Origin of the sequence: Azoarcus sp. DN11, from assembly GCF_003628555.1 — a bacterium.
Lineage (GTDB): Bacteria > Pseudomonadota > Gammaproteobacteria > Burkholderiales > Rhodocyclaceae > Aromatoleum.
Genome location: NZ_CP021731.1, coordinates 1858288 through 2318611 on the forward strand (window position 1 = coordinate 1858288; position 460324 = coordinate 2318611).

At 65.3% G+C, this 460324-nt stretch carries 404 protein-coding genes, 2 tRNA genes, 2 pseudogenes and 1 other annotated feature (2 of these 409 running past the window's edge); of the genes and pseudogenes, 271 read left to right on the forward strand and 137 right to left on the reverse strand.

Translation table 11 applies throughout. From position 1 onward, the window contains the following. From CDA09_RS08535 to CDA09_RS08555, 5 genes are all read left to right on the forward strand, one after another. Positions 1-1049, forward strand: the 3' portion of a protein-coding gene (locus tag CDA09_RS08535) for a polyamine ABC transporter substrate-binding protein (protein WP_121428228.1). It extends 109 nt beyond the left edge of the window; the window shows 1049 of its 1158 coding nt (coding positions 110-1158); its start codon lies beyond the left edge, outside the window; its stop codon occupies positions 1047-1049. Positions 1050-1107: 58 nt separating this feature from the next. Beyond that, positions 1108-1947 (forward strand): ABC transporter permease, encoded by an 840-nt coding sequence (locus tag CDA09_RS08540; protein WP_121428229.1) that lies wholly within the window; start codon positions 1108-1110, stop codon positions 1945-1947. Positions 1948-1961: 14 nt separating this feature from the next. Then, on the forward strand, positions 1962-2813 hold the full coding sequence (locus CDA09_RS08545) for an ABC transporter permease (RefSeq protein WP_121428230.1): 852 nt from the start codon (positions 1962-1964) through the stop codon (positions 2811-2813). Between the two features lie 8 nt (positions 2814-2821). Next, complete coding sequence (locus CDA09_RS08550; RefSeq protein WP_121428231.1) at positions 2822-3910, forward strand: ABC transporter ATP-binding protein; 1089 nt, start codon at positions 2822-2824, stop codon at positions 3908-3910. Between the two features lie 184 nt (positions 3911-4094). Continuing rightward, a complete protein-coding gene (locus CDA09_RS08555; RefSeq protein ID WP_121428232.1) occupies positions 4095-5339 on the forward strand; it encodes a M24 family metallopeptidase in 1245 nt (414 codons plus the stop codon). Between the two features lie 119 nt (positions 5340-5458). Here the strand turns inward: CDA09_RS08555 and CDA09_RS08560 are convergent, their stop codons facing one another. Then, the gene (locus CDA09_RS08560) at positions 5459-5911 is read right to left on the reverse strand and encodes a DoxX family protein (protein ID WP_121428233.1); all 453 of its coding nucleotides are present in this window, start codon (positions 5909-5911) and stop codon (positions 5459-5461) included. Positions 5912-6032: 121 nt separating this feature from the next. On the opposite strand from CDA09_RS08560, the gene CDA09_RS08565 reads away from it, so the two are divergent. The 8 genes from CDA09_RS08565 to CDA09_RS08600 all read left to right on the forward strand — a co-directional run bounded on the left by CDA09_RS08565 (position 6033) and on the right by CDA09_RS08600 (position 17712). Next, positions 6033-6944, forward strand: coding sequence for a LysR family transcriptional regulator (locus tag CDA09_RS08565; protein WP_121428234.1), 912 nt, complete (start codon positions 6033-6035; stop codon positions 6942-6944). A gap of 187 nt (positions 6945-7131) precedes the next feature. Next, entirely contained in the window at positions 7132-7818 is a 687-nt protein-coding gene (locus CDA09_RS08570; RefSeq protein WP_121428235.1) for an isochorismatase family protein, read from the forward strand. Positions 7819-8765: 947 nt separating this feature from the next. Further along, on the forward strand, positions 8766-10862 hold the full coding sequence (locus CDA09_RS08575; protein ID WP_121428236.1) for a hydantoinase/oxoprolinase family protein: 2097 nt from the start codon (positions 8766-8768) through the stop codon (positions 10860-10862). 10 nt (positions 10863-10872) lie between these two features. Beyond that, the gene (locus tag CDA09_RS08580; protein ID WP_121428237.1) at positions 10873-12681 is read left to right on the forward strand and encodes a hydantoinase B/oxoprolinase family protein; all 1809 of its coding nucleotides are present in this window, start codon (positions 10873-10875) and stop codon (positions 12679-12681) included. A 140-nt stretch (positions 12682-12821) separates the two neighbouring features. Further along, on the forward strand, positions 12822-14312 hold the full coding sequence (locus CDA09_RS08585; protein ID WP_121428238.1) for an NCS1 family nucleobase:cation symporter-1: 1491 nt from the start codon (positions 12822-12824) through the stop codon (positions 14310-14312). Between the two features lie 77 nt (positions 14313-14389). Beyond that, positions 14390-15205, forward strand: a complete 816-nt coding sequence (locus tag CDA09_RS08590) for a DUF5020 family protein (RefSeq protein ID WP_121428239.1) — start codon at positions 14390-14392, stop codon at positions 15203-15205. 280 nt (positions 15206-15485) lie between these two features. Continuing rightward, positions 15486-16172: an isochorismatase family protein gene (locus tag CDA09_RS08595; RefSeq protein WP_121428240.1), complete on the forward strand. Its 687-nt coding sequence runs from the start codon at positions 15486-15488 to the stop codon at positions 16170-16172. A gap of 187 nt (positions 16173-16359) precedes the next feature. Next, complete coding sequence (locus CDA09_RS08600) at positions 16360-17712, forward strand: MFS transporter (protein WP_121428241.1); 1353 nt, start codon at positions 16360-16362, stop codon at positions 17710-17712. Positions 17713-17863: 151 nt separating this feature from the next. Here CDA09_RS08600 and CDA09_RS08605 read toward each other — a convergent pair whose 3' ends face one another. Continuing rightward, positions 17864-18781, reverse strand: a complete 918-nt coding sequence (locus CDA09_RS08605; RefSeq protein WP_121428242.1) for a LysR family transcriptional regulator — start codon at positions 18779-18781, stop codon at positions 17864-17866. 152 nt (positions 18782-18933) lie between these two features. Between CDA09_RS08605 and fabF the strand changes: the two genes are divergently transcribed. Then, a complete protein-coding gene (gene fabF / locus CDA09_RS08610; protein ID WP_121428243.1) occupies positions 18934-20247 on the forward strand; it encodes a beta-ketoacyl-ACP synthase II in 1314 nt (437 codons plus the stop codon). Positions 20248-20392: 145 nt separating this feature from the next. On the opposite strand, the gene CDA09_RS08615 is transcribed toward fabF, so the two are convergent. Continuing rightward, positions 20393-20674, reverse strand: coding sequence for a PepSY domain-containing protein (locus CDA09_RS08615; protein ID WP_121428244.1), 282 nt, complete (start codon positions 20672-20674; stop codon positions 20393-20395). 296 nt (positions 20675-20970) lie between these two features. Here CDA09_RS08615 and CDA09_RS08620 point away from each other — a divergent pair, with 296 nt between their 5' ends. The 3 genes from CDA09_RS08620 to CDA09_RS08630 are packed head-to-tail and all read left to right on the forward strand — an operon-like array spanning position 20971 to position 25736. Next, a complete protein-coding gene (locus CDA09_RS08620; RefSeq protein WP_286164431.1) occupies positions 20971-22821 on the forward strand; it encodes an FAD-dependent oxidoreductase in 1851 nt (616 codons plus the stop codon). 6 nt (positions 22822-22827) lie between these two features. Further along, the gene (locus CDA09_RS08625; protein WP_121428245.1) at positions 22828-24684 is read left to right on the forward strand and encodes a 2-oxoacid:acceptor oxidoreductase subunit alpha; all 1857 of its coding nucleotides are present in this window, start codon (positions 22828-22830) and stop codon (positions 24682-24684) included. Continuing rightward, positions 24681-25736 carry a 2-oxoacid:ferredoxin oxidoreductase subunit beta gene (locus CDA09_RS08630; RefSeq protein WP_121428246.1) on the forward strand — a complete coding sequence of 352 codons (1056 nt, stop codon included), beginning with the start codon at positions 24681-24683 and terminating at the stop codon, positions 25734-25736. Before CDA09_RS08625 ends, CDA09_RS08630 begins: the two co-directional genes overlap by 4 nt. 93 nt (positions 25737-25829) lie before the next feature. On the opposite strand, the gene CDA09_RS08635 is transcribed toward CDA09_RS08630, so the two are convergent. The 4 genes from CDA09_RS08635 to CDA09_RS08650 all read right to left on the reverse strand — a co-directional run bounded on the left by CDA09_RS08635 (position 25830) and on the right by CDA09_RS08650 (position 29613). Then, positions 25830-26672 carry a fumarylacetoacetate hydrolase family protein gene (locus tag CDA09_RS08635; protein ID WP_121428247.1) on the reverse strand — a complete coding sequence of 281 codons (843 nt, stop codon included), beginning with the start codon at positions 26670-26672 and terminating at the stop codon, positions 25830-25832. Between the two features lie 51 nt (positions 26673-26723). Then, positions 26724-27467 carry an aspartate/glutamate racemase family protein gene (locus CDA09_RS08640; protein ID WP_121428248.1) on the reverse strand — a complete coding sequence of 248 codons (744 nt, stop codon included), beginning with the start codon at positions 27465-27467 and terminating at the stop codon, positions 26724-26726. Between the two features lie 22 nt (positions 27468-27489). Beyond that, complete coding sequence (locus CDA09_RS08645) at positions 27490-28218, reverse strand: maleate cis-trans isomerase family protein (protein WP_121428249.1); 729 nt, start codon at positions 28216-28218, stop codon at positions 27490-27492. A gap of 84 nt (positions 28219-28302) precedes the next feature. After that, a complete protein-coding gene (locus tag CDA09_RS08650; protein ID WP_121428250.1) occupies positions 28303-29613 on the reverse strand; it encodes an MFS transporter in 1311 nt (436 codons plus the stop codon). A gap of 401 nt (positions 29614-30014) precedes the next feature. On the opposite strand from CDA09_RS08650, the gene CDA09_RS23615 reads away from it, so the two are divergent. Continuing rightward, entirely contained in the window at positions 30015-30302 is a 288-nt protein-coding gene (locus tag CDA09_RS23615; RefSeq protein WP_286164432.1) for a GntR family transcriptional regulator, read from the forward strand. Beyond that, a complete protein-coding gene (locus CDA09_RS23620) occupies positions 30298-30714 on the forward strand; it encodes a GntR family transcriptional regulator (RefSeq protein ID WP_286164487.1) in 417 nt (138 codons plus the stop codon). The genes CDA09_RS23615 and CDA09_RS23620 overlap by 5 nt, the downstream gene beginning before the upstream one ends. A gap of 13 nt (positions 30715-30727) precedes the next feature. Here CDA09_RS23620 and CDA09_RS08660 read toward each other — a convergent pair whose 3' ends face one another. After that, entirely contained in the window at positions 30728-31483 is a 756-nt protein-coding gene (locus CDA09_RS08660; protein ID WP_121428251.1) for a GntR family transcriptional regulator, read from the reverse strand. Positions 31484-31807: 324 nt separating this feature from the next. Here CDA09_RS08660 and hydA point away from each other — a divergent pair, with 324 nt between their 5' ends. From hydA to dbpA, 4 genes are all read left to right on the forward strand, one after another. Continuing rightward, a complete protein-coding gene (gene hydA, locus CDA09_RS08665) occupies positions 31808-33247 on the forward strand; it encodes a dihydropyrimidinase (RefSeq protein WP_121428252.1) in 1440 nt (479 codons plus the stop codon). A 98-nt stretch (positions 33248-33345) separates the two neighbouring features. After that, a complete protein-coding gene (locus tag CDA09_RS08670; RefSeq protein ID WP_174718422.1) occupies positions 33346-34524 on the forward strand; it encodes an alpha-hydroxy acid oxidase in 1179 nt (392 codons plus the stop codon). A gap of 195 nt (positions 34525-34719) precedes the next feature. Next, positions 34720-35211: a hypothetical protein gene (locus CDA09_RS08675; protein ID WP_121428253.1), complete on the forward strand. Its 492-nt coding sequence runs from the start codon at positions 34720-34722 to the stop codon at positions 35209-35211. A 13-nt stretch (positions 35212-35224) separates the two neighbouring features. After that, a complete protein-coding gene (gene dbpA / locus CDA09_RS08680; RefSeq protein ID WP_174718423.1) occupies positions 35225-36670 on the forward strand; it encodes an ATP-dependent RNA helicase DbpA in 1446 nt (481 codons plus the stop codon). Positions 36671-36679: 9 nt separating this feature from the next. Here the strand turns inward: dbpA and CDA09_RS08685 are convergent, their stop codons facing one another. Beyond that, positions 36680-37222 carry a M48 metallopeptidase family protein gene (locus CDA09_RS08685; protein WP_121428254.1) on the reverse strand — a complete coding sequence of 181 codons (543 nt, stop codon included), beginning with the start codon at positions 37220-37222 and terminating at the stop codon, positions 36680-36682. Positions 37223-37475: 253 nt separating this feature from the next. Here CDA09_RS08685 and pgi point away from each other — a divergent pair, with 253 nt between their 5' ends. After that, positions 37476-39113: a glucose-6-phosphate isomerase gene (gene pgi / locus CDA09_RS08690; protein ID WP_121428255.1), complete on the forward strand. Its 1638-nt coding sequence runs from the start codon at positions 37476-37478 to the stop codon at positions 39111-39113. Positions 39114-39148: 35 nt separating this feature from the next. Here the strand turns inward: pgi and pip are convergent, their stop codons facing one another. Together pip and copK are read right to left on the reverse strand one after the other, a co-directional pair. Then, positions 39149-40231 (reverse strand): prolyl aminopeptidase, encoded by a 1083-nt coding sequence (gene pip, locus CDA09_RS08695; RefSeq protein ID WP_286164433.1) that lies wholly within the window; start codon positions 40229-40231, stop codon positions 39149-39151. Between the two features lie 23 nt (positions 40232-40254). Further along, entirely contained in the window at positions 40255-40536 is a 282-nt protein-coding gene (gene copK / locus CDA09_RS08700) for a periplasmic Cu(I)/Cu(II)-binding protein CopK (RefSeq protein ID WP_121428257.1), read from the reverse strand. Positions 40537-40972: 436 nt separating this feature from the next. Between copK and CDA09_RS23140 the strand changes: the two genes are divergently transcribed. The 6 genes from CDA09_RS23140 to pqqE all read left to right on the forward strand — a co-directional run bounded on the left by CDA09_RS23140 (position 40973) and on the right by pqqE (position 45042). After that, positions 40973-41266, forward strand: a complete 294-nt coding sequence (locus tag CDA09_RS23140) for a hypothetical protein (protein ID WP_128106545.1) — start codon at positions 40973-40975, stop codon at positions 41264-41266. 489 nt (positions 41267-41755) lie between these two features. Then, positions 41756-41830 carry a pyrroloquinoline quinone precursor peptide PqqA gene (gene pqqA, locus CDA09_RS08715; protein WP_076601006.1) on the forward strand — a complete coding sequence of 25 codons (75 nt, stop codon included), beginning with the start codon at positions 41756-41758 and terminating at the stop codon, positions 41828-41830. 57 nt (positions 41831-41887) lie between these two features. Beyond that, positions 41888-42802, forward strand: a complete 915-nt coding sequence (gene pqqB, locus CDA09_RS08720; RefSeq protein WP_121428259.1) for a pyrroloquinoline quinone biosynthesis protein PqqB — start codon at positions 41888-41890, stop codon at positions 42800-42802. Positions 42803-42843: 41 nt separating this feature from the next. Beyond that, positions 42844-43635 (forward strand): pyrroloquinoline-quinone synthase PqqC, encoded by a 792-nt coding sequence (gene pqqC / locus CDA09_RS08725; protein ID WP_121428260.1) that lies wholly within the window; start codon positions 42844-42846, stop codon positions 43633-43635. After that, positions 43632-43907: a pyrroloquinoline quinone biosynthesis peptide chaperone PqqD gene (gene pqqD / locus CDA09_RS08730; RefSeq protein WP_121428261.1), complete on the forward strand. Its 276-nt coding sequence runs from the start codon at positions 43632-43634 to the stop codon at positions 43905-43907. The genes pqqC and pqqD overlap by 4 nt, the downstream gene beginning before the upstream one ends. Before the next feature lie 10 nt (positions 43908-43917). Beyond that, entirely contained in the window at positions 43918-45042 is a 1125-nt protein-coding gene (gene pqqE / locus CDA09_RS08735) for a pyrroloquinoline quinone biosynthesis protein PqqE (RefSeq protein ID WP_121428262.1), read from the forward strand. 37 nt (positions 45043-45079) lie between these two features. Here pqqE and CDA09_RS08740 read toward each other — a convergent pair whose 3' ends face one another. Beyond that, positions 45080-45274 (reverse strand): hypothetical protein, encoded by a 195-nt coding sequence (locus CDA09_RS08740; RefSeq protein ID WP_121428263.1) that lies wholly within the window; start codon positions 45272-45274, stop codon positions 45080-45082. A 121-nt stretch (positions 45275-45395) separates the two neighbouring features. Continuing rightward, positions 45396-46346 (reverse strand): glutathione S-transferase family protein, encoded by a 951-nt coding sequence (locus tag CDA09_RS08745; RefSeq protein ID WP_121428264.1) that lies wholly within the window; start codon positions 46344-46346, stop codon positions 45396-45398. Between the two features lie 294 nt (positions 46347-46640). Here CDA09_RS08745 and CDA09_RS08750 point away from each other — a divergent pair, with 294 nt between their 5' ends. Together CDA09_RS08750 and ypfH are read left to right on the forward strand one after the other, a co-directional pair. Then, positions 46641-47093 carry a DoxX family protein gene (locus CDA09_RS08750; RefSeq protein WP_121428265.1) on the forward strand — a complete coding sequence of 151 codons (453 nt, stop codon included), beginning with the start codon at positions 46641-46643 and terminating at the stop codon, positions 47091-47093. Between the two features lie 32 nt (positions 47094-47125). Next, on the forward strand, positions 47126-47755 hold the full coding sequence (ypfH, locus tag CDA09_RS08755) for an esterase (protein WP_121428266.1): 630 nt from the start codon (positions 47126-47128) through the stop codon (positions 47753-47755). 49 nt (positions 47756-47804) lie between these two features. Here the strand turns inward: ypfH and CDA09_RS08760 are convergent, their stop codons facing one another. Next, positions 47805-48860 carry an AraC family transcriptional regulator gene (locus tag CDA09_RS08760; RefSeq protein WP_121428267.1) on the reverse strand — a complete coding sequence of 352 codons (1056 nt, stop codon included), beginning with the start codon at positions 48858-48860 and terminating at the stop codon, positions 47805-47807. Between the two features lie 230 nt (positions 48861-49090). Here CDA09_RS08760 and CDA09_RS08765 point away from each other — a divergent pair, with 230 nt between their 5' ends. The 3 genes from CDA09_RS08765 (at position 49091) to CDA09_RS08775 (ending at position 53082) form a co-directional block, all read left to right on the forward strand. Then, positions 49091-50227: an acyl-CoA dehydrogenase family protein gene (locus CDA09_RS08765; protein WP_121428268.1), complete on the forward strand. Its 1137-nt coding sequence runs from the start codon at positions 49091-49093 to the stop codon at positions 50225-50227. A gap of 16 nt (positions 50228-50243) precedes the next feature. Next, complete coding sequence (locus CDA09_RS08770; RefSeq protein ID WP_121428269.1) at positions 50244-51434, forward strand: thiolase family protein; 1191 nt, start codon at positions 50244-50246, stop codon at positions 51432-51434. 70 nt (positions 51435-51504) lie between these two features. Then, positions 51505-53082, forward strand: a complete 1578-nt coding sequence (locus CDA09_RS08775; RefSeq protein ID WP_121428270.1) for an acyl-CoA synthetase — start codon at positions 51505-51507, stop codon at positions 53080-53082. 99 nt (positions 53083-53181) lie between these two features. Here the strand turns inward: CDA09_RS08775 and CDA09_RS08780 are convergent, their stop codons facing one another. Next, positions 53182-54156, reverse strand: coding sequence for a LysR family transcriptional regulator (locus CDA09_RS08780; RefSeq protein ID WP_121428271.1), 975 nt, complete (start codon positions 54154-54156; stop codon positions 53182-53184). A 137-nt stretch (positions 54157-54293) separates the two neighbouring features. Between CDA09_RS08780 and CDA09_RS08785 the strand changes: the two genes are divergently transcribed. The 8 genes from CDA09_RS08785 to CDA09_RS08820 all read left to right on the forward strand — a co-directional run bounded on the left by CDA09_RS08785 (position 54294) and on the right by CDA09_RS08820 (position 63872). Next, positions 54294-55394, forward strand: a complete 1101-nt coding sequence (locus CDA09_RS08785) for an alkene reductase (protein ID WP_121428272.1) — start codon at positions 54294-54296, stop codon at positions 55392-55394. A 245-nt stretch (positions 55395-55639) separates the two neighbouring features. Then, positions 55640-56998 carry an IS1182 family transposase gene (locus tag CDA09_RS08790; protein ID WP_050417858.1) on the forward strand — a complete coding sequence of 453 codons (1359 nt, stop codon included), beginning with the start codon at positions 55640-55642 and terminating at the stop codon, positions 56996-56998. A 176-nt stretch (positions 56999-57174) separates the two neighbouring features. Next, positions 57175-58137 (forward strand): MBL fold metallo-hydrolase, encoded by a 963-nt coding sequence (locus CDA09_RS08795; protein ID WP_121428273.1) that lies wholly within the window; start codon positions 57175-57177, stop codon positions 58135-58137. A 158-nt stretch (positions 58138-58295) separates the two neighbouring features. Then, complete coding sequence (locus tag CDA09_RS08800; RefSeq protein ID WP_121428274.1) at positions 58296-59975, forward strand: FAD-dependent oxidoreductase; 1680 nt, start codon at positions 58296-58298, stop codon at positions 59973-59975. Between the two features lie 14 nt (positions 59976-59989). Continuing rightward, on the forward strand, positions 59990-60214 hold the full coding sequence (locus CDA09_RS08805) for a DUF2783 domain-containing protein (protein WP_121428275.1): 225 nt from the start codon (positions 59990-59992) through the stop codon (positions 60212-60214). A 20-nt stretch (positions 60215-60234) separates the two neighbouring features. After that, positions 60235-60786 (forward strand): VOC family protein, encoded by a 552-nt coding sequence (locus tag CDA09_RS08810; RefSeq protein WP_121428276.1) that lies wholly within the window; start codon positions 60235-60237, stop codon positions 60784-60786. Next, complete coding sequence (locus tag CDA09_RS08815; protein WP_121428277.1) at positions 60783-61796, forward strand: fumarylacetoacetate hydrolase family protein; 1014 nt, start codon at positions 60783-60785, stop codon at positions 61794-61796. Before CDA09_RS08810 ends, CDA09_RS08815 begins: the two co-directional genes overlap by 4 nt. A gap of 99 nt (positions 61797-61895) precedes the next feature. After that, a complete protein-coding gene (locus tag CDA09_RS08820) occupies positions 61896-63872 on the forward strand; it encodes an acetoacetate--CoA ligase (RefSeq protein ID WP_121428278.1) in 1977 nt (658 codons plus the stop codon). A 108-nt stretch (positions 63873-63980) separates the two neighbouring features. Here the strand turns inward: CDA09_RS08820 and CDA09_RS08825 are convergent, their stop codons facing one another. From CDA09_RS08825 to CDA09_RS08905, 17 genes are all read right to left on the reverse strand, one after another. Beyond that, entirely contained in the window at positions 63981-64964 is a 984-nt protein-coding gene (locus tag CDA09_RS08825) for a glucokinase (protein WP_121428279.1), read from the reverse strand. Positions 64965-64992: 28 nt separating this feature from the next. Further along, a tRNA-Thr gene (locus tag CDA09_RS08830) sits at positions 64993-65068 on the reverse strand. A gap of 10 nt (positions 65069-65078) precedes the next feature. Continuing rightward, positions 65079-66239: an HD-GYP domain-containing protein gene (locus CDA09_RS08835; RefSeq protein WP_121428280.1), complete on the reverse strand. Its 1161-nt coding sequence runs from the start codon at positions 66237-66239 to the stop codon at positions 65079-65081. A 106-nt stretch (positions 66240-66345) separates the two neighbouring features. Further along, a complete protein-coding gene (locus CDA09_RS08840; protein WP_121428281.1) occupies positions 66346-67098 on the reverse strand; it encodes a Crp/Fnr family transcriptional regulator in 753 nt (250 codons plus the stop codon). Positions 67099-67102: 4 nt separating this feature from the next. After that, the gene (locus CDA09_RS08845; protein ID WP_121428282.1) at positions 67103-68968 is read right to left on the reverse strand and encodes a nitric oxide reductase activation protein NorD; all 1866 of its coding nucleotides are present in this window, start codon (positions 68966-68968) and stop codon (positions 67103-67105) included. Between the two features lie 13 nt (positions 68969-68981). Further along, positions 68982-70022, reverse strand: a complete 1041-nt coding sequence (locus tag CDA09_RS08850) for a 4Fe-4S binding protein (RefSeq protein ID WP_121428283.1) — start codon at positions 70020-70022, stop codon at positions 68982-68984. A 4-nt stretch (positions 70023-70026) separates the two neighbouring features. Further along, positions 70027-70434 carry a magnetosome magnetite crystal formation protein family gene (locus CDA09_RS08855; protein WP_121428284.1) on the reverse strand — a complete coding sequence of 136 codons (408 nt, stop codon included), beginning with the start codon at positions 70432-70434 and terminating at the stop codon, positions 70027-70029. 28 nt (positions 70435-70462) lie between these two features. Then, the gene (locus tag CDA09_RS08860; protein WP_121428285.1) at positions 70463-71263 is read right to left on the reverse strand and encodes a CbbQ/NirQ/NorQ/GpvN family protein; all 801 of its coding nucleotides are present in this window, start codon (positions 71261-71263) and stop codon (positions 70463-70465) included. After that, positions 71260-71577, reverse strand: coding sequence for a cytochrome C oxidase subunit IV family protein (locus tag CDA09_RS08865; protein ID WP_121428286.1), 318 nt, complete (start codon positions 71575-71577; stop codon positions 71260-71262). The genes CDA09_RS08860 and CDA09_RS08865 overlap by 4 nt, the downstream gene beginning before the upstream one ends. A 13-nt stretch (positions 71578-71590) precedes the next feature. Next, entirely contained in the window at positions 71591-72211 is a 621-nt protein-coding gene (locus CDA09_RS08870; RefSeq protein WP_286164434.1) for a cytochrome c oxidase subunit 3 family protein, read from the reverse strand. Between the two features lie 204 nt (positions 72212-72415). Beyond that, the gene (locus CDA09_RS08875; protein ID WP_121428287.1) at positions 72416-73798 is read right to left on the reverse strand and encodes a cbb3-type cytochrome c oxidase subunit I; all 1383 of its coding nucleotides are present in this window, start codon (positions 73796-73798) and stop codon (positions 72416-72418) included. A 37-nt stretch (positions 73799-73835) separates the two neighbouring features. Next, positions 73836-74261, reverse strand: coding sequence for a c-type cytochrome (locus CDA09_RS08880; protein ID WP_121428288.1), 426 nt, complete (start codon positions 74259-74261; stop codon positions 73836-73838). Between the two features lie 221 nt (positions 74262-74482). After that, on the reverse strand, positions 74483-75223 hold the full coding sequence (locus CDA09_RS08885; RefSeq protein ID WP_121428289.1) for a hypothetical protein: 741 nt from the start codon (positions 75221-75223) through the stop codon (positions 74483-74485). A gap of 39 nt (positions 75224-75262) precedes the next feature. Beyond that, complete coding sequence (locus tag CDA09_RS23325) at positions 75263-76744, reverse strand: DUF5666 domain-containing protein (RefSeq protein ID WP_164844387.1); 1482 nt, start codon at positions 76742-76744, stop codon at positions 75263-75265. Next, positions 76741-77598, reverse strand: coding sequence for a DUF6502 family protein (locus CDA09_RS08895; protein ID WP_121428290.1), 858 nt, complete (start codon positions 77596-77598; stop codon positions 76741-76743). Before CDA09_RS08895 ends, CDA09_RS23325 begins: the two co-directional genes overlap by 4 nt. 87 nt (positions 77599-77685) lie before the next feature. Next, positions 77686-78723 carry a hypothetical protein gene (locus tag CDA09_RS08900; RefSeq protein WP_121428291.1) on the reverse strand — a complete coding sequence of 346 codons (1038 nt, stop codon included), beginning with the start codon at positions 78721-78723 and terminating at the stop codon, positions 77686-77688. A gap of 190 nt (positions 78724-78913) precedes the next feature. Beyond that, the gene (locus tag CDA09_RS08905; protein ID WP_121428292.1) at positions 78914-80446 is read right to left on the reverse strand and encodes a fumarate hydratase; all 1533 of its coding nucleotides are present in this window, start codon (positions 80444-80446) and stop codon (positions 78914-78916) included. A gap of 248 nt (positions 80447-80694) precedes the next feature. Here CDA09_RS08905 and acs point away from each other — a divergent pair, with 248 nt between their 5' ends. From acs to CDA09_RS08950, 9 genes are all read left to right on the forward strand, one after another. Then, on the forward strand, positions 80695-82668 hold the full coding sequence (gene acs / locus CDA09_RS08910; RefSeq protein ID WP_121428293.1) for an acetate--CoA ligase: 1974 nt from the start codon (positions 80695-80697) through the stop codon (positions 82666-82668). A gap of 203 nt (positions 82669-82871) precedes the next feature. Next, on the forward strand, positions 82872-83069 hold the full coding sequence (locus CDA09_RS08915; RefSeq protein ID WP_174718484.1) for a hypothetical protein: 198 nt from the start codon (positions 82872-82874) through the stop codon (positions 83067-83069). Positions 83070-83079: 10 nt separating this feature from the next. Next, positions 83080-85839 (forward strand): ATP-binding protein, encoded by a 2760-nt coding sequence (locus CDA09_RS08920; RefSeq protein WP_121428295.1) that lies wholly within the window; start codon positions 83080-83082, stop codon positions 85837-85839. A 24-nt stretch (positions 85840-85863) separates the two neighbouring features. Then, entirely contained in the window at positions 85864-86235 is a 372-nt protein-coding gene (locus CDA09_RS08925) for a response regulator transcription factor (RefSeq protein WP_121428296.1), read from the forward strand. A gap of 4 nt (positions 86236-86239) precedes the next feature. Further along, positions 86240-88408, forward strand: a complete 2169-nt coding sequence (locus CDA09_RS08930; RefSeq protein WP_121428297.1) for a 3'-5' exonuclease — start codon at positions 86240-86242, stop codon at positions 88406-88408. A gap of 64 nt (positions 88409-88472) precedes the next feature. Further along, positions 88473-90530 carry a VC_2705 family sodium/solute symporter gene (locus CDA09_RS08935; RefSeq protein ID WP_121428298.1) on the forward strand — a complete coding sequence of 686 codons (2058 nt, stop codon included), beginning with the start codon at positions 88473-88475 and terminating at the stop codon, positions 90528-90530. A 100-nt stretch (positions 90531-90630) separates the two neighbouring features. After that, positions 90631-90721 (forward strand) — tRNA-Ser (locus CDA09_RS08940). 125 nt (positions 90722-90846) lie between these two features. Beyond that, a complete protein-coding gene (locus CDA09_RS08945; RefSeq protein ID WP_121428299.1) occupies positions 90847-92148 on the forward strand; it encodes a site-specific integrase in 1302 nt (433 codons plus the stop codon). 10 nt (positions 92149-92158) lie between these two features. Then, positions 92159-93088 carry a hypothetical protein gene (locus CDA09_RS08950; protein WP_121428300.1) on the forward strand — a complete coding sequence of 310 codons (930 nt, stop codon included), beginning with the start codon at positions 92159-92161 and terminating at the stop codon, positions 93086-93088. A gap of 10 nt (positions 93089-93098) precedes the next feature. On the opposite strand, the gene CDA09_RS08955 is transcribed toward CDA09_RS08950, so the two are convergent. Continuing rightward, entirely contained in the window at positions 93099-94691 is a 1593-nt protein-coding gene (locus CDA09_RS08955; protein ID WP_164844388.1) for a tyrosine-type recombinase/integrase, read from the reverse strand. A 408-nt stretch (positions 94692-95099) separates the two neighbouring features. Between CDA09_RS08955 and CDA09_RS23330 the strand changes: the two genes are divergently transcribed. Continuing rightward, positions 95100-95264, forward strand: coding sequence for a hypothetical protein (locus CDA09_RS23330; protein ID WP_164844389.1), 165 nt, complete (start codon positions 95100-95102; stop codon positions 95262-95264). Then, positions 95261-96934, forward strand: coding sequence for a recombinase family protein (locus CDA09_RS08960; protein ID WP_121428302.1), 1674 nt, complete (start codon positions 95261-95263; stop codon positions 96932-96934). The genes CDA09_RS23330 and CDA09_RS08960 overlap by 4 nt, the downstream gene beginning before the upstream one ends. Before the next feature lie 1152 nt (positions 96935-98086). Here the strand turns inward: CDA09_RS08960 and CDA09_RS08965 are convergent. Together CDA09_RS08965 and CDA09_RS08970 are read right to left on the reverse strand one after the other, a co-directional pair. Further along, the gene (locus tag CDA09_RS08965) at positions 98087-98281 is read right to left on the reverse strand and encodes an EAL domain-containing protein (protein WP_286164435.1); all 195 of its coding nucleotides are present in this window, start codon (positions 98279-98281) and stop codon (positions 98087-98089) included. A 28-nt stretch (positions 98282-98309) separates the two neighbouring features. Then, on the reverse strand, positions 98310-98537 hold the full coding sequence (locus CDA09_RS08970; RefSeq protein ID WP_121428303.1) for a hypothetical protein: 228 nt from the start codon (positions 98535-98537) through the stop codon (positions 98310-98312). A gap of 850 nt (positions 98538-99387) precedes the next feature. On the opposite strand from CDA09_RS08970, the gene CDA09_RS08975 reads away from it, so the two are divergent. The 27 genes from CDA09_RS08975 (at position 99388) to CDA09_RS09105 (ending at position 132777) form a co-directional block, all read left to right on the forward strand. Beyond that, positions 99388-100026: an ethylbenzene dehydrogenase-related protein gene (locus CDA09_RS08975; protein ID WP_121428304.1), complete on the forward strand. Its 639-nt coding sequence runs from the start codon at positions 99388-99390 to the stop codon at positions 100024-100026. A gap of 26 nt (positions 100027-100052) precedes the next feature. Beyond that, positions 100053-101135 (forward strand): 4Fe-4S dicluster domain-containing protein, encoded by a 1083-nt coding sequence (locus CDA09_RS08980; protein WP_286164436.1) that lies wholly within the window; start codon positions 100053-100055, stop codon positions 101133-101135. A 116-nt stretch (positions 101136-101251) separates the two neighbouring features. After that, positions 101252-104014 carry a molybdopterin-dependent oxidoreductase gene (locus tag CDA09_RS08985; RefSeq protein WP_164844390.1) on the forward strand — a complete coding sequence of 921 codons (2763 nt, stop codon included), beginning with the start codon at positions 101252-101254 and terminating at the stop codon, positions 104012-104014. 103 nt (positions 104015-104117) lie between these two features. Then, positions 104118-104723, forward strand: a complete 606-nt coding sequence (locus CDA09_RS08990; RefSeq protein ID WP_164844391.1) for a TorD/DmsD family molecular chaperone — start codon at positions 104118-104120, stop codon at positions 104721-104723. A gap of 122 nt (positions 104724-104845) precedes the next feature. Then, on the forward strand, positions 104846-106012 hold the full coding sequence (locus CDA09_RS08995) for a lipid-transfer protein (protein WP_121428307.1): 1167 nt from the start codon (positions 104846-104848) through the stop codon (positions 106010-106012). A 95-nt stretch (positions 106013-106107) separates the two neighbouring features. Next, positions 106108-107310: an MFS transporter gene (locus CDA09_RS09000; protein ID WP_121428308.1), complete on the forward strand. Its 1203-nt coding sequence runs from the start codon at positions 106108-106110 to the stop codon at positions 107308-107310. A gap of 302 nt (positions 107311-107612) precedes the next feature. Next, positions 107613-108758 (forward strand): acyl-CoA dehydrogenase family protein, encoded by a 1146-nt coding sequence (locus CDA09_RS09005; protein ID WP_121428309.1) that lies wholly within the window; start codon positions 107613-107615, stop codon positions 108756-108758. Positions 108759-108839: 81 nt separating this feature from the next. Beyond that, on the forward strand, positions 108840-109907 hold the full coding sequence (locus tag CDA09_RS09010; protein WP_121428310.1) for a MaoC family dehydratase: 1068 nt from the start codon (positions 108840-108842) through the stop codon (positions 109905-109907). 81 nt (positions 109908-109988) lie between these two features. Beyond that, complete coding sequence (locus CDA09_RS09015) at positions 109989-110417, forward strand: Zn-ribbon domain-containing OB-fold protein (protein WP_121428311.1); 429 nt, start codon at positions 109989-109991, stop codon at positions 110415-110417. A gap of 66 nt (positions 110418-110483) precedes the next feature. Beyond that, on the forward strand, positions 110484-111650 hold the full coding sequence (locus CDA09_RS09020; RefSeq protein ID WP_121428312.1) for a lipid-transfer protein: 1167 nt from the start codon (positions 110484-110486) through the stop codon (positions 111648-111650). 33 nt (positions 111651-111683) lie between these two features. After that, positions 111684-113141: an MFS transporter gene (locus CDA09_RS09025; protein ID WP_121428313.1), complete on the forward strand. Its 1458-nt coding sequence runs from the start codon at positions 111684-111686 to the stop codon at positions 113139-113141. Positions 113142-113208: 67 nt separating this feature from the next. Continuing rightward, positions 113209-113985, forward strand: coding sequence for an SDR family NAD(P)-dependent oxidoreductase (locus tag CDA09_RS09030; protein ID WP_128106546.1), 777 nt, complete (start codon positions 113209-113211; stop codon positions 113983-113985). 178 nt (positions 113986-114163) lie between these two features. Then, on the forward strand, positions 114164-114499 hold the full coding sequence (locus tag CDA09_RS09035) for a hypothetical protein (protein WP_121428315.1): 336 nt from the start codon (positions 114164-114166) through the stop codon (positions 114497-114499). 78 nt (positions 114500-114577) lie between these two features. Beyond that, positions 114578-114814, forward strand: coding sequence for a hypothetical protein (locus CDA09_RS09040; RefSeq protein ID WP_128106547.1), 237 nt, complete (start codon positions 114578-114580; stop codon positions 114812-114814). 561 nt (positions 114815-115375) lie between these two features. After that, entirely contained in the window at positions 115376-116506 is a 1131-nt protein-coding gene (locus tag CDA09_RS23335) for an Rv3169 family protein (protein WP_164844392.1), read from the forward strand. Positions 116507-116580: 74 nt separating this feature from the next. After that, on the forward strand, positions 116581-117822 hold the full coding sequence (locus CDA09_RS09050) for a CaiB/BaiF CoA transferase family protein (protein WP_121428317.1): 1242 nt from the start codon (positions 116581-116583) through the stop codon (positions 117820-117822). 95 nt (positions 117823-117917) lie between these two features. Continuing rightward, entirely contained in the window at positions 117918-119423 is a 1506-nt protein-coding gene (locus tag CDA09_RS09055; RefSeq protein ID WP_164844393.1) for a phosphotransferase family protein, read from the forward strand. Between the two features lie 65 nt (positions 119424-119488). Next, positions 119489-120688 (forward strand): FAS1-like dehydratase domain-containing protein, encoded by a 1200-nt coding sequence (locus tag CDA09_RS09060; RefSeq protein WP_121428319.1) that lies wholly within the window; start codon positions 119489-119491, stop codon positions 120686-120688. Between the two features lie 71 nt (positions 120689-120759). Further along, positions 120760-122379, forward strand: coding sequence for a DUF1302 domain-containing protein (locus CDA09_RS09065; protein WP_121428320.1), 1620 nt, complete (start codon positions 120760-120762; stop codon positions 122377-122379). A 21-nt stretch (positions 122380-122400) separates the two neighbouring features. Then, complete coding sequence (locus tag CDA09_RS09070; RefSeq protein ID WP_217351294.1) at positions 122401-123774, forward strand: DUF1329 domain-containing protein; 1374 nt, start codon at positions 122401-122403, stop codon at positions 123772-123774. A gap of 191 nt (positions 123775-123965) precedes the next feature. Next, positions 123966-125045, forward strand: coding sequence for a WD40/YVTN/BNR-like repeat-containing protein (locus tag CDA09_RS09075; RefSeq protein WP_121428321.1), 1080 nt, complete (start codon positions 123966-123968; stop codon positions 125043-125045). 27 nt (positions 125046-125072) lie between these two features. Then, positions 125073-127643 (forward strand): efflux RND transporter permease subunit, encoded by a 2571-nt coding sequence (locus CDA09_RS09080; RefSeq protein ID WP_217351295.1) that lies wholly within the window; start codon positions 125073-125075, stop codon positions 127641-127643. Continuing rightward, complete coding sequence (locus CDA09_RS09085) at positions 127597-128418, forward strand: tyrosine-protein phosphatase (protein ID WP_164844394.1); 822 nt, start codon at positions 127597-127599, stop codon at positions 128416-128418. Before CDA09_RS09080 ends, CDA09_RS09085 begins: the two co-directional genes overlap by 47 nt. A gap of 42 nt (positions 128419-128460) precedes the next feature. Further along, positions 128461-129342 carry an alpha/beta fold hydrolase gene (locus CDA09_RS09090; RefSeq protein WP_121428323.1) on the forward strand — a complete coding sequence of 294 codons (882 nt, stop codon included), beginning with the start codon at positions 128461-128463 and terminating at the stop codon, positions 129340-129342. Positions 129343-129731: 389 nt separating this feature from the next. Continuing rightward, positions 129732-131210, forward strand: a complete 1479-nt coding sequence (locus tag CDA09_RS09095) for an aldehyde dehydrogenase (RefSeq protein ID WP_121428324.1) — start codon at positions 129732-129734, stop codon at positions 131208-131210. Between the two features lie 26 nt (positions 131211-131236). After that, a complete protein-coding gene (locus CDA09_RS09100; protein WP_121428325.1) occupies positions 131237-132325 on the forward strand; it encodes a Zn-dependent alcohol dehydrogenase in 1089 nt (362 codons plus the stop codon). After that, positions 132322-132777: a universal stress protein gene (locus CDA09_RS09105; protein WP_286164438.1), complete on the forward strand. Its 456-nt coding sequence runs from the start codon at positions 132322-132324 to the stop codon at positions 132775-132777. Before CDA09_RS09100 ends, CDA09_RS09105 begins: the two co-directional genes overlap by 4 nt. A gap of 29 nt (positions 132778-132806) precedes the next feature. Here CDA09_RS09105 and CDA09_RS09110 read toward each other — a convergent pair whose 3' ends face one another. After that, on the reverse strand, positions 132807-133457 hold the full coding sequence (locus CDA09_RS09110) for a TetR/AcrR family transcriptional regulator (RefSeq protein ID WP_164844395.1): 651 nt from the start codon (positions 133455-133457) through the stop codon (positions 132807-132809). 143 nt (positions 133458-133600) lie between these two features. Here CDA09_RS09110 and CDA09_RS09115 point away from each other — a divergent pair, with 143 nt between their 5' ends. The 9 genes from CDA09_RS09115 to CDA09_RS09155 all read left to right on the forward strand — a co-directional run bounded on the left by CDA09_RS09115 (position 133601) and on the right by CDA09_RS09155 (position 143454). Continuing rightward, entirely contained in the window at positions 133601-134857 is a 1257-nt protein-coding gene (locus tag CDA09_RS09115) for a cytochrome P450 (protein WP_121428328.1), read from the forward strand. 130 nt (positions 134858-134987) lie between these two features. After that, positions 134988-135938: a PDR/VanB family oxidoreductase gene (locus CDA09_RS09120; protein WP_286164439.1), complete on the forward strand. Its 951-nt coding sequence runs from the start codon at positions 134988-134990 to the stop codon at positions 135936-135938. A gap of 374 nt (positions 135939-136312) precedes the next feature. Then, positions 136313-137074: an electron transfer flavoprotein subunit beta/FixA family protein gene (locus CDA09_RS09125; protein WP_121428330.1), complete on the forward strand. Its 762-nt coding sequence runs from the start codon at positions 136313-136315 to the stop codon at positions 137072-137074. Next, positions 137075-138016 carry an electron transfer flavoprotein subunit alpha/FixB family protein gene (locus CDA09_RS09130; protein ID WP_121428331.1) on the forward strand — a complete coding sequence of 314 codons (942 nt, stop codon included), beginning with the start codon at positions 137075-137077 and terminating at the stop codon, positions 138014-138016. It begins immediately after the preceding gene. A gap of 187 nt (positions 138017-138203) precedes the next feature. After that, on the forward strand, positions 138204-139151 hold the full coding sequence (locus CDA09_RS09135; RefSeq protein ID WP_217351296.1) for a MaoC family dehydratase: 948 nt from the start codon (positions 138204-138206) through the stop codon (positions 139149-139151). A 68-nt stretch (positions 139152-139219) separates the two neighbouring features. Continuing rightward, entirely contained in the window at positions 139220-139438 is a 219-nt protein-coding gene (locus CDA09_RS09140) for a hypothetical protein (RefSeq protein ID WP_121428333.1), read from the forward strand. Between the two features lie 60 nt (positions 139439-139498). Further along, on the forward strand, positions 139499-141094 hold the full coding sequence (locus CDA09_RS09145; RefSeq protein ID WP_121428334.1) for an AMP-binding protein: 1596 nt from the start codon (positions 139499-139501) through the stop codon (positions 141092-141094). Positions 141095-141128: 34 nt separating this feature from the next. Beyond that, the gene (locus CDA09_RS09150) at positions 141129-142268 is read left to right on the forward strand and encodes a CaiB/BaiF CoA transferase family protein (RefSeq protein WP_121428335.1); all 1140 of its coding nucleotides are present in this window, start codon (positions 141129-141131) and stop codon (positions 142266-142268) included. A gap of 133 nt (positions 142269-142401) precedes the next feature. Next, positions 142402-143454, forward strand: coding sequence for an MBL fold metallo-hydrolase (locus CDA09_RS09155; protein ID WP_121428336.1), 1053 nt, complete (start codon positions 142402-142404; stop codon positions 143452-143454). Between the two features lie 98 nt (positions 143455-143552). On the opposite strand, the gene CDA09_RS09160 is transcribed toward CDA09_RS09155, so the two are convergent. From CDA09_RS09160 to CDA09_RS09185, 6 genes are all read right to left on the reverse strand, one after another. Further along, a complete protein-coding gene (locus CDA09_RS09160; protein ID WP_121428337.1) occupies positions 143553-144350 on the reverse strand; it encodes an enoyl-CoA hydratase/isomerase family protein in 798 nt (265 codons plus the stop codon). A 102-nt stretch (positions 144351-144452) separates the two neighbouring features. Then, a complete protein-coding gene (locus CDA09_RS09165) occupies positions 144453-145676 on the reverse strand; it encodes a CaiB/BaiF CoA transferase family protein (RefSeq protein WP_121428338.1) in 1224 nt (407 codons plus the stop codon). 23 nt (positions 145677-145699) lie between these two features. Then, entirely contained in the window at positions 145700-146593 is an 894-nt protein-coding gene (locus CDA09_RS09170) for a CoA transferase subunit A (protein ID WP_121428339.1), read from the reverse strand. After that, the gene (locus tag CDA09_RS09175; protein ID WP_121428340.1) at positions 146590-147738 is read right to left on the reverse strand and encodes an acyl-CoA dehydrogenase family protein; all 1149 of its coding nucleotides are present in this window, start codon (positions 147736-147738) and stop codon (positions 146590-146592) included. The genes CDA09_RS09170 and CDA09_RS09175 overlap by 4 nt, the downstream gene beginning before the upstream one ends. Positions 147739-147767: 29 nt before the next feature. After that, positions 147768-148559, reverse strand: coding sequence for a CoA-transferase subunit beta (locus tag CDA09_RS09180; protein ID WP_121428341.1), 792 nt, complete (start codon positions 148557-148559; stop codon positions 147768-147770). 110 nt (positions 148560-148669) lie between these two features. Next, complete coding sequence (locus CDA09_RS09185; protein ID WP_121428342.1) at positions 148670-150199, reverse strand: acyl-CoA synthetase; 1530 nt, start codon at positions 150197-150199, stop codon at positions 148670-148672. 279 nt (positions 150200-150478) lie between these two features. Here CDA09_RS09185 and CDA09_RS09190 point away from each other — a divergent pair, with 279 nt between their 5' ends. Then, positions 150479-151228 (forward strand): FadR/GntR family transcriptional regulator, encoded by a 750-nt coding sequence (locus CDA09_RS09190; RefSeq protein WP_174718424.1) that lies wholly within the window; start codon positions 150479-150481, stop codon positions 151226-151228. Positions 151229-151273: 45 nt separating this feature from the next. Here CDA09_RS09190 and CDA09_RS09195 read toward each other — a convergent pair whose 3' ends face one another. From CDA09_RS09195 to CDA09_RS09205, 3 genes are read right to left on the reverse strand one after another with little or no spacing between them, the layout of a single operon-like run. Then, positions 151274-152818, reverse strand: coding sequence for a malonate--CoA ligase (locus CDA09_RS09195; RefSeq protein WP_121428344.1), 1545 nt, complete (start codon positions 152816-152818; stop codon positions 151274-151276). Then, positions 152815-153942, reverse strand: coding sequence for an acyl-CoA dehydrogenase family protein (locus CDA09_RS09200; RefSeq protein ID WP_121428345.1), 1128 nt, complete (start codon positions 153940-153942; stop codon positions 152815-152817). Before CDA09_RS09200 ends, CDA09_RS09195 begins: the two co-directional genes overlap by 4 nt. Beyond that, positions 153943-155139 (reverse strand): acyl-CoA dehydrogenase family protein, encoded by a 1197-nt coding sequence (locus CDA09_RS09205; RefSeq protein ID WP_121428346.1) that lies wholly within the window; start codon positions 155137-155139, stop codon positions 153943-153945. Positions 155140-155382: 243 nt separating this feature from the next. On the opposite strand from CDA09_RS09205, the gene CDA09_RS09210 reads away from it, so the two are divergent. The 6 genes from CDA09_RS09210 (at position 155383) to CDA09_RS09235 (ending at position 162080) form a co-directional block, all read left to right on the forward strand. Continuing rightward, a complete protein-coding gene (locus CDA09_RS09210; RefSeq protein WP_121428347.1) occupies positions 155383-156159 on the forward strand; it encodes an oxepin-CoA hydrolase, alternative type in 777 nt (258 codons plus the stop codon). Positions 156160-156413: 254 nt separating this feature from the next. After that, positions 156414-157172, forward strand: coding sequence for a FadR/GntR family transcriptional regulator (locus tag CDA09_RS09215; protein ID WP_121428348.1), 759 nt, complete (start codon positions 156414-156416; stop codon positions 157170-157172). A gap of 449 nt (positions 157173-157621) precedes the next feature. Beyond that, on the forward strand, positions 157622-158788 hold the full coding sequence (locus CDA09_RS09220; protein ID WP_217351297.1) for a 2-hydroxyacyl-CoA dehydratase subunit D: 1167 nt from the start codon (positions 157622-157624) through the stop codon (positions 158786-158788). 27 nt (positions 158789-158815) lie between these two features. Next, positions 158816-160231, forward strand: coding sequence for a 2-hydroxyacyl-CoA dehydratase subunit D (locus CDA09_RS09225; protein WP_121428350.1), 1416 nt, complete (start codon positions 158816-158818; stop codon positions 160229-160231). Positions 160232-160258: 27 nt separating this feature from the next. Beyond that, on the forward strand, positions 160259-161215 hold the full coding sequence (locus tag CDA09_RS09230) for an acyl-CoA dehydratase activase (RefSeq protein WP_121428351.1): 957 nt from the start codon (positions 160259-160261) through the stop codon (positions 161213-161215). A gap of 70 nt (positions 161216-161285) precedes the next feature. Then, on the forward strand, positions 161286-162080 hold the full coding sequence (locus CDA09_RS09235) for an SDR family NAD(P)-dependent oxidoreductase (protein WP_121428352.1): 795 nt from the start codon (positions 161286-161288) through the stop codon (positions 162078-162080). 87 nt (positions 162081-162167) lie between these two features. On the opposite strand, the gene CDA09_RS09240 is transcribed toward CDA09_RS09235, so the two are convergent. Further along, positions 162168-162566, reverse strand: a complete 399-nt coding sequence (locus CDA09_RS09240; RefSeq protein WP_121428353.1) for a Zn-ribbon domain-containing OB-fold protein — start codon at positions 162564-162566, stop codon at positions 162168-162170. A 4-nt stretch (positions 162567-162570) separates the two neighbouring features. Then, positions 162571-163737, reverse strand: a complete 1167-nt coding sequence (locus tag CDA09_RS09245) for a thiolase family protein (protein ID WP_121428354.1) — start codon at positions 163735-163737, stop codon at positions 162571-162573. A gap of 83 nt (positions 163738-163820) precedes the next feature. Between CDA09_RS09245 and CDA09_RS09250 the strand changes: the two genes are divergently transcribed. The 3 genes from CDA09_RS09250 (at position 163821) to CDA09_RS09260 (ending at position 167503) form a co-directional block, all read left to right on the forward strand. Next, positions 163821-164594, forward strand: coding sequence for an SDR family NAD(P)-dependent oxidoreductase (locus tag CDA09_RS09250; RefSeq protein WP_121428355.1), 774 nt, complete (start codon positions 163821-163823; stop codon positions 164592-164594). Between the two features lie 129 nt (positions 164595-164723). Next, positions 164724-166661: an oxidoreductase gene (locus CDA09_RS09255; RefSeq protein ID WP_286164440.1), complete on the forward strand. Its 1938-nt coding sequence runs from the start codon at positions 164724-164726 to the stop codon at positions 166659-166661. Positions 166662-166759: 98 nt separating this feature from the next. Then, complete coding sequence (locus CDA09_RS09260) at positions 166760-167503, forward strand: SDR family oxidoreductase (RefSeq protein ID WP_121428357.1); 744 nt, start codon at positions 166760-166762, stop codon at positions 167501-167503. A gap of 134 nt (positions 167504-167637) precedes the next feature. Here CDA09_RS09260 and CDA09_RS09265 read toward each other — a convergent pair whose 3' ends face one another. Together CDA09_RS09265 and CDA09_RS09270 are read right to left on the reverse strand one after the other, a co-directional pair. Beyond that, complete coding sequence (locus CDA09_RS09265; protein ID WP_121428358.1) at positions 167638-169755, reverse strand: sensor histidine kinase; 2118 nt, start codon at positions 169753-169755, stop codon at positions 167638-167640. Then, positions 169727-170362 (reverse strand): response regulator transcription factor, encoded by a 636-nt coding sequence (locus tag CDA09_RS09270; RefSeq protein ID WP_128106549.1) that lies wholly within the window; start codon positions 170360-170362, stop codon positions 169727-169729. The genes CDA09_RS09265 and CDA09_RS09270 overlap by 29 nt, the downstream gene beginning before the upstream one ends. Positions 170363-170611: 249 nt before the next feature. Between CDA09_RS09270 and CDA09_RS09275 the strand changes: the two genes are divergently transcribed. The 8 genes from CDA09_RS09275 (at position 170612) to CDA09_RS09315 (ending at position 180492) form a co-directional block, all read left to right on the forward strand. Next, on the forward strand, positions 170612-171556 hold the full coding sequence (locus tag CDA09_RS09275) for an S-4TM family putative pore-forming effector (protein ID WP_121428360.1): 945 nt from the start codon (positions 170612-170614) through the stop codon (positions 171554-171556). Beyond that, entirely contained in the window at positions 171553-172986 is a 1434-nt protein-coding gene (locus tag CDA09_RS09280) for an SMODS domain-containing nucleotidyltransferase (protein WP_121428361.1), read from the forward strand. The genes CDA09_RS09275 and CDA09_RS09280 overlap by 4 nt, the downstream gene beginning before the upstream one ends. A 75-nt stretch (positions 172987-173061) precedes the next feature. Continuing rightward, entirely contained in the window at positions 173062-176370 is a 3309-nt protein-coding gene (locus CDA09_RS09285; RefSeq protein WP_164844396.1) for a DEAD/DEAH box helicase, read from the forward strand. A 415-nt stretch (positions 176371-176785) separates the two neighbouring features. Beyond that, complete coding sequence (locus CDA09_RS09290) at positions 176786-177634, forward strand: hypothetical protein (RefSeq protein ID WP_128106550.1); 849 nt, start codon at positions 176786-176788, stop codon at positions 177632-177634. A gap of 274 nt (positions 177635-177908) precedes the next feature. Next, positions 177909-178319 (forward strand): IS66-like element accessory protein TnpA, encoded by a 411-nt coding sequence (tnpA, locus tag CDA09_RS09300; protein ID WP_217351299.1) that lies wholly within the window; start codon positions 177909-177911, stop codon positions 178317-178319. Then, positions 178316-178663, forward strand: coding sequence for an IS66 family insertion sequence element accessory protein TnpB (tnpB, locus tag CDA09_RS09305; RefSeq protein WP_121428365.1), 348 nt, complete (start codon positions 178316-178318; stop codon positions 178661-178663). The genes tnpA and tnpB overlap by 4 nt, the downstream gene beginning before the upstream one ends. 51 nt (positions 178664-178714) lie before the next feature. Then, positions 178715-180235: an IS66 family transposase gene (gene tnpC, locus CDA09_RS09310; RefSeq protein WP_121428366.1), complete on the forward strand. Its 1521-nt coding sequence runs from the start codon at positions 178715-178717 to the stop codon at positions 180233-180235. Continuing rightward, the gene (locus tag CDA09_RS09315; RefSeq protein ID WP_121428367.1) at positions 180187-180492 is read left to right on the forward strand and encodes a hypothetical protein; all 306 of its coding nucleotides are present in this window, start codon (positions 180187-180189) and stop codon (positions 180490-180492) included. The genes tnpC and CDA09_RS09315 overlap by 49 nt, the downstream gene beginning before the upstream one ends. On the opposite strand, the gene CDA09_RS09320 is transcribed toward CDA09_RS09315, so the two are convergent. After that, positions 180405-181586 carry a tyrosine-type recombinase/integrase gene (locus tag CDA09_RS09320; RefSeq protein WP_286164441.1) on the reverse strand — a complete coding sequence of 394 codons (1182 nt, stop codon included), beginning with the start codon at positions 181584-181586 and terminating at the stop codon, positions 180405-180407. The genes CDA09_RS09315 and CDA09_RS09320 overlap by 88 nt on opposite strands. A gap of 188 nt (positions 181587-181774) precedes the next feature. Between CDA09_RS09320 and CDA09_RS09325 the strand changes: the two genes are divergently transcribed. Both CDA09_RS09325 and CDA09_RS09330 read left to right on the forward strand, forming a co-directional pair. Continuing rightward, positions 181775-182881 carry a DNA-binding protein gene (locus tag CDA09_RS09325; RefSeq protein ID WP_121428368.1) on the forward strand — a complete coding sequence of 369 codons (1107 nt, stop codon included), beginning with the start codon at positions 181775-181777 and terminating at the stop codon, positions 182879-182881. Between the two features lie 209 nt (positions 182882-183090). After that, positions 183091-183336: a helix-turn-helix domain-containing protein gene (locus tag CDA09_RS09330; RefSeq protein ID WP_121428369.1), complete on the forward strand. Its 246-nt coding sequence runs from the start codon at positions 183091-183093 to the stop codon at positions 183334-183336. 293 nt (positions 183337-183629) lie between these two features. Here CDA09_RS09330 and CDA09_RS09335 read toward each other — a convergent pair whose 3' ends face one another. From CDA09_RS09335 to CDA09_RS09345, 3 genes are all read right to left on the reverse strand, one after another. Then, on the reverse strand, positions 183630-184478 hold the full coding sequence (locus tag CDA09_RS09335) for a nucleotidyl transferase AbiEii/AbiGii toxin family protein (RefSeq protein WP_121428370.1): 849 nt from the start codon (positions 184476-184478) through the stop codon (positions 183630-183632). Then, positions 184475-185263, reverse strand: a complete 789-nt coding sequence (locus CDA09_RS09340) for a type IV toxin-antitoxin system AbiEi family antitoxin domain-containing protein (RefSeq protein WP_164844397.1) — start codon at positions 185261-185263, stop codon at positions 184475-184477. Before CDA09_RS09340 ends, CDA09_RS09335 begins: the two co-directional genes overlap by 4 nt. A gap of 202 nt (positions 185264-185465) precedes the next feature. Then, entirely contained in the window at positions 185466-186677 is a 1212-nt protein-coding gene (locus CDA09_RS09345) for an ISL3 family transposase (RefSeq protein WP_121427713.1), read from the reverse strand. Positions 186678-187497: 820 nt separating this feature from the next. Here CDA09_RS09345 and CDA09_RS09355 point away from each other — a divergent pair. Further along, positions 187498-189207 carry an FAD-dependent oxidoreductase gene (locus tag CDA09_RS09355; protein ID WP_121428373.1) on the forward strand — a complete coding sequence of 570 codons (1710 nt, stop codon included), beginning with the start codon at positions 187498-187500 and terminating at the stop codon, positions 189205-189207. An 11-nt stretch (positions 189208-189218) separates the two neighbouring features. Beyond that, on the forward strand, positions 189219-190805 hold the full coding sequence (locus CDA09_RS09360; RefSeq protein ID WP_121428374.1) for a FadD3 family acyl-CoA ligase: 1587 nt from the start codon (positions 189219-189221) through the stop codon (positions 190803-190805). 84 nt (positions 190806-190889) lie between these two features. Here CDA09_RS09360 and CDA09_RS09365 read toward each other — a convergent pair whose 3' ends face one another. Continuing rightward, entirely contained in the window at positions 190890-191675 is a 786-nt protein-coding gene (locus CDA09_RS09365) for an enoyl-CoA hydratase (RefSeq protein ID WP_121428375.1), read from the reverse strand. Positions 191676-191908: 233 nt separating this feature from the next. Here CDA09_RS09365 and CDA09_RS09370 point away from each other — a divergent pair, with 233 nt between their 5' ends. The 9 genes from CDA09_RS09370 (at position 191909) to CDA09_RS09410 (ending at position 200829) form a co-directional block, all read left to right on the forward strand. Further along, positions 191909-192691, forward strand: coding sequence for an SDR family oxidoreductase (locus tag CDA09_RS09370; protein WP_174718425.1), 783 nt, complete (start codon positions 191909-191911; stop codon positions 192689-192691). A 4-nt stretch (positions 192692-192695) separates the two neighbouring features. Beyond that, positions 192696-193715, forward strand: a complete 1020-nt coding sequence (locus CDA09_RS09375) for a bifunctional MaoC family dehydratase N-terminal/OB-fold nucleic acid binding domain-containing protein (RefSeq protein ID WP_286164442.1) — start codon at positions 192696-192698, stop codon at positions 193713-193715. A 10-nt stretch (positions 193716-193725) separates the two neighbouring features. Next, positions 193726-194853: an acyl-CoA dehydrogenase family protein gene (locus CDA09_RS09380; protein WP_121428377.1), complete on the forward strand. Its 1128-nt coding sequence runs from the start codon at positions 193726-193728 to the stop codon at positions 194851-194853. Beyond that, positions 194825-195244, forward strand: coding sequence for a MaoC family dehydratase (locus tag CDA09_RS09385; protein ID WP_121428378.1), 420 nt, complete (start codon positions 194825-194827; stop codon positions 195242-195244). The genes CDA09_RS09380 and CDA09_RS09385 overlap by 29 nt, the downstream gene beginning before the upstream one ends. Positions 195245-195263: 19 nt before the next feature. Continuing rightward, on the forward strand, positions 195264-196442 hold the full coding sequence (locus CDA09_RS09390) for a lipid-transfer protein (RefSeq protein ID WP_121428379.1): 1179 nt from the start codon (positions 195264-195266) through the stop codon (positions 196440-196442). A 19-nt stretch (positions 196443-196461) separates the two neighbouring features. After that, a complete protein-coding gene (locus CDA09_RS09395) occupies positions 196462-197628 on the forward strand; it encodes an acyl-CoA dehydrogenase family protein (RefSeq protein ID WP_121428380.1) in 1167 nt (388 codons plus the stop codon). A gap of 256 nt (positions 197629-197884) precedes the next feature. Further along, the gene (locus tag CDA09_RS09400) at positions 197885-198856 is read left to right on the forward strand and encodes an acyl-CoA dehydrogenase family protein (RefSeq protein ID WP_286164443.1); all 972 of its coding nucleotides are present in this window, start codon (positions 197885-197887) and stop codon (positions 198854-198856) included. 13 nt (positions 198857-198869) lie between these two features. After that, the gene (locus tag CDA09_RS09405) at positions 198870-200036 is read left to right on the forward strand and encodes an acyl-CoA dehydrogenase family protein (protein WP_121428381.1); all 1167 of its coding nucleotides are present in this window, start codon (positions 198870-198872) and stop codon (positions 200034-200036) included. Next, the gene (locus CDA09_RS09410; protein ID WP_121428382.1) at positions 200029-200829 is read left to right on the forward strand and encodes an SDR family NAD(P)-dependent oxidoreductase; all 801 of its coding nucleotides are present in this window, start codon (positions 200029-200031) and stop codon (positions 200827-200829) included. The genes CDA09_RS09405 and CDA09_RS09410 overlap by 8 nt, the downstream gene beginning before the upstream one ends. Positions 200830-200947: 118 nt before the next feature. Here CDA09_RS09410 and CDA09_RS09415 read toward each other — a convergent pair whose 3' ends face one another. The 7 genes from CDA09_RS09415 to CDA09_RS09445 all read right to left on the reverse strand — a co-directional run bounded on the left by CDA09_RS09415 (position 200948) and on the right by CDA09_RS09445 (position 207594). After that, complete coding sequence (locus CDA09_RS09415; RefSeq protein ID WP_121428383.1) at positions 200948-201277, reverse strand: hypothetical protein; 330 nt, start codon at positions 201275-201277, stop codon at positions 200948-200950. Continuing rightward, positions 201264-202043 (reverse strand): peptidoglycan recognition protein family protein, encoded by a 780-nt coding sequence (locus CDA09_RS09420; RefSeq protein ID WP_121428384.1) that lies wholly within the window; start codon positions 202041-202043, stop codon positions 201264-201266. Before CDA09_RS09420 ends, CDA09_RS09415 begins: the two co-directional genes overlap by 14 nt. Next, positions 202040-202615 carry a PAAR domain-containing protein gene (locus CDA09_RS09425; protein ID WP_121428385.1) on the reverse strand — a complete coding sequence of 192 codons (576 nt, stop codon included), beginning with the start codon at positions 202613-202615 and terminating at the stop codon, positions 202040-202042. Before CDA09_RS09425 ends, CDA09_RS09420 begins: the two co-directional genes overlap by 4 nt. Positions 202616-202823: 208 nt before the next feature. Then, positions 202824-203774 (reverse strand): 2-phospho-L-lactate transferase, encoded by a 951-nt coding sequence (gene cofD, locus CDA09_RS09430; protein ID WP_121428386.1) that lies wholly within the window; start codon positions 203772-203774, stop codon positions 202824-202826. Continuing rightward, positions 203771-204577: a coenzyme F420-0:L-glutamate ligase gene (gene cofE, locus CDA09_RS09435; protein WP_286164444.1), complete on the reverse strand. Its 807-nt coding sequence runs from the start codon at positions 204575-204577 to the stop codon at positions 203771-203773. The genes cofD and cofE overlap by 4 nt, the downstream gene beginning before the upstream one ends. Positions 204578-204622: 45 nt before the next feature. Beyond that, positions 204623-206755, reverse strand: a complete 2133-nt coding sequence (locus CDA09_RS09440; protein ID WP_121428387.1) for an oxidoreductase — start codon at positions 206753-206755, stop codon at positions 204623-204625. Positions 206756-206763: 8 nt separating this feature from the next. Then, positions 206764-207594, reverse strand: a complete 831-nt coding sequence (locus tag CDA09_RS09445) for an alpha/beta fold hydrolase (protein ID WP_121428388.1) — start codon at positions 207592-207594, stop codon at positions 206764-206766. A 317-nt stretch (positions 207595-207911) separates the two neighbouring features. Here CDA09_RS09445 and CDA09_RS09450 point away from each other — a divergent pair, with 317 nt between their 5' ends. The 7 genes from CDA09_RS09450 to CDA09_RS09480 all read left to right on the forward strand — a co-directional run bounded on the left by CDA09_RS09450 (position 207912) and on the right by CDA09_RS09480 (position 216265). Further along, on the forward strand, positions 207912-209480 hold the full coding sequence (locus CDA09_RS09450) for an amidase (RefSeq protein ID WP_121428389.1): 1569 nt from the start codon (positions 207912-207914) through the stop codon (positions 209478-209480). A gap of 10 nt (positions 209481-209490) precedes the next feature. Then, positions 209491-210372 carry an SDR family NAD(P)-dependent oxidoreductase gene (locus CDA09_RS09455; RefSeq protein ID WP_121428390.1) on the forward strand — a complete coding sequence of 294 codons (882 nt, stop codon included), beginning with the start codon at positions 209491-209493 and terminating at the stop codon, positions 210370-210372. Positions 210373-210487: 115 nt separating this feature from the next. After that, positions 210488-211273, forward strand: a complete 786-nt coding sequence (locus CDA09_RS09460; RefSeq protein WP_174718426.1) for an SDR family oxidoreductase — start codon at positions 210488-210490, stop codon at positions 211271-211273. 10 nt (positions 211274-211283) lie between these two features. Continuing rightward, on the forward strand, positions 211284-211745 hold the full coding sequence (locus CDA09_RS09465) for a MaoC family dehydratase (RefSeq protein ID WP_121428392.1): 462 nt from the start codon (positions 211284-211286) through the stop codon (positions 211743-211745). A gap of 51 nt (positions 211746-211796) precedes the next feature. Next, complete coding sequence (locus CDA09_RS09470) at positions 211797-212999, forward strand: acetyl-CoA C-acyltransferase (RefSeq protein ID WP_121428393.1); 1203 nt, start codon at positions 211797-211799, stop codon at positions 212997-212999. 216 nt (positions 213000-213215) lie between these two features. After that, the gene (locus CDA09_RS09475; protein WP_121428394.1) at positions 213216-214598 is read left to right on the forward strand and encodes a DUF1329 domain-containing protein; all 1383 of its coding nucleotides are present in this window, start codon (positions 213216-213218) and stop codon (positions 214596-214598) included. 26 nt (positions 214599-214624) lie between these two features. Next, the gene (locus CDA09_RS09480; protein WP_353616642.1) at positions 214625-216265 is read left to right on the forward strand and encodes a DUF1302 domain-containing protein; all 1641 of its coding nucleotides are present in this window, start codon (positions 214625-214627) and stop codon (positions 216263-216265) included. A gap of 71 nt (positions 216266-216336) precedes the next feature. Here CDA09_RS09480 and CDA09_RS09485 read toward each other — a convergent pair whose 3' ends face one another. From CDA09_RS09485 to CDA09_RS09510, 6 genes are all read right to left on the reverse strand, one after another. Next, the gene (locus CDA09_RS09485; protein WP_121428395.1) at positions 216337-217944 is read right to left on the reverse strand and encodes an AMP-binding protein; all 1608 of its coding nucleotides are present in this window, start codon (positions 217942-217944) and stop codon (positions 216337-216339) included. Positions 217945-217976: 32 nt separating this feature from the next. Then, positions 217977-219155, reverse strand: coding sequence for a CaiB/BaiF CoA transferase family protein (locus CDA09_RS09490; RefSeq protein ID WP_121428396.1), 1179 nt, complete (start codon positions 219153-219155; stop codon positions 217977-217979). Positions 219156-219172: 17 nt separating this feature from the next. After that, positions 219173-220402, reverse strand: coding sequence for an acyl-CoA dehydrogenase family protein (locus CDA09_RS09495; protein WP_121428397.1), 1230 nt, complete (start codon positions 220400-220402; stop codon positions 219173-219175). Between the two features lie 14 nt (positions 220403-220416). Continuing rightward, on the reverse strand, positions 220417-221505 hold the full coding sequence (locus tag CDA09_RS09500; RefSeq protein WP_121428398.1) for an acyl-CoA dehydrogenase family protein: 1089 nt from the start codon (positions 221503-221505) through the stop codon (positions 220417-220419). Between the two features lie 145 nt (positions 221506-221650). Further along, entirely contained in the window at positions 221651-223831 is a 2181-nt protein-coding gene (locus tag CDA09_RS09505; RefSeq protein ID WP_121428399.1) for a 3-hydroxyacyl-CoA dehydrogenase NAD-binding domain-containing protein, read from the reverse strand. Positions 223832-224078: 247 nt separating this feature from the next. Further along, positions 224079-225287: an acetyl-CoA C-acetyltransferase gene (locus CDA09_RS09510; protein WP_121428400.1), complete on the reverse strand. Its 1209-nt coding sequence runs from the start codon at positions 225285-225287 to the stop codon at positions 224079-224081. Positions 225288-225595: 308 nt separating this feature from the next. On the opposite strand from CDA09_RS09510, the gene CDA09_RS09515 reads away from it, so the two are divergent. From CDA09_RS09515 to CDA09_RS09545, 7 genes are all read left to right on the forward strand, one after another. Further along, positions 225596-226267, forward strand: a complete 672-nt coding sequence (locus CDA09_RS09515) for a TetR/AcrR family transcriptional regulator (RefSeq protein WP_286164445.1) — start codon at positions 225596-225598, stop codon at positions 226265-226267. A gap of 85 nt (positions 226268-226352) precedes the next feature. After that, positions 226353-229136, forward strand: coding sequence for a type I restriction endonuclease subunit R (locus tag CDA09_RS09520; protein WP_121428402.1), 2784 nt, complete (start codon positions 226353-226355; stop codon positions 229134-229136). A gap of 107 nt (positions 229137-229243) precedes the next feature. Next, a complete protein-coding gene (locus tag CDA09_RS09525) occupies positions 229244-229474 on the forward strand; it encodes a hypothetical protein (RefSeq protein WP_121428403.1) in 231 nt (76 codons plus the stop codon). After that, positions 229471-229875, forward strand: a complete 405-nt coding sequence (gene vapC / locus CDA09_RS09530) for a type II toxin-antitoxin system tRNA(fMet)-specific endonuclease VapC (protein ID WP_174718427.1) — start codon at positions 229471-229473, stop codon at positions 229873-229875. The genes CDA09_RS09525 and vapC overlap by 4 nt, the downstream gene beginning before the upstream one ends. Next, positions 229875-231422, forward strand: a complete 1548-nt coding sequence (locus tag CDA09_RS09535; RefSeq protein WP_121428404.1) for a restriction endonuclease subunit S — start codon at positions 229875-229877, stop codon at positions 231420-231422. The genes vapC and CDA09_RS09535 overlap by 1 nt, the downstream gene beginning before the upstream one ends. Positions 231423-231462: 40 nt before the next feature. Next, a complete protein-coding gene (locus tag CDA09_RS09540) occupies positions 231463-232464 on the forward strand; it encodes a virulence RhuM family protein/type II toxin-antitoxin system death-on-curing family toxin (protein WP_121428405.1) in 1002 nt (333 codons plus the stop codon). 8 nt (positions 232465-232472) lie between these two features. Further along, on the forward strand, positions 232473-233948 hold the full coding sequence (locus CDA09_RS09545; RefSeq protein ID WP_121428406.1) for a class I SAM-dependent DNA methyltransferase: 1476 nt from the start codon (positions 232473-232475) through the stop codon (positions 233946-233948). A 102-nt stretch (positions 233949-234050) separates the two neighbouring features. On the opposite strand, the gene CDA09_RS09550 is transcribed toward CDA09_RS09545, so the two are convergent. Together CDA09_RS09550 and CDA09_RS09555 are read right to left on the reverse strand one after the other, a co-directional pair. After that, on the reverse strand, positions 234051-236510 hold the full coding sequence (locus CDA09_RS09550) for an efflux RND transporter permease subunit (RefSeq protein WP_121428407.1): 2460 nt from the start codon (positions 236508-236510) through the stop codon (positions 234051-234053). Between the two features lie 76 nt (positions 236511-236586). Next, positions 236587-237465, reverse strand: a complete 879-nt coding sequence (locus tag CDA09_RS09555; RefSeq protein ID WP_121428408.1) for a cache domain-containing protein — start codon at positions 237463-237465, stop codon at positions 236587-236589. Between the two features lie 158 nt (positions 237466-237623). Between CDA09_RS09555 and CDA09_RS09560 the strand changes: the two genes are divergently transcribed. The 4 genes from CDA09_RS09560 to CDA09_RS09575 all read left to right on the forward strand — a co-directional run bounded on the left by CDA09_RS09560 (position 237624) and on the right by CDA09_RS09575 (position 241427). Beyond that, a complete protein-coding gene (locus CDA09_RS09560; RefSeq protein WP_121428409.1) occupies positions 237624-238391 on the forward strand; it encodes an SDR family oxidoreductase in 768 nt (255 codons plus the stop codon). Positions 238392-238437: 46 nt separating this feature from the next. Beyond that, positions 238438-239076, forward strand: a complete 639-nt coding sequence (locus CDA09_RS09565; protein WP_121428410.1) for a TetR/AcrR family transcriptional regulator — start codon at positions 238438-238440, stop codon at positions 239074-239076. Positions 239077-239244: 168 nt separating this feature from the next. Further along, a complete protein-coding gene (locus CDA09_RS09570; protein ID WP_121428411.1) occupies positions 239245-241113 on the forward strand; it encodes a long-chain-acyl-CoA synthetase in 1869 nt (622 codons plus the stop codon). A 134-nt stretch (positions 241114-241247) separates the two neighbouring features. Further along, positions 241248-241427: a hypothetical protein gene (locus CDA09_RS09575; RefSeq protein ID WP_121428412.1), complete on the forward strand. Its 180-nt coding sequence runs from the start codon at positions 241248-241250 to the stop codon at positions 241425-241427. A gap of 52 nt (positions 241428-241479) precedes the next feature. On the opposite strand, the gene CDA09_RS09580 is transcribed toward CDA09_RS09575, so the two are convergent. Beyond that, positions 241480-241767 carry a hypothetical protein gene (locus tag CDA09_RS09580; protein ID WP_121428413.1) on the reverse strand — a complete coding sequence of 96 codons (288 nt, stop codon included), beginning with the start codon at positions 241765-241767 and terminating at the stop codon, positions 241480-241482. Positions 241768-242002: 235 nt separating this feature from the next. Between CDA09_RS09580 and CDA09_RS09585 the strand changes: the two genes are divergently transcribed. Then, complete coding sequence (locus tag CDA09_RS09585; protein ID WP_121428414.1) at positions 242003-243214, forward strand: thiolase family protein; 1212 nt, start codon at positions 242003-242005, stop codon at positions 243212-243214. A gap of 11 nt (positions 243215-243225) precedes the next feature. Next, entirely contained in the window at positions 243226-244182 is a 957-nt protein-coding gene (locus CDA09_RS09590) for a bifunctional OB-fold nucleic acid binding domain-containing protein/MaoC family dehydratase (protein WP_286164446.1), read from the forward strand. 73 nt (positions 244183-244255) lie between these two features. On the opposite strand, the pseudogene CDA09_RS09595 reads toward CDA09_RS09590, so the two are convergent. After that, a pseudogene (locus CDA09_RS09595) lies at positions 244256-245466 on the reverse strand (ISL3 family transposase). Positions 245467-245886: 420 nt separating this feature from the next. On the opposite strand from CDA09_RS09595, the gene CDA09_RS09610 reads away from it, so the two are divergent. From CDA09_RS09610 to CDA09_RS09655, 10 genes are read left to right on the forward strand one after another with little or no spacing between them, the layout of a single operon-like run. After that, complete coding sequence (locus tag CDA09_RS09610) at positions 245887-246777, forward strand: VOC family protein (protein ID WP_121428416.1); 891 nt, start codon at positions 245887-245889, stop codon at positions 246775-246777. Positions 246778-246788: 11 nt separating this feature from the next. Beyond that, positions 246789-247667: a CoA transferase subunit A gene (locus CDA09_RS09615; protein WP_121428417.1), complete on the forward strand. Its 879-nt coding sequence runs from the start codon at positions 246789-246791 to the stop codon at positions 247665-247667. Between the two features lie 12 nt (positions 247668-247679). Beyond that, the gene (locus tag CDA09_RS09620) at positions 247680-248480 is read left to right on the forward strand and encodes a CoA-transferase subunit beta (protein WP_121428418.1); all 801 of its coding nucleotides are present in this window, start codon (positions 247680-247682) and stop codon (positions 248478-248480) included. Between the two features lie 19 nt (positions 248481-248499). After that, complete coding sequence (locus CDA09_RS09625) at positions 248500-249438, forward strand: enoyl-CoA hydratase (protein ID WP_121428419.1); 939 nt, start codon at positions 248500-248502, stop codon at positions 249436-249438. Further along, a complete protein-coding gene (locus CDA09_RS09630) occupies positions 249435-250553 on the forward strand; it encodes an NAD(P)H-dependent flavin oxidoreductase (protein ID WP_121428420.1) in 1119 nt (372 codons plus the stop codon). The genes CDA09_RS09625 and CDA09_RS09630 overlap by 4 nt, the downstream gene beginning before the upstream one ends. Before the next feature lie 52 nt (positions 250554-250605). Continuing rightward, on the forward strand, positions 250606-251358 hold the full coding sequence (locus CDA09_RS09635) for an enoyl-CoA hydratase family protein (protein ID WP_121428421.1): 753 nt from the start codon (positions 250606-250608) through the stop codon (positions 251356-251358). 11 nt (positions 251359-251369) lie between these two features. Then, positions 251370-252536 (forward strand): acyl-CoA dehydrogenase family protein, encoded by a 1167-nt coding sequence (locus tag CDA09_RS09640; protein ID WP_121428422.1) that lies wholly within the window; start codon positions 251370-251372, stop codon positions 252534-252536. Positions 252537-252546: 10 nt separating this feature from the next. Next, the gene (locus CDA09_RS09645) at positions 252547-253605 is read left to right on the forward strand and encodes an acyl-CoA dehydrogenase family protein (RefSeq protein ID WP_121428423.1); all 1059 of its coding nucleotides are present in this window, start codon (positions 252547-252549) and stop codon (positions 253603-253605) included. A gap of 3 nt (positions 253606-253608) precedes the next feature. Next, entirely contained in the window at positions 253609-254763 is a 1155-nt protein-coding gene (locus CDA09_RS09650) for an acetyl-CoA C-acetyltransferase (protein ID WP_121428424.1), read from the forward strand. Then, entirely contained in the window at positions 254760-255644 is an 885-nt protein-coding gene (locus tag CDA09_RS09655) for an SDR family oxidoreductase (protein WP_121428425.1), read from the forward strand. Before CDA09_RS09650 ends, CDA09_RS09655 begins: the two co-directional genes overlap by 4 nt. Before the next feature lie 90 nt (positions 255645-255734). On the opposite strand, the gene CDA09_RS09660 is transcribed toward CDA09_RS09655, so the two are convergent. Both CDA09_RS09660 and CDA09_RS09665 read right to left on the reverse strand, forming a co-directional pair. Further along, positions 255735-257450 carry a class I adenylate-forming enzyme family protein gene (locus CDA09_RS09660; RefSeq protein WP_121428426.1) on the reverse strand — a complete coding sequence of 572 codons (1716 nt, stop codon included), beginning with the start codon at positions 257448-257450 and terminating at the stop codon, positions 255735-255737. A gap of 15 nt (positions 257451-257465) precedes the next feature. Next, positions 257466-258548, reverse strand: coding sequence for an MBL fold metallo-hydrolase (locus CDA09_RS09665; protein ID WP_121428427.1), 1083 nt, complete (start codon positions 258546-258548; stop codon positions 257466-257468). Positions 258549-258756: 208 nt separating this feature from the next. Here CDA09_RS09665 and CDA09_RS09670 point away from each other — a divergent pair, with 208 nt between their 5' ends. Continuing rightward, positions 258757-259863: an aromatic ring-hydroxylating dioxygenase subunit alpha gene (locus tag CDA09_RS09670; protein WP_121428428.1), complete on the forward strand. Its 1107-nt coding sequence runs from the start codon at positions 258757-258759 to the stop codon at positions 259861-259863. A gap of 92 nt (positions 259864-259955) precedes the next feature. On the opposite strand, the gene CDA09_RS09675 is transcribed toward CDA09_RS09670, so the two are convergent. The 3 genes from CDA09_RS09675 to CDA09_RS09680 all read right to left on the reverse strand — a co-directional run bounded on the left by CDA09_RS09675 (position 259956) and on the right by CDA09_RS09680 (position 261751). Continuing rightward, positions 259956-260285 (reverse strand): hypothetical protein, encoded by a 330-nt coding sequence (locus CDA09_RS09675; protein ID WP_121430807.1) that lies wholly within the window; start codon positions 260283-260285, stop codon positions 259956-259958. Next, entirely contained in the window at positions 260282-260566 is a 285-nt protein-coding gene (locus CDA09_RS23145; RefSeq protein ID WP_128106552.1) for a hypothetical protein, read from the reverse strand. Before CDA09_RS23145 ends, CDA09_RS09675 begins: the two co-directional genes overlap by 4 nt. Positions 260567-260767: 201 nt before the next feature. After that, complete coding sequence (locus CDA09_RS09680) at positions 260768-261751, reverse strand: WD40/YVTN/BNR-like repeat-containing protein (protein ID WP_121428429.1); 984 nt, start codon at positions 261749-261751, stop codon at positions 260768-260770. Positions 261752-262015: 264 nt separating this feature from the next. Here CDA09_RS09680 and CDA09_RS09685 point away from each other — a divergent pair, with 264 nt between their 5' ends. The 8 genes from CDA09_RS09685 to CDA09_RS09720 all read left to right on the forward strand — a co-directional run bounded on the left by CDA09_RS09685 (position 262016) and on the right by CDA09_RS09720 (position 270904). Continuing rightward, on the forward strand, positions 262016-263239 hold the full coding sequence (locus tag CDA09_RS09685) for an acyl-CoA dehydrogenase family protein (protein ID WP_121428430.1): 1224 nt from the start codon (positions 262016-262018) through the stop codon (positions 263237-263239). 42 nt (positions 263240-263281) lie between these two features. Continuing rightward, entirely contained in the window at positions 263282-264040 is a 759-nt protein-coding gene (locus CDA09_RS09690; RefSeq protein WP_121428431.1) for an SDR family oxidoreductase, read from the forward strand. Continuing rightward, positions 264037-265092: a ferredoxin--NADP reductase gene (locus CDA09_RS09695; protein WP_121428432.1), complete on the forward strand. Its 1056-nt coding sequence runs from the start codon at positions 264037-264039 to the stop codon at positions 265090-265092. The genes CDA09_RS09690 and CDA09_RS09695 overlap by 4 nt, the downstream gene beginning before the upstream one ends. A gap of 155 nt (positions 265093-265247) precedes the next feature. Next, positions 265248-266009, forward strand: coding sequence for an electron transfer flavoprotein subunit beta/FixA family protein (locus CDA09_RS09700; protein WP_121428433.1), 762 nt, complete (start codon positions 265248-265250; stop codon positions 266007-266009). Positions 266010-266023: 14 nt separating this feature from the next. Then, a complete protein-coding gene (locus tag CDA09_RS09705) occupies positions 266024-266968 on the forward strand; it encodes an electron transfer flavoprotein subunit alpha/FixB family protein (RefSeq protein WP_121428434.1) in 945 nt (314 codons plus the stop codon). Between the two features lie 162 nt (positions 266969-267130). Continuing rightward, the gene (locus tag CDA09_RS09710; protein WP_286164447.1) at positions 267131-268300 is read left to right on the forward strand and encodes a helix-turn-helix transcriptional regulator; all 1170 of its coding nucleotides are present in this window, start codon (positions 267131-267133) and stop codon (positions 268298-268300) included. A gap of 112 nt (positions 268301-268412) precedes the next feature. Then, a complete protein-coding gene (locus tag CDA09_RS09715) occupies positions 268413-269252 on the forward strand; it encodes an SDR family NAD(P)-dependent oxidoreductase (protein WP_121428435.1) in 840 nt (279 codons plus the stop codon). Then, positions 269249-270904 carry an electron transfer flavoprotein-ubiquinone oxidoreductase gene (locus tag CDA09_RS09720; RefSeq protein WP_174718428.1) on the forward strand — a complete coding sequence of 552 codons (1656 nt, stop codon included), beginning with the start codon at positions 269249-269251 and terminating at the stop codon, positions 270902-270904. The genes CDA09_RS09715 and CDA09_RS09720 overlap by 4 nt, the downstream gene beginning before the upstream one ends. 383 nt (positions 270905-271287) lie before the next feature. Here CDA09_RS09720 and oah read toward each other — a convergent pair whose 3' ends face one another. Then, on the reverse strand, positions 271288-272415 hold the full coding sequence (oah, locus tag CDA09_RS09725) for a 6-oxocyclohex-1-ene-1-carbonyl-CoA hydratase (RefSeq protein ID WP_121428436.1): 1128 nt from the start codon (positions 272413-272415) through the stop codon (positions 271288-271290). Between the two features lie 461 nt (positions 272416-272876). Between oah and CDA09_RS09730 the strand changes: the two genes are divergently transcribed. The 8 genes from CDA09_RS09730 (at position 272877) to CDA09_RS09765 (ending at position 282399) form a co-directional block, all read left to right on the forward strand. Further along, complete coding sequence (locus CDA09_RS09730; RefSeq protein WP_286164448.1) at positions 272877-274427, forward strand: DUF1302 domain-containing protein; 1551 nt, start codon at positions 272877-272879, stop codon at positions 274425-274427. 28 nt (positions 274428-274455) lie between these two features. Beyond that, entirely contained in the window at positions 274456-275832 is a 1377-nt protein-coding gene (locus CDA09_RS09735) for a DUF1329 domain-containing protein (RefSeq protein WP_121428437.1), read from the forward strand. 119 nt (positions 275833-275951) lie between these two features. Next, positions 275952-277178: an NADH:flavin oxidoreductase gene (locus CDA09_RS09740; protein WP_121430811.1), complete on the forward strand. Its 1227-nt coding sequence runs from the start codon at positions 275952-275954 to the stop codon at positions 277176-277178. 44 nt (positions 277179-277222) lie between these two features. Continuing rightward, positions 277223-278692, forward strand: a complete 1470-nt coding sequence (locus CDA09_RS09745) for an FAD-dependent oxidoreductase (protein ID WP_121428438.1) — start codon at positions 277223-277225, stop codon at positions 278690-278692. Positions 278693-279214: 522 nt separating this feature from the next. Further along, complete coding sequence (locus tag CDA09_RS09750; protein ID WP_217351300.1) at positions 279215-280975, forward strand: AIPR family protein; 1761 nt, start codon at positions 279215-279217, stop codon at positions 280973-280975. A gap of 85 nt (positions 280976-281060) precedes the next feature. Continuing rightward, a complete protein-coding gene (locus CDA09_RS09755; RefSeq protein ID WP_128106553.1) occupies positions 281061-281669 on the forward strand; it encodes a hypothetical protein in 609 nt (202 codons plus the stop codon). 128 nt (positions 281670-281797) lie between these two features. Continuing rightward, a complete protein-coding gene (locus CDA09_RS09760; RefSeq protein ID WP_121428441.1) occupies positions 281798-282094 on the forward strand; it encodes a type II toxin-antitoxin system RelE/ParE family toxin in 297 nt (98 codons plus the stop codon). A gap of 5 nt (positions 282095-282099) precedes the next feature. Beyond that, positions 282100-282399, forward strand: a complete 300-nt coding sequence (locus CDA09_RS09765) for an addiction module antidote protein (protein ID WP_121428442.1) — start codon at positions 282100-282102, stop codon at positions 282397-282399. 169 nt (positions 282400-282568) lie between these two features. Here the strand turns inward: CDA09_RS09765 and CDA09_RS09770 are convergent, their stop codons facing one another. The 6 genes from CDA09_RS09770 to CDA09_RS09795 form a co-directional block, all read right to left on the reverse strand. Then, complete coding sequence (locus tag CDA09_RS09770) at positions 282569-283993, reverse strand: MFS transporter (protein WP_121428443.1); 1425 nt, start codon at positions 283991-283993, stop codon at positions 282569-282571. 247 nt (positions 283994-284240) lie between these two features. Beyond that, positions 284241-285305 carry an alkene reductase gene (locus CDA09_RS09775; RefSeq protein ID WP_121428444.1) on the reverse strand — a complete coding sequence of 355 codons (1065 nt, stop codon included), beginning with the start codon at positions 285303-285305 and terminating at the stop codon, positions 284241-284243. A 12-nt stretch (positions 285306-285317) separates the two neighbouring features. Continuing rightward, positions 285318-285947, reverse strand: a complete 630-nt coding sequence (locus tag CDA09_RS09780) for a nuclear transport factor 2 family protein (protein WP_174718430.1) — start codon at positions 285945-285947, stop codon at positions 285318-285320. Positions 285948-285958: 11 nt separating this feature from the next. Then, positions 285959-286726, reverse strand: a complete 768-nt coding sequence (locus CDA09_RS09785) for an SDR family NAD(P)-dependent oxidoreductase (RefSeq protein WP_121428446.1) — start codon at positions 286724-286726, stop codon at positions 285959-285961. Positions 286727-286736: 10 nt separating this feature from the next. Continuing rightward, positions 286737-287561, reverse strand: a complete 825-nt coding sequence (locus CDA09_RS09790) for an SDR family NAD(P)-dependent oxidoreductase (protein ID WP_121428447.1) — start codon at positions 287559-287561, stop codon at positions 286737-286739. Positions 287562-287662: 101 nt separating this feature from the next. Next, complete coding sequence (locus CDA09_RS09795) at positions 287663-288667, reverse strand: AraC family transcriptional regulator (protein WP_121428448.1); 1005 nt, start codon at positions 288665-288667, stop codon at positions 287663-287665. 229 nt (positions 288668-288896) lie between these two features. Here CDA09_RS09795 and CDA09_RS09800 point away from each other — a divergent pair, with 229 nt between their 5' ends. Together CDA09_RS09800 and CDA09_RS09805 are read left to right on the forward strand one after the other, a co-directional pair. Then, positions 288897-290093, forward strand: a complete 1197-nt coding sequence (locus CDA09_RS09800; protein WP_164844398.1) for an XdhC family protein — start codon at positions 288897-288899, stop codon at positions 290091-290093. 74 nt (positions 290094-290167) lie between these two features. Continuing rightward, positions 290168-290671 (forward strand): hypothetical protein, encoded by a 504-nt coding sequence (locus CDA09_RS09805; RefSeq protein WP_121428450.1) that lies wholly within the window; start codon positions 290168-290170, stop codon positions 290669-290671. Here the strand turns inward: CDA09_RS09805 and CDA09_RS09810 are convergent, their stop codons facing one another. The 6 genes from CDA09_RS09810 to CDA09_RS09840 all read right to left on the reverse strand — a co-directional run bounded on the left by CDA09_RS09810 (position 290672) and on the right by CDA09_RS09840 (position 299116). After that, positions 290672-292606, reverse strand: coding sequence for an ATP-binding cassette domain-containing protein (locus CDA09_RS09810; RefSeq protein ID WP_121428451.1), 1935 nt, complete (start codon positions 292604-292606; stop codon positions 290672-290674). Between the two features lie 392 nt (positions 292607-292998). Beyond that, on the reverse strand, positions 292999-293622 hold the full coding sequence (locus tag CDA09_RS09820; RefSeq protein ID WP_121428453.1) for an SRPBCC family protein: 624 nt from the start codon (positions 293620-293622) through the stop codon (positions 292999-293001). A gap of 38 nt (positions 293623-293660) precedes the next feature. Next, positions 293661-296051, reverse strand: coding sequence for a 5-amino-6-(D-ribitylamino)uracil--L-tyrosine 4-hydroxyphenyl transferase CofH (gene cofH / locus CDA09_RS09825; RefSeq protein WP_121428454.1), 2391 nt, complete (start codon positions 296049-296051; stop codon positions 293661-293663). Continuing rightward, positions 296015-296698 (reverse strand): 2-phospho-L-lactate guanylyltransferase, encoded by a 684-nt coding sequence (gene cofC, locus CDA09_RS09830; RefSeq protein WP_121428455.1) that lies wholly within the window; start codon positions 296696-296698, stop codon positions 296015-296017. Before cofC ends, cofH begins: the two co-directional genes overlap by 37 nt. 64 nt (positions 296699-296762) lie before the next feature. Beyond that, positions 296763-297440: an NADPH-dependent F420 reductase gene (npdG, locus tag CDA09_RS09835; protein ID WP_121428456.1), complete on the reverse strand. Its 678-nt coding sequence runs from the start codon at positions 297438-297440 to the stop codon at positions 296763-296765. Between the two features lie 353 nt (positions 297441-297793). Then, positions 297794-299116, reverse strand: a complete 1323-nt coding sequence (locus CDA09_RS09840; protein WP_121428457.1) for an IS1182 family transposase — start codon at positions 299114-299116, stop codon at positions 297794-297796. A gap of 286 nt (positions 299117-299402) precedes the next feature. Between CDA09_RS09840 and CDA09_RS09845 the strand changes: the two genes are divergently transcribed. From CDA09_RS09845 to CDA09_RS09860, 4 genes are all read left to right on the forward strand, one after another. Next, entirely contained in the window at positions 299403-300518 is a 1116-nt protein-coding gene (locus CDA09_RS09845) for an acyl-CoA dehydrogenase family protein (RefSeq protein ID WP_121428458.1), read from the forward strand. 84 nt (positions 300519-300602) lie between these two features. Then, complete coding sequence (locus CDA09_RS09850; RefSeq protein ID WP_286164450.1) at positions 300603-301757, forward strand: acyl-CoA dehydrogenase family protein; 1155 nt, start codon at positions 300603-300605, stop codon at positions 301755-301757. 22 nt (positions 301758-301779) lie between these two features. Next, entirely contained in the window at positions 301780-302649 is an 870-nt protein-coding gene (locus tag CDA09_RS09855; protein ID WP_121428459.1) for a TIGR03619 family F420-dependent LLM class oxidoreductase, read from the forward strand. A gap of 3 nt (positions 302650-302652) precedes the next feature. Next, entirely contained in the window at positions 302653-303684 is a 1032-nt protein-coding gene (locus CDA09_RS09860) for an enoyl-CoA hydratase/isomerase family protein (protein WP_121428460.1), read from the forward strand. Between the two features lie 371 nt (positions 303685-304055). Here the strand turns inward: CDA09_RS09860 and CDA09_RS09865 are convergent, their stop codons facing one another. The 5 genes from CDA09_RS09865 to CDA09_RS09885 all read right to left on the reverse strand — a co-directional run bounded on the left by CDA09_RS09865 (position 304056) and on the right by CDA09_RS09885 (position 309641). Beyond that, complete coding sequence (locus tag CDA09_RS09865; RefSeq protein WP_121428461.1) at positions 304056-304493, reverse strand: endonuclease domain-containing protein; 438 nt, start codon at positions 304491-304493, stop codon at positions 304056-304058. A 445-nt stretch (positions 304494-304938) separates the two neighbouring features. Then, positions 304939-306393, reverse strand: coding sequence for an amidohydrolase family protein (locus tag CDA09_RS09870; RefSeq protein ID WP_128106554.1), 1455 nt, complete (start codon positions 306391-306393; stop codon positions 304939-304941). After that, positions 306390-307793 carry a CoA transferase gene (locus CDA09_RS09875; protein ID WP_121428463.1) on the reverse strand — a complete coding sequence of 468 codons (1404 nt, stop codon included), beginning with the start codon at positions 307791-307793 and terminating at the stop codon, positions 306390-306392. Before CDA09_RS09875 ends, CDA09_RS09870 begins: the two co-directional genes overlap by 4 nt. Before the next feature lie 8 nt (positions 307794-307801). Then, the gene (locus tag CDA09_RS09880) at positions 307802-309316 is read right to left on the reverse strand and encodes a class I adenylate-forming enzyme family protein (protein WP_121428464.1); all 1515 of its coding nucleotides are present in this window, start codon (positions 309314-309316) and stop codon (positions 307802-307804) included. A gap of 16 nt (positions 309317-309332) precedes the next feature. Beyond that, positions 309333-309641 carry a hypothetical protein gene (locus CDA09_RS09885; protein WP_121428465.1) on the reverse strand — a complete coding sequence of 103 codons (309 nt, stop codon included), beginning with the start codon at positions 309639-309641 and terminating at the stop codon, positions 309333-309335. A 277-nt stretch (positions 309642-309918) separates the two neighbouring features. Between CDA09_RS09885 and CDA09_RS09890 the strand changes: the two genes are divergently transcribed. From CDA09_RS09890 to CDA09_RS09905, 4 genes are all read left to right on the forward strand, one after another. After that, positions 309919-311151, forward strand: coding sequence for a CaiB/BaiF CoA transferase family protein (locus tag CDA09_RS09890; protein ID WP_286164451.1), 1233 nt, complete (start codon positions 309919-309921; stop codon positions 311149-311151). A gap of 157 nt (positions 311152-311308) precedes the next feature. Continuing rightward, positions 311309-312403 (forward strand): nitronate monooxygenase, encoded by a 1095-nt coding sequence (locus CDA09_RS09895; protein WP_121428467.1) that lies wholly within the window; start codon positions 311309-311311, stop codon positions 312401-312403. Continuing rightward, positions 312378-312704 carry a hypothetical protein gene (locus CDA09_RS09900; RefSeq protein ID WP_121428468.1) on the forward strand — a complete coding sequence of 109 codons (327 nt, stop codon included), beginning with the start codon at positions 312378-312380 and terminating at the stop codon, positions 312702-312704. The genes CDA09_RS09895 and CDA09_RS09900 overlap by 26 nt, the downstream gene beginning before the upstream one ends. A gap of 6 nt (positions 312705-312710) precedes the next feature. Beyond that, entirely contained in the window at positions 312711-313499 is a 789-nt protein-coding gene (locus CDA09_RS09905; protein WP_121428469.1) for an electron transfer flavoprotein subunit beta/FixA family protein, read from the forward strand. Positions 313500-313724: 225 nt separating this feature from the next. Here the strand turns inward: CDA09_RS09905 and CDA09_RS23150 are convergent, their stop codons facing one another. The 7 genes from CDA09_RS23150 to CDA09_RS09930 all read right to left on the reverse strand — a co-directional run bounded on the left by CDA09_RS23150 (position 313725) and on the right by CDA09_RS09930 (position 322829). Then, positions 313725-314624 (reverse strand): hypothetical protein, encoded by a 900-nt coding sequence (locus tag CDA09_RS23150; protein WP_128106555.1) that lies wholly within the window; start codon positions 314622-314624, stop codon positions 313725-313727. Between the two features lie 2 nt (positions 314625-314626). Then, positions 314627-315658 (reverse strand): hypothetical protein, encoded by a 1032-nt coding sequence (locus tag CDA09_RS23155; RefSeq protein WP_128106556.1) that lies wholly within the window; start codon positions 315656-315658, stop codon positions 314627-314629. A gap of 171 nt (positions 315659-315829) precedes the next feature. Beyond that, positions 315830-316954, reverse strand: a complete 1125-nt coding sequence (locus CDA09_RS09910) for an NYN domain-containing protein (RefSeq protein ID WP_121428470.1) — start codon at positions 316952-316954, stop codon at positions 315830-315832. Positions 316955-317366: 412 nt separating this feature from the next. Continuing rightward, a complete protein-coding gene (locus CDA09_RS09915; RefSeq protein ID WP_121428471.1) occupies positions 317367-318527 on the reverse strand; it encodes a Fic family protein in 1161 nt (386 codons plus the stop codon). Positions 318528-318941: 414 nt separating this feature from the next. Then, a complete protein-coding gene (locus tag CDA09_RS09920) occupies positions 318942-320105 on the reverse strand; it encodes a Fic family protein (RefSeq protein WP_121428472.1) in 1164 nt (387 codons plus the stop codon). 93 nt (positions 320106-320198) lie between these two features. Next, positions 320199-321362, reverse strand: coding sequence for a helix-turn-helix transcriptional regulator (locus CDA09_RS09925; protein ID WP_121428473.1), 1164 nt, complete (start codon positions 321360-321362; stop codon positions 320199-320201). 33 nt (positions 321363-321395) lie between these two features. Then, positions 321396-322829, reverse strand: coding sequence for a coniferyl aldehyde dehydrogenase (locus CDA09_RS09930; protein WP_121428474.1), 1434 nt, complete (start codon positions 322827-322829; stop codon positions 321396-321398). 254 nt (positions 322830-323083) lie between these two features. Here CDA09_RS09930 and prpF point away from each other — a divergent pair, with 254 nt between their 5' ends. The 18 genes from prpF (at position 323084) to CDA09_RS10020 (ending at position 342754) form a co-directional block, all read left to right on the forward strand. Next, positions 323084-324286, forward strand: coding sequence for a 2-methylaconitate cis-trans isomerase PrpF (gene prpF / locus CDA09_RS09935; RefSeq protein WP_121428475.1), 1203 nt, complete (start codon positions 323084-323086; stop codon positions 324284-324286). 162 nt (positions 324287-324448) lie between these two features. Further along, a complete protein-coding gene (locus CDA09_RS09940) occupies positions 324449-325426 on the forward strand; it encodes a flavin reductase family protein (protein ID WP_121428476.1) in 978 nt (325 codons plus the stop codon). Between the two features lie 174 nt (positions 325427-325600). Next, positions 325601-326374: a glucose 1-dehydrogenase gene (locus CDA09_RS09945; RefSeq protein ID WP_121428477.1), complete on the forward strand. Its 774-nt coding sequence runs from the start codon at positions 325601-325603 to the stop codon at positions 326372-326374. A gap of 36 nt (positions 326375-326410) precedes the next feature. Further along, positions 326411-327202 (forward strand): fumarylacetoacetate hydrolase family protein, encoded by a 792-nt coding sequence (locus CDA09_RS09950; RefSeq protein ID WP_121428478.1) that lies wholly within the window; start codon positions 326411-326413, stop codon positions 327200-327202. A gap of 98 nt (positions 327203-327300) precedes the next feature. Then, on the forward strand, positions 327301-328302 hold the full coding sequence (locus tag CDA09_RS09955) for an acetaldehyde dehydrogenase (acetylating) (protein ID WP_121428479.1): 1002 nt from the start codon (positions 327301-327303) through the stop codon (positions 328300-328302). A 10-nt stretch (positions 328303-328312) separates the two neighbouring features. Continuing rightward, on the forward strand, positions 328313-329341 hold the full coding sequence (dmpG, locus tag CDA09_RS09960) for a 4-hydroxy-2-oxovalerate aldolase (protein ID WP_121428480.1): 1029 nt from the start codon (positions 328313-328315) through the stop codon (positions 329339-329341). 232 nt (positions 329342-329573) lie between these two features. After that, positions 329574-330905, forward strand: coding sequence for a spinster family MFS transporter (locus tag CDA09_RS09965; protein ID WP_121428481.1), 1332 nt, complete (start codon positions 329574-329576; stop codon positions 330903-330905). A gap of 219 nt (positions 330906-331124) precedes the next feature. Further along, a complete protein-coding gene (locus CDA09_RS09970) occupies positions 331125-332306 on the forward strand; it encodes a CaiB/BaiF CoA transferase family protein (protein ID WP_164844399.1) in 1182 nt (393 codons plus the stop codon). 31 nt (positions 332307-332337) lie between these two features. Then, a complete protein-coding gene (locus tag CDA09_RS09975) occupies positions 332338-333546 on the forward strand; it encodes a CaiB/BaiF CoA transferase family protein (RefSeq protein ID WP_164844400.1) in 1209 nt (402 codons plus the stop codon). A 19-nt stretch (positions 333547-333565) separates the two neighbouring features. Beyond that, positions 333566-334486, forward strand: a complete 921-nt coding sequence (locus CDA09_RS09980) for an enoyl-CoA hydratase-related protein (RefSeq protein WP_121428484.1) — start codon at positions 333566-333568, stop codon at positions 334484-334486. A gap of 13 nt (positions 334487-334499) precedes the next feature. After that, positions 334500-335663 (forward strand): thiolase C-terminal domain-containing protein, encoded by a 1164-nt coding sequence (locus CDA09_RS09985; protein ID WP_121428485.1) that lies wholly within the window; start codon positions 334500-334502, stop codon positions 335661-335663. Between the two features lie 20 nt (positions 335664-335683). Next, the gene (locus CDA09_RS09990) at positions 335684-336109 is read left to right on the forward strand and encodes a Zn-ribbon domain-containing OB-fold protein (protein ID WP_121428486.1); all 426 of its coding nucleotides are present in this window, start codon (positions 335684-335686) and stop codon (positions 336107-336109) included. Between the two features lie 127 nt (positions 336110-336236). Continuing rightward, complete coding sequence (locus CDA09_RS09995; protein ID WP_121428487.1) at positions 336237-337016, forward strand: enoyl-CoA hydratase-related protein; 780 nt, start codon at positions 336237-336239, stop codon at positions 337014-337016. 41 nt (positions 337017-337057) lie between these two features. Then, positions 337058-338032, forward strand: coding sequence for an amidohydrolase family protein (locus CDA09_RS10000; protein ID WP_121428488.1), 975 nt, complete (start codon positions 337058-337060; stop codon positions 338030-338032). 10 nt (positions 338033-338042) lie between these two features. Next, entirely contained in the window at positions 338043-338765 is a 723-nt protein-coding gene (locus tag CDA09_RS10005; RefSeq protein ID WP_121428489.1) for an EthD domain-containing protein, read from the forward strand. A gap of 19 nt (positions 338766-338784) precedes the next feature. Beyond that, a complete protein-coding gene (locus CDA09_RS10010) occupies positions 338785-339978 on the forward strand; it encodes an MFS transporter (protein ID WP_121428490.1) in 1194 nt (397 codons plus the stop codon). 206 nt (positions 339979-340184) lie between these two features. After that, positions 340185-340694 carry a nitroreductase/quinone reductase family protein gene (locus tag CDA09_RS10015; protein ID WP_164844401.1) on the forward strand — a complete coding sequence of 170 codons (510 nt, stop codon included), beginning with the start codon at positions 340185-340187 and terminating at the stop codon, positions 340692-340694. Between the two features lie 62 nt (positions 340695-340756). Continuing rightward, a complete protein-coding gene (locus tag CDA09_RS10020; RefSeq protein WP_121428492.1) occupies positions 340757-342754 on the forward strand; it encodes an oxidoreductase in 1998 nt (665 codons plus the stop codon). A gap of 18 nt (positions 342755-342772) precedes the next feature. On the opposite strand, the gene CDA09_RS10025 is transcribed toward CDA09_RS10020, so the two are convergent. The 16 genes from CDA09_RS10025 to CDA09_RS10100 form a co-directional block, all read right to left on the reverse strand. Beyond that, complete coding sequence (locus tag CDA09_RS10025) at positions 342773-343972, reverse strand: CaiB/BaiF CoA transferase family protein (protein WP_121428493.1); 1200 nt, start codon at positions 343970-343972, stop codon at positions 342773-342775. 158 nt (positions 343973-344130) lie between these two features. Further along, positions 344131-345387: a CaiB/BaiF CoA transferase family protein gene (locus tag CDA09_RS10030; RefSeq protein WP_121428494.1), complete on the reverse strand. Its 1257-nt coding sequence runs from the start codon at positions 345385-345387 to the stop codon at positions 344131-344133. A 15-nt stretch (positions 345388-345402) separates the two neighbouring features. Beyond that, complete coding sequence (locus tag CDA09_RS10035) at positions 345403-347811, reverse strand: xanthine dehydrogenase family protein molybdopterin-binding subunit (protein WP_121428495.1); 2409 nt, start codon at positions 347809-347811, stop codon at positions 345403-345405. A 20-nt stretch (positions 347812-347831) separates the two neighbouring features. Next, positions 347832-348326, reverse strand: a complete 495-nt coding sequence (locus CDA09_RS10040) for a (2Fe-2S)-binding protein (RefSeq protein ID WP_121428496.1) — start codon at positions 348324-348326, stop codon at positions 347832-347834. Between the two features lie 29 nt (positions 348327-348355). Next, the gene (locus tag CDA09_RS10045) at positions 348356-349231 is read right to left on the reverse strand and encodes an FAD binding domain-containing protein (RefSeq protein WP_121428497.1); all 876 of its coding nucleotides are present in this window, start codon (positions 349229-349231) and stop codon (positions 348356-348358) included. 117 nt (positions 349232-349348) lie between these two features. Further along, on the reverse strand, positions 349349-350044 hold the full coding sequence (locus CDA09_RS10050; protein WP_121428498.1) for a nuclear transport factor 2 family protein: 696 nt from the start codon (positions 350042-350044) through the stop codon (positions 349349-349351). A 114-nt stretch (positions 350045-350158) separates the two neighbouring features. Then, positions 350159-350989 carry an enoyl-CoA hydratase/isomerase family protein gene (locus CDA09_RS10055; protein WP_121428499.1) on the reverse strand — a complete coding sequence of 277 codons (831 nt, stop codon included), beginning with the start codon at positions 350987-350989 and terminating at the stop codon, positions 350159-350161. 216 nt (positions 350990-351205) lie between these two features. Then, positions 351206-352129 carry a TIGR03619 family F420-dependent LLM class oxidoreductase gene (locus tag CDA09_RS10060; protein ID WP_121428500.1) on the reverse strand — a complete coding sequence of 308 codons (924 nt, stop codon included), beginning with the start codon at positions 352127-352129 and terminating at the stop codon, positions 351206-351208. 58 nt (positions 352130-352187) lie between these two features. Beyond that, on the reverse strand, positions 352188-353408 hold the full coding sequence (locus tag CDA09_RS10065) for a CaiB/BaiF CoA transferase family protein (RefSeq protein WP_121428501.1): 1221 nt from the start codon (positions 353406-353408) through the stop codon (positions 352188-352190). Positions 353409-353422: 14 nt separating this feature from the next. Then, positions 353423-354655: a CaiB/BaiF CoA transferase family protein gene (locus CDA09_RS10070; protein ID WP_121428502.1), complete on the reverse strand. Its 1233-nt coding sequence runs from the start codon at positions 354653-354655 to the stop codon at positions 353423-353425. Positions 354656-354671: 16 nt separating this feature from the next. Beyond that, positions 354672-355457: a DUF2889 domain-containing protein gene (locus CDA09_RS10075; RefSeq protein ID WP_121428503.1), complete on the reverse strand. Its 786-nt coding sequence runs from the start codon at positions 355455-355457 to the stop codon at positions 354672-354674. Positions 355458-355491: 34 nt separating this feature from the next. Beyond that, complete coding sequence (locus tag CDA09_RS10080; protein ID WP_121428504.1) at positions 355492-356655, reverse strand: acyl-CoA dehydrogenase family protein; 1164 nt, start codon at positions 356653-356655, stop codon at positions 355492-355494. A gap of 40 nt (positions 356656-356695) precedes the next feature. Next, positions 356696-357193, reverse strand: coding sequence for a hotdog family protein (locus CDA09_RS10085; protein ID WP_121428505.1), 498 nt, complete (start codon positions 357191-357193; stop codon positions 356696-356698). Continuing rightward, positions 357190-357735, reverse strand: a complete 546-nt coding sequence (locus CDA09_RS10090; RefSeq protein ID WP_121428506.1) for an FAS1-like dehydratase domain-containing protein — start codon at positions 357733-357735, stop codon at positions 357190-357192. The genes CDA09_RS10085 and CDA09_RS10090 overlap by 4 nt, the downstream gene beginning before the upstream one ends. Then, positions 357732-358892 (reverse strand): CaiB/BaiF CoA transferase family protein, encoded by a 1161-nt coding sequence (locus CDA09_RS10095; RefSeq protein ID WP_121428507.1) that lies wholly within the window; start codon positions 358890-358892, stop codon positions 357732-357734. The genes CDA09_RS10090 and CDA09_RS10095 overlap by 4 nt, the downstream gene beginning before the upstream one ends. 13 nt (positions 358893-358905) lie before the next feature. Beyond that, positions 358906-360087, reverse strand: coding sequence for an acyl-CoA dehydrogenase family protein (locus CDA09_RS10100; RefSeq protein ID WP_121428508.1), 1182 nt, complete (start codon positions 360085-360087; stop codon positions 358906-358908). Positions 360088-360486: 399 nt separating this feature from the next. Here CDA09_RS10100 and CDA09_RS23505 point away from each other — a divergent pair, with 399 nt between their 5' ends. The 4 genes from CDA09_RS23505 to CDA09_RS10120 are packed head-to-tail and all read left to right on the forward strand — an operon-like array spanning position 360487 to position 365099. Beyond that, on the forward strand, positions 360487-361443 hold the full coding sequence (locus CDA09_RS23505) for an electron transfer flavoprotein subunit alpha/FixB family protein (RefSeq protein ID WP_121428509.1): 957 nt from the start codon (positions 360487-360489) through the stop codon (positions 361441-361443). Between the two features lie 14 nt (positions 361444-361457). Continuing rightward, positions 361458-361889, forward strand: a complete 432-nt coding sequence (locus CDA09_RS10110; protein WP_164844402.1) for a Zn-ribbon domain-containing OB-fold protein — start codon at positions 361458-361460, stop codon at positions 361887-361889. Between the two features lie 44 nt (positions 361890-361933). Further along, a complete protein-coding gene (locus tag CDA09_RS10115) occupies positions 361934-363097 on the forward strand; it encodes a thiolase C-terminal domain-containing protein (RefSeq protein ID WP_164844403.1) in 1164 nt (387 codons plus the stop codon). Positions 363098-363122: 25 nt separating this feature from the next. Further along, on the forward strand, positions 363123-365099 hold the full coding sequence (locus CDA09_RS10120; protein ID WP_121428512.1) for a (Fe-S)-binding protein: 1977 nt from the start codon (positions 363123-363125) through the stop codon (positions 365097-365099). Between the two features lie 671 nt (positions 365100-365770). On the opposite strand, the gene CDA09_RS10125 is transcribed toward CDA09_RS10120, so the two are convergent. Next, the gene (locus tag CDA09_RS10125) at positions 365771-367093 is read right to left on the reverse strand and encodes an IS1182 family transposase (protein WP_121427554.1); all 1323 of its coding nucleotides are present in this window, start codon (positions 367091-367093) and stop codon (positions 365771-365773) included. Between the two features lie 857 nt (positions 367094-367950). On the opposite strand from CDA09_RS10125, the pseudogene CDA09_RS10130 reads away from it, so the two are divergent. Continuing rightward, positions 367951-368693: pseudogene (locus CDA09_RS10130) on the forward strand (IS3 family transposase); the annotation flags it as partial. Continuing rightward, positions 368043-368159: a sequence feature (AL1L pseudoknot), on the forward strand. Its footprint overlaps the pseudogene before it by 117 nt. A 181-nt stretch (positions 368694-368874) precedes the next feature. Here the strand turns inward: CDA09_RS10130 and CDA09_RS10135 are convergent. After that, positions 368875-369402, reverse strand: coding sequence for a CYTH domain-containing protein (locus CDA09_RS10135; RefSeq protein WP_174718431.1), 528 nt, complete (start codon positions 369400-369402; stop codon positions 368875-368877). Between the two features lie 379 nt (positions 369403-369781). On the opposite strand from CDA09_RS10135, the gene CDA09_RS10140 reads away from it, so the two are divergent. The 19 genes from CDA09_RS10140 (at position 369782) to CDA09_RS10225 (ending at position 391592) form a co-directional block, all read left to right on the forward strand. After that, a complete protein-coding gene (locus tag CDA09_RS10140) occupies positions 369782-372262 on the forward strand; it encodes an Hpt domain-containing protein (RefSeq protein ID WP_217351301.1) in 2481 nt (826 codons plus the stop codon). Between the two features lie 30 nt (positions 372263-372292). Next, positions 372293-373282, forward strand: a complete 990-nt coding sequence (locus CDA09_RS10145; RefSeq protein ID WP_217351302.1) for a chemotaxis protein CheX — start codon at positions 372293-372295, stop codon at positions 373280-373282. A gap of 30 nt (positions 373283-373312) precedes the next feature. Continuing rightward, entirely contained in the window at positions 373313-373678 is a 366-nt protein-coding gene (locus tag CDA09_RS10150) for a response regulator (protein ID WP_121428514.1), read from the forward strand. Between the two features lie 48 nt (positions 373679-373726). After that, a complete protein-coding gene (locus CDA09_RS23625; protein ID WP_286164452.1) occupies positions 373727-374467 on the forward strand; it encodes a methyl-accepting chemotaxis protein in 741 nt (246 codons plus the stop codon). Continuing rightward, on the forward strand, positions 374464-375033 hold the full coding sequence (locus CDA09_RS10160; RefSeq protein ID WP_121428516.1) for a hypothetical protein: 570 nt from the start codon (positions 374464-374466) through the stop codon (positions 375031-375033). The genes CDA09_RS23625 and CDA09_RS10160 overlap by 4 nt, the downstream gene beginning before the upstream one ends. A 277-nt stretch (positions 375034-375310) precedes the next feature. Continuing rightward, a complete protein-coding gene (gene pstS / locus CDA09_RS10165; RefSeq protein ID WP_121428517.1) occupies positions 375311-376348 on the forward strand; it encodes a phosphate ABC transporter substrate-binding protein PstS in 1038 nt (345 codons plus the stop codon). 105 nt (positions 376349-376453) lie between these two features. Beyond that, positions 376454-377413 carry a phosphate ABC transporter permease PstC gene (pstC, locus tag CDA09_RS10170; protein WP_121428518.1) on the forward strand — a complete coding sequence of 320 codons (960 nt, stop codon included), beginning with the start codon at positions 376454-376456 and terminating at the stop codon, positions 377411-377413. Then, positions 377410-378255 carry a phosphate ABC transporter permease PstA gene (gene pstA, locus CDA09_RS10175; RefSeq protein ID WP_353616643.1) on the forward strand — a complete coding sequence of 282 codons (846 nt, stop codon included), beginning with the start codon at positions 377410-377412 and terminating at the stop codon, positions 378253-378255. The genes pstC and pstA overlap by 4 nt, the downstream gene beginning before the upstream one ends. A gap of 7 nt (positions 378256-378262) precedes the next feature. Beyond that, a complete protein-coding gene (gene pstB / locus CDA09_RS10180) occupies positions 378263-379054 on the forward strand; it encodes a phosphate ABC transporter ATP-binding protein PstB (RefSeq protein ID WP_121430815.1) in 792 nt (263 codons plus the stop codon). A gap of 74 nt (positions 379055-379128) precedes the next feature. Further along, positions 379129-381606: a putative bifunctional diguanylate cyclase/phosphodiesterase gene (locus tag CDA09_RS10185; protein WP_286164453.1), complete on the forward strand. Its 2478-nt coding sequence runs from the start codon at positions 379129-379131 to the stop codon at positions 381604-381606. Positions 381607-382161: 555 nt separating this feature from the next. Continuing rightward, positions 382162-383667, forward strand: a complete 1506-nt coding sequence (locus CDA09_RS10190; RefSeq protein ID WP_121428519.1) for an aromatic/alkene/methane monooxygenase hydroxylase/oxygenase subunit alpha — start codon at positions 382162-382164, stop codon at positions 383665-383667. 58 nt (positions 383668-383725) lie between these two features. Next, positions 383726-383992: a toluene-4-monooxygenase system B family protein gene (locus CDA09_RS10195; protein ID WP_121428520.1), complete on the forward strand. Its 267-nt coding sequence runs from the start codon at positions 383726-383728 to the stop codon at positions 383990-383992. 36 nt (positions 383993-384028) lie between these two features. Beyond that, positions 384029-384364 (forward strand): monooxygenase system ferredoxin subunit, encoded by a 336-nt coding sequence (locus tag CDA09_RS10200; RefSeq protein WP_121428521.1) that lies wholly within the window; start codon positions 384029-384031, stop codon positions 384362-384364. A 56-nt stretch (positions 384365-384420) separates the two neighbouring features. Then, positions 384421-384819: an MmoB/DmpM family protein gene (locus CDA09_RS10205; protein ID WP_286164454.1), complete on the forward strand. Its 399-nt coding sequence runs from the start codon at positions 384421-384423 to the stop codon at positions 384817-384819. A gap of 57 nt (positions 384820-384876) precedes the next feature. After that, positions 384877-385863 (forward strand): aromatic/alkene monooxygenase hydroxylase subunit beta, encoded by a 987-nt coding sequence (locus tag CDA09_RS10210; RefSeq protein WP_121428523.1) that lies wholly within the window; start codon positions 384877-384879, stop codon positions 385861-385863. A 75-nt stretch (positions 385864-385938) separates the two neighbouring features. Continuing rightward, positions 385939-386958: a 2Fe-2S iron-sulfur cluster-binding protein gene (locus CDA09_RS10215; RefSeq protein ID WP_121428524.1), complete on the forward strand. Its 1020-nt coding sequence runs from the start codon at positions 385939-385941 to the stop codon at positions 386956-386958. A 57-nt stretch (positions 386959-387015) separates the two neighbouring features. After that, positions 387016-388392 carry an OmpP1/FadL family transporter gene (locus CDA09_RS10220; RefSeq protein ID WP_121428525.1) on the forward strand — a complete coding sequence of 459 codons (1377 nt, stop codon included), beginning with the start codon at positions 387016-387018 and terminating at the stop codon, positions 388390-388392. Positions 388393-388443: 51 nt separating this feature from the next. Beyond that, complete coding sequence (locus CDA09_RS23160; protein ID WP_128106557.1) at positions 388444-388680, forward strand: hypothetical protein; 237 nt, start codon at positions 388444-388446, stop codon at positions 388678-388680. Further along, entirely contained in the window at positions 388677-391592 is a 2916-nt protein-coding gene (locus tag CDA09_RS10225) for an ATP-binding protein (protein ID WP_121428526.1), read from the forward strand. The genes CDA09_RS23160 and CDA09_RS10225 overlap by 4 nt, the downstream gene beginning before the upstream one ends. Positions 391593-391647: 55 nt before the next feature. Here CDA09_RS10225 and CDA09_RS10230 read toward each other — a convergent pair whose 3' ends face one another. Both CDA09_RS10230 and CDA09_RS10235 read right to left on the reverse strand, forming a co-directional pair. Continuing rightward, positions 391648-392451, reverse strand: a complete 804-nt coding sequence (locus CDA09_RS10230) for a response regulator transcription factor (protein WP_286164455.1) — start codon at positions 392449-392451, stop codon at positions 391648-391650. A 280-nt stretch (positions 392452-392731) separates the two neighbouring features. Continuing rightward, positions 392732-394414 (reverse strand): sigma-54-dependent Fis family transcriptional regulator, encoded by a 1683-nt coding sequence (locus tag CDA09_RS10235; protein ID WP_121428527.1) that lies wholly within the window; start codon positions 394412-394414, stop codon positions 392732-392734. A gap of 311 nt (positions 394415-394725) precedes the next feature. On the opposite strand from CDA09_RS10235, the gene CDA09_RS10240 reads away from it, so the two are divergent. The 11 genes from CDA09_RS10240 (at position 394726) to CDA09_RS10290 (ending at position 406407) form a co-directional block, all read left to right on the forward strand. Beyond that, positions 394726-395043 (forward strand): 2Fe-2S iron-sulfur cluster-binding protein, encoded by a 318-nt coding sequence (locus tag CDA09_RS10240; protein ID WP_121428528.1) that lies wholly within the window; start codon positions 394726-394728, stop codon positions 395041-395043. Positions 395044-395347: 304 nt separating this feature from the next. Beyond that, a complete protein-coding gene (locus tag CDA09_RS10245; RefSeq protein ID WP_121428529.1) occupies positions 395348-395614 on the forward strand; it encodes a phenol hydroxylase subunit in 267 nt (88 codons plus the stop codon). A 33-nt stretch (positions 395615-395647) separates the two neighbouring features. Further along, a complete protein-coding gene (locus CDA09_RS10250) occupies positions 395648-396643 on the forward strand; it encodes an aromatic/alkene monooxygenase hydroxylase subunit beta (RefSeq protein ID WP_121428530.1) in 996 nt (331 codons plus the stop codon). A 10-nt stretch (positions 396644-396653) separates the two neighbouring features. Next, positions 396654-396923, forward strand: a complete 270-nt coding sequence (locus tag CDA09_RS10255; protein WP_121428531.1) for an MmoB/DmpM family protein — start codon at positions 396654-396656, stop codon at positions 396921-396923. A 35-nt stretch (positions 396924-396958) separates the two neighbouring features. After that, a complete protein-coding gene (locus CDA09_RS10260) occupies positions 396959-398512 on the forward strand; it encodes an aromatic/alkene/methane monooxygenase hydroxylase/oxygenase subunit alpha (RefSeq protein WP_121428532.1) in 1554 nt (517 codons plus the stop codon). 33 nt (positions 398513-398545) lie between these two features. Further along, the gene (locus CDA09_RS10265; protein ID WP_121428533.1) at positions 398546-398905 is read left to right on the forward strand and encodes a phenol hydroxylase subunit P4; all 360 of its coding nucleotides are present in this window, start codon (positions 398546-398548) and stop codon (positions 398903-398905) included. A 10-nt stretch (positions 398906-398915) separates the two neighbouring features. Further along, positions 398916-399968 (forward strand): NADH:ubiquinone reductase (Na(+)-transporting) subunit F, encoded by a 1053-nt coding sequence (locus CDA09_RS10270; RefSeq protein ID WP_121428534.1) that lies wholly within the window; start codon positions 398916-398918, stop codon positions 399966-399968. A gap of 126 nt (positions 399969-400094) precedes the next feature. Further along, on the forward strand, positions 400095-401024 hold the full coding sequence (locus CDA09_RS10275) for a catechol 2,3-dioxygenase (protein WP_121428535.1): 930 nt from the start codon (positions 400095-400097) through the stop codon (positions 401022-401024). Positions 401025-401385: 361 nt separating this feature from the next. Beyond that, a complete protein-coding gene (locus CDA09_RS10280; RefSeq protein ID WP_121428536.1) occupies positions 401386-403158 on the forward strand; it encodes an arylsulfatase in 1773 nt (590 codons plus the stop codon). Between the two features lie 200 nt (positions 403159-403358). Next, positions 403359-404279 carry a transporter gene (locus tag CDA09_RS10285; RefSeq protein ID WP_286164456.1) on the forward strand — a complete coding sequence of 307 codons (921 nt, stop codon included), beginning with the start codon at positions 403359-403361 and terminating at the stop codon, positions 404277-404279. Positions 404280-404370: 91 nt separating this feature from the next. Beyond that, a complete protein-coding gene (locus tag CDA09_RS10290; RefSeq protein WP_121428537.1) occupies positions 404371-406407 on the forward strand; it encodes a cytochrome c3 family protein in 2037 nt (678 codons plus the stop codon). A 3-nt stretch (positions 406408-406410) separates the two neighbouring features. Here the strand turns inward: CDA09_RS10290 and CDA09_RS10295 are convergent, their stop codons facing one another. Both CDA09_RS10295 and CDA09_RS10300 read right to left on the reverse strand, forming a co-directional pair. Beyond that, positions 406411-407196 carry a helix-turn-helix domain-containing protein gene (locus CDA09_RS10295; protein ID WP_121428538.1) on the reverse strand — a complete coding sequence of 262 codons (786 nt, stop codon included), beginning with the start codon at positions 407194-407196 and terminating at the stop codon, positions 406411-406413. Between the two features lie 58 nt (positions 407197-407254). Beyond that, positions 407255-407974 carry an FCD domain-containing protein gene (locus tag CDA09_RS10300; RefSeq protein WP_121428539.1) on the reverse strand — a complete coding sequence of 240 codons (720 nt, stop codon included), beginning with the start codon at positions 407972-407974 and terminating at the stop codon, positions 407255-407257. Positions 407975-408125: 151 nt separating this feature from the next. Here CDA09_RS10300 and CDA09_RS10305 point away from each other — a divergent pair, with 151 nt between their 5' ends. From CDA09_RS10305 to thmT, 8 genes are read left to right on the forward strand one after another with little or no spacing between them, the layout of a single operon-like run. Continuing rightward, on the forward strand, positions 408126-408560 hold the full coding sequence (locus CDA09_RS10305; RefSeq protein ID WP_121428540.1) for a GlcG/HbpS family heme-binding protein: 435 nt from the start codon (positions 408126-408128) through the stop codon (positions 408558-408560). 12 nt (positions 408561-408572) lie between these two features. Then, positions 408573-410027, forward strand: coding sequence for a 2-hydroxymuconic semialdehyde dehydrogenase (locus tag CDA09_RS10310; RefSeq protein WP_121428541.1), 1455 nt, complete (start codon positions 408573-408575; stop codon positions 410025-410027). A 10-nt stretch (positions 410028-410037) separates the two neighbouring features. Further along, entirely contained in the window at positions 410038-410898 is an 861-nt protein-coding gene (locus CDA09_RS10315) for an alpha/beta fold hydrolase (RefSeq protein ID WP_121428542.1), read from the forward strand. Between the two features lies 1 nt (position 410899). Then, a complete protein-coding gene (gene dmpE / locus CDA09_RS10320; protein ID WP_121428543.1) occupies positions 410900-411682 on the forward strand; it encodes a 2-oxopent-4-enoate hydratase in 783 nt (260 codons plus the stop codon). A 32-nt stretch (positions 411683-411714) separates the two neighbouring features. Next, positions 411715-412638, forward strand: a complete 924-nt coding sequence (locus tag CDA09_RS10325; RefSeq protein WP_121428544.1) for an acetaldehyde dehydrogenase (acetylating) — start codon at positions 411715-411717, stop codon at positions 412636-412638. 12 nt (positions 412639-412650) lie between these two features. Then, positions 412651-413688 (forward strand): 4-hydroxy-2-oxovalerate aldolase, encoded by a 1038-nt coding sequence (gene dmpG, locus CDA09_RS10330; RefSeq protein ID WP_121428545.1) that lies wholly within the window; start codon positions 412651-412653, stop codon positions 413686-413688. Beyond that, positions 413685-414473 (forward strand): 2-oxo-3-hexenedioate decarboxylase, encoded by a 789-nt coding sequence (gene dmpH, locus CDA09_RS10335; RefSeq protein ID WP_121428546.1) that lies wholly within the window; start codon positions 413685-413687, stop codon positions 414471-414473. The genes dmpG (CDA09_RS10330) and dmpH (CDA09_RS10335) overlap by 4 nt, the downstream gene beginning before the upstream one ends. A gap of 23 nt (positions 414474-414496) precedes the next feature. After that, positions 414497-414688: a 2-hydroxymuconate tautomerase gene (gene thmT / locus CDA09_RS10340; protein ID WP_018993067.1), complete on the forward strand. Its 192-nt coding sequence runs from the start codon at positions 414497-414499 to the stop codon at positions 414686-414688. Positions 414689-414775: 87 nt separating this feature from the next. On the opposite strand, the gene CDA09_RS10345 is transcribed toward thmT, so the two are convergent. Beyond that, a complete protein-coding gene (locus CDA09_RS10345; RefSeq protein ID WP_121428547.1) occupies positions 414776-415723 on the reverse strand; it encodes a LysR family transcriptional regulator in 948 nt (315 codons plus the stop codon). A gap of 181 nt (positions 415724-415904) precedes the next feature. Between CDA09_RS10345 and CDA09_RS10350 the strand changes: the two genes are divergently transcribed. From CDA09_RS10350 to CDA09_RS10360, 3 genes are all read left to right on the forward strand, one after another. Beyond that, the gene (locus CDA09_RS10350; RefSeq protein ID WP_174718432.1) at positions 415905-416102 is read left to right on the forward strand and encodes a hypothetical protein; all 198 of its coding nucleotides are present in this window, start codon (positions 415905-415907) and stop codon (positions 416100-416102) included. Between the two features lie 61 nt (positions 416103-416163). Next, on the forward strand, positions 416164-417843 hold the full coding sequence (locus CDA09_RS10355; RefSeq protein ID WP_121428548.1) for a sigma-54-dependent Fis family transcriptional regulator: 1680 nt from the start codon (positions 416164-416166) through the stop codon (positions 417841-417843). A gap of 262 nt (positions 417844-418105) precedes the next feature. Then, positions 418106-419293, forward strand: a complete 1188-nt coding sequence (locus CDA09_RS10360) for an ATP-binding protein (protein ID WP_121428549.1) — start codon at positions 418106-418108, stop codon at positions 419291-419293. Between the two features lie 24 nt (positions 419294-419317). On the opposite strand, the gene CDA09_RS23630 is transcribed toward CDA09_RS10360, so the two are convergent. Next, positions 419318-419548, reverse strand: a complete 231-nt coding sequence (locus CDA09_RS23630; protein WP_286164508.1) for a hypothetical protein — start codon at positions 419546-419548, stop codon at positions 419318-419320. Here CDA09_RS23630 and CDA09_RS23635 point away from each other — a divergent pair. Continuing rightward, entirely contained in the window at positions 419507-419623 is a 117-nt protein-coding gene (locus CDA09_RS23635; protein ID WP_286164458.1) for a helix-turn-helix domain-containing protein, read from the forward strand. The genes CDA09_RS23630 and CDA09_RS23635 overlap by 42 nt on opposite strands. A gap of 195 nt (positions 419624-419818) precedes the next feature. On the opposite strand, the gene CDA09_RS10370 is transcribed toward CDA09_RS23635, so the two are convergent. The 4 genes from CDA09_RS10370 to CDA09_RS10380 all read right to left on the reverse strand — a co-directional run bounded on the left by CDA09_RS10370 (position 419819) and on the right by CDA09_RS10380 (position 422235). Beyond that, the gene (locus CDA09_RS10370; protein ID WP_121428550.1) at positions 419819-420475 is read right to left on the reverse strand and encodes a DUF4145 domain-containing protein; all 657 of its coding nucleotides are present in this window, start codon (positions 420473-420475) and stop codon (positions 419819-419821) included. Positions 420476-420563: 88 nt separating this feature from the next. Next, positions 420564-420890 carry a hypothetical protein gene (locus CDA09_RS10375; protein WP_121428551.1) on the reverse strand — a complete coding sequence of 109 codons (327 nt, stop codon included), beginning with the start codon at positions 420888-420890 and terminating at the stop codon, positions 420564-420566. After that, complete coding sequence (locus tag CDA09_RS23165) at positions 420887-421156, reverse strand: hypothetical protein (protein WP_128106558.1); 270 nt, start codon at positions 421154-421156, stop codon at positions 420887-420889. The genes CDA09_RS10375 and CDA09_RS23165 overlap by 4 nt, the downstream gene beginning before the upstream one ends. A gap of 158 nt (positions 421157-421314) precedes the next feature. Beyond that, the gene (locus CDA09_RS10380; RefSeq protein ID WP_217351303.1) at positions 421315-422235 is read right to left on the reverse strand and encodes a DUF2971 domain-containing protein; all 921 of its coding nucleotides are present in this window, start codon (positions 422233-422235) and stop codon (positions 421315-421317) included. Between the two features lie 109 nt (positions 422236-422344). Here CDA09_RS10380 and CDA09_RS10385 point away from each other — a divergent pair, with 109 nt between their 5' ends. Then, a complete protein-coding gene (locus tag CDA09_RS10385; protein ID WP_121428552.1) occupies positions 422345-423367 on the forward strand; it encodes an IS110 family RNA-guided transposase in 1023 nt (340 codons plus the stop codon). Positions 423368-423754: 387 nt separating this feature from the next. Here the strand turns inward: CDA09_RS10385 and CDA09_RS23170 are convergent, their stop codons facing one another. Both CDA09_RS23170 and CDA09_RS10390 read right to left on the reverse strand, forming a co-directional pair. Continuing rightward, the gene (locus CDA09_RS23170) at positions 423755-424552 is read right to left on the reverse strand and encodes a hypothetical protein (RefSeq protein WP_128106559.1); all 798 of its coding nucleotides are present in this window, start codon (positions 424550-424552) and stop codon (positions 423755-423757) included. Positions 424553-424938: 386 nt separating this feature from the next. After that, positions 424939-427134, reverse strand: coding sequence for an OsmC domain/YcaO domain-containing protein (locus CDA09_RS10390; RefSeq protein WP_121428553.1), 2196 nt, complete (start codon positions 427132-427134; stop codon positions 424939-424941). 416 nt (positions 427135-427550) lie between these two features. On the opposite strand from CDA09_RS10390, the gene CDA09_RS10395 reads away from it, so the two are divergent. The 24 genes from CDA09_RS10395 (at position 427551) to pcaF (ending at position 449758) form a co-directional block, all read left to right on the forward strand. Next, a complete protein-coding gene (locus CDA09_RS10395; protein ID WP_121428554.1) occupies positions 427551-428483 on the forward strand; it encodes a catechol 2,3-dioxygenase in 933 nt (310 codons plus the stop codon). 12 nt (positions 428484-428495) lie between these two features. Beyond that, positions 428496-428762 (forward strand): phenol hydroxylase subunit, encoded by a 267-nt coding sequence (locus CDA09_RS10400; RefSeq protein ID WP_121428555.1) that lies wholly within the window; start codon positions 428496-428498, stop codon positions 428760-428762. A 290-nt stretch (positions 428763-429052) separates the two neighbouring features. After that, the gene (locus CDA09_RS10405; protein WP_121428556.1) at positions 429053-430045 is read left to right on the forward strand and encodes an aromatic/alkene monooxygenase hydroxylase subunit beta; all 993 of its coding nucleotides are present in this window, start codon (positions 429053-429055) and stop codon (positions 430043-430045) included. A gap of 11 nt (positions 430046-430056) precedes the next feature. After that, complete coding sequence (locus CDA09_RS10410; RefSeq protein WP_121428557.1) at positions 430057-430326, forward strand: MmoB/DmpM family protein; 270 nt, start codon at positions 430057-430059, stop codon at positions 430324-430326. A 36-nt stretch (positions 430327-430362) separates the two neighbouring features. Further along, positions 430363-431880 carry an aromatic/alkene/methane monooxygenase hydroxylase/oxygenase subunit alpha gene (locus CDA09_RS10415; RefSeq protein ID WP_121428558.1) on the forward strand — a complete coding sequence of 506 codons (1518 nt, stop codon included), beginning with the start codon at positions 430363-430365 and terminating at the stop codon, positions 431878-431880. A gap of 68 nt (positions 431881-431948) precedes the next feature. Beyond that, positions 431949-432305 (forward strand): phenol hydroxylase subunit P4, encoded by a 357-nt coding sequence (locus tag CDA09_RS10420; RefSeq protein WP_121428559.1) that lies wholly within the window; start codon positions 431949-431951, stop codon positions 432303-432305. 10 nt (positions 432306-432315) lie between these two features. Next, complete coding sequence (locus tag CDA09_RS10425) at positions 432316-433377, forward strand: NADH:ubiquinone reductase (Na(+)-transporting) subunit F (RefSeq protein WP_121428560.1); 1062 nt, start codon at positions 432316-432318, stop codon at positions 433375-433377. Between the two features lie 236 nt (positions 433378-433613). Next, entirely contained in the window at positions 433614-435074 is a 1461-nt protein-coding gene (locus CDA09_RS10430; protein WP_121428561.1) for a 2-hydroxymuconic semialdehyde dehydrogenase, read from the forward strand. Positions 435075-435081: 7 nt separating this feature from the next. Then, positions 435082-435879, forward strand: coding sequence for a 2-oxopent-4-enoate hydratase (gene dmpE / locus CDA09_RS10435; protein WP_121428562.1), 798 nt, complete (start codon positions 435082-435084; stop codon positions 435877-435879). After that, positions 435876-436682 carry a 2-oxo-3-hexenedioate decarboxylase gene (dmpH, locus tag CDA09_RS10440; RefSeq protein WP_121428563.1) on the forward strand — a complete coding sequence of 269 codons (807 nt, stop codon included), beginning with the start codon at positions 435876-435878 and terminating at the stop codon, positions 436680-436682. Before dmpE (CDA09_RS10435) ends, dmpH (CDA09_RS10440) begins: the two co-directional genes overlap by 4 nt. A gap of 30 nt (positions 436683-436712) precedes the next feature. Then, a complete protein-coding gene (locus CDA09_RS10445) occupies positions 436713-436940 on the forward strand; it encodes a tautomerase family protein (RefSeq protein WP_121428564.1) in 228 nt (75 codons plus the stop codon). Next, entirely contained in the window at positions 436937-437851 is a 915-nt protein-coding gene (locus CDA09_RS10450; protein WP_121428565.1) for an acetaldehyde dehydrogenase (acetylating), read from the forward strand. The genes CDA09_RS10445 and CDA09_RS10450 overlap by 4 nt, the downstream gene beginning before the upstream one ends. Further along, on the forward strand, positions 437851-438909 hold the full coding sequence (gene dmpG / locus CDA09_RS10455; protein WP_121428566.1) for a 4-hydroxy-2-oxovalerate aldolase: 1059 nt from the start codon (positions 437851-437853) through the stop codon (positions 438907-438909). The genes CDA09_RS10450 and dmpG (CDA09_RS10455) overlap by 1 nt, the downstream gene beginning before the upstream one ends. Positions 438910-438928: 19 nt before the next feature. Beyond that, a complete protein-coding gene (locus tag CDA09_RS10460) occupies positions 438929-439270 on the forward strand; it encodes a 2Fe-2S iron-sulfur cluster-binding protein (protein ID WP_121428567.1) in 342 nt (113 codons plus the stop codon). A 170-nt stretch (positions 439271-439440) separates the two neighbouring features. Continuing rightward, positions 439441-440568 (forward strand): PAS domain-containing sensor histidine kinase, encoded by a 1128-nt coding sequence (locus CDA09_RS10465; protein ID WP_121428568.1) that lies wholly within the window; start codon positions 439441-439443, stop codon positions 440566-440568. After that, positions 440546-441178, forward strand: a complete 633-nt coding sequence (locus CDA09_RS10470) for a response regulator (RefSeq protein WP_121428569.1) — start codon at positions 440546-440548, stop codon at positions 441176-441178. The genes CDA09_RS10465 and CDA09_RS10470 overlap by 23 nt, the downstream gene beginning before the upstream one ends. A 382-nt stretch (positions 441179-441560) precedes the next feature. Next, the gene (gene paaA, locus CDA09_RS10475; RefSeq protein WP_121428570.1) at positions 441561-442562 is read left to right on the forward strand and encodes a 1,2-phenylacetyl-CoA epoxidase subunit PaaA; all 1002 of its coding nucleotides are present in this window, start codon (positions 441561-441563) and stop codon (positions 442560-442562) included. A 25-nt stretch (positions 442563-442587) separates the two neighbouring features. Next, positions 442588-442869, forward strand: a complete 282-nt coding sequence (gene paaB / locus CDA09_RS10480) for a 1,2-phenylacetyl-CoA epoxidase subunit PaaB (RefSeq protein WP_121428571.1) — start codon at positions 442588-442590, stop codon at positions 442867-442869. A 21-nt stretch (positions 442870-442890) separates the two neighbouring features. Then, complete coding sequence (gene paaC / locus CDA09_RS10485; protein WP_121428572.1) at positions 442891-443646, forward strand: 1,2-phenylacetyl-CoA epoxidase subunit PaaC; 756 nt, start codon at positions 442891-442893, stop codon at positions 443644-443646. Positions 443647-443668: 22 nt separating this feature from the next. Further along, positions 443669-444202: a 1,2-phenylacetyl-CoA epoxidase subunit PaaD gene (gene paaD / locus CDA09_RS10490; protein ID WP_121428573.1), complete on the forward strand. Its 534-nt coding sequence runs from the start codon at positions 443669-443671 to the stop codon at positions 444200-444202. A 28-nt stretch (positions 444203-444230) separates the two neighbouring features. Continuing rightward, positions 444231-445307: a 1,2-phenylacetyl-CoA epoxidase subunit PaaE gene (paaE, locus tag CDA09_RS10495; RefSeq protein ID WP_121428574.1), complete on the forward strand. Its 1077-nt coding sequence runs from the start codon at positions 444231-444233 to the stop codon at positions 445305-445307. Between the two features lie 78 nt (positions 445308-445385). Further along, entirely contained in the window at positions 445386-447047 is a 1662-nt protein-coding gene (gene paaN, locus CDA09_RS10500; protein WP_121428575.1) for a phenylacetic acid degradation protein PaaN, read from the forward strand. Positions 447048-447219: 172 nt separating this feature from the next. Beyond that, the gene (paaK, locus tag CDA09_RS10505) at positions 447220-448539 is read left to right on the forward strand and encodes a phenylacetate--CoA ligase PaaK (protein ID WP_121428576.1); all 1320 of its coding nucleotides are present in this window, start codon (positions 447220-447222) and stop codon (positions 448537-448539) included. 13 nt (positions 448540-448552) lie between these two features. Then, positions 448553-449758, forward strand: coding sequence for a 3-oxoadipyl-CoA thiolase (gene pcaF / locus CDA09_RS10510; RefSeq protein ID WP_121430819.1), 1206 nt, complete (start codon positions 448553-448555; stop codon positions 449756-449758). Positions 449759-449827: 69 nt separating this feature from the next. Here the strand turns inward: pcaF and CDA09_RS10515 are convergent, their stop codons facing one another. From CDA09_RS10515 to CDA09_RS10530, 4 genes are all read right to left on the reverse strand, one after another. Beyond that, positions 449828-450841: an XdhC family protein gene (locus CDA09_RS10515; protein ID WP_121428577.1), complete on the reverse strand. Its 1014-nt coding sequence runs from the start codon at positions 450839-450841 to the stop codon at positions 449828-449830. A 40-nt stretch (positions 450842-450881) separates the two neighbouring features. Continuing rightward, the gene (locus CDA09_RS10520; RefSeq protein ID WP_121428578.1) at positions 450882-453122 is read right to left on the reverse strand and encodes a xanthine dehydrogenase family protein molybdopterin-binding subunit; all 2241 of its coding nucleotides are present in this window, start codon (positions 453120-453122) and stop codon (positions 450882-450884) included. An 11-nt stretch (positions 453123-453133) separates the two neighbouring features. Then, positions 453134-453607, reverse strand: a complete 474-nt coding sequence (locus CDA09_RS10525; RefSeq protein ID WP_121428579.1) for a (2Fe-2S)-binding protein — start codon at positions 453605-453607, stop codon at positions 453134-453136. Between the two features lie 85 nt (positions 453608-453692). Continuing rightward, complete coding sequence (locus CDA09_RS10530; protein WP_121428580.1) at positions 453693-454685, reverse strand: aldo/keto reductase; 993 nt, start codon at positions 454683-454685, stop codon at positions 453693-453695. Between the two features lie 216 nt (positions 454686-454901). On the opposite strand from CDA09_RS10530, the gene CDA09_RS10535 reads away from it, so the two are divergent. Further along, on the forward strand, positions 454902-455867 hold the full coding sequence (locus tag CDA09_RS10535; protein ID WP_121428581.1) for a LysR family transcriptional regulator: 966 nt from the start codon (positions 454902-454904) through the stop codon (positions 455865-455867). 51 nt (positions 455868-455918) lie between these two features. On the opposite strand, the gene CDA09_RS10540 is transcribed toward CDA09_RS10535, so the two are convergent. Together CDA09_RS10540 and CDA09_RS10545 are read right to left on the reverse strand one after the other, a co-directional pair. Beyond that, positions 455919-456311 (reverse strand): universal stress protein, encoded by a 393-nt coding sequence (locus CDA09_RS10540; RefSeq protein ID WP_121428582.1) that lies wholly within the window; start codon positions 456309-456311, stop codon positions 455919-455921. A gap of 225 nt (positions 456312-456536) precedes the next feature. After that, positions 456537-457436, reverse strand: coding sequence for a LysR family transcriptional regulator (locus tag CDA09_RS10545; RefSeq protein WP_121428583.1), 900 nt, complete (start codon positions 457434-457436; stop codon positions 456537-456539). A gap of 132 nt (positions 457437-457568) precedes the next feature. Here CDA09_RS10545 and CDA09_RS10550 point away from each other — a divergent pair, with 132 nt between their 5' ends. After that, positions 457569-459713: a thiamine pyrophosphate-dependent enzyme gene (locus tag CDA09_RS10550; protein WP_121428584.1), complete on the forward strand. Its 2145-nt coding sequence runs from the start codon at positions 457569-457571 to the stop codon at positions 459711-459713. After that, positions 459710-460324, forward strand: partial view of an indolepyruvate oxidoreductase subunit beta family protein gene (locus CDA09_RS10555; protein WP_121428585.1) — the beginning only. 903 nt of this gene lie beyond the right edge of the window; the window shows 615 of its 1518 coding nt (coding positions 1-615); it begins with the start codon at positions 459710-459712; the stop codon falls past the right edge of the window. The genes CDA09_RS10550 and CDA09_RS10555 overlap by 4 nt, the downstream gene beginning before the upstream one ends.

The following is a 460324-nucleotide window of genomic DNA, read 5'->3' on the forward strand; positions in this document are numbered from 1 at the left end:
ACAGCTGGGCGCAGTCGTCGGGCGGGCAGCCGCGCACGCTGACGATGCTGGCGTGGTACGGCCACGCCGAGCCGGACATCGTTGTCGAGTTCGAGGCGAAGTACAACGTCAAGGTGAAGCCAAAGTACTACACCGGCGGTGACAACATGCTGGCGCTGATCTCGCAGTCACCGGCCGGCACCTATGACCTGATCCTGTCCGACGCGGAGTACGTGCCGCAGCTGCGCAAGGCGGGCTACCTCGAGCGCCTCGACGCGAAGGACTACGCGTTCGACGACTATTTCCCCGAGTTCCAGAAGTTCCCGGGGCACTGGGACGGCAACGACCTCTACGCGGTGATGGTCCGCTTCGGCTTCCTCGGCGTCGCGTACAACACCGAGGCGGTTCCCGAGAGCAAGGCGCGCTCGTTCAAGGTGTATTGGGATCCGGCGTACAAGGGCAAGGTCGGGCACTTCGACTGGTATCTGCCGAACATGGGGGAGATCAGCCTGTATGCCGGCCACAAGGCGCCCTACAAGCTGGAAAAGGATCAGTTCGCGAAGCTCAAGGCCGTCATGAAGTCCCTGCGTCCGCAGGTGGCGGGCTTCTTCGACTACGGCGGCACCTTCAGCGGCCTGAAGAACGGGCAGCTGCAACTCGTGTGCGGCATCGGCGACTGGATCACCGGCACGCTGGCGCGCTCGGGCGCCAAGGTGAGCTCGGTCGTGCCGGATGAGGGCGGCCTGCAATGGACCGAGTCGCTGTCGATCGGCAAGGGGTCGCGCAACCGTGATCTCGCCAACGCCTTCATCCAGTACATCACGTCGGCGCAGGGCCAAGTGAAGTCCGCGAAGATGGCCGCCTATCCGGCACTCATCCCGAACCGCAAGGGTTGGGAATTGCTGGGGCAGAGCGACGCGGCCGAGGCGCGCCGCCAGGGCATGGTGCTGCAAGGGCACAACGTGATGGACGACATCCGCTCTGGGAAGATCACGTTCCGTCAGCTGCCCGTGCAGCAGAGCATCGAGGACTGGAACGACTTCTGGTCCGAGTACAAGGAAAAGGCCTGAGCCTTCCCGCAACGCCGGGTGGGCCACTGTCCGCCCGGCGCCATTCCGGAGCATCCCCATGTCGAACACCAGCCGTCGGCGGTGGCCGCTGCTGCTGCCTCCCCTGCTGTGGCAGTTGACGTTCTTCCTGCTGCCGCTGCTTTTCCTCTTCGTCATTTCGTTCTGGAGCGTCGTGAATTTCCGGCTGGAACCGGACATGACCCTGAAGAACTGGGACTTCATGCTGAGCCGCAGCTCCTTCTGGTCGGCCTACGGCCATACCTGGGCGCTGGCGCTCGGCGCGGCGGTCGTCACGACCGGCTGTTCCTTTCCCGCTGCCTGCAGCCTGGCGTTCACGGTGTCGGAGCGCACGCGCAGGCTCGCGCTGATGTTCCTGGTGGTGCCGTTCTTCACCAGCTACCTCGTGCGCGTGTACTCGTGGCAGGCCTTTCTCGCCGACAACGGCATCGTCAATGCGCTGCTTGCGGTCTTCGGCATCGACGGGTTGCCGATGCTGAACTCCAACTTCGGTTCGCTCGTCGGCTACGTCACGTTGGCGCTGCCGCTCGTGACGCTGGTGCAGACGATGGGCCTGGCGCAGATCGACCGCAACCTGATCGAGGCCGCGCACAACCTGCGCGCCGGGCCGGTGCGCACGCTGTTCGAGGTGATCATGCCGCTGGCAAAACCCTCGCTCGTCGTCGGCGCGCTGTTCGCCTTCATCCTCGCCTTCGGCGATTTCGTCGCGCCGACCTACCTCGGCGGCGGTGCGCCGCCGACGCTGAGCAACCTGATCATCGACACGACCAAATCCGGCCAGCAGTGGCCGCGCGCGGCGGTCGTCGCGATCGTGATGATCCTGACCCTCGTCCTCACCTCCCTCGCGGCGGTGCGGCTTGCCTACGGGAGGCGCAAATGATGTCGGGAAATGGGATGCTGAAAACCGGCCGGTGGTTCGGGTGGGCCTACACGGGCTACACCTTCCTCTTCATCCTGGCGCCGATCGCCGCCAGCCTGGTGTTCTCGTTCAACGCGGACCGCTTCCCGTCGCTGCCGCTGAAGGGATTCACGACGGACTGGTACGGCGGCACCTTCACCGATCCGCTCGTGATCGAGGCCTTCCAGCGCAGCGTGATGGTGTCGATCCCAGTGGCGCTGCTGTCGACGATCCTCGGCTTCTGCGCGGCCTACTGCGATTTCCGCTTCGAGTTCCGCGGCAAGTCGCTGTTCGGCCTGCTGATGCTGCTGCCGCCGACGATTCCCGCCGTCATCATGGGCCTGGGGATGCTGTCCTACCTGTCGCGCATCAACCTCGCCGGCGAAGTGTGGGCCGTGCTGATCAGCCATGTCGTGATCGCGCTGCCGTTCGCGATGGCGATGATCCGGCTGCGTCTCGCGCAGATGGACAGCGCGCTCGAAGAAGCGTCGTGGAACCTGCGCGCCTCGCCGGCGCAGACGCTGTGGCACGTCGTCCTGCCGTTCTGCAAGCAGAGCCTGGTCGCCGCCTTCCTGATCACCGCCGCGGTGTCCTTCGACGAGTTCGCCGTCGCGTGGTTCGTGTCGGGCCTGAACGAGACGGTGCCGGTGCGCGTGCTGGTGTTCCTGCAGGGGCAGGTCAGCCCGGTGATCAACGCGATCGGCACGGCGGTATTCACGTCCTCGATCCTCCTCGTCGCGATCGGCATGGGATTTTCCGGCATGGGCAAGGCGAAACGCGCCGCCGCCGACTCCCCGGTGCAGCCTGCGGGCGGCGCGCTGGTAACCAACAACGGTTTGTCTTTGTGAGAACGACTATGACTCAAGCACTGGTAGAGATCGATCGCGTATCGAAGAGATTCGGCGACTACACGGCGGTCACCGAGACCTCGTTCAGCATCGGGCAGGGCGAGTTCCTGGCGATCATGGGCTCGAGCGGCTGCGGCAAGACGACCATGCTGCGCATGCTGGCGGGGCTCGAGGAGCCTTCGGCGGGCGAGATCCGCCTCGAGGGGTGCTCGCAGAAGGGCTTGCCGCCGTGGCGGCGCGAGTTGCCGCTGGTGTGGCAGAGCCTCGCGCTGTTCCCCTTCCTGAGCGTGCTCGACAACGTCGGCTTCGGCCTCAAGATGCGCGGCGTCGCGAAGGCCGAGCGCGACCGGCGTTCGCTCGCGTGGCTGCACAAGCTCGAGCTCGGCGAGTTCGCGAGCCGCAACGTGATGCAGCTCTCGGGCGGCCAGCGGCAGCGCGTCGCGCTGGCGCGCGCCCTCGTCACCGAGCCCAAGGTGCTGCTGCTCGACGAGCCGCTGAGCGCGCTCGACGCCCACCTCAGCGTGCGCATGCAGGCGCTGCTGCGCTCCCTGCAGCGCGAACTGGGCATCACCTTCGTGTATGTCACGCACAGCCAGACCGAAGCCTTCTCGATGGCCGACCGGGTCGTGATCATGAGCCGCGGCAAGGTGGAGCAGATCGGCTCGCCGCAGGCGATCTACCGCCATCCCGCGAACCGTTTCGTTGCCGAGTTCATCGGCAACGTCACGATCCTGCGCGGGAGCGTCGCCGACGCCGGCGATCAGGCCATCCGCCTCAACACCGCCACGGGCGGGATGACGGTGTCGCGCGGCAATTTTGCCGGGGCGCACGGCGCGCAGGCGGACTTCTACGTCAATGCCGACCAGATCGCGATCGGCGACGAGGCCCGGCACGAGAACCATGTCCGCGCGCGTTTCCTGAGCCACAAGTTCATCGGGAACATGGTCACGCTGTTCCTCGAGGTGCCCGGAATCGACGACGACCTCAAGGTGATCCTGCCCGAACGCACCTACGACTGCCTCGGCGTGCAGCCCGGCGACTCGGTCGTGGCGTCCTGGCCGGCGGCTGCGGCGCATTTTTTCGGCGGCACCGCCTGAGCCTGCGGGATGCATTCGGCCGATGTTTTCGCCGTCGTCGTTTTCAAGAAAACGCCCGTCGAAGTGCGGAAATTAGGGGCGCATCCCGTTCTTTAGCATGGACTCACGTTGTCGGTGCGCAGGTTCCCAGGCCACCGGCGATGTTTTCGGCAACACCCATTACATATAACAGGAGTGGATGGACATGACGAATCTGGTTACCGGCATTCAGTCGATCTCGGAGATGAAGGATCTGCTGCGCATCGAGAACGGCGAAAAGGTGAAGCACACGTTCTCGGAGCAGGAATTCCACAACCGCCAGGCGAAGCTGCGCGCCTACATGGCGGCCAACGACATCGACGCCGTGCTGTTCACGTCGATGCACAACATCAACTACTACAGTGACTTCCTGTACTGCTCGTTCGGCCGCCCCTATGGCCTGGTCGTGACGCAGGAGAAGGTCGTCTCCATCAGCGCCAACATCGACGGCGGCCAGCCGTGGCGCCGCACCGTGGGCGACTACAACATCGTCTACACCGACTGGCGCCGTGACAACTACTTCCGCGCGATCCAGCAGGAAATCGCCAACAAGGGCCGTGTCGGCGTCGAATATGACCACATCCCGGTCGAGCGCCTGGAAAAGCTGAAGGCCGCGCTGCCGGCCGTCACGCTGACCGACATCGGCGCGCCGACGATGCGCATGCGCATGGTGAAGTCGGCCGAGGAAATCGCGCTGATCAAGCACGGCGCACAGGTGTGCGACGTCGGCGGTTCGGCGTTGGCTGCGGCCGTGCATGAAGGCGTGGCCGAGCACGAAGTCGCGCTCGCCTCGACCCAGGCGATGATCCGCGAGATCGCCAAGCGCTTCCCCGACTCGGAGCTGATGGACACCTGGACCTGGTTCCAGTCCGGCATCAACACCGACGGCGCGCACAACCCGGTGACCACGCGCAAGGTGCAGAAGGGCGACATCCTGTCGCTGAACTGCTTCTCGATGATCTCCGGCTACTATACGGCGCTCGAGCGCACGATGTTCTTCGATCACTGCGACGACGCCTCGCTCAAGCTGTGGGAGGTCAACGTCAAGGTGCACGAGGCCGGCCTCAAGCTGGTGAAGCCGGGCATCCGCTGCTGCGACGTCGCCGCCCGGTTGAACGAGATCTTCGCCGAGCAAGGCCTGCTGCAGTACCGCACCTTCGGCTACGGCCACTCCTTCGGGGTGCTGTCGCACTACTACGGCCGCGAGGCCGGCCTCGAATTCCGCGAGGACATCGAGACGGTGCTGGAACCGGGCATGGTCGTGTCGATCGAGCCGATGATCATGCTGCCCGAAGGCATGCCCGGCGCCGGCGGCTACCGCGAGCATGACATCCTCGTCGTGACCGAGAACGGCGCCGAGAACATCACCGGCTTCAAGTACGGGCCGGAGCACAACATCATCCGCCGCTAAGCCGACGGAATCCGGCCTGCCGCGCCCGCGGCAGGCCTTCAAAATCAAGACCGCCCCGCAAGGGGGGGCCTACATCATGCGCCGACCGGCTTCGGACACACACGCGTGGCGCGTTTCGGTCAGGCCGACTTCGATTGGAGGGTGTCGGACTCGGTCCGGCTCTCATCCTCACGGCCCAGGCTGAGCTTTCCGGGGCCCAGCAGGGCAACGTAGAACATGCCGCCCATGATCGCCAGATTCTTCAGAAAATGATTCAGCTGGTTCGAATAGCTGGCGGCATCGGCACTCCAGTACGGGTGAAAGATCAGGGTGGTCGGAATCAGGAAGAGGATGAAGGCGCCCGCCGCGAAGCGCGCTTTCCAGCCGAGGATGAGGGACAAGCCGCCCAGCACTTCGAGGGCAATCGTTCCGGTGAGGAGCAGTTCGCTCATGGGAAGTCCCTTCGAGGCCATATAGCCCGCGACGGCGGCGAATCGCCCGATCTTGCCGATGCCCGAAATGAGGAAGATGAGGCCCAGCAGGCTTCGCCCGATCAGAAGTCCTGCTGCTTGCCTGTCCTGTACTTGTGTCATGAAGCGCTCCTTTTGAGAATAACCGTTCGGCCGTGTCGACCTTTGCTGCGCGCATTTTGAGGGTTACGGATGTTTGCTTAAATATGGAATAATCGAAATTACTTTTTCGATTATCGATAAAATGTCCATCGATCGTTTTGAGGCAATGCGCGTCTTCTGCCGTATCGTCGAAATGGGCAGCTTCAGTCGCGCTGCCCGGCATCTCAGCATGTCGAATTCTTCGGCGACCAACCACCTCACGAACCTGGAAGGACACCTCGGCGTCCGGCTGCTCAACCGGACGACGCGCAAGCTTTCCCTGACCGACGAGGGCCGAGCCTGTTACGAGCGGGGCCGCGACTTGCTGGATGGACTCGGCGAATTGGAGGAGGGCTTGCGGGGGGCGAAAGTCGTGCCCCGGGGGGTACTCCGGGTGGACGTGCCGACCGCCATCGGGCGCATGTATGTTGCCCCGGCGCTGCCTCGTTTCGCTGAGCTTTATCCCGAGGTGACCGTCAGGATGACGCTCGGTGACCAGGTTCTCGCGCCAGAAGAAGCGGGCGTGGATGTTTCCATCCGCATCGGGGACCTTAAGGATTCGGCGCGCGTGGCAAGGACGCTTCATCAGACGCACTACGTCTGCTGCGCGTCGCCTGAGTTCCTCGCCCGGTACGGTACGCCGGCGGTGCCGCAGGATCTGGCAAGGTATCCGCAGATCGGTTTCCTGCAGCCGACCTCGAGGCAACCCGTTCCCTGGTTCTTCAGAAAAGGCGATACCGCATTCGAGCAAATGCCGGAAGCCCGCATCTGGATCAATCACGCCGAATCGTTGATCGACGCGGCGATATCCGGCGGCGGCGTGGTCCAGCTTTTTTCGCTTTCGCTGCAGCGCCATTTCGCGAGTGGGGTCCTCGTGCCGATCCTGGCGGACTGGTCGGCGCCGGGTCCGCCGATATCGGTCCTCTATCCACCAAGCCGCTACCAGCCCGCGAAGATCAGCGCGTTCGTAAAGTTCGTGAGCGAGCTGTTTGATGATCAGCTCGACGAAGGGTAGGGAACGATGCTCCTTGCGGCCTGCATCGTGGCGGATGCGAACCGGCCGCGCTCAATATTGTTGTCAATCTAGGAAATAATGAGATATTAATTGTCAATATATAGATCAATCGTATTGGCTAGTATTCCTCCGGGCAAGTACCCCTCTGTCGCGCACCTGAGCGCAAACCTGCCTGGAGACGGATCACATGGAAAGCCCGCTCAATGAGATGCTCAAACAAGCCTTCGCACAAGCCACCAAGCTGTACCAGGAGCGCGGCTTCCAGCGCCGCGTGGGCTTTGGCAAGAAGCCGGCGCTGATCAACGTCGACCTCGCCAATGCCTGGACGCGCCCGGGCAACCCCTTCACCTGCGAGAAGATCGACGACGAGATCATCCCCGGCGTGCAGCGCCTGCTGAAGGCGTGCCGCGAGAACAATCATCCGGTGATCCACGTGACGACCTGCTACCAAGTCACCGACCGCAACAATCCGAATACTGACATGGGCCTGTGGCACAACAAGATTCCGGTCGATGTCGTGAATCAGGCAGACGAGAACATCTGGGCGATCGACTCGCGCATCGCGCCGATCGCCGGTGAGCAGGTGCTGGTCAAGAAGCGCGCGAGCTCCTTCCATGGCACCTACCTCGCGGGCTTCCTGCGCGCGGCCGGGGTCGACACCATCCTCGTGACCGGCGTGACCGCATCGGCCTGCGTGCGCACGACGCTGTGCGACGGCTTGGCCGAAGGCTTCCGCACGATCGCCGTGCGCGAGTGCATCGGCGACCGCGTGCCCGGCGCGGTCGAGTGGAACCTGTTCGACATCGACGCCAAGTTCGCCGACGTGGAGTCGGTCGATCGCTGCGTCGACTACCTGTACTCGATGAAGGGCTGATTCCGGTCGGGCCGGGTGAGGCGCGCGCGCCCTGGGCGGCCCCTCGCTGGTGAATGCATGCCCGAAATCAACAACTGATGGCGAAGACGGTCGCGGCCCGAACGCCGGGGCGAAGCCATACGAAATTGGCAAACGGGTTAATAACACAGATTCAGAAAATGAATTGAATCCGATAGTCGAGATCCGTGTGGAAATTATTCCGGGTTAGCTCCATTTTCTGCGAAAGAAATTTCCATGCTCTGCACAAATCAAGTGCGTAGATAAAGCTTGCTATATTTTATGGCGGCTGCAGATCGTTCTGCCGACTTGAAGGCGTTTTGGTGAACTATTAGATTGTCGAGCAAGCGCACGGCTGTCCGTGATTAATCCGTATTTGATCGCAGGTATTGTCAATGGACGAATTGTGCGAAAAATAAATTTGCGCGGCAATCGTTCCGGTACGAGCGCCATGAATTCCCCTTCGCTCTGACATCATATCCATCCTTGTTTGCGCTTGAAATGGCGAAAAATCTTGTAGATACAAGATAATAGGCGCCGTTGCAAGTGATTTTATACAGGGTGGAATTCCGCCCTTCGTGATGGAATGTGACGTGCCGATCCTGATTCGGAGAGGACGTTAGAATCGTCACGTCCATATTTTTCATTTCAGATTCAGGTTTGCCGGAATCACCGTTCCGGATGTCTCTTATTGTCCATGACGAGTTCCAATGGGGTGGAGGTGAGGTGGCATAAAATCAGTTCGCGCATCAATGCCCCAGGAAGAGACATTAATAATGCGCCTTGCACAAGTGTGGTGCGGCAAATGAAAAGATAATCAAAAAAAAGGTCTGATTGGATTCGTAATAATTGGCGTCTCCTGCGGGAATTTCTTGTGTTTCCGATTTCTCGTTAAGTTGGCATTGCAATTGCTTACCGGTTAATTGCCAATTTATTTTCAGGAGACTGTTATGGCAAGAATCGGAGTAGACGTCGGAGGCACCTTTACGGATCTGGTGCTTGAGGTCGAAGGGGAGGACCAAGGCAAGCATCGGGTCTACGTGCATAAGGTGCCGAGCACTCCATGGGATCAGTCGGAAGGGGTGCTGGGCGGCATCCTGGAGATTTGCCGCATCGGCGGAATTTATCCCAGCGATGTGCGCCTGATCGTGCACGGCACGACGGTCGCGACCAATATCACGATCGAGCACAATGGCGCCGAGGTCGGGATGCTCACGACGCGGGGCTTCCGCGACATCCTGCACATCGGCCGGCACAAGCGTCCGGAGAATTTCTCCCTGCAGTTCGACGTGCCGTGGCAGTCGCGCCCGCTGGTGAAGCGGCGCAACCGTATCGCCATTAGCGAGCGCATCATGCCGCCGCACGGCGAGGTGATCCAGGTGCTGGCCGAAGACGAAGTGCGCGCCGCCGCCGAACTCTTCAAGGCGCGCGGCATCCGCTCCGTGATCGTGTGTTTCCTCTATTCGTTCCTGAACGATGCGCACGAACGCCGCGCGAAGGAGATCATTCAGGAGGTGCTGCCCGATGCCTACGTCTCGTGCTCCTCGGAGGTCGCGAACGTCATCCGCGAGTACGAGCGCTTCTCGACGACGGCGATGAACGCCTACGTCGGCCCCAAGACATCCCTCTACCTGAAGAATCTCGAGCATAAACTCGTCGATGCAGGGATCAAGGCGCACCTGCGCATCATGCAGTCGAACGGCGGCGTGTCGACGGTCGAGAAGTGCTCGAAGGAGGCCGTCACGATCCTGATGTCGGGGCTTGCCGGCGGCGTGATGGGCGGCCGCTGGGCCGGCGCGCTGTCGGAGGAGAAGAACGTCATCACCGTCGACATCGGCGGCACGTCGGCGGACTTCAGCACGATCCCCGACGGCAAGGTGAAGATCATGAACCCGCGCGACACCTACGTCGGCGCGTATCCGATCCTCGCGCCGATGATCGACCTCGCGACGATGGGGGCGGGCGGGGGCTCGATCGCCTACATCGACGAAGGCGGCGCCTTCCGCGTCGGGCCGCGTTCGGCCGGCGCCGATCCGGGACCGGCATGTTACGGCAAGGGCGGCACGGAGCCGACCGTCACCGACGCACAAGTCGTGCTGGGGCGTCTCGACCCCGACCATTTCCTCGGCGGCGGCATCGAGATCGACGCCGGGCTCGCGCGCGAAGCGATCCGCACGAAGGTCGCAGAGCCGCTCGGGCTCACGGTCGAAGAGGCCGCGCTCGGCATCATCCGTATCCTCAACTCCAACATGTCGCTCGCGATCCGCGCGAATTCGGTCGCCAAGGGCTACGACCCGCGCAAGTTCGCGCTCGCCCCGTTCGGCGGTGCGGGGCCGCTCAACGGCGTTGCGCTCGCCGAAGCGGTGTCGGCGCGCGAAGTGATCGTGCCGCCCGCGCCGGGAATCACCGCGGCGATCGGGCTGCTCGTCACCGACATGCAGTACGAGTTCACGCGCTCGGTGCCGACGCTGCTCAAGGACGTCGAACAGCCCGCGCTCGACAGGCTCAACCGCGTGATCGACGAGCTCACGGCGCTGTGCCGCGAGCGGCTCGACGACGATGGCGTGCCGGCTGACAACCAGCACTTCGTGCGCATCGCCGAATGCCGCTACCACGGACAGGGCTTCGAACTGCGCGCGGACATCCCCAACGGCCGGATCGACGGCGAGAAGCTCGCCGCGGTCAAGGCGAACTTCCAGGCACAGCACCGGCGGGACTACGGCTGGGCGTTCGACGACGTCGATGTCGAGATCGTGACGATCCGCATCATCGGCATCGCCCGCACCCGGCCGCTCGCGTGGCCCGAACTGGAGAATGCCGCCGGCAGCGGGCCCGAAGCGGCGCTGATGTACGAGCGGCCGACGATCTTCGATGACCGGAAGACCTACGCGACACCGCGCTATGACAGGAAGAAGCTGAAGGCCGGGCACGAGCTGTCCGGCCCCGCGATCATCGTCCAGCACGACTCGACGACGCTGGTTCCGCCGGGCTACGTCGCGCGGGTTTCGGCCAAGGGCAACATCCATATCAATGCGCAGCGCGTCTAAGGAGAAGCAGATGCATCCGTCCAGCACCAAGGTCGACCCGATCACCCTGCAGGTCATCAGCGGCGCGCTGCACACCATCGCCGAGGAGATGGGCCACGTGCTCTATCGCATGTCCTTCTCGTCGATCATCCGCGAGTCGCAGGACATCGGCGCAGGCCTCTTCGACCTGCAGTTCAACACGCTCACCGAGTCCGAGGGTTCGCCGCTGCACATCGGCTCGATTCCCGCCTACCTGCGCGGCATCGACCAATGCCTGCAGGGCGGCGTGTGGAACGAGGGCGACGTCGTCCTGCACAACCATCCGTACTACGGTGCAAGCCACAGCCCGGACCTGTGCATCGTCGTGCCGGTGTTCTGGCGCGGCGAGCTCGTCGCCTTCGCGGCCAACACCGCGCATCACGTCGACATCGGCGCGGCGACACCGGGCCTCATCATCGACATCCCGGACGTCTTCGCCGAGGGCATGCTCTTCGCCGGCATCAAGCTCTACGAGGGCGGCAAGCGCAACGAGGGCCTGTGGCAGTACATCGGCCACAACAGCCGCACCGCGAAGCAGACCAGGGACGACATCGACGCGCAGATCGCCTCGGCGATGCTCGGCGCGCAGCGGCTGCGCGAGTTGCTCGATACCCATGGCAAGGAGACGGTGTTCGGTGCCGCGGACCAGCTCATGGACTACACCGAGACCATGATGCGCAGCCGCATCGCCGAGATTCCCGATGGCGAATACTTCGCCGAAGGCTATCTCGACGACGACGGCGCGAACCGCGACAAGCGCCTGCCGATCAAGGTCTGCGTGCGCGTCACCGGCGACAGCGTCGAGGTCGACCTCACCGGCTCGGCCGATCAGGTGCCGACCGGCTTCAACGTGCCTTTCGAAGGTTCGACCAAGCCGGCCTGCTACTGCGCCTTCCGCGCGATGCTCACCGATGCCGCGCTGATGGAGGTGAAGCTGCCGCCGAACGAAGGCTCCTTCCGTCCGATCAAGGTCACGGCGCCGAAAGGTTCGATCTTCAACCCGATCTACCCGGCCGCCGCCGAGGCGCGCTTCACGCAGTGCAACCGGATGATCGACCTCATCATCAAGGCGCTCGCGCCGGTGATCCCGCAGCGGGTCACGGCTGGCAACTCGGCGACGCTGTCCTTCGCCGCGTACTCGGGCATCAAGGCCGATGGCGACTACTGGGTATTCCTCGAAGTCAATGAGGGCGCCTACGGCGGCCGGCCGCATTCGGACGGACCGGACTCGATCGACAACCTGATGGCCAACACGCGCAACAACCCGATCGAGGATCTCGGCATGCACCTGCCGATGGTGTGCGACCGCTACGAGCTGCGCGACGACGTGGTGCCCGGAGCGGGGCAGTTTCGCGGCGGCATCGGCGTTGTCAAGACGCAGCGCCTGCTCACCGACGGTGCGATCACGCACGAGTCCGAGCGCCACCTCGACGTGCCATGGGGTGCCTTCGGCGGCGCTGACGGCGCCGCGGGACGGGTCGAGATCTTCCACGCGAACGGAACGACGTACGACACCTACGCCAAGTTCTCGAACCTGCGCGTGGAGGCAGGGGGCGGCATGTCGTACTACGCGCCCTGCGGCGGTGGCTATGGCGACCCGCTCGACCGTCCCGCCCGCAAGGTGCTCGAGGATGTCATGGACGATTTCTGCACCCTCGACCACGCCCGCGAGGTCTATGGAGTGATCATCTCCGGGGACCTCCTCCTCGACGAGGCGGCCACGCAGGCGCGCCGCACGCTGCTCCGCCTGGAGCGGCAGACGGCGGACGCGATGCCCGCTCCCGAGCCCGCGCCGGCCTGACCGGCGCGGCAGCACCCACCCCGTAATCCGTAGCTCCGACACACCCGGCCGCAAGGCCGGGTGGGGAGGCGTGCGCACGTGTTTCGCGCGTGTGTCCGTGAACTCATTAGACAAATTTGAAAATCATCAGGAGGTAAGTCGTGAGCGTTCATAACAACACGCAGTCCGAGATCTGGAACGAGGACCTCGCCCCGACCGATCCGGCCCACAGGACCTGGCGCTGGCAGGATTACGCCGCCCTGTGGATCGGCATGGTCATGTGCATCCCATGCTACATGCTGGCGGCGGGTCTGATGGACCAGGGCATGTCGGCGACCCAGTCGGTCATGATCGTGCTTGCCGGCAATGCCATCGTGTTGATTCCCATGCTGTTGATCGGTCATCCCGGCGCCCGCTACGGCGTGCCCTTCGCGGTGCTGGTGCGATCGTCCTTTGGCGTGCAGGGCAACAAATTGCCGGCCTTGTTGCGGGCACTGGTCGCCTGCGGCTGGTTCGGCATCCAGTGCTGGGTGGGAGGAAGTGCCATCTATGCAATCGGCAATCTTCTGAGCGGCGGCCTGCTGGTGGGGCCGAAGATGGCGTGGGCCGGTGTCAACGCGGGGCAATTGGTGTGCTTCTTCATTTTCTGGGCGCTCCATCTTTATTTCATCGCCCGGGGGCCGGAGTCGGTGAGGAAGATCGAGACCTTCACCGCTCCCCTCAAAGTCGTGATCGTGCTCGCGCTGCTGTGGTGGGCCTACGACAAGGCTGACGGCTTCGGCCTGATGTTCTCCGCGCCGTCCCAATTCGGTCCTGGCGGTCAGAAGGAGGGCCAGTTCTGGGCAGTATTCTGGCCATCGCTCACGGCGATGGCGGGGTTCTGGTCGACGCTGGCGATGAACATCCCCGACTTCACGCGCTTTTCCGCGTCCCAGCGCGAACACTACGTGGGCCAGGCGGTCGGCCTGCCGATCCCGATGGCCTTGCTGGCATTCGTCGGTGTCGCCGTCACCTCCGCCACCGTCGTCATCTATGGCAAGGCGATCTGGGACCCGGTCGACCTGGCGAGCCGGATGGAAGGCGTCGCCGTGGCGATCGGCCTGGCGATCATCACCCTCGATACGCTGTGCGTGAACCTCGCGGCCAATACGGTCGCGCCGGCCTACGACTTCGCCGCCATCTTCCCGCGGCATGTCAACTTCGCCCGGGGAGGCTTCATCACGGCGGTCATCGGTGTCGTGATCATGCCGTGGAAGCTCGCGGAATCCACCCAGGGCTACATCTTTACCTGGCTCATCGGCTACGGCGCGCTGCTCGGGCCGGTGCTCGGGATCATGCTGGCCGATTACTGGCTGATCCGCCGCACGCGGCTCGATGTCGACGATCTCTTCGACTTGAACGGACGGTATGCCTACCGGAACGGCTGGAATGTGTCTGCGCTGATCGCGTTCGCCAGCGGCGTCCTGCCGAACCTGCCGGGATTCCTCCACGCCGCCTTTCCCGTTGCTTTTGCCGAAGTGCCGGCGTTCTTCACGGAACTCTACAACTACGCGTGGTTTGTGGGCCTGTTCCTGTCCCTTGGGGTTTACCGGTTGTTGATGGCTTCCGAAACCGTACGGGTGAGCCAGGGTCTTGCCGTCGAAAGAGTCTGATCGGGTGCGCAACGGCGCCTGGCCAGCAACACAAATACAGAACCAGAACATCACCACGCACATTAGGAGCATGTGACATGAATCAGTTATCAGGGAAGATCGGACTGCGCCGCGTCGGGGCCGTAATCGGCGGCATCCTCGCGTTTATCCTTGCAGGTCATCTCGGTTCCGCGACGGCCTCGGATTGGAGCGAAACCGACGTGCAGATCCTGAACGGCACGCGTTTCCGCGATCCAGGCAATCCCCACGACGTCACGAAGACGACGGTGACGCTGCAGCACGTGAGCGGCTACGCCTATGGGCGCAACTACTTCTTTGTGGATTCCTATTGGGGAACGAAGAACGCACCGCGCGCGAACGACATCTACGGTGAGTACTACCACTACCTGAGCCTGGGCAAGATCACCGGCGCGAAGTTCGGCGAGGGCGTGCTGAAGGACGTCAGCCTGACCGCGGGCGTCAACGCGGGTGCCTCGACCAGGGGCGCGGCGACGCGGGTCCTGCTCTACGGCGTGACGCTGGATTTCGCGGTGCCCGGCTTCAGCTACTTCAACGTGGACCTGCTCGCCTACGACGACCGTTCGCAGTTCAACGGCGTGCAAACCCGTTACCGGAACAGCTACCAGGTGACCCCGGTATGGCGGCTGCCGTTCAGCATCGGCCCCACGCACTGGTCCTTCGAGGGCTTCTGCGACTTCATCGGCGCGCGCGGGCAGGGCACCGTCAATCAGACCCTGTGCCAGCCGCAACTGCGGCTCGATGTCGGCCAACTCGTGTCGGGTCGCCGCGATGCGTTCTACATCGGCACCGAGTACCAGTACTGGCGCAACAAGTATGGCATCGACGGTCTCAATGAGAGCTTCCCCAACATCATGGCCGTCGTGAAGTTCTAGGCACATATCCGCCGATATTGCGGAGTCGCCGCGGGCGGCCGTCGGTCGTTCCCGACGGCTCCGTGCTCGTCTCCGTCGACGCCGGGATTTCCTTGTGCCGGCAAGCGGATAGGGGCGTTGGCCGCGTGTCGATGATCGCTGAAATAATGTCTTTTAAACGCAATAATATACGATTAATTGTAAATAGACGAAGCAATAGTAGGGCGACTAGTATTTCCTGCAGGCAAAGACAACTTTGTCGCAACCCCAAGGATGAAAACGATCTGGAGATCATGCTGAAATGGATACCGAACTGAACACGATGCTCAAACAAGCCTTCGCACAAGCCACCAAGCTGTACCAGGAGCGCGGCTTCCAGCGCCGCGTGGGCTTTGGCAAGAAGCCGGCGCTGATCAACGTCGACCTCGCCAATGCCTGGACGCGCCCGGGCAACCCCTTCACCTGCGAGAAGATCGACGACGAGATCATCCCCGGCGTGCAGCGCCTGCTGAAGGCGTGCCGCGAGAACAATCATCCGGTGATCCACGTGACGACCTGCTACCAAGTCACCGACCGCAACAATCCGAATACTGACATGGGCCTGTGGCACAACAAGATTCCGGTCGATGTCGTGAATCAGGCAGACGAGAACATCTGGGCGATCGACTCGCGCATCGCGCCGATCGCCGGTGAGCAGGTGCTGGTCAAGAAGCGCGCGAGCTCCTTCCATGGCACCTACCTCGCGGGCTTCCTGCGCGCGGCCGGGGTCGACACCATCCTCGTGACCGGCGTGACCGCATCGGCCTGCGTGCGCACGACGCTGTGCGACGGCTTGGCCGAAGGCTTCCGCACGATCGCCGTGCGCGAGTGCATCGGCGACCGCGTGCCCGGCGCGGTCGAGTGGAACCTGTTCGACATCGACGCCAAGTTCGCCGACGTGGAGTCGGTCGATCGCTGCGTCGACTACCTGTACTCGATGAAGGGCTGATTCCCGGTTTCCGTGCGACGGCCGGGGCTGCGCGATCGCGTGGTCCCGGCAACCTTGATTTTCGGGAGGAACTTCACATAGCGAGATCGTAAGCCCGGTGGCCCTTTACTGGCCGCCCCAGGATGGATGTAGTGCCCGAATCACGACCAAAAAAATAAACGGGAAGTATTCGATCGAGGAGACATGGATGACTACAACTGTATTGGAAGGCGCCCATATAGGCGCACGCCGTTCGGGAGTGCAGAGGGTGAATTCGACATATCGCAAGATAACCTCGCGCCTCATGCCCTTCCTGTTTATCTGCTATGTGGCGGCCTATCTCGACCGCATCAACGTCGGTTTTGCCCAACTGCAGATGAAGGACGCGCTTGGCTTCAGTGACGCCGTTTACGGACTCGGCGCCGGAATCTTCTTTGCCGGCTATTTCCTTTTCGAGGTGCCCAGCAACCTGATCCTCGAGAAGATCGGGGCGCGAAAGACATTGGTGCGCATCATGGTGCTCTGGGGCCTCACGTCCGCCAGCATGATGTTCATCACCACGCCCACCGTGTTCTATGTCTTGCGATTCCTGCTCGGCGTGTTCGAGGCCGGATTCTTCCCGGGCATGATCTACTACCTCACGTTCTGGTACCCGGCGAACCGGCGCGGGCGAGTCATGGCGCTCTTTCTGACTGCGGTCGCGATGGCCGGCGTCGTGGGCGGGCCGCTTTCGGGCTGGGTGATGGGCAAACTGACGGGTTTGCACGGCTTGGGCGGCTGGCAGTGGATGTTCCTGATCGAGGGGGTGCCGTCCTGCGCCCTCGGGATCATCGCCTACTTTTACCTCGACGATCGGCCTCAACATGCGAAGTGGCTGACCGAAGAAGAAAAATCGATCGTCGTCGATCAGTTGCGCCGTGATCATGACAACACCCCGTTCTTTCACGACCATTCGTTCGGCGATGCGATGAAGTCGCCGCGTGTGTACGCGATGGCGCTGACCTGGTTCACGTTCATCTGCGGGGTCTATGCGATCAGCTTTTGGCTGCCGACCTTGATCAAGGGGGCGGGCGTCACCGATATCTTCTCCATCGGCATGTACTCGGCGATTCCCTACGGTACGGCGGTGCTGACGATGATCCTCGTCTGCCGCCATTCCGATGCGACGGGAGAGCGGCGTTGGCACGCTGCGCTTTGTGCGTTCATCGGTGCGGTTGCGCTGGCCTCGATCTCGCAGACTGCAGGCGATCTCACGTTGTCGCTCGCGGTGATGAGCGTCGCGACCGCCGGGATCTTCACGCTGCAACCGCTGTTCTGGGCGATCGCCACCGATTTCCTCGGGGGTACGAAGGCGGCAGCGGGGACTATCGCCTTCATCAACAGCCTCGGTTTGATAGGTGGCTTCGCGAGCCCCACGATACTGGGGTGGGTTAAGGTCACGACGGGCAGCCTCAGCAACGGCTTGTTCCTGATTGCGGGCTTCCTCACGATCGGCGCCCTGATCACGCTGCGGTTCCGCAAGTGGGGGAAGACGCAGGCGTCCCTACGGCACGCAGCCTGACCCAGTTCTGTGCGATCGAGCCGCATACGTTGTTCGCGGAGATCGCGACCTCGTGCCGAACCGGTTTTCGATCCGCAACCGTTGCTTCTTCCCCGCTCGCGATCCGCAGGTGCTCCAGGCCTGCGGGTCGCATTTTTTCATCCCGGTGCCGCTATTCCCGTCCCTCATGCGCGATGCCGAATTCCTCGGCGTTGTCGTGGAGGAACTGCGCGAATCGGTCTACGGTGGGCGTCGGAATGTCCTTGCGCCAGCACACCAGCGTCTCCATCGGCTTTTGGCGTCCTGCCAGCGGGCGGATCACGAGGCCCTTGCGTTGGATGTTCTCTGCGCAGCGCGCATACAGCGCCACCCCGATGTTCGCGGCGACCAGCCCGAAGATGCCGTCGCTGGTCGAGGCCTCCTGCGCGACGGAGGGCGAGAAGTTCGCGGCGTGGCACAGCGCGAAGAAATGTGTGCGGAAGGTCTCCCACGAGTCTTGCGAGCCGAGGATGAACTTCTCGTTGGCGAGATCGCGGATCGAGATCGAGGGCTTGTTGACGAGTGGATGCGCGGCCGGCAGCAGCACGACCAGGTCCTCGCGCGCGATCATGAGCTGGCTCACCGAGGGCGACTCGAAGGGACCGATCAGGAAGCCGATGTCGATGCGCGATTCGAGCAAGGCCTCCTTCTGCTTCGAGCTCGGGAAGTGAAACAGCTCGACCTTGATGCCCGGATGGGTGTGCAGGAACTTCTCGATGATCATCGGCAGCTTGCCGTTGATCGCAAAGTCCATGTACGCGATGCGCAGGTAGCCCACCTTGCCGTCGGCGGCCGCCTGCGCGAGCAGCGACGCCTTCTCGATGTGCCCGAGTGCGAGGCGGCATTCGTACAGGAAGGTGCGACCCGCCTCGGTAAGCTGCACGACGCGCGTGGTGCGCGACAGCAGCTCCGCGCCGACGGCCTCCTCGAGGTGCTGGATCGTGCGCGTTAGCGCCGACTGCGTCATATGCAGGTGCTCGGCGGCGGGGCGGAACTGCAGCTCCTCGGCAACCGCGATGAAGGCGCGCATGTGGCGGATTTCGAAGCGCATGGGAGGGCAGAATCCAGTGAGAAAATAATGATCTAAATAAGCAATAATCTAACATGAACTGTAAATAATTTATGGAATAGTGTCGATTAGGATTCAGATATCAACGACCGCCCGGGACTGGGCGGCCCGCGACATCAACACGAGAGGACACTATGGTTGGAGCAGTTGGGGGGAGGGTGGCGCTGCGGCGCGTGGTCGTGACGGGGTGGGGGCTCGCGACCCCGCTCGGTGTCGGCGTCGAGCGCACGTGGGCGCGCCTGCTTTCGGGCGAGTCGGGCATCCGCGCGATCGACCGCTTCGAGGTCGGCGACCTGCCCTCGCGCATCGCCGGCCTGCTGCCCGAAGGCGCCTGTGCCGACGGCGGTTTCGACGCCGATGAATGGGTGCCGGCCAAGGACCAGCGCAAGATGGACCGCTTTGCGATGTACGCGCTATGTGCGGCCCGGCAGGCGCTCGAGGATGCGGACTGGCAGCCGTCGTCGCAGCACGCGCGCGAGCGGACCGGCGTGCTGATCGGCTCGGGCATCGGTGGCCTGCCCGCACTCGCTGAAGGCGCCCTGACCCTTGAACACAAGGGCGCACGACGCATCTCGCCCTTCTTCATCCCGTCCGCGCTCGTGAACCTCGCGGCGGGCCAAGTCGGAATCCGCCATGGCCTGCTGGGACCGACTCACGGTGTGGCGACCGCCTGCGCGAGTGGTGCGCACGCGATCGGCGACGCCGCGCGCATGGTGATGTTGGGTGACGCCGACGTGATGGTGGCCGGCGGTACTGAGGGCGCCGTGTCGCGCCTGGGCATCGCCGGCTTCTGTGCCGCGCGTGCCCTGTCGACCGGCTTCAACGACACGCCGCAGGCTGCCTCCCGCCCGTGGGACGCCGCGCGCGACGGCTTCGTGATCGGCGAGGGCAGCGGCATCGTCGTGCTGGAGGAGTACGAGCACGCGCGGGCGCGCGGGGTGCGCATCCATGCCGAGGTGCTGGGTTACGGATTGTCCGGCGACGGCTACCACATCGCGGCGCCGCCCGAGGACGGCGGCGGCGCCCGGCGCGCAATGCGTGCTGCATTGGCCTGGGCGGGCGTTGCCCCGGAGGAAGTGGACTACGTGAACGCCCACGCGACTTCGACACCGCTCGGTGACCTGGTCGAACTGCGCGCGCTGTGCGAGGTCTTCGGTAGTCACGCCACGCGCGGTGGAGAGGGTGGGCTGTCGGTGTCCTCGACCAAGTCGGCGATGGGGCATCTGCTCGGTGCCGCGGGGGCAGTCGAGGCCATCGTATGCATGCTCGCACTGCGCGACCAGATCGTGCCGCCAACGCTCAATCTCGCCGAACCGCCGGCGGAATTCGTCGGCATGAACTTCGTGCCCGGCGTTGCCCAGCGCCGTACCGTGCGCACTGCGCTGTCGAACTCCTTCGGTTTTGGCGGGACCAATGCAGCGCTGCTCTTCGGTGCCGTCAACGACTGAAGGGAGGCCGTTCTCAGTACTTCGATCATCCCGCGAAGCCGGTTAAAGCTGGCAAATGATTCTCGTGGCGCCGTGAGATCGGCGCCATCGTTTTCGACAGGGAAAAATCGGCGCGGCCTGTCAAGGCCGCGCCGCCGCTTCCCGCTCAGCTCTTCTCGGTTTCCGTCTCGGTCTTGACGTTGATGCCGTCGGCCGGATTCAAGTAGATCTCGACGCGGTCGCCGATCGTGTTGGTGCCGTTCAGCTTGTAACAGTCGCTTTTCGTGACCTTGGCGCGCTGGAACTTGAATCCGGCGTCGACCAGTGTGCGCATCGAGTTCGCGGCCGGTTGCGGATCCTTCGGCGCGGCCGTGCACTTCGGGTCGGCATAGGCACTGGTACCGATCAGCAGGGCGGCGACGGCAAGGGTGAAGTGACGGACGTTCATGGCGGTCTCCTCTATCCATGTGATGCATGCCGGGTTGGCATGGATCACATTCTCGGGGAGCGAAGGTGAACCGGTCCTGAAGCGCGCCGTTCGAAATCATGGCTGTCGATTAATGCGACAAGGGATCGACCAAGGGGGGCGAATGTCTCAATATTGTCCGATCAACCGGTCCGAGCGACGGTTTGAATGACTTATGGTGCAGCGCAGCGTGCATTTGAGTGCAGTTAGTGCACAATGATGCATGAAATGTTCGTGGCGCTCATGCGCATGCTTTTTCCGATACAGGAAGGACGCACTTGAAACCGACTGACATCAGAGATCCCGGCTACCTGCACAAGGTGGTCGACTGTCAGTGGGCCTGTCCGGCCCACACGCCCGTGCCCGAATACATCCGGCAGATTGCCGCGGGCGACTTCTCGACTGCGTACATGCTCAACTGGCAGTCGAACGTGTTCCCCGGCATCCTCGGGCGGGTATGTGACCGTCCATGCGAGCCGGCCTGTCGGCGCGGGCGGGTCGATGCCGAGCCGGTCGCGATCTGCCGCCTCAAGCGCGTCGCCGCCGACTTCAAGGACGACATCCGTGATCGTCTGCCGACGCCGTCCAAGAAGAACGGCAAGCGCATCGCATGCATCGGGGGCGGCCCGGCGTCGCTGACCGTGGCGCGCGACCTCGCGGTGCTGGGCTATGAGGTCACCGTGTTCGACAGCGGATCGTCGCCCGGCGGCATGATGCGCAGCCAGATCCCCAAGTTCCGCCTGCCCGACAGCGTCATCGACGAGGAGTGCGGCTACATCGAGAGCCTCGGGGTCGAGCTGCGCCGCAATCACTGGATCGGCAGCCTGGGCGAGGTGCTCGCCGGCGACTGGGATGCGGTGTTCGTCGGCACCGGCGCGCCGCGCGGGCGTGACGCCAACCTGCCGGGGCGCAACCAGGCCGCGGCGCACGTCCATATCGGCATCGACTGGCTCGCGAACGTCGCCTTCGGCCACGTCACGTCGATCGGCAAGCGCGTGATCGTGCTTGGTGGCGGCAACACCGCGATGGACTGCTGCCGCTCCGCGCGGCGGCTGGGCGGCGAGGACGTGCGGGTGGTGGTGCGCAGCGGCTTCGAGGAGATGAAGGCGTCGCCGTGGGAGAAGGAGGATGCCCTTCACGAGGGGATCCCCATCCACAACTATCTCGTGCAGAAGGCCTTCACGCACGCCAACGGACGCCTCACGGGCGTGCTGTTCGAGAAGGTGCGCGCCGAATACGACGACCAGGGGCGCCGCTCGCTGGTGCCGACTGGCGAGCCGGACGTGCACATGGAATGCGACGACGTGCTGATCGCGATCGGCCAGGAGAATGCCTTCCCGTGGATCGAGCGCGACATCGGTGTCGAATTCGACCGCTCGGGTATGCCGGTGCTGGACACGCAGACGCTGCAATCGACGCTGCCGCGCGTGTTCTTCGGCGGCGATGCGGCGCTCGGTCCGAAGAACATCATCACCGCGGTCGCGCAGGGCCACGAGGCGGCGATCTCGATCGACCTCTTCTGCAGCGGGCTGCCGCTCACGCAGCGCCCCGCACCGACGATGAACCTCGTGAGCCAGAAGATGGGCATCCACGAGTGGAGCTACGACAACAAGGTCTCGGAAGAGGCACGCCGCAAGGTGCCGGTGAAGGCGATCGAGGAGGCGCTGAAGGACATCAAGTCCGAGTTCGAGCTCGGCTACGACTTCAAGCTCGCCTGCGCGGAGACGGCCCGCTGCCTCAACTGCGACGTCGCCACGGTGTTCAAGCCGAAGCTGTGCATCGAGTGCGACGCCTGCGTCGACATCTGTCCGACCGAGTGCATCACCTTCACGCAGAACGGCGAGGACGAGGATCTGCGCGGGCGGCTGAAGGCCCCGGCGAAGAATCGCGACCAGGCGCTGTATCTCGCCGAAGGGCTCAAGACGGGCCGGGTGATGGTCAAGGACGAGAACGTCTGCCTGCACTGCGGCATGTGTGCCGAGCGCTGCCCGACGGGCGCATGGGACATGCAGAAGTTCGAGTTGAACCTTGCTTACGCCGGCGAAACCGTCGAATCCCCACGTTCACCTTGTTCGCCGTCCCGCGAGGGGGCGAAGGCGCCCCTCGTGGCGGCCGTAAGGGAGGCCTGATCCACCATGACGACACCAGCAATCCAGCACTGCAACGACTTCGTGATCAAGTTCGCGAACGTCAACGGCTCGGGTTCCGCCTCGGCGAACGAACTCTTCGCGCGTGCGATCATCCGCATGGGCGTGCCGGTCGCGCCGCGCAACATCTTCCCGTCCAACATCCAGGGGCTGCCCACGTGGTACGAGGTGCGCGTGTCCGAAGCCGGCTGGCTCGGGGCGCGCGGCGGCTGCGACATGATGGTCGCGATGAATCCGCAGACCTGGGACCGTGACGTCGCCGCGATCGATCCGGGCGGCTACCTCTTCTACGACTCGACCAAACCGCTGCCGCCGTCGAAGTTCCGCGACGACATCACCGTGCTGGGCATTCCGCTCACCGCGATGTGCAACGCCGAGTACGAGGACGCGCGCCAGCGCCAGCTGTTCAAGAACATCATGTACGTCGGGGCGCTGCTGGCGCTGCTCGACATGGAGTTCGCGTCGGCTGAGCAGCTTCTCGTCGACCGCTACCGTGGCAAGGACCAGCTCATCACGGCCAACGTCAATGCGCTGCGCCTGGGCTACGACTACGCGAAGGAGCACCTGCCGTGCCCGATCGGGCTCACGGTGAAGCGCGCTGACGCGGTGGGCGACCGCATCATGGTGGACGGCAACAGCGCTTGTGGCCTCGGTGCTGTCTATGGTGGCGCCACCGTCGCAGGCTGGTATCCGATCACGCCCTCGACCTCGGTCATCGAAGCCTTCTCCAGCTACTGCCGCAAGTTCCGCACCGACCCGGACAACGGCCGTGCGCGCTACGCGATCGTGCAGGCCGAGGACGAGCTCGCGTCGATCGGCATGGTGATCGGCGCCGGCTGGAACGGCGCGCGCGCCTTCACCGCGACCTCCGGCCCGGGCATCTCGCTGATGCAGGAGTTCTTCGGCCTGGCGTATTTCGCCGAGATCCCCGCGGTGATCGTCGATGTGCAGCGCGGCAGCCCCTCGACCGGCATGCCGACGCGCACGCAGCAGTCGGATCTGTTGTCCTGCGCCTACGCCTCGCACGGCGACACGCGCCATGTGCTGCTGTTCCCGCAGGACGCGTACGAGTGCTTCAGCCTGACCGCGCAGGCCTTCGATCTCGCCGAGCGCCTGCAGACGCCGGTGTTCGTGCTCTCCGACCTCGACATCGGCATGAACGAGCAGCTGTGCGCGCCCTTCGACTGGGACGACAGCCGGCGCTACGACCGCGGCAAGCTCATGAGCTATGACGAACTCGAAGCGGGCAAGGACTTCGGCCGCTACCTCGACGTCGACGGCGACGGCATCCCGTACCGCACGATTCCCGGCACCCACCCGACCAAGGGCGCGTACTTCACCCGCGGCACGACGCGCAACCCGTACGCGAAATACAGCGAGACCGGTGCGGACTACGTGTACAACATGGAGCGCCTGCGCCGGAAGTTCAACACGGCGAAGGACCTGGTGCCCGCACCGGTGCTGAAGAAGGCGGAGCAGCCTACGCATGTGGGGGTCATCTACTACGGCTCCACGGCGCCCGCGATGGCCGAGGCCGGCGCGCTGCTCGCGGCCGACGGCATCCACGTCGACACGCTGCGCGTGCGCGGCTTCCCGTTCAGCGACACGGTGATGCAGTTCATCGCCGAGCGCGACGCGGTGTTCGTCGTCGAACAGAACGAGAGCGCGCAGCTGCGCTCGCTGCTGATCAACGAAGGCGAAATCGATCCGAAGAAGCTCGTGCGCGTGCTGCACTACGACGGCTCGCCGATCACCGCGCGCTTCATCGCCGGCAAGATCGCCGACGCCCTGAGCGACCGCAAGGTGAGCCCCATCGGACAACCCCAGCGCAAGGTGGCCTCATGACCTATCTCGCCAAACCCAAGCTCCTCGCGGCCGACGCGCCGCGCAACGCGCTCGGCTACACCCGGCGCGACTACGAGGGCGCGATCTCGACGCTGTGCGCCGGCTGCGGCCACGACTCGATCAGCGCGTCCGTCGTGCAGGCCTGCTTCGACCTCGACATCGAACCGCACAAGGTCGCCAAGCTCTCGGGCATCGGCTGTTCGTCGAAGACGCCGGACTACTTCCTCGGCAACTCGCACGGCTTCAACTCGGTGCACGGGCGCATGCCTTCGGTGCTCACCGGCGCGGCGCTGGCGAACCGCAACCTGTTGTATCTCGGCGTGTCGGGCGACGGCGACTCGGCCTCGATCGGCATCGGCCAGTTCGCGCACGCGATGCGCCGCGGCGTGAACATGACCTACATCGTCGAGAACAACGGCGTGTATGGCCTCACCAAGGGGCAGTTCTCGGCCACCGCCGACAAGGGCTCGAAGAGCAAGAAGGGCGTGGTCAACCGCGACAACCCGATCGACCTCGCGACGCTGGCGCTGCAACTCGGCGCCACCTATGTCGCCCGCAGCTTCTCCGGCGACAAGGAACAGCTCGTGCCGCTCATCAAGGGCGCGCTGCGCCACGGCGGGCCGGCCTTCATCGACGTCATCAGCCCGTGCGTGACCTTCAACAACCACGCCGGCTCGACGAAGAGCTACGACTACGTGCGCGAGCACAACGCCGCGGTGAACCGCGTCGACGTGATCCTGCCCAAGGCGCAGATCGAAGCGTCCTACCCGCCGGGCAGCCTGCGCCGCGTGGTGCAGCACGACGGCTCGATCCTGCACCTGCGCAAGGTGGGCGTCGACTACGACCCGGCGGATCGCATCGGCGCGATGAACTACCTGCAGGAGCGCCAGGCGCTGGGCGAGATCGTCACGGGCTTGCTGTATGTCGACAGCAGCGGCCAGGACATGCATGCCAACCTCAACACCGTCGAGAAGGCGCTGAACCAGCTCGGCGACGCCTACCTGTGCCCGGGCAGCAAGGCGCTGGAGGCGCTCAACGCGACGCTGCGCTGAAAGCGGCCGCGCAGCCAAGAAAAAACCCGCCGGATTGTTGTCCGGCGGGGTGAATTTCCGCAATGGAAGCAGAAAGAGGAAGGGGTTAAGCGCTCAGTCGGCGATGACCATGTGCTGCTGCTCGCCCAGCCCGGCGATCGCCGCGTCGATGCGCTCGCCGGCGCGCAGGTAGCGCTGCGGCGTCATGCCCATGCCGACGCCGGCGGGCGTGCCGGTGAAGATCAGGTCGCCCGGCTGCAGGGTCATCAGGCCGCTGATGTAGCTGATGATCTGCGCGGGGTTGAAGATCATATTGGCGGTGTTGCTGTCCTGCATGCGCTCGCCATTCACCGCGAGCTGCATCGCCAGTTCGCCCGGCTTGGCGACCTCGTCGGCCGTCGCGAGCCACGGCCCGATCGGCGCGAAGGTGTCGAAGCTCTTGCCCTTGGTCCATTGGCCGCCGCGTTCGAGCTGCCAGTAGCGCTCGGACATGTCCAGCCCGGTCATGTAGCCGGCGACGTGGTCCAGTGCGTCTCCGACCGCGACGCGCCGCGCCGTCGTGCCGATGGCGATCACGAGTTCGAGTTCCCAGTCGGTCTTTTCCGAGCCGGGCGGCAGGACGATCGCATCGTGCGGGCCGCAGATCGCGGTCTGCGACTTCATGAACACGATCGGTTCCTGCGGGATCGGCAGGTTGGCCTCGCGCGCATGGTCGGCGTAGTTGAGGCCGATGCACACGATCTTGCCGATTCCCGCCAGCGGCGGGCCGAGGCGGGTGCCGGCGGGCACGATGGGAAGGCTGTGCGGGTCCAGTCCGCGCAGCCGCGCGAGACTGGACGGCGCGAGGGTGGCGCCGTTGATGTCGGGCAGCACGCCCGACAGGTCGCGCATCCTGCCCTCGGCGTCGATCAGGCCGGGGCTTTCCTGGCCCGGGTCTCCGAAGCGAACGAGTTTCACAGCCGTTCTCCTTGAAGCGCGAGGCGGCTGCGCGGACTCGCGCGGCGAGCCTCACTCATGGTTGATCCAGCGCGCGAGGGGCTCGGCGATGCCGATGCAGGGCTTGGCGCCCGGGCGCGCGAACGTGCCCTGTTCGGCCTTGCGCGGGTTCAGTGCGACCAGCGTTTCGGCCTGCTTGACCGCCGCCTCGACGCAATCGACGACCGGCACCGGAATGCGCTCGCGCACGCGGCGCGCGAGGCCGGCGAGCGGTGCGCCGGCAAGCACCACGACGTCGGCGCTGTCCTCGTTCACCGCCTGCGTCGCCAGTTCGACGAGCAGGCCTTCCTTCTCCTCCTGCACGTCCGAGATCGAGCGGAAGCTGCCGCCCAGCGCACGCACGCCGGCGCAGCGTTCGTGCAGGCCGTGCCACGCGACGCATTCGTGATACCAGGGTTCCAGCGACTGCGAGAAGGTTACGATCGCGAAGCGCTTGCCGAGCATGCAGGCGGTGAGCATGCCCGCTTCGGCCAGCCCGATCACCGGGATCGGGAAGAGCTCGCGCGCGCCGCCCAGGCCGGGGTCGCCGAAGGCGGCGATCACGGCGGCGTCGACGCCGGTGTGCATCTCGGCGAGCATTTCGAGCGCCACGGCGCCGCCGATCACGGCTTCGGCGCGCGTCGCGATGTAGGGCACGCCGCGCGGGGCGGTCGCGGTGACGAGTTCGGTCTGCGCGCCGGCGACGCCCATCGCCGCGTTGGCGATGCGGTCGGTGACGCTCTGCGAGGTATTCGGGTTCAGCAGCAGGATTTTCATCTTCGATCCATCCAATTTCACTTTAGGCCACTTCGCGGAACAGGCGACCCCAGCCCTTGATCTCGCGGGTGTCGATGCCGGCCATGCGCAACTGCTTCCATACGACGGTGGACACCGTGTCGTAGAGGGGAATCCCGGTCTCGGCTTCCAGTTCCTCGGCGAGCTGGGCGGCGTGCAGGTTGGTGCAGAAGGTCGTGATCGCCTCGGGGCGCGACTGTGCGACCTGGCGGATCATGCCGCGCAGGGTGTCCTCCGTGACTTCGGCGAAGTCGAAATTCACGCTGATGCCGAGGTGCTGCTCGGCGGGGATGTCGACACCCAGCGTCGCGTAGTTGGCGACGATGCGCGCCTGCACGTCGGGCACGTAGGGCGTCGCGAGGCCGAGCGTCTTGGTGCCGGTCTTCGCGAGGATCTCGTTCAGTGCGAGCACCGAGGTCGTCGCGGGGATGCCGGTCACTTCGGTGATGCAGCGGCACAGCTGCACGTCGCGCTCGAAGCCGAGCCAGCCGGAGGAGGTGCCGCTCCAGCCGATCGAATCGACGTGCGCGTCGGCGAGCAGTTTTGCCGCTGCGAGGATCTTGGTGTCGTCGAACTGGCCGAGGGCCTGGTCCTTGAGCGAGATCTCGGTGACGGTGACGCGGGAGAAGTGCGCGGACACGCCGGGCACTTCGGCGACGATTGCGCTCGTTAGCGGTTCGAGGGAGGTGTTGGAGGAGGGCGTCAGCACGCCCAGGCGGATGCGTTTGCTCATGGGGATCCTCTGGCGTTGGAGTCTGGTCGGTCGAAAAAACGGGGCCCCGCGGCAGGGAGGGGGAGCCGCGGAGCCCCGGGGAGATCAGACCGGGATCTTCTTGTCGTAGTCGATCAGCATCGTAGAGCAGATGAACAGGCCTGCACCGGCGGCGGCGAACAGCATCAGCGCCATGTAGTACGAGCCGGTCGCCTGGACGATCAGGCCGACGAGGATGGGCACGCCGATGCCCGCGCAGTTGCCGCCGAGGTTCATCACGCCGCCGAGGAAGCCCACCCGGTTGCGCGTGCCGAGGATCGACGGGACGCACCAGAAGAGGCCGCACCAGCGCAGGAAGAACAGCGTGACCGACAGCAGCACGACGACGGTGACCGGGTCGGTGATCTGCGCGACGCTGTAGATCGAGACGGTCGCGAGGATCGACGCGATGCCGAACAGCGTGCGCAGCACCTTGCCCTGTGAGGCGCCCGTTTCCTTCCACTTGTCGGCGATCCAGCCGCCGATCAGTTCGCCGACGAAGCCGGCGAAGAACATGATGAACACGGCGCCGCCCATCTGCTTGATGTCGAAACCGTGCTGCTTCGACAGGTAGGTCGGCATCCAGGTGAGCAGGCCGTAGAACAGCGCGTTGAAGCACATCCAGCCGAAGAACATGCCCCACACCGAGCGGTAGCGGAAGAAGTCCATCAGCTTGCCGCTGGTCACGGACGGCTGCGCAGCGAGTTCCTTCGCGTGTGCCTCCTCGATGTATTCGGCTTCGGCGTCATTGACGCCCGCATGTTCGCGCGGGCGGTTGCGGATGTACGAATACGCCCAGAAACCCGCGATCAGCGTACCCACGCCGGCGATGATGAAGGCCGCGCGCCACGAACCCATCACCGCGATCAGGGCGGAGATCAGCATCGCGCCGAGCGCCGCGCCCAGCGGTGCGCCGCCGTCGAGGAGCGTCGCGCCGCGGCCGCGCTCGTTCTGCGTCATCCAGATGGCGTTGAGCTTGCCGCCCGCGGGGTAGATCGGAGCTTCCGCCGCGCCGAGGCCGAGGCGCGTGATGAGCAGGCTCACCCAGCCCGTACACACGCCTGCGATCGCCTGGAAGAAGCCCCAGCCGAGCGTGGCGCCGGCGATGACATGGCGCGGGCCGTACTTGTCCGCGAGCATGCCGCCCGGGATCTGCATGAAGGCGTAGGTCCAGAAGAACGAACTCAGCAGCAGACCCTGGGCGGCGGGGCCGATGTCGAACTCCTTCGCGATCATCGGCATCGCGACGGATAGCGAGGCGCGGTCGATGTAGTTGATCGAGATGAGGAACAACATCATCAGGAAGATCCGCCAGCGGACCTTCGTCTGCGTCTCCGGTATCGCTGCTGCCCGCTCCAGGGCGATTTCAGCTTTCATGTGGTGTCTCCTTTCCACAGCTTTTATGTGTCGTGGCCATTCCGGACCGGCCATGCCGCCGGGCCGACGCCTCCTTTACCGCGTGTTGCTCGCTTTCGACGCCGGGTCCCGGGGTGCGGGCCTTGCGTCCTTTCTTGCTTTTCTTTTTCGCTGTCGATTGCGGACCGGGTTTGTCGACCGGGTGGATCGCCGACCGGAAAGACGTTCGACAGCGGTGTGCGAGTCAATATAGGTGTGGCGCCGACATGAAGTCAATAAATTGTCGACAAAAAAGTTTAAAGTTGGCTGACAATAAACGCAGACCCGATTGAGAGAGTTTCATGAGGCCACGACAATCAGTTCAGGATAGTCCGCGCGCGTGCGAGAGCGGGCAGGATAGTCCGGAGCCCACGGTGCTGCGCATGGCGCCAGTGCGCAGGGCGCGCGCAACGGCGGGCGCCGATCCGGACGCCATCTACCGCCGCATTCTTGCCGCGATCATCGAGCACCGCCTGGCGCCCGGCCGCAAGCTGGTCGAGGAACGGCTTGCGGCGGTGTTCGGCGCCAGCCGCGCGATGATCCGGCAGGTGCTCACGCGGCTGTCGCACGAGATGGTGGTCACGCTGGTGCCGAATCGCGGCGCCTTCGTCGCCGAGCCCACCGTGGAGGAGGCGCGCGAGGTGTTCGAGGCACGCCGGCCGGCTCATTGAACCGGCGCTTGCCCGCAAGCTCGCGGCGTCGGCGACGTCGGCGCAACTCGCGCGCCTGCGCCAACTCGTGGTCGCGGAGGAAAGGGCGCGCGCCGCGCGGGACCGGCCGCAGGTGGTGAAGCTGTCGGGCGAGTTCCACCTCGAGATCGCGGAGATGGCCGGGAATGCGATTCTCGCGCGCCAGATGCACGAACTGGCGTCACTCACCTGCCTCATCATCTTCCTGTACGACTCGCCGGCCGGGCGCGCATGCCCGGACGACGAGCATCGCCGGCTGCTGGAAGCGTTCGCGAAGCGCGACGGGGAGACCGCGGCGGCGCTGATGCTGCATCACCTGGACCACGTCGAGCAGTCGCTCGACATCAGCCTGTCGGCGCAGGAAGACGACGATCTGGAGCGGATCTTCTCCTGAGGCCGCTGGGCGTTCAGCCGGCGAGCGCGGCTTCGAGGTCGAGTTCTTCGGGACGCCCGCGCGAAAGGTCGAGGCAGGCTTCCACGTGCTCGAGGTGCTCGGTCATCAGGCGGATCGCGGTGGCTTCATCGCGATCGGCCAGCGCCTGCGTGATCTCGGAATGCTCCTGGTCGCGGCAGGCGGGCACCGAAGGGGCGTCGTACAGGAAGATGATGAGGCAGGTGAGTGACGCCAGTTCGTGCATCAGGCGCGCGGCCAGCGCGCTGCCGGAGAGTTCCGCGAGCAGGATGTGGTATTCGCCGGAGAGGCGGATGATCGCGCGGCGGTCGCGTGCGGCGCGGGCGGCTTCCTCGGCTTCGACGTGGGCGCGCAGGCGCGCGATGATCGCCGGATCCTTCTTCGCGATGATGCGCCGCACGACGAGGGCTTCGAGGGGGCGGCGCACCTCGAACACCTCGCGCGCCTCCTCCACGGTGGGCTCGGCGACGAAGGCGCCGCGGTTGGGATGCAGCACGACCACGCGTTCGAGCGCGAGCCGCGCGAGCACCTGGCGCACGCGCGCGCGGCTCGCGCCGAAGATCTTCGCCAGCTTGTCCTCGCCGAGCTTGGTGCCCGGCGGCAGCCGGTGTTCCATGATCGACGTGATGATCCGCTCGTAGATTTCCAGGTCCGACGCGCCGCCTTCGCCCTCGTTGACCGGCCGCTCGTCCTGCAAGGGGGCCGGCGACGATGCGCGGACGCCGCGCCGTTTGACCGTCTTCGTCTGCATCCTGTCGTTCTGCACCAGAGGGGGCCCGCAAGATCGGGCCGGAACCTGAATTTTACGATTCGCGCCGACGCAGCCGCAAGAAAGGGGCGCGTGGTGTCGGCATTTGCCGCGTGATCGGCAATCGAGCCGGGACGCCGTTGCCGATCTTCGCAAGGCGGGTCTGTTGTCTCCGGGCGTGAAGATTGTGCATGGGCGGTTCTTGCATGTCGAAAAAAATATCGATAAATTGTCGACAAAACGAATGTTTATATTGGACAGACGTGGCGCCAGCGAGAGCGGCGTTCAAGCCCGTCGGCCAGGACCCATAAAAGGATGGAGACGACAATGCACAGCTTCGACCTGGTGGTGCGCAGCGCCCACGTTGTGACGGCAGCCGACGAGTTCGACTGCGACATCGGGATCCGCGACGGCGTGATCGCCGCGCTGGGGAGGGATCTGCCTGCCGGCCGGCAGGAGATCGACGCCGCCGGCCGCTACGTGATGCCGGGGGGCATCGACGGCCACTGCCACCTCGACCAGCCGATGAGCGACGGTACGAAGATGGCCGACGACTTTCACTCGGGCACGCTGTCGGCCGCGTGCGGCGGCACGACGACGGTGGTGCCCTTCGCGTGCCAGTTCAAGGGGCAGTCGCTGCGCGCGGCGGTGGACGACTACCACGCGCGCGCCGGCGGCAAGGCCGTCATCGATTACGCCTTCCATCTCATCGTGAGCGACCCGACACCGGACGTGCTGCAGCGCGAACTCCCCGAGCTGATCAAGGAAGGCTACACGTCGTTCAAGATCTACATGACCTACGACGACCTCAAGCTCAACGACCGCCAGATCCTCGAGACGCTCGCGGTGGCGCGCCGCGAGGGCGCGCTGGTGATGATCCACGCCGAGAACACCGACTGCATCGCGTGGCTCACGGAGCAGCTGCTCGCCGCCGGCCACACGGCGCCGCGCTTCCACGCGGCCTCGCGGCCGATGCTGGTGGAGCGCGAGGCGACGCACCGCGCGATCGCGCTGTCGGAGCTGGTCGATGTGCCGATCCTCATCGTGCACGTCTCGGGCCGCGAGGCCGTGGAGCAGATCCGCTGGGCGCAGGGCCGCGGCCTGCAAGTGTATGGCGAGACCTGCCCGCAGTACCTGTTCCTGACCAGCGAGCATCTCGAAGGCGAGGATCTGCACGGCGCGAAATGCGTGTGCAGCCCGCCGCCGCGTGACAAGGCGAACCAGAAGGCGGTGTGGGACGGGCTGGAGAACGGCGTGTTCCAGGTCTTCTCGTCGGACCACGCGCCGTTCCGCTTCGACGACCCGCAGGGGAAGAAGGCCGCGGGCGAGGACGCCTCCTTCGACCAGATCCCGAACGGCATCCCCGGGCTGGAGACGCGCATGGCGCTGCTGTTTTCGGAAGGCGTGCTCACCGGCCGCATCGACCCGCAGAGCTTCGTCGCGCTCACTTCGACCAACGTCGCGCGGCTCTACGGCCTGTACCCGCGCAAGGGCAGCATCGCGGTCGGCTGCGACGCGGACATCGTGATCTGGGATACCGATATCGACGTGACGATCCGCAACGAGAGGCTGCACCACAACGTCGACTACACGCCCTACGAGGGCATGCACCTGAAGGCCTGGCCGAGTGTGACGATCTCGCGCGGCGAAGTGGTGTGGGCGAACGGCCAGGCGCAGGCGCAAAAAGGCCGCGGGCGCTTCCTCGAATGCGCGAAGCCGCTGCCGGCACGCCCGAAGAGCGAGCGCAAGCTGGTGCGGGAAGGCTAGGGCACACGGCAGCGGTCCGTATCATGATGGACGGCTAGCCTGCGAAGTCCGCCTCCGGTATCGTGGGGCGGACTTCTTGCTTTGGAACCGGGCGCCCGATGCCGATGCGCAAACTCTACCGGGGCCGCGATCCGCGTCGCGCCCAGAACATTGCCGAACTGCGTGCGATGGCCGCCGCGCGCATCCCCAACTTCTGCTTCGAATATCTCGAAGGCGGCGCCGACGACGAGGTGACGCTGCGGCAGAACCGCGCGAGCCTCGACGCGATCACCTTCCAGCCGCGCACGCTGGTCGACGTCTCCGAACGCGACCTCGGCTGCGAGCTGTTCGGCGAGCGCATCGCGATGCCGGCGATCATCGCGCCGACCGGCTTCAACGGCCTGCTGTCGCACGAGGGCGACCTGATGCTCGCCGAGGTCGCGCGCGAGGCCGGTATCCCGATGTGCCAGAGCATGGTGTCGACGGTGTCGCTGGAGCGTATCGTCGCGACCGGCGTGCGCCACTGGATGCAGATCTATCCGTTCAAGGACCGCGAGAACCTCGCCGGCGTCGTGAAGCGCGCGGAGGAGGCGGGCTCCGAGGCGATCGTCCTGACGACCGACGTGGCGGCCTTCGGCAACCGCGAATGGGACCGGCGCAACTACCGCGCGCCGATGAAGCTCAATCTCGACAACACGTTCGATGTCGCGACGCGCTGGCGCTGGCTCTTCGACGTGTTGATCCCGCACGGCATGCCGCGTTTCCGCAACCTGGGCGACTTTCTGCCGCCGGGGCAGGACAGCGCGCGCAACGCGGCGACCTTCCTGGCGAGCCAGATGGACCCGTCGCTGAACTGGGACGACGTCGCGTGGCTGCGCGACCTCTGGCCGCGAAAGCTGATCGTGAAGGGCATCCTGCGCCCGGATGACGCGGAGCGCGCGAAACTGCTCGGTGTGGACGGACTGGTCATCACCAACCACGGCGGCCGGCAGCTCGACACCTGCGTCGCGCCGATCGACGTGCTGCCGGAGATCCGCGCGGCGGTCGGGGCGGACATGACGCTGATCATCGACAGCGGCCTGCGCCGCGGCAGCGACTTCGTGAAGGCGCGCGCGCTGGGGGCCGACGCGTCGATGTCCGGGCGCGCGACGCTGTACGGCCTCGCGGCAGCCGGCAAGCCCGGCGTCACGCGGGCGCTGGAGATCCTGCGTTCGGAGATCGACCGGACGCTCGCGCTGCTCGGCTGCCCGCTGCTGACGCGGCTCGGGCCCGATTGCATACGCCAGCCGCTGCGCTGAGCGGATCCCCTCGGGGGCGCACGCGGCGCCCCGCAACTTATTGGCGTCGCGCGCGCGCTGAGCGCTTACACTCTCGCCCTTGGCGGATTTTTCCGGCGTCTGCCGTGGCCCTCGTGCCCCCTCCGTGCCGCGGCCGTTGCGCGAATGCGCGCCCCTCTTCGATCCATTTTTCCCGCCGTTTCTGAAAGGTATTCGATGCACCCGCTTCACGATATTGACGCACTCCTGTTGCTCGCCCTGGCGCTCGCTTCGAAGCGGCGCCCGGCCGAGCTTGTCGAGGCCATCGCGGCAGTCGATCTGCTGCAGGGGGCCATCCCGCCGGAGGCGAAGCTGGCCGATTCGTTCCAGCGCCTGTCGGCGAACGGCCTCATCTGCGTGGAGGAGGGGCGTTTCTCGCTGAATGCGGCGTCGCAGGCGATCGTCACCGGCTTGCCGAAGAAGGCGGATACGGCCGAGCGCATTTTCGAGGTCCGGCAGCGGCTCGGCGCGCATGTCGGGCAGGGCGAGCAGGCCGCGGCCGTGCCGACGGTCGAGCAACTGAACGCCGCAATCCTCGCACACCGCGCGTCGGGGCAAGGGGCGGGCAAGAACCTGCTGATGCCCAAGCCCAAGACCGCCGACACCGAAAAGAAGCGCGCGGGACACTGGCGCAAGCCCGCCGGCGCCGCGCGTCGGCGCAAGGGCTGAGGCGCAAGTGAGCATGAGCGAATCGATCCTGCCGCAGGCGGACTCGGCCACCCCCGACGCGCCGGGGGCCACCCCTGCCGCGCGCCCCTTCGGCGAGCTGCCGCTGTCGCCGGCGCTGCTGGCGACGCTGGAGCAGCTCGAATACCGGACGATGACGCCCATCCAGGCGGCCAGCCTGCCCCTGGCGCTCGCCGGGCACGACCTGATCGCGCAGGCCAGGACCGGTAGCGGCAAGACGGCGGCCTTCGCGCTGACGCTGCTCACCAACCTGAACCCGCGCCGCTTTGCGGTGCAGGCGATGGTGCTGTGTCCGACGCGCGAGCTGGCGGACCAGGTGACGCAGGAGATCCGCCGCCTGGCGCGATCGGCCGACAACATCAAGATCCTGTCGCTGTGCGGCGGCACGACGATGCGCCCGCAGCGGGCGAGCCTGGAGCACGGCGCGCACATCGTCGTCGGTACGCCGGGTCGCATCATGGACCACCTCGATCGTGGCAGCCTGAGGCTGGATGCGCTCAACACGCTGGTGCTCGACGAAGCCGACCGCATGCTCGACATGGGCTTCCACGACGACATCGCGTTCGTCGCCAGCCAGTGCCCGGTGCGGCGCCAGACCTTGCTGTTCTCCGCGACCTATCCCGAGGGGATCGAGCGGCTCGCGCAGCAGTTCCTGCGCAACCCGCAGCAGGTGAAGCTGACCGGGCAGCACGAGGGCAGCAAGATCCGCCAGCGCTTCTATGAGATCAAGCACGAGGAGCGTCTGCAGGCCGTCGGTACGCTGCTCAGGCACTACCGCCCGGTCAGCACGCTGGCGTTCTGCAACACCAAGCAGCAGTGCCGGGAACTGGTCGATGTTCTGCACAAGCAGGGCTTCCATGCGTTGACGCTGCACGGTGATCTCGAACAGCGCGAGCGCGACCAGGTGCTGATCCAGTTCGCCAACCGCAGCTGTTCCGTGCTGGTCGCGACCGACGTGGCAGCGCGCGGCCTCGACATCTCGCAACTCGAAGCGGTCATCAACGTCGACGTCACGCCCGATCCGGAAGTCCACATCCATCGCATCGGTCGTACCGGCCGTGCCGACGAGGACGGCTGGGCGCTGACGCTGTGCAGCCCAGCGGACAAGCGCCGCGTGGCCACCATCGCGCAGGTGACGGGCATCGAGCCGGAGTGGCATGGCCTGGGTTCCCTGCAGGGCGGGGACGAATCACCGCTGCTGCCGCCGATGGTGACCCTGCAGATCCTGGGCGGGCGCAAGGACAAGATCCGGCCCGGCGACGTGCTCGGCGCGCTGACCGGGGAGGCGGGCTTCACGCGCGAGCAGGTCGGCAAGATCACCGTGACCGACCAGACGACCTACGTCGCGGTCGTGCGCGAGATCGCTGGCGAAGCCGTGCGCAGGCTGTCCGCGGGCCGGCTCAAGGGCAAGCCGGTGAAGGTGCGCGCGCTCGCCGGCTGAATCGCCGCATCACGGCTTCGGCGTATCGGCGGCCGCGTGCCACAGCGGCCGGCCGGTGACGTCCAGATGGCAGAGGTAGGCGCGCAGGTCGAATTCCAGCTGGTGGTAGTCGGGCTCCATGTGCCGGCACAGCTGGTAGAAGGCCTTGTCGTGCTCGCGCTCGCGGATGTGGGCCAGTTCGTGCACGACGATCATGCGCAGGAACTCCGGCGGCATGTCGCGGAACACGGCCGCGACGCGAATCTCGCACTTTGCCTTGAGCTTGCCGCCCTGCACGCGTGACACGCGCGTGTGCGTGCCCAGCGCGTGCTGGATCACGTGCAGCTTGCTGTCGTACGCCACCTTGCTGAGTTGCCCGGCATTGCGCAGGAATTCGTCCTTGAGCGCCTGCACGTAGTCGTAGAGCGCCCGGTCGCTGCGCACCGCGTGCGTCTGCGGATATTTCTTCAGCAGCAGGTCGCCGAGCCGGTCCTCCTCGATCAGCTTGCGCACCTGGGCGGCGAGATCGGGTGGGTAGCCCGCGAGATAATCGGGTGCGGTTCGGGGATGCATGCGTGTCGGCGGGGCGCGAAGGGGCAATTGTACCGCTGCTGTGGCACCGGGATTCTTCGCGCTGCCGCAGGCCAAGAATGTTTCCGTTCGCCACAATTCTGTGACGACGGTGTGCAGGGATGCATGTATCCTTCTGCCCTCGACGCGGGATGCGGATCGCCTAGGCGTCCGACCGGGAAAAGCGGCGCATGGAGCCGTTCAACACCGGGTGCAGTCATACTGTGCGGTGCATCCGTGGATTCGAAGCCTGACCATGACCTCATTGACGAATTCTTCAGCCTGGCGCGCACTCGCCGCCCACCGTGACGAACTCGGCGAGCAGCACCTGCGCGAACTCTTCGCGGCGGACAGCGTCCGTTTCGATCGGTTCTCGCTGCGTGCCGCGGGCCTCTTCCTCGACTATTCGAAGAACCGCATCGTGCCGCGCACGCTGGAACTGCTCACCGCGCTCGCACGCGACCGCGGGCTGGAAGCCGAGCGCGCGGCGATGTTCGCCGGGCGTCGCATCAACACCACAGAAGGCCGCGCCGCGCTGCATGTCGCGCTGCGCAACCGCAGCGATACGCCGGTCGAGCTCGACGGTCAGGACGTGATGCCGGACGTGCGCGAGGTGCTCGGCCGCGTGGGCCGCTTCGCCGAAGCGGTGCGCAGCGGCGAGTGGCGCGGCTTCGCGGGCGGGACGATCACCGACGTCGTCAACATTGGCATCGGCGGCTCCGACCTCGGTCCGGCGATGGCCTGCCAGGCGCTCGCCGCCTGCGGGCACGAACGCCTGACGATGCACTTCGTGTCGAACATCGACGGCGACCACCTCGCCAGCGTGCTCGCGAAGGTCGATCCGGCGCGCACGTTGTTCATCATCGCGTCGAAGACCTTCACGACGATCGAGACGATGACCAACGCCGCGAGTGCGCGTGCGTGGTTCCTCGCCAACGGCGGCAGCGAGGCGGCGATTCCGCAGCACTTCGTCGCGGTGTCGACGAACGCCGAGCGCGTCGCCGCCTTCGGCATCGATCTCGCGAACATGTTCGGCTTCTGGGACTGGGTCGGCGGGCGCTACTCGATGTGGTCGGCGGTCGGCCTGCCGATCGCCCTCTACGTCGGGCGCGACAACTTCGAAGCGCTCCTCGACGGCGCGCACGCGATGGACCGCCACTTCGCCGAGGCCCCGCTCGAAGCCAACATGCCGGTCATCCTCGGCCTGCTGGGCGTGTGGTATCGCGCTTTCTTCGGTTCGACGAGCGTCTCGATCGCGCCGTATGCACAGGCCCTCGCGCGGCTGCCGGCCTACCTGCAGCAGCTCGAGATGGAGAGCAACGGCAAGTCGGTGACGCGCGACGGCAAGCCGGTCGACACCGTGACCTGCCCGGTGATCTGGGGCGAACCCGGCACCAACGGCCAGCACGCCTTCTTCCAGCTGCTGCACCAGGGCACGGACCTGATTCCGGTCGATTTCATCGCGCCGCTCAAGCCGAGCCACGATCTGGCCGAACACCACCGTCTGCTGCTGGCGAACTGCATCGCGCAGAGCAAGGCGCTGATGGTGGGCAAGACGGCCGACGAGGTGCGTGCCGAACTCGTCGCCGGTGGCATGACCGGCGACGCCCTCGAAGCGCTGGTCCCGCACCGCGTCTTCCCCGGCAACCGCCCGAGCAACACGCTGCTGCTGCCGGACCTCTCGCCGCGCGCGCTGGGTGCGCTGATCGCGCTCTACGAGCACAAGGTCTTCGTGCAGAGCGTGATCTGGGGCGTCAACGCCTTCGATCAGTGGGGCGTGGAGCTGGGCAAGCAGATCGCCACGCGCATCGCGGGCGAACTGGGCGGCGGTGCGGCCGGCGAGCACGATGCATCGACGAAAGGCCTGATCGCCGCCGTGCGCGCGGCGCACTGACGCTGCGCCTGCCGTCCGCCCGCGGGCGGGATCGCTCAGCGCGGCGCGGTGATCGCTCGACAGTGGAGAAAGTCCACCGCGTCGGCGAAAGCCTGAAGCATCGCGGGTGAAAAGGGATTGTGCCCGGCGTCGGGGACGATGCGCAGGCTGCTGCCCGGCACCGCGCGATGCAGGCGTTCCGCATTCTCGACTCGACAGACGCGATCCTGTTCGCCATGCAGGATCGCGACGGGAAGGGTGCCGAGCCGCGCGGCAAGTTCCAGCAGGCGGGTCTCTCCGAGGAAGCACTCGTGCCGCAGGTAATGCGCCTGCACGCGGTACTTGGCGAGCAGGGCGTCGCGCTCGCCGGCGTCTGCCCATTCCGGTGCGGGCGCGGCCGATCCGTCTGAGAGGGTCGTCTCCCATTGCACCCAGCGGCGTACCGCTTCGATAGCGATCGCGACGTCGCCGCCGAGCACGGCGTCGAACAGCCGATTGGGCAGTGCGCGCTCCCGGTCGCCGGGCGCGGCCTCGTCGAGCAGGTGCCAGCTTTCCGGGAACAGCGCTGCGGCCGAGACGAAGAACCACTCCAGGTCGGCGCGGCCGGTCAGGAAAACCCCGCGCAGGATCGCCCCTAGGCAGGCATCCCGATGCTGCGCAGCGTAGGCGATGGCGAGCGCCGCGCCCCATGAGCCGCCGACGACCAGCCAGCGCTCGATGCCCAGATGCAGCCGCAGCCGCTCGATGTCGGCGACGAGGTCCGCCGTCGTGTTGTGCGCGCATCCGCCGCGCGGCGTGCTGCGCCCGCAGCCGCGCTGGTCGAAGAGCACGATGCGGAAGCGTGCGGGATCGAACAGCTGCCGCATGCGCGGCGAGCAGCCGCTGCCCGGTCCGCCATGAAGGATCAACACCGGCAGGCCTTGCGGATTGCCGCATTGCTCGTGATGGAGCGCATGGCCGTTACCGGCCGCGAGCAAGCCGGATTGCCACGGCTCGATGGTGGGGAATGGCAACGGACAGGGGGTACTCGCGGGCGGCACGGTAACGGGCATGGGCGGAATACTAGCGGATCGTGTGTCGCGCTCCCATAGAAAGCGAATCAGCCCGTCTGCCGTATGGCAGACGGGCTGATTCGCCATATTCTCCCGGCGAACGCTCGGTTTCAGTTCGTCTGATGTTCGCGGTGGAGCACGCTATCGAGCCGCCAGATCTCGTTCCCCTTCATCATGATCTGTTTTCCGTCCTTGGTTTCCATCGCATGTCCCTCCTTCATGGAAACCACTTGGCCAACCTTGTTCTCCATGGCCATTTTGCCGTCCTTGAAGACGTATACGGTCGAGCCGTCCTTCAACTCATACGACTTTTCAACCTTGCCCTGATCAGCGGCAAACGCCGTGGTGGCGATCAGGATGGCGGCGGCAGCACTGGCAATTTTCATCAACATGATTGACTCCTATGAGATTTGACGCCGCAAGAATATGCGGTGTTGAGCGCTCATTCATGAGCGACCACGTGCTCATGTTAGGAGGTTTCACCAAACATCATGATGACTGCGACATTACGTTGTCGTCATTAAAATGTCAGATTCGACCGCCGCTTTCGGTGCATGACAACAATGTAATGTAGCCAGTTCGATCCTGAGGCGGTGGAGCTGTTCGTTTCCGAAGAGGAGCAATTGAGACGGATGGTTGCGTTGAAATGCAGTGGGACCCAGGTGGCGATGAGTTCGCTCTGAAAGGTTGTGCGCCAGACCACCCGGTTACGTGCTTGTAATGTCAAGGTCATCCTGTCGTCAGCGCCGCAGGCGCACGCTGCCAATGCCAGTGAGTGATCGGGCGCTGATAAAGGCGCTGCAATTTCCACCACCTCCGGAGGTCATCATGAAATCCAGGACTGCATTCACCCTCAGCGCCGCCTGTGTCGCGATCACAATGTCCTTTAGCGCGGGTGCCACATCTGACGCCACAGGCACCGCACAGTCAAATGCGCCGACCGCGGCAGCGGCGCCGACCGCGGCAGCGCCAGCGCAATCGTTTTTGCGGCACAGCCACGTGACGGAAAAGCTCGGCGTACCTGCCACGCAAACTGCGCCTTCGGGCGACAAGGCAAAGAAGGCGGATGTGCAGGACGGAGCCGCACAGAAGCGACATGATCATCAACGCGACATGAAATAGAGACCACATACTCATGCAAGACGCGCCGAATCTGGTTACGCGCGCGCACGGTGAAAGATGTGGCTGCCGTCTCCTTGCCGCCGCTGTTGGTTGTCCCGAGCACTCGGTCAACTACCGCTATTGCGCCCTCGTTCTCCGCAGGCACTGGCTCGTTGAATGTGATCACCAGTGTCTCGGCGCAGGCATCATTGGAGGAGTGGTTCCGGGAGCGTGGCATGACTTGGGGCCGATCGATCCCGTGAAGCTGATTCTTTTCAGCAACGCATAGCGCTGCTGCCGGTGCCTGTTTTTGGGACGCTGGCAGTGAATGCGCTTGGCCCGCTCCAGGGATCGCTGCAGAGCCAGAGGGCCGCCATGCATCTCATGAAAATCACTAGGTGAACTTCCCCAATTTTCCGATGTGCGATCGGGCGCTGCGGCGCATCCTGTGATCCGGCCGGGCAGTGATGTCGCGGCCAGACCCCAACAGACTACACAGGAGACACGTTCATGAAATGGGAAACCCCTTCGGCTTGCGATTTCCGCTTCGGCTTCGAAATCACGATGTACATCGCGACGCGTTGAGCGTCCGGCCGCGGCCTGCCCAAGCGGGCCGTGGCGTCTTGAGAGGAGGCGGGAGCGGTGAAAATCAGGGTGCTCGGTTCGGGGGCGGGGGGCGGATTCCCGCAATGGAACTGCAACTGCCGCAACTGCGACGGCCTGCGGCGGGGGACGGTACGTACCCACGCCCGTACGCAGTCGTCCATCGCGGTGAGCGGTGACGACGAGAACTGGGTGCTGTTCAACGCCTCGCCCGACGTGCTGCAGCAGATCCGCGCGTTTCCCGACCTGCAGCCGGCCCGCGCGTTGCGCGACACGGCGATCCGTGCGATCGTGCTGATCGACGCGCAGATCGACCACACGACGGGGCTGCTGATGCTGCGCGAGCACCGGTCCCCGCATCAGCTCTGGTGCACGGCCGAGGTGCGCGAGGACCTGTCGGCCGGCAATCCGCTCTTCGGCGTGCTCGGCCATTACTGCGGCATCGACTGGCACGAGCTGCCGCTCGCCGGACGCTTCGACATTGATGGGGTGCCGGGCGTGGCGTTCGAGGCGCTGCCGCTCACGAGCAACGCGCCGCCGTACTCGCCGCATCGCGACCAGCCGCGCCCGGGCGACAACATCGGCGTGACGCTGGTCGATGCGAAGAGCGGCCGCCGCGTGTTCTACGCGCCGGGCCTCGGCGAGATGGAAGAGCATGTGTGGGCGGCGATGCAGGCGGCCGATTGCGTGCTGGTCGACGGCACCTTGTGGACCGATGACGAGATGATCCGTCTCGGCGCCTCGTCGAAGACTTCGCGCGCGATGGGCCACCTGCCGCAGTCGGGCCCCGGCGGCATGCTCGAATGGCTCGATCGCCTGCCTGAACGCACGCGCAAGGTGCTGATCCACATCAACAACACGAACCCGATCCTCGACGAGGACAGTGCCGAGCGCGCGCAGCTTGCGGCGCACGGCATCGAGGTGGCTTACGACGGCATGGAGCTGTCGTTGTGAGCGCCGTCCGCGGATCGATTGCATTGGAAGGAGAGAGCGAGATGGATTTCGACGTAGCGATCGAGGATGCCGCCGCGCGGGTATGTGCGAACGACGCGCCGCCGCTGAGCCGCGAGGAGTTCGAGGCCCGCCTGCGCGGCAAGAGCGCAAGCTACCACATCCATCACCCCTTCCACGTGATGATGGCCGAAGGGAAGCTCACGCGCGTGCAGCTGCAGGGCTGGGTCGCCAACCGCTTCTACTACCAGATCGCGATTCCGGTGAAGGACGCCGCGATCATGTCGAACTGCCCGGATCGCGAGATCCGCCGCGAGTGGATCCAGCGCATGCTCGATCATGACGGGTATGCTCAGTTGGGTGAGGGCGGCGGGGTGAAGGATCCCGGTGGGATCGAGGCGTGGATCCGCTTGGGGGAGGCCGTGGGCCTCACGCGTGACGACGTCACCTCGCTGCGCCATGTCGTGCCGGCGGCGCGTTTCGCCGTCGACGCCTACGTCAATTTCGCGCGCCAGCGCCCGTGGCAGGAGGCGATCGCGTCCAGCCTGACCGAACTCTTCGCGCCGCACATCCACCAGCAGCGCATCGACACCTGGCCAGAAATGTACCCGTGGGTCGATCCCGAAGGGCTGCAGTATTTCCGCAACCGCCTCACGCAGGCGCGGCGCGACGTCGCCCACGGCCTGCGCTTCACGCTCGACTACTTCAGCCGCAGCCGCGCGCTGCAGGAGCGGGCGCTGGAGATCCTGCAGTTCAAGCTCGACGTGCTGTGGGCACTCGCCGACGCGATCATGCTGAGCCAGTGCGAAATGGAAATCCGGGGGCCGAAGACATGACCGCGCCGGTCGCCATGGATGCGTGCCCGCTCGTGTCGCGCCGTTTCCGCCTACAGTGGGAGGAGGCGCAGCAGGCGTGGGTGCTGCTCTATCCTGAAGGGATGGTGAAGCTCAACCAGAGCGCCGGCGAGATCATGCGGCGTTGCGACGGCAGCCGCACGGTGGCCGTGATCGTCGCGGAACTGGAGCAGGCCTTCGGTGCGAGCGGACTCGCGGATGACGTCGCGCAGTTCCTCGAGCTCGCGCGCGGCCAGCAGTGGATCGAAGGGTAGGGAGGGCACCATGTCCGCCACCGCCATTCCCGCGCAACCCGGCCCGCCGCTGTGGCTGCTCGCCGAACTCACCTACCGCTGCCCGCTGCACTGCGCGTTCTGCTACAACCCGGTCGATTTCACGTCGAGCGGGCCGGAGCTTTCCACCGAGGACTGGCTGCGCGTGCTGCGCGAGGCGCGCGCGGCGGGCAGCGTGCAATGCGGCTTCTCGGGCGGCGAGCCGATGCTGCGCGACGACCTCGAAGTGCTCGTCGCCGAGGCGCATCGTCTGGGCTTCTACACCAACCTCCTGACCTCCGGCGTCGGCCTCACGCCCGAGCGCGCCGCGGCGCTGAAGACGGCCGGCCTCGATCACATCCAGCTGTCGTTCCAGGACTCGACGCGCGAGCTCAACGACTTTCTGTCGCACACCCGCACCTTCGACCTCAAGCAGCGCGTCGCCACGCTGATCAAGGAGAATGGCTGGCCGATGGTGATGAACTGCGTGATCCATCGGCTGAACATCGAATACATCGACCGCATCATCGAGATGGCGGTCGAGCTGGGCGCGGAGTACCTCGAACTCGCGAACAGCCAGTACTACTCGTGGGCGCTGCTGAACCGCGACCAGTTGCTGCCCACGCGCGCGCAGATCGAGCGGGCCGAGCGCGTGACCAACGAATACCGGGAAAAGTACGGCGACCGCATCCGCATTTTCTTCGTCGTGCCCGATTACCATGAGAAGCGCCCGAAGAAGTGCATGAACGGCTGGGGCAACGTTTTCCTCACCGTCACGCCGGACGGCACCGCGCTGCCCTGTCACACGGCAAAGATGCTGCCGGGCCTCGCCTTCCCCAACGTGCGCGAGATGGGCGTGCGCGAGATCTGGTACACGGAAGGCTTCAACCGCTATCGCGGCGACGGCTGGATGAAGGAGTCCTGCCGCAGCTGCCCGGACAAGGAAAAGGACCTCGGCGGCTGCCGCTGCCAGGCCTACATGCTTGCGGGCGATCCGGCCGAAGCCGATCCGGTGTGCGACCGGTCGCCGGCGCATCATGTCGTGGTCGAGGCGCTGGCGCGGGCGGAAGCAGGCAAGGGACGGGAGGTGCCGCTGGTGTTCCGCGATCCGGTGGCGTCGCGGCGGCTTGCCGGCTGACCGCCGGAAGCATCCCGCGAGGCCGGAGCCGGCGATATCAGCGGCGATAGCGCCAGCTGCGGCTGTCGTCGTCCCAGTAGCGATAACCGTCGCCGTAGCCGCGGTTGCCCCAGTAGCGGTGATGGTGGCCATAGCCGCCATGGTCGTCGTAATCCAGCGGCAGGATGATACAGCCGCCGAGCAGGCCGGCCACGAGGGACGTGGCGAGGAGCTTGGTGAATGTGCGAGCCATGATTGACCTCCTTGTCAGTGGTCAACGTCCCGCCGGCGGTGGCCGTGCACTGCCGGTCATGACTCGTTTGTAAGACTGTGTATGCGAAGTGCCATGCAAGCACGGCACTTCGGTCATGCGCTCATGCCGCGAGCAGCGGCTCCAGGTAGTCGGGCTTCGGTCCGGCGGGCACGATTCCCGTCGGATTGAGCGCCTTGATGGAATAGTAGCCGGCCTTGATATGGTCGGGGCGAACGCTCGCTGCGAAGGCCGGGATCGCCAGCAGGCGCACGAGGTAGGCGAGTACCGCGGGGTAGGCGGAGAGCGGCCGCAGGTTGCACTTGAACAGGCTGTAGTAGGCCAGCTCGAAGCGCACCAGTGTGACGAAGGCGCGGATGTCGCTCTCGGTCAGCCGGTCGCCTGCGAGCCAGTCGGCACGTGCGAGCCGCTCCTCCATCCAGTCCAGCGTCCCGAAAACCTCCGCGACCGCTTCCTCGTAGGCCTTCTGGGTACCTGCGAAGCCGGCCCGATACACGCCGTTGTTGAATCCCGCGTACAGGCGCTCGTTGACGGCGTCGATCTCCGCTTCCAGCCCGGCCGGGCGCAGGTCGACGTCCTGCGTGGCGAGCGCGGCGAAGTCCTTGTCGAGGATGCGGACGATGTCCGACGACTCGTTATTGACGATCGTGCGCGTCTTCTTGTCCCACAGCACCGGCACCGTCGCGCGGCCGGTGTGCGTCGGGTCGGCCAGGGTATAGATCTCATGCATGTAGCTCGCGCCATTGACGCGGTCGAAGTCGGTGCCGTCGCGGCCGGTGAAAGCCCAGCCCTGGTCACCCAGGCGCGGGTCGACCGCGCACACGTCGATCACGTGTTCGAGGCCCTTCAGGCGCAGCGCGATCAGCGTCCTGCACGCCCACGGGCAGATGTAGGCGACGTAGAGCTGGTAGCGACCCGCTTCCGGCGAAAAGCCTTTCGCGCTGTCCGCGCCGATCCGGTCGCGAAACCCGGAGTGCTGGCGGATGAAGCGCCCGTCGGCGTCGCTCTTCTGCACCGGCTGCCAGTTTTCCGCCCATTGTCCGTTTACAAGCATGTTTTCCTCTCTCTGTTCGGGGTTCGACCCTCGTTGGTGGGGAGAAGGTATTGGACCCGTGGCGGAAGATATAGGACCCCCGCCGGGCATTACTGTTGCCATAAGCGGAACAGCGCGTGGTTCTTTGTGTGGGGCCCGATGCGTGGCGGCCGGACTTATTGTTGCTGGTTGTGGAACATATCATGTCAATTTGCGCTGTTTTCCGGCGTTTTCTCGCCCGGTACAGTTTGGGTTGTGGTCAGCACGCATTTCAAAAAAGGCGGACGGCCCCCACCCAATCAATGGAGAAATAAAATGAGCAACGGACTCGTGAATCGCCTTCTCGCTACCAACGCCGGCTGGGGGGCGCTGGCGCTGCGCCTCCCGGTGGGCATCATCTTTGCCGCGCATGGCGCGCAGAAGCTCTTTGGCTGGTTCGGCGGCTACGGCCTCGAAGGGACGGGGAAGTGGATGGCGTCGATCGGTCTCGAGCCGGGTTACCTGATGGCGCTGCTGGGCGGCGGCGCGGAATTTTTCGGTGGCCTCGCGCTGATCATCGGCCTGCTCGTGCGTCCGGCATCGGCGGTGCTGGCCTTTGCGATGTTGGTGGCGATCTTCAGCGTGCACGCGGCCAACGGTCTGTTCATGAAGAACAACGGCTACGAGTACGGGTTGGCGCTGCTGGCAGTCGCCATCTCGCTGCTGTTCAGCGGTGCGGGCAAGGCCTCGCTGGACGCCGTGCTGGCGCCCGCGGGCGGCAAGCGTTAATCGAAACCGGCACCATTCGAGCGGAAACGACCATGCAAGACGACTCCTCCATCCTCGTTCAGAAACCTGCCGGCACGGGCCGGCGCCTCATCCTCCTGTTCCACGGCGTGGGAGCCACGCCGGAAAATCTCCTGCCGCTCGCCGCAGCGATCGCGACGACCGAACCGGCCGCCTGGGTGGTGAGCGTGCGCTCGCCGGATCCGTCGGATTTCGGCATGGGCTGGCAGTGGTTCCCGGTGCGCGCCGTTACCGAGGAAAACCGCATCGACCGCATCGCCGCTGCAATGCCGGGCTTCGTCCAGGCAGTGCGGGGCTGGCAGAAGCGGTCGGGGCTTGATCCCGAGGCCACGACGCTGATCGGCTTTTCGCAAGGCGCCATCATGGCGCTCGAATCGACTCAGCTGCCCGACGCGATCGCCGCGCAGGTGATTTCCATCGCCGGACGGTTTGCGCAACCGCCCCGGATCTGCCCGGAGACCATCACGGTGCACTTCGTGCATGGCGACGACGACCCGGTGATCGACCCGCGCTACAGCATCGCAGCGGCAGACCGGCTCGCTTCGATGGGCGCGCGAGTCGATCTGAACATGATTCCCGAGGTGGGGCACATGATCGATCAAGGCGTCGTTGAGCGGGTGTGCGAACAGGTGCGCAAAGGGTGAACAGTGGGGGGGCGCGATTCCCGTCCCCCACGGTAGGCGGCGTGTCCCGTTACGATCCGGGCCGTGACACGGGATTCAGGCGCCAGCCCGCGCGCGGGTCCGTCCTGCGCCTTCGATAAGCGCCGGGCGGCGTGCCCGTCCACTGCTTGAATGCGCGGTTGAACGCGGCTGGGTCATCGAAGCCGAGATCGGCGCCGATGTTGGCGATCGGTTCATCCGAGCGTGAAATGCGTGCGATCGCCACGTCGCGCCGCAGGGCATCCTTGATCGCCTGGAAGTGCGTGCCTTCGGCGTCGAGGTGGCGGGCGAGGGTGCGGGGTGAGATGTGCAGGGCGCGGGCGACGTCCCGCACCGTTTGCGGCGTGCCGAGGTGCGCTTCGAGCAGGTCGCGCACGCGGTGGGTGACCAGGCGTTCGCTCACCGAAACGTGGATCCAGTCCATCGGGGCCCTGCGCAGGAAGGCCGCGAGCGAGGCCTTGTCCTGGCGGATGGGGGCATCCATGAAGGCGGGTTCGATGTGGAGTGCGGTGAGCGGGCGGTCGAAGCGCGCGGGGCCGGCGTACATGTTGATGTATTCGCCGGCGTGCGGTGGGGGCGGGTAGGCGAGGTCGACGTGGGCGAAGAGGAGCTTGCGGTCGATCATCCACGACGCGATGCCTTGCGCGAGCATCAGCATCAGTTCCAGGATCAGCACCCGCGCATCGCCCAGGTCGGTCCGCTCGACCAGCGTGATACGCGTGAGGCCGTCATCGTCGTGCATCTCGAAATGGATGTCGTCCAGCATCAGCCGAAAGAAGCCGCAATACCGGTGCAGCGCGACGCGCAGGTTGGCAGCGTCGAGCAGACACAGGCACAGGAACTTGAGCGTGCCGGCGCGCAGGGGGCGCGAGAAGAAGAGAGGCGTCTCGTCATCCAGTTCGACCGCGAGCGTGCGGTAGAACAGCGCGAACTGTTCAACGGTGACGCGCGCCGATTCCTGTTCGAGCAGCGCCGGTGCAATGCCGGCGCGGGCGATGCAGTCCCGGGCGAGCGCCCGGCGCTCACCGAGCCGCTCGACGAGCTGGCCGATCATGCGGATCGGAACGGTGACGGATGGCCGGTTCATGCTTCAGTGATTCCCATGAGTCGGTGAATCGTGGCAGGAAATGTCAATCGATGGGCGTTTTCTGCCATCTACAAGCATGACCATACGCAATAGTATGGGTCGCAAATCACGACATCTGAAACAGTTAAGCCGTTGCCGGTGGGGTGATTGATTCGGAAACTCGCCGAGTTCTGGCAATTAAAGCACAGATGCACCCATTGCCCGCCAAGTGGTGGTGACGAGGAGAGATCATGGATTTCCAGTTGAACGCGGAGCAGCGCGAGATCCGCGAGCTCGCGCGGCGTTTCTCGGACCGCGAGATCGTGCCGCGTGCCGCCGGGGCCGATCGCAGCAAGGCCTTCCCGCTCGAGGTGCATCAACGCGCGCAGGAGCTGGGCCTGCTCGGCATCAACCTCCCGGAATCGGTCGGGGGCGGCGGTCTGGGCTGCCTCGAACTAGTGCTGGTGACCGAAGCCTTGTGCCGCGGCTGCCTCGGCATCGGCACTGCCTTGTGCGTGAATGCGCTGGCGACCGAGCCGATCGTGATTGCGGGTACCGAGGCGCAGCGCAGGCGCTATCTCGCCGCGGCGGCGCAGGGGGCGTTGGCGAGCTTCGCGATGACGGAGCCGGGAGCGGGGTCGGACGTGGCCGGCATCCGCACGCGCGCCGAGCGCGTGTCCGGCGGCTACATGCTGACGGGCAGCAAGATCTGGATCTCGAACGCCAACGTCGCCGAGTTCTTCGTCGTCTTCGCCAAGACCGCGCCGGATGCCGGCCACCGGGGCATGACGGCCTTCATCGTGCCGCGCGCAAGCCGGGGGCTGTCGGTCGGCGAGCCGCTGGGCAAGCTCGGACAGTGCGCCGCGCCCACCTGCGAGGTCTTCCTCGACAAGGTGTTCGTGCCGGAAGACCACCGGCTGGGCCAGGACGGCAGCGGCTTCGAGCTCGCGATGACGGTGTTCGACCACTCGCGGCCGATGGTCGCGGCCTTCGGGGTCGGACTCATCGAGCGTTGCATCGACGAGGCGCTGGCTTACGCGACCGAGCGCCGAAGCATGGGCAGGCGCCTGGTCGAGCATCAGGCCGTCGCGCATAAGCTCGCCGAGATGCGCATGAAGCTCGAGGCGGCGCGCCTGCTCACCTACCAGGCGGCGTGGCTGCTGGATCAGGGCCGGCCGAACACGATCGAGGCGTCGGTCGCCAAGGCCTTTGCCGCCGATGCGGCGATGTGGGCCGCGACCGAGGCGGTGCAGATTTTCGGCGGCATGGGCTACTCGACCGAGTATCCGGTGGAAAAACTCTTCCGCGACGCCAAGGTGCTGCAGATCTACGAAGGCACGAGCGAAATCCAGCGCAACATCATCGCCCGGGAAATGCAGCGGGCTTGAACGACAGGAGCAATCGATGACTCAACCCCACCCTCACGAAGCGCTGATCCTCGGCGCCGTCCGCACCCCCTTCGGCCGCCGCGGCGGCGCGCTGCGCGAGACCCGTCCCGACGAACTGCTGGCGACGGCGATCGGCGGCGTGCTGCAGCGCACCGGCCTGCCCGCCGATCGCGTCGGCGACGTGCTCGCGGGCTGCGTGAGCCAGGCCGGCGAGCAGGGCGCCAATATCGGCCGCCAGGCGGCGCTGCTGGCGGGTCTGCCGGCCGAGGTGCCGGGCGTGTCGATGAACCGCATGTGCGGCTCCAGCCAGTTCGCGGTGCATGCGGCGTCGCAGGCAGTGGCGGCGGGCGATCTCGATTTCGCGATCGGCTGCGGCGTGGAGAGCATGAGCCGCGTGCCGATGTTCCTTGATTTGACGCTGGGCGAGGGGGATTTTCGCGGCTTCGACGGCCTGCATCCCGACATCCTGCGTCGTTACGCGATCCCGCATCAGGTGGAGAGCGCCGAGCGCATCGCCGAGCAGTGGAAACTGTCGCGCGCGGACATGGACGACTTCGCGATCGAGAGCCATCGCCGCGCCGAAGCCGCCCGGGCCGCCGGCGTGCATGCCGAGATCCTGCCGGTGACGGGCGTGGACAGGGAAGGGGGGGCGATCACGCTGGCCCACGACGAGGGCATCCGCGCATCGATCGACGTGGACCGGATGCGCGGCATGGCACCGGTGTTCCGGCAGCCGGGCGAAGGCGGCGTCACCGCCGCCAACGCGAGCCAGATGTCGGACGGTGCGTCGGCGGTGCTGGTGGGGCGCCGCGGGGCGGCCGAGGCGCACGGGATCAGGCCGCGGGCCCGCTTCCGTGCGCGTGTGGCGGTCGGTTCCGACCCGGTGATGCAGCTCACCGGCGTGATCCCCGCTGCACGGCGCGCGCTGGAGGTCGCCGGGCTGTCGATCCGCGACCTCGACTGGATCGAGGTGAACGAGGCCTTCGCCAGCGTCGCGCTATGCTTCGCACGTGAGTTCGCGCCGGACCTCGACAAGCTCAATCCGTGGGGCGGCGCGATCGCCCATGGCCACCCGCTGGGCGGCACCGGCGCCGGTCTGATGGCAAAGATGCTCGCCGGGCTGGAGCACCGCGGCGGCCAGTTCGGCCTGCAGGTGATGTGCATCGGCCACGGCATGGCGACGGCCACGGTGATCGAACGGATCTGAAGCGACGAAGCAAGCAGGCAGACGAACAGGGGCACAGCCGAGACCCCGGTACAACAAAGGAGACGAGAGGATGAGTGCCGTGAAAACCGCCGACCTGAACGCGAACGCGCGTCGGGCCGCGCGCAACCTGATCGGCGATGCGTTCGCGCGATCGGTGCGCCGCAACCCGGAACGCGAGGCGCTGCGCTTCGAGGCGCGCAGCTGGCGTTACGCCGAGCTCGACCGCGCGGCCAATCGCGTGGCCAACCGATTGCTGGGGTTGGGCCTCGTCGCCGGCGACCGTGTCGCGGCCTACGGGCGCAATTCCGATGCCTACGTGCTGCTGTGGCTGGGCTGCGCGAAGGCCGGCCTCATCCACGTGCCGATCAATTACGCGCTGCTCGACGCGGAACTGCGCTACATCGTCGACCAGTCGGGTGCGCGTGCGCTGTTCTGCGACGCCGACATGGCGGTGCACGTCGAGGCGCTCGGGCCGACGCTGGGTTGCGAATGGCGCGGGACGCTGGACGGCGGCAGCGGGCAGGACGTGCTCGAGTGGGCGCAGGGTGCGGGGGATGACGTGGCACCGCACATCGACACGACGGATGAGGACATTGCCCAGCTCCTGTACACGTCCGGCACGACCGCCGCGCCCAAGGGGGCAATGATGAGCCATCGCGCGTTGCTGGCCGAATACACGAGCACGCTGCTCGCGACGGACATCCGCGGCGAGGACGTCTCGCTGGCCGCGCTGCCGCTCTACCATTCGGCGCAGATGCACGTCTTCCTGATGCCACAGCTGCTGGTCGGAGCCACGACGCGGCTGGTGCAGGCTCCGCAGCCGGACCGCTGCTTCGAGCTGTTCGAGCGTGAGCGCGTGACGTCCTTCTTCGCGCCACCGACGGTGTGGATCGCCTTCCTGCGTCATCCGGGCTTCGATGCGGCGCGCCTCGCCTCGCTGCAGAAAGGTTATTACGGCGCGTCGATCATGCCGGTGCCGGTGCTGCAGGAGCTCGCGTCGCGCCTGCCGGCGCTGAAGCTCTACAACTGCTATGGCCAGAGCGAGATCGCCCCGCTTGCGACCGTGCTGCGTCCGGAAGAACACGCCGAGCGCCCGGCCTCGGCGGGGCGGCCGATTTTCAACGTCGAGACGCGCATCGTCGATGTGAACATGCAGGACGTCGCGCCCGGGGAGATGGGCGAGATCGTGCATCGTTCGCCGCAGCTCATGAGTGGCTACTGGGACAAACCGGAGGAGACGGCAGGCACTTTCGCCGACGGCTGGTTCCGCACCGGCGACGTCGGTTACCTGGACGAAGGCGGCTATCTCTACATCACCGACCGCATCAAGGACATCATCAAGAGCGGTGGGGTGGTGGTGGCGAGCCGCGAGGTGGAGGAGTGCCTGTACACACACCCGGCGGTGGCGGAGGTTGCAGTGATCGGCGTGCCTGACGAACGCTGGATCGAGGCCGTCGCGGCCGTCGTTGCCTTGAAGCAGGGCGCCACGGCGAGCGCGGACGAGCTGATCGCGCACGTGCGCGAGAATCTGGCCGCGTTCAAGGTGCCCAAGCGGGTGTACTTCGTTGAGGACATGCCGCGCAACGCGTCGGGGAAGTTGCTGAAACGCGAGCTGCGGGAACGATTCCGTACGGAAAGTGGCAACTAGGATTCCCAGGCTCCGCGGCCGGTCGTCGCCTGGCGCCAAAGGTCCTCCCTGACGTGAAAACGCCCGACGCATCCGCCGGGCGTTTTTCGCTCGAGCCGGTCATCCTCGCAGTCTGGAAGCCGGCGGGGGGTCGGTGGCCGTGTCGGCCGCGTCCGGTTCGGCAGTCAGCATCTGCGCGATGTCCGGATCGTTGCTGAACGCCTCCGAAAAGTAGTTCACGAAGCTCTTCACCTTCAGCGAGGGGCGGCGCGATGGCTGGAAGACGACGTTGAGCGGCAACGGCGGCGGGCGGTAGCGCGTGAGGATGGCCTTGACGCGGCCGGCGCGCAGGTCGTCGCCGAAGGTCCAGAGGGGGGAATTGCTGATGCCGAGTCCTTCACAGACGGCCTGGCGGATGGCCTCGGAGCTGTTGGACTGGAAGTTGCCGTCGACGCGGACGCTGTATGGGCGGCCCTCGGCGTCGAGATAGTTCCATTCGTCGAGCGTCGCGAGGCCGGTGTAGATCAGGCAGTTGTGCCGGGTGAGATCGTTAGGGTGCTGCGGTTCGCCGTGCAGCTCGATGTAGGACGGCGCGGCGAGGGTGGCGCGGTGGGCGGTGCTGATGCGGCGGGCGATCAGGCCGCTGTCCTTGAGCTCGCCGACACGAAAGGCGACATCGATACCGGCGGTGACGAGGTCGGTGAAGCCGTCGTCGAGCTGAAGATTGACCTTGAGCTTGGGGAAGCGAGCGTAGAAGGCCGGCAGGCGCGGCACGATGTGCAGGCGCCCGAAGGCGACCGGGGCCGCGACGCGCAGCAGGCCGGAGATCTCGTGTTCGGCGCGATGCACCTCGATATGCGCTTCCTCCAGCGTATCGAGGACTTGCCGGCAGCGTTCGTAGTAGAGCTGGCCGGCTTCGGTGAGCGCGTGGCTGCGCGAGGAACGCAGCAGGAGCGGGGTGCCCACCAGCTTCTCGAGCGCCTGCACCTGCTTGCTGACGGCGGATTGCGTGGTGCGTGCCTCGCGCGCGACGGCGGAGAAATTGCCCGTTTCGGCGACGCGGACGAAGGTTTCCATCAGGCGCATGCGGTCCATCGCGACTCCGGATCATTCCTGTGGGGAATAGATGCTATCACCGCGTCGGGCTACTCTATCGGGCCACGCATGAAGATAATCGCCGCAAAGCGATCAGGCGACTGATCGCGATTGCGATCCACGAAGGAAACTGATCCATGACCGACCCCCGCAAGCTCTTCCAGCCCGCCCGCATCGGCGACATCGAAGTCGCCAACCGCGTCGTGATGGCGCCCCTGACGCGCAGCCGCGCCGACGAGGCGGCCGGCGACGTTCCCGGCAGCGCGATGAACATCGAGTACTACCGCCAGCGCAGCAACGCCGGCCTGATCATCAGCGAAGGCACGCAGGTCTCGCCGGTGGGCAAGGGCTACATGGCGACGCCGGGTATCTATTCCGATGCGCAGGTCGAAGGCTGGAAGGCGATCACGCAGGCCGTGCATGCAGCGGGCTCGAAGATCGTCGCGCAGATCTGGCATGTCGGCCGCGTGACGCATCCGGATCTGACCGGCGGGGCCCAGCCGGTGGCGCCCTCGGCGGTCAGGCCGAAGGTTGTCGCCCACACCCGCAACGGCAAGGTCGAGGTGCCCGAGCCGCGCGCGCTGAGCGTCGACGAGATCGCGAGCGTCGTGCAGGAATTCCGGCGTGCCGCCGCGAACGCGATCCGTGCGGGATTCGACGGCGTCGAGATTCACGGCGCGAACGGCTATCTGGTCGACCAGTTCCTGCGCGACGGCGCCAACCAACGCACCGACCGGTACGGCGGCTCGGTCGAGAACCGCGCGCGCTTTGCGCTCGAAGTCATCGACGCGGTGGTCGCCGAAATCGGGGCAGGGCGCGTCGGCATCCGGCTGTCGCCGGTCACGCCCGCGAACGACCTGTCGGACAGCAACCCGCAGGCGGTCTTCGGCTACCTCGTCGAGGAACTGAACAAGCGCGGCATCGCGTTCATCCACTTCATCGAAGGTGCGACGGGCGGTGCGCGCGACGTGCCGGGCTTCGACTTCGCCTGGGCGCGCAAGGCCTTCCAGGGCACCTACATCGCGAACAACGGCTACGACCGCGCGATGGCGATCGACGCGGTCGAGTCGGGCAGAGCGGACGCCGTGGCTTTCGGTCGCCTGTACATCGCGAACCCCGACCTCGTGCATCGGCTGAAGCACGACACCGTGCTCAACGCGCCGAACCCGAAGACCTTCTACGCGCCCGGGCCGGAAGGCTATACCGACTATCCGACGCTGGAGACCGCCGCGGCCTGATCGCTCTCCCTGACCCTTATCGGCAGCGCCGTCCTCCTCCCGGAAGCTGCCGCCTGCGCCCCGACTGGCTTGTCCAGGCGGGGCGTTTTTCATGTGCGCGGGGTTGATGGTGCTGGCGACGGCCTTGGTTGTTGATTTCTTAAATTCAGCAATAGCAAAATGATTGACGATAGACGAATTGATGTCTAGCAGCCTGTCGGACTATCGCCCGGTAAAATGCCGTGTCACCCTTGGAGCCTGACTGCGTGAGCCGCTTCCGCCCGATCGACCGCCAAACGGACTACCTGCTGCCGCCGTCGGTGCAGGACTGGCTACCCGAATCGCACCTGGCGCGCTACGTGGTCGATGTGGTCGACGGGCTGGACCTGTCGGAACTGGAGCGAGCCTACGCCGGCCGTGGAAGCGACGCCTACCATCCGGCGCTGCTGCTGTCGCTGCTGATCTACGGCTACGCGACGGGGACGCACTCGAGCCGCAAGATCGAGCGGGCCACCTACGATTCGCTGGCCTTCCGCTTCATCGCCTGCGACCAGCACCCGGACCATGACACCTTGGCGAGCTTCCGGCGCCGCTTCGGCGAGCAGTTCGCCGATATCTTCGTGCAGGTACTGCAAGTGGCGCGTGAGAATCGGCTCTCGCGCTTTGGCACGGTGAGTCTGGACGGCTCCAAGATCCACGCCCACGCCAGTCGGCACAGCGCGCTCTCCTACGGACACGCCGAAAAGATCGAAGCCCAGCTCAAGGCCGAAGTGCAGGAAATGCTCAAGCTGGCCGAAGCGGCCGATCAAAGCAGCGTGCCCGAAGGCGTGGATCTGCCGGCGGAAATTGCGCGTCGCGAAGCGCGGCTGGCCGCCATCGCCGCCGCCAAGGCCAAGATCGAGGCGCGCGCCGCCGAACGCTTCGCGCACGAGCAGGCCGAGTACGAGGCCAAGATGGCCAAACGCCAAGCCAAGCAGGCGGCCACGGGCAAGAAGCCCGGTGGCAAGCCCCCCAAGCCGCCCCAGGCGGGTCCGGGCGCCGAGGACCAGATCAATCTCACCGACGAGGACTCGCGCATCATGAAAGTGGCCGGCGGCGGCTTCGAGCAGTGCTACAACGCCCAGGCGGTGGTCGATACCGAATCGATGCTGGTGATGGTCCCCCACGTCACCCAGGCGGGCAACGACAAGGAGCAGGTCGAACCGATGCTGACGCGCATCGGCGCCTTGCCCGAAGGGCTCAATCGGCCCGAACAACTGCTGGCCGACACCGGTTTCTTCAGCGAACGCAACGTCCAGTGCTGCCAGGACGCCGGGGTCGAACCGCTGATCGCCGTGGGGCGTGATGAGCACCATCCCGATTGGCGCAGCCGCTTCGACGAACCCGCGCCGCTCGAGCGCTCAGCCAGCCACGTCGAACAGATGAAGCACGCCCTCAAGACCCGCGCGGGCCGCGCGGCCTACGCGCTCAGGAAACAGACGGTAGAGCCGGTGTTCGGCATCATCAAGTCAGTGATGGGCTTCCGCCAGTTTCTGCTGCGGGGCTTGGACAACGTGTGCAACGAATGGACCCTGGTGTGCCTGGCGTGGAACTTCAAGCGCATGGCCGTATTGCGTCCGCAGTGAGAAAAAAGGACAGGGGCATTGTGATTTCGAACAAAAACCGCCGATTGGAGCCTGAAATGCCCATCGTCTCTCACAATGTGAAATCAATCCCTCGGCCGCGGTGCCCGCGAGCTTGAAGTCCGACAGGCTGCTAGGATTTGAATCGTCCACCCCACCAAACAGAGAAGACCAAATCCATGACCACCAAAAAATTCGCCTCCCAGGCCGACCTCGAAGAAAAGAAGATCAGCTGGGACAAGCTCTCCGACAACGCGTATGCCTACACCGCCGAGGGCGACCCCAACACCGGCGTGATCATCGGCGACGACGGCGTGATGATCATCGACGCGACCGCGACGCCGGTCGCCGCGCAGGGCGTGATCGCCAAGGTGCGCGAGATCACCGACAAGCCGATCAAGTACGTCGTGCTGACGCACTACCACGCCGTGCGCGTGCTCGGCGCCTCCGGCTACAAGAGCGAAGGACTCGAGCAGATCATCGCCAGCCGCGACACGTACGACTTGATCGTCGAGCGCGGCCAGCAGGACATGGATTCGGAGATCGGCCGCTTCCCGCGCCTCTTCCAGGCGGTCGAGAGCGTGCCGGGCCTCACCTGGCCGACGCTGACCTTCGAAGGCGAGATGACCCTGTGGCTGGGCACGCTCGAAGTGAAGATCAAGCAGCTCGGCCGCGGCCACACGAAGGGCGACACCGTCGTCTATCTGCCCTCGCAGAACATCTGCTTCTCGGGCGACCTGGTCGAAGCGGACGCCGCCTGCTATACCGGCGACGCCTATCTCGCCGACTGGCCGCAGACCCTCGCCAACCTCGCCGCGATGAAATTCGACAAGCTCGTCCCGGGGCGCGGCCCCGCGCTGATCGGGCGCGAGGCGGTCGATGCCGGCCTCGCCTACACCCGCGATTTCGTCTCGACGCTGTACCGCAGCGCGCAGGAAGCGGTCGCGCAGGGCTTCGACCTGAAAGCGACGATGGCGCACACGCGCAAGAACATGGACCCGAAGTTCGGCCAGGTCTTCATCTACGAGCACTGCCTGCCCTTCGATGTGACCCGCGCGCACGACGAGGCGAGCGGCATCCGCGATCCGCGCATCTGGACCGCCGAGCGCGACCAGCAGATGTGGCATTCGCTGCAGGAATGACGCTGCCGGAGCCGTCGGCTTCCTGACGGTTCCGATCCCTGATTTTCCTGGCTGAGCAATCAGCCGATCAGAGTCGCGCCCCCTGCGGGCGCACGACTCCGGGCCGACGCACGCCAAGAGGCGGGTCCGGAACCATGAAAACAAACGGAGGAGACACCGTGCTGAGCACGTTCCAATACCCGAAGTTCGAGTACGTCCGCCCGCCCGAGATCGCCGAAGGGCGCGAGGGCCATTACCCGGTGGTGATCGTCGGCGCCGGCCCGGTCGGCCTCACCGCCGCGATCGACCTCGCCCAGCAGGGCCAGCGCGTGCTGCTGCTCGACAACGACGACACCGTGTCGATCGGCTCGCGTGGCGTGTGCTACGCGAAACGCACGCTCGAGGTGCTGGATCGCCTCGGCTGTGCCGAAGAGATGGTGCAGAAGGGCGTGTCGTGGAACGTGGGCCGCACCTTCTTCCGCGAGGAAGAGGTGTTCAACTTCAACCTGTGCCCGGAGCCGGACCACCACCGGCCGGGCATGATCAACCTGCAGCAGTATTACCTCGAAGACGATCTGATCAAGCGCGCGCGCCAGCTGCCGAACCTCGAGATCCGCTTCCGGAACACCGTGATCGGCGTGACGCCGGCCGGGGATCGCGCGACGCTGCGGGTCGAGACCGCCGACGGCGCCTACACCGTGCATGCCGACTGGCTCATCGTCGCCGACGGCGCGCGCAGCCCGATCCGCACGATGCTGGGCCTCGACATCGACGGCAAGATCTTCATGGACCGCTTCCTGATCGCCGACGTCGTGATGAAGGCCGATTTCCCGACCGAGCGCTGGTTCTGGTTCGACCCACCGTTCCATCGCAACCAGTCGGTGCTGCTGCACCGCCAGGCCGACAACGTGTTCCGCATCGACTTCCAGCTCGGCTGGAACGTCGATCCCGAAGAAGAAAAGAAGCCCGGGAACGTCATCCCGCGCATCAAGGCGATGCTCGCAGATGACGGAAATGAGGACCGCGAATTCGAACTGGAATGGGTCAGCGTCTACACTTTCCAGTGCCGGCGCATGAACCGCTTCAACCACGGCCGCGTGCTCTTCGTCGGCGACTCGGCGCATCAGGTCTCGCCCTTCGGCGCACGGGGCGCGAACTCGGGCATCCAGGACACGGACAACCTCGTGTGGAAACTGAAGCTCGTGATGGACGGCAAGGCACCCGCGACGCTGTTGGACACCTACTCGGAAGAGCGCTGCTACGCCGCCGACGAGAACATCATGAACTCGACCCGCTCCACCGATTTCATCACGCCGAAAAGTACGGTCAGCAAGACCTTCCGCAATGCCGTGCTGGGCCTCGCCGAGAACCACGCCTTCGCCCGCGCCCTGGTGAACTCGGGGCGCCTGTCGGTGCCCAGCTTCCTCGCCGACTCGAGCCTGAACACGGCCGATTCGGAAGTCTTTGCCGGCAGCATGATCCCGGGTGCGCCGCTCGACGACGCCCCGATCCAGACGACCGACGGCACGCAGTGGCTGCTCGGTGCGGTCGGCAACCGTTTCCAGCTGTTGCACTACATCCCGGATGCGGGCGCCCTCGATGCCGCCACCGCTCGGGCGCTGCGCAGCCTGATCGACGCGCCGATCCCGGTCGAAGCGATCGTCGTCGCCGAGCGCGGCACCGCGCCCGCCGGGCTGACGACGCTGATCGACGCGAAGGGCCGCGTGCGCGAACGCTACGACCTGCGCGAAGGCACGAGCTACCTCGTGCGCCCGGACCAGCACGTCGCCGCCCGCTGGCGCGCGCTGGATGTCGCCCAGGTGCGTGCCGCCGTGGCGCGCGCGACCTGCAACGCCTGATGGAGACCGCTGCCATGGCCCTCAACACGCAACCGAACCTGCACGAACCCGGCAAGCGCCACTTCCGCGCCTTCTCTCCCGGCGACGACTTCTACGAAGCACTGATCGAGACTCACCGCGAACTCACCGACGAGCAGAGCGCGATGGTGAACGCCCGCCTGATCCTGCTGCTTGCGAACCACATCGGCGACCTCTCGGTGTTGCGCGAGGCGATGCACATCGCCCGCGAAGGCGTCTGACAACGATTACGGAGACGGACATGAGCACCCTGATCCAGAAGATCCACCACGTGGCCTATCGCTGCCACGACGCATTCGTCACCGCGCGCTGGTACGAGAAGCATCTCGGCATGAAGCTGGTCCTGTCGATCGCCGAGGACGCCGTGCCCTCGACCGGCGAACCCGACCCCTACATGCACATCTTCCTCGACGCTGGCATGGGCAACGTGCTCGCCTTCTTCGAGCTGCCGACGCGCCCGACGATGGGCCGCGACCCCAACACGCCGGCCTGGACGCAGCACCTTGCGCTGCAGGTCGAGTCGATGGACGTGTTGATGGCGACGAAGGCGCGGCTCGAATCCGAAGGCATCGACGTGATCGGGCCGACCGACCACGCACTCTTCCAGTCCATCTACTTCTTCGACCCGAACGGCCACCGCCTGGAACTCGCCGCGAACACCGCGTCGCCGCAGATGCTCGAAGCGCTCGACAAGGTGAAGTGGGACATGCTCGAAGAGTGGGCGCAGACCAAGAAGGCACCGAAACACGCGGCGTGGATGCACGACGGCAGCTACAAGGAGATGTTCAAGTGAAGCTCGCGACCCTCAAGCAGGGCGGCCGCGACGGCACGCTCGTCGTCGTCAGTCGCGACCTGACCCGCTGCCGCGCCGTCCCCGCGATCGCCCGCACGCTGCAGGCCGCGCTCGACGACTGGGGCGACTGCGAGCCGCAGCTGCGCCAGGTGTACGAGGCGCTCAACAGCGGTGCCGTCGATTCGCAGCCCTTCGACGAAGCCGCCTGCCACTCGCCGCTGCCGCGCGCCTACCAATGGGCGGACGGCTCGGCCTACCTCAACCACGTCGAACTCGTGCGCAAGGCACGCGATTCGGAAGTGCCGGCGAGCTTCTACACCGACCCGCTGATGTACCAGGGCGGCTCGGACAGCTTCATCGGCCCGCGCGACAAGGTCGTCGCCGACGAGCGCTGGGGCATCGACTTCGAGGCCGAAGTCACGGTCGTGACTGGCGACGTGACCATGGGTGCGACGCCAGAAGAGGCCGCGAAGGCGATCCGGCTGGTGATGCTGGTGAATGACGTATCCCTGCGCGGCCTGATCCCGAACGAACTCGCTAAGGGCTTCGGCTTCTTCCAGTCGAAGCCGGCCTCTGCCTTCAGCCCGGTGGCGGTCACGCCCGACGAACTCGGCGACGCGTGGCAAGACGCGAAGGTGCATCTGCCGCTGGTCGTGCATCTCAACGACAAACTGTTCGGCAAGCCCAACGCCGGTGTCGACATGGCGTTCAACTTCGGCCAGCTCGTCGCCCACGTCGCGAAGACGCGCGAGCTCGAAACCGGCTCGATCATCGGTTCGGGTACCGTATCGAACAAGGCCGGCGACCTGTGGGGCTCGTCGATCGAGCACGGCGGCGTCGGCTACTGCTGCCTCGCCGAAGTGCGCACCTGGGAAACGATCGAGCAGGGCAAGCCCGCGACGTCTTTCATGCGCGACGGCGACACGGTACGCATCGAAATGTTCGATGCGGCGGGCCGCAGCATCTTCGGCTGCATCGAAAATACCGTCACGAAGCCCGCCGCGCACTAACTCGGACAAGCACGGCAAGGCGCTGGCATGCGTGATGCCGGGGGGATAGAATGGAACGACAGGAAGCTGGTTCGTCAACGAGACACGATGGAGCCTGACATGACCGACAACGCCGTCGCACCGCTCTGGACGCCCTCCGCGGACCGCATCGCCGCCGCCAACGTCACCGCCTTCCGCCTTGCCGCCGAAAAGCGCTGGGGTGTGTCGCTGTCCGACTACGATGCGCTGTACGCCTGGTCAGTCGCCGCGCCTGACCAGTTCTGGGTGAGTGTTTGGGAAGATGGCGGCGTGATCGGCCAGCGCGGCGAGCGCGTGCTGGTCGACGGCGACAGGATGCCCGGGGCCAAGTGGTTCCCCGACGCGCGCCTGAACTTCGCGCAGAACCTGCTGCGCTCGCGCGACGCCAGGGATGCGATCGTCTTCTGGGGCGAGGACCGCGTGCAGAACCGCATGTCACACGGCGAGTTGTACCGCGCGGTCGCACACCTTGCCGCCGCGCTGCGTGAGCAGGGCGTGCAGAAGGGCGACCGCGTCGCGGCCTACATGCCCAACATGCCCGAGACGGCGATCGCGATGCTGGCCGCGGCGAGCATCGGCGCGATCTTCACCTCGGCGTCGCCGGACTTCGGCGCGCAGGGCGTGCTCGACCGCTTCGGCCAGACCGCGCCGAAGGTGCTCGTCGCCTGCGACGGCTACTTCTACGGCGGCAAGACCATCGACGTGCTCGGCAAGCTCGGCGACATCGTGCGCCAGTTGCCGTCGGTGAAGCGCGTCGTCGTCGTGCCCTACGTGCATGCCGAACACGACCTGAAGCACGTGCCACACGCGCTCATGTGGTCGGATTTCGTCATGCCCTTCCACCTCGTCGACGACATCGCCTTCGAGCCGCTGCCCTTCGACCACCCGCTCTACATCATGTACTCGTCGGGCACGACCGGCGTGCCGAAGTGCATCGTTCATTGCGCGGGCGGCGCGCTGCTGCAGCACCTGAAGGAACATCGCCTGCACGCGGATGTGAAGCCGGGCGACCGCCTGTTCTACTTCACGACCTGCGGCTGGATGATGTGGAACTGGCTCGTGTCCGGCCTCGCCGCGGGCGCGACGCTGCTGCTCTACGACGGCTCGCCCTTCGCGTCCGACAACGGGGTCCTCTTCGACTACGCCGATGCCGAGCACATGACGCACTTCGGCACCTCGGCAAAGTTCATCGACGCCGCCGCGAAGTTCGGCCTGAAACCGCGCGAAACGCACAACCTCGCCAGCGTGCGCGCGATGATGAGCACCGGCAGCCCGCTCGTGCCGGAAGGCTTCGACTACGTCTATCGCGACATCAAGGCCGACCTGCAGCTGTCGTCGATTTCGGGCGGCACCGACATCATCTCGTGCTTCGTCCTCGGCTCGCCGGTGCTGCCGGTGTGGCGCGGCGAAATCCAGTGCCGCGGGCTGGGCATGGCAGTCGACGTATGGGACGACGAAGGCCGGCCACTGCGGGGTGACAAGGGCGAACTCGTCTGCACCAAGCCTTTCCCGGTGATGCCGATCGGCTTCTGGGGCGACGACGATGGCTCGAAGTACCACGCGGCCTATTTCGACCGCTTTCCGAACATCTGGTGTCACGGCGACTTTTGTGAGATCACCGGGCACGGCGGGTTGGTGATCCACGGCCGCTCCGACGCGACGCTGAACCCCGGCGGGGTGCGCATCGGCACCGCGGAAATCTACCGCCAGGTCGAGAAGCTGGCGGAAGTCGTCGAATCGCTCGTGATCGGGCAGGACTGGCCGCCGCAGAACCCGAACGACGTGCGCGTCGTGCTGTTCGTGAAGCTGCGCGAAGGGTTGGCGCTCGACGATGCGCTCGTCGCCCGCATCAAGCAGACCATCCGCGACAACACCACGCCGCGCCACGTTCCGGCGAAAGTGCTGCAGGTCGCCGACATTCCGCGCACCAAGAGCGGGAAGATCGTCGAACTCGCCGTACGCAACGTCGTGCATGGACGACCGGTGAAGAACCAGGAAGCGCTGGCGAACCCCGAAGCGCTGGCGTTCTTCCGCGACCGGCAGGAACTGGCCGGATAGTGATGTGACCGCAGGCGCGAGTGCGACGCGCATCCCGACGGCGAGTGATCCGGTCGGGGTGGCGCGGCCGCCGTGCGAGTCGTCTTGCCCGTGCGCCGGCCGGTGTTCCTACGGCTGTGTTGCCATTCGCTCCAGCGCCCGCGCCGCGCCGGTCAGCCCGGCGTAGGGCGCATGGATGACCCAGGTGGGAATCTGTGCGAGATACGCGCTGAACCGCCCTTTCGCCTCGAAGCGCGCCCGGAAGCGCGAGTGCACGAAATACTCGCCCAGCTTCGGCACGATGCCGCCGCCGATGTAGATCCCGCCGCGCGCCCCGAGCGTCAGCGCGACATCCGCTGCGACGGTGCCGAGGAAGGCGCAGAAATCGTCTACGGCTGCCACGCACAACGGGTCTGTGCGATCGAGCGCGTGCCGGGTGATATCGACTGCGGTACGCGCCGGCGCGGCGACACCGGCAAGGGTGGCCTCGGCCTCGTATAGCGCAACGAGCCCCGCTCCGGAGAGGATGCGTTCGGCCGACACATGCGGATGGCGCTGCGCGAGCCAGGAGATCAAGGCCGCTTCGTGCGCATCCGAGGCGGCGAGCGTCACGTGGCCGCCTTCACTTTCGAGCGGCATGTAGTCGCTGCCGCACGGCACGAGGCCCGACACGCCCAGCCCCGTACCGGCGCCGAGCAGGCCGATGGCGTGCCCCGGGGCGGCGCGGCCGCCGCCCACCCGGGCAAGCTCGGATTCACGCAGCGCCGGCAGCGCGAGCGCGAGCGCCGTGAAGTCGTTGATCACCTGCAACTGCGCCAGGCCCAGCCGTTCGCGCAGTTCCGTCATCGAGAACGCCCAGTCGCGGTTCGTCATCCGGACGAAATCGCCGTCCACTGCGGTGGCGATGCCGAAAGCGCACCAGCGCGGCCGGGGGAGGCGGGCTTCGGCGAGGTAGTGCTCGATGGATTCGGCGGGGCCGGCGAAGTCGGCACAGGGCAGGGTTCGCACCGCCTCCAGTTCGCCGCCGGGGCCGGCAATCAGCGCGAACCGGGCGTTTGTGCCACCAATGTCGCCGACGAGGCGGGGAAAGGTTTCGGAAGGACCGAAAATCATCGCAGAATCCTCGAATCAGTGGTTCTGCTGGTGCCGACAATCTGACTCGAACAGATGACCTACCGCTTACAAGGCGGTTGCTCTACCAACTGAGCTATGCCGGCGCGGGCGGCATTATAGCTTAACGCCGGCGTCCTGAAAGCGCTGATAGATTGCCTCGACTTCGGCGCGGCAATCCAGCAGGGCCTGTACGGTCGGGGCGTAGAGCTGGGTGCCGGACATTCGCGTGATTTCCTGGAACGCGTTGTCGAGCGTCCAGGCGGGTTTGTAGCTGCGCGCGCAGGCGAGGGCGTCGAAAACGTCGGCAGTGGCGACGATGCGTGCTTCAAGGGGGATGGCGTCGCCGTGCAGGCCGTGCGGATAGCCGCTGCCGTCCATGCGTTCGTGGTGGGCGATGACGATGTTGCGCAGCATGTCGATGTTCGACAGGGACGCGAGGCCGAAGTCGTTGATGATCCGTTCGGCCATCTGCTGGCCGACGATGACGTGCTGGCGCATCTCCTCGCGCTCGATGTCGTCGAGCTTGCCCGGTTTCAGCAGGATACGGTCGGGTACGCCGATCTTGCCGATGTCGTGGAGGGCGGAAAACAGGAAGACGTTTTCGGCGTAGTCGTCGGTCTTGCCGTGCGAGGGGCCGATCTCGCGCGCGATCAGGCGCGCATAGCGGGCCATGCGGTCGAGGTGGGCGCCGGTCTCGAGGTCGCGCACGTGCGCGAACTGGCTCGCGAGCCGCAGGCCGCCGACGAGCATCTTCACGGTGGCGAGTTCCTGCGTGACGATCATGCCGATGAGATGGCCGTAGAGCAGGAGATCGGCCACCACCGTGTCGGTGAAGACGTCACGTTCGTGCGCATCGAAGAACAGGAAACCGAGCAGCAGGTTGTCCTGCCGGATCGGCAGCGTGAGGCTGGAGAGGAAGCCCTGATGGTGCAGCCAGCGCGAGTGGGTCGAATCCGATGCCGGCAGCTTGCTGAGATCGTTCAGCACGCGTGCCTGCCCGCTTTCGGCGATTGCGAGGAGCGACGGGACGCTGTCGATCGCGCACTCATAACCGTTGAGGGGGGCGATGCCGGGTTCGTTGCTGGCGACGAAAGTCTTGAGGCGTCGCATCTCCGGATCGTGGAGCGCGACGGCGATGCGGGCGATCGACGGGTAGCGCTCGTGGATGCGCCGGTGCAGTTCGCGCACCTTGTCGCTGACCGATGCCACGTGCAGGTTGCCGGCCTGTTTCGCGGCCGATGCGGCGAATTCCTGCCAACTGTCCGTGACCGTCATGGTATGCGCGCGCGTAGGAACGGGGGCCAATTATCGGTTACGGTCCGCGGCGCCGCCAGTACTTTCGGCACGGCCCCGGCTCGTGGGGCGCGACGATAACGGCGCCTCAGTAACGGGCGCCCGTGGTGCGCAGCCGCTCGATGTCGGGAATGTGGATCGTGCGCCCTTCGACGACGATCAAACCCGCTTCGGCGAGTTCGTGCAGGATGCGCGAGAAGTGCTCCTGGGTGAGGTTGAGGCGCGATGCGATGGTGCCCTTGCTGGTGGGCAGGCGGATCGACACACGCCCGCACAGCCCCGGTTCGCCGCTGCTTTCCTCCTCGCGAAGCAGGTAGCCGACGATGCGCTCGCGCCCCGACAGCAGCGAATAGGTCTCGACGTCGGCGATGAGGTGGTGCAGGCGGTGCGACAGGCCGGCGATGATGCGGCGACAGAAGGACGGATCGCGATCCATCTCCTCGAACATGACGCTCTTGGCAATGTGTAGCAGACGGCAGTCGGTGAGCGCCTGCGCCATCACGACGTAGGGCTTCTCCATGAACATTACTGCCTCACCGAAGCTCTGGCCCGGCCGGATTATCTCGATCACCTTCTCCTGGCCTTCGGCCGACGTGAAGGCGAGCTTGATCTGGCCGCTGAGTACGAGATGGAAGCCGTGGCAAGGATCGCCGCGGTGGAACAGCACGGTCCCCCGCTCGATATTCTGTTCGCGCACGCTGCGCGCAAAGCGGGGAAGCTCATCCGGGTCGAGACCCTCGAGAAGGGGAACGTGGGCGAGCAGGCGGCACAGATGCTCGGTATCCGGCTGCCCCGTGGATGACGCGGCGGACGGGGGATGCGCGCATTCACCGAGTGGCATGTCGTCACCGCGTCAGTTGGGCATAGAACATCGGCAGGCGCGCGGGCAGTTCTTCCGGTTTGCGGATCACGGCATAGCCGGCTGGCCCGAAGAGGTGCGGAAGGTAACTCGCACCTTCCCGGTCTATCGTCACGCAGAAGGGTATGAGGCCGAGCTTGCGCGCCTCGGAGACGGCGACGCGCGTGTCCTCGATGCCGTAACGTCCTTCGTAGAGATCCAGATCGTTGGGCTTGCCGTCCGACAGGATCAGCAGGATGTGCCGGGCGGCCGGCTCGGCAGCGAGGATCTGGCTCGCGTGCCGGATCGCGGCACCGAGGCGCGTGTAGTAGCCGGGCTTGATCGCGCTGATGCGGCCGCGGATGCGGTCGTCGAAGCGGTCGCCGAAGTCCTTCATCCGGTGGAAGCGCACCTGGCTGCGCTTCACCGACGAGAATCCGGCCAGCGCGAAACGGTCGCCCGTCGCACCGAGCGCCTCGCCGAAGAGCAGCAGCGCGTCGCGGATCACGTCGATGACGCGCGCTTCGCTCGATACCCAGGTGTCGGTCGACAGAGACAGGTCGGCGAGCACCATGCAGGCGAGGTCGCGTTCCCGTTTTTCGAGCGACAGCCAGAGCTGGTCGGAGGGATGGCGGCCGACGGTGCGGTCGGTCTGGGCGCGCACGACCGCGTCGACATCGAGTTCGGAGCCGTCCACCTGCGCCTTGATCCAGCGCCGCCCCGGTTGCAGCGCCGCGAATTGCTGGTGCAGGCGCTTTGCGGTCCGGCGCAAGTGTTCGGGGAGCGGGCAGGGCTGGGCGTCGCGCGCGGCGAGTTCGACCAGGCAGACGTGGTCCTCGAGCAGCACGCCCTTGCGATAATCCCATTCCGGCAGCGGGATGCCCGGGCCGAGCACGACGTCGTCCTCGGCGGCGGAGGGCAGGTCGAGGTCGAAGCGCACCTTGGAGGCGACGCGCTCCTGGTCCTGCGACAGCGACAGGTGGTCCAGATCGCGCGCCGCATCCGCAGCGTTCGGGTCGGGATCGTCGTCGGTCGGGCGGTTGATGCGCAGGAACTCCGCGATCGCGAGCAGGCTTTCGGCGCGGAACATCAGCATGACGCCGTTTTTGTCCTTCGGCATCTCGACCTGCTCGGCGCGGTGGGCGCGACGCTCGGATTCCTCGAAGGCCTGCGGACTGCTGCCGCCGGTCTGCTCGGGGTCGGCGCCGCTGCGCCGGGGTGCGCCGCCCGTTGCGGCCAGCGATCCCGTCAGCCACAACAGCACGGGGTGTGCCGCAGGTGCGCCCGGCGGCACGGCAGGGAGCGCGAAGACGGTGCCCGGCGCTTCGAGGGCACGCCGAATGGCGCGTTCGCGCTCGGCTTCCTGCGCAGGCAGCTTCTCCGGTCTGGGGCGCTTGGGCAGGTAAGCCTCGACCAGTCGCCGGTAGCGCGGCACAAGCCCTGGCCAGGCATGCAGCGCGGCGCAGGTCGCGAACTGGTTGCGGCGGAAATCGCGGTCGGCCTCGTTGTCGCCTTCTGCCTCGAGGCCTTCATGCGCGGCAGCGAGCGCCGCCAGCCACAGGTAGAGATCCCGGTTCAGCGATTTTTCTGCAAAGGCGTCGATCTCGGGCGGCAACCGCAGCGTGGACGGGTCCATGCGCGCCCGTGCGGCCCGGTCGCCGGCGCCGGCGATGCGCGCGAGGAGGCCGCGCCGCGCGCCATGTTCGTCGTCGGTCGCGGCCGCGACGCGCAGCCCCGGGTCGCCGCCGAGCGCACGAAAGAACACGCCCGCGGTGCGCTCGACGTCCTTCAGCCGCACGACCGCTTCGGGGTGGTTGTCGACCGCGGCACGCGTGATCAGACGGTGCCAGATTTTGCCTACGACCTCTTCCATGTCCTTGTCCTGGCTAGCGTTCCTTGGCCGAGCGGAATCCGGCCTCGTTCTGGCGCGCGGCCTCGTGGTCGACCCACTGCAGCAGCGGACCCTGCGGGTTGGCGCGCTGGCTCTGCTCGCAAGCCTCGACGCACTGCGCGCACTGCGTGCAGGTGAACATCAGGCGCTTGATGTTGCGCGGCGTAAGCCGCATCGGACACACGGCGTCGCAGGCCGACTGGCGATCGGGCAGGCAGTTCGCACAATCGGCCGCGCGCTTGCGCTGGAAGCCGACGACCATCGCGTCGCGGTTACCCATCCACGCGAGGCTCTGGAACAGGCCGACCGCGCACGCGTAGCGGCAGAAGAGGTGCCGTGCGAACAGGAATTCGATCGACAGCACCGCGGTGCCGGCCGTGAGGAAGACCGTCTGGTTGCGCGTGAGCGCCCCGCTGAAGATATTGCCGTAGATCTCCGCCGGCGGCAGCAGGTAGGTCAGGAACACGACCGACCACAGGAAGGCGAAGAACACCGCCGCGGGCACGACCACCAGCCACCAGCGCGCGTCGGCCCGCCACGGCGTGCCGTCCGCCTTCCACGGCGGCAGCGGCTCCTTGACCCATACGCTGGGTTTACCCGAGGCCTTCTGCATCAGCTTGTTGATCGTCTCGACGACCGAGAAATGCGGGCACAGCCAGCCGCAGTACAGGCGCCCCCACTTCCACGAAACCCACAGGAAGGCCGCCGCACCGACGAGGATCGGCACGAACAGCCGGAACATCACGTTGGCTCCCGCCTCGAGCGCGCTGATGCGCCCCGCGAGGAAGTCGTCCATCCCCAGCCGCCATTCCATGCCGAGCAGCCACGCGTGGCCCGCATCGAGGTCATAGCGGAAGATGTTGAACACCGGCGCGAGGATGAACAGCGTGAAGAAGGTGATCTGGAACGCGATGCGCCTCTTCTGCGTGCGGTTGTGCCCCATCGACTTCGCCGTGGCGATCGGGATCACGCGGCGGGTGGTTTTCTCCGCGGCGCCGGTCGTCGCCGAAAGCCGGGATGTGAGCGGGGCATTCATGGTCTTACTCGAACAGATCCGGGCCGATGAAGGGGTACTGCCAGCTCTGGCCGAGCATTGCGTGATTCAGTCCGATAACCCCGAAAATCACCAGCGTGGCGTGGAAGGAAACGAAATAGAGGATGCCCAGTACCCACGACCACGGGTCGCCGAAGCCGCCCAGCAGGAAGATCGCGATGCTGACGCCGAGCAGCATGGCGCCGCCGTAGAGGCTTGCGACGACCGTCTGCTGCAGGTGATTGCGCACCACCAGCGGAGCGGAGTCGCGATGCTTCCGCCACAGGATCACTAGGACGATGAAGGCCAGGCCCGGCGCGAGCAGCAGGTTCGCCAGGAACAGCGACTCGGCGAGGATCGCCAGGCCCGGGCCGGGCATCTGTTCCTTGAGGAGATCGGCTTCCTGGTCGGGCATGGCCGCAGGCCGATTCGATCCGGACGCGTCAGCGCCCGAAAGTCGCCGAAACCACTTCCATCAGCGCGTCGGACACTTCCGGGTCGTCCGTCAGACTTTCGACGATCGCCGCACGACATGCGGTCACCGGGTCCATGCCGTCGCGTACCAGCAGCGCCGCATACACCAGCAGGCGCGTACTTGCAGCCTCCTCCAGGTCTTGGTCCTTCAGGGTGCGCAGCGCATGCGCGATCGACACCAGGCGCTTCGCCAGGTCCGCCGCGCATCCCGATTCGCCGACGAGGATGGCCTCCTCGCGCTCGGCCGCGGGGAAGTCGAAGCGCAGGCTTACGAAGCGCTGGCGCGTCGACGGCTTCATGCCTTTCAGCAGGTTCTGGTAGCCGGGGTTGTACGACACCACCAGCATGAACGAGGGCGGTGCGGTGAGCAGTTCGCCGGTGCGGTCGATCGGCAGGATGCGGCGGTCGTCGGCGAGCGGGTGCAGCACGACGGTCGTGTCCTTGCGCGCCTCGACCACCTCGTCGAGATAGCAGATGCCACCCTCGCGTACGGCGCGCGTCAGCGGGCCGTCGCACCACACCGTCTGGCCGTCGCCGATCAGGTGGCGACCGACGAGGTCCGCCGCGGTCAGGTCGTCGTGGCAGGCCACCGTGTACAGCGGCAGGCCGAGGCGCGCGGCCATGTGCGCGACGAAGCGCGTCTTGCCGCAGCCGGTCGGGCCCTTGATCAGCAGCGGCAGGCGGTTCTTCCATGCATGCTCGAAGACGTCGATCTCGTCGCCGGCGGGCTGATAGAAGGGAATATCGAGGTTGGGCGTGTCGAGCATCATGCGCCGAGTCCTTTCCAGTAGGCAATGCCGATCAGGGAGCACACCAAAGTCATCCAGCCGAGCGCGAGCACCGGCCACATCAGCGGGGCGCGCCGCAGCGCCATGTAGTCCAGGATGATCAGGGAACCCTTGCCAAATGCGATGCTGAACAGCAGGGCGACGATGGCAGGACCTGATCCGCCGGCCTCGCCGACGCTCCAGGTGACGATGGTTGCGGCGATCAGGGCGCCCCATATCATGGTCGCACGCCGCGGCGTGCCGTGGTCGGAATGGGGCACTGCAAGCGCCTGGGCGGAAGTTCTTTGGTTGTTCATCGTCTCGTACCTCTCAGCGCATCACATAGACCAGCGGGAACAGGATCAGCCACACCAGATCCACCATGTGCCAGTAGGCGGCGCCGGTTTCGATCCCGTTCATGTTGCCCGGGACGTAGCGCCCCTTGCGTGCCCCGTTCCACAGCGCCCCGAGGATCACGAGGCCCAGGATCACGTGCATGAAGTGGAAGAAGGTCAGAATCAGGTAGAACATGTGGAAGGTGCTCGACGACAGGCTCACGCCGGCCGCGAACTTCGCCGTGTATTCGAACAGTTTCACGACGATGAAGCCCATGCCGCATGCGAATCCGCCGGCAATCCAGGATGCCGCACGACGGCTCTGGCCGGCTTCGGCCGCCTGCACGGCGCGCACGACGAAGTAGCTCGACGTCAGCAGCAGGATTGTGTTGATTGCGCCCGAGTTGCGATCCAGCGCGAGCTGCTGCGCGTTGAACAGCTCGACGTTGTTCGCTCGCGCGAACGCATAGGCGATGAAGAAAGCGCCGAAGGCCAGCAGCTCGGCGAGAATGAAGAACCAGATCGCGAGGTCGCCGGGCAGACGCCGGGAAGGGGCGTCCGATTCAACGGCCCGAAGGGAAGGCGGGCTCACGAGTGTTTGGGCAAATGTATTCATGACGCGAGTGTTCCGGAACGTGTATTCATGGGGCCCAGTCTACGAAGCGGAAGCGGGCCCGACCTTGATTCTGGTTAACTCATGGACTGCGGGAAGTAAAGATCTGGGGAAAATTCCCCATGTTTCCGACAAATAAAAAGGGGCGGCCGAAGCCGCCCCGAACTGCTTCACGCGCCCCGCGGAGGGCCGGAAGCCGCACGCCGATCAGGCGTGAATCAGGGGTTTGCTCTCACCCTTGACGAAGAAGCTCGCCAGGTAGGTCACGAGGCCAGTGGCGAATACCACACCCGCCCACAGGCGCATCCAGTAGAACAGCGAGACCTGGTCCTGCACCGCCATGAAAGGCATCGGCGTCGAGGACACGCGCTGCAGCCACACTTGCAGGATGCCGGCAGCAGTGAGGAAGAGGGTGATGAAGACCATCGCGATCGTCATCAGCCAGAAGCCCCACATTTCGCAAACTTGCGCACGCTGGTCGTTGGCGGCACGGCCACGCAGCAGCGGCATCGCGTAGCTGATCATCGTCAGCACCACCAGCACGTAAGCACCGTAGAAGGCCATGTGACCATGCGCCGCGGTGATTTGCGAACCGTGAGTGTAGTAGTTCACCGGAGCCAGGGTGTGCAGGAAGCCCCACACGCCGGCGCCGAGGAAGGCCATCACGCCGGTGCCCAGTGCCCACAGTACGGCAGCCTTGTTCGGATGCTCGCGGCGGCGGCGGTTCACCATGTTGAACGCGAAGACGGTCATCGCGAAGAACGGGATCGGCTCCAGAGCGGAGAACACCGAACCCAGCCACTGCCAGTAGCCCGGCGTGCCAATCCAGAAGTAGTGGTGGCCGGTGCCGATCAGGCCGGTGACGAGCGCCAGCGTGATGATGACGTACAGCCACTTCTCGATCACTTCACGGTCGACGCCGGTCACCTTGATCAGCACGAAGGCGAGGATGGCGGCCATGATCAGTTCCCACACGCCTTCCACCCACAGGTGCACAACCCACCACCAGTAGAACTTGTCCTTCACCAGGTTACCCGGGTTGTAGAACGAGAACAGGAAGAAGATCGCCAGACCCCACAGGCCCATCAGCAGCACGACGCTGATGACGGACTTGCGCCCCTTCAGCAGCGTCATCGTGATGTTGAACAGGAGCGCCAGCGCCACGATCACGATGCCGATCTTGGTCAGCAGCGGCTGCTCGAGGAACTCCCGTCCCATCGTTGCAAGGATGTTGTTGCCCGTCATCTCGGCGAGCGTCGCGTACGGCACCAGCAGGTAGCCGAGAATCGTCGCCGCGCCTGTGAGCAGGAACACCCAGAACATCACCAGGGCGAGTTTCGGGCTATACAACTCGGTTTCCGCCTCCTCTGGCACGAGGAAGTAGGCGGAGCCCATGAAGCCGAACAGCAGCCACACGATGAGCAGGTTGGTGTGAACCATCCGTGCGATGTTGAACGGGATTGCCGGGAAGAGGAAATCGCCGACGACGTACTGCAGGCCCATGACGAGACCGAAGATGATCTGTCCCACGAAGAGACCGATGGCCGCTATGAAGTACGGCATCGCGACCGATTGCGATGAATATTTCATGGTTATGAATTCCCTTGAAGTTGTCGATCCGATGCGCTTAGCCTTCGATGTTGGGAGGCCATTTCTGGGTGTCGATTTCCGAGGTGTACTTCAGGAAGGCGACGAGGTCGTCCAGTTCCTGCTCGGTGAAATTGAACTGCGGCATCTGGCGCCGTCCAGGGGTGCCGGTGGGTTGCGACTTGATCCAGGCCTTGATGAACTCCGGGCCGCGCCGTTTGTACACGTTGCCCAGTTCCGGCGCGAAATACGCGCCTTCGCCAAGGATCGTGTGGCAACCGATGCAGTTGCGCGTTTCCCAGAGGTGTTTGCCCCGCATCACGGATTCCGTCAGGTTCGCACGGTTGTCCGATTTCGGCAGTCCGCTCATGGTGTCGAATGACAATGCCACCAGAAGCAGGAAGAAGAACACCGCCCCGCCGTAAAAAATGTTGCGAGCCATCGCCTTTGTAAAGGTACCGCTCATGGTTTGTCCCTCATTGTTTTGTCATGCATCCGAGTGAGTCAGAAATAACCCGAAGGTTGCAGCCATTCTGTGCAGCGGAGGCGCGGTGCTCCATGATTTGAATCAATTTCGGGAATCCGGGCGAAGATCGTCTCGACAATGGAAAACGGGGCCGGGGCTGTGGAAAGGACTTTCCCCTTCCTCAGCCCCGGCCCCGTCTGCCGGTGCGGGCGCGGCTACGCTCAGTAGGTGTAGCTCACCATCATGCCGCCACCCCAGTCCGGGCTGTTGTCAGAGAAGCCCTTCACGCCATAGACCTGCAACTTCCATTGCGCGCTGAGTTTCTGGCTCACGAACAGCGATGCTTCACTGATGGGGTCGCTGCCGGTGCTCAGTTTGCCGCGCCAGTCATACGCGGCACCGACGGTGGTGTCGGGGGCGACCTTGGTGGAAATGCCGACGGACGCATAGAACGGGTTGCGCAGATCCTTGTTACCCATGTCCTTCCATCCCAGGGTGCCGAACGTGGTCAGGGCACCAAAGGTCTTGGCCACATCGAACTGCAGCGCATAGTCGGTCTTGGCGCTGCCGAGGCAGTCGTTCTCCGCGGTCGGTGCCTTGACCTTCGCCACGGCGTCGAGCAGCAGTCCGCCGCTGTTACCGTCGAGCAGGTTGTAGCCCGCGCTCGCAGTGATGTCGCCCATGCCGGTCTTGGTGCCGGAACAGTTGGTTCCCTGGATCGGGGTGCCTTCCTGGGTGACGACCGCATTCTTCACGCTCAGATAGGGCACGGTCAGCTTCAGCGTGACCGGACCGGTTTCGTATTTCGCCGCGATCGGCATGTACCACGTCTCGCTGGTGGTGTTCGTGCCGAAATCGCCGCGTGAGTAATCGAGACCGGTGGTCAAGGTCAGATTGCCTGCGGCGGCGGGGAGCGCTAGTGCAGCCAGAACGCTTGCAACGATGGTGCGATTATGCTTCATGTGTTCCTCCCTGTCAGACTGCTCGTGTTGATTGCCCAGTTAGTTGTGGCCTTTGCGGTCGATCATCTCAGGTCTGTCGACCCGCTCCGGCCGGTCTACTCGTTCCGGCCTTTCAATTCGTTCCGGCCTATCAATTCGTTCCGGTCGTTCGACCCGCTCCGGTCGTTCGACCCGCTCCGGCCGTTCGACCCGCTCCGGTCGTTCGACCCGCTCCGGCCGTTCGACCCGTTCGGGGCGCTCGACCCGTTCCGGGCGCTCCGAGATCCCGCTGCGCTCACGGGATCCGCTGCGATCCTCCGAAGTTCCCGTTTCCACGCGCTCGATATTCCCGTGACGGCCCTCGTTGTCCATTTCGGTGCGTCCGCCATCGTCGGTACGCACCTCGCTCGATCGGCCGCGATCCTTCGTGCTTTCGTCACCGTCATGACCGGAGCCCAATTTCGTGCCGACCGCACCACGGTGTCCACTCCGCTCCGGGACGCCCTCGCGCACGAACTCGATCCGCGTTGCCTTCACTTCCCGCGCATCGCTGAATATGCCATGAACCCGCACACGCCGGTCGGTGGTGAGCGTCGCCGCGTCCCCCCCGGCGAAGGTCGTGGCTTTGCCGAGTTCCACCGCGAACGCGCCTATCATAACGCGGTTATTCAGATGATCAAGCACCAGGCCCTCGACGATTGCATTGCGTACGTGACCGGCGAACGGGATGAGGGGGTCCTTCTGCGTCTGCCTTACCTGCAGCGCATCCCCCGTCCAGGTTCCGCGCACCAGCAACTCGCGGCTTTCGACTGGCGTTTCGCCCGCGAGTGGCAGGCCTTGCAGCGAATGGGCGCGTTCGATCGTGCCGATCGCGCTCGCTTCGTGCAGTTGCGGCGCCCGTTCGATGCGCGTCGCCACGACCGTGCCGTCCGCTGCACGCATGCCACTGACCCGCACCGCTTCACCGAGGCGCAGACCCGGATCGATCTTGGCATCCGGTGCGACGCGCACCGCCTGACCCATGACCCGCAACGGCGAAGCCGCGTCCGGGAGCGCCGTGAGCGGCCCCTCGTAGGCATTGAGGATGGTGATGTTGCGCGCCTCGAGCCCGCGGCTCGACATGCCAGCTTCGATTGCGACGACCTGACCGACCGAGAGCCGTGCCGTTGCGCTGTCGACACCGTTTTCCGTCACCGGCACGGCGTCTTCGTAATGTACTTCGATGCCATTCACGCAAATCGATGCGAAGCCCGTGATCGTGCCGACGATCCCGGTGCCGCCGAAACCACCGTCGCTGGCCGGGGCGCCCGTGCCGCCGATGCCGCTGCGCGCGATATCTCCGGTGCCGCCGAATCCACCTTCATTCGCGGCCGCCGGCGCACCGGTTCCGCCGATTCCGCCCTCACGCGAGGGCGCGCCGCTGCCGCCGATGCCTCCCGGATAGACACAGGCCTGGGTGGCCGCTTGCACGCCGGTAGCGGCAAAGGCCGACAGCGCAAGCGTCGCGAGAAGTTTTCGGGCAATACGCAGAAAAGGGGTCACGAGTCAGTCTTCCCGGCGTCGGATGCGTCCAGCTGCGGCGCACTTCCTTCAGTATAGAAGTAAAGACCGATCGTCATGCGTTGGCGTGGATCGCCCGTCGATGCGTCGATCGCCTCGAGTTCCGAGGCAAGCGCGTTGAACGCGATCAGCGCCTGCATGCCATCGGCCGCCACGGCCTCGCGCAACCGTTCGATGCTTGCGGGTGACAGCGCGTCGTAGTGCACGCTGCGCTCGAAGAATGCGGGCCCGTCGGCAGTCAGGTTATGGACTGCCGCGCATGCGTGGTCGTGCACGTTATGGCCGAAATACGCGGCTTTTTCGTCGAAGCCCTTCTGGGGCACGAACGCCGACGTCTCCAGATGCACCTGGTCGTGCTCGTCGATGCGCGCGATACCCAGCCGCTGCCGCTCGTCGAGCACGACTCGCGCGCGGATGTCCTTGCTGACGTGGGCAACGAGTGCGTCGAAGGAACACTCTCCACCGGCGCTGGCCAAGCGGGGAAGGGGGGCTGCGGTGCCCGGATGGATGCAGAACGGTGGCTTGCTCAACCACGTGCTGACGAGGTGAGCGCCCAGCGAGATCGTTTCAGGCAGTTGCTCGCCCGGGTCCTGCGGGGCACCCCGCAGACGCCGGACGTCCTTGCGATGGACGCCGGTGATGAGGCAGATGCGGCTGTCGCTCGGGGGGTTGTCGTCGAGGCGGAATTCCTTGTCCGCGACCTCGACGAAGATGCCCTTGAGCATGTCCGCGAAGAAGGTGTACGTGACCCCCTTTCGCAGCATCAGCCGCACCAGCGGCTGCATCACGTGCCGAAGCGCGTGAAGCAGGGTGGCTGGAGGGGAAGGGGGGGGCATGAATGTTTGTCGGGGCGGTTTTGTTGATCAGTCTATCGCCCCGTGGGAAAAATTTCCATGCACCCCGCTTCGGTGATTACCAGGCGATCAGCCGCGTCCGCCATGTCCGCTCGATTCGGGGCGTTCGATGCGCTCAGGACGCTCGACGCGTTCAACACGTTCGACCCGCTCAGGGCGTTCGACACGTTCAACGCGCTCGACCCGCTCGGGGCGTTCGACGCGTTCAACGCGCTCGACCCGCTCGGGGCGTTCGACGCGTTCAACGCGCTCGACCCGCTCGGGGCGTTCGACGCGCTCGACTTGCTCCGGACGTTCGACACGCTCAGGACGCTCGGCGCGTTCGGCGCGTTCGACGCGCTCAGGACGTTCGACGCGCTCCGCGTGCTCGACGCGCTCCGCGTGCTCGACGCGCTCCGCGTGCTCGACGCGTTCGGCACGCTCGACCCTCTCAGGGCGATTCTCCCTGCCTTCGTGTTCGATGAGGTCTCGCGTCTCGACGCGCTCGCGGTCGCGCACGATCTGGCCAACGTCGTTACGGCGGATATCGGTGCGGGTCTCGACCACTGCGCCATTGACGATCTCGCTGCTGCGGGTGCGCTCACGCACGACCACGCCGTCCGCGTTGGTGCGGGTGTCGGTGCGGCTCTGATCGAGGAGCTGTCCGTCGGCGCTGAAGGTCTGCACGATGACACGAGAGCGTGCGGGTGCTTCGCCGGTGGCGTTCAGAGTGCGGGTACGGGTCACGGTGATCGTGCCGTCAGGATTGGTCACCTTTGTGACGGTCTGGATGGGGTTAGCGCCGTTCGGCTGGTCGTCGTCGACGGTGCCGTCGCCACGCAGCTTCACGCCATTGACGATGTCGTCGTTCACGGCGTGTGCCACACCGGGCTGGTCGTCATCGACGGTGCCGTTGCCACGCACTTTCACCCCATGGACGATGTCGTCGTTGTCGACGGCGGCGCCAACTGCGCCGGGCTGGTCGTCATCGACCGTACCGTCGCCGCGCACCTTGACGCCGTTGGCGTTGAAATCATCCGCGCCGGCAGCGACGACGTTTGTGCCAAGGGCAGCCAGCAATACGGTGGCAGCACAAAGGGGCACGCTGATCCACGGAAATTTTTTCATTGCTTCCTCCTAACTCTGTCGGACGTGGGAAAATTTCCCGCGCAGTCGAAGCATAGGTTGGGGGGGGCTTGCGTCAAGGTGGATTCCCGTCGAGTTTGTATCAGGGTGTGTGCTGAATCGAAGCCGTAAACGGGCGGAGGCCCGGCCGGTTTCCCGGGCCGGGCCTCCGCTCACGTCAGCGCGAGCCGATTCAGGCGGTCGCGAGCGGGATCTTGCCGATCTTGACCTGCCACTCCTTCGGGCCCGTGTTGTGCACGCTGGTGCCGTTCGAATCGACCGCGACGGTCACCGGCATATCCTGCACGTCGAACTCGTAGATCGCTTCCATGCCGAGATCGGCGAACCCGACGACCCTGGCGGTCTTGATCGCCTTCGCGACGAGGTAGGCCGCGCCGCCGACCGCCATCAGGTAGGCCGACTTATTGTCGCGGATCGCGTCGATCGCGGCGGGGTCGCGCTCGGCCTTGCCGACCATCGAGATCAGGCCGGTCTGCTCGAGCATCATGCGGGTGAACTTGTCCATGCGTGTCGCGGTGGTCGGACCGGCGGGGCCGACGACTTCGTCGCGTACCGGATCGACCGGGCCGACGTAGTAGATCACGCGGTTGGTGAAGTCGACCGGCAGCTTCTCGCCCTTCGCCAGCATGTCCTGGATGCGCTTGTGCGCGGCGTCGCGGCCGGTCAGCATCTTGCCGTTCAGCAGCAGCACCTGGCCCGGCTTCCACGACGCGACTTCTTCCTTCGTCAGGGTGTCGAGGTTCACGCGCGTGGCGACCTTGGTGTCGGCTTGCCAGGTGACGTCCGGCCAGTCTTCCAGCTTCGGCGTTTCGAGCTTCGCCGGTCCCGAGCCGTCGAGTTCGAAGTGCACGTGGCGGGTTGCGGCACAGTTCGGGATCATCGCCACCGGCAGGCTCGCCGCGTGCGTCGGGTAGTCGAGGATCTTGACGTCGAGCACGGTCGTCAGGCCGCCGAGGCCTTGTGCGCCGATACCCAGCGCATTGACCTTCTCGAAGAGTTCGAGACGCAGTTCCTCGACGCGCGAGAGCGCCGCGCCGGAAGCGGCCTTTTCCTTGAGTTCGTGGATATCGACCGGCGCCATCAGCGATTCCTTCGCGAGCAGCATCGCCTTTTCTGGCGTGCCGCCGATGCCGATGCCGAGGATGCCCGGCGGACACCAGCCGGCGCCCATCGTCGGAACCGTCTTCAGCACCCAGTCGACGATCGAGTCGGACGGGTTCAGCGCGTAGAACTTGGTCTTGTTTTCCGAGCCGCCGCCCTTGGCCGCACAGATCACCTCGACGTGGTCGCCCGGGACGATCTCGTAATGCACGACCGCGGGGGTGTTGTCCTTGCTGTTCTGGCGCTTGCCCGCCGGATCGAGCAGAACCGAGGCGCGCAGCTTGTTGTCGACGTTGGTGTATGCGCGGCGCACGCCTTCGTTGATCATTTCCTGGACACTCATCTTCGAGTCCCAGCGGACGTTCATGCCGACCTTCAGGAAGACCACGGCGATGCCGGTATCCTGACAGATCGGGCGATGGCCTTCGGCGCTCATGCGCGAGTTGGTCAGGATCTGCGCGATGGCGTCCTTCGCAGCGGGGCTTTCCTCACGCTTCCAGGCCTCGCCGAGAGCCTTGACGTAGTCGAGCGGGTGGTAATAGCTGATGTACTGGAAGGCATCCGCGACGGACTGGATCAGGTCTTCTTCGCGAATCACGGTCATGGCGCATCTCCTGGTAAGGCCGGGTCACTCGGTAGGGGCGCAATTCTAACAGCCTGCGGGGGACAACGTCCCCGCGGAAGGGGAATGTTCCGCTGCAGAGGGGTGTAAGTCCTGTGTAAGATATACAGCCTTAAATGCCGACCAGATCGCGAAAGCAGCATTTTTGGCGAACGACAAACAAGACCGGCTCGACCGGTCGGCCCCCGCAGGGCGCTTCAATTGCTTTGAATTGTTGAGGAGAGGTCAGTATGTCGAACGAACAGCAGCCCCGTATGTATTACCCGTCGGAAGAAATCGTCAAGAACGCCGCTGTCTCGGGCATGGAAGCGTATCGTGCGCTGTGCAAGGAAGCCGAGGACGACTACGAGGGTTACTGGGCGCGCCAGGCCCGCGAGCTGGTCGAGTGGAAGAAGCCTTTCACCCAGGTCCTCGACGAGAGCAACGCCCCCTTCTTCAAGTGGTTCGCCGACGGTCAGCTGAACGTCTCCTACAACTGCCTCGATCGCAACGTCAATAACGGTCTGGGCGACAAGGTCGCGATCATCTTCGAGGCCGACAACGGCGAGGTGACCCGCGTCACCTACAAGGATCTGCTGGCGCGCGTGTGCAAGTTCGCCAACGCGCTGCGCGGCATGGGCGTCAAGAAGGGCGACCGCGTCGTCATCTACCTGCCGATGTCGATCGAAGGCGTCGTCGCGATGCAGGCTTGCGCCCGGATCGGCGCGACCCACTCGATCGTGTTCGGCGGCTTCTCCGCCCAGGCGCTGCGTGATCGCATCAACGACGCCGGCGCCGTCGCGCTGATCACCTCCGACGGCCAGTTCCGCGGTGGCAAGGCGCTGCCCCTGAAGCCGATCGCCGATGAGGCGCTCGGAATGGGCGGCTGCGACAGCATCAGGAATGTGATCGTCGTCCAGCGCACCGGCGGTGCCTGCACGATGGTCGAGGGCCGCGACAAGTGGTTCCACGACGTGTGCGCGAACCAGGCCGACACCTGCGAGCCGGAATGGGTCGATGCCGAGCATCCCCTGTTCCTGCTCTATACCTCGGGTTCGACGGGCAAGCCGAAGGGCGTCCAGCATTCGACCGGCGGCTATCTGCTGCTCGCGATCCTGACCATGAAGTACACGTTCGACATCAAGCCGAACGACATCTTCTGGTGCACCGCCGACATCGGCTGGGTGACCGGCCACACCTACATCACCTACGGCCCGCTTGCCTGCGGTGCGACCGAGATCGTGTTCGAAGGCGTGCCGACCTACCCGGACGCCGGCCGTTTCTGGAAGATGATCCAGGACCAGAAGGTCACCGTCTTCTACACCGCGCCGACCGCGATCCGCTCGCTGATCAAGGCGTCGGAAAACACCCCGAACGTCCATCCGAAGAACTACAACCTGTCGAGCCTGCGCATCCTCGGCTCGGTCGGCGAGCCGATCAACCCGGCCGCGTGGGAGTGGTACTACGAGAACGTCGGCGGCAGCCGCTGCCCGATCGTCGACACCTTCTGGCAGACGGAGACCGGCGGCCACATGATCACCCCGCTGCCGGGCGCGACCCCGCTGGTGCCGGGCTCCTGCACGCTGCCGTTCCCGGGCATCATGGCTGCGGTCGTTGATGAGACCGGCACCGAAGTGCCGAACGGGCAGGGCGGCATCCTCGTCGTCAAGCGTCCGTGGCCGGCGATGATTCGCACGATCTGGGGCGACCCGGAGCGCTTCAAGAAGTCCTACTACCCGGACGACTTCAAGGGCAAGCTGTATCTCGCCGGTGACGGCGCGATCCGCGACAAGGACAGCGGTTACTTCACGATCACCGGCCGTATCGACGACGTGCTGAACGTCTCGGGCCACCGCATGGGCACGATGGAAATCGAATCGGCGCTCGTGGCGCACGAGAAGGTGGCCGAGGCCGCGGTCGTGGGCCGTCCGGACGACCTGACCGGCGAAGCCATCGTCGCCTTCGTCGTGCTGAAGGGCTCGCGTCCGACCGGCGAAGAGGCCAAGGCGGTGATCAAGGAGCTGCAGAACTGGGTCGGTCACGAGATCGGGCCCATCGCCAAGCCCAAGGACATCCGCTTCGGCGAGAACCTGCCCAAGACCCGTTCGGGCAAGATCATGCGCCGGCTGCTGCGTCAGCTGGCGAAGGGGGAGGAGATCACCCAGGATACGTCGACGCTCGAGAATCCGGCGATCCTGGAACAGCTCAAGCAGTCTGCGAGCTGACCCTTTCATGACGGGTGACCGGTCCGCCAGAGGCCGGCCCCGGACAAGAACGATTTGGGGCATGCCGGCGCGAGCCGGCAGTGGGGGGAGGAGAAGGCGCGCGCAAGCGCGCCTTTTTTTTCCCGAGGGCGGTTCAGGTCCGCGGGCCGCCAAGCGGGCATCGGTATACTTCGCATAGCCATCGTCATCATGAGGAAGCCATGATGCGCAGAGATCTGGCGGGGCAGAGGCTCGTCGCAGCGTTCCTGGGGGGGGCGTTGCTGTTCAACTATCCCGTGCTGTCCTTGTTCGACAAGTCCGCCCCCTTTTTTGGCATGCCCATGCTCTGGGTGTGGCTGTTTGCCGTGTGGGCAGCGCTGATCGCCGTGGTCGCGTGGGTCGCGGAGCGGGGTGCGCGGTGAGGAGCCACGGATGCTCTCGGGCACGGTCGTAGTCGCGGCGTCGTTCGCGTACCTGATGGTGCTGTTCGCGGTTGCCTGGTACGGCGACCGGCGGGCGGAGCAGGGGCGTTCGATCATCGCGAATCCATGGACCTATGCGATGTCGCTCGCCGTGTACTGCACGGCGTGGACCTATTTCGGCAGCGTCGGACGTGCGGCCTCGGGCGGAGTGTGGTTCCTGCCCATCTATCTCGGTCCGACGCTGGCGATGAGTCTGTCGTGGATCGTGATGCTGAAGATGATCCGCATCTCGCGCACCTACCGCATCACCTCGATCGCCGACTTCATTGCCAGCCGCTACGGCAAGAGCCATCTGCTGGGCGGCCTGGTGACGATCATCGCCGTGGTCGGCATGGTTCCCTATATCGCGCTGCAGCTGAAGGCGATTTCCAGCGGCTACGCCGTGCTCACCGGCAGCGACGACACCGGCGTCTTCCCCTTCGCCACGGCGAGCTGGTTCAATGACGGCACGCTCTACGTCGCGCTCACGCTGGCTGTGTTCACGGTGCTGTTCGGTGCGCGCCACCTCGACGCCGCGGAACGTCATGAAGGCATGGTCGCGGCGATCGCGTTCGAGTCGGTGGTCAAGCTGCTGGCCTTTCTCGTTGTCGGCGGCTTCGTCACGTGGAGCGTGTACGAAGGATTCGGGGACATCTTCGCGCGCGCCTTCGCGAATCCCGACCTTGCCGCGTTGCTGAGCCTGCAGACGGCGAGTACGGACGGCTACGGCGGCTGGTTCGCGATGACGCTTCTGGCGCTGCTATCGGTGATCTTTCTCCCGCGCCAGTTCCAGGTGACGGTCGTCGAAAACGTGAACGAGCAGCATCTGCGCCGCGCGACCTGGCTCTTTCCGGCCTACCTGCTGCTGATCAACATCTTCGTGCTGCCGATTGCGCTCGGTGGCCTGCTGTATTTCGGGCGGGGCACCGTCGACCCGGATACCTACGTCCTGTCGCTGCCGCTCGTGCACGGCGAAAAGGCGCTCGCGCTGCTGGCATTCATCGGGGGACTTTCGGCTGCAACGGGGATGGTCATCGTCGAGACGATCGCCGTGTCGACAATGGTCTGCAACGATCTCGTGATGCCGCTGCTGCTGAGTACGAAGCGCTTCAAACGCAGCGTTCACCCGGATCTGACCGGGCTGTTGCTGGGCATCCGGCGCGGGGCGATCGTCGTCGTGCTCCTGTTGGGCTATCTGTATTTTCGCCTTGCCGGCGAGGCCTACGCGCTCGTGAGCATCGGATTGATCAGCTTCGCCGCGGTGGCGCAGTTCGCGCCGGCGATGCTGGGCGGGATGTACTGGCGCGGCGGCACGCGGGATGGCGCGTTTGCAGGCCTGCTGGCGGGCTTTGTGGTGTGGGCCTACACGCTGATGCTGCCGTCGGTGGTGAAGTCGGGCTGGCTCGACCTGGACTTTCTCGACCAGGGGCTCTTTGGCCTGGCGTACCTGCGCCCGGAACAGCTCTTCGGCCTAGCGGGGCTGGACAGCATCAGCCACGCCCTGTTCTGGAGCCTGACCGCGAACGTCGCCTCTTACGTGCTGGTATCGCTCACGCGGGTGCCGACGGGGCAGGAGGCCACGCAGGCGACGCTCTTCGTCGACGTCTTCAGCCGTGGCCAGGGCGTGCCCGCAACTTTCTGGCGCGGCAGCGCCGAGGTGCACGATCTGCAGCCGCTCGTGGCGCGCTTCCTGGGCGCTGAACGCGCACGGCGGCTGTTCGAGGCCTATGCGCGCGAGAGGGGCGCCCGCAGCATCGGGGAGCTCAAGCCGGACGCGGAGCTGGTGCAGTTCGCCGAAACGCAGCTCGCCGGCGCGATCGGCAGCGCCTCCGCGCGCGTGATGGTGTCGTCGGTGGTGCAGGAGGAGCCACTCGGGCTGGACGAGGTGATGGACATCCTCGACGAGGCCTCGCAGGTGCGCGCGTATTCGCACGAGCTGGAGGAGAAGTCGCAGGCGCTGGAGGCTGCGACCGCGGAGCTGCGCGCCGCGAACGAGCGCCTGACCGAACTCGACCGCCTCAAGGACGATTTCATGTCTTCGGTGACGCATGAACTGCGTACCCCGCTGACCTCGATTCGCGCGTTTTCCGAGATGCTGCTCGATGATCCGAAGATCGAGCTCAAGGAACGCACGCGCTTCCTCGCGATCATCGTATCCGAGACCGAGCGCCTGACGCGACTGGTGAACCAGGTCCTGGACATGGCCAAGATCGAGTCGGGCCATGCCGAGTGGCACAACACCGACATCGACATGCGCGAACTGGTCGGACATGCGGCGGAGACTACCGATCAGCTGTTCCGGGATCGCGGTGCAGTGCTCGAAATCGATCTGCCCGATACGTCGCCGCATTTGCGCGCGGACCATGATCGCCTGTTGCAGGTGCTGCTTAACCTGCTCTCGAATGCGGCCAAATTCGTGCCGAACGGTGGAGGTGTGGCGCGAGTGCGACTGAGCGCCGAGGCTGGACAGGTCCGAGTCGACGTGACCGACAACGGTCCGGGCATTGCGCCCGAACAGCTCGGCGTGATCTTCGAGAAGTTCCGCCAGGGCGGCGACGAGCGGTCGCGCCCGCAGGGCACCGGACTGGGACTGCCGATCAGCCGCCAGATCGTCGAGCACTTCGGCGGGCGGCTGTGGGTGCAGTCGCGCCCCGGCGAAGGTGCGACATTCAGCTTCGTTCTGCCGCTGCCGCTCGAGCGTGAGCGGGGTGCGGGTCACGCAATGACTTAGAATAGAAGAAGGAAAGGGGAGAGCATGGCCAAAAGAATACTGATTGCCGACGACGAACAGAATATTGTCATATCACTCGAGTTCCTTATGAAACGCGAGGGCTACGAGGTGAGTGTCGCCAACGACGGGGACGAGGCAGCGCGGCGCATTCGCGCCGAGAAACCGGATCTCGTTCTCCTCGACGTGATGATGCCGAAGAAGAGCGGCTTCGAGGTTTGTCAGGAGGTGAAATCCAATCCCGAATTGCAGTCGGTCCGGATCCTGATGCTCACGGCGAAGGGGCGCGACACCGAGGTCGCGAAGGGACTCGCCCTCGGGGCGGATGCCTACATGACCAAGCCGTTCTCGACGAAGGAACTCGTGGAGCGCGTACGCAGCCTGCTTGCGGAGCGTTGAGCGAATGACTGCTCGCGCCCGTTTCATCCTGGCGGTGTGCATTCTCGCGCTTCTCATGACCGGCCCCTTCGTCGTGACGGCGGGCCTGGTGTGGCTCGAGACCGGCGCGGCCGACCGGGGACGGCTGATCGACGTGGTCGTGCCGCATCTTCCGCTCGGTGCGTTGATGACCATCGTCGGCTTCGCGCTCGGCATGGTGGTCGTGCGCAACCTGTTCCGGCATTACGTGCAGGGGCTGCTGCGCATGGAGGAGCATCTCAAGCTGATGCTCGGCGCCAACCGCGAATTCCGCGTCAAGCCGGAGGGGCCGCCCGAGGTGCAGGCGCTGGCGCATGCGGTCAACACGCTGGCGCAGCAGCGCGACGCGCTGATGCAGGACGTCGAGGCGCAGATCGCGCATGCGAAGCATTCGGTCGAGGAGGAAAAAAACCGCCTTGCCGCGCTGATGTCGGAGCTCACGCAGAGCGTCGTCGTGTGCAATCTCGACGGTCGCATCCTGCTTTACAACCACCGTGCGCGTCAGCAGTTCCGCGCGCTGTCCGACGCGCCGGCCGTCGCCGGCGGCGGCGAGCTGATCGGGCTCGGGCGCTCCATCTACGCGGTGTTCGAGCGCAACCTCATCAACCATGCGCTTGAGAGCATCGAGCACGGCCTGCGCCGCAGCGCGGTCCAGCCGGTCGCCAACTTCGTCACCACGACGCGTGCGGGCCAGTTGCTGCGTGCGCAGATGGCGCCGGTGCTGGCCGTGGGGCAGGGGAGCGACAGCGAGCGCGCGATCACGGGCTTCATCCTGATGCTCGACAACATCACGCGCACCTTCGAAACCGAATCGAAGCGCGACCAGATGCTGCACACGCTCACCGAAGGCAACCGGGCGGCGCTTGCCAACGTGCGTGCGGCGGCCGAGATGCTCGAATACCCGGACCTGCAGGAGGAGCTGCGCGAGCGCTTCCGCACCGTGATCCGGGACGAAGTGCGGGCGATGAGCACCCGCCTCGACCATACGGCAAACGAGTTCGCCGATTCGCTGAAGGCGCGCTGGCCGCTCGAGGAAATGCTCGGGGCCGACCTCATCGCCGCGGCGCAGCGCCGCATCGAGAACGTCGTCAAGCTGCCCACCAAGCTGGAGGAGATCGACGAGTCGCTGTGGGTGAAGGTCGACAGCTTCTCGCTGCTGCAGGCGCTGACTTACCTTGCCAACCGCCTGTCCGACGAGTTCGAGGTGCGCGAGGTGCGTTTCCGTCTGAGCGCCGCGGGCCGGCTGGTCCACCTCGATCTCATCTGGTCCGGCCAGGCGATGAGCACCGAGACGGTGATGAGCTGGGAACTGGAGCCGATGCGCTTTGCGGATGAGAACAGTCCGCTCACGGTGCGCGATGTGATCGAGCGCCACGATGGCGAGATGTGGCTCGAGCGCGAGAAAGTGCGCCACCGCGCGTTCTTCCGCATCCTGTTGCCGGCCGCGATGCCGCAGGAACAGCTCGACGAGGTGGCCATCCTGCGCGGAAAAGGCCGGCCGGAGTATTACGATTTCGACCTCTTCAACTGGTCCGACAAGTCGCGTGCGCTCGACGACCGCCTGCTCAGCGAACTGACCTATACAGTGTTCGACACGGAAACGACGGGGCTGAATCCGTCCCAGGGTGACGAGATCATCCAGATCGGCGCGACGCGCATCGTCAACGGCAAGCTGCTGCGCCAGGAGTCGTTCGAGCAACTCGTCGATCCCGGCCGCTACCTGTCGCCCGAGTCGGTGCAAATCCACGGCATCACCCACGACATGCTCAGGAACCAGCCGACGATCGAGGCGGTCCTGCCGGCCTTCCATGCGTTTGCCGAGGACACCGTGCTGATCGCGCACAATGCTGCGTTCGACATGCGCTTCCTGCAGATGAAGGAGGAGGCGACGGGCATCCGCTTCGACCAGCCGGTGCTCGATACGCTGCTGCTGTCGGCCGTCGCCCATCCGAACCAGGAATCACACCGGCTCGAAGCGATCGCCGAACGGCTGAACCTGCCCATCATCGGCCGGCACACGGCGCTGGGCGACGCGACCGTCACGGCAGAGGTCTTCCTGAAGCTGATCCCGTTGCTGGCCGAAAAGGGTATCCATACGCTGCGCCAGGCGCGCGAGGCCGCGGAACAGTCCTACTACGCGCGGGTGAGGTATTGATGCCTGATTCCGGGCAGGGAGCCATGACCCGCGCCACTTCCATCGCGCAGCGGGCGGTGCCGGCATGACGACCCCTTCTCTCTTCGCCCGCCGCCTGCGCCGGTATTACCTCTGGTACACGGTCAGCTTCATCACGTTCGTCGGCCTTCTTGCCCTCGGCGAGAAGATGGGAATGTCGGCGGGAATGATCGGCCACATCTTCCTGTTCGCGACCATCGCGATCTACGCGGGTATCGGCGTCATGAGCCGTACCGCCGACGTGACCGAATACTACGTCGCCGGTCGCCGCGTGCCGGCCGTATTCAACGGCATGGCGACGGCGGCGGACTGGATGAGCGCAGCATCCTACATCGGCCTCGCCGGCACGCTCTATTTCTCCGGATTCGAAGGGCTCGCCTTCGTGACCGGCTGGACGGGCGGGTTCGTCCTCGTCGCGCTGCTGCTGGCGCCTTACCTGCGAAAATTCGGCCAGTACACGATTCCGGACTTCCTCGGTGCGCGCTACCAGGGTAACGCCGCACGCGTCGTCGGCCTGATCGCCGCAGTGATCGCGAGCTTCGTGTACCTGGTGGCGCAGATCTACGGCGTCGGCCTGATCACCAGCCGTTTCGTCAGCATCGAGTTCGAGATCGGCCTGTTCGTCGGCCTCGCGGGCATCCTCGTCTGTTCCTTCCTCGGCGGCATGCGTGCGGTCACCTGGACGCAGGTCGCGCAGTACGTAATCCTGATCATCGCCTATCTGGTCCCGGTTACCATCCTGTCGTACAAGGTGACCGGCGTGCCTGTTGCGCCCGTGATGTACGGGACCGTCCTCGGGCAACTGTCGGAAAAGGAAAATCAACTCTTCACCGATCCCGCCGAGGTGGCCGTGCGCAAGCAGTTTGGCGAGCGCGCCGGTCAGTATGCGGCCAAGATTGCTACCCTCCCGGATTCGCTCGACGCCGAACGACGCGAACTCATCGAACGGCTCAACCAGTTACGCCTCGAGAATGCGCCGGCTCGCGACATCGCGCACACCGAGCGCGCGCTGCGCGACTTGCCGCGCACGCCGGAGCAGGCGCGACAGCTGTGGGAGCGCGCCCGGGCCGATGCGCTCGAACGTTCGCACCTGCCCGCACGGCATGCGCAGGCCCATCCGGGCGACACGCCCGAACAGCGCCAGATCGCGCGTAACAACTTCCTCGCGCTCGTGTTCGTGCTGATGGTTGGCACCGCCGCGTTGCCGCATGTGCTGATGCGCTACTACACGACCCCCGGGGTGGTCGAAGCGCGCAAGTCGGTGTTTTGGGCACTGTTCTTCATCTTCCTGCTGTACGTCACGGCCCCGGCGTATGCGGTGTTCGCCAAGTGGGAGGTGTACAACAACCTCATTGGCACGAGCATCTCGATGTTGCCGAACTGGCTCTTCTCGTGGGGCAAGGTCGGCATGGTGAACATCGAGGACATCAACGGCGACGGCATCCTGCAACTCGCCGAGCTGAGCCTCAACACCGACGTGATCCTGCTCGCCACGCCCGAAATCGCCGGGCTTCCCTACGTCATCTCGGGGCTGGTCGCCGCAGGCGGCTTGGCGGCTGCGCTATCGACCGCCGACGGCCTGCTGCTCACGATCTCGAATGCGCTGTCGCATGATCTCTACTACAAGGTCATCAATCCCGGCGCCAGCACTCAGCGCCGCCTCGTCATCGCGAAATCGCAGCTGCTGGTGGTGGCCGCCGTTGCCGCATGGGTCGCGTCGATGCGCCCGGACAACATCCTCTTCATGGTCGGCCTCGCATTCTCGATTGCCGCGGCGGCGTTCTTCCCCGCGCTGGTGCTGGGCATCTTCTGGAAACGCGCCAACCGCCCGGGCGCGGTCGCCGGCATGCTCGCCGGGCCCGCGGTCACGATCTACTACTTCGCCCGCACGCACGCGTTCTTCGGCGGTTCGATGGACAACGCCTGGTTCAACATCAGCCCGATCTCGAGCGGCGTCTTCGGCGTCCCGCTCGGCTTCCTCGCGATCGTTATCGTTAGCCTGCTCACCCGCCCACCACCACCTGAAATTGGCGCCCTGGTCGACTTCGTACGTTACCCACGCCTCCCGGCCGACGATCCGGGCATGTTTACGGAGTCGACATAGGTAGCGACCGTGTACCGGCCGCCGCGCGGGTACGCCCTCGGTAGAAGGAGAAAATGGGGGTTCCGTAAACCATCTGTTCTGCTACAATGCGCGGCTCCACGGAGAGATGGATGAGTGGTTTAAGTCGCACGCCTGGAAAGCGTGTTCAGGGTAATACCCTGACGCGGGTTCGAATCCCGCTCTCTCCGCCAGTAACACCACCTAGGCCTTAAGTGGCGTAGGTTCTAGCGAAACCGGGAACTCCGGTTTCGCCCCGGGTGTTACAACCTGGCGTACAGGTGACGCTCGCAGCTTTCTCAACTATTGGAGAAGCTGCATGAGCTACCTCGCACTGCACCACGGTTCTTACTATTTCCAAGTTCGTGTTCCAGCAGCATTAGTTGCCCAGTTTGGGTCGATTATCCGCGTCAACCTGCAGACGGCGGATCGCGGCATTGCTCGTCCGATCGCTTTGCGTCTTGCGAGTGACTGGTTCGCGCGGTTTTCTGCTGCACACGATGCCGTGCAATATGGTTCGGCCACCGGCAACGCGGGGGGCAATGGTGGGATCGCAGTGGACATATTGTCCGCTTCATCGGTAGTCCTAAAGCCCCCGCTGACCTTTGCCCCCAGCGAGAGTCTCATAGCCCCTAGGGGCAACCAGCGGGTCAATACGGCGTCTGTTACTGATAGCGATCTCTTCGACGCGTGGAAGCGCATCGACCGCACGCGCGAAGCCAGCACTGTGAGCGAAATGCAGGCCGCAATGCGCGCGTTCCGGCAGTTCAGTGGTGTTCCGCCAGCAGAGCTGGGGCGACAGGATATAGCCGCATTTCGTGATCGCTTGCTCGACAAGGGGCTTGCTCGCGCGACAGTGAGCAAAAAAATCGGCTTCATTTCGACGCTGCTCCAGGTCGGCTTTGATGGCGGGATGCTCTCCGAAAATGTGGCGCGCGGTCTGAAGATTCCAAAAGCAAAGGTGCCGACGCTCATTCGTCGCAGTTTCACTGAAGCAGACCTGAAGCGAATTTTCTCGTCAAAGGTGTACTCGCAGCGGTTTCGGCCAGTAGCAGGCGGTGGCGAGGCGTGTGCGTGGCTTCCGATGATTGCACTTGCGACTGGGGCGCGGCTTGAGGAAATTGCCCAACTACGTGCCATCGACATCTATGTCGATCAGTCGCATGGACCTGTGATGCGCATCACGGACGAAGACCCCGAGCAGAGGGTGAAGACAGACGGATCTCGGCGTACGGTCCCACTGCACGCGGATCTCATTCGCGCCGGACTACTTGAGTATGTCGCCGCGGTTGGCGACAGCGGCTGCAAATGGCTCTTCCCTGCGCTCGAACCCGATCATGACGGGCGGCGAGGCGGTAACTTCACGAAGTGGTTCATGCGCTACCTGCGATCGAGGTCTGGAGCCGGCATTACTGATCCGACCCTGGTCTTTCATAGCTTTCGGCACACTTTCAAGACACTTTGCCGCGCGGCGATGATCGCAGAGGACATTCATGACGCACTGACTGGTCATGTCTCGTCGAGTGTCAGTCGAAAGTATGGGGATATGCCGCTGGCGCCCCTCGTGACCGCGATCGCTGCAGTGAGACTGCCCGTCGCGCTGCCGCGTGTGCTTTCGTGAGGGCCAAGTCATGACGCATTGGATTGAAATCGAAGGCAGCGAGAGTGAGCAACTCATCCGCTGGATCGACTGGCTGCGCAGGTGCGAGGTCCTGAGCTTCATCGAACTCGCCGTGCTGGAACCCGAGGCGTGGGCCAAGCTGCGCGAAGCTCCGCAACTGCGCCGCCGCATTGCATCGATCTTGGGCTGGCCGACAACGTTTGAGAGTGCTTCGAACAATGAGCTGCGAGTGTTTGACATTGCGGCGGTGTTGCTCAATCGCGGTTGCTCCAGCCCCAGTGAAGTCTTGTTCGATTATCCCGAACTTTGTCATCGGCTTCTTGCCGCTGGGGACTTCGAGCGGGTAATGGCTCTCGCGACGTTCGATGCGACCTGTTTCGACCCGCCAACAAAACTCGCCGAGTTTGTCGATTACATGCTGCATTACTCCACGCTCGATGCCTGGCTGCAGATTGATGTTTCTGGCGTCCAGGAAGTGTGTGACCGCGGATGGGTATCGGAGGTTGCGGGACTGCTGCCGCTACGACCTTTGCAGGGCTGGGCGACCCGCGGCGGTCCGGTATTTGACGTCGCATGCCTCGTTGTCGCGCGTTATCTGGAGATCTACGGTCTGCGCTTTTGCGCCCCCGCCGCGCGGTTACCCGGTCAGATTCCTGCCTCCGTGAAGTTCACCTTGCCCGACCACAATGTCGAGCTTCTTGTGCGACCGGGATTGCCTGGCGAAGGTGACGGATCGTCATCAGCTGATGCGAGAGAGTCGAGGGTGTTTGTTATTAATTGCGACCTCTTGCGAACATCCCTGCATGTTGTCGCGCTTGTGCTGCAATTGCGACGCACATTGGACGCGGCAGGGATTGAGTTGAAATCTCGTCCGCTGGTGGCCGCAGATCTCTTGCGATACGAGCCGGGTTCTGGTGAGGGAGGCTCCTCGCAGAGCTGACCGTCGACGCTTATGACTGAGCGCCCGGAAGCGGCGATGTTCGGCGGATCCGGGCAGCCAGGTCGCCCAGTATCGGCGTCGCTGCCATCAGGTCGGTCGCGCCGAGCAATTCTGCGGGGTCGTAATGCTTGTCGTGAACGTCAATGTCTGCATGGCCGAGATAACGCCTTCTGATGCGTGGGTCAACGTTCGCGCGCCGCAGCGTCTGGCCGACCGTATTGCGGATGCTTTGCAGCACGAGCCGTCGGTCGGTGAAGTGCTCGCGCAACGTTCGGTTGAGCCGTTTGCTTTCGGCAGCCCCGTAGTGTCCATAGCGATCCGGGGCGCTGCCCGCAAACAATTGTCCGCCCGCTGCCTTGCGCGCGGTGAGCCATCCATCGAGGTCCGCCATCGAGTGTGTGCTGATCGGCAGGTCGCGCTCGGACGTCGAGGTTTTAAGGCGGGCCTGGCCGCGCTCGCGAAACGTGACAACCCATCCGTCGTCGATGCGGGTGAGCTGCTCGGTATGCAATTGCAGGAGCTCACCCAGGCGAGCACCGGTCAGCGTCATGAGGTCGACGAGGTGCAGATCGTCGCTGCACGTCGTATCGCTCCATGCATAGATGGAGCGCAATGTGGCGAGCTGCTCGGTACTGAACGGGCGTCGACGCACGCGTCCGAGATGGGTGCGGGGAACGGCGTGTCGGCACACATCCGCCGCGGCTTCGCTGACAGGGCGCAGCAGGCTGGCGAGAATACGCAGCTTGTCGATAATCGTTGTCGTGCAATTGTCCCGGCTACGCCAGACCACCGTCAGCTCAGCGACATCACCGGCGCGAAGCACCTCGACTGGCCGCTCGCCGACCACCGTGTGCAAATCGTCGGCTATGCGCTGGTATTTCTCAAAGGTCTTGAGGCGGGTAGTTCTTCCGACGCTTGCGAGGCGATCGCGCCAGCCCATCGCGAGCGTCTGCGCGCAGGTGCCGAAGAAGCGGGTGAGCGGAAGCTTCGCCTCGGATGGCACTGCGAGGCGGTCGAGCGACTGGCGCCCCTGAAGCACCGTGAGCCACTCTTCAGCCAAGATCGCCGCGTCGACATTCCACCGTTCGGCGAAGTCGACGAGGCTGACTTCCGTGTGGCGAAACTTGAGTGCATAGGCCGATTCGAGTTCTCCCAACGCGGTCACCGCATCATCGTGCTGCCCCCGCGCGAGTCGTCGCCGTGCAGCGTCGAGGTCGGCCTGTGCAACGCGCAGGGCTTCGCACCACACCGCATCGTCATTGCAGCGCAGCCGCGCAAGTTCGCCCTGCAGAGGGGTAACCCGCAACGCGCGATGTGTTGCGACGGCGCGTTGCGCGACATCGCTGTCGAGTTCGCACGTGACTTCAGCGCCGACAGCCGTTCGCGGTACCCGGAGTTTGGCGCGGGTCTTGGCGAATTTTGCCTGCCAGCTGGTTGCCAAGGCGGCAGCCCGCTCAATTGCCTCGGCATCCGCCACCTTTCCGAGCGATACCCGAATCGTCGTCTTTCCATGGAACGCCATTTTGAGGTCGAGGGGCACACGAATTTGAAAGACATATCGCCCGCGAGCTTTCTCGAACGTCATGTATTTGCCTTCGGCCATGCTGCACACCCACTGTTGCGCAGACCTCCGTTTCAGCGGCCCGACGGAGGTCATGCGCAGTTTGGTGATGCCGCTGATTTGGAGTCTAGTCACCATCGCGCGACTTTCCCTTAGGCGCGGCAGATCTTTGGTGATTACTTGGTCAGGAGCAGTAAGTGATGAGCCAGAGCGATGAGCAGCCGCCCGCGCGTCGGCGACCACGAGAGCAATGACGAAATTCGCTATAGAGGAGAGGGGAGACGATGGATACGGGGCGTGTCGTAGTGACTGCAGCCGCGCGGGACATGAAGGTTGAGCCGGCTGCTCAGCGGCGTAACGCAAACGTCAGCAAATTTCGTTTTCCCGCCGGGGGCCTTGTTCGTCGCTGAACGGTGAGCTGCGCCATCTGGGCCGGCAGGAGGACAGGGGATGAGAGAGATTCAGAAACAAAGGACGCCGGTAGCTATATCCGATAACCGTGCCGCTTCTGCTTTGCCGGAAGCCGTGCGGGAATTCGCGGACCTGCTCGCCCAAATCGCCGTACGGCTGCTCCGCAACAAACTCACAGAGAAGGATGCGGGGAGTCGGAAATGATTGAGCGCGTTTGCATACTTGCACGCTATTCAGAGGAACAACAACGGGACACGTCGATCGAGGACCAGATTCGACGTTGCAAGGAGGTGGGGCGAAGGCATGGGCTCAACGTTGACGATGCGTTGATATTCGTCGATGCAGCCATTACCGGTCAGGCGAAGGGCGAGGCGAAGCGCAAAGGTTTTCAGGCGCTCTTGGCGGCGTGGGATTCCAACGCTTTTTCCGTCCTCATCGTCGATGAGTTCTCACGCCTTTCACGGGATGGCGTCACCCAGGCGCAGTTGATACGGCGTCTGGAAAACAATCAGCGCGTGCGCATGCTCACCGCTAACGGTGTGGACACGATGCGGCCCAATTGGCAGTTGCAGCTCGGGCTCGAAGGGATGGTCGCCCAGCAGGCCGGGAGGGACACCAAGCATCGGGTCGTGCGAGGAATGGTAGGGCAACTTGAGCGGGGCTACATGATTGCCGCGCCTGCCTATGGTTACACGCTCAAGCGCGAACTCGACGCAGAGGGCAAGCACTTGGGGTCACACTGGGTCATCGACGAACCGGCGGCAGCCGTTGTGCGCGACATTTTTGCGCGCCGCGACCACGGGCAGTCGATGCACCAGATTGCGCGGGACTTGAACGCCGCGGCCGTCCCGACCTGTCACCGCGACCGCAAGAATGAAGCCGAATACTGGCGTCCTTCCCGTATTCGGGTAATCCTCTCCAACCCTGTTTACAAGGGGGAGTTCATTTGGAATGGGTCGTCTACCATCCGGGCCGAGGCGAAGAAGGAGGGACGGCCGCTCGAGCAGTTAACTTACGCCCGCCCCGAGTTGCGGCTGGTGAGTGACGAGGTGTGGGCCCGCTGCAACGCCAAGATGGTGAGCCGATCCGGCTACGGCGGCGGAAAGCATGCACTGGGCGGACTCGTGACGTGCGGGTGCTGCGGTGCAACCCTTGTACTGAGTTGTCCTGCAGGCGGCCGCTCGCTCTACTGCGCACGATGCACTCTCGCAAAGGCTGCCGCCGGCTTGGGCGAACGCCTAACATGCACGGTTGCGGCCGCGGGTGTGCAGGTACTGTTGGTGGAGGCCGCACGCTTTTTTCTGACGGATGATTTCGTTGTGGCGTTCAAGGTGTCGCTGCACGCCCGGTTGAGTGGCAATGGCGACGTAGAACTCAAGAGAGCGCGCGCGGAACTTGTTCGGCTGGAGCGCGTCCAGGAGCGGTTTTCGCGCCTCATGGCGGCGAGCGATGAGGAGGACCCGGTCCTCATTGAGCGTTACGAAGAGGCGCGCGGCGCTGCCCGTCTGCAGAAGCGGCACGTTGACGAACTTATCGCCGGCGCACAGGCGCTTGACCGCGCGGCGATTGAAGCGCAGTTGCAAATTGACCCGCGAGCCGTGCTCGATAAGCTCTTCGAGGCGGACCTTCCGCCGGAACATCTTCGGTCGGTGCTCGTGCGCCTCTTTCCGGAAATTGTCTTCGAAGGAAAACGCAGCCGTCACTGCTCCATCTTTCGGGTGCAGTTTGTCCCGGGGGCGGCCCTCGCGTTTGCCTCGACGACCAGCAGTGTCGACGATAAGCAGGTCGAACTTCGTTTTGCGCTTCGCTATTCGCCAGCCAGTCCTCTTTGCGGCATCAAAGCGGGGAAATGGTTCGTTGATGTCCTGCCGTGAGCACGGGGTGCAGGGGCGACCATCTATGCGGCAAGTTGTGCAATTTGGGTGAGCACGGCCTGGTTGATATCAGCTCGCTTTCAGCGCCACGCAAGGCGTAGTCCGAAGCGGCGCTGAAAGTGGGTGGCCGGTTCATGCGGCCACCCGCAGGGTCTCCTTCTCTGCTCCGCGAGCAGAGTCATGTTCAGATAGTGGTTATCCTCGCGCCTGCTCTCGTGGGTCTCGACGCACGACGCCCGGATCGGCGTACGGATCGGTGCGCCTGAGTGTTCCGAAAAATACCGCATGCAAATGACGTCCCTTGCACACAGAAAGCTTCATGCGGCAGGCGCCAGGAACGGGATGGCAAGCGATCCAGAGGCAACTTCGATCTTGTCTCGTTCTGGGACCCTAACGAGACAAAATAGTATTTCATTAAGTATATGAATTTAAAAAAATAAATTGCTTCGTCGAGAAGCCAAGAAGAGGACATGAGAGCCCGCAGCGCGTTCTCAACCAAATCCCGCTCCTGCGCGGTAGGGGGCTCTCCCAGCGCTAAAGTACCGCGCCGTCGGTAAATTCGACCGTTGCTAAAAATGAGGCGATGCAAGTGCTTGCTGGGTGAGCGCGCTGCTGATGAGCCGAGCGAGAGCTGGCGCCGTCGTTCACAGGATCTGGGGATAACTCACGGGATAAGTACTTTCGGACGGCGGAAAGTGCCGGCGCCATGCGGAAATTGGCTGTTGCCTAAAAATGGGGCAGCGCCACGCCCCCAACGTCGGTTGATGGTCTGCTTCGTAGCCACGCGCCTTGATTTGTCGCGGCCATAAGGTCCGTGGCGTTGCGAGGTCCGCGTATTCACTTGGACTCGAAAGCCAAGGATTCGCAGCGTCTCTTGTGATTTGCGCGGTAATGTCAAGTTGTTGGCGTGTGCCCAGCATCGGTGCGAACAGGGGAGGCCGCTCGGACGACAATCCAAGAACCCCCTTTTATGAGCGCTCAGCGCTGAGCAGGCGAAATTCTATTGAGACGGGCTGAGATATGCCTTTGCGATCACATTATTCCGTTCTTCATTGCTTCCGGTAGACACCGATGCCTGCGTCGTACTGTGTCTGCCAATTCCTGAACTGGTTTGCGGGCATCGGCTTGGCTAAGTAGAAGCCTTGAGCGGTGTCACAGCCAAGTGGGATGAGATGGTTCCAGGCCGATTCGGTTTTCGACGCCTTCGGCGACGATTTCGAGTTGCAGTCGGTGGCCGAGCTCAATGGTCAATTGGACGATCGCGACGGAGGCTGCCTTGTCCGTCATGGCGATGACGAAGGATTGGTCGATCTTGATCGTGTCGAGCGCGCTGACCCGATCTTCCATCAAGGAATTTCGTCAGTTCTGGTGTTTCTCATTGAAGGGTGTAGGCCATCATCAGCAGTGTCTTCTGCTCGTCGTGTTGCGCATACGTTAGCAACGCCCGGTGGTACCCGCCTTCGTTGACGATCACCTGGCACATTCCATGGAGGAGGTCCTGCTCCTGCGTGGCGTGCAGCAAGGTGCGGTTCCCGGCGCTCAGCGTCCTGAGCGCCTGGTTCACCCGTGACAATTCGTTGTCGGTGTCGCTGCTCGGGTCCATGTTCCTCTACCCGCAGCCCTGGTAAAGAACGATAGGCGTCGCGACTACTTGCGGTTAAGCAGTCCCGCACATTTGGTCGTGAACGATTGCGGCCAACCGGTCGCACGTGGACTTCATGGAGCAGGGCTGGGAATCGGATCCGACGGCGGTGCCGGAAATCGGGAGTCTGACCGGTTGGAGAAGGGGATCTCGGCAGAAAATGGTGGGAGAGGGAGGTTCGGTCTTGCCGAGGGATTTTCGTCGCTTCGCGGACGCTGAGTGAGGAGCGGGCGCAAGAATTCCGCATGAGTTTCTTGACTGCTTGCAAAGGTTGAGCCAAGATGGGTGTAAGGGAATGGTTCATCGATTCTCCTATCGATAGAGGGACGTGAGAGCCCACCGGAGACATCCATGGTAAAGATTCTGGTACTTGGTTTTGTCTGTGCAGGTCTGCTTCCCCTGCTTGATCGAGCGGGTCTTTCGTCGCAAAGCACTAATCGTGCAAATGCAAATGCAAATGCTTGCGTCACTGCCGCATGTACGGTTTGTTGTCACGTCGACGGAGCAGGTGCCTCCCCCGGAAGAATGTTTGAGTTGCTTGCGCGCCATTAGGCACGACGGTCACCGATCCGCGAGATGTTTCGCTTCGAGGTCCCCTGCGTATGTACGGGGACGGCAAACGGTGCTCAGGGAAGGGGTGAATCTCTTGCTATCTTATTTTGTATAGTGTAAAAAATGGCTTCGAATTATACGTAGTAAAAATTAGCGCCGCAATTATGGGTGCGCCTGTGGGTAAATCAATAGAGGCGGGATCGGAAGTCACTGTCGAATTCGGCAATGGGGCTCGTGTGGAGTCTTGGAGGGGCAGGGGATGCTTGCAAAACGAGTTGGTACGCAAAGGGTGCAATTACTTGATGTCGATGCGTCGCTTTGGGAGGGGGCGGCCGAGAAGGTCGGATTGATCCCGGCCCCTGCTGCCATGCAGCCGTCGAAATATATTCAAGGGAAATGGAAAGACGGAGATTTCGGAGCGACCAGCGAGGTGGGTTGTCGTGCGCGTCACAACGGCACCGAGGTGGCTTTCCGTCTCGACTGGGCATGCAGTTCGCCACGTATGACTCGTCTCGACAATGACGATTTCGCGGACGGAGCGGCGCTGCTGTTTCCTCTGTCGAAAAATGCGTCGCTCATCATGGGTTCCGACAACCGACCGGTGAATATGTGGCACTGGCGCGCAGACCGACCGCAAGCGGCAAGAAGCAATGTTGCGGTGGGCATTGGAACATCGCGGGTCGTTGATCCGGTGAGTGTGGTGGTGAACGCGCAGCACCGCAATGGACGCTGGAGTGTGGTGTTCGTCCGGTCCATGGCCGGCGGTCCGGATGCAGCGCCCTTCGTCGCGGGTAGCGACGTAAACGTCGCCTTTGCCGTATGGCAGGGCCACGCGCGGGAGCGCGGGGGGCTGAAGGCATTCTCCCCCCAGTGGCTGTCCGTAAGACTCGAAGCCTGAGATCCATTCAGCGAGGAATGCCCATCATGGTTCAAGACAAGACCGGCCGCGAGATAGACGGCAAACTGCACAAGCCCAGGCGCCAGCTAGCGATGGTGTTCGATCTGAACAAGTGCCTCGGTTGCAACACCTGCTCGATGTCGTGCAAGACGCAGTGGACGCGCGAGGAGGGCATGGAGTCAATGTGGTGGACGATCACAAATACGATGCCCGGTAAGGGAACGCCGAAAGATTGGGAGAGTCTCGGCGGAGGCTTCGAACCGGATGGCCGGCAGAAGGCAAGTCGAATCCCTAGCCGCGAGGAATTCGGTGATGCATGGAAGCTGCCCAAAGAGGACGTGTTCTTTGGCGGCAAGGGCAAGACGGTGCAACTGCATCCGCGCAATCACCGCGGTGAGAAGCCGCAGTGGGGTGCGAATTGGGACGAAGACCAAGGGGGCGGCGAATATCCGAACTCGTTCTATTTCTACCTGCCGCGCATCTGCAACCATTGCACCCATCCCGCCTGCCTTGAGGCCTGTCCGCGCGCGGCGATCTCCAAGCGTGAAGAGGACGGCGTGGTGCTGCTGAACGATGAAAAATGCAAGGGCTTCCGCTTCTGCATGGAGGCTTGTCCTTACAAACGCATCTATTACAACCACGTCAGGGATGTCGGGCAGAAGTGCATCTTCTGCTTTCCGCGGCTCGAGAAGGGCGTTGCGCCGGCCTGTGCGCGGCAGTGCCCGGGCCGGCTGCGCTTCGTCGGCTACCTCGACGACGAGAGCGGGCCGATCCACAAGCTGGTGCACAAGTGGAAGGTCGCGCTGCCGCTCCATTCCGAGTACGGGACCCAGCCCAACGTCTACTACGTTCCCCCGGTACTGCCGGCGCGACTGACATCGACGGGCAAGGTGGATCCGTCCGGGTCGCGCGTGCCGCTCGAATATCTGGAGAACCTGTTCGGGCCGCGCGTGGGTGAGGTGCTGAAGGTGATCGAGGCGGAACGGGAGAAGAAGCGGCGCGGTGAGGCGTCTGAGCTGATGGACACGCTAATCGTCTACAAGTGGCCCGAGGACATCTTCCCTGATTTCACGAACGATCCGATCGTGCTCAATGGGGGCCAATCATGACGGGAATGAGTCGACGGGAGTTCCTGAAGGGCGGCATCGGGGCTACGGGTCTATCCCTGCTGCAGTTTAATTCGACATGGTCCTTCGCTGCGGACCGGACGAGGCGGGCGCCTGTGGTGGATTACCCAGATTTCGCGGCGATTTACCGCAAGAAGTGGCGCTGGGACAAGATTTCGAAGGGTTCGCACAACGTCAATTGCTGGTACCAGCGCCAGTGTCTGTGGAACGTTTATGTGAAGGACGGCATCGTCTGGCGCGAGGAACAGTCCGCGACCTACACCCCGATCGATCCGGGCATTCCCGACAACAATCCGCGCGGTTGCCAAAAAGGCTGCAGTTTCTCGCAACGCATGTATGACGGTTCCCGCGTTCGCTATCCACTGAAGCGCGTGGGCGAGCGTGGAGAGGGGAAGTGGAAGCGGGTTTCGTGGGACGAAGCCCTCGAGGACATTGCCGACCGCATGATCGACGTGATGATCAAGGAGGGTCCGGCATCGATGATCTACGACGCGGGCACTAACGCCTGGGGTTCGCAGATGCTCGCGGGCATGCGTCTCGCGCAACTGCTCGATATGCCGGTTCTCGATATCAACAGCGAGATCGGCGATTCACGGCCAGGCATCTCGGTCGTCGCCGGCACCGAGGAAATGTGCAATTCGGCCGAGGATTTGATGTTCTCGGACCTGATCTTCATCTGGGGCGGGAATCCGATCTACACGCAGATTCCCAACGCGCACTACATCACGGAGGCGCGATACAACGGCGCGAAGGTCATCACTATTGCGCCGGATTTTTCGGCGTCCGCGGTTCATGCGGACCAGTGGGTGCCGGTGAAGGTCGGCAGCGATGCAGCGCTGGGCCTGTCGATGGCGCATGTGATGATCGAGGAAGGCATCTACAAGAAGCGTTTCGTCCAGGAGCAGACGGACCTGCCGCTGTTGCAGCGCGTTGACAACGGGCGTTTCCTGCGCGAAGCCGACATGGAGAAGGGTGGCAGCGACGAGGTGTTCTACCTCTACGACCTGCGCAGCCGGCAAATTCTGGCCGCGTCGACTCAGACCCTCGATCTTGGCGAGATGGACCCCGCGCTCGAGGGGGAATTCGTGGTGCAAACCCTCGCCGGCGAGATCAGGGCGAGGCCGGTTTTCGCGGGGCTGCGCGAGCATCTTCGCCAGTACCGTCCCGAGTTCGCATCGAAGATCTGCGGCGTCGATCCGGAAACGATCCGCGGCCTCGCGCGCGACCTCGCTCGTGCACGCGCGGCCTCCTTCCTTGCGCAGTCGAACTTCGGGAAGTTCTACCACGGACTCGAAATGGAGCGCGCGCAGGTGCTGTGCTGTGTGCTGGCCGGGCAGATCGGGCACAAGGGGGCGGGCTACCAGGGCTTCCCGGTGCTTTGCGCGGACGGCTTCGACGTGCTCGCAGGCATGTCCGGGAAGGATGGCGTGCAGCAGGCCATCGAGGCACTGCAGAAGAAGAAGGGCGCGGCACTTGAGCACTTCATGAAGCAGGGGATGACGCACGAGATGGCGATGTACGAGCTCGGACGCCAAGCCTCGCGCCGCGGTGGCTCTGTGCCGACGATGATGTGGCTCTATTATCAGGCCGGCCTCGACAAGCTCTACGGCGAAACCGAACGCTTGGATCCCTACATGAAACGGTCGCTGTCGTCCTACATGGAGGAGGCGGTCGCGAAGGGGTGGCAGTTCAAGCAGGATGCGCCGACGAAGATCCTCATCAACTTCGCGGGCAACCTGCTCCGGCGTCTACGCGGATTCGACCAAGTGCAGGAGCGCCTGCTCCCGCAGCTGGACCTCATGGTCACAATCGACTTCCGCATGAGCAACACGGCGATGCAGAGCGACTACGTGCTGCCGGGGGCCGGCTGGTACGAGTACGACGAGGTGCTGTGGTCGACGCCCTTGATGCCCTACGTCCAGGTGACGACGGCGGCCGTAAAGCCAGTGGGCGAGAGCAAGGACGGCTTCGAGGCCTTGTACCTGCTGGCGAAGCATCTGCAGAAGCGCGCCGCCGAGCGCGGACTGACGGAATTCGTTGATCGCTCGGGCAAGAAGCGCTCGTTCGCAGTCTACGACTACATCACGTTCGGCGGCGAGATCACCGAGAAGGACCACGATGCCTATCTCGAACTGCTGCTGAAGATGTCGACGAACGTCGGTGGTGTGACCTGGGCCGAGCTGAAGAGGAAGGGCTACCAGCGCTACACTGCGCTAGGCGAACAGCGGTACGTAAACGTCGGTAATGCGACGGACGTCTTACCCGACAAGCCGATCGTCGCCGGAACCCATCATACGGAAAAGAAGGTTCCGTGGCCGAGCCTGACGCGACGGCTCCAGTTCTGCATCGATCATCCGCTGTACGCGGAATTGGGCGAGGTGTTGCCCGTGCATAAGGATGCGCCGGGCTTCGGGGGGAAGCATCCGATTCAGCTGACTGGTGGGCATACGCGCTGGTCGATCCACGCTGCCTGGATCGACCACGAGCCGCTGCTGCGCCTGCAACGCGGCGAGCCCGTTGTCTTCCTCAATGCGGCGGACGCAGAGGCGAGGGGCATCCAGGACGGTGACACCGTGAAGATCTTCAACGACCTCAGTGCCGTCGAGTTCCGCGCCTGCGTCGCGGCCGCGGTACGGCCGGGGCAGGCCATCGTGTATCACGCGTGGGAGGCCCAGCAGTTCAAGGGCAAACCTTACGACTCGCTGTTCGCGAGCCAGATTAACCCGATCCACCTCGCCGGCGGCTACGGTCACCTGCAGGTCCGTCCCTCGGCGTTTTCGCCGGGGCAGCACGACCGGGGGACCTATGTGGACGTGGCGCGGGTGACCGACGCTGTCGGGCAGGGAGGACGAGATGCATAGACCGAACGCCGACGCCGACTCAAGGGAGGCGGGGACTAGCGCGGGACGATGGGGCGAAGCGGGCGAGGGAGGCGGGCCGGGCGATCGCCGACCCGGTACGACGATGTGGGCCGTGTTCGCGGAGGCCGTTAAGTTTCCCGATGCGCAGCGGTGCGACGACATCTGCAGCGGTCGGTTCGTCGAAGACTTGCGTTCTGCCTTAGGGCAATGGGATCCGTTCGTCCTGACCGCGGTCGATTGGGACGCGCTCGCGAAAGCCGGACGCGCAGACGCCCTGCCGGTCGACTACACGAGTCTTTTCGACGGCGGCGCCGGGGGGCGCTGCCCGCTGAACGGCGGGCCACTGCACCGCGTGCCGATGGCGGCCATGGAGGAAGTGGTCCGCTTCTACGCCCATTTCGGGATGACGTTGGCCGAAGATGCGCCGGAGACGCCCGACCACCTCAGCGTGGAGCTGGAGTTCGTCGCGTGCCTGGCCTACGGAGAGGCTGATCTCGAAGCCCGTGGCGAAAGCGGCATGCACTACGCCCGCGCGCGCCGGGATTTCATCGCCCGCCATCCACTGCGCACGGTGTCGCATGCGTGTCGGCAGCTTGCCGATGTTTCTGCGGCGCCGTTTTACGGGGCCTTGCTGACCTTGCTCGACCGCTGCCTGAGGACGGACCTGGACCGTCTCGAGGCCGTTCACGGGACCGCCACCATAGGCTGATCCCGCATTGGCTCCTCCCGGCTAGGTGCTCTACTTTTGGTGTGAATGGTTCAACTATTGTTGACTGACTTGACGCTATTTTGTATCGTGGGCCAACACTAGATCGAGGAGGTAGCACGTCCATGGCTTTCCCGCGAAACAAGGCGGCAATCGTCGGTTTGGGGGTGACGGAGTTTTCGAAGAACTCTGGTCGTAGCGAGATGCAACTCGCGGTCGAGGCAGTCGCGGCGGCGCTATCCGATGCCGGGATCGAGCCCGGCGAGGTGGGCGGGCTGTGCACGTTTACGATGGACAACAATTCGGAGAACGAGGTCTTCCGCAACATCGGCGGCAAAGATCTGACGTTCTTCAGCCGCATCAACTACGGCGGAGGCGGCGCCTGCGCACCGCTGTTGCAGGCCGCGATGGCGGTGTCGTCGGGTGTGGCCGACGTGGTCGTCTGTTACCGCGCGATGAACGAGCGTTCGGGGCAGCGTTTTGGCAGTCCGACGAAATCGCTGCCGCTGCCGGAGTCGGAGTTGCATCTGAGCGCCTTCACGTCGCTGCATGGCCTGCAGACCGGTGCGGCGAAACTGGCCATCGCGATGCGGCGCTACATGCACGAGACGGGCGCGACGAGCGAGAACTTCGCGGACTACGCGGTCGCGATCCGCCGCCACGCCGCAACGAACCCGAATGCGTTCTTCTACGGAAAGCCGATCACCCGTGACGATTACCTGAACTCCCGCATGATCGCAGACCCGTTCCGGCTGCTCGACTGCTGCCAGGAGAGCGACGGGGCGGTTGCGGTCGTAGTGACGAGCGCCGAGCGTGCGGCCTCGCTGAGGCAGAAGCCCGTCTTCATCCGCGCCGCCGCGCAAGGCGCGCCCTTCGGCGTCATGGGGCTGGCGTCGTACTACAAGTCGGACATCGTGCCGCGGCAGGAATGCGAGCTGGTGGCAAGGCAGCTCTACAAGATGGCCGATCTGAAGCCGCAGGACATCCAGGTCGCGATCCTTTACGACCACTTCGGCCCTGCCGTTCTTCCGGCCCTGGAAGGCTACGGCTTCTGCGCGAAGGGCGAAGCCAAGGATTTCATCAAGAACGGCAACATCGAGATCGACGGGGGACTACCGGTCAATACGCACGGGGGGCAACTCGGCGAGGCCTACATTCACGGCATGAACGGCATCGCCGAGGGGGTGCGGCAGATCCGGGGCGTCGCCGTCAACCAGGTCGAATGCGTCGAGAACGTGCTCGTGACAGCCGGTACGGGCCTTCCGACGAGCGGACTCATCCTCGGGGCGTGATCCGCGGGGCCGGCGGCCCGACGCCCTTTCGTACTCGCGGTTCGAATACCCGATAGAACACAGCCGGCGGAACCCCGACCGGAGGAGACAGGCAGATGAGTGTGGAAAGATCCCCGCTACCGAACATGGTTGTTTCTGTCGGTATGGTCGTGGCGCTGATGATGGCAACCGGCATTCTGTGGATGCCATCCATCCTCGGCGTCATGAAAGGCGTGTTTCAGATCGACGCCCGGGAGGTGGGGCGACTCGCCTCTGCAGAGGCCGGGGCGTTTCTCGTCGCGACGATTTACGCCAGCGGTAAACCGCTAGCCGCACTGAAGCGCCTTGCCCTGATCGGCTGCGCGCTGCTGATGGGCGCGAATATCGCGCTGGTGCTCGCGCGCGACGTCGTTCCACTCATGCCCATGCGGGTGCTGGCGGGGTTCGGTACCGGCGTTGGCGCCTCGTTGGTCATGAAGGTGTGTGCGATGTCGGCAACCCCAACGCGCTTCTTCGGGATCTACTCGGCATCGTTTTCGGTGGTAATGATCCTGGGATTCCAGTTCATCGGGCACTTGGTGTCCGCCTGGGCGGGCGAGGCGAGCAGTGTCGACGGTCTGATTCGTGTTGCAACGGCCGTCTGGGGCGTGCATGCCGCGCTTGCGGCGCTGGCGTCGTTGCTGCTGATCATTGGGATGCGAGGTGTCGCGCGGGAGCCGAGCGCTGGAGCCGCCCGCGATTCGGCTGGTCAGGCAATCGGTGTGCAGGCGGCGATCGGTCTGTCAGCAATCGCACTGTTCTTCCTTGCCCGTGGCAACGTCTGGCCTTTTCTCCAGGTCATGGGTGGTAGCCACGGGTTTGCTGTGACGGGGGTTGCCAATGCGCTTTCGATGTTCGCCGTCTTCGGCGTGCTCGGCAGTCTGGCGGCGGCCGCGATTCCACCTGCCGTCGCGCGATCGTATGCGATCGGCGTCGCGGTGCTGGCGCTTTTCGGCGGCTTGTATGCGCTGTACGCGCCCGCCTCGCTCCTCTGGTACACCATCGGTTGCGCGATCGGCGGCTTCTTCTGGAACTTCGTTTTCGCGCTGGGGCTTGGTCTGTTGGCACGCATCGATGCGACCGGGCGCGCGTGCGTTCTCGGCATGACCGTATCGAGCGCCGGCAGCGCGGCGGGCCCCTATCTGGCCGGCATGTTGATCGAAGGTAGCGGCTACCAGTCCGTCGCTTGGCTTGCCGGTGGGCTGTGTGCGGCCGGCTTCATTGGCGTCGCCCTGGCCGAAACGCGTCGCGTGCCTGTGGAAGCCGGGACCGCTGCGTGATGTTCACGCACGCCGCGCGCCCTCGGGGTTAGTCCCAGGGTACGCGCGGCCGGGCGCCCTGGTTCCGCGTCTCCATTTCCGTATTGCAGGAGTTTCGCCCGGTCGCCGTGCGGCCGGGTGCGAGCCGTCGTGTAACCCGACCCCGCCTTGATTCGTGCAGCCGGCAGGCGATCGCCGCTTGACCGTCGACGTTCGAAGCGATATATTTTTATGAAGGTTGAACCATTGTGAAAGTGAATGGCGGGATAGTTCTGTCGCGGAACGTGGCAGGGGATAACTCAAGCGGGTTTAAGGAGACGTTGATGAACGAGGCGATGCACGCGGTCAGGGAAATTTGCTCCACCATCATCAAGAAGGTCGATCGGCCCTACGTGCTCGAGAGCGCCAAAAAGCGCGAGCGGCCGGAGAAGCTGTGGCGCCTGTGGGCCGACACCGGCCTTCTCGCGATCGGCCTGCCCGAGGAATACGGCGGGGTCGGCGGGAAGATGAGCGAAGTGGTGCTGGCGCACGATCTCCTGCATTCGGCCGGCCTGTTCCTGCCGCTGACGATCCCGAACTACATGGTGCGCTTCCCGCTGCTGAAGCACGGCACCGAGGAGCAGAAACGGCGGTACCTGCCGCCCACGGCGACGGGGGAGGAATTCTTCGCCTTCGCGATCACCGAACCGGATTCCGGCACCAACACGTTCAAGATTCGGACAAACGCGAAGCGCCAGCCGAGCGGCGACTACCTCCTGAACGGCCAGAAGATGTACATCACGGGTTGGGATGAGGCCGGTCATGCGATGGTCGTGGCGCGCACCGCGCCGCGCGACCCCAATAACCGCACCGAGGGGCTGTCGCTGTTCATCGTCGATACGAAATCGAAGGGCATCAGCACGACCTTGATGGACATCGCGGTCTATATGCCGGATCGGAACTTCATCGTGAACTTTGACGACGTCGTCGTCCCGGCCGAGAATCTCCTCGGCGTCGAGGGGCGCGGCATCGATGCGCTGTTCGACTGCCTGAACCCCGAGCGTCTGCTCGCCGGTGGCATGAACGTGGGCCTCGCAGAGCACGTGCTGAACCGCGGGGTGGAGTACGCGAAGGTGCGTGCGCCGTTTGACGTGCCGATCGGCGCCTACCAGTCCGTCGCCCATCCGATGGCGATTGCCAAGACGCGCATCGATGCCGCCCGCCTGATGTTGTATTCCGCAGCGGAGAAGTACGACGCCGGCGAGAAGATCGCACTGCAGGCCAACATGGTGAAGTGGCTGACTTCGGATGCCCTCACGCAGGCGGCGAACATCGCGGCGAACGCGCATGGCGGCATGTTCGCGGACCTGTCGACGGACCTCATCCCCTTCTACCTGCAGGCGAAGATGAGCGAGATCGCGCCGATCAACAACAGCATCATCCTCAGCTTCATCGCGCAACAGGGCCTCGGACTGCCCAAGTCCTACTGATCTGCCTCCTCGCGTGGCCGCCCCGTTGCGGGGTGGCCGGCCGTGCACGCACATTGCGCGCGACCCGACCGGGAAAAAGCCATGGAATATCGTTCGTTGTACTGGGAAGACGTGGAAGAGGGGCAGGAACTGCCGGCGATTGGTTACGAGCTCAGCCTGCTGCGGCTCGTGGCCTTCGTCCGCGCGACGGGCCTCTACGACTATGTGCATTTCGATCGCGACTACGCGCGCTTGGCCGGCGCGCGCGACGTGTTCATCGCAACGCCCCACGTCCTCGGTCTTTTCAGCCGGCTGATGACGGATTGGGCGGGCCCCGAGTCGGCGATCTGCTCGATCACGCTGAACATGCGTACGCAGAGCTGCAGCGGCGATCTCCTCATGATTACCGGCCGGGTCGCGCGCAAGTATGTTGGCGACGACGGCGAACACCTCGTCGATATCGTCGATCTGAACATGGGCCACCGGGTGGCAGCGCAGGCGGCGACGGCAAGCGCGACGATGGCGTTGCCGTCCCGCACGGGCGGTCCGGTGAAGGTGTCACGTCTTCCTGCGCCGCGGCAGACGGTCGCGGCGGATCAGGATTTGCCCGACTTTGCGAAGACGCTCATCGGCATGGTGAAGGAGGGGCCCGGCGAGCCGGCCTGGCCTCTGACCGCCGACGAGATCCATCTGTGGTGCGAGTGCCTTGAGGACTGGAATCCGTTGTACTGGGACAAGGAGTACGCGGCCCGGAGTCCGTATGGTGGCCTCATTGCGCCGCCGGCCGCGTTGTTCCACGGCGCGGGCGCCTCGGCGCAGGTTGGCGTCGGGTACCTGAAGCCGGGCGAGAAGGTGCCCGAGGCGGTGCAGCGTGGGCTGACCGGCCTGCCGCTGCTGCAGGAACTGCGAAAGGATCTGATCAGCCACATCACGCCGTTTTCGGTCCCGGGTTGCCCGGAGATCGCGGTCAGCCAGGCCCGTTCCGACTACTTCACGCCCCTGAGGCCTGGCGATACGACGTACACGCGACAGGAGGTGCTCAACTGCAGCCCCATGAAGCGGACCCGGTTGGGTGAAGGCCACTTTCTCACGTGGGTCCGGTCGGTATTCAACCAGCGCGAGGAACTGGTGCGGACCTTCACGCTGACGGGCTTCTACTATCACACCTGACTTCCGTTCTCGCAGCGACGAGTCCGACGCCGGATCGGACGCCTGCGAGGCTGCCCCACCTGCTGCAAAAAGGAGGAACTCATGGAACAGACTGCAACCCAGGACATCCCGCCGTCGAAGCGTCCGTTGCCGGTGCCGCATTCGAACCGGGATTACGACTTCTTCTATCAGGGGCTCGAGGCCGGCAAGCTGCTCGTGCAGAAATGCGACGGTTGCGGCACGGTGCGCAACCCGCCGGGGCCGATGTGCCCGCACTGCCACTCCCTGAAGTGGACGCCGATCGAATGTCGCGGCACCGGCACGGTGTATAGCTACACCGTTCACTACCATCCGCCGCTCCCGAATTTCGACTCGCCGCACGCCATTGTGCTCGCCGACATGAGCGAAGGGTTCCGGCTGATCGGCGGCTTGCAGGGGGCCCGCCCAGAGGACATCCGCATCGGCATGCCGCTCGTCGTCGGCTTCGAGCGTCGCGGCGAGGTGTCGACCTTTCATTTCCGGCTCGCATAGGTGCGGATCGCGAGAGGCAGGTGCCGGGAGGCACAGCGAATTACATCGGCGGAGGGGTAAGTGGGAATGGGATATACAGTCAGGGACAAGGCGGCGATCGTCGGCCTCGGGACGACCGAGTTCTCCAAGGACTCCGGGCGCAGCGAGATGCAACTCGCGGTCGAGTCGGTCCTGGCGGCGCTGGCCGATGCCGGCATCGAGCCGGGCGAGGTCGATGGCCTGTGCACCTACATGATGGACAACAGTTCCGAGATCGATGTCTTCCGCAACATCGGCGGCCGTAACCTCAAGGTTTTCAGCCGCATCAGCTATGGCGGCGGTGGCGCGTGCGCCCCAGTGCAACAGGCGATGATGGCGGTCGCGACAGGCGTGGCCGAAGTCGTGGTGTGCTACCGGGCGATGAATGAGCGCTCGGGGATGCGTTTCGGCCAGCCGATGGTCCGGTCCTCGCCCGAAAGCGAAATGATGCTGAAGGCGCTACATTCGCTGCAGGGCCTGCAGACGGCCGCGGCGATGATGGCGCTGCCGATGCGCCGGTACATGCACGAGACCGGGGCTAGCGCGGAAGACTTCGCGAACTATTCGATCGTTGCGCGCCGACACGCCGCGACCAATCCGAATGCGTTCTTCTACGGCAAGCCGATCACCCTCGACGACTACATGAACTCGCGGATGATTGCCGACCCTTTTCGCCTGCTCGACTGCTGCCAGGAAAGCGATGGGGCTGTGGCCGTCGTCGTCACTAACGCCGAGCGGGCGCGCGGCCTCAGGCAGAAACCGGTTTACATCCGCGCCGCGGCGCAGGGTGCGCCGGTCGGAACGTTGCTCTGTACGAGCTATTACAAGCCGGACATCGTTCCGCGCGAGGAATGCCAGCTCGTTGCGGACCAGCTCTACACGATGGCCGACTTGACGCCCGGCGACATCGACGTCGCGATCATCTACGATCACTTCGGACCGACCGTCCTGCCCTCGCTCGAGGGCTATGGTTTCTGCGAGCCGGGCGAAGCGAAGGACTTCATCAAGGGCGGGAACATCGAGCTTGGCGGGAGCCTGCCGGTGAACACGCACGGCGGCCAACTCGGCGAGGCCTACATCCATGGGATGAACGGCATCGCCGAAGGTATCCGGCAGTTGCGCGGCACTGCCGTCAATCAGGTGCGCGGGGCGGAGCACGTCCTAGTGACGGCAGGCACCGGCGTGCCGACGAGCGGCCTGATCCTGGGCCTGTAGGCTCCCATTCAATGAGGTAAGCGGAGGGAAGCGATGAACAGGCAGGACCTGCAGTCACGGACATCGATCTTCATGTCGGTCATGATCGTGGCCGAACTGACCAGTGCGTTTGAAGTGAGCATGGTGTATGCGGCGCTGGCGACTCTGTTCAGGATCTACGGCGACCCGATCGGTGTGGGCTGGCTCATCACCGGCTTTCTGCTCGTGTCGGCTGCGGGGGCGGCCCTGGTGGGACGCCTCGGCGACCTTTACGGGCGCAGCCAGTTGCTGCTGGCGATGTTGGTGTTCGCGTTCATCGGCTCGACGATCAGCGCATTCGCGACGTCCCTGAGCTGGGTTGTGGCCGGGCGGGCGATCCAGGGGGTGGCCGCAGCAATCCTGCCTTTGTGCTACGGACTGGTCCGCGAGCGACTGCCGGTGAAGCGCGTGCCGGTCGGGATCGGCATTCTCGCGGGAACGGCGGCGCTCGGTGCCGCCCTCGGCTATCTGCTCGGCGGCGTCATCGTCGATAATCTTCCGTGGCAATCCCTGTTCTACGTGAGCGCGGGTCTCGCCCTGATCTCGTTCGTGCTGGTCTGGATGTTCGTGCCGCCGTCGGCACCGCCCGCGGCTAAGGGACGCCTCGACATGGTTGGCGGCGTGCTCTTCGTCCCGGCGATCACCGGTATTCTGTTTGCGATCACGCGGGCCAGGAGCTGGGGGTGGGTCGATCCGCGCACGTTGTCCGTGCTCGCGGCGAGCGTCGGCGTGCTCGGGTTCTGGGTCTGGTATGAGCTGCGCCACAAGAACCCGCTGATCGATGTACGGTTGCTGGCCATGCCGCAGATCGCGCTCGCCAATATCTGCTTCGCTTGCGCTGCCTTCGGCGCCTTTCAGTCGCAAATGATCATCCTGCCGCTGATGCAGCAGCCGGAATGGACGCTGGTGGGCCTGGGCGCAAGTGCTACGGTTGCGGGCATGCTCAAGGGCGGCGCGAGCCTGCTCGGCAGCGCCGGTGCGCCTTGGGGCGGCTACATTTCCGGCCGGCGCGGAGGACGCTTCGCGCTGGTTTTCGGCGCCGGGCTCCTGACCGTGACCTGGGGCGCAACGACCGCCTGGCACGGATCGCTGTGGTTCGTGGCGTTCGCCGGCGTGGTATCGATCGTCGGTATGACAATCGTCTATGCAGCGGTGCCGAACCTCATTCTCGAAGCCGCGCCCGCCCACCGCACGAGTGAAGCGACGGGGCTGAGCTCGGTGGTCCGCGCAATTTTCGGTGCCCTCGGGGCGCAGGTGATCGCCTTCGTGCTTGCCAGCTCAACGGTCTCCGACCCCGCCAGGGGGCCCGGCAGTTATCCGACGGCCGAGGCCTACGCGTCAGCGCTCGGATTGGTAACGCTCGCCTGTGTCGCCTGCCTGGTCGCCGCCTTGCTGCTGCCGAAACGCAACCCCACAGTCGCGGCGCCAGACGGTGTGGGGCTTGGCATTGGACGTGTGGCGGGGCGGGGTTGAGCGCGGCGCGTGCGGGGGTTCGCCCGGTCGCGAACGTCGACGGTTGCGGTATTGGCGGAGTGGAAAGGTGAAGCGCTTAGCCGACAAGGTTGCACTGGTCATGGGGGGCAGTCAGTCCCTGGGGGCGGCGATCGCCACCGAGTTTGCCGAGCAGGGCGCACATGCCGTTATCAACAGTCGGCCCGGACCCGAAGCGCCGGCCGTGGTGGGCGAACTGCAGCGGCGCGGGCTGGAGGCGTCGTGGGAGCCTGGCGACATGATCGACCCGCAGAGCGTCGTCGACGTCGTGAACCGGGTGGTCGCGCGCCATGGCCGGCTCGACATCATGGTTGTCAGCGGAGCGCCCGGCGGCGCGAAGCCGGATTTGTTCGAGAACATGGATCCGGCCGAATACCATCGCCGGCTCGACGCCCAGTTGGTGTCCCGCATGAACTGCCTGCGCGCGGCCACCGGCCCGATGGCCGAGCAACGGTACGGCAAGGTGATCTTCGTGACGAGCGATGCCGGGCGGACGCCCACGCCCAGCGAAACGCTGATCGGTGCGGCGGCCGCGGCGCTGATCTTCTTCACGCGTGCGGCTGGTCGCGAGCTGGCGCGCAAGGGGATCCGGATCAATTGCATCGCGACGACGTTGACCGCCGAGACCCCGATCCACAATTACAGCAAGATGTTCGGGCCCGATCACGTGCTGGCGAAGTCCTTCGCCAAGATCGAGGCGCAAACCCCCTTCCGGATGAACTTGCCATCCGACATCGCCAAGACTGCGCTTTTTCTTGCGAGCCCCGATTCGGACCAGATATCGGGTGCGGTGGTCAGCATCAATGGGGGGCTTTCATTCCCTTGACCCGGATCGCTGTGCCCGTTCCTTTCTGGTGGGCGGGCCTGAAGGCATCAGCGTTCCAACGGTTCTGACATCGAATGTCGATGCGTAAATGGCGGATCCATTGATCTTTAGCCAAGGTTTAAGTCATGCTCGCCAACCTCGTCGTGATTTCCCATTTCATCCTTCGGATGGTTCACACATGAAGACCTTTCACGCCTCGATAACGGCATTCATCCTCGTCCTCGCGCTTTGCGGAGCGGCCCGCGCGGCTGACGCCGGGAACGCTTCCAGCGACGCCGCTGGCGCATCAAATCTCCTGGCGCGGGTCGAAGCGCATTACCGTGCGCAGGGCGACAAGGCGCTCGCAGCCTTCAGCCGGGGGGGCGAGTTCCGGGAAGGGGACCTGTACGTGTATGCCCTCAATACCGATGGCGTGATGCTTGCAAGCGGTGGATCCTCGGCCGTGTTGGTCGGGCGCAACGTCGGTGAGTTGATCGATGCGAGCGGCAGGCCCTTCATCCGGGAAATCCTCTAGGGGGCGAAGTCCAGGGGGGAGGGCGAGGTCGAATACCGCTGGTCGAACCCGGTGAATGGCCGCGGCGAGGCCAAGGTCGTGCATTATCGCAAGGTCGGCGAGGTGATCCTCGTGGCCGGCTACTACGAGCCCCATGCATCGTTCGAGTTGGCCAAGTCGCTTCTGTGGCGTGCGGTCCATGATCTTCGGCAACATGGCGACAGGGCACTCGAGCGCTTCAACGATCTCAACGGTGGTTTCGTGCAGAAACGGAGTTATGTTGTACGCGTTGGTGACAAGCTCATTGGTTCGGGCTCCTACGTGGGCGACTTCTGATCGGCTTGGGCGGTTGCGCATAGGGGCCTTCCCGACGTGGTCTGGGGGCGCGCGTCGGATCCGTCGCGACCGTCCTCCGCGAGCACCTGCAAGGCGGGCGGCGCAACGCCCCACGCGGCAATTCTTTCTGGCGGCACGCGCACCGTCGTGCGCCGGTCGCAACGGCGCTCCCGCGGAACATCCCGCGGGCGTCTCCGCCACTTCCCGCAAGGGTTCTGGCGCCCTCGACGACCTGAGATGCGATCGATGCCGCATGTCTTTTGGTCCCCGGACGACACCGCTGAGCGCCCTCGGGCTGACCGACTTCCCGACGAGCGATCTTTTCGCTCGATTTTCTTGATTCCCCGTTGACCCAAATCAGCGCAGTGGATATAGTTGGTTCAACCAATAAGGTTCAACCAATGAAATATTGGTGCGGTGAAAGGCAGGCTTCCCAGCTGCCCCGCATCGGCCGGATTCGGGTGATGTCGGTTCGAGAAGAGCGGATGAAAGTGCGAGTCATAACGTGACTCCACTACGAGGCCGGGCAGAATTTCTAGTTCGTCTTATCTGGAGCACGGTATGTCTTTCGAAGTTGGTCACGAATTTGCGCCGATGTCGGGCATCGACGAGTACATGATTCACAACGCGCCGGCGCCGCAACGGGTCATGTGGACGTCCGATCCGCGCACCTTCGAGCGCACCTGGTTCACCGCACAGGACAAGGCGGGCGAACTCTTCATCGTCTGCGGCATGGGTTTCTACCCGAATCTCGACACCGCTGACGGCTTCGCGATCGTCACCTGGAAGGGGCGCTCGACCTACGTGCGCTATCACCGCCGTCTTGGAATCGATCGGACCAACATGCGCTTCGGTCCGCTCGACTGGCAGATCATCGCGCCGTTCAAGACCTGGAAGCTGACGCTCGGCGACAACCCGCACGGCATCCGCTACGAGCTCTACTGGCACGACACCAAGCGCCCGGTGTTTTCGACGGTTCAGGCGGCGCTGTTCGATGCGAACGCGCAGCCCGGCTTCCCCGGCGGCAGCGTCGGCAAGGTCGGCGATCACGTCGGTTACGAGGGCTTCGGCGTGGTCGAGGGCTGGGCAGAGGTCGAGGGCAAGCGCATCGAACTCACCACCGAAACCTTCCGCGGTTCGCGCGATCACCACTGGGGCGTTCGCGCCGGGGTGGGGGGCTTCGGGACGCCGGTCGGGCGGCCGGAGCACGCCGGTCAATGGGTCGAGTTCAAGGACTGGTCGATCTGGGGCTCGAAGAGCCTGCGCCCGATCGGCCACGAACTGCAGGGCGCCGGCCGGGTCGGCCCGGTGGATCGTCAGCTGCGCTTCGACGCCGATACCGGCGAATTCCGCGAGGGAATCATCACCAGCGTCGACGAAGCCGGCAACAAGAAGGAACTGCATTTCCGCCGCCTCGGCTACCAGACGGCCTATCTGCGCTGCGGCGGCTACGGCTCGAGCACGCCGGACGGCGGCGGCATCCACGGCATTTATCCGGGCGAGGACACGCTCTACGGCGGCACGCTGGACCTGAATGACGCCGCGACGCGGATGAAGCTGGGGTTCCTGGCCGACCACCACTGCGAGGTGAGCTGCGGCACGGAAACCACCTCGGGGATGCTGGAGTGTTACGAGCCGCTGTTGAAGACCATGTGCGAACAGGGCAAGCCCGGCTATCGATTCCTGAAGTGAGCACGACGACCGCGGCTGTCGCCTCCATTGGGGCGGCAACGCGGCGTACATAAGAACGAGTTGGAGACACGGCAATGAAGCAGGATCGGCAGACGGGCGGCATCGCACCGCGCCCCCTCGAGGGGATCAGGATTGTCGAAGTGGGCGTGTGGCATGCGGGGCCCGGTGCGTCGGCGATTCTCGGGGATCTCGGTGCCGAGATCATCAAGATCGAGTCGCTCAGCGGCGATCCCGAACGCTACTTCGGCACCTTCGGCGCGCTGCCGCCGATCGAAGCGGACATCCCGAACTGGACGCTGCTATTCGAGATCACGAACCGCAACAAGAAGGGCATCTGCCTCGACATCGACACGGAAGCCGGCCAGGCGATCCTCCACGCGCTGGTGAAGGAGGCGGATATCTTCGTCACCAATCTGCGTCAGAGCACGAAGCCGAAGATCGGGATCGATTATGCGAGTCTTGCGAAGGTCAATCCCAAACTCATCTACGCGAACGTCAGCGGCTTCGGGCCGGTGGGACCGATGAGCGACGTCGGCGGCTTCGATCCGCTGGGGCAGGCGATTTCCGGCATGAGCTTCATGACCGGGGCCGAGGAGCCGACCCTGCTGCAGACGATCATCCTCGACCAGCTGACGGCGATCGCCGCGAGTCATGCGATCCTCACGGCGCTCGTGACGCGCGAACGCCAAGGGATCGGCCAGGAGGTCCAGGTCTCGCTCTATGGAACGGCGACCTGGCTCCTGCACGCGAACCTGCTGTGCTCGAGCTTGCTCAAGCAGACGGCCCAGGTGCGATGGGACCGCAGCAGGAATCCGCCGCTGCGCAACATGTTCAAGTGCCAGGACGGCAAGTGGATCATGGGCGCGAACCACCCCGAGCATAAGTACTGGCCGACGTTCTGCGAGGCGGTCGGGGAGAAAGAGCTCGCCGTCGATCCGCGCTTCGCGACGCCGGAGCTGCGCAAGGCGAACATGCCGGAGCTGATCGCGCGGCTCGACGGGCTGTTCGCGAAAAAGCCGCAGAAGGAGTGGCTGGAGATCCTGCTCGCGGCGGGGCTGCTCTTTGCACCGATCCAGCAGCTGGCCGACGTGGTCGACGATCCGCAGGCGCTCACCAACGGCTACATGGTCGATTTCGAGCATCGGGCACTCGGCAAGATCCGTGTCCCCGGCTACCCGATCCGGTTCAGCGCCCACGAGGTGGGCACGCACGGGCCGGCGCCCGAACTCGGCGAACACACCGACTCGGTTCTTGCGGCCCTCGGCTATACCGAGCGCGACATCGGACGCCTGCGCGACGAAAAAGTCATCCGGTGATGTTTTTCGAGCGGCTTGGCGCCCATGTGCGACGCATGGCGCCCGCATGGCGGGCAAACCGTGAAATGGGGTTGATGATGAATTCGGACATCCAGTTGAAAGAAAGGCTGCAGGCTTACCTCAGCCAGCATATCCCCGACGCGCGATCGGTGGTCGTGGAGCGGCTCGAACCGATCCTGGGCGGCGCCTCGCGCATGACGTACTACCTCGGCTACCGCTACCACTGGTCCGATGAGCAAAGCCAGCGCGCGGTGTTGCGCATGGTGCCCGAGACCGGCGGCTTCACGAGCGAGGGCATGGCCAAGGAAGTCAAAATCTTCGAGGCGCTGCGCGCTACCGGGATTCCCGTTCCGCGTGCGTTGTTCTGGAGCGACGATCCGAAGTGGCTGGGCAGCGCGTTCGTGATCATGGAGGAGGTCGACGGCTGCGAAAGTTCGCTCGACGGGCTCACCCGCGAGCCGTATGTGTCGATGCGCAAGACGATTGGCGTCCATTTCTGGACGATGCTCTCCGACCTGGCGAAACTCGATCCGGTCGCGCTCGGCCTCATCGACGCCGATGACGTGCCCCCGCTCGACCAGGTCTGGCGCCTGGAGCTGGAGCACGCGAAGGAGTACCGCGCGCTGGCCGGCTGCGACAACAATCTGCTGCTCGCCCTGCTGATCCGCTGGCTCGAGCGCAACCCGCCGCCGCCGGCGCCGAAGCTGTCGGTCGTCCATGGCGATTACCGCGCCGGCAACTTCCTTTACACCGAGCAGGGCGAGATTCCGCTGATGCTCGACTGGGAGTTGTGGCGCCTGGGCGACCCCATCATCGACCTGATGTACAGCGTGCGCCCGACCTTCCAGGACAAGGAGGGCAACGCGGGGCGCCTGATTCCGGTCGCCGAGGCGATCGAGATCTGGAAGAGGAACACCGGTTTCGCCGTCTCGCAGGAATCCTGGAAATGGTACGAGACCGCCCAGCGCGCGCAGTCGTACGCGATGCTGGCGCGGATGCTGACGGAATATTTTGCGGGTGGCGGGCGCGAGACCCTGACCTACTTCTACGCCCTGACCTCGTTCACGTCGAGCTGGCCGCAGTTGCGGCAAACGCTCGAATTGCCGGCGCCTACGGTCAAGCGTCCGTCGGGCGAAACCTCCCCGAAAGGGGAACGGATCGCGGACTACCTGCGGCTGGCGGCCAAACGCTACCGCGGCGAGTACCAGCAAAGCATCGCGGACGGCAACACGCGCAAGACGCTCGCGATCGACGGCCTGATCCTGCAGGTGGTGGCCGACCGCGTCGAGAACGGCGTCTTCTATTACACGCAGGACAACGCCGAGCTCGAGAGCGTCTTGCGCGATGCGGCCGAATCCTTCGCGACGGGGGCGCTGCGCGAGCGGATCGACGAGGTGCTGTCCGGGCAGGCTGCCAGTCTGCGGTTGTCGGATCTCGTCGAACGCAATGACCGCCTCTGCGCAACGATCCTCGCCGTGCTCGATGCCGTCGAAAGCGATTTGGGCACTGCCGCACGGCGGATCGAAGCCCTCATCCGGCAGGCCGTCAGCAATCAGTGCGAGCGCTTCGTGCTCCCGTACAACGCGCTGCAGGGTCTGTAAGGACCGATCCGGTTCGATAAGCCGCGGCCCGGCGGGCGACGCCGGGGCAACGGAAAGGAGACAGCATGAATAGTGCAGTGGCAGAAAAGGCGCGTGCGAATGCCACCGACTCGTCCCTCGACGAGCGGCTGAGCGCCTTCGTCGGCAAAGGAGGCGAACGCTTCACTGCGGCGCGCGACGTCGTGACGCGCGAAGGCATCCGCAAGATGATCGAGGTCGTGGGCGATCGCAACCCGGTCTATCGGGACGTCGAGTTCGCGGCGCACTCGGTGCATGGTGCGATCGTCGCGCCGCCCGGGAGTCTGATCTCGTGGTGGCAGAACTGCTTCGAACCGGTGGCCTCGACCGACTGGGTCGATGAACAGGGCATCCGCCATTTCCGGCTCGACCCGCTGCCGGCGCGCGGGACGGCGGCCGCCGCAACGAGCACGCCGTACGACGAAGCCCTCAGGATTCTCGCATCGGCGGGATATACGTCGGTCGCCGGGGTCGGCGGCGAACTGCGGATCAAGCGCTATCCCTGCGTCGGCGACCGGCTCTCGTATTCCGATCAGCGGCTAGAGTCCCTCGTCGGGCCCAAGCGCACCGGGCTCGGCACGGGGTACTTCCCGACGCGCACGACCTATGTCCGCGACCAGCACGGCCATGCCGTGGCTGAAATCCGGCTGTCGAGCATCATCTTCGCCCCGTCCAGGGCGGACGACGCCAAGGCGCCGGTCCCGCGCCCCGCCGTCACGACCGAACGCCCCGTGTTGCATCCCGGCACCGCACGCACCGGGTCGCCGAGGACCCTCACCGCTGCGGACATGAGCGTCGGCGAGACGCTTCCGTCGCTGATTGTCGAAGGGACGCCGTCGCTGATCATCGCGGGCGCCTTGTTCAACAACGACGCGATGGATGTCCATCACGACAGCGACTGGGCGCGGCGGCGCGGCTTCGAAGACGTGTTCATGAACACGATGACCACGCAGGGCTTGGTGACGCGCTTCGTCAATGACTGGGCCGGGCCGGAGGCCGTGGTGGAGCACCTGACGTGGCGCCTGGGAAGGCAACAGTACCCGCACGACACGCTGTACGTGACCGGAAAGGTCGTGGAACTCGCCAGCCGGGAGCGCGACGCGCAGGTCACGGTGGAAGTGGTCTGCTCCAACAGCCTGGGTGTTCATGCCACCTGTGTGGTCAAGCTGGGCATCCCGGTAAGTGAAAAGGATCGGGCGGCATTCGCGACTTCGCGTCGTGCATGCGCTGTACGGCCCTGCGACTAAGTTCCGCAGGGTGCTGCTTGCAGGTTGGGTGTTTTTTCGATGTTGGCAGGGCTACGAGAAGGAGGAGATAAATGATAGAAAAGCGTGCAGACAAGCGCCTAAAAGTGGGAGGCGTAGCGTCGTTCATTGCAGTCCTGATGGCACCGGGTGTCGCGGGGGCATTTGAAGTCAATAGCGGTAATCCGGATCTGCAGATCCGCTTCGATAACACGCTCCGCTACAACGTGGGGATGCGGGTTGAGCCGCGGAACTCGAAGATCTTCAACAACCGGAATTTCGACGAGGCCGACGGAAAATTCGACAACGGCGACATCGTCACCAACCGGCTGGACCTGCTGACCGAGTTCGATTTCATCTACAAAGGCCATTCCGGGTTTCGCGTGAGCGCGGCGGGATGGTACGACCACGCCTATGAGGATGACAGTCTGCGGGGCAATCCGGTCTTCGGGTCGCAGAACACCTATGCCGGCAACAAGTATTCGAGAACCGTCAAGCGTTTCAATCACGGACCGTCGGGTGAGTTCCTCGATGTCTTCGCTTTCACGAAGTTCGACATCGGTGAGGTGCCGGTGGCGGTGAAACTGGGGCAGCACAACGTGTTCTGGGGGGAGTCGTTGTTCACGACCTCCAACAGCATTGCCTACTCGCAAGGCCCTATTGATGGGCGTAAGGCGGCGGCGAGCCCGGGTATCGAGGCTAAGGAGGTATTCCTCCCACTCAATCAGTTGTCGCTGCAGGCCCAGATAACGCCAGACTTCTCGATGGCGGCGCAATACTATTTCGAGTGGCAGCCGACGCGGATTCCCGATGGTGGCACCTATCTCGGAACGTCGGATTTCTTCACGGTGAGCGGGGGTACATTCCTCGCGCCGGGGATCCCGTTCAAGGGGGTCACGGGTAAGCCCGATGATCAGGGCGACTGGGGCGTCATGGCCAAATGGGCACCGGAATGGATGGGCGGCACGCTCGGTGCGTATTACCGCAAGTTCGGCGAAAAGCTGCCGTGGGTCCTGTTAGCCCCGAATGGACGGTCGGCGGGGCTGGGTTACGCGGACGACGTCGAATTGTATGGCGTCAGCTTCTCGAAGCTGATTGGTACGACCTCGTTCGGAGCGGAGGTCTCCTACCGCAAGAATACCGGTCTCTCGAGTGCAGTGCGACGCGCTACCGAGGGCGCCAGGGGCGACACTTGGCACTGGCTCGTCAATGCTGTCACCTATTTCGGTCGCAACCCGCTGTGGAGTTCGGCGTCCTTGTCGGCGGAAATCAATGGCAGTGTTCTCGACAAGGTGACCAGCGGCGAGGGTCTTTTCAACCGAGAAGGCTCGGCAGTGTGTCCGGGCGACAGGTTCGACGCCTGCATTACGAGAAGCGAAACGGCGATGAACATCAAAATCGAGCCCCTCTGGTACCAAGTCATGCCGGGTGTGGATCTGAAGATGCCCATCAGCTTCGGCGTGGGCCTGGATGGCAACGGTGCACAGTCCTCAGGAGGTAACCGTCAGGGTAAAGGTTCATATAGCATTGGTCTGACCGCTGAGGTACAGAACAAATATACCTTCACGCTGGCCTACATCGACTACCTTTGCCGCTTCCGCGACAACGGCACGGCACTCACGACGCAGAACTGTGCAGGCACGACGTATAACGATCGTGGCTGGGTATCGTTCCTGTTCAAGACGTCGTTTTGACATTACAACGGAGGAGACCCCATGAAGCCCATGCATATCAAGCAACTGATCGTCGCCATGGCTCTCGGATTTGCCGGTGCGTCGAGCGCGGCGGTGAGTCCGGAAGAGGCGAAGCAGCTCGGTGCGACGCTGACGCCCTTCGGATCGATCAAGGAGGGCAACAAGGAAGGTACGATCCCGCCCTGGACCGGCGGCCTCAAGACGCTGCCGTCCGGCTTCGACCCCAAAAATCCCGGCGCACGCCCGGACCCCTTCGCGGATGAGAAGCCGCTCTTCTCGATCACGGTCGCGAACATGGCGCAGTACGCGGACAAGCTCAACGAAGGTTCGAAGGCGCTCTTGAAGAAGTACCCGAACTATCGGATGGATATCTATCCGTCGCATCGGACGGTGAACTATCCGCAATACGTACTCGACAAGACCGTTGTGAACGCGACGAAGTGCACGACGGAAAAAGACGGGATGGCGATCAACCGTGACTGCGCTGGGGGCATTCCGTTCCCCATTCCGAAAAACGGTGTCGAGGTGATGTGGAACAAGGCACTGAAGTTTGAAGGTCACGTCACCTCGGGTCCCAACTCGCAAGGCTGGTTCGTCGATGCGAGTGGCAAGGCGGTGCATATGGCGACGTCGAGAACGATCACGGAGATCGTCTACTACGACCCGAAGAAACAGAAGCTCGAAGGGCCGTACTTCTGGCGCTACAAGGGCATGTACAACGCACCGGTACGTCGTGCCGGCGAATCCCAGATGCTGCTCGACCCGGTTGATTCGAGCGAGACCAAGCGGACCGCCTACACTTATCTCGCCGGCCAGCGCCGCGTGAAACTCGCTCCCGACCTTTCCTACGATACGCCAGCCCCGAACGGCGGCGGCGTGTACAACATGGATGACGCGTCGGGTTTCCTGGGTACGCTAGACCGCTTCGACTTCAAGCTCGTGGGCAAGAAGGAGATATATATCCCATACAACAACACCAGGACGCAGTCGGATCCGGTGAATTGCTCGCACGAGAAGATGTACCAGAAGGACTTTTTCAATCCCGCGTGCATGCGTTTCGAACTGCACCGCGTATGGGTGGTCGAGGCGACCGTCAAGCAGGGCATCCGCCATTCGTCGCCGAAGAAGATCTTCTACTGGGACGAGGACGCCTTCGGTCCCGGGTTCGCTGACTCGTACGACGCCTCCGGCAACCTGCAGCGAGTCGTCGTCAGTGCCCACCTGCCGGCCTACGAGATCCCGGCACAGGTGAACCGTCCTTTCGTGGCATATGACCTCAACAGTGGCGCGTATGCGGCCAACGCATTCGGCCCGGGCTCGGGGGTGTTCCAGATCGATCCAGTCAACGAGCGTGAGTGGGCGCCCGAGGCGCTGCAGGGCGGCGGTATCCGCTGAGGACAGGGCTCGCTCGGGTACGAATCCGGATCGGGCGGGGGATGTCCGTCCTCGCCGATCCGGACCTCCGCACCAGTACCAAGGCACGATTCCGATCCGCGGCTGGTTTTTCGCGCCGCAGGTCGACCAGGTGACTGTTTCGCTCGTTAGCGGTTAAGCCGCCGAGCGATCGATGATCATGAAGAGGCAATATGAGCATGTCCACAAGGCGGGCTGCACAGGGTCTCGCCGCAGCCGCACTGTTTGCCCTTGCCGCGTTCACGGCCTGGGCGTCAGCCGGCACGTTCCAGGATCCACTCAACGTTCCGGCACGGATGGTTGCCGCGCCCCATACAGGCATGCTGATGGCCGTCGCGCGTGCCGGCGACCATCTGGTCGCCGTCGGCCCAAATGGGCGCATCCTGGTTTCGGACGGGCAGGCCGGTGTGTGGCGCCAGGTGGAAGTGCCGACCAGCGTTGATCTCGTCGCCGTCCATTTCCCCTCGCCGCAGATGGGCTGGGCGGTGGGCCATGGCGGCGTGGTCCTGCACAGCAGCGACGGCGGCCGGACGTGGCAAAAGCAGCTCGATGGCGCGCTGGCAGCCGCGACGATGGTGCGCCACTACACCGCGCGCGAGTCCGAAGGCACGCCCGGCGCCGCGGAGGCGCTGTCCGCGGCCCGTCAGTTCGAGCACGACGGCCCGATCCACCCCTTCCTGGACGTGTGGTTCGAGAATGACCAGCGAGGGTTCATCGTCGGACCATTCAATCTGATTTTCGCCACCGAGGATGGGGGGGGCACCTGGGTTCCGTGGATCGATCGCACCGAAAACCCGGGCGTAATGAACCTCCATGCGGTGCGTGGTTCCGGCGGGGAGGTCTATCTGGCCGGCGAACAGGGCCTGCTGCTGAAGCTCGATCGCGCGAAGCAAGGCTTTGTCGCCTTGCCGAAACCCTATCCCGGAACCTACTTCGGGGTGCTCGTGACCCCCAAGGCTGTGCTCGCGTTCGGCATGCGCGGCAACGTCTATCGGACCACCGACGCGGGGCGCACGTGGCAGAAGTCAGAAACCGGCGAGTCGGCCGGGGTGACCGCGGGCGCGGTTCTCGAGGACGGGCGGCCGGCGCTGGTGTCGATGTCCGGCTCGCTGCTGGTCGGCAGCCCCGAGGGAGACCAATTCTCGCGCACGACGCTCCGCCCGGTGGCGCCCATGTTCGGCGTGGCCGCCGCGGGCGCGGGACGCGTGGCGGTGGTGGGGCCGCACGGGGTTCGTGTCGAGCCCCTCAAGTGAGCCGGAAAACGTTTCAGGAGAAAGGCAATGGCGATGGGTTCTGATGGGGTCACCGAAGCGCTGACCGTGACGGCCGACCCGGCGGAATTCGACCGGAATTCGGGCAACCTGCTCGAACGACTGGTGTTCAATTACCGCGTCTTGCTAATCGCGGTCTGCGCGGTGGTTACCGCGCTGTTCGGCTACGAAGCCTCGAAGATCGCGGTCAACGCGAGTTACGAAGGCATGATGCCGGCGAGCCACCCGTACATCCGGAATTACCTCGACAACCGGGACAACCTTAGGGGGCTCGGGAACGTCGTGCGCGTCGTGGTCGAGAACAAGAACGGCGACATCTACGACGCCGAATACCTCAAGACGCTGGCGGAGATCAACGACGCGCTGTACCTGACGCGCGGCGTCGACCGGGCGTGGCTCAAGTCGCTATGGACGCCGCTTGTGCGCTGGAGCGAAGTGACCGAGCGGGGCTTTGTCGGCGGGCCGATCATCCCCGGCGACTTCAGCCCCACGCCCGAATCGCTCGAGAAGGTGAAGGCCAACGTGCAGCGTGCCGGCCTGGTCGGCACGCTGGTGTCGAACGATTCGCGCTCGAGCATGATCGTCGTGCCCTTGCTGGAGCGTTATCCTGACACCAAGGCGCCGATCGACTACCAGGAGTTGTCGCACCGTCTCGAGGAGAATGCGCGGGCGAAGGCCGGCGAGAACACGCGCGTGTACATCGTGGGTTTCGCCAAGGTGATGGGGGATCTCATCGACGGCCTCAGGCAGGTGATGTCGTTCTTCCTGATCACTGCCGTGACCGCCGCGGCGCTCATCTACTTCTACACCCGTTGTGTGCGCAGCACACTGCTGGTGCTCGCCTGTTCGCTGATCGCCGTCATCTGGCATGCAGGAATCATGGTCCTGCTCGGCAAGGGGCTCGATCCCTTCACGATGCTCGTGCCCTTTCTCGTCTTCGCGATCGGTGTCAGCCACGGCGCGCAGAAGATGAACGGCATCATGCAGGACATCGGACGCGGCAATCACAAGTGGGTGGCGGCGCGGTACACCTTCCGCCGCCTGATCATCGCCGGGCTTACGGCGCTGCTCGCGGACGCGGTCGGCTTCGCCGTGCTGAGCATCATCGACATCCCGGTGATCCGCGACCTCGCACTGTCTGCGAGCATCGGCGTGGCGATCCTGATCTTCACGAATCTCTTCCTGCTGCCGGTGCTGCTTTCGTACACGGGCGTTTCCCCCAAGGCGGCCGAGCGGAGCCTGCGCGACGAATCGCAGGAGCGGGGCGGAAGCGGCATCGGTCGCGTATGGAGCGTCCTCGACCGGTTTACCGAGCGCAAATGGGCGGCCGGAACGGTTGCCTTGGCCGCCGTCGTCACCGTGGCCAGCTTTGCGATCAGCACCCACCTCAAGATCGGCGACCTCGACGCCGGGGCGCCCGAGCTGCGGGCGGACTCCCGCTACAACCGGGACAACGATTTCGTTACGCGGAACTTCGGGCTGTCGAGCGACGTGTTCTCGGTGATGGTGAAGACGAACAAGTCGGATTGTTCGAACTTCTTCGAAACCTTCGTCGAAGCCGACCGACTGGCGCGCACCCTGCGGGAGACCCCGGGGGTGCAGACGACGACCTCCTTCGTCGACGTGGTCACCTCGGGGGTCATGGGCAACTACGAAGGCAACCCGAAGTGGCTCACGATCGCCCGTGACCAGACGGTGCTCAACAGCGCCGCGGCACAGCGCATCAGCTGGGGCACCGATCAGGTGAACTCGGACTGCACGCTGATGCCCGTCACGGCCTTCCTTGTCGATCACAAGGCCGACACGCTGGCGCGGGTGTCGAAGGTCGCCGAGGCCTTCGCGGCCGAGCACGACACCGAGGACCGCAAATTCCTCCTGGCCGCCGGCAACGCCGGCATCGAGGCGGCGACGAACGCGGTGGTCAAGGAATCCAACGTCAAGATGCTGCTGTACGTCTATGCGGCGGTCGTCGTGCTGTGCTTCGTCGCGTTCCGCAGCTGGCGCGCAGTGGTCGTGGCGTTGGTGCCGCTGGTGATCACGTCGATCCTTGCGGAGGCCTTGATGGTCGTGCTGGGGATCGGCGTGAAGGTGGCGACGCTGCCGGTCATCGCGCTGGGCGTGGGCATCGGCGTCGACTACGCGCTCTACCTGCTCAGCGTCCAGCTCACGCAGCAGCGCATGGGTGTTCCGCTCGACGCCGCGTTCCGCCGCGCCGTCACTTTCACGGGCAAGGTCGTGGCCCTGATCGGTTTTACCCTCGCGGCAGGCGTCATCACCTGGGTGTCATCCCCGATCAAGTTCCAGGCCGACATGGGGATGCTGCTGGCCTTCATGTTCCTGTGGAACATGGTCGGGGCGCTGGTGTTGATTCCGGCCCTGTCGCACTTCCTGCTGCGTGACGTCGGGCAGAAGGTCGCGGAGGGCACGGGGCCGGTCGTACCCGAGTCCGGAGTGCGGCACACTGAGCCGGCGGCCGGGCATGGCGTGCCGTCGACGCAGGAACAGGGCGCCGTTCTCGAGAATGTCGTCAAGTTTGACCGGCGCGCGGAACTGGTACCGAAATGTGCGATGGGCGAGTAAGCACATGAACCGAACGATTCTCGAAGGCGCGCCGAACTTCCGCGATCTCGGTGGCGTTTCGGTTCGCGACGGGCGCTTGGTGCGGTGCGGACGGCTTTTCCGTTCGCAGCACCTCGGCCGCCTGACCGACCGGGATCTCGACACGCTGCGGACGATGAACGTGCGGCTGGTCTGCGATCTGCGCAGCGAGACCGAGCGCGAGCGCCTGCCCTCCCGGCTTCCGGAAGGCATGGCCCTGGAAGTGATCGCGCTGCATGTAAGCGAGGACGTGCATGCGGGAGGCGGCGCCTACGAGTTCCTGCAGCAGGGACGCGGTGCCGCGGGGGCATTCGACATGATGCGGGAAATGTATCGCCGGCAGCCCCGTGCGATGGCCGGGAAGTTGCCGCAGCTGTTCGACCGCCTGGCCGATTCGCAGGTCCCCGCGATCGTACATTGCTTTGCGGGGAAGGATCGAACGGGCTTCGTCTGCGCGCTCGTGCTCCACGCGCTCGGGGCGACGCGTGAAGCGATCTTCGCCGATTACCTCACAAGCGAACCCTATCTTGACGCGGAGGCCGAGGCGCTGACGTTGAAGCCGCGCCTCGAACATCGCCTCGACAGGCCGATCCTTGCGACGGAACTCGGTATGATCCTGGGGGTACAGCCGGAATACCTGCAGGCCGCCCTGGATGCGATTGCCGATGAGTATGGTGATCTGGATGCCTACCTGGAGCGCGCCGCCGGCCTGACGGCAGCGAAACGGGCGGCGATGCAAACCGCCCTTCTCGAATGATCCGGATGGGGACGTCCACTGACAGCGGAATCAGAAAGCGCTATGAAGAAACGGCAGTTTTCGGGGGCCGGCGGGGTGAGCCTCGCCGCCGATGCGGGGGGAGATCCGTCGCATCCGTGCGTGGTGCTGCTGCACGGCGGCGGCCAGACCCGGTTTTCCTGGGGGAAGGCGGCTCATGACCTGGTGGCGATGGGCTATTACGTCGTTTCGGTGGACCTGCGCGGTCATGGTGAAAGCGGGTGGGCGCCGGACGGCGACTACCGGACCGACGCGTTCGTCGACGACCTGCACGCCCTGATCGAACAACTGCCTGGGCGCCCGGCGCTGGTGGGGGCTTCGCTCGGGGGCATCACGTCGCTGATCGCGATCGGGGAGACCGCGCGCCCGGTCGCCAGTGCGCTGGTGCTGGTCGACGTGGTGCCGCGCCTCGACCAGAACGGTACCAGGGAGATTCGCGGGTTCATGGCCGCCAATCCTCAGGGTTTCGCTTCGGTCGCCGAGGCTGCGGACGCGGTCACGCGCTTCCTTCCGCATCGTCCGCGTCCGCCCAGCGTCGAGGGCCTGAAAAAGAATCTGCGGTTGGCGCCGGACGGGCGTTTCTACTGGCATTGGGATCCGGCGATGATCCACGGCCAACGCCCGCTGGACGCCTCCGGCATTGCCGAGCGCTTGTGCGATGCCGCACGCAATGTACGGGCTCCGACCCTGCTCGTGCGCGGTCTGCGCAGCAATGTGGTCAGTCAGGACGGGGCCGACGAACTGCTTCGCCTGATTCCGGGCTGCGAGATCGTCGAAGTGAAGGGCGCAGGTCACATGGTGGCCGGGGACAAGAACGACCGGTTCAACGATTCGGTCGAATCCTTCCTGCGCAGGACCATCAGGATCGACGGGCAACTCGACCGGGTGCCAAGCGCCTGCGCGTGAAGGCCGCCCGGCCGCCGTGCCGCTGCCTGCGGTGCGATGGCCCAATATCCGTCATCTTTTCGCTCCTTGGCGTCGGCGCGGCCTTGCCTCGCTTCTCCCTGCTGGGGGCATGCTTCCATTGCATCGTGAACCGTTTCGGCGACAGGCCTCAGGGCCCCGCATTGTCGGGAGCTTCGCGCAACGGATTGGGGAGCCGTGCCCGTCTGGCGGCCATAATGTGTGAATGGTTGAACATTTGTTGACGTGTAGCCAGAGGTTCGATACTGTTCGCACATCGCATCGTTGCGCCCCTGTGGGTTCCTCCGTCCGGGATCCCGGGGGCGATCAAATACAGCAAGACAACCGGCCGCCCGTGGGCCGGTCGAATTGAACAGATAAAGGAGACGTCGATGCAGGCTGCGCAGTACATCCAGGAAGCTCTCTATATCGGCGGACAATGGGTAAAACCCGCGGCGTCCGCGGTGCTCGAGGTCCGCTCGCCGGCCACGGAGGAGATCATCGGGCGCGCGCCGTCGTGCTCGCCTGCCGATATCGACCGGGCCGTCCAGGCGGCCCGTGCGGCCTTCGAGGGTCCCGCTTCGGCGTGGGCGCGCACCACGGTGACGGAACGCATCGCCTACCTGCGCGCGTTCGGCGCCGCCTTGAAGAAACGGCGCCAGCAACTGGCCGAAGTGACGAGCGACGAAGGCGGTCAGCCGCTGGCGAAGAATTGCGTCTATCAGGTCGACAAGGCCCTGTCGATCATCGATTACTACGCACAACTGGGCGAGACGTATCCGTTCGAGGAGCGGCGGCAGGGGTACGACAACCCCTTCATCGTGCGCAAGGAGCCCATCGGCGTCGTTGGCCTGATCATGCCGTGGAACGCGCCGCTGGCGATCTCGTTCTTCCCGCTGGCACCGGCGCTGCTGGCCGGATGTACGGTCGTGCTGAAGCCGTCGCCCGAAACCCCGCTGCACGCCTACGTACTGGCGCAAGCCTGCGAGGAGGCAGGGCTGCCGCCGGGGGTTGTGAACATCGTTCCGGCCGACCGTGAGGCGAGCGAGGCGCTCGTCACGCACCCGGGCGTCGACAAGATTGCCTTTACCGGCAGCACGGCCACCGGACGACGCATCGCATCGCTGTGCGGCGAGCGGCTCAAGCGCTACAGCCTCGAACTGGGCGGCAAGTCCGCGGCGATCATCCTCGAGGATGTGGACCTGCACAAGGCGATGCCGATGATCGTCCGCACGGCCACGATGAACAGTTGCGAGGCCTGCGTGGGGCAGACCCGCACGCTGGTACCGCGCAGCCGTTACGCGGAGATCGTCGAGGCCTTCGTGTCCGGCGTCGCCAGGCTCAAGATGGGCGACCCCCGCCATCCCGACACCGACATGGGGCCGCTGATCGCGGAACGCCAGCGGACCCGCGTCGAAAGCTACATCAAGGCCGGCCGCGAGGAAGGTGCGCGGCTCATGCTCGGCGGCGGCCGTCCGGCCCACCTGACGCGCGGCTGGTACGTCGAGCCGACGGTGTTCGCCGACGTCGGGAACCACATGCGCATCGCCCGCGAGGAGATCTTCGGGCCGGTCCTGAGTTTGATTCCCTACAACGACGAGACGGACGCGATCGCGATCGCCAATGACAGCACCTACGGCCTTTCGGGGACGGTGTGGACGAGCGATCCGAAACGTGGCGTCGAGGTGGCGCGCCGCGTGCGTACCGGCAACTACGGCGTCAATCTGTTCAATCTCGATATCGCTGCGCCTTTCGGCGGGTTCAAGGAGTCGGGCATCGGCCGGCAACTCGGCCCGGAAGGCCTCGACGGATTCTTCGAAACCAAGGCGATTCAGCTGTCGCCGGCCGACGTCGCCGCCGGCAAGCTGTGATCCATACGGACTGAAGGGAGAAAACCATGGTGCGAGCTGTTGTCTGCAACAACATCGGGGAGCCGGTCTCGGTCGAAAACCTGTCGCTTCCCCCGCTGGGTCCCCATGATGTGCTGGTGCGGACCGATGCGGCAGGGGTGTGCCACACCGACCTGTCGGCGGCGAAAGGTCTGACGTTGAGCCAGGCACCGATTGTGCTCGGACATGAGGGCGCCGGGACGGTGCTGGAAATCGGCAAGAACGTCACGCGCTGCAAGCCCGGCGACCGGGTCATCATGAGCTGGGCACCGCAGTGCGGCGTCTGCTATCACTGCGTGCGGCACGAGGCGCAGCACTGCGACGAATCGTGGGGCATTCGTTCCTCGCGGCATGCGCTGCGCAACGACGGGGCCAAAGTGCCGACGATGGCGGGGCTGGGCACGTTTGCCGAGATGATGCAGGTGAACGAGCTGTCGCTGGTGGCGGTGAAGAGCGAACTGCCGGCAGAGCAACTCGCGATGATCGGCTGCGGTGTGACGACCGGTGTCGGCGCCGCGCTGTGGACGGCGGAAGTGAAGCCCGGTTCGACGGTGGCCGTGTTCGGATGCGGCGGCGTGGGGCTCTCGGTCATCCAGGGCGCGCGCATCGCCGGGGCGATGCGCATCTTTGCCGTCGATACGCTCGCGTCAAAGCGCGAGCTGGCGATGAAGTTCGGTGCCACGGACGCGATCGACCCGGCCCAGGGAGACGTCGCGCAGCAGTTGATCGCCGCGACCGGCGGCCGGGGCGTGGACTATGCGTTCGAGGTCGTCGGTATCCCGGAACTGCTCCTGACGGCCTTCAATTCCCTGCGCAAGCACGGCACGGCCGTGGCCGTGGGCATGCCCAAGGCCGACGCGACGGTGTCGATCCCGATCGTTCCGCTGTTCATCCAGGAGAAGCGCCTGGTCGGTTCGTTCTACGGCTCCGCACAGGTGCGCGAGCACTTCCCGCTGCTGGTGCAACTCGCCGAACGCGGGCGGCTCGACCTGGCGTCGATGATCTCGAAGCGCATCGGCCTCGAAGACGTGAACGCGGCGTTCGACGCGATGAAGGCGGGCGAGGTCGTGCGCAGCGTCGTGCTCCCGAACGGATGAGGCAAGCCGTGTTTCAGCATATTCTAGTACCGGTCGACGGCTCCGATCTGGCGGTCGCGGCCGCCGAGCGCGCCACGCGTTTCGCGCAGGAGCAGCGGGCGAAGCTCACCTTCTTCTTTGCGCATCCGGACTATTCGTCGTCGCTCTACGGCGAGACGGCGCTGATGGAGGTGCTTGATCCCACGCTGTACCAGGAGACGATGGAGAAGCGGGCGCAAGCGCTGCTGTCGCGCGCGTCCGCGGCGGCCCGCGATGCGGCGTTGCCCTACGAATGCGCTTTCTGCGCTTCCGATCGACCGTACGAGAAGATCATCGAAACCGCCCTTGCGCGCAACTGCGACCTCATCATCATGGCCTCGCATGGCCGTGGCGGGATCGGCAGTCTGGTGCTGGGGTCCGTGACCCAGGCTGTGCTGGCGAATTCGAAGCTGCCCGTCCTCGTGTACAGATAAGTCTTTATTGGTGTGTTGCTCCCTCCTCTTTACGGGCCGTTGGCCCGTATTTTTTTTGCTTTGGCCGGAGCCGTCACGCCAGGCGCGCGATGAGGGTGCGGGGCACCGGGCAGGGCCAGCGCGCGAAGGCCGGCGAGGATCACGGTGAGGCCGTCGTCGAAGTCCTGCTCGCTCTGTTGCCGAGCGTTGCCCTTCACGCTCGGCTCGACCATCAATGACGCGTAGTGGAACAGGCTGACGGTGCGCATACCGACTTCGGCGTACTCGTCGCTGTAGCCGGCCTCCTTGAAAAGTGCGCGCGCCTCCTCGCGCAGGCGCAGGATCTCCCTGCCGCCGTATCCGGCGGCCCCCAGCAGGACGAGGCCGGGGTATTCCTTCATCCGCGCCCGGCTTTTCCAGAGCAACTGGTGGATGCGCTCATCCGGCGTGCCCTGCATGCCGGCCACGGTAATCCCCGCGTACACCTTGTCGAGCAGCAGTTCGATCAGGGCCTCGCGGTTGGCCACGTAGTAGTACGCCGCCATCGTCGACACCTGGAGTTCGGCGGCCAGGGAGCGCATCGACAGGGCCGGTGCGCCGTCGCGTTTGATGATGCGCAGCGCCGCCGCAACGATCTCGTCCTTGCTGATATCCCCGTACTTGCGGGTACGGGGCTTCGGGGTTGTGCTCTCGCTGGTCATGAATGGGCCCGGTGTTGATTTTGTTGTTTGAGTGATTCTACTAAAGTTGAACCAATGGCTTGCATGGGTGAAATTCCCCATATATTATACAGCGTATAAAAAGGGTTGCTAACAATCAGCCACAACCCCCTCAGGAGGATGACATGCAAGCGAAAATCGACGATCTGATCTGCACGCCTGCCACCTACGCCGATTCGGCGCTCTATCACCGGATCTTCAATTCCCTGCGGCGCGACGACCCCGTGCATTGGGTCGAGCCGCAGGACTACCGTCCGTTCTGGCTGATCACCAAGCTCGAGGACATCCGCGAGGTCGAGCGCCAGAATGACATCTTCCTCAATGCCGGGCGCCCGACCCTGCGCAGCCGTACCGAGGAAGAGAAGATCCGTGCGGTGACTGGCGGCAAACCCGACGTGTTCGAGACCATCCTGCACATGGATGGCATGGACCATCGCGCTCATCGGGCCGTCGCGCAGTCGTGGTTCATGCCCGCCAACCTGAAGAAGCTCGAAGGCGCGATTGCGCAGGTGGCGAGGGAGTTCGTCGATCGCCTGGAACGCCAGGGCGGCACGGCGGACTTCTGCGAGGTGGTCGCTGCGCGCTACCCGCTGCGCATCATCATGACCATCTTCGGGGTGCCGCCCGAGGATGAGGATCAGATGCTGTACTACAGCAAGATGATCACGGCCCCGACCGACGACGACGTGGAGACGACCGAGCCGCGCAACGAGCTGCGCATCCGCGCGGCACAGGGCCTGTTCGATTACTTCCGCAAGCTGCTGGCGGACCGCCGCGCCAACCCGCGCGATGACCTGTCGTCGGTGATTGCCAACGCGGAGGTGGACGGAAAACCGATCAGCGAGCTGGCGGCCCTCTCGTACTGCGTCACCATTGCCACCGCGGGGCACGACACGACCAGCATGACGTCGTCGGGCGGCCTGCTGGCGCTCGTCCAGCACCCCGAACAGATGGCCCGGCTGCGGGCGGACCGCTCGCTGATGCCGGGGGCCATCGACGAAATCCTGCGCTTCGTCAGCCCGGTGAAGCACATGATGCGCGAGGCGAAGGTGGACGCCATCGTCCGCGGGAAGCAGATCCGCGCCGGCGATTCGCTGATGCTGTGCTTCCCGTCCGGCAACCGCGACGAGGACGTCTTCGATAATCCGCACGAATTCCGCATCGACCGTTCGCCGAACCGCCAGATTGCGTTCGGCTCGGGCGTGCATTCCTGTCTCGGCCTGCACTTGGCGAAGATGGAAATCCGCGCCCTGTACGCGGAGCTGCTCGACCGCGTGGATCGCTTCGAGCTCGATGGCACGCCCGGTTTCTACAAGGGCTTCGTCGTCCAGGGGCTCAAGCATCTTCCGATCCGCTACAGCATGAGCAAGGTTACGGCGTAAGGCGTCTGCGGTCCCGCAATGGGTCGGGCCCGCGGGCAGTCTCCGGTCGATCTCTGAATAGGCAGCTTTCAGCATGAGCACTATGACACTCAGCGAAGCCGCGCAAGCGGACGTGCGTGGCGAACAATCATTGGAAGTCCTCGTGACAGGCAAGCGGAGCGAGGCGGCGGACATCTGCTCGATCGAATTCCGCCTGCCCGACGGCGGGGCGTTGCCCGAGTTTTCCGCGGGGGCGCATATCGACGTCCATATCGACGGTCTGGTTCGGCAGTATTCCCTGTGCAACCATCCGCGCGAGCGCGAGCGTTACGTGATCGGCGTGCTGCGCGACCCGAACTCGAAGGGCGGGTCTGTAGCGCTGCACGAGAAGTTGCGGGAGGGCGACCGCGTCCGTGTCGGCATGCCGCGGAATCTCTTTCCGTTGGCGCCGGCCGGCCGAACGATCCTGATCGCGGGCGGTATCGGGGTCACCCCCATTCTGTGCATGGCCGAGCAGCTCGCCGACCAGGGGGCGGACTTTGAATTGCATTATTGTGCTCGCTCACGCACCGCCGCGGCGTTTGTCGAGCGCATCGCGCAGTCGCGATTCGCGTCGCGGGCGCATTGCTATTTCGACGACGAGCCGCAGGCGCTGCGCTTCGTCGCGGACGAGGTGCTGGCAAGCCCGACGCACGATACCCACGTCTACGTGTGCGGCCCGACTGGTTTCATGGATCACGTACTGGACGCCGCGGCCCGCAAGGGATGGGCCGACGACTACGTTCATCGCGAGTACTTCAAGGCCCCGGAAACCGCGGCGGATGAAGCCGCGAGCGCGGAGTTCGAGGTCGAGATCGCCAGCAGCGGCAAAGTCTTCACCATTCCGGCCGATCGCAGCGTCGTTTCCGTGCTGGCCGATAACGGCGTCTACATTGCGACCGGTTGTGACCAGGGGGTATGCGGAACCTGCCTCACCGGCGTCGTCGAAGGGGTTCCCGAACACCGCGACGCCCTTATGAGCGCGGCCGAGCGGGCGGCGAACAACCAGTTCACGCCGTGCTGCTCGCGGTCGAAGAGCCGGCGGCTCGTGCTCGATCTCTGAGTCTCCGAAATCGATAGAGCAATAGATAGAGCGCCAACCGTTTGCCCTAAATCGTTCGGCTTCGATAGCGACGTTGGTCCAAGGAGGCTCCGCCGGGCTTCGACAGGCTGAGCCCGAACGTTACGGAATTGCTGGGGTGAGAAAGACGAGGCGGGTGTGCATGCGCACACTCGCCTCGTTTCTTTTGCGGCCGCTCCAGCCGGACATGCAAACATTCGTGATTGCATTAAAGGTTCAACCAATGATAGGATGAATCGACGTCGCCCGTGACTCGGCCGCAGGCAGTGTGGGGCGGCGCAACGATCAGACTGGGCCCGGGGTTGGCGCGTCGTGCTCCGGTCGACCCACGCAATACTGCCGTTAATGGAGTGAAGATGAAGATACTGGTACCGGTGAAGCGGGTGGTCGATTACAACGTGAAGGTCAGGGTCAAGGCCGACGGTAGCGGTGTCGATCTTGGCGGCGTGAAGATGAGCATGAATCCGTTTGACGAGATCGCCGTCGAGGAGGCCGTGCGTCTGAGGGAGGCGGGGGTGGCGACGGAGGTGGTGGCCGTCTCCTGCGGCCCGGTGGCGTGCCAGGACACCCTGCGCACGGCGCTGGCGATCGGTGCGGACCGCGCCATCCTGGTCGAGTGCGGCGAAACGGGAGATGCGGAACTGCAGCCGTTGGCGGTCGCGAAGCTGCTGAAGGCGGTGACCGAGCAGGAGCAGCCAGCGCTCGTCGTGTGCGGGAAGCAGGCGATCGACAATGACGCCAACCAGGTCGGGCAGATGCTCGCGGCGCTGCTCGGCTGGCCGCAGGCAACCTGCGTGTCGAAACTCGGCATCGATGGCAGCGTGGCTCGTGTGACGCGCGAAATCGACGGTGGACTGGAAGCGCTGGAAGTGGACCTGCCGGCGCTCGTTACGACCGATCTGCGGCTCAATGAGCCGCGCTATGCGACCTTGCCGTCGATCATGAAGGCGAAGAAGAAGCCGCTCACGACCGTATCGCCGGCCGAGCTGGGCGTGGAGATCGCTCCGCGCCTGCTCACGCTGCAGGTGTCGGAGCCTGCGCGGCGGAGCGCGGGCGTCAAGGTGGGCGACGTGAAGGAGCTCCTGGCCAAACTCACGAACGAAGCGGCGGTGATCTGAATGGCGATCTTGGTAATTGCAGAGCACGACAACGCAGCCATCCGGGCCGCGACCCTGAATACGGTTACGGCGGCCCGCCGGATCGGCGGCGATGTCGACGTCCTGGTGGCCGGCAGCGATTGCGCGGCGGTCGTCGCGGCCGCGGCGCAGATCGGCGGCGTGAGAACGGTCCTGCATGCGGATGCGCCGCATTACGCCGATGGCGGCGCCGAGAACCTCGCGGCTCTCGTCGTCGCCAATGCAACGGGTTACCGCCACATCCTTGCGCCGGCTTCGGGCTTCGGCAAAAACGTCGCGCCGCGCGTGGCGGCGTCGCTGGATTCGGCGCAGATCTCCGAGATTGTTGCGGTCGAGTCCGAGGACACCTTCGTCCGCCCTATTTATGCCGGCAACGCCCTCGCGAAAGTGAAATCCGTCGACGCCGTGAAGGTGATCACCGTGCGGTCCACTGCCTTCGAGGCGGCGGAGCAGGGTGGGGGCGCGGCGATCGAGACTATCGCGGCCGCGCCTGCGTTCGGACGCGTGCGCGTCGTCGGCCGCGAATTGACCAGATCGGCACGACCGGAACTGGGTGGCGCCAGGATCGTCGTGTCCGGCGGGCGCGGCATGGGCAGCGACGAAAACTTCCACGCGCTGCTGGAGCCTCTTGCCGACCGCCTCGGTGCCGCGATCGGGGCGAGCCGCGCGGCCGTCGATGCAGGCTTCGCGCCGAACGACTATCAGGTCGGGCAGACCGGCAAGGTCATTGCGCCGCAGCTCTACATAGCGGTGGGGATCTCCGGCGCCATCCAGCATCTGGCCGGCATGAAGGATTCGCGTGTGATCGTCGCGATCAACAAGGATCCGGAGGCGCCGATCTTCGACGTTGCCGATTACGGAATCGTCGGCGATCTCTTCACTCTTGTGCCCGAATTGACGGCCGAGCTTGCGCCCTCCGCCTGAGGACAATCTTCTCTCCACGCTGGCTCCTCTTTGCCCGTCGCCATTTCGGTCGCGGGCTTTTTTTTGTCCTAACCCGGTCCGATGCTATGCAGATTCTCGATATTCGAAGCGTTGACGCCCGCAATGGGAGTCATTATAGTGGTTGAACCATTGATTTTTTGGTGCGATTGTCGGAGCGCGCGAATACGTGACGAATGCTCTGCGACGCCTTGCGACGAAGGATGCGACCTGGTTCTGGCGCGTGCCGGGGCCTCGATGCGAGGACATCGAAATGCTCAATTACGGCAAGACCCGTGACTGGAAATCCGGCGACGTCCGGCACAGCTACACGACCAAGGACTCGATCCTCTACGCACTCGCGCTAGGCGTGGGTGCCGATCCGCTGGATGGACGCCAGTTGCGCTTCATCTACGAGAAGGAGCTCGCGGTCGTGCCGACGATGGCCGCCGTGCTCGCGTCGCCCGGCTTCTGGATGCGCGACCGTGCCGAGCTCGGCATCGACCACCTCAAGATCGTGCACGCGGAGCAGGGCGTGCGACTGCACGCGGCGCTGCCGCCGCAGGGGACGTTGATCGGCCGCAGTCGCGTGGTGAGGGTGGTCGACAAGGGCGCGGGACGGGGCGCGATCCTGTACATCGAGAAGCAGCTCTACGACGAGGCGACGCAGCAGCTGATTGCCACGGCCGAGCAGGCAATGTTCTGCCGTGGCGATGGCGGGTTTTCGTTGGCGGGCGGCGGCGACGAGGCGCCTACCGGATTGCCGCCGACGCCGGACCGGCCGCCCGAGGCGGTAGTCGATCTGGCCACCCGCCCAGATGCCGCTGCCTTATATCGCCTGTGCGGCGATCTCAACCCGCTCCACATCGACCCCGCAGTTGCGGCCAAGGCCGGCTTCCCGAAGCCGATCCTGCATGGGCTCGCGACCTACGGCATGGCGTGCCGGGGCCTGCTCGAACTGTATTGCGACTACGACCCGCTGCGGCTTCGCTCGATCCGCGGGCGTCTGTCCGCGCCCGTGTATCCCGGCGAGACGCTGCGCGTCGAATGCTGGCGCGAGGGTGGCGAGGTCGCCTTCCGGGTACGGGCGCTCGAGCGTAACGTCGTCGTGCTGTCACACGGCAGGGCCGAGGTGTAAGGGCGGCAGCCGGTTCTTCAATCCGCAGGGGCCCGGCAGCGGCGCACCGGGACCGTCAAGGAGGGGTAATGAACGATAGATTCTTTGCGATTCGACTGATCTTGCGCTTCGGGACCCTTGGCGCATGGGTGATCTCGGCTGCATTCGGGTTGAGTGCTGCGGTCCTGCTGTGGCCTGCAATGGGGTGGATGGCACCGCTTGTCGCGCTGCTCGCTGCCGGCCTCGCCTTCCTGCTGTGCAAGAGCTACGTCGAGCTTGTTTCCATCGTGTTCTCGATGGTGCATTAGACGGACGCGCGGCGCGGACCGACGGAGAGACGGTTTCACTACAAGAACGAAGGAGGACAAATGGAGATACATGCAACCTTGCCGCGGCTGGCCTACCAGCATGCGCTGAATGTGCCGGACCAGATCGCGCTGGTGTCGATCGGCCAGGGCTCGGTGACCTGGGGCGAGCTTTGGGATTCCGCAAGGCGCTGGGCAGGCTGGCTCGAAGCGAATGGCGTCCGGCCGGGCGACCGCGTCGCGTCGCTGGCCCCGCAATCGCTCGAGGGTACCTATCTATGGATGGGCTGCGCCGCGGCGGGCGCGGTCGAAGTCTCGATCAACAACCAGTTCCGCGGCGAGTGGCTGCGGCACGCGCTGCGCGTGTCGTCCGCCAAGGTTGTCGTGCTCGCGCGGAAGTTCCTCGAGCAGGCGCTCGCGGTCATCGACGGGACGGGCGTGGAGACGATCCTCGTCTACGATGCGCCGAACGAGACGTTCGGCGCGGATTGCTGCGTGAAGATCGTCACGGCATCGCCCGAATCGGCTCCGCCGGGCGGTTGCGACGGCGAACCGCAGGTATTCCCGCACGATATCGCGTGCATTCTCTACACGTCGGGAACGACGGGGGTATCGAAGGCGGTCGAGATCCCGTGGGCCCTGCTGCACCACACCGCGGCGACCTACGGTCTGACGTTCGAGCGCGGGCCCAATCAGGTCTTCTACTTTCCATATTCCGCGTACCACCTGTCGGGGCGCGACGCGCTCTATTCTGCGGCGCTCACCGGCGGGCGGTCCGTGGTTCGCGATGTCTTCTCGACGTCGTCGTTCTGGGACGACATCCGCGAACACGGCTGCACCTGGACGCTCCTGTTCGCCGCGACGGCGCGATTCCTCGCGAGCGTGCCGGAAAGCCCGGACGATTTGGACAATCCGCTCGAACTGGTGCTCATCAACCCGCTGCTGCCGGAAACCGACGCCCTCAGGCGCCGCTTCGGTTTCCGCACGTATGCGACCTACGGCATGACCGAGACCGGCATCACGCTGGTGACGCCCCCCGATCACGCCATGTCCGCGCATGCCGGCTGTTGTGGCCGCCCGGTTGAAGGGCTGGAGGTGAGGCTGGTCGATCCGCACGACCACGCGGTGGGGCCGGGCGAAGTCGGGGAGCTGGTGGTCCGTGGGCGCGATCCGTGGATGATCACGACGGGCTATCAGGGGGCGCCGGAGGCGACTGTGAAAGCCTGGCGGAACGGATGGTTCCATTCCGGCGATCTGTTCCGGGTGGATGCGCAGGGTTACTACTACTACATCGATCGATCGAAGGACATGATCCGCCGCCGTGGCGAAAACATCTCGTCGTTCGAACTCGAATCGGCCGTCCTCACGCACGCGACTATTGCCGAAGCCGCAGCCGTGGGTGTTGCCTCGCCGCTAGGCGATGAGGAGGTACTGATCGCCGTCGTGGCGAAACCCGGCAAACACATCAATCCGCTCGAACTCGTTTCCTACCTGCAGGAGCGGGTCCCCCGCTTTGCGGTGCCGCGCTACGTACGCATCCTCGACGAGCTGCCCAAGACGCAATCGACGATGCGGGTGCAAAGACAGGTGCTGCGGTCGGAAGGCATTGCCGACGGCACGTGGGACCGCGCCGAAGCTGTTGAGAAAGCGGTCGCATGACCGCGTCCGCTCCCGACTGGAGGAAACCGAGACAATGAAGAACGAACGCCGCGGGCCGCTGACGGGCCTGAAGATCGTCGAATTTGCCGGCATCGGGCCGGCGCCTTTCTGCGCCAGCCTGCTCGCCGACATGGGCGCGGACGTGATCCGCATCGACCGTGCCGATCAGGCCGGAAACCCCCCCGATCTGCTGACGCGCGGGCGCCGTTCGGTGGCGCTCAACCTAAAAGATCCCGCCTCCATCGAAGTCTGCCTGGCCTTGCTCGAGCGTGCCGACGCCCTCATCGAGGGCTTCCGGCCGGGGGTCATGGAGCGCCTGGGGCTGGGGCCGGATGTCGTGCTGGCGCGCAACCCGAAGCTCGCCTATGGTCGCATGACCGGCTGGGGACAGACCGGCCCGCTCGCGCAGACCGCCGGCCACGACATCAACTACATCGCACTGAGTGGCGCGCTGGCGGCGATCGGGACGCAGGAGCAACCGGTGCCGCCCCTGAACCTTGCCGGCGATTTCGGCGGCGGATCGCTGTATCTCGGCCTCGGGCTGCTCGCGGCGGTCCTGCACGCGCGCCAGACCGGCTGCGGGCAGGTCATCGACTGCTCGATGGTCGAAGGGGCCGCCTCGCTTATGGGCTTGTACTACGAATTCCATGCAGCCGGGCAATGGGGCGAGCGGGCGACGAACCTGCTCGACGGCGGCGCGCATTTTTACGTTCCGTACCGCTGTGCGGACGGAAAATGGATCTGCATCGGCGCGATCGAGCCTCAGTTCTATGCCTTGCTGATTGAGAAGCTGGGGCTGGCTTCCAGCGTGGATCTCGCGAAGCAGAACGATCCGGCGGAGTGGCCGGCAATGAAGGCGAAGCTGGCGGAACTGATCGCCACGCGCACGCGCGACGAATGGTGCCGCTTGCTCGAAGGCACCGACGCCTGCGTCGCCCCGATCCTGGATCTCGCGGAGGCGCCCCTGCACCCGCACAACCTTGCGCGCGGCACGTTCGTCGAGATCGATGGCCAGTTGCAGCCGGGCGTGGCGCCACGCTTTTCCGCGACGCCTGGGCAGGCGGGCAGGAAGCCGGCGTGCGTGGGCGCGGATTCGGAGGCGGTCCTTGCCGAATGGGGCATTCCCGAGCGCGCGATCGCGCAGGTGAAGGTGTCCCCACGGCCACAGCGATAAGCACGGCCGTGCGGAGGGCCTGGTTCCATCAGAAGTCATAAATAGATTGCCGACCGGGCGTGTTTCCCGTTCGGCACAACATCCGGAGGGCGCATGACGCCCTCCGGTCGCATCCCCATTCAGAGTGCTGCCGATGCTTGACTACCCCTGGACCGACGCACCCGCACCGGGCGCGGCAATCGCGCTCGCGCCGGGAGTGCTGTGGCTGCGCATGCCGATGCCGATGGCACCGCGACATATCAACCTCTGGGCCATCCGCGACCGAGACCCGCAAACGGGTCTGCGCGGTTGGACCATCGTCGATGCCGGGCTCCACACCCAGGAAACCATCGACCACTGGGAAGCGCTCCTGTCACCGTCGGGGGCGCTCGAAGGCGAGCCGATCCTGCGCGTCGTCGTGACCCACCTGCATCCCGACCACGCCGGCATGGCCGGCTGGCTCACGCGCCGTTTCGACGCGCCCCTGTCGATGACCGAACGCGAGCACCGGGCTTGCTGCGCGATGTTCGACGAGGACGGCCGCGAGGCGCCCGATGACGTCCTCGCCTTCAACCGCAGGGCGGGCTGGTCCGACGAGCAGATCACGCGCTTTCGCAGCCGCTTCGGCAGCTTTGGACGCTTGATCCATCCGCCGCCGCGTGAATACCGCGTGCTTCGTGACGGCGAGACGCTGCAGATCGGCGATTACGCGTGGCGGGTCGTTGTCGGCAGGGGGCATTCGCCGGAGCACGCATGTCTCCATTGTCCCGGGCTGAAGCTCTTCATCTCGGGCGACCAAGTGCTGCCGCGGACGTCGTCCAACGTGTCGGTCGTGCCGTCGGAGCCGGACGGCGACCCGATTGCCGACTGGTTCGATTCGATCGACAGGATCCGGGAGACGGTGCCGGACGACGTGCTCGTGCTGCCGGCTCACAACCTGCCGTTCCGCGGCCTGCATGCGCGCCTCGACCAGCTCGCCACCACCACCACGTCCTCGCTGGACGCCCTGAGAAGCTCGCTGGATTGCCCGCGGCGCGTCGTGGATATGTTCGCGCCCCTGTTCGGACGGCCGATCCTGGAGTACGAACTCCTGATTCTCGCGACGGGGGAGGGGCAGGCGCACATCAACCACCTGCTGCAACGCCGTGAAGCCGTCGCCTGCCGGATCGAGAACGGCGTTGCCTGGTATTGCGCGGCCGCCGCCTGAGCGCGCGTCCTGATACGCTGGTGGCGCCGGAAATGAAAAGGCCAGGGCCGGCGGATCGCTCCACCGGCCCTGGCTTTTTCCTGCTTAGTGCGTCCGCGTCAGGCCGCCTGTACTTTCGCCCGGCGGGAGCTGATCGACTCGGCGACGGCGGCGACCGCCTGTTTATGGAAGGGGGTCGAGAAGCATTCCTTTTCCAAGGCGAGAGAGAGGTCCAGCGTCAGATTCACGGTCTGGCTCAGCGCCTTGTTCACCGCGCGCTTGGTCGAACGGATCGCGATCTGCGAGCCATTCGACAGCCGCGTCGCCAGCGCCATCGCCTTGTCGAAGACCTGGTCCGTAGGCACGACGTGGTTGATCAGCCCGATGCGCTCGGCTTCAGTCGCGCTCAGGCTGTCGCCGGTCATCAGGTATTCCTTCGCACGGGCGACGCCGACGAGCGATGGCCAGATCGCGGCGCCGCCGTCGCCGGCTGTGACGCCGATTAGCACGTGCGGATCGGCGATCTTTGCAGTGTCGGCCGCATAGATCACGTCGCAGAACAACACCAGCGTGGCGCCGAGGCCAGCCGCGGCGCCATTGACGGCGGCGATGATCGGTTGCGGCACTTCGAGCATGTCGAGGATGATTTTGCGCGCTTCGATCATGATCTTGTCGAGCGTCTCCGTCGTCAGGTTCATCACCATGTCGAGGTCGCCGCCCGCCGAAAAGGCCTTGCCCTCACCGGTGAAGACGACCGCGTTCGTGGTGTCGTCGGCCGCGATCTCGGCGAAGACCTGTGACAGCTCGGTGTGCATCGTCTGATTGACGGCGTTGCGCGCGTCGGGGCGGTTCAGCGACATGACGAGGACGCTGCCGACCTTGCGGAACGACAGGGTCTGGAATTTTTCGTAGTTCATTTCCGATACTCCTCCTTCTAGTTCATCGAAGATTCCGATGGGCATTGGGGCCGGTCGCCGACCCGCGACCGGGGGCGGGTGCGTTGTTCGGGTTGTGTAGTTTCAGGCAGGGACGGCGTTTTTCGCCGCGCCGCCAGGCACGACCTTGCTTTCGCGCAGTTCGGCGATTTTTTCGGCCGAGTAGCCCAAGACTTCGGCAAGTACCGCGTCGTTGTCGCCACCGAGGGACGGCACGTAGTTCCGCGCACGTGCCACCGTGTTCCGGTACTGGAAGGCCGGATTGGGGACCTTGAACGGCCCCGCGCCGTCGTCCAGCGTCGCGAAGCTGCCGCGCTCCTCGAGCGGCCGCAGGTTCATCGCCTCGCGCACGGTGAAGTAGCGCGAGCACGGGACGCCGGCGTCGTTGAGGGTCGCCTCGCATTCCTCCGCGGTGCGCTCGCCCGCCCACTCGTCGAGGAGCGCCATCAGCGTGCCCCAGTTATGTTCGCGGTGGCTGCCCTTATTCTTGCCGCGGATGCTGTTCGAGAAGCGGGGATCGTCGACCCACTCCGGGTGGCCGGTCGCGCGCGCGAGCGCCTCGAAGTTGTTCTGGTTGACGGTCGCGATCAGGATGAAGCCGTCCTTCGCACGCGTAGGCTGGTACAACGGCCGCTTGTGGTCGGACGGGAACTGCGCTTCCTGGGTCTCGTAGACCAGCATGCCGAGCATCGAATCCATCAGCGACAGGTCCACCCACTCGCCGCGGCCGGTGCGCGCGGCCCGGTACAGTGCGGCCTGGACGCCACCGAACGCGAGGCTTCCACCCAGGACGTCGGCGATGAAAATGCCGTTCTTGAGCGGTTGCTCGATCCCGTCCTGATAACCAAGGTTCGCCATGTCGAAACCCGATGCGGCGTGCAGCACGGGTGCGTAGGCGCTGCGTTGCGCCCACGAACCGGTCTGCCCGAAGCCCGAGATCGAGCAGTACACGAGCTTGGGATTGATCTTGGCGAGCGTCGCGTATCCCAGCCCCAGCCGGTCCATCACACCGGGGCGGAAGTTTTCGACGACGATGTCGCACTTCGCGACCAGCTCGCGCACGACGTCGCGGGCGCCCGGCTGCTTCAGATCCAGCGTCAGGCTCTTCTTGCCGCAGTTCAGATGGCCGAAATAGGTGCTCTTGCCGTCACGCAGCGGCACGCGCATGCGGACATAGTCGCCCTCCGGGGCCTCGACCTTGATCACCTCGGCTCCGAGATCGGCCATCAGCCGGGTGCAGTACGGGCCCGACATCATGGTCGTGAAGTCGAGCACCCGGACTCCATCCAAAGCGCCTTCATCTTTCATACTCGATGCTCCTGACTGTTGGTTCACCCGAGGTTGCTTTCCGACACCGCGAGGCCCGCGAGACGGGACGCGCTCATTTCGTCGAGATACTCGGCGTTCGAGCGCGGCTTCCCGACGTAGCGCTCAAGGTAGGCGGCGAAGTTCTCGGGTTTCCCGCTCGCCTTCACGTATTCGCGGAGATGCGCGTCGTCGGCGCGGTACAGGCTCGCGCTCGCGGTCGGGTGGGCACCGTAGGGCACCTCGACCACCGCATCGACCATGTGCGCGGGCAGCTTCGTCAGGTGATTGTTCCGCCGGATCACGTCGTGCGAGACGATGCGATCGACGGACACCACGACGCGGCGCGAGGCCTGCGCGAGCATCACGTCGAAGAACGGGGCGCCGATGAATTGCACGTTCCCGTGCTCGTCGGCCTGCTGCGCGTGGATCAGGCAGATGTCCGGCCGGACGGGCGGCACCGCGAGCAGCCGCCGCTCGCCCGGTTGCGTCGGCAACGTGCGGTAGTGCTGCGGATTGACCTTCGGCAGGTCGGTCGCGAGGTCGGGAATCGGCATGAAGGGCAGGTCGCAGATCGCAGCCCGCAAGCCGCCGGCGATCCCCGGGCCGTCCATCTCGTGCACCTTCAGCGTGCCCGCCTCGGCTGCGCGTCGGAAGTGCGGCGCCAGGCCGTATTGCTCGAAGCTCAGGAACACGCACACAGTGCTGCGCGCGCGGCCCGCGCCGATGAGCATGTCCGGCGCGATCGAGCCGGGTGTCGGGATGAGATCCAGGTCCTTCGCGCCCTGGCGGATGAGTTCCCGGACGAGCGCCATCGGCTGGGACGTGAAGATCCAGCCGCCCAGCCCCACCGACGCGCCGTCGGGAACGCCGGCCAGGGCCTGCTCGAGGGAGACGATTTTCGAGGGCTGTGTGCTCATAGCGCGATCAGGTGGCGTGCGATGACGACGCGTTGGATCTGGTTCGTACCCTCGTAGATCTGCTTGATCTTCGCGTCGCGCATCATGCGCTCGAGTGGGTACTCCTTCATGTAGCCGACGCCGCCCATGAGTTGCACGGCATCTGTGGTCACCTTCATAGCCATGTCGCTCGCGAAACACTTCGCCATCGCCGACATCTCGGAGAGCCGCGAAAAATCGCCTGTGTCGATGCGGTGCGTCGTTTCATACACGAGGGCGCGTGCGGCTTCGATCTGCATCGCCATGTCGGCCATCATCCACTGCAGCCCCTGGAACTGCCCGACTGCGCGGCCGAACTGCTTGCGTTCCTTGGTGTAGGCGAGCGCGACGTCGAAGGCGCCCTGGGCGAGTCCCACCGACTGCGCGCCGATCGTCGGGCGGTTCATGTCGAGGATGCGCATCGCCGCGAGGAAGCCCTTGCCTTCCTCTCCGATCATGTTCTCGGCCGGCACGCGCATGTTTTCGAAGAAGAGTTCGACGTTGGGTATGCCATTGAGGCCCATCTTCTTCTCGTTGCGGCCGACGCGGAAACCGGCGGTCTTGGTGTCGACCATGAAGCAGCTGATGCCTTCGAAGCCTTTTTCGCCGTTCGTACGCGCGAACACGAGGGCCCAGTGCGCGACACTGCCGAAAGTGATGAAGCACTTCTGGCCGTTGATGACGTAGCTGTCGCCGTCGCGGCGTGCGCGGGTGCGCATCGAGCCGACGTCGGAACCGGCCTCCGGCTCGGTGATCGCGACGCAGCCCAGGGTGCGGCCCTCTGCGACGAGGGGTAGCCAGCGCTTGCGCTGTTCCTCGGTGCCGAAGTGGAGCAGCGGCAGGATCAGGCCGATCGAGGCCTGGCCGGCGAGCAGCGCGCACGACGACGACGCCTTCGCGATCTCTTCGCGGGCGATACAGACGGAGGTGACGTCGCCGCCCGGGCCGTCGTATTCTTCCGGGACGAGGCATTGCAGCAGCCCCATGTCGCCCAAGATCGGCACGAGCTCCTCGGGGAAACGGTCGGTCGCGTCGATTTCCGCGGCGATCGGCCTGATCTCCTTATCGACCATCTGACGGATCGCGTCCTGCAAGGCCAGGTGTGTGTCTGTAAAGTGGTAAGGCATGATGTTTTCCCGTGGATGGTTCGTGTGGGTCAGGGGAACTTCTTGCGAAGCACCCCGGTGGAGTCGACTCTGGTGCGCAGCAGTTGGAGTTCTTCGGCGCTCGGTGGCTCGGTGACGGGCGGCGTGCCTTCGACGACCAACTCGAAGCCGGTCGCGTCGATGACCTGGGCGAGGCTGACGCCAGGGTTGAGCGAGCGCACGCGCATCGCCCGCGTGCCTGGGGCGAAGTCGAAGACGCCGAGTGGCGTGACGACGAGCCGCGGGCCGCCGGGCGGCAGGCCGTACTCTTCCCGTGAGTTGCCGCCGTCGAGGTGGCCCGGCCCGCACAGGAAGTCGAGCTTGGGGACGAAGGCGCTGCGGTCGTGACGCGTGAGCACGACATAGAAGCGCTTGCTCAGGCCGGTGAGCGCGGCGATCCCGACCGTGCCGGGACCACGGAGTTTCGGTTTTGCGTGGTCGCCCAGGACGACGGTGTTGATGTTGCCGAAGCGGTCGACCTGCAGCGCTGAGAGGATCGCAAAGTCGAAGAAATGGATCTTCCAGTCGATGAAGTCGATCATGTTCGGCAGGTCGAGCCACGCCTCCGCCGATTCGATGTTCTCGTAGTCGGCGGTCGATAGCAGCTCGTCGCGCTTCGGACTGATCATGCCGCCCGGGCCGGAGATCCATGACAGCCGAGGTCCCTGCAGGTGCTGGGCAAGGTTGCAGGCGGCCAGCTGTATGTCGGAGTTGGTGCCGATGATCGCGTGCTCGCCGTCGGCGAGATCCCTTGCGAGGAGGACCGCCAGCATCTCCCCAGTCGAATACTCAGTATTTGTCATCGTCGCCGTATGTTGCGTTTTAGAAATCAGTGGTTGAACCATTGATATTAATGTAATGAGCTTTCGACCACCCTGTCAATGGCCTTGCTGAGTGTTCGGCGGGGCGGTCGTCAGATCCGCCGGCCCGTCCCCTGCCAGAACGGGTCGCGCAGCCGGCGCTTAAAGATCTTGCCGCTGTCCTCACGCGGTAGCGCCTCATGGAAGTCCACGCGGCGCGGAACCTTGTATTTCGCGAGCCGCTCGGCGAGGAAGGCGCGGACGTGCTCGGCCGTCAGCGCCGCACCGGGCAGCGGCTGCACGGCGGCGGCGAGGGATTCGCCAAACTCCTCATCCGGAATGCCGAATACCGCGCAGTCCTGAACGCCGGGGCATTGCAGCAGCACCATCTCGATCTCGGCCGGATAGATGTTGGCGCCCGCTGAGATCACCATGTCCGAGCGCCTGTCGCACAGAAAAAGGAAACCGTCCTTAAGGTAGCCGATGTCGCCGCAGCTGATCAGGCCGTCGCGCTCGATCTGTCTGCGCTTCGCCTCGTTGTTCAGATAGGTGAAGTCCGCGTAGGCAGGCACACGCATATAGATTTCGCCGATCTCGCCCGCGGGGAGTTCCTTGCCGTCATCGCCGTAGAACGCGATGCGTGTGCCGGGCGTGGGCACGCCGACGCTGCCGGGGTGGGCGAGCCAGTCGTGCGGCGCACACAGCGTGGCCGTGCCGACCTCCGAGCCGCCGTAGGTCTCGTAGACGATGGGGCCCCACCATTCCATGAGTTCCTTCTTGACCTCGGCGGGGCAGGGTGCTCCGGTGTGAGTGACCCACTTCAGCGAGCTGATGTCGTAGCGAGCGCGGACTTCGGGCGGGAGCTTGAGCAGGCGCACGAACATTGTCGGCACCATGACAGCGTGGCTGATGCGGTACTTCTCGATCGCAGCCAGCATCTCCTCTGGTTCGAACTTCGACTGCAACACCAGCACGTCGGCGGTGGGTAGAGCCTGGCGGCCATAGGCGTTGGGCGAGGCGTGGTACAGCGGACCCGCGATCAGCGCCCGCACACCGGTCTTGAGGCCATATACCCGCTGCATCAGTTCGATATAGGCGGTCGCCTGTTCCGGTGTCGCGGCGTCGCGCTTTACCGCTTTCGGATGCCCGGTCGTGCCGGACGTGTAGATCATCGTCGCGCGGCTGCGTTTCGGTGCCTGGTCCCACGGTGCGAATTCGTCGCACCAGTCGGACCAGATCGTGTCGCCCGCAGCCGGGCGCGCGGCGTCGGCACCGATACCGTAGCGGTCCTGCACCTCCTGCGGCGTGGGGACGACGAAGATGCGCAGGTCGGCCGGCAGATGTCCGCGCAGCGGCGCCAGCAGGTCGGCGTGCGCGACGAGCAGCTTCGGCGTCGCGTCGTCGAGGATGTAGCGCACCTCGTCGAGCTTGCTGTGCCAGTTGAGCGGCACGGAGTAGGCGCCGATCGCGGCGGCGGCCTCCTGTGCTTCGAAGAACGCGAAGTCGTTTCGCAGAAGCAAGGCGACGCGGTCGCCTTCACGCACGCCGATCGAATCGAAACCCCGGGCCGCTCGGCGCGCCCGCAGCAGCACCTCGTCGCGTGGAACCGGGCGGTCATCAAGATAGATAAGGGGGGAACCCATCGCTCACTCCTTCTTCGTATAGAAATGGTTGAACCATAGCGTAAATGAGAAAGTAGGCCGACGCAATATGGCGGTGAAGCGTGCCGCGAAAAATATGTGAGCGTGAAAAGGAGCAGGTCCGATGGCGCATCGACGCGCTCGACCGTGCGCCTTATCGTCTGCCCGTTTCCGGTTGCGCAGAATTTTGCGTAAAAGGTCGAACCAATGATATATTGGCCGCAGAGCCCGGTGGATTCCGTTGTGGTTCGAAATTCCCATTTACACGCCGGAGATCCGATCATGCCGACAGCCAAAGCCGCCATCGCCGCGCCCGTCTTTCAGCGCGTGCGCACGCGCCGCACGTTCGAAGCGGTGTGCGACCAGATCCGGCGCCAGGTCAACGACGGAGCGCTGCGCCCGGGGCAGCGCTTACCGGGCGAGCGCGAATTGGCCGAGCAATTCGACGTAAGCCGTAGCGGTGTGCGGGAAGCCCTGCGCAGTCTCGAATCGGCCGGACTCGTCGAAGCACGCACGGGCGTCAATGGTGGCTTCTTCATTCGCAGCACCGGCACCGAAGGCATCGCTCAGGCGGTGCGCGACATGGTGGCGCTCGGTCAGGTGCCGACGGAAAACGTGACCGATGCGCGGATCGAGCTCACCTGCGTGGCGATCCGCCTCGCCTGTCAGCGGGCGACCGCTGCCGAACTTGATGCGATCGAGGCCGACATCGACCACCATACGGAGCTGTTCCGCCACGGCGGTGGCTCACGCAACACGCGCTCGGTGACGGAGTTCTACCGACTGCTCGCGCGTGCGACGCACAACGAGGTGATCGTGATGCTGGTGGAGGCGCTGGCCGAGATCGTCCGCACCCTGCTCGCGCGGATCGACCCGCGGCCACGCGAGGACGTGTTCGCGGTGCGCCGCAAGGTGGTGTCGCTCATCCGCGCCGGCGACGCCGAGCAGGCCTGCGCCGTGATGACGGATTACCTGCGGCAGCTCAACGACTACCTCGAGGACCAGAGCCAGACGCGTAGCGCGCGCGGCTGATGCCTGCGGCGCTCCCGGTCGCTGTGGGGAGCGCCGCCAGCTTGCTCAGGCGACCGCCGCCGCGCCGGACGCCGCCTTCAGGGTCGGGACCTGGTCGCGCAGGACGTTCTTCTGCACCTTTCCCATCGCGTTGCGCGGCAGGTCGTCGACGAAGACGACCGACTTGGGCACCTTGAAGTTGGCGAGCTGCGCCTTCACGGCTGCAATCACGCTGCCCTCGGTCAGTGCTGCGCCGTTCGCCCGGTCGCGCACGACCACCGCCGTCACCGCCTCGCCGAAATCGGGATGCGGGACGCCGATCACCGCCGATTCGACGACGCCCGGCAGCGCGTCGATCACCGTCTCGATCTCCTTCGGATACACGTTGAGGCCACCGGTGATCACGAGATCCTTCGAGCGGCCGATGATCGTGAGGTAGCCGTCCGCTTCGAGGCGTCCGAGGTCGCCCGTGCGGAAGAAGCCGTCGTCGGTGTGTTCCTCGCGCGTCTTCTCGGGCAGGCGCCAGTAGCCGACGAAGACATTTTCCCCCTTGACCTGGATGTTGCCGATCTCGCCCGGCGCGACCGGCGCCCCGTCGTCGTTCACGACACGCAGGCTCAGGCCGGGGAGCGGCAGGCCGACGCTTCCGCAGCGCCGTTCCCCGTCGTAGGGATTCGAGACGAACATGCCGCCCTCGGTCATGCCGTAGCGTTCGAGAATGGTATGGCCGCTGCGCTGCGCGAACTCGGTGAAGGTGTCGGCGAGCAGGGGCGCCGAGCCCGAGATGAAGAGGCGCATCCGGCGGCAGGTGTCGGCCGTGAAGGCGGGATCGGCGAGCAGCCGCACGTAGTAGGTCGGGACGCCCATGAAGACCGTCGAGCGGGGCAGCAGTTCGAGCGTGCGGTTGGGGTCGAAGCGGGGCTCGAAGTACATCGCGCTGCCGTTCCACAGCGCGCAATGGATCGCGACAAAGAGGCCGTGGAAGTGGAAGATCGGCAGCATGTGGAGCAGCACGTCGCCGGGCCGGAAGCCCCAGGTCTCGTGCAGGATCTCGCAATTCACGGTGAGGTTGCGATGCGACAGCATCGCGCCCTTGGCGCGCCCCGTGGTGCCCGAAGTGTACAGGATGGCGGCGAGATCGCCATCGGCGCGGATCGCGGTCTCGAAGGCCGCATCATGTTGCACCGCCTGTTCGACGAGGCTGCCAGTGCCGTCGTCGGCGAGCGCGAGGGTATGTGGAACGCCGGCCTCGCGGGCGACGCCTTCGGCGACGTCGCGCATCTGCGGGCGGAAGACGAACAGCGTCGGGGTCGCGTCGCGCAGGAAATGCTCGATCTCGCCGCGCTGGTAGGCCGGATTCATCGGCAGGAAGACGCCGCCTGCCCGCAGGCAACCGAGGTACAGAAACACCGCTTCCGGCGTCTTTTCGACCTGGACGGCGACGCGGTCGCCGGCCTTCACGCCCAGGCTCGACAGCAGGTTGGCGTAGCGGCCGCTTTGCTCGTGCAGTTCGCCGTAGGTGATGGTGCGGCCGCCGGGCAGGATCAGGCAGGGCGCGTGGGGATCGCTCGGGAAGCGGGCCTGCAGCAGGGCGTAGAGATTGTGGTTCATGCGTGTTCCTCCGCTAGGCGGCGCACATGGAAGGCCGTGTCGCCGAAGAGTTGATCGATCACCGTGAAATGGCGCAGGTAGTGCCCCGCCGAATACTCTGTCGTCATTCCTATGCCTCCGTGAAGTTGGATTGCCTGCTGGCCGACCAGGCGTGCTTCGCGTCCGATCACGGCCTTGGCCATGGCAATGTGGCGTGCACGGTCCTGCGCCTCGGGGTCGTCGACGATCATCGCGGCGAGCATCGCCATGCTGCGGGCCTGCTCGGTCGCGATCAGCATTTCGGCAGCCCGGTGCTGCAGGGCCTGGTTTTCGCCGATGGGGCGGCCAAACTGCTGGCGCGTGTTGAGGTAGTCGACCGTCAGATCGAGCGCCGCCTGCATCGCGCCCACCGCCTGCGCGCAGACCGCCGCGATGCCCGTTTCGATGACCCGTTCGATGATGGGCCAGGCCTCGGTGGCGGTGCCGAGCAGGCGGCCGCGGACGCCGGACAGCGTGATCTCCGCAGCCGGCGTCTGGTCCAGCAGTCGGTAGCCCCGTTTCGACAACCCCTTGGCGTCGCCCGGCACGAGGAAGAGACCGATGCCCTCCGTCGCATCGGCGGCGCCGCGCACCCGCGCGCTTACCACCAGCAGGTCCGCCGACAGTCCGTGCAGGACGAGGCTCTTCGCGCCGTGCAGGACCCATGTGTCACCGTCTTGTGCGGCGGTGGTCGTCACGTGCGACGGCTGGTGCCAGGTGTCGCGCTCGCCGTGCGCCCATGCGCACAGCAGGCTGCCGTCGGCGATGCGGGGCAGGAAGTCGGCCCGCTGCGACGGTGTGCCGCCGACCCGCAGTGCCGTGCCCGCCAGCACGACGGTCGCGAGGTAGGGCTCCAGCGCCATCACGCGGCCGAAGGCCTCCATCGTCAGCATCAGGTCCGCCGCATCGCCGCCGAATCCGCCATGCTCTTCCGCGAACGGTAATCCGAGCAGGCCGAGTTCGGCGTAACGTGCCCACATGTCACGGCTCCAGCCGTCGTCCTGTTGCGCGTGGCGGTTGCGGGCCTCGAAGTTGTAGTGGGTGCCGAGCAGGCGGGTGACGCTTTCCTGCAGCGCTCGCTGCTCGTCCTTAAGATTGAAATCCATTCATAGCCCCAAGACGGTTTTGGCGAGGATGTTCTTCTGAATCTCGTTCGAGCCGCCGTAGATGGAGGCGGCGCGCGAGTAGAAGTAGCTGGGGGCGAGCGCGGCCCCCCAGCGCGGGGCCGCGTCGAGCTCGTCGGCGGCGCCCCCCGCAGGCTGGATCGCGATCGCGGCCGGGCCCGCCGACCGGCAGGCCAGTTCACAGACCGCCTGGTAGAGTTCGGTGCCGCGGACCTTGAGCACTGAGGTCAGGGGATCGGGCTTGTCGGCATGGTGCCCGGCGTGACCGGCGACGACCCGCAGCTGGGTGATTTCGAGCGCCTTGAGGTCGGCCTCGATCAGTGCGAGCTGTTCGCGGAAACACGGGTCTTCGGCCAGCGGCCGCTTGCCGGCTTTCACCTGCGTGGCCAGTTCGCGTGCGTACGACAGCCTTTCCTTCGAGCGCCCGACGCCGGCGATGCCGGTACGTTCGTGCCCGAGCAGGAACTTCGCGTAATCCCAGCCCTTGTTCTCTTCGCCTACGCGGTTCTCGACCGGCACGCGTACCTCGTCGAGGAAGACCTCGTTGAGGTGGTGGTGGCCGTCGATGGACATGATCGGGCGCACGGTGACGCCGGGCGTCTTCATGTCGATCAGCAGCATCGAGATCCCTACCTGCTTCTTCGCCGCCGGGTCGGTGCGCACGAGACAGAACATCCAGTCCGCGTGATGCGCCATCGTCGTCCAGATTTTCTGTCCGGTAACGACGTAGTGGTCGCCGTCGCGGCGAGCCAAGGTGCGCAGCGAAGCGAGGTCGGAGCCCGCGTCGGGTTCCGAAAAACCTTGGCAGAACCAGATGTCGAGGTTGGCGATCTTCGGAAGGAACTGCCGCTTCTGTTCCTCGCTGCCGAACTGGATGATGACCGGTCCGATCATGCTGCTGTTGAACACCAGCGGTGTCGGCGCCGGGGCGAGAAAGATCTCCTCCGTGAGGATCATGCGCTCGACCGGAGAGAGGCCGGCCCCGCCCCATTCCTTTGGCCAGTGCGCAGTCGCCCAGCCCCGTGTGTTGAGGATGCGGTGCCAGCGGACGATGTGATCCTTCGTTGGCGGATGGCCGGCGCGCAGGTGGCTTCGGATGTCCTCGGGCAGGTTGGTTGCGATGAAATCGCGGACTTCCTCGCGGAAGCGCTTCTCCTTGGCGGTAAGACGTAGATCCATCTTTGTGGTTTTCCTTTGGTTGTTCGATCAACCTCTTGCTGGACGGTTGCGTAGGTAATCGCCATTGACGCGACTGTCGAAATTAGCGTATCATTGGTTCAACCGTTTGACAACGTCTTCGAAAGAATCGTGACCGGAAGGTGGGCGGCGATTCGCCGCTGAACATGCGGCACACTTGATGCTGCGAGGCTCCCGGCGAGTGCGTGGCGGCGGCCAGTTCCTGAAAACCAGCGAGGCGAGTGCATGAAGCTACTGACAGAACGGTGCGGACGGGTGCTTGTGGTGACGTTGAGCAATCCAGCGGCGCGGAATGCGATCGGATCCGAGCTTTATCCGGTGGCGAGTGCCGTGTTCCGCGAAGCGGCCGGCGATGATGGCATCGGCGCGATCGTGCTGACGGGCGAGGGGGAGCACTTCTGCGGCGGAGGAAACCTGAACCGGGTGTTCCAGCAGCGTTCTATGCCGCCGGATTCGCAGCGCGGAAACCTCGATGGCTTCCATGCGTGGATCCTGAGCATGCGGGCGTGTGCAAAGCCGGTGATTGCGGCCGTCGAGGGGGCTGCTGCAGGCGGCGGCTTTGCGCTGGCACTCGCCTGCGATCTGATCGTTGCCGCGGACGACGCGAAGTTCGTGATGTCCTACGTGAGGGTGGCTCTCTCTCCGGACGGCGGAGGGTCTGATTCCCTCGCAAAGATGCTGCCGCCCCAGGCTGCGCTGGAAATGCTGCTGGATGGTGATGTCGTGTCCGCCGCGCGCTTACACCACCTGGGCGTCGTCAATCGCGTCACGCCGCATGGCGTCGCGCTGAGGGAAGCGCTCGGTTGGGCGGAGCGACTGGCGCAAGGGCCGGTCGACGCACATGCGCGAATCAAGCGCCTCGTGTACGGGGCGCACGGGCGGAGCCGGCAGGAACAACTCGATGCCGAGCGCGAAGAGTTCATCGGCGCGCTTTTTGGCGATGAGGCGGGCGAGGGCATCCAGGCATTCCTGGAAAAGCGGGCGGCGCGGTACGCCCTGTAAGCGAACGTGCAGGGGGCAAGGCGGCTGCGTCACGATACGCCCGCGCCGGCTTGGCGTGCGGGAGACTCAATGCTTGGCCGAGCGGGCAGGCCGCGGCTCCGCAGGACTGCTGCATACGATGCGATGGTTGAGCCCTTTCAGTGTTTGAGGCAAAATAATCACGAAAGCGCGTCAATTATTCATCGGGCGCGCGGCCGCTCCCTGTAGCGGCCTCCTTCCAAGCCCCTGTCTTGCCATTCGCGCGGAGCCAAGCAATGAACGACCTTTCTGCTGCGGGGTCCGACCTGAATTTCGAACCGATCCGGTCGCAACGGGCCTTCGAGGAAATTGCGACCCAGATTCGCTCCCTGATTTCTTCCGGCAAGCTCAAGCCCGGCGACCGGTTGCCCGCAGAGCGGGACCTGTCGGCGCAGTTCGATGTCAGCCGAAACACCTTGCGCGAAGCCTTGCGATCGCTCGAGATCGCCGGTTTGCTGGAGTTGCGCAAGGGTTCGGCGGGTGGTGCATTCATTCGTCCGGGCAGTCCCGATGTGATCGTCAATGGTCTGCGCGACCTGTACGATCTCGGCGCGATTACTCCGCGGCAACTCACCGAAGCACGCATCTGGATCGAGGCGATGGTCGTTCGTGTCGCTTGCGAGCGTGCGACGGACGAGGACATCGTTGCGCTTGAAGAAAACATCGGGAGCGTTGCAATGGCCCACAAGGCGGGCGATGAGGCTGCCCGCGCGGCGGGCAACGTGCGATTCCACTCCCTGTTGGGGCAGGCCACGCATAACCCGATTCTCGCGATCGTGATGGACGGGATCATGGAGGTCATGCATCAGTTCATGACCGTGCTGGGCCCCCAGCATTATTCGACCGTGCTGCCTTCGCGGCGTCGCCTGGTCGGCTTCATCAAGGCGCGTGATGGTGATGCGGCAGAGGCCGAAATGACCCGCCATCTCGAGAGGATTCACCGCTCGTATCTATCGAAGCTCGACCAGATGAAGGGCGCCGCGGGCAACAAGTAACGCGCTGGCGCGCCTTCTGGCGCGCGATTCGTCTTCGTCTTTCGTTTGCAGGCCGGCACGCACCGTCAACGGTGCGTGCCGGCCTGTTGCTTTTCCGGGGTGACGTTCGCGTCGAGCCGGGGGGGGGGCGTGCCGCCTTTACGCAGATCCAGTGCGTGTATTTGCAGTCGATGCCGGGGGCGGGCTCTGAATTCCTTGGATTTTATTTAGCTGAGTGCTATATTGGTTGAACCATAAATGGTCCAGCTAATGTTGACTTGGGTGGATGCATTCCGTATCGTCGTTGTGCCGGTACGGCAGCCGTACGAGTTGTGGCGGGCGGGCGCCAGCGTTGTGCCAGTGCCAAGGTCACTCGTCACGTCACCCGAATGCTTCCGGCGATGGGCCTGCTGAAAACTTGGCGACGCCTCCCCGGGGAGTCGCCCCAACGCGAAAGGAAGATGATCCGTATGAAAAGTCAGATCTTCGAGAAGCTTCGGCATGCATCCGAGAAACCCCTCACCGCCGCACGCGAGTGGAAGGAAACGAACCGGAAAATGGTCGTCGGGTCGTTTCCGATGAATTTCCCCGGGGAACTGGCCCATGCGGCAGGCACCTTGCCGATGCTTATCCAGGAGGCCGAGGATCCCATCACCGTCGGTCACGGCATCATCTATCCGTTTTACTGCGGTTACACGCGGAGCCTTGTGGATCAGGCCGCCAAGGGCGACTTCGAGGTGCTCGACGCGATCATGTTCGGCGACCACTGCGTGCAGTTGCTCGGCGCGGCGGACGCGGTGCGGATGACGCTGCCGAAGAAGCGCGTGGCCTTCTATCAGCTGATCTCTTCGATGTGCGACCCCTGGACGCACGGGCGGGCACGCGAAAGTTTCGTCGGGCTGAAGAAAGTGCTCGAGGAACTGGTCGGGAACGCCATCGACGACGACGCCCTGCGCTCGAGCATCCGGCTCTTCAACAAGAACCGGCGACTGATCCGCCACATCTACGAGCTGCGACGCACGGGGCGAGTGGCGCTCACGGCGCGCGAAATGCAGTACATCGTCAAGTCGAGCATGGTGATGGACAAGGCCGAGCACACGGCGCTGATGGAAGCGCTCGTGGCGGAGCTCGAACGCGATCGCTCCACCGCACCGGCGGGGGTGCGCGTGCATCTATCGGGCCACTTCTGCCAGGCGCCGAAGCCGGAAATCCTCGACCTGATCGAATCCTGTGGCGCCACGGTGGTCGGTGACGACCTCTTCCACGGCTATCGCTACATCTCGACGGACGTGCGCGAGGACGGCGACCCGCTCGACGCGCTGGCCGAGTGGTACATGGCGCGCAATACCGGCGTGCCGTGTCCGACGCGCGTGCAGAACGACATCGACTGGGACGGCTACCTGATCAACGCGGTCGAGAACGAGAAGGCACAAGGGCTGATCGTGCTGATGGCGAAGTTCTGCGAGCCGCACATGTACTACTACCCCGAGGTCAAGCACACCTTCGAGCGTCATGGGGTGCCGCACCTGCTGATCGAGACCGAGCACGAAGGCATTCCGCTCGAGGGGCTCAAGACCCGCGTCGAGACCTTCCTCGAGATCGTCAAGCGCAGAGAGGCCGTCGCGCTCGCCAACTAAACGGTCGCAATCCCCAAGGAGACTTCCATGAACAGTGCAGTGCAGGATCAGAAGAAAGCCAACAAGCTCACTTCCACGCGAAACGCCGGCAAGTTGGTGAACGACTATTGGGAGACCGTTTTCCGCGCGAAGGAGGAGGGCAAGCTGGTCTGCTGGTACGAGGGATCGGCGATCAACCCCTTCCTCCAGGCGGCCGACATCTGCTGGGTGCATGGCGAGGCCTATTCAGCGCTGCTCGCGGCGCGCCACCAGGAAGGTCCGGCACAGAAGGCAGCCGAGGAGCATGGCTACATCAAGGAATTGTGCTCGTATGCGCGTACTCACCTCGGTTGCGTGGTGTCGAACCAGCGCATGGGCAACGCGCCCGAAACGCCTTTCCTCGGCATGGCGGACGACCCCCATCTTGCGGCGCGCCTGCCGGCGCCCGACATGATCATCAGCGCCTATGCGTACTGCAGTACGGGGCAGCAGTGGGACGAAATCACGGCGCGGCTTTTCGGCAAGAAGATCCCGATCTTCAACGTTTCGATCCCGCTGATCTGGGGCGGCAAGCCCGATGCGGGCTACCTGAAGGGCGAAGAGTGGGAAGAGACTTCGCAGTACCTCGCGCGGCAGTTGCGCGAGATGGTCGTCTTCATCGAGCAGCAGACCGGCCGCAAGTTCGAGTGGGATCGCCTGTACGAGATGATGGGGTACGTGAAGCAGGCCTCCAAGCTGCGCCTCGAAGCGATGGATCTGTGCACGGCGCGGCCGGCGCCGGCGTCGTTCTTCGACTGGATCGTAAGCATCGCGCCGCTCAACAACCTGCCGATCGGCCCGCATCTGGTCGACTTCTTCCAGGGCATGAAGGACGAGGTCCAGCAGCGCGTCGCGAGCGGAGCAGGGGCGATCCACAACGAGCGCTACCGCCTCTATTTCGACGGCATCATGAACTGGAACAAGGTGGGCTGGCTCGCGGAGAAGTTCGCGAAGTACGACGCGACGGTCGTGAGCGGACGCTACACGCACCAAGCCTTCTGGCAAGAGCCGGACCTGATCGACCCGAACGATCCGATCCTCGGCATGGCCCAGAACTACCTGATCTGCCCGATCAATCTCAGCGCGCCCTTCCTGATCGAGAAGACGCTCAATTTCTGCCGCAAGTACGAGCTCGACGGCATGGTGCTGCACTCGTCGCGGACCTGCCGCGCCTTCACGAATCCGCAGTTCCTGATGGCCGAGGCGGCGACGCGCGAGCTGGGTATCCCGACGACGATGTTCGAGGGCGACGTGACCGACGAGTCGTTCTACAAGGACGAACTCCTGAACAGCCGCGTCGAGGCGATGCTGGAAGCGATCGATGCGAGCCGGGCCGGCCGCGGAACGCCGAGCCAGGTCAGCGATTTCTCCCTGCTCGCGCAGAACCGGGCGGAGGCCTCGCCGCTGGTGTTCCACCGCGGCTGAGACGGGCGGCAACCGGAGGAGGGCGGCATGAAATCTTATGTGATGGGGATCGACTTCGGCTCGACCACGGCCAAGACGGTGATCCTGGACACGAAAGGGCGAGTCGTCGCATCGTGCATCGGCAACATGGGCGCGGTGAGCGACGACGGCGTGAAGGCTTCGGTCAAGGGGGCGCTGGAACAGGCCGGCATCACCCAGGCCGACGTCGGCCGGACGGTCAGTACCGGCTACGGCCGGCGTATGCTGGAGATCGCGGACAAGAATTACACCGAGATCACCTGCCATGCGCGCGGCGCGGTCGCGATGATGCCCGAGGCGCGCCTCGTCATCGACATCGGCGGGCAGGACAGCAAGGTCATCGCGATCGACGCGAACGGGCTCGTCGCCCAGTTTGCGATGAACGACCGCTGTGCGGCGGGCACCGGGAAATTCCTCGAGGTGCTGGCGCGGGCGATGGACATCGAGCTCGACAAGATGGGCGGCGTCGCGCTGCAGGCGCAGCAGAAGCTGCAGATCTCGAGCATGTGCGCGACCTTCGCCGAGACCGAAGTGATCTCGCTGCTCGCCGAGGGCAACGCGAAGCCGGACGTCCTCGCGGCGGTGCATGCCGCGATCGCTAGCCGCACGCTGGGCCTCGTGAGCCGCGTCGGCAAACGAGGGCCGATCGTGATGACGGGCGGGGTCGCGAAGAACGTCGCGGCCGTGCGCCACATCGAGGAGGCACTCGAAATGCCGCTCCATCTGCCGCCCGACCCGCAGATCGCAGGCGCGCTCGGCGCGGCGCTGCTCGCGCTCGACGATTTCCGCGCGTCGAACCCGCTGCCGGATGCCGATGAGGACGACCACATGGAGGATGCGATGGGAGCGGCACGCGCGTGCGGCACCGGCTGCAAGGGCAAGCCCGCCGAAGGGGCTGCCAAACCGTTCTGGACAAAGCTCACGGGCCTGGGCTCCAGCCGCAAGGCCGACGCGGCGACGAAGTGAGCCGCGCGTGAGGGCTGCGGCCCGAACGCGGTTCGAAAGCATCCACCTCAGTCACGACAATGGACCACTCATGGAAATCAAACCCCCCGAAGCGTTGCCGCTGAAGGAATGCGGGCTGCTCATCACCGGCGGGACGGCCGGGGTCGGGCTGGCGACCGCGTTCAAGTTTGCCGAGGCGGGCGTGACGCGCATCGCGCTCGTCGGCCGCGCCGCCGAGCGTGGCGAACGCGCCCGCGTCGCGGTTCAGGAGCGTTTCCCGGCCGCCCGCGTCGTTTTCATCCAGGCCGACGCGATGGACCCTGCGCAGGCGACGCGCGCCGTCGAAACCGCCGAGCGGCAGATCGGCAACGTCGACATTCTGGTCAACAGCGTGTCGAGCGCCGCGGTGCCCGGTCTGTTCCACGAATCGCCGATCGAGGACGTCCTGCCGACGGTCGTGAATCAGTTGCTGCCGCCACTGCACATGTGCCGGGCGGCCGTCGCCGGCATGGCGTCGCGGCGTCGCGGCGCGATCGTCAACATCTCGTCCGACGCGGCCAAGGTGTCGACGCCGGGCGAGGCGGTCGTCGGCAGTGCGATGGCCGCGATCGTGCGCTTCTCGACCGCCTTCGCGCTGGAGGCGAAGCGCTACGGGGTGCGCGTCAATGTCGTCACGCCGTCGCTGATCGGCGGAACGGATGCTTATGACAAGCTGATGAAGGACGAGTTCGCGGGGAAACTGTTCGAGAAGGCCTTGCGCGCCGCGCACTTGGGGATGACGCTGCCGGAGGATCTCGCGCCGCTGATCGTGTTCCTTGCAAGCCCCGAGGCGGCCCGCATCACCGGTCAGGTCATCAGTGTGAACGGGGGCATTTCGGTCGCCTGAGGAAGCATTTTCGCCGATCGACCAGTCAGTGCGCCGCGGGCCCGGGAGCGATTCCGGGCCCGCAGTCTTTCGTCTGTTGCGGATGCGTCAGGCGGGCGTGAACATCGGGATCAGCGCGCCATCCTCGGCCGCCTTGAAGCACACTTTGACGCGCTGGCCGATGCGGACGGCGTCGAGATCGCAGTCGACGATGTTGGTCAGCATCGTCACGCCCTCGTCGAGTGTCACGTAAGCGATCGCATAGGGAATCGGTCCGGCGCGGCGCGTAACGCTGACGCTGTAGACAGTGCCGAGACCGCTCGCGTCGGTCCACTCGGTATCGCCCTGGCAGAAGGGGCAGATCGGGCGCGGATACCAGTGGGGTTCGCCGCAGGCGGTGCATTTGCGGTAGCGCAGCACGCGGTCGCGCGCGGCAGCCCAGTAGGGCTCGGTGGCGGGGTCCGAGATCGGCGCGCCGAGGGGGCGCTCCTGGTACATCGTCGTCATGGGCTTACTCCCTTTCCAGAATCAGCGTTGCGCTGCCGTGGCGCGAACCGAGCATGCCGCCCATGCCTTGGGCGAGCGCCAGCGTGCAGTCCGGCACCTGCACCGCAGGATGCGCCTCGCCGCGCAGCTGGCGCACGGCCTCGATGACCTTGGTCATCCCGCCGCGGTTGGCCGGGTGGTTGTTGCACAGGCCGCCGCCGTCGGTGTTGAACGGCAGTTTCCCGACGCCCGAGATCAGGTTGCCGTCGGCGACGAAGCGGCCGCCTTCGCCCTTGGCGCAGAAGCCGAGGTCCTCGATCTGCGTCAGGGCCGTGATCGTGAAGCTGTCGTAGATCGACGCGTAGCGGATGTCGGCCGGGGTGACGCCGGCTTCCTCGAAGGCGCGGGGACCCGACAAGGCTGCCCCGCACCAGGTCAGGTCGACCTTGCCGCCGTGCTGGCCCTTGATCGCCTCGCCGGCACCGAGCACGTTGATGAGCGGGCGGCGCAGCGAGCGGGCGATCTCGGGGCGGACGACCACGAGCGCGCCGCCGCCGTCGCTCACAACGCAGCAGTCGAGCTTGTGCAGCGGGTCCGCAATCATCGGCGAGGCGAGCACGTCCTCGACCGTCACGACGTCGCGCAGCATCGCGTGGGGGTTGTGCTGCGCATGGGTCGAGGCGGCGACCTTGATCCATGCGAGCTGTTCGGCGGTCGTCCCGTATTCGTGCATATGGCGTGCGGCGGCGAGCGCGTACATGTTCACCGTCACCGGCGAATAGGGCATCTCCCACGGCACGTCGGGCGTCGTCGAGGTGACGACGCGCGGGCCGACCCCGCTCGAGCCTTCGCTGCGCGGGCGGCCCGCGAGCGTGATCAGCGCGACGTTGCACTTGCCGGCGGCGATCGCCTGGGCCGCGTGCGCGACGTGGACCAGGTAGGCGGAACCGCCGGTGTCGGTGCTGTCGACGTGCCTCACAGTGAGTCCGAGGTAGTCGACCATGTTGTTGGCGCCCATGCCGGGCGCGTCGCCGGCGCAGAAGTAGCCGTCCACGTCCGCAAGCGTCAGGCCGGCGTCGGCCAGCGCTCCGCGGGCGCATTCCGCGTGCAGTTGCGCAACCGTCTTGTCGGGCGCTTTGCGGGTCGGGTGTTCGAAGGCGCCTGCGATGCAGGCTTTTCGTCGGATGGTCATGGCATGCGTCTCGTTGTTGAGTGAGTTGACCGTGTCGTCTATGAACTTTATCATTGGTTCAACCATCGTACAAGGAGAAGGGCATGGAACCCATGGTATCGCTGGAAGGCCGCACGATCGTGGTGACCGGGGCGGGGCAGGGCATCGGTAGGGCGATAACCGACTTGGCGGTCGGCCTCGGCGCGAACGTCGTCGGCATCGACCTCAATCAGGACACGCTGCTCGCCGCGATGGAGACGCTGCCGTCTGAGCGTGTGATACCCGTCGTTGGGAGCGTGGTCGACGCCGAGCTCGCCGCACGCACCGTCGACGGCGCGGTGGAGCGCTTCGGCGCGATTCACGGGCTGGTCAACAACGCCGGCATCACGCGCCCGGCCATGATTGAAAAGATGACGACGAAGCAATGGCAGGACGTCATCGACGTGCATCTCACCGGCACCTTCCACTGGCTGCAGGCGGTCGGCCGCCACATGGTCGAGCGCGCCAAGGCTGGCGACACGGACGGCGGCGCAATCGTCAATATTTCGTCGGACGCTGGGCGCAAGGGCGCGGTCGGCCAGATCAACTACGCGGCGGCGAAGGCAGGCCTGATGGGGATGACGATGACGGCCGCGCGGGAATGGGGCAAGTACAACATCCGGACCAATTCGGTCTGCTTCGGCGTGGTCGAGACGCCGATGACGGAGGTGGTGCGCGGCGAAAAGTTCAGGGACGGGATGCTGGCGCAGATTCCGTTGGGCCGCTGGTCGACGCCCGAGGAAGTGGTCAGGACGGTGTGCTTCCTGCTCTCCGATGGTGCGAGCTATATCACCGGCCAGCATCTGGCGGTCAACGGCGGCTTCCACATCAGCCTCTGAGCCGGCCCGCCGGCTCCCGCGAGTCGATCACGCTACCCCCTCTGGAGAAAGGCTTTGTCACAGCCCCCGTATCCACACCTGTTCTCCCCATTCGAGTTGCGTGGCGTCCGCGTGCGCAACCGAACCGTGATGGCGCCGATGTCCACGAATCTAGCCGCTGATGATGGCGCGGTTACGCCGCGCCAGATCGCGTACTACCGCGCCCGCGCGTTGGGCGGCGTGGGTATGGTGACGGTCGAGTTCTGTTGCGTCCATGCGGCGAGTGGGCGCTCGGAGGCCAGGCAGCTGAGCTTGGAGAGCATCGCCAATCTTGACGGCCATCGACAGCTGGTCGCAGCGATCACGTCGGCAGGCGCGGTCGCCTGCCTCCAGCTCCAGCATGGCGGTCCCGGGGCGCGGGCCGAGTGGCTGGAGGGGGGCGTGGCGGTTGGGCCGAGCGAGCTGCGGTCGCAGCACGATCCGGAGCGGCTCGTCGTGCGTGCGCTGTCGGGCGCGGAAATCCAACAGATCGTCGAGTGTTTCGGTCGGTCGGCCGAGCTGGGGGTGCAGGCCGGATATCAGGCCTTCGAATTGCACGGCGCCCACGGCTACCTCCTCACGAGCTTCCTGAGTCCGTATTTCAATCATCGCGATGACTCGTGGGGAGGAGACGAGTTGCGGCGCTCGGCGTTCGCGCGCCATGTGATCGGGCGGGTGCGGCAGGCAATCGGGAATCGACCGCTGATCTACCGGATCTCCGCCGACGAGTTTACGGCGGGCGGCCTTTCAATTGACAATACCGAACGCATCGTGCCGCTTCTCGTAGAGGCAGGGGTCGATGCCATTCACGTATCTCTTGGGCTCGGTGCGACGAGCCTCGACAAGGTGATTGAGCCGATGTCGATGCCCGAAGGCTGCCGGATTCCATACGCCAGAAGGGTCCGCAATGCCGCCGGAGTGCCGGTAATTGCAGTGGGACAAATCCGCTGGCCCGGAATGGCCGACGCGGCGATCGCGGCGGGTGACGCCGACTTGATCGCCCTCGGACGAACGCTGCTTGCGGACGCGGAATGGCCCGACAAGGCGCGCCGCGGGGCCGAGGATGCGATTCGCCCGTGCACGTCCTGTAACTATTGCATGGCGGCCACCTTCGATCCGAACAAGACTATCGCTTGCGCGGAGAACCCGCGAACTGGACGCGAACTGGACCCGCTCCCTGATGCTGGAGTCGCGCGGGGGAGGCTCGCCATCGTGGTCGGCGGCGGGCCAGGCGGCATGGCGGCCGCCCTGATGCTCGACCAAGCTGGATTCCGCACGGAACTCCATGAGGCGCGGTCTCGACTGGGCGGCGGTCTTATTGCCTCGGCCGCTCCGCCGTTCAAGGACAAGCTGCGCTGGTACCAGCGTTACCTAGAACGGCGACTCGAGGAAAGCGGCGTTATGACGAAACTGCAGTCCCGCGTCGATGCGGCGACGCTTGCTGAGCGGGGAGCAGCGGTGGTCGTCGTGGCCAGCGGGGCGCGACCGGTTTCCCTGCCCATCGAAGGTCTGAACCTCCCCAAGGTGCATGACGCCTACGAAATCCTAATGAGCGACGACAAGACGGTGCCTGCTCCGGGGACGCGACCCATGGTGGTCTACGGTGGCGGAGAGACCGGGTGCGAAACGTCGGAACTGCTTGCTGCGCATGGCCATGCGGTGGTCCTCGTGACGCGTTCGCCGGCAAAGCAACTAGCCCGTTCAGCCGAACTGATCTACCGTGGCCTGCTGCGTCGTCGGATCGCCGCGAACGAACGAATCCGTGTGGTCGACAATTCGACACTCGTCTCCGTTGCGGCAGATGGCACGGTCGTACTCCTGCGTTCCGATGGGGTGGACGACCGAATTGAGAGTGCAGGGGTGGTGATTGCGCAGGGACGGCGCCCGGACAACGACTTTGTGAAGACCCTCGCGGCCGCCCATGTTCCGTATGTGGTCGTGGGCGACGCCAGGCACAACGGGCGCATCGGCGATGCCGTCCATGCCGCCTATGCAGCAGTAAAGAGCATCTGCGCCACGGTCGGCGCGGCCTCGCACCTCGCCTGCTGAAGGCTGCCGCCCAAGGCGTTCATAGTCCGTGCGACGCACGCGTGAGCACTTTGGTTATCACCAATGAATGGATTTCCAACCGCACTCCAGGAGGAGGAATGGCTCAATCTCTGAACGGTAAAGTCGCTCTCGTCACCGGTGCATCCTCGGGTATCGGAGCAGCCACCGTGTCGGAACTCTTGTCCGAAGGTGTCCGCGTCGTGGCGGCCGCGCGACGCCTGGACCGTCTGTCCGAATTGCAGCGTACGCTTGGAGCGGATGGCGAGCACTTTCTGGCCGTGCAGTGCGACATTCGCGACGAGGTCGCCGCGGATCAGCTTGTGCGTCGTGCCGTTGGATGGGGAGGACGACTTGACGTGCTGGTCAATAATGCAGGCCTTGCACGCGGAGCGTTGCACGAGCACGGAACGGTTGAGGACCTGCGCGTCATGCTCGATACAAACGTGTTCGCGCTCGCCAATCTCACCCGACTAGCGACGCCAGCACTGAAACAGTCCCGCGGAAATATCGTGAATGTCGCGTCAACAGTGGTCCGCGCACTGGGTCGTGGCTCTGCCGTCTATGCAGCGACGAAGGCTGCCGTCGCCGCTTTCTCTGAAGTCGTGCGCAAGGAACTTTGTGCAGACAACGTACGTGTGATCACCGTCTTTCCTGGCTTCGTCGAAACGGAGTTCTTGGACAACTTCGACGACCGGAAGAGGCGCGAACTCGAGCAGGCCCGCGCAGCGCTGCAGGCGCTCGAAGCCAGGGATGTTGCCGAGGTCATCGCGTTTGCCTTGACGCGTCCCCCCCATGTCTCGCTTAACGAGATCTTCGTGCGGCCGACAATGCAGGCGGGATGATCGGTGTCGGTTAGTCAGATCCGCGAATGCTGGCTTGTCAAAGGAGTAATGCGTGGGATTTGGGGGGTAATGTCAAGCGAAATAGGGGAGGGGACTTCAATTTCTGCTTACCCGATGCATCGCACTGATGCTCATCATAAAGCCTGCGCCGGCTCAAGTTTTACCACGATGGCGAACCCATTCGAGCGGTTCTCGGCATGGATGGAACCACCAAAACTAGTGACGTACTGCCGGGCTGCGTAGAGTCCGACACCAAGATTCTCCGCCGCATCCGAGCTAGTATGCCCGCACAGGAAGATCTCCTCGGTGTCGGCAACCCGCGGGCCTTGATTGAAGACCTCAAATTCCATATCTCGACGTTCATGCACGGACACCCGCAGTTCAATGGGAGTGTTGGGCAGGGCATAACGTTGAGCGTTGTCGAGGACGTTCTGGAGGACCTGATCCAGAAGGATATCGTCGTACTTAGCTAGTGTCACAGATTGCGGGCCTTCGTATGTCAGGCGGCGGTCATCCGAGGATAGATTGCTGGCATAGGCCAGCAACGAGGCAGCCAGATCGTGAGCGGCGGGCCGTGCTGCGTCCTTCGTGGATTCCACACTGCGCATCTCGGCGAAAATCTCCATCGCACGCTGCATGCGGGTAAGGAGTCGCCGGGTATCATCCTCCTTTTGGTTAAGGACGAGCAGCGTGGCCACCGGCGAACGGATCTCGTGGGCAATCAGGCGCAAACTCTGCTGGTGTTGCGCAATAGCTGTTGCCTCCCGGACCAGCGTCCTAGCCTTTTTTTCCACCTCGGCGCGGATGCGTCGATCGAGGTAGTTGATGACCCGGCCAATTGTGCCTACCTGGTCGCGCCGCCGCTTGTACTTTGCCCAGTCGTCGCCGTGCCGGTGCCTGGCCAGTGCCAGTGCATCACCAGTGATTTTGCCGATGGTACTGGCAACATAGAAGACCAGCCCCCCGAGGAAGAGGACAATGATCGCTGCGATGCTCAGCAACGCGAGAACTCGTGCGGCAAGATCAGGTATGACGTTGCCGGAAGAACGCAGCTCCGCGGTGAGCGCGCCGCTGACCGGACTCTGAATGATCTGGCTTACCTGGATGGTCTCCCCCTTGAGCAAGTTGGCGATCCGATCGCCGATCCGTTGCATGATGCCGGGCGACTCCTGCAGGCCTGGCGGCTCCAAAGATTTCGAGGACCAGAAGAGCTGCTCGGTATCGCTCCCCTTATGGATATCAAGGACGGCTCCGGAAGGAACCGAAGTCAGGTAGGCTTGGGCCAGGGACACCAACGCTGACCCCTTTTTCGTTTCTGAAATGACGATTGGGGAAGAACCCGAGCGATGAATCTCCAGTCCGATAGACATGCCCTTCACGGCAGCATCAGGCCAAGCTTCGAACCGTTGATTGAAGACTGAGGCATCGATCCGGACGGCGACAGTCACGAAGCGTGGGCCATCCGGCTGTTCTGTCCGCTCAATCGCCTGGCCACTCACCATGCTTGTCGGTCGGCCGCTATCCTCGTTGAGGAAGCCGGCGACCTCATACAGTCCGTCGAAGCGCGCGGGATTTCGTTTCCTCGCCTCTGCTGACAGATACGGGGCCTCAAGGGCAAGACGCAGCGTAGTCGGGGGGGCTTTTCCGAACTGGAAACGCAGTTGAAAGAGATCGCCACCCTTCAGAGGGTAGCCCCGACGATGAGGTGCCACCTCGCTCGTAGGGTACTTGATGATCGCGTACACGTAGCGGCCAGAGGGATCATTCTGTACAGCGGCGAGGCAAACCTGCACAGTATTCGGTGAGCGCCTGGTCAACTCGTCGATATCAACCGGATACTCAAGGATACAGGCGCGTGGCTGTTCTGTACGGACAAGTTCCTTCCGAAAGGACTTGATATTCTCCCGGGTCAGGAAATAGCCGAAGAACGGTTTGGACACTGTGACAACCTTCGCTGTCCGGCGCGTTTGTGCATAGTCGTCGGGGTTGTCGAGCAGGGATGAACCGTCAGGTTCCCGAGTCGTTGCGAGAAGGAATTCCACCAATTGGCTGCGCAGGCCTGCCACTTGCAGCTTTTCATCGTTGTGCTGGATAGCCCGGACAAAATCGTATGCAGCCCAAGACAGAAGGACAAAGAGGGCAACAAGCGCCACTGTCACATAGACGGTGAAGTTGTACCGTGTGAGGCGGGCACCAAGCCTAGTGCTCCACTGCCGCCACTGGCTAGCGGGCCCAGAGGTAGGCGCCGCCATGGCATGAAATCTTGTCAAAATCAGGATCCACGGATTCGAACTTCCGCCGGATATTCGCAATATGCTGCGTGACCGCGTGGCCGGACCCGCTCTTGAGGACACTGATCAATCGCCCGAGGTCGACCCGTTGGCCGTTAGCATGCCAGATCTCCTTGACGATGCTTAGCTCCGTAGGAGTCAGCTGGATTGTTTGTCCGCGCCATTGACAGCACTGTTTGAAAGGATCAAGGACAAGGTCCGGCGGCAGATCCACCGCCGATGCATTGCGGTTTCGCCACTCTAGCGCCCGTTCGACGTGGCCCAATAGGACGACGTCGCTAATTGGTTTCGTGACGATATCGCTGCCGGTCAGCGCCATCCCCACCTCGGAGAGAAAGTCTCGGGCATCCCCGGTGACGATGATGGTCTGGCAACCCCGGTCTGCGAGCCTCGACGCATAACGTAGACCTGCCAGTTGCCCGGTGGGCTTTGGATTCAGTTGGAGATCCACCAGAGCTACGTCATAGGATTGACGTGTTGTGAATTCGTCAGCCTCCTGTTCGGTGGCCGCGCAATCGACCTGAACATCGTCGAGCTGCCGTAGCAACGTGCACAGCCGGTCACGCATCGCCGGCTCGTCCTCGATTATTAGAATCCGTCGTGTCACTGTTCATCTCCTCAAAGGATCCCAAGGCCGAGGTTATCACGGGCCCGTTCAAGTTTTACTGTACGGCAATCTAGGAATCTTGGACGCGATCAACGTCTCTTGATTTGCCGGTGAGCACGATCAGCAAAGCTGAACTCTATGTGCGGTGTTTCTTGACCGATGTGCCGGCAGAATGCTGCCATCAGATAACGGTATGAAGGAAGCACATCAATGGGTCACCAGACCAATGTACAGACCAAGAATGAGTTTGCGACGAGCCAAATGCGCCCCGAAAACAAACTTCTTCTGCGTGCGAGAGACCGCAACTACCGCGCGGCCAAATTGACACAGGGGATTGTTGTGGCGTTGTCGATCGTGCTCCCTGTCATCGGTGTGTTAGTCGGTACGAGCCACCCTGAAGTCCGGCCATACGTTGCTCTCGGGGGTCTTATTCTGCTGTTGCTCGAGACGGCGCTCATCGACCGCGTGCTGAAAGGCTGGCTGAAGCGGGGGGCTAAGTTGCAAGAGCAGTTTGACACGGAGGTGTTCGACTTGTCGTGGAACAAATTCGTGACGGGAGCCCGTGTCGAGCCCGAAGACGTGCGCGCTCTGTCCGCGAAGCCGCTCTCTGTCATCCGCGAGAGGCATTTCGACAACTGGTACGAGCCGTGCGTGAGCCAGCTTCCCAAGCATCTGGCCCGTCTCGTGTGCCAGCGCACCAACATCAGCTACGACAGCCGCCTGAGACGGAGGTATGGCGACAGGCTCTTGGTCCTGACGCTGCTATTCGGAGTTGGGCTGCTGTTTGCAGGCCTGATCATGGGACTAAGCGTGCCGGAGCTCGTGATAACGCTGCTCGTCCCGTTTATGCCAGTGCTGAGTTGGGCGCTGAAGGAGCGGCTGCAGCATTCGAACACGGCCACCTCGCTGACGAACCTCGGCAACGAGTGGGACAAGATTTGGACGCTAGCGCTCAGCGGAGCGAGCGAGGCTGAGGTCACGCGCGAGTCGCGAAACTTGCAGGACGCTATCTACCAACATCGCGAGCGTAGCCCGCTGGTGTTCGACTGGGTGTACTACCGCTTGAGGACAGCGAACGAAGACGAGGCGCACCATGCCGCAGAAGAATTGGTGATGAATGCGAAGAAGGCGCTTGGGGAGGGCGCAATAGCATGAAACTGGTAACCCACTTCAATTCATTCCTCGACGACGAGGTTAACCTCAACAAGACCCGAGTGGAACTGCTCAGCGACAGTGTCGAGGCCCTGAAATCCGCCATCAAAGGCTCGAATTTCGGGCCCAAAATCTTGGACTTTGCTGCCCACGGGTCTTGGGCTCACGGGACCATTATTAAGCCGCTCCCGGGCGATGAATTCGACACAGACTTGCTGGTCTTCGTGGAACCGGTAAACGGATGGGAGGCAAAAGATTACGTCAACAAGCTGGGCGCATTCTTTGATGGGCATAACACATATAAAGACAAGGTGCGCCGTTACTCACACTGCGTGACTATCGAATATGCAGGTGAGCGGCGCATTGACATTGCCCCGTGTGTGAAGGGCCGGGTTCATCAAGATAGCTATGAGGTTTGCAATCGCACCCCAAACGCGTTCGAACTTGCCTCGCCCTTGGCCTACACGGACTGGGTAAACGGAAGGAATGCGGTCGCTGGCGGTAATGACCTCAAGAAGGTTACTCGGCTCTTGAAGTACCTGAGAGACATTAAGACCAACTTCACGTGCCCCTCGTTTCTGTTCACAACGCTCGTGGGCTCCCACATCTACGATTCGGACAAGGGAACAGCTGCATTTGCTGACACGCCGACATGCCTCAAGACCGTGATTGGCCGACTGGATGACTGGCTGCAGCAGAACTCGTCGGTGCCCGAAATCCGCAACCCAGTGTTGTGGTCGGAGATTCAGAGCCGAGTGTGGAATCAGACCCATTACTCCAACTTCCGCGACAAAATCAACCTCTATCGTGGGTGGATCGACGACGCCTATAACGAGGTCGACCGGGACGAGTCAATTGGCAAGTGGCAGCGCGTATTTGGAGATGCGTTCGCTGCTGGTGAGGCAAAGGAGGCTGCCCATGTCAGCGAGTCGGTGGCTAAGAGTGCTGCCCTCGTATTGGCAGGCCAATTTCGGGACCTCGTCGACTTGGTCAAGATTAAGGGGCGAGAGGCACTTCCAGCCCGGATCGCTCGTCTGCCGTACGTGCACCGGCCAAGGTGGCGTGCCGCCTCCCAGCAGTACACCGTCAAAGTATCGGCCGATCTGCACGTGTCGCGATATGGGGACCACATTCGAACCGTTTCGTCACTTGAGCCGGTCCAAAAGGGCCGCGCTATTCGCTTCAGGGCCATGAACAACGTTGGAATCCCCTTCTCGAGCGGATTCAAGATCGTGTGGCGAGTAACAAACACCGATAAGGCAGCCTATGACGCGGGCGCCCTACGCGGCGACTTCTATAGCAGTGACTCCGGCGCCTCTCGTACCGAGGAGCTCTCTTATCGGGGCGTGCATTTCGTCGAAGCGTTCCTTGTTGGAAGCGGTGATAACCGGTTGTACGGGAAATCCGAACCGTTTTATGTCGTCATCGAATGACGCGGCCCTCAATGCAATAATTCCAACGGGGTATCCCGTATACTCCAGTGCAACTCGTCAACGGTGATGCTTGTAATGGCCAAACGATTTGAAGGTTCTATTCCGGAGCGGTTTCACCTGTGTGGCAGTATTGGAGGCAATGCAGTCCAGCAACTGTGTGCTGAGGCAATTCGCGGTAACCTGCAAGTTGAGGAAGAGACCGACGCAAGAGGGCGCGTTATTGCATTCGACGTCGTGATGCCAGGCGGCGAGCGCGTTCGTGTCGTTCCGACCGGCACGGCTCCTGGCGGCGCGGAGGCGCCCGTTCTGGTCACCACGAAGGCCGGCTTTCCCAGCGACGAGCGGGGATGGGATTTCGCGACGAGTCGCGGCGCGCGCTGGCTGTCGCCGTTACCACAAGCGCCCGAAGTCATGGACGCCGCGGGTGCAAATCGTCGTCGCGATCTGGTTCTACAAAGCTGGCGGAACCAGTTCTTTTTCCGGGAGGAGGAAATCCTGGAGGACGGCACCGTCTCGCCGGGACTGCGCGGACCGCAGATTGGCGCGCTGCACGCCGTGCTCGCGCATTGGAAGGTTTCCGAGGCCACGGCTACCGTAGTCATGCCAACAGGCACCGGCAAGACGGAAACTATGCTTGCGCTGCTGGTGGCGAGGCGGATCCCGCGATTGCTCGTCGTGGTGCCCTCTGATGCACTGCGCGTACAGATAGGGCGAAAATTCCTGACGTTAGGCTGGCTGAAGACATTCGGCGTCGTTGGCCAAGCGGCGAGCCTGCCTGTCGTAGGCACGCTCACGCGGATGCCCCAGTCCCGCGAAGACGCCGACCGAATCCTGATGCAGTGCAATGTTCTTGTCACGACGATGGCGATAGCGAACAGTATGAGTCTGCGCGACGATACGCTCGCGCAATGGGCATCTCACGTGTTCATTGACGAGGCCCATCATGTCGCGGCCCAGACGTGGGATGCCTTCAAGGAGCGCATGGCTGCCGCACACATCCTACAGTTTACGGCGACGCCGTTCAGACAGGACGGGAAACCCGTCGGCGGCAAGATCATCTTCAACTATCCCCTCCGGCGGGCTCAGTCTGAGGGCTACTTTCGTGCCGTGTCGTTCAGGTCAGTCATGGAGTTCGATCCGCGGCGGGCCGATGCGGCGATCTGCGAAGCGGCCATCGCCGCCCTCAACAGAGACATGGCAGCCGGTCATGACCATCTGGTGATGGCGCGTGCCGCCTCGATTCCGCGCGCCGAACGGTTGCACGCGATCTACCAACAGATGGCCCCCGAGCACCGGCCCATACTGGTGCACAGCCGGCAAGGGGCTGGCGCCCGCCAGACTGGTCTTGCGGCTTTGCATACGCGTGCCTCGAGAATTGTCGTGTGTGTCGACATGCTGGGCGAGGGCTTTGACTTGCCAGCCCTCAAGATCGCGGCCTTGCATGACATGCACAAAAGCTTGGCGATCACCCTGCAGTTCACCGGCCGCTTTACCCGTTCGGCGAACGGTATTGGCGAAGCGACGATCATTGCCAACATTGCTGATGCAAATGTCGAGCAAAAGCTGCAGGCGCTCTACGCGGAGGATTCGGACTGGAACGAACTGTTGCGCAAGCTCAGCGAAGGTGCGACGCAACGCGAAGTGCGCAGATCGGATTTCATCGACGGATTCCGGGAGGCCAATCCGGCCATCTCGCTGCAGAACATCTTCCCAAAGATGAGCGCTGTCGTCTTCAAGACTGAGTGCGCAGACTGGCAGCCGGAAGCCATCTTGCGGAAGTTCCCTGCCGAGCGACTCTATGCCGGTCCCTACATCAACCGGCAGGCACGCACACTGATCGTCGTCGCGCGCGATTTCCTGCCGGTTCCTTGGGGCGACATCCGTGACCTCAAGGAAACGTTCTGGCATCTGTACCTGCTGCACTGGGATCGGGAAAGCGGCCTGCTGTTCATCAATAGCTCCGACAACAGTTCCGTTCATGAGGACCTAGCGACGGTTGTGGCTGGGGATTCGGCCCGGCTGATTCGGGGCGAGCCCATCTTCCGGGCGATGCACGGACTGAACCGCTTCGTGATCATGAGCCTTGGACTACGGCATCTGCTCAGTCGCAACATACAGTTCTCCATGCACAACGGCGCGGACGTGGCCCAGGCCCTCGCGATGGCGATGCGGGAAAACAAGGCCAAATCGAACCTGTTCGGCAAGGGATTCGAGCACGGGGAACCCATCACGTTCGGGTGTTCGCAGAAGGGCCGCGTCTGGTCACATCGGGTGGCCTACGACCTGTCCGAATGGGTCGAGTGGTGTCATGGCATTGGAGCCAAGCTCAATGACGAGACCATTTCCACCGTCGATGTGTTTCGCAACGTGGTGATTCCGATCGAAGTCGAGGGCCGGCCAGAGACGGTCGCCATCGCCGTGGAGTGGCATCCGGACCTGCTTGCTCGACCGCAGGAACGGGTGCTGATCCAGATGAGGCAGCAGGAAGCGTCGCTCTACGACGTCGAACTAGCAATCACCTCTCACGAGCCAGCCGGGTCGCTGCGTTTTTCCGTGGTGGCCGATGACATCGGTGCGGTTTCCGAGTACGAGGTTAGGATCGCAGACCGGCGCGCCACCTTCGTCAGCGTGTCGGGCCCGGAGGCGAGCATTTCGGTCGGGCGTGGGGTATCTCGGCCGCTTGCTGAATGGTTTGCGGAGAATCCTCCGACCTTCTATTTCGCCGATGGCGCAATGATGGTTGGCAATGAGCTTTACCCGCTTCCCGAAACGCACCAGCGTGTGCCGTTCCCGCGAGAGCGAATCCTCGAATGGGATTGGCAGGGAACCGACATCCGTATGGAATCACAACGCGAGGAACGTCGACCGGGGTCGATTCAGCGCAAGGTTGTCTTGAATCTGCTTGCAGAGCCCGCCGCTACCCGTTTTGACGTTGTGTTCGATGATGACGGATCGGGCGAAATTGCCGACGTGGTCGCGCTTCGCGTGACCGGGAACATGCTGCTCGTGCGCCTATATCACTGCAAGTACTCGAGCGACGATGCCGCGGGGGCGCGTGTAAAGGACCTCTACGAGGTGTGCGGCCAGGCGCAGCGCAGCGTGAGCTGGAAGGGAATGGTCTGGAAAATGCTCGACCGAATGCGCCGGCGCGAGGTCGAGCGCAACCAGCGGGGCGGCACCCGCTTCGATCAAGGTGAGCTCGCGGACCTGCATGGCATCGCGCGCCAGCTTAATGTTCTGTCGGTCAGCTTGGAAGTGTATGCCGTGCAGCCAGGGGTGTCGAAGCGGGACGTGAGTCGATCGCAGTTGGAGCTACTGGGTGTGACGGAAAACTATCTGCGAGAGACCTACGACGTGCCGTTCTGGCTCATCGCGAATCACTAACGGGTTGGGCATTATCATGCACCAATGCGATAGCTTTCATAAGCGCCCAGGCTGACAATGGTGGTCTCAATGGTGGTCCGAGGCTCGAGACCGATGTTGGGGAGAAAAATGGCATTTGACTGTAGCGTGAAGCCTGCCGGGAGTGAGATCTTCTGACGACAAGTTCCTGTTGTGGGAACGCCAAGACCGGGCGTTGGGACTGGCGCAACACTCCCGTATGGTGGGACAGCGACTGCATGCATCATGGCCAGAAGCGGCCACACGCCTACGGGCTCTCAGCCGCTCGCTCCCAGCCGGAGAACAGACGTTCCCATATGCTTCCGCAACGGGATGACACCCCCTAGTAATTCATGACTATCATTCGTCCCCTTCTTAGGGGACTTCCCTCGTTTTTTATGGATAGGGAGAATCGCAGGTGCCGTTCAGAACTATGTCGACGGATGAAATGCGTAGTATTGTCCGTCACCAGATCGAAACCCTAGAACGTTGGCTGCGCCGCTTGATCCACGACGCTATGCAAGAGCATTACGAAGGCATGCTTTCACGCTTGCCGATGAAGAAGGACATCCTTAACAAGGCTACTGCCCGCCGGCAAAAGGAGCCGAGCCGTTATCCTCGGGACGTCGACGCCCTTCTTTTCGAGGACCTTATCGCCATCATTTGTCACCCTCAGCAGTACGCCCACTTCCAGGACGCGCTCTGCGGGGCTTTTCCGAACGGCGAGAGCGAGGCACGCACCTATCTCATTCGTATCGCCGACGCGAGAAATCCGCTTGCGCATGCCAATGAAATTACTAGCCATCAAGCGCTTCGGGTTGCCTGCTACTCAACCGATGTCATTGACTCACTGAAAGCCTACTACAAGAGAATCAACATGGCTCAGGTTTATAATGCGCCTTCTTTCATTCGTATTTGGGATGACCGAGCAAATATCGGCGACGCTAACGGACTCCCAACGAATGGTGCCGTACGCTACTTTGATTTTAAGGCTACGCAACTCTACCCGGGTGACGTCTTGCATTTGGAGGCCCAGCCAGACGAAAGCTTCCCGGAGGATTCATACCACATTGCCTGGGTCGTGAACAATGTCGCCTTCCCTCAAAGTGGCACAGGGCGGAAGTTCTCGGTCATGATCGAAAACCAACATGTCTCTGCAGGCGGCTTCATGGTCAGTGTGGAAATGATCTCGAATGAAAGTTGGCACCGATACGGCAATGCAGACGACCGAATCACTCTCCATTATTCGGTATTGCCGCCTGTATAGGGGCGCGCTCGTCAGAAGGGGCGTCTGCAGTTGCAGATGAAACGTTGAAGCCTAATCAAGTCCCCTACCATCCAATCCGATGCTTTTGTTCCGTCTCCTTGTGACGCACATCGTCATCCGTGTGCAAGTACTGGCTGGTGGTCTTCAGCGATTCATGCCCCAAATTGTCGCGGATCGAGCGCAGGTCAATCGTAAGCGTCCGCCCAGCACCGTCTTCCGTCTCTGATTGGGATCGCCCAGAGTGGCACCCACCAGATATTTGGTGGGGACCACTTTGGCTACGAATGGCATCACGCGGGTGACCCGCAAGGGGCGTCCGAACTACCCGATCGACTTCAAACGCCACCTCGCCGGTCTCGCGTGCGAGCCGGGGATCTCAGTCGCGAAGCTCGCACTCGAGCATGGCCTCAACGCCAACCTGCTGTTCAAGTGGCGCCGCTACTACCGCGCCGGACTGTTCGGCAGGCCACAGTCGGAGCATGTAGCTGGGATGCCTGGCAGGACCATGATGCCGAAACTGCTGCCGGTGGTGACCTTGTCGCCCACCGCGGGCCAGGACATGGAGGAGGCGAAACAGTCGGTGGCGCTCGAGATCGTCATCGGCAGTGCGACCGTGCGGGTGCTCGGCGAAGTCAGTCGCGAGGCGCTGCGCACGGTCCTCGACTGCCTGGCCGAGCGGACATGATCGGGCTGCCGGCGGGCACCCGGATCTGGCTCGTGGCCGGCGTCACCGACATGCGCCGCGGCATGGACGGTTTGGCCGCGCTGGTGCAAGGCGCGCTGGGCGAGAATCCGTTCTCGGGGCACGTGTTCATCTTCCGCGGCCGGCGCGCTCACCTGGTGAAGCTCTTGTGGTGGAGCGGCGACGGGGTGTGCCTCTTTACCAAGCGGCTCGAGCACGGCCGCTTCGTGTGGCCGCAGGCGACTGACGGCGCAGTCCATCTCACCGCGGCGCAATTGTCGATGCTGCTCGAAGGCATCGACTGGCGTCGGCCCCTGCGCAGCTGGCAGCCCGAATGTGCGGCATAGTAGGGTTGCCGGGGGCTGTTCACACGGGGTCGGCTCGCGTAGACTCGCCTCATGGACTCGACCTCGCCCCTGCCCGATGATGCCACGCTGCTCAAGGCGATGGTCGCGGCCCAGCAGGTCGAGATCGAGCGACTGAACTTCATCATCGCGAAGCTGCGCCGGGCACAGTTCGGCCGCCGCTCTGAGCAGCTCGACGAGACGATCGGCCAACTGGAACTCTCGCTCGAGGAGCTCGAGGCGGTGCGCGCCGAGCGCGCCGTCGCCGTTTCCCCGAGCATTCCCGGCACCGAATCCGAACGCGCCGCGCGCGAGCCGTTGCCGGCGCACCTGCCGCGCGAGCCGCTCGAACATGCGCCGCAGGCGAGCTGCTGCCCGGACTGCGGTGGCGCGTTGAAGCGGCTCGGCGAAGACGTGAGCGAAATGCTCGAGTACGTGCCCGACTCCTTCCGGGTGATCCGCCACGTGCGCCCGAAGCTTGCCTGCGCCCGCTGTGACGCGATCGTTCAGGCGTCGGCACCGAGCCGCCCGATTGCCCGCGGGCGGGCCGGTGCGGGACTGCTCGCCCATGTCCTCACCGCCAAGTACTGCGACCACCTGCCGCTCTACCGCCAGAGCGACATCTACGCCCGGGCGGGCGTGACGCTTGAACGCTCGACGCTCGCCGACTGGGTCGGCCAGTGCAGCGCGCTGCTGCGCCCGCTCGTTGAAGCCCTCAACCGCTACGTGCTCGCAGCCGCCAAAGTCCACGCCGACGACACCCCGGTGCCCGTACTGGCGCCGGGCGAAGGCAAGACCCGCACCGGGCGGCTGTGGGCCTACGTGCGCGACGATCGCCCGGCCGGCGCCCGCGCGGCGCCCGCCGTATGGTTCGCCTACTCGCCGAACCGGCGCGGCGCACACCCCCAGGCGCACCTCAAGGCATACCAAGGCATCCTGCAAGCCGACGCCTTCGCCGGCTACGAGCCGCTGTATGCCGATGGAGACATCGTCGAGGCCGCCTGCTGGGCGCACGCCCGGCGCAAGTTCTACGAGCTCGCGAAGGCGCATGCCTCGCCGATCGCCACCGAGGCGCTCACGCGTATCGGCGCGCTCTACGAGATCGAGGCCGCCATTCGCGGGCAGCCGCCCGACGTGCGACGCGAGGTGCGCCAAGCGCGCGCCGTGCCGCTGCTCGACGGGCTCCAGCACTGGCTCGGCGAGACGCTCACCAAGATCTCGAAGCGTTCGGCGCTGGCCGAGGCGATCCGCTATGCGCTCACGCGTTGGCCGGCGCTCACCCGCTACGCCGCCGACGGGCGTATCGAGATCGACAACAACGCCGCCGAGCGGGCGCTGCGCACCGTGGCGATCGGCCGCAAGAACTACCTCTTTGCCGGCTCGGACGCCGGGGGCGAGCGCGCGGCCGCGATCTACAGCCTGATCGGCACGGCCAAGCTCAACGACCTGGATCCGGAGGCCTACCTGCGCCACGTGCTCGCGCGCATCGCCGAGCACCCGGTCAACCGCATCGAGGAGTTGCTGCCATGGAACGTCGAACTCGCCCCGGTCGAAGCAAACCAGGAAGCCGCGTAGCGCCAGGCCCGGCGGACGATCCGCTGGCCGGCCTCCCCAACGTCACCACCCTGATCGAGACCGAAGGGCAAATCACCCTCGGGCAGTTGTACCCCGTCGGCTGCGTCGCCATCGCCAACGACGACCACAACTGCCTGGCTATGCTCCAGCGCCGCGACGGCGAAACCCTCTACGAGCTCCTGATCCGGCTTGATGCCGCCATCAGCCGCGCATTGCGCGACGGAGAGTTCACCGACGAGATCAACGCCTCGGACTGAGGGCCGCACAAGACGGTCGGCACCGGACGCTTACGGTCAATCTGCTGATCAGCCATATGCGAACCGGCGGTGTGCCGTAGCCAGTGCGCCGAGGCCCGCTCGAGTTGATCGGCTCGAGCGGCGTATCCCTCGCCACGTTGCCGTAGCCGGGACGCTGCGCCGTCGAAGACCCTTTTTACGATCGCATGTAACGCGGCTCGGGTCAGCGGCTCCCGTGATTTGCCAATGGGAAGCACGAGCGGCGTGTCTTCAGTGGGCGTAGGGTAGGGGGCAAGCCCACATTCACGCCGATACCGGGCAAGTTCCACCATCATTTCATTGGTGGCCGGTACCAATCGTTCCTTCTCGCCCTTGCCGAGCACTTCCAGCCACCAACGCTCCTCGCCGTCCCGATCGCGCCGGCAGAAGAAGGTGCCCATGGTGTTGTAGCCGACTTCGGAGATCCGCAGCCCGCCCAGGTAGAGGAGGGTGAAGAGCCACCGGATGCGAAAATAGTGGACCCGCTGCCTATCGGTCTCGCACGGCATGCCCTCGATGTAGGCCTTTACCTCCTGCCAGAGATCGGGGTCGAGGTAACGCGTGATGCGAGGTTTGGGGCGACGAGTACGATGCCGCGACAACGACAGCGGATTGCCGGCCAGGTAGCCGGCCTCCACGAGCCACGCGAACATCACGTTGAGGATCACCATCGCTTGCCGCTGGCTTGTCGGGGCCAGTGGTCCATAGAACGGGCGCCAGCGTGGATCCGCCCGCGGATGCTTGCGGCCGGCGCCGGCCACCCATTTGTCGCGCGGCTGCGGATCGGCCAGAAAACGCTGGTACACGAGGAAGTCCTCGTGCGTGAGCGACGAGATCGGCCGTCCGAGCTGAAACACCGCCCAGAGGTACAGCCGCTCGGCTTCCTTGCGGTAGTTGTCGAAGGTCGTGCGCGTGTCGGCAAAGCGCGCGAGCCACGCCTGGATGGCCTGCAGATCGTTGGCGGCTGCGATCTGGGCCACCTTGCCGATGGCGCGATTGTGGCCTTGGCTGCCGTCCAGATCCGACGGCAGCCGAAGGCCCTCGAACGGGCCGGGAACCAAGAGGGAATCAGTCATTGTGCGCATCCTCGGAACGATCCCAGGACTCATTATTTTCCATCCATGGACGTGCCGCAAGTTTTCGACATTAGAGTCATAATGTCAAATATCATGCCAAAATCGCAATAAATCGTACGTGTTACGTTGTATTATTTGAAAATTACCGTCAAACATCGCCGCCTGTCCTGTGGGCAACCGTCGCAGCCATGAACATTGAAAGCGAAATCCGTGAGGCCATCGACGCGCTGCGCGACACGACGGCGAACACCCAAGAGCTGTATCGCGAGGCTTGCGCGCTGTTGTTCTTCCGCTACGGCATTACGCCGACTGCGAATAAGCTCTACCAGTTCGTCAGGAAGGGGAGTATGTCGGCGCCGGCGGAAGCCTTGGCGCGCTTCTGGGAGGAACTGCGAGAGAAGAGCCGGGTTCGCATCGAACACCCCGACCTTCCCGACCCCCTGAAAGCGGCAGCAGGGGAGTTGGTCGGGCGGCTATGGAATGATGCCCAAGCAGCAGCACACGAAAATCTGAGTGCGTTCCGACAGGAGGCCGACGCTCGCGTCGCCGCGGCCGACGCTGCAACGCGGCGCGTCAAGCACGACTGGCAGGCTGCCAACGACGAGCTCGAGCATCTGCACGAGGCCATAGATCAAGCATCGGAGCGCAACCTTTCACTGGAACGCGCTGTGGCAGCGGAGCGCGCGGAAAAGGAGGCGCTTGCCCGAGAGCTTTCGGCAGCACGGCAACTGCACCAGGCGCACGAAGCGGAACTTTCCATGGCACGCAAGGACTTTGCGTCCGAGCTCGAAAAGCTACGTGATGCCTTGCGGCGTGCAGAGGATCGCTACGAAGCGACCGAGAAGCGGGCTCTGCTAGAAATCGACCACGAGCGCACCGCCACTGCGAAAGTGCAGAAGGAACTGGCTCAACTGCGGCAGGCGAATGTGGATCTTATTCAACGTCAGCGCGACGAACTCGGTGCCCTACAACGGGAGCTGGGCGGCGTCCGCCAAGCCTTTGGGGCCGCAGAAGGCAGCCTCAACAAGATGAATGAGGTCGCGGGGCAGCACATTGCACAGATCGACGCGATGCGCGGGCAGCTTTCACAGCGAACAACCGAGGTCGCGCTCCTGCGGCGCGAGTTGGAGCTCCGTGACGAGAAGATCAGGACTATGGCCCAGCAAATGCTGCCTGCGCCAGAACCGGGCGATGCACGCCCCAGCGCGAAGCCGAAGGCGCGAAAACGGGAACCGTCGTCGCCGGTTGCAGTTGCGGGGGCTGTAACCACAACACCACCCCCGAAAGCTCGATAGATGAGGATCGCTACACGATTGGTCGCGGATCTTCACTTTCACTCATCGTCCGTGATGTTGTCGTTGGGATAGGATCGCTGCACCTCCGGCGAGCAGGCATGCGCAAACCTTATGAAGGGGAGGTGGCGAGAGGATGAAGATTGGTCAGGTACTTTCGGATATTTCAAATCAAGAATAAAATATAAATATTCCAAATTTAGAATAAATTCATGCATGTCGGCTTGGTCAGAACGACGGGGCAACTTACCCCTCTACTTCAGCGCCTGCGCAAGGCCCGTGGCTGGAGTCAGGCCGAATTGGGGTCACGTATCGGTTTGTCGCAAGAGCGCATTTCCGCGATTGAGCGAGCGCCGGAGTCGGTCTCCTTCGATCAGCTTCTGACTGTGTTGATGGCGTTGAACGCCGAGTTCATCGTTCAGACGCGCGAACCCGTCGAAGACAACTTCCCGTGGTAGTCGAGGGGCTAGTGATGCCACTAAGCGGTCACTTTGGGGACCAGCATCAATCGAGGCTTCCGTAGCGTCCAGCATCAGCAGGTCGTGCGCAGTTGAACTCATGCATCTGCCCGAACCCCTTGTTCACGGCTAGCCGGTAACTTAACGCGTTGCTGACGAGCGAACTACGGGCATGCGATGCCCTCCATATCTACTGATACGGTCGGCATGTGTCCAAGAAGAAATCTCCTTCAGGAGTGCAGTGGTGGGTCCGCTGGGAGGCCAAGCGATTTCGATGCAGTGTCCACGCTTTGTCATCCCGGCAATCGCATCAGCAATTCGTGTCGTACAAGCGCCCCGGCGGCCTGCGGGTCGTAGAGGATGCCAGTGCGCAGCAACGGCTCCATGTCCGAGCAGAAGCCGTGGTCGGAAAGGTGCGCGTCGAGCTGGTCAAGAAAATCCTGGCGAGGAACTGTCGCCCCCTCCAGGCTCATGTAATGCTGGAATGCGTCGATGACCCGGGACGCTTCGACTGGCATCGCGCTGGGTGCCGAAAGCGCCCAATACAGGTCAAACAGGTCGCGGCCACGGCGACGCTGGAAAAGCGCGCGCAACTTGGTGCCGAGCATTTCGTTGATATCGAAAGAGTTAACGTGGGCGCTCTGTACCTCATCGTGATACTTCACCTCGAACGGTAACGTGACCACGGGGTTGTACGGTATGCGTTCCGTGACGTTGGCCTCCACAACAATTGTGAGGACGCGTCGTTGCTCGATAACGGACGGCACTTCATAGATGACCCGGAGCACGCGGGAAGGCCTTGCGAGGTTGCGAACGGCGAGCTTCACCGACTCCCAGCCCCAGCGCTTAGGCTTCCCCAGCACCGGCAGCAGTACGCGCTTGATGGCCGCCCGCAGATGCTCTTCGGGGCGTTCGCCGATAGCGACGAGGTCGATGTCCTCCGAATAGCGGCTGGGCGGAGCCAGATGCACTTTGTGCAAGACAGTGCCCCCGCGCATGGCAATCTGCTCCTGCAGGAAGGCATCGCAGAACAACGCGACCATGGCGCGAGACAGGAGGAGGTCCTGCTCGACCTGGTGCTGCAGCGACCAGGGCACATTGGCCTGGTGCAGCAGAACGTCTCGTCGGGTCAGGCGGTTCATGGCTGAAGCTCCAGGGAAATATTGGCAAGAACGTTCCAGCGGCTGCTGACAGTCGGCGTACGGTCAGAGGGCACGGCTTGACCAGGCTCCAGTAGGACCAGATTGGTACGCAACTTATCAAGGTGTTGTGCGACGACGTCGGCAAACCGAACGCCGCCGAGCCGCTCCAGGACAAAGCCGAAACGTTGAACGTGAGCAGTCGCAACACCGGCCTTGAGGGCTTCTGCCAGGCGGGTACGGGTGAATGCCTTGAGCAGGGGCGCCAGAGTTTCGGCTGCGCGCTCGATTCCGCCCAAGCGGTTGGCGTAGGCTACGAGATCCAGTGCGGTGGCTTCCGGTGTGCTGATGTTCAACGGGGCCTGCGCTTGTGCAGGAGACTGGACCGGCGTCGAACGGATATCCCCCTTAACGAAGAATTGCAGGCGCAGTCGCCCCACTTCGATGTCGCGGTGCGGCCGGTCGGTGATGACCTGCGTCACCTGAATCGCCTGTGCCGCGGAGCCGTATTCGGCGGCTGCGGACTGGAGCGCAACATAGTATGGGCGATTGAGCCACCTGAAGTAGTCGTCCAGCCACCAGGCGGGCGGAGGCGCCCCGATGGCTCGATGTTCCGGGCTCACGATGAGATAGAAGGGTTGCCGCGGCATGACCCGCCGAACTAGGCCGTCGAGTCGGAGTAGCTGATTGCGAGCGGCAATCGGCGACAACCCGGTTTGCGCAACAAGCTCGTCTTGGGTGAAGGCGACCCGGCCGACAGCGAGCTGGCCTTCGATGAAGCGCCCCACCGCCCCGCGCCGGCGGGCTTCTGGTAATGCACGACTTGTTGAATTTTGCATTTTCACATTGTAGCGTAGCACGCTACGTTATGAAAATTATAAAGGTGCGCTTCATCAAGCGTACCTTATCCCCCTAGTTCGCCCTATTGGGTAGTTCTCGAGGACATCCTCTAGCTAGAAGTGGTGTGCCCGAGCCATCCATAAAAAGGGTTCATCGCGTTTTTCCGGGGAAGGCGGCCTTGATCTTCAGGAAGAAATAGGCTGAGTCGCGGAACCCGTAGGCCATGCGCTTGATGACCTTGATGCGGTTATTGACGCCTTCGAGGACGCTGGTGTTGAGCGGGAAGATGGCTGAGGCGAGAATGCCTCGTAGGTACTTGCGCAGCCGTTTGGCGAAGGCGATGGCCGGCGCGATCCCGCTGTCGATGGCCAAGCGATACCAGTGCTTCCATCTTCGTGCCCCTTCTCGCACGGTCGGGGCGAACCAGACTTCCTTGATGGCCGTCTTGAGAAGATAGACAGTGGCCAGTGGCGCGTTGGCCGCCAGCAACTCGTCAAGCTTGACCGCCTGCTCGTTGCCGAGGTTGTCGCGGTTACGCAGCAACAGCCAGCGAGAGCGCTTGATCACCTGACGCTGTGCCGGCGCGCTGCGCAAGGCGTTGGCCTGATCGACCCGCACCCGATCGACCACTTCCCGACCGAAGCGCGCGACGACGTGAAACAGGTCATAGACTACTTCTGCGTTCGGACAATGGGCTCGCACCTCCAGATCGAAGGCGGTGTTCATGTCCATCGCGACGGCTTCGATGTGTTGGCAGCCTTCTTCGCCGAGCAGTTCGAAGAATGGTCGGATCGCCTCGCGACTGTTGCCTTCTCCGACCCACAGCACCCGCATGCGTTCAGCATCCATGATCACCGTCGCGTAGCGGTGTCCCTTGTGCAGGGCGAACTCATCCATCACCAGCCGACGCACCCCCTGGGCCTCGAAATCGCCGTACCGGGCCTGCAGGCGTCGCTGGTCGATGCGCTTGATGGTGTGCCAGTGCAAACCGGTCAGTTCGGCAACATGGGCAATCGGCAGCATCTGTACGAGCGCCTGGACCCAGGCTCGCAGTCGGTGCGTGATGCGCTCGCCCGCATCGAGCCAGCTCAGCCGCTCGGCCGCACGCGCGCCGCACTGATAGCAGTCGAGCCGCCGGATCGGCACGTCCAGCCAGACCCGTCGGTCAAACCAGTCTCGGTCGCGCACCCGGCGCCGCCGTCGCTCATGAATCAGGACGCACTCACTGGCGCAACGCCCGCATCGGGGACGGTAAGAGGGGACTTCAGAAAGGGACAGAAGCAGCGAACCGTCGGTTCGCTCCTGGGATGAATCGACGACATGGCCTTCCCAGAAGACCAGGCCCAACATAGCATCTCGCATGACGGGGAAGAGGAAGGGGATCGGTTTGTTTGGCGACTGCCAATCTACCAACCTCCGACCCGTCAACCTCTACTTTCCCCAGATCGCGCGAAGAACCATAAAAAGCGGACGAGTCACGTGTGGCTCGTCCGCTTCAAAATACCCCGCGTCTAGCAACACGTTAAGTTACCGGCTAGTGTTCAGGGCGGCGAAGGGCTTGAATTTAGTTGTGCGATTTCACGGACTGTGGCAGTCTTTAACCGCTGCGGGTGTTACATGCGGGTGTTACAATTCTCAAGTCTGAATAAATATTCGCTGATTATTCAGATACTTGCGAGTTGGATTTGAGCTTCCCGCTCTCTCCGCCAGAATGCCTTATAAGGCCCTGATCAATCAGGGCTTTTTTATTTTGTTGCTCTGCGTTCGACAAACCGGACTACACTGCGCGCGTTCGAGTGCGGTTCATACGTTCGGGCTGCCGCCTGTGCGATCTCGCGCCGCTGGCGGTCTCCCTTAAAGACCTGCCACCTTGCGCAACATTTCACAGCGCCCAACTTTGTAGGAAGCGTGGGGATCACTTTAGGTGCCAAAGCACCGCGAAAATGAGGCCTAAACTCCAGAATCCGAGGATTCTTGCCGTCGATGCCTCCTTCTGAATCACCGCTAGGCGCCCTTCAAGTAGTCCTATGCTCTCCCGGATCACCGACTTCGCCTCATAGTCCGCATTGACGATGAAAGTCATCAGCCCGCCCGCGATCATCCCCGATGATGACGGTGCCCTTGGGGTCGTGTTGCCCCATGCCTTGCAGGCACCGCGAACAACCCTTCGGGAGGTGTTGGCGTGGCGGGCAACGTGCATGGTGATAACCAGTTCGACGTGATCGTGGTGGGCTCCGGGGCCGGAGCGCTGGCTTCTGCGGTGGTGGCCGCGGACAACGGCCTTTCGGTGCTGGTTGTGGAGAAAAGCGACAAGTTCGGTGGGACCTCGTCGATTTCCGGCGGCGGGATCTGGATCCCGAACAACCATCACTTCGCGGCCAAGGGCGGCAACGATAGCTACGACAAGGCGCTAGAGTACCTGAACGCGGCGACCGGTGGCGTGGTGCAGGAGTCGCGGCTGCGGGCCTACCTCGATAACGCGCCGAAGATGATCAAGCACCTGGAAGACAGGAGCCGGGTGCGTTACGCGGTGGCCGAGAAATATCCGGATTACTACCAGCACCTGCCGGGCTCGCTGCCGGGCGGGCGGACGCTGGACCCCGAGCTTTTCGATACCAGCGTGCTGGGGGACGAGCTGCCCAACCTGCGCCAGGGGGCACCGTCCAACCTGTTGATGGGGCGCATCGCGTGGACGGCGCGGCAGGCGCACAAGGCGATGGCGCGCGAGTTCGGCTGGCGGCTGATGGTGCTCGGCCTGATGCTGCGCTTCAAACTGGACCTGGCGTGGCGGCGCAAGTCGAAGTTCGACCGGCGCGCGGCTTTGGGCACGGCGCTGATCGCGTCGCTGCGGCGCTCGCTGCAGGACCGCCAGGTGCCGCTGTGGCTGAAGACCGAATTCCGTGATTTGATCATTGAAGGCGGCCGGGTGTGCGGGGCGCGCGTGGTGCGCGAGGGGCGCGAGGTGGAAGTGCGCGCGCGGCGCGGCGTGGTCTTCGCGTCGGGCGGCTTCGAGCAGAACCAGGCCCTGCGCGAACGCTATCTGCCGCAGCCGACGCAGGCCGCGTGGAGCGCGACGCCGCCGGGCAACAACATGGGGGCGGCGCTGGAGGCGGGCATCGCGGCCGGTGCGGCTACGGCCTTGCTGGACAAGGTCTGGTGGGCGCCGACGATCCGGGTGCCGAAGGAGGAGAAGCCGCGCGGCGTGTTTGCCGAGCGCGCCTTCCCCGGAGCCGTTGTCGTGAACGGGCAGGGGAAGCGCTTCGTCAATGAAGCGGCGCCTTACCTGGAGTTCGTCGATGGGATGTACCGGGACCAGCAGAAGAGCGGCGCCAGGTCGATCCCCGCGTGGGTGATCTTCGACGCGAGCTTCCGCTTCAACTACGCGATGGGGCCGCTGATGCCCGCGCAGATCATGCCCGACAGCCGCCTGAAGAAGGAGTGGCTGGGCACGGTGTATTGGAAGGCGCCGACGCTCGCCGAACTGGCCGCGCAGATCGGCGTCGATGCGCAGGGGCTCGAGGAAACCGCGCACAAGATGAACGAGTACGCACGCACCGGCCTGGACGCGGACTTCGCGCGCGGCGGCAACGTGTTCGACCGCTACTACGGCGACAGCAACGTGAAGCCCAACCCCTGCCTCGCACCGATCCGGAAGGGGCCGTTCTACGCGATGCGCCTCGACGCGGGCGACATCGGGACCAAGGGCGGCCTGCTGACGAACGAGCACGCGCAGGTCGTGCGCGAGGACGGCACGCCGATTCCCGGGTTGTACGCGATCGGCAACTGCTCGGCGGCGGTGATGGGCACGGGCTACCCCGGCGCGGGCGCAACGATCGGGCCGGCGATGACCTTCGGCTACATCGCGGCGAATCACTTGGCGACGGCAGCGTGAGGGGCACGACGATGAGCGAGTTGGTGGCGGACACCATTCCCGCGCTGCTGCTGCACGCGGCCGAGGCGTATGCGGGGCGTGTGGCGATCGAGGACGGGGCGGTGCGCATCGACTACCGCGACCTGCCCGCGCGGGCGCTGGAAGTGGCGCGCGCATTGATGGCGGCCGGGATCGCGCACGGCGACCGCGTCGCGATCTGGGCGCCGAACTGTCACGAGTGGGTGCTGGCCGCGCTGGGCGTGCATTGCGCGGGCGCGGTGATGGTGCCGATCAACACGCGCATGAAGGGCGCCGAGGCGACCGATGTCATCGGGCGCAGCGGCGCGCGCGTGCTGTTCGTGGTCGGGGAATTCCTCGGCGCGGACTATCCAGCGATGCTGGCGCCGCTGCGGCCGGATACCCTGGAACGCGTCGTCGTGCTCGGCGGTGACGCGGCGCGCGGCATTCGCGATGGCGAGTGCGCGTGGGCGGCGTTCCTCGCCGGCGCGGCCGGGGTGAGCGAGGCCGATGCGCGCGCGCGGGCGCGGGCGGTGCGCCCGGAGGATCTGTCGGACCTGATGTTCACGTCCGGCACCACGGGCAAGCCCAAGGGCGTGATGAGCACGCACGGCGCCTGCGTGCGTGCCTTCAGCGAATACGTCCGCGTCATCGGCCTCGTCGCGGGCGACCGCTACCTGATCGTGAATCCCTTCTTCCACGCCTTCGGTTACAAGGCCGGCTGGCTGACCTGCCTGATCGGCGGGGCGACCATCCTGCCGCATCCGGTGTTCGACGCCGAAGCGGTGTTCCGCCGCATCGAGGCCGACCGCATCACCGTGTTGCCCGGGCCGCCGACGCTGTACCTGTCGATGCTCGCCCATCCGCGCCTGGCCGAGACCGACCTCGGGAGCCTGCGCATCGCCGTCACCGGCGCGGCGACGATTCCGCCGGTGCTGATCGAGCGCATGCGCCGCGAACTCGGGTTCTCGGTGGTCACGACGGCCTACGGCCTTACCGAATGCGGCGGCCTGGCGACGATCTGCGACCCGACCGACGACGCCGAGACGGTGGCCGGCACGAGCGGGCGCGCGATTTCCGGCACCGAAGTGCGCATCGTCGATGGCGACAACCGCCCCCTGCCGGCGGGCGAGGCGGGCGAGATCTGCCTGCGCGGCTTCCACGTCATGAAAGGCTACTTCGGCGACGCCAAGGCCACTGCCGAGACCATCGACGCCGAGGGCTGGCTGCACACCGGCGACGTCGGCACGCTGGATGCGCGCGGCTATCTGCGCATCACCGACCGCCTCAAGGACATGTTCATCGTCGGCGGCTTCAACTGCTATCCGGCGGAGATCGAGGCGGCGCTGACCGAGCATCCGGCGATCGCGCAGGTCGCGGTGATCGGCGTGCCCGACGAGCGCATGGGCGAGGTGGGCTGCGCCTGCGTGGTGCTGCGCCCGGGCCGGCAACTCGACGAACCGGGCCTCATCGCGTGGTCGCGCGAGCGCATGGCGAACTACAAGGTGCCGCGTTTCGTGCGCTTCCTGCCCGCGCTGCCGGTCAATGCGTCGAACAAGGTGATGAAGAACGAGCTGCGGGCGCTGGTTGGCGCGATGTAGGGTGGGGCGGGGTACGTCACGCTGGGTATAGATGCCTGCCCCGGCTCTCCACGCGGGAGTTGAGGCAGGCCTTCCCTGTTGGGTTCAGCGGCCTTCGAAACGCGGCGGCCGCTTTTCGATGAAGGCCTGCATGCCTTCCTTCTGGTCATGCGACGCGAAAAGCAGCGCGTTGGCCTTGCGTTCGAGCGCGAGGGCCGTGTCGAGCGGGGCGTCGACGCCGGCGAGGATCACTTCCTTGATCTGCTCGGCGGCGAGCGGCGGCATCGCGGCGATGTCGCGGGCGAGTTCGAGCGCGGTGTCGAGCACGCGCTCGTCGGCGACGAGGTCGCTGACGAGGCCCGCGACCCAGGCGTCGTGTGCACTGATCGGTTGGCCGGTGAGGGCCATGCGCATGGCCTTGACCTTGCCGACCGCGCGCACCAGCCGTTGCGTGCCGCCGATGCCGGGCATGATGCCGATGCGGATCTCGGGCTGGCAGAAGCGCGCGCCTTCGCCGGCGACGATGATGTCGGCAAGCATCGCCAGCTCGCAGCCCCCGCCGTAGGCGTAGCCGCAGACCGCAGCGATGACCGGTTTGGGGCAGTGCCGGATCGGTGCCCACAGGCGTTCGGTGTGGCGCCGGTAGATGTCGATAGGGCCGACGCCCGCCATGCTGGTGATGTCGCCGCCGGCTGCGAAGACCTTGTCGCCACCGGTCAGCACGATGCAGCGCACGTCGGCGTCGTCGGCGAGTTCGCTGAAGCGTTGCGCGAGCAGGGCCTGCAATTCGAGGCTCAGCGCATTCGCGGCCTGGGGGCGGTTCAGGCGCAGCACGGCGATGCCGGCTTCAGGCCGTTCCAGCAGGACGGGCAGGGAGCGTTGGTCGGACATGGGTTCCTCTTCAAACGGACAACGCCGTTCGCCCTGAGCCTGTCGAAGGGCGGGTTCCCGCCAAGGCTTCGACGGGCCTGCCCCGAGCTCGGCGAAGGGCTCGGCCCGGACGATATTTCCAGGTGCAGCCGATTATTCGGCCCGCCCCTTCCTGCCTCATCGTCCGTTCAGACGACGTAGGGCTTGTCGCCGCTTGCTTAAATTGCGACCAGGGCAGCATTCAGGAGATCGCAGTGGCAATCGGCGCAGGGCTCGATTTCGAGGGCAAGGTGGTCTTGGTGACGGGCGGGGCGAAGGGCGTCGGGCTGGGCATCACGCGCAGCTTCCTCGCGGCAGGGGCGCGCGTGGTCGTATGCGGACGCAACGCGCCCGAGACCCTGCCCGAGACCGGAATGGCGCGGGCGGAGTTCATTGCCGCCGACGTGCGCGACCACGAGTCGCTGCAGGCCTTGTTCGCGGCGATCCGCGAGCGCCACGGCCGGCTCGACGTGCTGGTGAACAACGCCGGCGGGGCGCCTTTCGCGCTCGCCGACAAGGCGTCGCCGCGCTTTCATGAAGGGATCATCCGCCTGAACCTGATCGCCCCGCTCAACGTCGCGCAGTTGGCGAACGCGATGATGCAGGAGCAGGAAGGCGGCGGCGTGATCGTGTTTATCGGCAGCATCAGCGCGCTGCGCGCCTCGCCCGGTACGGCCGCCTACGGCGCCGCGAAGGCGGCGGTGCTGTCGCTCGCGCAGTCGCTGGCGGTGGAGTGGGCGCCCAAGGTGCGCGTCGTCGCGGTCAGCCCTGGCCTGGTGCAGACCGAGCAGTCGCACCTGCACTACGGCGACGACGCCGGCATCGCGGCGGTTGGCGCGACGATCCCCGCGGGACGCCTCGCCACGCCCGAGGACATCGGCAACGCCTGCGTGTTCATCGCTTCGCCGCTGGCGAGCTATGCCGGCGGCTGCAATCTTCTGCTCAACGGTGGCGGCGAACGGCCGGCCTTCCTGGCCGCCGGCGCGGCGCACCAATGAGCCCATGCGAACAACCCAAACGATGCTGGAGACGAAATTGGCCGTACAGGACTGGATGAGCGAAGTGCGGGCGATGGTGGGGCGCGAATACGGTCGCGTCTACGCCTGGGACGAAGTCAATGCGCCGATGATCCGCCAGTGGTGCGAGATCATGGGCGTCGAGAACCCGTTGTACACCGACGCCGCCTACGCCGCGACCACGGAGTACGGCACGATCGTCGCCCCGCCGGCGATGCTGCAGGCGTGGTGCCTGGAAGGGCTGCACGCGAACAATTACCCGCCCGGCTCGACGACGGAGAATCCGTACGAGGTGCTGCGCCTGTTGGAGGGGCAGGGCTATCAGTCGGTCGTTGCGGTGAATTCGGACCTCACGTTCGAGCGGTATGTGAAGGTCGGCGAGCGGCTGTACTACACGACACGGCTGGATGCGGTGGGCGAACAGAAGACCACTGCCCTCGGTACGGGCTACTTCGTCACGCTGATCATGAGCTTCTTCAGCGAGAAGCCCGCCGGGGACGAGAAGGTGGGCGCGCTGCTGTTCCGCATCTTCAAGTTCCGCCCCGCGAATGCGCAGCCCGCGGCCGACGCGCCCACGAGCGACGGTGCGCCGGCCGTGCCGAAGATCAAGCGTCCGAAACCCGGCATGAGCGACGACACGCGCTTCTTCTGGGAGGGGGCTGCCGCCGGCAAGCTGCTGATCCAGCGTTGCAAGTGCTGCGGCACGCTGCGCCATCTGCCGGGGCCGGTGTGCACGAAGTGCCACTCCTTCGAGTGGGACACCGTGGAGTCGGCCGGCAAGGGCAGCCTCTACTCCTTCGTCGTGATGCATTACCCGGAGGTGCCGCCCTTCGATTACCCGAATCCGGTCGGCCTGATCGAGCTCGACGAAGGCGTGCGCCTGATCGCCGGGCTCGTCGGGGTGAAGCGCAACGAGATCAGCATCGGGCAGCGCGTGCAGGTGGAGTTCCAGTCCTTCGACGACGGGGAGCTGACGCTGCCGCTGTTCCGCCCGGTGGCGCCGTAAGGGAGGGATCATGGACTTCGAACTGAGCGAGGACCAGCGCGCCATTGCCGAGATGGCCGGCAGCTTGTTCTCCGATCATTGCACCGACGAGCGTCTGCGCGCCTTCGACACTGCCGGCAAGCCCTTCATGGAGGACTTGTGGGGCAAGTGCGTCGAGACTGGCCTGCACGCGCTGGCGCTGCCCGAAGAGGCCGGCGGCAGCAGCCTCGGGATGACCGAACTGATGCTGGTGCTGGAGGCGCAGGGGCGCGCGCTGGGGCAGGTGCCGCTGTGGCGACACCAACTTGCCGCGGCGGCGCTGGCGCGGTTCGGCGGCGAGGCGTGCGCGGAGGTCGTCGCTGCGGTGGCAGAAAGCCGCATGCTGCTCATGCTGGCGCTGGACGATCCGCAGCGGGGCGGGGCCCTCACCGCACGCTCGGCCGACGGCGGCTGGCGCCTCGACGGCCGCGCCGACGCCGTGCCGCTCGGGGCCGACTGCTGCCGCGGCCTGATCGTGGCGCACTTCCCGGACGGCCCGCGCCTCGTGCTGGTGGACCTGCGCGCCGCCGGCATCACGAAGACGGCCGGCGTCTTCACGCACGGCGAGGCGGTCGCCGACCTGCGCTTCGACGGCGTCGCGATTGGCGCGAGTGCGGTCCTGCCGGAAGCCGCGCTGGAATGGCTGGAACTGCGCGCGATCGCGGCGCTGGCCGCGCTGCAGCTGGGCGTGAGCAGCGAGCAGATCCGCCGCACCGTGGCCTACGTGAGCGAGCGCCAGCAGTTCGAGCGCGCGATCGCGACCTTCCAGGCCGTGCAGATGAGCATGGCCGACGCGCACATCGCGGTCGAGGCGCTGCGCTCGGCGCTGCGGCAGCTCTGCTATCGCCTCGACGCCGGCCTGCCGGCCCGGCCCGAGGCGCTGGCGACGAAATACCTCGCCTGCGAAGCCGGCCACATCGTCGGCCACAAGGCGCAGCACGTGCATGGCGGCATCGGCGTCGATCTGACCTACCCGATCCACCGCTACCTCTACTGGAGCCGTGCGCTGGGCATCACGCTCGGCGGCGCGGCCGCGAACCTCGCGCGCCTCGGAGACTGGCTCGCAACCAACGACACGCTGGGATGGAAATATGACCTCGAAGAACACCAGACGCTTTGACGAAGTGCGCGCCGGCGAGGCCCTGCCGGAACTGGCGATCCCGATCACGGTGCCGCTGATCGCGGGCGGTGCGATCGCGACGCGCGACTACTTCCCCGGCCACCACGACGCGGAAGCCGCGCGCAAGCTCGGTTCGCCGCACATCTTCATGAACATCCTGACCACCAGCGGCCTGGTGCAGCGCTACGTCGAGGAATGGGCCGGCCCCGGCGCGCGCTTCGGGGCGCTGAAGATCAAGCTCGGCGCGCCGAACTACCCGGGCGACACGATGACCTTCACCGGCGAGGTGAGCGGCTGCGACGCCTCGAAACGCAGCGTGGAAGTGACGCTGAAGGGCAAGAACTCGATGGGGAACCACGTGACCGGCACGGTCGCGGTGGTGCTGCCCTGAACCGCGGAGCACGGCACACATGACGAACCTGTCTCTTTCCGGACGCGCCGCCATCGTCGGCCTGGGCGCAACCGAATTCTCGAAGAACTCCGGGCGCACCGAACTGCGGCTGGCGATGGAAGCAACCCTCTCCGCGCTGAAGGACGCCGGCATCGACCCGTCCGAGGTCGAGGGCTTCAGCAGCTACACGATGGACAAGGTGCCCGAGTACGAGATCGCGCGCCTGTTGGGCTGCAAGAACGTCAAGTTCTTCTCGCAGATTCCGCACGGCGGCGGTGCGGCCTGCGCGCCGGTGATGCACGCGGCGATGGCGGTCGCGACCGGCGTTGCGAAGGTCGTCGTCGTGTATCGCGCGATGAACGAGCGCTCGTGGTATCGCTTCGGCACCGGTAGTTACGGCTTCGGCTCGACGCCGATCTTCGAGAACGTCAATTACGGCTGGTACATGCCGTATGGCTTCCACACGCCGGCGGCGTGGGTGGCGATGTTCGCGCAGCGCTACATGCACATCTACGGCGCAACCTCCGAGGACTTCGGCCGCGTCGCCGTCGCGGTGCGCGACTTCGCCGCAACGAACCCCGCGGCCTTCTTCCACGGCAAGCCGATCACGCTGGAAGACCATCAGGCCTCGCGCTGGATCGCCGAGCCGCTGCATCTGCTCGACTGCTGCCAGGAATCCGACGGCGCGGTGGCGATGGTCATCACCTCGGCCGAGCGCGCACGCGACCTGCGGCAGAAGCCGGTGATCGTCAAGGCCGGTGCACAGGGCATCACCGACGGGCAGCAGAGCATGACCTCGTTCTACCGCGACGACATCACCGGCCTGCCGGAGATGGGCGTGGTCGCGAAGGAGCTGTACGGGCAATCGGGCCTCGGCCCCGATGCGATCCAGACCGCCGTGATCTACGACCACTTCACGCCCTTCGTGCTGCCGCAGCTCGAGGAATTCGGCTTCGCCAAGCGCGGCGAGGCCAAGGACTTCATCCGCGCCGGCCACCACGCGCGCGGCGGCAAGCTGCCGATCAACACGCACGGCGGCCAGCTCGGCGAGGCCTACATCCACGGCATGAACGGCGTCGCGGAGGCGGTGCGCCAGGTGCGCGGCACGGCGGCGAACCAGGTCGCCGGGGTCGAGAACGTGCTCGTCACCGCCGGCACCGGCGTGCCGACGAGCGGCCTGATCCTCGGCACTGCCTGAGCTGACGACGGAGACCATCATGTTCGTCGACCTGACGCCCGAACAGCACGCGCTGCGCCGCAAGGTGCGCGACTACTTCCAGGACCTGATGACGCCCGAGCTGCGCGCACGCCTGCGCGGCAAGGAAGGCGGCGAGGAGTACCGCAACATCATCCGCAAGATGGGCCGCGATGGTTGGCTCGCGGTCGGCTGGCCGAAGGAGCATGGCGGCCAGGGCTACGCGGCGACCGAGCAGCTGATCTTCTTCGAGGAGGCCAACATCGCCGGCGCACCGCTGCCTTTCGTGACGATCAGCACCGTCGGCCCCGCGCTGATGGCGCACGGCAGCGCCGCGCAGAAGGCGAAGTTCCTGCCGGGCATCGCGGCGGGCGAAATCCTGTTCGCGATCGGCTATTCCGAGCCCGGCGCGGGCAGCGATCTGGCCGCGCTGAAGACCACCGCGCGCCCCGAAGGCGACCACTTCGTCGTCAATGGCAACAAGCTGTGGACCTCGGGTGCGGAAGCGGCGGACTTCATCTGGCTCGCCGCGCGCACCGATCCCGAGCGCCCGCGCCACAAGGGCGTGTCGATCCTGATCCTGGACACGCAACTGCCGGGTTTCTCGCACACGGTGATCCCGACCTGCAGCAACCCGACGGCGGCGACCTATTACGACAACGTGCAGGTGCCCGCCGACATGCTGGTGGGCGAACTGCACGGCGGCTGGAAGCTGATCACCGCGCAGCTCAACCACGAGCGCCTGGGCCTCGGTTCGTGGTCGGACAAGGTCGCGGGCCTTTTCCGCCGCGTCTACCTGTGGGCGAAGAGCGCGGACGAGCAGGGGCGCCGCGCGACGGACCTGCCCTGGGTGCGCTCGCTGCTGGCGGAGTGCTATGCGCGGCTGGAGGCGATGCGCCTGATCAACTTCCGCATCGCGGCTGACCTCGAGCACGACCGCATGGATGTCGCCCTCGCATCGACGACCAAGGTCTATGGCTCCGAATCGGCGATCGAGATCCTGCGCAAGCTGTGCGAGATCGTCGGCGCGAGCGGTCTGGTGCGTGCGGGCTCGGCCGCCGCGGCGCTGCTCGGCGAACTCGAGTACGAAGTGCGGGCGTCGGTTACATTGACCTTCGGCGGCGGCACCAACGAGATCCAGCGCGAACTGATCGCCCAGTTCGGCCTGGGCATGCCGCGTTCGCGCTGACCGGGGACAACAGGAAGGATCATGAGCACGATCGAAGATTTCCGTTGCGAGACCCGCGCCTGGCTGGAGGCCAACTGCCCGCCGTCGATGCGCACGCCGATGCCCGACGGCGAGGTGGTGTGGGGCGGCAGGACGGTCGAATTCAGGACCGAGGACCAGCGCCTGTGGTTCGAGCGCATGCGCGACAAGGGCTGGTTCTGCCCCGACTGGCCGGCCGAGTACGGTGGGGGGGGGGCTGAGCCCGGAGCAGAACGCGGTGCTCGAATCCGAGATGCGGCGCCTGCATTGCCGTCCGCCGCAGATCAACCTCGGCATCTGGATGCTGGGCCCTGTGGTGCTCGAGTTCGGCAGCGAGGAGCAGAAGCGCGAGCTGATCACGCCAATGGCGCGTGGCGAGATCCGCTGGTGCCAGGGTTTCTCCGAGCCCAACGCCGGCTCCGACCTGGCCGGCCTGAAGACTTCGGCGCTCGACGCGGGCGACCACTTCCTCGTCAACGGCACCAAGATCTGGACCTCCTACGGCGACAAGTCGGACTGGATGTACCTGCTGGTGCGCACGGATCCGAACGTGCCCAAGCAACAGGGTATCAGCCTGCTGGTGGTGGACATGAAATCGCCCGGCATCGAGGCGCGGCCGATCGATCTGATCAGCGGCAAGTCGTCCTTCTGCCAGGTCTTCTTCGACAACGTGAAGGTGCCCAAACGCCAGCTCGTCGGCCCGCTCAACGGCGGCTGGACGCTCGCGAAGGCGCTGCTGCAGCACGAGCGCCGCGCGATGTCGAAGTTCGGCGAATCCAGCTTGCCGAACCACGTCGACCTGCTGTCGGTGGCCGCGCGCTACCTGCCGCCCGCCGATGCCGCATCGACCGCCGACATTGCGTTGCGCGCCCGCGCGCTGGCGATGGCGATGGACGAGCACGCGTACACGCTCACCACCCAGCGCATGGGCGAGGAGATGCGCGCGCGCCAGGACGTGTCGGGCCTGATGGCGATCATGAAGCTCGTCCACTCCGAGCAGGAGAAGGACAAGCTCGAAGTGCTGCTCGACGTGATGGGCCACCGCGCGCTGGGCTGGGAGGACGAGGCCTTCGATGAAAGCGAACTCGCGCTCACCCGTGCGTGGCTCGGCAGCTTCGCGCAGACCATCGCCGGCGGCTCGTCCGAGGTGCAACTGAACGTGATCGCCAAGCGGGTGCTGGGTCTGCCCGAAGGCAAACAGGGCAAGTGAGGAGTCGTCTGCGATGAGTCTGGTGTATTCCGAAGAGCAGCGCCTGCTGGCCGATACCGCCGCCGAGTTCCTGCAGGCCCGCAGCCCGGTCGCTGCCCAGCGGCGGCTGCGCGATGAAGGGGCCGCCGCAGGCTTCGACGACGCGCTGTGGAAAGAGATGATCGGGATGGGGTGGAGCGCGATTCCCTTCCCCGAGGACCTGGGCGGGCTCGCCTTCGGCTGCATGGGGCTGGGCGCCGTGTTCGAGTCGATCGGCCGCAATCTCTCGGCCTCGCCCCTGCTGTCGAGCATCGTGCTCGGCGGCACGCTGATCGAGCGGGCGGGTTCAGAGGCCCAACAGGCCGAATGGATGCCCTTGCTGATCGCGGGTGACAAGCGCATCGCGCTCGCGCTCGACGAGCACCCGCGTCATGATCCGGCCGCCACCGCGCTGCGCGCGGAGCGCCGCGACGACGGCTATGTGCTGCAGGGCGAGAAGGTGTTCGTGGCCGACGGGCAGGGGGCGGACGCCTTCGTCGTCGTCGCGCGCACCGGCGGTGCGCCGGGCGGGCGCGAGGGGCTCAGCCTCTTCGTCGTGCCGGCGGACGCATCCGGCCTGATCGTGTCGGCGATGGGAATGATCGATTCGCGCAACCACGCGCGTCTGCGCCTGAATGACGTGCCCGTCGACGCGGGCGCCTTGCTGGGGGCGGAAGGGCAGGCGTGGGCCGCGCTGGAAGCGGCGCTCGACCGCGGCCGCGTGTGCCTCGCCGCGGAGCTCCTGGGGATGACCCAAAGCCTCTTCGACACCACCGTCGAGTATCTCAAGACGCGCGTGCAGTTCGACGTGCCGATCGGCTCCTTCCAGGCCCTGCAACATCGCGCGGCCTGGTGTTACGCCCATCTCCACCTCGCGCGCAGTGCCGTGTTGGCGGGGCTTGCCGCGATGGACGACCCGACGCTCGACGCCGCCGGTCGCGCCCGCCTCGCGAGCCTAGCGAAGTGGAAGGCCGGCGATGTCGCGCACCGCATCAGCCGCGAGGCGGTGCAGATGCACGGCGGCATGGGCGTCACCGACGAACTCGACGTGGGCCTCTTCCTCAAGCGCATCCGCGTCGCGCAGGCCCTGCTGGGCGATGACGATTTCCACGTGCAGCGTTACGGCGACGCGACGCCGACGGAGGCACGAAGCGATGAATAAACCCGGAACCGGGCTGTTGGACGGCAAGGTGGCGGTCATCACCGGCGCCGGCCAGGGCATCGGCCGTGGCGTCGCACTCCGTCTGGCGGCGGAGGGCGCCCAGGTCGTGGTTTCCGACATCAATGCGGATGCCGCAGCCGAAACCGTGTCGCTGATCCGGTCTCAAGGCGGCGACGCCGTCGCGATCGGATGCGACATCGCCGACAGTGCGAGCCTCGAAGCGCTGGTGGACACGGTCGCCGGCCGCTTCGGGACTCTCGACATCCTCGTCAACAACGCTTACCTCGGCAATCGTCCGGGCCCGCTCGAAGCCAAGCCGGCGGCCGATTTTGCGCGGGCGCTGCAGGGCAGTCTTTACGCCCCGCTGGTCGCGATGCAGTGCGCCTTCCCGCACATGAAGGCCCGGCGGTACGGGCGCATCATCAACATGTGCTCGCTCAACGGCGTCAATGCCCACCCCTACACCGCCGACTACAACGTGAGCAAGGAGGCGCTGCGATGCCTGACCCGCAGTGCCGCGCGCGAGTGGGCCGCGCACGGCATCACGGTCAATGCGATCTGCCCTGCCGCCCGCACGCCGGCCTACGAACGCTTTGCCGCCGCGTCACCGGAAAACGCCCTGCTGCTGTTGAAACAGAACCCGACCGGGCGCATGGGCGAAGCCGAGCAGGACATCGGCAGTGTCGTCGCGTTCCTCTCCAGCGACGGGGCGGGCTACATGACCGGCAACACGCTGTTTGTCGACGGCGGCTCCCACATCAACGGGGTTTCCTGGCTGCCGTCGGTGGCCTGACCGAAGCCATCTGCTGCTAACTCGGTGTCAGCCGACCCCCGCGGCTCCTACCGAACCCGCAGGGCGGGGCGAAAAGCGTCTATCGCGGATGCGCTATTCTGCGGTTGATCAGGAACGGCTACTCCGCTTTGTAGAACCCGCTCTCCCTTAGCCGCCCCTCAAGGGTTGCCAAACAGTCAGCCTCGCTTTCGCCGAACCGAACAGCGCAGTATCGTTGAAGCGCCAGGCGCTTCACGTCGGGCATGTCTGTGTCGTGGTGCATCACTCGAAATGGCTCAACAGGGAGCGAGAAAACCAAAGCCAAGGCCGGCTGTCTCTTGATGAACGGCACAGGCACAGTAGTAAGCTCATGGCCCGACAGTACAGGCTCCATGTCGATCCCGACGAACAGTGTGAAAACCAGCAGGAGGCCGGCGCCAATCGCCAGTTTCGGCTTATTTCGGAACATCAAGGCGATACCGATCGCGTAAGTCGCGGGCGATTTTCAAACCGTGCGCTCCTGGACAGGCCCGCCCTTGATCGTTCGCCGAAGCAAACTCGCGATGGCCGCCAAGCATCGCAATTTTGAAGTATTCAACGAGCGTCTTCACCAGGACATCGACGGCATTAAGTTGTGGCGTTGTCGGTGTGTCCCAACTCGTTGAAACAGCATCCTTGGCTTGGCCAAGTATTTCGGCGACCCCAGCCTTTGCACCCCGCTTGAAGCTGTCACTCAATGAGGGGCCATGCGCGACCGCTTCACCAGGTAGGGAAAAATCTGATAAAAATACGATGCCGATTTTCCCAGTATTGGCCGCTTTCAAATGCGCACCCTTTTCCCGTATATCCAGTGCCTCGTAAATCGTGCCCTTGCAATCTATCGCGTAGTGGTAGCTGATGTGTCCGAAGCTCGCAATGTCCGTATCTTCCGCCTTGCGGATCAACTCGGCACCATCGGCCGAACACGAATAGCTGTTTCCGGCGTGGTGAATCACGATAGCGCTGTAGTCCCAATCCGGACCATCGGAGCGTGCGGATGGCTTGGCCTTCCACTCGGAGCGGGTCATCAACGGAATGCCGGCCTTGCGGATCGCGACAATGATCGCTTGGCGCGTCGCTGCCTTGTGGTCGACCTTGACCGTGACAGTTTTGACCGCTTCGGCACGTTTTGCTTCGATAGTGGCCCAGGTATCAAAGGAGCCTGTTTTCAGATCGTCGGTGCGGACATCACTCATGCCAAATCCCCACGCTGGATGGTGTTACCGCTCGGCGAGCGGAAATAAAAGTGCACCGATACATCCTCTGGCTGATCGGAATCGATGATTTCGGTAAGGCCGTTGCCATCGGTCACGCCCTCGGTCCGCGTGCCATCCTGGCGGGTCACGACATACGGGCTATGCTGCGCCGGTTGTCCGGTTTCGGCATCGAGCGCCTGAAATCGGATTTCGTGACGAAGCGTATCGTCTTTAAGCTGATCGCGGGCCGCTGCCGGCTGCGCGAACGAATTGCCGGAAGACGAGTAGCCGACGGCGCTGTCGTTGTCGACATAGGTCAGTATCTGGCTGGAAATCAGCGTCGCTCCGCAGGCCGTTTTGTCGCCATGTCGAGCCACCGGCTGACCATCGATGATCGCCGTCAAATCCCCTGTCACGATGGTAGTCACGGAACCGAGCCCTTTCTGGGGACACGTTACCTTGTCGCCGATTCGGGCAATCGCTTTCCCGCCGACATCGGTGAATGGGGAACCGGTGATTACCACACCGCCATGCGATGTTCGATCACCCACAACAATTACCGGTCTTGACATAGGGTTACTCGGAAACCCAAAGGGCATATTTTACACCGGCGTTGCCCACCTTGGGTGGTCGCCCTTCCGGACCAGCAGGGCGGGCCGAAAACGGTCTATCGAGGATGCTTCGTAAGTGGAAAGAAGTCGCGAATATCCGCAAACCGACAATAAGTACCCAGAATGGGTTTGGAGCGTGCGGTATTGTCTTGGGGGTATCCCATTCAGATCAAGCGCGACTCTTTAAGTGCTTCGCGAAGTCCACGGTCTCCCGCGCGACGCGGACGCGATCCTGCGGTGTCCGCATCAGCGTGTCAGTGACATGCACGGGCAGCGCGATGCGCTCTTGCAAATGCGCGTCGCGGACGTCGAGGACGAAGCCGTCGAGCAAGTCGCCGTAATAGTGCACGATCTGCTCGGCGCCCACCGGCACACCGAGTTCGGCCATGATCTTCGCCGTCGGCCCTTTGACTGCCGTGCCGCCCACCAGCGGCGAGACGGCGACGATGGGCACGCCGGCCGCACGCAGCGCGTCGCGCAGGCCCGGCACGGCGAGGATGGGGGCGATGCTCAGGTACGGGTTGGACGGGCAGATCACGATCGCGTCGAGTGCGTCGTCGGCCAGCGCGGCCAGGACGGCGGGGGCCGGGCGCACGTCATCCCCTTGGGCGAACTCGATCGAGCGGGTCACCGGCCGGCACTGGTGGCGGACGAAATAGTCCTGGAAGTCGAACACGCCCTCGTCGCTGTGGACGCGCGTGCGCAGCGGCTGGTCGGACATCGGCACGATGTCGGCCCGGATGCCGAGGCGGCGCGCAAAGTCGGCCGTGATCGCGGACAACGACTCGCCGGCCGCGAGCCGGCGTGTGCGCTCGACGTGGGTCGCGAGGTCGCCGTCGCCGAGGCGGAACCAGGTTTCGCCGCCGAGCCGGGCCAGCGCATCCATGAAGGTCCAGGTCTCGTCGCGGCGTCCCCAGCCGGTCTCGGGGTTGGCGACGCCGCCGAGCGTGTACAGGGCGGTGTCGACGTCCGGCGAGATGCTGAGGCCGAGGTGGGTGAAATCGTCGCCGGTGTTCACGACCACGGTAAGGCGGCCGTCGTTACAGGCTTGCTGCAGGCCGTCGGCGAGTTTCGCGCCGCCGACGCCGCCGCTCAGTGCGAGGATGTGTCTTGCAGTCATTGGAACAGGTCTGCTTCGAGCGGCCGCAGCAGCGCCTTGCAATCGACCTCCGGGGCGGTGGGCAGGAAGCCGCTCGCCAGCACCACCGGCATGCCTTCGTCGCCTTCGCCCATCACGACCGCCGCGCCGGCGGCGATTGCGTCGGCGAAGGCGGTCTGCGTGATCTGCAGCGTGCGTCCGTGGCGATCGGGCTCGCCGCGGCGGTCGATCAGCGCCGGGATGCCCGCCGAGCCGAGGGCCACATTCACGACGCCGTTGCGCCACGGGCGGCCGAAGCTGTCGCTGACGATCACGCAGACCGACGTGCCGGTGCGCGCGCGTAGGGATGCGCGCAACGCCGCCGCCGACGCATCCGGGGCGAGCGGCAACAGCAAGGCCCGCTCGCGGCCGCCTTCGCCCGGGACGTTGGAGAGGTCGATGCCGGCATTGGCCATCACGTAGCCCAGGCGGTGGCGCACGATCAGCACGCCCGGCACCGCGCGCAGCACGCGGGTCGATTCGGCCAGCGTGAGTTCGACCAGACGGGGATCCTTGCCGGTGATGCGCGCAAGTTCCAGGGCGTGGCCCGACGGCTTGATCTCGTCGAGCCACGCGAAGCGGCCTTCGGCCTTGGAGACGATCTTCTGCGCGACGACGATGATGGTGTCCGGGGCGAGTTCCAGTGCGCCGGCCGCGAGCGCGTGGGCGATGTGCGCGTCCAGCGCGTCGCCCGGCTGCACTTCCGGGATGCCGGGGAGCGCCTCGAAGCAAAGTCGGCGGCTCAAGGTGCGGGCCTTGCCTGCTTGCGGGTTGTCGCTGTGCATGCGGCCGTCTCCGTCATGAGGGGCAGGGTTCCCGTCCCGGCCGGATCAGGCGGTGAGCCCGGCCTGCATCCCCGACCTGATCGCGCCTTCGATGTAGCCGAGTTGCGCGCCGTCGCCGACCGAGCTGACCGGCACGCCGGCCGCTTCGAGGGACCGTGCGAGGCTGTCGTCCGGGCGCGCACCCACGGCCAGCACCACCGACTCGACGGCGAGTTCGCAGCGCGTGCCCTCAGCATCGGTGTAGATCAGCTTCTTCTTCTCGATCGCTTCGACCTTTGCCTTCGTGTGCAGGGTGACGCCGTGCTGGCGCAGGGTGTCGAGCACGCGCCAGCGCCGCACGATGGAGAGTTCCCGGCCGAGGCTGGGGCCTTCCTCCAGCACCACGACCTCGCGCCCGCGGTCGACGAGGAATTCGGCCAGTTCGACGCCCACGAGGCCGCCGCCGATGATCGCCACCTTCTTGCCGAGCGGCATCCACACGCGCGAGAGGTTCTGCATCGCATCGGTGCTGTCGGTGACGCCCACCAGGCTGCCGGCCTTCATCAGCGCGCGCTGGGCGAGGGAAAGCTTGCGCTTGGCGATCTCGTCGGCGCGGTCGCCGGTCATCAGACGCCGCAGCTCGTCGCCCGACCACACGTGATCCAGCTCTGCGCCCGGAATCGGCGGTGCGTTGCGCTCGGCGCCGCTCGCGACGATCACCGCCGTGGCCTTCAGTTCGCGGATCAGCTCGGGCGTGGCGGTCGTGTCGAGGCGCACGTCGATGTCGAGCTTGCGCATCTGCGTGACGAGGTAGTCGAGCAGCGCGCCGTTCTCGGCGTAGGCGAGCGCGGCGAAGAACAGCGTGCCGCCCAGCCGCCCGCTGCGCTCCAGCAGCGTCACCTTGTGCCCGCGCCGCGCCGCGGTGCGTGCGGCCTCCATCCCCGCCGGGCCGCCACCGACCACGACGACGTGGCCCGGCCTGGCCGCCGGTACCAGTCGCATCTCGGCCTCGTGGCCCGTCATCGGATTGACGGCGCACTTGACCCGCTCGTTGATGAAGATCTGGCTGACGCAGGCGTAACAGTAGATGCAGGGACGGATGTCCTCGGGGCGGTTCTCCGCGAGCTTCTTCGGCAGTTCCGGATCGGCGAGCATCTTGCGCGCCATCGCGACGAAATCGCACTGGCCGGCCGCGATCGCATTGTCGGCGACCTCGGGCTCAAGGCGGCCAACGGCGATCACCGGGATCTTCAACCCTTCCCGGATCTCGGCCGCCCACTGCAGGAAACCGGCCTTCTGCTGCACCAGCGGCGCCTCGGTAAAGGCCACGCCGGTGTTGGTGTTGGCATAGGCCGACACGCTCACCGCGTCGCAGCCCGCCGCAGCGGCCATCTTCGCGAACACCTTGGCCTCGTCGAGCGTGATGCCGCCTTCCATGCGCAGCTCATACGCGTCGAGCCGCAGCCATACCGGGTAGTCCGCGCCGACGCGCTGGCGCACGGCGGCGATCACTTCCAGCATGAAGCGGGCGCGATTTTCGATCGAACCGCCGTACTCGTCGTCGCGCTTGTTGAAGTAGCCCGACAGGAAGCCCGCGATGATGTAAGTGTGTGCGGCGTGGATCTCGACGCCGTCGAAGCCCGCGCGCCGGGCGCGCTCGGCCGCCGCGGCGAACCACTCGATCATCTGCGCGATGTCGGCCTTGTCCATGATGCGGATCTTCACGCCGGCCTTCTCGCGGCCCTTCGACGAGCTGATGAAGGCGCCCAGTTCTTCCTGCGTCAGCGCCGCGAACATGTCGGTTTTCAGCGCCGGCGGCATCGACGGCACCCACAGCTCGCGCCCCTCGGTGAGGTCGCGCACCGCCGTCTTGCCTGCGTGCTGGAGCTGGATGGCGATCTTCGCGCCGTGCTTGTGCACGCGATCGACCACCCCCTTCAGGCCGGGAATGAACTTGTCGTCCGACAGGCCGAGCTGGTAGGGCTCGGCCGTGCCGTGGGGGTAGGCGATCGCGCCGACGCCCATCGTGATCAGGCCGGCCCCGCCGGCTGCGCGTGCCTCGTAATAGGCCTGGATGCGCTCGCCGCAGGTGCCGTCGGATTCGGCGAAGTTGGAGCCCATCGGCGCCATCACGATGCGGTTCCGGAGTTCCAGGCTGCCGATGCGGCCGGACTGCAAGAGATTGTCGAAGGCTCCCATGACGCGGCTTACCCCTTGGTCAGAAAATCGATGCAACTGCGGTTGAAGAGTTCGCGATGTTCGACCTGCACCCAATGGCCGCAGCGGTTGAGCAGGATCATGCGCGCATCGCGGGCGTTTTCGATCAGCTTGAGGGCGCCGGTGTGCGGGTTGAACTTGTCGTCGGTGCCCCAGAAGCCGAAGATCGGCACGGCGATCTCGTGCAGCCGCTCCGTCATGTTCGGCACCAGCATGGTGGAAAACAGGTTCGCCGGCTGCAAGGGTGCGACGGCCGAGCGCTCGGCGATGATCGCGTCGTCGAGCAGGGACGGGTCGAACACCTGCAGGCTCATCACGTGGCGCATCTCGGCCGGGCCCATCGGCCCCTTCGCGAAGGTCTCGACCATGCGCACGATGCCTTCCATGCGGAAGTAGGTCTCGCGCTCCTCGACGCCGCCCGGGGCCATCAGGATCAGGCGTTCGACGGTCTCGGGATGCGCCAGCGCCTGGCCCAGCGCGATGGCGCCGCCGAGCGAGTTGCCGAGCAGCGTGCAGCGCTCGATGCCGATCGCGCGCAGGAATGCGTGCAGGTTGGCGACGAAGAAATCGAGCTTGTACTGCGCGTCGGCGGGCTTGTCCGACCGACCGAAGCCGGGCAGGTCGAGCACGATGTTCCGGAAACCGGCCTCGGCGAAGGCCGGGTAATTGCCCTTGAAGTTGCTGTAGCCGCTCGCCCCGGGGCCGCTGCCGTGCAGCCACACGACCGCAGGCCCCTGGCCGACGTCGAGATAGTGCAGGCGCAGGCCTGTGTCTAGCTCGACGAACTGCTCGAGAGGGATGGGCAGGTCGGGGGAATTCATCAAGGGGCTCCTGGCGGGAAGGGTGATTGATTGTTCAGGCGTCGGCGATGGCGTGGACGAAGGTTCTCATTGGAGGCTTATTCTCCCGCTCCGAAGCAGGTGGGCATCGTCCGTTCAGACGAATCCTGCCGCGATACCGGCGGCGGCGCGTAGTCTCAACGGACGATGAGGCGTAGGGAGCGGCTTCGGACAATGCGGGCAATTTCCCGCAGGCCTGTCGCGCGGCGTCGGCCATTTCGGGAAGAAACCGTCCGCTGTTATCGTCCGACCTGCACACAGGCCGGCGATGCCGGAGTGGACAGCCTGGGGAAGCTCGCATGGACGAACACGACATCACGCCGGCGCGGCGCAATTTCCTGAAAGCCGGTGCCGCGCTCGGCGCAACCGCCGTAGCCGGGCTGGGCCCCGGCATGGCTGCTGCGGCGCGGCCGCAATCCGCACTGCCGCTGCCCGAATATGAGCGCTGGGACGCGATCGAGATCGCGCGCCGGATCCGGCGGGGGGACGTGAGACCGAGCGAGGTGCTCGAAGCGGCGATCGCCCGCGCCGAAGCCTATGCGGTCGTCAATGCCGTCACTACGCCGCATTTCGACCTCGCCCGGGAGCAGGCGAGGGGGCTGGATGCCGCCGGCCGGGCCGAACGCGAGGCGAGACCGCCGCTTTCCGGCGTGCCCTTCGCGTTGAAGGACCTTGCCGTCGCCCTGAAGGGGACGGTCACCACCAACGGCTGCACCTTCTTCAAGGATGCGGTGGTGGACCAGGACTCCACCGTCGTCCGGCGCTACAAGGCGGCGGGGCTCAACATCTTTGCGAAGCTCGCATCGCCCGAATTCGGGCAGACCGGGACGACGGAATCGCGCCTCTTCGGGCTCACGCGCAACCCGTGGAACCTGGAGCGCAGCTCGGGCGGTTCGTCCGGCGGCGCTTCGGCGGCGGTCGCGGCAGGCGTCTTGCCCGTGGCGCACGCGAGCGACGGCGGAGGCTCGATCCGCATTCCCGCCTCGCACTGCGGCCTGTTCGGCCTCAAGCCCAGCCGCGGCCTGATCCCGATGGGGCCGGGCGCGCTCGAAGGCTGGATGGGGCTGTCGGTGCACAACGTCATCAGCCGCAGCGTGCGCGACACCGCCTGGCTGATGCAGCTGAGCCAGGGTCCCGAAGCGGGGACGCGCGCGGCGCCGCCGACCTCCGATCTCGTGAAGGCGCTGGGCCGCTTCCCCAAGGGCCTGAAGATCGGACTCTTCGACACCAATCTCTTCGGCATGGGCGTGCATCCCGAATGCCTGGAGGCTGCGCACAAGGCCGCGACCTTGTGCGCCGGTCTCGGCCACCACGTCGAACCGATCTCGCTGCAACAACTGCCTTTCCTTGAGATGTTCGGTAGCATGGGCGTGATGACCGGCACGGGCATGCTGTACACCGTGCGGGCGCGCGAGAAGCTCGTCGGGCGGCAGGCGCGCGAGGATGAATTCGAGCCCATTAACTGGCTCACGCTGCAGAAGGCGCAGAAATACAGTGCCGAGCAGCTCTACGCGGCGCGTTCCGTCTTCGATCAAGCGGGGCGGATCTTCGACGAAGTGTTTGCGCGTTACGACCTGATCCTGTCGCCGACCACCGCCGCGCTGCCGCCCAAGCTCGGCGAACTGTCGCTGGACCAGCCGTTTGAGGACTTTGCGAAGCGGGCCGTGCTCGCCTCGCCCTTCACCGCAATGTTCAACATGAGCGGACATCCGGCGATGTCGGTTCCCCTGCATTGGAGCGCGGAAGGTCTGCCAATCGGCGTGCAGTTCGCGGCCCCGTATGGCGGCGAGGCACGCCTCATTGCCCTCGCGGCACAACTCGAAAAGGCCGCGCCGTGGGCTGACCGCCGTCCGCCCGCGCTCGCGTGAGGGGGCTCGGATGAATGCCGCTCCCTCTAACGGCGTTGCCGTTGTCACCGGTGCCAGTCGTGGCGTCGGTCGCGGCATTGCCGAGGCGCTCGGCGCCGCGGGCATGACTGTCTACGTCACCGGCCGCAGCGAACGCGAAGGTGAATGCCGGGTGGGTGATGCCGTGCTCGGCGGCACCATCCATGACAGCGCCGCGGCAGTCACCGCCGCCGGCGGCCGCGGTATCGCGGTGAATTGCGACCACGGCGACGATGCCCAGGTCGAGGCCCTGTTCGAACGCGTCGCGCGCGAGCGGGGGCGGCTCGACATCCTCGTCAACAACGCCATCTGCATCGATGACAGCCTCATCGAGCCTGGCCCGTTCTGGGAGAAGCCGCGCAGCCAGGCCGCGATCCTGGACGTCGGCCTGCGCTCCAACTTTATCGCCACGCATTGCGCAGCTCCGCTGCTGTTGCGGAGCGGTCATGCGCTGGTCGCCTTCACCTCGTCCTACGGTGCGGGCTGCTACATGCACGGGCCGGCCTATGGAGCGCAGAAGGCCGGCTGCGACAAGATGGCCTACGACATGGCGGTCGATTTCGAAGGCACCGGCGTTGCGGCGGTGTCGCTGTGGCTGGGCATGCAGCGCACCGAGCGCACGGCGTTCGCGGCCCGCCGCCGTCCCGATGCGTACGGGGGCATCGGCACTCGCAGCGAAAGCCCGCAGTTTTCGGGGCGCGTGATCGAGGCCCTGTGGCGCGACCCGGAGCGGGCGAGCCTGTCGGGGCAGACCCTGATCGTCGCCGAACTCGCGCTGTGCTACGGCATCCGCGACGAAGACGGGCGCCAGCCGCTGTCCTGGCGCGCGACCCTGGGTGCCCCGCGCGATTTCCACCCGGCGCGCGTGGCGTGAGATCCGGCGGCACGCGTCGCTGAGCTTTCTGCCCGCATCCCGTCCGTTTTGACGATGCGGCCGGGTCGGGCCGGCCTCAAGAATGGCGTGGTATCCATTCTTCGAGGTTCACGCCGTGAGACAAGCGCCTTCCTACGTGCCCGGCCATCAGCTGCTCGCCGGCAAGTCCGTCCTGATCACCGCCGCCGCGGGCGCCGGCATCGGTTTTGCTGCCGCCCGCAAGGCCGCGGAGGAGGGCTGCCGCGCGCTGATGATCTCGGACATCCACCCGCGCCGCCTGGAAGAGGCGGTCGCCCGGCTGAAGTCCGAAACCGGGTTGCAGGCCGTCTGGGGGCAGCTGTGCAACGTCACGAACGAGGAAGAAGTGCAGGCCCTCGTTGCAGCGGCCGAGGACCGGCTCGGTGGCGTCGATGTGCTGATCAACAACGCCGGACTGGGCGGAGAGAAGCGCGTCACGGAGATGAGCGACGAGGAATGGACGCGCGTCCTCGACATCACGCTCACCGGCACCTTCCGCATGACGCGCGCGATGCTGCCGCACATGGAGCGGCGCGGTCGCGGCGCCATCGTCAATAACGCGTCGGTGCTCGGCTGGCGCGCGCAGAAGGGGCAGGCGCACTACGCGGCCGCCAAGGCCGGCGTGATGGCGCTGACGCGCTGCTCGGCGCTGGAGGCCGCCGAGCATGGCGTGCGCATCAACGCCGTGTCGCCCTCGATCGCGCTCCACGACTTCCTAAAGAAGGCCTCCAGCGAGGAACTGCTCGCGCAGCTCGCGAGCCGCGAGGCCTTCGGCCGCGCCGCGGAGGTGTGGGAAGTCGCCAACGTGATGGTCTTCCTCGCCAGCGACTACGCCTCCTACATGACCGGCGAAGTGCTCTCCGTCAGCTCGCAGCGTGCCTGAGGAGATCCCAATGAGCTTCGTGATTTCGAGCACCGACGAACTCGTCGCTGCCGAGGGGCGCGACCTGGGTGCGACCGACTGGGTCGAGGTGACGCAGGAGCGGGTGAACCGCTTCGCCGACGCGACCGACGACCACCAGTGGATCCACGTCGACCCCGAACGCGCCAAGGACGGCCCCTTCGGCGCCTGCGTCGCGCACGGCTACTTGACGCTCGCGCTCGCCAACCTGTTCCTGCCGCAGCTGATCCGCGCCGAGAACCTGAAGATGGGCGTGAACGTCGGCTGCGAGCGCGTGCGCTTCCCCGCGCCGGTCAAGGTCGGCGCGCGCATCCGCGGGCGCGGCGAGGTCCTCAAGGTCGAACGCATCCGCGACGCGATGCAATCGACCGTGCGCGTGACGATCGAGATCGAGGGCGGCGAGCGCCCGGCCTGCGTCGTCGACACCATCAGCCGCTACACCTTCGCCGACTGACCTTCCCCGACATCCTTTCCCGAATCCAGACGTAACCGGAGAACACAAGCCATGACCGAAGCAGTCATCGTATCCACCGCGCGCACTGCGCTGACCAAGTCCTTCCGCGGATCCTTCAACGACACCGAGGCCCCCGTGCTGGGCGGCCACGTCGTGCGCGCCGTGGTCGAGCGCGCAGGCATCGAGCCCGAAGCGGTCGAGGACGTGATCATGGGCGCGGCCGTGCAGCAAGGCACCCAGGCCTACAACATCGGCCGCCTGTGCGCCTACACCGGTGGCCTGCCGGACAGCGTGCCGGGCATGGCGCTCGACCGCATGTGCGCGTCGGGCCTGATGACGATCGGCGTCGCCGCCAAGAACATCCTCGCCGGCGAGATGAAGATCGCGGTGGCGGGCGGTGTCGAGTCGCTGTCGCTCACGCAGACCAAACACAAGAACACCTACCGCGCGCAGTCGGAAGCGGTGAAGGCCGTCGTGCCCGCGGCCTACATCCCGATGCTGGAGACCGCCGAGATCGTCTCCAGCCGCTACGGCATCAGCCGCACGGCGCAGGACGAGTTCTCGCTGCAGAGCCAGCAGCGCACCGCGGCGGCGCAGGCGGCGGGCCGCTTCGACGACGAGATCGTGCCGCTGGCGGCGAGGAAGCTGCTGTTCGACAAGGAAGGCAAGCCCACGGGCCATGAAGACGTGGTGGCCAGCCGCGACGAATGCAACCGCGCGTCGACGACATTGGAAGACCTCGCGAAGCTGCAGCCGGTCTTCAAGGACGGCCAGTGGGTCAGGCAGGGCGAGTTCATCACCGCCGGCAACGCGTCGCAGCTCTCCGACGGCGCCTCCGCCGCGCTCGTGATGAGCCGCGCCGAAGCCGAGCGCCGCGGCATTGCGCCGTTGGGCGCCTATCGCGGCATCGCCGTCGCCGGCTGCGCGCCCGAGGAGATGGGCATCGGGCCGGTGTTCGCGATCCCCAAGCTGCTCGACCGCTTCGGCCTGAAGGTGAGCGACATCGGCCTGTGGGAGATCAACGAAGCCTTCGCCTGCCAGGTGCTGTACAGCCGCAACAAGCTGGGCATCCCGAATGAACGGCTCAACGTCAACGGCGGCGCGATCGCCATCGGCCACCCGTTCGGCATGTCCGGCGCGCGCATGGTCGGCCATGCGCTGCTCGAAGGGCGGCGGCGCGGCGTGAAGTACGTCGTCGTGTCGATGTGCATCGGCGGCGGCATGGGGGCGGCGGGCCTGTTCGAGGTGCTGTAGGCGGCGGCTACGCCCCCCGTCGTGCGGAAGATGCTCCAAAAGATATCACTTTCGACATAGTAGTCCCCGTTTAGTCCCAACGGACGATGTGAGGGCTGGTCAAGGCGAAAAAAATGGCGACAGATGCACAAGAGCGGCAACACGACGATCGATGGCATCTACACAAGTGTTTAACCGAAACACAGAATAAAGACGCCGAATAGGCAGGAGACATAGATGATGAGAACCCGTATCTGGATACCGGTCATGGCGATAGTGGCGCTCGCGGTGACCGGGGGCCAAGCGGTGGCCAAGGTCAGCGAAGCCGAAGCAGCCCGGCTGGGCAAGGATCTGACCTGCGTCGGCGCCGAGGCGGCCGGCAACAAGGACGGCACCATTCCCGCCTTTTCCGGCAAGTGGCTGGGCACGCCTCCGGGCGTGAAATACACGCTGCACGTCGGCCAACATCCCGTGGATCCCTATCCGGACGACAAGCCGCTGTACGAGATCACCGCAGCGAACATGAGCAAGTACGCCGACAAGCTCAGTGACGGGCAGAAGGCGATGTTCAAGAAGTATCCCGACACCTTCCGGATTCCCGTCTATCAGACCCGGCGCGACTTCAGGTATCCGGATGCCATTTGTGAGCTGGCCAGGAAAAACGCGCTTGAAGCCGAACTGATCGACGATGGCCTCGGCTATACGGGCCACAAGGGACCCGTGGGCTTCCCGATTCCGAAGTCGCCGATGGAGGTTCTCGCCAACATGAACTTCCCGTACCGGGCCTTCACGGAGCACGTGGTGCGGGACATCGCGGACGTGGGGTCGGATGGCAGCATCACCTGGGGTCGGCAGCTCAACAAGAACCTGAACATCGTCTCGCAGCCCGGCGAATTGGGTAAGCCGATGGAGGGTCTGATGGCCTATTCATTGTCCGGGACGCTGTTGCCCGAGCGCGACCGCGGCAGCTTTACCGCCTCTCAGGAGCCCGTCAACTTTGCCCGTGCGAAGCGCCTTGCCTGGACCTACGACCCGGGTACGCGACGGGTGCGCCAACTGCCGACCTACGGGTTCGACACACCGATGGGCGGCACGAGCGGCAAGATGACCATCGACCAGGACCGCCTGATGAACGGTGATCCCAGCCGCTACGAATGGAAGCTGCTCGGCAAGAGGGAGATGTACATCCCCGCGAACGCATACCGTCTGCACTCCAGCAAGGTGAAGTACGCGGATCTGTTGCAGAAGGGACACGCGAACCCGGCCTATCTTCGATACGAACTCCGCCGCGTGTGGGTGCTGGAAGGCTCGCTGAAGGAAGGTTACCGCCATCTGTTCGGCAAGCGCGTGCTGTTCATCGACGAGGACAATTGGCAGGCCTCGATGGGGGACTTCTACGACCAGCGCGGAAAGCTTTGGCAGCACGGCGTCATCAACCACTTCTATGCGTTCGACCTCAACGCATGGCAGGCCGGCACCGCCTTCTATCACGACCTCGATTCAGGCGGCTACGTCGCCTTCAACCTGATCCAGGAGCGCGAAAAGTCCTGGGTCCTCAACGGCGGCGACCTCTCGCCCGACATGTACACCCCCGCTGCGCTGCGTGCGCTGGGCCAGTGATGCACTCGACATTCCGGGGAGTAGACATGATGAAATTGCACAACAAAATGAAGCCGATCGCGCTCGCTATCGTCGGCATGGGCATCGCGATTCCGGCGTCGGCCTTCGATACCGTGGAGTTCGAAAACGGGGCGACCTTTGAATCGCGCTTGACCACGACCTATACGCTGTCCACCCGCCTCGAAGGCCGCGATTCCGTGCTGACGAAGAATGCCGCGGGCAATGACGGCGACAATAATTTCGACAAGGGGGCATTGACGTCGAATCGCGTGAGTGCTTTGCTGGACACTCACTTCAAGAAGGGAAATTCCGGTTTCGTTCTGTCTGCCAGCACCTTCTACGACGACGTTTACCATCATTCCAACGACAACGACGGCACCTCGTTTCCGAACAAGATCGGCGGAGAAGCCAATCAGTTCACCAGTGAAGCCAGGCGCTACCACGGCGGTTACAGTCGCTTGCTCGACGTCTACGGTTACACCTCGTTCGACATCGGCGAGCAGGGGCGAGCGACTGTCCGTCTCGGCAAGCACGTCGTGTCATGGGGAGAAAGCCTTTTTATTCCGGGTATTTCGGGCGCTCAAGGGCCCGCGGACGGCACCAAGGCCGGCATCCCCGGCACGGAAGTAAAGGATCAGTTGCTGCCCGAGGATCAGGTTTCGGTGCTTTACGAGGTTAATGACAGGCTGTCGTTGATGGCGTACGCCCAGTACAACTGGCACAAGACGCTGATCAATGCGCCGGGTTCCTTCCTGAGCACGTCGGATGTCGTCGGGCCGGGTGCAGTTTGTATGACCCCTGGGCCGGGCCCGTGCAGGGTGCCCGGGAGGGCCGATGAGAAGCCGGGCAAAACCGGGCAATGGGGTGTTGGTGGCAAGTACCGCGTGACCGACGAAACCGAGCTGGGTCTGGTCTACTTGCGCTACCACGACCGTGTTCCGATGGTCGATGTCGACTCTCTCCTTTCGGATGGCAACGGTTTCGGTTTCAACCATCGTTACTTCAAAGACATCGAACTGATTGGAACCACATTCAGCACGACCTTCGGTGTCGCCACCCTGGGCGGCGAAATTTCCTATCGCAAGGATGCCCCTGCTCTCGTCAATACGCGTCTGGGCTCCAGCGTAATCCCCACTGCCACGACGGCAGACGTGTTGCAGACCAACGTCAATACCTTCGTCAACCTTGGGCGGACCTTCCTGGCGCCGCAGGCCAACTTCCTGGCGGAAGTGGCCTATACCGACGTGCGTAATCCCGATGCCCGTCGGGTGCCGGGCGCGACCGGCGATGTCTCGCGGACTTTCGCGCCGGGCTTCGGGGTCGTTCCCGTGCCCACGCCCTTGTCGGATTCGCTGAGCTTCGGCAGCTACGGCCTCGCCTTCGCATCGACGCTCAGTCTGACCTATCCGGGCATCCTGGAGAATTGGGAGCTCGGCGTGCCGATCAGCTACTCGCGTCAGCTGAAGGGCCGCACCCTGCAGGGCAACCTCGGCATGGGCGAGGGCGATCACCGTCTGAGCGTCGGCGCGACGATGACCTACCGCCGCAACCTGCAGATCGGCCTGACCTACCTGGGTTACTTCGGCAAGGCCAGCCTCGATCCGGTCAAGAATCGGCTATTGACCGACCGGGACCAGCTCTCGCTGGTCGTCAAGTACTCGTTCTGAGAACGCTTTTCTCGGGACACGAAACCGGGCTTCAAGCCCGGTTTCTTTCGACCGTTGTCGCCCTGTTACGGTCAGTGTAGTGCCGTGAGCGCGATCTCGCGCGCCCAGGGATAGTTGGCCTTGCCGGCGGCCGAGCGCCTGACCTCGGGCACCAGGACGATATCCTTGGGAATCTTGTAGTTCGCGATGTGCTGCTGGCACAGCGCCCGCAATTGCTGCGGGTCGAGGCACAGGCCGGGGCGGGGGGCGACCACCGCGACGACCTTCTGCCCCCAGCGCGGGTCGGGCAGGCCGACGACGAGGGCATCGAGCACGTCCGGGCTCATGCGCAGGACTTCCTCGACCTCCTCGGGGAAGACCTTTTCGCCGCCGGTGTTGATGCAGTTCGAGCCGCGGCCGAAGACGACGATCGCGCCGTCGTCGGCGACCTGCGCGGCGTCGCCGGTGAGGACGTAGCGCCGGCCTTCGATGGTGACGAAGGTCTGGGCGGTTTTTTCGGGATCGCCGTAATAGCCGAGCGGCAGGTAGCCGCTGCGCGCGAGGATACCGGGTTCGCCGGGCGCCGCGAGGCGGTTGCCGTCGACGACGACGACGAGGTCGGGCCGCGCGGCGATGCGGATCATGCCGCAGTCGGCGGGCTTGCTGCCGAGCCCGAGTTGCCCGCTTTCCGAGGAACCCAGCCCGTTGCTGAAATAGACGTTCGGGGGCAGGTAGGCCTTGAGGCCTTCCTTGAGGTGCTCGGAGAGCACCGCGCCGCCGTTGCCGAACACGAACAGGGTGGAGAGATCCCAGTGCTCCGGCTGCGCGTTGAGCGCGTCGAGGAGCGGCAGCGCCATCGCGTCGCCGACGATGGTGAGGCAATTCACCCGTTCGCCGGCGATGAGGTCGAGGATGTGCTCGGCGTCGAAATGATGCTGGTCGTTCAGCACCACGGTGTGGCCGGCCAGCAGCGACACCATCGTCGCCCAGTGCGCGGCGCCGTGCATGAGCGGCGCGACCGGCATGAAGCGCATCGGCGCACCCTTGCGGATGCGGTCGGCGAGTTGTTCCGGCGTCGCGACCGGTCCTTCGGCCGGGACGTAGGAGGCCCCGCCGCCCAGGCTGCCGAAGAAGAGGTCCTTGTGCGGCCACATCACGCCCTTGGGCTTGCCGGTGGTGCCGCCGGTGTAGAGCAGGGAGATGTCGTCGTCGCGGCACTGCACTGCGGCGAGCACCGCCGGGTCGGCGCTCAGCGTGTCGTCGTGGCGCGTCGAGCCGGCCAGCGCAGGCGTGCCCGCGCCGGTGCGCACCTTCACGCGCAGCCCGGGTGCGGCGTCGAGGGCCTCGGCGACGGCGGGTTCCAGCTCGGCGCTGTAGAACAGCGCCTTCAGCCCGGCGTTGTCGTAGAGGTAGCGCAGCTCGTCGGCAACGTAGCGGTAGTTGATGTTGGCGGGGATGGCGCGCACGCGGCAGGCGGCGAGGAAGGCTTCGAGGTATTCGGCCGAGTTGTACATCTGCAGGCCGACCACGTCGCCCGCGCCGATGCCCTGCCCGTGCAGCCAGGCGGCCAGGCGCTCGATGCGCGCGGCCATCTCCCCATAGGTGTGGCGGCTGGCGCCGATCACGAGCGCATCGCGCTCCGGTACGGTCTCGGCGGCGATCGCGAAGAGATCGGCCAGGCTGAAGGTGCGAGAGGTCATGGTGTCTCCGGTGTCATTGTTGTGGCCGACGGTCACGCGATCGCGCCGTCGGCCTTGAGTCGTGCGATCGCCTCGGCGGCCCAGCCGAGTTCGTGCAGGATGTCCGCGTTGTGCTCGCCCGGCGTGGGCGGCGGGCGGTCGAGGCTGAAGCGGTAGTTGCTCATCTTCACGGGGAAGGCGAAGTAGGGCGCGCTGCCGCCGTCCGGCAAGGAGGTCTGCACGGTCATCTCGCGGGCGGTGGTGTGCGGATGCGTCAGCACCTCGTCGATGCGCAGCACCGGGCTGACGCAGGCATCCACGCCGTCGAAGGCCGCGATCCAGTCGGCCAGCGTGCGCGCCTTGATGATCGCGGCGACCTGCGCCTTCACCGCGGGGCCGGCCTTGCCCGATGCCCAGCCGCTCCTGGCGAGTTCGGGGCAGCCTGCGGTCTGGCAGAAGTTCTGCCAGAACTTCGGCTCCAGCGCGCCGACCGCGAGATGCCGGCCATCGGACGTTTCATAGGTGCCGTAGCAGGGCAGTCCGCCGCTCAGCGTGTCGTGCCCGGCGGGGATGGGCTGCTTCCAGGTGTGCAGACCGGCGAGCGGCTGCACGTTGAGGGCCATCGCGCAATCGGTCATCGAAACGTCGATGAAGCGGCCTTCGCCGCTGCGCTGCGCGTCGAACAGCGCGGCGAGGATGGCCATCGCCGCCGAGAGGGCGCCGCCGGCGAGATCGGCGATCGGGAAGTTGCCCGGATGCGGGCTGCCCGCGGCGGGGGCGCTCTGTTCGAGGATGCCAGCGTAGCTCTGGTAGTTGATGTCGTGGCCGCCCAGCGCGGCGAGCGGACCGTTCTGCCCGTAGCCGCTGATCGCGCAGTACACGAGCCGGGTGTTGGTGGCTTTGAGCGCGTCGTAGCCGAGGCCGAGGCGCGCCATCACGCCGGGGCGGAAGCCTTCGACGAGGATGTCGGCGTCACGCACCAGCGCGAGGATCACGTCGCGCGCGCCGGGCGCCCGCAGGTCGATCGCCAGCGAGCGCTTGTTGCGATTCACGGCCTGGAAGAAATGCGAGATCGGGGTACCCAGGGGACCGCGTGCGGCCTCGCCCGGGCCCGGCGGTTCGATCTTGATCACTTCCGCGCCGAGATCCGCGAGTTGCAGCGTGCACATCGGGCCGGGCAGGAGCTGCGTGAAATCGAGGACCTTGATGCCGCTGAGGGGTTTCGTCGTCATGGGAGTCCTCTTGCGTCTCAGGCGCGATCGAGGTCGCGGAACGGCACGTTCCGATCCGTGCGCAGCTCGCCCGGCAGCCCGAGCACGCGCTCGGCGATCACGTTGCGCAGCACCTCGTCCGTGCCGCCGGCGATCCGGGCGCCGGGCGAGCCGAGCCACAGGCGCTGCAGGTAGGGCCAGTCGCCGCCCAGTGCGTCGGCACCGAGCAGCCCTTCGGTGCCGGCGAGTTCCATCGCGAAGGACGAGATGTCCTGCATCGCCTTCGCGGCGACGAGCTTGGTGACGGACATCTCGGGGCCGGGCGTCTTGCCTTTCGACAAGGCGGTCAGGCCGCGCGAGATGATGAGCGCGACGCCTTGCTGGTCGAGATAAGCATCGGCGATGCGCGCGCGCACCCGCGCGTCCTCGATCGCCGGGCGCTCGTCCCAGGTGCAGGTCCGCGCGAGGTCGATCAGGTGCTCGTGCAGGTCGGTCGGCAGATTGCCGCCCACGGACAGGCGTTCCTGCATCAGGGTGCTGAGCATCACCTTCCAGCCGCCGCCCTCCGGGCCGAGCCGGTATTGATCCGGGATCCGCACGTCGGTGAAGAACACCTCGTTGAATTCCGAGTCGCCGGACATCTGGTGGATCGGGCGGATCTCGACGCCGGGCGCCTTGAGGTCGACGATGAACATCGTCAGCCCTTCCTGCTTGGGCTTGTCCCAGTCGGTGCGGGCGAGCAGGATGCCGTAGTCGCCGAAATGCGCCGATGAGGTCCACACCTTCTGGCCATTCACGACCCATGTGTCGCCGTCCCGTACCGCGCGGGTGCGCACCGCGCCGGTGTCGGAGCCGGCGCCCGGCTCGGAGAAGAGCTGGCACCAGATCTCCTCGCCGGCCAGCCCGGGGCGCAGGAAGCGCGCCTTGAGTTCAGGCGCGGCCCAGCGCAGCACGGTGGGCAGGCCCATGCCGATGCTGACCTCGAAGATCATCTGCGGAACGAGATAGGCAGCCTCTTCCTGCTGGTAGATCACCTGCTGCATCGCGGTGCCCTCCAGACCGCCGGCTTCGCGCGGCCAAGTGATCGCGGCGTACCCGGCGGCGGCCTTCTTCGCCTGCCAGGCCTTGGCGTGGGCGAGCTTCGCGGCCTCGGCTAGACCTTCGCCGAACACTTCGTCCGCGCGCGTGCGCCGTTGTCCGTTGGCAGCCAGCCAGGCGCGCACCGCTTCGCGGAACGCGGCTTCTTCGGGAGTATCTTTGAAGTCCATGAGGGGTGCTCCGCTTATGCGGCCTCCTTGATCAGTTCATCGGCGAGGCGGGCGCGCCAGGCGTGTTCGCTGCCGATCACCTGCGCGAGGTGACGGGCGCGGCGGTAGTAGAGGTGGCAATCCATCTCCCACGTGAAACCGATGCCGCCATGCAGTTCGATGCCTTCTTCCGCAGCGAACAGGAAAGCGCGCGTCGCGGCCACGCGGGCCGCGGCGGCGGCCCGCGGCAGTTCCGGGGCATCGGAGGCGAGCGCCCAGGCGCCGTAGTAGGCGTGCGCGCGGGCGAGCTCGATGCGCGTGTAGATGTCGGCCATCTTGTGCTTGAGCGCCTGGAAGCTGCCGATCTGGCGGCCGAAAGCCTTGCGCTCGAGCGAGTAGTCGCGCGCGAGTTCGAGGATACGGGCCGCCCCCCCGACCTGCTCGAATGCCAGCAGGACGGCCGCCCCGTCGAGCACCCGGCGCGCGACGGCTGCGCCATCGGCGGCCGCCAGGCGCTCGGCCGGCGTGGCGGTGAACTCGATCTGCGCCAGCGGGCGCGTGGGGTCGACCGTCGGCAGCGCGGTGCGCTTCACGCCAGGGCCGTTGAGGTCGACCAGGATCAGATCGGCGCCGACCTGCAGGACCGCGAGCTGCGCGATGGCGCCGTCGAGCAGCACCGGGCTGGTGCCGTCGAGGCATTGGCCGTCGAAGGCGAGCGGCTTCGGCGTGCGGTAGCGTTCGCTGCCCCCGAGGGCCGCGGTGGCGATCACCTCGCCCTGCGCGATGCCGGGCAGCCAGCGCTGTTTTTGCGCGTCGTTGCCGGCGCGCAGCAAGGCCTCGGTGGCGAGGTAGATGCTCGACGACAGCGGCACGGCGGCGAGGTGGCGGCCGGCTTCCTCCGCCACCAGGCACAGTTCCAGGTACCCGAGCCCGGCGCCGCCGTAGGCCTCGGGGAGCGCCGCGGTGGCCGCGCCCATCTCGTTGAGGTTGCGCCAGACCTTCGCGCAGTGGCTCGCGCGACCCTCCAGCACCTCGCGCACCGCCTGCGAGGTGCTGTTCTCGGCGAGCATGCTGCGGACCGCGTCCTGCAGCAGGCGCTGGTCGTCGGAAAAATCGAAATTCACGGTGTGCTCCTATCAGGGCGGCAACCAAATGCCTCCGTTCGCCCTGAGCCTGTCGAAGGGCAGTGCCCAGGCTTCGACAGGCTCAGCCCGAACGGTATTTGTCCGCCGGGTGAATAGTCATGGACGGTGTACACGGCGGCGACCGTCAGCGCGCCGCCGCGGGCGGGGTCACGCGCTTCGGGCCGTAGAAGGTCCGGCCTTCCGCGGCCATGTCGCGCAGCAGCTTCGGGGCGGCGTACTGGTCGCCATAGCGCGCCGCGAGGCGGTCGCACTCGGCGACGACCTGCGCGATGCCGACGGTGTCCATCATCGAGAACGGTCCGCCGAGGTAGGCCGGGAAGCCGACGCCGAGGATCGCGCCGATGTCGCCGTCAGCCGGGTCGATCACGATGCCCTCGGCCATCGCCTTGGCGGCGTCGACCAGCTGCGCGTACAGCATGCGCGCCTTCACCTCCTCGACCGTCGGTTGCTCGGGGAGCGGCGGGAAGAGCTCGGCGAGGCCGGGCCACAGCTGCTTGCTACCGTCCGCGGCATAGTCGAAGAAGCCCTTGCCGTTCTTGCGCCCGTGCCGCCCGAGTTCGCCGACCAGCATCTCGACTAGGCGGAAGGTGGGCGTTTCCCTGAAGGCCGCGCCTTCGTCCTTCTTGCGTTGCTGGCTGGCGTGATAGGCGGTGTCGAGCCCGATCTCGTCGGACACCGTGAGCGGCCCGACCGGGATGCCGGCCATCTTCGCGGCGTTCTCGATCAGCGCCGGATTCACTCCTTCGGTGACCATCGCGAGGCTCTCGTTGACGTAGGCGCCGATGAAGCGGCTGGTGAAGAAGCCCGGTCCGTCATTCACGACGATGGGGGTCTTCTTCATCGCCTGCACGAGGTCCAGCGCACGCGCCAGCGTTTCGGGCGAGGTCTTGCGCCCGCGGATGATCTCCACGAGCGGCATGCGCTCGACCGGCGAGAAGAAGTGCATGCCGATGAAGTTCTGCGGCCGTTCGCCGGCCCCGGCCAGCTCGGTGATCGGCAGGCCCGAAGTGTTCGACGCGATCACCGCATCCTTCGGCAGCACGGCCTCCAGCCTGCGCGTCACGTCGGCCTTGATCGCACGGTCCTCGAAGACGGCCTCGACGACCAGCTCGACGTCGGCGAGGCCGGCATAGTCGGTGGTCGCATGGATGCGCGCGAGGATCGCGTCGGCCTTCTCCTGCGTCATGCGCCCCTTCGCGATGTCCTTTTCGAGGCGCTTCACGGAGTAGGCCTTGCCCTTGTCGGCGCCGGCCTGGTCACGGTCGATGAGCACGGTTTCGATGCCGAGCTTTGCGCAGTGGTAGGCTATGCCCGCCCCCATGAGGCCCGCCCCGACGACCCCGATCTTGCGGAACGTGGTCTTCGGGATGCCTTCCGGGCGGTGCATCAGCTTGTCCGCCTTGCCCTTGTTGATGAACAGGGTGCGGATCATGTTGCGCGACACGGGGTCGAGCTGGAGCTGCGTGAAATACTTGGCCTCGACCTCCAGCGCCTTGTCCATCGGCAGCTGTGGCCCTTCGTACAGGCAGGAGAGGATGGCCTTCGGCGCGGGCAGGTTGTGGAAGGTCCTGGCCTGCAGCATCGCGTTGCTCACGACCAGCATCTGCGCGACCGCGGGCGACATCGGACCCGCGCCGCCGGGCACCTTGTAGCCCTTCTTGTCCCACGGCTGCACCGCGTCGCCTTCTTCGACGAGCCAGCGCCGCGCTTCGGCCAGCAACTGGTCGGCCGGCACGATCTTGTGGATCAGGCCCATCCTGAGCGCCTTCTCTGCGCTCAGCGCCTGACCTTCGACGAGAACCGGCATCGAGGCCTGGATGCCGATCAGGCGCGACACGCGCTGGGTCCCGCCGCCGCCGGGCAGCAGGCCGACCTGGACCTCGGGCAGGCCGAGCTGGATGCCCTGGGTGTCGGCCGCGACGCGATAGTGGCAGGCGAGCGCGATCTCCGTGCCGCCGCCCAAGGCCGTGCCGTTGATCGCGCAGGCCACCGGCTTGCCGCAGGTTTCCATGCGGCGCAGCAGCTTCGACAGCGAGGCGTTGCGTGCCAGGCGCTCCGCGACCGGCGTGTCCTGCACTTCGAGCGAGGCCTCGATCCCCTTCAGATCCGCGCCGGCGGCAAACACCGGCTTGCCCGAGGTGAAGATCGCGCCCTTGATGCTATCGTCGCTGACGAGACGCTCGACCGCCGCCTCCATCTCGTCCATGAACTTCATGTCCATGGTGTTCATGGTGCTGTCGGTGCGGTCGAAGAGGAGGGTGGCGATGCCGTCGGCGTCCACCGAGATATGGATGACTTCAGTCATGATTGGGTCGATTCCTTGAATTTTTCGGTGTGCTGCGGATCACTCCCTCCCCTTCAAGGGGAGGGTTGGGGTGGGGATGGGTTAAACAGCCGCTGCAGAAACCCATCCCCCTCCTAACCGGTAGTCTCGGCTGCGCCTCGCCGCTCCACAGGCGGCGAGCAGTGCTCGCCGAAACCTCGGTTCCGCCCCCCTTGAAGGGGGAGGAATGCAGTGACCGAGCAGATGTCATATTCCTGATTGCCCGGTTTCAGACGAGCTCGATGACGGTGGCCGTGCCCATGCCGGCCGCCTCGCACAGCGTGACGAGGCCGGTGCCGACCTGGCGGCGTTCCATTTCGTCGAGGAGGGTGCCGAGGATCATGGCGCCGGTCGCGCCCAGCGGATGCCCCATGGCGATCGCGCCGCCATTGACGTTGATGCGGTCATGCGGCACGTCGAGACGCTCCATCAGGCACAGCACGACCGAGGAGAAAGCTTCGTTGAGTTCCCACAGGCCGATGTCGGATGCGTTCATGCCGGCCTTGCGCACGGCTTTCTGCGCCGCGTAACTCGGCGCGTCGAGCATCAGCGTCGGCTCCGAGCCGACCGTCGCCACCGAGCGGATGCGCGCGCGCGGCTTGAGCCCGGTGCGTTCACCAATCTCGCGGTTGCCGACCAGCACCGCCGCGGCGCCGTCGACGATGCCGGAGCTGTTGCCGGCGTGGTGCATGTGCCGTATCGCTTCGAGCTGCGGGTATTTCAGCAACGCCACGCCGTCGAAGCCGTACTGCGTGCCCATCTCCAAGAAGGCGGGCTTCAGCGCGGCGAGCGATGCTAGCGTCGTATCCGGGCGGATCGCCTCGTCCTGAGCCAGTACGGGCAGCCCGAGCACGTCCTTCACGGGCACTACCGAGCGCGCGAACCAGCCGTTGGCCCACGCCCGGGCGGCGCGCCGCTGGCTCTCCACGGCATAGGCATCGCACTGTTCGCGGGTGAAGCCGTGCAGGGTCGCGAGGAGGTCGGCGCTCACGCCCTGCATCGTGAAATACATCTTGAAGGCCACCTGCGGATCGAGCGCCATCGCGCCGCCGTCGCTGCCCATCGGCACGCGCGACATGCTCTCCACGCCACCGCCGATGGCGAGGTCGACCTGGCCGCTCGCGACCTTGGCCGCCGCGAAGTTCACCGCCTCCAGGCCGGATCCGCAGTAGCGGTTGACCTGCACGCCCGGCACGCTGTCATCGAAGCCGGCGACCAGCGCGGCGACGCGGGCAATGTTCCCGCCCTGTTCGCCGACCGGGCACACGCAGCCGAGGAACACGTCCTCGACCAGTGTCGAATCGAGCTGGTTGCGATCGCGCACCGCCTGCAGCATCTGCGCGGCGAGCTGCACCGGGGTGATCTCGGCAAGCGCCCCGTCGGCCTTGCCCTTGCCGCGCGGCGTGCGCACGTGGTCGTAGATGAAGACGTCCGTCATGACAGTCCCTTATTCCGTTCGTGAGTCGAAAACACTCGCCTGTCGCCACCATGCCGACGCCGCGTATTGCATGCGGGCGGGACTTGGGACAGGAGCTTGGAAGCCATCGTAGGGCAGGTGCCGGTGTGCGACGGAAATCTGAGCGTTAAGCCGAACAACGCTCGGCTATACTTCGTAAGTATCGAAAAAATAATGTGATTGGTGCGATGCGGAAAACCGAACAAACTCCGCGCCGCGCATCGGCGGGGAGACGGGGGGCGATGGGCAAGGCGGCAGCGCGCGGGGCAGCGCAGGCGACAAGCGAAGGCATGAAACAGCGGGCGATCCCGTCACAGGCGCGCGCGCGCTTCACGGTCGAGACCATTCTCGAAGCCGCGAGCGAGATCCTGCGCGTGGAGGGCGTCGATGCCGTGACCACGCGCAAGATCGCGGCGCGGGCGGGCGTGTCCGTCGGCGCCGTGTACCAGTACTTCCCCGACAAGGAAGCGATCCTCATCGAGATCAGCAAACGCATCATGGACGAGGAGTCGGAGGCCGCCTCGCCGGAACTCTTCCGGCTGCACCGCAAGTCCCTCGACGAGATGCTGCAGGCGCTGTTCCGCAACACGGTGCGCACCGAGACGCGGCTCTATTCGCTGGGGCGCGACTACTACCGCCGCTACGCGCGCCAGATGCAGTTCGGCCGCGCGCAAGGCCTCGGCCGCGGGCCGCGCACCTCCGAGCAACTCGTCGCGAACATGGAAATGCTGCTCAAGCAGCACGCCGACGTGGTCGGCGAGCCCGACATCCAACTCGCGTCCTTCATGCTCGTGCGCGGCATGCGCACCCTCCTCGCGACCCTCGTCGAGGAACGCCCGGAACTGCTGCAATCGCCGTCGCTGGTGCCGATGATGGTGCGGATTGCGCGGGCGATCAACGATTCGCGCGACGGGGCAGGGGAGTCCGTGGGGCAGGAACATCTGCCACATTCAGGTAGCTGAAACTCGTCCGGATTCCGTCGCGTCGGCCTGCTTACCCCTTCCTCATATATCATCGCAAGCTATTGACGCGGCAAACAGTTTAGCGATGACCGAAAACCAGACCCCCGAACAGAAAGCCCGCGACAACATCGACGCGCTGCTCGCGCAGGCGGGCTGGATCGTTCAGTCGGCAAAGAAGATCGACCTCAACGTCGGCCAGGGGCAGGCCGTGCGCGAATACCAGACTGACGTTGGCCCGGCCGACTACGTGTTGTTCGTCGACAAAAAGGCGGTTGGGGTCATCGAAGCCAAGAAGGAGGAACTCGGCCACAAGATTACCGAGGTAGAGGAGCAAACCGAGGGCTACTCCGTCGCCAAGCTGAAATGGGTCAACAACAAGGAGCCGTTGCCCTTCCTCTACGAGAGCACCGGCATCATCACCCGCTTCACCGACGTGCGCGACCCCAAACCCCGCTCCCGCGAGGTGTTCAATTTCCACCGTCCGGAAACCCTCAAGGAGTGGCTATCCCAAGGTGCGAGCCTGCGCCAGCGCTTGCAGCACATTCCTGAACTCAATCCGGAGCACCGACCTGCGCAGGAACTGCGCCTGCGCGACTGTCAGGAAACCGCGATCACCAACCTAGAAGCCTCCTTCAAGGCCGACCGACCGCGCGCGCTGATCCAGATGGCCACCGGCGCCGGCAAGACCTACACCGCGATCACCTCGATCTACCGGCTGCTCAAGCACGCGCAAGGCAAACGCATCCTGTTTCTCGTCGACACCCGGAACCTCGGCGAACAGGCCGAGCAGGAGATGATGTCCTACGTGCCGCTCGACGATAACCGCAAGTTCACCGAGCTCTATAACGTCCAGAGGCTGAAGTCCTCCTATGTGGCCAAGGACAGCCAGGTCTGCATCAGCACCATCCAGCGCCTGTATTCCATCCTCAAGGGCAGCGAGCTCGACGAAGCCGCCGAGGAGACGAACCCGGCCGAGCTGCTGCAACCGAAGGCGCCGCTGCCCGTCGTGTACAACGAAAAGATCCCGCCGGAGTTCTTCGACTTCATCTACATCGACGAGTGCCACCGCTCGATCTACAACCTCTGGCAGCAGGTGCTCGATTACTTCGACGCCAGCCTTATCGGCCTCACCGCGACGCCCGACAACCGCACCTACGGCTTCTTCAGGAAGAACGTGGTCAGCGACTACAGTCACGAAAAAGCCGTCGCCGACGGCGTGAACGTCGGCAATGAAATCTACGTCATCGAAACGCAGATCACCCAGGCCGGTGCCCAGATCAGCGCCCAGCAGCAGGTCGAGCGCCGCGAAAAGCTGACCCGCAAGAAACGCTGGGAAATGCAGGACGAAAACGAGGCCTATTCGGCCACCCAGCTCGACCGCAAGATCGTCAACCCGGACCAGATCCGCACCGTCATCCGCACGTTCCGCGACCAGTTGCCTGAGATTTTCCCCGGCCGCCAGGAAGTGCCGAAGACGCTGATCTTCGCCAAGACCGACAGCCACGCCGACGACATCATCCAGACCGTGCGCGAGGAATTCGGCGAGGGCAACGCCTTCTGCAAGAAGCTCACCTACAAGATCGACGAAGACCCCAAGTCGGTGCTCGCCCAGTTCCGCAACGATTATTACCCGCGCATCGCCGTCACCGTGGACATGATCGCCACCGGCACCGACGTCAAGTCGCTCGAATGCCTGCTGTTCATGCGCGACGTGAAGAGCCGCAACTACTTCGAGCAGATGAAGGGGCGCGGCACGCGCACGCTGGACCTCGACGAGCTGCGCAAGGTCACGCCCTCGGCCGTCAGCGCCAAGACGCACTACGTGATCGTCGACGCGATCGGCGTCACCAAGTCGCTCAAGACCGCGAGCCAGCCGCTGATCACCAAACCCTCGGTGCCGCTCAAGGACCTGGCGATGGCGGTGATGATGGGCGCGAGCGACGAAGACACGGTGTCCTCGCTCGCGGGCCGGCTCGCGCGCCTCAACAAGCAGCTCGACACCGATGACCAGCGCCGCATCCGCGATGCCGCCGGCGGCCTTACGCTGACCCAGCTCGTCGGCCAGCTTTTCGCCGCCATCGACGCCGACGACGTCGAGGCGAAGGCGCTGCAACTCGCCGGCCAGCCGCTTGGCAGCGACCCCGGCGATGCCAAACGCCAGCAGGCGCAGGAGCAGCTCGTGCAAGCCGCCGCCGGCGTTTTCAATGGCGAACTGGTCGAACTCATCGACGCCATCCGGCGCGACAAGGAACAGACCATCGACCACGACAACCTCGACACCGTGCTGCGCGCCGAGTGGGACAAGAACGCCGCGAGTAACGCGCAGGCGCTGGCGAATGAATTTGGCGAGTACCTGAACGCGCACCGCGACAGCATCACCGCCCTCACCATCTTCTTCAGCCAACCGTACCGCCGGCGCGAACTCAGCTTCGAGCTGATCCGCCAGGTACTCGACAAGCTGCGCGCCGATAAACCCCAGCTTGCTCCCTTGCGTGTCTGGCAGGCCTACCGCCAGCTCGACGACTACAAGGGCGAGCAGCCGGTCAGCGAACTCTCGGCGCTGGTCGCGCTGATCCGCCGCGTCTGCGGCATGGACGACCAGCTCTCGACCTTCGACGACACGGTGCGCCGCAATTTCCAGAACTGGATCATGAAACAGCATTCGGGCGGCAGCGAAAAGTTCAACGAAGAGCAGATGGCTTGGTTGCGCATGGTCCGCGACCACGTCGCGAGCTCCTTCCACATCGCGCGCGACGACCTCGACATGTCGCCGTTCGACGGCCAGGGCGGCCTGGGCCGGATGTTCCAGCTCTTCGGCGCGCGCATGGACCCGCTGCTCGACGAGTTGAACGACGTGCTGGTCGCCTGAGGAATTGCGCCAATAGTCTGGCGCGATTCGATTTTGCGCGCCAAAACGGACGGTGCGATCTATCCGCCGCTACTATGCACATAGTGCAAATATACCGAGCGCCCGAGATGACCCAACTTCATTGCTACGTCCCCGATGACGTCGCCGAAAAGGCCCAGCGCAAGGCCAAGGCCGCCGGCATGAGCGTGTCGCGTTACCTCGCCGAACTGGTCAAGCGCGACACCGGCGCCAGCGAAGGGTGGCCGGACGGCTATTTCGACCTGTTCGGAAAATGGGAAGGCGCCCCCCTGGAACGTCCACCGCAGGGACAGTTCGAAGAGCGGCCGGAGCTCGAATGATTTACCTGCTCGATACCAACGTCTGCATCCATCTTCTGAACGAGCGGAGCGCCAGCATCCAGAACCACTTCCGCGCACATGCGTCGGCCGACATCGCGCTGTGCAGCGTCGTCAAGGCCGAACTCCTCCACGGCGCCCGGCGCAGTCAGCGCATGGAAGCCAATCTGCTCCTTCTCGAGGCGTTTTTCGCTCCTCTGCAGAGCCTGCCTTTCGATGATGCCTGTGCCGAACACTACGGCCGCATTCGTGCCGACCGGTCGGGCCAGGGGCGAGCGATCGGCCCGAACGATCTGCTGATCGCCGCCATCGCCCGCGCCCACGATGCGACGCTGGTCACGCATAACACCGGAGAGTTCGGTTGGGTGCCGGGACTGCGGCTGGAAGATTGGGACGTGGCGTGATGGGCGGGAAAGTAGAAGAATTGCCGGATGGTTGGGCAGTGGTCGAAGTTTCGAGCGTTTGTCTCGTCAATCCAACGGTCGACAAGGCAGCGTTTTCGGACGATCTTGAAATATCCTTTGTGCCAATGTCCGCCGTCGAAGCCGGATCGGGCGGCATCGACGTCACCGCCATCCGAAAATTCGCCGACGTGAAAAAGGGGTACACGCCCTTCCGCGAAGGCGATGTCCTGTTCGCCAAGATCACGCCCTGCATGGAAAACGGCAAGATGGCCGTCGTGCCGGCGCTGCGGAATGGGCTGGGTTTCGGGTCGACCGAATTTCACGTGCTGCGTGCCCATCCGGGTATCAGCTCCGCCTATCTCTACTACTACGTTTCATCGCAGAGCTTTCGCCGTGCGGCTGAGCACAACATGTCCGGGGCTGTGGGGCAGCGGCGTGTCACGACACCTTACCTGAGTGCCTGCAAACTCCCGCTCCCGCCCGCAAGGGAACAACACCGCATCGTCGCCAAGATTGAGGAACTGTTCTCCGAACTGGACAAGGGCATCGAAAGCCTGAAGACGGCCCAGGCGCAGCTCAAGGTCTATCGCCAGTCCCTGCTCAAACACGCCTTCGAGGGCAAGCTCACCGCCCAATGGCGCGCCGACAATCGGGACCAACTCGAAACCGCCGACGCCCTGCTGAAGCGCATCCAGCAAGAGCGCGCCGAGCGCTACCGGCAGCAGCTCGCCGACTGGGAGGCCGGCGGCAAGCAAGGTAGCAAACCCAAAGCGCCGAAAGCGATTCCACCTTTGTCTGATGACGAATTGGGTGAATTGCCCGTACTGCCGCTGGAATGGAATTACGTTCGAGCAGAGGAAATTGCTGGCTTCATCACGAAAGGCACAACGCCAAGCAAAGAACTGCTTTTCTTCGGTGACGGCGACATCCCTTTCATCAAGGTCTACAACCTGACGAGGACCGGGTTTCTAGATTTTTCGGTCGATCCTACGTTTGTCAGCGCGGAAACACATCGCAATTTTTTAGCGCGCTCAATGGTGTTTCCGGGTGACGTTTTAATGAACATTGTTGGCCCCCCGCTCGGCAAAGTTTCGATCGTTCCAAGTACATATCCCGAATGGAATATCAATCAGGCGATCGCTATTTTCAGAACCCATTTCGTCTCCAATAGATTCCTCGCCGCATATCTGGCCTACGATGCAACAGTACGAGCCATGATGAAGAAGTCGAAAGCTACTGCCGGACAATTCAATCTCACACTGGAAATTTGTAGAGATGCCCCTATTCCTCTCTGCTCTTTGGCAGAGCAAAAGGAAATCGAACTCCTGCTCGAAGTCAAGCTCTCAGAAGTCGACCAGCTCGACCAAACCATCGCCACCTCCCTGCAACAAGCCGAAGTCCTGCGCCAGTCCATCCTGAAAAAGGCCTTCTCCGGCCAACTAGTGCCGCAGGACCCGCAGGACGAACCCGCCTCGGTGCTGCTCGAACGCATCCGTGCAGAAAAGTCGAATGACATGAAGCCTCGCAAACGGGAAAAATCCCGCTAGAATAGCTGTACGGATATACAGCTATTCAAAGGACGAGCACATGCCGACGCACGACGCCACCCAAGCCCCCATCGCCATTTACCAATCGGCCGACGGCTCGATTTCGACCGAGGTTCGGCTGGACGGCGAAACCGTCTGGCTGACGCAGCAGCAGATCAGCCAACTGTTCGGCCGCGAGCGATCGGTGGTGAGCAAACACTTGCGCAATATCTTTGCGGAAGGGGAGCTGTCGGCCGATTCAGTATGTGCAAAATTTGCACATACTGCGCTGGATGGCAAAACCTACCAGGTCGATCACTTCAATCTCGACGTGATCATTTCGGTCGGCTACCGTGTCAAGTCTGTCGAAGGCACCCGCTTCCGCATCTGGGCCAACCGCATCCTCAAGGACTACCTCGTCAAAGGGTATGCGCTGAACGAGCAGAGGCTGGCCAGGCAGCAGGAGAACATCCGCCAGCTCGAACGCACGCTGACGCTCTTCCAGCAAAACCTGATCGAGCAGGCCAACCTGCCGGAGGCACGCGGACTGGTGGAAGTGATCGCCGGCTATGCGCGCACCTTCGTGCTGCTCAACCAGTTCGACAGCGAACGCCTGCCGTTGGACGATTTCACCACGACCATTCGCTACGCGATCCGCGAGGACGAAGCGCTGGCGGGCATCGCCGCGCTGAAGGCCGACATGATCGGGCGCGGCGAGGCGTCGGCCTTGTTCGGCAACCGGAAGGACGACAGTTTTGCCGGCATTCTCGGCAATATCCTTCAATCCTTCGGCGGCGAGTACGTGTATCCGAGCATCGAGGAACAGGCCGCCCATCTGCTTTATTTCGTCATCAAGAACCATCCGTTCTCGGACGGCAACAAGCGTATCGGCGCCTTTCTGTTCATCTGGTTCCTGCAACGCAACCGGCACCACTTGAAGTCGGATGGGGAATTGAAGATCAACGACAACGCGCTGGCCGCGATTGCCCTGCTGGTGGCGCAGAGCGATCCGGCGCAGAAGGAACTGATGGTTCATCTGATCATGAACCTGATCCGGAGTTAAGCAAGAACATGAACGCAACCGCCTCCATCGTCTCCAAGGTCTGGAGTTTCTGCACCACGCTGCGCGACGACGGCGTCAGCTACGGCGACTACCTGGAGCAGCTGACCTACCTCATCTTCCTCAAGATGGCGCACGAGTACAGCCAGCCGCCGTACAGCCGCAAGGTCGGCATCCCCGCCGAATACAACTGGCAAAGCCTCAAGGCCAAACGCGGCGCCGAGCTGGAAGTGCATTACGTGACGCTGCTGCGCGAGCTCGGCAACCGGCCCGGCATGCTCGGCTCGATCTTCACCAAGGCGCAGAACAAGATCCAGGACCCGGCCAAGCTCTACCGGCTGATCGACATGGTCGACGACACCCAGTGGGTGACCATGGGCGCCGACGTCAAGGGCGACATCTACGAGGGCCTGCTGGAACGCAACGCCGAAGACACCAAGTCCGGCGCCGGCCAGTACTTCACGCCGCGCGCCCTGATCCGCGCAATGGTCGAATGCGTGCGTCCGGAGCCCGGCAAGACGATCGCCGACCCGGCCTGCGGCACCGGCGGCTTCTTCCTCGCGGCCTACGATTTCCTGGTTGCGGCGCATGCGATGGACAAGGCGCAGAAGGCCTTCCTCAAGCACGAGACCTTCTTCGGCAACGAGATCGTCGCCGGCACGCGGCGCCTCGCGCTGATGAACATGTTCCTGCACAACATCGGCGAGATCGACGGCGACAGCATGATTTCGCCCAACGACGCGCTGGTCGCCAGTACGCCGCAGACCTACGACTACGTGCTCGCGAACCCGCCCTTCGGCAAGAAGAGCGCGATGAGCTTCACCAACGAGGACGGCGAGCAGGAGAAGGACGACCTGACCTACAACCGCCAGGACTTCTGGGCGACGACGTCGAACAAGCAGCTCAACTTCGTGCAGCACATCCGCACCATGCTCAAGACCACCGGTCGCGCCGCGGTCGTGGTGCCCGACAACGTGCTATTCGAAGGCGGTGCAGGCGAGACGGTGCGCAAGAAGCTCCTGGAGACTACCGACCTGCACACCATCCTGCGCCTGCCGACCGGCATCTTCTACGCCAACGGGGTCAAGGCCAACGTGCTGTTCTTCGACAACCACGCGGCGAGCAAGGAAGCGTGGACCAAGGAAGTCTGGATCTACGACTACCGCACCAACATCCACCACACGCTGAAGAAGAAGCCGCTGCGCTTCGAAGATCTGCAGGACTTTATCGCCTGCTATCAGCCGGCGAACCGCTTCAAGCGCCAGGAAACCTGGAACGAGGCGAGCAACCCGGAAGGCCGCTGGCGCAAGTTCGGCTTCGATCAGATCGTCGCACGTGACAAGACCAGCCTCGACATATTCTGGCTCAAGGACAAGAGCCTCGCCGACCTCGACAACCTGCCCGAGCCCGACGAACTGGCCGGCGAGATCATCGACAACCTGGAGGCCGGGTTGAACAGCTTCCGGGAAGTCGCGGCGGCCTTGTAGCGTGAATACCGTCAATTGGATGAACCGGGTAGGTTGCTGAGCGAAATCAAAAGGGCGCCAACCTTGCGGCGGCGCCCTTGGTTCGTTTCGGCAGAAGCCGGGTCAGGAGCGTAGGGGCTGCGCGGCCACGCGCTTGTCGCCCGTGCGGGGGAACCGCGCGCCGGACGGTTCCGCGTGGGTGGTGGGTGCGGGCGCGGGCTGCGCAGCGCCGGCGGCTTCGCGCCGCCCCACGCCCAGCCAGCAAGCCAGCGCCGGCAGCAGGAAGATCGCGCCGAGCACGTTCACCAGGAACATGAAGGCGAGCAGCACGCCCATGTCGGCCTGGAACTTCAGCGCCGAGAAGGCCCAGGTGCCGACGCCGATCGACATCGTCACGGCGGTGAAGACGGCGGCGGTGCCGCGCTGGCGCATCGCTTCGTAGAAGGCTTCGCGCAGGCTGTAGCCGTGTTCGGCCAGTTCGTGCTGCATGCGCTCGTAGATGTAGATGCCGTAGTCGACGCCGACGCCGACGCCGAGCGCGATCACCGGCAGGGTGGCGACCTTGAGGCCGATGCCGAGCAGCGCCATCAGCGCGTTGCACATGATGGTTACGAGGGTCAGCGGCACGATCACGCACAGCACGGCGCGCCAGGAGCGGAAGGTGAGCCAGCACAGCAGCGAGATCGACGCGAAGATCGAGGCGAGCATCTGCACCTCGGCGCGCTCGACCGCCTCGTTGGTGGCGACCGCGACGCCCGCGTTGCCGCCGGCGAGGCGGAAGGTGACGTTGGGCGTCTTGTCCTCGGCGATGAACTTGCGCACTTCATCGACGACGTGCTTGAGCGTCGGGCCCTGGTGGTCGTTGAGGTACACGGCGAGGTGGATGGTCTTGCAGCCGGCGGAGTTGAGGCCCAGTTCGGGGTTCGCGGCGCGGCTGCCGGTGCGCAGCGCGGCTTCGGTGCGCTGCAGGGCCGCCCAGCGCGGGTTGGCCTCGTTGTTGCCGGCGGCGAAGAGCTTCGCGAGACCGGCGACGGTGCTCACCGACTGGACGCCGTCGACGCCGCGCATGCGGAAGTCGAAGCGCTCGACGGCGTTCATGACGTCCCAGTTGAGGCAGGCTTCGGTCAGGTTCTCCGTCTCGACATAGACCGACAGCACGTCCATGCCGATGGAGTAGCTGTTGATGATCTTCGCGTTGTCCCGGTTGTAGCGGGAGTCGGCGCGCAATTCCGGTACGCCGCTGCCGATGTCGCCGGTCTGCAAGTGGCGGGAAAAATAGGTGGCGGTCGCAAGCAGGACGAGCATTACGCTGAAGGTCGTGAGTGCCGGGCGCGGCTCCGACAGCGCCGAGAGCCGCCACCAGGCGGGGTGCTTTTCCTTGTTGTCGACGGGCTGGTGCAGGGCTATGCGTTCGAGGTGCAGGTGCGACAGGATGATGGGCATGAACATCTTGTTGGTCATGATCATCAGCGCGACGCCGAGGCAGGCGGTGAGGCCCAGCTCGTGCACGATGGGGATGTCGATCACCATGATCACGAGAAAGCCCAGCGCATTGGCGAGCAGCGCCATGATGCCGGGCACGGCGAGCTTGCGGAACGCGCCTTCGGCGGCTTCCAGCGCCGTCTCGCCCGCGAGCACGTCCTGCTTCCAGGCGTTGGTCATCTGCACCGCGTGCGAGACGCCGATCGAGAAGATCAGGAAGGGGACCAGCACCGACATCGGGTCGATGCCGTAGCCGATCAGCGGCAGCAGGCCCAGCAGCCAGATCACCGGCAGCAGCGCGACGGCGATGGCCAGCACGGTGAGCTTGAGCGAGCGTGAGTACATCCACAGCAGCAGCGAGGTGATCACGAAGGCGATCGCGAAGAAGGTCACGACGGTGCCGAGACCTTCCATGACGTCGCCCATGACCTTGGCGAAACCGACGATCTGGATATCGACCTTGTCGCTGCCGAACTGGCTGCGGATGGCTTCGAGTTTGTGGGCGACTTCGGCGTAGTCGAGCTTGGCGCCCGTGTCGGGGTTGGTTTCGAGCAGGTCGGCCTGCACCAGCGCGGATTTGACATCGTTCGCGACTAGGCGGCCGATCTGGCCGGATTTCGCGACGTTGGCGCGCACCTGGTTGAGGCCCCGTTCGTCGGTCTCGAAGCGCGCCGGGATCACGACGTCGCCGGTGAAGCCTTCCTCGGTGACTTCGATGTAGCGCACGTTCGGGGCGAAGATCGAACGCACGCTGGCGCGATTGACGCCGGGGGTGAAGAAGACTTCGTCATTCACCTTGCGCAGGATGGGCAGGAACTCGGCGTTGTAGATGTCGCCATCGCCTTTCCACTGCACGTTCACGAGGATGCGGTTGGCCCCCGAGAAGGTGGTCGAGTGCTTGAGAAAGGCGGCCATGTAGTCGTGCTTGAGCGGGATCAGCTTGTTGAAGCCGGGATCCAGGCGGGTGCTCAGCGCTGAGTAGCCCAACCCGAGCGTCACGAGCAGGAAGAAGGCCCCCAGCGGCTTGCGCCAGCGAATGAGCATGCGGGCGAGCACTGCGACCAGTGCGTCGATTCTGGACAAGGTATGGGGGGCGTTCATAAGGCAACTCCGTGAATCTGACGGATGGCTGGGTGGCGACCTGAAGCGGGCGGATGCGGCAGGGCGCCCGACGGTCTCACCGGACTGGGCCGGCGTAGGCGCCCGCGCCGACGAGGTACTTGCCGACGCGCACGACGTAGCTGTGCTTGTTCTCGACTTTCAGATTGGCGGGGTTGCGCCATGCGTACCGCACGTCGCCCTCGCCCTTGCTCCTGGCCAGCGCGATCATCTCGCGGATGAAGTACTTGCCCTTGGCGTCGACGAGTTCGCCCGCCTTGCGACCCACCTGACGCGGACTGCCGCCGTGTGCGTAGACCAGTTCGTCCTCCAGTCCCACCACGAACACGTACAGGTCGTCCTGGACGAAACCGCCGTTCAGGCTGTTGAAGCGCTCGAAGGCGTGGTCGCCGTGCACCTTCAGCTCGTGCACTGCGCGCCAGAGCATGGACTTGGCGAGCTCGATCGACGCGTTCGGGGTGTAGTAGCCGACGACCAGGATGCGGTCGCCGACGGCGCGATAGGTCGCGATCTTGGGTTCGGCCCGGTTGTGCACAGGGTTGTACCAGCGGTACTCGACGGTTCCGGTCCTGGCGGTCTTGGCGCCGCCAAGCATCTCGCGGAAGAAGAAACGACCGTCCGAATCCGTCATGTCGCGCACGTTGCGCCCGATCAGCGCGCTCGACGAGCCGCCGCTGGCGATCAGCTTGCCGTCCGTATCCAGGACGTAGACGTAGAGGTCGCCGTCCTGGAATGCACCCGCCTGGCTGAAGGTCGCCAGCGCGTGTTCGCCCTTGTCGCGCAGATGCCGCTCGGCGCGATCGAGCAGCGCCTGGGTGCGCGCGATGGCCGTTCGTTCCTGCTCGCCGCCCGGTGCGGTATTTTCCGCATGGATCGACATGGTGTTCAATGCAATGCCCAGCACTGCGGCGAGTATGAGGGTTCTCAGCGGAGCCATGTCGCGACGTCCTCCCAAAGAAGATTGCGGCGAGGCTGATTGTAGGGCGGTCCGCGATCGGCTTCGTAGTCCGGCTGGACGATGTCCGCCGCTTTACCGGGGGCCGATACTCCTGCAAAGCGCCAATTCCGGCATCGCCGTCATCAGGAGGAAATTGCATGACCGTAACCGTCGTAACCGGCTCGGCGTCGGGCATCGGGGCCGCCGTCGGCGCGCAGCTGCGACAGGCGGGGCATCGCGTGATCGGCATCGACCGCCGCGATGCGGATATCGTCGCCGACCTGTCCACCGCCGAAGGGCGGCAGGCGGCGGTGGCCGCGGCGCTCGAGGCCTGCGGCGGCGTCCTCGACGGCCTCGTGTGCTGCGCGGGCCTGGGCCCGACGGCGAGTTCCTGTGGGCTGATCGTCGCCGTCAACTACTTCGGCATGAGTGAGCTGCTGGACGGTTTCGGAGAAGCGCTCGCGCGCGGCAGCCGGCCTGCGGCGCTCCTCATCGGCTCGGTGGCCTCGGCACACCCGGGTATCGACAAGCTGCCGATGGTCGAGCTGATGCTCGCCGGGGACGAGGCGGCGGCGAAAGCGCAGGCCGACGCGATGGGCAATCCGCAAGCGGCCTACGCCGGCTCGAAGTACGCGGTCACCGTGTTCGCGCGCCGCAAGGCGGCCGAGTGGGGGCGCCGCGGCATCCGCCTGAACGTGGTTGCGCCGGGCGCGGTCGAGACGCCGTTGCTGCAGGCTTCGCTGTCGGATCCGCGCTATGGCGAGGCGATCCGCAACTTCGTCTCCCCGTTGGGCCGCAACGGCAGCCCGGACGAGATCGCGCGCGTGGTCGCTTTCCTGCAGTCGGAAGCGGCGAGCTTCATGCACGGCACGGTGGTCTTCGTCGACGGCGGCATCGATGCGCTGAACCGTCCTGAGCGCTTCTGATCGCACCGCGCCGCGCGACGACCATCCACGGCAAGCGGCGACCAGTGTGAAGCACGACTCCCATCCCGCTCCGGTGCAGCCGGATCCGGCCGACATGCCGGGGAGCGGGCCGGGAGCTCGCCGCCGGCAAATCCTCGATGCGGCCGAGGCGTGCTTCCGCGACAAGGGTTTTCATGGCGCGAGCATCGCCGACATCTCCGCTGCGGCGGGGGTCAGCGCGGGCCATATCTACTATTACTTCAAGAACAAGGAAGAGATCGTCACCGCGATCGCGGAGACCGAACTCGATGCCTTGCTCGAAATCCACGACGCGGTGCGCGTCGATCACAACGTCGTCGATGCGATCGTCGCGCGCTCGGGTGACATCGCCCTTCAGTACGCGGATCCGCAGAACTCTCGCCTGCGACTGGAAATTCTCGCCGAGGGTGCGCGCAATCCGTGCATCTCCGCGCGCGTCCATGCGCTCGACCGGCGGGCGCGCGAAAGCGCTTACCGCAGCCTGCGCCTGATCGGCAGCGGGCTGTCGGGCGACGCCCTCGAAGCGCGGATTGCCGTCCAGTACGAGCTGATCAGCGCGATCCTGTTCGGCATCACGGTGCGCGCGGTGCGTGGCATCGAGGTGGACCACGGCCTGCTCAAACGGGAAGTGATGGAAGCCGTGCGCCGCGTGCTTGAACGGCCCTGAAGGCGCGGCAGCCGCCATTAGTCTCAACGGACGATGTTCCGCTTTCACGCCGGGTGAATGATGGGCTCCATTACGAGTGCCGGCGTCTTATGCCGGCGGCACTCCGGCCCCCACGCCGCAATGGTGTGCGCCAAGGGGCACGAGAACAGCAATAACGGAGACCAATGCATGGACAACGGTATCGCGGCCCGGAAGGCATCGCAGCCTTCCGTCAAAATCGTGTCGCGGGACGAGACCCAGGCCAAGCTGGATCGGCGTGCGCAGAGCAGTGCGCTGATCAAGCCGCGCGACCTGTATACCACCGCCGACCGCATCGAGGCGCAGGCGCGCGCGCACGGCGACCGGCCTTTCCTCGTGTACGGCGATGCCCGCTACAGCTACGCCGAGGTCGATGCGTGGGCGAACCAGTTCGCCCACGCGATGCACGCACGAGGACTGGGGCCGGGGGACGTGTGCGCGATTGCGCTCGAAAACCGCCCGGAATTCTTCTTCGCCTGGTTCGGTGTGAGCAAGCTGGGGGCCGTGGCGGCCTTCATCAACACGCAGGTCAGCGGCCGGCCCCTCGCGCATGCGGTCGAGACCACCGGCGCGAAGGCGGTGATCGTCGGCGAGGAATGCCTGCCCAATTTTGCCGCGACGGACGGCTTGCCCGTCGTCATGCAATGGCTGTTGCCCGATACGGAAAAGCCGGCCCCGGCGGCCCTGCGCCACGACGGCGACACGGCGTTTGCGGACGCCGTCGCACACGCGCAGCGCGATGCCTTCCCGCGCGAGCCGCGCGCCCGGCTCACGGCCGAAACGCCCGCGCTGCTGATTTTCACGTCCGGGACCACCGGTTTGCCGAAAGCCGCCCTCTACAGCCACATGCGCTGGATGTCGTCCGGCGACGTGATGGTGGATACCATCGACGCGGTTGCCGACGACGTCTTCTACTGCTTCCTGCCGCTCTACCACGGCGCGGCGGTGACTTCGATCACTTCCACCGCGCTGAAGGCGGGCGCCGCCATCGTGGTGCGCAGGAAGTTCAGCACGCGCGAGTTCTGGAACGACGTGCGCCGCTACGGTATCACCGTGTGCCAGTACATCGGCGAGATCTGCCGCTATCTGCTCAACCAGCCGCCTTCGGGCCGGGATCGGGAACACGGCCTGCGCTGCATGATGGGCGCAGGCCTGACGCCCGAATCGTGGCTGCGCTGGGTCGAGCGTTTCGGGCCGGTCCAGATCTTCGAGGGCTGGGGCTCGACCGAGGCGAACGCCAACCTCATCAACGTCGACAACCGCATCGGCTCTTGCGGCCGCGTGCCGTACTGGGAGAAGACCAATTTCCGTCTGGTGCGCTACGACCTGGAAAGCGGTGAGCACGTGCGCGACGCGCGCGGTTTCTACCTGCTGTGCCAGCCCGGCGAGGTCGGGGAGGGCATCGGCTACATCGTCGACCACCCGGACATCGGCGGCGGGCGTTTCGAGGGCTACACCTCCGCCGAGGCGACCGACAAGAAGATCCTGCGCAACGTCTTCGTCGAAGGGGATACCTACTGGAGCTCCGGCGACCTGCTGCGTTACGACGACGACGGCTATTTTTACTTCGTCGACCGCATCGGCGACACCTTCCGCTGGAAGAGCGAGAACGTGTCGACGATGGAGGTGGCGGATGCGTTGGCCGACTATCCCGGCGCGGAATTGATCAACATCTACGGGGTGCAGGTGCCCGGCCACGAGGGACGCGCGGGCATGGCGGCGATCGTGATGCAGGACGGGCACGCGTTCGATCCCGCAGGCTTCTATGCGCTGACCGAGGCGCGCCTGCCGCGCTACGCGGCGCCGCTCTTCGTGCGCGTGTCGCGGGCGGCCGATCTCACCACCACCTTCAAGCTGCGCAAGGTCGATCTGCAGCGCCAGGGTTACGACCCCGCCGCGTTCGACGACCCTCTGTATGTCCGCAGCGAAACGGAGCGCACCTACCTGCCGTATTCGGCCGAGGTCCTGGAAGAAGCCGGTCTGTCCCCGTTCGGTGCCGTCACGGGGGTCGCCATATAGTCCGTTTGGACGATGTGCGCCGCTGCCCGGCGGTGCAACGTGGGTTACAGGCCGTCCCCGCCGCCGCCCCGCGGGAACGGCCGATCGCATCAGTCAATAGAGAGACCCGTCAGAGGTCCGACTGGAGAGAGACAATGACGATCAAGCTGCTCGTATTGGGCGCCGTGTGCGCCTTCTTCGGCTCCCAGTGGTTCAAGGGGGCTGCCTCCGACAACGTCGCGAACTGCGCTGCCGCCGGGCACCACTGCCCGGGTGCGATGATGGTCAGCGGCGCTTCGCCCGACCGGTTTTTCGGGGCCCTGACCATGCGCTAGCCGCAGGGATCGCCGGGCAGGCAATTTCAGCCCCCGCGGCGCGGGGGCCTACTCACATCATCGCGGCCATCGCGAACGGCACTCCGACTACACCGGCCCACCCCAACCGTCCCCAGAACGCGAGGGGCGCTGACTGGTGGTTCCACAGCCCCAGCGCGCCAAAGGCGCCCATCGCACCCGCGCCTTCTACCCAGATGCCGCTCAAGCCGGCCAATCCCAGCAATGCCAGCAAACGGATCGCCGCGCCGGGGCGATGAGCGGTCACCGGTGATTTGATCCCGGCCAGGCCGGCAAGTCCGATCAGGCCGACAAGGCCGATCCACGGAGTGATGTTTTCCACGTCGCTGTCTCCTCGAAAACGCGTCGCCTCGGCCGAACTCGGCCGGCTTTCGCGCCTGCGATGCTTCCGCTACGGTCCATGGCGCGCATCATTCGATCGGACTAGGGTGCAGGCAGGCATTGCGAAACGTCCGTGATGCCTAGTCGATTTGAACGATTACCGCACCAATGCCGCTATGGCATCGTTGCCCCATCGCCGGCAACGGCAACGGCAAAAATCGCGAACAGGGGCTGACATGGGACTGAAAGGACAAGCCGCGATCGTCGGGGCGGCGCAGTACAGGCCGGAAAAATACGCGACCGCGCCGCGCATGTTCCACCTCGAACAGGTGGCGGATCTCGCGGCGCGCGCGCTGCAGGACGCCGGGCTGAAGGCGTCGGATCTCGACGGCCTCGTCATCAACGGGCCGCAGTTCCACGAGGCTTCCGTGTTCGTGCCGGCGATGGCGGCCGAGTACCTCGGGATGAAGTTGAACTTCGCCGAGGTCGTCGACCTGGGCGGCACCACGTCCGTCGGCATGGTGTGGCGCGCGGCGGCTGCGATCGAACTCGGGCTGTGCCAGGCGGTGCTGTGTGTGCTGCCGGCGCGCATGGCGCCCTTCGGCCCCGACGAGGATCCAGCGTGGATGGCGCGGGCGATGCGCTACGGCGGGCACAGCACCGCCTTCGGCGCGCCCGAGGCGGAATTCGACCTGCCCTACGGCCACATGGGCCAGAACACCGGCTACGCGATGATCGCGCAGCGCTACGCGGCCAAGTACGGCTACGACCCGCTGGCGATGGCGAAGATCGCCGTCGATCAGCGCACCAACGCGCTGACGAACCCGGACGCGATGTTCTTCGGCAAGCCGCTCACGGCGGAAGAGGTGCTGGCGAGCAAGATGGTCGCCGATCCGCTGCACGTGCTGGAGATCGTGATGCCGGTCGCCGGCGGCGCGGCGGTGATCGTCGCGTCGAAGGAACTCGCGGCGCGTGCGCGCAACCGTGGAGCCTTCGTCACGGGCTTCGGCGAGCATCTCGCCTTCAAGTCGCCGTCGTATGCGGCCGAGATGACCGAGACCCCGATCGGGCCGGCCTCGCGGCGCGCCTTCGAGATGGCGGGCATCAAGCCGGGCGATGTCGACGCGGCGCAGATCTACGACTGCTACACGATCACGGCGCTCCTCACGCTCGAAGACGCCGGCTTCTGCGAGAAGGGCGAAGGCATGCGCTTCGTGCGCGAGCACGACCTCACTTGGCGCGGTGATTTTCCCATGAACACCCACGGCGGCCAGCTCAGCTTCGGCCAGGCCGGATCGGCCGGCGGCATGTCGCAGGTGATCGAGGCCTTCACCCAGCTCGCCGGGCGTGCGGGCGACCGTCAGTTGAAGCGTTGCGACCGGGTGTATGTGTCCGGCACCGGCGGCGTGATGAGCGAGCAGGGCGCCTTGATCCTGCAGGGAGCGTGATGAAGATGTCGATGAATAAACCGATGCCGGTGGCGACCGAGATCTCGGCCCCGTTCTGGAATGCGCTGAAGGAGGGCGTGCTGCGGATCCCGCACTGCACCGCCTGCGGCCACTGGATCTTCTACCCGCGCCGCCACTGCGACCGCTGCTTCTCGCACGCCGTCGAATGGCGCGAAGTGTCGGGCGCCGGCCAGCTCTATTCCTACACCGTCGCGCGCATCCCGACGCTGCCCGACTTTGCCGACGAAATGCCGCAGAAACTCGCGGTGGTCGAACTCGACGAAGGCGTGCGCATCAACACCACGCTGGTCGGCCTGAACGAAGACGAGATCCGCATCGGCATGCGCGTGAAGCCGGTGTTCGACAAGGTGCGCGCGGACGGCGCGACGCTGCTGCGCTTCACCGCCGCGGACGGCGATTTTCCGGCGCGTATCGACAGCACCCCGCAAGCGCTCGCGGCCGCCGCGGACGCCCAGCTGGCCGCGGAAATCGCGGCGACGGACGTGCGCCGGGTGCGCTTCGACGACGAGGCGGCGATGAAATCGCTGGTGAGCGACGCCTTCACCCCGTGGAGCAACCAGGTCGTCGTCGACCAGGTGCTGATCGACGAATTCGCGAAGCTTTCCGGCGACGACTACTGGATCCACACCGATCCCGAGCGCGCCGCGAAGCAGAGCCCCTTCGGCGGCACGATCGCGCACGGCGCGCTGGTGCAGATCCTGCAATCGCGCCTCAAGATGCCGCTCGGCTTCGAGGTCACCGGCTTCAACAACATGGTCAATTACGGCTCCGACCGCCTGCGCTTCCCCTCACCGGTCCCCGCCGGCTCCCGCATCCACGCGCGGGCGCGAGTGAAAGCGGTCGAGAAGCTCGCCAAGGGCATGCAGCTGACGCTGGAAGTGACGACCCATGTCGTCGGCAACGAACGCCCGTCGGTCATCAACGATCTGGTGATTCTGTATATGTAGTTTTGTAGTGCTCTCGTAGTGGTCCTCTCCTTATTGGCCGCTCTGCCCGTCGGGTGAGCGGTTTTTTTTTGGTTCATCGCGTTTTTCCGGGGAAGGCGGCCTTGATCTTCAGGAAGAAATAGGCTGAGTCGCGGAACCCGTAGGCCATGCGCTTGATGACCTTGATGCGGTTATTGACGCCTTCGAGGACGCTGGTGTTGAGCGGGAAGATGGCTGAGGCGAGAATGCCTCGTAGGTACTTGCGCAGCCGTTTGGCGAAGGCGATGGCCGGCGCGATCCCGCTGTCGATGGCCAAGCGATACCAGTGCTTCCATCTTCGTGCCCCTTCTCGCACGGTCGGGGCGAACCAGACTTCCTTGATGGCCGTCTTGAGAAGATAGACAGTGGCCAGTGGCGCGTTGGCCGCCAGCAACTCGTCAAGCTTGACCGCCTGCTCGTTGCCGAGGTTGTCGCGGTTACGCAGCAACAGCCAGCGAGAGCGCTTGATCACCTGACGCTGTGCCGGCGCGCTGCGCAAGGCGTTGGCCTGATCGACCCGCACCCGATCGACCACTTCCCGACCGAAGCGCGCGACGACGTGAAACAGGTCATAGACTACTTCTGCGTTCGGACAATGGGCTCGCACCTCCAGATCGAAGGCGGTGTTCATGTCCATCGCGACGGCTTCGATGTGTTGGCAGCCTTCTTCGCCGAGCAGTTCGAAGAATGGTCGGATCGCCTCGCGACTGTTGCCTTCTCCGACCCACAGCACCCGCATGCGTTCAGCATCCATGATCACCGTCGCGTAGCGGTGTCCCTTGTGCAGGGCGAACTCATCCATCACCAGCCGACGCACCCCTGGGCCTCGAAATCGCCGTACCGGGCCTGCAGGCGTCGCTGGTCGATGCGCTTGATGGTGTGCCAGTGCAAACCGGTCAGTTCGGCAACATGGGCAATCGGCAGCATCTGTACGAGCGCCTGGACCCAGGCTCGCAGTCGGTGCGTGATGCGCTCGCCCGCATCGAGCCAGCTCAGCCGCTCGGCCGCACGCGCGCCGCACTGATAGCAGTCGAGCCGCCGGATCGGCACGTCCAGCCAGACCCGTCGGTCAAACCAGTCTCGGTCGCGCACCCGGCGCCGCCGTCGCTCATGAATCAGGACGCACTCACTGGCGCAACGCCCGCATCGGGGACGGTAAGAGGGGACTTCAGAAAGGGACAGAAGCAGCGAACCGTCGGTTCGCTCCTGGGATGAATCGACGACATGGCCTTCCCAGAAGACCAGGCCCAACATAGCATCTCGCATGACGGGGAAGAGGAAGGGGATCGGTTTGTTTGGCGACTGCCAATCTACCAACCTCCGACCCGTCAACCTCTACTTTCCCCAGATCGCGCGAAGAACCTTTTTTTTGGCGTGGCGGGAGGACGAAATCTACGTCACGATTGCCCTGCAGCGCGTCGGTCAGGCGAGGCCAGGTTGTACCGGATTACCCGCCCTGTAGCCTCATCAATCCACAACTCCCGGCGGAAAGTCGGCCGGCAGTCGCCCGCCGACGCGGTCGATGACGGCGGGGAGGCGGGAGGTGATGGCTCCCATGTCCGGGCCGTGACAGCGCGGCGCCAACGTCCCTCTGCTGTTTAGTCTCAACGGACGATGAGCGTGCGGCGGCTCGTCGCGAAAATGGCTTCCATACCGGCAAGTGCCGGGCTCATGGGAGCCGGAGACATGATCGATATTCGCGGTCTGGGTTACATCGTCGCCCAAACCGATCAGCTCGCCGAATGGCAGGGCTATGCGCAGGACGTGCTGGGCATGATGACCGCATCGGCACCCGGCGGCGGCATGTACGTGAAGATGGACGAGCGTCCGTTCCGCATGCTGGTGGTCGAAGGGGCCGAGCGCCGTTACCTCGTGTCGGGCTGGGAGCTGGCGGACGAGCGCGCCTTCGATGCCGCGATCACCGTGCTCGAACAGAAGCGCGCGAAATGGGAGCCGGCGTCGGCCGGGCTGTGCGAGCAGCGCGGCATGCAGGCCATCGCGATCGTCATCGATCCTGCCGGCAACCGCCACGAACTGGGCTGGGGCCATCGCTCCGATTGCCTGCCGTTCGTGTCGCCGCAGGCCGTGCCGCGCTTCGTCACCGGCGACATGGGGCTGGGCCACACCGTGCTGCCCGCGCCGAATTTCGACGAGACCGTGGCCTTCCATCGCGAGGTGCTCGGCTTCGGCGTGTCGGACATCTTCAATTTCCGTCCTGATCCGGCCGGCCCGGCGGTGCGCATCCACTTCCTGCACTGCGCCAACGCGCGTCACCACAGCCTCGCGCTGGCCGAATATCCGATGCCGTCGGGCTGCGTGCACGTGATGGTCGAAGTCGATTCGATGACCGAGGTCGGGCGTGCGCACGACCGCCGCATCGCACAGGGCGTGCCGCTGTCGGCCACACTCGGGCAGCACCTCAACGACCGCATGATCTCCTTCTACATGAAGACGCCGTCGGACTTCGACCTCGAATACGGCTACGGCGGGCTGCAGGTCGACTGGGCGCGCCACACCGCCTTCGAATTCACGCGCGTGAGCCTGTGGGGCCACGACTTCTCGGTCGGACAGAAATAAGGACGCCATCAATGGACAAGCGGATGACAACGGCGGATGTCGCCGGCGCGCTGCGCGACGGCATGACGGTCGGATTCGGAGGATGGGGGCCGCGGCGCAAGCCGATGGCGATCGTGCGCGAGATTCTGCGCTCGCCGGTGAAGGACCTGACGGTGGTCGCCTACGGCGGGCCGGAGGTCGGCATGCTGTGCGCGGCGGGGAAGGTGAAGAAGCTGGTGTTCGGCTTCGCGACGCTCGACGCGATCCCGCTCGAACCGTATTACCGCAAGGCGCGCGAGGCGGGCGAGCTGAAGGAATTGATGGAGCTCGACGAGGGCATGTTCCAGTGGGGCCTGCGCGCCGCCAGCATGCGCCTGCCCTTCCTGCCGACGCGTTGCGGCCTTGCGACCGATGTCGTGAAGCTCAACCCCAAACTACGCACGATCCGTTCGCCCTACGACGACGGCGAGGTGCTGATCGCGATGCCGGCGCTGAAGCTCGATGTCGCGCTGCTGCACGTGAATGTCGCCGACCGCCTCGGCAACACCCTGGTGACCGGGCCCGATCCCTACTTCGACCACCTCTTCGCACGCGCGGCCGAGCAGTGCTACGTGTCCGCGGAGCGCGTCGAGGAGCGGCTGCAGCTCGATGCCGCGAGCGCGCGCAGCAACACCTTCGAGCGCTACCTCGTGACCGGCGTCGTCGAGGCGCCTTTCGGCGCGCATCCGACCTCGTGCCCGTCGGACTACGGCTGGGACATGAGCCACTTCAAACGCTACGCGGCAAGCGCGGGCGAGGAGGGCGGCTGGCAGGCCTATGTCGACGAGTTCGTCGCGCCGGGCGAAGCCGCCTACCAGGAAAAGAACGGCGGGGCCGCGCGTCTGGCGACGCTGCCGCTGCCGGTGTTCTGAGGAGACTCCGCGATGACCGAAAAGATTGATTTCACCCTTGCCGAACTGATGATCGTCGCCGCCTCGGAAGCGTGGCGCGGCGACGGCGAAGTACTCGCGTCCGGCTTGGGTGTGATCCCGCGCCTGGGCGCGAGCCTCGCGAAGCTCACGTACAGCGAGGGCCTGCTGATGACCGACAGCGAAGCCTTTCTCGTCGAGGAGCCGATACCGCTCGGGCCGCGTGGGAATTACCAGCCGCGCTATTCCGGCTATATGCCCTTCGAGCGCGTGTTCGAGTGCGTGTGGGGCGGGCGTCGCCACGCGATGATCGGCCCGACTCAGGTGGACCGCTGGGGCCAGACCAACCTCTCGTGCGTCGGCGATTACGCCAAGCCGAAATCCGCGATGCTCGGCGTGCGCGGCCTGCCCGGCAACAGCATCAACCACATCAACTCCTTCTTCGTCCCGAATCACAGCCGCCGCGTGTTTGTCGAGGGCGAGGTCGACATGGTGTCCGGCGTGGGCTTCAACCCTGAGCGTTGGAACGACGGCGAGCGCAGCGATCTGATGCAGATCCGCATCGTCGTTACCGACCTGTGCGTGATGGATTACGACGGCCCATCGCGGGCGGCGCGCGTGCGCTCGCTGCACCCTGGGGTGAGCCTCGCGGAAGTGCAGGAGAAGACCGGCTTTCCGCTCATCGCGGCGCCCGAACTGTGCGAGACCGCGCATCCGACCGCCGAGCAGCTCGCGCTGATTCGCCGCCTCGACCCGCACGAGCTGCGCGCGACCGCGATCAAGGGCAATCCCCCGGGCATCCGCCCGGCTGCCTGATGCGCCAAGGATAAGAACCATGACCGCCCCGACGACCCCTTCGACGACCACCAAGGCCGGTGATTTTGTGAGTCGCGCCGACACCTCGTCCTATGAGACCGACCTGCCGGTGAAGTACGCCGTGCAGGACGGCATCGCGACCGTGACGATGTGCCGGCCGGAGTTCAACAACGCGCAGAACTCGCAGATGACCTATGCGCTCGACGCGGCCTTGCGGCGTGCCGTCGATGACGACGCGGTGAAGGTGATCGTGTTGCGCGGCGAGGGCAAGCACTTCTCTGCGGGGCACGACATCGGCACGCCGGGGCGCGACATCAACAAGCCCTTCGAGCGCGTGCACCTGTGGTGGGATCACACCAACAAGCCGGGCGGCGAGTACCTCTACGCGCGTGAGCAGGAGGTGTACCTCGGGATGTGCCGGCGCTGGCGCGAACTGCCCAAGCCGACCATTGCGATGGTGCAGGGGGCGTGCGTCGCGGGCGGGCTGATGCTCGCGTGGGTGTGCGACCTGATCGTCGCTTCCGACGACGCCTTCTTCCAGGATCCGGTGGTGCGAATGGGCATTCCGGGCGTCGAGTATTTCGCCCATCCCTTCGAGCTGCATCCGCGCATCGCCAAGGAGTTCCTCTTCGTCGGCGACCGCATGGGGGCCGAGCGCGCGTACCAGATGGGCATGGTCAATCGCGTCGTGCCGCGCGCCGAGCTCGAAGCGGCGACCTACGCGATCGCAGCGCGCATCGCGCAGCAGCCGCGCATGGGGCTCGCGCTGACCAAGCAGGCGATCAATCACGTCGAGGACCTGCAGGGCAAGCGCACGGCGATGGACGCCGCCTTCGGCTGGCACCACTTCGCGCATGCGCACAACGAACTGCTGTCCGGCGACAAGCTGGGCGGCTACGACGCGAAGGCGATGGCCCAGGCCAACAAGCAGGCCGTCACGGCAGGAGAGGGCGCATGAACCGCGACACCCCGTTCGACTATTCCGCGCTGCTGCGCACGCCGCTCACCGAGCGGCTGGGCTGCCGCTATCCCATCGTGCAGACGGCGATGGGCTGGGTCGCCGACGCGAACCTCGTGATCGCGACGACCAAGGCCGGCGGCTTCGGCTTCCTCGCCGGCGCGACGATCGAGGCGCACAAGCTCGAAGGCGAGATCCGCAAGGTGATCGCCGCGACGGGCGGGACGAATTTCGGCCTCAACTTCCACATGTTCCAGGGAAACGCCGCGCAGTGCGTCGATCTCGCGATCCAGTACAAGCTGCGTGCGGTGAGCTACGGGCGCGGACCGGACAAGAAGACCATCGCGCGCTTCAAGCAGGCCGGCGTGCTGTGCATCCCGACCGTGGGCGCGCTCAAGCATGCGGTGAAGGCAGTCGAACTCGGCGCCGACATGATCACGATCCAGGGCGGCGAGGGCGGTGGCCATACCGGCGGCGTGCCGACGACGATCCTGCTGCCGCAGGTGCTCGATGCGGTGAAGGTGCCGGTCATCGCGGCGGGCGGCTATTCGACCGGACGCGGGTTGGCCGCGGCGCTCGCGGCGGGCGCCGCGGGCATCGCGATGGGCACGCGCTTCCTGATGACCACCGATGCGCCAACCCCGCGCGCGACGCTGCAGCGCTACGTCGCGGTGGACGACCCGCAGAAGATCCGCGTGACGCTCGCCGTCGACGGCATGCGCCACCGCATGATCGACAACCCCTTCATCCGCCGCCTCGAAGCGGCGGGCCCGCTGGGGCGCCTCGCAATCGCGCTGAAGAGTGCGTGGGCGTGGAAGGCGCAAACCGGCATGAGCGTGGGCCACATGCTGGGCGTGCTGCGCCAGGCGATCAAGGAAGACGCCGGCGCGGTGTCGCAGACCGTGATGTCCGCGAACCAGCCGGTGCTGCTGCAGCGTTCGATGGTCGAGGGGCGCCCCGACGAGGGCATCCTGCCGAGCGGCCAGGTCGCCGCGGCGATCGGCGAGCTGCAGAGCAGCGAAGAGGTCATCCGCGGCATTGCCACGGAGGCCGAGGCCTGCCTCGCGCGCCTCTGTGCACGGCTCGAAGCGCCGCGCGAACGCTCCACCGCCTGACGCACCAACAAAGAACACCCCGCATCACACAGAAGAGACTGGAGACCCCCACGTGACGAACGCAATCCACATCCGGCTCGACGCCGGCATCGCCGAACTGGTGATCGACAAGCCGCCGGTCAACGCACTCGACAGCAGCGAATGGTTCGCGCTCGCGCGCACCATCGACGAACTCGGTGCCAACCCGGACGTGCGGGTCATCGTGATCCGTGCCGAGGGTCGCGGCTTCTGCGCCGGCGTCGACATCAAGGAGCTCGACGCCCACCCGGAGCGCATCGTTGCCGTGAATGCCGGCAACTACGCGACCTTCAAGGCCGTGCATCGCTGTGCGGTGCCGGTGATCGCGGCGGTGCACGGCTTCGTTCTCGGCGGCGGCATCGGCATCACGGGGGCGGCCGACATCGTCGTCGCGTCCGAGTGCGCGACCTTCGCCCTGCCCGAGGTCGACCGCGGCGCGATGGGCGGTGGCGCGCACCTGCAGCGCCTCTTCCCGGTGCAGAAGGTGCGCTACCTGTTCTTCACCGGCGAGAAGATCGGCGCGCGTGACGCCGAGCGCTACGGCTTTATCGAGCGCGTCGTGCCGCACAGCGAGTTGCGCGAGACGGCGCTGGGCATCGCCGCGAAGATCGCCGCGAAGAGCCCCGCGATGATCCGCATCGCCAAGGAAGCGCTCAACGGCATCGAGGACGGCAACCTCGAGGACAAGTACCGCTGGGAGCAGGGCTTCACGCTGCAGGCCTACACCAGCCCGGATTCGGCCGAAACGCGCCGGGCCTTCGTCGAAAAACGCGACGCGAAATTCTGAAGGGGGACACCATGGAGCTTGCGTTTACGCCCAGACAGCGCGCCTTCCGCGCGGAGGTCCGCGCCTGGCTCGCCGACAACGTGCCGCGCACGCCGCTCGCGAGCTACGACACGCGCGAAGGCTTCGAGCAGCACCGCGAATGGGAACGGCGCCTGTTCGATGCGCGCCTGTCGATGGTGATGTGGCCCGAGGCGCTCGGCGGCCGCGGCTGCGACCTCATCGAGTGGCTGATCTTCGAGGAGGAGTATTACGCCTCGGGCGCGCCGCTGCGCGTGAACCAGAACGGCCAGCTGCTGCTCGGGCCGACGCTGATGGAGTTCGGCACCGAGGCGCAGAAGCAGCGCTTCCTGCCGCGCATGGCGTCTAGCGAGGACATGTGGGCGCAGGGCTGGTCGGAGCCGAACGCCGGCTCCGACATGGCGGCGATCACCAGCAAGGCTATCCGGGAGGGCGATCATTACGTCCTCAACGGCCAGAAGACCTGGTCGACGCGCGCCATCTACGCCGACTGGCTGTTCGGGCTGTTCCGCAGCGACCCGGCCTCCAGCCGCCATCACGGTCTCAGCTTCCTGACCGTGCCGCTCGATTCTCCCGGCGTGACGATCCGCCCGATCCGCGCGCTGAACGGCAAGGAAGCCTTCGCCGAGATCTTCTTCGACGACGTGCGCGTGCCGGTCGAGAACCGCATCGGCGACGAAGGCAAGGGCTGGCACGTCGCGATGGCCACCGCCGGCTTCGAGCGCGGCCTGCTGCTGCGCTCGCCGGGACGCTTCCAGCACACCACGCGCCGGCTCGTCGCGCTGTACCAGGCGCACCGCGAGGTGGCCGACCGCGACCCGGCGATCCGCGACGCCGTGTGCGAATCGTGGATGGGCGCCGAAGCCTACGCGCTGTCCGCGTATCACACGGTCGGACGGCTTGCGAAGGGTGCGCGCATCGGCGACGAGGCGAGCACCAACAAGATCGTGTGGTCCGAGCTCGACCTCAAGATGCACGAGACGGCGATGCGCATCCTCGGCGCGCGCGGCGAACTCGTCGCCGAGGCGCCGGAGGCCGAGGACGGGGCGAGCTGGCTCGAAGGCTTCCTGTTCGCGCAGGCCGGCCCGATCTACGCCGGCACCAACGAGATCCAGCGCAACATCATCGCCGAGCGCATGCTCGGCCTGCCCAAATCCTGAGGGGGCCGTCATGGACTTCACCTTTACCGACGACCAGCTCGCGTTCCGCGAAGCCGTGAGCCGCTTCCTGATGACGGAAGCCGCGCCCGAGATGCTGCGCGAGATCTGGGACACCGATGTCGGCCGCTCGCCCGACCTGCGCCACAAGATCGCCGAGCAGGGCCTCACCGCGCTGTCGGTGCCGGAGTCCCTGGGCGGGCTCGGCATGGACGACGTCGCGTGGTCGCTGATGACGCAGGAGCTGGGCTACTACGCGATTCCCGACTCGCTCGCCGACACCGCCTACGTCGCCGCCGGCCTGATCGCGGCCTTGCCGGAAACGGTCGCGAAGCGCGAGGAACGACTGTGCGCGATCGCCGACGGCAGCATCCGCATCGCCGTCGGCCATCCGGTCAATCCTTTCGTCGCCGACGCCCAGCCTGCGGACCTGCTGCTGCTCGCGCACGGCGACGAGGTGCATGCGGTGCCGCGCGCGCTGGTCGACGTGATCGCCAATCCGAGCGTCGACCACTCGCGCCGCCTGGGGCGCGTCGTGTGGGAGCCCAATTCGGCGACCCGCGTCGCGGCCGGGGAGGCCGGCCGCGCGCTGTGGGCCGCGACGCTGGAGCGCGGCGTGCTGTCGGCCGCGGGCCAGCTGCTCGGGCTTGCGCAGCGCATGCTGGATCTGTCGGTGGATTACACCGCGCAGCGCAAGCAGTTCGGCAAACCGATCGGCAGCTTCCAGGCCGTGAAGCACCACCTCGCCGACGTGGCGACGCGCATCGAATTCGCCAAACCGGTGCTGTACCGCGCCGCGCATGCGCTCGCGCACGGCGAGGCGGGGGTGGCGGTGCGCGTGTCGCACGCCAAGCTCGCGTGCGGCGAAGCGGCGTGGCTCGCCGCGCGCCACGGCATCCAGGTGCATGGCGCGATGGGTTACACCTGGGAAGTCGATCTGCAGATGTTCATGAAACGCGCCTGGGCGCTGGATGCGTCGTGGGGCGACCGCGGCTTCCACAAGACGCGCGTCGCGGGCTTCGTGCTCGGCGACGCCGCGGCGCTCGGCCCCGGGCGCACCTTCGAGGAATAAGGAATGGCTGAAGCCTATATCGTCGACGCCCTGCGCAGCCCGACCGGCAGGCGCAAGGGCGGTCTCTCCCACGTGCATGCGGTCGACCTCGGCGCGCATGTCCTGAAGGCGCTCGTCGAGCGCAACGCGATTCCCGCCGAGGAATACGACGACGTGATCTTCGGCTGCGTCGACACCATCGGCTCGCAGGCGGGCGACATCGCGCGCACGAGCTGGCTCGCGGCGGGCCTGCCGCTCAACGTGCCGGGCACGACCGTCGACCGCCAGTGCGGCTCGTCGCAGCAGGCGCTGCATTTCGCCGCGCAGGCGGTCATGAGCGGCACGCAGGACGTCGTCGCCGTCGGCGGCGTGCAGACGATGACGCAGATCCCGATCTCGTCGGCAATGCTCGCCGGCCAGCCGCTCGGCTTCCCCGATCCGTTCTCCGGCAGCCGCGGCTGGAAAGCGCGCTTCGGCGAGCAGCCGGTGAACCAGTTCTACGCCGCGCAGCGCATCGCCGACCACTGGCACATTAGCCGCGCGCAGATGGAGGAATTCGCGCTCGAAAGCCACCGCCGCGCCCGTGCCGCGATCGCCGAAGGCCGCTTCGCGCGCGAGATCGTGCCGCTGGAGGGCGTCGAGCACGACGAGACGCCGCGCGACACGACGCTCGCGAAGATGGCCGAACTGGAACCGGTCGGGCCCGAGTTCCCCGCGATCACCGCCGCCGTGTCGAGCCAGACCTGCGACGCCTCGGCGGCCCTGCTGGTAGTGTCGGAAGCGGCGTTGAAGCGCTACGGCCTGACCCCGCGCGCGCGCATCCACCACCTCAGCGTGCTCGGCGACGACCCGATCTGGCACCTCACCGCGCCGATTCCCGCGACGCGCGCGGCGCTGAAGAAGGCCGGCATGACGATCGGCGACATCGACCGCGTCGAGATCAACGAAGCCTTCGCGTCGGTGGTGATGGCCTGGGCGAAGGAGACCGGCTACGACCCGGCCCGCACCAACGCCAACGGCGGCGCCATCGCCCTGGGCCATCCGCTCGGCGCCACCGGCGCGCGGCTGATGACCACGCTGCTGCACGAACTGGAACGCAGCGGCGGCCGCTTCGGGCTGCAGACGATGTGCGAAGGCGGTGGCCAGGCCAATGTGACGATCATCGAGGTATTGAAATGACAAAGGGTATCTGTGACGGGCGCACCGTGATCATCACCGGCGCCGGCGGCGGCCTCGGGCGCGCCTATGCGCTGGCCTTCGCGGCCGAGGGCGCGAACGTGGTGGTCAACGACATCCGCAACGAGGCCGCCGTGGCCGTTGCGAGCGAAATCCGCGAAGGCGGCGGCAAGGCCATTGCCGATTCGAACGACATCACGCGCCTCGAATCCGCGCAGCGCATCGTCGATGCGGCGATCGAGGCCTTCGGCGACGTGCATGTCGTCGTCAACAACGCCGGCATCCTGCGCGACCGCATGTTCGTGAGCCTCGGCGAGGAGGATTGGGACGAGGTGATGCGCGTGCATCTGAAAGGCCATTTCTGCCTCGCCAACATCCTCGGCCGCCGCTGGCGCGACCAGGCCAAGGCCGGCCAGACGGTCGACGCGCGCATCATCAATACCAGCTCGGGTGCGGGACTGCAGGGCTCGATCGGGCAGTCGAACTACTCGGCGGCGAAAGGCGGCATCGCCTCGCTGACGCTGGTGCAGGCGGCCGAACTGGCACGCTACGGCGTCACCGCCAATGCGCTGGCGCCGTCGGCGCGCACGTCGATGACCGAGAGTGCGATGGCGGCGGTAGTGAAGAAGCCCGAGGACGGCAGCTTCGACCTGTGGGCCGCGGAAAACGTCGCGCCGCTCGTGGTGTGGCTCGGCAGCCCACTGTCGCGCCACGTCAGCGGCCAGGTCTTCGAGGCCCAGGGCGGGCGCATCTCGCTGTGCGACGGCTGGTGCACCGGCGTGACGCGCGACAAGGGCGCGCGCTGGGAGCCCGCCGAAGTCGGCGCCGCGGTCGACGCGATCCTCGCCGAGGCGGTGCCGGCGCAGAAGGTGTGGGGGAGCTGAAAGAGCGCCTCGAACACGGCATGCCAGCCGTGCCGCACGAGCTCGCACGAAGACGCCCTGCTTGCAGGGCGTTTTTCCGATAAAGGCTGCTCAGCTCGCCTGGGCGCCGGACTCTGCGAGCGAGCTCCCGTATACCCGCTTGAGCTCCATCTTCAGCAGCTTCCCGGCCGGATTCCTCGGCAGGGCCTCGCTGCGCACATGCACCACCACCGGCACCTTGTAGGCGGCGAGCCGCGCCGCGACGTGTGCGCGCAGCGCGTCGGACGTGACCGTGCCGGGAGCGTCCACGACGACAGCCGCGGCGACGGCCTCGCCGGAATTCTCGTCCGGCAGCGCGAACACCGCCGCCTCGATGACCGACGGGTGCTCCAGCAGGCAGGATTCGACTTCGGCCGCGGCGATCTTCTCGCCGCTGCGGTTGATCACGTCCTTGATGCGGTCGACGACGAACAGGAAGCCCTCGTCGTCCAGGTAACCGACGTCGCCGGTGTGGAACCAGCCGTCGACCAGCGCGTCGCGCGTCGCTTCCGCGTTGCGCCAGTAGCCCTGCATCACGGTGACGCCGCGCAGGCAGATCTCGCCCGCTTCGCCCGCCAGGAGCGCGCCGCCGTCCGGGCCGGCGATGCGGACCTCGATGATGGGCGAGACGATGCCGGAGCTGCGGGATTGGTATTTGAACAGCTCGCCCGAGCCCGCGGCCCCGACGCCGTTGGTTTCCGTCAGCCCGAAGCCGATGCCGGACAAGCCGTTCGGGCGGGCCGCGAACACGCTGCGAATCAGCGGTTGCGGCAGGCCGGCGCCGCCGAAGCCGAGCCCGCCGAGGCTGCCGGTGATCGCCGGGTCGTCGAAGCCCGGCGCCGCGAGCAGTTGCGCGACCATCGACGGCGCGCCGTTGAACTGCGTGATCTGCTCGTCGCGAATCAGGGCCAGCGCCTGCGCGGGATCCCAGCGGTGCATGAACACCAGGCGGCGGCCGTTGCGCAGGGCCGACAGGAGCTGCGCGTGCAGGCCGCTGACATGGAACAGCGGCACCGCGGTGAGCGTCGTCGGTGCGAGGCCGCTTTGCATGATCGCGGCAACGGCCAGCGGGGACGTCATCGCCGAGATCGCGCCGATGTAGTCGATGTTGAAGAGCGCCTGACACACCGCGCGCTGCGAGGACAACACGCCCTTCGCCTGGCTTGTGGCGCCGGAGGTGAACAGGATCAGGGCGGGGTCGTCCGGACCGAGTGCGGGCCGCGGAAAGGCTTCCGCCGGGCCGCACGCCATCGCCTGGTAGCTCGATACGCCTTGTGGCGCCGTGCCGCCGACGAGCGCGATGCGGCAGCCGGGCACTCCGGTATCGCCTTCGAGGCGTTCCAGGCGTTCGGGATCGCAGAACAGCCATGCCGGTTCGACGTCTGCAAGGGCTGCACGCAGCTCGCCGCGCAGGCCGAAGCTGTTCAGTGGCGCCGGAACGGCGCCCAGCAGCGCGGCGGCGGCAAAGGCGACGGCCCACTCGGGACGGTTGCGCATCGCGATCGCCACCCGGTCGCCGCGTTTCAGCCCCTGCCGGAGGAGCGCGGCGGCGACCGCGTCGACTTCGGCGAAGAAGCGCGCGAAAGTCCAGCGCTCGTCCCGATAGACGACGAAGAGCTTGTCGCCATGCACGCGGCCGGCGTCGATCAGGGCGGGGAGATCCGGAAACGCATTGCGGTAGCGCTTCACCGGCCGCCCGTCGATTTCGGTTTCAACCAGTTCGAACGGTGCGCCGGGCGCCAGCAGTTGTGCGCGGGCAGCCGCCAGTGCATCGATGATGTTCGTCATTCATCCCTCCAGTATTCAATTCGCCGCGCTGAAGCGGTAGGCGCCGTCGTCGTCGAGCACGCGCCGCAGCTCGCCTTCGTAGCGCAACCACGACAGGTGCGCAATGGTCTCGCCGAGCGCCAGCATGTCGTCGGCGCCGCCGAGGATGCGCGGGAAAAGCCGCGCCATGGCCTCGAACGCGGTGCAGTTCCCGGCCTCGGCCACGATGTCGTGCAGGACGCCGAACTGGTGGCGATGGTGCTCGCGGAACTCCCGCACGCGCGCGTTGAGGCCGCGGAAGACGAGCTGGTGCGACGGCAGCACGAGCGTTTCGGGGGCGAGGCGGTCGAGGCGTTCGAGCGATTCGAGCCACAGCTTGAGCGGGTTCGCCTCCGGCTCGACGCCGGATACCAGCACGTTCGATGTGATGCGCGGCAGCAGCTGGTCCCCGGCGATCAGGATGCGGTCGGCCGCGCAGTACAGGCAGGCGTGTTCCGGCGAATGCCCCTCGCCGATGATGACGCGCCAGCTGCGCCCGCCGATGCGCAACTCGTCGCCCTCGCGCAGGCGCCGGAAGGCGTGCGGGTGGGGCGGCATGAAGGGGTCGCGCCGCAGGGCGCCGAACATCCGGTCGATGCGCGCATCGGGCATTCCGGCGCGCTGGTAGAACTGGCGCAGCGGCACAGGCAGCGGGTCGGGCACCTGTTCGTTCAACCCCCGCATCGTGAAGAACTCGCCGTGCGTCATGAAGAGCGGGATGTCGAAACGTTCGGTGAACCACGCCGCGAGTCCGGCATGGTCGTAATGGAAGTGGGTGCAGATCAGGCCTTTCAGCGACAAGCCCTTCAGGTGGCGGGCGATGATCGTCTCCCACAGCGCCTTGGACTTTCCGGTGTTCAGGCCGGTGTCGACCACCAGCCAGCCGTCGCCGTCCTCCAGCAGGTAGACGTTGATGTGGTCGAGCTGCATCGGCATCGGGATGCGCGCCCAGAGGATGCCGGGCGCCAGCTCGACGACTTCGCCATCGGGCGCCGGAGCGGCGAACGGATACTCGAGCGCCTCTGCCTCCTTTTCCTGTCCGGCCGACGCCGGTTCCGAAACAAGCCCGTGGTCTGGCATGAATGCTCCTGTGTGCTGCGGTCGGAAAATCCCGATCGTTACTGCAATCTAGACCCGCGGGGTGCCGGGGAAAAACGTCCAAAAGGACGATGCCCCCGCGGGCGCCCGAGCGCGCGGCGAACCATCGTCCAAACAGATGATGCAGGTGCTGCGGGCGAACTCGAAAATCTGGGTGAAATTCCCCACATCTCATACAGAGGAGAGCCCGATGGCCACCACCAAGGATTACCGCCTCGGCGAATTCACCTACCCGCGCGGCTGGTTCATGATCGCCGACGCCGCGGAACTCAACACCCACAAGCCGCTCGCGGTGCGCTTCTTCGGCAAGGACTTCGCGCTGTACCGCGGCCGCGCGACCGGCAAGATCGTGCTGCTCGACGCCTACTGTCCGCACATGAAGACCCACCTCGCGGCGCAGAACACCACGTCCTACGTCGTCATCGACGGTGGCGGCAGCAACGTCGAGGGCGACAGCATCCGCTGCCCCTACCACGCCTGGCGCTTTGGTGCGGACGGCAAGTGCGACGACATCCCCTACCACCAGGGCCCGATTCCGGCCACCGCCTGCGTGAAATCCTGGACCGTCGTCGAGAGCCTGGGCGCGATCTGGGTGTGGCACGACCCGGAAGGCGGCGAGCCCGAGTGGGAGCACCCGACGCTGCCGCAATGGGACGACCCGTCCTGGGTGCGCTGGACGTTCGACCACCTCGGCGTGCTGAACCAGCACCCGCAGGAAGTCATCGACAACATCTGCGACTACGGTCACCTCAGCCCCATCCACGGCTCGACCGTCGAGCGCTACGAGAACGAGTTCCGTGGCCACACCGCCACGCAGCGCCAGTGCGGTCCGCACCGCACCCTGGTCGGTGCGGACGGCGTGAGCCCCATCCTCCACACCGACACCACCTACCACGGCCCCGGGGTGCTGATTTCGTACCTGACCGGCCTCTACGACTCGGTGCTGATGATCACCCACACCCCGGTCGACGACGGTTCGATCAAGGTCTGGCACTCGCTGCTCGTGAAGTCGCCGGGCAACAACGCGGTGGTGACGGTGCCCGACACGATCGCCGCGCGCCAGTTCCAGGAGGCCAGCCGCCTCTCGTTCATGCAGGATTTCGAGGTGTGGATGAACAAGGCCCCGTGCCTCAACGGTCTCTTCATCCCCAGCGACGGCCCCTTCATGAAGGCGCGCATCTGGTACAAGCAGTTCTACAATCCGCGCGCGAAGAAGCAGGAATTCCTCGACCAGTGCGAGGGGCTGTACGTGCCGCGCGGCGCAACGCCTTACACGGAGCCGGCCGCTGCGGCCTGAGCGGATTCTGATCGCAGCGGACCATCGCGGCCCGTCCCGAGGACGGGCCGTTTTTTTTTGGTGAGCGGCCGGGCGGGGCGCGAGAGGCGTGATCAGACCGCCAGCGCAGCGACTTCGCCGGCGGCTTCCTCGCGGGTGTAGAACCGCCCCTCCAGCACGAAGCCGGAGACGATGCTGTCTTTCACCCGCCCGACGCGGCCGCCCGGGTCGCGTTGCAGGATGACTTCTTCGGGCAGTCCGTCCAGCAGATGGAAGGGGGCGGGGCGGCCGTCGGCGAAACGGGAGTCGTAGACGGCGCCGGAGGCGACATCCTTGAAGGCGGGGCGGAAGCCCAGCGGGCGGTTCTCCTCGCTGCGTCCGCCGGTGCTGTGGAACTCGCGGTTTTCCCGGTGCAGTGCCAACGGGCTCAAGGCGGCGCTCATGATTGCGGCGCCCATGTCCACCACCATTGTGCGGACGCCATGAAAGCGCTCCAGGGCATGGAGGCGCCGGGCTCGGGGGCGGCCGGGCGCTGGGGAGCAGGGGCTTCGAGCTGGAGGTTGGCGGCGGTCGTGTCGCAGTGGCGGCAGTGCAGGTGTCCCGAGGTGCTGACTGTCCAGGCGCTTTCGCCGCAGGCGCCGCACGACCAGACTTCATGGCCGGCCTCCGCGCTTCGGGATTCGTCCCTGCGGTAATCGTCGATCCGAATGACCTTGCCCATCATCGCCTCCGATCCGGTCGTGCCGGCATTCACCTGACGCTACCGATTCTGTCCGTGCGGCCAGGGCGGCGCATCGTCCCTTTCGAATAGTCCGGGCGGACGAGCGAGGGCGGGCCGAAGGGGCGCTTGCGGGCTTGCGGAGGGCGAAAAAGGCGCGCCGGCGTCGCCCGGGGGAGCGATGCCGGCGGAGGGGGCGGGCTGTGACTAGGAGGCGTTCTTCGGCGCGGCGGGCGCTGAGGGCACCCAGTTCTGCAGGCCGCTGTCGCTCGCGAGCAGCCATTTGCCGTCGGCAAACGCGATGAGATCCGTGAGGGCTTCGCGGCCGCCCTTGCGCGCAACGCTGAAGCTCGCGCCGCCGTCGGCGCTCGCCAGCACGATGCCGCCCTGGCCGACGAGCAGCAGTTTGCCGTCCGGGCCGAGCGCGTGGCTGTAGGTGGAGATCGGCGCCGGCATGCGCGAAGGCGTCCAGGTGGCGCCGTCGTCGGTGCTGTGGAACACGTTGCCGCGCATGCCGTAGGCGACCCAGCGGCGGTCGCCGAGATCCACGGCGCCGTACAGCGAGCCGTTGTAGAACGCCGGCACCTTGGTCCATTGCTGCCCCCCGTCGGTCGAGCGCCGCATCGTGCCCGCCTCGCCGACGATCAGCCAGGTTTTCTTGTCCCTGGATGCAACGATGGCGTTGAGGTGCCAGTCTTCCTGCTCGCCGATCGTGAACTCCTCCCAGCTCTTGCCGTCGTTGGCCGAGCGGAGCGTGCGGCCGAAGGCGCCCACGGCGATCCATTCGCCCGAGGGCAGGCGCGCGGCGGACATCAGCGGCTCGCCGTTCTTCTCGGTGAAGGCCACTTCGACCCAGTTGAGGCCGCCGTCGGCAGTGCGCAGGATCCAGCCCTCGTGTCCGAGGGCGATGCCGGTCTTGTCGTCGGAGAAGACGAGGCGCGTGATCAGGGCCTGGCGGTTGGCGGAAAGGTTTGCGCGGCGCCAGCTCGCGCCTTCGTCGGTGGAGACGAGGATGGTCCCGAGTTCGCCCGCGGTGACCAGTCCGGCGGCTGTACGCGCGATGGTGGTGAGTTGCATCCGGTCCACCGGGATGCGGGTGGCGGCAAGCGGGGGCACGCTGCGCGGCGAAAACGCGTAGACCCCGGCAAGCGCCACGGCCAATGCTATCGCCAAGCCGACGAGGGTTCGCATGGACTGTCTCCTTGATGAACGGTCTGCCGCCTGAGGCCTCGGCAGTGTGCGCCAATTATTGACGGCGCGTGGGGTAGGGCATCGTCCAAACGGGTTAATGCGCTCCGCGACGCGCTCTTGCCCGCAACATATTCCCCGCCGTTCGCGGCGTTAGTCCGTTCAGACGATGAGTCGCTGCCGACCGTATGAAAACCTTGCGACAACGGGGCAATTGCCCCACTGCGATGTTTGCCGACGGCGGGCACGCTTTCGAGGAGACAAGGTATGGGCGTTCTGAGCGAAGACCAGGTGGCGGGCGTGCTCGCCGAAGACTACATGACGTCCGAGGCCGTCGAGCTGCTGCAGCGGGCACGCGAGCTGGCGCCGCGCCTGGCCGCCCGCGCGAGCGATGCCGAGCGGGAAGGGAGGGTGCCGCCTGAGTCGGTACGCGAGATCGCCGCGGCGGGCCTCTTCCGCGTGTTGCAGCCGCGGCGCTGGGGCGGCTACGAGCTCGATCCGCGCGTGTTCTACCGCATCCAGATGGCGCTCGCCGAAGGCTGCATGTCGACGGCGTGGATCTACGGCGTCATCGGCGTGCATGACTGGCAGCTGGCGCTGTTTCCCGAGCAGGCGCAGCAGGACGTGTGGGCGAAGGATTCCGGCACGCTCATCGCGTCGACCTACATGCCGGTGGGCAAGGCGGAGAAGGTCGAGGGCGGTTATCGCTTCTCCGGTCGCTGGAGCTTCTCGAGCGGCGTCGACCACTGCGAATGGATCTTCCTCGGCGGGCTGCTGCCGAAACGCGACGGCTCCGAGGGGTTCGAGCACACGACCTTCCTGCTGCCCAAGTCGGATTACCGCATCGAGCGCAACTGGGACGTGCTGGGGCTGCGCGCTACCGGCAGCCACGACATCGTCGTCGACAACGCCTTCGTGCCCGAGCATCGCACCCAGCGCACCAACGACCACGCCGACGCCGGCTGCCCGGGGCGCGAGCTGAATTCCGGCTGGCTGTACCGTATCCCCTTCACGCAGGTGTTCCAGCGCGCGGTGTCGTCCTCGTGCATCGGCGCGCTCGACGGCGCGATCGCGAGCTTCCGGGAGCGGGCGGCGGCGCACATCGGCAAGCACGGCGCGAAGACGGCCGACGACCCGAACGCGCAGACGGCGGTGTCGGAAGCGATGATGACGACGGACCAGCTCAAGCTCGTGCTGTTCCGCAACTATGCGCGCATCGTGCAGTGCGCGCGCACGGGCGAGCGGATGCCGGTCGAGGAGCGCCTGATGCAGCGCGCCCAGGCCTCGCAGGTGCCCAAGGTGTGCGCGCGCATGGCCGACGAGCTGCTGCGCGCCTGCGCCGCGTCTGGCACCTTCCGCACGAATCCGGTGGAGCGCGTGTTCCGCGACATCCATCAGGCGCGTGCGCACATCGCGAACAACACCGACGCCTATGCCCGCGCGCACGGCGCCGTGATGCTCGGCCTGCCGAACGCCGATCCCTTCGTGTGAGCGGGCGCGGGCGACAGGATGGACAACACAGGGGAGAGGACGATGGGACGGCTCGATGGAAAGGTTGTGCTGGTGACGGGCGGCGCCAGTGGAGTAGGGCGCGAGGATGTGCTCCTGATGGCGCGCGAGGGCGCACGGGTGGTCCTCACCGACCGCAACGTGGAGGCGGGCGAGGCGCTGGCGCAGGAAGTCGGCGATCAGGCGATGTTCCTGCGTCACGACGTCGCGAGCGAGGCGGACTGGCAGGCGGTGATGGCGGCCATCGAACCCCGATTCGGGTCGTTCGATGCCGTGGTCAACAATGCCGGCATCCTCGAATCGGCCTCCCTCGAGGAGGCCACGCTCGAACACTGGCAACGCATCCAGCGCATCAACGCGGACTCGTGCTTCCTCGGCTGCAAGTACGGCGTGCTGGCGCTGAAGGCGCGCGGCGGCGCCATCGTCAACATGGCGTCCGTGTCGTCGTGGCTACCGGTGGATGGCTATGCGGCCTACAGCGCGTCGAAGGCTGCAGTCGGCGCGGTGACGCGCGCCGCGGCGCTCCACTGCCGCAAGCGTGGCTATGCGATCCGGGTGAACTCGGTTCATCCGGACGGCATCTACACGCCGATGATGCAGGCGAGCGCTCCCGGCGTCGATCCCAAATACATGCTGTTCGATCCCGACAAGAACCGGGGCGGGCGCGCGTGCATGCCCGACGAGATCGCCAAGGTCGTGCTGTTCCTGGTGTCGGACGAATCGCGCTTCGTGAGCGGGGCCGAGATCCGCGTCGACAACGCGATCCTGGGCATGGGGCTATGAGCACGGCGCCCACGCGCTGGCACGCGCTCAAGATCGCCTCGGTTGTCGCCGAGACGCACGACTCGAAGTCGTTCGAATTCGAGGTGCCGTCGGATCTTGCCGAGACTTTCAAGTACCGTCCCGGCCAGTTCCTGACGCTGCGCGTGCCCGTGCTGGGGCGCCATCTGCCGCGCTGCTATTCGATGTCGAGCGCGCCGACGCTGGACGCCCGTCCGCGCGTCACGGTCAAGCGCGTCGCGCATGGCCGCGCGTCGAACTGGCTGTGCGACCAGCTGAAGGCGGGCGACACGCTCGACGTCATGGCGCCGGCCGGCATCTTCACGCCGCGCGCGCTGCAGGCGGATTTCGTCCTCTTCGCGGCCGGCAGCGGCATCACGCCGGTGTATTCCATTCTTCGCGCCGCGCTCGCGCACGGGCAGGGGCGGGTCGGCCTGATCTATGCGAACCGCGACGAGCGCTCCGTCGTCTTCCGCGACGGCCTCAAGGAACTCGCGGTGGCCCACCCCGCGCGCCTGCAGGTGACCCACTGGCTGGACTCGGTGCAGGGCGTGCCTGCCGTCGCGCAGCTCGCGGAGCTCGCCCGGCCGTGGCGCGACGCCCAGGCCTTCATCTGCGGCCCCTCGGCCTTCATGGACGCGAGCGTGGCCGCGCTGGAAGCCGTCGGCATGGCGAGCGACGCCGTGCATGTCGAACGCTTCGTGTCGCTGCCCGACGAGGAGGATGCGGACGCGGTGAGCGCCGCCGCGGCCGCGACCGCACCCGCGGCCGTCGTCGAGCAGGCCGAGCTCGAAGTCTCGCTCGACGGCGAGCGTCGCACGATCGCCTGCGGCGGCAGCGAGACGCTGCTCGACGCGATGCTGCGCGCCGGCCTCAACGCGCCGCATTCGTGTCAGGCCGGCATGTGCGCCTCGTGCATGTGCCAGGTCGAGGAAGGCAGCGTGCATCTGCGCCACAACGAGGTGCTCGACCAGAAGGACCTCGACCGCGCCTGGACCCTTTCCTGCCAGGCCGTCCCGACCTCGCACCGCCTGCGCGTGCGCTTTCCCGGCTGATCGGGCCGCCGGGGCGCGGGCTCCGGCCTCTGTTCCGATTAGTCCTGTTGGAGGATGTCTCCCTTCCCCGCGGCCGCGATGATTGGTTCAGGAGCCGGCCAGACGCCGATTCGGCGGCCGGCGCATCCAAATCACGTTCCGAGTGGGAGAAGCAAGTGAAGATTCTGGTCCCCGTGAAGCGGGTGGTCGATTACAACGTCAAGGTGCGGGTGAAGTCCGACCGCAGCGGGGTCGAGCTCGCCGGCGTCAAGATGGCCATCAACCCCTTCGATGAAATCTCGGTGGAAGAGGCCGTGCGCCTGAAGGAGGCCGGCATCGCGACCGAAGTCGTCGCCGTGAGCTGCGGCAGCGCCGCGAGCCAGGAGACGCTGCGCACCGCGCTGGCGATGGGCGCCGACCGCGCGATCCTGGTCGAGTGTGGCGAACTGAGCGACGCCGAACTGCAGCCGCTCGCGGTGGGCAAGCTGCTGAAGGCCGTCGCGGAGCGCGAGCAGCCGCAGCTGGTGATCTGCGGCAAGCAGGCGATCGACGACGACGCCAACCAGACCGGTCAGATCCTCGCCGCGCTGATGGGCTGGGCGCAGGCGACCTTCGCGTCGAAGCTCTGCGTCGAGGGCGCGGCCCTGCGCGTCACGCGCGAGGTCGACGGCGGGCTGGAGACGCTCGAACTGAAGCTGCCGGCGGTCGTTACGTCGGATCTGCGCCTCAACGAGCCGCGCTACGCGACGCTGCCCAACATCATGAAGGCGAAGAAGAAGCCGCTGGACGTGATCGCCGCCGCCGGGCTCGGCGTCGATATCGCGCCGCGCCTGCGCCATTCCCAATATTCCGAACCGCCGGTCCGCAAAGCGGGCATCAAGGTCGCCGACGTGGCCGACCTGATCGCCCGGCTCCGGAACGACGCCAAGGTCATCTGAGGAGTCCCGAGAACATGAAGGTTCTGGTCATTGCGGAACACGACGACGGCAAGCTCGCCGGCGCGACGCTCAACGCGGTCACTGCCGCGCAGTCATTCGGCGCGCCCGTGCATGTGCTGGTGGCCGGCCACGATACGGCCGCCGCCGCAGGCGAAGCCGCCGCGCTGGCGGGCGTTGCGGAGGTCATCGCGGTGAATGCCGCGCATTATCGGGACCAGACGGTCGAAAACCTCGCCGTGCTGGTCGCCGAACTCGTCCGCGGCGAAGGTTTCACCGCCGTGGTTGCGGGCGGAACGAGCTTCGGCAAGAATCTCGCTCCGCGGACCGCCGCCTTGCTCGACGTGGCGCCGGTTTCCGACGTGGTGTCGATCGCCGGCGCTGGACGCTATGTGCGCCCGGTCTATGCTGGAAACGTCATGGTGACGGTCGAATCGGACGAGCCGGTACAGGTGATCACGGTGCGCACCACCGCGTTCGCCGCAGCGTCCGGCGAGGGTGTGGCGGGCGTGCGCGAACGGGCGGCGGCGGCGGACCTCGGCGTTGCGCGCCTGCTCGGACGCGAACTGAGCAAGTCGGAACGCCCTGAGCTCGCGGCGGCGCGCATCGTCGTGTCGGGCGGACGCGGCCTCGGCAGCGGGGAGAAGTACCGCGAAGTGCTCGAACCGCTGGCCGACCGGCTCGGCGCGGCGCTCGGTGCGTCGCGCGCGGCGGTGGATGCGGGCTATGTGCCGAACGACTACCAGGTCGGCCAGACGGGCAAGATCGTCGCCCCCGACCTGTACGTCGCGGTGGGCATCTCGGGCGCGATCCAGCACCTGGCCGGCATGAAGGACTCGAAGGTCATCGTCGCGATCAACAAGGATCCGGACGCGCCGATCTTCCAGGTGGCCGACTTCGGGCTGGTGGGCGACCTGTTCGACGCGGTCCCGCAGCTGGCGGCCGGGCTCGCGGCGAGCTGACGACAAGTAAGATGATCGCGGTCCGGGCAACATTCCCGGGCCGTGCGGGTCGGGGCAGAAAACGGCTTCGGCAGTTGCGGCAACGATGTGAATGGCCGAGACGTGGAGGGAACCCCAAAGGAGGGAACCCCCAATAGACGAATTCCCGGTGAAGGAGAGATCGTGGAAGCAACCAAGGGATCTTCGTCCCTGATGCAGTCGAATTTCGATCTGGAGCAGTACGACCGGATCGTCAGAGCCTTGTACGACGCGGCCCTCGACACCAGGTCGTGGGCGGACGCGCTCGAATATCTGCGGCAGATCTTCACGGCGAACTACGTCACGCTGATCCTGCGCACGCCCGAAATGACCGACAAGGGCCTGATGATCGCCGTCGGCGACGTCGAGGGCGGCGGCCGCGTCACCTACATGAACTACCCGCAGACGACGACGCCCTTCGTCAATCAGCCGGCCGACAAGGTGTTTACGGTCGAGGACCTGATGAGCGAGAGCGAGTGGCGGCGCTCGTCCTACTACCAGCACTGGTGCGCGGGTCATGGCGTCTTTCACGTCATGGGCGTCGATATCGCGACCCCGGGGGCCGGCAAGCTGCGTTTCCGCATCACGCGCCCGGAGGATGCGCCGAAGTTCTCGGCCGAGGACCGCGCGCGCTGCGAAGCGCTGCTGCCCCATCTGCGGCGTGCGCTGCAGATTCACAACCAGCTCGACCGCAGCGAATCGCTGGGCGCGATGTACGCGCAGGCGATCGGCCGGCTGTCGATCGCGACGATCGTGCTGGACGAGAGCGGCAAGGTGCTCGACCAGAACCTGATCGCGAAGGAGATCCTCGCGTCCGCCGACGGCCTCAAGATCGTCGGCGGACGGCTCGAAGCGTCCTACCCGAGCGACAACCGCGAGCTGCAGCGCCTGGTGCGCAACGCCTTCGCGCGCTACGGCACGGACGATGTCGCGGTTGCCGAAGCGATGTCCATCGCGCGGCCTTCCGGGCAGGTGAGCCTGGGCGTGGTGGTCGAGGTCGTGCCGTCGAGCGAATGGGCCGAAGGCAAGGGCCAGCCCGCCGCGGTGGTCTACATCCGCGATGCGACCGGCAAGTCGCTGGCGAGCAGCACGGTCGCGAAGCAGCTCTTCAACCTCACGCCCGCGGAGACCGCGCTGGCGCTCGAACTTACCAACGGCCTGTCGCTCGAGGAGGCCGCCGAGGCCCTCGGCATCCGCCGCAACACCGCGCGCGCCCACCTGCGCTCGATCTTCTCCAAGACCGGCGTGCGGCGGCAGACTGAGCTCGTGCGCATCATGCTCAACAGCGTCGCGGCGCTCAGCAAGAACGGCTGAGCCGCGCGCCCTCCGGCAGCCGGAAATGCGTCGGACATGATCTGAATGGACGATGCGAAGCCGCGTCAAACAGCGGAATATCCGGTCAACACAGTCGGTCGTCGAGGATTTCATGCAGAAAGTTGCATTCGTGACGGGAGCCAGCCGCGGCATCGGGCGCGAAACGGCCATCGCTTTCGCGCGCGCCGGTTTCGATGTCGCCATCAGCGCACGCACGATGGAAGAGGGTGAGACCCACGCGCACGCCCTGTACAAGGCGGACGGCAGCCCCTTGCCCGGCAGCCTTGCAGGCACTGCCGCCGCCATTCGCGGCCTCGGACGTCGCGCGCTCGCGATCCGCATGGACCTGCTCGACGACGCGTCGGTGCAGGCGGCCGGCGAGGCCGTGCTGCGCGAATTCGGCCGCATCGACGTGCTGGTTAACAACGCCGTGTACCAGGGGGGTGACCTCAACCTGCCCTTCCTCGACCTGGAACCCGCGACGCTGCAGCGCGTGTTCCAGGGCTACGTGATGGCGCCCTTCCTGCTCACGCGCGCCGTGCTGCCTGCGATGCTCGCGCAGGGCGAGGGCGTCGTGATCAACATCACCTCGGGCGCCGGCGAAAGCGATCCGCCCGTTCCCGCGGGGCGGGGCGGCTGGGGCTATGCGTACGGCGCCGGCAAGGCGGCGGTGTCGCGCCTGTCGGGCATCCTGTCGGTCGAACTCGGTGAAAAGGGTATCCGCGCCTTCACGGTCAATCCGGGCGTCGTGACGACGGACGCGCTGAAAGTCACGATCGGCGAGAAAGGCGTGATCGCGCTGCGCAACGGATCGGCACCGCCGGAAGTCCCGGCCGCCGTCCTGCTGTGGCTCGCGACCGCCGCCGATGCGGCCCGATTCCAGAAACGCACGATCAACGCCCAGCCCTTCGCGCTCGAACACGGCATCGTCCCGGACTGGCGCAAACCATGAGCAACGAACGCGAATCGATGGAATTCGACGTCCTGATCGTCGGCGGTGGGCCCGCGGGGCTGGCGGCTGCGATCAGGCTGAAGCAACTGGCGGCCGAGAAAGGCAGCGAAGTTTCCGTTTGCCTGATCGAGAAGGCTGCCGAGATCGGCGCGCACATCCTCTCCGGCGCGGTGATGGACCCGCGCGCGCTCGACGAACTGATCCCCGACTGGAAGGAACAGGGCGCGCCGCTCAACACCGCCGTCACCGAAGACCGCGTGATCTTCCTCAACGAAACCGGCGGGCGCAAGGTCCCCAACGGCCTGCTGCCGGACTGTTTCCTGAACCACGGCAACTACATCGTGCGCCTCGGGAACGTCGCCGAGTGGCTCGGCGAGCAGGCCGAAGCGCTGGGCGTCGAGGTCTATCCGGGTTTTGCCGGGGCCGAGATCCTGTACGACCTCAGTGGCGAAACGAGCGGTGCCGTGAAGGGTGTGGTGACCGGTGACATGGGGGTGACGCGCGAAGGCGAGCACGGCCCCGCCTACCAGCCTGGCATGGAGCTGCACGCGAAATACACGCTGTTCGCCGAAGGCTGCCGCGGCCACTTGGGCAAGCAGCTCGAAGCGAAATTCAACCTGCGCGACGGCGTCGATCCGCAGACCTACGGTATCGGCCTCAAGGAGCTGTGGGAAGTGCCGGCCGAGCGCCACGAGCCGGGCGTGGTCGTGCACACCACGGGCTGGCCGCTGCCCTCCGACACCTACGGCGGCGGCTTCGTCTATCACCTCGAGGACAACCTCGTCGCGATCGGCTACGTCGTGGGCCTCAACTACACCAACCCGCACCTGTCGCCGTTCGAGGAATTCCAGCGCTACAAGACCCATCCCGAGATCCGCAAGTATCTCGAAGGCGGCAAGCGCCTGGCCTATGGCGCGCGCGCGATCGCCGCGGGCGGCCTGCAGAGCCAGCCCAAGCTGGTGTTCCCGGGCGGCGCGCTGATCGGCGACGACGCGGGCTTCCTCAACGCCGCGCGCATCAAGGGCAGCCACGCCGCGATCAAGAGCGGCGCGCTCGCGGCCGAGGCCGCGTTCGAGGCGGTGGCCGCGGAGCGCCAGAGCGACGAACTCACGGCCTTCCCCGACGCGTTTAAGAGCAGCTGGCTGTACGCGGAGCTGCACAAAACGCGCAACTTCAAGCCCTACATGAAGAAGGGCCTGTGGATGGGCTCGCTGCTGTTCGGCATCGACCAGAAGGTGTTCCAGGGCAAGGCGCCGTGGACGCTGCACAACTCGTCCGACCACGACAAGCTCAAGCCCGCGTCCGAGTGCCCGAAGATCGACTACCCGAAACCCGACGGCGTGCTGACCTTCGACCGCCTCTCCTCGGTGTTCCTGTCGAACACCAACCACGAGGAAGACCAACCCTGCCACCTGCGGCTGAAGGATGCGTCGGTGCCGATCGCGATCAATCTCGCGAAGTACGACGCGCCCGAGCAGCGCTACTGCCCAGCCGGCGTGTACGAGATCGTGCGCGAGGAAGCGGGCCCGCGCCTGCAGATCAACGCGCAGAACTGCGTGCACTGCAAGACCTGCGACATCAAGGACCCGACGCAGAACATCGACTGGGTCGTGCCGCAGGGCGGCGAAGGGCCGATCTACCAGGGGATGTAGCACCGGCAGACTTTTCCGGGGGTGTCGCAACAAACGCTTTGGGGTTCTACGCTCTCCTCCTCTCCCTCTTGCGTGACACCTTCGTTTTTATAAATGGCGGCGCCGGCAGCGTCTTGCAGCGTTGCCGGCGCGCTCGCTAGCGTAGTGGTGTGTTCTTGGCGGGACTTATCTGAAGCGCAGCAATTCAGGTTGCGGCGGCCTCCTCCTCGTGTGCCGCGGAGCCAATTAGCAGGTCCCTTCCCCTTCAAGGGGAAGGACAGGATGGGGATGGGTTTCTTGCAAGCGCTTCGGAGTCCACCCATCCCCACCCCAGCCCTCCCCTTGAAGGGGAGGGAGCTATGCCGTACAGCGTGCACCGCTACACTACTGAGTTGCGACGTACCTCAGCGCGGGGCGGCCAGCACCTGCTCGGCGAAATGCTCGTCGATCTGCGCGCCCTTCGCGAGCAGTTGGCGGTACTTCACGAAATCGACCGTGTCCTTGCCCGTGATCTTGCGCGACTCGAAGGCGTTGAAGCCCAGCCAGGCTTCGTTGTTCATGTTCGCGGCAAGCCAATGGCGCTGCGCGGCCTTCTGCTGATCCCAGAAGAACTTCTTCTTGCCGCGGATCGCGTCGATCGAGTTCATCAGGCAGTTCGGGAAGAGGTTGGTGAAGCGCCAGATCATCGCATTCACTTCCTTGTCGAGCAGCTCGAAATCCACCTCGCATTGCGCGATCAGCGCCTCGGCGCGCGCCAGCGCTTCGCCCTGGACCATCTCGCCGTACACGATCTGCCCCATCTCTGACCACGTATCGGTCCGCACCTTGGGGTTGGGGATCCACTCGCCGTTCTTCTTCAGCACCGGCAGGACCTTCGAGATCATGCCCTTGTACTTCATCTTGTACGCGCTCCACAGCTCGCACGAGACGCAGTTGTAGATCGCGTCTTCCATCGACAGGAACCACGGCAGGAAGTCCGTCGAGCCGCCCACCGGCGCGCTCCCGTGTTTCGGTCCGGCCTGGCCATACACGGCCATGTCCGACGAGATCGTGATGTCGGTCGCCATGCCGATTTCCTGGCCGCCCGCGACGCGCATGCCATTCACGCGGCAGATCACCGGCTTCTTGCAGTTGAGGATGCCGTCGACCATGCCGATGAAGAGGTCGATGTAGTCGCCGTATTCCTGCGGCCGCCGCGAATAGTAGGACGCGTATTCGGCCGTGTTGCCGCCGCTGCACCACGCCTTGTCGCCCGTGGCGGTGAAGACCGCAGCCACCACGCTGCGGTCCGACGACGCAGTCTGGAATGCCTCGATGACGCCCTTCACCATTTCCGTCGTGTAGGAGTTGTACTGCGCCGGGTTGTTCAGCGTGATCCAGGCCGAGTACAGGTCCTCCACCGGCTTGCCGTTGGCGTCGATCACGGGCCGCTTCTCGTAGATCACCGAGGGCGCCGCGGTGCCCACATGCGCGTTGTCGATGAGGGCGTGATTCTTCAGTTCGTTGTCACGTTTCAGAAAGTCCAGGCTCACGTCGGTCTCCAGGTATTGAGTGTGCCGGAAGGATTTCCGGCAACACATTGCAGTGATGTCGATCCAACAATCGGATTTCTATCTTTGATTTCGCCTCGACCGTACAGGCACGGCGCCGCGCACGAATCACCGATTCCGGTGATGCGGACACGCGGGGGATGGGATAGCCGGGGAGCGGAAAGCGCCGCTGTCGCCACGCCTTTCCATAGTTCGTTTTAGTGATGTCGCGCCAGGGGCGAGGTGCGAGCATCTCCGTGCCGCAGGGTGATTCCAATAACAGGCCGACTCGGCCCCCGCCGGGGACAGCCGACGTGAGCTCACATCGTGAGGGAGACGGGATGCTTGCATCACAGCTTGAAAGGCACGGGAATGGCGCAGGAAAGCGCAGGCGCCCACTGGTACGGGCGCTTTCGCCCTTGTGCATGGCGTTTGCGAGTGCGGGGCTGCACGCGGCGGCGCCCGTGCAACTGGGATCGGATACCACGCTCGATTATTCGCTGACGCTGTCCTACACGGCGTCGACGCGCACGGAAAAGGCCGCGCACGAATACCTGAACGACCTCAACAGCGACGACGGCACGCGCAATTTCAAACGCGGCTCGCTGTTCACGAATCGCGCCAATGCGCTGGCCGAAGTCCGGCTCAAGCACGACAACCTCGGCGCGATGCTGAGGGCGAGCAGCTTCTACGACTGGGCCTATCGCTCCGCCAACGACAACGACTCGCCGCTCACCGTCAACAAGACCGGCGACCACGACGAATTCACGCGCCGCACGCGCCAGCTGAGCGGCAAGAACTCGCGCATCCTCGATGCCTTCGCCTATGGCAACTGGATGCTGGGCGACGAGCAGTTCCTGTCGCTGAAAGCGGGCCGGCACGTGCTCGCGTGGGGCGAAAGCCTGTTCTGGCCGAACATCAGCCAGGGGCAGTCGCCGCTGGACGCGACGAAGTTCAACGTGCCCGGCACGGAGGCGAAGGAAGGTTACCTGCCTGTCGGCCAGGTGTCGGCATCCTTCACGGTGAATCCGTGGCTGACTCTCGCGGGCTACTACCAGTACGAATGGGAAAAGACGCAGCTCAATCCGGTGGGCGACTTCTTCGGCAGCGACTACTTTGGTCCGGGCGCGCAGTTTTTCCGTCTCGCACCGGGTGTGATCGATACGCTGCCCGATCACTCCTTCCGTGTCGTCAATTTCGCCGGTGAGATCAAGCCGCGGAACACCGGCGAGTGGGGCCTGGCGTCGCGCTTCCGGCTGGGCGACACCACCGAACTCGGACTCTACCACTACCGCTACCATGACCGCATCGGCGCGATATTCTTCGATTTCACGGGTGCGACGCAGTATTCGTCATTCCAACGATTCGGGCGCAAGGCCTCGCCGGCAAGTGCCCCGTATTACAAGCTCGCCTACTTCGACGACATCAAGCTCACCGGCGTGAGCCTCAGTACCAAGATCGGCGATGCCGTGCAAATCGGCGCCGACGTGAGCTACCGCGACGGCGCGCCCGTCTATCTGTCGAACGGCGCGCCCGCGCGCGGCCAGCTTACACAGGGCAACCTCAATTTTCTCTACATCCTCGGTCCGTCGAAGTTCGCACATCAGACGACGCTGATGGGCGAAGTCGTGCATCAGCGCATCGAAGGTGTCGACAAGCTCACGATCACCGGCGGTCTGCCGGGCCAGAACGGGACCTTCAAGGACTTCACTTCCGACACTCAGACGAAGACCTCGACCCTGCTGGGCCTGGGTGCGATCTTCGACTACCCCAACGTGTTCGACGGCTGGGATCTGTCGACGAAGGCGATCTGGACGCAGAACGTCGATGGCAGCGCGTTATTCGGTATGGGCAAGGACGACCGCCGGATCACGCTGGGCGCCGATTTCAAGCGCCTCGGCAACTTCACGGTTGGCCTGACCTACGTCGCCTTCCTCGGCTCCCCCGATCTGGCCAACGGCCGGACGTTGACCGATCGCGACTACGTGTCGCTCAGCGCCAAATACACCTTCTGATTGCGTTCAAGCCGAAAAGGATCTGTTCATGAAGATGAAATTGTGCGGACTGCTGCTCTCGTTTGTTGCGGCAGCACAGATGTTTCCCTCGATGGCCCTGGCGAAGGGAACGCCCGAGGAGATCGCCCGCCTGGGCAAGGACCTGACCTGCATCGGCGCGGAAAAGGCCGGTAACAAGGACGGCAGCATCCCCGAGTATTCCGGCAAGTGGCTGGGCGTGCCGCCGCACGTGCCTTTCAAGGGCACCGGCAGGCATCCCGTTGATGCCTATCCCGACGAGAAGCCGCTGGTCGTGATCACCGCCGCCAACATGGAACAGTACGCGGCGCGGCTGTCCGACGGGCAGAAGGCATTGTTCAAGAAGTATCCGCAGACCTTCCGCATGCCGATCTACCCGTCGCACCGCGACTTCCGCTTCCCCGATTCGGTGTGCCAGACGGCGAAGGAGAACGCCGCCCACGCCGAGCTGGTGAATAACGGCGAAGGCGTGATGGGCGTGACGGGCGGGCCGATCTTCCCCTTCCCGAAGAACGGCCTCGAACTGCTGTGGAACGCGATCATCCCGTACCGCGCCTACACCGAAGAGCTCGTCTCGGACAACGCCTACGTGCTCGCCGACGGCGCGATCAACTGGGGGCGCGTGAAGTCGCGCAACCTCGGTGCGGCGAACGAGCCGGGCGTGCGGCACAAGACCGAGGGGCAGTCCTCGTACTACCTCAACGAGACGCTGCTGCCTGAGCGCGACAAGGGCGAGATCAACACCGGCATGGAGTTCTTCAACTTCGCCGAGCACCCGCGCCAGAGCTGGCGGTTCGACCCCGGCACGCGGCGCGTGCGCCAGTCCCCCGGCTATGGCTACGACATGTCCTTCCCCGGCACCGGCGGCTCGATCACCGTCGACGAGGTGCGCATCTTCAACGGTTCGCCCGAGCGCTACGACTGGAAGATCCTCGGCAAGAAGGAGATCTACATCCCGTACGACGCCTACAAGGTGCATTCGCCGAACATCAAGTACTCCGAACTCGTGAAGCCGGGCCACGCCAATCCGGACTTCATGCGCTACGAGCTGCATCGCGTGTGGGTGCTGGAAGGCAAGCTCAAGGAAGGTTTCCGTCACCTGTACGGCCGGCGCGTGATGTTCATCGACGAGGACACGCTGTTCCCCATCATGGCGGACAACTACGACGTGCGCGGCGAAATGTGGCGGACCTCGATGTTGAACCACTTCTACGCCTACGAGATGCAGACCTGGCAGGCGGGGGTCGGCTTCTATCACGACCTCAATGCCGGCACCTATCTCGCGTTCAACCTCGTCAATGAGCAGCCGTCGGCCTACAAGCTCAACGAGAACAAGATCACGCCGCAGATGTTCGGGCCCGAGGCGGCCCGGCGCATGGGCCTGTGATCGACTCCGCGCCGCGCGCGGGCGAGTCCGGGCCGGTCGGCCCGGAGGATGCCCCGCGCGGCATCCCGCTTTTCATGCGGCCGCCTGCGGGTGGCCGCAGCCACGACGAGGGACATGCGATGACAGCCACGGCGTCGCCGTTCGATCCGCTGACACTGGGGCCCCTGCGGCTCCGCAACCGTTTCATCCGCGCCGGCGCGAACGAGGGCATGGTCGTCGACGGCGCGCCCAGCCGTGCGCTCGTGAAGCACCACCGCGACCTCGCCGCCGGCGGCGTCGGCCTGACGACCGTGGCCTACGGCGCCGTGAGCGAAGTCGGCCGCACGCTGCCCAACCAGGTGTGGCTGCGTCCCGAGATCCTGCCCGATCTGCGCGTGCTCACCAGCGCGGTGCACGCGGAGGGCGGAGCGATCTCCTACCAGATCACGCACGGCGGCTCCTTCGTCACCTCGCTGAAAGTGCGCGGACCGACGATGAGCGCGTCCTCCGGCTTCAATAAGGCCGGGCTCCTGCGCGGCAACCTGTTCCAGCGCGCGATGACGGCCGAGGACATGGAGCTTGTGACGCAGCAGTTCGTCGACGCCGCGCGCCTGTGCCGGCAGGCCGGCTTCGACGCGGTCGAGCTGCACATGGGCCACGGCTACCTGCTCAACCAGTTCATCTCGCCGCTGTCGAACCGGCGCCGCGACGCCTTCGGCGGCAGCGCCGAGAACCGCATGCGCTTCCCGGCGGCCGTGCTCGCGCGCGTCAAGGAGGCGGTCGGCCGCGACATGGCCGTGCTCGCGAAAATCAACGTCGCCGACGGCGTCCCGGGCGGCGCCACCGTGGAGGACGCGATCGTCACCGCCCGCGCGCTGCAGGCGGCGGGCGCCGACATGCTGGTGCTCTCCGGTGGGCGCAATGTCGAGTCGGGCTGGTTCATGTTCGGCAGCAATCACGACATGGACGAGATGCGGAAAGTGCTCGCGGCAAGCCCGCTGACCGGCCTGATGCTCAAGTGGTCGCAGCACGGCGTGCCCCGCATCGCGTTCCGCGAGATGTACTTCCTCGAATACTCGCGCCGCATCCGCGCCGCGGTCGACGTGCCGCTGGGTTACCTCGGCGGCGCCAAGTCGCTCGCCAACGCCGAACAGGCCGTGCGCGAGGGCTTCGACGCCGTCGTCATGGCGCGCGCGCTGATCCACGACCCGGGGCTCGTCAACAAGTACCGCGAGGGCAGTGCCACGCAGTCCGGCTGCACCAACTGCAACCGCTGCGTGCCCTACATCTACCACCCGGCCGGGACCTGGTGCGTGATGAGCCCGCCGAACGATCCCGGCCTCAACAAGATCCGCGCCGCCGGCTGAACCGGCGAGCAGGCGGACTACATCCACCCCCAAGGAGACCCGATATGCAGCAGCAGTTTTCAGCATCGCGCCCGATCCGCGACGAGGACGTCCCGCGCTGGGACATCGAGACCGACGTCGCCGTGGTCGGCTTCGGCGCCGCCGGCAGTTGTGCGGCCATCGAGGCGCGCCGCGCGGGCGGGGAAGTGGCGATCTTCGAGGTCGCGGCAGCACCGGGCGGCAGTGCGGCCCTGTCCGGCGGCGAGGTGTACGTCGGCGGCAGCGGCGGCACGTCGGTGCAGCGCGCCGCCGGTTTCGAGGATTCCACCGAGGACTTCTACAAGTACCTCGTCATGGCCGGCGGCCCCGGCGCCGACACCGCCCGCGCCCGCGTCTATGCCGAGAACGCCGAAGCGCACTTCCGCTGGCTGCAGGAGCAGGGCGTACCGTACAAGGGCACGTTCCTGCCCGGCAAATGGCTCGAGCCGCACACCGACGACACGCTCGTATGGTCCGGCTCCGAGCAGGCCTGGCCCTTCTCGGCCGAGACCAAGCCCGCCCCGCGCGGCCACACCGCGCAGCAGGAGGGCTGGAGTGCCGGGCGCACGTTGATGCAAACGCTGTGCGGTCGTGCCGAGGCATTGGGCGCGAAGGTGCATTGCAACAGCCGCGCCCTGGCGCTCGTGACCGGCGCAGACGGCGCAGTCGTCGGCCTCGTCGTGCGCATCGACGGCGAGCCGCGCTACGTGCGCGCGCGCCGCGGCGTGGTGCTGTCATCGGGCGGATTCATCACCAACCGCGAGATGGTCGAACGCTACGCCCCGGACGCGCTCGTGTGCGAGACACCCGTATCCGCCGGCAACGACGACGGCTCGGGCATTCGCATGGGAATGTCCGTCGGCGCCGCGGCAATCCACATGGACCAATTCTTCGCGACCCTGCCTTACTTCCCGCCCGAATCGCTGGTGAAGGGCATCTTTATCAACGAGCGCGGCGAGCGCTTCATCAACGAGGACGCCTACCACGGCCGCGTCGCCCACTACGTGCTGCGCCAGCCCGGCGGGCGCGCGTGGCTGATCGTCGACGACGAAATCTTCGGCCGCCCGATGATCCACCGCGACATCACGATCGTCGCGGTCGGCGAGACCTGGGAGGAGCTGGAGCAGGAACTCGCACTGCCCGCGGGCAGCCTCCTGCGCACCGTCGAGGCCTTCAACCGCGAGGCCTCAGAGGGTCGCGATCCCGATTTCCACAAGGCGCCGAACTGGCTTCGGCCGCTGACGAAGGCTCCGTTCGCCGCGCTGAGCTATTGCCGCGGAGATATTCCGGGGCATGCGTTCACGCTGGGAGGGCTTGCGACGGATACCGATGGCGCCGTGCTGGATGAGGTCGGGCGGATGATTCCCGGGCTCTTTGCTGCGGGCCGCTGCGCCTGCGGACTGCCGCGCTGGGGGGAGGGGTACAGCTCGGGGATGTCGCTGGGGGATTCGACGTTCTTTGGGCGAAGGGCAGGGCGGCGCGCAGCCGCCGGCTGAGGCCAGTCGAAACAATCAAGCGGCCGCGCACAACACCGGCCACTTCTCATCCCTCGATTCGGTAGATCAACGGGAAGTCACCGCCAGGCTGCCCGAGTCAAAACGGGCGGCGCGCCTCTTCAACCTGGCTCGCGCCTCTTCCATTGCCACAAGGCGCTGTTCGTCCATCCCCTGCGGGTCGCGACTTCTCCCCGACGTAGACCTTGATTTCGGCCCAGGCCTCGCGAGCAGACCTCCGTCCTGCGCTGGAGGCTTTCGAACGAGGGGCAGTGTTACGAAACCTCTATTCAACCGCACCGGCAGGCAGGTGCAAACTGGTGTGAAGCGAACCTCGGTCGCCATGCCATCTGCACTTTGACAGTGCTGACGTGTATGATCAACATATAAATCGAGCAATCGAAAAAATACCGATTAGTTCTATTTCTCCATTCGTACTCTGGATTACACAGGACGTCGCTGCATATGCAGAGCATATGCTGTCCGCGCACGTTAGAAGTCACAAACAACCAACGGAGGCAACCCGTGACGTCAGAACAGTCAACTTGGCAAGCAGCTCTTGAGGCTCGGGATGACCTAGAACAATACGGAGACAACGCCATCGGTCTCTTCGCGCTCGCACTCCGTTTCGCGTTGGACGACATACATAGCGTCGCTGCGGAATCGGTCACGGACGGAAACGACGACAAGAAATGCGATCTTATCTTCATTGACCGCGAAGAAGGTGTCGCGGTCATCGCCCAGTGCTACTTCTCCTCAAAGGACAAACGAAGCGCGCCAGCGAACAAAGCGTCAGACCTCAATACCGCCGTTGCTTGGCTCCTGCAGCGCGAAGTGGCGGCATTGCCGGAACGTCTCCGCTCAGCCGCCACGGAACTCCGTTCGGCAATTTCCGATGGCGCCATTCAGCGCTTCGAAACTTGGTATGTACACAACTTGCCCGAGTCGACCAACGTGGATGATGAACTTTCCACAGTGGCCGCAACTGCCAAAACAGTGATAGATGCCCTGCACCCCGCTTCTAGAGTCTCAATCTCAACGGCCGAAATTGGACGCGGGACGCTTGAGGCGTGGTACTTGGAGACCCTTTCGCCTATTCTCGTCAATGATGAGGTCAAGATCGACGTCGAGTCGGGCTTTGCCCTGAATACTGGGGCGTGGTCGGCGTACGTAACTGCGGTCCCTGCGCGAGTGCTGCACCGGCTGTACAACAAGCACAAGACACGGCTCTTTTCAGCGAACGTCCGCGACTATTTGGGGTCACGTAGAAGCGACGCAAATATCAATAACGGCATCAAGCGAACCGCTCAGTCATCGCCCGCGGATTTCTGGGTCTTCAACAACGGCATAACCGTTCTGACACATCACTTCGAGGAGGTGGTTGTCAAAGGGCGAAGACAGCTTCTAGTCCGCGGCGTTTCCATCGTCAATGGCGCTCAGACCACTGGCGCGATTGGATCGTTGACAAAAGCGCCGGATTCCACGGCCCTTGTTCCGGCTCGCTTTGTTCAAACGTCCAAGCCGGAGCTGATCTACGACATCATTCAATACAACAACAGTCAAAACAAAGTAACCGCTTCGGACTTTCGAAGCACTGACCGAATTCAGAAGCGGCTTCGCGAGGAAGTGGCTGCGATCCCGAATGCGAAGTACGAAGGCGGCCGGCGCGGCGGTCACAAGGACGTCATAGAACGCAACAAGAACCTTTTGCCCTCCTACACCGTCGGCCAAGCCCTTGCCGCTTTCCATCAGGAGCCACTTACGGCCTATAACCTCAAGAGCGAAATTTGGGTGTCTGACCAAACGTACGCGCGCTTCTTCAACGACGACACTACTGGTGCCCATCTGGTCCTCTGCTACGCCCTGTTGCGGGCCGTCGAAGAGACTAAGCGAAGTCTCGTTGGAAAATCGAAGTCGGAGGCTGGCCTTACAGCACAAGAGACACAACTCCTCTCCTACTTCAGGCATCGGGGCTCGACCTATCTGTTCGTTTCTGCAATCGCCTCGTGCATGGAGACGTTTGTAGGAAGGCGAATCCCCGTTCCCGCAAGAATTTCCTTTGGACAAAAGACATCACCGAAGCAGGCAACGCAACATTGGGCTGAAGTAGTGAGGCTTGTCTCCCCGTTTTGCCAGCAACTTGTCGACGCGCTCAGCGACGGACTGAAGAGTAACGAGCGTGCGCAGAAAGCGATCACGACGTTCCGAAGCCTTGTTCAGGCAACTTCGGGCGCTAATGCCGATGCCTACAAGAGGTTTGCCAAATCTGTCGCTCTCAGCAAGTAACTGCTAAGAGGCATAACACCTACTGTCCACCGACGCTCCGCCTATCAGCTGCGCGTCCCTGAACTTGGACGCTGAACCTTGTAACATGGATAGCGAACGGATGGTCCGGGTAAGTTTCGACAGAGAGCAGATTAAGGCGTTGAAGCTGCACGCTACACGCGGACGCCCATATTGGGACAGAATTAGCGTTGCACTCGCGTTTCGGTTACTGGATACATCGGACCCTTACTTCAGTTACTTCGCAGTTCTTGACGAATTGGACTACATGGAGGGGATAAGGCCGGCTTCTTCCACGAAGGCAGAGGAACAGTTCAGGCGAAAACCGTTACATCCGCTTTGGCATAAGCACTTCTTTCTTCCGAAGCACGTATCCCGAAACGTAGACGTGCGTTGGAACCTTCTCGACGGTGGAAATAAGGACCTCACAAAGATGCTTGGGGAGGTCACAGAGAATTTTGGTGAAGACCCGGAGGTGTGGACCAACTACCTTACACATCGTTTGGTAGTTCAAGGATTTGAAGAAAGAGCACGTCGCGGCTTGACGGGGGACTGGATAATTTTCGGGAAACACGACGGGAAGAATTTCTACTTGGACCTCGCCGTTCACGAAGAGGGAGACGAGCACGGGGCTGCCGCGCTGCTGCAAAGAATTAGGGCTGGTAGCCAGGCCGAGTTCCCATTCTTCTTTGAATGAACTCGCAAGGCCGTGCATGCCAGGACCTGATTCAAACAGTCGCACAGTCCGGTGATTTTGAACGCTGGCTCCATTTTAACGTCGTGCTCACGATTGACAAAGTGTAGCCGATCGGCTACAGTTCATTCATGGTCGAAATTCGGAAAACCGAGATTTTCGCTCAGTGGCTCGACGCCTTGCGCGACATCCAGGCGCGGGCGCGAGTCCAAGCCAGAATCGAGCGTCTTGCCGGTGGAAATCCCGGCGACGTCGAGCCCATTGGCGAAGGTGTTTCCGAGCTGCGAATCAATTATGGTCCCGGTTGCCGGGTGTATTTCAAGCAGCGAGGGCGTGAGTTGATCATCCTTCTGGCCAGTGGTGACAAGAGCACTCAAGCAAAAGACATCAAGGCGGCCTTGCGTCTCGCGCGAAACCTGTCGGAGTAGCCGCTATGGCCAAAACCGCTACCACTCGCTATGACGTTGCAGAGCACCTCCGAACCCCGGAGGAAATGGCGGCTTATCTTGAAGCGTGCCTGGAAGAGGCAGATGGAGATGCTGCCTTTATTGCAAAAGCGCTTGGTGATATTGCCCGCGCCAAAGGCATGGCTCAGGTCGCCAGAGATGCCGGGCTCTCCCGCGAAAGCCTCTACAAGGCTCTTTCGGGGGAACGCAGCCCTGGCTTTGACACGATCCTCAAGGTAATTGGTGCTCTCGGGCTGAAACTGCATGCCGAGGCCAACCATTCCTGAGGAAAGCGTCGACCAACCCAGCAGCCGAGCGGAACTGGGAGAAACGCCGTGCAGGCCGGTCACTTCGACGTGAGAAATGGTTCTGTAGCGGTAGCGTGGCATGACTAACAGCAATGCGTCGCCGTCGATCCTGGAGTCCGACGGTCGGAATCGGCCGGGCCGGGACCGACTAAACCCTTGATTCCCCTAATGGGCGAGCTTCAATCGCTGGCCCGCGGTTCGCCGATGCAGGCAGTCGCAAACTAAGCACAAACGCCAGCCCGATCAGCCCGACGAGCAGCCACCCAACGGTCCCGAGCGCCGCGGCCAGCGCGTCCGGCGTCCCTTGCGCCTTGTGAAAAGCCAGCGACGCGCTGAAGGTCGCGAGCGAGACCGACGATCCGGTCGGGGAGCCTAGGTCGCGCAGGGTGCTGAAGAGGCCGGTGCCGGCGCCGAGGCGGTCGGGGGGGACGGCGCCGAGGGCGAGTTTCATGACGGCGGGGGTGTTGCAGCCCATCGCGAGGCCGAGCACGCAGACGGTGGCGATGACCATCCAGAGCGGCGTGTCGCTGCGCAGCGTGAGCAGCAGGGCGAGGCCGGCGAGCGTGCCCGCCAGGGCGGCGGTGGTCACGTGGCGGGGGGCGATGCGGTCGACGAGGCGGCCGGCAAGCGGGGAGGAAAGGACGCTGCTGCCGTAGAGGAAAAGGGTGACGAAGCCGAACTGCGCAGCGTTGCCGCCGGGGCGGCCGGTGACGAAGTAGGCGAGCGAATAGACGACGCCGCTGAAGGACAGCAGGTGCAGCCAGTAGATGGCGCTGGGCAGCGCGAAGGCGGGGCGGCGCAGGATGGCGATGTCGATGACGGGCGCGGCGACGCGCTGGCTGTTGCGCCATAGCAGCGTGAGGCCCGTGAGGCCGGCGACGACAATCAGGGCGGTGTAGGGCGAGCGCAGGCCGAAGTTGCCGATCCAGGTGGGCAGGGACAGCAGCGCGGCGATGGTCGTGAAGAGGTAGAACGCGCCCTTGAGGTCGAACGGCGCGGGAGAGCGTTCACTGCGGATGTCCGGGACGAGCAGGGCGACGGGGACGATGCCGACGAGGGCGAGCGCGCCGCTGATCCAGTACACGCTGGGCCAGCCGAGGCGGTCGATGAGGAGGCCGCCGAGCAGGCCGCCGCTGGCGGCGCCGAGCGTCATTGTCATCGCGAAGATGCCGAGCGCCATGCCGCGGCGCTGTTCCGGGAAGAGATGGCCGATGTAGGCGAAGACGCCGGGCAGGATGCAGGCGACGCCGAGGCCCTGGGCGAAGCGCGCGGCGAGGAAGACGTGGAAGGTCGGGGCGGTTGCGGCGGCGAATTCCGACAGCGCGAACACGAGCAGCCCGGCGAGCAGGACGCGCTTGCGTCCGCGCTGGTCGCCGAGGCGGCCCATGATGGGCGCGAATACGGTGAGTCCCACGAAGTAGGACATCAGCACGAGCGCGGCGAGGTTGATCGGGATGCCGAAATGCCGCGTCAGGCCGGGCAGGGCGGGCGCCTGGAAGGCGGCGGCCTCGATGGTGACGAAGGTGCCGAACAGCAGGGCGGCGTAGATCTTCCACGCGGTGCGCGAATCCATGGAGACTCCCGGTGGGTGAGGGGAATTGTGATGAGCGGACGGGTTCCTCCCCCTTCAAGGGGGAGGCTAGGAGGGGGATGGGTTTCGGCGACGCCCGCTAGACCCATCCCCACCCCGACCCGGGAGCCTCCGCTTCGCTCCGTCGTTCGGCAGGCGGCAAGCGATGCTCGCCGAAACCCCTGCCTCACCCCCTTGAAGGGGAGGGAGGAACCGTGTTCCCGACACGCCGTTGCGCTTGTGCTTTGGGTTACGCGGCCAGCGACGGGTAGTCCGTGTAGCCGCGCGACCCCGGCGTGTACAGCGTGCCCTGGTCGAACTCGGCGAGCGGGGCGCCGTCGCGGAAGCGGCGGACGAGGTCGGGGTTGCCGATGAAATAGCGCCCGAACGAGACCGCTTCGCCTTTGCCTTCGGTGAGGATGCGTTGGGCGCTGGCGAGCTTGAAGCTGTCGTTGGCGATGATCGGGCCGCGGAAGTTGGCGCGGGCGAGCGCCAGGGCGTCGAGTTCGCGTAGCGGCGAGCGCATCACGTGCAGGTAGGCGAGGCCCAGCGGGTCGATCGCCTGCAGCAGGCCGGAGTAGGTCTGCACCGGATCGTCGTCGAGGACGTCGTTGAAGGGGTTGGCGGGGCAGATGCGCAGGCCCACGCGGCCCGCGCCGGCGGCGGCCGCCATCGCTTCCAGCGTTTCGACGACGAAGCGCAGGCGCTTTTGCGGGGTGCCGCCGTAGGCGTCGTCGCGCAGGTTGGTGTTGGCGGCGAGGAACTGCATCGGCAGGTAGCCGCTCGTGCAGTGCAGTTCGACGCCGTCGAAACCGGCTTCCAGCGCATATTCGGTCGCGCGGCGGTATTCCGCGATGACGCCCGGGATCTCGTCGGTGCGCAGCGCACGCGGCAGGTCGTATTCGACCATGCCGGCGACATCGGTGAAGATCTTGCCGGCGGCGCGGACGGCCGAGGGGGCGACCGTCTCCGTGCCGGGATCCTTGTTGAGGTGGCTGGCAACGCGCCCGACATGCATGATCTGCAGCACGATGCGCCCGCCTTCGCGATGCACCGCGTCGGTAACCTTGCGCCAGCCGGCGATTTGCTCGCCGGTGTGGATGCCGGGCGTGCGGCAGTAGCCCTTGCCGTTGGCGCTGGGCTGCGTGCCCTCGGCGACGATGAGGCCAGCGGTGGCGCGCTGGCGGTAGTACTCGACCATCAGCTCGGTGGGCACGTCGCCCGCGCCCGCGCGGCTGCGGGTCATCGGTGCCATGACGATGCGGTTGGCGAGCTCGATGTCGCCGAGCGTGAGCGGGGAGAACAGATCTGGCATGTGCGGGCTCCTTCAGCGGACGCGGATCTTCGGCGCGGGGGTGCCGCGCCGCATCGTCTCGAGGAACTTCTCGAGCGGCGCGGGCGCCGCGACCTCGGGCAGCGATTCCTTGTCGGGGCGCTCGGCCCAGAACGCCTTCCACGACGGGAAGAGCTCGTGAAAGGTGCCGACGTAGGGCTGGCGCCCGGGCCAGCGCATCTTCATGTCGCCGATCGGCGGCTTGTTGAGATCCGTCGCGTACCAGTAGCAGGGCAGGCGTCGGCGGAACAGCCAGCGGCCGTCGATGCGCTCGTAGTCGTCCCAGTACAGCATCTGCATGATCACCCACTCGCCGCCGCACTCGTGCTCGTTCTTCGAGTAGACGACGCCGGTGGCGTGGTCGCGGTCGATGAACTCGATGATGTGCTGGCCGAGGTGGTGCGAGGTGCCGGTGAATTGCTCACGCAGGGTGTCGTCCTGCCAAGCCTTGAAGTGCGCGCGGCCGACCCGCTCGCGGCCGACGCGGATGTCGGGCGCGAAGAGGTTCACATGCGCGTCCATGTCGCGCATGTCGAGCGACAGCGAGTACTTCGCGGCGAGCTGGCGGATTTCGTCGATCGATTCGAGCCGGTCGATGCGTTCTTCGAGCGTGGGTGTGCTCATTGCGTCCCTCATCAGAGCGCGGTGACGAGGACGGCGGAGCGGCCCCCGTCGACCGGCAGCGCGGCACCCGTGATGTAGGAGGCGTCCGGCCCGGCGAGGAAGGCGATGGCGGCGGCGAGTTCGTCGGCCTGGCCGACGCGACCCATCGGGATGAGCTTCTCGGTCGTGCGGCGCGAGTTCTCGTCGGCGAGCATGCCAGCGGTGGCGGGCGTCTCCACGACGGCGGGGATCACGACGTTCACGCGGATGTTGTCCGGGGCGCCTTCGGCGGCGGCCGCGCGCGAGAAGTTCATGATCGCGGCCTTCGCGGCCGAGTAGCCGGCCATCCACGGCGTGCCGAGGGTGCCGCAGATCGACGAGAGGTTCACGATCGCGCCGCCGCGGCCCTTCATCAGCTTCGTCGCGGTGCGCGTCCCCCAGAAGGTGCCGTCGACCGAGGTCGCGAAGTTGGCGTGCCAGTCGGCGGTGGAGGTCGATTCGATCGCGCCCCAGGTGAAGGCCATCGCGTTGTTCACGAGGATGTCGAGGTGGCCGTGGCGCTTGGCAGTGTCTTCGAGCGCGGCGACGAATTGCGCCTCGTTGCCGACGTCGACGACGACCGCTTCGGCCTTGCCGTCCTTGCCGACGATGGCGGCGACGACTTCGTCGAGCGGTTCCTTGCGCCGACCGCAGATGACGACCGTGGCGCCTTCGGCGGCGAGGCGGTGGGCGGTGGCGGCGCCGATGCCGGAGCCTCCGCCGGTGACGAAGGCGACCTTGCCGTGCAGTTTTCCGGACATGCTCTTCTCCTTACTTGAAGTACGAGCCGCCGTTGGCGACGAGATCGGAACCGGTGACCATCGCGGCGTCGTCGGACGCCAGGAAGGCGACCGTCGCGGCGATGTCGGAGGGATCGGCCATGCGGCCGAGGGGGATGCCGGCGACCATGGAATCGATCCACGCCTGTGAGACGTTGGCCATGATCGGGGTGTTCACCGGGCCGGGCATCACGTTGTTCACGCGGATGCCGCGCGGCGCGAGCTCGCGGGCGAGGCTGCGCGTCATGCCGGTCAGCGCAGCCTTGGAGGCGGCGTAGTGCAGCGCGCCTTCGCCGGAGATGGCGGAGGTGCTGGAGATGTTGACGAGGGCGCCCTTGATGCCGTGCTTGATCATCACGCGCACGGCTTCGCGCGTGCAGAAGAAGGTGCCGTCGAGGTTCACCTGCATGACGCCGCGCCAGCCCTCGTCGGCCATGTCGCAGATGAGATCGGGATAGGTGGTGGGCTTCTCGCCGCGCGCCATCTGTTCGCCGCGTTCGTTCATGCGCGCGAGCAGCTTGTCGAAGCCGTCGTTCTTGGCGCTGCCGATGCCGGCGTTGTTCACGAGCACGTCCAGGCGACGGTAGCGGCCGTCGACTTCCTCGAAGAGGGACTTTACGGCGGCGCTGTCGGCGATGTTGCAGACGCGCGCGATGCCGTCCTTGTTGCCCGCGAGCTCCAGCGTTTCCTTCGCGGCGGCTTCGTTCACATCCGCTGCGACGACGGTCGCGCCTTCCTGCGCGAGGCGGATTGCGATGGCGCGGCCCATGCCCTGGCCGGCGCCGGTGACGACCGCCACTTTTCCTGCGAATCTCATGCCATGTCTCCTGGAAAGAACTGTTGGTGTAGGGTGAGCGTAGGGATGCCGCGGCGGCGTGCCATCGTCCGATGGGACTAGCGCGGGCGCCGCGGCTGCGCTCAGGCGGCGTGCGCGACGCGGGCGTCGGACAGGGTCTGGTTGGTCCACGTCTTGAAGGCGCGGCGGAAGTTGCTGACGCTGCTGTAGCCGAGCATGTAGCCGATCTCCTTGGGCGTGAGCGTCGTGTGCTGCAGGTACTGGAGCGCGAGCTCCTTGCGCGTGTCGTCGAGGATCTTCTGGTAGCTCTGGTCTTCGTCGACGAGACGGCGGCGCAGCGTGCGCGCGCCGATGTTGAGGTGCTCGGCCATCTCCTCCAGCGTCGGGAAGTCGCCGGGATGGCCCACCAGGTAGTCGCGGATCAGTTCCGACAGCCGCGCGTCGCGGCGCTGGCGGGCGGCGAGCATCTCGCACTGGCTCGCGCACAGCTTGAACACTTCCGGGTTGGATAGGCTGATCGGGTCCTGCAGGCGGTTGATGTCGAAGACGACGAGGTTGCGCGACTGGTTGAAATACACCGGGCAGTTGAAGCGCTTGAGATAGGGCGTGACGTCCGCCGGCTGCGGGAAGCTGAGGTGCAGTTCGAGGATGGGGAAGGGGCGGTTGGTCAGGCTGGACGCGAGCTGGATGGTCTGGCTGACGAATTCCTCGACGGCGAAGCGCATCACGTCCCCGAGGCGATACACGTCGTGGATCTCGGAGAACCAGCGGCCGTGCCGGATGGTGTTGGTGGTCGAGAAGATGTGCTCGTTGAGGCCGCGGTAGCGGTCGTAGAGCTCGCGCGAATCCTTGAGCGTGGCCGCGCTGAGCGCCGCGTAGCCGAGGATGCCGAGGTCGCTGACGCGGAATTCCTCGCCCAGCGCGATGCCGAGCCACGGGTTGCGCGTCAGTTCCAGCATGTTCAGGATGACGCGGCGGTACTGCGGCGGATGGGGCTGGATCTCGCGCTCGGTGCCCTGCCCGGCGCGCAGCCCGGTGCCGGCGAGCACGCGCTCGGCGCCGATGCCGCGGCTGGCCATGCGGGCGAGATAGAAGTCGAGTTTGCCTGTCGGTTTCAGGTCGTTCATTGTCGTCTCCGTCCGTTTCCGTCGCGTACCGGCTCGCTTGATGCGTCTTTGGCCGCATCGGAATCGTCGTCGACGCCTCGATCGGGCGCATCATCCGATCGCACTAAATCCCGCTCGGACGTAGGGGCTTGCAGGGCGGGCACGCCCGTAATGCAAAGGAACGATGCGGGTTTGCGCGCCGCGCGCGAGAGTGCGTGCGAGGTTCGTGATACGGATGGGGAGGTCGCCGATGAACGAAATGCAGCGGATCATCCAGTGCTGGGCGCGGCTGCGCGGACGCGGCGAACAGGCGGCGCTGGCCACCGTCGTCGCCGTCGAGGGATCGACCTACCGGCGCCCCGGCGCGCGCATGCTGGTGAGCGCGGACGGCGAGAGCATGGGCGCGATCAGCGGCGGATGCCTCGAACGGGACGTCTTCCGCCAGGCCGCGCGGGTGCTGCACAGCGGGGAGCCGGCGGTCGTCGTGTACGACTCGACCGGCGACGATGTGGAGGAAGGCTATTCGCTGGGCTGCAACGGCGTCGTGGTCGTGCTGGTCGAGCCGCTTGCGGCGCAGGGGGTTTCCGCCGCGCTGGATTTCGTCGCGGACTGCCTGACGCGGCGGCGTCGCGCTGCGGTCGCGACGGTGTTCGCGGCGCAGGGCGCTTGCGGGGCGCGCATCGGCGCACGGCTCGCGCTCGGCGACGACGGGGCGGTCTGCGCGCTGGGCATCGACGATGCGTCGCTGCGTTCGCGGCTGGAGGGCAAGGCGCGCGAAGCGCTGCGCGACGGGCAATCCGCGCGGGTTCGGCTGCGCACCGCAGAAGGGCAGGTCGAAGCTTTCGTCGAGTTCATTTCGCCCCCGCCGGCGCTGACGATCTTCGGTGCCGGCCACGACGCCGTCCCGCTCGCGCAGTTCGCGAAGGCGCTCGGCTGGCAGGTGAGCGTTGTGTCGCGCAATGTCGGCCACGGCATTCACGGGCGCTTTGCCTGGGCCGACCGGGTGCTCGTCGCGGACGCCGAAACGGCCCTGGCCGGGCAGGCGGACGAGGGTGGCGCGATCGCCGTCGTGATGACGCACAACTACTTCGAGGACTTGCGCGTGCTGCGCGCGCTGATCCCGCGCCGCCCGCGCTACGTCGCGCTGCTCGGCCCGAAGCGGCGCACGGTGCGGCTGCTCGCGGCGCTGGAGGACGAAGGGCTGGACGTGCGCGGCGAGATGGCGGGATGGCTGCACGGCCCTGCGGGCCTGGATATCGGAGCCGATACGCCGGAGGAGATCGCGCTCGCGATCGTCGCCGAAATCCGCGCGGTCATCGCCGGGCGTACGGGCGGTTTTGCGCGGGTGCGGCGCGGGCCCCTGCATGCGCGGGGCGAGGGCGCCGATACCCTGGTCGCGACGAGCGTGGAGCGGGGCGAGATCGTGTGCGGCCTGGCGGCGCCTTGAAGAGGCACCCGCCGCATCGCGGGCGGAAGGTGCTGCGTCGAACCGCGATTCCCGTCGTGACGTAAAATCCGCCCATGACATCGAATGAAATGAACGAAGCCGCGGCGGACGATGCAACCGCCCCCGTGAAAGAGCCGGGCCTGTGGTGCGACGACGGCTGGACCGCCCGTGTCATCAAGAACATGGACGACGATGGGTGGGCGGTCGAAATGATCAAGGATGGCGAGCCCGAGCCCGCCCTGGTGGGGCCCTGGACGATGGGGCGCGACAAGAAAAATCCCAAGCCGCTTGATTCCGCTGCCTTCAACACGCTGGTCAAGACCGCCTCGGAAGTCCTGCGCCGCCACGAGCAACAGCTGCATGCGACGCTTCACAAGAAGCTCACGGTGAACACGGAGTCGGGCCCGGTCAACGTGACACTCGACATCGTTGCCGACGAATACGAGCCCCATGCCCTGCTGGGGGCCTACGACGCCGCGGGCGAAGAATTGGCCAAGGTGCGCGTGGATGCGGGGTTCAAACTGACCAAGACCAGCGCGCACGCGTGGATCGAGGACGACTTCCGCAAGCCCGGCTGATCAGCCTCCGGTCGCCGCTTCGATCTCCTCGGAGAGCTGCAGCCAGCTGTCCTCGTGGGCGTTCAGGGTTTCTTCGATCTGCTGTAGCTCCTTCCCCAGTTCGGCGAGTTGTTGCACTGACGGAGAGCCGTCCAGGCGGGCTTCGGTGGCGTGCTTGCGCGCTTGTACTTCCAGGATCGTCTGCTCCAGCTTGCCTAGGTCGCGCCTGAGGCTCTTGAGCTTTTCGGGGCTGACCCGATGGGCGGGAGCCGGTGCCGGCGCAGCCTCGCGCTTCGGGCTTTTGAGCGAGGCCTTGAGTTCTTCTCGGGCGCGGCGGGCTTCGTCGAGCAGGTATCGCTGGTAGTCGTCCAGGTCCCCGTCGAAGGGTTCGACGCCGCCGCGGGCAACCAGCCAGAACTCGTCGCACACCGAGCGCAGCAAGGCCCGGTCGTGGGAGACCAGCATCACCGTGCCCTCGAATTCGTTGAGCGCCATGGCCAGCGCCTCGCGGGTGGCGAGGTCGAGGTGGTTGGTCGGCTCATCCAGCAACAGCAGGTTGGGGCGCTGCCACACGAGCATGCACAGCACGAGACGGGCCTTCTCGCCGCCGCTCATGGTGCCGACGGGCTGCTGCACCATGTCGCCGCTGAAGTTGAAGGTGCCGAGGAAGGTGCGCAGGTCCTGCTCGCGGCCGCTCTGGCCCGCCGGCAGGCCCTCGCGGGCCATGCGCACCATGTGTTCGAGCGGATTGTCCTCGGGGCGGAGCACATCCAGTTCCTGCTGGGCGAAATAGCCGATGCGCAGCCCCTTGCCCTCGGTGACGACGCCGCTGGTAGGGGCGAGGTCGCGGGCGATGGTCTTCACCAGCGTGGACTTTCCGCGGCCGTTGGCGCCGAGGATGCCGATGCGCTCGCCGGCCATCACCGACTTGTTCACGCCCCGCACGATCACCGTCGGGGGCGTGCCGGCGGGGGCGCCTTCGGGCGCCGGATAGCCGAAGCAGGCGTCTTCCATCGCCAGCATCGGGTTGGGCAGGTTCTGCGGTTCCTTGAACTCGAAGGTGAAGTCGGCGCTCGCGAGCACCGGCGCGAACTTGTCCATGCGGTCCAGCGCCTTGACCCGGCTCTGCGCCTGTTTGGCCTTGCTGGCCTTGGCCTTGAAGCGGGCGATGAACTTCTGCAGGTGGGCGATCTTGTCCTGCTGCTTGGCGTAGGCGTTCTGCTGCAATTCCAGCTGCAGGGCGCGCGTGTCCTCGAAGGTGGAGTAGTTGCCGCCATAGCGGGTGAGCTTGTGATTCTCGATGTGCACCGTGACGTCGGTGATGGCATCCAGGAATTCGCGGTCGTGGCTGATGACGACCAGGGTGCCGGCGTAGCGCTTGAGCCAGGCTTCGAGCCAGACCAGCGCGTCGAGGTCGAGGTGGTTCGTGGGCTCGTCGAGCAGCAGCAGGTCGGACGGGCACATCAGCGCGCGGGCGAGTTGCAGGCGCATGCGCCAGCCGCCGGAGAAGCTGTTCACCGGATTGCACAGTTCGGTGGTCTTGAAGCCGAGCCCGAGGATCAGCGCCTGGGAGCGCGCCTGCGCGTCGTGGGCCCCCGCGTCGTGCAACGCCATGTACGCGTAGGCCATGCGTTCGCCGTCGTCGCTGGCCTCGGCGGCTGCAACTTCCTGCTGCGCGGCAAGGAGCGCCGTGTCGCCCTCGATGACGAAGTCGGTGGCGGACTGGCTGGTTTCCGGCATGTCCTGCGCCACCTGTGCCATGCGCCAGGCCGCGGGCACGAAGAAGTCGCCCGCGTCTTCATGCAGCGTGCCGTTGAGCAGGCCGAACAGCGAGGACTTGCCGGCCCCGTTGCGCCCGACCAGGCCGACCTTCTCGCCGGGATTGAGCGTGACGGAGGTGCTGTCGAGCAGCACCTTGGCGCCGCGGCGAAGGGTGACGTCCTTGAGGGTGATCATGGGAATGAGGCTCCGGGGTGGGATTCCAGTGGCGGGCGGATAGGGAAAGGAACGCGCACGCGGAACCGCACTGCGGAGTTCGACCGAATCGGGAAGGTCGGAAGGATACGTTCTTTGGGGGCGTCGTTGGCACGGAATTGCCCGGCGCGCTGCGGACGCTTTCTTCCATGTCCGCAACGAGCGCGACACCGTGGAGAGCCTGCGCGAGCGGTTCGAGCAGGTACGATGGGCGAGGGTAGCGGGGGAGCCTGGTGTTTTCCAGCGCCGGGTTTCGCGCGGGCAGGCTGCAGGCAGCACGGCCGGGGGCCTTGATCGCGTTGATGGCGACGGCGCCGCTGCGGCCGGTATCGAGGTCAGCTACGCTCCAGGCTTGTTGGGCAGCGCTGCCGCCGTCACGCCCGACCGAACACGCGCCGGAACAGGCTGGCGATGCGCTCGAAGAAGACCTTGAACACCACGCCGATAATGTTGATCGACTCCTCTTTCTGTGGAGCTGCGCGGGGGGCGGGGGAAGTCTCGGCAGCAGCGGACCGAGTCGGGTCGGAGGTCGCCTCGTCGCGCGGCACTTCGAGGAGTGCGCGCACGTTGTTGACGTATTTCTTGATGATCTGCGCGGACACGCCCTCGATCATGCCGCGGCCGACCTGGAGGATGCGGCCGGTGAGGTCGATGTTCGATTCGCAGCTTACCTGCGTGCCGCAACCGTCCGCCGAAGGGGCGAGGCGTGTGAGGATGGTGCCGCTGACGGTGCCGCCGCCGCGCTCGTTGCCCGAGGCGAGCAGTTTCACGCTGTGTGTCGCGGCGTCCTTCTCGACGTAGGTGATGGTGCCCTGGTACTGCGCGGTGACGGCGCCGATCTTGAGCTTTACCGCGCCGACGAAGCTGTCGGCGTCGACGATCTGCGTCAGCGAGGCGCCGGGCATGCAGGCGACGACGTTTTGCGGGTCGAGCAGGAACTGCCACACGGCCTCGACCGGGGCGGCGACCGCGAAGTTTTCCTGGATTTGCAGGGCCATGTCGGATCCTTGTTCGGGGTTGTCGTGAAGTTTCGGGTTCAGCCGACGCAGGCGGGCTGCGCGGGGCAGGCCGTGGAAGGCATGGCGCGCGGGGCCTCCGCGCGCTGGTAGAGCGTCGTGCGGCGCCACAGGGGGCGGCCGATGCCGGTGGCGATGTGGTTCATGCCCGTGCCGTCCATTTCCTGGCCGTTGAGGCCGCCGGCCGCGCGCGTGATGGATTCGTACATCAGCGTGCCGCCGAGGTCGTTGGCGCCCGCCTGCAGGCACTGCGCGGCGCCGCCGGGCCCCATCTTGACCCACGAGGTCTGGATGTTCGGGATCAGCGGGTGCAGCGCGAGGCGCGCCACCGCGTGCATCAGCACGGCTTCGCGCGCGGTGGGGCCGGAGCGGCTGCGGCCCTTGTGCCACAGGGGCGACTCCATGTGCACGAAGGGCAGCGGCACGAATTCGGTGATGCCGCCGGTGTCGCGCTGGAGCTGGCGCAGCTTCAGCAGGTGGCGCGCCCAGTGGCGGGGGTTGTCGACGTGGCCGAACATGATCGTCGACGTGGTCGGCACGCCGGCTTCATGTGCGGCGCGAACAATGGAAAGCCATTCGTCGGTGCTCAGTTTGTCGGGGCACAGTTGTGCTCGCACCTCGTCGTCGAGCACTTCCGCGGCGGTGCCGGGCAGGCTGCCGAGGCCGGCGTCGCGCAGCCGGCGCAGGAAGGCCGCGGGCGAGAGGCCGAGGGTGGCCGCGCCGTGGCGGATCTCCAGCGGCGAGAAGGCGTGGATGTGCATGTCCGGCACGGCGTCGCGGACGGCGGCGACGATGTCGAGGTAGGACTGCCCCGTGTAGGCGGGGTGGATGCCGCCTTGCAGGCACACTTCGGTGGCGCCGCGTTCGCGGGCTTCGCGGGCGCGCCGGCCGACCTCGTCGGCGCTCAGCACGTAGGCGGGGCCGCGCAGCGATTCGGTGCTGCGCCCCTTGGCGAAGGCGCAGAAACCGCAGCGGTGCTGGCAGATGTTGGTGTAGTTGATGTTGCAGTTGGTGACGAAGGACACGCCCTCGCCGACCGTCGCGGCGCGCAGGCGGTCGGCGGCGGCGATCACGGCCGCGTAGTCGGCGCCGCGCGCTTCGAAGAGCGCGGTGACGGCGTCTTCCGACAGATCCTGCCCGGCGCTCGCCCGGTCGATGAGATCGAGAATGGCCTTGTCCGGGGCGCGCAGGTCGGCGCCGCTGCGGGTGGAGGGCGGCAGCGGGGCGCCGCTGCCGGCGTGCCAATCGTCGTCGCGCGCGAAGCCGCTGGCATCGACGCGGTGCAGAACCGCGCGGGCGATGTCCGGTGCGGTCCAGCGGGCCGCGTCGTGCGTGAAGGCCGGGCCCAGCGCGAGACGCTCGACCAGTTCGCGGCCGGCGGCCTCGGTCGCTTGCCGCAGCGTCGCGATCTGCGGCCACGCGGCTTCGGGATTCACATGGTCCGGCGTGACCGGCGAGACGCCGCCCCAGTCGTTGACGCCGGCACGGATCAGGGCTTCGAGCTCGCCCGGGCGCAGGTTGGGCGGCGCCTGGATCGACATCTCCGGGCCGAAGATCAGGCGCGCGATGGCGATCGTCCATTGGTGCTCGGCCAGCGTCGGCTCGGGCGCCTGCGCCATCGCGGTGTGCGGCTTGGCGCGGAAATTCTGGACGATGATTTCCTGCAGGTGGCCGTCGCGGTCATGCAGATCGCGCAGCGCGAGCAGCGCGTCGATGCGTTCGAGGCGCTGCTCGCCGATGCCGACGAGGATGCCGCTGGTCGTTGCGACCGACTGCTCGCCGGCGGCGCGCAGCGTGGCGAGGCGCACGTCCGGGTGCTTGTCCGGGCATTGCCAGTGCGGGCCGCCGCGCTCGCACAGGCGGGCGGACGTCGATTCCAGCATCAGGCCCATCGAGGCGGCGACGGGGCGCAGCTGCGCGATTTCGTCGGCCGAAAGCGTGCCGGGATTGAGGTGCGGCAGCAGGCCGGCCTCGTCGAAGATGCGGCGCGCGATCGCCGCCACGTAGTCGATGGTGCTCGCGAAGCCCAGCGCGGCGAGCGCGTCGCGTGCGGCGGCGTGGCGCAGTTCGGGTTTCTCGCCGAGGGTCAGCAGCGCCTCCTGGCAGCCTGCGAGCGCGCCGCTGCGGGCGATCGCGAGTGCTTCGTCGGGGCTGAGATAGGCGTCGTGCGCGCCGCGCGGCGTCTCGGCGAAGGTGCAGTAGCCGCAGCGGTTGCGGCACAGGCGCGTGAGCGGGATGAAGACCTTGCGCGACCAGCCGACCGCCGTGCCGTGGCCGGCGAGGGTCAGCGCCTCGGCAGCCGCCAGGATCGCGTCCGGTTCCGTGACGGACGCGAGAACGGCGGCGCTCTGGGCATCCAGCCTCCGTCCTGCGCTTACGTCGGCAAGGATTCGCTGTGTGCTATCGGCCATGGCATGGGGTTCCGGTGGAGGATGGGAAGGTGGCGGTCTGCCGCGTCGCGACGGGTCGCGGGCGGCGGGCGGAAGGGGCCGGCGAGGCGCGCGAGGTCGGCCGGCAGGTCGACGTCGAAAGCCAGGCCGGGTCGCTCGACGATCGCCGGCACATGTCCGCAGCGCAGCGCCTCGGCGACATGGATCGGGAAGCTTTGCGCGCCGAACTGGAAGCGGAAGCCGCTGCCGGCTCCGAGGTAGATCGCGTTGGTGCCGACGCGGGCCCGATCGGGGGCCAATGCGATGCCGGACTGGCGGCCGCGCAGCACGAGTTCGTCGATGTCGGCGGCGCTCGCCTGCGGCAGGTCGCCGTGCATCACGACCAGTTCGCGCGCGCGCCTGTGGGCAAGCGAGAGGGCCGCCTGCTGCACCGAGTGGTTGAGGCCGAGGCCGGTGTCGGGCAGCAGGGCGACCGCGCGCCGGGTGAGGTCGGTGGCCGCGGTGACGATCGCGACGTGCTCGATCACTTCCGAGCCGAGCAGCGCGTCGAGTACTTCATCGAGCATCGCGCGCACGAGGCATTGGCGCTCGCCCGGCCCGAGGACGCCCGCGAGCCGGCTCTTTCCCTGCGCGGGCAGCTTGATCGGGATCAGCGCCCAGCAGCTCACGGCCGGCTCCCTGCGCGGGCGGAGCCGCTGATGGGGAAGGCGCGCTGCGCAATCATGATCGTGGCTAGCCGGCGACCGCGGCGAGCTCGCCGGTGATGCGGATGCCGGCGCCGTCCACCGCGTAGTTGCGGTTCATGAAGATCAGGATCGACGAGAGCGCTTCCGCCGCGGCGGAATTCGCCAGCGCGCCGGCGTGCAGTCCGCGCAGGCCGGCGTCGTCCGCGAGTTGGCGGATCGTCTCGCGCGCGTCCTTGTCGTCGCCGAAGACCAGTACGTCGCACTCGACCTCGACGTCGGTCGCGAGCTTGTGCGCCGCGACGTTGTGGAAGGCCGACACCACGCGCACGCCGTCGCCGAGCAAGGCCTGCGCGCGCAGCGCCGCGCAACCTTCGGGCGGCAGCTGGACGCGCATGACCTTAGGGGGAACGAGCGGCACCGTCGTGTCGACGACGATCTTGCCGGCGACGACCGGGCGGATCTCGTCGAGCACGGCGGCCTGCGATGCGAAGGGGACCGTCACGACGACGATGTCCGCCCGGCTCGCGGCGTCGCGATTGGTGCCTGAGGCGATCTCGCATTTGAACTCTGCCCCCAGCGCCTCCGCGGCCGCCCGGGCCTTGCCGGCATCGCGCGAGCCGATCACGACCGTGTGGCCGTGCTTCGCCCAGCGCCGCGCCAGCGCCGCGCCCAGATGTCCCGTGCCGCCGATCACCCCGATGATGGGTCCTGTCCCGTTCGTCATGTCTGAGCCCCTGTTCGATGTGGGGCCAAAGCTATCAGCCGGCGGGAAGGGGCTGCATCGTTCTTTTGAATGATCGGAAGGACGGGGCGAGATTCAAATCCGGCCAGCGGCCGGGGTTGTTCACTCCCTCCCCTTCAAGGGGAGGGTTGGGGTGGGGATGGGTTTAGCAGACGTCGCCGAAACCCATCCCCCTCCTAGGAGTCTGCGCGGCAGAACTCCAGAGAGTGGGTTTTAGCAGAAGGATCGGCGAAGCGAGAGGTGCGGAAAGAGACTGCGGCCGTGGTTGAGTTGCTTTGCGACGGCGCCGCGCCCGTGCCGGATGGGAAGGGGGACAGGTTTGCGCCCCTTTCCCGTCATGCCGTCCTCAATGTGCTCATCCTGCGCAGGTTCAGCGCCATACAGACGAGCTTCCACTCCGCTTTGACGCGCTCCAGGCCCCGCAGGCTGAACTGCCGGAATCCCAACACGTTCTTGATCCAGCCGTTGGGCGGTTCGGCGATCCATTTCCGTTTTCGGTAGGCCGTCTTGCCCGCCTCGCTGTCGAGCTTGTCGGCCATCTGCGCGGTGTGCGGATTGCGTTCACGGTCGAAACCGAGTCGGCGCTTGCCTTCCCGGCCCAGCGCCACCACCAGTTCGGTCCCGCAGCCGTCGAGCTCCCGGAACGTCTGCTCCGAGCGGTAGCCGGTGTCGGCCAGCGCCTGGCGCGGGCGCTGCGCGAGGGTGTCGCGCACGACCTGCAACATCCCCGGCAGTAGCCCGGCGTCGCTGGCGTTGTTGGTCAGTTCGGCCGCCACGATGATGTGGGCGGTCTCGTCGACCGCCGTCTGGGCGTTGTAGCCCGGATCGAACCCGCCGCCGGCGCGCTTCATGATGCGGCTGTCTGGATCCGTGAAGTTCTCCTGTGCCTTGTCCTCGGGCACCCCGAAGTCGCGCTTGTAGCGCCCACCCTTCGGTTTGCCGTCACCGCCGCGCGGACGGCGGTCGTCATCGTCGCTGCGCCCGCGCGCCTGATCGGCCTCGCGCTGGCGCTGCTCGAGCCGCGCCCGGGCTTCGGCAATCGCCGTCAGCCGCGCCTCGCGCCGCGCGATCTCGGCCGGCACATCCAGCTCGGGCTCGTTCCTCTCGGCGTCGTCGGCGGCCTTGGCCCGATTGAGCAGCGCCTCGATCTGCCGTTTCAATTCGGCCTCCGCCTTCACCATGTGGCCGTAACTCATCGCCTTGTGGCGGCTGGCGTTCGCCTTGACCTTGGTGCCGTCGATGGCCACCGTCCCGAGCTTCACCAGCCCCATCTCGCGAGCCAGTCGCACCACCTGCACGAACAACTCGCTCAGCTCCTTCAAGTGGACAGCGCGAAAGTCGCTGAGCGTGCGGTGGGCCGGGAAGTTGCCTGCCGCCAGCACCCGGAACGCCACATCCTCGTGCAGCTTGCGCGCGATCTTGCGCGAGCTGAACACGCCCGTGGCGTACGCATACAGCAGCACCTTGACCATCATGGCCGGATGAAACGGCTGGTTGCGCGGTCCGCCCCCGGCATACCGGGCGTGGAACGCGCTCAGGTCCAATCCGTCGACCGCGTCGCTAATGAAGTACGCCAGGTGGCCTTCGGGTAGCCACTCCTGCAGCGCCTGGGGCAGCAGCATCTGCTGCTGCGGGCAATAGGGCAGATAGCTCGTCATCTCGACAGTCTACCGGCCCCGACACGCCCGGGAGCGCTTACCTCATTGATGCTTGGCTTCTGCCGCGCAGACTCCTAGCCGCCCAGTGCCGGCTTTGCACAGCCGGCCCGCTCAGCCGGCGCGAAGCAGTGCTTCGCGAAACCCCGGCTTCGCCCCCCTTGAAGGGGAAGGAATAAGTTGTCCGGTGCGGCCCGCGTGCCAATAGTCCCATTGGATGATGTGTCCCTCACTCCCCGCCGAGAGAATCGCCCCATCAAGATCCACGAGGCGAGTCACGGAAAAGCCAATGGAAAACGCGCTGTTGTTATCGGACGAGCAGGTCGCGCTGCAGGACACCACGGCCGCCTTCGTCGCCGAATTCGCCAACGCCCGCAAGCCGCCCGAGGAGGATGCCGGCCTGTGGCGGCGGATCGCCGAACTGGGGTGGCCGGCGGTGCAGGTGCCGGAAGAATTCGGCGGACTCGGCATGGGTGCGGTCGAGCTTGCGCTGCTGATGGAGGAGATGGGACGCCGGCTGATCCGCGCGCCCTTCTTCACCAGCGTGGTGCTCGCGCAGACCGCCTTGCTCCAGGCGGGCGATGCGGCGGCCCGCGAACGCTTCCTGCCGGAACTCGCGAGCGGCGAGACGGCAGCGACGCTGATCCTCGCGCCGGGCCTAGTGTGGGCACCGGGGGCGCTGACGGTCGAATGCCACCGTGACGGCGCGGGCTGGGTAATGAACGGCGAGTCCGCGCAGGTGCTCGACGGCGGCGATGCGGCGATGGCCTTCGTCGCCGCGCGCACCGGGGATGGCGTCGGCCTGTTCCACGTCCCGGCTACGGCGGCAGGGGTGGAACGCACGCCGCTCGACGTGTGGGACCTCACCCGGCCGCAATGCCACTGGCGCTTCGGCGAAGTCCGCTTGCCGGCCGAGGCCCGCGTCGATGCATCGGGCGCGCTGGATACAGGGCTCGCGCGCACCGTCGCGCTCGCGGCGCTGCAGCTTGCCGCCGAGCAGGTCGGCGGGGCGGCGGCCTGCCTCGACATGACCGTCGCCTACACGAAGGAGCGCGTGCAGTTCGGTCGCCCGGTGGCCGGCTTCCAGGCGGTGAAGCACCGCTGCGCCGAAATGATGGTGCGCCTCGAAACCGCGCGCTCGGCGGTGCGCGGCGTCGCCGCGGCGGCTGCCGGTTTGCGCGATGCCGATGAACTGGCCTGCGAGGTGGCGGTCGCCCGCGTGCTGGCGTCGGAGGCCTACCGCTACTGCGCGCAGGAGGCCGTGCAGCTGCATGGCGGCGTCGGCTTCACCTGGGAATACGACCCCCAATTGCATTTCAAGCGCGCGCAATGGGGCAGCCAGTGGCTCGGCGCTGCCAGCCGCTGGCGCGAGCGCGTCGCCAGCCAACTTCTGGACCTTGCCTGAGATGAAACGACCCCCACACTCACTGTGTTCGTTGCCCCCCGAGGGGGCGCAGGCCACCCTTGGGGCGGCCCTACGGGAGGCCTGATGGACGTCATGACCGAAACACAATTCCGCGCCGAGGTCGCCGGCTGGCTCGCCCGCGAACTCAAGGGCGAATTCGCGTGCCTGCGCCACCGCGGCGGACCGGGCGACGAGGAAGCCTTCCCCGCCTTGCGCAAGGCCTGGGAGCGCAAGCTCGCCGAGGGCGGCTGGGTGGGGGCGGCGTGGCCGCAGGAGCACGGCGGACGTGGCCTGCCGCTGGAACTTCAACTCGCCTTCCATGAGGAATACGTGCGCGCCGGCGGTCCGGGCCGCATGGGGCACATCGGCGAGACGCTGCTCGCGCCGACGCTTATCGAACTGGGCACGCCGGAACAGCAACGCCGCTTTCTGCCGGGCATCCGCGAGGGGCGGGAGTTCTGGTGCCAGGGCTACTCCGAGCCCGGCGCCGGCTCAGACCTCGCCGCGATCACCACCCGCTGCTGGCAGGACGGTGACGTCTGGCGCGTGCAGGGACAGAAGGTATGGACCTCGCTCGCGCACGAATCGGACTGGATCTTCGTGATCGCACGCAGCACGCCCGGTTCGGTCGGGCGCGAGGGGCTCACCTTCCTGCTGATGCCCTTGGACCAGCCGGGCATCGAGATCCAGCCGATCCGCCAGATGACCGGCGAGGCCGAATTCAATGCGGTGTTCTTCGACGGTGCTGCCACCGACGCGGGCTGCATCGTCGGCAAGCCCGGCGAGGGGTGGCGCGTGGCGATGGCCTTGCTGGGCTTCGAGCGCGGTGCCTCGACGCTGGGCCAGCAGATGCATTTCGTGCACGAGATGCAGCTCGTCGTCGACGTGGCGATCGCCACCGGCCAGGCCCATGACCCGGCCATCCGTGAGCGCATCGCGGACGCGTGGATCGGCCTGCGGGCGCTGCGCCACAACGCGCTGCGCATGCTCGTCGGCAACAGCGGCAGCGTCCGCCCCGAATCGCTGATCTACAAGTACGCGTGGTCGAACTGGCACCGCGACCTCGGCCAGCTCGCGATGGACGTGCTCGGCGCGGCCGGCGACGTACGCTCGGACGACGATGCGGTGCGCCGCCTGCAGCAGGTCTTCTTCTTCTCGCGCGCCGACACGATCTACGCCGGCACCAACGAGATCCAGCTCAACATCATCGCCGAGCGCGCGCTGGCGATGCCGCGCTGACGCGCTCCGAGGAGACATTCCGATGCGTTTCGTGCTGCAACTCGGCTTCAGCAATTACCGCAACTACACGGCGATCGCCCAGGCCGCGGAAGCCGCCGGCTGGAGCTGGCTCTCGATCCCCGACAGCCTGTTCTTCCCGCGCCTGACCGAATCCGACTACCCCTACGCCGAGACGAGCGCGATCCGGCAGTATCTGGAGCATTCGGACTTCATCGAGCCCTTCGTCGCGATGTCGATGATGGCGGCCGTGACCTCGCGCATCCGCTTCTACCCCGGAGTGCTGAAGGTCGCGGTGCGCCAGCCGTTGATCCTCGCCAAGCTGCTGAGTTCGCTCGCCGTGATGTCGGGCGGCCGTGTCGCGCTCGGCGCGGGCCTGAGTCCGTGGAAGGAGGACTTCATCTACAACGGCGCCGACTTCGAGCGTCGCGGCGAGCTGATGGACGAATGCATCGCCGTCCTGCGCGGCGCGATGAGCGGCGATTTCTTCGAGTTCCACGGCAAGCATCACGACTTCGGCCCGCTGCGCATGCGCCCGGTGCCCGAGCAGCCCGTGCCGATCCTGATCGGCGGCCACAGCAAGCCCGCGCTGCGGCGTGCGGCGCGCCTCGGCGACGGCTGGGTGTCGGCCAACACCGACCTGCCGACGCTGAAGGACCTGATCGCCGAGCTCAATGCCTACCGCGCGGAGTTCGGCACGCCCGGGCGCGACTTCCAGTTCCACGGCATCGATTTCGCCGCGCGTAACGTGGATGATTTCAAGCGCCTCGCGGAGGTCGGCGTCACCGATGCCGGCGTGCTGCCGTGGGACGTGCGCAGCGACCCGACGGACCTGCAGGGCCAGCTCGACGCGATCCGGCGTTTCGGCGACGAGGTCATCGCGAAGATGGACTGAGCGATGTCGGGCGACGGCCACCGTATCCTCACCCCGGACGAACTCGGCGCGCTCGCGCTCGCCTCGGTCGGGGGGGCTGCGGCCGGACCGTTCGATGAACAGCCCTACCTCGTCGTCCGGGTGACGCCCGCCGCGCCGGAGGCGGAGCGGGGGCGACTGGCCGCATGGCTCGCACGCCAGCCCTGTCCTGTCATTGGTTTGCTCGACGGTGATCGCCGGGACGAGCCGCCCGTCGCCGACGCACTCGTCGATGCCTGTGACGTGTTGGTCTCCAGTACAGCGGAACTCGATGAGCTCGCCGCGAATATCCGCGCGGCGCCCATTGCGGCGATGACCTTGGTGCAGGTGCTGCGCGCGACGCAAGGGATGCCGGCGGCGCAGGCCCTGGTGGTCGAATCGCTCGCCTATGCGACGCTGCAGGCGGGCCCCGAATTCGCAGCGTGGTCGAAAGCGAATCCGCCCCGGCCGGAGCCCGCGCCCGTCGAGGACGGTCCGCCCGTGCTGCTCGCGCGCGACGGCGCCCGGCTCGACATCACGCTCAATCGCCCGCGAAGCCGCAATCCCATCTCCGTCGAGATGCGCGACGCGCTGGTCGAGGCGCTGCAATTCGCGGCCACCGACGACTCCCTCCGCGAAGTGCATCTGTCCGGCGCCGGCGCGTGTTTCAGCAGCGGCGGCGACCTGCGCGAGTTCGGCACCGCGCCCGACCCGGCTTCCGCCCATGCGGTGCGCAGCCTGCGGCTGCCTGCGGCGGAGCTGATCCGCTGCGCGTCGCGCGTCACGGCGCACCTGCACAGCGCCTGCATCGGCTCCGGTATCGAACTGCCGGCATTTGCCGCCCACATCCGCGCCGCGCGCAACACCTTCATCCAGTTGCCGGAACTGCGCTTCGGGCTGATTCCGGGCGCCGGCGGCTGCGTGAGCCTGCCGCGCCGGATCGGGCGACAACGTACTGCGTGGCTCGTGCTGTCCGGGCGGCGGATCAACGCGGCGACGGCGCTGGCGTGGAGGTTGGTGGATGAGATTGTCGATTAGGCCGACCGTTCAGCATTGGTCATGGTCTTCCGCAGGCGGATTGCGAAGTGCTTGATCGTGGGATTTATCTGGCCGTGCATCGTGTTGGTGGTTTTTGTGGTCCTTTGTGACCGTAGGAACCCATCCCCATCCTGCCCTTCCCCTTGAAGGGGAAGGGACCGTCTGATCGCGCTCGCGTGACTCTGCACCAGCGGCGGCTGTCGAGATACCTGAATGGTAGAACTGCACAAAGTGGGACTCCCGAGGTCCATGCTGAGTCAAGAAGCGTTCAAGCATAGTGGTGTGCTCTTAACCGGATACGGCGATTGCATGGCGTCATTGCCTTCCGGCGTTTGGTCTTCGCAAGGCGCAATGAGCAGGTTCCTTCCCCTTCAAGGGGGCGAGGGCGGGGTTTCGCGAAGCACCGCTTCGCGCCGACCGAGCGGGCTGGCTGTGCAAAGCCAGCCCTCCGGACAGGATGGGGATGGGTTCAATTCGCTAGCAATACACGCAACCACGGATTCCGTTTGCGTCAACACCTCGTTGTTCCAGAATCGCATCACGCGAAATCCCGCGCTCTCGAGAGCATCGGTTCGTTCGGCGTCCCGAACGACCGCATCTGCGTGCTGGGACCCATCCACTTCGATAACCAGCAGTTGTTCGAGACAGACGAAATCGAGGATGTAGCCCTGAAAGGGATGTTGCCGGCGAAATTTCACGCCCAGTTGCTCGCCGCGCAAATGCTGCCAGAGCTTCCGTTCGGCATCGGTCATGGTCTTGCGCAGGCGGTTTGCGAAGCGCTTGCTCGTGGGATTTGTCTGGCCGTGCATGGTGTTGGTGATTCTTTGTGATCCTTCGTGATAGTCGGTAACCCATCCCCATCCTGTCCGTTCCGGGGTCGGCTTTGCACAGCCGACCCGCTCGCGCGGCGCGAAGCTATGCTTCGCGAAACCCCGCCCTCGCCTCCTTGAAGGGGAAGGGACCTGCTCATTGCGCCTTGCGAAGGCCCAACGTGGGAGCTGTTACCCGTAATCGCCGTGTCCGGTTGAAAGCAAACCGCTACGCTTGGGGAGTTTCTTGGCTCGGAACGGGACTCTGGAGTTTCTTACTCTGTAATTATGCCAATAGGCTTTTCTGACGGCTATCATCGGTGCGGTGCGGTGCGGTGCGGGGCATTGTGGGCCCGATTAGGCGGTTCCTTCCCCTTCAAGGGGAAGGACAGGATGGGGATGGGGTGCCTTCCGTGCTGAAGCCGCGGACTCCTACCACCCCAAATCAGTAGTGCGCACCTCTCCACTCATTGCGCCCCCAGATCACCAGCCCCTCCTTGATCGTCGCCTCCACCCCGACCGTCGCGAGATCATTCAACGCGGTTTCCCAGGGCCGGTCGAGCAGGCACAGATCGGCGGGCACGCCGACCTCGACCTGGCGGGGGGCCCCGCCCGGCGCATGCGCGGGGCTGCAGAACAGTGCGAGGGCTTCGGCGGGCGTCAGGGCCTCGTCGCCCCCTAGAACCGCACCCCCGCGCGTGCGGCGGCGGGTCGCAGCGGACATCGCGAGCCACGGATTGAGATCGCCATACGGCGCGTCGCTGCCGGCGGCGAGCGGAATGCCGGCGTCGGTAAAACCGCGGCCGCGATAGAGCCACGACTGATCGTCAGGCTCGACTTCCTCAAGGTAGCGGTCGCCCCGTTCGAGGATGAAATGCGGCTGCGTCACCACAATGACGCCCAATTCGCGCAGGAGGGCGAGGGACTCGGGCGGGGCGACTGACGCGTGCTCGATGCGGTCGCCGTCCAGGGGGGCGGCCTGCCGTAGCGCGGCGGCGGCGAAGAACAGTTCGGCGCGGGTCACGCCATGGATCGCGACCGGACGTCCGGCCGCGTGACTGCGGACGATCGCGTCGCAGAAGGCCTCGAAGGGCGGGAGATCCGCGTCGCGCAGATAGAGCTTGGTCGGGCCGACCCGCACGCCGGGCGCATCCGCCAGGCCGTCGAGCTCGCCGTTGCCCATCGCCTGCACGTCCTGCTTTAGGCGCCCGCTGCGCCGTTCGGCGACGAAATGCGCGAACTCACCGCGTCCGTTGCTTGCGCCCGCGTCGGTGACACCCGTGACGCCGATACGGGCGAGCGCCTCGCTGGTGCGAGCGAGCGAGGGGTAGTTGCCGGCGAGGCGCGACCTCAGCCAGTCGTCGCCGTCGAAGAGGCGCCCGGTCAGGCGGCCGCCGCAGCGTTCGAGCGGTGTGCCGCGCTCGTCTTCTTCCACGCCGAGCCGGCGCAGCGCGCAGGTGTTGAGGATCCACAGCCGGCCGGTGCGATGCTGTATGCGGACGGGCACCTGCGGGGCCACCGCATCGAGCCAGCGCCGGTCGATCGGGCCGCCGACGCCTTCGTGGTAGCCGATGCCGCGGATCCAGCCGGGCGCTGCGGGGTCCTCCAGGCGCGCGCGCATGCGCAGCAGGTCGGCAAAGCCGCCGACGCAGCCGACCACCGGGCTGCCGCAGGGCAGCGACTCCAGCGACGCCGCGTGGGCCATCAGGTGCAGGTGGTGGTCATGCAGCCCGACGCACAGGGCCCGGCCGTGGGCCTCGATCACCGCTTCGCCGTCGTGCGCCGGCAGATGCGTGGCGATGCGCTCGATCCGCCCGCCGCGCATGCGCACGTCGGCGCGCGCGCCGGAGAGGAGTTCCGCCGCGCGGATCAGCAGGGAACCCGAGGCCGCGTGACTCATGCGGCCCGCCGCAGCCACGTGGAGAACACGGCGGCGGTGTCGGCGCCGAGCGGTCGGGCCGCTGCGTCCATCGCAAAGGGCAGGGGGGCCGGAGCGAGCGGGCGGCGCGTCTTCGCGACCCGTGTCCAGCGGGCGTGGCGCTCGCGCAGCAGGTCGTCGCCGGCGGGCAGGGCGAAGTTCGCGCAGTGGCGCAACACGCCGTCGAGCGACAGGGCGAGGAGGTGGCCGCCGCCCGCGCGCCAGCTCGCCCAAGCGGCCAGCGCGGCGTGCAGACCGGTCAGCGGATCGCCGATCGCGTCGCCGCAGATCAGCCGCTCGCCAGTGGCGCGATACATCAGCTCGGAGAGACCCGCGCCCACGCCCGCATCGTCGCCGAACGCGATCCAGCCGGCCTGGGGTTCTGCGCGACCGTGGCCGGTGATGCTGACCCAGCTGCGGCCGGCGCGCGCGGCAAGCCACGCCTCGGCGTCGATGCCCATCTGGCGCAGCGCGCGCGGGCGCGAGGCTTCGATCACGATGTCCCCGTGGTCGATGAGACGCGCGAGCTGCGCGCGTCCGGCGGGCGAGGCGAGGTCGAGCTGCACGCTCGCCTTGCCGGCGTTGAGCAGATCGAAGAAGGCTTTCGGGCCGCGACGGGCGCCGTCGGGCCGCGCCTGCGACTCGACCTTGATCACCGTCGCGCCGAGCTGTCGCAGCAGCTGGCCGCACAAGGGGCCGGCCCACAGCGAGGACAGGTCGATGACCAGGGGGCCGCACGCGTTGCCAAGCGCCTTTCGAGGCGAGGCCGCGGTGCCGGTGCCGCTAAGTTCCAGCCACTGGGCGGGCGACGGCGGTGCCGAGACCGCGACCGCCAGGCCGAGCAGGCGCGCGCGCTCTACGAGCTGCGCCGCGGGCAGTTCCGCCACCCGTTGCGCGACCGTGGCCCAATCGGTGCCGCAATCCGCCTCCAGCCAGGCCGGCAGCATCGTCCAGTCGTCGGGCCGGGCGAGATTGACCGCGATGTGGCCGTCGCCGCAAGGGAGCAGCCGGCACGTTCCGCCCGGAGACACGGCGCCCTGGCGCGTCAGGCCGGCGATCTGCGCGCGCACGCCCAGCAAGGCCGCACCGCCGCCGGCCTCGACATGGAGACCCGGCCCGAGCCCGGCAAGCGCCGCCAGGGCGCCGTCGGCGCAGGAGGCCAGCGGCAGCGGGCACATCTGCGGTGCGCGTCGGGCGCGCCCGGTGAGCGCCATCAGGCCGCTGCGACGCCACCCCAGCGCCGGATGCTCGTCGGCCTCGCCGTCGCGCTCCGGCGCGAGCTCGGCGCCCAATGATCCGAGCAGGCGGCGCGCGTAATCGCTCGCATGGCCGCGCCCGCCCAGGGCGACGCGCAGGCCGGCGAGTGGGTGGGCGGGATCCATGAGTGCGCTCAGGCCGCTTGGGTTGCGTCGCGGAAGTCGTCCTTCAGCATGCGCCGCAGCACCTTGCCCATCTCGTTGTAGGGCAGTTCCTCGCGAAAGCGGATGGCCACGGGCACGCGCGACGAGCGCAGCCGTTGCCGCACCCAGTCCTGAAGCTCGGCGGTGCCAGGCGCGGCGCCGGAGCGCGGCACGACCACCGCGGCCACCGCCTCGCCCCATTGCTCGTCGGCCATCGCGACGACGGCGACGTCCGACACCGCCGGGTGCAGGCGCAGCACGTCCTCGATCTCGCCCGGCGAGATGTTCTCGCCTCCGCGCACGATCACGTCGTCGGCGCGGCCGTCGAGATACAGGAAGCCGTAGGCGTCCACGCAGCCGCGGTCGCGCGTCGGGAACCAGCCTTCCGCATCGAGCAGGCTGCCGACGCCGAGGTATTCCCCCGACACCTGGCCGCCGCGCACATACACGTCGCCGATCTCGCCGGGGAGCAGCGCTTGGCCGTCCGCGCCCCGGATCGCGAGCTCCACCGTGCCGATCGGCTTGCCCACCGAATGCAGGCGGCGGCGGATCTCGGGATCGTTGCTGGTGAAGGCGAGGTGATGGTCGTCCGGCCCCAGCAGGCAGATCGTCGAACTCGTCTCGGTCAGGCCGTAGGCGTTCGTGAAGTCGACCGCGGGCCACACCGCCATCGCCTTCTCGATCACCTGCGGGGGCATCTTGCCGCCGCCGTAGGCGATCGCCTGCATCGCCGGGAGCGCGCCCGATTCGCCGCTCGCATCCAGATGCTCGATCACGCGCGAGAGCATCGTCGGCACGACGAAGGCATTGGTGACGGCTTCCCTGCGGCACAGCTCCAGCCATGCCGCGCCGTCGAAGTTGGGCAACTGCACCATGCGCCGGCACGCATAGGTCGAGCTCAACACCGCCGAGATGCCGGCGATGTGGTAGGGCGGCACCGCCACGAGCGCGGCATCGGCCTCGTCGGCGCCGGCGAAGTCGACGGTGCCGAGGATGTAGCTCATCAGGTTCTCATGGCGCAGCACCGCCGCCTTCGGGGCGCCGGTGGTGCCGCTGGTGAAGAGCTGCACCGCGACGTCCGAGGGCGCGCCGGGCGCCTCCGTGACGGGGTCCGGTGCGCCCTGTGCCAGCGCAAGGAAGTCCTCGCTGCTTACGACGCGATTGCCCGCGGGCATGGTCAGCCCGTCGACGTAAGCCGGCGCGGCGATCAGGAAGGCCGGCTCGATGCGCGCGAGCAGCCCCTCCAGCTCCGGCCGCGTCAGGCGGTAGTTCATCGGCACGTAGGGCACGCCGGCATAGGCCGCGGCGAAGATCGCCACGGGTGCCGCCAGGCTGTTGATGTCGAGCAGGCCGACATGGCGGCAGCCGCTGTCGCGCATCTGCGCGCCGGCCGTGCGCGCCGCGCTCAGCAGGGCGCCGTAGGTGAGACTTGTCGCGCCGGAGGTGACGGCGACGCGATCGGGATGGCATTCGGCCGCCATCTCCAGGGCCATGACGATGTTCATGGGTTCAGTCCGAGTTTCAGTCCGACGAGGGCAGCGCCTTCGCCTCTTTGACGGCGAGCGGCGCGCCGCCGATCGACAGGCTGCCCTTGCCGCCCTTCGTGCACAGCAGCTCGGTGGCGTCGCCTTCATCGACGTAGCGCTTGCCGACCAGGGTTCCGTTGGCGAAGGCCGCGTCCGGCTCGGCGGCCGCCTTCTGGCCGTCCATCGCGATCATCTCGATACCGCCGCAGCACAGCAGCACGGGCTCGGGGCGGGCGCGGATCACCATCACTTCCGTATCGCACGCGGCGCTCTTCAGGCGCGTTCCGGCTTTCAGGGTTTTCATCGAAGCTCCTTCGGATTTCGCGACGTCCGCCCGGAACGCCGGGCTGGGCACCGCATCGCATTGATCGTGCTGCGATTCTGGGCGATGGATTTCGCGTAAACAATTGAGTGGCCCGAATTGCAATGCCGATGTCCCGATCAGAAACGCAAGCCCGAAAACCGCCTTTCGGCAATTCCCTATCGTGACTGCAACGGCCGATCCGCCACGGCTCGGTTCGCTTCGCCCTTTCTTTGCCATCCCCGGAAAGCCGCTCCGGATCACGAGGTGAATGCCCATCATGAACACGCCCACGCCGCCGCTTGCCAGCCTGCGCATCGTCGAAAGCTCGATCCTCGGCCCCGCCGCCATCACCACCGCCCTGGGCGACCTGGGCGCCGAGATCATCAAGGTCGAAACCCCCGCCGGCGACTACATCCGCGAGATGACCTGGCCGGTCATCGAAGGGGTGTCGCTGATGCACTACCACCTCAACCGCGGCAAGAAGAGCATCGCGCTCGACCTCAAGACGGAAGCCGCGCGCCGCATCTACCGTGACCTCGTGCGCGATGCCGACGTCGTCATCGAGGCGTCCAGGCCGGGCGCGCTGGCGAAATACGGCCTCGGCTACGAGGAACTGCGCCAGATCAACCCGAAGATCGTCTTCATCACCGTCTCCGGCTACGGCATGAGCGGCCCCTACAAGGACATGCCCTCGCACGGCATCGCCTACGACACCTGGGCCGGCATCGTGAAACCCGCCTATGACGACGAAGGTTTCTGCCACATCCCCGAGCACGTCGGCATCGGCATCAACGCCGCGCCGCTGTTCGGGGGCCTCGCCGTGCTCGCGGCCGTGATCCGTGCGCGCGAGAGCGGCGAAGGCTGCTTCATGGAACTCGCGCAGAGCGACGCCGCCGCCGCCTTCGACTGGTATCGCAGCGAAAGCCACATGGCCTACGCGCGGCCAGAGGACGTCGTCACCGGCAACAAGTCCGACAACTGGGTGCGCCGCCCGGTCGCCACCGCCGGCATGAAGGAGGGCGTGCGCTACCAGCTCTACGAATCGGCCGACGGCCACGTGCTGTTCATGGCCTCCGAGCAGGCCTTCTGGAAGAACTTCTGCGCCGGCGTCGGCCGCATGGATCTCTTCGACAAGTGGCCGGGTTCGAAGTACGCCGACCACGCGCGCGGCAACCGCGAGCTGCAGGCCATCCTGCGCGACATCTTCAGGACGCGTACCACCGAACAGTGGCTCGCCTTCGGCGTCGAGGCGAATACCCCGATCGCGCCGGTCAACACCGCGCAGAACATCGTCGACGACCCGCAGTTCAAGGCGCGCTTCAAGCTCATCCCGCACGAGACGCACGGCGCCGACATGCTCGGCTTCCCGGTGCAGTTCGTGGGTGAGGAGTTGCCGACCCCGTCCCGCGCGCCCACCGTGGGCGAGCACCGCGAGACAGTATTGCGCGAAGTGCTCGGCTACGACGCCGCGACGATCGACGCGCTCGCGCAGGAGAAGGCCTTCGGGTGAGTCCCCTGAGTCCTCACGGGCCGGCCGCGGGCCCTGTCAATTCCGGATATCCCCGCGGCCACATTCGATACCAATCCCGCCCGCCCGGGCCAAGCCCCCTCAATAGAATGAAATCGAGACCCGCAACCGGTCAGCGCCCATTCCCGAAGGAGCCAAGATGAGCAACCCGCTGCACACCCCCCTCTGCGACAAGCTCGGCATCGAGTATCCGGTCGTCGCCTTCACCCACTGCAAGGACGTCGCCGTCGCCGTCATCAACGCGGGCGGCTTCGCGGTGCTGGGCGAGGCGCTGCACACCCCCGACCAGATCGCCGCGGACATCAAGTGGATCCGCGACCGCATCGGCGGTAAGCCCTTCGGTATCGACCTCGTGCTGCCGTCCTCGGTGCCGGAGGAAAAGACGGTCGACGAACTGCTCGCGATGATCCCGCCCGAGCACCGCGAGTTCGAGCAGGCGATCAAGCGCAAGTACGACGTGCCCGATCCCAAGGTCGCGCCGGACATCCACCACTGGGGCGGCCTCGACCAGAAGCGCGCGCTCGACCAACTCGAAGTCATCTTCGACGAGCGCGTGCCGGTGTTCGCCTCCGGCCTCGGCTCGCCCGCCTTCCTGCTCAAGCGCGCGCATGAACTCGGCATGCAGGTGTGGGGCCTGGTCGGCAAGCCCACGCAGGCGAAGAAGCAGCTCGCCGCCGGCAGCGACGTCATCATTGCGCAGGGCTACGACGCGGCCGGTCACACTGGCAACATCGGCACCTTCTCCATCGTGCCGCAGGTCGTCGATGCCGCGCGCGGCACCGGCGTGCCGGTCATCGCCGCTGGCGGCGTCACCACCGGGCGCCACCTCGCCGCGGCGCTCGCGCTCGGTGCGGACGGCGTGTGGACCGGCTCGCTGTGGCTCGCGTCGCGCGAATCGGACGTCAATCTCCCGCTCAAGGAGCGCCTCATCGAGGCCGAGACCGACGACACCGTTTACTCCAACTGCATCTCCGGCTACACCATGCGCACCACGCGCAGCCCCTGGCACAACGAATGGGGCAGCGACGCCGCGCCGGACGTGCTCAAGCCGCCGCTGCAGATGATCCTGTCGTCGAACTACATCCAGGGCTCGCTCGACTACCAGCGCAAGGACCTCATGACCGAGGCCGCCGGGCAGGGCATCCATTACGTCACCGAGATGAAGCCCGCGCGCCAGATCCTGTCGGATATCGTTGAGGAGGCCCTCGATGTCTTCGACCGCTTCGCAGCCTGAGCCCTTGGCTGACAAGGGATTTCGCCCCGGTTTCGATCCGGCGGTGAGCGGCCGCGTCGCCGACTGTGACGGCGGCCGCCCCATCGGCGGCACAAAATTCGCCGGCCGCCAGGAATTCACCGGCACGCTCACCGGCGCCTACCGCGACTTCGGCCCCTATCCCTGGCGCTGGTACCTGCTCGCGCGCCTCACACGCAAACCCGAAGGCTTCGCGCACGACGCCGTGTGGTGCGACGCGGACAGCCTCGACCTCACCGGCGCGGTCGACCCCGCCGGCCCCAGCCAACCCGAACAGGAGTGACGCGCCATGCGAATCGTCGTATGCGTGAAGGAAGTGCTCGATCCGGCCGCGGTCAACAACTACGCGCTCGCCGGTAACCTCAGGATCGGCGCCGACGGCTGCACCCCCGACGTCGCCGCCATCCCGCGCCTCATCAACGGCTATGACGAACAGGCGATGGAAGCCGCGCTGCGCATCCGCGACCAGGGCGTCGCCTGCACCATCACCGCCGTCACCATCGGCCAGGACCGCAAGGACCTGCTGAAATACTGCGCCGCCCTCGGCGCCGACGAAATCGTCGCCATCGACCCCGGCAGCGCCGCGCTCGACGGCCAGGCCGTCGCCAACATCCTCGCCGCCTACGTGAAGCACACCGGCGGAGCCGACCTCGTCCTGTGCGGCCGCCAGGCCTCGGACGACGACCAGGGCATCGTCCCGCTGCTCCTCGCCGAAAAGCTCGGCTTCGCCTCCGCCACCCTGGCGCGCGCGGTCGAGGTCGACGGCAACAGCGTCACGGTGATCCGCGCCACCGCCGACGGCGACGAAACCGTCCGCGGCCCGCTCCCCGCCGTCGTCACCGTCAGCAACGAACTGGGGACGCCGCGCTTCCCCACTGCGAAGGCGAAGATGGCGGCGCGGAAGATGAGTCCCGTCGAACTCGACCCCGCCGCGTTGGGCCTCACCGCGCAGGACCTTCAGCCAGCAGTGGTGATGCTGCGGCAGTATGTGCCGAAGGTGCAGGGGAACTGTCAGTTTCTGACCGGGTCGGCGGCGGAGATTGCGCGGGAGTTGATGGAGAAAATTCGGGCGGCGTAGGGACGAGACGCAGTCGAAGTGAAGGCCCCGGCGTACTGTGACTGCTCCGGCTCTCTGCGTTAACGTCTCTTACCGAGCCCCTGTGCTGTTGCGCAAGGGGCCGGTAATCACTTGAAAGGGCAAGGTTAGAAGCGAAGTGTCGCGCCGCTGTTGTTGATGCCGATGGTGGACCCAGAGCAGGTTACTTGGATCGCCAAACCTCAAACCGTCAGCACCGCACATACCCTATATCTCTGCTGCTGTCATTTTTCCAAGTACCAGAGCTATGATGGACCATGCAATTTCATTAATTGGTCTAAAGAAGGCGTCAGCATCCACAATTTCTTTCGATGAGGCACTCTGATTGCTTCCGGAAAGGTGGTGGAAAAATTTATTCCGGACGTCGACGAGAAACCCAAACGCTTTATTGAACTCAATCTCCACTCCCGCTGGTGTCACCGTGCCGTGTTTCGAATGAGTGCCTCTAATGTATTTTTCAAATGGAACGCGATAAATAGGATCAAAATTCAGTATATATCTATGTTTTGAAATTACCAAATCTTTTTCAAAAATATGTCCTATGAATTTATCGCAAAACTTTAACTCTCCGTCCCCTGATGAAATTAGAGCTCGAAGATCATTGAATGCTTTTACGTAATTAGTTGAATGACGGGCATGAAAAAATGGAAGCGCATAGCTCATATGCTCAAGTGCGCGATAAACATACACGAAACCAGAGAGGTCGTTGCCCTCTTTGGAGGCAACAAGAGATCTCGCGATTTCGTTTAAAAGAACTTCAAAGAAACCTTTATTGGTTCCCGCTGCGTGAAAAAACTTGTCTAAAGAGCAGGCGATTGTGTAGGACAGGAAATTTCCATTTCTGTCCTGCATTCCCAATCCAGGAAAAGCGCGCAAGACATCTGGGCCGAGCGAGAATCCTTGCCTGAGAGGAGATCCTAGAACAAAGAAGTTGCGCTCCTGCGACGCGCTTGGTCCTCCTTTGAGTTCAATCCTTACGCCCCCTAATAGTGTCCTGAACAAGACCAAGGCGTGGGGGCTTTTTGGATGCAACTGAAGGCTCTTTGCCCTACTCTCGTCACGAAATGGAATAGCATTATAGATGCTTATGTAGCCATTTGAAAACATTCCTAGACCTCTTGACTAATCTCGTCAAGAATTTCGTCGCTATCTAGGTTTGACATTCTGCTGATGTTTTCAACAAAATACTTAACTGCTTTTCGGCGTGCATTACCTAATTTGATCTTAGATACGTTAATTCCTGAGAAAGCGGCCTCAAATACCTGCAGCGATTCTATCAATGCTTCGTCGGTGAGTTCTGAAATGTTTTGGGCGGATTTACGGGATCCGGCGCAAAATCCGATTACATTATTCTGAACCATAATCCAATCACGGGTTTCTGCTCTGTTGTATAGGCGCTCTATTTGGCATATGACATCTTCAAAGCTTGTTTCCGAGACGGTAAGGTCGGAGTTCATGATTTTTGAAGCCAGGAGCTCATCCATTTTTTCTTGGATGATTTTGTCGTTGTCAACATTAACGCTCTCGCTGAGAAAGGCTAGATATCCCTTAATTAGGTCTGCTTTTTTAAAAGCGCCGCGCTTCCGCTTTTGTCCTGGAGTACGTTTTTCGGCTTGAATATTGATTCCTGATTCATCGAAATCATAGATATTTGAGGCGACGATCTCAATCTGGTGACGAGCGGTCATTGGCTTTTGGCCATTGTTAAGCGTAATCATCCTATAGAGCAGCAGGTCCATTGAGTGGCAAATCAAAATATTAAGAAAGACCGGTCTGTCAATCGGGAAATCCTTTGGTGATCGTTTGTATGCGCGATCTATCGTATTAAGACGCTGCATGCCGTCAAGAACAAAAAATTCGTCAATTCTGTTAGCAATCAGGTCTCGTGCATCTTCTGTTGCGGTTGGGCTCTCTGCATCCCCGTCAACGATCGCTAGGGTCAGTGAAGGCATGATGCATCCGCCCACGATATCTTTGGCTAGTCGGTCGTAAAATTTTGGGTTCTGTACCTCGCGTTGTATGTCAAGTCGTCCTATGAGGGGGACTAGTTTTTCTAATGCAAATCTGTAATCAGCCTGTGCACTGATAAAAGTACTTCTAATGACGGAGTCAAATTCGACGCTGTGAACAACAAGATTCATAAAAAATCTCCGAGTAATTATTGAAAAGAATGCTAATTTTTACGGTAGGGGTATGTTTTTAGAGCGTACCATACGTATTCAACGAACGAACGGGCTGGAAGTTCGAAGCACTTCGCCATGGGGACGCGAAAATAGGGGACAGACCACGATTTACCCTCAACGCCACCGCTATTACCCGGCCGCGGCTTTGCCGTCCGCCCTCAGGCGGAAGTAACGAGCGGCTCCGCTTCCCCGCATTTCGAACAGCCCGGTCGCCTTTAAGGCCTCGGTCAAGGTGGAATGACCCGAATTTTCGACGCGCTGGCCGGCTCCCTTGAGTTTCTGCCCGACGCTGCTGACCAGTGCCCAGCCGTTCGCGGCGGTGGCGTCTTTGACCGCCTGGATGAGGGCCGCGCGGTAGGTTTGCGGGGAAGGGGGCTTCGGGGCCGCAGCGGGCGCAGCCGGCCGCGATCCGTTCGAGGGGCGGCAGAAATAGCTGTGGCCGTTCTTGTACGGGCGCTGGACGAGTTCGAACGCGGCGGTCTTCTGGATCAGGTCGATGAACTTGGTACAGCCGTATGTGCGCGGATCGAAGTCGGAATGATTGGCGTGGATGTACGAGGACACGTGCCCGAGCAGCGCCCAGCCGAGTTCGTCTGCGACATTGGTATAGGCGCGCATCAGCAGGTTGAGCGCGAGCGCCGGCGGTTTGAAGGACGGCGCTGGCGGAGGTTCCGTTGCCTGTGCCGGGACCGGCGTTTGCGGCAGCACGATGTCGTCGGCCGGGGCGGCTTGCGCGGCGATGGCGGGAGCTGCGGCCGGGATCGATGTGGCGCCTTCGGGAGCGGGAATACCGTTCTGGGAATCGGGTTGGCGTGTGTTGAGCAGGTTCTCGACGTAGATGTAGCGGTCGCAGGCATTCACGAAGGCTTTCGGCGCCTTCTTTTCGCCGAAACCATAGACGACGAGTCCATCCTCGCGGATGCGGGTTGCGAGGCGCGTGAAGTCACTGTCGCTGCTGACCAGGCAGAACCCTTCGAAACGCCGCGAATGCAGCAGGTCCATTGCATCGATGATCAGCGCGCTGTCGCTGGCATTCTTGCCGACGGTATATCGGTATTGCTGGATTGGCTGGATCGCATGTTCGGCCAGCTTGGTCTTCCAGGCCGCGAGATTGGACGTGGTGAAGTCCCCGTAGATGCGGCGGACCGTGATCCGTGCATGTCGGGTGATTTCTTCGAGGATGGGCGCGATGAATTCCTGGCTGACGTTGTCGGCGTCGATCAGAACGGCGAAAGAGGGGAGTTCGTACTTCATCCCTTGGAGTCCCCGGCGGCAGTGGCGATGACGCAATGATAGCCGGTCGGGATAAGGATCGGAGTTTGCAAGCCGCGATGAGTAGGTTCCTTCCCTTTCAAGGGGGTGAGGGCGGGGTTTCGCGAAGCATCGCTTCGCGCCGACCGAGCGGGCGGGCTGTGCAAAGCCAGCCCTCCGGACAGGATGGGGATGGGTTTCTTGCAGGCGCTGCGGAGTCCACCCATCCCCACCCCACCCCTCCCCTTGAAGGGGAGGGAGCCACGTTGTGCAAGCACTACTACACTCGCCAAATGGCGCCGGGCAGATCAGTGGTCGGCGAACTGATGTATCACGCCGAACCGCTGCGTCAAAACGCTCAGCCGCCTGTCAAGGGGCAACACCCAAGTCCAGGCGTCATCAGTGTGAATCCCAACTATTCGCCCTGCCCCGGCCAATGAACCTGGTAGCGCGTCGAGCGGCCCCCGCCGGGGAGTTTTTCGAGGCAGCCTTTCGCGACGAGATCGGCCAGATGGCGGGTTGCCGTGGCCTTGGACACCTTGGCGACGGCCTGATATTGCGCGGCGCTGATGCCGTGCTCGCAGCCTCCCCGGTTCGGCTGCTCTCCATCCAGGAGGCGGTTGAGCACCTTGATCTGCTCCAGGCTGAGCGCGTCGGCGCGATGCGCCAGCCAGAAGCGGCTTTTGCCGAGCACCAGGTCGATCTGTGCCGAAGCCGCCTCGATGGCGCGCAGCAGGGTGCGCAGAAACCAGTCGAGCCACGGCGTGAGGTCGAGCGGGCCGGTCGTCGCCTTCATCTTCTGGGCGGTTTCGAGCTGCGCATAGTAGCCCTTGCGATCGGCGAGGATGGCGACCGACATGGCGTAGAGACGGATGCTCCGCGGTTCGCCCTGGGCAAGGGCGAGATCGGTGAGGGCGCGGGTGATGCGACCGTTGCCGTCGTCGAAGGGGTGCAAGGTGACGAACCAGAAATGGGCGATTGCCGCCCGCAGCAGCGGGTCGAGCGCCGGATCGTCGCGGCTGGTGTTGAACCATGCGAGAAATTCGCCGATGCGGGCCTCGAGCCCGTCGCGCGGCGGTGCTTCGAAGTGCACGGTGGGGCGGTCGATGCGTCCGGAGACGACCTGCATGACATCGGTTCCGCGCCAGCTTCCGATGCGGACCCTTTGGCCGAGGAGGCCGTCGTCCCCGGCGAACAGCCAGGCGTGCCACTGCAGCAGGCGGGCTTCGTCGAGGGGGGCATCGAGGTTGTGGGTGACGTCCCACATGATCTGGGCGACGCCTTCGCTGCGCGGCTCCGGGCGGGTTTCGTGTCCCTGGGGCAGCCCGAGGCGACGGGCAATACTGGAGCGCACCGAGCCCACATTCAGCGTTTCGCCCTCGATCGCGCTGGAATTGACGATGTTCTGCAGCATCGCGTCGAGGGGGAATTCCGCGCGCAGTTCGGGCCCGGAGCCTTGAGCGCGGCCGAGCAGCACCCCTTGGGCGAGCGTTACCCGGCGCAACAAGATGGCCAGTGCGTCGGGCTGCCAGGAAAAGTGCGGCCAGTCGGGGTGTTGCCAGATCCAGCGGAGCATGGCGGAAAATTCGGGTTGCTTGAGCCGAATCCTAGCATCATTCGGCTCATGTTTTGAGCCTGTTGCGTGCTGCTCAGCCTGGTTTTCGCCTCAAGGCAGGACTTCGCACACGCGCGAGGGTCAGGCCAGCGGAATCACCCCGCCCAGCAACAGCCGCACAGAAAATAGGAGACAGACCACGATTTATCCTCAACGCCCCTGCGTTAGCCGGCCGCGGCTTTGCCGTCGACTCTGAGGCGGAATTCCTGGCTGACGTTGTCGGCGTCGATCAGAACGGCGAAGGAGGGGAGTTCGTACTTCATCCCTTGGAGTCCCCGGCGGCAGTGGCGATGACACTATGATAGCCGGCCGGGATGCTCCTTGGGTTTGGACAAATGCAGGTGTCCGGGAGGGGGCGGTGATGTGCCTGCCTTGTTACGAGCTCTCTCCGGGTTCCTGATTGAGCAGCTCGATATAGGCGCTGTAGGCAAAGACCCGGTTACGGCGATTGCCGGTGAGTTCGCGCACGATCCCGAATTGGTGTTCCAGTGCGTCCAGCGCTTTTCCGACCGTTGCAGCGGTTAGGCCGGTGCGACGGGTAATGGCGGGAATGTTGGAGATGGGGCGGGCATAGAGTGCATCCAGGACTTGGGTGGCGGAGCCGGCGAGCCGGCCCATGCCCGCCAGGCGCGCCTTGTCTCGCGCGTGGAGCGCGGTGAGCCGCTGTGCGGTCGCAACCGCCTCGGTGGCCGTATCCGTGATGGCGTCGACGAAGAAGAGGAGCCATGCTTCCCAGTCGCCATGCGTGCGCACCTGCTGGAGCAACTCGTAGTAGGTCTGGCGATGGCGCTTGAAGAAGACCGACAGGTAGAGCAGGGGCTCCTGCAGCACGCCAGTCTCGACGAGGACAAGGGGGATCAGCAGCCGCCCAAGCCGGCCGTTGCCATCCATGAAGGGGTGAATGGTCTCGAACTGGACGTGGGCGAGGGCTGCCTTGATGACCGGGGCTGTGTCCGCGTCGTTCAGGAAGCGTTCGAGGTTGGCGAAGCTGTCGTCGAGCAGACCGGGGGGCGGTGGCACGAACTGCGCCTCGTCGGCACGGTGACCGCCGATCCAGACCTGATTGCGCCGGAACTGGCCGGGGCTGCGCTGCACCCCGCGGCCCGAAGTCATCAGCGTCTCGTGCACTTCACAAATCAGCCGTCGACTGAGGGGCAAGCCTTCGCGCAGACGGCGTATGCCGAGGTCCAGCGCACTGACATAGCAGGAGACCTCCTGCACGTCATCCATCGGCACACCCGGCATGGCCTCCATCTCGAAGAGCATCAGGTCGGAGAGTGAGGACTGGGTGCCCTCGATCTGGGAGGACATGACCGCTTCCTTGCGGACATAGCTGTACAGGAAAAGGCGCGCATCGGGCAGCAGGGTGCTGATCGCATCGAGCCGGCCCAGTGCCAGCAGGGCGGCATCGATGCGGGCCTGCAGCTTGCCGTCGATGGCGAGCGGAGGCTCCGGCGGCAAGGTGGCTGGTAAGAAAGCCTGGCAGGGATGACCGCCCGCGATGCTGGGAGTAAAGGTACCGGTGAGTCCGCGATGCATGGCAGGAAGACGCAACCTAAAACAAGCGAATGCCTTATTTTACGATAAGGTGAAAATTAAAATAACGGCGACGCTTGTTTTACTTTGGGAACTTCACGCCAGCGGAATCACCCCGCCCAGCAACAGTCTTAGCAACTCCGTCTGCCGCGTCACCCCCGTTTTCGCAAAGATCGCCCGCAGCTGGCAGCGCGCCGTGTTGCGGCTGATGGACAGCTCTTCGGCCGCTTCGTCGACGGTGAGCCCGTCCAGCAGCTTGAGCGTAAGGGTCGACTCCGCGGGCGTCAGGCCGTAGAGGCGTTTCATCAGCGCCTGCGAGGCCTGCACGCGCGATTCGGAGTCGCGGATGACGACGACGGCGGCGGGGCGGTTGGCGGTTTCGGACCATTCGGTGATGGGGGCGGTGCGCACGAGAATGCCGAGGTTGCCGTGGCCGGCGGTGCGGGTGATGGACATCGCGCCGACGACGCCGGGGCCACGGTCGGTGTGGCCCGCGACGGCCTGCTCGATGAGGCGGTGCAGTTCGCGATTCTCGCTGCCGTAGGCGGCCTGGAGGCCGCCCTGGGCCACGCTGATGCCGTTGCGTTCGGCGAGGATCTCCTCGGCGGCGCGGTTGGTCTTGAGTACGCGCCCCTTCTTGTCCAGGATCACGGCGCCGATCGACAGGCGCTCCAGCGCGCCGGCGTAGACCGTGCGTTCGGCCTCGGTGGCGTCCTGCGTGGAGCGCAGGCGCACGGCGCATTTCAGGTGCGGCAGCAGCAGCGTGCAGAGCGCCCGCTCGTGCTCGGAGAAGGGAACCGAGCCAATCGGGCGGCTGACGCGGACGCGGCAGATGGCGTCGTTGCCGCCGCCCACGTCGGCGCCCATGTAGTAGCGGATGTTGAGCGGCTTGAGGAATTCCTGGTAGATGGCGCTCTTGAGCCAGTCCGCCTCGTTGATCACTTCGTCGACCGTGACCATGCGGTCGGCGGGCAGATTGACGAAGGGGTCCATCGCGTAGAAGAAGGTTTCGTACGTGGAGGCGATTGCCGGCTGGGCTTCGCCGGCGAAGACGACGCGCCACTGCTGCTCGGGCGTCGGCGGGCGCAGGATCAGCGAGACGTAGTTGGCGTCGAGCCGCTGGCGAAGGGCTTCGAGCAGCCGCGTCCAGGGCACCGTCTCCGTGACGCCTTCGTAGACGAGCCGGATGAGGTGGTCGTATTCGGCGACGCCGAGACCGGAGGCGGCGAATCGGCTTGCGAGGTCGGTCTCGGGTGCCATCGGGAATCCTCCAGTGTCGGGTCGGGCGCGCTGTCAGGGAGTGACCTGGGACTGCATCGCGGCGAGGAAATGCTCGGGGTAGGGCGGCAGTGTGCCCCATTCGCGCCGCGGGTCGTAGGCCGGGGCCTTGAACACCGTGCGCACGTGGCTGAACTCGATGAAGCCTTCGCGGCCGTGGTAGTGGCCCATGCCCGAGGCGCCGACGCCCCCGAAAGGCGCGTCCTGCATCGCGGCGTGGAACATCGCTTCGTTGATCGTGACGCCGCCCGAGAGAGTGTGGTCGAGCACGCGCTGCTGCTCGGCGGCGTCCTCGCCGAAGTAGTACAGCGCGAGGGGGCGCGGACGGGCGTTGATGTCGGCGATGACGGCGTCGATGTCGTCGTAGGGCAGCACGACCACGGCGGGGCCGAAAATCTCTTCCTGCATGATGCGGCAGCTGCGCGGCGGGTCGATGACGATGCGCAGCGGGCGGCGGCGGTCCGCGGGGTCGGCGGGTGTCGGCGCGGGCGTGACCTCGACGCGCGCGCCGGCCGCGGCGGCGTCGTCCACACAGGCTTCGACTCGGGCGAGATGGCGGGCGTTCACGACCGCGACGACGTCCGGGTTGCCGGCGACGGCGGGGAACAGGGAGGCGTAGGCGGACTTGAGCGCGCCGACAAAGTCCTCAAGCCGTTCGCGCGGGGCGTAGATCACGTCCGGGTTCACGCACAGCTGGCCGCCGTTGGAGCCCTTCGCGGCGGCGATGCGGAAGGCGGCGGTGGCGAGGTCGGCGCTGCGTGCGACGATCGTCGGCGACTTTCCGCCGAGTTCGAGCGTGACCGGCACGAGGTTCTCTGCGGCGTTGCGCATGACCTCGCGGCCGATGGCGGTGCTGCCGGTGAACACGAGATGGTCGAAGGGCTGGCGGCTGAAGGCTTCGCCGATGTCGGGGCCTCCGGTCACGACGCCGACGATGGCCGGGTCGATCGATGCGGCGAAGGTTTCGGCGACGGCGGCCGCGGTGCGCGGCGTGATTTCGGAGGGCTTCAGGATCGCGCGGTTGCCCGCCGCGAGCACGTAGGCGAGCGGGCTCAGCAGCGTGAATAGCGGCGCGTTCCAGGTGCCGATGATGCCCACCGAGCCCTTGGGCTGGTACATCACCCAGGCTTCGCCGCCGAAGTGATCGTAGGGCGTGAAGGGCTGGCGCTTCTCGGATTGCATCCACGCTTCGAGGTGGTCGCGCGCGTGCTTGAGCGAAGTGAGCGAGCCGAGCACGTCGTTCATCAGCGAGAAGCCCTTGGGCCGGCTGCCGAAGTCCGCTTCCATCGCGGTGACGAGGGCTTCGTGATGCTTGACGAGGAGGTCGATCACGGCCTGGATGCGCGCCCGGCGTTCTTCCGCACTGACCGGGCCGGCGGCCATGAAGGCGGTTTTCTGCTGCGCGAGCATTTCGTTCAGGCCGGCGACTGTGCTTACGGTGGATGTCATGGCGGGGGCGGTTCCGGTGGGTGTTCGGACAAGTGTCGCGCGGTGGAATGCAGCGTGCGCTTTGGACGCAACACTATCACTCCACGGCGAGGGCCGGCCTCGTCCGATCGGACCATGATCTCAATGATCGGTGGCGAATAGATCGAGCGCCCGGGCGGCCGATTCGCTTGCCTCTGCGCGAGGTGCCCGGATAGGCTTGGTTCGGCGCTTCCGTGCGGGCGCGCAATCTCGCTCACCTTTGTCCAGGCTGCTTTATGAACCGGTCGTCCCGTCAGATCGCCGTGCGCGCCACGTACATGCGCGGCGGCACCAGCAAGGGGGTGTTTTTCACCCCCGAGGATCTTCCCGAGGCAGTGCGGGACGCCCCCGCGCTGCGCGACGCGCTGTTGATGCGGGTCGTCGGCAGCCCGGATCCCTACGGCAAGCAGATCGATGGCATGGGGGGCGCCACCTCCAGCACCAGCAAGGTCGTTCTGGTGTGCCGCAGCCGTCGTGCGGACTGCGATGTCGACTACTGGTTCGGCGCCGTGTCGGTCGAGCGCCCCGTGATCGACTGGAGCGGAAACTGCGGCAATCTGACCGCGGCCGTCGCGCCCTTCGCGATTGCGCGCGGCCTGCTCGATGCGCCCGACGAGGGCCGGGCCGTGGTGCGGATCTGGCAGGCGAATATCGGCAGGAAGATCATCGCGCACGTGCCTATGCAGGGGGGCGAGGTGCAGGAGATGGGCGACTTCGAGCTGGATGGCGTGAGCTTCCCGGCGGCGGAGATCCGGCTCGAATTCCTCGATCCCGCGGCGGAGGAGGGCAGCGAGGGCGGGGCCATGTTTCCGTCCGGGCGTCCGATCGACGTGGTCGAGGTGCCGGGACTGGGGCGGATCGAGGCGACCTTGATCAATGCAGGCAATCCGACCATCTTCGTGGATGCGGCGGCGGTGGGCTTCCGCGGCACGGAGCTTCAACCCGAGATCAACCAGGACGAGGCGGTGCTCGCGCGCTGCGAGTCCTTGCGCGCCTTCGGGGCGGTGGCTATGGGTCTGGCCCGCAGCGCGGGCGAGGCGACGGAAAGCCGCCCGCACACGCCCAAACTCGCCTTCGTTGCGCCGCCGACGAGCTTCCCCGCGTCGGACGGGCGGCGGGTGGAGGCCGAAGCCATCGACCTGTGCGCGCGCATCCTGTCGATGGGCAAACTGCATCATGCGATGACCGGCACCGGCGCGATTGCCTTGGCCGTTGCGGCAGCCGTTCCCGGGACGGTGGTGTCGCGCCTGTTCGGCGCCGAGGGGCCGCGCGGGGAAATTCGCGTCGGCCATCCGTCGGGGCGTCTGACGGTGGGCGCTGCGGCCGCATGCGTCGGCGGAGCGTGGCGTGTCGAGCGGGCCACGATGAGCCGCAGTGCGCGGCGGCTGATGGATGGCTACGTGTTCGTGCCCGGCGATTACGCCCATCCCCCGAGCTGACACCTCCTCCTTTTCTCGCTGTCATCGCCGCTGGCGGCGCGGCATTCGCAGCGTCGGAGGGGGTGTGCATCCGGCGGGTTCGCTGTTAGTCCGTTGGGACGATGTTGCAGGCCTGGCCAACTTTGATACTGCGGCCATGTTCCCTGTATCCGGAGGCCCCCGATGACGTCGCAAGCGAGCTTCGATCCGCAGGCGTTCCGTGCCGCGCTCGGCACCTTTACGACCGGGGTCACGATCATCACGACGCGGGCGCCGGACGGCACGCCGGTCGGTGTGACGGCCAACAGTTTCAACTCCGTGTCGCTCAATCCGCCGCTGGTGCTGTGGAGCCTCGCGAAGAACGCGCGCAGCCTGGAGGCCTTCTCGGCGAGCCAGGACTGGAACGTGCATGTGCTGTCGGCGGCGCAGGAGGGCCTGTCGGGGCGCTTCGCGTCGCAGGGGGCGGACAAGTTCGGCGACATCGAGCTCGACGAGGGCATCAGCAAGGCGCCCTTGCTGCCCGGCTGCACGGCGCGCTTCCAGTGCCGCACCGCCTTCACCTACGAAGGCGGCGATCACGTGATCTTCGTCGGCGAAGTGCGCGCCTACGACCGCAGCGAGCACGCACCGCTCGTGTATCAGGCGGGCCAGTATGCGCTGGCGGCGCGCAAGCCGCGCAGCGAACTGCGGCTGGCCGCGCCGCCCCCGCCCGAGTGCAGCTACACCGAGGATCTGCTCGGCTACCTGCTGGGGCGCGCCCATTACCAGATGCTGTTCGGGCTGCGCCGCATGCTGGCGGGCGACGCGCTGGACGAGGCGAACTTTTTCCTGCTGTCGGTGCTGTGCATCCGCGACAACCTCACGCTCGACGAGATCAACGCCTTCGTCGGCTACACGGGGATCCAGGCGACGCCGGAAATGATGGCGGCGCTGGAGGCACGGCGCTTCGTGGCGTGCGAGCAGTACGGCAAGGTGAGCCGTTTCGTGCTGACCGCCGACGGGCGCGAAGTGACGCTGCGGCAGATCGCGCTGGCGAAGGCGCAGGAGGACAACCTCGCCGACAAGCTCGGCGCGGGCGACGTGATGGCGCTCAAGCTGATGCTCAAGCGCTTCGTCGCCGCGACCGATCCGGGGCTGCCCGACCTGTGGGCGCCGCGCTAAGTGTTTGCTGAGCGAGAGGCACGAACACTCCCTCCCCTTCAAGGGGAGGGCTGGGGTGGGGATGGGTTAAGCAGACGCCGCAGAAACCCATCCCCCTCCTAACCTCCCCCTTGAAGGGGGAGGAACAAAACAGACGGGACATCCGGATCACGAGTTCGATTTAAAGAGGACAGCATGAGCATCATCGATCGCTTCAGCATGGAAGGCCGCGTGGCCGTGGTGACGGGCGCGGGCCGCGGCATCGGGCGCGCGATTGCGCTGGCCTTTGCCGAGCGCGGCGCCGACGTGGTGTGCGCGGCGCGCACGCTGGCCGATGTCGAGGCCGTGGCGGCCGAGGTGCGCGCGATGGGACGCCGGGCACTGGCGGTGTCGTGCGACGTGAATGATTCCGGCCAGCGGGCCGCGCTCGTCGCCGCCGCACAGGAGGCCTTCGGGCGCGTGACGCATCTCGTGAACAACGCAGGCGGCGCCGGTCCGAACCATCCGCTGAAGATGACGCCCGGGGAGTTCGAGGAGGTGTTCCGCTTCAACGTGAGTTCCGCCTACGCGCTGAGCCAGTTGTGCGTGCCGCTGATGCGCGAGGCGGGCGGCGGCAACATCATCAACATCACCTCGGGCGCCGCGCGCTATGCGCAGCCGCACTTCAGCGCCTACGGCACGGCGAAGGCGGCGCTGACGCAACTGACGCGGCTGCTGGCGCAGGATTTCGCCCCCCAGGTGCGCGTGAATGCGATTGCGCCGGGCCCCGTCCTCACCGATGCGCTCAACCGCGTGCTGCCGCCCGAGATGCGCGACGGGATGATCAAAAACACCCCGCTGCAGAGCCTCGGCGAGACCGAGGACATCGCCGCCGCGGCGCTCTACCTCGGTTCCGATGCCTCGCGCTGGGTGACCGGCAAGGTCATCGAGGTCGATGGCGGGGCCGAATCGAGCGTGTGGCCGGGCTGAACCACCTTCCCGACAGAGACGACAACAAAGACAAGCATGGACGACTCCCTCATCGAAACCCTGGGCGACGAGCTGCACGCCGCGCTGCGCGGCCGACGCACGGTGGCACCCCTTAGCTCGCGCCACGACGGCATGTCCGTCGCCGACGCCTATCGCATTTCGCTGCGGCTGCTCGCGCGGCGCGAGGGGGAAGGCGAGCGCGTGATCGGCAAGAAGATCGGCGTCACGAGCAAGGCCGTGCAGGACATGCTCAACGTGCATCAGCCGGACTTCGGCTTCCTGACCGACGCGATGCAACTCGACGACGGCGCGACCGTGAGCCTCGCACAGGCCGGGCTGATCCAGCCGCGCGCCGAGGGCGAGATCGCTTTCATGCTGAAGGCCGACCTGCGCCGGCCGGGCGTGACGCGCGAGGAGGTGCTGGCGGCGACCGAGTGGGTCGCGCCGTGCTTCGAGATCGTCGATTCCCGCATCGACGACTGGAAGATCCGCATCCAGGACACGGTCGCGGACAACGCCTCCTGCGGCGTGTTCGTGGTCGGGCGCGAGCACGTCGATCCGCGCGGGCTGGATCTCGCCGCCTTGCGCATGGAGATGTTCCGCAACGGTGAGCCCGCGGGCAGCGGCCTCGGCTCGGCGGTGCAGGGCCACCCGGCGGAGGCGGTCGCGTGGCTCGCGAACACGCTCGGCGAGTTCGGCATCCCGTTCCGCAAGGGCGAGTTGATCCTCTCGGGTTCGCTCGCGCCGCTCGTGCCGGTCGTCGCGGGCGACCGCTTCACGATGCAGATCGACGGCCTGGGCGGCTGTTCGATCGGCTTCGGCCCCTAGTTTTCCGGTTGCAGGCACGCGGCGCGAAACCCATCGCTCTCCTCCTCCGCGCCGCGTGCGCTGCGCCACCCCAACAGAGAACCCATAAGGAAAACACGATGAAAAAGATCCGATGCGCGCTGATCGGGCCGGGCAACATCGGCACCGATCTGCTGTACAAGCTGCAGCGCAGCCCGGTGCTGGAGCCGGTGTGGATGGTCGGCATCGACCCGGACTCGGACGGCCTGGTGCGCGCGCGCGAAATGGGCCTGAAGACGACCGCCGAGGGCGTCGACGGCCTGCTGCCGCACGTCGCCGCGGACGACATCCGGATCGCCTTCGACGCGACCAGCGCCTACGTGCATGCCGAGAACAGCCGCAAGCTCAACGAGCTGGGTGTGCTGATGATCGACCTCACGCCCGCGGCGATCGGCCCGTACTGCGTGCCGCCGGTGAATCTCACCGGGCACGTCGGACGGCCGTCGCCGGGCCGCTCCCAAGACGGCCGAGCCCCCTCGGGGGGCAGCGAGCGGAGCGAGCGTGGGGGCCTGCTCTCTGAAATGAACGTGAACATGGTGACCTGCGGCGGGCAGGCGACGATCCCGATGGTCGCGGCGATTTCGCGCGTGCAGCCGGTCGCGTATGGCGAGATCATCGCGACCGTGTCGTCGCGCTCGATTGGCCCCGGCACACGCAAGAACATCGACGAGTTCACGCGCACCACGGCCGCTGCGGTCGAGAAGGTGGGTGGCGCGAAGCAGGGCAAGGCCATCGTCGTCATCAACCCGGCCGAGCCGCCGCTGATGATGCGCGACACCGTGCATTGCCTGACCGAATCCGAGCCCGACCAGGCGGCGATCAGCGCGTCCATCCACGCGATGATCGCGGACGTGCAGAAGTACGTGCCGGGCTACCGGCTCGTCAATGGCCCGGTCTTCGACGGCCAGCGCGTATCGGTCTTCCTGGAGGTCGAAGGTCTCGGCGACTACTTGCCGAAGTACGCCGGCAACCTCGACATCATGACCGCCGCTGCGGCGCGCACCGCCGAGATGTTCGCCGAGGAGATCCTCAAGGGCGAGCTGGTGCTGCAGCCGGTCGCCTCCCAACGTGTCGCAGCCTGAGGAGAACGCGATGGAACTGCGAGGCAGGAAGATCACCGTCCATGACATGACCCTGCGGGACGGCATGCACCCCAAGCGTCATCTGATGACGCTCGAACAGATGAAGACCATCGCCTGCGGCCTGGATGCGGCAGGCGTGCCGCTGATCGAGGTGACCCACGGCGACGGCCTCGGCGGCTCGTCGGTGAACTACGGTTTCCCGGCGCACACCGACGAGGAATACCTCGGCGCGGTCGTGCCGCTGATGAAGCAGGCGCGGGTGTCGGCGCTGCTGCTGCCGGGCATCGGCACCGTCGATCACTTGAAGATGGCGCACGGGCTGGGCGTCTCGACGATCCGCGTCGCCACCCACTGCACCGAGGCGGACGTCTCCGAGCAGCACATCGGCATGGCGCGCAAGCTCGGCATGGATACCGTCGGCTTCCTGATGATGGCGCACATGAACAGCCCCGAAGGGCTCGTCGCGCAGGCGAAGCTGATGGAGAGCTACGGCGCGAACTGCATCTACATCACCGACTCGGCCGGCTACATGCTGCCCGAGGACGTGCGCGCGCGCATCGGCGCGGTGCGTGCGGCGCTGCAGCCCTCGACCGAGCTGGGCTTCCACGGCCACCACAACCTCGCGATGGGCGTGGCGAACTCGATCGCGGCGATCGAGGCGGGCGCGAACCGTGTAGATGCCGCCGCAGCGGGCCTGGGGGCCGGCGCGGGCAACACGCCGATGGAAGTGCTGGTCGCGGTGTGCGCGCGGATGGGGATCGACACCGGCGTCGATGTCTTCAGGATCCAGGACGTCGCCGAGGATCTGGTCGTGCCGATCATGGACTTCCCGATCCGCATCGACCGCGACGCGCTCACGCTCGGCTACGCGGGCGTGTATGGCTCCTTCCTGCTCTTCGCCAAGCGCGCCGAGAAGAAATACGGCGTGCCCGCGCGCGAGATCCTCGTCGAGATGGGGCGGCGCGGGATGGTGGGCGGGCAGGAGGACATGATCGAGGATACCGCGATGACGCTGGCCAAGGCGCGGGCGGCGGCGTGAGCGGCCGGGGGCGCGGGCTTACTCCCTCCCCTTCAAGGGGAGGGTTGGGGTGGGGATGGGTTTTGCTGGCACGACGGAAACCCATCCCCCTCCTGGCCGGTGGTCTCGGCTTCGCCTCGCCGCTCCACAGGCAGCGAGCAGTGCTCGCCGAAACCCCTGTTCCGCCCCCCTTGAAGGGGGAGGGATGCGAGCCCCCAGCGCATCGCCCGCTTAATCCCAGATAGGAACCCCCATGTCCGCATCAAGCCCCACGACACCCGGCTGGCGCAGCCACGCGCTGCTCCTGCTGCTTGCGCTGATGTACGCGGACAACTTCGTCGGCCGGCAGATCATGGCGGTGATGATCGAGCCGATCAAACGCGAGTTCGCCGCGAGCGACACGGCGATGGGGCTGATCTCCGGGCTCGCGTTCGCCGGCGTGTATGCGCTGCTGGGCCTGCCCGCGGGCCGCATCGCGGATCGCGTCTCGCGCGTGCGGTTGCTCGCCGTGTCCGGGCTGATGTGGTGCGTGGCCACTGCGCTGTGCGGGCTCGCGACCGGGTTCGGGCTGCTGGTCCTCGCGCGCATGGCGGTGGCGGTGGCCGAGGCGCCGGCGACGCCGGCTTCGCTGTCCATCATCGCCGACCTCTATCCGCCGCAGCGCCGGTCCTTCGCGATCAGCTGCTTCACCGCGGCGCCGACCTTCGCCGCGATCCTCGCCTTGAGCGTGGGTGCGTGGCTGGTCGGCAGCTGGGGCTGGCGCAACGCCTTCATCATCGTCGCGCTGCCGGTGCTACCGGTCGCGGCCTTGCTCGCGTTCGCGGTGCGCGAACCGCGCCGTGGCGTCTGGGATGGCGGACATGCCCCCGACGCCGCCGGCGCCGCGGGCATGCGGGCGACGCTGCGCCAGCTGTGGGACTGCCGGCCCTACCGCTATCTGGTGCTGGCCAGCGCCGTGACGACGCTCGGCGCCAACGCCTACGGCATGTGGAATCCGACCTTCCTCGTGCGTTCGCATGGCCTGCCGCTGCAGCACGCCGGCCTGCTCGCGGGCCTCGTCGGGGGCACTTCGGCCGGCATCGGCATGCTCTTCAGCGGCTGGCTCACGGACCGCCTGACGCATCGCAGCCCGCGCTGGCACCTGCGCATCCCGCTCATCGGCCACGGTATCGCGGTGGTCTCGCTGGCGGCCTATCTGTTGTGGCCGCGCGCGACGTTGCTGCAGGCCGGATCGGTCGCGGTGCCGACGGCGATGCTGTGGTGCGGGCTCAACGGCTTCTTTTCGGTGTGGTGGGTCGCGCCTTCCTACAGCTACATCACGCATCTGGTAGCGCCCGGCCAGCGGGCGGTCGCGCTGGCCTGCCTCACCATCCTGACGACCTTACTGGGCGTCGGGGTCGGGCCGCTGCTGATCGGGGCGATCAGCGACGGCCTGCAACCGGTGTTCGCCGGCGAATCGCTGCGCCATGCGCTGCTCTTCGTGTGCCTGACGACCTGTGTGGCGATGCTCGCGATTCGGCGCGTGAAAGGGCTCGTCGGCGTCTCGCCGCAGGGGGCGCTCGCGGCGGCCGGAACGGCGACCTGAAGCGGAACGGAAGACGGGATCGCGGGTGGGATGAACAGGGGCCGGACGGCCCCTTTTTCACGTCTGCGCGATGCCTATTTGACCCCGTCCGCAATTGATCCGCCAACGGCCGCAAATGACTCGCTGCCGCCACTGCCGTGGAAATCGCGCTCGCTAAACTCGATTCGGCATGGAGGTGAAGTCCGCCTCCGACTCCCGAATTCGTCACGAGGATTTCCGATGAGCCGCGCTCTCGACGATGTGATCGTACTCGACCTGACCCGGCAGTTCTGCGCCTCGCTGTCGGCCGCCTTCCTGGCCGACTTCGGCGCCCGCGTGATCCGCCTCGACCTGCCGCCGGTGCGCGAATCGAGCGGCGGAAGCTGGAACCACGAGGCCGACCTGATCCACCGCAACAAGGAGAGCCTCGCGCTCGATCCGGCGAGCGCGGACGGTGCCGAACTGCTGCGAGATCTGGTCGCGAAGGCGGACGTGATCGTCACCGACTGGCAGCGCGACGAACTCGCGGCGCTCGGCATCGACTACGACGCCGCGGCCGCGCTGCGCCCCGACATCGTCTTCGGCCGCATCTCCGGTTTCGGCCCGCAGGGGCCGGACGCCGACCTGCCGCCCATCGACGAACTCGCCGCGGCGCGCACCGGGATGATGCCCATCCTCCCGCAACCCGGTCAGCCGCCGATCTACACCGGCGCCGGCGCGATGCACGCGACGGTGATGCTCGCCTTCGGGGTGGTCACGGCGCTGCTGCATCGACAGGGGACGGGCGAGGGGCAGGCGGTAGATGTCTCGCTCTTCGGCGCCAACATGTACGGTGCGGCGCTCGACATCCAGGCCTTCCTCGCGATCGGCGAGGGCGAGCGTTTCATCACCCCGATCTCGCGCCTCGACGTGTCGAACCCGATGTCGGGCTCCCTCTACCCCAGCGCCGACGGCCGCTGGGTGACGCTGACCATGCCAGATACCGACCGCTGGTGGCCGGTCTTCTCCGCCGCGGTCGGCATCGCCGCGGACGACGCGCGCTTCGACACCCACGACAAGCGCACCGAGACGAACCGCCTCGAACTCATCCGCGAACTGGAAGCGGCCTTCCAGCGCGAACCCGGCAGCCACTGGCGCCAGGTGTTCCAGGAAAAGCAGATGTCCGCCGACGTCATCGAGCGCTTCGATTACCCGGCCAACGATCCGCAGGTGCTCGCCAACCGCTACATCCTCGAACTCGACCACCCGAGCTTCGGCGCAGTGAAGAGCCTAGGCTTCCCGATCTTCCTGAGCGACAGCCCGGCGCGCCTCGAACGGCTCGCCCCCTGCGTCGGCCAGCACACCGCGCAGATCCTGCACGAGCTGCTGGCCTATCCCGAAGACCGCATCCACGCACTCCGCGCCGCCGGCGTGGTGGCCTGACCCGAAAACCCAGCGCGAACGGAGAACGCCCGTGGCGAAAGCACTCGAAGGAATCCGCGTCATCGACCTCACCGTGTGGTTCCAGGGGCCGGTGTCGGCCCAGTACCTGGCCGATTTCGGCGCCGAGGTCATCAAGGTGGAGCGCCCGCAGGGCGGCGACCAGGGGCGCGGCGTGCGCTCGATCAAGTCGCTGCCGGTGGGCGACTGGAACCAGTACTTCCTCGTCATCAACCGCAACAAGAAGAGCATGGCGATCGACCTCAAGACCGAGGCCGGGCGGGGCATCCTGTACCGGCTGGTGGAGAAGTCGGACGTGTTCCTGTCCAACCTCGCGCCGGAGATGCTGGAGGCGTGGGGGCTGTCGTACGAGAAGCTCTCGGCGATCAATCCGAAGCTCGTGTACGCGACCAATACCGGCTACGGGCGCTTCGGCGGCGTGTCGAAGCCGTCCTTCGACATGACGGTGCAGGCGCTCACTGGCGCGATGGCCCGACTCGGCGAACCGGGCGAGCCGCCGGTGTACCTCGGCATGGGCTCGGGCGACGCCTATGGCGGCATCATGTCGGCGCTGGGCATCGCGCTGGCACTGTACCAGCGCCGCCGCACCGGGCGCGGGCAGTACCTCGATGCGTCGCTGTACGGCGCGCAACTCTTCCTCGCGGCGCCCTGGCTGCAGGCCTTCCTCGCCGGCAACGCCGACGCCGCGCTGCAGCACTCGCGCAAGCAGGTCGAGAACCCGTTGTGGAACCTGTACCCGACCGCCGGCAAGTGGGTCTATCTGTGCGAACCCAACGAGGACGCGCGCTTCGCGGCCCTGTGCCGTGCGCTGGATGCGCCGTCGCTGCATGCGGACGCGCGCTTCGCAACTGCCGCCTTGCGCGCCCAGCACCACGAGGCGCTGATCGACGCGATCGAAACCGTCACCCTCCAGCGCGACCACGACGCGCTGATGCGCGGCTGCGTCGCCGAAGGCGTCGTCGCGAGCCCGGTGAACAACTTCGCCGACGTCGTGCGCGACGAGCAGGCGTGGCGCAACAACTACTTCATGAAGGCGTATTGCGAGGAAGTGCAGCGCGAGGTCGACGTGCGCGGCCTGCCGGTGACGCTGTCGAAAACCCCGGGCGAGATCCACTGCCTCGGTCCGCAGCTGGGGCAGGACACCGAGCTGCTGCTGATGGACCTGCTGGGCTACGAGTGGGACGAGATCGAAGCGCTGAAAGCGCAGCGCGCCATTCCCTGAGCCATCCGGAGATGAATTGATGATCAACGAAAACGTGCCGGCATCGGCGTGGAGCGAATGGTGCGCGGTTGCAGGGGAAGGGCTCGACGACTTCGTCGAGATCCTCTACGAGAAGAAGACCCATCGCGAACTGGGCGGCGGGGTCGCGCGGATCACGCTGAACAAGCCCGAGAAGATGAACACGCTAACGCTCGCGACCGTCGACGAGATGTTCCGCGCCTTCTATGATGCCAACCACGACCCCGCGATCGGCGTGATCGTGATCGCCGGCAAGGGCAAGCACTTCGGCGCGGGCGGCGACGTGGAGTGGGAGCGCTGGGGGCTGCGCGAGGCCTTTTACAACCGCTACCCGCACAACCGGCTGATGCGCCTGTCGCGCAAGCCGATCATCGCCCAGGTGCAGGGCTACTGCATCGCCGGCCACAACCACATGGCCTACTGCTGCGACTTCACGATCGCCGCGGACAACGCGATCTTCGGCCAGGCCGGGCCGCGCGTGTCCTCGCCGGCGGACGGCTTTTTCGTGCCGTATCTGACCAAGGTCGTCGGCGCGAAGAAGGCGCGCGAGATGTGGATGCTGTGCCGCAAGTACAAGGCGCCCGAGGCGCTGCAGATGGGCCTCATCAACACCGTTGTGCCGCTGGCCGCGCTGGAGGCGGAAGTCGATCGCTGGTGCGAGGAGCTGCTCGCCGTGAGCCCGGGCTGCCTGGAGGTGCTGAAGGCCGCGTTCGACCAGGAAATGGACGGCTACAAGGAGTCCTGCGTGACCTCCGCGGCGATGTATCCGGACTGGTTCGACATGCCCGAAGGCAAGGAGGGCGGTGCGGCCTTCCTCGCCAAGCGCAAGGCGCGCTTCTGGGACATCCGCCAGCGCGAAGCCGAGGCGCGGCGCGGCTTGCTCGCCGGCTACGAGGCGCAGCACGCGCCGGCCGCCGAGTAGGGGAGGCGCGACGATGTTCAAGGACAAGGCCTGCATCGTGGGCGTCGGCGAGACGCCCTTCTGCCGCAAGCCCGGCTCGGGCCTCTCGGAGATGGGCATCCAGCTCAAGGCGTCCCTTTCGGCACTCGAGGACGCCGGGCTGAAGGCGGCGCAGATCGACGGCATCTTGCCTTTCCCGAATGTCGGCAAGGCAGAAGCCTTCGCCGCGAGCCTGGGCTGCGAGAACCTGCGTTTCGCGGCCACCCTGCACATGGGCGGGGCTGCGCCGGTTGGTTCGTTGCGCATGGCGGCGATGGCGGTCACGAGCGGCGCGGCCGATTACGTGATGGTGCCGGGCGGCTGGAACGGCTACTCCGGCGCGCGCGTGCGCGAGACCGCCGCCAACGACGTGAATTCCATTCCCGGCGGCGAGATCGCGCGGGACTTCTACCTGCCCTTCGGCCTCACCGCGCCGCCTCAGTGGTACGCGCTGATGGCGCGCAGGCATATGCACGAATACGGCACCACCGAGGAACAGCTCGGCGCCGTGGCGCTGGCGATGCGCAAGCACGCACAGCTCAACCCGGCCGCCGTGATGCACGGCAAGCCGCTGACGATGGCCGACTACCTCGCCTCGCCGATGATCTCCTCGCCCTACCGCCTGCTCGACTGCTGCGTCGAGACCGATGGTGCTGCGGCTTTCATCGTCACGACCGTCGAGCGCGCCCGCGACCTGCGCCGGAAGCCTGTCTACGTCATGGGGGCGGCGGCGGGCCAGCCGTATCCGGCCGACGAGATCACCAATCGCGCGGATTTCCACCGCACCGGGCTCACGAATGCCGCGCCGGAAGCCTTCCGCATGGCCGGCGTCACGCCGGCCGACGCCGACTTCGCGCAGATCTACGACTGCTTCACCTTCGAGGTCATCCAGCAGCTGGAGGAGGCGGGCTTCTGCAAGCGGGGCGAGGGCGGCGCCTTCGTCGAGCACGGCGGTATCGAACTGGGCGGACGCCTGCCGGTGAATACGCATGGCGGGCTGCTCTCGCAGGCGCACGTGCTGGGCATTTCGCACGTCGTCGAGGCCGTGCGCCAACTGCGCGGCGAAGCCGGCGCGCGGCAGGTTGCGGACGCCGAGATCGGCGTCGTCACCGGGTGGGGCGACTTCGGTGACGGCAGCATCGCCGTCCTGCGTCGCTGAACAGTGTTCGGAGAAGCGCCATGAGCGAAAACGCGATGCCTTACGACAAACCCTTGCCTAGTCTCACGGGCCTGCACGGCGAGTTCTACGCCTGGTGCCGTGACCGCGAGCTGCGCTTCCAGCGCTGCACCGGCTGCGGACGCTACCGCCACGTTCCGCGCGACATCTGCGCGCACTGCAGCTCGATGGAGTGGGAATGGGCCCGTTCCAGCGGGCGGGGCACGGTGTTCACCTGGACCGAGGTGGTGCGCGCGCTGCATCCCGCCTTCGCGGCCGCGACACCGTACGCGCCGGTCGTCGTCGAGATGGAAGAGGGCGTGCGCCTGCTGTCGCGCGTGGTCGATTGTGCCGCCGGCGAACTCGCCATCGGCATGCCCGTCGAGGTCGATTTCCTGGAAGTCGGCGATGCCGTGACGCTGCCCGTTTTTCGCCGTTCAGTTCTGTAGGGCGCATTAGGCGATAGCCGTAATGCGCCGAATGTCGAACGCCCATGCGGCGCAATGCGCTTCGCTTATTGCGCCCTACGAATCAGCCAACGATTCAATCATCTGCAACTGAGTTTAGGAAAAAGTCATGGATTTGAACCTGCCCGCCAGCCTGAGCTACGAGAAACGCGGCCGTATCGCCATCATCACGATGAACCGGCCCGAGGCGATGAATTCGCTGACGAAGGAGATGCTGATCGGCCTGGAAGCCGCCTTCGAGGACTACAACAACGACCCGAATCTACGGTGCGCGATCTTCACCGCCACCGGCGACCGCGCCTTCTGCACAGGGCTCGACCTCAAGGTCGCGCTGCCGGCGCTCAACGAAGGCGATGCGCTGGGCTACGAGGATCCGGCCAAGCGTCCGTTCCAGAACGTCTACAAGCCCATCGTCACCGCGGTGAACGGCGTGTGCGTCGCGGGCGGGCTGGAATTCCTGCTCGGCACCGATATCCGCATCGCCGCCGAGCACGCGAAATTCGGCCTCGCCGAAGTGCGCTGGGCGGTCGTCCCGGCGGGCGGCTCGCATGTGCGCCTGCCGCAGCAGATCCCGTGGGCGATCGCGATGGAGATGCTCCTCACCGGCAACACCATCGACGCGCAGCGTGCGTACGACATCGGCCTCATCAACAAGGTCGTGCCCGCCGATCGCCTGCTCGACGAGGCCCTGGCCTACGCCGAACGCATCTGCGAGAACGGCCCGCTGGCGGTGCGCACGGCGAAGGAGATCGCGCTGCGCGCGCTCAACAACGAGCCGGCCTTCGTGCTCGAGAAGACCATGTCGGCGCGCGTGTTCGCGTCGGACGACGCCCGCGAGGGCCCGCGCGCCTTCGCCACCAAGACCAAACCGGAATACGTCGGCCGCTGATCCGCCGCACCCCCACGAACCCAAGGGAAGGAGACCGCAGCATGAGCAAGGATTACTTCGTCGCAATGACCGAATTCCACTTCATGAACCTGCAGACCATGAGTGAGATCGGCTACTACCCCGGCATGCAGCAGTTCCACGACAGTGTGAACGGCGTGCTGCGCGCGTGGGCCGGCCGCGACCTCGACAGCGAATGGCCGCAGCCGATCGCGAGCGAGCTCATCAAGTACATGGACCAGACCAGCGTCGACGTCGCGTTCTGCCTGCGCGAGCCGATGATGGACATCACCGGCGGCGTTGTGTCGATGTCGACCAACGGCTTCATGCTGCAGCAGATCGAGCCCTATCCCGAGCGCATGTACCTGGAGGCCAACGTCGGCCCGGTCATCAAGCGCGGCATCAAGCACGCCAACTGGGAACTCGAATACCTGGTGAAGGAGCGCGGCGCGAAGCTGTGCAAGCTCTACACGCCCGAGGATGACGGCCCGCTCAACGACAGGCGCCTGTGGCCCTTCTACGAGAAGGCCGTCGAGCTTGGGGTGCCGCTCACCGTGCATACCGGCATGAGCTACGTCTGCCCGCAGCCGAGCAGCCACTGCCATCCGTCGCAGCTCGACGACGTGATGCTCGCCTTCCCGGACCTGAAGATCATCGCCTACCACGCCGGCTGGCCGCATTCCGAAGAGCTGATCGGCCTGTGCGGCAAGCACAAGAACCTGTACCTGAGCCTCTCGGGCATCATCGGCTGGTTCCAGCGCGCCCCCTACCGCGGCTACCACACCATTGGCACCGCGCTGCAGTGGATGAGCTCCGAGAAGATCGTGCTGGGCTTCGACCTGCCCTTCGACGACCTCAGCCGCATCGTCGACTACATCAAGAACCTCGACATGCCCGCGGAGCTGCAGGAGAAGTGGGGCTACGCGCAGGTGACCGAGCAGGACAAGGCCAACATCCTCGGCCTCAACCTCGCGCGGCTGACCGGCATCGAGCCGAAGAAGCGCGCCCCGCTGCGCTGAGCGACCGGCGATGGAAAAGGTCATCTACGCGCTGTGGCGCGCGGACGGCACGGGGCGCGACGCCTTCGCCGAACGCCTGCACGGCGAACTCGCACCCCGGCTCGTCGCGCTCGGCGCGCTGGGGGCGCAGCTCAACGTCGCCGACGCGGCGGCGGACGGCGCGGCGCCCACCCTGCAGGCGCTGCGCACGCCGATGGACGCCTTCGTCTCCGTGTGGCTCGACTCGGCCAACGACGCGCTGCGCAAACCCTTCGACGCGGCGGTGGCGGCGGTGTGCGGCCGCTACGCCGCCTGGCTCGTGACCGAATCGCGGCCGATGCGCAACATCCGCCACCTGCCGGCGCCGGGCGAACGCACGCCCGGCTTCGCGCAGGTCGCGCTGTTCCGCCGCCCGCCGCGCATCGAGCGGGAGGCCTGGCTGGAGGTGTGGCTCGGCTCGCACACGCAGATCGCCATCGACACGCAGGACACCTTTCTGTACGTGCAGAACGTGGTCACGCGCGCGCTCACCTTCGATGCGCCGCCCTACGACGCGATCGTCGAAGAGGGCTTCCCGCCCGAGGTCGTCGGCAACCTGCACGCGTTCTACGACGCGGTCGGCGACGAGGAGCGCTTCCGCGCCAACGTTGCCGCGATGCGGGAGAGCTGCGAGCGCTTCATCGACATGGACAAGATCGATGTCGTGCAGACCAGCCAGTACGTGCTGATGCCGCCGCGCGGCGGGTCGGGTTAGCGGGGGCCGGGGTGGCGGTTTGAGCGAAGGGCGCCTCGTCGCGGTGCTGCGCGCCGCGCACATGACGCATCTGATCGACTTCATGGTCATGCTGCCGCTGGGCGCGCAGTTCATGGCGGCCTTCCATGCGTCACCCGCGGATCTCGGGCGGCTGGTGTTCGCCTACACGGTGAGCGCCGGCGTCTCGGGCCTCATCGTCAGCGCCGTGATCGACCGCTTCGACCGCAGCCGCGTGCTGCGCGCCGTATATGCCGTGTTCATTGTTTCGCTCGTGGTCACGGCCACTGCCGGCAGCCTCGACGCGCTCGTCGTGGCGCGCGTGGTCGCGGGCATCTCGGGCGGCGTGCTCTCCGCGCTGATCCAGTCGGTCGTCGCGGAAGTCGTCGCGCCCGCGCAGCGTGCCACGGCGATCGGCCGCGTCATGAGCGGCCATGCGCTGTCTGCGGTGATCGGCGTTCCGGCGGGGTTGTGGGTCGCCGCGGCGCTGGGCTGGCGGGGGCCCTTCGTCGCCGTGCTGGCGATCGCGTCGGTGGTCTTCCTCGGGCTGGGCCGCCACCTGCCGCCGGTGCCCGCGCGGCGTGGCGGGCGCGACGCCGCCGCCGCGGTCTCGCTGCGGCAGGTGCTCGCGGGCCGCGCCCTCGGCGGCCTGTGCCTGACCTTCCTCGTCACCGCGTCCTGCTACGCGGTGATCGCCTACATTGCGCCGTACTGGCTCAGGAACGTCGGCATCGCGGAAGCGCGGCTGCCCTGGCTGTACCTGCTCGCCGGCGCCATCAGCTTCTTCACGACGCCGCTTTCCGGGCGGCTGGCGGACCGCCACGGGCGCTTCCCGGTGTTCATGGTGACGACCCTGCTGTCGACGGCGGGCATCCTGCTGGCCACCCACGCCCCCGCGCTCGCCCTGCCGGCGGCGCTCGCCGTGAGCAGCCTATTCTTCGTGACGGTGTACGCGCGCTGGGTGCCGACCGTCGCCCTGCTCGCGGAGCTGCCGCCGCCCCCGGTGCGCGGCGCCTTCATGATGCTCAACGGCGTCACGACCCAGCTCGGCATGGGGGCGGGGGCGATGTTCAGCGGTGAGCTGATCGAGATCGGCGCGGACGGCCGGCTCGCCGGCTTCGGCACGGTCGGCATCGTCGCGGCGCTGCTGTCGCTTGCTGGCATCGCCGTCGCGCGCGTCATTACCTATTCGAATACCAAAGACCGTTCGGGCTGAGCTTGTCGAAGCCCTGCCAATGCCCTTCGACGGGCTCAGGGCGAACGGAGGCACGTAAGCCGGGTGTGCAGCGTCTGATTCCCCGGCGCACACCCTGTCCGCAAATGAAATGCGAACGGCCGTATCGGAAGTCCTGCCGCCGCAAGCCTTGCAGGCGGCCTCACTACACTGGACTGCAGGTCGATCAGCAAAGGAATCCGCACAAAATGAATCGCGACAACATGGTGAAGCCGGACTACATGTCCGACGAAGAATGGCAGGCCATCAAGGACGCCACCGCCTCGCTCGAACGCATCCGCGGCGACGCCAAGGCCGACGTCCAGCGCTACCTCGCCAACCCCGACGGGTGGGCCTCGGGCAAGGGGTCGCCGTCCGGCTTCCCGACGCTGCTGCTCACGGTCATCGGCCGCAAGTCCGGCGAGCCGCGCACCACGCCGCTGGTCTTCCTGCAGCACGGCAAGGACGTGGTCGTCGTCGCCTCGCTGGCCGGGTACGACCAGGCGCCTACCTGGTATCTCAACGTCACGGCCAACCCGAACTGCTGGGTGCAGCTGGACCGCAACAAGTCCGCCGCCGTCGCGCGCGACGCCACCGACGAGGAGCGCAAGGCCCTGTGGCCGCGCCTCACCGCGTTGTTCCCGCCGTGGGGCTTCTTCCAGCAACAGACCCACCGCCCCTTCGGTATCGTCATGATCTCGCCGACCGGGCCCGCCTGAGCCCGCAGCGCGTCGTACCCCCCGGCCAACTGTTCCGCCGCCTTCCCGTGGAGACGCCCGTCATGAGCAACGCGAATTTCGAACACCTCTTCAAGCCGCTGCAGGTCGGGCCGATGCGGGTGCCCAACCGCATCTGCGAGACCACCAACACCATCAACTCCTCGCGCGCGCCGGGGCTCATCGACGAGCACTTCATCGCCCACCATGGGGCCAAGGCGAAAGGCGGCACGGGCTGGATCGGCAGCGAGACCTGGCTGCTCAACGTGCCGCTGCCGCCGGGCGCGCCGGACGAAATCTCGCTGAAAGGCGGCTTCGGCTCCCGCTTCGCCGCGCATCAGAATCCGGCCTTCCTCGCAGGCTGGAAGCGGTTCGTCGATGAGATCCACAGTCACGGCGCGGTCGTCGTCGTGCAGCTCACGCACCTCAACGCGCTGTGGTCGCCGTCGCCGGTGCCGGTCGTGGGCGCGCAGGACTACACGCCGCACGTGCTCGGCGAGGCCGAGATCGAATTCCTGCTCGACGGCTACGCCGAGGCCGCCGCGGCGGCGCAGGCGAGCGGCGCGGACGCGGTGGAGATCCACTGCGCGCATGAAACCGTCGGCTACAGCTTCCTCTCGCCGGTCACCAACCGCCGCACCGACCGCTGGGGCGGCGGCCCGGCCGAGCGCATCCGCTTCGTCGTCGAAGCGCTCAGGCGCGTGCGCGAACGGGTCGGCAACTCCATGGCGGTCGGCATCCGCGTCAACGGCCAGGAATCGCGCGAAGGCGGCTACGACAACATGCAGCTGCGCGAGATGCTGTACCACATCGGCGAGACCGGCCTGCTGGACTTCGTCGACCTCGATGTCGGCCACTGCTGGGGCGCGCCGTCCTACGTGCCCTCGTCCTATCACCCGCACGCCGAATACCGCGAATTCGGCAAGGCCGCGCGCGCCGACCTCTCAGACCTCGATCCGAAGATCGCGGTGCTGTTCACCGGCCGCATCAACGACCTCGTTCTCGCCGAGGAGCTCATCAAGGGCGGCTTCTGCGACCTCGTTGGCATGGTGCGCGCTGGCATCGCCGATCCCGAGTTCGCCAACAAGGCGAGGGAGGGGCGACTGGGCGAAATCCGCCGCTGCATCGGCTGCACGCGCTGCATCGACGAAGCGTCCGAGCCGGCCTACATCCCCTACACGCCGACCTGTTCGATCAACCCGACGATCGGCAACGAGCTGCAGTGGGAAGCCGACTTTCGCGCCGCCGACCAGCCCGGCCATGTCGTCGTGGTGGGAGGGGGCGCAGCAGGCTGCGAGGCTGCGCGCATCGCCGCCTTGCGCGGCCATAAGGTCACGCTGCTGGAGCAGGGCAAGCGTCTCGGCGGGCAACTCCTCCTCGCCGCCAAGGCGCCAGGGCGCGATTCCTTCGAGGATCAGGTCTATTTCGAGGAGAACGCGCTCGCGCGCCTCGGCGTCGACATCCGTCTCGAAACTGCCGCCGACCTCGGCGCCGTGAAGGCCCTGCAACCCGATGCGGTCGTCGTCGCCACCGGCTCGCTGCCGCGCGTACCGGACAACGTGCCGGGTATCGAGCTGCCGCACGTCGTGCAGGGCTGGGACGTGCTGCGCGGCAAGGCGAAAACCGGCCAGCGCGTCGCCATCGTCTCGCAGGAGGACTACTACCAGACCCCCTGCGTCGCCGAATACCTCGCCGAGCAGGGCAAACAGGTCGAGATCTTCCACAAGTCCGTGCATCTCGCCACCGAAGTCGCGCGCTACTCCATCGGCATGGTGCTGAAGCGCATGGAGCGCTGCGGCGTGAAGGTGCACCCCAACCTCATCGTCCGCCGCATCGCGCCGGACGCGCTCGAATTCGTCTCGAGCTGGGGTGACCAGACCTACCGCATGGAAGGCTTCGACAGCGTCGTGCTGATGTACGGCTCGGTGCAGCAGCCGCAGCTCTACGAGGCGCTGAAGGGGGACGGCAGCGTTGCGCAGGTGTTCATCGCGGGCGGTGCGTGGGTGCCGCGCCGGCTGGCGGAGGCGACCCGGCACGGGGCAGCGGTGGGGATGATGATCTGAGCCGGGCGGGGCGGCGCGCTAGATCGCCCCTGCCGACCGCAGCGCGGCGATGGCCGTCGCGTCGTAACCCAGCTCGCCCAGTACGCTGTCGGTGTGCTCGCCCAGCGCTGGTCCGATCGTTTCCGCACCGCCCGGTGTAAGCGAGAGTCGGGGCACGACGCCGGGCATGCGGCACTCGCGCCCGCCGGGCAGGGTCACCGACTGCAGCATGTCGCGCGCAAGGAATTGCGGGTCCGCGAACATGTCGGCGACCGAATAGATGCGCGAGGCGGGCACCTCGGCAGCGGCGAGGGCGGCCAGCACCGCGATTTCGTCGTGTTGGGCGACCCAGGCGTCGATCAACGCATAGAGCTCCTCGCGCCGCGCGTCGCGCCCGGCGTTGTCTGCCAGCGTGGGATCCTCGGCCAGATCGTCGCGGCCCATCGCCAGCATCAGCCGGCGGAAGATCGCGTCGCCGTTGGCGCCGATCGCCACGTGCTTGCCGTCGCGCGTGGTGTGCGTGTTCGACGGCGTGATGCCCGGCATGATGTTGCCGGTACGTTCGCGCACGAAGCCGAAGACGTCTAATTCCGGCACCAGCGACTCCATCATCGCGAACACCGCTTCGTACAGGGCCACGTCCACGACCTGCCCACGGCCGCCATTCACTTCCTTGTGGCGCAGCGCCATCAACGCGCCGAGCGCGCCCCACAGCGCGGCGATCGAATCGCCGATCGAGATGCCGGTCTTCACCGGCGGGCGGTCCGGAAAGCCGGTCACATAGCGGAGCCCGCCCATCGACTCCCCGATCGCGCCAAAGCCCGGCTGCTGGGCGAGCGGCCCGGTCTGGCCGAAGCCCGACAGCCGCAGCATCACGAGTCCGGGGTTGATCGCCGACAGCGCCTCCCACCCCAGGCCCAGCTTCTCCAGCACGCCCGGGCGGAAGTTCTCGATGACCATGTCGGCTTCGGCGACGAGCCGGCGCACGACCTCGACGCCGTCCGCGTGCTTGAGGTTCACCGTCACCGACTTCTTGTTGCGCGACTGCAGGTACCACCACAGCGACGTGCCTTCGTAGAGCTTGCGCCACTTGCGCAGCGGATCGCCACCGTCAGGCGATTCGATCTTGATCACCTCCGCCCCGAATTCCCCCAGGATCCGCGCCGCAAAGGGCCCGGCGATCAGCGTACCGAGTTCGACGACCTTGATCCCGGCGAGGGGTTTGGCGGTGGGGCTCATTGCGAAGGGTTCCTCGTAGGTGGGCCGAAGGTGCTCGGCGGAATGCGCAGGGTAACCGCATTCCTGCCGGGGCGCGGCGGGCAAAACGTACGAGGACGACGGCGCAGTGGCGGACCGGGTCTTATCGAGCGACCCGGTTCCCGCGTCGCGCCGACCGCTCAGGCCGTTTTGCGCGCCTGGCGGGCTTCGCGCCGGCGGCTCATGTCGGCGACGTCGGCGACCAGGCCTTCGCCGATCAGGGCATCCACATCGCCGTTGGCGTAACCCAGTTCCCCGAGGATTTCCCGCGTGTGTTCGCCCTGCATGGGCGGGTGGCGGGTGATTTCGCAGGGGGTGCCGTAGAAGCGGATCGGGACGCCGGTGAGGTCGAGGCGGCCGAGGACGGGGTGCTCGACGGGCACGATCATGCGGTTGTGCAGGATCTGCGGATCCTTGACGACGTCCTCGACCTCGTTGATCGGCGCGGTGAGGACGTCGGCGGCGACGAGCTTGTCGACGAGTTCGGCGCGGTCGAACTGGCGCGTGCATTCGGCCATCACGCGGTCGAGCTCGTCCTCGTTGGCGAGGCGGGCGTGGATGTCGTGGAAGCGAGGGTCGGTGTCCCAGTCGGTGCCGAGCGCGCGGCACACCTTGGCGAAGAACTTCTCGCCCGGGGTGGTGATGACCACGTGCTTGCCGTCGCGCGTCGGATAGACGCCGGAGGGGGCGAAATACAGGCTGCGGTTTCCGGTGCGCTTGGGGCGGTCGCCGGTGGTGAGCCAGGTGCCGATGGAGCTGGCCTGGGCGTGCATCAGCGCGTCGAGGAGCGAGACCTCGATGCGCTGGCCTTCGCCGCTGAGTTCGCGCGCGCGCAGGGCGGCGAGCGCCGCGTTGCTGACGAGGAGCGAGGTCATCACATCCACGGCGGGGAAGCCGGTGCGCACGGGTTCGCCCTGAGGATCGCCGTTGAGCGTGAGCACGCCGGTGTAGCCCTGCGCGAGGAAGTCGATGCCGGGACGGCCCGCGTAGGGGCCGTCGGCGCCGAAGGCGGTGACGCGGATCCAGATGATGCCGGGCTTGTGCTTTTTGACCTGCTCGTAATCGAGGCCCAGTTTGGAGAGGGCCGGTTCGCGGATGTTGGTGACGAGGATGTCGGCGGTGGCAGCGAGGCGGGCGAAGACGGCTTGCGCCTCCTCGCGCTGCAGGTCGAGCACGAGGTCGCGCTTGCTGCGGTTGAGGCTGAGATACGGGCCGCGCTCCTCGCCGCGCTGGGGGCCGAGGTGGCGGCTCTCGTCGCCGTAGTGCGATTCGATCTTGATGACGTCCGCGCCGAGGTCGCCCAGCAGCGTGGCGCCGTAGGGGCCGGCGAGCATGGTGGAGAGGTCGAGGACGCGCAGGCCGGCGAGGGGGCCTTGGCTGAGGTCGGGTCGGGACATGCGTTTGGCTTCCTGTCAGGCTTGTTCGTGCAGCAGTTTCCACAGCCGCTGCGGCGACGCGGGGGTCTCGCGGCATTCGAGGCCGAGCGGTGCGAGGGCGTCGTTGATGGCGCACAGCAGTGCGGCCGGGGTCGTGTGGATGGCGCCTTCGCCGCAGCCCTTGGCGCCGAGCGGTGCGACCGGCGAGGGCGTGACGAGGTGGTCCTTCACCGTCATCGGCACCTCGTGGATCGTCGGCACGAGGTAGTCGACGAAGGTGCTCACGAGCGGCTGGCACTGCGGGTCGTACACGTATTCCTCGTACAGCCCTGCGCCCACGCCCTGCGCGACGCCGCCTTGCAGCTGGCCCTCGACGTTGGCGGGATTGAGGCGCGTGCCGCAGTCATCGACGATGTAGTAGCCGAGGATCTTCACCTGCCCGGTGCAGCGGTCGATCTCGACCTGCACGACGTGCGTGGCGTTGGCGGCGGTGAGGTAGCTGCGGCAGCGGCCCTGGTCGTCGGGCTGGTTGCGGTTGGGCGACACCCACACGAAGCTCGCCTCGGGGCAGGGTTCGACGCCGGGCGGCAACAGGTCGCTGCGCGAGAGCATCAGGCCGGCGACCTCCGCGATGCTCATGCCGTGCTCGGGCGCGTGCTTCATCTGCAGGCGGCCGTTGAAGAGCTCGATCTGCCCGGGCTCGGCGTGCATGACGTGCGCGACGACGCGGCAGAAGGTCTGGCGCAGCTTGTCGCAGGCGCCGAGGATGGCGCCGGTGACGGCGACGCCCAGCCGGCTGCCGCCCTGGCCGAAGTGCGGCAGCGCAACGTCCGTGGACGCGGTGGTGACCTTGACGCTGTTCATGTCGACGCCGAGGTAGTCCGCGACGACCTGCGCGGCGACGGTGAATTGCCCCTGACCCTGCAGGTTGAAGCCAACCGCGACGGTGACATTGCCGAAGACATCGACGGCGACCTTCACCCCTTCGGGCACGCCGACGCCGGGCACCCCGACGGTGGCGTAGGCGTTCCAGTCGAAGACGCCCGGCTCGACCGTGCTGACGACGCCGATGCCGACCAGCCGTCCCTCGGCGCGCGCCTGCGCCTGCGTCTCGCGCAGCGCCCGGTAGTCCGCGAGTTCGAGGACGCGGTCGAGCACCGCGGCGTAGTTGCCGCTGTCGTACTCGTTGCCGCTCGGCACGGTGTAGGGGAACTCGTCAGGCCGGATGTAGTTGCGGCGGCGCAGTTCAGCCGGGTCGAGCGCGAGTTCGCGCGCGGCGACGTCCATCAGCGATTCGAGGACGAGGTTGTGCGGCGGGGGACCGTAGCCGCGGTAGGGGTAGGTGGGCGCGCGGTTGGTCGCGACGAGGGTGAGGTCGTAGAAGGCCGCCTCGATGCGGTAGTTGCCGGTGAAGGCGGCGAGCGGCTTGGCCGCCGAGATGGTGCCGTAGCCTTCGGCGCCCGCGCCCTGGTCGTCGACGAGGCGCACCTTGAAGCCGGTGACGGTGCCGTCGGCCTTCACGGCGAGGGCGGCGTCGTAGTAGCGGTCCCACGACTGTCCGCCGCCGGCGAGCAGGTACTCCATGCGGTCTTCGATGTATTTCACCGGCCGGCCGCCGCTCTTGCGCGACAGCAGCGCGGCGATGTCGGTGCCGCGCGGGCCGCCCTTGCCGCCGAAGCCGCCGCCCTGGGCGTGGCTGATGATCCTGACCTTGTTGGCGGGCAGCCGCAGCGAGGCCGCGCGGCCGATCGCCATGAAACGCGGGGTCTGGTAGGCGCCGCGGCAGGTGAGGCTGTTGTCGGCGAGGTCCCACTGGCAGATGCAGCCGAAGGTTTCGGTGGGGTTGGCGCCGACGCGGTTCCAGCGGAATTGGCGGCTGACGATGCGGTCAGCGTCGGCGAAGATGCGGTCAACCTCGCCCCAGGTGTAGGTACGACTCTGAATGACGTTGGTGCCGCGGTTCTCGAAGACGAGCGGGGCGCCGGGGGCCATGGCTGCGTCGGGGTTTGCAACCGGGGCGAGCAGTTCGTAGCAGACCTGGATCAGTTCGAGGGCGTCTTCGGCGATGTAGCGGCTGCTGGCGGCAACGGCCACGACCGGTTCGCCGACGAATCTCACCTTGCCGACGGCGAGGCAGGTGTTGCCCCAGCCTTCCGGGGCGGTGAAACAGGGATCGCACCAGCGCGCGACGTCGTCGCCGGTGAGGACGGCCTCCACGCCCGGCAGCGCGAGCGCGGTACTCGCGTCGATGCCCGTGATGCGGGCGTGCGGATGCGGGCTGCGCAGGATGGCGCAATGGAGCATGCCCGGCAGGGACAGATTGTCGATGAACTCGACGGTGCCGGAGACGAGGGCGGGGTCTTCGATGCGATTGACGGCCTTGCCGATGAAACGCGGGGCATCGGTCGGCAGTTGGTCGCTGCGGGTGGGGATATCGAACGCCATGGGTATCTCCGAAGGCCGCGTCAGGCGGCGGAGGCCGACTGGAGGCGGCGCGCGGCGAGGCGCACCGAGTCGAGAATGCTCTGGTAGCCGGTGCAGCGGCACAGGTTGCCGCCAAGGGCTTCCTTGATCTCCTCGTCGCTGGGGTCGGGGTTTTCGCCGAGCAGTTCGAGCGTGGTCATGATGAAACCGGGCGTGCAGAAGCCGCATTGCAGGCCGTGCGCATCGACGAAGGCCTGCTGGATCGGGTGCAGCTGGCCGGTTTCGCGGTTGCGCAGGCCTTCGACGGTGATGATGTCGGCGCCGTCGGCCTGCACGGCGAGCGTCAGGCAGGCGCGGGCCGAGCGGCCGTCGATGAGGATCGTGCACGCGCCGCAGATGCCGTGCTCGCAGCCGACGTGGGTGCCGCCGAGGTGCAGTTCGTGGCGGAGGAAGTCGGCGAGCGTCAGGCGGGCTTCGACTTCGCGCTCGTAGGACTTGCCGTTGACGGTGAGACGGATGGTTTGCCGGGTGCTCATGGGAGTCCTCGTGCCGTGGATCAGGGTGTTCAGTGCGCGCGCGCAGCGGCTTCTGCCAACGCCCGCTCGATCAGCGTGCCGACGAGGTGGCGCCGGTAATCGGCGGATGCGTGGATGCAGCTCATCGGATCGGCGAGCGCAGCGGCTGCAGTGGCGCCCGCGCGGGCGAAGCTTTCGCCGTTCGGGACGGCGCCGCGCAGCGCCTCTTCCGCTGCGGTCAGGCGAACGGCCGTCGCATCCACGCCGAAGGCGGCGATGCGCGCATCGGTGCAGCGGCCGGCTTCGAGGCGCAACGTGAGGGCAACGCCCGCGAGTGCGAGATCGCCATTGCGCCGCGTGATCTCCTGAATGGCCCAGCCGCTTCCGGTTGGCAGCACCGGCATGCGAACCTCGGTGAGGATTTCTCCCGGTTCGAGCGCGGTGGTCATGTAGGTGACGAAGAACTCGTCGGCCGGGATCACGCGCTCGCCGTCCGGGTCGGCCGCGACCATCTGCATGTCGAGGACGAGCGCGACGGCGGGGTATTCGGAGGCCGGGTCGGAATGGGCGAAGGAGCCGCCGACCGAGCCGCGGTTGCGGATCTGCTGGTGGCCGACGAGGCGCGTGGCGGCATGGAAGAGGGGCTGCTTCTCGCGCACGAGCTCGGACAATTCGGCCGCGCGCTTGCTCGCCATCGCGCCGATCGCGATATGGCCGTCCTGCAGGCGGATGGCGTCGAGGCCGGGCACGCGGGCGAGGTCGACCAGCGCGTCCGGGCGGGCCACGCGCATCGCCAGCATCGGCATCAGGCTCTGCCCGCCGGCAAGGATCTTGGCGTCGCAGCCGTCGCCGTCGAGACGCGCAAGGAGCGCCACCGCGTCGGCAAGCGAGGTCGGGGCGTGGTAGTCGAAGGGTGCCGGTTTCATGGCGCGGACCTCGGGAGTCGGGTGGAACGTTGAGCGTCAATCTATTCGCGGACGGAAATACCCGCATCACCTATACGTGTGATCGGGCCGCCGCCGGAACGGCAAGCGTCCTTCCGATCAATGTTGCGTTGCTGCCGGAGGCGTCGGAGTGCTGGCGGGCGCAGTGGCGACCGGCGTCTCTTTGCCGTCGCGGCACAGGCCGTCGCCGTGGCAGTGGCGCGCCACCTTGCGGCCGTGCTCGGCGAGGTAGTCGACAGTCACGTTGGGCAGCTTGTCGAGCTTCTCGACGATCTCGTAGTGGCGCTTGTATTCGGTGCTTCTGAGCAGCCACTTGCCGTCCACCTTCACGTAACGGTCGTGGTAGAAGGCGGTGCCCGTCGTGTAGAGCTTCTCGCGCAGGTTGTAGAAGTTGTCGTGCAGGTACCAGGTGCCTTCGGCTTCGGTCGGGCTCAGCAGGCGGATCTCGGGGTGGTGGCCGTTGTGCTGGGCGATCACTTCGCTGTTGAAGTTGTTGCCGATCGCTTCGAGGTACTGCTCGCGGCCGGCGAGCTTCCATTCGTAGCCTCCGCCGATGAAATGCACCGTGACATCGGGGTGCATGAGGCTGCGCAGGAGATCGAGGTCGGCGCTGTCGATGCCGCGGAAATAGGCGTGCTTGAGCATGCGGATGTCCTCGATGTCCTTCAGGGCCTGCACTTCGGCCTGAAGGGTCTTGAGCTGCTGCGCCAGGTTGTCGGCGGCAGGCGGTGCGGCGGCGAAGGCCGGCGTGGAGAGGAGGAACGCGGCCAGGGCCGCTGCGGCGAGTCTGCTCATGTCAACTCCGTGTCAGGGCGTCCGTACGCCGGGTGGCGACGGGCAGTGTTGGCTGGGGTTGGCCATGAATGCGATGGGGCCGGCGCAATCTTCGTTGTGCTCGGCCGGTCCTGCTCAGATGCCGCGATAAACCGGCTTGCGCTTTTCGAGGAAGGACTGCGTGCCTTCCTTCGCGTCGAGCGACGAGGCGACGATGACGCCGGCGATGCCTTCGTAGTCGAGCATCTGTTCCAGCGTCGCGGTCTGGCCCATGTAGATCATGCGCCGCGCCATGTCGACGGCGACGCTGGCGCGCTGGGCGAGCGTCTTCGCATAGTCGAGGGCGGCGGCGAAGCTCGTGCCTTCGGGCACCAGTTCGTCGATGAGGCCCATCGTCTTGCACTCCTCGGCGCGGAACGTGCGGCCGGTCTCGACCATCATCAGCGCGGTCGGCAGCCCGACGATGCGCGGCAGGAACCACGACAGGCCGCAGTCGGGCGCGACGCCGACGTTGGTGAAGATCGCGGACATCTTCAGCGTGGAGTCGGCAAAGCGCCGGTCGCAGACCATCGCATACGCGAGCCCCGCGCCGACGGCGTGGCCGTGCAGCGCGGCGACGATGGGCTTGTCGACGGCGATCATCTGCCGCGTCGCATCCATGAACGGCCCGCCCGGCGTCTTGCGCTGCGATCGCGGGATCGGGCGCGAGGCGTCGGACGTGCCCGGCATCGGCCGGTCGCTGTCGCCGGAGATCCAGTCGACGTCGCCTCCGGCGCAGAACGCGCGCCCGGCGCCGGTGAGCACGATCGCGCGTACCTCATCGACGTAGCGCCAGCGGTAGAAGACCGTCGCGAGCTCTTCGGCCAGCTCCCAGCTCAGGGCATTGAGCTTGTCCGGGCGATTGAGGGTGACGATCCCGACGTTGTCCTCGATGCGGGTGGTCAGATATTTGTATGTTTCTGGCATGGGGTGCCTCCGGTGTTCGTGAAGTTGTCCCGGCCATCAATTACGCGAACTTGCGTCGGTGTCCGGTTCCTCCCCCTTCAAGGGGGAGGTCAGGAGGGGGATGGGTTTCTGCGCCGAGTGTTCAACCCATCCCCACCCCAACCCTCCCCTTGAAGGGGAGGGAGCGGCAGTGCGGGTAAATGAATGCAGCGCGATGTATGTCGGATTTGACGGTTCTTACCTAAACTGCGGAATAATTTCCTTGTCATGCCACTCGATCCATTCGAGGCACTGCTCGAAGGTTTCCAGCTTCGGCGGCATGACCTGCACGGAGGTGGCGCCGGCCTTCTGCAGGGCCTCGATCTCGCGCAGCACGCTGTCGCGGTCGGCGGAGACCTGGGTCTCGCCCTGCTCGGCATGCGAGTAGTCCTCGATCTTGTAGGCGGTGGTGGTGACGAGGATCTCGAAGCGGTCGGCCTTCGCCTCGTAGGCCGGCTGGCGCTTCATGTATTCGATGCAGCCGGGCAGGTCCTGCGCGGTGACCAGCCAGGGAATCCAGCCGTCGCCGTGCTCCGCGGCGCGGCGGATGGCGGCCGGGGAGTTGCCGCCGATGAAGATCGGCGGGTGCGGTTTCTGCACCGGCTTGGGTTCGACGAGGATGTTGTCGAACTTGACGAAATCGCCGTGGAAGCTCGGGTGCTCCGACGTCCACGCCTCCTTCAGCGCCTTCAGGTACTCGTCGGTCATCGGGCCGCGCTGCTCGAAAGGGATGCCGAGCGTTTCGAACTCGCGTTCCAGGTGCCCCACCGCGGTGCCCAGCGTGAAGCGGCCACCGGCCAGGAACTCCATCGTGCCGATCTGCTTGGCGAGCACCAGCGGATGGCGGTAGGGCAGCGCGAGGATGTAGGTGAGCATGTGGATCCGCTCGGTCGCCCCCATCAGCACCGCAGAGGCCGCGATGCCCTCGACGAAGCGCGAGCCCATCACGTCCTTCATGTCGGTGGGCATCACGATATGCTCGGGGATGGTGAGCCAGTCCCACGACAGCTGGTCGGCCTTGCGCGCGTATCGCAGGATCTCGGGGCCGCCCGCGCGCGGCTCCCACGGGGCCATGGCGGGGGGGTAGTTGTTGATGGCGGGCGTGGCGAGGGCGAACTTCATGACGTGTCTCCTGTGATGCCGGCCGGGGGCGCGCGGGGCGCCGGCGGACGGGTGTTTGTCAGTAGATGATCCGGTCGCGCACGAGGCGCTCGTAGTCGGCGTCGGGGATGCCCAGCAGGCCCCTGAACACGCGTTCGTTGTCGGCGCCGACGGCGGGGCCGGGGCGCACGTCGGGGCGGCTGCGGCTCGTCTTCACGTAGGCGCCGTAGATCGTTTCGCGAAAACCCAGCGGGTGCGTGACTTCGATGAAGGTCTCGCGCGCGCGGAAATGCGGGTCGTCGAGGAGATCGCCGACGTTGAGCACCGGGCAGGCCGCGACGCCGTGTTCCTGCAGGCGCGTCGCGAGCTCGCGGTCGTCGAAGTCGCGCGTCCACTGCGCGATGTGCGCGTGCAGGCGGTCGATGCGGGCGAGGCGCGCCGGCAGCGTCGCGAAGTCGGCCGTGGCGGCCCATTCCGGACTGCCCATCGCGGCGACCAGTCCCTGCCACTCCTCGTCGCGGCACACGGCGATGCTGATCCAGCGGTCGTCGCCGCGGCAGGGGAAGACGCCGTGCGGCGCGGCGGCGGCGACCGGGTGCTCGTTGTTCTTCGGCCCGCCGCTGCGCCCGTTCAGCGCGTAGTCCATCCACGCCGGCGCGACCATCTGCATCACCGCCTCCTGCTGCGAGAAGTCGACGTGCTGGCCCTGGCCCGTGTTGCGGCGATGGTTGAGCGCGGTGAGCACCGCGAAGGCGCCGAAGATGCCGGCGTAGGGATCGGAGAAGGCGTTTTCGACCGGGACGGGATCGCCGCCCTTGTAGCCGACGAGGCTGTCCAGCCCGGTGAGCGAGGTGAGGCTCAGCCCGTAGGTGCGCACGTGCTCCAGCGGCCCGTAGAGGCCGGCGGCGGGCATCGAGAAGAGGATGATGTCGGGCCTGGCTTCGCGCAGGCGCTCGTAGCCGAGGCCGATGCGTTCCATCACGCCGGGGCCGAAGTTCTCGACGACGACGTCGGCGGTGGCGATGAGCCGCAGCGCCAGCTCCAGCGCCTCCGGCTCCTTGAGGTTGAGCGACACCGAACCGTTGCCGGCCCAGCAGGCGTGGTTCGACAGGCTGCGGTTGGGGCCCGGAATGCCGTCGGCGAAGGGCGGCAGGTTGCGCGTCATGTCGACCCGCGCGGCGGATTCGATCTTCAGCACCTCGGCGCCGAGAAAGCCGAGGGTCTGCCCGACCACCGGCCCGGCCCAGACCCAGCCGAAATTGACGACGCGGACACCCGTCAGCGGCAGATGCTTGCTCATATGCGTTCCCCCGGTCAGATGACGCCACGCTGCGCGAGGCCGCGCACGTCGCTCGTGGTGAGGCCCAGCCGTTCGCGATAGACCTCGCCGTTGTGCTGGCCGAGGAGCGGCGCCGGGCGTTCCGGCCCGCCGGGGCAGGCGGGGAGCTTGAACGGCGCGCCGAGGTTCTTCAGCCGCCCGAGCTGCGGGTGCTCCATGTCGACGAAGTAGTCGCGCGCCTGCAGGTGCGGCTGCGCCGCGGCCTCGGCGACCGTGAATACGGCGGTCACCGGGCAGCCGGCGGCCTGGCACTTCTCCATGATTTCCATCTTGCCGTGCTGCAGCGTCCATTCGCGGATGAACTCGTAGATCACGTCGGCGTTCTGCGCGCGCGAGTACATGTCCTGGAACATCTCCAGGCTCGCCCACTCCGGGTCGCCCATGACCTTGCGCAGCCCGTTCCACTGGCCGGGTTCGAGCGCCAGCATCCATACGTGGCCGTCGCGGCAGGGCAGGATCGTGGCCGGGGCGCCGAGCGGCATGCCGACGCCGGTGCGTTTGTCGAAGCGACGCTCCTGCGCGTAGCAGCCGATGTTCTGCCCGCCGACGAATGCGGCGGCGATCGCTTCGGCGCACGATACGTCGACCTGCTGGCCACCGCCCGCCTGCTCGCGCCCATACACGGCGGCGAGTCCCCACGCCGCGGCGGTGACGGCGCCGAAGTAGTCGGCCGAGAAGGTGCCGTGCTCCAGCGGCATCTCGCCGGGGCGGCCGCAGTAGCGCGAGCTTGCGCCGGAGAGGTGGTAGGCGTTGAGGTCGTAGCCGTTCCAGCCGCTGTAGGGGCCGCTCTGGCCGAAAGGCGTGATCGAGATCACCACCAGGTCGGGGTTCGCCGCCGCGAGCGTGGCGTAGTCCAGCCCCCACGCGCGCATGCGCTGCGGCAGGTTGTTCTCGATCAGCACGTCGCTGCGTTCGAGAAGATTCAGGAACAGGCGGCGGCCTTCCGGGTGAGCGACGTTGCAGGTGATGCCGCGCTTGTTGGTGTTGTGGAAGAAGTAGAGGCCGCTCTTCTCCGGATGCGGCCGGTCGCCGGGGAAGGGGCCGGCGAGCCGCGCGGCGTCGCCTTCCGGCAGTTCGACCTTGACGACGTCGGCGCCGTAATCGCTGAAGAGCTTCGCGCAGTACGGGGCGGAGACCATCTGGCCGAAGTCGATGACGCGGATGCCGGCCAGGGCGCCGGAGGGGGCAGCACGGGAAATCGGGGTCATGGGGCCTCCGCTCGGTTCAGGGCAGGAACTTCAGCAACAGGTCGGGCGTGTGGGTGAAGTCGCGCACCGTTCCCTCGCTGCGGAAGGCGCGCTCGACGGCGCCGCTGTTGTACGAGTAGCAGGCCCCTTGCGGCATGCCGTCGGAGATGCCCGGATGCTCGGCGACGGGCTCGAAGCTGTGGCGCCGCGCCCGGGCGACGAAATACGCGCGCTGCAGGGCGACGGCCGCCTCGCGCGGCATGCCTTCGAAGGCTTGCGAGGCCCATGCGTGGAAGCCGCGCATTACCGGGCGCCCGGCGAGTTCGGGGGGGGCCGTGAGGGTGTGCGGCGGGATGTCCGGCGGCTGGCCGGCGATTTCCCAGTCATGCACCGGCACGCCGTCGCAGGCGATGCGCGCGCGGACGACGCCTTCGCGTTCGTCATCGACCGCCATGTCGTAGAGCCGGGTACTCACGCCTTCGCCCCCGTGCGCGGCGGCGTGCGCCACGGCGAGGACCGCCATGTCGTGCATGTGGGTGCAGTTGTCGCCGGGGACGAGGCGGCTGCGCAGGGTGGCCTCGTCTTCGTCCAGGCGGTGGCCGAGCGCGCGCTGCAGCGGACGGATCGCCTCGGCGCAGGTATTGAACGGGATGCGCAGCGGATCGACTTCGACGCTCGTCACGCGCTCGCCGTCGTGCCACAGGCGCAGGCGGAAGCCGTGGTTGCAGTCCTCCATCTCCACCGCGACCTCGCGCGGTGCTGCGCGTACGCGGATGCGGCGGCGGAAGGTGCCGGTGCCGTACAGGGGGTTCGGGCGGACCATGGCGGAGCCTCGTGCGGTCGGGGGGCGATGGGTGTCAGGCACTGAAGGGGTCGGGGATCGTCCGCCCGCCGTCGCGGTCGAGGATGTCGGCGGCGATCAGCCCTTCCAGGTAGCGCGAATCCCACCAGTTCATCTGCAGCTGCTTGGCGCGGCGGTAGAAGAGCTGGATGTCGTAGTCGAGCGTGAAGCCGATGCCGCCGTGCACCTGTTGCGCCATGTGCGTGACCTCGCGGAAGGCGCGGCACGCGAAGAGCTTGGCCATCGGCGCGAGGCGCTTCACGTCCTTGCCCGCGGCATGCGCCCAGGCGGCTTCCTGCACCAGCATCCTGGCGCCATCGACCACCGCGCTGGCGTCGGCCATGTAGTGCGCGAGCGACTGGAAGGCGCCGATCGGCTTGCCGAACTGCTCGCGATCCTTGGAGTACTGCACCGTGATCTCGAGCGCGCGCTCGGCGCCGCCCGCGGCCCAGGCGGCGAGCAGGATGATGCCTTCGTACATCGCGGCTTCCCACGCCTCCCAGCCCCGGCGCTCGGCGCCGACGTGGTTCTCGGAGGCGACGCGCACCTGATCGAAGTCGACGCGGTACTGCGTGTCGGACGCCATCGACTGTTGCTGCGTCAGGGTCACGCCGGGCGCCTTCGTGTCGACGAGGAAGAGGTCGATCGCATCGGCCGCTTCGCCGGTGCGTGCGAGCACCAGCAGCTGCTGCGCGGCGGCCGCGTGGAAGACGTGGCGCTTGGTACCGCTGAGCACGTAGCCGTCGCCGCGCCGTTCGACCCGCAGCTGCACGCCCTCGGGGCCGAAGCCGCCGTCCGGCTCCAGCCAGGCCGGCACGACGATGGTCTCGCCCGCCGCGATCGCGCCGAGCAGGGCGCGGCGGTAGGCGGCCTCGCCGGCATGACGCAGGGCGCCGGCGGTCATGACGGTGCTGGGGAAGTAGGGGCCGGGGGCGAGGTGGCGACCGAGCTGTTCGTAGATGACGGCGCAGTCGAGCATGTTCAGGCCCATGCCGCCGTCTTCCTCACGCACGGCCATGCCCAGCAGGCCGGTTTCGCGCATCTGCGCCCACAAGGCCTCGGGGACGCCGAGCGGGTCGTTTTCCATCTTGCGCACGACGTCCGTGCCGCAGTAGTCGGCACAGAGGTTATGGGTCATGTCGCGGAGCATGTTCTGCTCGTCGGTGAACTGCAGGTCCATGGGCAGCCTCTCGAAAAGTGGTCGGTCTTGCGCTGGCGCCTCAGGGCATCCAGCGCTCGCCCTTGCGGGTCCAGGGGTTGTCGGTGGGGTCGCCCGGCACGGCGACGCGGGCATGGCCGGCGGTGCGCACTTCGCCGTCGACCGAGATCGTCAGATCCAGGTCCACCCAGTGGCAGCCGGCCGCATCGGTGGCGAGTTCGCGCACGACGCCGGCAAAGCACATCTCGTCGCCGGGGAAGACCGATTTCTTCATCTCGAAGCGCAGGCGGCCGAGGCGGCCCCTGGGGCCGGTCCAGTCGGTGATGTAGCGCTCGAACCACGCGGCGTTGTTCGGCGTGTTGATGAAGATGTTCTTCACGCCGTTGCGCTCGACGGCGAAATCCTTGTCGTGGTGCATGGGGCGCCAGTCGCGGCTGGCGAGCGCGCCGAGCACGATGGTGGTGGCGCTCACCGGGTGGCGCAGCGGGGGCAGCTGCTGGCCCGCCGTGATCTCGGCCGCGGTGATGCCGGGAAGGATCGGGATTGCGGTCGCGCTCATTGTTCCGGCCTCCGGTAGCCCAGCATGGTGTAGATCTCGGTGCCGACCCACTCGCCGCGCTGGTTGGTGGTCTCGACGTCGATTGTCCAGAAGCGCCCGAGGCCCAGCTTCGTCTGTTTGAGGGGGCCGACCGAGCGCACGATCTGGCGGGTGGTGAGCCGGTCGCCGGGGCGCACCGGTTCGCCGAACACGGCTTCGTTGCTGGCGACGACCGCTTCGGGCAGGTCCAGCAGCTGCTTCAGGTCGAAATGCGCCTGCAAGGCCTTGCGCTCGCCGGTGGCGCCGGGCTCCCAGTGGTGCGGGCGGAACCACACCGACATCATCGTCGGCGGCGCGATCGGCCCGCCGGTGACGGCGTCGGCGACGGCCGCATCCCAGAAGATCGGGTTCGCGTTCTGCACCGCGGCGCAGGTGTTGTAGACGTAGCCGATCTCGATCGGGAACTCGGTCTGTTCCTCGTACATCGGGGAGCCGATCATCTGCCGGACCGCAGTGGGCAGGTCGATGGCGGAGGGCATGGCGTGTTGGTCGCGTGCGCTCATTCGATGGCCCCTGTCGTGCGCAATTCGGCGATCTGGCTGGCGGGGAAGCCCGCTTCGGCGAGGATCGCGTCGGTGTCGGTATGGCCCGGCGGGGCGACGTGATGCACCGGCTGGCGGCGCTCGCAGCCGGCGAGGACGGGGGCGAGCTGCTCGAACGCACCGCGCCCTGGATGCTCGGCACCCATGAACGCGTCGCGCGTGCGGAATTGCGGGTGTGCGACGACTTCCGGCACCGTCAGCACCGGCGCAACGCAGGTGTCGGCGCCGGCCAGCAGCGCGACCCATTCGTCGCGGCTGCGGGTCAGGAAGCGAGCCGCGAAGGCCGCGCGCATCGCGTCCTGCTGCGTCTCGTCGTACTGGTGGTCGGCGAAGGACTCGAGTTCCAGCAGGCGGCACAGGTTGCGGAAGAAATGACCCTCGATCGCGCCCACCGCGAGATGCCCGCCGTCGCCCGTCGCATACACGCCGTACCACGCATACTTGCCCGTGAGCACCCCGGAGCCGGGGCCGGTGTCCTCGCCCGTGGCGAGGTACTGGTCGAGATAGAGCGACATCAGGTTCAGCGCGCCGTCGGTGATCGCCACGTCGAGGCTGGCGCCTTTGCCGGTGCGCTCGCGGCGCAGCAGCGCGGCGAGGATGGACTGCGCCGCGTGCATGCCGCCGCCCGCGCCGTCGGCCAGCGTCGCGCCGGGCAGGGCGGGGCGGCCTTCGGCATCGCGGCCGCTGCAAGCGAGAAAGCCGGACATCGCCAGATAGTTGAGATCGTGGCCGACCCACTGCGCGCAGGGGCCGTGCTGGCCGTAGCCGCTGGTCGAGCAATAGACGATCTTCGGGTTGTACGCGGCGAAGTCCGCGTAGCCCACCCCCAGCCGCGCCGCGACGCCGGGGCGGTAGCTTTCGATCACGACGTCGACGTGCCCGGCCAGTTGCAGCAGCGTGTCTCGCCCCGCGTCGGACTTCAGATCGACGCGCATGCGGCGCGTGCCGCGCCCCGCGCCGTAGGCGTGGAAGACGGGATCGACCTGCTTCGCGCCCTTCGCCGCGACCGGCGCGACCTTGATGACGCGCATGCCGAAGTCCGCGAGGAGGCGCGAGGCGCGCGCCGCCGGGCCGACGCTCGCCAGATCGAGAACGGTGTAGCCGTCGAGGAAATTCATCGCCGCGGCCCCGTCAGAAGTTCTTCGGCAGGTCGAGCTTGCGCTTGGCGATGATGTTGCGCTGGACCTGCGAGGAGCCGCCGCCGATGGTGTCGATCACCGTGTAGGTGTAGCAGCTCTCGCCGCGGCCCTTGAGCGGGGCGTCCTCGGTGTGCAGGGCGAGCTGGCCGCCGGGGCCGACGATGTCCATCGTCGCATCGGCGAGGCGGCGCGACAGCTCGGTCGCGTACAACTTGTATTCGGAGGCCTCGACGGTGGGCGTCTTGTTGCTGTTGATCGCGGCATCGACGAACTTCACCCCCAGCACGCGCGCCACCTCGCATTCGGTCGCGAGCTCGGCGATATTCTGGCGCACCACCGCGTCGTCCTTGAGCGGCTTGCCGTCGCATTTCGCGGTTTTCACGTAGTCGGCCAGCACCTCCATGCGGCCGCGGATCGGCGCGAACGTGAACATGCTGAAACGCTCGATGTCCAGCGCCTCGGCGATGTACTGGAAACCCTTGTTGAGCTCGCCGACGCGGTAGTCGTCATGCACGAACACGTTGTCGAAGAACACCGCATTGGTGCGCTCGTTGCCCATCGTGTACATCGGGTGGATCGTCAGGCCCGGGTCGTCCATGCGCACCAGGAACAGCGTGATGCCGTGGTGCTTGGGCGCATCCGGATCGGTGCGCGCGCCCACCCAGTACCAGTCGGCGAAGTGCGCCGAGGTCGTGAACACCTTCTGCCCGTTGAGCACCCAGCCGTCGCCCTTGCGCTCGGCCTTCAGGCGCATCGCGGCGGCGTCGGAGCCGGCGGAGGGCTCGGAGTAGCCGACCGCGAATTCGATCTTCGCGTCGAGGATCTGCGGCAGGAATTCGCGCTTGAGCTTTTCCGAGCCGACGTTGATCAGCGTCTTGCCGATGATGCCGACGCCCTTGCCGATCTGCGGCGCGCCGACCGAGGAGAGCTTCTCGTTGAGCAGGTATTCGTAGAAACCTTCGCCTTCCTGGCCCCCGTATTCCTTCGGCCAGGTGATGCCGAGCCAGCCCTTTTCCGCCACCTTCTTCATGAAGGCGCGCCGCTCCGGCGTGTCGCACACCTGCGCCATGTTTTCGCGGGTGACGTCCATGACTTTCGGATCGTGATTGTCCGCGAGGAATTGGCCGACTTCGCGCAGGAATTGGCGTTCTTTTTCGGAAAACTCAAAATCCATGTGTGCCCCCGATTCAGGAATTGATTAATCCGGCAGGCAATTCGGCAATGGCCGGGATGCCCCGATTCGATGAGCCGATTTTAGAGAGCGCTTTTGGGCGATGTTGGGCGATGGCAGTTCCGAAGTGGACGCAGCGATGTCAGAAAAGGCCATGGTCGCGGCGGTAAATCGTCCGCGCCTCATCCTTGCACCGTGAATCCCGTGTGGCGCATGCATTCCAGGCTGATTCGTCTGGCCGGAAATGAATTGGCAAAGTCCCCATCTGACTCGAAGCCGGGCGGTGCGAATAAAGGCGCGCAATTAGACTGATTTGCAAAGATCAGGTCCCGCGGCACGGGATCAGGGCGTTTTTTCCCGGCCGGCTTTTCAATTCATCGTATTGAACAAGGAGTCCTCGCTATGGCCGTTGTGCTGTGTTCATGGGGTGATGCCATCGACGGCGGCACCGAAGAGGCGCTGACGCTTGCGCGCAAACTGGCCGCTGCGACCGGCGCGCAATTGCGCTGGCTGGTGCTCGGCGGGGCCGCCGCAGCAGCGGTCGAGGTCGGCGCGCGCTACGGCGTCGATCGGCTCGACACGGTGCCGGGGGCCGGCGCCTCCGCGGCCGGGCCCGATGCGCTGGTGGCAACGCTGGCCGATTACTGCGGCCAGACCGCGCCGCGCGCCGTGCTCTTCAATCAGGGGGCGGAGTCGCGCGTGATCGCGGCGCGTTTGGCGGGCCGCCTGGGCGTGCCGGTGGTGGCCAACGTCTTCGACGTCGAGCCGGCCGGCGGCGGACAGCAGGTCACGGCCACGGCCTTCGGCGGCGACACGCATGCCGTCTACCAGGTCGACGCTCCCCTCGCGGTGCTGTCGGTGAGCACGACCGCGATCGTCGCAGCCCCCGCCACGGCCCCGAGCACGGTTGCGCAGCACAGCGTCGCGCTCACCGGCGCAGCCGTGGCCGAGCGCTTTGCCGTCACCGCCTCGCCGCAGGTGGCCGAGGCGCGCCTAGAGGATGCGCAGATCATCGTCTCGGGCGGGCGCGGGCTCGGCAGCAAGCAGAACTTCGAGCTGGTCAAGGACATGGCGGCCGCGCTGGGCGGCATGTGGGGCGGCTCGCGCGCCATCGTCGACGACGGCTGGATCGACTCGTCGCACCAGGTCGGCCTCACCGGCAAGATCACACGCCCGGCGCTGTACGTCGCGATCGGCATCTCCGGCGCGAGCCAGCACATGGCGGGCTGCTCCGCGGCGAAGACCATCATCGCGATCAACAAGGATGCCGATGCGTCGATCTTCCGCTACGCGCACTACGGCGTCGTCGGCGACTGTCTCGAAATCCTCCCGGAACTCATCAAGGCCGCGAAGGCATGACGGAGCGCAATGCGATGACCGATCTCAGCACGAATACCTCGCTGCGCGAACCCTGCGTTCCGGGCCTGTTCTCGGAAGACGAAGGCGCGCGCCTGCACGGTGCCCGCTGCACCACGTGCGGCACGCCGTACTTCCCGCGCGTGTCGCACTGCCGCAATCCGGCCTGCGACGAATCGCACGTCGTGCCTTGCACCTTCGGCGGCGAAGGGCGGCTGTGGAGCTACTCGGTCGCGGACTTCCCGCCGCCGCCGCCGCACCGCTACGACAAGCCCTTCGTGCCCTACGCGATCGGGGTCGTCGACCTCGACAGCGGCCTGCGCGTCGTCGGCCAGATGGTCGATCCCGTCGAGACGATGCAAGTCGGGGCGCGCGTGCGCCTGGTGATCGAGCCCATCCACCACGACGACGGCAAGGCCTTCACGTCGTGGAAATTCAAATTGCTCTGAGCCTCGGGGGAACCATGCAGGAAGTCGTCGTTCTGGGAGTAGGGATGCATCGCTTCGGCAAGACGGGCGATGCGATCGTCGGGGAAAAATCGGTCACCGAACTCTGCCGCCATGCGGTGGACATGGCGATGAAGGACGCCGGCGTGTCGTGGCGGCAGGTGCAGGCGGTGTCGGCCGCGAGCTCGCGCTTTTCCGGCGGCAAGGGCTGGGGGCTCAACGGCAACGACATCGTCGAGGACCTCGGCTGCACCGGCATCCCGGTCTACAACCTGTCGGCGGGCTGCGCCGCGGGCGGCAACGCCTTCAATGTCGGCTACTCGCTCGTGGCGGGCGGCATCCACGATCTGGTGCTGGTCGTCGGCGGCGAGGTGATGCCCAAGGGCATGATCCAGACCTCCGGCGTCGAGGACATCAACGACCCGGAATACCTGCGCCAGCGCTGCGTCGGCATGCCGGGCCCGGCCTTCTGGGCGACGCTCGCCCGCCGCCGCATGTTCGACCACGGCACGACCGAGGCGCAGATGGCGAAGGTCACCGTGAAGGCGCGCAAGTGTTCGGAGAGCAACCCGTTCGCGCGTTTCCAGAAGGCCGTGTCGCTCGACGAAGTGCTCGCTTCGCCCTACGTCAGCAATCCCCTGCGCCTGTTCGAGATCTGCCCCGTATCCAACGGCGCCGCCGCGGCCGTGATCTGCTCGAAGGACATGGCGCGCCGCTTCACCTCGAAGCCGGTCACGGTCGCCACCAGCACGGTCGCCACCATCGGCTTCGACGACGCGCTGCCGCGCAGCCTCGCCGGGCCGGTTCCCACCGGCGCGAGCTTCCACACCGAGGCCAAGGCCGCCGTCATGAAGGCCTTCGAACGCTCCGGCGTCGGCCCGCGCGACATCAGCTTCACCGAGCTGCAGGACAATACCTGCTACTACGAACTCGCCTTCCCGGAAGAGTGGGGCCTGTGCGAGCCGGGCGAGGCGGAACGCCTGCTCGAAGCCGGCGAGACGGCGCCGACCGGGCGCATGCCGATCAACCCGTCCGGCGGTTTCGTCTCCTTCGGCGAGGCGACCACGGCGATGGGCGTGTTCCAGATCGCCGAACTCACCTGGCAGCTGCGCGGCCAGGCCGGCGGGCGGCAGGTGCCCGATGCGAAGGTCGGCCTCGCGCAGACCAACGGCCTCGGCGGCAACGCCACCGCGGCCATCCTCAAGCGCTGATCCAACCTTCACCGGGGCTCCGACGATGTCCGCGATCTCTGCTCTCGACTACACGATCCTGGCGCTGCTGCTCGGCGCCGCGCTGACGAGCGTGTTCCTTGGCCTCAAACGCCGCGCGGCGCTGATCGCGGCGGGCAAGGGCGGGGTGAGCGGAGCCGGCGGGCCGGCGGGCTGGCGGGAACGCCTCAACCTGCGGGCCTTCGCCGAGCGCGGCCTGCTCACGTCGCGGCTGAAGAAGCGCCCAATTGCGGGCCTCGCGCACGGCCTGATGTTCGGCGGCGCGCTCGTCGCGATCTTCGGCCACGCCGCGTTCGTGCTGAGCTTCGTCGGCGTGCCCGTGTATCAGGGCCGCTTCGGCTTCGTGGTGATGGAACTCGGGCGCGAGCTGGCCGGCATCCTGATGTTCGCCGGCGTCGCCTTCTTCCTCGTGCGCCGGCTCGCGCGCCTCCAACGCCTCACGGCCGGGGGCGAACGGAAGGGCTTCGTCGTCATGGAGCTGCTCTTCCTCGCGACCATCGCCGCGGGCTTCACCGCCGAGGCCTTCCGCCTCGCCGACCCCGCGTCCGCGAGCCGCGGCGAGTTCCTCGGGCTCGCGCTGTCGGGCGGCCTGCAGGGCCTCGACGGCGGCCTCCTCGCGGGCGGCGGCCACCTCGCATGGTGGCTGCACGGGCTGCTCGGCATCGCCTTCATCGGCCTGATCGCCCATACGCCGCTGTCGCACATGCTGCTCGCGCCCGCCAACGCGGCACTCGCACGGCCCCGCTCGGGCATCACGCTGGCGCCCATCGACTTCGACGCAGACCCGCCCGAAGGTGAAGAAATCAGCTTCGGCGCCGCGAAACTCGCCGACCTCGACCGCAAGAAACTGCTCGATTTCTCCGCCTGCCTGTGGTGCGGGCGCTGCCAGGAAGTGTGCCCCGCGGCGCAGACCGGCAAGGCCCTGTCGCCGAAGAAGGTCATGACCACCTGCGCCACCTGGCTCGAAGACAAGCGCTTCGACGATCCGGGGCTGATCGACGCCATCGGCCTGGAGGCGGTGTTCGACTGCACGACCTGCGCCGCCTGCGTCGAGGAATGCCCGACGAGCAACAGCCCGGCGGAGACCATCCTCGAATTCCGCCGCCACTTCGTCATGGACCGCTCCGAGATGCCCGACACGCTGGCGCTTGCGAACCGCAACCTCGAATCGCGCGGCCACCCCTTCGTCGGCACCGCCGCGAACCCCGACGACTGGCGCAAGGGGCTGGACGTGCCCTTCTTCGAGCCGGGCAGGACGGAATACCTGCTGTGGATCGGCTGCTCGGTCGCCTACGAGGCGCGGGCGCAGGAAGTCGCCCGCGCGATGCTGCGCATCCTCGACGCCGCCGGCGTCTCCTACGGCATCCTCGAAGAGTCGCGCTGCACCGGCGACCCGGCCAAGATGGCCGGCGACGAGATGCAGTTCGTCGAGATCGCCCAGGCCAACATCGAGGACTTCCGCGAGCGCAGGATCCAGAAAGTCATCACGATGTGCGCGCACTGCTTCAACAGCTTCGACCGCTACTACCCGGAGCTCGGCGCCGACTGGCAGACCATTCCGCACTCGGTGCTCATCGACCGCCTCATCGCCGAAGGCCGCCTGCAGGTCGTGCGCGACGACGCGGAGAAGATCACCTTCCACGACCCGTGCTACCTCGCGCGCCACAACGACATCGTCGCCGAACCGCGCCGCGCCCTCGCCGCGGTCGGCCAGCTGATCGAAATGCCGCGCAACCGCAAGGAAAGCTTCTGCTGCGGCGCGGGCGGCGGCAACTACTGGGGCGGCAAGGGCGGCACCGTCCGCATCAACGACGTGCGCATGCAGGAGGCGATCGACACCGGCGCCGCGAAGGTCGCGACCTCGTGCTCGTTTTGCTTGCTGATGCTCACGTCGAGCGCATCGAAGCACGGGGAGGCGCGGTGGGTGTTCGATGTGGCGGAGTTGGTGGCGTCGGCACTGCCGGGCGCGGCAGAGACGACCTAAGAGTTATATCGAGTATTCGCCTTTTCCCATTCTCGAAAGTCAGGAGCAGGGTGCATCGGATCTTGCTTCGACTCGAACGACATCCAACAGCTTGTCGATCATGAGCTCCTTACTGCAGTGCTCGCGACGTCGGAAAGTTGCGAGCATTTCTGTCCGAAGTATCTTATTATTCCGGCAGCATCTGTACGATGGTGAGCAGATTTGTGGGCGAGTAAAATGACACTTGCGGTCGTCGTTGACGCCCTTCGACGCCTTAACCTGACGCGGCAGCCGGGGGGCTCATTGCCGAAACGCAAGGCAGCTCGGACACTGTACGGAGCCATCTCGACGCGCGATGCGCGGGGGAAAGGTGACGAGCAGTGGGCTGGCACGGGCAACGCGCTACCGGCTCACTGAGGGGACGTTCGTCGGGGAACCTGACGCCGCCGTGGCGCCGGTCGAGATGGAGGTCCATCCGCTCCGAGCTGGTCGCCAGCAGCCATTACGCTCGGCAAGAAACTCGACGTGCCCTAGGAGTCTGCGCGGCAGAACTCCAGAGAGTGGGGTTTTAGCAGAAGGATCGGCGAAGCGAGAGGTGCGGGAAGAGACTGCGGCCGTGGTTGAATTGCTTCGCGACGGTGCTGCGCCCGTGCCGGACGGGAACGGGGACAGATTTGCGCCCCTTTTTCCCGTTATGCCGTCCTCAGTGTGCTCATCCTGCGCAGGTTCAGGGCCATACAGACGAGCTTCCACTCCGCTTTGACGCGCTCCAGGCCCCGCAGGCTGAACTGCCGGAATCCCAATACGTTCTTGATCCAGCCGTTGGGCGGTTCGGCGATCCATTTCCGTTTTCGGTAAGCCGTCTTGCCCGCCTCGCTATCGAGCTTGTCGGCCATCTGCGCGGTGTGCGGACTGCGTTCACGGTCGAAACCGAGTCGGCGCTTGCCTTCCCGGCCCAGCGCCACCACCAGTTCGGTCCCGCAGCCGTCGAGCTCCCGGAACGTCTGCTCCGAGCGGTAGCCGGTGTCGGCCAGCGCCTGGCGCGGGCGCTGCGCGAGGGTGTCGCGCACGACCTGCAACATCCCCGGCAGTAGCCCGGCGTCGCTGGCGTTGTTGGTCAGTTCGGCCGCCACGATGATGTGGGCGGTCTCGTCGACCGCCGTCTGGGCGTTGTAGCCCGGATCGAACCCGCCGCCGGCGCGCTTCATGATGCGGCTGTCTGGATCCGTGAAGTTCTCCTGTGCCTTGTCCTCGGGCACCCCGAAGTCGCGCTTGTAGCGCCCACCCTTCGGTTTGCCGTCACCGCCGCGCGGACGGCGGTCGTCATCGTCGCTGCGCCCGCGCGCCTGATCGGCCTCGCGCTGGCGCTGCTCGAGCCGCGCCCGGGCTTCGGCAATCGCCGTCAGCCGCGCCTCGCGCCGCGCGATCTCGGCCGGCACATCCAGCTCGGGCTCGTTCCTCTCGGCGTCGTCGGCGGCCTTGGCCCGATTGAGCAGCGCCTCGATCTGCCGTTTCAATTCGGCCTCCGCCTTCACCATGTGGCCGTAACTCATCGCCTTGTGGCGGCTGGCGTTCGCCTTGACCTTGGTGCCGTCGATGGCCACCGTCCCGAGCTTCACCAGCCCCATCTCGCGAGCCAGTCGCACCACCTGCACGAACAACTCGCTCAGCTCCTTCAAGTGGACAGCGCGAAAGTCGCTGAGCGTGCGGTGGGCCGGGAAGTTGCCTGCCGCCAGCACCCGGAACGCCACATCCTCGTGCAGCTTGCGCGCGATCTTGCGCGAGCTGAACACGCCCGTGGCGTACGCATACAGCAGCACCTTGACCATCATGGCCGGATGAAACGGCTGGTTGCGCGGTCCGCCCCCGGCATACCGGGTGTGGAACGCGCTCAGGTCCAATCCGTCGACCGCGTCGCTAATGAAGTACGCCAGGTGGCCTTCGGGTAGCCACTCCTGCAGCGCCTGGGGCAGCAGCATCTGCTGCTGCGGGCAATAGGGCAGATAGCTCGTCATCTCGACAGTCTACCGGCCCCGACACGCCAGGGAGGGCTTACCTCACCGACGCTTGGCTTCTGCCGCGCAGACTCCTAGCCGCGTAGGACCCGGGCACATACTGGCGCGAGTTTGTTGAAAGCTACGTGCCCATCGAGAGCTGGTTGATGCCCCAAGCCTTGGCCGAAGAAATCTATCTCTCGGGACGTCTGTCATCAGGGACCGGAAATCCTTGAAGGGCGCGATTCTTGAGCTGGAGCCCACCGAGGACAGGGCTTGGCTTCATGTCCATGCTGCTCGATGGACTGATCAAGCTCGAAGTGTTCAACTGTGCGCTTTACATGTAGATGCTGAGGGCTACGCAAGCCTGGATTGACGCGGGCCGCCAGCAATGAACGGGCGCAGTACCTCAAATAAATGAGCATCCGGAATCGACTGTGAAAATTCATCAGAGGTCCTGATAGCCGCCGCGTCATCTATGCAGTAACACGCTTGTATGGCTTTCCGGAATATGCGATCCTTCAATCGCTGCGGGTGTTACATGTGGGTGTTACAACGTAAAGGTTTGAATAATTAATCGTATATTATTCAAATGCTTACGGATTAAATCTGAGCTTCCCGCTCTCTCCGCCAAATTTTCCAAGTGACTGATTATTAACGGCTGATTTTCAGTCACGTCGACGCAAGTGCTCCAGTTAAGTGCTCCAATTTCCAAGGAGCTGCACATGCGTCTTGCCGCCCGAAACCTGCGCTTGCGTGACGGGATTTGGTATCTCAGGGTCGCCTATCTCGATATCAATGGTGATCGCGCAGATGCGAGCGTGAAGACCGAGGCTTCACCGCGGTATGTGCCACTGCATCCAATGCTCAATGCAGTGGGCTTCACCACCGCGGAGGCGGCTCGCGTTGAGGAGCTCGAGCGCGAGGTGCGCGAGTTGAAGAAAGCCAACGAGATCCTGCGCCTGGCCAGCGCGTATTTCGCGCAGGCGGAGCTCGACCGCCGCAACAAGTGATGAACGGTTTCATCGACACGCACCGCGAGCGCTTCGGGGTCGAGCCGATCTGCAGAGTTCTGCAAGTCGCCCCGTCCGCTTATCGACGCGCCGTGGCTCGCCGCCGCGATCCGGCCTTGCGCTGTGCGCGGGCTCGTCGCGACGAGGTGCTGGCTACCCACGTTGAGCGGATCTGGCAGGCGAATTTGCAGGTGTATGGAGCGCGCAAGGTGTGGCGGCAGTTGCAGCGCGAGGGCATCGAGGTCGCCCGCTGTACCGTCGAGCGGCTGATGCGGGCCCAAGGGCTGCGTGGTGCGATGCGAGGCAAGGCGGTACGGACTACTCGGCCCGATCCGGCAGCCCCCTGTCCGCTCGATCGCGTCAATCGACAGTTCGCCGCGCAGCGCCCGAACCAGCTTTGGGTCTCCGACTTCACGTATGTCTCGACCTGGCAAGGTTTCGTGTATGTCGCCTTCGTTATCGACGTCTTCGCCCGCTACATCGTGGGCTGGCGCGTCAGCCGATCCATGCACACCGAATTCGTCCTCGACGCCCTGGAGCAGGCCCTGTGGGCTCGCCAACCCGAACGCAACGCTTTGATCCATCACAGTGATCGTGGCTCGCAGTATCCGCCGGCGTTTGCAGGCGATCATTCGCCGCGTGAGGATCACCACTGGCGCTTCCCGCTGGTGAACTGCCAGACCTGGTGCGGCGAATTTAGCGGGCACGACAACGCGCGCTAAGGCCTGGCCGGGAGCGTAACAGCAGGAACAGGCAAGTCTGCGGCCTGCGGGCCGGGCTTCGGACGGATTAGTGCATAGCCTGGAGATGCCGAGTCGGAACGGGTCCTTTGGGGCGGCGTCTGTCTTCCGGGAGTGTGGGGCCTTCGAACTGCGCGAGGGAGAAATTGCCGAAGCGCTTGTTCAGGGTGACCTCTTCGCCGATCCAAGTCGGAAGTATCAGCGGCTGCGCTTCATGCGCCAATTCGACTTCGGCGATGACGAGCCCCGCGTTGCGGCCGGCGAAGACGTCCTCTTCGAAGAGATGGTCGGCGTACGCGACGTTGTAGCGCGTCTTTTCGACGATCCGACCGCCGCAATAGTCGGAAAGGATTTGCCACGCGTCATCGACCGGGATGGGGTATTCGAACTCATCGCGACCGAGCCCCTGTCTCGGCCCCGTGAGCGCGAGAAAGGCGCGATCGGCGCGGATCCGCACCCGCGTGGTCATCGCCCCGGATTCCTTCGCGACATAGCCCTGCACGATGCGCTCGCCGGTACGGCCATCCAGGAATCGCGAATCACAAACCAGAAACCTGCGCTCGATTTCGCGACCCATGGGCGTGAACTCCGTTTGCAGCAAAATAGGATTCTAGCACAAAAGGTGCGGCTGATTGCTGCGGTGCAGCATGAAAAATTGGGATCTATAGCTACAGCTGATCGAGCTGGGCCGTCACCGACCGGTGTGCTGCCGTAAGGCGGCGAGGTTGGCGCGCCATGCGGCCAGGTCGTCATCCTCTGACTCGTGCCCAAGAGCAGCAAGGATGTCAGCGGCGTTCATCGTTTCCATGCTTCCAATTTTATGGAAATAAAAAAGACCATGTCGAACTGGCCGCACCGGCACGTCGACGCTGTAAAGAATCTATCACGTATGTAATAAATAATGTCAGCCGTTTCATATCGTGTCGTGAGTCGTCGCGGTCTCGGCAGACCATCACATGCGAAGCCACCTCAAATATCGTTACGGGCAGGGAATAATGAGCATACGTGGTCGCATCATCCTATTGATCGCACTGACTTTCATCGCGCTCTGTTCCATCGGCGGATACGCGATCGTGCAATCGCGCTCCAATGCCGCCGAAGTCAAGGGCGTCACGGAAGGTATCGTCCCCAGCGCGCTGGCGTCGGCTGATCTGGTATCGCAGCTAAAGGAAATGCAGCTCACTAGCATGACTTTGGTATATGCCCCGGATCGAGGTCTGGCCATCGAGGCGCGGGAGAAGCTGGCCAAATACCGTTCGCAGATGCAGGCCAGCCTTGCGCAGCAGACGCAGCAGGCCGGGAGCGACGCGCAGCGCGGCTTGGTGGAGCAGGCGCAGGAGAGTCTGATCAACTATTTCAATGAAATCGAGCAGGCGGCCCAATTCAAGCTTGCCGGGCAGACCGCGCTTGCCGAAGCCAGTCTGTTCGCCAACGGCGCGCAGTATCAGCGCGAACTCGAGGGAATCGTCGAAGCCCTGCGCGTCGAGAAGAATCGCAGCAAGGACGGCGCGATCACGGCGCTGAACGAGAATCTATCGGCGACCGTGACCACCGTTTCGGCGGTCAGCCTGGTCGCCGTTGCCGTGCTGAGCCTGATCGGCGTACTGCTCTACCGACAGGTGATCATCCCGATCCGCAACATGCAGAACATGATGACGGAGATCGCCGACAGCCAGGATTTCGCCCGCCGGCTGCCGGTCGCCAGCGAGGATGAAATCGGCCGCTCGATCGGCGCGTTCAACGTCATGATCGCCAAGATCGAGGAAAGCTCGAACCTGCTGCGCCAGAAGACCAACGACATCCAGACCATGCTCCAGAACATGCCGCAAGGCATCCTGACGATTGCCGCGGGCAACAAGGTGCATCCGGAGTATTCGGCTTACCTGGAGACCATTTTCGAAACCGGTGCCATCGCCGACCGCTGCATGATGGACCTCGTGTTCGCCGATACCGAGCTCGGCACCGACAGTCTCGCCCAGGTCGAGGCTGCCGTCGGCGCCTGCATCGGCGAGGATGTGATGAATTTCGACTTCAATTCGCACCTGCTGGTGGGCGAGATTCACAAGACGATGTCGGACGGCCGGGTCAAGATTCTCGACCTCAACTGGTCGCCGATTACCGACGACAGCGACACCATCGTGCGGCTGCTCCTTTGCGTTCGCGATGTGACCGAACTGCGCAAATTAGCTGCCGAAGCGTACGAGCAGAAGCGCGAACTGGAAATCATCGGCGAAATCCTGGCCGTCAGCCAGGAGAAGTTCCACGAATTCATTGCCGGTGCGCTCAAGTTCCTCGACGAGAACGAGCTACTGATCCGCGAGCACGTCAAGGCGGAAGCGGCTGCCGTGACCCAGCTTTTCCGCAACATGCATACGGTCAAGGGAAATGCCCGCACGTACGGTCTGCGGCATCTCACCAATATCGTGCATGACGTCGAACAGACCTATGACCTATTGCGCAAGCCGCGCCCCGACATCGCCTGGGACCAGGAGCAGTTGCTCGAAGAACTGGCCGCCGTGCGCGAGGCTGTCGAGCGCTATGCCAGGATCAATGAGGTCAGTCTCGGGCGCAAGGGACCGGGACGGCGCGGCGGCGACCGCTATCTGCTGGTCGACCGCGAGCAGATCCAGGAAACCCTGGAGCACCTGGAAATGGTCAATACCGGCAACCTGCACGAGCTGGTCGCAGCGCGCAACGCGGTCCGCAAGGTACTGCGTCTCCTAGGCACGGAGCCGATCACCCAGACCCTGGGCGGCGTCTTCGACTCTTTGCCCTCGCTCGCAGCCGAACTGGGGAAAGTGGCGCCCATTGTGACCATCGACGATGGCGGCTACTACATTCGCAACCAGGCGGTGGGACTGCTCAAGAACGTGTTCATGCACCTGGTACGCAATGCCATGGACCACGGCATTGAGACGCCGGAAGCCCGCCAGGCGGCGGGGAAGCCGGTCGCCGGCATGATCGACCTGGCGATGTCCGTCAGCGACGGCATGCTGAACATCTCGCTAAGCGACGACGGCCGTGGCCTAGCGCTGGCACGAATCCGCAGCATCGCCGTGGGAAATGGGTTGATCGCCGCCGCCGAACAGCTCGATGACGATGCGATCGCCGGTCTGATCTTCCGCCCCGGCTTCTCGACGGCGGAGACGGTGACCGAGGTTTCCGGGCGCGGAGTCGGCATGGATGCCGTTCAGGATTTCGTTCGCCGCGAAAACGGCAAGATCGGCATCCGTTTCCTCGACGACGCGGTCGGCTCGCCGTTCCGCCAATTCGAGATCGTCGTCAGTTTGCCGCAAAGCCTGGCGGTACAGGCCGACGATGGCGACGGCCACGGCGCTGCGCACGGGCTTCAGTCCGGCCAGGATGAGGATGATCAGGGCAGTGTCGAAATTGCCGACGAAACGGATATTGCAGCCGCCGATCGGCTCGCCGTCTGAAGCATGATCCCGGCAAGCAAGGAAAACACAGTGAACGACGACAGGGAATCGATGCACAAGCTCGTCAGCAAGGTCCTGGTTCTGGATGATGCCTCGACCTATGTCGGTAGCCTGAAGGCCTTCTGCGAAGAGTGCGGATTGGTGGGGATCCGAGCCAACCAGGGGGGCGAGACGGGATTGATGGCGGTGTTGCGGGCCAACGTCGATCTCGGCGGCATCATGCTGTACGAGAATTTCGGCGGCGATCTGGACAGGACCCTGGCTTTGGCACGTCAGATCCATGCCCTGCGTCCCGAACTGCCGGTCTTCCTGAGGCGGCAAAGCGTAGCCAGCGTCGCCGGCTTGGCCGAGAAGGATGCGGCCATGTTCCGTTGTGCCTATACGCTAGCCGATCTGCAGCAGCTCAAGGCGACGCTGGACGATTCGATATTCAGCCGGTTTTATCCCAACGATCTGGTCAGGGGTATTTCGGAGATCACACGCGCTTCGCTGGAGGCGCTATTCCGCCATTGCGAAGTGGACGTCGAGACGCCCTACCTCGTCAAGGACCGCATCATCTATGGTGAGGTATTCACCATGATCACCATCGAAAGCGGTTGGTGTCGGGGTTACATGATGATGCAGGCGTGCGAGTACGCGGTCATCGGTTTGATCCGTGGCGGGCGCGATGGTGCCGAGGCAGCCACCTTCCGGGATCTGAACCAGGTGCTCGGGGAAGCGACCAACCTGATCTGGGGGGGCTTCAAGAACCGCTACGTCGGACAGTCTCGTGCACCTGACGCGACCATGCAGACACAGGTGCCGATCGTCATCAACCATCACCGCCGCTACATTTCGTTCGGCTCCGACGAGCCGCAACTGTGCCTGAAATATACCCTGCGGGACCGGTCCCGGCCCGAGGCGCCTTCGGTGCCGATCTACCAGCGCTTCATCTTCAATCTCTGCTGGGCACCGGACGAGTTCCGCGAAAACCCCTCGGTCGAGTCCTTCGTCGACTCGGGCGAACTCGAACTGTTTTGATCGGTTTGTTTTTAGCAACAAGGAGATGTCATGGCTCAAGTTCTGGTAGTTGACGATTCCGGCACCGTTCGCAACGAAGTGAGCGATTTTCTCAAGGCCAACGGCCTGACGGTGGCGTGCGCCGTGGATGGCAAGGACGGCCTGGACAAGATCAAGTCCGACCCGTCGCTCAAGCTCGTGCTCAGCGACGTCAACATGCCGAACATGGACGGCCTGACGATGGCCGAAAAGATCCGCGGCGAGCTCAAGAACAATGCCCTGAACATCATCATGCTGACCACGGAGAACAGCCCGGCGATGAAGGAGCGCGGCAAGGCGGCCGGCATCAAGGGATGGATCGTCAAGCCCTTCAACGGCGCCGCAGTCATTGCCTCTCTGAAGAAGCTGGTTGCCTGAGCGATGGATACGACAAGCGCCGCAGTGGGTTTGGCGCTGGGATCGGGAGTGACGGTCGCGATCGGCTGGCTTAGGCTGGTCGGCGCCCGCCGAATCCACCGTGGCCAGATCGAAGAAAGGGATCGTCAGCTGGCCGAACTGACCGGACACCTGCCGCCGTCGGAGGTCGAAGCGCGCCTGGCCGAGCTGCGTGAGGAAAGCGAAGCCTTGCGCCGGGAAATTCTGGAACAGAAGTCAGCATCGGAAAATACGCTGGCGGCGACGGTCGAGCAATTGACGGCGGATCGCGAAGCGGCGATCGCCGGGACCGTCGCCGAGCACTCACGGCAGCTCGCCCAAGTACGCTGCGCGCTCACGGCGGATCACGATCGGCTGAAAAAGGATGTCGACGCCCTGCTTGAGGTGGTCAAGACCCTCGAACGCTGGCACGACGAAATGCAGACCATCCTCGCCAACAACCGGGAACTGAAGGGGCAGAACGAAAAATTCGCCAACATCAACAAAAATGTTGTCATGCTGGCCCTCAATGCCTCGATCGAGGCTGCCCGGGCCGGCGAACAAGGGCGGGGATTCGCCGTCGTCGCCGATGGCGTGCGCGACCTGGCCCTGACCTCGACCAAGCTGGCTCAGGCATTCAAGCAGAATCTGGACAAGAACGATCTGGTCACCACGACGACCTTTCAGGATCTCCAGGCCAGTGCCAAGATGATCCGGACGGCGGTACATGGGCTCGGCGCCTGCTCGGAGCAGATACGAGCCACCATTGCCGGGGCCGATGCGAGTCTATGATCAGCCCGCGCGCCATATCGACCATCGAACAGCTGTTCGAGAACGCCCTGTTCGAAAACGCGAACACGGGTGGCAAGGACAAGGTCGTCCTGCAAGCTGTACGTGAGGACGATCCAGCCGCCGGCAAAGGGCCGGTCCACCTCACGGTGCTTGGAATCTCCTCCTACCTGTTTCGCATCGTCACGCTGTTCGAATTCGCCGCCGACCCGGCGACGGCCAGTTTTTTCGGGAAGCGTATTGGCACCGCACAGCGCCTAGACGACAGCGCACTACAAGATGCCAGCAGCGAATTCGTCAATATGGTGTGCGGAACAGTGAACCGAAGCGTGCAGACCGTATTTCCGCATACCGGCATATCCACGCCTATTGTCCTCGAAAGCGGCTGTGCGAATTACCTTGAAGCACTGCGGCCGATACGCCGGCAGTCGTATGAAGTCGACATCGACGGGGCGCTGCATTTCCGTCTTACGCTTTGTATTTGCGTGGTTTCTGGCTCCAGCCTGGATTTCCATGTGGTTCCCCAATCATCCGCGAACGGTTCGGTCGGCGAGCTGGAATTCTTTTGACGGAACCTATCGGAGGTACTGGGTTAAACAATGCGGAAAATGCTTTCGCCAGCAAGGCGAACGACCTCACCGCGCGTACTCCCGGTTTCAATATGCTGGCCAAGTTGGCTTTGACCAGCGAACAGACAGGATCGCCGCCAGGCGGGCCATTCCATACAGTCATCGGCGTCCGCTGCCACAGGCCCGTAATACGAACGTCGTAAGCTCGAAGCCTTTCACGTCGCGCGAGGACAAGCTTCGCCGGCACCGTTCCTCATCCCTGAACCAGGAGATACAGATGGTGAAAGCACTTAGTCGATCGTTGTTCGTTGTCGGCACCGGCCTCGCCCTTGCCTCTGGCGTCATGGCGGCAGACATCACGGGTGCCGGCGCTTCGTTTCCGGCCCCGGTTTATGCGAAATGGGCCGATGCGTACCAGCAGTCGAGCGGCAACAAGGTGAACTACCAGTCCATCGGCTCTGGTGGCGGCATCAAACAGATCGCGGCCAAGACGGTCGACTTCGGCGCCTCCGACATGCCGCTGACGCCGGAAGCCCTTGGCAAGGACGGTCTGATGCAGTTTCCGACCGTGATTGGCGGAGTGGTGCCGGTGATGAACCTCGCAGGCGTCAAGCCCGGCGAACTGAAGCTGACCGGTGAAGTCCTCGCCGACATCTACCTCGGTAAGATCCAGAAGTGGAACGATCCGGCCATCGCCGCCCTGAACCCGGGCGTGAAGCTGCCCGAACAGGATATCGGCGTCGTCCGCCGCGCCGACGGCTCCGGTACCACCTTCATCTTTACGAACTACCTGTCCAAGGTCAGTCCCGAGTGGAAGAGCAGGGTCGGCGAAGGCACCGCGGTGCAGTGGCCGCACGGTCTTGGCGGCAAGGGTAACGAAGGCGTGTCAGCCTTCATCCAGCGCCTGCCCGGCTCAATCGGCTACGTCGAGTACGCCTATGCCAAACAGAACAAGCTGACCTATGCCCTGATGAAAAACAAGGACGGTCATTTCGTTCACCCCGACGCCGCCGCATTCAAGGCCGCCGCCGCTGGCGCCGACTGGAGCCACCAGTTCTACGAGATCCTGACCAACCAGGCGGGAAAGGACTCGTGGCCGATCAGCGGCGCGACCTTCATCCTGATGCACAAGGTTCAGGACAAGTCGGCACAGGGCACTGAAGTCCTCAAGTTCTTCGACTGGGCGTATGCAAAGGGCGACAAGATGGCCGACGACCTCGACTACGTGCCGCTGCCTGATGCCACCGTCAAGCAGGTCCGCAGCGCTTGGGGCGAGATCAAGGACACGTCGGGAAAGGCGGTGCTTGCGAAGTAATCACAACTAAATAATGTCATGAATTAGGCGGGAGAAATCCTCCCGCCTGTTTTTTGCTGCGAGACTGACTTGTCAGATATGGAAGCGTCCGCCGTAAGGCTGGCCATGCAACAGGTGATCGCACCTGCGCGAGCACCGCGACGCACTCTGTCGGCCCTGCTGTTCGCCGGCTCCTCGACCGCCCTCGCCGTACTGGCGCTGGTGTTGCTCGCCGGCATTCTGGTTGCACTGACGATTGCCTCCTGGCCAAGCATTGAACGCTTCGGCCTGAGTTTTTTGTACACCTCCGAGTGGAATCCGCCCGCCGACACCTTCGGCGCGGTCATCCCGATCTACGGAACCATCGTCACGTCGATCATCGCACTGGTGATCGCGGTGCCGGTGAGCTTCGGAATCGCGCTCTTTCTGACCGAGCTGTCGCCCACCTGGCTGCGGCGCCCCCTCGGTACCGCAATCGAGTTGCTGGCGGCGATTCCGAGCATCGTCTACGGCATGTGGGGACTGCTGGTGTTTGTTCCCATCTTTGCTGAGGCCCAGCCGTTGATTGCTGCCACGCTCGGCAAGGTGCCCGTGATAGGCGCGCTGTTTGGCGGCCCATCGCTGGGTATCGGCCTGTTGTGCGCCGGCATCATCCTGTCGATCATGATCATCCCCTATATCGCCTCCGTGATGCGCGACGTTTTCGAAATCACGCCGGCGATGCTGAAGGAATCAGCCTACGCGGTCGGATGCACGACCTGGGAAGTAGTGTGGCGGGTCGTGCTGCCATACACGCGCAACGGCGTCATCGGCGCCATCATGCTCGGCCTCGGCAGGGCGCTCGGCGAAACGATGGCGGTGACCTTTGTCATCGGCAACACGAACTTCCTGTCGTCGGTGTCGCTGTTCATGCCCGGCAACAGCATCACATCGGCGCTCGCCAACGAGTTCGCCGAGGCGTCGCCTGGACTGCACACGGCGGCGCTGATGGAACTGGGTCTGATCCTCTTCGTTATCACGCTGATCGTGCTTGTCCTGTCCAAGGTCTTGCTGCTGCGAGTGTCCTCTCGCGAGGACGCGGCATGATGAACCTCCATGCGCAGCGCAAGCTGGTGAACAGGCTCGCCCTCGGATTGTCGATGACCGCGATGGCATTCGGGCTTGTCTGGCTCGCATGGATCCTCTGGACGGTCATCGACCTCGGAGGCAGCGCGCTTTCGCTTAGCCTGTTCACGCAGATGACCCCGCCGCCGGGTGCCGCTTCGGGCGGTCTGCTCAATGCCATCGTCGGCAGCCTGATCCTCGTGGGGCTCGGCACCGCGATGGGGACGCCGATCGGTATTCTCGTTGGCATCTATCTCGCCGAATACGGGCGGACGACCGTGCTCGGACGTGTCACGCGCTTCGTTAATGACCTGCTGCTGTCCGCGCCGTCGATCGTCATTGGCCTCTTTGTCTATTCGGCCATGGTGGCCTACACGGGCGGATTCTCGGCCTGGTCTGGCGGGGTCGCACTGGCGCTGCTGGTGCTGCCCGTCGTCATCCGTACCACCGAGAACATGCTGGTACTGGTGCCTGGCTCCCTGCGCGAAGCGGCGTTTGCGCTCGGTGCACCGAAACATGTGGTGATCACGAAGGTGACGCTGCGTGCCGCGCGTTCCGGCGTAATCACGGGCGTGCTGCTGGCAGTGGCACGAATTTCGGGCGAGACGGCGCCGCTGCTGTTCACGGCACTGTCCAACCAGTTCTGGAGCGTGTCGCTGAACGCCCCGATCGCCAACCTGCCGGTAACGATCTTCAAGTTCGCCATGAGCCCGTTCGAAAACTGGCAGCAGCTCGCGTGGGCGGGCGTGTTCCTTATCACCGTCGGCGTCCTCGGCCTCAATATCGTCGCCCGCGTGGTGTTTCGCGCCGAAAAACTTCATTGAGATGCAGATGCATACTATTCAATCATCCCAACACGCCGCAGGCGGTGCGGCGCAGATCGTCTTCCGCAATTTCGACTTCTACTACGGCAACTTCCATGCGCTGAAGAACATCAACTTCGAGATGCAACGTCACAAGGTGACGGGTTTCATCGGCCCGTCCGGCTGCGGCAAGTCGACCTTGCTGCGTACGATCAACCGGATGTACGACCTCTATCCGAAGCAGCGCGCCGAAGGCGAGATCCTGCTCAACGGCGAAAACCTGCTCGATCCGCGAATTGACGTGGCGCATCTGCGCGCGCGCGTCGGCATGGTGTTCCAGAAGCCGACGCCATTCCCGATGTCGATCTATGACAACATCGCTTTCGGCGTGGCCCTGCACGAACGGCTCAGCCGCAGCGACATGGACGAGCGCGTCGAATGGGCACTGCGCAAGGCCGCCGTGTGGGACGAAGTGAAGGACAAGCTCAGGCAGAGCGGCATGAGCCTGTCGGGGGGCCAGCAGCAGCGTCTGTGCATTGCGCGCGGCATCGCCGTGAAACCCGAGATCGTGCTTCTCGACGAACCCACGTCGGCCCTCGATCCGATCTCGACGGCACGCATCGAGGAGCTGATCCATGAGCTGAAGACGGAATTCACTATCATCATAGTGACCCACAACATGCAACAGGCGGCCCGGATTTCCGACTACACCGCCTACATGTATCTCGGCGAACTGATTGAATTCGGGCCGACTGAACAGATCTTCATCAATCCGCGGAACAAGGCGACCGACGACTACGTTACCGGGCGCTTTGGCTGACACTTGCAGGCGGCGCGTTAACGGGCAGTTCACCATCGACGATCGCAAGGAACCGAACTGCTTGAAAACCTGACATGCCTTTTTCCTTCTCACTCCGACGCAGGACATCGCCCCGCAGTCTGTTACGTGATGACTGGACCGTTCGGGATTTCGCAAGTGTCGGCGTCCCGCTGGTCCTTGTTCTCCTGATCCTGTTTGCCATCTGGCAACGGTTCGACGCGGAAAAAGCGTCGGTGCGACACAACGCCACGGTGCAGCAGGAGAACATCGCAGCCGTCATCTCCGAAAACCTCACCCAGACGCTCGACCGCGGACGGCGGTTAACGCTCGCATCGGAGATCGCTGCCGATGGTGGAAGACAGGCGGCAACGAATCAACTGGCCGCCCTGATCGCCTCGGATGCGACGTACGTTCGCGTCGCGCTCTACCGCAACGCTCCCCCCTGCACCTTTCTCGCCCTTCCGAGCGCAAACGGCCACGACTCGACGGCGGTGACGCACGCCGTGCACGGTCACCCCCCTTGCAGGACTGCCAAAGACGTATTGTTGACGCGGCTATTGCCAGGCGGCGAAAAACTGTCGCGCCTTCCGGTAGTTATCTCGACCGCTTACAACGACGACGCGCTGCTGGCCGTGCTCGATCTCGGTCATCTCCTTCAGCCGTACCCGAATCTCGATCTCGGGCGCTCGGCCGTCATTCAGATTCTCGACGACGACGGCAGGGCGCTTGCCGAGCAGCACGCGGACGGTGCGTTTGTCATTCCGGATGACCGCCGGTACGCGCAGTTCGCCAATAACACGGCTACGAAGGGCTCGCTTGCAGGAAATCTCTTCGAGGGCCGCAGCTATCTTTCCAGCTTCCAGCGCCTCAAACGCTTTCCATTCACCGTGGTCGTCAGCAGCGAGTTAGACGAAATCATGACCCCGGCGCAATCGGGCACTCGATTGCGCTTCCTGACAACGATGACGGCGCTGACCACCATGATCGGGTTGGCGGTATTCGCGTTCGTGTGGGGGATTTCGCGGCAGAAGCGGATCATTGCCGCACTCGAGGCTGCCAACCACGAAAACCGGGCCCTGATAGCGGGGCTCGAGGACGAGAAGCGCCACGCCTTCGTCATGGCCGCCCACGATCACCTCACCGGCCTGACGAACCGGCGCATGTTCGGCGAACTCGTGGGCACACATCTGTCCCGTGCCAAGCGTAGCCGCGAGCACTACGCACTGCTCTACCTCGACCTTGACCGCTTCAAGGCGATCAACGATACGCTCGGGCACCACGTCGGTGACCTTCTCCTGCAGACCGTCGCAGACCGGCTGCGCTCGACGCTGCGCGAGTCCGACATCGTCGCCCGCATAGGCGGTGACGAATTCGCCGTACTGCTCACTGGACTGGCGAGTACCGACGATGTGGAGGTCGTCGCGGCAAAGATTGTCGAACAGATCAGCGCACCGATATTGGATCTCGCCGGACACGACGTGCACGTCACACCCAGCATCGGCATCGCCATCTTCCCGCGGGACGGCCACGACGTCGGTTCGCTGTGCCGTCACGCCGATGCAGCAATGTATGAGTCCAAGCGGACCGGTCACGGCAAGTACACCTATTACGAGCCCGGCTTCAGCGGCGACCGGGAGCGCCTGTTCGCGCTTGAGCAGCGCCTACCCAGGGCGATTGCAGAAAACGAGCTGATGCTGCACTTCCAGCCGAAGGTCCGGATTTCGGACTATCGAATCATCGGCTTCGAAGCACTGGTGCGATGGCAGCACCCCGACTTCGGTCTGCTCTATCCCGGCGACTTCATTCCCCTTGCCGAGCGCACCGGATTGATCGTCGACCTTGGTAACTGGGTCACCGAATCGTGCTGCCGTCAGTTGGCGACGTGGATGATGGAAGGACTCGATACCGTTCCGATCGCCTTCAACGTTTCCGTGCAACAACTGCAGGACGCAGAATTGCCGCAGCGGATTGAAACCCTCCTCGGGAGGTACAAGGTGCCCGCCGAAAGGCTGGAAGTCGAGATCACCGAGACAACGCTGGTCGAATCAATCGAGATCGCCCGTCAGGTGCTTGACGGGCTCGAGAAGTTGGGCATCGGCATTGCGCTCGACGATTTCGGCAGCGGTTTCTCCAATCTCAGCTATATCCGTACCTTCCCAGTCCACCGCATCAAGATCGACCGGGAATTCATCAACGACATTCGCAACAGTCCGTACGACGGAGCCATCGTCGCCTCCATCATTTCGCTTGCCCACAACCTGAACATGCAGGTCATCGCGGAAGGCGTGGAGACCCTCGACCAACTGATCCACCTCAAGACTGCGGGCTGCGACGAGGTTCAGGGATATTTTTTCAGTCGACCGGTTCCCGCCTCCGAAGCGACTGACCTTATCGTCCGATCGATTCTCGTTCCAGCCGTGATGGTGCCAGAGTCCTCTGCGCCCCCTCCGAAACCATTTCCCCAAGAGCACGGCCGGAAGCACGACGGTGAAACCCCCGCGAAACACGACGAATGCATCGTAACTGAGGCTCAAACTCAACCGCTTGGGTAATTCGGCGCGACGGTTGGAAATCGAAAGTCATGTTCGGCAGAGGGCCCGCCCACTCGCGACCCGACACGATTCACTTTCCATTAAGCCCTCCGACCCTTCGCTCTACGCGCCCCATGGCGGGATAGCGCCGTGCAGGGCTTTAAGTCCTGGATCGCTGCTGATGCTACCGTTGCGTCCTTTCCATTGGGCTGCTGCCGGTTTCATCTTCCCACCTTAACAAGGTGTCCGTGAAACCGGCAGCAGCCCAACGATCGGCGCCTTCTTCGTCAGCTTCGTGAGATCGCCAGGGTACGCGTCGGCCGCTCCAAGCCGCAGCGGCTGACGAGCAGGCGGCCGAGCGACCCTGATCCTCGTCGGCGACCTCGATCTCGCGCCTGCCCATTACTTCATTCTTCCGTCTAAACCAAAGTCTAATTTTCACGTCGGCCCCTTCCATTTAATTTCCCTTCCACGACAACGCCCGACCTATCCGTCAGGGCGGCACAGGATGGCGACGAGATTCGCCTTGCTTCGAGAGACACCCGACTCTCGATTGACGATACGAAGGAGACACGGATGGCTTTACTCAACAGGATGGATTGGTACGACCTGGCCAGGACTACCAACTGGACCCCGACGTACGTTACCGAAGATGAACTGTTTCCGCCCCAGCTGTCGGGTGGATTCGGTCTGCCGCAGGGGGCTTGGGAGAAATACGATGAGCCGTACAAGCAGACCTATCCCGAGTATGTAAAGGTACAGCGCGAAAAGGATGCGGGAGCGTACTCGGTGAAAGCTGCGCTCGAGCGTAGCCGGATCTTCGAGAATTCCGACCCCGGCTGGAAATCGGTCATGAAGGCCCATTATGGCGCCATCGCAAGGGGCGAATACGCCGCTGCCAGTGCCGAAGCACGCATGATGCGTTTTTCGAAGGCACCCGGAATGCGGAATATGGCGACCCTGGGTTGCATGGACGAAATCCGTCACGGCCAGATGCAACTCTATTTCCCGCATGAGCACGTCGCCAAGGACCGGCAGATGGACTGGGCGTTCAAGGCCTACGATACCAACGAATGGGCGATGATCGCGGCACGCCATTTTTTCGACGATATCATGCTGACGCGCGACGCCATCAGCGTCTCGATCATGCTGACGTTCAGTTTCGAAACCGGCTTTACCAATATGCAGTTCCTGGGGCTCGCCGCCGATGCCGCCGAGGCGGGAGACCATACGTTTGCAAATCTCATTTCGAGTATCCAGACGGACGAATCGCGTCACGCCCAGATTGGCGGACCGGCGCTCAAGGTATTGATCGAAAACGGTCACAAGGCAGAGGCGCAGAAACGCGTTGATATTGCCGTATGGAGGGCCTGGAAGCTCTTCTCGGTCCTGACCGGGCCGATCATGGACTATTACACGCCCCTCGAACACCGCAAACAGTCCTTCAAGGAATTCATGGAGGAATGGATTGTGGCGCAGTTCGAACGCGCCCTGACGGACATGGGCCTCGATCTCCCGTGGTACTGGGAACAGTTCCTGGCAGACCTCAATGAAACTCACCACGGCATGCATCTGGGGTCGTATTACTGGCGCCCGACGGTATGGTGGAATCCGGCCGCCGGGGTCACGCCGGATGAACGCGACTGGCTGGAAAAGAAATACCCGGGTTGGAATGACACCTGGGGCCAATGCTGGGACGTGATCATCGAAAACGTGGTGGACGGCAACATGGCTTTGACCTACCCGGAAACCCTTCCCTACGTTTGCAACATGTGTCAGCTCCCGATTCTTGGCACTCCGGGCAATAAGTGGAACGTCAAGGATTATCCGCTCGAATACAACGGCCGCCTCTACCACTTCGGCTCCGAAGTCGACCGCTGGGTCTTCCAGCAGGAACCCGAGCGTTACGCCGGGCACCTGAGCATTGTCGACCGGTTCCTCGCCGGCATGATTCAGCCGATGGATCTCGGCGGCGCGCTTCACTACATGAACATCGCCCCGGGAGAGTGCGGCGACGACGCGCATAACTACGCGTGGGCGGACGTATATCGGGCGATGCGCGCTACCCAAAAGGCCAGCTAAGAATATTGCCGCCCGAAACCCGACCGATCGGGTTTCGGGATTAACGAGGAGATTGAAGATGGCGCTATTTCCCCTGACCTCGAATTTCGAGGGGGATTTTGTTTTGCAGTTGGTGCCGGTAGATACCGAAGACACCATGGATGACGTCGCCGCTGCTGCGGCAGTCCACTCCGTCGGTCGGCGCGTGAAGGCGCGTCCGGGATGCATTCTGCGTGTTCGCAGGCAGGGAACGGAGGACTTCCTTCCGCGAACGATGAAGGTATCCGAATCCGGTCTAAGGCCGACCGAAACGGTAGAAATCGTCTGGGAGTCGCCCAAACACTGAGTGGTATCCCAACCACTACCGCAATCGGAGCGAAAAATGGGCTTTATGAAAGTTTGCACCATCGATGACGTTTGGGAGGGCGAGATGGAAGCCTTCACCGTCGATGGCAAGGAGATCCTGCTGGTGTGCGCCGAAGGGGGAGAAGTCAAGGCGTTTCAAGGGATTTGCCCCCACCAGGACATTCCACTCGTAGAAGGCAAGTTCGACGGGAAGAAGATCATTTGCAGAGCGCATCTATGGCAGTTCGATGCTTGCAGTGGTAAGGGCATCAACCCCGATGACTGCGCGCTGGCGGAATACCCGGTGAAAATCGAAGGGAGTGACGTTTTTGTCGAGACGGAGGGAGTAATTCCCCTGTTCGCGCACAGCTGACCCACTGGCAGCTGAATTTGTCATGAGCTGACAACTGCAGCTCATGACTTGTAGCGGTGACACGTCAAATTCCGGAGAAGTGCCCGGTCGATCAAAAACCATCGTCCGGCGAGCGGCAAGGACTGAGCGAGGAGACATCAATGATATTGGGAAGCAGCGCGCAAGCGTATCACAACAACATGGTCGGGCCGATAATGCGCGCCGGCGATTTGGCCACCGCAGTAATTGAAGCTGCGAAGTTGGATAACCCGGGTAGGGAGCTTTTTGTCGAGGACAAACGTGCGTACATCCGGATTCATATGGAGCAGGAAATGGTGCTTCGGCGGCAGACCATCGAGGAAGAGCTGGGGAGGCCTTTCAAGATGAATGATTTGGAAGTGGACCTGAGTTCCTTCGCGGGGCAGATCGAAAGCCGTGATAACGAAATCCGCTTCTATTTCGTCAAGAAAATTTGAATAGGCCCATGGTCTTCGATCAGGGCGCCACATAAAAAGGATGTTGAGGAGACAAGAATGTCGGAAATCCAGCAGTTGAAGCCGCTGAAAACATGGAGCCATCTGGCGGCGCGCCGTCGCAAGCCCAGTGAATACGAGATTGTCAGTGCGAACCTCCATTACAACGACCGCGATCCGAATGCTCCCTATGAGCTGGATCCGAACATGTTCATGAATGCGTGGTACAAGAAGAACACGTTCGCGACAACGCTCAATCACGACGACTGGAATGCCTTCCGCGATCCCGACGAGGTCGTCTATCGCACCTACAACATGATGCAGGACGGCCAGGAAACGTATGTCTTTGGCCTGCTGGATCAGTTTAGTCAACGGGAGCACGACAAGTCTCTCGATCTGCGCTGGACCGGTTCGCTTGCGCGTCTCTATACTCCATCGCGGTATCTCTTCCATACGCTTCAAATGGCGTCCGCCTATGTCGGGCAGGTCTCCCCGGCCAGCACGATCACGAGCTGCCACTACTTCCAGATGGCGGACAGCCTGCGTTGGCTTAGCCATACGGCCTATCGCACCAAAGAACTGTCCGTGGCCTTCCCCGACAAGTGTTTCGCCCAGGATGAACGTACTTATTGGGAAAAGGATCCGGTGTGGCAGGGCTTTCGCGAACTCATGGAGAAGGCGCTGACGGTGTGGGACTGGGGTGAAGCCCTTGTCGTTCTAAACCTGGTGGCGAAACCCGCCATCGAAGAGAGTGTTCTCCGCAAGCTCGGGGAATCGGCGCGGCATAACGGCGACACCCTCCTTGGGCTGATTACGGATGCACAGCTAATCGACTCTGCGCGCCATCGGCGCTGGATCAGCGCCCTGATCAAGATGGTACTGGAAAAGCCGGGCAATCTGGAAATCATCCGTGGTTGGGTGGCGAAGTGGGAGCCGCTGGCTGACAAGGCAATCGATGCCTATTGCGAAATGTTGCCTGACGTTCCGGATGCGGCCGCCTCGGCCAAATCCGCGACGCGCGACTTTCGGCGTTCCCTGGGATTGTAAGCCAAACAGACACCTGTTACCTGCGGCACGTTCAAGGGCGTGCCAGCAGAATTTATTCGTCTTCTTGGAGGTGCCATGGGCGATCTGGCGACGATTAGAAACGAGAAGGATGGCTGCGCCTTTCCTCAGGAGAATGGCGATACGATCCTGCGCGCGGCTCTTCGTGCGGGCATAGGGATTAGCTACGAGTGCAATTCCGGTGGCTGTGGTGGCTGCAAATTCGAACTTCTCGAGGGAGACATCGAAACACTCTGGCCGCAGGCGCCCGGCCTGAGCGAGCGTGACAGGAAGCGGGGCCGCCATCTGGCTTGTCAATGCAGGGCCATCGGGGATGTGACCATTGCGGCTCCCAGTGCCCTGGAATATGTGCCGAGAGTTCCTCCCAAGCGCCAGAAGGCATGGCTCCGTGAGGTGCGCACCATCACCCACGATATTCGCGAGTTCAGATTCGTTTCCAGCGACGAGGCCAATTTCCTGCCAGGGCAATATGCAATGCTGGATCTGCCTGGCCTGGAAGGTTCCCGTGCATATTCAGTTTCCAATACGGCAAATACCAACCGTGAATGGCATTTCCAGGTGCGGCGGGTACAGCATGGCAAAGGTTCCCACATCCTGTTTGACAGGTTGGCCGTGGGGGATGAAATCGCCCTGGACGGGCCATACGGACTCGCCTATTTGCGCACGGAATCCGAGCGTGATCTGGTGTGCGTAGCAGGGGGTTCCGGTTTGGCCCCCATGGTGTCCATTGCCAGAGGCGCGGCCGAGGGAGGCTTGCTGAACAACAGGACCCTCCATTTCTTCTACGGTGCCAGGACACGCCATGACGTCTGCGGGGAGGAGATGCTTCGTGAACTGGGGAAATTTGGCGACTCGATCCGGTTCATCCCGGTAGTTTCACTTCCGTGCGACGAAGGGCAGTGGGATGGTCTGACGGGCTATGTCCATGACCAGCTTGCTCAGGTCTTGCCACGGGAGTTTTGCAGCTACGAATTCTATTTCGCCGGCCCGCCACCGATGACGCAGGCGATACAGGAATTGCTGATGGTCGGGCACAAGGTGCCATTCGGACAGATTCATTTTGATCGTTTCTTTTAGCGTGAGCGGGAAACCGTACTCAAACAACGATTAACACGCGAAATGGAGAGAAGAGCGATGTCAAGGAAGAGAATTGCGCAGCTAGCGGTCCTGGCTACCCTGGCGGCACAGGGCCATAGTGCGTCGGCCACCGATGTATTCTATCTGGAGGGGGTTGGGGCGGTTTCGCGCTCGATGGGCGGAGCGGGGGTGGCTCAGGATCTGGGGCCGAGCGGCATGATGACGAACCCCGCCACGCTGTCATTGATGCGTGAGGAAAGGCAGGCATTGTTCGGACTGGATTTGGTGACAACAGATATCAGTGCCAGGAACAAGGCGACGGGAGAGACGGCAAATTCCGACTCGCACTCGCGCAACCGCGGCCCTTATCTTGCTCCCGAGGTCGCTTATGTCGAAAAATTCGGCAAGTGGTCCTTCGGAATCGGCGCGTTTGCGAGAGGCGGCCTCGGAACAGAGTATGGTCGCAAGAGTTTTCTTTCCCGCGATTCCGGAGGGGGCGATACAGGTCTGGACAATTCCAGCAGGCTCCTGGTCCTGGATATTCCCTTGGCGATGAGCTATCAGGTCGACGATGCATTGTCCATTGGCGCAAGCCTTGATGCCGTGTGGCAGGGGGTGAACCTGGACTTGTTGCTGGGCGCGGATCAGGCCGCGGATCTGATTGGCGGCGGACGGGTCAGCGGGTCACTGCTGCCGGTGCTCGGTACTGTGCCGGCACTCCAGGGGGCACATTTCAGCCTGACCAAGAACGGGCCCATCGCCAGCGGGGTTAACGCCTGGGGTTACTCGGGGCGGTTCGGGTTGGTCTACCAAGCGACGCAAGCCACGAGACTCGGTGCCTCCTACACATTTCAAAGCCAGGTCGGCGACATGGAGGGGGACGCCACCTTGACGGCAATTTCCGGTGTGGCAGGCAAGATTCCATTGACGGGGAAGATCAAAATCAAGGACTTTCAGATGCCGGCAAAGCTGAGTGTCGGCGTTTTGCACAGTCTGACCGACAAGTGGAGTGTGGCTGCCGACATTTCGAGGGTGTTTTGGAAGGACGTGATGAAGGACATCAAGGTCGCGTTCGAGGCGGATGGAGGCGGCAATCTCAATGTGTCTCTTCCGCAGGACTACCGTGACCAGACGATTCTCGCCCTGGGAACTTCCTATGTACTGACGCCGGAATGGACGGTGCGCGCCGGGGTGCGTTTTGCCTCCCAAGCCCTTCGCAGCGGAACTCTTTTGGCGGTGGTTCCGGCGATCCCCACCAAGCACATTTCGGCCGGCTTTACTTACGCATTCTCCACGTCGAGCAGAGTCAATTTTGCATATTCGCATGCATTCAAGGAACGCATGACCAACAGATCCTTGCCGAATACCTCCGCGCCGATAGAGGTTTCGCATTCTCAGGACAACGTGACACTTGATTATACGATCAGCTTCTGATTTTCAGTGAATCGATGATCCAAGCCCGCGCGCCTGGGTCGGGATTGGCCGGTGCTTGAAGCGCCGGTTCGCCTCGGCCTGGAAACGCGGGATCAGCGCTTCCCCAAGGCCAACCTTCCCGTTATCCTCCTTCGCATCGTTCCTTCATGGTGCGACGGGCGAGGCGTGCCTTGTCCTGCTTTTTTGGGAACAGGTGCGATCGTGGATGACATTGCCAGCCGTATTGGCGTAAACGAATTCCAGACGAAGTCTCTCAAGGTTCGCAAGTCTGCTGGTGTCGAAAAATGACTAATTCTGGCGAGACATTGGTCGGCGACAGTCCCGATCCATCGGTTGGGAGCCCTGTTGCTTCCGTTAAGGGCGTTGAACTGTTGGTGGATGACCCTGTAGACGTTCGTCGCCAGAAGTTGGCACGGATCATCCTGGATTCGATGTACCAGTTCTTGGGGTTGCTGGATATCGACGGAACCGTCATAGAGATCAATAAGGCTGCCTTGGCGGGGGCGGGGATAGAACTTCAGGATGTCGTTGGGAAGCCATTCTGGGAGGCGCGATGGTGGGCTTTGTCGGAAGACACCCGCCAACGCGTCAAATCCATGGTTGCGCAGGCCAGGGAAGGGCGGTTCGTGCGATGCGATATCGAAATTTACGGGAAATCCAGGGGGACGGCGACGATAATTGTCGATTTTTCCCTGACCCCGATATTCGACGATCGCGGAGAGATCGCCTTCCTGCTGCCTGAGGGGAGGGACGTCTCGGAGAAGATTGAAATCGAGGCCGAACTGACGCGAAAGAACAATGAAGTGAATGCTGCGCTGGAAAAGCTGCGCGAGATCGACGGCTTCAAGACAAAGTTTTTCGCTAACGTCAGTCATGACTTGCGTACCCCCCTCACACTGATTCTCGGGCCCGTCAATCAGTTGCTCCACGCTTCCGATCTGGTTTGTGAGCGCGATCAGTTTCGGCTGAAGGCTATCAAGCGCAACGCGCAAGCCTTGCTCCAGCAAGTCAACGATTTGCTGGATTTGGGGAGAATCGATGCCGGGGAAATGCCCCTTGTCTACACTTGCCTGGGCGTGACCGCATTGTTACGTGAGGTGACAGCAGGGTTTTCAGCGGCGGCGGAGGAGCGCGGCATCAGTTTGACCGTGCTCCATGGGGAAGAATTGGAGGTCGATGTCGACTGGAGGAAGTTCGGTCGGGTGATTACCAATCTGCTTGCAAATGCCATGAAGTTCACTCCGGATGGCGGCCGTATTCGCTGTTCGGTCAGTCGGCTGTCAGGAGACCGTTTTCTGGTGAGTGTCCAGGACAATGGTCCCGGCGTTCCCGACAAACTCAAGAGCGCGATCTTCGATCGCTATTCTCAGGGAGAAGATCAACTCTCGGCAAAAGGAAGCGGCCTCGGCCTGAATATTGTCAAGGAGCTGGTTGAGTTACATCGCGGAACGATCTCGGTGCTCGATGCGCCTGAACGGGGCGCCGTGTTTCAGGTGGAGTTGCCGCTTCGGGCACCATCGGGGGCCTTTGTCCGGGCGACAGATTCCACGAGCGACGTTTCGACGGATGTTGAAGCTGGCCCCCTGAGGCCGCTCGAGGTTCCTCACGTTTCAGGGAGGCGGGGAGAGGCACGAATCCTGGTTGTTGAAGACAATCCGGATCTTCGGCAGTTTCTCTATGACGTGCTTGCCGACGATTATCAGGTCGCTCTTGCCGAAAACGGGGAGGCTGCGTTGCGCGTGGCGCAAGAATGGGTGCCAGACATGGTCGTCACCGACTTGATGATGCCGGAAATGGGCGGTGAGCGGTTCGTGCGAATCTTTCGCGAGCAACACACGGAAAACATACCGGTGCTGGTTCTTTCGGCGCGGGCGGATGATGCGCTACGCGAATCCTTGCTGGAAGATCTGGTACAGGATTACGTCACAAAGCCGTTCTCGCCCCAGGAGCTGCGCGCGCGCGTCCGTAATCTGGTGACTGTAAAGCTGACTGCGGACATTCTCCGAAAGGAGCTGAACTCACAGGCGTCAGACATCAAGGAGTTGACTGCAGGTCTTATCGCGAGCCACAAGTCCCTGCAAGACGGGCTGATGGCTTTGCAGATATCCGAGCGCCGCTGGCAAGGTTTTTACGAGAACACGGCGGTCGGCATAGCGTTGCTCGATACCGACGGAAAGATCATGAAGGCAAACCCGGCACTTCAGAAGATGCTCGGCTATCAGGCCCATGACGTCGCCGGGGTTTCGCTCATCGATCTTACCGAGGAATCAGAGCGCGCGAAGACACGACGGAATGTCATGAGCCTGCTCGAAGGGAGGGTCGAGAGTTACCAGGTAAAAAAACGTTATGAGCGAAATGATGGAGGGTTCTTCTGGGCCAACGTCATTGCTTCAGTCATTCCACTCGTTGATGTACATGCGCCGCGTATAGCCGTGATCGTGGAAGATGTGACAGCCCAGAAAGCTGCGGAAGACGCGTTAGCCAAGACCCAAACGGAACTTGTGCGGGTTTCCCGGGTGACGACGATGGGAGAACTGGTCGCGTCGATAGCTCATGAAGTCAACCAGCCTCTTTCGGCCATCGTCACCAACAGCCATGCCGCACTGCGATGGATCGAAAGGGAAACGCCGGACTACGAGGAAGTCGTGGCTGCGCTGCACAGGGTGCATCGGGATGCGGTGCATGCCGGGAAGGTCATCTCGCGAATCCGCAATTTCCTGAAAGACCGAGGCTTGAAGCGGGGCCCGGTAAACGTCCGGGATATGATTGACAGCTTGGTCCAAATGCTCCAGAGGACGCTGACCGAAACTGCAACAAGGATTGAAGTCCTGATCAAGGATCCGCTCCCGGCCCTAGAGGCGGACCAAGTCCAGCTACAACAGGTGATGCTGAATCTGTTTGTGAACGCCCTTGACGCGATGAGACGGCAAAAAGGAAAAGGACGCAAAATTGTGGTTGCCGTGGAGGCGGATGCTTCAGGAGGCGTGCTGTTTTCTGTGAATGATTCCGGTCCAGGCATTCCGGCGGACAAGATATCTGAGATCTTCGAACCGTTCTATTCCACGAAAAAGGACGGGCTGGGTATGGGGTTGGCCATAAGCAGGTCCATTGTCGAGGGGCATGGCGGGAAATTGTGGCTTGAGTCATGCGGTCCGCAAGGAGCGTGTTTCTGCTTCACCATTCCTGCCACCCCGCAGTGAGCTGTCCTGCGTTCCTTGCCTCGTATGCCTGCCGAACCCCCGGGGATACCAACCATCAGGACCTGTTGAGCCTTTGAATCGCGATCGTCAATTCCGGGAGCGATCGCATTTGCATTTTGCTCATGACGTTGTGTCTGTGTACCTTTACCGTGCTCTCGGTCACGCCCAGTTCACACGCGATGATCTTGTTCTGCTTCCCTTGAGCGACGAGAAACATGATTTCCTTTTCCCGTGGAGTCAGGTGCTCATAGCGCTCCATCAACTCTGCTGTCTTGAGTTTGTCGTCGAAGCTGGCGCTCACGCGCGACAATGCGGCGGTGATCGCATCCAGCAACTCGAATCCCTCGAATGGTTTTCGCAGAAAGTCGATGGCTCCACCCTTCATCGCACGCACTGCATCCGGGACGTTTGCATTGCCCGTGATAAAGACAATGGGGAGATCCGTCCCTCGTTGAGCCAGGCGTTCCTGCAGCGCCAAGCCGTCCAAACCGGGCATCCTGATATCGAGCACGATACAGGCAAAATCATCGAGATCCCTCACCGCCAGGAACTCCAGCGGCGACTCGAATACCTTGGCGATCATCCCCTCCGCGCGAATCAGGCTACTTAGCGACTCGCGAATGGACGCATCGTCATCGACGACATAAACAGTAGGAGTAGTTGCCGGCGATGTAGTCACGGTGCGCTGCCCCACGAATTTCGTCGTCCAAGGTAGTCGCCGTTCGATCGCCGCAACGTTGGGACAACGCCCCGACCGAGCGTTTTTTTCAACAGCCTCAAGCGTGAGCGGGTTCATGGCGTGAGCTACACGACTCGCGTCTTCCCGACGCTTGTCTTCCGGCAATTGGATTTCCGACATCACGCCTCCTCGATGGTCCGATCGCCAACGACCTTGGTTATGCGCCCGCGGCCTTCGATGGGCCTTCGGGCTGGTGCCGGCAAGCTGTACCTGTAGCACGTCCGTTGCCGGCACCCATGGGCAGGAGAGCGCCGAAGCGGTGGTTCCGCAGGGTGGGGCAACACACCCATTTTAAGAAATATCGAGATTTATTGCAAACGCCAATGATTTCGATGGTATGGAAACTGCGGCGGTGGGGAAGCGAGGCCAGGCGGGGGATCTTCGTCTCAGCGCCTGCCGCTCAGGCGTTCGGTTTTTTCAGTCGGTAGTTGAGCTGCGGCCGCGTCATGCCGAGCATGCGCGCGGCCGCAGCGAGATTGCCGTGGGCGCGCTGCACGGCGCGCTCGAGCAGGTCGTGCTCCAGCACTTCGAGCGAAATGCCGGCGTCGAGCATCGCGTCGGTGAGGTCGGGGCCGACGCTGGGCGCCCTGGGCGTCAGGGTCTGGCCGAGCTTGCCGCTGCCGTCGATGCAGGTGTGTGCCGGCGGGGCAGGGGGCGCGCCGACGAAGAGGTGTTCGACTTCGATCCAGCCGTTCTGCGGCGCGAGGATGACCCCGCGCTCGATGACGTTTTCGAGCTCGCGCACGTTGCCCGGCCACCGCTGAGTCTTCAGTGCCGTCATCGCGCGGTCGGTGACGCCGGCGATGCGCTTGTCGTGGAGTGAGCGGAAGCGGTCGACCATCGTCTCGACGAGCAGCGGGATGTCGGCGACGCGTTCGCGCAGCGGCGGGATCGTCACCGGATAGACGTTGAGGCGGTAGAACAGGTCGCGCCGGAAGCGTCCGTCGGCGACCGCCTGCTGCAGGTCGACGTTGGTCGCCGCGACCAGCCGCACGTTGATCTTGCGTGTGCGCTCGTCGCCGAGGCGCTCGATCTCGCCTTCCTGCAGCACGCGCAGCAGCTTGGCCTGCGCGGGCAGCGGCAGCTCGCCGACTTCGTCGAGGAACAGCGTGCCGCCGTCGGCGCGTTCGAACTTGCCTGCGCGCGACGCGTCCGCGCCGGTGAAGGCGCCGCGCTCGACGCCGAAGAGCTCGGATTCGATCAGCTCGTCGGGCAGCGCCGCGCAGTTGACCGCGACGAAGGGCGCGTCCTTGCGCGCGCTGAGCTCGTGCAGCGCGCGCGCGAAGCGTTCCTTGCCGACGCCGGTCTCGCCCAGGAGCAGCACCGAGACGTTCGTCGCAGCGGCCTTGGTGACGAGCTCGTAGGCCTGGCGAAAGCCGCTGGAGGCGCCGATCAGGCTCGGCATCGCGGCGGGGCAGACGATGCTGCGGCGCATCGCCTCGACCTCTTCGCGCAGTTCCAGCAGGCGGCCGACGATGGAGTCGGGCTCGAAATAGGGGATGAGCTCGTCCGCGTCCGGCCATTCCTCGGCCGGCTTGCCGACGATGCGGCATTGCCCGGCGCCCATCGCCGCGCACTCGACTTCGCGGAACAGGATGAAGCGACCAGTGAAAGCCGTGGTGTAGCCCGAGGCGTAGCCGATCATCATCCAGCACACCGGATGGTCGACTTCGCCGAACTGCTGCACGTGGACTTCCGCTTCCCACGACTGGTGCCACAGGAATTCGCCGTAGAAACTGCGGGCGTCCTCGTCGATGTCGAGGCGCACCGGCTCGACTTCGACGCAGCCTTCGAGCATGTGCAGTTGCGGGCCGACGACGAACATGTCGGCGAGGCTGCCGCCGCCGCGGATCTTGCGCGCGAGCTCGGCGTCGCGCAGGCCCGACGCGAAGCCCATGCGGGTGAGGATGCGGCGCGCCTGCTCGCTGCCGACCGACGCGATGAGTTCCTTGCGCAGCTCCGATAGCGCGGCGGTATGAAGCAGCACCATGCGGTGCTCGCCGAGCCAGATCAGGCCTTCCTTGGCCGAAAAGCGCAGCAGCTGGCGCAGGTCCGAATTCTCGGGGTAACGGATGTCCTTCACCTCTCCTCCTGGGGTCGCCCGCCGGCGGTGGGCCGGGGGGCGGGGCTGCGGCCGGGCTCGCCGCGGTGAACACCGCGGTCGGCCCGGCCGTCGTTGTACGAACGATATACCACAGACGCGCCCTGCGTGCCGCGACGTTCGCCCGGTCCTCCGAGCTATCTTGCCACAAAAATTGAAATCTCGAGATTTGCGGATGACGCGAAAAAAAGCGGCACGGATCTTGTTTGTAGCGGCAAGACGGTGGTCCGGCGGTGATCGGATCATCAACGACGAGAGACCGGCGCAGGCCGGCGAAGCGAGGAGACAGAGAGATGAGCGAGCGTTTTTCGGTGCGGATCGAGGACAGCGGCGAGGTGTTCAGCTGCACGGGCGAGCAGAACCTGCTGCGCGCGATGGAGGTCCTCGGCCGGCGGGGGATTCCCGTCGGCTGCCGCGGCGGCGGCTGCGGCGTGTGCAAGGTGCACGTGACGCAGGGGCGGTTCGGCACGCACAAGATGAGCCGCGCCTGCCTTTCCGCGGAAGAGGAGCGCGACGGCGTCGTGCTCGCATGCAAGGTGTTCGCGGCCAGCGACCTGTCGCTGCGCGTCGTCGGCGGCCTGAGCAAGGCGCTCGCGCGCCCGCGCAGCTGACCCGGCAATCCATTCCAACCGTTCGCCCTGAGCCTGTCGAAGGACGGCGGCCGCCTGGCGGGCCGCGAAGGGCAGCGCCGTGCCGGGCCCTGCTGCAGCGCGCAAAAGCGGCTTCACCATTTGATCACTTTTTTTCGGGCGGATTGATCATTTGATCGATCTGAAAATTGCGGCGATAAGTAAAAATATCGAGAAAAAAAGTAAACGCCAGAAAACATCGGTAATTGCGACATATGGCACGACTCTTGAGTGCTATCTCGGGGCGGCACCGCAAAACAGACGAAATGAACGAGGAGATGCAGGCATGGATGCAAACAGCCCCGCAATCGACATCGACCGCAAGTACGTGCGGCTCGTGGAACGCCGTGCCGACGGTCTCGTGGAGTTCGAGTTTGCGATCGGCGAGCCGGATCTGTGCGTCGAGATGCTGCTGCCCGCGGAGGCCTACGAGCAGTTCTGCGCCGCGAACCGGGTGATCCGCCTGGATCCCCGCGACGCGGCGCCGGTCGCGGACGACGCGGAGGGCTGGAGCTGGAACATGCACCAGGCCACGCAGCAGCGCTTTCGCTGAGCACTTGTAAAGAAAACCAAGGAGGAGACCTCAATGCAAATCGATCTGCGCACGGTGGCGATCAAGCCGCTGCGCCAAACCTTCGATCACGTCGCACGTCGCATCGGCGGCGACAAGCCCGCCTCGCGCTATCAGGAAGGCACGTTCGACCTGCAGGCGACGGCGAATTTCCATTACCGTCCGACCTGGGATCCCGAGCACGAGATCTTCGACGCCGCGCGCACGGCGATCCGCATGGCCGACTGGTACGCGTTCCGCGATCCGCGCCAGTTCTACTACGGCGCCTACACGCTGGCGCGCGCGAAGCAGCAGGACACCGCCGAGGCGAACTTCGACTTCGTCGAGTCGCGCGGCCTTGCCGCCGCGCTCCCGGCCGAGCTCACCGCGACCGCGCTGAAGCTCCTCGTGCCGCTGCGCCACGTCGCGTGGGGCGCGAACATGAACAACGCGTCGATCTGCGCCTACGGCTACGGCACCGCCTTCTCGCAGCCGTGCATCTACCACGCGATGGACCAGCTCGGCATCGCGCAGTACCTGACGCGCGTCGGCCTGCTGCTCGGCGACGCCGATGCGCTCGACGAGGGCAAGCGCGCGTGGACCGCGGACGACGCCTGGCAGGGCCTGCGCCGCCTGGTCGAGGACAGCTTCGTCGTGCGCGATCCGTTCGAGCTCTTCGTCGTGCAGAACGTCGTGCTCGACGGCCTGCTGTATCCGCTGGTGTTCGAGACCATCGTCGACGACGTGCTGTCGGCGGACGGCGGCACCGCGGTCGCGATGCTCACGCAGTTCATGACCGACTGGTTCGGCGAGACGAAGAAGTGGGTCGATGCGACGGTCAAGACCGCCGCCGCCGAGTCGGCCGAAAACCGCGCGCTGCTCGCGCGCTGGACCGCGCACTGGCGCGACCGCACCGCCGCGGCGCTGCTGCCGGTGGCACGCATCGCGCTCGGCGAGCGCAGCGACGAAGTCGTGGCCGAGGTCGTCAGCCAATTCAACGCACGCCTGGCGAAAGCCGGCGTCGAGATCTGAGGAGCCCGTGATGTCGACCGTATTCATCGCCCTGCAGACCAACGACGACACCCGCCCGATCATCGGCGCGATCCTCGACGACAACCCGCACGCCCGGCTCAACGAGCAGCCGGCAATGGTGAAGATCGACGCCGAGGGGCGGCTGGTGGTGCGCCGCGCCTCGATCGAGGAGCGGATCGGGCGCGATTTCGACCTGCAGGAGCTGCACATCAACCTGATCTCGCTGTCGGGCAACATCGACGAGTCCGACGACGAGCTGACGCTGAGCTGGGGCGCCTGAGCGCCCGCCACAAGAACAGAGAGGAGACCGGATTCATGGACATGCAAGTCGCGAAGAAGAAGCTCGGCCTGAAGGAACGCTACCAGGTCATGACGCGCGGGCTGGACTGGACGCCCTCGTACCAGAAGATGGAGGACATCTACCCGTACGCCGCCTACGAGGGCATCAAGATCCACGACTGGGACAAGTGGGAGGACCCGTTCCGGCTGACGATGGACGCCTACTGGAAGTACCAGGCCGAGAAGGAGCGCAAGCTCTACGCGATCATCGACGCGTACGCGCAGAACAACGGCCACCTCAACGTGACCGACGCGCGCTACCTCAACGCGGTGAAGCTCTTCCTCACCGGCATCAGCCCGCTCGAATACATGGCGCACCGCGGCTTCGCGCACGTCGGCCGCCAGTTTCCCGGCGCCGGCCCGCGCGTGGCGTGCCTGATGCAGTCGCTCGACGAGATCCGCCACGCGCAGACGCAGATCCATTCGCTGTCGAACTACAACAAGTACTACAACGGCTTCCACGACTTCCGCCACATGCTCGAGCGCGTGTGGTACCTGTCGGTGCCGCGCTCCTTCTTCGACGACGCGGTGACCGCCGGGCCGTTCGAGTTCATGGTCGCGATCGGCTTCTCGTTCGAGTACGTGCTGACGAACCTGCTGTTCGTGCCCTTCGTCTCGGGCGCGGCCTACAACGGCGACATGGGGACGATGACCTTCGGCTTCTCCGCGCAGTCGGACGAGGCGCGCCACATGACGCTGGGCCTGGAGGTGATCAAGTTCATCCTCGAGCAGGATCCGGACAACCTGCCCATCGTGCAGCGCTGGATCGACAAGTGGACGTGGCGGGGCTACCGCGTGCTGACGCTGGTCGGCATGATGATGGACTACATGCTGCCCAAGCGCATCATGAGCTGGAAGGAAGCCTGGGAGGTGTATTTCGAGGAAAACGGCGGGGCGCTGTTCAAGGATCTGGCGCGTTACGGCATCCGGCCGCCGAAGTGGCTGGACCAGATCTCCTTCGACAAGGACCACATCTCGCACCAGGCCTGGGCGACCTTCTACCAGTACGGCGCGGCGGCGGCCTTCAACACCTGGACGCCCAGCGACGAGGAGATGGACTGGCTGTCGCAGAAGTATCCCGACAGCTTCGACAAGTACTACCGCCCGCGCCTGGAGTACTGGCGCGAGCAGGCGGCGCAGGGCAATCGCTTCTACAACAAGACGCTGCCGATGCTGTGCCAGACCTGCCAGATCCCGATGCTGTTCACCGAGCCGGGCGACCCGACCAAGATCTGCTACCGCGAGGTCGACTACCAGGGCAGCAAGTACCACTTCTGCTCGGACGGCTGCAAGGAGATCTTCGAGCACGAGCCCGAGAAGTACGTCCAGGCGTGGCTGCCGGTGCATCAGATCTACCAGGGCAACTGCTTCCCCGAGGGCGCCGACCCCACGGCCGAGGGCTTCGATGCGCTGGCCGAGGTGCTCAAGTACTACCACGTCGAAATGGGCCGCGACAACCTCGACTTCGAGGGCTCCGAGGACCAGAAGAACTTCGATCAGTGGCGCGGGCAGGCGACGAAGAACGCCTGACGCCGACCAAGAGACAGAGAGGAGACGAGACAAATGGCCGTTGCTGCCCTGCGCAAATACGAGTTCGAGCCCGCCGACGCGCCGGCGAAATTCCACGGCGCCCAACTGCTGTACGTGGGCTGGGAAGACCACCTGATGTTCTGCGCGCCCTTCGCCTTTCCGCTGCCGCCGACGATGCCTTTCGGCACCGTCGTCGAGCAGGTGTTGCCGGGCGCGTTCGGTTACCACCCGGACTTCGCCCGCATCGACTGGGCGAAGGCCGAGTGGTTCAAGTCGGGCCGGCGCTGGATGCCGGATTTCGGCAAGTCGCTCGCCGACAACGGGCTGGGTCACAAGGACGTGATCCGCTTCCGCACCCCGGGGCTGACGGGAATCGCCGGCTCCTGCAGCTAGGAGGGACGCCGTGAGCTATGAACTGACGATCGAACCCCTCGGCCAGACGATCACGGTCGAGGAGGACCAGACGATTCTCGACGCCGCGCTGCGCGCCGGCGTGTGGATCCCCCATGCGTGCTGCCACGGCCTGTGCGCGACGTGCAAGATCCAGGTCACCGACGGCGAGGTCGAGCACGGCGAGGCGTCGAGCTTCGCGCTGATGGATTTCGAGCGCGACGAAGGCAAGGCGCTGGCGTGCTGCGCACGGCTGCAGAGCGACGCGACGATCGAGGCGGAGATCGAGGAGGAGCCGGATGCCGAGTCGATTCCGGTGCGCGATTTCCCCGGCACGGTGAGCCGCATCGAGCAGCTCACGCCGACGATCAAGGGCGTGTTCGTCGAACTCGACGCGCCGATCCGTTTCCAGGCCGGGCAGTACGTGAACCTGGAGATCGACGGCGGGCGCTGCACGCGCGCGTTCTCGCTCGCCGGCGCGCCGGGCGGGCGCGAGGTGGAGCTGAACATCCGCCTCGTGCCGGGCGGCGAGGGCACGACCTGGGTGCACGAGGCGCTGCGCGCGGGCGACCGCGTGAAGCTGTCGGGGCCTTACGGACGCTTCTTCGTGCGCAAGTCGGCGCCGGAGGCGCTGCTCTTCATGGCGGGCGGTTCGGGCCTGTCGAGCCCGCGCTCGATGATCCTCGACCTGCTCGCGGCGGGCGACGCGCGGCCGATGACACTGGTGTATGGGCAGAGGAGCCGCGCCGAACTCTACTACCACGACGAGTTCGTCGCGCTCGCGGCGCGCCACGCGAACTTCCGCTACGTGCCGGCGCTCTCGGACGAGCCCGCGGGTTCGGGCTGGGAGGGCTTCCGCGGTTTCGTGCATGACGCAGCGAAGGCGCACTTCAGCGGCGACTTCCGCGGCCACAAGGCCTACCTGTGCGGGCCGCCGATGATGATCGACGCCTGCATCACGACGCTGATGCAGGGGCGGCTGTTCGAGAACGACATCTACACGGAGAAGTTCTTCTCGGCCGCCGACGTGCAGCAGGTGCGCAGCCCGCTGTTCAAGCGCATCTGAGGGGATGTTCGACACGACTTTGTGAGCGGCTTGCCCGGCGCGATGGAGATTGCGCCGGCGAGCCTAAAAAAGCCGGGCGGGCAACGAAGAGGGCCCGTGCCGCAGACAACTGGAGGAGACGACAAAATGGCAATGACTGGCGTACTGCGTCCGGGCCACGTGCAGCTTCGCGTGCTGGACCTCGAGGAAGGCATCCACCACTACAAGAACGTGCTCGGCCTGATCGAGACCGGGCGCGACGCGCAGGGACGCGTCTACTTCAAGGCGTGGGACGAGCGCGACCACAACAGCGTGATCATCCGCGAGGCCGACAGCGCGGGCCTGGATTTCTTCGGCTTCAAGGTCGCCGACAAGGCGACGCTGGAGAAGCTCAATGCGGATCTGCGCGCCTACGGCCTCAACACCGAGCGCATCCCGCCGGGCGAAATGCTGGAGACCGGCGAGCGCGTCCGCTTCGAACTGCCCTCGGGCCACCAGATCGAGCTCTATGCCGAGAAGACCGACGTCGGCAACGGCATGGAATACGTGAACCCGGATCCGTGGACGCCCGACGCCGAGCGCGGCATCGCGCCGATCCGCCTCGACCACTGCCTGCTGTACGGGCCGGACATCGAGAAGGTGCAGGACATCTTCGTCAATGTGCTGGGCTTCTACCTCGTCGAGCACATCGTGATGGAAGACGGCAAGACCGATCTGGCGATCTGGCTGTCGTGCTCGATCAAGGCGCACGACATCGCCTTCGTGCGCCACCCCGAGCCGGGCAAGCTGCACCACATCTCCTTCCTGCTCGAGAGCTGGGAGAAGGTGCTGCGCGCGGCCGACCTCATGTCGATGAACCGCGTGTCGGTCGACATCGGCCCGACCCGCCACGGCGTGACCCGCGGCACGACGATCTATGCCTTCGATCCGTCGGGCAACCGCTTCGAGACCTTCTGCGGCGGCTACCAGTGCTACCCGGACTGGAAGCCGATCAAATGGACCTGGGACGAAGTCGGCGCAAGCGTGTTCTATCACGACCGCGCGCTCAACGAGCGCTTCCTCTCGGTCGTGTCCTGAGACCCGGTCCGCGCCGCCGTCGCGCGGCGCGGTCGCGGCTTTCCCACGGGCGGCGCGGGCGATCCTCCCTGCGCACCGCCGCCGTCCCGTGGCTGCGCGCGCGCCTCCTCCCGGAGCGGCGCGCAGCCCTTTTTTCCCTGTGCCACCCCCTTGCCTCGCCGCCCGCGCTCCCGCGCTGCGGACGAGGCTTTTTTTGCGTCGGTGCGCAGCGCGGGCGTGCGCATCGCATCCCGGCCGGCCGCCTAGTCGGCAGACGTTCCACTAGGTGGAACGGAAGGCCCTTCTCCGGCTAATCTCGAGATTTGTGTTGAAGATATCCGTGCAGCGCAAGCGCTGCGCACAATAACTCGAGGAGACAGTCATGAACCACCTTCCGCGGCTTCTTGCGAAGCTGTGCGTCGTCGCCGTCGCGCTGGCGGCCGCGCTGCCCGCCGTGCACGCCGCCCCGCCGGCGAAGCGGCCCAACATCCTGCTCATCGTCGCTGACGACCTCGGCTACACGGACCTCGGCGCCTACGGCGGCGAGATCGCGACGCCCAACCTCGACCGGCTCGCGGCCGGCGGCGCGAAGCTCACCAGCTTCTATGCATCGCCGTTCTGCTCGCCGACGCGCGCGATGCTGATGTCCGGCAGCGACAACCATCTCGTCGGCTTCGGCGACATGGCCGAGCTGATGCTGCCCGAGCAGCGCGGCAAGCCGGGCTACGAGGGCTATCTGAACGAGCGCGTCGTGCCGATGGGCCAGGTGCTGAAGGACGCCGGCTATCGCACCGTGATGGCCGGGAAATGGCATCTCGGCGTGAAGGAGGAGATGAGCCCGGCGGCGCGCGGCTTCGAGCGTTCCTTCGCGATGGTGCAGGGCGGCGCGAGCCACTGGGGCGACCAGAGCGGCATCGTCGCGGTCGACCCGGCGAAGCCGCCGAAGGCGATCTACCGCGAGAACGGCAAGTCGGTCGAGCTGCCGCGCGAGAACTTCTATTCGTCCGAAGCCTTCGCGACGAAGCTCATCGACTACCTGAAGGCCGATGCGCCGAGCGGCAAGCCTTTCTTCGCCTACCTCGCCTTCACCGCGCCGCACTGGCCGCTGCATGCGCCCGACGAGGATATCGCCAAGTACGTCGACCGCTACAAGGACGGCTACGACGCGCTGCGCCGCGCGCGCCTCGAGCGCATGAAGGCGCTCGGCCTGGTCGCCGCCGATACGCCGGTGTACGAGGGGCATCCGTACTGGCCGAAGTGGGAGTCGCTCTCGGCCGCCCAGAAGCTGTCGGAAGCGCGCCGCATGGCGGTGTATGCGGCGATGGTCGACAACATGGACCGGCAGATCGGCCGCGTGCTGGATTACCTGAAGCAGACCGGCGAGCTCGACAACACCTTCGTGTTCTTCATGTCCGACAACGGCGCCGACGGCAACTCGGTGTATGACGTCGGGCACACGCGCGAGTGGATTCACCACGACATGGACAACAGCACGCCGAACATCGGCCGGCCGGGATCGTTCGCGGAGTACGGGCCGGGGTGGGCGCAGGTCGGCATGACGCCGTTCAAGCTGTACAAGTCGATGCTGTACGAGGGCGGTATCAGCGTGCCGGCGATCGCGTGGGGGCCGGGGGTCGAAGGCGGCTCGGTGAAGCGCGAGTTCGCGGACGTGATGGACGTCGCGCCGACGGTCTACGAGCTGGCCGGCGCGAAGCATCCGGGTACGTCCTACCAGGGGCGCGAGGTGCTGCCGTTGCGCGGCAAGTCGATGCTTGCCTACCTGAATAACGGCGCCCGCGTCGTGCATGGGGCGGACGAGGCGATCGGCTGGGAGCTGGGCGGGCGCAAGGCGCTGCGCAAGGGCGACTGGAAGATCGTGTATGCGAACAAGCCGTGGGGCACCGGCGAATGGGAGCTGTACAACATCGCCAAAGACCGCACCGAAAGCGAGAACCTCGCCGCGCGCCACCCCGGGAAGCTGAAGGAGCTGCTGGCGGCATGGCGCCAGTACGTCGCCGAAACCGGCACGCTCGAAATCGAGGGTCTGGCGTCGCGGCCCGGCTACAGCAACGGCGGGAAGTATTACGAGGACCTCGCGTTGGAGGCCGCCACGACCGGCAAGGCGGACTCCCGCACTGCCGCCGTGGGCAAATGAGCCGGGGCAGGCGCGTCCGCGTGCCATAAGACCCGTTCCCGCAACCCGTGTCCGACGTGTGGCGAGCGCCGTGCGGCGGGCAACGCAAACAGCACGGCGAGGGGCGTGACGCCCGGGTTTCCGCGCGGGCCTCCCATGCCCTGCCGGAAGGCGAGTCGGGCGTGCCCGGCACCTCGTCGCAATAAATCAAGGAAAACACGATGAAAGAACAAGTTGGCATGCTCTGCCGAGCAGCCATTCGCGCCCTGTTCCGCAAGGGAGCTGTCGGCGCCTGCTGCGTGCTGGGATTGTTTCACTCACTGTCCGCGGCCGCGGCGGATGTCCTCCCCGGCGCGTTCACCGCCTTGCCCGTGGGGATGTCGGCGCTCCAGGTCTTCCAGACCCATATCGAACGCGACAAGCAGTACGTCGATGGACATGCCCGGCCGATCGACGCGCGCCTCGACTCGGACGTCTCCATGCTGAGATATCACAAGCTCATCGAGGTCGGCGGGTATACGGTCGATCCGAACATCATCGTTCCGTACGTGGAGCTGGAAGGAAAGCGCGACCTGTCGTCGTTAGGGAAGGAAAGCGGGCTGGGCGACGTCGTGCTCAACGCCATCGTCTGGCTGGTGAACGATCCGAAGAGCCGGACCTTTTTCGGCATTTCACCGTATCTGTATCTTCCGACCGGCCGTTACAACCATGATCAGCGCCTGAATGCCGGTGAGAATCGCTGGAAATTCGCTCTGCAAACCGGCTACACGACCGCGTTGAGCGACAAGATCCTGTTCGACCTCACCGGCGACGTCACGCTGTTCGGCAAAAACGACGATTTCGGCCGCGCCCGCGCTGATCTCGAGCAGGACGTGGCCTATCAGGTCCAATCCTATCTCCGCTACAAGCTCACGCCCGCATTCGAGGCCCATGCGGGGCTCTCGCATGTGTGGGGCGGCGAAACGAAGGTCGGTGGCGCAAGGCAGGGGAACGAGCTCCGGACCACGAAGTACATGATCGGCGCCTCGTACATGTTCGGCCCCGCGACCCAGCTGCTGGCTCAATACGGGCGGGACATCTCGGTGGAGAACGGATTCAGGGAGTCGGGTAAATTCCTCCTGCGATTCACGCAGATGTTCTGACCGCCGTTGCGCAAGGGCGCCGCCGGGTGTGTCGTGTCGTCCGGCTCGATGGGGCGGGGCGGACGCCCGGGCGGCAGTGAGGAGGTGAACCATGTTCGGACGCGTTGTCCTCATCTGTATCGCGGCGCTGGCGGCGCTCGCCGCGCACGCCCGCACGCCACAGGGCGCGGCGCGTCCGGACTACGTCCCCGACGCCCGGTGCCTCGCCTGCCATCCGGCGCAGGCGGCGCTGTGGGCCGGGTCGAAGCACCGCCTGGCGATGCAGCAGGCGACGCCCGCGACCGTGCTCGGCGACTTCGACGGGACACGCTTCGCGGGCGCTGGCGAAGCGGTGCGTTTCTTCCGCCGCGGCAAGGGCTTTTTCGCCCGCACCACCGGCGCCGACGGCGTCGAGCGCGACTTCGCGGTGACGCATACGCTCGGCGTCCGTCCGCTGCAGCAGTACCTCGTGCCCTTGCCGGGCGGTCGGCTGCAGGCGCTCGCGGTCGCGTGGGACACTCGCGCGAAGCGCTGGTTCGCGCTGTATCCCGAAGGCGGGATCGCACCCGGCTCGCCGCTGCACTGGAGCGGTCGCTACCAGAACTGGAACCTGATGTGCGGGGAGTGTCACACGACCGCCTATCGCAAGCAGTACGACGAGGCGCGCGACGCCTACAGCACCACCTGGGCGGCGGGCGAGGTCGACTGCCAGGCCTGCCACGGCGCGGGGCGCGCGCATGCCGAGAGCGCGGCGCGCATCGCGTCCGGCGGGGCGAAAGGGCCGCCGGTGCCGACGTCCAACCGCGCGCTGCAGTCGGCGCACGCGCAGGTCGACCAGTGCGCGGCCTGCCATGCGCGCCGCACGCGGCTGCAGGAGCATGCCGAGCCGGGGGCGCCGCTGCTCGACAATTTCGTGCCGGACAACCTGCGCGCCGACCTGTATCAGGCCGACGGCCAGCAACTCGGCGAAGTCTTCGAATACGGCTCGTTCCGCCAGAGCCGCATGTACGCAGCCGGCGTCGCCTGCAGCGACTGCCACGAACCGCACGGCGGCAAGCTGCGTGCGAGCGGCAACGCGCTGTGCACGGCGTGCCACAATCCGGCGCCGCCGGCGCGATTCCCCAGCCTGCAGGCGAAGCGCTACGACTCGCCCGAGCACCACTTCCACGCCGAAGGCGCTGCGGGCAGCCAGTGCGTCGACTGCCACATGCCGGCGCGCAACTACATGATCGTGCATGAGCGGCGCGATCACGCGATCCGCATTCCGCGCCCCGACCTCACGCGCCGGATCGGCACGCCCAACGCCTGCGCCGGCTGCCACGCAGACCGCCCGCCCGAATGGGCGGAGGCCGCCATCCGCGCCCGCCACGGCGAGCGCAGCCGCCCGGAGCATTACGGCGAGGTCTTCGCCGCGGCGCGCGCGGGCCGTGCCGACGCCCCCGCGCGCCTGGCCGCGCTCGCCACCGACGCGGCCCAGCCCGGGATCGTGCGCGCGAGCGCGGTCGAGCTGCTCGGCAGCTTCGGCCTGCGCACGCCGCAGGCCGCGCTCGCCGACGAGGATCCGGTCGTGCGCGCGGCGGCGGCCGCGGCCTTCGCGGTGCATCCCAAGGCCGAGCGGCTCGCGGCGCTGCCGCCATTGCTCGACGATGCACGCCGGGCGGTGCGCATCGCCGCGGCACGCGCGCTGGCCGACGTCGCCGACGACGAGCTGCCGCCCGAGCATCGCGCCGCGCGCCGCCGCGCACTCGGGGAATACCTCGCCGCGCAGCGGGCGATGGCCGACATGCCGGCGGCGCAGCTCAATCTCGCCTCGCTCTTTGCCGCGCAGGGCGACGTCGCGCAGGCCGAGCGGCATTACCGGCGCGCGATCGCGCAGGATGCCTCGGTCACCGATGCCCATGTCGGCCTCGCGACCGTGCTCGCGGGGGCGGGGCGCGGCGGCGAGGCCGAGCGCGTGCTGCGCGATGGTCTACCCAATGCGGCCCGGCCCGGCGAGCTGCATTTCGCGCTGGGCCTGCTCGTCGGCGGGCGCGGGCAGTGGCAGGAGGCGGCACGCGAGCTGGAGGCAGCCGCCGCGCTCATGCCGGGCGACCCGCGCGTGAGCCGCAACCTCTCCATCGTGCGCGAGCGGCTGCGGACGGAGCGCTAGCGGCTAACCGCCCGCGGCGATCGCGGCAGCGGTGGCCTGCAGGTCGCCGAGGTGCGCCTCGACGACCTTGGCGCGCAGGCCGTAGCGGCGCGGCCAGATCATGTTGATGCAGCCCTGCACGCCGTCGGCGGCAAGGACGGGCACCGCGATCGCGTCGAGCCCGTCGTCGAACTCGCTGATGTCCTCGACGCCGCCGCCGAAGATCGCGTCGCGCACGGCATAGCCCTGGCGCCGCGTCTCGTCGAGGATCGCGTCGATTTCGCGGCGCAGCACGATCGCGCTGCGCGGGTTCTCCGGCGGATGGGCGCGGTAATGCGCCATCACGTCGTCGCGCTGCGCCTGCGTGCAGAACGAGAGCCACGCGCGCCCCGGGGCCGACAGGAAGAGGTCCACGCGGTAGCCGAGGTGGTAGCGCGAGTTCAGCGACAGGCCCGACAAGCGCCGCGAGCTCTCGGCGAGCTCCATCATGTAGTCCTTGTAAACCAGCAGGTCGGACGGCCACAGCGCCTTGCGCTGCAGCGCGGCCAGGTGCGGGGCGGCAAGCTCGGCGAGGCGCTGCGTCGCCTCGGGCGGGCGCTGTGCGGCCGGCAGCGCGATGGCGCGCCGCCACAGCCCGTCGTAGATTGCGCGCCACGCGATGCCGGCCTGCTCCAGCGTGTGCAGGATGCGCAGCAGGGTCGGTTTGGGGAGTCCCGTCGCATCGTGCAGCTGCTGCAGCGAGCGGCCTTCGCTCTGTTGCAGCAGTTGCAGCACTTCGAGTCCGCGTTCGAGTGCGCGTATCGATTTCATCCTTCGGTCCCAGGTGCGGACGACAGGGCGCATGCCGCGCCGGCGCGGCGCCGCGCGCTCAGGGGCGCTTGCCGCGCGCGAAGAAGTCCTGCGGCATCTGCTTCACGGCGTCGAGCGTGCGCAGGATGTGTTCGGACAGGATCGAGGTCGCGCGTGTCGCATCGCGCGCGAGCGTCGCGTCGACGAGCGCCTGGTGCTCCGCATGGATGTCGCGCGGGATCGGCTGGCGGAACAGGCTGATGCGCCGGTAGCGCTCCGACTGCTGGTAGAGGATGTGCTGGAAGTGGCGGATCCAGCGCGACGGGCAGGCGGCGATCAGCGCCTCGTGGAAGGCGCGGTTGCGCTTCTCCCAGTCCTCGGTAGCGCCGGGATCGTGCTCGGCGAGTTTCTGCTCGGCGCGTGACAGGCGATGGAAGGCGCCGACGAGGCCGGCTTCCCATTCCTCGTTGCCGCGCGCGATCGCCTGCCGCAGCGCCTCGGTTTCGAGCAGCACGCGGGTGCGCGTGATGTCCTCGAAGTCGGCCAGCGAGATCGGCGCGACGCGGAAGCCGCGCTGCCCCTGACCGACCACCAGCGCGTCGGTGACGAGCAGCAGCAGCGCCTCGCGCAGCGTGCCGGCGCCGACGTCGTACTGCTCCTTCAGGTGCTCGACGCGCAGTTTCTCGCCCGGCGGGTGCATGCCTTCGATGATGTCGCGCCGCAGCCGCTTGTAGGCGGCCTCGACGAGGGTCTTGGGCTCGTCGGTCTCGAGGATGTCGGAAACGGTGGCGTCGATCATGGCAGCCGGAAGTTCAAGTATGGGTAGGAGAATTCTAGCCGACTCACTTCTTCCGCGCAGTGAAAAAATATCGAGATTTGTAGTTGACGTCGAGATTCTGAGGAATTATCTTGAACCCAACGTCGCAACATCGCCCGCAGGAGAGTCGCCGATGAAAGTCGCAGTCCCGCAATCCACCGTGTCCTGGGAAGCCGCGCACGCGGCCGTCGCGGCCGCGGTGCGCCATGCCGAAGCGCTCGGCCTGCGGGTGAACGTCGGCGTCGCCGATGCGGCGGGCAACCTGGTGGCCTTCCTTCGCATGCCCGGCGCCTTTCCCCAGTCGATCGACATCGCGATCGACAAGGCCTACACGGCCGCCGGCTTCGGTTTCCCGACCGGCCAGTGGATGGACGTGGTCGCCGGCAACGAAGGCATGAAGCTCGGTTTCTCGGCGCGGCCGCGCCTGGTGGTGTTCGGCGGGGGGCTGCCGATCCGAGTGGCCGGCGAACTGATTGGCGGCATCGGCGTGTCCGGTGCCTCGGAAGAACAGGACGACGTCTGTGCGCGCGCAGGGCTTGCGGCGATCGGCGCCGACATCCAGGAATAGCGGAGGCATTCGATGAAACAGATCCACAACTTCATCAACGGCGAGTTCGTCGCCACCGAGCGGACTTTCGACAAGCGTTCGCCGCTCGACAACCGCGTCATCGCCGCGGTGCATGAGGCGGGCAAGCGCGAGGTCGATGCGGCGGTCGCCGCCGCGCGCGCGGCGCTCAACGGCCCGTGGGGGCGCATGACGGTGGCCGAGCGCGTCGAGCGGCTCAACGCGCTCGCCGACGGCATCAACCGCCGCTTCGACGAGTTCCTCGCCGCCGAATGCGCCGACACCGGCAAGCCCGCGAGCCTCGCGCGCCACATCGACATCCCGCGCGGCGCGGCGAACTTCAAGGTGTTCGCCGACGTCGTGAAGAGCGTGCCGACCGAGTTCTTCGAGATGGCCACGCCCGACGGCCGCGGCGCGCTGAACTACGCGGTGCGCCGCCCGGTCGGCGTGGTCGGTGTGATCTGCCCGTGGAACCTGCCGCTGCTGCTGATGACCTGGAAAGTCGGCCCGGCGCTCGCGTGCGGCAACACGGTGGTCGTGAAACCCTCCGAGGAGACGCCGCAGACCGCGACGCTGCTCGGCGAGGTGATGAACGAGGTCGGCATCCCGAAGGGCGTCTACAACGTCGTGCATGGCTTCGGCCCCGGTTCGGCGGGCGAGTTCGTGACCACGCACCCGCAGGTGAACGCGATCACCTTCACCGGCGAGACACGCACCGGCGCGGCGATCATGAAGGCCGCGGCGGACGGCGCGCGCCCGGTGTCGCTGGAGATGGGCGGCAAGAATGCGGCGATCGTGTTCGCCGACTGCGACTTCGACGCCGCGATCGAAGGCACGATGCGCTCGGTGTTCGTCAATTGCGGCCAGGTCTGCCTCGGCACCGAGCGCGTGTATGTCGAGCGGCCGATCTTCGAGCGCTTCGTTGCCGCGCTGAAGACCGGCGCCGAAAGCCTCAAGCTCGGCGTGCCCGAGGACGAGGCGACCGGCATGGGGCCGCTGATCTCGCAGGAGCATCGCGACAAGGTGCTGGGCTATTACGCGAAGGCGAAGGAGCTCGGTGCGACCGTGGTCACCGGTGGTGGCGCGCCCGCGATGCCGGGCGAGCTCGCGCACGGCGCGTGGGTCGAGCCGACGATCTGGACCGGGCTCGGCGACGACTCGCCGATCGCGCGCGAGGAGATCTTTGGCCCCTGCACGCTGATCCAGCCCTTCGACGCCGAGGACGAGGTGATCCGCCGCGCCAACGACACCGACTACGGCCTCGCCTGCTCGGTGTGGACGAAGGACCTCGCCCGTGCGCACCGCGTCGCGGGGCGGATCGAGGCCGGCCTGGTGTGGGTGAATTCCTGGTTCCTGCGCGACCTGCGCACCCCCTTCGGCGGCGCCAAGCAGTCGGGCATCGGCCGCGAGGGCGGGGTGCATTCGCTCGAGTTCTACACCGAGCTCAAGAACGTGTGCATCAAGCTGTGAGCGTGCGGCGATGAGCGACAACTCTCCGGAGATCGCCCGCAGCGTCGCCGCTGCCGGCATCCGCACGAACTACCACGATCTCGGCGCCGGCCACCCGCTGCTGATGATCCACGGCTCGGGCCCGGGCGTGTCGGCGTGGGCCAACTGGCGGCTGGTGATGCCGATGCTCGCCGAGCGGGCGCGCGTGATCGCGCCCGACATGGTCGGCTTTGGCTTCAGCGAGCGCCCCGCGGGGCAGCGCTACGACCTCGACGTGTGGGTCGCCCAGGCGGTGGGCCTGCTCGATGCGCTCGACATCGAACGCGCCGACCTCGTCGGCAACTCCTTCGGCGGCGCGCTGGCGCTGGCGCTCGCGATCCGCCATCCGCGCCGCGTGCGCCGGCTGGTGCTGATGGGCAGCGTCGGCGTGCCCTTCGCGATCACGCCCGGGCTCGATGCGGTGTGGGGCTATACGCCCGCGCTCGACAACATGCGCGCGCTGCTCGATCTCTTCGCGTGGGACCGCGCGTTGGTGAACGACGAGCTCGCGCGGCTGCGCTACGAGGCGAGCATCCGCCCCGGCTTCCAGGAGTCATTCGCGGCGATGTTCCCGGCCCCGCGCCAGCGCTGGGTCGACGCGCTGGCGAGCCGCGAGGCCGACATCCGCGCGCTGCCGCACGAGACGCTGGTGATCCACGGCCGCGAGGACCGCGTCATCCCGATCGCCAATTCGCTGACGCTGGCGGCCTGGATCCCGCGCACGCAGCTGCACGTGTATGGCCGCTGCGGCCACTGGACGCAGATCGAGCACGCCGCCCGCTTCGCCTGCCTGGTCGGCGACTTCGTCGCCGAGGCGGGCGCCGACGAACCCCAACCCCTGATCCGAGGCTGACATGGACCAACGACTGATCGAACGACTCGGCGACGAACTGTACCAGGCGCTGGTGAAGCGCGAGACGCTCGCGCCGCTCACCGAGCGCCATCCCGACATCACCATCGAGGACGCCTACCGCGTGCAGCAGCGCATGATTGCGCGGCGGCTCGAAGCCGGCGAGTGCATCGTCGGCAAGAAGATCGGCGTCACCAGCCGCGCCGTGATGAACATGCTGGGCGTGTACCAGCCCGACTTCGGCATGCTGCTCGACGGCATGCTGTACAACGAGGGCGAGGCGATCGCCGCCGACACGCTGATCCAGCCCAAGGCCGAAGGCGAGATTGCCTTCGTGCTGAAGCGCGACCTGAAGGGCCCGGGCGTGACCGCGGCCGACGTGCTAGCGGCGACCGAAGGCGTGATGACCTGCTTCGAGATCGTCGATTCGCGCATCCGCGACTGGAAGATCAAGGTCCAGGACACCGTCGCCGACAACGCCTCGTGCGGCGTGTTCGTGCTCGGCGACCGCCTCGTCGACCCGCGCCGCGTCGACCTCAACACCTGCGGCATGGTGCTGGAGAAGAACGGCGAGATCGTCGCCACCGGTGCCGGCGCGGCGGCGCTCGGCGCCCCGGCGAATGCCGTCGCATGGCTCGCCAACACCCTCGGCAGCCTCGACATCCCGCTCAAGGCCGGCGAAGTGATCCTGTCCGGCTCGCTCGCGGCGATGGTGCCGGTGAAGGCCGGCGACAACCTGCGCGTGACGATCGGCGGCATCGGCGGCTGCTCGGTGCGCTTCGTCTGAACCCCCGCCCCCAGAGAGAAGGAAGAGACAACATGAGCAAGAAGATCCGATGCGCCCTGATCGGTCCCGGCAACATCGGCACCGACCTGCTGGCGAAGCTGATGCGCAGCCCGGTGCTGGAGCCGGTGTGGATGGTCGGCATCGACCCGGCCTCCGACGGCCTGGTGCGTGCGCGCGAGATGGGCCTGAAGACCACCGCCGAGGGCGTCGACGGCCTGCTGCCGCACGTGGTTGCGGACGACGTCCGGATCGCCTTCGACGCGACCAGCGCCTACGTGCATGCCGAGAACAGCCGCAAGCTCAACGAGCTGGGCGTGCTGATGATCGACCTCACGCCCGCCGCGATCGGCCCCTACTGCGTGCCGCCGGTCAATCTCAAGGACCATGTCGGGCAGGGCGAAATGAACGTGAACATGGTCACCTGCGGTGGCCAGGCGACGATCCCGATGGTCGCGGCCGTGTCGCGCGTGCAGCCGGTCGCCTACGGCGAGATCGTCGCCACCGTCTCCAGCCGCTCGGTCGGCCCCGGCACGCGCAAGAACATCGACGAGTTCACGCGCACCACCGCCGGTGCGGTCGAGCGCGTCGGCGGCGCGAAGCGGGGCAAGGCCATCATCATCATCAACCCCGCCGAGCCGCCGCTCATCATGCGCGACACCGTGCATTGCCTGACCGAGTCCGAGCCCGACCAGGCGGCGATCACCGCGTCGATCCACGCGATGATCGCCGAAGTGCAGAAGTACGTGCCGGGCTACCGCCTCGTCAACGGCCCCGTCTTCGACGGCAAGCGCGTGTCGGTCTTCCTCGAAGTGGAAGGCCTGGGCGACTACCTGCCGAAGTACGCCGGCAACCTCGACATCATGACCGCCGCCGCCGCGCGCACCGCCGAGATGTTCGCCGAGGAGATCCTCGCCGGGCGCCTCACCCTCGAACCGCGCGCCGCCGTGGCCGCCTGACCGGAGACCGACATGAACCTTCGCGGCAAGAAAATCACCGTCCACGATATGACCCTGCGGGACGGCATGCACCCGAAGCGCCACCTGATGACGCTCGAACAGATGAAGACCATCGCCTGCGGGCTCGACGCAGCGGGCGTGCCGCTGATCGAGGTCACGCACGGCGACGGCCTCGGCGGCAGCTCCGTGAACTACGGCTTCCCCGCGCACACCGACGAGGAATACCTGTCGACGGTGATCCCGCTGATGAAGCAGGCCAAGGTGTCGGCGCTGCTGCTGCCGGGCATCGGCACCGTCGACCACCTGAAGATGGCGCACGAGCTGGGCGTGGCGACGATCCGCGTGGCGACCCACTGCACCGAGGCGGACGTGTCCGAGCAGCACATCGGCGCGGCGCGCAAGCTCGGCATGGATACCGTCGGCTTCCTGATGATGGCGCACATGAACAGCCCCGAAGGGCTCGTCACGCAGGCGAAGCTGATGGAGTCCTACGGCGCGAACTGCATCTACATCACCGATTCGGCCGGGCATCTTCTGCCCGACACGGTGAAGGCGCGCATCAGCGCGGTGCGTGCGGCGCTCAAACCCGAGACCGAGCTGGGTTTCCATGGCCACCACAACCTCGCGATGGGGGTGGCGAACTCGATCGCGGCGATCGAGGCGGGCGCGAACCGCATCGACGCGGCGGCGGCGGGCCTCGGCGCGGGCGCGGGCAACACGCCGATGGAAGTGCTCGTCGCGGTGTGCGAGCTGATGGGCATCGAAACCGGTGTCGACGTGTTCGCGATCCAGGACGTCGCCGAAGACCTCGTCGTGCCGGTCATGGACTTCCCGATCCGCATCGACCGCGACGCGCTCACGCTCGGCTATGCCGGCGTGTATGGCTCCTTCCTCTTGTTCGCCAAGCGCGCCGAGAAGAAATACGGTGTGCCGGCGCGTGAGATCCTCGTCGAGATGGGCCGCCGCGGCATGGTCGGCGGGCAGGAGGACATGATCGAGGACACCGCGATGACGCTGGCCAAGGCCCGGCAGCAGGAGGTGGCGGCATGAAGCTCGACCGCGAAATCATCGAGCGGCTCGCGACGCGGCTGGAGGGCTGCGAGCTCGAGGCGCGCGACACGACCAAGATCACCGACGACCACCCGGACATGGACTGGGACGACGCCTACGCGATCCAGGACGAGATCAAGCGGCGCAAGCTCGCGCGCGGCGCGCGCATCGTCGGCCTCAAGGCGGGGCTGACCTCGCACGCGAAGATGAAGCAGATGGGCGTCGAGACGCCGGTGTTCGGCTTCCTCGCCGACTACTTCGCGGTGCCCGACGGCGGCGAGGTCGACAGCGCGAAGCTGATCCACCCCAAGGTCGAGCCCGAGATCGCCTTCGTCACCAAGGCGCCGCTGCGCGGCCCCGGCTGCCACATCGGCGCGGTGCTCGCGGCGACCGACTTCGTGATTCCGGCGATCGAGATCATCGACAGCCGCTACCGCGACTTCAAGTTCGACCTCAAGAGCGTGGTCGCCGACAACTGCTCGTCCTCGCGTTTCGTGGTCGGCGGGCGCATGGGCGACGTCGCGGCGCTCGACTTGCGCACGCTGGGCGTGGTGCTGGAGAAGAACGGCGAGCCGGTGGCCTTCGGCGCCGGCGCCGCGGTGCTCGGCCATCCCGCCGCGGCGATCGCGATGCTCGCGAACATGCTCGGCGAGAGGGGCGAGGAAATCCCCGCCGGTACGCTGATCCTCTCGGGCGGCATCACCGAGGCCGTCGCCGTGCAGCCCGGCGACGCGGTGACGCTGCGCGTGCAGGACCTGGGTTCCGTGTCCGTGCGTTTCGCCTGAACGACAGCAGAAGGAGACCGCAAATGCCATTCGCCCAAATCTACCTCGTGGAAGGACGCAGCGAGGAGCAGAAGCGCGCGGTGATCGAGAAGGTCACCCAGGCCCTCGTCGAGGCCGTCGGCGCGCCGAAGGAGAACGTCCGCGTGTGGATCCAGGACGTGCCCAAGACCAACTGGGGCATTGCCGGACAGACCGCGAAAGACCTCGGGCGCTGACGCGCCGGCGCTGCGGCGAGGAGTGGATCTTAGCCAACCCGAAGATCCTCCTCGCTAAAGCCTCAAAGGCCGACACGCCCGTCATTCTCAGATTCCCGTGTCCCAGGCGGTTTCCGTCTGGATTCCGGGCGAATGCCCGGCAACGCGAGCCCCGCGGAATGCGCGTACGGTCTCGAGGAATTCCGAAAGGATCGGCGACTGGTCGTCGGCGCGATAAAGACAGCTCAGGTCGATGCGGCAGTTGGGCGGGGTGTCGTGCAGGGGGCGGAAGACGACGCCGGGCAGGGTCAGCGCGGTGACTGATTCGGGCACGAGGCAGATGCCGAAGCCGCCCGCCACCAGCGCGACGCCGGTGACTGCGTCGCCGACTTCCTGAGACACTTGGGGCACGAAGCCGGCTTCCTCGCACAGCCGCATCACCTTGTCGATGAAGTTGGGGCGGGCGCCGGTCGGGAACAGCACCATCGGATGCTCGGCGAGCATGGGGAAAGACACCGACTCCTCGCGGGCGAGCGGGTGGCTTTCGTTGATCGCGAGCAGTAGCGGCTCGGTCGCGACGAGTTCGGTCGCGAGGTCGGGCAGGGGCGCGAGCATGCGGTTGAAGCCGAGTGTGATACGTCGCTGGCGCAGGGCCTCGATCTGTTCCGCCTTGGTCATCGTGTGCAACACGATCTTCACTTCGGGATAGGCGGTGCGGAAGGCGAGCAGGAGCCTGGGGATGATGCCGAGGATGCCCGAACCGAAGATCGCGATGTCGAGCCGCCCGAGCTTCCCCTGACCTGCGCGCTGGGTGCGTTCCGTCGCCTGCTCGACGACGGAGCGGATGTTGCGCGCTTCTTCCAGGAACAGTTCGCCCGCCTGGGTGAGTTCCATCCCCTTGGGTGTACGGTTGAACAGCCGCACGCCCAGTTCTTCCTCCAGTTGCTGGATCTGCCGCGTGAGCGGCGGCTGCGAGATGTGCAGCCGTGCGGCGGCGCGGCCGATGTTTTCCTCCTCGGCGACGGCGATGAAGTAACGAAGGTGTCGGAGGTCCATGTATTCCCCGGATGGGTAAGCGGAAGGTCGCCAACACAATACCTTGAAGGTATGGAGGTTGCCAATTAATGGTATTGGACGGTAATTCCCGCCCCCGATAACTTCCTGCCTACACAAGAACCATCAAGGTCATCGTTCAAGGAGGAAGACATGGGGATCAAGAAGACCGCGCAATGCGGCGTTGCAGTGGCAGCACCTGAACACCGAGGAGGAGCAGATCCTGCCAGCCGCGCGCAAACACCTCACCGACGAGGACTGGCGCGCGATCGAACATGCCTTCCGTGCCAACGGCGACTTCCGCGTGGGGGGCGAATACGACGAAAGTCTCAGGAAACTCTTCGTAAAACTGATGAACATGACCGCTTCGAGCGATAATTAGACGTCAGTTATTACAAGTAGGGCGCCGCACGAACGGCGCCCCGGCGAGGAGAGACCCCCGGATGCACGAGAAGCTGATCGAGCAGTTCAACCTGCGCTCGCGGCTGCGGTTCAACATCGACAGCGGCCACATCTGGCTCGGCGAGAACCGCATGCTGATGTTCCACGCGCAGGCCTTCGGCGCGCTGCGCAAGGAACTCTTCGATTCGCTCGGTGCGAAACGGGCGAAGGGGGTGTTGCTGCGCATGGGCTTCGCCTCCGGCCGTCACGACGCCGAACTCGCCGGCAAACTCTCGAACCAGCTCAAGGCCTACGACGCCTTCCAGATCGGCCCCGAGCTGCACGCCTTCGAAGGGCTCGTCAAACCCACCATCCTCGACGCCAAGATCGACTGGGAGCGAGGCACCTTCTTCGGCGAGGTGTTGTGGGAGAACTCCTGGGAGGCCGAATCCCACGTCCAGCACTTCGGCGTCGGCGAAGACGTCGCGTGCTGGAGCCTCGTCGGCTACGCATCCGGCTATTCGAGCTACTTCCTCAAGCGCTTCATCGTCTTCCGCGAAGTCGAATGCACCGGCAAGGGCGACCCGCGCTGCCTCATCGTCGGCAAGCCCGCCGAGGACTGGAAGTTCGACGACGACTACCTCGACTACTTCCGCCCCGACAACGTCGAATGCAAGCTGCGTCAGTTGCAGGAAGACGTGCGCCAGCTCAAGGCCACGCTGTCCGCGCAGCAGGGGCCGGGCGGCCAGCTCGTCGGCAACTCGCCGGCCTTCCGCAGCGCCTTCGACCTCGTTAACAAGGCCGCCAAGAGCCCGATCAGCGTGCTCCTGCTCGGCGAGACCGGCGCCGGCAAGGAGATGTTCGCGCGCTGGCTGCACGATCACAGCGACCGCGCCGACCAGCCCTTCGTCGCCATCAACTGCGCCGCCATCCCGCACGACCTGATCGAATCCGAACTCTTCGGCGTGCAGAAGGGCGCCTACACCGGCGCCCAGCACTCCCGCCCCGGCCGCTTCGAGCGCGCCAACGGCGGCACGCTGTTCCTCGACGAGGTGGGCGACCTCTCACCCGCCGCCCAGGTCAAGCTCCTGCGCGTGCTGCAGACCGGCGAGATCGAACGGCTCGGCGACGACCAGACGCGCAAGGTCAACGTGCGCCTCGTCGCGGCGACCAACGTCAACCTCCAGCAGGCCATCGCCGAAGGCCGCTTCCGCGCCGACCTCTATTACCGCCTCGCGACCTACCCGGTCACCATCCCGCCGCTGCGCGAGCGCAAGGCGGACATTCCGCTGCTTGCCGCCGCGCTCGTCGACAAGATCGCCCCGACGTATCACAAGAAAGTCGAAGGCATCACCGACCGCGCGATGCAGGCGCTGCTCGCCCACGACTGGCCGGGCAACGTGCGCGAACTGGAAAACCTGATCGAGCGCGGCGTGCTCCTCGCCGAGCCCGGCGGCCAGATCGAACTCGAACACCTCTTCGCATCCGGCGCTCCAGGCAACCAGCACGGCGCCGAAATCGGCCGCGAGGGTTTTGTCGCTGACATCGTCGAATCGAACCGCGGGCGCCTGTACGAAGCCTTGCTCGACGAAGGCTTCGACCTCGACGCCCACGAGCGCCGGCTTGTGGAACTCGCCGTGCGCCGCGCGAACGGAAATCTGACGCATGCGGCGCGGTTACTGGGGATTACGCGGCGGCAGCTGGCTTATCGGTTAAAGCAGGATGCCAACGCGGCGGGGTAGTTGCGGTAAGCCGCCGCACGAGGCGCAGTAACGTCGAACGGCAGATCCCCGGTTCGCTGAACTGGTGGTAGCGACCCAAAACTGTCAGTTCCGTTGAGCGCCGTAAACGTCGGCGAGGAGTGTGAGTTGCCGTCCGCACGGGGCCTCTGGGATCTTTGCCGGCCGGAGCTCAAAGACAGAGACGTGCGCGATGATTTATAGTGAACTTTAAAAAGTTATCTACTTCTTGTAACTTTGCAAATTTTTATATAACCTCTCGGGCATGGACCCTATCCGTAATCCCTTTTCCCCAGGTGCCGGCACTCCGCCGCCAGAGCTTGCCGGCCGTGATGAGCTGCGAGAGTCTCTGCGCATTGCGCTTGAGCGTGCTCGTATCGGGCGCCCCGCGAAGAGCGCTATGTTAGTCGGCCTGCGCGGTGTCGGTAAGACAGTACTTCTGGACCGCGTACGAGAAGATGCCGAAGCCGCTGGCATCCATACTGTCCGAGTCGAAGCACCTGAAGGACGGTCTCTTCCAGCTCTACTTGCGCCACAGCTGCGCCAAGCGCTCTTGCGCTTGAGCCAGATAGCGGCTGCTAAAGACTATGCAGTGCGTGGACTGCGGGCACTAGCCGGGTTCGCCAGCAAACTTAAGGTCACTTTCGGCGACATCGAGGTCGGTCTTGATTACGATCCCGAGCCTGGATTAGCAGACAACGGTGATCTCGAGCATGACCTTCAAGCTCTTTTCGAGCAGGTTGGTTTGGCGGCAAAGTCAGCAAACACGGCGTTGGCGATTTTCATCGACGAGCTGCAGTATGTCGAGGAGCCACAGTTGGCTGCGCTGATTACCGCCATGCATCGCACCGAACAGAGGCAATTGCCGGTTGTGCTGGTTGGCGCTGGCTTGCCCCAATTAAGGGGACGAATGGGCAACGCCAAGTCGTACGCGGAAAGGTTGTTTGACTTTCCTATTATCGGCCCCCTACCGCCAGCAGCGGCACGATTCGCCGTCGAGAAGCCTCTCGCCAATGAGGGAGTCGGCATTACCGACCGAGCTCTGGACCAAATACTGCGAGTCACCCAAGGCTATGCCTATTTTCTTCAGCAGTGGGGCAGTCACACTTGGCGGGCGGCGCAGGTATCACCGATTGATGTTGACGCTGTAGATGTCGCTTCTGTTACGGCCGTAGCTGCTCTGGATGAGAGTTTCTTTCGGGTACGATTCGACCGGCTTACACCCAAAGAGAAAAAATATCTTCGCGCCATGGCGGAGTTAGGGCCAGGCCCTCATCGATCAGGCGATATCGCGGCCTGCTTCAACTCGGCCGTGTCTTCGCTTGCGCCGACGCGAAGCTCCCTAATCGCCAAGGGCATGGTATGGAGTCCGAATCACGGTGACACGGCCTTCACTGTGCCAATGTTTGATGAGTTCATGAAGCGGATAATGCCGGGGAATGACTGGCGCTAGTCGGGTCGACATTCTCATACTGGGCTAGGTCGATCGCCCGGCGGCCAGATCGAGCTCGAACACCTTTTCGCATCCGGCGCGCCGGGCAACCAGCACGGCGCCGAAATCGGCCGAGAGGGCTTCGTCGCCGACATCGTCGAATCGAACCGCGGGCGCCTGTACGAAGCCTTGCTCGACGAAGGCTTCGACCTCGACGCCCACGAGCGCCGTCTGGTGAAACTCGCCGTCCGCCACGCGAACGTCAACCTGACGCATGCGGCGCGGCTGCTCGGGATTACGCGGCGGCAGCTTGCCTATCGGTTGAAGCAGGACGCGAACGCGGCGGGGTAGTTGCGGAAAGCTGCCGCATGCCGCGCAGTACCGTCGAACCGCAGGTCCCCGGTTCGTCGAGCTGGCGGTATCAACCCGAAGCGGCCCGATGACCCAAGGCAGAGCCGACATTCAACATGGAAGTTCAGACGACGGCAAAAAGCGAAGCTTTTTGACGGTCCGCTGGGACGATGGGTTGGGCGTCAATTGTATGCGCTAAAGATCTGCGACGAGAGATTCAACACCTGCAACCATTGCTGCCGCATCTTGTTCCGTATAGTGAGTCCATTCGCCATGAGCGGCCTTGTTGCCGATTTCAGCCCATGCAGTAATTTGCTTTTGCTTTGCCATGTTATAGGCGCCGGCTTTTGTTAAATCAGCATTCATCCGATCTAGTTTGCCCTCGCTCACGCCATACTTATTGGCTAAGTCTTTTAGTGTGGACTCAAGGGAAACGCGGGCAAGAATGCAGGCAGGGTCTTTATACCCCGACGCCAACAACTCTTTAGCTTGGGCTATTGCGTCGGAAAGGACCTCGGCCTTCGCTAGAGTCCGAATATGGAACAGATAGCCGCCCTCGTAGTCTTCCCGAGCGGCACGAAAAATACCATAGCTGTCATTGAAGTCTGAAAGCCAACCGCCAAAGCTCTCATAGTGCTTGGCGAGGTTCCTGTAATGGATGCTGGACTCACCAAATGTTCGATGCACAAGATTTAGAACATTAGTTGCCCACTCTTTATACATGTCAGATGGAACTTTGTGGTACGACTTACCTTCAGCTGACACGAAATCCACAACCTTTGCAGCAAGTACAGCCTCGGCTTTAGCTTCCAGTTCTTTAAAGCGGCGAATGATGATTGGGTCAAGATGCATGCGGTTAATTCTCCATGTGACTCATGACGCCCAACGTCGGCCTTTAGCGGGCGGCAAAAGCGAAGCTTTTGTCGGTTGCAAGCGCTTGTTAGCCATTAGATTCAAGCTCCAGAATCACCAAAGGAATCGCGATCCAATGTTTGAAATGGTCGTGCGCTGCCATGACTCTGACGTAGGCGCGGACAGGGATGGACATCTCTTTGAGTTCCGTCTTTTGCAGTTTCACCAGCGTCCCCAGGCCCGACAAGAAGTACTCCGGCGTTGTGATCAACGAGAGGGCCGAGGTCGGTGACTGCCGTATATGGAAATGCTCGGATTCGGCTGTTACCTCATTTTCTCCGTTCGCGCGTTGAACGGATGACTTGGCTTGATGCACGCTGAGTTCACCATTGAACCAGCCGTATTGAGAAATCATTTCTGAGGCAAACGTGCGTGGATCAAGTTCAGCTCGGCGGAGAGTGCGCCCCACGTTTGAGCCAGCATACCGAGGGTGGAGACCTTGAAGGAGCGCGTTTCCTGTGCACTCACGTCTGCAGAAAAGACAGGAATTACAGCGCCGGCTTTCTTGCCTTGGTTCTTCGTAATAGTCGTGCTTGGCGACTTGCCGGTCGTCACTTCGTAGAGATCTGCAATATAATCCCGGTCGAGATAGACGAGTGACTTGTGTAGATCGGCGCGCAATGGATGCCTCTGATGGCTAACGCAAAGGTGACCGGCACGTTGCAGCAAGGGGCCGCACGGTGCAGGATTTCAAACGGCACTGTGCGACCCCTTGTCGCAACGTGTCCGAGTCGACCGACCTGTTAGACGGCAGGCGCGCCGCGTTCACGCAAGTTCCTTCAACGAAGTGGTTCGTCTGCAAGTTTGGACCTTTCGACTGGAACTGTGATTCCGTGCGCCGACGATGCGGCTGCTACTACATCGAAGAACCAATCCTCAGCCAGCGGCGACACGACTACGCGAGCAATCAGCTCCCTCAACTGACAGGGCACCACGATGCCGGGCGTCGGCTTGATAGCTTCAATTTCGCTCTCCGAACGACCTACAGTGATTCGCCCGGAGCCGCTTACGTCCGGAACAATGTGGCCTTCCCATGTAAACACTCCATTCACCGCATCTATATCCTTGTGCGTGACGGAGGTGTCCCAATTTACAAGCCGATACTCGCGTTCATGAGCAAAGCTCTGGCGTTTGTACAACACCGGTCGGAACGCATTTCCATCGTCAATGGTGAATTCGGCGCTGCCGTAGTCTCCGTACTGCACACAACCGCCATAGACGTCGATTGGTGTCGCAGCAAGCGCCAACCGAAACTTGTCCTCGGATGAGACGATGGCGATGCCCTCGTTGGCCCGGGAGTAGAGAGACCACATTGCAGCCGATTCGTGCTCATTCTGGTGCCAGCAATTCAAGAAAAAAGAGCGGCGGTACGCGTACGCTTGCCGAATGCGCAGCTCGTGAAAGTCTAGCAATCGAGTAAATGCAAGGTCCAGGTCTGTCTCACCTCGCTTCAAGTAGTCTGGCAGCTTGGACCTAACCTCCGGTGGCAGTTCCTCAATTGACTTCCATGCTCGGTGCGCGAATCGAGCAGGAGGCAGCGTTCCTTCAAACGGGTCCGATCGCGCTAGGTACTCGAGGCTCGAAAAGTAGAGTGCCTGCTGCTGCAGCAGAGACAGGAACTTCGGCAAGCTCAGGTAGCGCCACAGGGGAGCCTCGGGCGTGGGCGCAGACCGAAATTCCGGGTGCGGAAGCAGAGGCATCTATGGATTCCTGCCGTCTAACGAATGAAATGGACTCCCCCTGCACCTGGGGCATCGGTGTGCCAGATTGGGATTGCGAAAGTCTCAATCACGGTGAGGAGGAGTCGAAATGAACGTTACCACTGTCGGTATCGACCTGGCGAAGAATGTATTCAGTGTGCATGGGGTCGGGAGGGATGGCAATGTGCTGCTCAGGCGAAGTGTCGGACGGGCCGATCTGCTGCCGATGTTCGCGCAGATGCCGCCGTGCCTGATCGGTATGGAAGCGTGTTCGGGGGCGCATCATTTCGCACGCGAGCTGCGCCGGCTCGGCCACGACGCGCGGATCATGGCCCCGCGCTTTGTCGCCCCGTACCGTAAGAGCGGGAAGAACGACGGCAACGACGCCGAGGCGATCTGCGAAGCGGTCGCGCGGCCGAACATGCGCTTCGTCGCGGTGAAATCGGTCGAGCAGCAGGCCATCTTGGCGCTGCATCGCGTGCGCAAGGAAGTGTCCGACCAGCGCACGGCGCTCATCAACCAGCTGCGCGGAATGCTGTGCGAATTCGGCATGGTGTTGCCGCGCGGCCGCTACAGTTTCCGCCACAAACTGCCGCCAGTGCTTGAAGACACCGGCAACGGCATCCCCGAGCTCGCGCGCCGCCTGTTCCGCGAGGTCAATGAACGCATTGGCGCGCTCGATGCGCAAATTCTCGCCTACGACCGCGAGATTGAAGCATTGGCCCGCCACAGCGAAGCGGCGCAGCGCCTAATGGAAATGCCCGGCGTTGGATCGATCACCGCCACCGCGATCGTCGCGAGCGTCGCCGACATGAAGGTCTTCAAGAGCGGGCGCGAATTCGCCGCCTGGCTCGGTTTGGTCCCGCGTCAATATTCGACCGGCGGCAAGGTGCGCCTGGGGCGCATCACCAAACAGGGCGACGTCTATCTACGAACGCTGCTGATCCACGGCACCCGCGCGGTGCTCGCAGCACTGGGTACCAAAAATGACCGGCTGAGCCTTTGGATCCGCTCGCTGATCGAACGGCGCGGCTACCGCAAGGCCACTGTTGCGCTGGCCGCCAAACATGCACGCATGATCTGGGCGATCCTCGCCAAGGGCGACGCGTATCGGCGCCCGGCCGCTGTGTAGTCTGCAAGGAAGAAAGAAGCGTCTCACTCCCTCACGCTGCGAGGACATTTCGTTGATGCGATGACGGTTCAAACCGACGCGGGCGACCCTGGTTAACTCCAAGGCGGCAAAGCCAGACCGGCTAACGAATGAGGGCCCCGCGCGGCGCATTGTCATCAGGGCCAGAGCGCATGTCGCTCACCAACAGGCCGCATGTAGAGCTGCAGTTTGTCCTTCACCGGATCGACGAAACCCCATGAGCGCGAGATCGGAGGAGTCGGTATTGAATGACGGCCTAGAAAAAGCCCCTTGAAAATCGGGGGAGTCCATGTAGTTCAAGCTAACCGACAGCCAAAAGCGTAGCTTTGGGCTGTCCAGCGACCGAAGGGAGCGAGGTTGAGCGCAGGGTTAGCCCTTGTTTTGCCAGAGCTCATAGGCACCACCGGAAAGCATGAAATAGGAAATTACTGCAGCGAATAGCAGAAGAACGACACCTTCGGTGCGTGCTGAGAAGAGGGTGGCTCGGGTAATAAAACGCCAGACTGAAGACAGCCCACCATTAGCTCGTTGGTTCATGAGCGCAAGATAATGAATAGACCGCAATGCAGCGGCTATCGTTGCAAAAATGCCCAGAAAGACACCGGCAATTTGAAATAGCAACCACATACGGTGCTCGTCTTTAAGTGCTTTGAAATAGAAATCGATAAATCCGTAACGGAATGCGGCCTCTCGTGCTCCTGGAATAATTGCCACTTGGGCGAGATGGGCGAGATAGAACGAAAAGCCTGCCGCAACTATTGGCGCAAAAATGTACCAAGCCCACTCGGAATTACTGTATTGGCCTCGCATGGCAGAGGCTGCCCCTGCTGAAAGAATAAAGGCGGAGCAGGAAAACAAACCGATCAGCCAGTAGCTAAGTATTTCATTAGCATATTTACTGTAGCCCCAAGTAATTCCAGCGGTAACCGCAAAGAATGCGAATAAGTAAACCCAACCATCATCATCCGAACTAGACCTTCCTCCGCTCTGCTTCACTATGATGGTCTGCTTGAAAATGACGACTGTTTGTTGCACCGTTGCTGGCGCTGCTGACGACGGAGGGCTATTCAGTCCGGCGAACAAGACCCCAAGAATCGCGCCGACAAGAGGAGAAATAATGACACTCTGAACAATCGGGTCATTAAACCAAGCGAACAGTGACTGCAAAATAGTGTCTCCTAAAAAGGGCTAACGTGTTGCATACAGCAGAGGTGATGTATACGCGCTGAAACGCCGTGTAAGCCATAATTCGAATCGCCAAGGAACATTGATTTTATGCTCCTTTTCGTGAGCGCTCGGACTTATACATCAATCATACACCGCATGATTCTGAAAGTGCGGACGGCACGGCCAGATGACCAAGGTGCGCTCGAACCGTCGCGGCGAGCAGGGCGCAACGCCTGCTATCAGGAGGCGTGTTCGACTGTCCGAACTTGGCCGGGAGGACGAGTTCAGCTTTCGTCGCCGTCACCGGCCAATCAGATCTTCCTGACTGCGCTTACGGTCCAGGTTTGTTCGACGCCTGCCATCGGCCACGCCGGATCATCACCGGATCAAGCCGCCACCTTGACCCGCGCGGTGTGCAGCTTCCTGTAGCTGTCGATCAGGCGCTGGTGCCTGTCGAGCCCTTCCAGTTTCATGCTCGTTGGCGTCAAGCCGAAGAAGCGCACGCTGCCGTCCACTGACCCCAGCACTGCGTCCATCCGCGGGTTGCCAAACATCCGGCGGAAATTGACCACGTAATCGTCCAGTTCCAGGTCGTCGTCCAGCAACACCTCCAGCACCACGTTCAAGGCCTGATAGAACAATCCGCGCTCGACCGTGTTTTCGTTGTACTGCAGGTAGGTTTCCACCAGCTCTTTCGCCGCTTCAAATTGCTGCAAGGCGAGCTGAATCAGCAGCTTCAACTCAAGAATCGTCAGCTGACCCCATTCCGTATTCTCGTCAAACTCGATGCCGATCAAGGTGATGATGTCGGTGTAGTCATCGAGCTGGCTGTCTTCCAGACGTTCGAGCAGTGCTTCCAGGCCGGCATCGTCCAAGCGGTGCAGGTTCAGGATATCGGCGCGGAACTGCAGCGCTTTGTTGGTGTTATCCCAGATCAGATCCTCGACCGGATAGATTTCCGAATAACCCGGCACCAATATGCGGCAGGCCGTGGCGCCGAGTTGGTCATACACCGCCATGTACACTTCCTTGCCCATGCCTTCGAGAATACCGAACAGGGTCGCGGCTTCGTCGGCATTGGAGTTTTCACCGTGGCCGGAGAAATCCCACTCGACAAAGTCGTAATCGGCTTTGGCGCTGAAGAAGCGCCACGACACCACGCCGCTGGAATCGATGAAGTGCTCGACGAAGTTGTTCGGCTCGGTGACGGCGTTGCTTTCAAAGGTGGGCCGGGGCAGATCGTTCAGGCCTTCAAAACTGCGCCCCTGCAGCAATTCCGTCAAGCTGCGTTCCAGCGCCACCTCCAGGCTCGGGTGCGCGCCGAACGATGCAAACACACCGCCCGTACGCGGGTTCATCAGGGTGACGCACATCACCGGGAACTCGCCGCCCAGCGAGGCATCCTTCACCAGCACCGGAAAGCCCTGTTTTTCCAGCTCCTCGATGCCGGCCAGAATGCCGGGATATTTCGCCAGCACTTCGTGCGGCACGTCGGGGAGGGCGATTTCGCCTTCGAGAATCTCGCGCTTGACCGCCCGTTCGAAAATTTCCGACAGGCATTGCACCTGCGCTTCGGCCAGCGTGTTGCCGGCACTCATGCCATTGCTGAGGAACAGGTTGTCGATCAGGTTGGTCGGGAAATACACGACCTCGCCGTCGGACTGGCGCACATAGGGCAGCGTGCAGATGCCGCGCTCCACATTGCCGGAGTTGGTGTCGTACAGATGCGAGCCACGCAGCTCGCCATCGGGGTTGTAGATCTGCAGGCAGTAGTCGTCGAGTATTTCGCGCGGCAGCGCATCCTTGCGGCCGGGCTTGAACCAGCGCTCTTCGGGGTAATGCACGAAGGGCGCGTTGGCGATGTCTTCGCCCCAGAACTGGTCGTTGTAGAAATGATTGCAATTCATCCGCTCGATGAATTCGCCCAGGGCCGAGGCCAAGGCGCTTTCCTTGGTCGCGCCCTTGCCGTTGGTGAAACACATCGGCGAGTGCGCATCGCGGATATGCAGCGACCACACGTTGGGCACCAGATTGCGCCACGACGCGATTTCGATCTTCATGCCCAGGCCGGCCAACACCCCGGACATATTGGCGATGGTCTGCTCCAGCGGCAGATCCTTGCCGGCGATATAGGTGCTCGCTTCAGACGCCGGGTTCAGCGTCAGCAAGGCCTGGGCGTCGGCATCCAGATTCTCGACTTCCTCGATCACGAACTCGGGCCCGGTTTGCACCACCTTTTTCACCGTGCAACGCTCGATGGAGCGCAGGATGCCTTGGCGGTCCTTTTCGGAGATATCCGCCGGCAACTCGACCTGGATCTTGAAAATCTGCTGGTAGCGGTTTTCGGGATCGACAATATTGTTCTGCGACAGGCGGATGTTTTCCGTGGGGATATTGCGTGTGTCGCAGTACAACTTCACAAAGTAAGCCGCACACAAGGCCGACGAAGCCAGAAAGTAATCGAACGGCCCCGGTGCCGAGCCATCGCCCTTGTAGCGGATAGGCTGGTCGGCGATTACCGTGAAGTCATCGAACTTGGCCTCAAGGCGAAGCTTGTCGAGAAAATTGACCTTGATTTCCATGCGGGAATCCTGAAATGGCGTGCAAAAAGTTGGCCGCCATTATCGCCGACCAACCCGTGGCAGTCAGCAAAGCCGATGACTCGCCCGCCGCTCCGTCGGTCATGCCCAGGGTCGATGAGTTGTGCACCGCACCGTGACACTTTTGTAAGGCGAAAACGCCCGATGGACAAAAGCGTCAGTGGGGAATTTGCCCCACTTCTCCATGTTTTTAAAAGATCAGCGTAAAAACAAGCACTTGTCGAACATGGCACGGCCGATGCATTAGCAGGCCTGAGGGCGACATAAGACAAATTGATTGATCGCCCCGAGTGACGAAACCGTCAGTCCCGGTTCGAGCGGCGTAAAGACGACCCAAGGACCCTGATGGCGGATGAGTCGCCGAGACCGTTCCACATAGAACAATGGAGACAAGAGACATGGCAATGACAGGCGTTCTTCGCCCCGGCCACGCCCAGGTGCGCGTGCTGAACCTGGAAGAGGCGGTGCAGTTCTACCGCGATGTGCTGGGCCTCGTCGAAACCGGCCGCGATGCGCAGGGCCGCGTGTATTTCAAGTGCTGGGACGAGCGCGATCACAACAGCTACGTGATCCGCGAAGCCGACCGTGCCGGCATCGACTTCTTCGCGTTCAAGGTGCTCGACAAGGCCACGCTCGACAAGCTGGACGCCGACCTGCAGGCCTACGGGCTGAAGACCGAACGCATCCCCGCTGGCGAGATGCTGGAGACCGGCGAGCGCGTGCGCTTCGAGCTGCCGTCGGGCCACATGATGGAGCTGTACGCGGAGAAGACTGCGATCGGCAACGGCTTGCCGATCGTGAATCCCGCCCCCTGGACGCGCCAGCGTGAGCATGGCATCGGGCCGGTGCGCCTCGACCACACGCTGCTGTACGGCCCGAACGTCGCCGAGGTGCAGAAGATCTTCACCGAGGTGCTGGGCTTCTACCTCGTCGAGCGCGTGTTGACGCCGGACGGCGAAAACAACGCCGCGATCTGGCTGTCGTGTTCGCACAAGGTGCATGACATCGCCTTCGCCGAGTACCCGGAGAAGGGCAAGCTGCATCACTGCTCCTTCCTGATGGAGAGCTGGGAGCAGGTGCTGCGCGCGGGCGACATCATGTCGATGAACAAGGTCCCCGTCGACATCGGCCCGACCCGCCACGGCGTGACGCGCGGCTGCACGATCTACGCGTGGGATCCGTCGGGCAACCGCTTCGAGACCTTCATGGGCGGCTACCAGCCCTATCCGGACAACACCGAGCCGCTGACCTGGACCTTCGACAACTTCGGCCAGGGCCTGGATTACCCGCAGCGCAAGCTCCACGAGACCTTCCTGACGGTCGTGAGCTGAGGGGGCAGGGCGATGAGCAGCCACGCGACCCCGGCCGGCTTCGACACGCGGCGCCGCTTCGTGCGTGTCACTGGCGAGCGTGCCAACGGTTTCGTCGAGTTCGACTTTGCGGTCGGCGAGCCGGACCTGGCGGTCGAGATGATCCTGACGCGCGAGGCCTTCGCGGAGTTCTGCGAGCGCAACGCGGTCGAGATGCTCGCGCCGCAGGCCGGACCGCGCGACGCCGCGGACGACTGGGACTGGCGCCTCGCCGACGCAACACGCACCCGCTTCAGGTAGCGCTTTGCTCCCTCCCCTTCAAGGGGAGGGCTGGGGTGGGGATGGGTTCAAGCCGCACGACGGAAACCCATCCCCCTCCTGACCTCCCCCTTGAAGGGGGAGGGACCCGGGAACGGCGGTTGTCGCTCATTTGTGGGGATGGGTTCAAGCCGCACGACGGAAACCCATCCCCCTCCTGACCTCCCCCTTGAAGGGGGAGGGACCCGGGAACGGCGGTTGTCGCTCATTTGATTGCCGCGCTGACAAATCAATAAACCACGCTCCTACGAGAGAGCGCCACGGAGACACACATGCAGATCGACCTTCGCACAGTGAGCATCCAGCCGCTGCGCCAGACTTTCGACCACCTCGCGCGCCGTTTCGGCGACAAGCCGGCGTCGCGCTACCAGGAAGGCAGCTACGACATCCAGGCCGCCGAGAACCTGCACTACAAGCCGACCTGGGATCCGGACCAGGACCTGTACGACACGAAGATCACGAAGATCGTGATGAAGGACTGGTACGCGCTGAAGGATCCGCGCCAGTTCTACTACAGCACCTACACGCTGGCCCGCGCACGCCAGCAGGATACGACCGAGGCGAATTTCGCTTTCGTCGAGTCGCGCGGACTCGCGGACATGCTGCCGCCGGCGCTGCGCGACACCGCGCTGAATGTGCTGGTGCCGCTGCGCCACGCCGCCTGGGGCGCGAACCAGAACAATACGTTGATCTGCGGCTACGGCTACGGCGCCGTGTTCACGCAGCCCTGCATCTACCACGCGATGGACAACCTCGGCATCGCCCAGTACCTGTCGCGCCTCGGCCTGCTGCTCGGTGACACCGAAGCGCTCGACGCCGGCAAGGCGGCGTGGCTGGACGACCCGGTGTGGCAAGCGTTGCGCCGCTACGTCGAGGACACGCTGGTGCTGCGCGATCCCTTCGAAGCCTTCGTCGCGCAGAACGTCGCGCTCGACGGCCTGCTGTATCCGCTGGTGTATGGCCGCATCGTCGATGACTTCCTGTCCGCGCAGGGCGCTTCGGCGGTGGCGATGCTGACGCAGTTCATGACCGACTGGTTCGACGAGACGAAGAAGTGGGTCGATGCGGTGCTGAAGGTCGCGGCGGCCGAGTCCGACGACAACCGCGCGGTGCTGCAGGACTGGATCGCCGCGTGGAGCGCGCGTGCCGCGTCCGCGCTGCTGCCGGTGGCCGAGATCGCGCTCGGCGCCAACGCCGACGCCGCGGTCGGCGAAGAGCTCGCGGGCTTCCGCACCCGCATCCAGAAAACCGGCATCACGATCTGAGAGGCCCACCGATGTCCACCGTATTCATCGCCCTGCAGGCGAACGAGGAAACCCGCCCGATCATCGAGGCGATCGAGATCGACAACCCCAATGCGGTCGTCAATCGCCAGCCGGCGATGGTGAAGATCGACGCGCCGAATCGCCTCGTGATCCGCAAGGAGACGATCGAGGAGCAGATCGGCCGCGCCTTCGACCTGCAGGAACTGCACATCAACCTGATCACGCTGGGCGGCAACGTCGACGAAGACGACGAAACGCTGACCCTGAGCTGGGCCGAATAACCGGGCCGAATACCTGGGTCAAACAAGGAGACCGTCATGGATATGAAAGCAACGAAGAAGAAGCTCGGCCTGAAAGAAAAATACCGGGTGATGACGCGCGATCTGGGCTGGGAGCCGGGCTATCGCACGAAGGACGAAATCTTCCCGTACGCGACCTACGAAGGCATCAAGGTGCACGACTGGGACAAGTGGGAAGACCCGTTCCGCCTGACGATGGACGCCTACTGGAAGTACCAGGCCGAGAAGGAGCGCAAGTTCTACGCGATCATCGACGCGCACGCGCAGAACAACGGCCACCTGAATATCACCGACGGCCGCTACCTCTCCGCGCTGAAGGTCTTCCTGCAGGCGATCAGCCCGGGCGAGTATGCCGCGCACAAGGGCTTCTCGCGCGTCGGCCGCGAGTTCCCCGGCGTCGGCACCCAGGTTGCGTGCCAGATGCAGGCGATCGACGAGATCCGCCATGCGCAGACGCAGATCCACGCGCTGTCGAACTACAACAAGTATTACAACGGCTTCCACGCCTTCGCCGATGCGCGCGACCGCATGTGGTACAACACCGTCGCCCGTTCGTTCTTTGACGACGCGATGTCGGCCGGCCCGTTCGAGTTCATGATCGCGATCGGCTTCTCGTTCGAGTACGTGCTGACGAACCTGCTGTTCGTCCCCTTCATGTCGGGCGCGGCCTACAACGGCGACATGGCGACCGTGACCTTCGGCTTCTCGGCGCAGTCCGACGAGGCGCGCCACATGACGCTGGGCCTCGAGTGCATCAAGTTCATGCTGGAGCAGGACCCGGACAACCTGCCCATCGTTCAGGGCTGGCTCGACAAGTGGTTCTGGCGCGGCTTCCGCGTGCTGGGCCTAGTCAGCACGATGATGGACTACATGCTGCCCAAGCGCGTGATGTCGTGGCGCGAGGCGTGGGAGATCTACGGCGTCGAGAACGGCGGGGCGCTGTTCAAGGATCTGGCGCGCTACGGCATCCGTCCGCCCAAGGGCTGGGACGACGCCGAGAAGGCCATCGACCACATGTCGCACCAGCTGATGCTGGGTCTGTACCAGTGGAGCTTCGGCACGTCCTTCCACTCGTGGATCCCGTCCGACGAGGATATGGCCTGGCTGTCGGCGAAGTATCCGACGACCTTCGACAAGTACTACCGCCCGCGCTGGAAACACATCCGCAAGCTCGCGGCCGAGGGAAAACAGTTCAAGAACGTCGGCCTTGCCAAGCTGTGCCAGACCTGCCAGCTGCCGGTGGTGTTCACCGAGCCGGACGACCCGACGATGTCGTGCCACCGCGAGACGAGCTACAAGGGCGAGAAGTATCACTTCTGCTCGGACGGCTGCCAGCACGTGTTCGAGAACGAGCCCGAGAAGTACATCCAGGCCTGGCTGCCGATGCCGGCGCTGTTCGCGGAACTCGAAGGCGACATCGGCAATTGGATGGACTGGGTGAGCCTGCGCGACGGACAGGACAACGGCGACTACGTGGGTTCGGTCGACCAGCGTAATTTCGAGCAGTGGCGCGGCCTGGCGACGTCGAACAGCTGAACCCCCATACAAAAGAGGATGCGCGGCGTGCTGCATGCGCGCCGCAGCCCGATCTCAAGGAGACAATCATGACCGTAGCAGCAACCAAGGAATACGTCGGCGTCGCACGCGACCGCGTAGAGAACTTCAACGGCAAGCAGCTGGTGTATGCGAGCTGGGATCACCACCTGCTGTTCGCGGCGCCCTTCCTGCTGTACGCGGCGCCGCAGATGAGCTTCCGCGAGCTGGTCGAAGGGCCGCTGACGGCGCTCGTGCAGCCGGACCCGGACGGCGCCGCGATCGACTGGACGCAGGTCGAGTGGCTGAAGTCCAACCAGCCCTGGACGCCGGACTTCGAGCGCAGCCTCGCGGACAACGGCATCGGCCACAAGGACCAGATCCGCTTCCGCACGCCGAACCTGACGACTCTCGCCGTCGCCGCCTGAGGACAGGGCAATGAGCTACGAGCTGACCATCGAGCCGCTCGGCCAGACGATCCCCATCGAGGAAGGGCAGACCATCCTCGATGCGGCGCTGCGGGCCGGCGTGTACCTGCCGCATGCGTGCTGTCACGGGCTGTGCGCGACCTGCAAGGTGCAGGTCGTCGACGGTGAGGTCGATCACGGCGAGGCGTCGAGCTTCGCGCTGATGGACTTCGAGCGCAACGAGCAGAAGACGCTCGCCTGTTGCGCGACGGCGCAAGGCGACATCGTGATCGAGGCCGAGATCGAGGAGGACCCGGACGCCGAAAACCTGCCGGTCCGTGATTTCACAGGCACCGTGAGCCGCATCGAGACGCTGACGTCGACGATCAAGGGCGTGTGGATCAAGCTCGACGACGCGGAGGGGATGCGCTTCCAGGCGGGGCAGTACATCAACCTGGAGCTGCCCGACGGCATCGGCAGCCGCGCGTTCTCGGTCGCCAGTGCGCCGTCCGGGTCGGGCGAGATCGAGCTCAACATCCGCATCGTTCCGGGCGGGCAGGGCACGCGCTACGTGCATGAAACGATGCGCGTGGGCGAGCGCACGAAGATCTCCGGGCCTTACGGGCGCTTCTTCGTGAAGAAGTCGGCCGACGTGCCGGTGGTCTTCATGGCGGGCGGCTCCGGGCTGTCGAGCCCGCGCTCGATGATCCTGGATCTGCTCGAAGAAGGCTTCGAGCGGCCGATCACGCTGGTGTACGGCCAGCGCACGCGCGAGGAGCTGTATTACCACGACGAATTCCTCGCGCTCGCCGAGCAGCATCCGAACTTCCGCTACGTGCCGGCGCTGTCGCACGAACCGGAAGGCAGCGGCTGGCAGGGCTTCCGTGGCTTCGTGCATGAGGCGGCGAAGCACCACTTCGACAACGACTTCCGCGGACACAAGGCCTATCTGTGCGGCCCGCCGCTGATGATCGACGCGTGCATCACGACGTTGATGCAGGGGCGGCTGTTCGAGCGCGACATCTACACCGAGAAGTTCATCTCGGCGGCGGATGCGCAGCAGGTGCGCAGCCCCTTGTTCAAGGCTATCTGAGCCGCAATTCCTCTCCTCGCGGCTCGGTGTTTGTGCCCGCCCCGAGCGATCGGCGGCGGGCTTTTTTACGCGTTCAGAGTAGGCGGGTGGTTGGGTAAATAGATACCGAAAAGGTATTGAACGTCAGAAATAAAGGTATTGGACGGTATATCTGGCCGTTCATAGACTGGTCCTCAAGCGCGGAATGCAGCGAGCACGACGCGAACGGATAACAGCGACAAGGAGCGAGGGTGACCATGCGTCAGATTCAGAATTTCATCGGCGGCGAGTTCCTGGCCGCCGCGAGTGGCAAGCGCTTCGACAAGCGTTCGCCGCTCGACAACCGCGTGATCGCGTCGATCGCCGAAGCCGGCCGGGCCGAAGTCGACGCCGCGGTGAGCGCCGCGCGCGCCGCATTGCACGGCGAGTGGGGCGGCCTGACGACCGAGCAGCGCGTCGAGCTGCTGTACGGCGTGGCCAACGAGATCACGCGCCGCTTCGAGGATTTCGTCGAGGCGGAGATGGCCGACACCGGCCAGCCGCGTCACGTCATGACCAGCGCGTTCATCCCGCGCGGCGCGGCCAACTTCAAGGTGTTCGCCGACGTGGTCAAGAACGTGCCGAACGAGTCCTTCCAGATGGCGACGCCGGACGGCCGCGGCGCGCTGAACTACGGCATCCGCGTGCCCAAGGGCGTGATCGGCGTGATCTGCCCGTGGAACGCGCCTTTCATGCTGATGACCTGGAAGGTGGGTCCGGCGCTGGCCTGCGGCAACACGGTCGTCGTGAAGCCGTCGGAGGAGTCGCCGCACACGGCGACGCTGCTCGGCGAAGTGATGAATGCGGTGGGCGTGCCCAAGGGTGTCTACAACGTCGTGCATGGCTTCGGGCCCGACTCGGCGGGTGAGTTCCTGACGCAGAACCGCGGCGTCGACGCGATCACCTTCACCGGCGAGACGCGCACCGGCGCGGCGATCATGAAGGCGGCGTCCGAAGGCATGCGTGACGTGTCCTTCGAGCTCGGCGGCAAGAACGCCGGCATCGTGTTCGCGGATGCGGATTTCGATGCGGCGGTCGACGGCATCTTCCGCTCGGCCTTCCTCAACTCCGGCCAGGTCTGTCTCGGCACCGAGCGCGTGTATGTCGAGCGCCCGATCTTCGAGCGCTTCGTGCAGGCGCTGAAGGAGAAGGCGGAAGGCGTGAAGTTCGGACGTCCCGACGACCACGATGCGAATTACGGCCCGCTGATCAGCCAGGAGCACCGCCAGAAGGTGCTGTCGTACTACCGCAAGGCGGTCGAGGAGGGCGCCACCGTCGTGACCGGCGGAGGCGTGCCGCAGATGCCGGGCGCGCTCGCCGAAGGCGCGTGGGTCGAGCCGACGATCTGGACCGGGCTGCCCGACGACGCGGCGGTCGTGCGCGAGGAGATCTTCGGGCCCTGCTGCCACATCCGCCCGTTCGACAGCGAGAACGAAGTCGTCGCGCTGGCGAACGACACCGAATACGGCCTCTCGACGACGATCTGGACGACGAACCTCGCGCGTGCGCATCGCGTCGCGGCACGCGTCGAAGTCGGCATCACCTGGGTGAATAGCTGGTTCCTGCGCGATCTCCGTACCGCGTTCGGCGGATCCAAGCAGTCCGGCATCGGCCGCGAAGGGGGCGTCCATTCGCTCGAGTTCTATACGGAAACGCGCAACGTTTGCGTGAAGCTCTGAGGCAAACATGAACGAAGAAAAGATCAGGCAATACGGCGACGAGCTCTTCGACGCCTGGCGCGAGCGTCGCACGCTGCAGCCGCTGCTGGAGCGCGAGCCGGACATCACGCTCGACGACGCCTACCGCATCCAGCTGCGCTACATCGAGCGCCGTGTTCAGGCGGGCGAAAAGATTGTCGGCAAGAAGATCGGCGTGACGAGCAAGCCGGTGCAGGACTTCCTCGGCGTGTTCCAGCCGGATTTTGGTCAGCTCACGTCCGGCATGGTGTACCAGGAAGGCGACGTCATCGACCTCGGCTCGCTGATCCAGCCCAAGGCCGAAGCCGAACTCGCCTTCGTGCTCAAGCACGACCTGCAGGGCCCGGGCGTGACGGCGATGGACGTGATCCGCGCGACCGACTACGTCGTGCCCTGCTTCGAGATCGTCGATTCGCGCATCACCGACTGGAAGATCCGCATCCAGGACACGGTCGCCGACAACGCGTCCTGCGGCGTGTATGTGCTCGGCAAGACCAAGGGCGACCCGAGGAAGCTCGACATCACGCTTGCCGGCATGGTGCTGGAGAAGAACGGCGAGCTGCATTCGACCGGCGTCGGCGCGGCGGTGCAGGGCTCGCCCGCAAACGCGGTCGCGTGGCTCGCGAACACGCTGGGCGAGCTCGGCATCCCGTTCAAGGCCGGCGAAGTGATCCTGTCGGGATCGCAGTCCCCGCTGGTGACCGTCGTCGATGGCGACGAACTCGTGTGTACCGTCGGCGGCCTGGGTAGCTGCCGCGTGAAATTTGCCGGAAGGAGCGCGGTATGAGCCGGAACAATGAACTGACGCTGTCGCGCGAGGACGTCGTGCGCCTGTGCGAGCGGGTCGAAGGCGCCCAGCGCGGCGCGTACGCGATCCCGAAGCTGACCGACGAATACCCGGCGATGACGATTGCTGACGGCTACGCCGTGCAGAGCGAACTGCGCCGGCGCTACCTCGCGCAGGGCCATCGGCTGGTCGGCTGGAAGGCGGGCCTCACGTCGAAGGCGAAAATGCAGCAGATGGGTGTCGATGTCCCCTCGATCGGCTTCCTCACCGACCGCATGGCGCGGCCCGAGAGCAGCGCGATCGCGACGGCCGACCTCGTGCATCCGCGCGTCGAGTGCGAAGTCGCCTTCGTGATGAAGAAGGACCTGCAGGGACCGGGCTGCACCCGCGAGGACGTGCTGGACGCGACCGACTACGTGCTGCCCGCGGTCGAGATCATCGATTCGCGCTACTCCGGCTTCAAGTTCGACCTCGCCAGCGTGATCGCCGACAACGGTTCGTCCGCGCGCTTCGTCGGCGGCGGCCGCGCCCGCTACGTCGAGGACCTCGACCTGCGCACGCTCGGCGTTGTGATGGAAAAGAACGGCGAGATCGTGACGATGGGCGCCTCGGCGGCCGTGCTCGGTCATCCGGCCGAGGCGATCGCGATGCTGGTGAACATCCTCGCCGACATGGACGAAGGCTTGCCTGCCGGCAGCTTCGTCATGAGCGGCGGCATCACCGAAGCCATCTCCGTGAAGCCGGGCGACAGCATCGTCGCGCGCTTCCAGGAACTCGGCAGCGTGTCGATGCGCTTCGTCTGACCCCCGACCCCCATAAATACAGAGAAAACCATGCCCATCATCGAAATGCATCTCGCGGAGGGACGCACGGCCGAGCAGAAGCGCAAGGTCGCGAACGCCGTCACCGAAGCCGTCATCCAGGCGCTCGGCGTGAAGTCCGAGGCCGTGCGCGTCCTGATCACCGAACACGGCAACGAGGAGTTCTACGTTGCCGGCGAAACCCTGGCGGAGCGTGCCGAACGGCAGCGCGTCGCCGCAATCGTGGAGCAAGGCCAATGAAGAAGATCAAGTGCGCCCTGATCGGGTCCGGCAACATCGGCACGGACCTGATCTACAAGATCAAGCGCAGCCCGGTGCTGGAACCGGTGTGGATGGTCGGCATCGACCCGGAGTCCGAAGGTCTCGCGCGGGCCCGTGAAATGGGGCTCAAGACCACCGCGGAAGGCGTCGATGGCCTGCTGCCGCACGTCGAGGCGGACGGCATCCAGATCGCCTTCGACGCGACCAGCGCCTACGTGCATGCCGAGAACAGCCGCAAGCTCAACGAGCTCGGCGTGATGATGATCGACCTCACGCCGGCGGCGATCGGGCCGCTGTGCGTGCCGCCGGTGAACCTTCGCGAGCACGCCGACAAGCTCGCGATGAACGTGAACATGATCTCGTGCGCCGGCCAGGCGACGATCCCGGTCGTGAATGCCGTGTCGCGCATCCAGAGCGTCGAATACGCCGAGATCGTCGCGAGTCTCGCGTCGAAGTCGGTCGGCCCCGGCACCCGCGCCAACCTCGACGAGTTCACCTACACGACCTCGAACGCAATCTGCAAGGTCGGCGGCGCCCGCCGCGGCAAGGCGCTGTGCATCATCAACCCGGCCGAGCCGTCGATGATCATGCGCAACACGATCTACTGCCTGACCGACGACGAGCCTGACCATGCGCGCATCACCGAGTCGATCCTGCAGATGATCGGCGAAGTGCAGAAGTACGTGCCGGGCTACAAGCTCGTCAATGGCCCGATCTTCGACGGCAACAAGGTGTCCGTCTTCCTCGAAGTCGCCGGACTCGGCGACTACCTGCCCAAGTACGCCGGCAACCTCGACATCATGACCGCGGCCGCGACGCGCACCGCCGAGATGTTCGCCGAGGAGATCCTCGCCGGAAAGATCCAGTTGAAAGCCGCGGAGACCGTGTGATGAGCCAGACTTCTTCCAGCCTCAAGGGCCGCAAGGTCATCCTGCATGACATGTGCCTGCGCGACGGCATGCACGCGAAGCGCGAGCAGATCAGCGTCGAGCAGATGGTGAAAGTCGCCACCGCGCTCGACGATGCCGGCATCCCCTATATTCAAGTCACGCACGGCGCGGGCCTCGGCGGCAACTCGCTGCAGCACGGCTTCGCGATGGCGCCGAACGAGGAATACATCTCGGCCGTTGCATCGCGCATGAAGCAGGCCAAGGTGTCGGTGCTGCTGATTCCCGGCCTCGGCACGATGAAGGAACTGCAGGCCGCCTACGACGCGGGCGCGCGTAGCGTGCATGTGGCGACCCATTGCACCGAAGCGGATACCTCGCCGCAGCACATCGCTTACGCACGCAAGCTCGGCATGGACACCACCGGCTTCCTGATGATGTCGCACCTCAACGACGCGGCCGGCATCGCGCAGCAGGGCAAGCTGATGGAGTCCTACGGCGCGCAGACGATCTACGTCACCGACTCCGCGGGCTACATGCTGCCCGAGGACGTCAAGGCGCGCTTCGCCGCGCTGCGCGAGGTGCTGAAGCCGGAGACGGAAATCGGCTTCCACGGCCACCACAACCTCGGGATGGGCATCGCCAATTCGATCGCCGCGATCGAGGCGGGCGCGAGTCGCATCGACGGATCGGTCGCGGGCCTGGGCGCGGGCGCGGGCAACACGCCGCTCGAAGTCTTCGCCGCGGTGTGCGAGCGCATGGGCATCGAGACCGGCGTGGATCTCTTCAAGATCATGGACGTCGCCGAGGACGTCATCGTGCCGATGATGGACCACATCGTCCGCGTCGATCGCGAATCGCTGACCCTCGGTTTCGCGGGCGTCTATTCGACCTTCCTTCTGCACTCGAAACGGGCGGCCGAGCGCTTCGGCGTGCCGGCGCGCGACATCCTGGTCGAGCTGGGCCGCAAGAAGATGATCGGCGGCCAGGAAGACATGATTCAGGACACCGCGATGACGATGGCGAAGGAACGCGGGCTGCTGCAGGACGTGGCAGCCTGAGGCGGAAGGCGGACGCGTCGTGAAGTTCGCCATCACCATCGAAGACACGTCGGAGCGCTATGACTGCGCGCCCGACGAGTCGCTCCTCGCCGGCATGGTCCGCCTCGGCCGGCGGGGGATTCCCGCCGGCTGCTGCGGCGGGGGCTGCGGCGTGTGCAAGGTCGAGATCACCGCGGGTGCTTTCGAAGCGCGCGCGATGAGCCGCGATCACGTCAGCGCCGCGGAGCAGGCGGAAGGGCGCGTGCTCGCCTGCCGGGTTTATCCACGCAGCGATGTGACCTTGCGCGTGTTGGGCAAGATGCAGAAGACGGTGTGCGGCAAGAAGGTCGTCGAGCAGGCTGAACGCCGTGCCCCCTCCTGAGTCGTGGCGCCCAAACCAGGCGGAGAGCCGCTCAGGTTGAGCCTGCACCGAAGGCGTTCGTAACCAACCCCGCCGAGTGCCTGCCCGGGGGCGAAGGCGGACCACGCGATACTCATGGTCTGGCGCACGGATCCATTGACGTCCCGCGGCAGGAAATGTTTGGATAGGCCATGGACCAGCCTGCACCTTCCATGGACGCTTCTCCTCCGTCCCCTGAACGCCCCGAAATCGAGTTCCGCGACATCCCCTTTCAGGGAATCATCGAGCAGTCGCTGGCGGGCGTGTACCTGGTGTTCGACGAACGCTTCCAGTACGTGAACTCGACCTTCGCGGCAATGTTCGGCTATACGCGCGAAGAATTCGTCGGCACCTCGATCCGGGAGCTCGTTCTGCCGGACTTTGTCGGCGAGGCGATGGAGTACTACCGGCTCCGCGTGTACGAGGGCGTGCCGTCAATCCGCTATTTCACCCGATGCCGGCATCGGGACGGGCATGTCGTGCATATCGAGGTGCATGGTTCGCGGGTCGACTATCATGGCCAGCCGGCCCTGGCGGGCGTGGTGATCGACGTCAGCGAGCGCGTGCGGCGGGACATGGACCTGCATCGGTCGCGCCGACGGTTGCGGGAACTCGCGTCCTATATCAACAGCTCGCGGGAAGAGCTGCGCGGGCAACTGGCGCGCGAGGTGCATGATGTACTGGGCGGCATGCTCAGTTCGATCAAGCTCGATGTCTTCCGCATCCAGCGCCGATCGACCGACCCCGCCTTGGCGGAGATCCATGAGATCGCTGACGAACTCCTGCCGCTGATCCAGGACACCATCGACACGGCGCGGCAGATTTCCGACGAGCTGCGGCCGCGGATGCTCGACACGCTCGGCCTGGTGGCGGCGATCCGGAGCGAGCTGCAGGCATTCGGGCGGCGCAACGAGGTCGTCGTCGGATTCTCGGTGGTGGGAAGGGAACCCGAACTTTCGGCGGAAACCGCGACGCAGTGCTTCCGGGTGTTCCAGGAGGCATTGACGAATATCGGACGGCACGCGCAGGCGGAAACGGTGGAAGTGCAGGTGAACTGCAGGGATGGCCGCTTCGAGCTGCAGGTCCGCGACGACGGGAAGGGGATCGACCGGCCTTCGATGCGGGAGGGCTCGATCGGGATGTTGAGCATGGCCGAACGCGCGCGCAATGTCGGCGGTTCGCTGTATGTACATGCGCGCGCCGGGGGTGGAACAGTCGTGCTTCTGGCGGTACCGGGTCATATGGGGCGACGTGGCAATGATCGAACTGCTGATCGTTGATGATCATACGATCTTCCGCTCGGGCCTGAGGCGGATGCTCTCGGACGAGGCGGACATCCACGTCGCGGACGAGGCGAGCGACGGGGCCGGCGCGCTTGCGAAGATACGCAGCGGCAAGTTCGATGTCGTGCTGATGGATATCAACATGGCGGGCCGCAGCGGCCTCGACACGCTCGAATCGATCCGCGCCGAGCGGCCCGAGCTGCCGGTCATCATGCTGTCGATGTATCCGGAGGAGCAGTACGCGGTGCTCGCGCTGCGGGCGCGTGCGAATGCCTACCTGTCGAAGGACGTCGAGCCGCAGGAGTTGTTGACCGCGATCCGGCACGTGGTCGGGGGAGGGCGCTACGTCTCGCCGCGCAGTGCCGCGAATCTGCTGATGCAGATGGATCGCGCGCGCGAAGGCGCGCCGCACGAGAAGCTCACCGCGCGCGAGATGCAGGTGATGATGAAGATCGTGCGCGGCATGTCGCTCACCGACGTGGGCGTGCAGATGTGCCTGTCGGTGAAGACCGTGAGCACGTACCGCGTCCGCATCCTCGAGAAGCTCGGGCTCGCGAGCAACGCCGAGCTCGTGCAGTACGCGATGCGCAACGGCCTGCTGGACTGACTGCGCCCCGGTACGCGCGCTCCGCGAATCGGACTGCGACCGACTCCAACGGGCGGCGTTCGCCGTTCCGAATCTCGGCCAGGAATGCGCCAAAACTGATCCAAAATACACGTTCGTGTGCGGATGAGTTTGTATCACAAGCACTTGCGGATTGCCGTAACGTGCTTGCCACATAAGGCTTTTGGCGCCTACCGTCCTTCTGCTGCACGCAATCAGAAAATTCCTACAAGAGGTCGAGAACACGCCGACATTCCGACCCGGGCGGCTCCCCTAGGATTCGATCCAACGCGCGACTGTCATGAGTCATCAGCGACAGATCAAGCGCGAGGATACGTATCACGTCTGACGACGGATGCACGAACCCGACGAGAGGAGGAACGGAATGTACGCCCAGATGGTGGACACGGGGATGAAGCGGGTGCAGGGGCTCGACGAGATGTCGGCCGAGGAGCGCGCCTTCCAGGAGAAGATCGACGCGGGGATCAAGATCGAGGCCAAGGACTGGATGCCGGAAGGCTACCGCCGCACCTTGATCCGCCAGATCTCGCAGCACGCGCACTCGGAGATCGTCGGCCAGCTGCCCGAAGGCAACTGGGTCACGCGCGCGCCGAGCTTGAAGCGCAAGGCGATCCTGCTGGCGAAGATCCAGGACGAGGCGGGCCACGGCCTGTACCTCTACAGCGCCGCCGAGACGCTCGGCGTGACGCGCGACCAGGTCTATGCCGACCTGCTGTCGGGCAAGGTGAAGTACTCCAGCATCTTCAATTACCCGACCACCAACTGGGCCGACATCGGCACGGTCGGCTGGCTGGTCGACGGCGCGGCGATCATGAACCAGATCCCGCTGTGCCGCTGCTCCTACGGCCCGTACTCGCGGGCGATGGTGCGCGTGTGCAAGGAGGAATCCTTCCACCAGCGCCAGGGCTACGACCTCGTGATGGCGATGGCGAAGGGCACGCCGGAACAGAAGGCGACGGCGCAGGACGCGCTGAACCGCTGGTGGTGGCCGGCGCTGATGATGTTCGGGCCATCGGATGGCGAGTCCGTGCATAGCGCGCAGTCGATGCAGTGGAAGATCAAGATCCTGTCGAACGACGAGCTGCGCCAGAAGTTCGTCGACCAGACCGTGCCGCAGGCCGAATACCTGGGCCTGACGATCCCCGATCCCGACCTGAAGTGGAACGAGGACACCGGCCACTACGACTTCGGCGGGATCGACTGGGAGGAGTTCCGCCAGGTCGTCGCCGGCAACGGCCCCTGCAACCGCGACCGCCTGCGCACCCGCGTGAAGGCCTGGGAAGACGGGGCATGGTTCCGCGACGCGCTGCTCGCCCACGCCGAGAAGAAATCCGAAAGACAAGTCGCGACCGCCAAGGCCGCCTGATAACGAGATCGAGAGGAGAAGAGAAATGAAGGAATGGCCCCTTTGGGAAGTGTTCATCCGCAGCCAGCACGGCCTCGCCCACAAGCACGTCGGCAGCCTGCATGCGCCGGATGCCGAGATGGCGATCAACAACGCGCGCGACGTCTACACGCGCCGCAATGAAGGCCTGTCGATCTGGGTCGTGCCCGCCGGCGAAGTGACCGCGAGCAGCCCGGCCGACAAGGATGCGCTGTTCGAGCCCGCGAACAACAAGATCTACCGCCACCCGACCTTCTTCCCGGTGCCGGAAGAAGTGAAGCACATGTGACCGGCAGGAACGGAGACCGACATGCTGCTCGATGACAAATACATCTACCTGCTGCGCCTCGGCGACAACGCGCTGGTGCTGTCGCAGCGCCTTTCCGAATGGTGCGGCAAGGGTCCCGCCTTCGAGGAGGACATGGCGCTGACCAACACCGCGCTCGACCTGATCGGTCAGGCGCGGATGTGGCTGTCCTACGCCGGCGAGGTCGAAGGGCGCGGCCGCGACGAGGACGCGCTGGCCTTCCGCCGCGACGCCCACGAGTTCACCAACCTGCTGCTGGTCGAGCAGCCGAACGGCGACTACGCGCAGACGCTGGTGCGCCAGTTCTTCTTCGACGCGTGGCATCACCTGGTGCTCGATGCGCTGATGCGCTCGGCCGACGACCGCATCGCCGACATCGCGTCGAAGGCGATCAAGGAAGTGGCCTACCACCTGCGCCGCAGCAGTGACCTGGTCGTGCGCCTGGGCGATGGCAGCGCGGAGAGCCGCCGCCGCATGCAGGACGCGGTCGACGCGCTGTGGATGTTCACCGGCGAGATGTTCAAGGCCGACGAGACGGAGGAGCTGCTCGGCGCGCAGGGCCTGGCCTGCGATCCCTCGACGCTGAAGGACGCGTGGCTGGCGATGGTGCGCGAGGTGTTCGCGGAAGCGACGCTGACGGTGCCGGACGGCGAATGGATGCAGAAGGGCGGCAAGCAGGGCCGGCACGGCGAACACCTGGGCCTGCTGCTGGCCGAGATGCAGTTCCTGCAGCGCGCCTATCCGAACGCAACCTGGTGACAACGTGGTAAGTGAGGCAGCGATGGGCAGCTTGCGCGAACGCAGCGAGAGGGTGTGGGGCTGGCTGGCCGATGTGCCCGATCCCGAAATCCCGGTCATTTCCATCGTCGATCTGGGGATCGTGAGGGAGGTGAACTGGCACGACGATCCGGCCGGGGCGGTGTGCGAAGTGGTGATCACACCGACCTATTCGGGATGCCCGGCGACGGAAGTGATCGGCCGCTCCATCGAGGAAGCGCTGCGCGAGCGGGGGGTGGAGCGGGTGCGGCTGGAAAGCCGCATCGCTCCGGCCTGGACCACGGACTGGCTGACGAGCGAGGGACGCCGGAAGTTGAGCGAATACGGAATCGCGCCTCCGGCATGCCGCGCCGACGGACGCCAGGTGATCGACATCAGCGGGTTGCGCCGGCGTTCGTCCGAGGACGCTCCCGCCGCATGTCCGCACTGCGGCTCCGCGCACACCGAGCCGATCAGCCGCCATGGTTCGACCCCGTGCAAGGCGCTTCATCGCTGCCTCGACTGCCGCGAGCCGTTCGACTACTTCAAGTGCCACTGAGAAAGGCACTCCGAGAGGAGCAAGAGACATGAGCAAGTTCCACGATATCCGGGTCGCCAGCGTGCGTCCCGAGACCCGCGACGCGATCGTCGTCACCTTCGACGTGCCGCCTTCGCTGGCGGATGCGTTCCACTACACCCCCGGCCAGCACCTGACGCTGCGCACCGAGATCGGCGGCGAGGACGTGCGCCGCTCGTACTCGATCTGTTCGGGGGCCGGCGAGCGTGAACTGCGCGTCGCGATCAAGCGCGTGCATGGCGGCCTGTTCTCGAACTGGGCGAACGACTTCCTGAAGCCGGGCGTGAGCGTGCAGGTGATGCCGCCTTCCGGCCACTTTGGCATGGCGCCCGACGCGAACGTCGCGCGCCGCTACGTCGGCTTCGCAGCCGGCAGCGGGATCACGCCGATCCTGTCGCTGGTGAAGACGCTGCTCGCCGGTGAGCCCGGCAGCCGCTTCACGCTGGTCTATGGCAACCGTTCGTCGTCGAGCGTGATGTTCCGCGAAGAACTCGCCGACCTGAAGGACCAGTACGGCGAGCGACTGAACCTGGTGCACGTGCTGTCCCGTGAGCAGCAGGACATCGACCTCTTCAACGGCCGCATCGACCGCGAGCGCTGCGACGCGTTGCTGGCGCAGTGGATCGACCCGAAGCGCATCGACATGGCCTTCATCTGCGGGCCGATGGACATGATGGAAGCGGTGTCGGCGTCGCTGCAGGCGCATGGCATCGAGAAGGCGGCGATCAAGATGGAGCTCTTCGCGACGAGCCTGCCGAAAGGTCCGCGCCCGGCGCACGACCACGCCGTGAAGGGCGCCGAGGAGTGCGAGGTCACCGTGATCCAGGACGGCCGCGTGCGTCAATTCACGATGCCGAAGAACCGCGAATCGGTGCTCGACGCCGGCCTCGCGCAGGGCATCGAGATGCCGTACTCGTGCAAGGGCGGCGTGTGCTCGACCTGCCGCTGCAAGGTCATCGACGGCGAGGTCGATCACGACACCAACTTCGCGTTGGAAGACTACGAGATCGCCCGCGGCTTCCGCCTGTCGTGCCAGAGCTATCCGGTCACGGACAAGCTGGTGCTGGATTTCGACCAGGAAACCTGAGCCATCGCCTGATGCATCACCGGCAGCGATCCGAAAGAGATCGCGCCGGCTCCCAAGCCCCCTAGAGAGAGAACCGACATGACCCACCCGATGTTTGCGCGCCATCAGGCGATGCTCGATACCGCCGTCCAGGCCGTTGCCGATCGCGGCTACTGGAGCCCGTTCTCCGAAATGCCCAGCCCGAAGGTGTATGGCGAGAACGCGATGGCCGAAGGCCGCGCCGCCTTCGACGCGTACTGCGGCACCGACTTCCAGCTCGACCAGCCGGGCTGCACCGGCACCGCGGGCGCCGAGCGCTCGCCCTACGGCGTGCCGATGAACATCCGCTATCCGCGTTGCAGCGGCGAGGCGCTGATCGAGGCCTCGCAGGCCGCACGCGAGTCGCTGCAGGCGCTCGGCCCCCAGGGTCGCGTCGGCGCGCTGCTCGAAGCCCTGGTCCGCCTGAACCAGCGTAGCTTCGAGATCGCCCACGCCGTGATGTTCACGACCGGCCAGGGCTGGATGATGGCTTTCCAGGCCGGCGCGGCGCATGCGCAGGACCGCGCGCTCGAAGCCGTCGCCTATGCGTGGCGCGAGATGTCGGCGATTCCCGCCGAAGCGCACTGGGAAAAGCCGCAGGGCAAGAACCCGGCGCTGGTGATGAAGAAGCGCTACGAGATTGTTGGCCGCGGCACGGCGCTGGTGATCGGCTGCGGCACCTTCCCGACCTGGAACACCTACCCGGGCCTGTTCGCGGCGCTCGCGACCGGCAACCCGGTGATCGTGAAGCCGCACCGCAACGCGATCCTGCCGGCGGCGATCACCGTGCGCGTGCTGCGCGAAGTGCTCGCCGAAGCGGGCGCGGACCCCAATGCCGTGCTGCTCGCGGTCGATGATTCGCGCGAACTGACGCGCTTCCTCGCGACGCACAAGGCCGTAAAGTCGATCGACTTCACCGGCAGCAACACTTTCGGCAACTGGCTGATCGAGAACTGCCGCCAGGCGCAGGTGTATGCCGAGCTCGCCGGCGTGAACAACGTCGTCATCGAATCGACCGACGACTACAAGGGCATGCTGCGCAACCTCGCCTTCACGCTGTCGCTGTACTCGGGCCAGATGTGCACGACGACGCAGGCGATCCTCGTGCCGGCGAACGGCATCGATACGGACCAGGGCCACAAGAGCTTCGACGAGGTCGCCGCCGACCTGGGGCGTTCGATCGAGAAGCTGCTGGGCGATCCGGCCGTCGCCGCCGCCGTGCTGGGCTGCATCCAGTCGTCCGACACGCTGGGTCGGCTCGATGAAGCCTCGCGCTGGGGCGAAGTCGTGCTGGCGTCGAAGCCGGTCGCGCATCCCGATTTTGCCGAGGCGTGCGTGCGGACGCCGGTGCTGCTGAAGTGCGACGCCGCCGACGAAGCGGCCTACATGGAAGAGCGCTTCGGCCCGATCGCCTTCGTCGTGCGCACCACCGATGCCGCCGCCGCGGTGGCGCTGTCCGAGCGCATCACGACCGAACACGGCGCGCTGACCGTGGGCACCTATAGCAGCAAGCCGGAGTTCGTGCAGCAGGTGATCGCCGCGACGCAGCGCGCAGGCGTGGCGCTGTCGCTGAACCTGACCGGCGGCGTCTATGTGAACCAGTCTGCGGCGTTCTCGGATTACCACGGCACGGGTGCGAATCCGTCGGCGAATGCGAGCTATTCGAACAGCGCCTTTGTCGCGAACCGCTTCCGCGTGATCCAGCACCGGTTTGCGGTCTGAGCGCCGAGCTCTCCTTGATATTGAACCGGCACGCCCGTTCGCCTTGAGCTTGGCACAAGGAGAGCCGGACCCGAAAAGATCGAAAGAAATACCCCAGCACCAAGGACGGTGAAGCGGACCCGGACAGGAAGGTCCGCCGCCGTCCCAACCCCACAGAGAGAGGAGTACCGGAATGAACGCACGCATGGAACATGGCATCGGCTTCGACCCGATCGAGACCGCGAGCCGCGATGAGCTGAGCGCGCTGCAGCTCACGCGCCTGAAACAGACCATTCAGCACGCCTACGACAACGTGCCGCACTACCGCCGCAGCTTCGAGGCGGCCGGCGTCCACCCGTCCGACCTGAAGACGCTCGCGGACCTGTCGAAATTCCCCTTTACGGTGAAGAAGGACTTCCGCGACAACTACCCCTTCGGCCTCTTCGCCGTGCCGCGTGAGGAAGTCGTCCGCGTGCATGCTTCCAGCGGCACGACCGGCAAGCCGACCGTCGTCGGCTACACGCAGAACGACATCAACAACTGGGCGAACCTCGTCGCACGCTCGATCTACGCCGCGGGCGGGCGCAAGGGCGACGTCGTGCATATCTCCTACGGCTACGGCCTCTTCACCGGCGGCATGGGCGCGCATTACGGCGCCGAGCGTCTGGGCTGCACCGTGGTGCCGATGTCCGGCGGCCAGACCGAGCGCCAGGTCCAGCTGATCCAGGACTTCCAGCCCAAGGTCATCATGGTGACGCCGTCCTACATGCTCAACATCCTCGAGCAGTTCGTGCGCCAGGGGCTCGATCCGGCCGATTCGTCGCTGAAGATCGGCATCTTCGGCGCCGAGCCCTGGACCGAGGCCATGCGTCACGAGATCGAGGCGCGCGCCGGCATCGACGCGGTCGACATCTACGGCCTGTCGGAAGTGATGGGGCCGGGCGTCGCGAGCGAGTGCATCGAGAGCAAGGACGGCCCGGTGATCTGGGAAGACCACTTCTACCCCGAGATCATCGATCCCGAGACCGGCGAAGTGCTGCCGGACGGGGAGGAAGGCGAGCTCGTCTTCACGTCGCTGTCGAAGGAAGCGCTGCCGGTCATCCGCTACCGCACGCGCGACCTCACGCGCCTGCTGCCACCGACTTCGCGCTCGATGCGTCGTATCGGCAAGATCACCGGCCGCTCGGACGACATGCTGATCATCCGTGGCGTGAACGTCTTCCCGAGCCAGATCGAGGAGCTGATCCTGAAGCAGAAGGAGCTGTCGCCGCACTACCAGCTCGAGCTGACCCGCGACGGCCACATGGACAAGATGGAAGTCGTCGTCGAGCTCTCGCTCGAAGCGGCCGAGCTCGGACCGGCGCGCCAGCAGGAGATCGCCAAGCTGCTGCAGCACAACATCAAGTCCTACATCGGCATCAGCACCAAGACCACGCTGGCGCAGCCCGGCTCGCTGTTCCGCTCGATCGGCAAGGCCAAGCGCCTGGTCGACAAGCGCAACCTGACGGTTTGAGGAGGCGATGAACGTGAACAACGCCTACATCTGCGACGCCATCCGCACCCCCTTCGGCCGCTATGGCGGCACGCTGTCCGCCGTGCGCGCCGACGACCTCGCGGCGCTGCCGATCCGTGCGCTGGTCGAACGCAACCCCGGTGTCGACTGGGCCGCCGTCGATGACGTGATCTACGGCTGCGCCAACCAAGCCGGCGAGGACAACCGCAACGTTGCGCGCATGGCCGCGCTGCTCGCGGGCCTGCCGCAGGACGTGCCCGGCACGACGGTCAACCGCCTGTGCGGTTCCAGTCTCGACACCGTCGGCATGGCCGCGCGGGCGATCAAGTCGGGCGAAGCCGACCTGCTGATCGCCGGCGGCGTCGAGAGCATGAGCCGCGCGCCTTTCGCGATGGGCAAGGCCGACACGGCCTTCTCGCGCAGCGCGAAGATCGAGGACACGACCATCGGCTGGCGCTTCGTGAATCCCGTGATGAAGGCGAAGTACGGCATCGACTCGATGCCCGAGACCGCCGAGAACGTCGCGCAGGAATTCTGCATCAGCCGCGCCGACCAGGACGCGCTGGCGCTGCGCAGCCAGCAGCGCTGGGCGGCGGCCAACGAGGCGGGGCTCTTCGCGAGCGAGATCGTGCCGGTGGCGATCCCGCAGAAGAAGGGCGAGCCGAAGCTCTTCACCACTGACGAGCATCCGCGCCCGGAGACGACGCTTGAGACGCTGGCGAAGCTGAAGGGCGTCGTGCGCCCGGACGGCACGGTCACGGCGGGCAACGCCTCGGGCGTGAATGACGGCGCGTGCGCGGTGCTGCTCGCCTCGGAAGCCGCCGTGGATCGCTACCGCCTCAAGCCGCGCGCCCGCGTGGTCGCGATGGCGGCTGCGGGACTCGCGCCACGCATCATGGGCTTCGGTCCGTCACCGGCGTCGAAGAAGGTGCTCGCGAAGGCCGGCCTGACGCTCGCCGACATGGACGTCATCGAGCTCAACGAAGCCTTCGCCGCGCAGGCGCTGGCGGTGACGCGCGATCTCGGCCTGCCCGACGACGCGGCGCACGTGAACCCGAACGGCGGCGCGATCGCGATGGGCCACCCGCTGGGTGCGTCCGGCGCGCGCCTCGTGACGACGGCGCTGAACCAGCTCGAACGCACGGGCGGCCGCTACGCGCTGTGCACGATGTGCATCGGCGTGGGGCAGGGCATCGCGCTGATCATCGAGCGGGTGTGAGGCAGTAAGCAGTTGTCCCGATTCGCCGTCGAGTCCGGGGGGACCCTCACACGATGCAGCCTTGCGCGGCTACCCGCGTTGTTCGTGCAGCGGCTTCCCGGCCTCGATGCCGACCTGTGCGGGCAGCACCACACCGTTCTTTTTCGCCACCACTTCGGCCATGATGGACAACGCGATTTCGGCTGGCGTCTTGCTGCCGATATAGAGCCCCGCCGGACCGTGCAGGGACGCCAGCGCGGACTCCGAAAGGCCGAAATGCGTCGCGAGCCGCTCGCGTCGCAAAGCCGTGTTGCGCCGCGAGCCGATCGCGCCGACATAGAAGGCGTCGGACTGCAGCGCATCGATCAGCGCGAGGTCGTCGAGTTTGGGATCGTGCGTCAGCGCCACGACGGCGGTGCGCGCGTCGGGCTTCAGTCGCAGGATCAGATCATCGGGCATTTCGCGGCTGATCTCGACGCCCGGCAGGGACCACGCCGCGTGCCGCTCGACCCGCGGGTCGCAGACAATGACCTCGAATCCCACGCCGCGCGCGATTTCGCACAGGAAACGCGACAGGTCACCGGCGCCGATGACGATGATGCGGAACTGCGGCCCGAGGTAGGCCGTGAGACGCCGCTCGTCCAGATGCGGCACGCCGTCCCGCCGGCCTTCCCGCAATTCGACCTGCCCTGTGGCGAGGTCGAGGATGCGCTCAACACTGCGGCGCTGCTCGCAGGCCGTGAGCAGCTCGTCGAGCCGGGTATGCGGCAATACGGGTTCCAGCACCAGTTCTATCGTGCCGCCGCAGGGCAGGCCGAAGCGGTGCGCCTCGTCGGCGGAGATGCCGTAGCGCTGGATGGTCGGTGCCAGGGACTCGCAGATCGCCTCGATTCCGCCGTTGCGGATGCGTTCGATCAGGTCGTCCTCGATGCAGCCTCCCGACACCGACCCGACGGTCGCCCCGTCCGCGCCGATCGCCATCAACGAACCCGGCGGACGCGGCGAAGAACCCCAGGTGCGGGCGACCGTGACGAGCACGACCGGCAGGCCCTGGGCCACCCACGCGCACGCGGTGCGCAGAGCGAGGGTGTCGAGATCTTCCATTGTCGTTTCCTTGAAGATGTCCCGTGCCCGCCGTGCAACATCACGCGAGCTTGAAGGGGAGTTCGCGGATCGGCCTCCCTGTCAGCCGCGCGATGGCGTTGGCGAAGGCCGGCGCGAGTGGCGGCAGGCCCGGTTCCCCCATGCCCGTGGGCGGCTCGGCGCTGGGCACGATGTGCACCTCGATCGCAGGCGTGTCGGTAATGCGCGCGACCGTGAAACCGTCGAAATTGCGCTGCTCCACTTCGCCATCCTTGAACGTGATCGCCGAGCCCGGAAGGCAGGTCGACAAGGCCATCATGGCGGCGCCTTGCACCTGCGCTTCCACCCCGCGCGGGTTCACTGCGAGATTGCAATGCACCCCGGCAACCACGCGATGGAGCGCCGGCCGGCCCTGTTGCACCGAAGCCTCCACGACGTAGGCGACCACCGAACTGAAGGATTCATGCACGGCCACCCCCCAGGCGCGGCCTTCGGACAGCCGCCGCTTGCCATAGCCGCTCTTGTCCGCCGCCAGCCGTAGCGCGGCGCGATGGCGGGGATGCTGGTCGCCGAAGAGGTCCATGCGATAGGCGACCGGATCCTGCTGCGTGCTGCGGGCGATTTCGTCGATCAGTGTTTCCATCACGAAGGCGGTGTGGGTCGAGCCGACGCTGCGCCACCACAGCACGGGGACGTTGAGTTTCGGGTGATGCACGATGAGGCGCATCGGCAGCGGATAAGGTTCGCGCATGCCTTCGACCGCGCTGTGGTCGACACCGTTCTTCACCATGCCGCCTTCGAAAGGCGTCCCTGCGGCGATCGACTGGCCGACCAGCACGTGATCCCACGCGAGCACCCGGCCGCGCTCGTCGAAGCCGATCCGGGCGCGATGCAGATGCATCGGGCGGTAATAGCCGCCGCGGATGTCGTCCTCCCGGCTCCAGATCATGCGAACCGGCGCGTCGATGCCGGCCGCGCGGACCGCCTTGGCCACCTCGCAGGCCTCGACGACGTAGTCGCTCGTGGCGACCGCGCGACGGCCGAATCCGCCGCCGGCCATCTGCACGTTCACCTTCACCTGTTCCGGCTTCAGGCCCAGCACGCGGGCTGCCGCCAGTCCGTCGATTCCCGGGAACTGCGTGCCGACCCACAGCTCGGCGCCTTCCCTGCCGATCCGCACCGTGCAGTTGAGCGGCTCCATGGGCGCGTGGGCCAGGTAGGGAAAGACGAACTCGGCATCGATCCGGTGCGGTGCACTGTCGAGCGGCGCCATGTCGGCGTCGAAATGGCGCGGACCAGACTGGCCGGCCAGCTCGCGGTACTGCGCCAGCTGGCGCGCGCTGTCTACGCCCTCGACCCCGTTCGTATCCCACTCCACCTTCAGCGCCTCGCGGCCCTGCCTCGCAGGCCAGTAGCCGTCGGCCACCACCGCGACGCCTTCACCGCCCCGTTCGAGCGGGATACGCACCACGGTCTTGACGCCCTTCACCAAGTGCGCCGCCGCGTCGTCCACGGTGCGCGGTCTCGCGCCAAAGACCGGCGGGTGGGCGATGACGGCGGTGAGCTGGCCGGGCAGCCGCACATCGATCCCGAAGTCCTGGCGACCGCTGCTCTTGGCGCGTGCGTCCAGGCGCGGCGTCGGGTGTCCGATGAGCCGAAAATTCTTCAGGTCCTTGAGCGCGACGCGCCCGGGCACGGGCTGTGCCATCGCCGCCTCTGCCAGTTCGCCGTAGCTCAGCCGGCGCCCTCCCGGACCGAGAACCTGGCCCGACGCGGTACGCAACTTCGCGGCATCGACCTTCCATCGCGCCGCCGCGGCGGACACCAGCATGGAACGCGCACGCGCGCCGAGCTCGCGATACTGGACGAAGCTGTTCTTGACCGAGTTGGAGCCCCCGGTCATGTGCATGCCGTAGGCCGGATCGACATAGGCCGGCGAGTTGTCACCGAAGCGCGTCCGTACCTTGCTCCAGTCCGCATCGAGTTCCTCGGCGAGGATCATCGGCAAGGCGGTCTGGACGCCCTGGCCGAATTCGAGGCGGTTGATCGCGACGGTCACGACACCTTCCGCATCGATGTGGAGGAAGGCGGACGGCTGCTGTGTGGGCTTGAGGGCGTCCGTCTGCGCGGCAGTACCCTGCGCCGCGGCCACCAGCGGAAAGGCACCGAGCGCAAGCCCGCCGAGACCGGCGAGTTTCAGGAAACTGCGGCGGGACATCGCGGGGTCCGGCGCTGGAACGTCACGCTCCAGCAGGTCGCGCAAGGCGGGCGGCAATTGATCGGGGAAGAAGTCGGGCAGCATGTCGGTCTCCGTCAGGCGAGCGCGCGGGCCGCGTCGGCGACGGCAGCACGGATGCGGGAGTAGGTGCCGCAACGGCAGAGGTTGCCCGCCATCGCGGCGTCGATTTCTTCGGGCGTGGGCTGCTTGCCTTTGGGCAGCGATTTCAGGAACGCCGTCGCGCTCATGATCTGGCCGCTCTGGCAGTAACCGCACTGGGCGACGTCGTGCCTGACCCAGGCGTCGCGGACCGCCGCACCGACTCGGTCACCGCCCTCGGTGGCCGCTTCGATGGTGGTGACCTTGCGGCCCTCGACAGCGGAAATCGGCGTCACGCACGAGCGGATCGCCTCCCCGTCCAGATGAACGGTACAGGCGCCGCACAGCGCAGCCCCGCAGCCGAATTTCGTGCCGGTGAGGCCAAGGGTATCCCGCAGCGCCCATAGCAAAGGCGTGTCCGGGGGCAGGTCGAGCCTGTGCTCATGGCCGTTGATGTTCAGGATGATCATTGTTCTGGGGTGCTCGATGGGGTGGGGGAGGGCAGGGCGGAGGCATTCGCGGCCGCGCGTTCGGCGGCCTTCACGACAGGCCCGGTCACAGGCCGGTCATCTTCTCGAGGGCTTCGGGGTAACGCCCGCCCTGGATCCTGATCCGCGCGGCCGCGGTGCTGATTTCCTCCAGGTCGCCGGGGCTCAGTTCAAGGGCGGCCGAGCCGAGGTTTTCCTCGAGGCGCGAGAGGTGGCTCGTGCCCGGAATGGGGACGATCCAGGGCTTCCGGGAAAGCAGCCACGCCAGGGCAACCTGGGCGGGTGTGGCGCCGTAACGCTGGCCGACGGTTCTTAGCAAGTCGACAAGCGCCTGGTTTGCCGCGATGGCGTCGGCACTGAATCGCGGGATGATTTTGCGCAGATCGCCTTCCTTGAAGGTCGTGCCCGGGTCGATCTTGCCGGTGAGGAAGCCCTTGCCGAGCGGGCTGTAGGGGACGAAGCCGATGCCCAGATCCTCCAAGGCCGGCAACACCGAGTCCTCGGGCTTGCGCGTCCACAGCGAGTATTCGCTCTGCACGGCCGTAAGCGGCTGCACGCTGTGGGCGCGCCGGATCGTCTGCGCGGACGCTTCGCACATGCCGAAGTGACGCACCTTGCCGGCCTGGATCAACTCCTTCACCGCGCCCGCCACGTCCTCGATCGGTACCTCGGGGTCGACACGGTGCTGGTAGAAGAGATCGATCACCTCGATCCCGAGCCGCTTCAGCGACGCGTCCGCGACCGCCTTGATGTGTTCGGGGCGGCTGTTGAGCGCGATCTTGCCTCCCGTGGCTTGCGAGTAGGTCGCGAAGCCGAACTTGGTCGCGATCACGACCCGGTCGCGGACGGGAGCGAGGGCTTCTCCGACCATCTCCTCGTTCGTGAACGGGCCGTAGATCTCCGCAGTGTCGAAAAACGTCACGCCGCGTTCGACGGCGGCGCGAATCAGGGCGATGCCTTCGTCCTTGGTCACCGATTTGCCGAACCCGAAATTCAGGCCCATGCAGCCCAGGCCCAGGGCGGACACGTCAAGGCCGTTGCCGAGTGTGCGAGTTTTCACGAAGCACTCCTGTTTTGAGTGTGATGCATTTCAGTTGGCCCTTCGCACTGGCGAGAGACCTCACGGATGCGCGGCCGATTGAGCTGCCTCTCGATCCGTTATTTTCGTGGCATGAAGCTTAGGGGCTGGATTGTTCAGCGTATAGCGCGCAAAGGCTTGAACCAGTATCAATAAAAAATTGATAATCCCGGCGGAATCGGTGTCGGGAGCCTTGGGATGCCTATCAACGAGATGCGCGCGATCAGCACCTTCACGAAGGCGGTCGAGCTGGGAAGTTTGCGCAAGGCCGCGGCAGCGCTCGGGGTCAGTCCCCAGGCCGCGAGTCAGGCCGTGGCGCAGCTCGAGCAGCACCTTGGGGTGCGTCTGCTGCACCGCACGACCCGACACATCGCCCTGACCGACGAGGGGCAGCAGTTCCTGGAGTCGGCCCAACCGGCGATGGCGATGCTCGAACGCGCCCTGCAGCGCGTCACGGTTGCCAAGGACGAGATCGCGGGGCCCCTGCGCATCATCGCGCCGCGATCGAGTTTCGCCACGCTGCTATGGCCGGTGATCAACGCGTTCTGCGAGGAATATCCGGACGTGCAGCCGGACCTCCATCTCGACGACCAGATCGCGAACTGGGTGGAGGAGCGGGCGGACGTGGGATTCCGCATCGGTGCCCCGCCCGAAGAGGGGCTGATCGCCCGCAAGCTCTTTGTGGTGTCGCTCGTGATCTGTGCCGCCCCGAAGTATCTCGAGCGCCACGGGATACCGAAGACGCTGGACGAGCTATCGGATCACAGGTGCAGCATGTTCCGCCGTCCGGTGACGGGGCAAGTCTATCCGTGGTTTCTCAAGGTGGGCGACGAGCTGGTGCAGCGGGAGTTCCCGCCCGCCTTATCGACCAACGATACCGAGACCGAACTGCAGGCGGTGCTAGACGGCAGGGTCATCGGACAGCTCGCCGCATTCTCCGCGGTGCCGCACCTGCGCGCGGGCCGTCTGGTGCCCGTGCTCACGCAGCACATGACCGACCACATGAGCGTCCATCTCTTCTACGGCAGTCGACGAGCGCAGCCCGCGCGGGTGCGCAAGTTCATCGACTTCGCGGTGGAACGCCTCACCGACAGTCCCGATTACGTCCTCAACGAGCGCGAGATCCGCGAGATGACGGGGAGGACGAGGTTTCCGCCTTCGTAGTACGGCCCGCAGGTCGCCGCAGCGGATTCCCGCGCGGAACCGCTCTGCGCGTCAGCCGGCCTTGACCGCGAGCACGGGGCAATCCATTTTCAGCAGCAGGTCTTGTGCCGTGCTGCCAAGTAAAAGCTTGCCCACGGGCGAACGCTTGCGCAGGCCGATGATCACGAGGGATGCGTGGAGTTTCTCGGCCAGGTCCTCGATTTCCTCGACGGCCGTATTGCCGCGCACGAACTGCTTGAACTCGGCCTCCACGCCGCAGGATGCGAGCCGCTTCTCGATGTCCTCGGCGTCCGCGCAGTCCGCGAGCGACGGATCGTCCGACGTGCCGCCGGGACCGGCGTTGACAACGACGAGACGTTCCTGGAAACGCCCGGCGAGCTCGATACCCTTTTCCAGCGCGGCGCGCCCTTCGGGGTGAGGTGCATAAGCGACGATGATGGTCATGGAGGTTCCTCGTAACGCGTTACAGGACACGATCATCGTACACCGCGGAACCCGATATCGGATGCCTCCATGCCGAATCGAAAGCGATACCCGCGAATGATTCTTTCTCGATCTCCCCGTTTCGCGAAGAAATCTTTCCTGGGAGTTGCACCGTTCGGCGGAAGGGGGTGAGTCGCATGAATACTGAACGGGCGAGGCATGCCGCCGTGCCGCTCGTCTTCGTGCCTAGGGTTCGCGGAGGATCGCTTTGAGACGCTCCAGCAGCCACGCAACCGAAGGATTGGACTCGTGCCGGGGATGCCAGTACATCTTGACCTCGAAGTCTGCGAGGGGCATTGGCGCCGGCAGCGCGACGACTTCACTTTGCATTGCAAAGATGCCTGCGATGCGCGAGGGCAGCATCACGACCAGGTCGCTCTGCGCGATGAGCTGCGGTAGTGCCGTGAAGTAGGGCGTGCGAATGAAGGTTCGGCGCGATATGCCCAGGTCGGTCAAAGCGTCCTCGGCGAGTTGATGACCGGAAAACGTCGACGAAACAACGACGTGCCGGCTCGCGCGAAACCCATCCAGCGTCATCGGGCCGATCCGTTCGGCGTGCCGCTTCCCCAGCAGACACATGTAGTGCTCACGAAATAGCGTGAAACTTCGCGTCTGACCGCCCAGTGACGTCAGGTTTCCCAGTGCAACGTCGATTTTCATCGCTGCAAGTTGATCGGCTATTTCGGAAGTTGACACCTGATGGACATCGAACACGACGTGAGGTGCGATGCCGCTGAATCCGCGCTCGATCGGCGGCAGGAAGTACATGCTTCCGACGTCCGACATCGCGAGATTGAAGATGCGATTGGCAGTGGCCGGGTCGAAACGATGCGTTTCCTCGATGGCTTTGCCGATGACGGCAAGTGCGTCACGAAATTTCGGGTAGAGCGCTTCGGCGCGCGGCGTCGGCTTGAGGTTGCGTTTGTCGCGCACGAAAAGCAGGTCCGCGAGCTCTGCGCGCAGCCTGGCGAGGCTGTAGCTCACCGAGGGCTGGGTGATGTCGAGTCGCTCGGCGGCGGCGGTCACGCTGCGGGTTTCATAGATCGCAACGAAGACCCGTGTCAGGTTCAGATCGAAGGATGTCATTAATAGATGCCGTCTATTTGTAACATACAATAAATCGGTTGGATCAATGTGTATAGCTCGCTACGCTTCCCCCCACAACAACGCGAACCGGCGACTTGACCGGCCAAGCGGATAAAACGGAGAGACAGAAGGATGGAGCGTTCCTTTGGTGCCGAGGTCGGCAAACTGACCTTGGGGCAAGGCGAGATTTTCCACGGTGAGGGCATCCTCGCGGTTGCCAAGGCTCTGCTGCAGTCGGGGGTGAGTTACATCGGCGGCTACCAGGGGGCGCCGGTGTCGCACCTGATCGATGTGCTTGGCGACGCGCGCGAACTGCTGGACCGACTGGGCATCTATTTCGAGAGCAGTGCGTCCGAGGCAGGCGCGGCCGCGATGCTCGGGGCCTCCATCAACTATCCCCTGCGCGGCGCGGTCACCTGGAAGTCCACGGTCGGCACCAACGTGGCGTCGGACGCGCTGTCCAACCTGGCGTCCGCGGGTGTCAAGGGCGGCGCGCTCGTCATCCTGGGCGAAGACTATGGTGAAGGCTCCAGCATCATTCAGGAGCGCACCCATGCCTTCGCGATGAAGTCGCAGATGTGGTTGCTGGATCCGCGACCCAATTTGAACTCCATCGTCGATACGGTGGAGAAGGGCTTCGAACTGTCCGAGGCGTCCAATACGCCGGTAATGCTGCAATTGCGCATCCGCGCGTGTCATGTTCATGGCAGTTTCGTCTGCCGCGATAACCGGCAGCCCGCGCATTCGCGCAAGCATCTCCTTGAAACGGCGGAATTCGACTACGGCCGTATCTGCCTGCCGCCGTCCATCTATCAGCATGAGCGGGCAAAAATCGAAGCGCGCTGGCCGGCGGCGCTGGATTTCATCCGGTGCGAAGGGTTGAACGAGGTTTTCGACGGCGAGAGCAAGGACGTCGGCATTATCGTTCAAGGCGGACTCTACAACGGGCTGATGCGCGCGCTGCAACGGGTGGGCCTGGCGGATGCCTTCGGTCGCAGCGATCTCCCGATCTACGTGCTCAATGTCGTCTATCCGTTGGTGCCGGACGAGGTGCTGGACTTCTGCGCCGACAAGCGCGCGGTGATGCTGGTGGAAGAGGGGCAGCCGAAGTACCTCGAGGACGCGATTCAGGCCATCCTGCGCCGGGCCGGCGCGGGCACGGAACTGCACGGCGGGCGAATCTTCGCTCTTGCCGGCGAATACAGCGGGGAGGTGCTGCTGAAAGGCGTCGGCGCCTTTGTCGAGGCAATGGGCCTGGCACCGGCAGCCGCGACCGGCACGGATGTCGAGGCAGCACGGCTGCTCGGCCTCAGGGAGCAGGCGACTGCCGAACTCGGTGCCCCGGTACCGGCGCGCCCTCCCGGATTCTGCGTCGGCTGCCCGGAGCGGCCGGTGTTTTCGGCGCTAAAGCTGTTGCAGCAAAGGACGGGGGCCATCCACGTCAGTGCCGACATCGGCTGCCATACGTTCGGCACGCTGCCGCCCTTCAACATGGGCAACACGGTGCTCGGTTATGGCCTGGGGCTCGCGAGCTCGTCTGCGGTGGGGCCGATGCTGAACAAGCGCGTCGTCAGCATCATGGGCGACGGCGGCTTCTGGCATAACGGTTTCACCTCGGGCGTCGTGAATGCGGTCTACAACGGCCACGATTCGGTGCTGGTCATCCTCAAGAACGGCTACACGTCGGCGACCGGCACCCAGATCATCCCGTCCTCCAGGCAGGTGGACGCGCGGCCGGAACTCGACATCGAGCGTGCGCTCGAGGGAGTCGGCGTGCGCTGGATCCGCAAGGTGCCCAGCTACGAGGTGTCGCACATGGTGCGCACACTCGGCGAAGCGATGAGTACGGCGGAGCCGGGGCTCAAGGTCATCATCGCCGACGGTGAATGTCAGCTCGAGCGGCAGCGTCGGATCAAACCCGAGGCGGCGCGCCGGCTCAAGGCGGGCGAGCGGATCGTGCGCACCCGCTTCGCGGTTGACGACAGGGTGTGCACCGGTGACCACGCCTGCGTGCGCTTGTCGGGATGCCCGTCGCTCACGATCAAGCCGAATCCCAATCCCCTGCGCGTTGACCCGGTTGCCACGGTAAACCAGGGGTGCGTCGGCTGCGGCCTGTGTGGCGAGGCCGCGCACGCCGACACTTTGTGCCCGTCCTTCTACAAGGTCGACATCGTCCAGAACCCGAGCCGCTGGGACCGTTTTCTCTACCGGATGCGGCAAGCGGTGATCTCCCTGCTCGCTGCCCGCGATTCTTTTCCTGCCGGAGCCCCCCAATGACACACAGACCGGTCTCCATCCTCATTGCCGCACTCGGTGGCGAAGGCGGCGGGGTGCTCGCCGACTGGATCATCGACGTGGCCACCGAACTCGATTTTCCGGTGCAGAGCACTTCGGTGCCGGGCGTGGCGCAGCGCACCGGGGCGACGAATTACTACCTTGAAGTGTTCCCGTTTGCGCGTGCGGAGCTTGGCGGTCAAGTGCCGGTGCTGTCCCTGACCCCGGGGCCTGGCGACGTCGACATTGTCGCCGCCTCGGAGCTCGTCGAGGCCGGGCGGGTGATGCAGAGCGGCTTCTCGGATCCGGCACGGACGGTGCTGGTCTTCTCCACCCATCGCGAATTCGCGGTGTCAGAGAAGATCGGCATGGGCGACGGTCGCTACGATCCGAACCGGGTGTTCGATGCCGCGCGCCGGTTGGCGCGCGAGGTGATTGCCTTCGACATGCGTGAAATCGCCTGGCAGCAGGGCACCATCATCAACACGGTGCTGTTCGGGGCGATGGTCGGTTCGGGTTGCCTGCCGTTTCCGCGCGAGGCGTGCGAGGCCGCAATCCGGCGTTCCGGCAAGGCGGTCGATGCCAGTTTGCGCGGTTTCGAAGCAGGATTCAGC

What these genes read in the sequence shown, in the direction of transcription:
- CDA09_RS08540 (WP_121428229.1), top strand. Translation starts at nt 1,108, where the DNA reads ATGTCGAACACCAGCCGTCGGCGGTGGCCGCTGCTGCTGCCTCCCCTG.
- CDA09_RS08545 (WP_121428230.1), top strand. Translation starts at nt 1,962, where the DNA reads ATGCTGAAAACCGGCCGGTGGTTCGGGTGGGCCTACACGGGCTACACC.
- CDA09_RS08550 (WP_121428231.1), top strand. Translation starts at nt 2,822, where the DNA reads ATGACTCAAGCACTGGTAGAGATCGATCGCGTATCGAAGAGATTCGGC.
- CDA09_RS08555 (WP_121428232.1), top strand. Translation starts at nt 4,095, where the DNA reads ATGACGAATCTGGTTACCGGCATTCAGTCGATCTCGGAGATGAAGGAT.
- CDA09_RS08560 (WP_121428233.1), bottom strand. Translation starts at nt 5,911, where the DNA reads ATGACACAAGTACAGGACAGGCAAGCAGCAGGACTTCTGATCGGGCGA.
- CDA09_RS08565 (WP_121428234.1), top strand. Translation starts at nt 6,033, where the DNA reads ATGTCCATCGATCGTTTTGAGGCAATGCGCGTCTTCTGCCGTATCGTC.
- CDA09_RS08570 (WP_121428235.1), top strand. Translation starts at nt 7,132, where the DNA reads ATGGAAAGCCCGCTCAATGAGATGCTCAAACAAGCCTTCGCACAAGCC.
- CDA09_RS08575 (WP_121428236.1), top strand. Translation starts at nt 8,766, where the DNA reads ATGGCAAGAATCGGAGTAGACGTCGGAGGCACCTTTACGGATCTGGTG.
- CDA09_RS08580 (WP_121428237.1), top strand. Translation starts at nt 10,873, where the DNA reads ATGCATCCGTCCAGCACCAAGGTCGACCCGATCACCCTGCAGGTCATC.
- CDA09_RS08590 (WP_121428239.1), top strand. Translation starts at nt 14,390, where the DNA reads ATGAATCAGTTATCAGGGAAGATCGGACTGCGCCGCGTCGGGGCCGTA.
- CDA09_RS08595 (WP_121428240.1), top strand. Translation starts at nt 15,486, where the DNA reads ATGGATACCGAACTGAACACGATGCTCAAACAAGCCTTCGCACAAGCC.
- CDA09_RS08600 (WP_121428241.1), top strand. Translation starts at nt 16,360, where the DNA reads ATGACTACAACTGTATTGGAAGGCGCCCATATAGGCGCACGCCGTTCG.
- CDA09_RS08605 (WP_121428242.1), bottom strand. Translation starts at nt 18,781, where the DNA reads ATGCGCTTCGAAATCCGCCACATGCGCGCCTTCATCGCGGTTGCCGAG.
- fabF (WP_121428243.1), top strand. Translation starts at nt 18,934, where the DNA reads ATGGTTGGAGCAGTTGGGGGGAGGGTGGCGCTGCGGCGCGTGGTCGTG.
- CDA09_RS08615 (WP_121428244.1), bottom strand. Translation starts at nt 20,674, where the DNA reads ATGAACGTCCGTCACTTCACCCTTGCCGTCGCCGCCCTGCTGATCGGT.
- CDA09_RS08625 (WP_121428245.1), top strand. Translation starts at nt 22,828, where the DNA reads ATGACGACACCAGCAATCCAGCACTGCAACGACTTCGTGATCAAGTTC.
- CDA09_RS08630 (WP_121428246.1), top strand. Translation starts at nt 24,681, where the DNA reads ATGACCTATCTCGCCAAACCCAAGCTCCTCGCGGCCGACGCGCCGCGC.
- CDA09_RS08640 (WP_121428248.1), bottom strand. Translation starts at nt 27,467, where the DNA reads ATGAAAATCCTGCTGCTGAACCCGAATACCTCGCAGAGCGTCACCGAC.
- CDA09_RS08645 (WP_121428249.1), bottom strand. Translation starts at nt 28,218, where the DNA reads ATGAGCAAACGCATCCGCCTGGGCGTGCTGACGCCCTCCTCCAACACC.
- CDA09_RS08650 (WP_121428250.1), bottom strand. Translation starts at nt 29,613, where the DNA reads ATGAAAGCTGAAATCGCCCTGGAGCGGGCAGCAGCGATACCGGAGACG.
- CDA09_RS23615 (WP_286164432.1), top strand. Translation starts at nt 30,015, where the DNA reads ATGGCGCCAGTGCGCAGGGCGCGCGCAACGGCGGGCGCCGATCCGGAC.
- CDA09_RS08660 (WP_121428251.1), bottom strand. Translation starts at nt 31,483, where the DNA reads ATGCAGACGAAGACGGTCAAACGGCGCGGCGTCCGCGCATCGTCGCCG.
- hydA (WP_121428252.1), top strand. Translation starts at nt 31,808, where the DNA reads ATGCACAGCTTCGACCTGGTGGTGCGCAGCGCCCACGTTGTGACGGCA.
- CDA09_RS08670 (WP_174718422.1), top strand. Translation starts at nt 33,346, where the DNA reads ATGCCGATGCGCAAACTCTACCGGGGCCGCGATCCGCGTCGCGCCCAG.
- CDA09_RS08675 (WP_121428253.1), top strand. Translation starts at nt 34,720, where the DNA reads ATGCACCCGCTTCACGATATTGACGCACTCCTGTTGCTCGCCCTGGCG.
- dbpA (WP_174718423.1), top strand. Translation starts at nt 35,225, where the DNA reads ATGAGCGAATCGATCCTGCCGCAGGCGGACTCGGCCACCCCCGACGCG.
- CDA09_RS08685 (WP_121428254.1), bottom strand. Translation starts at nt 37,222, where the DNA reads ATGCATCCCCGAACCGCACCCGATTATCTCGCGGGCTACCCACCCGAT.
- pgi (WP_121428255.1), top strand. Translation starts at nt 37,476, where the DNA reads ATGACCTCATTGACGAATTCTTCAGCCTGGCGCGCACTCGCCGCCCAC.
- pip (WP_286164433.1), bottom strand. Translation starts at nt 40,231, where the DNA reads ATGGCGAATCAGCCCGTCTGCCATACGGCAGACGGGCTGATTCGCTTT.
- copK (WP_121428257.1), bottom strand. Translation starts at nt 40,536, where the DNA reads ATGTTGATGAAAATTGCCAGTGCTGCCGCCGCCATCCTGATCGCCACC.
- CDA09_RS23140 (WP_128106545.1), top strand. Translation starts at nt 40,973, where the DNA reads ATGAAATCCAGGACTGCATTCACCCTCAGCGCCGCCTGTGTCGCGATC.
- pqqC (WP_121428260.1), top strand. Translation starts at nt 42,844, where the DNA reads ATGGATTTCGACGTAGCGATCGAGGATGCCGCCGCGCGGGTATGTGCG.
- pqqD (WP_121428261.1), top strand. Translation starts at nt 43,632, where the DNA reads ATGACCGCGCCGGTCGCCATGGATGCGTGCCCGCTCGTGTCGCGCCGT.
- pqqE (WP_121428262.1), top strand. Translation starts at nt 43,918, where the DNA reads ATGTCCGCCACCGCCATTCCCGCGCAACCCGGCCCGCCGCTGTGGCTG.
- CDA09_RS08740 (WP_121428263.1), bottom strand. Translation starts at nt 45,274, where the DNA reads ATGGCTCGCACATTCACCAAGCTCCTCGCCACGTCCCTCGTGGCCGGC.
- CDA09_RS08745 (WP_121428264.1), bottom strand. Translation starts at nt 46,346, where the DNA reads ATGCTTGTAAACGGACAATGGGCGGAAAACTGGCAGCCGGTGCAGAAG.
- CDA09_RS08750 (WP_121428265.1), top strand. Translation starts at nt 46,641, where the DNA reads ATGAGCAACGGACTCGTGAATCGCCTTCTCGCTACCAACGCCGGCTGG.
- ypfH (WP_121428266.1), top strand. Translation starts at nt 47,126, where the DNA reads ATGCAAGACGACTCCTCCATCCTCGTTCAGAAACCTGCCGGCACGGGC.
- CDA09_RS08760 (WP_121428267.1), bottom strand. Translation starts at nt 48,860, where the DNA reads ATGAACCGGCCATCCGTCACCGTTCCGATCCGCATGATCGGCCAGCTC.
- CDA09_RS08765 (WP_121428268.1), top strand. Translation starts at nt 49,091, where the DNA reads ATGGATTTCCAGTTGAACGCGGAGCAGCGCGAGATCCGCGAGCTCGCG.
- CDA09_RS08770 (WP_121428269.1), top strand. Translation starts at nt 50,244, where the DNA reads ATGACTCAACCCCACCCTCACGAAGCGCTGATCCTCGGCGCCGTCCGC.
- CDA09_RS08775 (WP_121428270.1), top strand. Translation starts at nt 51,505, where the DNA reads ATGAGTGCCGTGAAAACCGCCGACCTGAACGCGAACGCGCGTCGGGCC.
- CDA09_RS08780 (WP_121428271.1), bottom strand. Translation starts at nt 54,156, where the DNA reads ATGGACCGCATGCGCCTGATGGAAACCTTCGTCCGCGTCGCCGAAACG.
- CDA09_RS08785 (WP_121428272.1), top strand. Translation starts at nt 54,294, where the DNA reads ATGACCGACCCCCGCAAGCTCTTCCAGCCCGCCCGCATCGGCGACATC.
- CDA09_RS08795 (WP_121428273.1), top strand. Translation starts at nt 57,175, where the DNA reads ATGACCACCAAAAAATTCGCCTCCCAGGCCGACCTCGAAGAAAAGAAG.
- CDA09_RS08805 (WP_121428275.1), top strand. Translation starts at nt 59,990, where the DNA reads ATGGCCCTCAACACGCAACCGAACCTGCACGAACCCGGCAAGCGCCAC.
- CDA09_RS08810 (WP_121428276.1), top strand. Translation starts at nt 60,235, where the DNA reads ATGAGCACCCTGATCCAGAAGATCCACCACGTGGCCTATCGCTGCCAC.
- CDA09_RS08820 (WP_121428278.1), top strand. Translation starts at nt 61,896, where the DNA reads ATGACCGACAACGCCGTCGCACCGCTCTGGACGCCCTCCGCGGACCGC.
- CDA09_RS08825 (WP_121428279.1), bottom strand. Translation starts at nt 64,964, where the DNA reads ATGATTTTCGGTCCTTCCGAAACCTTTCCCCGCCTCGTCGGCGACATT.
- CDA09_RS08835 (WP_121428280.1), bottom strand. Translation starts at nt 66,239, where the DNA reads ATGACGGTCACGGACAGTTGGCAGGAATTCGCCGCATCGGCCGCGAAA.
- CDA09_RS08840 (WP_121428281.1), bottom strand. Translation starts at nt 67,098, where the DNA reads ATGCCACTCGGTGAATGCGCGCATCCCCCGTCCGCCGCGTCATCCACG.
- CDA09_RS08845 (WP_121428282.1), bottom strand. Translation starts at nt 68,968, where the DNA reads ATGGAAGAGGTCGTAGGCAAAATCTGGCACCGTCTGATCACGCGTGCC.
- CDA09_RS08850 (WP_121428283.1), bottom strand. Translation starts at nt 70,022, where the DNA reads ATGAATGCCCCGCTCACATCCCGGCTTTCGGCGACGACCGGCGCCGCG.
- CDA09_RS08855 (WP_121428284.1), bottom strand. Translation starts at nt 70,434, where the DNA reads ATGCCCGACCAGGAAGCCGATCTCCTCAAGGAACAGATGCCCGGCCCG.
- CDA09_RS08860 (WP_121428285.1), bottom strand. Translation starts at nt 71,263, where the DNA reads ATGATGCTCGACACGCCCAACCTCGATATTCCCTTCTATCAGCCCGCC.
- CDA09_RS08865 (WP_121428286.1), bottom strand. Translation starts at nt 71,577, where the DNA reads ATGAACAACCAAAGAACTTCCGCCCAGGCGCTTGCAGTGCCCCATTCC.
- CDA09_RS08870 (WP_286164434.1), bottom strand. Translation starts at nt 72,211, where the DNA reads ATGAATACATTTGCCCAAACACTCGTGAGCCCGCCTTCCCTTCGGGCC.
- CDA09_RS08875 (WP_121428287.1), bottom strand. Translation starts at nt 73,798, where the DNA reads ATGAAATATTCATCGCAATCGGTCGCGATGCCGTACTTCATAGCGGCC.
- CDA09_RS08880 (WP_121428288.1), bottom strand. Translation starts at nt 74,261, where the DNA reads ATGAGCGGTACCTTTACAAAGGCGATGGCTCGCAACATTTTTTACGGC.
- CDA09_RS08885 (WP_121428289.1), bottom strand. Translation starts at nt 75,223, where the DNA reads ATGAAGCATAATCGCACCATCGTTGCAAGCGTTCTGGCTGCACTAGCG.
- CDA09_RS08895 (WP_121428290.1), bottom strand. Translation starts at nt 77,598, where the DNA reads ATGCCCCCCCCTTCCCCTCCAGCCACCCTGCTTCACGCGCTTCGGCAC.
- CDA09_RS08900 (WP_121428291.1), bottom strand. Translation starts at nt 78,723, where the DNA reads ATGAAAAAATTTCCGTGGATCAGCGTGCCCCTTTGTGCTGCCACCGTA.
- CDA09_RS08905 (WP_121428292.1), bottom strand. Translation starts at nt 80,446, where the DNA reads ATGACCGTGATTCGCGAAGAAGACCTGATCCAGTCCGTCGCGGATGCC.
- acs (WP_121428293.1), top strand. Translation starts at nt 80,695, where the DNA reads ATGTCGAACGAACAGCAGCCCCGTATGTATTACCCGTCGGAAGAAATC.
- CDA09_RS08915 (WP_174718484.1), top strand. Translation starts at nt 82,872, where the DNA reads ATGCGCAGAGATCTGGCGGGGCAGAGGCTCGTCGCAGCGTTCCTGGGG.
- CDA09_RS08920 (WP_121428295.1), top strand. Translation starts at nt 83,080, where the DNA reads ATGCTCTCGGGCACGGTCGTAGTCGCGGCGTCGTTCGCGTACCTGATG.
- CDA09_RS08925 (WP_121428296.1), top strand. Translation starts at nt 85,864, where the DNA reads ATGGCCAAAAGAATACTGATTGCCGACGACGAACAGAATATTGTCATA.
- CDA09_RS08930 (WP_121428297.1), top strand. Translation starts at nt 86,240, where the DNA reads ATGACTGCTCGCGCCCGTTTCATCCTGGCGGTGTGCATTCTCGCGCTT.
- CDA09_RS08935 (WP_121428298.1), top strand. Translation starts at nt 88,473, where the DNA reads ATGACGACCCCTTCTCTCTTCGCCCGCCGCCTGCGCCGGTATTACCTC.
- CDA09_RS08945 (WP_121428299.1), top strand. Translation starts at nt 90,847, where the DNA reads ATGAGCTACCTCGCACTGCACCACGGTTCTTACTATTTCCAAGTTCGT.
- CDA09_RS08950 (WP_121428300.1), top strand. Translation starts at nt 92,159, where the DNA reads ATGACGCATTGGATTGAAATCGAAGGCAGCGAGAGTGAGCAACTCATC.
- CDA09_RS08955 (WP_164844388.1), bottom strand. Translation starts at nt 94,691, where the DNA reads ATGGCCGAAGGCAAATACATGACGTTCGAGAAAGCTCGCGGGCGATAT.
- CDA09_RS23330 (WP_164844389.1), top strand. Translation starts at nt 95,100, where the DNA reads ATGAGAGAGATTCAGAAACAAAGGACGCCGGTAGCTATATCCGATAAC.
- CDA09_RS08960 (WP_121428302.1), top strand. Translation starts at nt 95,261, where the DNA reads ATGATTGAGCGCGTTTGCATACTTGCACGCTATTCAGAGGAACAACAA.
- CDA09_RS08965 (WP_286164435.1), bottom strand. Translation starts at nt 98,281, where the DNA reads ATGGAAGATCGGGTCAGCGCGCTCGACACGATCAAGATCGACCAATCC.
- CDA09_RS08970 (WP_121428303.1), bottom strand. Translation starts at nt 98,537, where the DNA reads ATGGACCCGAGCAGCGACACCGACAACGAATTGTCACGGGTGAACCAG.
- CDA09_RS08975 (WP_121428304.1), top strand. Translation starts at nt 99,388, where the DNA reads ATGCTTGCAAAACGAGTTGGTACGCAAAGGGTGCAATTACTTGATGTC.
- CDA09_RS08980 (WP_286164436.1), top strand. Translation starts at nt 100,053, where the DNA reads ATGGTTCAAGACAAGACCGGCCGCGAGATAGACGGCAAACTGCACAAG.
- CDA09_RS08990 (WP_164844391.1), top strand. Translation starts at nt 104,118, where the DNA reads ATGTGGGCCGTGTTCGCGGAGGCCGTTAAGTTTCCCGATGCGCAGCGG.
- CDA09_RS08995 (WP_121428307.1), top strand. Translation starts at nt 104,846, where the DNA reads ATGGCTTTCCCGCGAAACAAGGCGGCAATCGTCGGTTTGGGGGTGACG.
- CDA09_RS09000 (WP_121428308.1), top strand. Translation starts at nt 106,108, where the DNA reads ATGAGTGTGGAAAGATCCCCGCTACCGAACATGGTTGTTTCTGTCGGT.
- CDA09_RS09005 (WP_121428309.1), top strand. Translation starts at nt 107,613, where the DNA reads ATGAACGAGGCGATGCACGCGGTCAGGGAAATTTGCTCCACCATCATC.
- CDA09_RS09010 (WP_121428310.1), top strand. Translation starts at nt 108,840, where the DNA reads ATGGAATATCGTTCGTTGTACTGGGAAGACGTGGAAGAGGGGCAGGAA.
- CDA09_RS09015 (WP_121428311.1), top strand. Translation starts at nt 109,989, where the DNA reads ATGGAACAGACTGCAACCCAGGACATCCCGCCGTCGAAGCGTCCGTTG.
- CDA09_RS09020 (WP_121428312.1), top strand. Translation starts at nt 110,484, where the DNA reads ATGGGATATACAGTCAGGGACAAGGCGGCGATCGTCGGCCTCGGGACG.
- CDA09_RS09025 (WP_121428313.1), top strand. Translation starts at nt 111,684, where the DNA reads ATGAACAGGCAGGACCTGCAGTCACGGACATCGATCTTCATGTCGGTC.
- CDA09_RS09035 (WP_121428315.1), top strand. Translation starts at nt 114,164, where the DNA reads ATGAAGACCTTTCACGCCTCGATAACGGCATTCATCCTCGTCCTCGCG.
- CDA09_RS23335 (WP_164844392.1), top strand. Translation starts at nt 115,376, where the DNA reads ATGTCTTTCGAAGTTGGTCACGAATTTGCGCCGATGTCGGGCATCGAC.
- CDA09_RS09050 (WP_121428317.1), top strand. Translation starts at nt 116,581, where the DNA reads ATGAAGCAGGATCGGCAGACGGGCGGCATCGCACCGCGCCCCCTCGAG.
- CDA09_RS09060 (WP_121428319.1), top strand. Translation starts at nt 119,489, where the DNA reads ATGAATAGTGCAGTGGCAGAAAAGGCGCGTGCGAATGCCACCGACTCG.
- CDA09_RS09065 (WP_121428320.1), top strand. Translation starts at nt 120,760, where the DNA reads ATGATAGAAAAGCGTGCAGACAAGCGCCTAAAAGTGGGAGGCGTAGCG.
- CDA09_RS09070 (WP_217351294.1), top strand. Translation starts at nt 122,401, where the DNA reads ATGAAGCCCATGCATATCAAGCAACTGATCGTCGCCATGGCTCTCGGA.
- CDA09_RS09075 (WP_121428321.1), top strand. Translation starts at nt 123,966, where the DNA reads ATGAGCATGTCCACAAGGCGGGCTGCACAGGGTCTCGCCGCAGCCGCA.
- CDA09_RS09080 (WP_217351295.1), top strand. Translation starts at nt 125,073, where the DNA reads ATGGCGATGGGTTCTGATGGGGTCACCGAAGCGCTGACCGTGACGGCC.
- CDA09_RS09090 (WP_121428323.1), top strand. Translation starts at nt 128,461, where the DNA reads ATGAAGAAACGGCAGTTTTCGGGGGCCGGCGGGGTGAGCCTCGCCGCC.
- CDA09_RS09095 (WP_121428324.1), top strand. Translation starts at nt 129,732, where the DNA reads ATGCAGGCTGCGCAGTACATCCAGGAAGCTCTCTATATCGGCGGACAA.
- CDA09_RS09100 (WP_121428325.1), top strand. Translation starts at nt 131,237, where the DNA reads ATGGTGCGAGCTGTTGTCTGCAACAACATCGGGGAGCCGGTCTCGGTC.
- CDA09_RS09105 (WP_286164438.1), top strand. Translation starts at nt 132,322, where the DNA reads ATGAGGCAAGCCGTGTTTCAGCATATTCTAGTACCGGTCGACGGCTCC.
- CDA09_RS09110 (WP_164844395.1), bottom strand. Translation starts at nt 133,457, where the DNA reads ATGACCAGCGAGAGCACAACCCCGAAGCCCCGTACCCGCAAGTACGGG.
- CDA09_RS09115 (WP_121428328.1), top strand. Translation starts at nt 133,601, where the DNA reads ATGCAAGCGAAAATCGACGATCTGATCTGCACGCCTGCCACCTACGCC.
- CDA09_RS09125 (WP_121428330.1), top strand. Translation starts at nt 136,313, where the DNA reads ATGAAGATACTGGTACCGGTGAAGCGGGTGGTCGATTACAACGTGAAG.
- CDA09_RS09130 (WP_121428331.1), top strand. Translation starts at nt 137,075, where the DNA reads ATGGCGATCTTGGTAATTGCAGAGCACGACAACGCAGCCATCCGGGCC.
- CDA09_RS09140 (WP_121428333.1), top strand. Translation starts at nt 139,220, where the DNA reads ATGAACGATAGATTCTTTGCGATTCGACTGATCTTGCGCTTCGGGACC.
- CDA09_RS09145 (WP_121428334.1), top strand. Translation starts at nt 139,499, where the DNA reads ATGGAGATACATGCAACCTTGCCGCGGCTGGCCTACCAGCATGCGCTG.
- CDA09_RS09150 (WP_121428335.1), top strand. Translation starts at nt 141,129, where the DNA reads ATGAAGAACGAACGCCGCGGGCCGCTGACGGGCCTGAAGATCGTCGAA.
- CDA09_RS09155 (WP_121428336.1), top strand. Translation starts at nt 142,402, where the DNA reads ATGCTTGACTACCCCTGGACCGACGCACCCGCACCGGGCGCGGCAATC.
- CDA09_RS09160 (WP_121428337.1), bottom strand. Translation starts at nt 144,350, where the DNA reads ATGAACTACGAAAAATTCCAGACCCTGTCGTTCCGCAAGGTCGGCAGC.
- CDA09_RS09165 (WP_121428338.1), bottom strand. Translation starts at nt 145,676, where the DNA reads ATGAAAGATGAAGGCGCTTTGGATGGAGTCCGGGTGCTCGACTTCACG.
- CDA09_RS09170 (WP_121428339.1), bottom strand. Translation starts at nt 146,593, where the DNA reads ATGAGCACACAGCCCTCGAAAATCGTCTCCCTCGAGCAGGCCCTGGCC.
- CDA09_RS09175 (WP_121428340.1), bottom strand. Translation starts at nt 147,738, where the DNA reads ATGCCTTACCACTTTACAGACACACACCTGGCCTTGCAGGACGCGATC.
- CDA09_RS09180 (WP_121428341.1), bottom strand. Translation starts at nt 148,559, where the DNA reads ATGACAAATACTGAGTATTCGACTGGGGAGATGCTGGCGGTCCTCCTC.
- CDA09_RS09185 (WP_121428342.1), bottom strand. Translation starts at nt 150,199, where the DNA reads ATGGGTTCCCCCCTTATCTATCTTGATGACCGCCCGGTTCCACGCGAC.
- CDA09_RS09190 (WP_174718424.1), top strand. Translation starts at nt 150,479, where the DNA reads ATGCCGACAGCCAAAGCCGCCATCGCCGCGCCCGTCTTTCAGCGCGTG.
- CDA09_RS09195 (WP_121428344.1), bottom strand. Translation starts at nt 152,818, where the DNA reads ATGAACCACAATCTCTACGCCCTGCTGCAGGCCCGCTTCCCGAGCGAT.
- CDA09_RS09200 (WP_121428345.1), bottom strand. Translation starts at nt 153,942, where the DNA reads ATGGATTTCAATCTTAAGGACGAGCAGCGAGCGCTGCAGGAAAGCGTC.
- CDA09_RS09205 (WP_121428346.1), bottom strand. Translation starts at nt 155,139, where the DNA reads ATGGATCTACGTCTTACCGCCAAGGAGAAGCGCTTCCGCGAGGAAGTC.
- CDA09_RS09210 (WP_121428347.1), top strand. Translation starts at nt 155,383, where the DNA reads ATGAAGCTACTGACAGAACGGTGCGGACGGGTGCTTGTGGTGACGTTG.
- CDA09_RS09215 (WP_121428348.1), top strand. Translation starts at nt 156,414, where the DNA reads ATGAACGACCTTTCTGCTGCGGGGTCCGACCTGAATTTCGAACCGATC.
- CDA09_RS09220 (WP_217351297.1), top strand. Translation starts at nt 157,622, where the DNA reads ATGAAAAGTCAGATCTTCGAGAAGCTTCGGCATGCATCCGAGAAACCC.
- CDA09_RS09225 (WP_121428350.1), top strand. Translation starts at nt 158,816, where the DNA reads ATGAACAGTGCAGTGCAGGATCAGAAGAAAGCCAACAAGCTCACTTCC.
- CDA09_RS09230 (WP_121428351.1), top strand. Translation starts at nt 160,259, where the DNA reads ATGAAATCTTATGTGATGGGGATCGACTTCGGCTCGACCACGGCCAAG.
- CDA09_RS09235 (WP_121428352.1), top strand. Translation starts at nt 161,286, where the DNA reads ATGGAAATCAAACCCCCCGAAGCGTTGCCGCTGAAGGAATGCGGGCTG.
- CDA09_RS09240 (WP_121428353.1), bottom strand. Translation starts at nt 162,566, where the DNA reads ATGACGACGATGTACCAGGAGCGCCCCCTCGGCGCGCCGATCTCGGAC.
- CDA09_RS09245 (WP_121428354.1), bottom strand. Translation starts at nt 163,737, where the DNA reads ATGACCATCCGACGAAAAGCCTGCATCGCAGGCGCCTTCGAACACCCG.
- CDA09_RS09250 (WP_121428355.1), top strand. Translation starts at nt 163,821, where the DNA reads ATGGAACCCATGGTATCGCTGGAAGGCCGCACGATCGTGGTGACCGGG.
- CDA09_RS09255 (WP_286164440.1), top strand. Translation starts at nt 164,724, where the DNA reads ATGGCGCCGATGTCCACGAATCTAGCCGCTGATGATGGCGCGGTTACG.
- CDA09_RS09260 (WP_121428357.1), top strand. Translation starts at nt 166,760, where the DNA reads ATGGCTCAATCTCTGAACGGTAAAGTCGCTCTCGTCACCGGTGCATCC.
- CDA09_RS09265 (WP_121428358.1), bottom strand. Translation starts at nt 169,755, where the DNA reads ATGGCGGCGCCTACCTCTGGGCCCGCTAGCCAGTGGCGGCAGTGGAGC.
- CDA09_RS09270 (WP_128106549.1), bottom strand. Translation starts at nt 170,362, where the DNA reads ATGCGTGACCGGCTGTGCACGTTGCTACGGCAGCTCGACGATGTTCAG.
- CDA09_RS09275 (WP_121428360.1), top strand. Translation starts at nt 170,612, where the DNA reads ATGGGTCACCAGACCAATGTACAGACCAAGAATGAGTTTGCGACGAGC.
- CDA09_RS09280 (WP_121428361.1), top strand. Translation starts at nt 171,553, where the DNA reads ATGAAACTGGTAACCCACTTCAATTCATTCCTCGACGACGAGGTTAAC.
- CDA09_RS09285 (WP_164844396.1), top strand. Translation starts at nt 173,062, where the DNA reads ATGGCCAAACGATTTGAAGGTTCTATTCCGGAGCGGTTTCACCTGTGT.
- tnpB (WP_121428365.1), top strand. Translation starts at nt 178,316, where the DNA reads ATGATCGGGCTGCCGGCGGGCACCCGGATCTGGCTCGTGGCCGGCGTC.
- tnpC (WP_121428366.1), top strand. Translation starts at nt 178,715, where the DNA reads ATGGACTCGACCTCGCCCCTGCCCGATGATGCCACGCTGCTCAAGGCG.
- CDA09_RS09315 (WP_121428367.1), top strand. Translation starts at nt 180,187, where the DNA reads ATGGAACGTCGAACTCGCCCCGGTCGAAGCAAACCAGGAAGCCGCGTA.
- CDA09_RS09320 (WP_286164441.1), bottom strand. Translation starts at nt 181,586, where the DNA reads ATGACTGATTCCCTCTTGGTTCCCGGCCCGTTCGAGGGCCTTCGGCTG.
- CDA09_RS09325 (WP_121428368.1), top strand. Translation starts at nt 181,775, where the DNA reads ATGAACATTGAAAGCGAAATCCGTGAGGCCATCGACGCGCTGCGCGAC.
- CDA09_RS09330 (WP_121428369.1), top strand. Translation starts at nt 183,091, where the DNA reads ATGCATGTCGGCTTGGTCAGAACGACGGGGCAACTTACCCCTCTACTT.
- CDA09_RS09335 (WP_121428370.1), bottom strand. Translation starts at nt 184,478, where the DNA reads ATGAACCGCCTGACCCGACGAGACGTTCTGCTGCACCAGGCCAATGTG.
- CDA09_RS09345 (WP_121427713.1), bottom strand. Translation starts at nt 186,677, where the DNA reads ATGCGAGATGCTATGTTGGGCCTGGTCTTCTGGGAAGGCCATGTCGTC.
- CDA09_RS09360 (WP_121428374.1), top strand. Translation starts at nt 189,219, where the DNA reads ATGAGCGAGTTGGTGGCGGACACCATTCCCGCGCTGCTGCTGCACGCG.
- CDA09_RS09365 (WP_121428375.1), bottom strand. Translation starts at nt 191,675, where the DNA reads ATGTCCGACCAACGCTCCCTGCCCGTCCTGCTGGAACGGCCTGAAGCC.
- CDA09_RS09375 (WP_286164442.1), top strand. Translation starts at nt 192,696, where the DNA reads ATGCGAACAACCCAAACGATGCTGGAGACGAAATTGGCCGTACAGGAC.
- CDA09_RS09380 (WP_121428377.1), top strand. Translation starts at nt 193,726, where the DNA reads ATGGACTTCGAACTGAGCGAGGACCAGCGCGCCATTGCCGAGATGGCC.
- CDA09_RS09385 (WP_121428378.1), top strand. Translation starts at nt 194,825, where the DNA reads ATGACCTCGAAGAACACCAGACGCTTTGACGAAGTGCGCGCCGGCGAG.
- CDA09_RS09390 (WP_121428379.1), top strand. Translation starts at nt 195,264, where the DNA reads ATGACGAACCTGTCTCTTTCCGGACGCGCCGCCATCGTCGGCCTGGGC.
- CDA09_RS09395 (WP_121428380.1), top strand. Translation starts at nt 196,462, where the DNA reads ATGTTCGTCGACCTGACGCCCGAACAGCACGCGCTGCGCCGCAAGGTG.
- CDA09_RS09405 (WP_121428381.1), top strand. Translation starts at nt 198,870, where the DNA reads ATGAGTCTGGTGTATTCCGAAGAGCAGCGCCTGCTGGCCGATACCGCC.
- CDA09_RS09410 (WP_121428382.1), top strand. Translation starts at nt 200,029, where the DNA reads ATGAATAAACCCGGAACCGGGCTGTTGGACGGCAAGGTGGCGGTCATC.
- CDA09_RS09415 (WP_121428383.1), bottom strand. Translation starts at nt 201,277, where the DNA reads ATGTTCCGAAATAAGCCGAAACTGGCGATTGGCGCCGGCCTCCTGCTG.
- CDA09_RS09420 (WP_121428384.1), bottom strand. Translation starts at nt 202,043, where the DNA reads ATGAGTGATGTCCGCACCGACGATCTGAAAACAGGCTCCTTTGATACC.
- CDA09_RS09425 (WP_121428385.1), bottom strand. Translation starts at nt 202,615, where the DNA reads ATGTCAAGACCGGTAATTGTTGTGGGTGATCGAACATCGCATGGCGGT.
- cofD (WP_121428386.1), bottom strand. Translation starts at nt 203,774, where the DNA reads ATGACTGCAAGACACATCCTCGCACTGAGCGGCGGCGTCGGCGGCGCG.
- cofE (WP_286164444.1), bottom strand. Translation starts at nt 204,577, where the DNA reads ATGCACAGCGACAACCCGCAAGCAGGCAAGGCCCGCACCTTGAGCCGC.
- CDA09_RS09440 (WP_121428387.1), bottom strand. Translation starts at nt 206,755, where the DNA reads ATGGGAGCCTTCGACAATCTCTTGCAGTCCGGCCGCATCGGCAGCCTG.
- CDA09_RS09445 (WP_121428388.1), bottom strand. Translation starts at nt 207,594, where the DNA reads ATGAATTCCCCCGACCTGCCCATCCCTCTCGAGCAGTTCGTCGAGCTA.
- CDA09_RS09450 (WP_121428389.1), top strand. Translation starts at nt 207,912, where the DNA reads ATGGACGAACACGACATCACGCCGGCGCGGCGCAATTTCCTGAAAGCC.
- CDA09_RS09455 (WP_121428390.1), top strand. Translation starts at nt 209,491, where the DNA reads ATGAATGCCGCTCCCTCTAACGGCGTTGCCGTTGTCACCGGTGCCAGT.
- CDA09_RS09465 (WP_121428392.1), top strand. Translation starts at nt 211,284, where the DNA reads ATGAGCTTCGTGATTTCGAGCACCGACGAACTCGTCGCTGCCGAGGGG.
- CDA09_RS09470 (WP_121428393.1), top strand. Translation starts at nt 211,797, where the DNA reads ATGACCGAAGCAGTCATCGTATCCACCGCGCGCACTGCGCTGACCAAG.
- CDA09_RS09475 (WP_121428394.1), top strand. Translation starts at nt 213,216, where the DNA reads ATGATGAGAACCCGTATCTGGATACCGGTCATGGCGATAGTGGCGCTC.
- CDA09_RS09480 (WP_353616642.1), top strand. Translation starts at nt 214,625, where the DNA reads ATGATGAAATTGCACAACAAAATGAAGCCGATCGCGCTCGCTATCGTC.
- CDA09_RS09485 (WP_121428395.1), bottom strand. Translation starts at nt 217,944, where the DNA reads ATGACCTCTCGCACCTTCAGCCTGGCCGATCTCTTCGCGATCGCCGCC.
- CDA09_RS09490 (WP_121428396.1), bottom strand. Translation starts at nt 219,155, where the DNA reads ATGACGACGAAACCCCTCAGCGGCATCAAGGTCCTCGATTTCACGCAG.
- CDA09_RS09495 (WP_121428397.1), bottom strand. Translation starts at nt 220,402, where the DNA reads ATGGACTTCAAAGATACTCCCGAAGAAGCCGCGTTCCGCGAAGCGGTG.
- CDA09_RS09505 (WP_121428399.1), bottom strand. Translation starts at nt 223,831, where the DNA reads ATGACTGAAGTCATCCATATCTCGGTGGACGCCGACGGCATCGCCACC.
- CDA09_RS09510 (WP_121428400.1), bottom strand. Translation starts at nt 225,287, where the DNA reads ATGACGGACGTCTTCATCTACGACCACGTGCGCACGCCGCGCGGCAAG.
- CDA09_RS09515 (WP_286164445.1), top strand. Translation starts at nt 225,596, where the DNA reads ATGAAACAGCGGGCGATCCCGTCACAGGCGCGCGCGCGCTTCACGGTC.
- CDA09_RS09520 (WP_121428402.1), top strand. Translation starts at nt 226,353, where the DNA reads ATGACCGAAAACCAGACCCCCGAACAGAAAGCCCGCGACAACATCGAC.
- CDA09_RS09525 (WP_121428403.1), top strand. Translation starts at nt 229,244, where the DNA reads ATGACCCAACTTCATTGCTACGTCCCCGATGACGTCGCCGAAAAGGCC.
- vapC (WP_174718427.1), top strand. Translation starts at nt 229,471, where the DNA reads ATGATTTACCTGCTCGATACCAACGTCTGCATCCATCTTCTGAACGAG.
- CDA09_RS09535 (WP_121428404.1), top strand. Translation starts at nt 229,875, where the DNA reads ATGGGCGGGAAAGTAGAAGAATTGCCGGATGGTTGGGCAGTGGTCGAA.
- CDA09_RS09540 (WP_121428405.1), top strand. Translation starts at nt 231,463, where the DNA reads ATGCCGACGCACGACGCCACCCAAGCCCCCATCGCCATTTACCAATCG.
- CDA09_RS09545 (WP_121428406.1), top strand. Translation starts at nt 232,473, where the DNA reads ATGAACGCAACCGCCTCCATCGTCTCCAAGGTCTGGAGTTTCTGCACC.
- CDA09_RS09550 (WP_121428407.1), bottom strand. Translation starts at nt 236,510, where the DNA reads ATGAACGCCCCCCATACCTTGTCCAGAATCGACGCACTGGTCGCAGTG.
- CDA09_RS09555 (WP_121428408.1), bottom strand. Translation starts at nt 237,465, where the DNA reads ATGGCTCCGCTGAGAACCCTCATACTCGCCGCAGTGCTGGGCATTGCA.
- CDA09_RS09560 (WP_121428409.1), top strand. Translation starts at nt 237,624, where the DNA reads ATGACCGTAACCGTCGTAACCGGCTCGGCGTCGGGCATCGGGGCCGCC.
- CDA09_RS09570 (WP_121428411.1), top strand. Translation starts at nt 239,245, where the DNA reads ATGGACAACGGTATCGCGGCCCGGAAGGCATCGCAGCCTTCCGTCAAA.
- CDA09_RS09575 (WP_121428412.1), top strand. Translation starts at nt 241,248, where the DNA reads ATGACGATCAAGCTGCTCGTATTGGGCGCCGTGTGCGCCTTCTTCGGC.
- CDA09_RS09585 (WP_121428414.1), top strand. Translation starts at nt 242,003, where the DNA reads ATGGGACTGAAAGGACAAGCCGCGATCGTCGGGGCGGCGCAGTACAGG.
- CDA09_RS09590 (WP_286164446.1), top strand. Translation starts at nt 243,226, where the DNA reads ATGAATAAACCGATGCCGGTGGCGACCGAGATCTCGGCCCCGTTCTGG.
- CDA09_RS09610 (WP_121428416.1), top strand. Translation starts at nt 245,887, where the DNA reads ATGATCGATATTCGCGGTCTGGGTTACATCGTCGCCCAAACCGATCAG.
- CDA09_RS09615 (WP_121428417.1), top strand. Translation starts at nt 246,789, where the DNA reads ATGGACAAGCGGATGACAACGGCGGATGTCGCCGGCGCGCTGCGCGAC.
- CDA09_RS09620 (WP_121428418.1), top strand. Translation starts at nt 247,680, where the DNA reads ATGACCGAAAAGATTGATTTCACCCTTGCCGAACTGATGATCGTCGCC.
- CDA09_RS09625 (WP_121428419.1), top strand. Translation starts at nt 248,500, where the DNA reads ATGACCGCCCCGACGACCCCTTCGACGACCACCAAGGCCGGTGATTTT.
- CDA09_RS09630 (WP_121428420.1), top strand. Translation starts at nt 249,435, where the DNA reads ATGAACCGCGACACCCCGTTCGACTATTCCGCGCTGCTGCGCACGCCG.
- CDA09_RS09640 (WP_121428422.1), top strand. Translation starts at nt 251,370, where the DNA reads ATGGAGCTTGCGTTTACGCCCAGACAGCGCGCCTTCCGCGCGGAGGTC.
- CDA09_RS09645 (WP_121428423.1), top strand. Translation starts at nt 252,547, where the DNA reads ATGGACTTCACCTTTACCGACGACCAGCTCGCGTTCCGCGAAGCCGTG.
- CDA09_RS09650 (WP_121428424.1), top strand. Translation starts at nt 253,609, where the DNA reads ATGGCTGAAGCCTATATCGTCGACGCCCTGCGCAGCCCGACCGGCAGG.
- CDA09_RS09655 (WP_121428425.1), top strand. Translation starts at nt 254,760, where the DNA reads ATGACAAAGGGTATCTGTGACGGGCGCACCGTGATCATCACCGGCGCC.
- CDA09_RS09660 (WP_121428426.1), bottom strand. Translation starts at nt 257,450, where the DNA reads ATGACGAACATCATCGATGCACTGGCGGCTGCCCGCGCACAACTGCTG.
- CDA09_RS09665 (WP_121428427.1), bottom strand. Translation starts at nt 258,548, where the DNA reads ATGCCAGACCACGGGCTTGTTTCGGAACCGGCGTCGGCCGGACAGGAA.
- CDA09_RS09670 (WP_121428428.1), top strand. Translation starts at nt 258,757, where the DNA reads ATGGCCACCACCAAGGATTACCGCCTCGGCGAATTCACCTACCCGCGC.
- CDA09_RS09675 (WP_121430807.1), bottom strand. Translation starts at nt 260,285, where the DNA reads ATGAGCGCCGCCTTGAGCCCGTTGGCACTGCACCGGGAAAACCGCGAG.
- CDA09_RS23145 (WP_128106552.1), bottom strand. Translation starts at nt 260,566, where the DNA reads ATGATGGGCAAGGTCATTCGGATCGACGATTACCGCAGGGACGAATCC.
- CDA09_RS09680 (WP_121428429.1), bottom strand. Translation starts at nt 261,751, where the DNA reads ATGCGAACCCTCGTCGGCTTGGCGATAGCATTGGCCGTGGCGCTTGCC.
- CDA09_RS09685 (WP_121428430.1), top strand. Translation starts at nt 262,016, where the DNA reads ATGGGCGTTCTGAGCGAAGACCAGGTGGCGGGCGTGCTCGCCGAAGAC.
- CDA09_RS09690 (WP_121428431.1), top strand. Translation starts at nt 263,282, where the DNA reads ATGGGACGGCTCGATGGAAAGGTTGTGCTGGTGACGGGCGGCGCCAGT.
- CDA09_RS09695 (WP_121428432.1), top strand. Translation starts at nt 264,037, where the DNA reads ATGAGCACGGCGCCCACGCGCTGGCACGCGCTCAAGATCGCCTCGGTT.
- CDA09_RS09705 (WP_121428434.1), top strand. Translation starts at nt 266,024, where the DNA reads ATGAAGGTTCTGGTCATTGCGGAACACGACGACGGCAAGCTCGCCGGC.
- CDA09_RS09715 (WP_121428435.1), top strand. Translation starts at nt 268,413, where the DNA reads ATGCAGAAAGTTGCATTCGTGACGGGAGCCAGCCGCGGCATCGGGCGC.
- CDA09_RS09720 (WP_174718428.1), top strand. Translation starts at nt 269,249, where the DNA reads ATGAGCAACGAACGCGAATCGATGGAATTCGACGTCCTGATCGTCGGC.
- CDA09_RS09735 (WP_121428437.1), top strand. Translation starts at nt 274,456, where the DNA reads ATGAAGATGAAATTGTGCGGACTGCTGCTCTCGTTTGTTGCGGCAGCA.
- CDA09_RS09740 (WP_121430811.1), top strand. Translation starts at nt 275,952, where the DNA reads ATGACAGCCACGGCGTCGCCGTTCGATCCGCTGACACTGGGGCCCCTG.
- CDA09_RS09745 (WP_121428438.1), top strand. Translation starts at nt 277,223, where the DNA reads ATGCAGCAGCAGTTTTCAGCATCGCGCCCGATCCGCGACGAGGACGTC.
- CDA09_RS09755 (WP_128106553.1), top strand. Translation starts at nt 281,061, where the DNA reads ATGGATAGCGAACGGATGGTCCGGGTAAGTTTCGACAGAGAGCAGATT.
- CDA09_RS09760 (WP_121428441.1), top strand. Translation starts at nt 281,798, where the DNA reads ATGGTCGAAATTCGGAAAACCGAGATTTTCGCTCAGTGGCTCGACGCC.
- CDA09_RS09765 (WP_121428442.1), top strand. Translation starts at nt 282,100, where the DNA reads ATGGCCAAAACCGCTACCACTCGCTATGACGTTGCAGAGCACCTCCGA.
- CDA09_RS09770 (WP_121428443.1), bottom strand. Translation starts at nt 283,993, where the DNA reads ATGGATTCGCGCACCGCGTGGAAGATCTACGCCGCCCTGCTGTTCGGC.
- CDA09_RS09775 (WP_121428444.1), bottom strand. Translation starts at nt 285,305, where the DNA reads ATGCCAGATCTGTTCTCCCCGCTCACGCTCGGCGACATCGAGCTCGCC.
- CDA09_RS09780 (WP_174718430.1), bottom strand. Translation starts at nt 285,947, where the DNA reads ATGAGCACACCCACGCTCGAAGAACGCATCGACCGGCTCGAATCGATC.
- CDA09_RS09785 (WP_121428446.1), bottom strand. Translation starts at nt 286,726, where the DNA reads ATGTCCGGAAAACTGCACGGCAAGGTCGCCTTCGTCACCGGCGGAGGC.
- CDA09_RS09790 (WP_121428447.1), bottom strand. Translation starts at nt 287,561, where the DNA reads ATGAGATTCGCAGGAAAAGTGGCGGTCGTCACCGGCGCCGGCCAGGGC.
- CDA09_RS09795 (WP_121428448.1), bottom strand. Translation starts at nt 288,667, where the DNA reads ATGAACGACCTGAAACCGACAGGCAAACTCGACTTCTATCTCGCCCGC.
- CDA09_RS09800 (WP_164844398.1), top strand. Translation starts at nt 288,897, where the DNA reads ATGAACGAAATGCAGCGGATCATCCAGTGCTGGGCGCGGCTGCGCGGA.
- CDA09_RS09805 (WP_121428450.1), top strand. Translation starts at nt 290,168, where the DNA reads ATGACATCGAATGAAATGAACGAAGCCGCGGCGGACGATGCAACCGCC.
- CDA09_RS09810 (WP_121428451.1), bottom strand. Translation starts at nt 292,606, where the DNA reads ATGATCACCCTCAAGGACGTCACCCTTCGCCGCGGCGCCAAGGTGCTG.
- CDA09_RS09820 (WP_121428453.1), bottom strand. Translation starts at nt 293,622, where the DNA reads ATGGCCCTGCAAATCCAGGAAAACTTCGCGGTCGCCGCCCCGGTCGAG.
- cofH (WP_121428454.1), bottom strand. Translation starts at nt 296,051, where the DNA reads ATGGCCGATAGCACACAGCGAATCCTTGCCGACGTAAGCGCAGGACGG.
- npdG (WP_121428456.1), bottom strand. Translation starts at nt 297,440, where the DNA reads ATGACGAACGGGACAGGACCCATCATCGGGGTGATCGGCGGCACGGGA.
- CDA09_RS09840 (WP_121428457.1), bottom strand. Translation starts at nt 299,116, where the DNA reads ATGACGAGCTATCTGCCCTATTGCCCGCAGCAGCAGATGCTGCTGCCC.
- CDA09_RS09845 (WP_121428458.1), top strand. Translation starts at nt 299,403, where the DNA reads ATGGAAAACGCGCTGTTGTTATCGGACGAGCAGGTCGCGCTGCAGGAC.
- CDA09_RS09850 (WP_286164450.1), top strand. Translation starts at nt 300,603, where the DNA reads ATGGACGTCATGACCGAAACACAATTCCGCGCCGAGGTCGCCGGCTGG.
- CDA09_RS09855 (WP_121428459.1), top strand. Translation starts at nt 301,780, where the DNA reads ATGCGTTTCGTGCTGCAACTCGGCTTCAGCAATTACCGCAACTACACG.
- CDA09_RS09860 (WP_121428460.1), top strand. Translation starts at nt 302,653, where the DNA reads ATGTCGGGCGACGGCCACCGTATCCTCACCCCGGACGAACTCGGCGCG.
- CDA09_RS09865 (WP_121428461.1), bottom strand. Translation starts at nt 304,493, where the DNA reads ATGCACGGCCAGACAAATCCCACGAGCAAGCGCTTCGCAAACCGCCTG.
- CDA09_RS09870 (WP_128106554.1), bottom strand. Translation starts at nt 306,393, where the DNA reads ATGAGTCACGCGGCCTCGGGTTCCCTGCTGATCCGCGCGGCGGAACTC.
- CDA09_RS09875 (WP_121428463.1), bottom strand. Translation starts at nt 307,793, where the DNA reads ATGGATCCCGCCCACCCACTCGCCGGCCTGCGCGTCGCCCTGGGCGGG.
- CDA09_RS09880 (WP_121428464.1), bottom strand. Translation starts at nt 309,316, where the DNA reads ATGAACATCGTCATGGCCCTGGAGATGGCGGCCGAATGCCATCCCGAT.
- CDA09_RS09885 (WP_121428465.1), bottom strand. Translation starts at nt 309,641, where the DNA reads ATGAAAACCCTGAAAGCCGGAACGCGCCTGAAGAGCGCCGCGTGCGAT.
- CDA09_RS09890 (WP_286164451.1), top strand. Translation starts at nt 309,919, where the DNA reads ATGAACACGCCCACGCCGCCGCTTGCCAGCCTGCGCATCGTCGAAAGC.
- CDA09_RS09895 (WP_121428467.1), top strand. Translation starts at nt 311,309, where the DNA reads ATGAGCAACCCGCTGCACACCCCCCTCTGCGACAAGCTCGGCATCGAG.
- CDA09_RS09900 (WP_121428468.1), top strand. Translation starts at nt 312,378, where the DNA reads ATGTCTTCGACCGCTTCGCAGCCTGAGCCCTTGGCTGACAAGGGATTT.
- CDA09_RS09905 (WP_121428469.1), top strand. Translation starts at nt 312,711, where the DNA reads ATGCGAATCGTCGTATGCGTGAAGGAAGTGCTCGATCCGGCCGCGGTC.
- CDA09_RS23150 (WP_128106555.1), bottom strand. Translation starts at nt 314,624, where the DNA reads ATGTTTTCAAATGGCTACATAAGCATCTATAATGCTATTCCATTTCGT.
- CDA09_RS23155 (WP_128106556.1), bottom strand. Translation starts at nt 315,658, where the DNA reads ATGAATCTTGTTGTTCACAGCGTCGAATTTGACTCCGTCATTAGAAGT.
- CDA09_RS09910 (WP_121428470.1), bottom strand. Translation starts at nt 316,954, where the DNA reads ATGAAGTACGAACTCCCCTCTTTCGCCGTTCTGATCGACGCCGACAAC.
- CDA09_RS09915 (WP_121428471.1), bottom strand. Translation starts at nt 318,527, where the DNA reads ATGCTCCGCTGGATCTGGCAACACCCCGACTGGCCGCACTTTTCCTGG.
- CDA09_RS09920 (WP_121428472.1), bottom strand. Translation starts at nt 320,105, where the DNA reads ATGCATCGCGGACTCACCGGTACCTTTACTCCCAGCATCGCGGGCGGT.
- CDA09_RS09925 (WP_121428473.1), bottom strand. Translation starts at nt 321,362, where the DNA reads ATGGCACCCGAGACCGACCTCGCAAGCCGATTCGCCGCCTCCGGTCTC.
- CDA09_RS09930 (WP_121428474.1), bottom strand. Translation starts at nt 322,829, where the DNA reads ATGACATCCACCGTAAGCACAGTCGCCGGCCTGAACGAAATGCTCGCG.
- prpF (WP_121428475.1), top strand. Translation starts at nt 323,084, where the DNA reads ATGAACCGGTCGTCCCGTCAGATCGCCGTGCGCGCCACGTACATGCGC.
- CDA09_RS09940 (WP_121428476.1), top strand. Translation starts at nt 324,449, where the DNA reads ATGACGTCGCAAGCGAGCTTCGATCCGCAGGCGTTCCGTGCCGCGCTC.
- CDA09_RS09945 (WP_121428477.1), top strand. Translation starts at nt 325,601, where the DNA reads ATGAGCATCATCGATCGCTTCAGCATGGAAGGCCGCGTGGCCGTGGTG.
- CDA09_RS09950 (WP_121428478.1), top strand. Translation starts at nt 326,411, where the DNA reads ATGGACGACTCCCTCATCGAAACCCTGGGCGACGAGCTGCACGCCGCG.
- CDA09_RS09955 (WP_121428479.1), top strand. Translation starts at nt 327,301, where the DNA reads ATGAAAAAGATCCGATGCGCGCTGATCGGGCCGGGCAACATCGGCACC.
- dmpG (WP_121428480.1), top strand. Translation starts at nt 328,313, where the DNA reads ATGGAACTGCGAGGCAGGAAGATCACCGTCCATGACATGACCCTGCGG.
- CDA09_RS09965 (WP_121428481.1), top strand. Translation starts at nt 329,574, where the DNA reads ATGTCCGCATCAAGCCCCACGACACCCGGCTGGCGCAGCCACGCGCTG.
- CDA09_RS09970 (WP_164844399.1), top strand. Translation starts at nt 331,125, where the DNA reads ATGAGCCGCGCTCTCGACGATGTGATCGTACTCGACCTGACCCGGCAG.
- CDA09_RS09980 (WP_121428484.1), top strand. Translation starts at nt 333,566, where the DNA reads ATGATCAACGAAAACGTGCCGGCATCGGCGTGGAGCGAATGGTGCGCG.
- CDA09_RS09985 (WP_121428485.1), top strand. Translation starts at nt 334,500, where the DNA reads ATGTTCAAGGACAAGGCCTGCATCGTGGGCGTCGGCGAGACGCCCTTC.
- CDA09_RS09990 (WP_121428486.1), top strand. Translation starts at nt 335,684, where the DNA reads ATGAGCGAAAACGCGATGCCTTACGACAAACCCTTGCCTAGTCTCACG.
- CDA09_RS09995 (WP_121428487.1), top strand. Translation starts at nt 336,237, where the DNA reads ATGGATTTGAACCTGCCCGCCAGCCTGAGCTACGAGAAACGCGGCCGT.
- CDA09_RS10000 (WP_121428488.1), top strand. Translation starts at nt 337,058, where the DNA reads ATGAGCAAGGATTACTTCGTCGCAATGACCGAATTCCACTTCATGAAC.
- CDA09_RS10005 (WP_121428489.1), top strand. Translation starts at nt 338,043, where the DNA reads ATGGAAAAGGTCATCTACGCGCTGTGGCGCGCGGACGGCACGGGGCGC.
- CDA09_RS10015 (WP_164844401.1), top strand. Translation starts at nt 340,185, where the DNA reads ATGAATCGCGACAACATGGTGAAGCCGGACTACATGTCCGACGAAGAA.
- CDA09_RS10020 (WP_121428492.1), top strand. Translation starts at nt 340,757, where the DNA reads ATGAGCAACGCGAATTTCGAACACCTCTTCAAGCCGCTGCAGGTCGGG.
- CDA09_RS10025 (WP_121428493.1), bottom strand. Translation starts at nt 343,972, where the DNA reads ATGAGCCCCACCGCCAAACCCCTCGCCGGGATCAAGGTCGTCGAACTC.
- CDA09_RS10030 (WP_121428494.1), bottom strand. Translation starts at nt 345,387, where the DNA reads ATGTCCCGACCCGACCTCAGCCAAGGCCCCCTCGCCGGCCTGCGCGTC.
- CDA09_RS10035 (WP_121428495.1), bottom strand. Translation starts at nt 347,811, where the DNA reads ATGGCGTTCGATATCCCCACCCGCAGCGACCAACTGCCGACCGATGCC.
- CDA09_RS10040 (WP_121428496.1), bottom strand. Translation starts at nt 348,326, where the DNA reads ATGAGCACCCGGCAAACCATCCGTCTCACCGTCAACGGCAAGTCCTAC.
- CDA09_RS10045 (WP_121428497.1), bottom strand. Translation starts at nt 349,231, where the DNA reads ATGAAACCGGCACCCTTCGACTACCACGCCCCGACCTCGCTTGCCGAC.
- CDA09_RS10050 (WP_121428498.1), bottom strand. Translation starts at nt 350,044, where the DNA reads ATGAGCAGACTCGCCGCAGCGGCCCTGGCCGCGTTCCTCCTCTCCACG.
- CDA09_RS10055 (WP_121428499.1), bottom strand. Translation starts at nt 350,989, where the DNA reads ATGCCAGAAACATACAAATATCTGACCACCCGCATCGAGGACAACGTC.
- CDA09_RS10060 (WP_121428500.1), bottom strand. Translation starts at nt 352,129, where the DNA reads ATGAAGTTCGCCCTCGCCACGCCCGCCATCAACAACTACCCCCCCGCC.
- CDA09_RS10065 (WP_121428501.1), bottom strand. Translation starts at nt 353,408, where the DNA reads ATGAGCAAGCATCTGCCGCTGACGGGTGTCCGCGTCGTCAATTTCGGC.
- CDA09_RS10070 (WP_121428502.1), bottom strand. Translation starts at nt 354,655, where the DNA reads ATGACCCCGATTTCCCGTGCTGCCCCCTCCGGCGCCCTGGCCGGCATC.
- CDA09_RS10075 (WP_121428503.1), bottom strand. Translation starts at nt 355,457, where the DNA reads ATGGTCCGCCCGAACCCCCTGTACGGCACCGGCACCTTCCGCCGCCGC.
- CDA09_RS10080 (WP_121428504.1), bottom strand. Translation starts at nt 356,655, where the DNA reads ATGGACCTGCAGTTCACCGACGAGCAGAACATGCTCCGCGACATGACC.
- CDA09_RS10085 (WP_121428505.1), bottom strand. Translation starts at nt 357,193, where the DNA reads ATGAGCGCGACCGCAATCCCGATCCTTCCCGGCATCACCGCGGCCGAG.
- CDA09_RS10090 (WP_121428506.1), bottom strand. Translation starts at nt 357,735, where the DNA reads ATGAGCGCACGCGACCAACACGCCATGCCCTCCGCCATCGACCTGCCC.
- CDA09_RS10095 (WP_121428507.1), bottom strand. Translation starts at nt 358,892, where the DNA reads ATGAATTTCCTCGACGGCTACACCGTTCTCGATCTGGCGAGCGTCGGC.
- CDA09_RS10100 (WP_121428508.1), bottom strand. Translation starts at nt 360,087, where the DNA reads ATGGATTTTGAGTTTTCCGAAAAAGAACGCCAATTCCTGCGCGAAGTC.
- CDA09_RS23505 (WP_121428509.1), top strand. Translation starts at nt 360,487, where the DNA reads ATGGCCGTTGTGCTGTGTTCATGGGGTGATGCCATCGACGGCGGCACC.
- CDA09_RS10110 (WP_164844402.1), top strand. Translation starts at nt 361,458, where the DNA reads ATGACCGATCTCAGCACGAATACCTCGCTGCGCGAACCCTGCGTTCCG.
- CDA09_RS10115 (WP_164844403.1), top strand. Translation starts at nt 361,934, where the DNA reads ATGCATCGCTTCGGCAAGACGGGCGATGCGATCGTCGGGGAAAAATCG.
- CDA09_RS10120 (WP_121428512.1), top strand. Translation starts at nt 363,123, where the DNA reads ATGTCCGCGATCTCTGCTCTCGACTACACGATCCTGGCGCTGCTGCTC.
- CDA09_RS10125 (WP_121427554.1), bottom strand. Translation starts at nt 367,093, where the DNA reads ATGACGAGCTATCTGCCCTATTGCCCGCAGCAGCAGATGCTGCTGCCC.
- CDA09_RS10135 (WP_174718431.1), bottom strand. Translation starts at nt 369,402, where the DNA reads ATGGGTCGCGAAATCGAGCGCAGGTTTCTGGTTTGTGATTCGCGATTC.
- CDA09_RS10140 (WP_217351301.1), top strand. Translation starts at nt 369,782, where the DNA reads ATGCGAAGCCACCTCAAATATCGTTACGGGCAGGGAATAATGAGCATA.
- CDA09_RS10150 (WP_121428514.1), top strand. Translation starts at nt 373,313, where the DNA reads ATGGCTCAAGTTCTGGTAGTTGACGATTCCGGCACCGTTCGCAACGAA.
- CDA09_RS10160 (WP_121428516.1), top strand. Translation starts at nt 374,464, where the DNA reads ATGATCAGCCCGCGCGCCATATCGACCATCGAACAGCTGTTCGAGAAC.
- pstS (WP_121428517.1), top strand. Translation starts at nt 375,311, where the DNA reads ATGGTGAAAGCACTTAGTCGATCGTTGTTCGTTGTCGGCACCGGCCTC.
- pstC (WP_121428518.1), top strand. Translation starts at nt 376,454, where the DNA reads ATGCAACAGGTGATCGCACCTGCGCGAGCACCGCGACGCACTCTGTCG.
- pstA (WP_353616643.1), top strand. Translation starts at nt 377,410, where the DNA reads ATGATGAACCTCCATGCGCAGCGCAAGCTGGTGAACAGGCTCGCCCTC.
- pstB (WP_121430815.1), top strand. Translation starts at nt 378,263, where the DNA reads ATGCATACTATTCAATCATCCCAACACGCCGCAGGCGGTGCGGCGCAG.
- CDA09_RS10185 (WP_286164453.1), top strand. Translation starts at nt 379,129, where the DNA reads ATGCCTTTTTCCTTCTCACTCCGACGCAGGACATCGCCCCGCAGTCTG.
- CDA09_RS10190 (WP_121428519.1), top strand. Translation starts at nt 382,162, where the DNA reads ATGGCTTTACTCAACAGGATGGATTGGTACGACCTGGCCAGGACTACC.
- CDA09_RS10195 (WP_121428520.1), top strand. Translation starts at nt 383,726, where the DNA reads ATGGCGCTATTTCCCCTGACCTCGAATTTCGAGGGGGATTTTGTTTTG.
- CDA09_RS10200 (WP_121428521.1), top strand. Translation starts at nt 384,029, where the DNA reads ATGGGCTTTATGAAAGTTTGCACCATCGATGACGTTTGGGAGGGCGAG.
- CDA09_RS10210 (WP_121428523.1), top strand. Translation starts at nt 384,877, where the DNA reads ATGTCGGAAATCCAGCAGTTGAAGCCGCTGAAAACATGGAGCCATCTG.
- CDA09_RS10215 (WP_121428524.1), top strand. Translation starts at nt 385,939, where the DNA reads ATGGGCGATCTGGCGACGATTAGAAACGAGAAGGATGGCTGCGCCTTT.
- CDA09_RS10220 (WP_121428525.1), top strand. Translation starts at nt 387,016, where the DNA reads ATGTCAAGGAAGAGAATTGCGCAGCTAGCGGTCCTGGCTACCCTGGCG.
- CDA09_RS10225 (WP_121428526.1), top strand. Translation starts at nt 388,677, where the DNA reads ATGACTAATTCTGGCGAGACATTGGTCGGCGACAGTCCCGATCCATCG.
- CDA09_RS10230 (WP_286164455.1), bottom strand. Translation starts at nt 392,451, where the DNA reads ATGTCGGAAATCCAATTGCCGGAAGACAAGCGTCGGGAAGACGCGAGT.
- CDA09_RS10240 (WP_121428528.1), top strand. Translation starts at nt 394,726, where the DNA reads ATGAGCGAGCGTTTTTCGGTGCGGATCGAGGACAGCGGCGAGGTGTTC.
- CDA09_RS10245 (WP_121428529.1), top strand. Translation starts at nt 395,348, where the DNA reads ATGGATGCAAACAGCCCCGCAATCGACATCGACCGCAAGTACGTGCGG.
- CDA09_RS10250 (WP_121428530.1), top strand. Translation starts at nt 395,648, where the DNA reads ATGCAAATCGATCTGCGCACGGTGGCGATCAAGCCGCTGCGCCAAACC.
- CDA09_RS10255 (WP_121428531.1), top strand. Translation starts at nt 396,654, where the DNA reads ATGTCGACCGTATTCATCGCCCTGCAGACCAACGACGACACCCGCCCG.
- CDA09_RS10260 (WP_121428532.1), top strand. Translation starts at nt 396,959, where the DNA reads ATGGACATGCAAGTCGCGAAGAAGAAGCTCGGCCTGAAGGAACGCTAC.
- CDA09_RS10265 (WP_121428533.1), top strand. Translation starts at nt 398,546, where the DNA reads ATGGCCGTTGCTGCCCTGCGCAAATACGAGTTCGAGCCCGCCGACGCG.
- CDA09_RS10275 (WP_121428535.1), top strand. Translation starts at nt 400,095, where the DNA reads ATGGCAATGACTGGCGTACTGCGTCCGGGCCACGTGCAGCTTCGCGTG.
- CDA09_RS10280 (WP_121428536.1), top strand. Translation starts at nt 401,386, where the DNA reads ATGAACCACCTTCCGCGGCTTCTTGCGAAGCTGTGCGTCGTCGCCGTC.
- CDA09_RS10285 (WP_286164456.1), top strand. Translation starts at nt 403,359, where the DNA reads ATGAAAGAACAAGTTGGCATGCTCTGCCGAGCAGCCATTCGCGCCCTG.
- CDA09_RS10290 (WP_121428537.1), top strand. Translation starts at nt 404,371, where the DNA reads ATGTTCGGACGCGTTGTCCTCATCTGTATCGCGGCGCTGGCGGCGCTC.
- CDA09_RS10295 (WP_121428538.1), bottom strand. Translation starts at nt 407,196, where the DNA reads ATGAAATCGATACGCGCACTCGAACGCGGACTCGAAGTGCTGCAACTG.
- CDA09_RS10300 (WP_121428539.1), bottom strand. Translation starts at nt 407,974, where the DNA reads ATGATCGACGCCACCGTTTCCGACATCCTCGAGACCGACGAGCCCAAG.
- CDA09_RS10305 (WP_121428540.1), top strand. Translation starts at nt 408,126, where the DNA reads ATGAAAGTCGCAGTCCCGCAATCCACCGTGTCCTGGGAAGCCGCGCAC.
- CDA09_RS10310 (WP_121428541.1), top strand. Translation starts at nt 408,573, where the DNA reads ATGAAACAGATCCACAACTTCATCAACGGCGAGTTCGTCGCCACCGAG.
- CDA09_RS10315 (WP_121428542.1), top strand. Translation starts at nt 410,038, where the DNA reads ATGAGCGACAACTCTCCGGAGATCGCCCGCAGCGTCGCCGCTGCCGGC.
- dmpE (WP_121428543.1), top strand. Translation starts at nt 410,900, where the DNA reads ATGGACCAACGACTGATCGAACGACTCGGCGACGAACTGTACCAGGCG.
- CDA09_RS10325 (WP_121428544.1), top strand. Translation starts at nt 411,715, where the DNA reads ATGAGCAAGAAGATCCGATGCGCCCTGATCGGTCCCGGCAACATCGGC.
- dmpG (WP_121428545.1), top strand. Translation starts at nt 412,651, where the DNA reads ATGAACCTTCGCGGCAAGAAAATCACCGTCCACGATATGACCCTGCGG.
- dmpH (WP_121428546.1), top strand. Translation starts at nt 413,685, where the DNA reads ATGAAGCTCGACCGCGAAATCATCGAGCGGCTCGCGACGCGGCTGGAG.
- thmT (WP_018993067.1), top strand. Translation starts at nt 414,497, where the DNA reads ATGCCATTCGCCCAAATCTACCTCGTGGAAGGACGCAGCGAGGAGCAG.
- CDA09_RS10345 (WP_121428547.1), bottom strand. Translation starts at nt 415,723, where the DNA reads ATGGACCTCCGACACCTTCGTTACTTCATCGCCGTCGCCGAGGAGGAA.
- CDA09_RS10355 (WP_121428548.1), top strand. Translation starts at nt 416,164, where the DNA reads ATGCACGAGAAGCTGATCGAGCAGTTCAACCTGCGCTCGCGGCTGCGG.
- CDA09_RS10360 (WP_121428549.1), top strand. Translation starts at nt 418,106, where the DNA reads ATGGACCCTATCCGTAATCCCTTTTCCCCAGGTGCCGGCACTCCGCCG.
- CDA09_RS23630 (WP_286164508.1), bottom strand. Translation starts at nt 419,548, where the DNA reads ATGCGTCAGGTTGACGTTCGCGTGGCGGACGGCGAGTTTCACCAGACG.
- CDA09_RS10370 (WP_121428550.1), bottom strand. Translation starts at nt 420,475, where the DNA reads ATGCATCTTGACCCAATCATCATTCGCCGCTTTAAAGAACTGGAAGCT.
- CDA09_RS10375 (WP_121428551.1), bottom strand. Translation starts at nt 420,890, where the DNA reads ATGATTTCTCAATACGGCTGGTTCAATGGTGAACTCAGCGTGCATCAA.
- CDA09_RS10380 (WP_217351303.1), bottom strand. Translation starts at nt 422,235, where the DNA reads ATGCCTCTGCTTCCGCACCCGGAATTTCGGTCTGCGCCCACGCCCGAG.
- CDA09_RS10385 (WP_121428552.1), top strand. Translation starts at nt 422,345, where the DNA reads ATGAACGTTACCACTGTCGGTATCGACCTGGCGAAGAATGTATTCAGT.
- CDA09_RS10390 (WP_121428553.1), bottom strand. Translation starts at nt 427,134, where the DNA reads ATGGAAATCAAGGTCAATTTTCTCGACAAGCTTCGCCTTGAGGCCAAG.
- CDA09_RS10395 (WP_121428554.1), top strand. Translation starts at nt 427,551, where the DNA reads ATGGCAATGACAGGCGTTCTTCGCCCCGGCCACGCCCAGGTGCGCGTG.
- CDA09_RS10400 (WP_121428555.1), top strand. Translation starts at nt 428,496, where the DNA reads ATGAGCAGCCACGCGACCCCGGCCGGCTTCGACACGCGGCGCCGCTTC.
- CDA09_RS10405 (WP_121428556.1), top strand. Translation starts at nt 429,053, where the DNA reads ATGCAGATCGACCTTCGCACAGTGAGCATCCAGCCGCTGCGCCAGACT.
- CDA09_RS10410 (WP_121428557.1), top strand. Translation starts at nt 430,057, where the DNA reads ATGTCCACCGTATTCATCGCCCTGCAGGCGAACGAGGAAACCCGCCCG.
- CDA09_RS10415 (WP_121428558.1), top strand. Translation starts at nt 430,363, where the DNA reads ATGGATATGAAAGCAACGAAGAAGAAGCTCGGCCTGAAAGAAAAATAC.
- CDA09_RS10420 (WP_121428559.1), top strand. Translation starts at nt 431,949, where the DNA reads ATGACCGTAGCAGCAACCAAGGAATACGTCGGCGTCGCACGCGACCGC.
- CDA09_RS10425 (WP_121428560.1), top strand. Translation starts at nt 432,316, where the DNA reads ATGAGCTACGAGCTGACCATCGAGCCGCTCGGCCAGACGATCCCCATC.
- CDA09_RS10430 (WP_121428561.1), top strand. Translation starts at nt 433,614, where the DNA reads ATGCGTCAGATTCAGAATTTCATCGGCGGCGAGTTCCTGGCCGCCGCG.
- dmpE (WP_121428562.1), top strand. Translation starts at nt 435,082, where the DNA reads ATGAACGAAGAAAAGATCAGGCAATACGGCGACGAGCTCTTCGACGCC.
- dmpH (WP_121428563.1), top strand. Translation starts at nt 435,876, where the DNA reads ATGAGCCGGAACAATGAACTGACGCTGTCGCGCGAGGACGTCGTGCGC.
- CDA09_RS10445 (WP_121428564.1), top strand. Translation starts at nt 436,713, where the DNA reads ATGCCCATCATCGAAATGCATCTCGCGGAGGGACGCACGGCCGAGCAG.
- CDA09_RS10450 (WP_121428565.1), top strand. Translation starts at nt 436,937, where the DNA reads ATGAAGAAGATCAAGTGCGCCCTGATCGGGTCCGGCAACATCGGCACG.
- dmpG (WP_121428566.1), top strand. Translation starts at nt 437,851, where the DNA reads ATGAGCCAGACTTCTTCCAGCCTCAAGGGCCGCAAGGTCATCCTGCAT.
- CDA09_RS10465 (WP_121428568.1), top strand. Translation starts at nt 439,441, where the DNA reads ATGGACCAGCCTGCACCTTCCATGGACGCTTCTCCTCCGTCCCCTGAA.
- CDA09_RS10470 (WP_121428569.1), top strand. Translation starts at nt 440,546, where the DNA reads ATGATCGAACTGCTGATCGTTGATGATCATACGATCTTCCGCTCGGGC.
- paaA (WP_121428570.1), top strand. Translation starts at nt 441,561, where the DNA reads ATGTACGCCCAGATGGTGGACACGGGGATGAAGCGGGTGCAGGGGCTC.
- paaB (WP_121428571.1), top strand. Translation starts at nt 442,588, where the DNA reads ATGAAGGAATGGCCCCTTTGGGAAGTGTTCATCCGCAGCCAGCACGGC.
- paaC (WP_121428572.1), top strand. Translation starts at nt 442,891, where the DNA reads ATGCTGCTCGATGACAAATACATCTACCTGCTGCGCCTCGGCGACAAC.
- paaD (WP_121428573.1), top strand. Translation starts at nt 443,669, where the DNA reads ATGGGCAGCTTGCGCGAACGCAGCGAGAGGGTGTGGGGCTGGCTGGCC.
- paaE (WP_121428574.1), top strand. Translation starts at nt 444,231, where the DNA reads ATGAGCAAGTTCCACGATATCCGGGTCGCCAGCGTGCGTCCCGAGACC.
- paaN (WP_121428575.1), top strand. Translation starts at nt 445,386, where the DNA reads ATGACCCACCCGATGTTTGCGCGCCATCAGGCGATGCTCGATACCGCC.
- paaK (WP_121428576.1), top strand. Translation starts at nt 447,220, where the DNA reads ATGAACGCACGCATGGAACATGGCATCGGCTTCGACCCGATCGAGACC.
- CDA09_RS10515 (WP_121428577.1), bottom strand. Translation starts at nt 450,841, where the DNA reads ATGGAAGATCTCGACACCCTCGCTCTGCGCACCGCGTGCGCGTGGGTG.
- CDA09_RS10520 (WP_121428578.1), bottom strand. Translation starts at nt 453,122, where the DNA reads ATGCTGCCCGACTTCTTCCCCGATCAATTGCCGCCCGCCTTGCGCGAC.
- CDA09_RS10525 (WP_121428579.1), bottom strand. Translation starts at nt 453,607, where the DNA reads ATGATCATCCTGAACATCAACGGCCATGAGCACAGGCTCGACCTGCCC.
- CDA09_RS10535 (WP_121428581.1), top strand. Translation starts at nt 454,902, where the DNA reads ATGCCTATCAACGAGATGCGCGCGATCAGCACCTTCACGAAGGCGGTC.
- CDA09_RS10540 (WP_121428582.1), bottom strand. Translation starts at nt 456,311, where the DNA reads ATGACCATCATCGTCGCTTATGCACCTCACCCCGAAGGGCGCGCCGCG.
- CDA09_RS10545 (WP_121428583.1), bottom strand. Translation starts at nt 457,436, where the DNA reads ATGACATCCTTCGATCTGAACCTGACACGGGTCTTCGTTGCGATCTAT.
- CDA09_RS10550 (WP_121428584.1), top strand. Translation starts at nt 457,569, where the DNA reads ATGGAGCGTTCCTTTGGTGCCGAGGTCGGCAAACTGACCTTGGGGCAA.